At 36.4% G+C, this 461,373-nt stretch carries 404 protein-coding genes, 6 pseudogenes and 1 CRISPR repeat array (2 of these 411 running past the window's edge); of the genes and pseudogenes, 94 read left to right on the top strand and 316 right to left on the bottom strand.

Going from position 1 to position 461,373, the window contains the following annotated elements; translation table 11 throughout:
- Nucleotides 1-309: direct repeats of the CRISPR family, unit length 33 nt; unit sequence ATTTCAATCCACTAGCTCTATACAGAGCTAGAC (it extends 602 nt beyond the left edge of the window).
- A gap of 169 nt (nt 310-478) precedes the next feature.
- The 8 genes from cas2 to IGJ50_RS02285 all read right to left on the bottom strand — a co-directional run bounded on the left by cas2 (nt 479) and on the right by IGJ50_RS02285 (nt 8,686).
- Nucleotides 479-769: a CRISPR-associated endonuclease Cas2 gene (gene cas2, locus IGJ50_RS02320; protein ID WP_429948701.1), complete on the bottom strand. Its 291-nt coding sequence runs from the start codon at nt 767-769 to the stop codon at nt 479-481.
- Between the two features lie 9 nt (nt 770-778).
- Nucleotides 779-1,807 carry a type I-C CRISPR-associated endonuclease Cas1c gene (gene cas1c, locus IGJ50_RS02315; protein WP_429948700.1) on the bottom strand — a complete coding sequence of 343 codons (1,029 nt, stop codon included), beginning with the start codon at nt 1,805-1,807 and terminating at the stop codon, nt 779-781.
- Complete coding sequence (gene cas4, locus IGJ50_RS02310; protein ID WP_429948698.1) at nt 1,804-2,457, bottom strand: CRISPR-associated protein Cas4; 654 nt, start codon at nt 2,455-2,457, stop codon at nt 1,804-1,806. Before cas4 ends, cas1c begins: the two co-directional genes overlap by 4 nt.
- Before the next feature lies 1 nt (nt 2,458).
- Nucleotides 2,459-3,322 (bottom strand): type I-C CRISPR-associated protein Cas7/Csd2, encoded by an 864-nt coding sequence (gene cas7c / locus IGJ50_RS02305; protein ID WP_069639390.1) that lies wholly within the window; start codon nt 3,320-3,322, stop codon nt 2,459-2,461.
- Between the two features lie 3 nt (nt 3,323-3,325).
- Nucleotides 3,326-5,248, bottom strand: coding sequence for a type I-C CRISPR-associated protein Cas8c/Csd1 (gene cas8c, locus IGJ50_RS02300; protein WP_429948696.1), 1,923 nt, complete (start codon nt 5,246-5,248; stop codon nt 3,326-3,328).
- Nucleotides 5,248-5,979: a type I-C CRISPR-associated protein Cas5c gene (gene cas5c, locus IGJ50_RS02295; RefSeq protein ID WP_429948695.1), complete on the bottom strand. Its 732-nt coding sequence runs from the start codon at nt 5,977-5,979 to the stop codon at nt 5,248-5,250. Before cas5c ends, cas8c begins: the two co-directional genes overlap by 1 nt.
- Nucleotides 5,980-5,996: 17 nt before the next feature.
- A complete protein-coding gene (cas3, locus tag IGJ50_RS02290) occupies nt 5,997-8,426 on the bottom strand; it encodes a CRISPR-associated helicase Cas3' (protein ID WP_429948693.1) in 2,430 nt (809 codons plus the stop codon).
- Nucleotides 8,427-8,515: 89 nt separating this feature from the next.
- Nucleotides 8,516-8,686 (bottom strand): hypothetical protein, encoded by a 171-nt coding sequence (locus IGJ50_RS02285; RefSeq protein ID WP_429948691.1) that lies wholly within the window; start codon nt 8,684-8,686, stop codon nt 8,516-8,518.
- A gap of 267 nt (nt 8,687-8,953) precedes the next feature.
- Here IGJ50_RS02285 and IGJ50_RS02280 point away from each other — a divergent pair, with 267 nt between their 5' ends.
- On the top strand, nt 8,954-9,130 hold the full coding sequence (locus IGJ50_RS02280) for a hypothetical protein (protein ID WP_429948689.1): 177 nt from the start codon (nt 8,954-8,956) through the stop codon (nt 9,128-9,130).
- A gap of 130 nt (nt 9,131-9,260) precedes the next feature.
- On the opposite strand, the gene IGJ50_RS02275 is transcribed toward IGJ50_RS02280, so the two are convergent.
- The gene (locus tag IGJ50_RS02275) at nt 9,261-9,359 is read right to left on the bottom strand and encodes a type I toxin-antitoxin system Fst family toxin (RefSeq protein WP_429948687.1); all 99 of its coding nucleotides are present in this window, start codon (nt 9,357-9,359) and stop codon (nt 9,261-9,263) included.
- 828 nt (nt 9,360-10,187) lie between these two features.
- Between IGJ50_RS02275 and IGJ50_RS02270 the strand changes: the two genes are divergently transcribed.
- The 3 genes from IGJ50_RS02270 to IGJ50_RS02260 all read left to right on the top strand — a co-directional run bounded on the left by IGJ50_RS02270 (nt 10,188) and on the right by IGJ50_RS02260 (nt 11,167).
- Entirely contained in the window at nt 10,188-10,460 is a 273-nt protein-coding gene (locus tag IGJ50_RS02270) for a hypothetical protein (protein ID WP_429948685.1), read from the top strand.
- A 136-nt stretch (nt 10,461-10,596) separates the two neighbouring features.
- On the top strand, nt 10,597-10,830 hold the full coding sequence (mazE, locus tag IGJ50_RS02265) for a type II toxin-antitoxin system PemI/MazE family antitoxin (protein WP_111248475.1): 234 nt from the start codon (nt 10,597-10,599) through the stop codon (nt 10,828-10,830).
- Nucleotides 10,814-11,167 carry a type II toxin-antitoxin system PemK/MazF family toxin gene (locus tag IGJ50_RS02260; protein ID WP_429948683.1) on the top strand — a complete coding sequence of 118 codons (354 nt, stop codon included), beginning with the start codon at nt 10,814-10,816 and terminating at the stop codon, nt 11,165-11,167. Before mazE ends, IGJ50_RS02260 begins: the two co-directional genes overlap by 17 nt.
- A 54-nt stretch (nt 11,168-11,221) precedes the next feature.
- Here the strand turns inward: IGJ50_RS02260 and IGJ50_RS02255 are convergent, their stop codons facing one another.
- The 4 genes from IGJ50_RS02255 to IGJ50_RS02240 all read right to left on the bottom strand — a co-directional run bounded on the left by IGJ50_RS02255 (nt 11,222) and on the right by IGJ50_RS02240 (nt 14,282).
- Nucleotides 11,222-11,332 (bottom strand): type II toxin-antitoxin system RelE family toxin, encoded by a 111-nt coding sequence (locus tag IGJ50_RS02255; protein WP_429950013.1) that lies wholly within the window; start codon nt 11,330-11,332, stop codon nt 11,222-11,224.
- Nucleotides 11,322-11,942 (bottom strand): type 1 glutamine amidotransferase family protein, encoded by a 621-nt coding sequence (locus IGJ50_RS02250; protein WP_429948681.1) that lies wholly within the window; start codon nt 11,940-11,942, stop codon nt 11,322-11,324. Before IGJ50_RS02250 ends, IGJ50_RS02255 begins: the two co-directional genes overlap by 11 nt.
- Nucleotides 11,943-12,516: 574 nt before the next feature.
- Nucleotides 12,517-13,455: a helix-turn-helix transcriptional regulator gene (locus tag IGJ50_RS02245; RefSeq protein WP_069639382.1), complete on the bottom strand. Its 939-nt coding sequence runs from the start codon at nt 13,453-13,455 to the stop codon at nt 12,517-12,519.
- A 170-nt stretch (nt 13,456-13,625) separates the two neighbouring features.
- Complete coding sequence (locus IGJ50_RS02240) at nt 13,626-14,282, bottom strand: Crp/Fnr family transcriptional regulator (RefSeq protein ID WP_069639381.1); 657 nt, start codon at nt 14,280-14,282, stop codon at nt 13,626-13,628.
- Nucleotides 14,283-14,534: 252 nt separating this feature from the next.
- Between IGJ50_RS02240 and IGJ50_RS02235 the strand changes: the two genes are divergently transcribed.
- Nucleotides 14,535-15,743, top strand: coding sequence for an MFS transporter (locus tag IGJ50_RS02235; RefSeq protein ID WP_069639380.1), 1,209 nt, complete (start codon nt 14,535-14,537; stop codon nt 15,741-15,743).
- A 1-nt stretch (nt 15,744) separates the two neighbouring features.
- Nucleotides 15,745-15,927 (top strand): hypothetical protein, encoded by a 183-nt coding sequence (locus IGJ50_RS02230; protein ID WP_069639379.1) that lies wholly within the window; start codon nt 15,745-15,747, stop codon nt 15,925-15,927.
- A gap of 124 nt (nt 15,928-16,051) precedes the next feature.
- Here IGJ50_RS02230 and IGJ50_RS02225 read toward each other — a convergent pair whose 3' ends face one another.
- The 8 genes from IGJ50_RS02225 to IGJ50_RS02190 form a co-directional block, all read right to left on the bottom strand.
- Complete coding sequence (locus IGJ50_RS02225) at nt 16,052-16,873, bottom strand: MetQ/NlpA family ABC transporter substrate-binding protein (protein ID WP_069639378.1); 822 nt, start codon at nt 16,871-16,873, stop codon at nt 16,052-16,054.
- Between the two features lie 18 nt (nt 16,874-16,891).
- Nucleotides 16,892-17,566, bottom strand: coding sequence for a methionine ABC transporter permease (locus IGJ50_RS02220; RefSeq protein ID WP_069639377.1), 675 nt, complete (start codon nt 17,564-17,566; stop codon nt 16,892-16,894).
- On the bottom strand, nt 17,563-18,294 hold the full coding sequence (locus IGJ50_RS02215; RefSeq protein WP_069639376.1) for a methionine ABC transporter ATP-binding protein: 732 nt from the start codon (nt 18,292-18,294) through the stop codon (nt 17,563-17,565). Before IGJ50_RS02215 ends, IGJ50_RS02220 begins: the two co-directional genes overlap by 4 nt.
- Nucleotides 18,295-18,309: 15 nt before the next feature.
- Nucleotides 18,310-19,323, bottom strand: coding sequence for a lipoate--protein ligase (locus IGJ50_RS02210; protein WP_083244314.1), 1,014 nt, complete (start codon nt 19,321-19,323; stop codon nt 18,310-18,312).
- A gap of 325 nt (nt 19,324-19,648) precedes the next feature.
- Complete coding sequence (locus IGJ50_RS02205) at nt 19,649-20,344, bottom strand: thioesterase II family protein (protein WP_069639375.1); 696 nt, start codon at nt 20,342-20,344, stop codon at nt 19,649-19,651.
- A gap of 26 nt (nt 20,345-20,370) precedes the next feature.
- The gene (locus tag IGJ50_RS02200; RefSeq protein WP_207120880.1) at nt 20,371-26,010 is read right to left on the bottom strand and encodes a non-ribosomal peptide synthetase; all 5,640 of its coding nucleotides are present in this window, start codon (nt 26,008-26,010) and stop codon (nt 20,371-20,373) included.
- Between the two features lie 2 nt (nt 26,011-26,012).
- Entirely contained in the window at nt 26,013-33,611 is a 7,599-nt protein-coding gene (locus tag IGJ50_RS02195) for an amino acid adenylation domain-containing protein (RefSeq protein ID WP_429948677.1), read from the bottom strand.
- Entirely contained in the window at nt 33,604-43,047 is a 9,444-nt protein-coding gene (locus IGJ50_RS02190; RefSeq protein WP_429948675.1) for an amino acid adenylation domain-containing protein, read from the bottom strand. The genes IGJ50_RS02195 and IGJ50_RS02190 overlap by 8 nt, the downstream gene beginning before the upstream one ends.
- 216 nt (nt 43,048-43,263) lie before the next feature.
- Between IGJ50_RS02190 and IGJ50_RS02185 the strand changes: the two genes are divergently transcribed.
- Complete coding sequence (locus IGJ50_RS02185; protein ID WP_083244311.1) at nt 43,264-44,040, top strand: 4'-phosphopantetheinyl transferase superfamily protein; 777 nt, start codon at nt 43,264-43,266, stop codon at nt 44,038-44,040.
- Nucleotides 44,041-44,125: 85 nt separating this feature from the next.
- Here the strand turns inward: IGJ50_RS02185 and IGJ50_RS02180 are convergent, their stop codons facing one another.
- The 5 genes from IGJ50_RS02180 to IGJ50_RS02160 all read right to left on the bottom strand — a co-directional run bounded on the left by IGJ50_RS02180 (nt 44,126) and on the right by IGJ50_RS02160 (nt 47,396).
- A complete protein-coding gene (locus tag IGJ50_RS02180) occupies nt 44,126-45,367 on the bottom strand; it encodes an MFS transporter (RefSeq protein WP_429948673.1) in 1,242 nt (413 codons plus the stop codon).
- Between the two features lie 106 nt (nt 45,368-45,473).
- On the bottom strand, nt 45,474-45,677 hold the full coding sequence (locus IGJ50_RS02175) for a hypothetical protein (RefSeq protein ID WP_069639369.1): 204 nt from the start codon (nt 45,675-45,677) through the stop codon (nt 45,474-45,476).
- Nucleotides 45,678-45,694: 17 nt separating this feature from the next.
- Complete coding sequence (locus tag IGJ50_RS02170; RefSeq protein WP_069639368.1) at nt 45,695-45,922, bottom strand: hypothetical protein; 228 nt, start codon at nt 45,920-45,922, stop codon at nt 45,695-45,697.
- Nucleotides 45,923-46,002: 80 nt separating this feature from the next.
- A complete protein-coding gene (locus IGJ50_RS02165; RefSeq protein WP_069639367.1) occupies nt 46,003-46,686 on the bottom strand; it encodes an ABC transporter permease in 684 nt (227 codons plus the stop codon).
- Nucleotides 46,683-47,396, bottom strand: coding sequence for an ABC transporter ATP-binding protein (locus tag IGJ50_RS02160; RefSeq protein WP_429950011.1), 714 nt, complete (start codon nt 47,394-47,396; stop codon nt 46,683-46,685). Before IGJ50_RS02160 ends, IGJ50_RS02165 begins: the two co-directional genes overlap by 4 nt.
- Before the next feature lie 246 nt (nt 47,397-47,642).
- Between IGJ50_RS02160 and IGJ50_RS02155 the strand changes: the two genes are divergently transcribed.
- Together IGJ50_RS02155 and IGJ50_RS02150 are read left to right on the top strand one after the other, a co-directional pair.
- The gene (locus tag IGJ50_RS02155; RefSeq protein ID WP_207120886.1) at nt 47,643-48,230 is read left to right on the top strand and encodes a TetR/AcrR family transcriptional regulator; all 588 of its coding nucleotides are present in this window, start codon (nt 47,643-47,645) and stop codon (nt 48,228-48,230) included.
- Nucleotides 48,231-48,251: 21 nt separating this feature from the next.
- Nucleotides 48,252-48,488 carry a hypothetical protein gene (locus IGJ50_RS02150; RefSeq protein WP_069639365.1) on the top strand — a complete coding sequence of 79 codons (237 nt, stop codon included), beginning with the start codon at nt 48,252-48,254 and terminating at the stop codon, nt 48,486-48,488.
- A 73-nt stretch (nt 48,489-48,561) separates the two neighbouring features.
- On the opposite strand, the gene IGJ50_RS02145 is transcribed toward IGJ50_RS02150, so the two are convergent.
- From IGJ50_RS02145 to IGJ50_RS02130, 4 genes are all read right to left on the bottom strand, one after another.
- Nucleotides 48,562-49,992 (bottom strand): family 1 glycosylhydrolase, encoded by a 1,431-nt coding sequence (locus IGJ50_RS02145; RefSeq protein ID WP_207120887.1) that lies wholly within the window; start codon nt 49,990-49,992, stop codon nt 48,562-48,564.
- A gap of 79 nt (nt 49,993-50,071) precedes the next feature.
- Entirely contained in the window at nt 50,072-51,931 is a 1,860-nt protein-coding gene (locus IGJ50_RS02140; RefSeq protein WP_429948670.1) for a beta-glucoside-specific PTS transporter subunit IIABC, read from the bottom strand.
- A gap of 4 nt (nt 51,932-51,935) precedes the next feature.
- Nucleotides 51,936-52,784, bottom strand: a complete 849-nt coding sequence (locus tag IGJ50_RS02135; RefSeq protein WP_069639362.1) for a PRD domain-containing protein — start codon at nt 52,782-52,784, stop codon at nt 51,936-51,938.
- Nucleotides 52,785-52,986: 202 nt separating this feature from the next.
- Nucleotides 52,987-54,435, bottom strand: a complete 1,449-nt coding sequence (locus IGJ50_RS02130) for a glycoside hydrolase family 1 protein (RefSeq protein ID WP_429948668.1) — start codon at nt 54,433-54,435, stop codon at nt 52,987-52,989.
- Nucleotides 54,436-54,596: 161 nt separating this feature from the next.
- On the opposite strand from IGJ50_RS02130, the gene IGJ50_RS02125 reads away from it, so the two are divergent.
- A complete protein-coding gene (locus IGJ50_RS02125) occupies nt 54,597-55,388 on the top strand; it encodes a MurR/RpiR family transcriptional regulator (protein ID WP_429948666.1) in 792 nt (263 codons plus the stop codon).
- A gap of 31 nt (nt 55,389-55,419) precedes the next feature.
- Entirely contained in the window at nt 55,420-56,022 is a 603-nt protein-coding gene (locus IGJ50_RS02120; protein ID WP_069639359.1) for a hypothetical protein, read from the top strand.
- Between the two features lie 221 nt (nt 56,023-56,243).
- Here IGJ50_RS02120 and IGJ50_RS02115 read toward each other — a convergent pair whose 3' ends face one another.
- Nucleotides 56,244-57,503: an MFS transporter gene (locus tag IGJ50_RS02115; protein ID WP_069639358.1), complete on the bottom strand. Its 1,260-nt coding sequence runs from the start codon at nt 57,501-57,503 to the stop codon at nt 56,244-56,246.
- A gap of 179 nt (nt 57,504-57,682) precedes the next feature.
- A complete protein-coding gene (yeiL, locus tag IGJ50_RS02110) occupies nt 57,683-58,357 on the bottom strand; it encodes a transcriptional regulator YeiL (RefSeq protein ID WP_429948664.1) in 675 nt (224 codons plus the stop codon).
- 287 nt (nt 58,358-58,644) lie between these two features.
- On the opposite strand from yeiL, the gene IGJ50_RS02105 reads away from it, so the two are divergent.
- Complete coding sequence (locus tag IGJ50_RS02105; protein WP_429948662.1) at nt 58,645-59,271, top strand: YczE/YyaS/YitT family protein; 627 nt, start codon at nt 58,645-58,647, stop codon at nt 59,269-59,271.
- Nucleotides 59,272-59,314: 43 nt separating this feature from the next.
- On the opposite strand, the gene IGJ50_RS02100 is transcribed toward IGJ50_RS02105, so the two are convergent.
- The 18 genes from IGJ50_RS02100 to IGJ50_RS02015 form a co-directional block, all read right to left on the bottom strand.
- The gene (locus IGJ50_RS02100) at nt 59,315-60,106 is read right to left on the bottom strand and encodes an LssY C-terminal domain-containing protein (protein WP_069639357.1); all 792 of its coding nucleotides are present in this window, start codon (nt 60,104-60,106) and stop codon (nt 59,315-59,317) included.
- Nucleotides 60,107-60,455: 349 nt separating this feature from the next.
- Complete coding sequence (locus tag IGJ50_RS02095; protein ID WP_069641559.1) at nt 60,456-61,028, bottom strand: LysM peptidoglycan-binding domain-containing protein; 573 nt, start codon at nt 61,026-61,028, stop codon at nt 60,456-60,458.
- A 429-nt stretch (nt 61,029-61,457) separates the two neighbouring features.
- Nucleotides 61,458-62,687, bottom strand: coding sequence for a hypothetical protein (locus IGJ50_RS02090; RefSeq protein ID WP_429948660.1), 1,230 nt, complete (start codon nt 62,685-62,687; stop codon nt 61,458-61,460).
- A 21-nt stretch (nt 62,688-62,708) separates the two neighbouring features.
- A complete protein-coding gene (locus tag IGJ50_RS02085; protein ID WP_429948658.1) occupies nt 62,709-64,457 on the bottom strand; it encodes a glucosaminidase domain-containing protein in 1,749 nt (582 codons plus the stop codon).
- 17 nt (nt 64,458-64,474) lie between these two features.
- Nucleotides 64,475-65,635 (bottom strand): hypothetical protein, encoded by a 1,161-nt coding sequence (locus tag IGJ50_RS02080; RefSeq protein WP_429948657.1) that lies wholly within the window; start codon nt 65,633-65,635, stop codon nt 64,475-64,477.
- Between the two features lie 797 nt (nt 65,636-66,432).
- The gene (locus tag IGJ50_RS02075) at nt 66,433-67,857 is read right to left on the bottom strand and encodes a glycoside hydrolase family 1 protein (RefSeq protein WP_069641555.1); all 1,425 of its coding nucleotides are present in this window, start codon (nt 67,855-67,857) and stop codon (nt 66,433-66,435) included.
- Nucleotides 67,858-67,877: 20 nt separating this feature from the next.
- On the bottom strand, nt 67,878-69,740 hold the full coding sequence (locus IGJ50_RS02070) for a beta-glucoside-specific PTS transporter subunit IIABC (RefSeq protein WP_429948655.1): 1,863 nt from the start codon (nt 69,738-69,740) through the stop codon (nt 67,878-67,880).
- Nucleotides 69,741-69,835: 95 nt separating this feature from the next.
- Nucleotides 69,836-70,669 carry a BglG family transcription antiterminator LicT gene (licT, locus tag IGJ50_RS02065; RefSeq protein WP_069641553.1) on the bottom strand — a complete coding sequence of 278 codons (834 nt, stop codon included), beginning with the start codon at nt 70,667-70,669 and terminating at the stop codon, nt 69,836-69,838.
- Nucleotides 70,666-70,797 (bottom strand): hypothetical protein, encoded by a 132-nt coding sequence (locus tag IGJ50_RS02060; protein ID WP_275579436.1) that lies wholly within the window; start codon nt 70,795-70,797, stop codon nt 70,666-70,668. Before IGJ50_RS02060 ends, licT (IGJ50_RS02065) begins: the two co-directional genes overlap by 4 nt.
- 98 nt (nt 70,798-70,895) lie before the next feature.
- Nucleotides 70,896-72,851, bottom strand: a complete 1,956-nt coding sequence (locus IGJ50_RS02055; protein ID WP_429948652.1) for a heavy metal translocating P-type ATPase — start codon at nt 72,849-72,851, stop codon at nt 70,896-70,898.
- 344 nt (nt 72,852-73,195) lie between these two features.
- On the bottom strand, nt 73,196-74,836 hold the full coding sequence (locus tag IGJ50_RS02050) for a peptide ABC transporter substrate-binding protein (protein ID WP_429948650.1): 1,641 nt from the start codon (nt 74,834-74,836) through the stop codon (nt 73,196-73,198).
- A 36-nt stretch (nt 74,837-74,872) separates the two neighbouring features.
- Nucleotides 74,873-75,247: an OsmC family protein gene (locus IGJ50_RS02045; protein WP_069641550.1), complete on the bottom strand. Its 375-nt coding sequence runs from the start codon at nt 75,245-75,247 to the stop codon at nt 74,873-74,875.
- 180 nt (nt 75,248-75,427) lie between these two features.
- Nucleotides 75,428-76,753 carry a metallophosphoesterase gene (locus tag IGJ50_RS02040; protein ID WP_429948648.1) on the bottom strand — a complete coding sequence of 442 codons (1,326 nt, stop codon included), beginning with the start codon at nt 76,751-76,753 and terminating at the stop codon, nt 75,428-75,430.
- A 113-nt stretch (nt 76,754-76,866) separates the two neighbouring features.
- Nucleotides 76,867-78,291, bottom strand: a complete 1,425-nt coding sequence (locus IGJ50_RS02035) for a 6-phospho-beta-glucosidase (RefSeq protein ID WP_429948646.1) — start codon at nt 78,289-78,291, stop codon at nt 76,867-76,869.
- Nucleotides 78,288-80,165 carry a beta-glucoside-specific PTS transporter subunit IIABC gene (locus tag IGJ50_RS02030; RefSeq protein ID WP_069641547.1) on the bottom strand — a complete coding sequence of 626 codons (1,878 nt, stop codon included), beginning with the start codon at nt 80,163-80,165 and terminating at the stop codon, nt 78,288-78,290. Before IGJ50_RS02030 ends, IGJ50_RS02035 begins: the two co-directional genes overlap by 4 nt.
- A 111-nt stretch (nt 80,166-80,276) precedes the next feature.
- Nucleotides 80,277-81,113, bottom strand: coding sequence for a BglG family transcription antiterminator LicT (gene licT, locus IGJ50_RS02025; protein WP_069641546.1), 837 nt, complete (start codon nt 81,111-81,113; stop codon nt 80,277-80,279).
- 217 nt (nt 81,114-81,330) lie between these two features.
- Nucleotides 81,331-81,663: a thioredoxin family protein gene (locus IGJ50_RS02020; RefSeq protein WP_429948644.1), complete on the bottom strand. Its 333-nt coding sequence runs from the start codon at nt 81,661-81,663 to the stop codon at nt 81,331-81,333.
- 60 nt (nt 81,664-81,723) lie between these two features.
- Nucleotides 81,724-82,503 carry a MerR family transcriptional regulator gene (locus tag IGJ50_RS02015; RefSeq protein WP_069641544.1) on the bottom strand — a complete coding sequence of 260 codons (780 nt, stop codon included), beginning with the start codon at nt 82,501-82,503 and terminating at the stop codon, nt 81,724-81,726.
- 98 nt (nt 82,504-82,601) lie between these two features.
- On the opposite strand from IGJ50_RS02015, the gene IGJ50_RS02010 reads away from it, so the two are divergent.
- Together IGJ50_RS02010 and IGJ50_RS02005 are read left to right on the top strand one after the other, a co-directional pair.
- Entirely contained in the window at nt 82,602-84,344 is a 1,743-nt protein-coding gene (locus IGJ50_RS02010; RefSeq protein WP_429948642.1) for an ABC transporter ATP-binding protein, read from the top strand.
- The gene (locus IGJ50_RS02005; protein WP_429950009.1) at nt 84,344-86,119 is read left to right on the top strand and encodes an ABC transporter ATP-binding protein; all 1,776 of its coding nucleotides are present in this window, start codon (nt 84,344-84,346) and stop codon (nt 86,117-86,119) included. Before IGJ50_RS02010 ends, IGJ50_RS02005 begins: the two co-directional genes overlap by 1 nt.
- A 195-nt stretch (nt 86,120-86,314) precedes the next feature.
- On the opposite strand, the gene IGJ50_RS02000 is transcribed toward IGJ50_RS02005, so the two are convergent.
- The 9 genes from IGJ50_RS02000 to queG form a co-directional block, all read right to left on the bottom strand.
- Complete coding sequence (locus IGJ50_RS02000) at nt 86,315-86,605, bottom strand: hypothetical protein (protein WP_429948640.1); 291 nt, start codon at nt 86,603-86,605, stop codon at nt 86,315-86,317.
- Between the two features lie 33 nt (nt 86,606-86,638).
- Nucleotides 86,639-87,094: a DUF1292 domain-containing protein gene (locus IGJ50_RS01995; protein ID WP_207120902.1), complete on the bottom strand. Its 456-nt coding sequence runs from the start codon at nt 87,092-87,094 to the stop codon at nt 86,639-86,641.
- Between the two features lie 473 nt (nt 87,095-87,567).
- Nucleotides 87,568-87,906 carry a hypothetical protein gene (locus IGJ50_RS01990; protein ID WP_069641541.1) on the bottom strand — a complete coding sequence of 113 codons (339 nt, stop codon included), beginning with the start codon at nt 87,904-87,906 and terminating at the stop codon, nt 87,568-87,570.
- A gap of 2 nt (nt 87,907-87,908) precedes the next feature.
- Nucleotides 87,909-88,487: a hypothetical protein gene (locus IGJ50_RS01985; protein ID WP_429948637.1), complete on the bottom strand. Its 579-nt coding sequence runs from the start codon at nt 88,485-88,487 to the stop codon at nt 87,909-87,911.
- 259 nt (nt 88,488-88,746) lie between these two features.
- Nucleotides 88,747-89,100 carry a hypothetical protein gene (locus tag IGJ50_RS01980; protein ID WP_069641539.1) on the bottom strand — a complete coding sequence of 118 codons (354 nt, stop codon included), beginning with the start codon at nt 89,098-89,100 and terminating at the stop codon, nt 88,747-88,749.
- Nucleotides 89,101-89,114: 14 nt separating this feature from the next.
- The gene (locus IGJ50_RS01975) at nt 89,115-90,752 is read right to left on the bottom strand and encodes a hypothetical protein (RefSeq protein ID WP_429948635.1); all 1,638 of its coding nucleotides are present in this window, start codon (nt 90,750-90,752) and stop codon (nt 89,115-89,117) included.
- Nucleotides 90,742-91,110, bottom strand: coding sequence for a DUF3958 family protein (locus IGJ50_RS01970; protein WP_069641537.1), 369 nt, complete (start codon nt 91,108-91,110; stop codon nt 90,742-90,744). The genes IGJ50_RS01975 and IGJ50_RS01970 overlap by 11 nt, the downstream gene beginning before the upstream one ends.
- 5 nt (nt 91,111-91,115) lie before the next feature.
- A complete protein-coding gene (locus IGJ50_RS01965) occupies nt 91,116-91,394 on the bottom strand; it encodes a TIGR04197 family type VII secretion effector (RefSeq protein WP_069641536.1) in 279 nt (92 codons plus the stop codon).
- 310 nt (nt 91,395-91,704) lie between these two features.
- A complete protein-coding gene (gene queG / locus IGJ50_RS01960) occupies nt 91,705-92,850 on the bottom strand; it encodes a tRNA epoxyqueuosine(34) reductase QueG (protein WP_069641535.1) in 1,146 nt (381 codons plus the stop codon).
- Between the two features lie 398 nt (nt 92,851-93,248).
- Between queG and IGJ50_RS01955 the strand changes: the two genes are divergently transcribed.
- Nucleotides 93,249-95,165 carry a MucBP domain-containing protein gene (locus IGJ50_RS01955; protein WP_429948632.1) on the top strand — a complete coding sequence of 639 codons (1,917 nt, stop codon included), beginning with the start codon at nt 93,249-93,251 and terminating at the stop codon, nt 95,163-95,165.
- 98 nt (nt 95,166-95,263) lie between these two features.
- On the opposite strand, the pseudogene IGJ50_RS01950 reads toward IGJ50_RS01955, so the two are convergent.
- From IGJ50_RS01950 to IGJ50_RS01940, 3 genes and pseudogenes are all read right to left on the bottom strand, one after another.
- Nucleotides 95,264-95,682 (bottom strand): annotated as a pseudogene (locus IGJ50_RS01950) (zinc-binding alcohol dehydrogenase family protein); the annotation flags it as partial.
- Nucleotides 95,683-95,766: 84 nt separating this feature from the next.
- Nucleotides 95,767-96,828 (bottom strand): C45 family autoproteolytic acyltransferase/hydolase, encoded by a 1,062-nt coding sequence (locus IGJ50_RS01945; protein ID WP_207120909.1) that lies wholly within the window; start codon nt 96,826-96,828, stop codon nt 95,767-95,769.
- A 125-nt stretch (nt 96,829-96,953) separates the two neighbouring features.
- A complete protein-coding gene (locus IGJ50_RS01940) occupies nt 96,954-98,603 on the bottom strand; it encodes a peptide ABC transporter substrate-binding protein (RefSeq protein ID WP_429948630.1) in 1,650 nt (549 codons plus the stop codon).
- A gap of 216 nt (nt 98,604-98,819) precedes the next feature.
- Between IGJ50_RS01940 and IGJ50_RS01935 the strand changes: the two genes are divergently transcribed.
- Complete coding sequence (locus IGJ50_RS01935) at nt 98,820-99,923, top strand: NAD(P)/FAD-dependent oxidoreductase (protein WP_429948628.1); 1,104 nt, start codon at nt 98,820-98,822, stop codon at nt 99,921-99,923.
- Between the two features lie 90 nt (nt 99,924-100,013).
- On the opposite strand, the pseudogene IGJ50_RS01930 reads toward IGJ50_RS01935, so the two are convergent.
- From IGJ50_RS01930 to IGJ50_RS01895, 8 genes and pseudogenes are all read right to left on the bottom strand, one after another.
- Nucleotides 100,014-100,241: pseudogene (locus IGJ50_RS01930) on the bottom strand (transposase); the annotation flags it as partial.
- Nucleotides 100,242-100,263: 22 nt separating this feature from the next.
- Entirely contained in the window at nt 100,264-101,583 is a 1,320-nt protein-coding gene (locus tag IGJ50_RS01925; RefSeq protein WP_429948626.1) for an amidohydrolase, read from the bottom strand.
- A complete protein-coding gene (locus IGJ50_RS01920) occupies nt 101,567-103,306 on the bottom strand; it encodes an adenine deaminase C-terminal domain-containing protein (protein ID WP_429948624.1) in 1,740 nt (579 codons plus the stop codon). Before IGJ50_RS01920 ends, IGJ50_RS01925 begins: the two co-directional genes overlap by 17 nt.
- 21 nt (nt 103,307-103,327) lie before the next feature.
- Complete coding sequence (locus tag IGJ50_RS01915) at nt 103,328-104,392, bottom strand: ABC transporter substrate-binding protein (RefSeq protein ID WP_069641526.1); 1,065 nt, start codon at nt 104,390-104,392, stop codon at nt 103,328-103,330.
- Between the two features lie 27 nt (nt 104,393-104,419).
- Nucleotides 104,420-105,460: an ABC transporter ATP-binding protein gene (locus IGJ50_RS01910; RefSeq protein ID WP_207120914.1), complete on the bottom strand. Its 1,041-nt coding sequence runs from the start codon at nt 105,458-105,460 to the stop codon at nt 104,420-104,422.
- 55 nt (nt 105,461-105,515) lie between these two features.
- Entirely contained in the window at nt 105,516-106,295 is a 780-nt protein-coding gene (locus IGJ50_RS01905; RefSeq protein WP_207120915.1) for an ABC transporter permease, read from the bottom strand.
- Complete coding sequence (locus IGJ50_RS01900; protein WP_069641523.1) at nt 106,288-107,124, bottom strand: ABC transporter permease; 837 nt, start codon at nt 107,122-107,124, stop codon at nt 106,288-106,290. Before IGJ50_RS01900 ends, IGJ50_RS01905 begins: the two co-directional genes overlap by 8 nt.
- Nucleotides 107,125-107,326: 202 nt before the next feature.
- Nucleotides 107,327-107,713, bottom strand: a complete 387-nt coding sequence (locus IGJ50_RS01895) for a YbgA family protein (protein WP_429948621.1) — start codon at nt 107,711-107,713, stop codon at nt 107,327-107,329.
- A 198-nt stretch (nt 107,714-107,911) separates the two neighbouring features.
- Here IGJ50_RS01895 and IGJ50_RS01890 point away from each other — a divergent pair, with 198 nt between their 5' ends.
- A complete protein-coding gene (locus IGJ50_RS01890) occupies nt 107,912-109,381 on the top strand; it encodes a peptide MFS transporter (protein ID WP_069641521.1) in 1,470 nt (489 codons plus the stop codon).
- Between the two features lie 47 nt (nt 109,382-109,428).
- On the opposite strand, the gene IGJ50_RS01885 is transcribed toward IGJ50_RS01890, so the two are convergent.
- The 9 genes from IGJ50_RS01885 to IGJ50_RS01845 form a co-directional block, all read right to left on the bottom strand.
- Nucleotides 109,429-110,592 carry a cation:proton antiporter gene (locus IGJ50_RS01885; RefSeq protein WP_069641520.1) on the bottom strand — a complete coding sequence of 388 codons (1,164 nt, stop codon included), beginning with the start codon at nt 110,590-110,592 and terminating at the stop codon, nt 109,429-109,431.
- 211 nt (nt 110,593-110,803) lie between these two features.
- Nucleotides 110,804-111,367, bottom strand: a complete 564-nt coding sequence (efp, locus tag IGJ50_RS01880) for an elongation factor P (RefSeq protein WP_010772247.1) — start codon at nt 111,365-111,367, stop codon at nt 110,804-110,806.
- Between the two features lie 273 nt (nt 111,368-111,640).
- A complete protein-coding gene (locus IGJ50_RS01875; protein ID WP_429948618.1) occupies nt 111,641-115,612 on the bottom strand; it encodes an MSCRAMM family protein in 3,972 nt (1,323 codons plus the stop codon).
- Nucleotides 115,613-116,228: 616 nt separating this feature from the next.
- Nucleotides 116,229-116,720, bottom strand: a complete 492-nt coding sequence (locus tag IGJ50_RS01870; protein ID WP_069641518.1) for a nucleoside deaminase — start codon at nt 116,718-116,720, stop codon at nt 116,229-116,231.
- Nucleotides 116,717-118,159 (bottom strand): cytosine permease, encoded by a 1,443-nt coding sequence (locus IGJ50_RS01865; RefSeq protein ID WP_429948615.1) that lies wholly within the window; start codon nt 118,157-118,159, stop codon nt 116,717-116,719. Before IGJ50_RS01865 ends, IGJ50_RS01870 begins: the two co-directional genes overlap by 4 nt.
- A gap of 24 nt (nt 118,160-118,183) precedes the next feature.
- Complete coding sequence (locus IGJ50_RS01860) at nt 118,184-119,326, bottom strand: ankyrin repeat domain-containing protein (RefSeq protein WP_069641516.1); 1,143 nt, start codon at nt 119,324-119,326, stop codon at nt 118,184-118,186.
- Nucleotides 119,327-119,347: 21 nt separating this feature from the next.
- The gene (locus IGJ50_RS01855) at nt 119,348-120,772 is read right to left on the bottom strand and encodes a DUF1116 domain-containing protein (protein WP_207120919.1); all 1,425 of its coding nucleotides are present in this window, start codon (nt 120,770-120,772) and stop codon (nt 119,348-119,350) included.
- Complete coding sequence (fdrA, locus tag IGJ50_RS01850) at nt 120,769-122,319, bottom strand: acyl-CoA synthetase FdrA (protein WP_207120920.1); 1,551 nt, start codon at nt 122,317-122,319, stop codon at nt 120,769-120,771. The genes IGJ50_RS01855 and fdrA overlap by 4 nt, the downstream gene beginning before the upstream one ends.
- 72 nt (nt 122,320-122,391) lie before the next feature.
- Entirely contained in the window at nt 122,392-123,309 is a 918-nt protein-coding gene (locus IGJ50_RS01845) for a DUF2877 domain-containing protein (RefSeq protein ID WP_069641513.1), read from the bottom strand.
- A 170-nt stretch (nt 123,310-123,479) separates the two neighbouring features.
- Between IGJ50_RS01845 and IGJ50_RS01840 the strand changes: the two genes are divergently transcribed.
- The gene (locus IGJ50_RS01840) at nt 123,480-125,156 is read left to right on the top strand and encodes a PucR family transcriptional regulator (protein ID WP_069641512.1); all 1,677 of its coding nucleotides are present in this window, start codon (nt 123,480-123,482) and stop codon (nt 125,154-125,156) included.
- A gap of 63 nt (nt 125,157-125,219) precedes the next feature.
- Here IGJ50_RS01840 and fabZ read toward each other — a convergent pair whose 3' ends face one another.
- Together fabZ and fabF are read right to left on the bottom strand one after the other, a co-directional pair.
- Entirely contained in the window at nt 125,220-125,654 is a 435-nt protein-coding gene (gene fabZ, locus IGJ50_RS01835) for a 3-hydroxyacyl-ACP dehydratase FabZ (protein ID WP_010762460.1), read from the bottom strand.
- 2 nt (nt 125,655-125,656) lie between these two features.
- On the bottom strand, nt 125,657-126,895 hold the full coding sequence (gene fabF / locus IGJ50_RS01830) for a beta-ketoacyl-ACP synthase II (protein WP_069641511.1): 1,239 nt from the start codon (nt 126,893-126,895) through the stop codon (nt 125,657-125,659).
- Nucleotides 126,896-127,199: 304 nt separating this feature from the next.
- Here fabF and fabI point away from each other — a divergent pair, with 304 nt between their 5' ends.
- Complete coding sequence (gene fabI, locus IGJ50_RS01825) at nt 127,200-127,952, top strand: enoyl-ACP reductase FabI (protein WP_069641510.1); 753 nt, start codon at nt 127,200-127,202, stop codon at nt 127,950-127,952.
- A 130-nt stretch (nt 127,953-128,082) separates the two neighbouring features.
- Here the strand turns inward: fabI and IGJ50_RS01820 are convergent, their stop codons facing one another.
- The 13 genes and pseudogenes from IGJ50_RS01820 to IGJ50_RS01760 all read right to left on the bottom strand — a co-directional run bounded on the left by IGJ50_RS01820 (nt 128,083) and on the right by IGJ50_RS01760 (nt 142,542).
- Complete coding sequence (locus IGJ50_RS01820; RefSeq protein WP_429948611.1) at nt 128,083-129,177, bottom strand: acyltransferase family protein; 1,095 nt, start codon at nt 129,175-129,177, stop codon at nt 128,083-128,085.
- A gap of 194 nt (nt 129,178-129,371) precedes the next feature.
- Nucleotides 129,372-129,524 (bottom strand): DUF4337 domain-containing protein, encoded by a 153-nt coding sequence (locus tag IGJ50_RS01815; RefSeq protein ID WP_141707067.1) that lies wholly within the window; start codon nt 129,522-129,524, stop codon nt 129,372-129,374.
- Complete coding sequence (locus IGJ50_RS01810) at nt 129,521-130,108, bottom strand: DUF1700 domain-containing protein (RefSeq protein WP_069641508.1); 588 nt, start codon at nt 130,106-130,108, stop codon at nt 129,521-129,523. Before IGJ50_RS01810 ends, IGJ50_RS01815 begins: the two co-directional genes overlap by 4 nt.
- Nucleotides 130,101-130,418, bottom strand: coding sequence for a PadR family transcriptional regulator (locus IGJ50_RS01805; protein WP_069641507.1), 318 nt, complete (start codon nt 130,416-130,418; stop codon nt 130,101-130,103). Before IGJ50_RS01805 ends, IGJ50_RS01810 begins: the two co-directional genes overlap by 8 nt.
- A 200-nt stretch (nt 130,419-130,618) precedes the next feature.
- A complete protein-coding gene (locus tag IGJ50_RS01800; RefSeq protein WP_429948609.1) occupies nt 130,619-131,434 on the bottom strand; it encodes a helix-turn-helix domain-containing protein in 816 nt (271 codons plus the stop codon).
- A 187-nt stretch (nt 131,435-131,621) separates the two neighbouring features.
- Nucleotides 131,622-132,479: a GNAT family N-acetyltransferase gene (locus IGJ50_RS01795; RefSeq protein ID WP_429948608.1), complete on the bottom strand. Its 858-nt coding sequence runs from the start codon at nt 132,477-132,479 to the stop codon at nt 131,622-131,624.
- 58 nt (nt 132,480-132,537) lie between these two features.
- Nucleotides 132,538-132,918, bottom strand: a complete 381-nt coding sequence (locus IGJ50_RS01790) for an NAD-binding protein (protein ID WP_429948606.1) — start codon at nt 132,916-132,918, stop codon at nt 132,538-132,540.
- Between the two features lie 11 nt (nt 132,919-132,929).
- Complete coding sequence (locus IGJ50_RS01785) at nt 132,930-134,471, bottom strand: ABC-F family ATP-binding cassette domain-containing protein (RefSeq protein WP_429948604.1); 1,542 nt, start codon at nt 134,469-134,471, stop codon at nt 132,930-132,932.
- A gap of 466 nt (nt 134,472-134,937) precedes the next feature.
- Nucleotides 134,938-135,090 (bottom strand): annotated as a pseudogene (locus tag IGJ50_RS01780) (DUF454 family protein); the annotation flags it as partial.
- Entirely contained in the window at nt 135,087-135,410 is a 324-nt protein-coding gene (locus IGJ50_RS01775) for a nitrous oxide-stimulated promoter family protein (RefSeq protein ID WP_207120928.1), read from the bottom strand. The pseudogene IGJ50_RS01780 and the gene IGJ50_RS01775, both read right to left, overlap by 4 nt.
- A gap of 560 nt (nt 135,411-135,970) precedes the next feature.
- Complete coding sequence (locus IGJ50_RS01770; RefSeq protein ID WP_069641502.1) at nt 135,971-137,398, bottom strand: helix-turn-helix domain-containing protein; 1,428 nt, start codon at nt 137,396-137,398, stop codon at nt 135,971-135,973.
- Nucleotides 137,399-138,001, bottom strand: a complete 603-nt coding sequence (locus IGJ50_RS01765; RefSeq protein ID WP_429948602.1) for a bacterial Ig-like domain-containing protein — start codon at nt 137,999-138,001, stop codon at nt 137,399-137,401.
- Nucleotides 138,002-138,105: 104 nt separating this feature from the next.
- Complete coding sequence (locus IGJ50_RS01760; protein WP_429948600.1) at nt 138,106-142,542, bottom strand: bacterial Ig-like domain-containing protein; 4,437 nt, start codon at nt 142,540-142,542, stop codon at nt 138,106-138,108.
- A gap of 382 nt (nt 142,543-142,924) precedes the next feature.
- Between IGJ50_RS01760 and IGJ50_RS01755 the strand changes: the two genes are divergently transcribed.
- Both IGJ50_RS01755 and IGJ50_RS01750 read left to right on the top strand, forming a co-directional pair.
- Complete coding sequence (locus tag IGJ50_RS01755; protein WP_207120932.1) at nt 142,925-143,596, top strand: hypothetical protein; 672 nt, start codon at nt 142,925-142,927, stop codon at nt 143,594-143,596.
- The gene (locus tag IGJ50_RS01750) at nt 143,596-144,453 is read left to right on the top strand and encodes a sce7725 family protein (protein ID WP_069641498.1); all 858 of its coding nucleotides are present in this window, start codon (nt 143,596-143,598) and stop codon (nt 144,451-144,453) included. The genes IGJ50_RS01755 and IGJ50_RS01750 overlap by 1 nt, the downstream gene beginning before the upstream one ends.
- Before the next feature lie 84 nt (nt 144,454-144,537).
- On the opposite strand, the gene IGJ50_RS01745 is transcribed toward IGJ50_RS01750, so the two are convergent.
- A complete protein-coding gene (locus tag IGJ50_RS01745; RefSeq protein WP_069641497.1) occupies nt 144,538-145,734 on the bottom strand; it encodes an AbrB/MazE/SpoVT family DNA-binding domain-containing protein in 1,197 nt (398 codons plus the stop codon).
- Between the two features lie 211 nt (nt 145,735-145,945).
- Between IGJ50_RS01745 and IGJ50_RS01740 the strand changes: the two genes are divergently transcribed.
- Complete coding sequence (locus tag IGJ50_RS01740; RefSeq protein ID WP_429948597.1) at nt 145,946-146,542, top strand: lipoprotein BA_5634 family protein; 597 nt, start codon at nt 145,946-145,948, stop codon at nt 146,540-146,542.
- A gap of 195 nt (nt 146,543-146,737) precedes the next feature.
- On the top strand, nt 146,738-147,802 hold the full coding sequence (locus tag IGJ50_RS01735; RefSeq protein WP_429948595.1) for a YdcF family protein: 1,065 nt from the start codon (nt 146,738-146,740) through the stop codon (nt 147,800-147,802).
- Nucleotides 147,803-147,923: 121 nt separating this feature from the next.
- Here the strand turns inward: IGJ50_RS01735 and IGJ50_RS01730 are convergent, their stop codons facing one another.
- The 11 genes from IGJ50_RS01730 to truA form a co-directional block, all read right to left on the bottom strand.
- Nucleotides 147,924-148,382, bottom strand: a complete 459-nt coding sequence (locus tag IGJ50_RS01730; RefSeq protein WP_069641494.1) for a GNAT family N-acetyltransferase — start codon at nt 148,380-148,382, stop codon at nt 147,924-147,926.
- 170 nt (nt 148,383-148,552) lie between these two features.
- Nucleotides 148,553-148,828 carry a hypothetical protein gene (locus IGJ50_RS01725; RefSeq protein WP_069641493.1) on the bottom strand — a complete coding sequence of 92 codons (276 nt, stop codon included), beginning with the start codon at nt 148,826-148,828 and terminating at the stop codon, nt 148,553-148,555.
- Between the two features lie 178 nt (nt 148,829-149,006).
- Nucleotides 149,007-150,110, bottom strand: a complete 1,104-nt coding sequence (locus IGJ50_RS01720; protein ID WP_429948593.1) for an NADH-dependent flavin oxidoreductase — start codon at nt 150,108-150,110, stop codon at nt 149,007-149,009.
- Between the two features lie 85 nt (nt 150,111-150,195).
- Nucleotides 150,196-150,564: a MarR family transcriptional regulator gene (locus IGJ50_RS01715; protein ID WP_207120935.1), complete on the bottom strand. Its 369-nt coding sequence runs from the start codon at nt 150,562-150,564 to the stop codon at nt 150,196-150,198.
- Between the two features lie 145 nt (nt 150,565-150,709).
- The gene (locus IGJ50_RS01710; protein WP_069641490.1) at nt 150,710-152,023 is read right to left on the bottom strand and encodes an NCS2 family permease; all 1,314 of its coding nucleotides are present in this window, start codon (nt 152,021-152,023) and stop codon (nt 150,710-150,712) included.
- A gap of 381 nt (nt 152,024-152,404) precedes the next feature.
- Nucleotides 152,405-153,310: a phosphatase PAP2 family protein gene (locus IGJ50_RS01705; protein ID WP_429948590.1), complete on the bottom strand. Its 906-nt coding sequence runs from the start codon at nt 153,308-153,310 to the stop codon at nt 152,405-152,407.
- Between the two features lie 313 nt (nt 153,311-153,623).
- Nucleotides 153,624-154,013 carry a DUF1307 domain-containing protein gene (locus IGJ50_RS01700; RefSeq protein ID WP_069641488.1) on the bottom strand — a complete coding sequence of 130 codons (390 nt, stop codon included), beginning with the start codon at nt 154,011-154,013 and terminating at the stop codon, nt 153,624-153,626.
- 121 nt (nt 154,014-154,134) lie between these two features.
- Nucleotides 154,135-154,797 carry a DUF998 domain-containing protein gene (locus IGJ50_RS01695; protein WP_207120937.1) on the bottom strand — a complete coding sequence of 221 codons (663 nt, stop codon included), beginning with the start codon at nt 154,795-154,797 and terminating at the stop codon, nt 154,135-154,137.
- A 99-nt stretch (nt 154,798-154,896) separates the two neighbouring features.
- Nucleotides 154,897-156,012: a hypothetical protein gene (locus IGJ50_RS01690; protein ID WP_429948589.1), complete on the bottom strand. Its 1,116-nt coding sequence runs from the start codon at nt 156,010-156,012 to the stop codon at nt 154,897-154,899.
- A 31-nt stretch (nt 156,013-156,043) separates the two neighbouring features.
- Nucleotides 156,044-157,324, bottom strand: a complete 1,281-nt coding sequence (locus IGJ50_RS01685) for a hypothetical protein (RefSeq protein ID WP_429948587.1) — start codon at nt 157,322-157,324, stop codon at nt 156,044-156,046.
- 153 nt (nt 157,325-157,477) lie between these two features.
- A complete protein-coding gene (gene truA / locus IGJ50_RS01680) occupies nt 157,478-158,218 on the bottom strand; it encodes a tRNA pseudouridine(38-40) synthase TruA (protein WP_429948586.1) in 741 nt (246 codons plus the stop codon).
- Between the two features lie 198 nt (nt 158,219-158,416).
- Here truA and IGJ50_RS01675 point away from each other — a divergent pair, with 198 nt between their 5' ends.
- The 3 genes from IGJ50_RS01675 to IGJ50_RS01665 are packed head-to-tail and all read left to right on the top strand — an operon-like array spanning nt 158,417 to nt 160,479.
- On the top strand, nt 158,417-158,755 hold the full coding sequence (locus tag IGJ50_RS01675; RefSeq protein WP_429948584.1) for an ArsR/SmtB family transcription factor: 339 nt from the start codon (nt 158,417-158,419) through the stop codon (nt 158,753-158,755).
- The gene (locus IGJ50_RS01670; RefSeq protein WP_429948582.1) at nt 158,752-159,666 is read left to right on the top strand and encodes an ABC transporter ATP-binding protein; all 915 of its coding nucleotides are present in this window, start codon (nt 158,752-158,754) and stop codon (nt 159,664-159,666) included. The genes IGJ50_RS01675 and IGJ50_RS01670 overlap by 4 nt, the downstream gene beginning before the upstream one ends.
- Before the next feature lie 42 nt (nt 159,667-159,708).
- Entirely contained in the window at nt 159,709-160,479 is a 771-nt protein-coding gene (locus tag IGJ50_RS01665) for an ABC transporter permease (protein WP_069641483.1), read from the top strand.
- Between the two features lie 90 nt (nt 160,480-160,569).
- Here the strand turns inward: IGJ50_RS01665 and IGJ50_RS01660 are convergent, their stop codons facing one another.
- The 5 genes from IGJ50_RS01660 to rpe all read right to left on the bottom strand — a co-directional run bounded on the left by IGJ50_RS01660 (nt 160,570) and on the right by rpe (nt 165,039).
- A complete protein-coding gene (locus IGJ50_RS01660; RefSeq protein WP_069641482.1) occupies nt 160,570-161,307 on the bottom strand; it encodes a DeoR/GlpR family DNA-binding transcription regulator in 738 nt (245 codons plus the stop codon).
- A gap of 121 nt (nt 161,308-161,428) precedes the next feature.
- A complete protein-coding gene (locus tag IGJ50_RS01655; protein WP_207120940.1) occupies nt 161,429-162,802 on the bottom strand; it encodes a PTS transporter subunit EIIC in 1,374 nt (457 codons plus the stop codon).
- A gap of 52 nt (nt 162,803-162,854) precedes the next feature.
- Entirely contained in the window at nt 162,855-163,781 is a 927-nt protein-coding gene (locus IGJ50_RS01650; protein WP_069641480.1) for a sugar phosphate isomerase/epimerase family protein, read from the bottom strand.
- A 127-nt stretch (nt 163,782-163,908) separates the two neighbouring features.
- Nucleotides 163,909-164,346, bottom strand: a complete 438-nt coding sequence (gene rpiB, locus IGJ50_RS01645) for a ribose 5-phosphate isomerase B (protein ID WP_429948579.1) — start codon at nt 164,344-164,346, stop codon at nt 163,909-163,911.
- A gap of 39 nt (nt 164,347-164,385) precedes the next feature.
- Nucleotides 164,386-165,039, bottom strand: a complete 654-nt coding sequence (rpe, locus tag IGJ50_RS01640; protein WP_100630409.1) for a ribulose-phosphate 3-epimerase — start codon at nt 165,037-165,039, stop codon at nt 164,386-164,388.
- A gap of 211 nt (nt 165,040-165,250) precedes the next feature.
- Between rpe and IGJ50_RS01635 the strand changes: the two genes are divergently transcribed.
- Nucleotides 165,251-166,258 (top strand): LacI family DNA-binding transcriptional regulator, encoded by a 1,008-nt coding sequence (locus tag IGJ50_RS01635; RefSeq protein WP_069641477.1) that lies wholly within the window; start codon nt 165,251-165,253, stop codon nt 166,256-166,258.
- Nucleotides 166,259-166,566: 308 nt separating this feature from the next.
- Here the strand turns inward: IGJ50_RS01635 and IGJ50_RS01630 are convergent, their stop codons facing one another.
- Nucleotides 166,567-168,912, bottom strand: coding sequence for a hypothetical protein (locus tag IGJ50_RS01630; RefSeq protein ID WP_429948577.1), 2,346 nt, complete (start codon nt 168,910-168,912; stop codon nt 166,567-166,569).
- Nucleotides 168,913-168,944: 32 nt separating this feature from the next.
- Nucleotides 168,945-169,661, bottom strand: a complete 717-nt coding sequence (locus IGJ50_RS01625; RefSeq protein WP_429948575.1) for a DUF3324 domain-containing protein — start codon at nt 169,659-169,661, stop codon at nt 168,945-168,947.
- A gap of 48 nt (nt 169,662-169,709) precedes the next feature.
- Between IGJ50_RS01625 and IGJ50_RS01620 the strand changes: the two genes are divergently transcribed.
- Nucleotides 169,710-170,213, top strand: coding sequence for a hypothetical protein (locus IGJ50_RS01620; RefSeq protein ID WP_429948574.1), 504 nt, complete (start codon nt 169,710-169,712; stop codon nt 170,211-170,213).
- Nucleotides 170,214-170,512: 299 nt separating this feature from the next.
- Here IGJ50_RS01620 and IGJ50_RS01615 read toward each other — a convergent pair whose 3' ends face one another.
- From IGJ50_RS01615 to IGJ50_RS01505, 23 genes are all read right to left on the bottom strand, one after another.
- Nucleotides 170,513-171,022 (bottom strand): DinB family protein, encoded by a 510-nt coding sequence (locus tag IGJ50_RS01615; protein WP_429948572.1) that lies wholly within the window; start codon nt 171,020-171,022, stop codon nt 170,513-170,515.
- A gap of 584 nt (nt 171,023-171,606) precedes the next feature.
- The gene (locus IGJ50_RS01610; protein WP_429948570.1) at nt 171,607-173,046 is read right to left on the bottom strand and encodes a 6-phospho-beta-glucosidase; all 1,440 of its coding nucleotides are present in this window, start codon (nt 173,044-173,046) and stop codon (nt 171,607-171,609) included.
- 30 nt (nt 173,047-173,076) lie between these two features.
- Entirely contained in the window at nt 173,077-174,387 is a 1,311-nt protein-coding gene (locus IGJ50_RS01605; RefSeq protein ID WP_207120951.1) for a PTS sugar transporter subunit IIC, read from the bottom strand.
- A gap of 193 nt (nt 174,388-174,580) precedes the next feature.
- Entirely contained in the window at nt 174,581-175,336 is a 756-nt protein-coding gene (locus tag IGJ50_RS01600) for a MurR/RpiR family transcriptional regulator (RefSeq protein ID WP_069641461.1), read from the bottom strand.
- Between the two features lie 49 nt (nt 175,337-175,385).
- The gene (locus tag IGJ50_RS01595; RefSeq protein ID WP_069641460.1) at nt 175,386-176,318 is read right to left on the bottom strand and encodes an ROK family protein; all 933 of its coding nucleotides are present in this window, start codon (nt 176,316-176,318) and stop codon (nt 175,386-175,388) included.
- Nucleotides 176,319-176,642: 324 nt separating this feature from the next.
- Nucleotides 176,643-177,503 carry a hypothetical protein gene (locus IGJ50_RS01590; RefSeq protein ID WP_207120953.1) on the bottom strand — a complete coding sequence of 287 codons (861 nt, stop codon included), beginning with the start codon at nt 177,501-177,503 and terminating at the stop codon, nt 176,643-176,645.
- Nucleotides 177,504-177,673: 170 nt separating this feature from the next.
- Nucleotides 177,674-178,597, bottom strand: coding sequence for a zinc ribbon domain-containing protein (locus IGJ50_RS01585; protein ID WP_429948568.1), 924 nt, complete (start codon nt 178,595-178,597; stop codon nt 177,674-177,676).
- Between the two features lie 124 nt (nt 178,598-178,721).
- Nucleotides 178,722-179,666 carry a serine hydrolase gene (locus IGJ50_RS01580; RefSeq protein WP_429948567.1) on the bottom strand — a complete coding sequence of 315 codons (945 nt, stop codon included), beginning with the start codon at nt 179,664-179,666 and terminating at the stop codon, nt 178,722-178,724.
- Nucleotides 179,667-180,025: 359 nt separating this feature from the next.
- Nucleotides 180,026-181,795, bottom strand: coding sequence for a DNA-binding protein (locus IGJ50_RS01575; protein ID WP_069641457.1), 1,770 nt, complete (start codon nt 181,793-181,795; stop codon nt 180,026-180,028).
- 273 nt (nt 181,796-182,068) lie between these two features.
- Nucleotides 182,069-182,824: a hypothetical protein gene (locus IGJ50_RS01570; protein WP_429948565.1), complete on the bottom strand. Its 756-nt coding sequence runs from the start codon at nt 182,822-182,824 to the stop codon at nt 182,069-182,071.
- Between the two features lie 222 nt (nt 182,825-183,046).
- Nucleotides 183,047-184,432 (bottom strand): CHAP domain-containing protein, encoded by a 1,386-nt coding sequence (locus IGJ50_RS01565; protein WP_207120957.1) that lies wholly within the window; start codon nt 184,430-184,432, stop codon nt 183,047-183,049.
- Between the two features lie 320 nt (nt 184,433-184,752).
- Nucleotides 184,753-186,057, bottom strand: coding sequence for an McrC family protein (locus IGJ50_RS01560; RefSeq protein ID WP_069641454.1), 1,305 nt, complete (start codon nt 186,055-186,057; stop codon nt 184,753-184,755).
- Between the two features lie 2 nt (nt 186,058-186,059).
- On the bottom strand, nt 186,060-188,102 hold the full coding sequence (locus tag IGJ50_RS01555; RefSeq protein ID WP_100630411.1) for an McrB family protein: 2,043 nt from the start codon (nt 188,100-188,102) through the stop codon (nt 186,060-186,062).
- Nucleotides 188,103-188,342: 240 nt separating this feature from the next.
- The gene (locus IGJ50_RS01550) at nt 188,343-189,896 is read right to left on the bottom strand and encodes a hypothetical protein (RefSeq protein WP_429948562.1); all 1,554 of its coding nucleotides are present in this window, start codon (nt 189,894-189,896) and stop codon (nt 188,343-188,345) included.
- Between the two features lie 247 nt (nt 189,897-190,143).
- The gene (locus IGJ50_RS01545) at nt 190,144-190,854 is read right to left on the bottom strand and encodes an HAD family hydrolase (RefSeq protein WP_069641451.1); all 711 of its coding nucleotides are present in this window, start codon (nt 190,852-190,854) and stop codon (nt 190,144-190,146) included.
- Between the two features lie 225 nt (nt 190,855-191,079).
- The gene (locus IGJ50_RS01540; protein WP_429948560.1) at nt 191,080-192,348 is read right to left on the bottom strand and encodes a class II D-tagatose-bisphosphate aldolase non-catalytic subunit; all 1,269 of its coding nucleotides are present in this window, start codon (nt 192,346-192,348) and stop codon (nt 191,080-191,082) included.
- A gap of 38 nt (nt 192,349-192,386) precedes the next feature.
- On the bottom strand, nt 192,387-193,451 hold the full coding sequence (locus tag IGJ50_RS01535) for a PTS fructose transporter subunit IIC (RefSeq protein WP_069641449.1): 1,065 nt from the start codon (nt 193,449-193,451) through the stop codon (nt 192,387-192,389).
- A 26-nt stretch (nt 193,452-193,477) separates the two neighbouring features.
- Nucleotides 193,478-193,807 carry a PTS fructose transporter subunit IIB gene (locus tag IGJ50_RS01530; protein WP_069641448.1) on the bottom strand — a complete coding sequence of 110 codons (330 nt, stop codon included), beginning with the start codon at nt 193,805-193,807 and terminating at the stop codon, nt 193,478-193,480.
- Nucleotides 193,808-193,828: 21 nt separating this feature from the next.
- Nucleotides 193,829-194,308, bottom strand: a complete 480-nt coding sequence (locus IGJ50_RS01525; protein WP_340689688.1) for a PTS sugar transporter subunit IIA — start codon at nt 194,306-194,308, stop codon at nt 193,829-193,831.
- Nucleotides 194,292-196,232, bottom strand: a complete 1,941-nt coding sequence (locus IGJ50_RS01520; RefSeq protein WP_069641447.1) for a BglG family transcription antiterminator — start codon at nt 196,230-196,232, stop codon at nt 194,292-194,294. Before IGJ50_RS01520 ends, IGJ50_RS01525 begins: the two co-directional genes overlap by 17 nt.
- Before the next feature lie 514 nt (nt 196,233-196,746).
- A complete protein-coding gene (locus tag IGJ50_RS01515; protein WP_069641446.1) occupies nt 196,747-197,619 on the bottom strand; it encodes an ROK family protein in 873 nt (290 codons plus the stop codon).
- A gap of 21 nt (nt 197,620-197,640) precedes the next feature.
- On the bottom strand, nt 197,641-198,624 hold the full coding sequence (locus IGJ50_RS01510) for a LacI family DNA-binding transcriptional regulator (RefSeq protein WP_069641445.1): 984 nt from the start codon (nt 198,622-198,624) through the stop codon (nt 197,641-197,643).
- A 13-nt stretch (nt 198,625-198,637) separates the two neighbouring features.
- Entirely contained in the window at nt 198,638-200,119 is a 1,482-nt protein-coding gene (locus IGJ50_RS01505) for a sucrose-6-phosphate hydrolase (protein ID WP_069641444.1), read from the bottom strand.
- Between the two features lie 252 nt (nt 200,120-200,371).
- On the opposite strand from IGJ50_RS01505, the gene IGJ50_RS01500 reads away from it, so the two are divergent.
- Together IGJ50_RS01500 and IGJ50_RS01495 are read left to right on the top strand one after the other, a co-directional pair.
- On the top strand, nt 200,372-202,333 hold the full coding sequence (locus IGJ50_RS01500; protein WP_069641443.1) for a sucrose-specific PTS transporter subunit IIBC: 1,962 nt from the start codon (nt 200,372-200,374) through the stop codon (nt 202,331-202,333).
- Nucleotides 202,323-203,945 (top strand): glycoside hydrolase family 13 protein, encoded by a 1,623-nt coding sequence (locus IGJ50_RS01495; protein ID WP_429948555.1) that lies wholly within the window; start codon nt 202,323-202,325, stop codon nt 203,943-203,945. Before IGJ50_RS01500 ends, IGJ50_RS01495 begins: the two co-directional genes overlap by 11 nt.
- A 52-nt stretch (nt 203,946-203,997) precedes the next feature.
- On the opposite strand, the gene IGJ50_RS01490 is transcribed toward IGJ50_RS01495, so the two are convergent.
- On the bottom strand, nt 203,998-206,172 hold the full coding sequence (locus tag IGJ50_RS01490; RefSeq protein ID WP_429948553.1) for an alpha-galactosidase: 2,175 nt from the start codon (nt 206,170-206,172) through the stop codon (nt 203,998-204,000).
- An 88-nt stretch (nt 206,173-206,260) separates the two neighbouring features.
- On the opposite strand from IGJ50_RS01490, the gene IGJ50_RS01485 reads away from it, so the two are divergent.
- A complete protein-coding gene (locus tag IGJ50_RS01485; protein WP_207120965.1) occupies nt 206,261-207,052 on the top strand; it encodes a helix-turn-helix domain-containing protein in 792 nt (263 codons plus the stop codon).
- A gap of 521 nt (nt 207,053-207,573) precedes the next feature.
- On the opposite strand, the gene IGJ50_RS01480 is transcribed toward IGJ50_RS01485, so the two are convergent.
- From IGJ50_RS01480 to IGJ50_RS01465, 4 genes are all read right to left on the bottom strand, one after another.
- Nucleotides 207,574-208,464: a helix-turn-helix domain-containing protein gene (locus IGJ50_RS01480; protein ID WP_069641439.1), complete on the bottom strand. Its 891-nt coding sequence runs from the start codon at nt 208,462-208,464 to the stop codon at nt 207,574-207,576.
- 511 nt (nt 208,465-208,975) lie between these two features.
- A complete protein-coding gene (locus tag IGJ50_RS01475) occupies nt 208,976-211,387 on the bottom strand; it encodes a hypothetical protein (RefSeq protein WP_429948551.1) in 2,412 nt (803 codons plus the stop codon).
- Nucleotides 211,388-211,982: 595 nt separating this feature from the next.
- Nucleotides 211,983-212,594, bottom strand: a complete 612-nt coding sequence (locus IGJ50_RS01470; RefSeq protein ID WP_429948549.1) for a hypothetical protein — start codon at nt 212,592-212,594, stop codon at nt 211,983-211,985.
- A 242-nt stretch (nt 212,595-212,836) separates the two neighbouring features.
- A complete protein-coding gene (locus IGJ50_RS01465; protein WP_429948547.1) occupies nt 212,837-215,524 on the bottom strand; it encodes an N-6 DNA methylase in 2,688 nt (895 codons plus the stop codon).
- Between the two features lie 387 nt (nt 215,525-215,911).
- Here IGJ50_RS01465 and IGJ50_RS01460 point away from each other — a divergent pair, with 387 nt between their 5' ends.
- Nucleotides 215,912-216,442 carry a helix-turn-helix domain-containing protein gene (locus tag IGJ50_RS01460; protein WP_429948545.1) on the top strand — a complete coding sequence of 177 codons (531 nt, stop codon included), beginning with the start codon at nt 215,912-215,914 and terminating at the stop codon, nt 216,440-216,442.
- Nucleotides 216,430-217,275, top strand: a pseudogene (locus IGJ50_RS01455) (IS3 family transposase); the annotation flags it as partial. The gene IGJ50_RS01460 and the pseudogene IGJ50_RS01455, both read left to right, overlap by 13 nt.
- 245 nt (nt 217,276-217,520) lie before the next feature.
- Here the strand turns inward: IGJ50_RS01455 and IGJ50_RS01450 are convergent.
- The 11 genes from IGJ50_RS01450 to IGJ50_RS01400 form a co-directional block, all read right to left on the bottom strand.
- Complete coding sequence (locus tag IGJ50_RS01450; RefSeq protein WP_429948543.1) at nt 217,521-218,501, bottom strand: aldo/keto reductase; 981 nt, start codon at nt 218,499-218,501, stop codon at nt 217,521-217,523.
- 589 nt (nt 218,502-219,090) lie between these two features.
- Nucleotides 219,091-219,825 (bottom strand): GntR family transcriptional regulator, encoded by a 735-nt coding sequence (locus IGJ50_RS01445; protein WP_429948541.1) that lies wholly within the window; start codon nt 219,823-219,825, stop codon nt 219,091-219,093.
- A 122-nt stretch (nt 219,826-219,947) separates the two neighbouring features.
- Complete coding sequence (gene celB, locus IGJ50_RS01440) at nt 219,948-221,306, bottom strand: PTS cellobiose transporter subunit IIC (protein WP_429948539.1); 1,359 nt, start codon at nt 221,304-221,306, stop codon at nt 219,948-219,950.
- Between the two features lie 5 nt (nt 221,307-221,311).
- Entirely contained in the window at nt 221,312-221,809 is a 498-nt protein-coding gene (locus tag IGJ50_RS01435) for a hypothetical protein (protein WP_207121605.1), read from the bottom strand.
- Between the two features lie 725 nt (nt 221,810-222,534).
- On the bottom strand, nt 222,535-222,933 hold the full coding sequence (locus tag IGJ50_RS01430) for a hypothetical protein (RefSeq protein WP_429948537.1): 399 nt from the start codon (nt 222,931-222,933) through the stop codon (nt 222,535-222,537).
- Between the two features lie 18 nt (nt 222,934-222,951).
- A complete protein-coding gene (locus tag IGJ50_RS01425; protein WP_429948536.1) occupies nt 222,952-223,245 on the bottom strand; it encodes a hypothetical protein in 294 nt (97 codons plus the stop codon).
- A gap of 2 nt (nt 223,246-223,247) precedes the next feature.
- On the bottom strand, nt 223,248-223,412 hold the full coding sequence (locus IGJ50_RS01420) for a hypothetical protein (RefSeq protein WP_429948534.1): 165 nt from the start codon (nt 223,410-223,412) through the stop codon (nt 223,248-223,250).
- A 61-nt stretch (nt 223,413-223,473) separates the two neighbouring features.
- Nucleotides 223,474-223,914, bottom strand: a complete 441-nt coding sequence (locus IGJ50_RS01415) for a hypothetical protein (protein ID WP_069640246.1) — start codon at nt 223,912-223,914, stop codon at nt 223,474-223,476.
- Between the two features lie 274 nt (nt 223,915-224,188).
- The gene (locus IGJ50_RS01410) at nt 224,189-224,341 is read right to left on the bottom strand and encodes a GAD-like domain-containing protein (protein ID WP_429948532.1); all 153 of its coding nucleotides are present in this window, start codon (nt 224,339-224,341) and stop codon (nt 224,189-224,191) included.
- 256 nt (nt 224,342-224,597) lie between these two features.
- Nucleotides 224,598-224,960 carry a hypothetical protein gene (locus IGJ50_RS01405; RefSeq protein ID WP_429948530.1) on the bottom strand — a complete coding sequence of 121 codons (363 nt, stop codon included), beginning with the start codon at nt 224,958-224,960 and terminating at the stop codon, nt 224,598-224,600.
- Nucleotides 224,961-224,976: 16 nt separating this feature from the next.
- Nucleotides 224,977-225,954, bottom strand: coding sequence for a trypsin-like serine peptidase (locus tag IGJ50_RS01400; protein WP_429948528.1), 978 nt, complete (start codon nt 225,952-225,954; stop codon nt 224,977-224,979).
- A 438-nt stretch (nt 225,955-226,392) separates the two neighbouring features.
- Here IGJ50_RS01400 and IGJ50_RS01395 point away from each other — a divergent pair.
- Nucleotides 226,393-227,519, top strand: a protein-coding gene (locus tag IGJ50_RS01395) for an IS3 family transposase (RefSeq protein WP_429948526.1) whose coding sequence is annotated in 2 segments (ribosomal slippage) — nt 226,393-226,648 and nt 226,648-227,519 — 1,128 coding nt in all. Because the reading frame shifts where the segments join, the coding sequence is not laid out codon by codon here.
- A 224-nt stretch (nt 227,520-227,743) separates the two neighbouring features.
- Here IGJ50_RS01395 and IGJ50_RS01390 read toward each other — a convergent pair.
- The 20 genes from IGJ50_RS01390 to IGJ50_RS01295 form a co-directional block, all read right to left on the bottom strand.
- Nucleotides 227,744-228,853: a DUF916 and DUF3324 domain-containing protein gene (locus IGJ50_RS01390; protein ID WP_429948525.1), complete on the bottom strand. Its 1,110-nt coding sequence runs from the start codon at nt 228,851-228,853 to the stop codon at nt 227,744-227,746.
- A gap of 65 nt (nt 228,854-228,918) precedes the next feature.
- Nucleotides 228,919-229,764, bottom strand: a complete 846-nt coding sequence (locus IGJ50_RS01385) for a WxL domain-containing protein (protein ID WP_429948523.1) — start codon at nt 229,762-229,764, stop codon at nt 228,919-228,921.
- 96 nt (nt 229,765-229,860) lie between these two features.
- Complete coding sequence (locus IGJ50_RS01380) at nt 229,861-233,265, bottom strand: hypothetical protein (RefSeq protein ID WP_429948521.1); 3,405 nt, start codon at nt 233,263-233,265, stop codon at nt 229,861-229,863.
- 433 nt (nt 233,266-233,698) lie between these two features.
- Nucleotides 233,699-234,490: a WxL domain-containing protein gene (locus tag IGJ50_RS01375; protein ID WP_429948519.1), complete on the bottom strand. Its 792-nt coding sequence runs from the start codon at nt 234,488-234,490 to the stop codon at nt 233,699-233,701.
- Between the two features lie 73 nt (nt 234,491-234,563).
- Nucleotides 234,564-234,791, bottom strand: a complete 228-nt coding sequence (locus IGJ50_RS01370) for a hypothetical protein (RefSeq protein WP_429948518.1) — start codon at nt 234,789-234,791, stop codon at nt 234,564-234,566.
- Entirely contained in the window at nt 234,788-235,126 is a 339-nt protein-coding gene (locus IGJ50_RS01365) for an LPXTG cell wall anchor domain-containing protein (RefSeq protein WP_429948516.1), read from the bottom strand. Before IGJ50_RS01365 ends, IGJ50_RS01370 begins: the two co-directional genes overlap by 4 nt.
- Complete coding sequence (locus IGJ50_RS01360; protein ID WP_429948514.1) at nt 235,101-236,201, bottom strand: DUF916 and DUF3324 domain-containing protein; 1,101 nt, start codon at nt 236,199-236,201, stop codon at nt 235,101-235,103. Before IGJ50_RS01360 ends, IGJ50_RS01365 begins: the two co-directional genes overlap by 26 nt.
- 265 nt (nt 236,202-236,466) lie before the next feature.
- The gene (locus IGJ50_RS01355) at nt 236,467-237,129 is read right to left on the bottom strand and encodes a winged helix-turn-helix domain-containing protein (RefSeq protein ID WP_429948512.1); all 663 of its coding nucleotides are present in this window, start codon (nt 237,127-237,129) and stop codon (nt 236,467-236,469) included.
- Between the two features lie 369 nt (nt 237,130-237,498).
- Nucleotides 237,499-238,605, bottom strand: coding sequence for a tyrosine-type recombinase/integrase (locus tag IGJ50_RS01350; protein ID WP_429948510.1), 1,107 nt, complete (start codon nt 238,603-238,605; stop codon nt 237,499-237,501).
- Nucleotides 238,606-239,003: 398 nt separating this feature from the next.
- On the bottom strand, nt 239,004-239,273 hold the full coding sequence (locus tag IGJ50_RS01345; RefSeq protein ID WP_429948508.1) for a 4'-phosphopantetheinyl transferase: 270 nt from the start codon (nt 239,271-239,273) through the stop codon (nt 239,004-239,006).
- A gap of 59 nt (nt 239,274-239,332) precedes the next feature.
- Nucleotides 239,333-239,803 carry a JAB domain-containing protein gene (locus IGJ50_RS01340; RefSeq protein ID WP_429948507.1) on the bottom strand — a complete coding sequence of 157 codons (471 nt, stop codon included), beginning with the start codon at nt 239,801-239,803 and terminating at the stop codon, nt 239,333-239,335.
- Nucleotides 239,804-239,851: 48 nt separating this feature from the next.
- A complete protein-coding gene (locus tag IGJ50_RS01335) occupies nt 239,852-240,172 on the bottom strand; it encodes a DUF960 family protein (protein ID WP_429948505.1) in 321 nt (106 codons plus the stop codon).
- A 95-nt stretch (nt 240,173-240,267) separates the two neighbouring features.
- Nucleotides 240,268-241,161, bottom strand: a complete 894-nt coding sequence (locus IGJ50_RS01330; protein WP_429948503.1) for a helix-turn-helix domain-containing protein — start codon at nt 241,159-241,161, stop codon at nt 240,268-240,270.
- A 385-nt stretch (nt 241,162-241,546) separates the two neighbouring features.
- The gene (locus IGJ50_RS01325; RefSeq protein ID WP_429948501.1) at nt 241,547-242,026 is read right to left on the bottom strand and encodes a DUF960 family protein; all 480 of its coding nucleotides are present in this window, start codon (nt 242,024-242,026) and stop codon (nt 241,547-241,549) included.
- Nucleotides 242,027-242,307: 281 nt separating this feature from the next.
- Nucleotides 242,308-242,826: a hypothetical protein gene (locus IGJ50_RS01320; RefSeq protein ID WP_069640247.1), complete on the bottom strand. Its 519-nt coding sequence runs from the start codon at nt 242,824-242,826 to the stop codon at nt 242,308-242,310.
- 176 nt (nt 242,827-243,002) lie between these two features.
- A complete protein-coding gene (locus IGJ50_RS01315) occupies nt 243,003-243,380 on the bottom strand; it encodes a hypothetical protein (protein ID WP_429948499.1) in 378 nt (125 codons plus the stop codon).
- Between the two features lie 11 nt (nt 243,381-243,391).
- Nucleotides 243,392-244,372, bottom strand: coding sequence for a hypothetical protein (locus IGJ50_RS01310; RefSeq protein WP_429948497.1), 981 nt, complete (start codon nt 244,370-244,372; stop codon nt 243,392-243,394).
- 175 nt (nt 244,373-244,547) lie between these two features.
- Complete coding sequence (locus tag IGJ50_RS01305) at nt 244,548-245,804, bottom strand: SPASM domain-containing protein (protein ID WP_429948495.1); 1,257 nt, start codon at nt 245,802-245,804, stop codon at nt 244,548-244,550.
- Between the two features lie 917 nt (nt 245,805-246,721).
- A complete protein-coding gene (locus tag IGJ50_RS01300; protein ID WP_429948493.1) occupies nt 246,722-247,066 on the bottom strand; it encodes a hypothetical protein in 345 nt (114 codons plus the stop codon).
- Between the two features lies 1 nt (nt 247,067).
- The gene (locus tag IGJ50_RS01295) at nt 247,068-247,274 is read right to left on the bottom strand and encodes a helix-turn-helix transcriptional regulator (RefSeq protein WP_429948491.1); all 207 of its coding nucleotides are present in this window, start codon (nt 247,272-247,274) and stop codon (nt 247,068-247,070) included.
- Nucleotides 247,275-247,359: 85 nt separating this feature from the next.
- Here IGJ50_RS01295 and IGJ50_RS01290 point away from each other — a divergent pair, with 85 nt between their 5' ends.
- On the top strand, nt 247,360-248,997 hold the full coding sequence (locus IGJ50_RS01290) for an ABC transporter ATP-binding protein (protein WP_429948489.1): 1,638 nt from the start codon (nt 247,360-247,362) through the stop codon (nt 248,995-248,997).
- Nucleotides 248,998-249,195: 198 nt separating this feature from the next.
- On the opposite strand, the gene rlmH is transcribed toward IGJ50_RS01290, so the two are convergent.
- A complete protein-coding gene (rlmH, locus tag IGJ50_RS01285; RefSeq protein WP_069640257.1) occupies nt 249,196-249,675 on the bottom strand; it encodes a 23S rRNA (pseudouridine(1915)-N(3))-methyltransferase RlmH in 480 nt (159 codons plus the stop codon).
- A gap of 423 nt (nt 249,676-250,098) precedes the next feature.
- Between rlmH and IGJ50_RS01280 the strand changes: the two genes are divergently transcribed.
- Both IGJ50_RS01280 and IGJ50_RS01275 read left to right on the top strand, forming a co-directional pair.
- A complete protein-coding gene (locus tag IGJ50_RS01280; RefSeq protein ID WP_207121619.1) occupies nt 250,099-251,418 on the top strand; it encodes a S1C family serine protease in 1,320 nt (439 codons plus the stop codon).
- Nucleotides 251,419-251,571: 153 nt separating this feature from the next.
- Complete coding sequence (locus IGJ50_RS01275; protein ID WP_069647287.1) at nt 251,572-251,856, top strand: hypothetical protein; 285 nt, start codon at nt 251,572-251,574, stop codon at nt 251,854-251,856.
- 185 nt (nt 251,857-252,041) lie between these two features.
- Here the strand turns inward: IGJ50_RS01275 and IGJ50_RS01270 are convergent.
- The 4 genes and pseudogenes from IGJ50_RS01270 to IGJ50_RS01255 all read right to left on the bottom strand — a co-directional run.
- Nucleotides 252,042-252,932 (bottom strand): annotated as a pseudogene (locus IGJ50_RS01270) (IS3 family transposase); the annotation flags it as partial.
- Complete coding sequence (locus IGJ50_RS01265; RefSeq protein WP_429948486.1) at nt 252,920-253,450, bottom strand: helix-turn-helix domain-containing protein; 531 nt, start codon at nt 253,448-253,450, stop codon at nt 252,920-252,922. The pseudogene IGJ50_RS01270 and the gene IGJ50_RS01265, both read right to left, overlap by 13 nt.
- A gap of 201 nt (nt 253,451-253,651) precedes the next feature.
- A complete protein-coding gene (locus tag IGJ50_RS01260; protein WP_069640260.1) occupies nt 253,652-254,104 on the bottom strand; it encodes a universal stress protein in 453 nt (150 codons plus the stop codon).
- Between the two features lie 132 nt (nt 254,105-254,236).
- Nucleotides 254,237-257,659, bottom strand: coding sequence for a Cna B-type domain-containing protein (locus IGJ50_RS01255; RefSeq protein WP_429948484.1), 3,423 nt, complete (start codon nt 257,657-257,659; stop codon nt 254,237-254,239).
- 589 nt (nt 257,660-258,248) lie between these two features.
- Between IGJ50_RS01255 and IGJ50_RS01250 the strand changes: the two genes are divergently transcribed.
- Both IGJ50_RS01250 and IGJ50_RS01245 read left to right on the top strand, forming a co-directional pair.
- Nucleotides 258,249-258,989 (top strand): tyrosine-protein phosphatase, encoded by a 741-nt coding sequence (locus IGJ50_RS01250; RefSeq protein WP_429948482.1) that lies wholly within the window; start codon nt 258,249-258,251, stop codon nt 258,987-258,989.
- A gap of 162 nt (nt 258,990-259,151) precedes the next feature.
- Complete coding sequence (locus IGJ50_RS01245; RefSeq protein ID WP_069640263.1) at nt 259,152-259,541, top strand: hypothetical protein; 390 nt, start codon at nt 259,152-259,154, stop codon at nt 259,539-259,541.
- Nucleotides 259,542-259,845: 304 nt separating this feature from the next.
- Here IGJ50_RS01245 and IGJ50_RS01240 read toward each other — a convergent pair whose 3' ends face one another.
- The 6 genes from IGJ50_RS01240 to pepA form a co-directional block, all read right to left on the bottom strand.
- Nucleotides 259,846-261,186 (bottom strand): dihydrolipoyl dehydrogenase family protein, encoded by a 1,341-nt coding sequence (locus IGJ50_RS01240; protein WP_429948480.1) that lies wholly within the window; start codon nt 261,184-261,186, stop codon nt 259,846-259,848.
- Between the two features lie 66 nt (nt 261,187-261,252).
- Nucleotides 261,253-262,353, bottom strand: a complete 1,101-nt coding sequence (locus IGJ50_RS01235) for a YncE family protein (protein ID WP_429948478.1) — start codon at nt 262,351-262,353, stop codon at nt 261,253-261,255.
- Between the two features lie 341 nt (nt 262,354-262,694).
- Nucleotides 262,695-263,321, bottom strand: a complete 627-nt coding sequence (gene ytpR / locus IGJ50_RS01230; protein WP_207121504.1) for a YtpR family tRNA-binding protein — start codon at nt 263,319-263,321, stop codon at nt 262,695-262,697.
- A gap of 131 nt (nt 263,322-263,452) precedes the next feature.
- On the bottom strand, nt 263,453-263,914 hold the full coding sequence (locus tag IGJ50_RS01225) for a universal stress protein (RefSeq protein WP_069640266.1): 462 nt from the start codon (nt 263,912-263,914) through the stop codon (nt 263,453-263,455).
- A 64-nt stretch (nt 263,915-263,978) separates the two neighbouring features.
- Complete coding sequence (locus tag IGJ50_RS01220) at nt 263,979-264,293, bottom strand: thioredoxin family protein (RefSeq protein WP_429948475.1); 315 nt, start codon at nt 264,291-264,293, stop codon at nt 263,979-263,981.
- Between the two features lie 9 nt (nt 264,294-264,302).
- Entirely contained in the window at nt 264,303-265,379 is a 1,077-nt protein-coding gene (gene pepA / locus IGJ50_RS01215) for a glutamyl aminopeptidase (RefSeq protein ID WP_429950007.1), read from the bottom strand.
- Nucleotides 265,380-265,617: 238 nt separating this feature from the next.
- On the opposite strand from pepA, the gene IGJ50_RS01210 reads away from it, so the two are divergent.
- Nucleotides 265,618-265,959, top strand: coding sequence for a PepSY domain-containing protein (locus IGJ50_RS01210; protein ID WP_069640268.1), 342 nt, complete (start codon nt 265,618-265,620; stop codon nt 265,957-265,959).
- A gap of 154 nt (nt 265,960-266,113) precedes the next feature.
- Here the strand turns inward: IGJ50_RS01210 and trmB are convergent, their stop codons facing one another.
- The 5 genes from trmB to IGJ50_RS01185 all read right to left on the bottom strand — a co-directional run bounded on the left by trmB (nt 266,114) and on the right by IGJ50_RS01185 (nt 270,587).
- Nucleotides 266,114-266,758 carry a tRNA (guanosine(46)-N7)-methyltransferase TrmB gene (trmB, locus tag IGJ50_RS01205; RefSeq protein ID WP_069640269.1) on the bottom strand — a complete coding sequence of 215 codons (645 nt, stop codon included), beginning with the start codon at nt 266,756-266,758 and terminating at the stop codon, nt 266,114-266,116.
- A gap of 116 nt (nt 266,759-266,874) precedes the next feature.
- Nucleotides 266,875-267,654 (bottom strand): phosphotransferase family protein, encoded by a 780-nt coding sequence (locus IGJ50_RS01200; protein WP_069640270.1) that lies wholly within the window; start codon nt 267,652-267,654, stop codon nt 266,875-266,877.
- Nucleotides 267,655-267,758: 104 nt separating this feature from the next.
- The gene (gene dat / locus IGJ50_RS01195) at nt 267,759-268,628 is read right to left on the bottom strand and encodes a D-amino-acid transaminase (RefSeq protein ID WP_429948473.1); all 870 of its coding nucleotides are present in this window, start codon (nt 268,626-268,628) and stop codon (nt 267,759-267,761) included.
- A gap of 2 nt (nt 268,629-268,630) precedes the next feature.
- On the bottom strand, nt 268,631-269,848 hold the full coding sequence (locus IGJ50_RS01190) for an ABC transporter permease (RefSeq protein WP_429948471.1): 1,218 nt from the start codon (nt 269,846-269,848) through the stop codon (nt 268,631-268,633).
- 1 nt (nt 269,849) lies between these two features.
- Nucleotides 269,850-270,587, bottom strand: a complete 738-nt coding sequence (locus tag IGJ50_RS01185; protein ID WP_429948470.1) for an ABC transporter ATP-binding protein — start codon at nt 270,585-270,587, stop codon at nt 269,850-269,852.
- A 136-nt stretch (nt 270,588-270,723) separates the two neighbouring features.
- Here IGJ50_RS01185 and IGJ50_RS01180 point away from each other — a divergent pair, with 136 nt between their 5' ends.
- The 3 genes from IGJ50_RS01180 to IGJ50_RS01170 all read left to right on the top strand — a co-directional run bounded on the left by IGJ50_RS01180 (nt 270,724) and on the right by IGJ50_RS01170 (nt 272,845).
- Complete coding sequence (locus IGJ50_RS01180) at nt 270,724-271,152, top strand: HIT family protein (RefSeq protein ID WP_069640273.1); 429 nt, start codon at nt 270,724-270,726, stop codon at nt 271,150-271,152.
- Nucleotides 271,152-271,493 (top strand): YtxH domain-containing protein, encoded by a 342-nt coding sequence (locus IGJ50_RS01175; RefSeq protein WP_429948468.1) that lies wholly within the window; start codon nt 271,152-271,154, stop codon nt 271,491-271,493. Before IGJ50_RS01180 ends, IGJ50_RS01175 begins: the two co-directional genes overlap by 1 nt.
- 299 nt (nt 271,494-271,792) lie before the next feature.
- Nucleotides 271,793-272,845: a peptidylprolyl isomerase gene (locus IGJ50_RS01170; RefSeq protein ID WP_069640275.1), complete on the top strand. Its 1,053-nt coding sequence runs from the start codon at nt 271,793-271,795 to the stop codon at nt 272,843-272,845.
- 50 nt (nt 272,846-272,895) lie between these two features.
- On the opposite strand, the gene IGJ50_RS01165 is transcribed toward IGJ50_RS01170, so the two are convergent.
- The 9 genes from IGJ50_RS01165 to IGJ50_RS01125 all read right to left on the bottom strand — a co-directional run bounded on the left by IGJ50_RS01165 (nt 272,896) and on the right by IGJ50_RS01125 (nt 283,842).
- A complete protein-coding gene (locus tag IGJ50_RS01165) occupies nt 272,896-273,354 on the bottom strand; it encodes an ASCH domain-containing protein (protein ID WP_429948466.1) in 459 nt (152 codons plus the stop codon).
- 15 nt (nt 273,355-273,369) lie between these two features.
- Entirely contained in the window at nt 273,370-274,314 is a 945-nt protein-coding gene (locus tag IGJ50_RS01160) for a 3'-5' exoribonuclease YhaM family protein (RefSeq protein WP_069640277.1), read from the bottom strand.
- The gene (locus tag IGJ50_RS01155) at nt 274,311-277,013 is read right to left on the bottom strand and encodes an AAA family ATPase (RefSeq protein ID WP_429948464.1); all 2,703 of its coding nucleotides are present in this window, start codon (nt 277,011-277,013) and stop codon (nt 274,311-274,313) included. The genes IGJ50_RS01160 and IGJ50_RS01155 overlap by 4 nt, the downstream gene beginning before the upstream one ends.
- Nucleotides 277,010-278,242, bottom strand: a complete 1,233-nt coding sequence (locus IGJ50_RS01150; protein ID WP_429948462.1) for a metallophosphoesterase family protein — start codon at nt 278,240-278,242, stop codon at nt 277,010-277,012. Before IGJ50_RS01150 ends, IGJ50_RS01155 begins: the two co-directional genes overlap by 4 nt.
- Before the next feature lie 169 nt (nt 278,243-278,411).
- On the bottom strand, nt 278,412-279,542 hold the full coding sequence (locus IGJ50_RS01145) for a metallophosphoesterase (RefSeq protein WP_429948460.1): 1,131 nt from the start codon (nt 279,540-279,542) through the stop codon (nt 278,412-278,414).
- Complete coding sequence (locus tag IGJ50_RS01140; RefSeq protein ID WP_069640281.1) at nt 279,535-280,404, bottom strand: phosphatidylserine decarboxylase; 870 nt, start codon at nt 280,402-280,404, stop codon at nt 279,535-279,537. The genes IGJ50_RS01145 and IGJ50_RS01140 overlap by 8 nt, the downstream gene beginning before the upstream one ends.
- A gap of 21 nt (nt 280,405-280,425) precedes the next feature.
- On the bottom strand, nt 280,426-281,031 hold the full coding sequence (locus tag IGJ50_RS01135) for a CDP-alcohol phosphatidyltransferase family protein (RefSeq protein ID WP_069640282.1): 606 nt from the start codon (nt 281,029-281,031) through the stop codon (nt 280,426-280,428).
- Between the two features lie 241 nt (nt 281,032-281,272).
- Nucleotides 281,273-281,614: a YlbF family regulator gene (locus IGJ50_RS01130; protein WP_069640283.1), complete on the bottom strand. Its 342-nt coding sequence runs from the start codon at nt 281,612-281,614 to the stop codon at nt 281,273-281,275.
- Between the two features lie 68 nt (nt 281,615-281,682).
- Nucleotides 281,683-283,842, bottom strand: coding sequence for a PBP1A family penicillin-binding protein (locus IGJ50_RS01125; protein ID WP_069640284.1), 2,160 nt, complete (start codon nt 283,840-283,842; stop codon nt 281,683-281,685).
- A gap of 548 nt (nt 283,843-284,390) precedes the next feature.
- On the opposite strand from IGJ50_RS01125, the gene IGJ50_RS01120 reads away from it, so the two are divergent.
- The 3 genes from IGJ50_RS01120 (at nt 284,391) to IGJ50_RS01110 (ending at nt 288,294) form a co-directional block, all read left to right on the top strand.
- Nucleotides 284,391-285,347, top strand: a complete 957-nt coding sequence (locus IGJ50_RS01120; RefSeq protein ID WP_069640285.1) for an endo-beta-N-acetylglucosaminidase family protein — start codon at nt 284,391-284,393, stop codon at nt 285,345-285,347.
- Nucleotides 285,348-285,932: 585 nt separating this feature from the next.
- Nucleotides 285,933-286,793, top strand: a complete 861-nt coding sequence (locus IGJ50_RS01115) for an RluA family pseudouridine synthase (RefSeq protein WP_207121495.1) — start codon at nt 285,933-285,935, stop codon at nt 286,791-286,793.
- 196 nt (nt 286,794-286,989) lie between these two features.
- Nucleotides 286,990-288,294: an ISL3 family transposase gene (locus tag IGJ50_RS01110; protein ID WP_429948457.1), complete on the top strand. Its 1,305-nt coding sequence runs from the start codon at nt 286,990-286,992 to the stop codon at nt 288,292-288,294.
- Nucleotides 288,295-288,327: 33 nt separating this feature from the next.
- Here the strand turns inward: IGJ50_RS01110 and IGJ50_RS01105 are convergent, their stop codons facing one another.
- Together IGJ50_RS01105 and argR are read right to left on the bottom strand one after the other, a co-directional pair.
- Complete coding sequence (locus IGJ50_RS01105; RefSeq protein ID WP_429948455.1) at nt 288,328-289,875, bottom strand: phosphomannomutase/phosphoglucomutase; 1,548 nt, start codon at nt 289,873-289,875, stop codon at nt 288,328-288,330.
- Between the two features lie 38 nt (nt 289,876-289,913).
- Nucleotides 289,914-290,369, bottom strand: a complete 456-nt coding sequence (argR, locus tag IGJ50_RS01100) for an arginine repressor (protein ID WP_207121494.1) — start codon at nt 290,367-290,369, stop codon at nt 289,914-289,916.
- A 308-nt stretch (nt 290,370-290,677) separates the two neighbouring features.
- On the opposite strand from argR, the gene IGJ50_RS01095 reads away from it, so the two are divergent.
- From IGJ50_RS01095 to IGJ50_RS01085, 3 genes are all read left to right on the top strand, one after another.
- The gene (locus IGJ50_RS01095) at nt 290,678-291,694 is read left to right on the top strand and encodes a hypothetical protein (RefSeq protein ID WP_429948453.1); all 1,017 of its coding nucleotides are present in this window, start codon (nt 290,678-290,680) and stop codon (nt 291,692-291,694) included.
- Complete coding sequence (locus tag IGJ50_RS01090; protein WP_429948452.1) at nt 291,663-292,055, top strand: hypothetical protein; 393 nt, start codon at nt 291,663-291,665, stop codon at nt 292,053-292,055. The genes IGJ50_RS01095 and IGJ50_RS01090 overlap by 32 nt, the downstream gene beginning before the upstream one ends.
- A gap of 62 nt (nt 292,056-292,117) precedes the next feature.
- Nucleotides 292,118-292,813: a hypothetical protein gene (locus IGJ50_RS01085; RefSeq protein ID WP_429948450.1), complete on the top strand. Its 696-nt coding sequence runs from the start codon at nt 292,118-292,120 to the stop codon at nt 292,811-292,813.
- A 271-nt stretch (nt 292,814-293,084) separates the two neighbouring features.
- Here IGJ50_RS01085 and IGJ50_RS01080 read toward each other — a convergent pair whose 3' ends face one another.
- The 7 genes from IGJ50_RS01080 to pepV form a co-directional block, all read right to left on the bottom strand.
- Nucleotides 293,085-293,663, bottom strand: coding sequence for a toll/interleukin-1 receptor domain-containing protein (locus IGJ50_RS01080; protein ID WP_429948449.1), 579 nt, complete (start codon nt 293,661-293,663; stop codon nt 293,085-293,087).
- A gap of 11 nt (nt 293,664-293,674) precedes the next feature.
- A complete protein-coding gene (locus IGJ50_RS01075) occupies nt 293,675-294,649 on the bottom strand; it encodes a caspase family protein (RefSeq protein ID WP_429948447.1) in 975 nt (324 codons plus the stop codon).
- A 16-nt stretch (nt 294,650-294,665) separates the two neighbouring features.
- Nucleotides 294,666-295,076 (bottom strand): TIR domain-containing protein, encoded by a 411-nt coding sequence (locus IGJ50_RS01070; RefSeq protein ID WP_429948445.1) that lies wholly within the window; start codon nt 295,074-295,076, stop codon nt 294,666-294,668.
- A 417-nt stretch (nt 295,077-295,493) separates the two neighbouring features.
- Nucleotides 295,494-297,446, bottom strand: a complete 1,953-nt coding sequence (locus IGJ50_RS01065; RefSeq protein ID WP_429948444.1) for an NACHT domain-containing protein — start codon at nt 297,444-297,446, stop codon at nt 295,494-295,496.
- Nucleotides 297,447-298,773: 1,327 nt separating this feature from the next.
- Nucleotides 298,774-300,291 carry an ABC transporter permease/substrate-binding protein gene (locus tag IGJ50_RS01060; RefSeq protein ID WP_429948442.1) on the bottom strand — a complete coding sequence of 506 codons (1,518 nt, stop codon included), beginning with the start codon at nt 300,289-300,291 and terminating at the stop codon, nt 298,774-298,776.
- 1 nt (nt 300,292) lies between these two features.
- Nucleotides 300,293-301,246 (bottom strand): ABC transporter ATP-binding protein, encoded by a 954-nt coding sequence (locus tag IGJ50_RS01055; RefSeq protein WP_429948440.1) that lies wholly within the window; start codon nt 301,244-301,246, stop codon nt 300,293-300,295.
- A gap of 191 nt (nt 301,247-301,437) precedes the next feature.
- Complete coding sequence (gene pepV / locus IGJ50_RS01050; RefSeq protein ID WP_429948438.1) at nt 301,438-302,853, bottom strand: dipeptidase PepV; 1,416 nt, start codon at nt 302,851-302,853, stop codon at nt 301,438-301,440.
- Nucleotides 302,854-303,004: 151 nt separating this feature from the next.
- On the opposite strand from pepV, the gene IGJ50_RS01045 reads away from it, so the two are divergent.
- Complete coding sequence (locus tag IGJ50_RS01045) at nt 303,005-303,856, top strand: NAD(P)H-hydrate dehydratase (RefSeq protein ID WP_429948437.1); 852 nt, start codon at nt 303,005-303,007, stop codon at nt 303,854-303,856.
- Nucleotides 303,857-303,937: 81 nt separating this feature from the next.
- Here the strand turns inward: IGJ50_RS01045 and IGJ50_RS01040 are convergent, their stop codons facing one another.
- The 5 genes from IGJ50_RS01040 to IGJ50_RS01020 all read right to left on the bottom strand — a co-directional run bounded on the left by IGJ50_RS01040 (nt 303,938) and on the right by IGJ50_RS01020 (nt 308,450).
- Nucleotides 303,938-304,123: a hypothetical protein gene (locus IGJ50_RS01040; RefSeq protein ID WP_100630387.1), complete on the bottom strand. Its 186-nt coding sequence runs from the start codon at nt 304,121-304,123 to the stop codon at nt 303,938-303,940.
- Nucleotides 304,124-304,166: 43 nt separating this feature from the next.
- Nucleotides 304,167-304,988: an ABC transporter permease subunit gene (locus IGJ50_RS01035; protein WP_429948435.1), complete on the bottom strand. Its 822-nt coding sequence runs from the start codon at nt 304,986-304,988 to the stop codon at nt 304,167-304,169.
- Complete coding sequence (locus IGJ50_RS01030; protein WP_429948433.1) at nt 304,985-305,872, bottom strand: ABC transporter ATP-binding protein; 888 nt, start codon at nt 305,870-305,872, stop codon at nt 304,985-304,987. The genes IGJ50_RS01035 and IGJ50_RS01030 overlap by 4 nt, the downstream gene beginning before the upstream one ends.
- A gap of 118 nt (nt 305,873-305,990) precedes the next feature.
- Nucleotides 305,991-306,713, bottom strand: a complete 723-nt coding sequence (locus IGJ50_RS01025) for a pseudouridine synthase (protein WP_069640298.1) — start codon at nt 306,711-306,713, stop codon at nt 305,991-305,993.
- Nucleotides 306,714-306,800: 87 nt separating this feature from the next.
- On the bottom strand, nt 306,801-308,450 hold the full coding sequence (locus tag IGJ50_RS01020; protein WP_069640299.1) for a putative polysaccharide biosynthesis protein: 1,650 nt from the start codon (nt 308,448-308,450) through the stop codon (nt 306,801-306,803).
- Nucleotides 308,451-308,914: 464 nt separating this feature from the next.
- Between IGJ50_RS01020 and IGJ50_RS01015 the strand changes: the two genes are divergently transcribed.
- Complete coding sequence (locus tag IGJ50_RS01015) at nt 308,915-310,432, top strand: UDP-N-acetylmuramoyl-L-alanyl-D-glutamate--L-lysine ligase (RefSeq protein WP_429948431.1); 1,518 nt, start codon at nt 308,915-308,917, stop codon at nt 310,430-310,432.
- An 84-nt stretch (nt 310,433-310,516) separates the two neighbouring features.
- Here the strand turns inward: IGJ50_RS01015 and IGJ50_RS01010 are convergent, their stop codons facing one another.
- Nucleotides 310,517-311,425 (bottom strand): AEC family transporter, encoded by a 909-nt coding sequence (locus IGJ50_RS01010; protein WP_429948429.1) that lies wholly within the window; start codon nt 311,423-311,425, stop codon nt 310,517-310,519.
- Between the two features lie 399 nt (nt 311,426-311,824).
- On the opposite strand from IGJ50_RS01010, the gene IGJ50_RS01005 reads away from it, so the two are divergent.
- Nucleotides 311,825-312,142 (top strand): winged helix-turn-helix transcriptional regulator, encoded by a 318-nt coding sequence (locus tag IGJ50_RS01005; RefSeq protein ID WP_069640301.1) that lies wholly within the window; start codon nt 311,825-311,827, stop codon nt 312,140-312,142.
- A gap of 273 nt (nt 312,143-312,415) precedes the next feature.
- On the opposite strand, the gene IGJ50_RS01000 is transcribed toward IGJ50_RS01005, so the two are convergent.
- The 4 genes from IGJ50_RS01000 to IGJ50_RS00985 form a co-directional block, all read right to left on the bottom strand.
- The gene (locus IGJ50_RS01000; RefSeq protein ID WP_429948426.1) at nt 312,416-314,881 is read right to left on the bottom strand and encodes a heavy metal translocating P-type ATPase; all 2,466 of its coding nucleotides are present in this window, start codon (nt 314,879-314,881) and stop codon (nt 312,416-312,418) included.
- 280 nt (nt 314,882-315,161) lie between these two features.
- On the bottom strand, nt 315,162-316,181 hold the full coding sequence (locus IGJ50_RS00995; RefSeq protein ID WP_069640303.1) for a LacI family DNA-binding transcriptional regulator: 1,020 nt from the start codon (nt 316,179-316,181) through the stop codon (nt 315,162-315,164).
- Nucleotides 316,182-316,294: 113 nt separating this feature from the next.
- Nucleotides 316,295-316,969, bottom strand: a complete 675-nt coding sequence (gene pgmB / locus IGJ50_RS00990; RefSeq protein WP_429948425.1) for a beta-phosphoglucomutase — start codon at nt 316,967-316,969, stop codon at nt 316,295-316,297.
- Nucleotides 316,962-319,241: a glycoside hydrolase family 65 protein gene (locus IGJ50_RS00985; protein ID WP_429948424.1), complete on the bottom strand. Its 2,280-nt coding sequence runs from the start codon at nt 319,239-319,241 to the stop codon at nt 316,962-316,964. The genes pgmB and IGJ50_RS00985 overlap by 8 nt, the downstream gene beginning before the upstream one ends.
- Before the next feature lie 242 nt (nt 319,242-319,483).
- On the opposite strand from IGJ50_RS00985, the gene IGJ50_RS00980 reads away from it, so the two are divergent.
- The 3 genes from IGJ50_RS00980 (at nt 319,484) to IGJ50_RS00970 (ending at nt 323,317) form a co-directional block, all read left to right on the top strand.
- Nucleotides 319,484-321,661: a PTS transporter subunit IIBC gene (locus IGJ50_RS00980; protein ID WP_429948422.1), complete on the top strand. Its 2,178-nt coding sequence runs from the start codon at nt 319,484-319,486 to the stop codon at nt 321,659-321,661.
- A 79-nt stretch (nt 321,662-321,740) separates the two neighbouring features.
- A complete protein-coding gene (locus IGJ50_RS00975) occupies nt 321,741-322,562 on the top strand; it encodes an endonuclease/exonuclease/phosphatase family protein (protein ID WP_069640307.1) in 822 nt (273 codons plus the stop codon).
- A gap of 119 nt (nt 322,563-322,681) precedes the next feature.
- A complete protein-coding gene (locus IGJ50_RS00970; protein WP_207121477.1) occupies nt 322,682-323,317 on the top strand; it encodes an SDR family oxidoreductase in 636 nt (211 codons plus the stop codon).
- A gap of 190 nt (nt 323,318-323,507) precedes the next feature.
- Here the strand turns inward: IGJ50_RS00970 and IGJ50_RS00965 are convergent, their stop codons facing one another.
- Both IGJ50_RS00965 and IGJ50_RS00960 read right to left on the bottom strand, forming a co-directional pair.
- Nucleotides 323,508-324,128 (bottom strand): GyrI-like domain-containing protein, encoded by a 621-nt coding sequence (locus IGJ50_RS00965; RefSeq protein ID WP_429948420.1) that lies wholly within the window; start codon nt 324,126-324,128, stop codon nt 323,508-323,510.
- 74 nt (nt 324,129-324,202) lie between these two features.
- Nucleotides 324,203-324,985, bottom strand: coding sequence for a MerR family transcriptional regulator (locus IGJ50_RS00960; protein ID WP_429948418.1), 783 nt, complete (start codon nt 324,983-324,985; stop codon nt 324,203-324,205).
- Between the two features lie 150 nt (nt 324,986-325,135).
- On the opposite strand from IGJ50_RS00960, the gene IGJ50_RS00955 reads away from it, so the two are divergent.
- The 3 genes from IGJ50_RS00955 (at nt 325,136) to IGJ50_RS00945 (ending at nt 327,039) form a co-directional block, all read left to right on the top strand.
- Nucleotides 325,136-326,020, top strand: coding sequence for an AraC family transcriptional regulator (locus IGJ50_RS00955; RefSeq protein WP_429948416.1), 885 nt, complete (start codon nt 325,136-325,138; stop codon nt 326,018-326,020).
- A gap of 243 nt (nt 326,021-326,263) precedes the next feature.
- Nucleotides 326,264-326,686, top strand: a complete 423-nt coding sequence (locus tag IGJ50_RS00950) for a MerR family transcriptional regulator (RefSeq protein WP_069640311.1) — start codon at nt 326,264-326,266, stop codon at nt 326,684-326,686.
- A 2-nt stretch (nt 326,687-326,688) separates the two neighbouring features.
- Nucleotides 326,689-327,039: a DUF4260 family protein gene (locus IGJ50_RS00945; RefSeq protein ID WP_069640312.1), complete on the top strand. Its 351-nt coding sequence runs from the start codon at nt 326,689-326,691 to the stop codon at nt 327,037-327,039.
- Nucleotides 327,040-327,226: 187 nt separating this feature from the next.
- Here the strand turns inward: IGJ50_RS00945 and IGJ50_RS00940 are convergent, their stop codons facing one another.
- Entirely contained in the window at nt 327,227-328,705 is a 1,479-nt protein-coding gene (locus IGJ50_RS00940; protein WP_429948414.1) for a lytic polysaccharide monooxygenase, read from the bottom strand.
- Between the two features lie 382 nt (nt 328,706-329,087).
- On the opposite strand from IGJ50_RS00940, the gene IGJ50_RS00935 reads away from it, so the two are divergent.
- Complete coding sequence (locus tag IGJ50_RS00935; protein ID WP_429948412.1) at nt 329,088-330,551, top strand: helix-turn-helix domain-containing protein; 1,464 nt, start codon at nt 329,088-329,090, stop codon at nt 330,549-330,551.
- Nucleotides 330,552-330,670: 119 nt separating this feature from the next.
- On the opposite strand, the gene IGJ50_RS00930 is transcribed toward IGJ50_RS00935, so the two are convergent.
- Together IGJ50_RS00930 and IGJ50_RS00925 are read right to left on the bottom strand one after the other, a co-directional pair.
- A complete protein-coding gene (locus tag IGJ50_RS00930) occupies nt 330,671-331,429 on the bottom strand; it encodes a MurR/RpiR family transcriptional regulator (RefSeq protein WP_429948410.1) in 759 nt (252 codons plus the stop codon).
- Nucleotides 331,430-331,445: 16 nt separating this feature from the next.
- Nucleotides 331,446-332,222 (bottom strand): LysR family transcriptional regulator, encoded by a 777-nt coding sequence (locus IGJ50_RS00925; RefSeq protein WP_429948408.1) that lies wholly within the window; start codon nt 332,220-332,222, stop codon nt 331,446-331,448.
- Nucleotides 332,223-332,337: 115 nt separating this feature from the next.
- Between IGJ50_RS00925 and IGJ50_RS00920 the strand changes: the two genes are divergently transcribed.
- Nucleotides 332,338-332,874: a DUF4865 family protein gene (locus IGJ50_RS00920; RefSeq protein WP_429948406.1), complete on the top strand. Its 537-nt coding sequence runs from the start codon at nt 332,338-332,340 to the stop codon at nt 332,872-332,874.
- Nucleotides 332,875-333,168: 294 nt separating this feature from the next.
- On the opposite strand, the gene IGJ50_RS00915 is transcribed toward IGJ50_RS00920, so the two are convergent.
- The 3 genes from IGJ50_RS00915 to IGJ50_RS00905 all read right to left on the bottom strand — a co-directional run bounded on the left by IGJ50_RS00915 (nt 333,169) and on the right by IGJ50_RS00905 (nt 335,445).
- The gene (locus IGJ50_RS00915; RefSeq protein ID WP_069640318.1) at nt 333,169-333,726 is read right to left on the bottom strand and encodes a DNA-3-methyladenine glycosylase I; all 558 of its coding nucleotides are present in this window, start codon (nt 333,724-333,726) and stop codon (nt 333,169-333,171) included.
- 102 nt (nt 333,727-333,828) lie between these two features.
- Complete coding sequence (locus tag IGJ50_RS00910) at nt 333,829-334,527, bottom strand: glucosamine-6-phosphate deaminase (protein ID WP_429948404.1); 699 nt, start codon at nt 334,525-334,527, stop codon at nt 333,829-333,831.
- A 153-nt stretch (nt 334,528-334,680) separates the two neighbouring features.
- Nucleotides 334,681-335,445 (bottom strand): C39 family peptidase, encoded by a 765-nt coding sequence (locus IGJ50_RS00905; protein ID WP_069640320.1) that lies wholly within the window; start codon nt 335,443-335,445, stop codon nt 334,681-334,683.
- A gap of 241 nt (nt 335,446-335,686) precedes the next feature.
- On the opposite strand from IGJ50_RS00905, the gene IGJ50_RS00900 reads away from it, so the two are divergent.
- The 6 genes from IGJ50_RS00900 (at nt 335,687) to IGJ50_RS00875 (ending at nt 338,934) form a co-directional block, all read left to right on the top strand.
- Nucleotides 335,687-336,052 (top strand): hypothetical protein, encoded by a 366-nt coding sequence (locus IGJ50_RS00900; RefSeq protein WP_069640321.1) that lies wholly within the window; start codon nt 335,687-335,689, stop codon nt 336,050-336,052.
- 173 nt (nt 336,053-336,225) lie between these two features.
- The gene (locus IGJ50_RS00895; RefSeq protein WP_429948402.1) at nt 336,226-336,702 is read left to right on the top strand and encodes a GNAT family N-acetyltransferase; all 477 of its coding nucleotides are present in this window, start codon (nt 336,226-336,228) and stop codon (nt 336,700-336,702) included.
- 102 nt (nt 336,703-336,804) lie between these two features.
- Nucleotides 336,805-337,272 (top strand): GNAT family N-acetyltransferase, encoded by a 468-nt coding sequence (locus IGJ50_RS00890; protein WP_069640323.1) that lies wholly within the window; start codon nt 336,805-336,807, stop codon nt 337,270-337,272.
- Nucleotides 337,273-337,289: 17 nt separating this feature from the next.
- The gene (locus IGJ50_RS00885; protein WP_429948400.1) at nt 337,290-337,673 is read left to right on the top strand and encodes an ACT domain-containing protein; all 384 of its coding nucleotides are present in this window, start codon (nt 337,290-337,292) and stop codon (nt 337,671-337,673) included.
- Nucleotides 337,674-337,811: 138 nt separating this feature from the next.
- Nucleotides 337,812-338,510, top strand: coding sequence for a class I SAM-dependent methyltransferase (locus IGJ50_RS00880; RefSeq protein ID WP_429948398.1), 699 nt, complete (start codon nt 337,812-337,814; stop codon nt 338,508-338,510).
- A gap of 19 nt (nt 338,511-338,529) precedes the next feature.
- Nucleotides 338,530-338,934 carry a DUF1622 domain-containing protein gene (locus tag IGJ50_RS00875; protein WP_069640326.1) on the top strand — a complete coding sequence of 135 codons (405 nt, stop codon included), beginning with the start codon at nt 338,530-338,532 and terminating at the stop codon, nt 338,932-338,934.
- An 84-nt stretch (nt 338,935-339,018) separates the two neighbouring features.
- Here IGJ50_RS00875 and IGJ50_RS00870 read toward each other — a convergent pair whose 3' ends face one another.
- A complete protein-coding gene (locus IGJ50_RS00870; RefSeq protein WP_207121267.1) occupies nt 339,019-339,801 on the bottom strand; it encodes a hypothetical protein in 783 nt (260 codons plus the stop codon).
- Nucleotides 339,802-340,070: 269 nt separating this feature from the next.
- On the opposite strand from IGJ50_RS00870, the gene IGJ50_RS00865 reads away from it, so the two are divergent.
- Nucleotides 340,071-340,808 carry a class A sortase gene (locus IGJ50_RS00865; RefSeq protein WP_069640328.1) on the top strand — a complete coding sequence of 246 codons (738 nt, stop codon included), beginning with the start codon at nt 340,071-340,073 and terminating at the stop codon, nt 340,806-340,808.
- 60 nt (nt 340,809-340,868) lie between these two features.
- On the opposite strand, the gene IGJ50_RS00860 is transcribed toward IGJ50_RS00865, so the two are convergent.
- From IGJ50_RS00860 to IGJ50_RS00670, 39 genes and pseudogenes are all read right to left on the bottom strand, one after another.
- On the bottom strand, nt 340,869-341,090 hold the full coding sequence (locus tag IGJ50_RS00860; protein WP_069640329.1) for a hypothetical protein: 222 nt from the start codon (nt 341,088-341,090) through the stop codon (nt 340,869-340,871).
- 284 nt (nt 341,091-341,374) lie between these two features.
- Nucleotides 341,375-343,069, bottom strand: coding sequence for an oleate hydratase (locus tag IGJ50_RS00855; protein WP_069640330.1), 1,695 nt, complete (start codon nt 343,067-343,069; stop codon nt 341,375-341,377).
- Between the two features lie 108 nt (nt 343,070-343,177).
- Nucleotides 343,178-343,753 carry a TetR/AcrR family transcriptional regulator gene (locus IGJ50_RS00850; RefSeq protein ID WP_069640331.1) on the bottom strand — a complete coding sequence of 192 codons (576 nt, stop codon included), beginning with the start codon at nt 343,751-343,753 and terminating at the stop codon, nt 343,178-343,180.
- Between the two features lie 443 nt (nt 343,754-344,196).
- On the bottom strand, nt 344,197-344,847 hold the full coding sequence (gene lepB / locus IGJ50_RS00845) for a signal peptidase I (protein ID WP_069640332.1): 651 nt from the start codon (nt 344,845-344,847) through the stop codon (nt 344,197-344,199).
- Between the two features lie 15 nt (nt 344,848-344,862).
- Nucleotides 344,863-345,531 carry a hypothetical protein gene (locus IGJ50_RS00840; RefSeq protein ID WP_069640333.1) on the bottom strand — a complete coding sequence of 223 codons (669 nt, stop codon included), beginning with the start codon at nt 345,529-345,531 and terminating at the stop codon, nt 344,863-344,865.
- 22 nt (nt 345,532-345,553) lie between these two features.
- A complete protein-coding gene (locus tag IGJ50_RS00835) occupies nt 345,554-346,702 on the bottom strand; it encodes a DUF916 and DUF3324 domain-containing protein (protein ID WP_069640334.1) in 1,149 nt (382 codons plus the stop codon).
- Nucleotides 346,703-346,790: 88 nt separating this feature from the next.
- The gene (locus IGJ50_RS00830; protein WP_429948394.1) at nt 346,791-347,612 is read right to left on the bottom strand and encodes a WxL domain-containing protein; all 822 of its coding nucleotides are present in this window, start codon (nt 347,610-347,612) and stop codon (nt 346,791-346,793) included.
- 32 nt (nt 347,613-347,644) lie between these two features.
- On the bottom strand, nt 347,645-348,454 hold the full coding sequence (locus tag IGJ50_RS00825; RefSeq protein WP_069640336.1) for a WxL domain-containing protein: 810 nt from the start codon (nt 348,452-348,454) through the stop codon (nt 347,645-347,647).
- Nucleotides 348,451-348,774: an LPXTG cell wall anchor domain-containing protein gene (locus IGJ50_RS00820; RefSeq protein WP_069654930.1), complete on the bottom strand. Its 324-nt coding sequence runs from the start codon at nt 348,772-348,774 to the stop codon at nt 348,451-348,453. The genes IGJ50_RS00825 and IGJ50_RS00820 overlap by 4 nt, the downstream gene beginning before the upstream one ends.
- Nucleotides 348,775-348,788: 14 nt before the next feature.
- Complete coding sequence (locus tag IGJ50_RS00815) at nt 348,789-352,457, bottom strand: pectate lyase-like adhesive domain-containing protein (RefSeq protein ID WP_429948392.1); 3,669 nt, start codon at nt 352,455-352,457, stop codon at nt 348,789-348,791.
- Nucleotides 352,458-352,596: 139 nt separating this feature from the next.
- Nucleotides 352,597-353,268, bottom strand: a complete 672-nt coding sequence (locus IGJ50_RS00810) for a winged helix-turn-helix domain-containing protein (protein WP_069640339.1) — start codon at nt 353,266-353,268, stop codon at nt 352,597-352,599.
- 351 nt (nt 353,269-353,619) lie between these two features.
- Nucleotides 353,620-354,729, bottom strand: coding sequence for a tyrosine-type recombinase/integrase (locus tag IGJ50_RS00805; protein WP_429948390.1), 1,110 nt, complete (start codon nt 354,727-354,729; stop codon nt 353,620-353,622).
- A 365-nt stretch (nt 354,730-355,094) separates the two neighbouring features.
- Nucleotides 355,095-355,352: pseudogene (locus tag IGJ50_RS00800) on the bottom strand (IS5/IS1182 family transposase); the annotation flags it as partial.
- A gap of 185 nt (nt 355,353-355,537) precedes the next feature.
- Entirely contained in the window at nt 355,538-356,596 is a 1,059-nt protein-coding gene (locus tag IGJ50_RS00795) for a hypothetical protein (protein WP_429948388.1), read from the bottom strand.
- Nucleotides 356,597-356,798: 202 nt separating this feature from the next.
- Complete coding sequence (locus IGJ50_RS00790; RefSeq protein ID WP_429948387.1) at nt 356,799-357,476, bottom strand: CPBP family intramembrane glutamic endopeptidase; 678 nt, start codon at nt 357,474-357,476, stop codon at nt 356,799-356,801.
- 156 nt (nt 357,477-357,632) lie between these two features.
- Nucleotides 357,633-358,643: a Holliday junction branch migration DNA helicase RuvB gene (ruvB, locus tag IGJ50_RS00785; protein WP_069640343.1), complete on the bottom strand. Its 1,011-nt coding sequence runs from the start codon at nt 358,641-358,643 to the stop codon at nt 357,633-357,635.
- A gap of 12 nt (nt 358,644-358,655) precedes the next feature.
- Complete coding sequence (gene ruvA, locus IGJ50_RS00780; protein WP_429948384.1) at nt 358,656-359,267, bottom strand: Holliday junction branch migration protein RuvA; 612 nt, start codon at nt 359,265-359,267, stop codon at nt 358,656-358,658.
- 191 nt (nt 359,268-359,458) lie between these two features.
- On the bottom strand, nt 359,459-361,132 hold the full coding sequence (locus IGJ50_RS00775) for a peptide ABC transporter substrate-binding protein (protein WP_429948382.1): 1,674 nt from the start codon (nt 361,130-361,132) through the stop codon (nt 359,459-359,461).
- 186 nt (nt 361,133-361,318) lie between these two features.
- Nucleotides 361,319-361,756, bottom strand: a complete 438-nt coding sequence (msrB, locus tag IGJ50_RS00770) for a peptide-methionine (R)-S-oxide reductase MsrB (protein ID WP_429948380.1) — start codon at nt 361,754-361,756, stop codon at nt 361,319-361,321.
- A 97-nt stretch (nt 361,757-361,853) separates the two neighbouring features.
- Complete coding sequence (locus tag IGJ50_RS00765) at nt 361,854-362,348, bottom strand: acyl-CoA thioesterase (RefSeq protein WP_069640347.1); 495 nt, start codon at nt 362,346-362,348, stop codon at nt 361,854-361,856.
- 31 nt (nt 362,349-362,379) lie between these two features.
- The gene (locus IGJ50_RS00760) at nt 362,380-362,934 is read right to left on the bottom strand and encodes a Maf family protein (RefSeq protein ID WP_069640348.1); all 555 of its coding nucleotides are present in this window, start codon (nt 362,932-362,934) and stop codon (nt 362,380-362,382) included.
- Nucleotides 362,935-362,961: 27 nt separating this feature from the next.
- Nucleotides 362,962-365,037 (bottom strand): DNA mismatch repair endonuclease MutL, encoded by a 2,076-nt coding sequence (gene mutL, locus IGJ50_RS00755; protein ID WP_429948377.1) that lies wholly within the window; start codon nt 365,035-365,037, stop codon nt 362,962-362,964.
- Between the two features lie 31 nt (nt 365,038-365,068).
- Nucleotides 365,069-367,636 (bottom strand): DNA mismatch repair protein MutS, encoded by a 2,568-nt coding sequence (mutS, locus tag IGJ50_RS00750; protein WP_429948375.1) that lies wholly within the window; start codon nt 367,634-367,636, stop codon nt 365,069-365,071.
- 2 nt (nt 367,637-367,638) lie between these two features.
- A complete protein-coding gene (locus IGJ50_RS00745; protein ID WP_429948373.1) occupies nt 367,639-368,007 on the bottom strand; it encodes a RicAFT regulatory complex protein RicA family protein in 369 nt (122 codons plus the stop codon).
- 111 nt (nt 368,008-368,118) lie between these two features.
- Nucleotides 368,119-368,451, bottom strand: coding sequence for a hypothetical protein (locus tag IGJ50_RS00740; RefSeq protein WP_429948371.1), 333 nt, complete (start codon nt 368,449-368,451; stop codon nt 368,119-368,121).
- Between the two features lie 104 nt (nt 368,452-368,555).
- On the bottom strand, nt 368,556-368,681 hold the full coding sequence (locus IGJ50_RS00735; RefSeq protein WP_239574241.1) for a pre-toxin TG domain-containing protein: 126 nt from the start codon (nt 368,679-368,681) through the stop codon (nt 368,556-368,558).
- 161 nt (nt 368,682-368,842) lie between these two features.
- Nucleotides 368,843-369,220: a hypothetical protein gene (locus IGJ50_RS00730; protein WP_092649356.1), complete on the bottom strand. Its 378-nt coding sequence runs from the start codon at nt 369,218-369,220 to the stop codon at nt 368,843-368,845.
- Between the two features lie 8 nt (nt 369,221-369,228).
- Nucleotides 369,229-369,381, bottom strand: a complete 153-nt coding sequence (locus IGJ50_RS00725; RefSeq protein WP_429948369.1) for a deaminase domain-containing protein — start codon at nt 369,379-369,381, stop codon at nt 369,229-369,231.
- Nucleotides 369,369-369,713 (bottom strand): pre-toxin TG domain-containing protein, encoded by a 345-nt coding sequence (locus IGJ50_RS00720; protein WP_429948367.1) that lies wholly within the window; start codon nt 369,711-369,713, stop codon nt 369,369-369,371. Before IGJ50_RS00720 ends, IGJ50_RS00725 begins: the two co-directional genes overlap by 13 nt.
- A 292-nt stretch (nt 369,714-370,005) precedes the next feature.
- A complete protein-coding gene (locus IGJ50_RS00715; protein WP_069640355.1) occupies nt 370,006-370,533 on the bottom strand; it encodes a DUF2247 family protein in 528 nt (175 codons plus the stop codon).
- Complete coding sequence (locus IGJ50_RS00710) at nt 370,533-371,303, bottom strand: pre-toxin TG domain-containing protein (protein WP_429948365.1); 771 nt, start codon at nt 371,301-371,303, stop codon at nt 370,533-370,535. The genes IGJ50_RS00715 and IGJ50_RS00710 overlap by 1 nt, the downstream gene beginning before the upstream one ends.
- A gap of 284 nt (nt 371,304-371,587) precedes the next feature.
- Complete coding sequence (locus IGJ50_RS00705; protein ID WP_429948363.1) at nt 371,588-372,100, bottom strand: hypothetical protein; 513 nt, start codon at nt 372,098-372,100, stop codon at nt 371,588-371,590.
- A 21-nt stretch (nt 372,101-372,121) separates the two neighbouring features.
- The gene (locus tag IGJ50_RS00700) at nt 372,122-372,823 is read right to left on the bottom strand and encodes a pre-toxin TG domain-containing protein (protein ID WP_429948362.1); all 702 of its coding nucleotides are present in this window, start codon (nt 372,821-372,823) and stop codon (nt 372,122-372,124) included.
- A gap of 351 nt (nt 372,824-373,174) precedes the next feature.
- Nucleotides 373,175-373,660, bottom strand: a complete 486-nt coding sequence (locus IGJ50_RS00695) for a DUF2247 family protein (protein WP_206838295.1) — start codon at nt 373,658-373,660, stop codon at nt 373,175-373,177.
- Nucleotides 373,661-374,273: 613 nt separating this feature from the next.
- Entirely contained in the window at nt 374,274-374,546 is a 273-nt protein-coding gene (locus tag IGJ50_RS00690; RefSeq protein WP_429948360.1) for a hypothetical protein, read from the bottom strand.
- An 18-nt stretch (nt 374,547-374,564) separates the two neighbouring features.
- Nucleotides 374,565-375,929, bottom strand: coding sequence for a pre-toxin TG domain-containing protein (locus IGJ50_RS00685; RefSeq protein WP_429948358.1), 1,365 nt, complete (start codon nt 375,927-375,929; stop codon nt 374,565-374,567).
- Nucleotides 375,916-376,284 (bottom strand): hypothetical protein, encoded by a 369-nt coding sequence (locus IGJ50_RS00680; RefSeq protein ID WP_429948356.1) that lies wholly within the window; start codon nt 376,282-376,284, stop codon nt 375,916-375,918. The genes IGJ50_RS00685 and IGJ50_RS00680 overlap by 14 nt, the downstream gene beginning before the upstream one ends.
- Nucleotides 376,277-376,549 carry a hypothetical protein gene (locus IGJ50_RS00675; protein WP_429948354.1) on the bottom strand — a complete coding sequence of 91 codons (273 nt, stop codon included), beginning with the start codon at nt 376,547-376,549 and terminating at the stop codon, nt 376,277-376,279. Before IGJ50_RS00675 ends, IGJ50_RS00680 begins: the two co-directional genes overlap by 8 nt.
- 1,706 nt (nt 376,550-378,255) lie before the next feature.
- Nucleotides 378,256-379,053, bottom strand: a complete 798-nt coding sequence (locus IGJ50_RS00670; RefSeq protein WP_069640365.1) for a TIGR00282 family metallophosphoesterase — start codon at nt 379,051-379,053, stop codon at nt 378,256-378,258.
- A gap of 610 nt (nt 379,054-379,663) precedes the next feature.
- Between IGJ50_RS00670 and IGJ50_RS00665 the strand changes: the two genes are divergently transcribed.
- Nucleotides 379,664-379,873, top strand: coding sequence for a helix-turn-helix transcriptional regulator (locus IGJ50_RS00665; protein ID WP_207120448.1), 210 nt, complete (start codon nt 379,664-379,666; stop codon nt 379,871-379,873).
- Between the two features lie 113 nt (nt 379,874-379,986).
- Here IGJ50_RS00665 and IGJ50_RS00660 read toward each other — a convergent pair whose 3' ends face one another.
- Genes IGJ50_RS00660 through IGJ50_RS00645 form a run of 4 tightly spaced genes read right to left on the bottom strand, consistent with a single transcriptional unit; the run spans nt 379,987 to nt 383,315 of the window.
- Nucleotides 379,987-381,417, bottom strand: coding sequence for a glycoside hydrolase family 1 protein (locus tag IGJ50_RS00660; RefSeq protein ID WP_429948351.1), 1,431 nt, complete (start codon nt 381,415-381,417; stop codon nt 379,987-379,989).
- Nucleotides 381,407-381,730, bottom strand: a complete 324-nt coding sequence (locus IGJ50_RS00655; RefSeq protein WP_069640368.1) for a PTS lactose/cellobiose transporter subunit IIA — start codon at nt 381,728-381,730, stop codon at nt 381,407-381,409. Before IGJ50_RS00655 ends, IGJ50_RS00660 begins: the two co-directional genes overlap by 11 nt.
- A 1-nt stretch (nt 381,731) precedes the next feature.
- Nucleotides 381,732-382,973, bottom strand: coding sequence for a PTS sugar transporter subunit IIC (locus IGJ50_RS00650; RefSeq protein WP_207120449.1), 1,242 nt, complete (start codon nt 382,971-382,973; stop codon nt 381,732-381,734).
- A 24-nt stretch (nt 382,974-382,997) separates the two neighbouring features.
- Entirely contained in the window at nt 382,998-383,315 is a 318-nt protein-coding gene (locus IGJ50_RS00645) for a PTS sugar transporter subunit IIB (protein ID WP_069640370.1), read from the bottom strand.
- A gap of 192 nt (nt 383,316-383,507) precedes the next feature.
- Between IGJ50_RS00645 and IGJ50_RS00640 the strand changes: the two genes are divergently transcribed.
- Complete coding sequence (locus tag IGJ50_RS00640; RefSeq protein WP_069640371.1) at nt 383,508-385,397, top strand: BglG family transcription antiterminator; 1,890 nt, start codon at nt 383,508-383,510, stop codon at nt 385,395-385,397.
- 113 nt (nt 385,398-385,510) lie between these two features.
- Here the strand turns inward: IGJ50_RS00640 and IGJ50_RS00635 are convergent, their stop codons facing one another.
- From IGJ50_RS00635 to IGJ50_RS00600, 8 genes are all read right to left on the bottom strand, one after another.
- On the bottom strand, nt 385,511-386,110 hold the full coding sequence (locus IGJ50_RS00635; RefSeq protein WP_069640372.1) for a response regulator transcription factor: 600 nt from the start codon (nt 386,108-386,110) through the stop codon (nt 385,511-385,513).
- Nucleotides 386,103-387,221, bottom strand: coding sequence for a sensor histidine kinase (locus IGJ50_RS00630; protein WP_429948348.1), 1,119 nt, complete (start codon nt 387,219-387,221; stop codon nt 386,103-386,105). The genes IGJ50_RS00635 and IGJ50_RS00630 overlap by 8 nt, the downstream gene beginning before the upstream one ends.
- Before the next feature lie 9 nt (nt 387,222-387,230).
- Nucleotides 387,231-387,983 carry an ABC transporter permease gene (locus IGJ50_RS00625; protein ID WP_207120451.1) on the bottom strand — a complete coding sequence of 251 codons (753 nt, stop codon included), beginning with the start codon at nt 387,981-387,983 and terminating at the stop codon, nt 387,231-387,233.
- Nucleotides 387,980-388,864: an ABC transporter ATP-binding protein gene (locus tag IGJ50_RS00620; RefSeq protein WP_429948346.1), complete on the bottom strand. Its 885-nt coding sequence runs from the start codon at nt 388,862-388,864 to the stop codon at nt 387,980-387,982. The genes IGJ50_RS00625 and IGJ50_RS00620 overlap by 4 nt, the downstream gene beginning before the upstream one ends.
- 236 nt (nt 388,865-389,100) lie before the next feature.
- On the bottom strand, nt 389,101-390,753 hold the full coding sequence (locus IGJ50_RS00615; RefSeq protein WP_429948345.1) for an ABC transporter substrate-binding protein: 1,653 nt from the start codon (nt 390,751-390,753) through the stop codon (nt 389,101-389,103).
- A gap of 176 nt (nt 390,754-390,929) precedes the next feature.
- The gene (gene rny / locus IGJ50_RS00610) at nt 390,930-392,486 is read right to left on the bottom strand and encodes a ribonuclease Y (RefSeq protein ID WP_069640376.1); all 1,557 of its coding nucleotides are present in this window, start codon (nt 392,484-392,486) and stop codon (nt 390,930-390,932) included.
- Nucleotides 392,487-392,744: 258 nt separating this feature from the next.
- On the bottom strand, nt 392,745-393,794 hold the full coding sequence (recA, locus tag IGJ50_RS00605; protein WP_069640377.1) for a recombinase RecA: 1,050 nt from the start codon (nt 393,792-393,794) through the stop codon (nt 392,745-392,747).
- A 107-nt stretch (nt 393,795-393,901) separates the two neighbouring features.
- Entirely contained in the window at nt 393,902-395,149 is a 1,248-nt protein-coding gene (locus tag IGJ50_RS00600; protein WP_069640378.1) for a competence/damage-inducible protein A, read from the bottom strand.
- A 230-nt stretch (nt 395,150-395,379) separates the two neighbouring features.
- On the opposite strand from IGJ50_RS00600, the gene IGJ50_RS00595 reads away from it, so the two are divergent.
- On the top strand, nt 395,380-396,528 hold the full coding sequence (locus IGJ50_RS00595; RefSeq protein ID WP_429948343.1) for a PspA/IM30 family protein: 1,149 nt from the start codon (nt 395,380-395,382) through the stop codon (nt 396,526-396,528).
- Between the two features lie 129 nt (nt 396,529-396,657).
- Here IGJ50_RS00595 and IGJ50_RS00590 read toward each other — a convergent pair whose 3' ends face one another.
- The 4 genes from IGJ50_RS00590 to IGJ50_RS00575 all read right to left on the bottom strand — a co-directional run bounded on the left by IGJ50_RS00590 (nt 396,658) and on the right by IGJ50_RS00575 (nt 399,648).
- Nucleotides 396,658-397,446 (bottom strand): TraX family protein, encoded by a 789-nt coding sequence (locus IGJ50_RS00590; protein ID WP_429948341.1) that lies wholly within the window; start codon nt 397,444-397,446, stop codon nt 396,658-396,660.
- Between the two features lie 159 nt (nt 397,447-397,605).
- On the bottom strand, nt 397,606-398,229 hold the full coding sequence (locus IGJ50_RS00585) for an NAD(P)-dependent oxidoreductase (RefSeq protein WP_207120457.1): 624 nt from the start codon (nt 398,227-398,229) through the stop codon (nt 397,606-397,608).
- A gap of 69 nt (nt 398,230-398,298) precedes the next feature.
- Nucleotides 398,299-398,721, bottom strand: a complete 423-nt coding sequence (locus tag IGJ50_RS00580) for an Rrf2 family transcriptional regulator (RefSeq protein WP_207120458.1) — start codon at nt 398,719-398,721, stop codon at nt 398,299-398,301.
- Between the two features lie 90 nt (nt 398,722-398,811).
- A complete protein-coding gene (locus IGJ50_RS00575; RefSeq protein ID WP_429948339.1) occupies nt 398,812-399,648 on the bottom strand; it encodes a helix-turn-helix domain-containing protein in 837 nt (278 codons plus the stop codon).
- A 97-nt stretch (nt 399,649-399,745) separates the two neighbouring features.
- On the opposite strand from IGJ50_RS00575, the gene IGJ50_RS00570 reads away from it, so the two are divergent.
- On the top strand, nt 399,746-400,936 hold the full coding sequence (locus tag IGJ50_RS00570) for an MFS transporter (protein ID WP_429948337.1): 1,191 nt from the start codon (nt 399,746-399,748) through the stop codon (nt 400,934-400,936).
- 48 nt (nt 400,937-400,984) lie between these two features.
- Here the strand turns inward: IGJ50_RS00570 and IGJ50_RS00565 are convergent, their stop codons facing one another.
- From IGJ50_RS00565 to IGJ50_RS00530, 8 genes are all read right to left on the bottom strand, one after another.
- On the bottom strand, nt 400,985-404,008 hold the full coding sequence (locus IGJ50_RS00565) for a polysaccharide lyase 8 family protein (protein WP_429948335.1): 3,024 nt from the start codon (nt 404,006-404,008) through the stop codon (nt 400,985-400,987).
- Between the two features lie 152 nt (nt 404,009-404,160).
- A complete protein-coding gene (locus IGJ50_RS00560; protein ID WP_207120459.1) occupies nt 404,161-404,964 on the bottom strand; it encodes a gluconate 5-dehydrogenase in 804 nt (267 codons plus the stop codon).
- A 15-nt stretch (nt 404,965-404,979) separates the two neighbouring features.
- Nucleotides 404,980-405,822, bottom strand: a complete 843-nt coding sequence (gene kduI, locus IGJ50_RS00555; protein ID WP_069640387.1) for a 5-dehydro-4-deoxy-D-glucuronate isomerase — start codon at nt 405,820-405,822, stop codon at nt 404,980-404,982.
- A gap of 12 nt (nt 405,823-405,834) precedes the next feature.
- Nucleotides 405,835-406,842, bottom strand: coding sequence for a sugar kinase (locus IGJ50_RS00550; protein ID WP_069640388.1), 1,008 nt, complete (start codon nt 406,840-406,842; stop codon nt 405,835-405,837).
- 4 nt (nt 406,843-406,846) lie between these two features.
- Complete coding sequence (locus IGJ50_RS00545; RefSeq protein WP_069640389.1) at nt 406,847-407,491, bottom strand: bifunctional 4-hydroxy-2-oxoglutarate aldolase/2-dehydro-3-deoxy-phosphogluconate aldolase; 645 nt, start codon at nt 407,489-407,491, stop codon at nt 406,847-406,849.
- A gap of 24 nt (nt 407,492-407,515) precedes the next feature.
- Nucleotides 407,516-408,316, bottom strand: a complete 801-nt coding sequence (locus tag IGJ50_RS00540) for a PTS system mannose/fructose/sorbose family transporter subunit IID (RefSeq protein WP_204638607.1) — start codon at nt 408,314-408,316, stop codon at nt 407,516-407,518.
- Nucleotides 408,309-409,100 (bottom strand): PTS mannose/fructose/sorbose/N-acetylgalactosamine transporter subunit IIC, encoded by a 792-nt coding sequence (locus IGJ50_RS00535; protein ID WP_069640391.1) that lies wholly within the window; start codon nt 409,098-409,100, stop codon nt 408,309-408,311. Before IGJ50_RS00535 ends, IGJ50_RS00540 begins: the two co-directional genes overlap by 8 nt.
- 90 nt (nt 409,101-409,190) lie before the next feature.
- Nucleotides 409,191-410,156: a PTS mannose/fructose/sorbose transporter subunit IIAB gene (locus IGJ50_RS00530; RefSeq protein ID WP_429948332.1), complete on the bottom strand. Its 966-nt coding sequence runs from the start codon at nt 410,154-410,156 to the stop codon at nt 409,191-409,193.
- A 195-nt stretch (nt 410,157-410,351) separates the two neighbouring features.
- Between IGJ50_RS00530 and IGJ50_RS00525 the strand changes: the two genes are divergently transcribed.
- Nucleotides 410,352-411,059 carry a GntR family transcriptional regulator gene (locus IGJ50_RS00525; protein WP_429950006.1) on the top strand — a complete coding sequence of 236 codons (708 nt, stop codon included), beginning with the start codon at nt 410,352-410,354 and terminating at the stop codon, nt 411,057-411,059.
- A 33-nt stretch (nt 411,060-411,092) separates the two neighbouring features.
- On the opposite strand, the gene IGJ50_RS00520 is transcribed toward IGJ50_RS00525, so the two are convergent.
- The 4 genes from IGJ50_RS00520 to IGJ50_RS00505 all read right to left on the bottom strand — a co-directional run bounded on the left by IGJ50_RS00520 (nt 411,093) and on the right by IGJ50_RS00505 (nt 416,754).
- Nucleotides 411,093-412,871, bottom strand: coding sequence for a glycoside hydrolase family 35 protein (locus IGJ50_RS00520; RefSeq protein ID WP_429948331.1), 1,779 nt, complete (start codon nt 412,869-412,871; stop codon nt 411,093-411,095).
- 12 nt (nt 412,872-412,883) lie between these two features.
- Nucleotides 412,884-414,047: a glycoside hydrolase family 88 protein gene (locus IGJ50_RS00515; RefSeq protein WP_429948330.1), complete on the bottom strand. Its 1,164-nt coding sequence runs from the start codon at nt 414,045-414,047 to the stop codon at nt 412,884-412,886.
- 138 nt (nt 414,048-414,185) lie between these two features.
- Complete coding sequence (locus IGJ50_RS00510) at nt 414,186-415,013, bottom strand: hypothetical protein (RefSeq protein ID WP_429948328.1); 828 nt, start codon at nt 415,011-415,013, stop codon at nt 414,186-414,188.
- Nucleotide 415,014: 1 nt separating this feature from the next.
- Nucleotides 415,015-416,754 (bottom strand): DUF2264 domain-containing protein, encoded by a 1,740-nt coding sequence (locus IGJ50_RS00505; RefSeq protein ID WP_429948326.1) that lies wholly within the window; start codon nt 416,752-416,754, stop codon nt 415,015-415,017.
- A 391-nt stretch (nt 416,755-417,145) separates the two neighbouring features.
- On the opposite strand from IGJ50_RS00505, the gene IGJ50_RS00500 reads away from it, so the two are divergent.
- The 4 genes from IGJ50_RS00500 to IGJ50_RS00485 all read left to right on the top strand — a co-directional run bounded on the left by IGJ50_RS00500 (nt 417,146) and on the right by IGJ50_RS00485 (nt 421,062).
- Nucleotides 417,146-417,946, top strand: coding sequence for a hypothetical protein (locus tag IGJ50_RS00500; protein WP_429948324.1), 801 nt, complete (start codon nt 417,146-417,148; stop codon nt 417,944-417,946).
- Nucleotides 417,947-418,257: 311 nt separating this feature from the next.
- Nucleotides 418,258-419,718 (top strand): DUF4822 domain-containing protein, encoded by a 1,461-nt coding sequence (locus IGJ50_RS00495; protein WP_429948322.1) that lies wholly within the window; start codon nt 418,258-418,260, stop codon nt 419,716-419,718.
- Between the two features lie 86 nt (nt 419,719-419,804).
- On the top strand, nt 419,805-420,803 hold the full coding sequence (locus tag IGJ50_RS00490; protein ID WP_207120465.1) for a DUF3324 domain-containing protein: 999 nt from the start codon (nt 419,805-419,807) through the stop codon (nt 420,801-420,803).
- The gene (locus tag IGJ50_RS00485) at nt 420,778-421,062 is read left to right on the top strand and encodes an LPXTG cell wall anchor domain-containing protein (protein ID WP_429948320.1); all 285 of its coding nucleotides are present in this window, start codon (nt 420,778-420,780) and stop codon (nt 421,060-421,062) included. The genes IGJ50_RS00490 and IGJ50_RS00485 overlap by 26 nt, the downstream gene beginning before the upstream one ends.
- Before the next feature lie 212 nt (nt 421,063-421,274).
- Here the strand turns inward: IGJ50_RS00485 and IGJ50_RS00480 are convergent, their stop codons facing one another.
- From IGJ50_RS00480 to IGJ50_RS00470, 3 genes are read right to left on the bottom strand one after another with little or no spacing between them, the layout of a single operon-like run.
- On the bottom strand, nt 421,275-421,841 hold the full coding sequence (locus IGJ50_RS00480; protein ID WP_429948318.1) for an NADPH-dependent FMN reductase: 567 nt from the start codon (nt 421,839-421,841) through the stop codon (nt 421,275-421,277).
- A gap of 11 nt (nt 421,842-421,852) precedes the next feature.
- Nucleotides 421,853-422,932, bottom strand: coding sequence for an LLM class flavin-dependent oxidoreductase (locus IGJ50_RS00475; protein WP_429948316.1), 1,080 nt, complete (start codon nt 422,930-422,932; stop codon nt 421,853-421,855).
- A gap of 25 nt (nt 422,933-422,957) precedes the next feature.
- Nucleotides 422,958-423,392, bottom strand: a complete 435-nt coding sequence (locus IGJ50_RS00470; protein ID WP_429948314.1) for a MarR family winged helix-turn-helix transcriptional regulator — start codon at nt 423,390-423,392, stop codon at nt 422,958-422,960.
- Between the two features lie 222 nt (nt 423,393-423,614).
- On the opposite strand from IGJ50_RS00470, the gene IGJ50_RS00465 reads away from it, so the two are divergent.
- The 9 genes from IGJ50_RS00465 (at nt 423,615) to IGJ50_RS00425 (ending at nt 428,948) form a co-directional block, all read left to right on the top strand.
- Nucleotides 423,615-424,598 carry a tRNA dihydrouridine synthase gene (locus tag IGJ50_RS00465; RefSeq protein ID WP_429948312.1) on the top strand — a complete coding sequence of 328 codons (984 nt, stop codon included), beginning with the start codon at nt 423,615-423,617 and terminating at the stop codon, nt 424,596-424,598.
- A gap of 285 nt (nt 424,599-424,883) precedes the next feature.
- Complete coding sequence (locus IGJ50_RS00460; protein ID WP_069640405.1) at nt 424,884-425,186, top strand: WXG100 family type VII secretion target; 303 nt, start codon at nt 424,884-424,886, stop codon at nt 425,184-425,186.
- A 74-nt stretch (nt 425,187-425,260) separates the two neighbouring features.
- Nucleotides 425,261-425,791, top strand: a complete 531-nt coding sequence (locus IGJ50_RS00455) for a hypothetical protein (RefSeq protein ID WP_069640406.1) — start codon at nt 425,261-425,263, stop codon at nt 425,789-425,791.
- 105 nt (nt 425,792-425,896) lie between these two features.
- Nucleotides 425,897-426,427, top strand: a complete 531-nt coding sequence (locus tag IGJ50_RS00450; protein ID WP_207120471.1) for a hypothetical protein — start codon at nt 425,897-425,899, stop codon at nt 426,425-426,427.
- A 15-nt stretch (nt 426,428-426,442) separates the two neighbouring features.
- Nucleotides 426,443-427,750: a hypothetical protein gene (locus IGJ50_RS00445; RefSeq protein ID WP_429948309.1), complete on the top strand. Its 1,308-nt coding sequence runs from the start codon at nt 426,443-426,445 to the stop codon at nt 427,748-427,750.
- Between the two features lie 16 nt (nt 427,751-427,766).
- On the top strand, nt 427,767-428,105 hold the full coding sequence (locus IGJ50_RS00440) for a hypothetical protein (RefSeq protein ID WP_429948307.1): 339 nt from the start codon (nt 427,767-427,769) through the stop codon (nt 428,103-428,105).
- Nucleotides 428,105-428,362 carry a hypothetical protein gene (locus IGJ50_RS00435; RefSeq protein ID WP_069640409.1) on the top strand — a complete coding sequence of 86 codons (258 nt, stop codon included), beginning with the start codon at nt 428,105-428,107 and terminating at the stop codon, nt 428,360-428,362. The genes IGJ50_RS00440 and IGJ50_RS00435 overlap by 1 nt, the downstream gene beginning before the upstream one ends.
- A gap of 78 nt (nt 428,363-428,440) precedes the next feature.
- Nucleotides 428,441-428,569: a hypothetical protein gene (locus IGJ50_RS00430; protein WP_429948305.1), complete on the top strand. Its 129-nt coding sequence runs from the start codon at nt 428,441-428,443 to the stop codon at nt 428,567-428,569.
- A complete protein-coding gene (locus IGJ50_RS00425; RefSeq protein WP_429948304.1) occupies nt 428,562-428,948 on the top strand; it encodes a hypothetical protein in 387 nt (128 codons plus the stop codon). Before IGJ50_RS00430 ends, IGJ50_RS00425 begins: the two co-directional genes overlap by 8 nt.
- Before the next feature lie 487 nt (nt 428,949-429,435).
- Here IGJ50_RS00425 and IGJ50_RS00420 read toward each other — a convergent pair whose 3' ends face one another.
- The 4 genes from IGJ50_RS00420 to IGJ50_RS00405 form a co-directional block, all read right to left on the bottom strand.
- A complete protein-coding gene (locus IGJ50_RS00420; protein ID WP_429950004.1) occupies nt 429,436-430,131 on the bottom strand; it encodes a DUF6287 domain-containing protein in 696 nt (231 codons plus the stop codon).
- Nucleotides 430,132-430,278: 147 nt separating this feature from the next.
- A complete protein-coding gene (yqeK, locus tag IGJ50_RS00415; protein WP_429948302.1) occupies nt 430,279-430,869 on the bottom strand; it encodes a bis(5'-nucleosyl)-tetraphosphatase (symmetrical) YqeK in 591 nt (196 codons plus the stop codon).
- Between the two features lie 789 nt (nt 430,870-431,658).
- Nucleotides 431,659-432,768: an alpha/beta hydrolase gene (locus IGJ50_RS00410; RefSeq protein WP_429948300.1), complete on the bottom strand. Its 1,110-nt coding sequence runs from the start codon at nt 432,766-432,768 to the stop codon at nt 431,659-431,661.
- Between the two features lie 26 nt (nt 432,769-432,794).
- Entirely contained in the window at nt 432,795-433,712 is a 918-nt protein-coding gene (locus IGJ50_RS00405; protein ID WP_429948299.1) for an ROK family protein, read from the bottom strand.
- 130 nt (nt 433,713-433,842) lie between these two features.
- Between IGJ50_RS00405 and IGJ50_RS00400 the strand changes: the two genes are divergently transcribed.
- The 4 genes from IGJ50_RS00400 to IGJ50_RS00385 all read left to right on the top strand — a co-directional run bounded on the left by IGJ50_RS00400 (nt 433,843) and on the right by IGJ50_RS00385 (nt 437,971).
- Complete coding sequence (locus tag IGJ50_RS00400) at nt 433,843-434,943, top strand: helix-turn-helix domain-containing protein (RefSeq protein ID WP_429948297.1); 1,101 nt, start codon at nt 433,843-433,845, stop codon at nt 434,941-434,943.
- A gap of 11 nt (nt 434,944-434,954) precedes the next feature.
- Nucleotides 434,955-435,824, top strand: coding sequence for an AraC family transcriptional regulator (locus IGJ50_RS00395; protein WP_069640414.1), 870 nt, complete (start codon nt 434,955-434,957; stop codon nt 435,822-435,824).
- Nucleotides 435,825-435,917: 93 nt separating this feature from the next.
- Nucleotides 435,918-437,138, top strand: a complete 1,221-nt coding sequence (locus IGJ50_RS00390; RefSeq protein ID WP_429948296.1) for an MFS transporter — start codon at nt 435,918-435,920, stop codon at nt 437,136-437,138.
- Nucleotides 437,138-437,971 carry an alpha/beta hydrolase gene (locus tag IGJ50_RS00385; protein WP_429948294.1) on the top strand — a complete coding sequence of 278 codons (834 nt, stop codon included), beginning with the start codon at nt 437,138-437,140 and terminating at the stop codon, nt 437,969-437,971. Before IGJ50_RS00390 ends, IGJ50_RS00385 begins: the two co-directional genes overlap by 1 nt.
- A 290-nt stretch (nt 437,972-438,261) precedes the next feature.
- On the opposite strand, the gene IGJ50_RS00380 is transcribed toward IGJ50_RS00385, so the two are convergent.
- The 9 genes from IGJ50_RS00380 to rplM form a co-directional block, all read right to left on the bottom strand.
- Complete coding sequence (locus IGJ50_RS00380; RefSeq protein WP_429948292.1) at nt 438,262-438,966, bottom strand: hypothetical protein; 705 nt, start codon at nt 438,964-438,966, stop codon at nt 438,262-438,264.
- The gene (locus IGJ50_RS00375) at nt 438,959-439,390 is read right to left on the bottom strand and encodes a hypothetical protein (RefSeq protein ID WP_429948290.1); all 432 of its coding nucleotides are present in this window, start codon (nt 439,388-439,390) and stop codon (nt 438,959-438,961) included. The genes IGJ50_RS00380 and IGJ50_RS00375 overlap by 8 nt, the downstream gene beginning before the upstream one ends.
- A gap of 318 nt (nt 439,391-439,708) precedes the next feature.
- Nucleotides 439,709-440,149, bottom strand: a complete 441-nt coding sequence (locus IGJ50_RS00370; RefSeq protein WP_429948289.1) for a DUF4279 domain-containing protein — start codon at nt 440,147-440,149, stop codon at nt 439,709-439,711.
- 12 nt (nt 440,150-440,161) lie between these two features.
- Nucleotides 440,162-440,761, bottom strand: coding sequence for a hypothetical protein (locus tag IGJ50_RS00365; RefSeq protein WP_429948287.1), 600 nt, complete (start codon nt 440,759-440,761; stop codon nt 440,162-440,164).
- Between the two features lie 258 nt (nt 440,762-441,019).
- The gene (locus IGJ50_RS00360) at nt 441,020-441,421 is read right to left on the bottom strand and encodes a hypothetical protein (protein ID WP_429948285.1); all 402 of its coding nucleotides are present in this window, start codon (nt 441,419-441,421) and stop codon (nt 441,020-441,022) included.
- Nucleotides 441,405-441,764, bottom strand: coding sequence for a hypothetical protein (locus tag IGJ50_RS00355; protein WP_429948284.1), 360 nt, complete (start codon nt 441,762-441,764; stop codon nt 441,405-441,407). The genes IGJ50_RS00360 and IGJ50_RS00355 overlap by 17 nt, the downstream gene beginning before the upstream one ends.
- A 10-nt stretch (nt 441,765-441,774) precedes the next feature.
- The gene (locus IGJ50_RS00350; protein ID WP_429948283.1) at nt 441,775-442,059 is read right to left on the bottom strand and encodes a TIGR04197 family type VII secretion effector; all 285 of its coding nucleotides are present in this window, start codon (nt 442,057-442,059) and stop codon (nt 441,775-441,777) included.
- Between the two features lie 506 nt (nt 442,060-442,565).
- Nucleotides 442,566-442,958, bottom strand: a complete 393-nt coding sequence (gene rpsI / locus IGJ50_RS00345; RefSeq protein ID WP_010762225.1) for a 30S ribosomal protein S9 — start codon at nt 442,956-442,958, stop codon at nt 442,566-442,568.
- A 13-nt stretch (nt 442,959-442,971) separates the two neighbouring features.
- On the bottom strand, nt 442,972-443,418 hold the full coding sequence (gene rplM / locus IGJ50_RS00340) for a 50S ribosomal protein L13 (protein WP_303393681.1): 447 nt from the start codon (nt 443,416-443,418) through the stop codon (nt 442,972-442,974).
- 364 nt (nt 443,419-443,782) lie between these two features.
- Between rplM and IGJ50_RS00335 the strand changes: the two genes are divergently transcribed.
- Nucleotides 443,783-444,985, top strand: coding sequence for an argininosuccinate synthase (locus IGJ50_RS00335; RefSeq protein WP_069640421.1), 1,203 nt, complete (start codon nt 443,783-443,785; stop codon nt 444,983-444,985).
- Between the two features lie 290 nt (nt 444,986-445,275).
- Nucleotides 445,276-446,661 carry an argininosuccinate lyase gene (gene argH / locus IGJ50_RS00330; protein WP_429948280.1) on the top strand — a complete coding sequence of 462 codons (1,386 nt, stop codon included), beginning with the start codon at nt 445,276-445,278 and terminating at the stop codon, nt 446,659-446,661.
- 53 nt (nt 446,662-446,714) lie between these two features.
- On the opposite strand, the gene IGJ50_RS00325 is transcribed toward argH, so the two are convergent.
- From IGJ50_RS00325 to IGJ50_RS00315, 3 genes are all read right to left on the bottom strand, one after another.
- Nucleotides 446,715-447,203, bottom strand: a complete 489-nt coding sequence (locus tag IGJ50_RS00325; protein WP_069640423.1) for a Dps family protein — start codon at nt 447,201-447,203, stop codon at nt 446,715-446,717.
- A gap of 123 nt (nt 447,204-447,326) precedes the next feature.
- Nucleotides 447,327-448,064: a DUF5105 domain-containing protein gene (locus IGJ50_RS00320; protein ID WP_069640424.1), complete on the bottom strand. Its 738-nt coding sequence runs from the start codon at nt 448,062-448,064 to the stop codon at nt 447,327-447,329.
- A gap of 61 nt (nt 448,065-448,125) precedes the next feature.
- On the bottom strand, nt 448,126-449,655 hold the full coding sequence (locus tag IGJ50_RS00315; protein ID WP_429948277.1) for a gluconokinase: 1,530 nt from the start codon (nt 449,653-449,655) through the stop codon (nt 448,126-448,128).
- Between the two features lie 101 nt (nt 449,656-449,756).
- On the opposite strand from IGJ50_RS00315, the gene IGJ50_RS00310 reads away from it, so the two are divergent.
- On the top strand, nt 449,757-450,431 hold the full coding sequence (locus IGJ50_RS00310; protein ID WP_429948275.1) for a prepilin peptidase: 675 nt from the start codon (nt 449,757-449,759) through the stop codon (nt 450,429-450,431).
- Between the two features lie 45 nt (nt 450,432-450,476).
- Here IGJ50_RS00310 and msrA read toward each other — a convergent pair whose 3' ends face one another.
- Nucleotides 450,477-451,010 carry a peptide-methionine (S)-S-oxide reductase MsrA gene (gene msrA, locus IGJ50_RS00305; RefSeq protein WP_069640426.1) on the bottom strand — a complete coding sequence of 178 codons (534 nt, stop codon included), beginning with the start codon at nt 451,008-451,010 and terminating at the stop codon, nt 450,477-450,479.
- Nucleotides 451,011-451,157: 147 nt separating this feature from the next.
- Between msrA and IGJ50_RS00300 the strand changes: the two genes are divergently transcribed.
- Complete coding sequence (locus tag IGJ50_RS00300; protein ID WP_207120482.1) at nt 451,158-451,877, top strand: glucosamine-6-phosphate deaminase; 720 nt, start codon at nt 451,158-451,160, stop codon at nt 451,875-451,877.
- Nucleotides 451,878-451,933: 56 nt separating this feature from the next.
- Here IGJ50_RS00300 and rpoC read toward each other — a convergent pair whose 3' ends face one another.
- From rpoC to IGJ50_RS00280, 4 genes are all read right to left on the bottom strand, one after another.
- A complete protein-coding gene (gene rpoC / locus IGJ50_RS00295) occupies nt 451,934-455,587 on the bottom strand; it encodes a DNA-directed RNA polymerase subunit beta' (protein WP_069640428.1) in 3,654 nt (1,217 codons plus the stop codon).
- A gap of 138 nt (nt 455,588-455,725) precedes the next feature.
- Nucleotides 455,726-459,343, bottom strand: coding sequence for a DNA-directed RNA polymerase subunit beta (gene rpoB / locus IGJ50_RS00290; protein ID WP_069640429.1), 3,618 nt, complete (start codon nt 459,341-459,343; stop codon nt 455,726-455,728).
- Between the two features lie 312 nt (nt 459,344-459,655).
- Entirely contained in the window at nt 459,656-459,796 is a 141-nt protein-coding gene (locus tag IGJ50_RS00285; protein WP_429948272.1) for a hypothetical protein, read from the bottom strand.
- A gap of 37 nt (nt 459,797-459,833) precedes the next feature.
- The gene (locus tag IGJ50_RS00280; protein ID WP_069640430.1) at nt 459,834-460,406 is read right to left on the bottom strand and encodes a hypothetical protein; all 573 of its coding nucleotides are present in this window, start codon (nt 460,404-460,406) and stop codon (nt 459,834-459,836) included.
- Nucleotides 460,407-460,901: 495 nt separating this feature from the next.
- On the opposite strand from IGJ50_RS00280, the gene IGJ50_RS00275 reads away from it, so the two are divergent.
- Nucleotides 460,902-461,373: the beginning of an ABC transporter substrate-binding protein gene (locus tag IGJ50_RS00275; protein WP_069640431.1), read on the top strand. 506 nt of this gene lie beyond the right edge of the window; only the first 472 of its 978 coding nucleotides appear in the window; its start codon is at nt 460,902-460,904; its stop codon lies beyond the right edge, outside the window.

Genomic DNA, 461,373 nt, shown 5'->3' with positions numbered 1-461,373 from the left:
TTGAGATTTCAATCCACTAGCTCTATACAGAGCTAGACAGGGGCAAGCAAGACCATGACAACTGCAATGTATATTTCAATCCACTAGCTCTATACAGAGCTAGACTTGACCGTGTGATTCTGATAAACCACTAGCATATTATTTCAATCCACTAGCTCTATACAGAGCTAGACATGAAAAATTTATAACTTTATTTAAAAGATTAAATATTTCAATCCACTAGCTCTATACAGAGCTAGACAAGAAGAGTGATGCAAAGGGAAGAGGTGAGAAAGTATTTCAATCCACTAGCTCTATACAGAGCTAGACTGTGAAATTAGCAAAAATATACGACATATTTTCACCTTTTCACAAAAAAACACTTGTAAAATTAAATTTCCATGAGAAAAACAGCTTTTTATTGATAAAAATGGCTAAATTTTGGTGCGGATCCCTTAGCGATTTCATGTACACTTAGGGTTCGCACTTAATTTTCTTTTTAATATATCAGTGGCGCTTCTACATCAAAGCTCTCCTTTGCCCCTATGTGCTCTACTTTATTTTGATAATTATTTCCTAATCGATAAATGCGCAAACTATCCAGCTCTTCATCAATTAAATCAATCAGTTCTTTCTTTAATTTCGTTAACTCCGTCGCATCAACAACACATTCAAAAACAGAATTTTGAACACGCTGTCCATAATCTTGGCACTTTTTTGCCACTTTTCTTAAACGACGAGTCCCATTTTTTGAACTTGTCGCGACATCATAAGTGATCAATACTAACATACTTTTCACCTACTTCCATAAAAATGGTGGATAACCATCTAAATCATCTCTTAAAAAGCGACTTAATAACAATGCCTGAGCGTAAGGAACTAATCCCCAATTGATTTTCTCACCTAAAAACGGATGCTGAATTTGTTCTTGTTTCTTCTCTTGCCATTTTTGAAAAAAGGTACGCCTACCATCATCCGTCAAAATGACTGCACTACTTTCTTTTTTGACAAAATCCTTTTCGGTCACCATTTTCTTATTAATCAACGTTAAAACAAAACGATCCGCATAAATACCTCGCAACTCTTCCATCAAATCTAATGCTAAAGAAGCTCTACCTGGTCGATCTTGATGCATAAAGCCGACATAAGGATCCAGTCCAACCGTTTCTAATGCAGCAGCACATTCTTGCGCTAACAAAGTATACGCTAAAGAAAGCATAGCATTTACATTATCCAAAGGCGGCCGACGGTTTCTACCATAAAAACCGAAATCACTTTTTTGCTGTAAAATCATTTGATCAAACAATAGAAAATAACGATTCGCAGCTTGTCCTTCGATTCCTCTTAATGTTTCTAAATCCCCAACTTGGCGAATATCTTCAATGTATTTTTTTAATTCGCCAGAAATTTGCTTAAAACGCTCGACATCAATTCTCATCGGGTTTTCTCTAGTCATTCGCTCCAACATCCAACGTTGATTGTACAATTTACCAATAATAAAATGACGAGCAATTTCTAAGCTTTCTGCTTCTGTATCCGATAGACGGTATTGCTTTTTCCGCAATGTGACATTACCAGTTGTGCCGCCAGTCACTCGACTGCCAAACTTACCAGAATTTGTTAAAAAGGTTATGCCTATATTTTTTTCAGCGCATTTACGCATCAACGCTGGACTAGCACCTAAATAACCAGAAGTGACAATCGCTTCTATATTATGAAGTGGAACTCTATTTTTCTGTTCATCAATTTTGACCACAATATTCTCACCGTCTAAAGCTAAATAGGCATCTCGGGTTGTTACAAATAAGGTATTCAACAGTTTTTTCACTCGCATAACCTCCGATCTAAGTAGCCTTTAACGGTTTGAACATTCATTAATTTAGGTAGACAGATATTTTGTAGGGAACATTTTTTACAAAAATTTCCAGTTTTAACCTTTGGCGTATAGCGTCTTTTCCAATATTGATGCATTTCTGCTACATTTTTTTGTAATTCTTCTCGTAAAGCAGGTGTAATTTCGATTTCTTCTCGGCGTTTTGTTTCATGATAATATAAATAGCCTTTAGGTACTTCACAGACTAACATTTCTTCTAAGCAAACGGCTTGAGCTGTTAATTGTAATATATCACTAAGCTCTTGTTTGGGTTTACCATGCTTGTATTCAACTGGTACAGGTAAATAAGTTCCCGTTTCTCCGTTTAATATTACACCGTTTGGATCTTGCACAAATTCCACAACATCACAGATTCCAGTAATTCCTAAAGTTGGTGAATGGATCGGCAATGCGCGAACAATCAAACGATCTTTGCGCTTTTCACGAATTGTTGGTTGATCGGCTTTTTCATGTAAATATTGACCTTCCAATGTCAGCACATTTTCTTGCCATTGCTGCTCAATATGGATCAACGCCCATTGACGACGGCAAAACAAAAAATGTTGGATACCTGAAATCATTAAATAATCTTGTTCATCGTACATATTATAGCCCTTCGATGACAGTTAGCTCGATTCCTTCTAGTGGCTCCACGGTTACTTTGTAATCGTCAAATGATTTTGCGCGGTCGACTTCAGGAATTTTTTCAATTTTTACAGAACGATGGACTTTCGCAGATGACGCTTTACCCATTTTGCTTGGGTGCTCCCACCAGTAAACCTTTTCGACAGCCATACTGCCATCTGGACGAGCGGACGATGCGTCGTTTTCGAAAAGAGTGGTCAGAGCTTCTTTGATTTTTTCAGCATCCGCTTCGGTAAAACCTGTTTTTTCGGCTAGTTGAACATTGATACTGCCGTTGAAGACATATACTCCGAAGTCTACAAAGTGTTTGGTCCCCATGGTGTCAGAGCTTTTACCGCCACCTTCACTGACTGAATTGACACTTTTCGTGATTTGCATTGTATTAATGTCGATTGGTTCAAGGCTGACTGCAGTTTGTATCGAAACTGGACCACGAACACCTACAGAAAGTTCCAATCCTTTAAATGCAAATACCTGTCCAAAACTACGCGTATCAATCCACGTTTCACAAGCTACTTCACTAAATCGGTTCACATCTGCTTTCTTTTTATCAGCAGCAATTTTATTTAATTCTTCGACAGAATCTACACGGTCTTTTAAGCTCTTCAATCCATCATCTGCTCGATCATCAGATTGCACAAAAATTTTCTCTCCCATATCTTGTAGACGATTGCGGATTTTACGTTTGATCGCTACATCCGAAATCTCGCCATAGCCTTCAAAATTTTGGCGTGGTCGGTTTCCGTTTAGTGGATCACCATTTGGATTAGCATTTGTCACTGATGTGATTACTTTAAAGTCGATTTTGTGTGTTAAAACTGTCATGATTTATTCCTCCGTTTTCTCTTCTGTTTTTTTCTTCAAATCTGCTCGTTGGCTGTAATAACCTAATAAATATTTCCCGTCTAAAGCCTTATCTGTATAATGTTCAAACTCAAAAGACTCACCAATTTCGTCTAATAATTTTTGATAATAACTTCCTTTTCCTCTTAATCTCGCTTGATACGGAATTAAATTTTCTTGAATGATCCTCCACGTTTTTAACGGATGATTGCTAAAAGCATTCATATAGCGAATCGCATTTGTACTTCTATTGATACCAGCCTTATATAAGGCACGTTCTTCCAAAACATCAGCAACTGCCAACATTCTTCCAAACAAATAACTTCTATCTTTCTGATTTTTATCTAAAGCCACATTTTTTTCCTCCTTTTTAAAATTGAAATGCTTTTTCATTACTGCACAAGCAATACTCAATGTTTTCTCCCATTCCCATTTCTCCATACTCACGGGATTTGACGCTCTTTGCAGAAGATTTCGTACTAGATTTATTGGAATCCTTTTTCCATCTACAACACAAGGAAATAGTTCATGAATTGTATTTTTTATCAGCGTATCACTCGCTCGTGAACCGTAGGCTGCTTCGGCGATATCCCTCAAAGATGGCGCTCCCCAAAAAGTATAACGCTGCTTATTTTTACTGCCGTAAGTATGTCGCCAGAAACAAGTTTGATGCCAGTCTTCAATTCGAGCAAAGTATTGTTCCTTTTCAATCGAACGATAGTACAGAATCCCCATTCTGCCTGGAGTAGCTGCATCTAGAATCATGATGTAAATTGGTTCATGATACGCAAGCTTCACGCTATAACCATTCAAGGCTTTTTTAAATAACTCAGAAAATTGTTGATGGGTTGTGTCCGGGTTTAGTAAAACTTCCGCTTCTTCATCCTTTGCAAAAATAGCATCAAAATCAAGAAAATCAGCACTGGATTCTTCTGGATTAGGAACCTCTGTTTCTTTTTCCCCCCAGGTTAAAAAGACTCGTCCGTCTAAACTAAACGCTTGTTTGCCAATCAGCCATTTTAAGGCGTTATGGCCTTTTTGTGAGACTTCGTAACTGATTGAAGCCACTTGATTTTTATCTGTAAAACGACCTTTATAGGTGAAATTCACCGAATCATTGCCAGAAATTATTTTCGCCATATCACCACCATAACGTACCTTTGAAGGGTGATTTTCTGTCAGAGGTAACATTTTGCCCGTCACATAATCCAGCCCTTCGTTCGTCAGTTCGTTTGTATAATAAGCGACAAAGGAGTCAATGATTTCAGAATCTCCCCAAAGTGGTCGTTTTCCTGTTCCTTGTTCTTGAACAGCAAATCGAACAAAAGAGGTTCCTTGTTCTCCAACTACTACACTAAATAAAGCTGGTTTTTCACCAAATTCTGCTTCTAGTTCCTTTGACCACTTGGGAATGAGTTGATGATTTTTCTCCACCATTACCTTTGCTTGTACTAAATCTTCAATTAGTTTGCCTTTTTCTAAATAACTTAAAACACTTTTAACAACTGCCTGAGAATAAGCTGATTCACACCATGCTTGCAAGTTCTCTAAATACATCTGATATGAATTTTTTCCAGCTTTATTCTTTTTGTAAACACCACCATATTGCTCAAAGTCACCCGCAACATAAACTAAATTGTCATGGATTAAATGTGGTGCAGACGTTGAACCAGCTCTTCCAGCAGACTCAATCGTTACTGGAATCATTGTTTGTGCATCTTCTTTTGGAACGACACTTGCTGAATAAAATTCACCATCTGGCGTTATCGTTACTTCGATTTGAGCATTTTGATAAGCATGTGCAATGGGTAAAAGAACGATTTCTTTCCCATAAGAAGTTCGTTGGACTTTTCCTACTTGATCTTCATTTTCTTCGTACGTTTCGTATAAGTCATTCAACCAACTCATCATTCGACCTCCTGTTCCAAGGATTCAAATAACTGATCGACGGGTTCTATTTCTGAAAGTTCAAATGTTTTAGCTTGCATCGTTCTAAGCGGTCGAACTAAGGTACATGCTTCTGGGCGAGGAAACTGAATAATCCCTTTTTCCATAATCGGGTGCCACAAACGAACAGCTAGTTCGGCTTTGCCTGTTTCATCTGGATAGGATAACCCATGCACCATTGTGCCAAAGTGCAGCTCGCCTTCATACGCATCATAGTCCCCTTTTGCCACACCAAACTCAACAGGTTCCACATATCCCTGACATTCTCGCGTACCTAGAAAAATATCCCTTCTCCCACCAGCTTTGATTGAACGCTTTAAAATTTGATAATGTTTATCCTCATTCCAATCGCCTTTTAAATCAGGACGATGTTGATTAAACTCAAAATGGACTTTGACTTCATAAACTGGCTTTTTCAAATACGTATAATACGCTAAATCACTCGCCCTGCTATCGTTGTATTTCATCGGTCGCATACCTTTAGGTTCCATTTGAATAGATTTCATTATGCGAACTTCATCAACGTAATAAACAATGGATGGTTTCCAGTAGATACTTTCGGTAATTCCTTTTAAGGCTTGATAGGTAGGAACTTGATAGGTCATTTTCTCTCCACCCATTTTGGTCAAAGGATCCGTAAAAAGAGCATACTCACCTTCTACTCTAAAAGAAATTTGATTTTTATATTTCATTTATGCTTCCTCCTTTTTTAAAATTCTAAATAACCGCTCGCAGCTTCTGCTTCTAAATCGATGCCAAATTTCAAATCATATGCATTGCTTGTAAGGGCTAAAATATCTCCATTTAGAAGCGGATAAATACTGCCCGTTTTTTGAAGTTCCATCAGTTCGTGCTGAAACACAGTGACCATATATTGTTGCGCTTTTTTTAAAGTAGGGGCATACTCTTCTGGTCTCAACTCTCCATTTAAATCAGCGATTAGATCGTTACCTTTTTTATACGGAACAAGTACTGATGTTGTTGGGCTATCAATGACCTGAAAATATTTCCCTACTGTTTTAGGACTACTTCTAAAAGCCAATAGAGGAGCAGAGCCATGTGTTCGTTTGTAGTGTTCTAGAGCATTAGCCCCTTCACCTAATAGACTAAATAGATTGAGGGATGTCTTTTTTACTGGATAATTCAATTCATTTTTAAAACGAGCGTAATATTGATCAAAGTATCGTTTTTGAACCGTATGAGAGAGTATTTCCTCATGACCAACTTTGCTTTTTTCTTTCAGAATCTCTAGTGTAATTTCTTGGCCTTGTTTAATTTCTGGTAAATGGGTCAGATTTTCAAGGTCTGCAGAAAGATTGATTAGGTAAACTGGTTGTGGCTTGGTTTCACCATGTCGATTACAACGTCCTGCCGCTTGCGCAATTGAGTCCAATCCTGCTACTGAACGAATGACGGATTGGAAACTGATATCCACACCAGCTTCTATTAATTGTGTTGTGATGCAGATGAGTTTTGTGTCGTTCCTTTTTAGCTTTTCACGTAGTTCATCCAATAAATTTTTCCGATGTTTGGCACACATCGAGGTGCTCAAATGATACAATTCAACATTTTCTAATTGCTTATTCTCTAAATATTGATAGAGACTTCGAACAGTTTTTTTTGTATTTAAAATAATCAGCAGGTTTTCTTTTTCTGCTAACATTTCTTCGCTAAAATCTGCTAACTCTTCAAGCTTCCATGCTTCATTCGTTGTCCGATCAATGACCTCTACTCGTTTAAACTTTGATTCTACTTCTGATAAGTTGGCGACCATTTCGCCATCGGATTCTTTGGCTAATGCTCTACCGACATTTTCCAAAGATGGCTGAGTTGCTGTACATAAAACACTTGTCGTTGTGCCATAATTTTTTAAGAAGTTCAAGCTTTCATTGAATAAATGAGTGCAGTTTGTTGGAACACCTTGTGCTTCATCAAAAATAATCACTGCATTTGTTAAATTATGAAAACGACGTGGATTTCGGGTTCCTCGACTGTATATCGTATTTAGAAACTGCACCATTGTGGTAAAGATTACTGGACTTTCCCAGTTATCTTTCATTAATGCTTGTTTCTGCTCTAACGCTTCTTTTTCTGCTTCTGACTCCTCTGTTTGTCTTTCTTTCGTTTCTTCCTGATCCGTAAAAACGTTAGAATGATGTTCTAATATATTTATCTCGTCTTTTAAAATTTCTCGAACGGTTGCAGCATTTTGCTCTATAATGGTTGTGAAGGGCACGACATAAATAATGCGTTCTTTTCCATATTTGATAGCGTGATTCAACGCAAAACGTAAACTAGCCAACGTCTTTCCGCCTCCCGTTGGAATCGAAAGGGTGTAAATCCCTGTTTTTCTTTCAGAGAACGCTTTGCACTGTTCCGACATTTGACTACGAAGTTGATTGATTGGCGTGTCAGCAGTAAATGTTGAAATATATTCTTCTAAGCTTTGGCTATAGGATTGAAGTAATACGTCATTTTCATGCTGTTTAAATGTTTTATTTTCTTCAAATAACATCGTATTCGTTCGGTCCGCATCCAGAAGGCAACTATAAATGAATTTCAAAAGGAAAAAGGTATCGTTTTGTTTGACTCGGCTCTTTCCCTCAGCTTGATAAAACCCTTTCAATTCTTTTGTTGCTTCCAACAGTAATTTCTGAAACTGTTCTTCTGACATTACTTCTTGGAAAAAACGACCTTTGATTAGTTCATACTCAACAACCTCAATTTCATCTACTCGTCTGAGATAATCTGAAGTTGCTTCTCCTTCTGGGGTAAAAAAGTCTTGCAGACCTCGGCTACTATGATGGGAAATAATTGCATTGCCTACCAATTCAGCTAATATATATGAAAATGGATCACGACTATTTCTGTGGCAATAATCAAAAAGAAGCTTACCGCCAGCAGTTGAATGATCCACACTGCCACGTGTCACACTTTTCGGATCAGCCACTGCTTTTTTTAAATACTCTTGGAATTCATTTGAATATTTTCCTAGATCATGAAGTAAACCAGCTAAATAGCTAGTTTTTCTCAGTCTTATTTTTCCGCCCCAATCAGCGCTTAGTTCGGCGCATTCTGTTAGATGATCCTTTAAAAGCTGCTCTTCTCCATCCGACTTTCTCACATGGGCTATATACATACTTATTCTCCTTAATTAGTTTCTAAATGTCTTAAATACATTATATCATTTATAAAAAAAAGAACTATCTAAAATTTGAAATAGTTGAGTTAATTTTTTGATTGATAGAGAAAAAAGTAGACGACTAACAAAATTACTAATGCTAATATAAATAAATTAGAGAATTCAATTTTACGTTTCCAAAGTTTATTCACAATAACTGCAAGAAGTGCACCAATAACCACAAACAACAACTTTTCAAAAGATTCTTTATTATTCATCCACCCTATCCTTTCAATTCAATATCTATTTATATATATTTTATGCTACCAAACAAAAAACTTATTGTAAAATAAAAATTTCTTAAAGTTTTAAAAAACTAATATAATATGGTATAATACTTTTAATATGTCGCATTTTTATGTGTGGATTGAAAAAATTCTATATCTATTTTCTCCAACTATCGGCGGCCCAGAATATAAAATCTGGGCCGATATTTTTATAAAAATCTAGCAACGTTAATATAAATCTAGTAATAAAGAATAGGAGTGACAAGTATATTATTCGTAGACAAAAAATTACAAAGCAACTCTATTCCCGCAGATTTTTCTACTCATACTGAAAACGAATTAACTAAAGAATCACTAATCAACGATCCTTTTTCTGAAGGTTACGAAGGTGAATTTTATGAACCCGATGAGTGGTCAGAATTAATGTTTTCATAATAAATATGTTCATAGAAAAATAAGCTTGACTACACTCTTTTTCTCATGTATCTTATACGTATAAAAGAAGAATGGTCATACACATCACTTTCTGAGAGTGATGGGGTTTATTTTGGCTTCTAGTCGCTTTCTAGTCTTGTCGATTATCAAGCCAATGTTTGAACAGTCCTAAGACCATTCCGAAAATAACCGGACCAATGATCGTTGTAAATAACAGAAGAATAGTCATGCACCTCCTTTCTGCGATACGTATCGCCATCGCAAAAGAGAAAGCGACCATTCTCAGCTTATCAAACTTTTTATCCTTCGATAATTTTTCCTCATAAATAATTCTGATTTTGTCAAATTTGTCCTATTTTTTGGACTGATTTGATCATTTACTCTAATTTACACTCAGCAGAAATAGTCAGCCAACTCAAAAAAAATTGTTATTTTTTCTTATATATAGGAGCATGATTTTCATGTTATTTAATCCCTTTCCACAAAAAAATTAATTGTGAACAAGCCACTCTTTCTGTATAATAAAATACATAGGATAGAAATAACTAACATAAATAAAAAAAATTGGCTCTTCATGGTCTGGCGCCAACCAAACCAGAAGCCTTGTTTAAACAGCAATCCCTGTAAAACAACTTTGCCAATAGCGTAAGAATAAATCTATTTTTTTGTTGTATCTTTCGATAATGACAACAAATCTTATAGTCTTTTTATCTTGCCTATTTGTAGACGATTACAGGTCACCTGTGGATCGTCTTTTTTTATTTCTATCCTAAAAATTTTGAGAAAAAGAAAAATAGGCACTTCATTGTTCGGCGCCAACCGTTCAATGAAGCCCTGAATAGAAAGCAATCCCTCTCTATCCAAGTTGCCCATTTGCCAGTACCGTAGTATCAGCTTCTTTATTGTACCTAATTCTTGTAAGAATTTCTAGACACTTTTGAAATTTTTTCTGAATGCTCAAAGAAGTTCCCTACATACTGGCATAATTCAACAATAGAGACGGACAGCTTTCCCCTTTTTCTTTCGCTCTACATACAAAGAGAAAAGGAGCATTACCATGAAAAATTCTGCAATCTGCATCAAAACTGTCCCGTATCAAGAGATTCTAAACCTTTGTGATTCACTCGAACGTTTAGAATCTTGGAAAGAACCGTTGGTAGTTCTTGAAAAGTATTTTACCAATCCAACGACACCAATCAATAAAAAACAGGTAGCCAAACACTATTACGCTAGTGCAAAATTATTTGAAACGTTTAATCAAGAGTATGAACTATTGATAGCCGAGTCACAAAAGCAATTGGCTACTATTATACAAAATCAAAAGATCTGATCAAAAAAATAAAAGAGACATTCGTTTGCGTATTTAGATAATGTAAGGGATAAAATGATCGTCTAAAGATTTAATACAACAAAAATGTAATTACAAGTAATTACATGGTATAATTGTAAAAAAAGGAGGTCATCTCATGGATACCGTAAAAGCAAGAAAACAAGGCAATGCAATCATGGTTACCTTATCAAGTAAGTTAGCTGTAAAAGAAGGTCAGGAATTTTTTTACTACAAAGATAATGAAGGAATTATTTCTCTCATTCCAAAAGTTGATGATTACTTTGCTAATGCTAAACTAGGTCAATTTACAGATAGCGATGACCATTTAGCAACTGATTTTACACCTAGAGGAAATGAACTGGATGATTAAACAAAGAGACCTTGTAACCATTGATTTTGAGCCTTCAAAAGGTAGTGAAATCAAAAAAAGACGTCCCGCTTTAGTTATGAGTCGTGATGAATACAACCTTTCTTCAAATTTAATTATTGTCTGCCCAATCACTTCAACTAAGTCGAAACGACCTTACTTTGTTTCAATAAACAATGAGGTTTTTGAGAAAGAAAGCAAAGTAAATACAAAACAAGTTTATTCATTGGATTTTACAGAAAAAGGTGGACGTAATGTTCAAGTGATTGGTCATCTACAAACAAAAGAATTTTTAAATATTGCCCAGCATTTCCTACTAAACTTCAATTTCCCTTTTTAAAACAAATGAAAGGCTTAGAAGCGAATAGCCACTTACTAAGCCTTTGTCTACTATTTATTTATAAACATCTTTTCCGTGTCCTATTGTCACAACAAAAATTGTTATTGCCTCGTCCTCTATATCCGCAATAATACGATAGTCTCCAAAGGTACTTTTAGCCAACATGATCGCTACCAGCATTTCTTAATTCTTGTTTGATTGCTTCATAGTAGCCTAACTTATAAAAGTTATACCATTGTTCCACTTCTTTTTCAGGCATTACTTGAAGTGCCAACAAAATTTCTCTTGCAAACTCTAAATGCCCAGTCCCATTGGCTGTAATCAGGTTGTTTGCTCTTATTGCTTGAACTTCTAAATAGTGATTCCCACCAGTATAACGCGCGCCAGCGTAATCTTGTAAGTCTTGTAATTGGTTACTTGTATGCTTGTGATCATTTAGTAACCCTAGACTTCCCAGATAGACAGTCGCATCACAAATCGCTGCAATCACAGCACCTTGTTGTTCCGCTTTGGCTACTAAAGCATCGACTTCTTTGGCTTTATCCGTTCGCCAAGACGTTCCACCAATTAAAATCAACGCAACAAACTCTTTTTGACACGCTTCGGCAAGCGTATAATCTGGTAATGTCGAAAAACCGCCCATTGAATGAATCGCTTGTTTTTCATTTGAAACAGTTTTAACCGTGAACCCCTCTTGCTGATTCAGGGCTGCTGCAATCGATGCTGCTTCCCAATCTGCATAATCTTCTAATAATACAAAAAACACTTCTGTCATGATTTATTCCTCCTTATATACAGGTAACAACGTTCCGCTATGCTACACCTTGTACTTTTCAACATCAGTTCGTTTTTTTCACTGTGTTTCAAAGCAAAAGCGAAGCGGGCTCGTTTAACTCTGACAGGAAAATAGGAAAATCTAACTGAGGTGCTTTTTGCCTCATTTAGATTTTATCTTTTTCCCGAAGACCTTCAATCCTTAGAGCTTTAGCTCTTAGGAATTGTTGAGATCGAAGCACAGCGTAGTGCTAGCCCGCGTAACTAGATAACATACAATAACAACGTTCCGCTATGCTACACCTTGTACTTTTCAACATCTTAATAACAGGAGGAAGCAACGTTCCTTTCAGTCACCTTGTACCAATCAATATCAACTCATAACTTCGTTGTATTTCTTGGCATGTTTCAAAGCAAAAGCGAATCGGGCACGTTCAGCTCCGACTGGAAAATAGGAAAAATCGATTGTGGTGCTTTTTACCACAAACTATTTTTATCTTTTCCCCAAGGAGCTAGCCCGCGTAGCTAGATACCTGTTGGAATTCATCATACAACAGAAGTGTGACAACTGATTGTCAGCTTTTGTAAAGAAAATACATTTCTTCGATTTTCGCTTTGACTGCATCAACTATGCTCGGCGGTTCAATAACTCGTACCTTATCCTGTAAACGTAAAATAAAATCGACCGATTTTTTATGATTTATCAGTGGAAATACAATCGTTCCAGTAGTTAAATCTTTTTCATGTTCCTGAAAAAAATCTGCCCCTAGTTTATCAATCAAATATAATTTATCTTTTTGCTCATAAGTTAAGACGATTTGCTGAACATCTGGCGATACCATCGCTTCTAAATAATCAATTTCAGACTCTCTGGTTAGCTCCACAGGGTCTAGTGGTCTAGGTTCAAATCGTTCATCTAACAGCGTATATGTTTGAATCCTTGTCAGTTTAAATAAGCGAAATGCCTTTCTTTTTAAACAAAAACCATACAGATACCAATGCGAAGTTTTAAAAATAAGCTTGTATGGTTCTATTTCCCGTTCAGAGTAGCCTTTCTTAGAATGGTATTGAATCACAATGATTTGCTGCGTTGCTATCGCTTGTCGTAAATCATCCACTTTATTTTTCCCTTCGTTTGGTTTATACCAGGAAGATAAATCGATCAGCAAATCACTTTGCGGCTGTTGTACCTTCGTATTCGGGGCAATTTTTGCCAACAAAGGACTAATTTCAGCGGATGTTGAAATACTTTGAATCGCTGAAAGTCCTGTCATAATCGTCGAAATATCCTCAGTTGAGAAAACATGTTTACTTACTTTGTAACCATCGACGATACCGTAACCGCCATGAATCCCTGAATAAGAAATAATCGGAATCCCCGCTAAATTCAGGGTTTCGATATCACGATAAATGGTTCGTTTAGATACTTCCAGCCGTTCTGCCAACCCTTTGGCGGTCATTCGGTCATTTTCCGTCAATAAATTTACCAAGCTGAGCAAGCGATCTATTTTCATAATTTCTCCTTTTCACTGTATCTATACAGATAAAAAAGGAATCCATTTGCTAAATGCTCATCGATTCCTTCTTTCTTGATTTTTCTATTATCATTATACTTCGTAACGGATTATCACACAATTTAATCCAGTAAGCAAACAGTCCAAAATCAGAATTTATCTACGTGGCTCTACAAAATAATATTATCCTTCAAAATCTCCAGATCCGTAATCACAATCTTCCGTTCCTGAATCTTGATTGCGCCTAAGTCCTTCAACTGCTGCATCATTCGATTGACGCTACTAGCAGAAGTGATCCCACAAAAATGAGCAATTTCCTCGTTCGTCACAACAAAATCAATCAATAATCCGTCATCTATTTGCACACCAAACGTATCATATAACTCATAAATCTGAGTGCAAACCGCGCCAAATTTCCCATTCATCAACATCTGCTGCATCTTTTTCATTGAATACATCAAACGCACACGATAATAATCTTTCACATACATCTGCAGTTCTTTGCTTTGATTGATATCCTTCCAAAACTGAACACGATCGATCTGATACAACTCTGCCTGCTCTGACTCGATTCGAATATTAAACGGCGCATCGATAAACTGAGAATATTCATCCCTTAAAAGCGAGACGATTTCCAAGCTATTGATATATCTAAGATTGAATTCTCGTCCATCTGGCGAAATGACGCTGGTTTTGATAATGCCGCTTTTTAAAATATAAGCATAACGGTCTTGTAACCCTTCATAAGTAAGGTACGTTCTCTTTTTCTTCACTACGACTGGAAACGAATGATCGTCTAAGTATTCTTGTAACACATGGCTATCCATCTAGTAACTCCTCACGGTTTATATGAAAATTTTCTGTAAAAGCTATTCTTATTTAAGATGATAACACATCGAAAAGCAACAACAAATGTATATGACTTTTGTTGTTCTTTTTTGTTAATGACTTTTTTTAGAAACAAATCCGCATTTTTTTTACTCATTTTTTTCGTATAGTATCCATACAACTAGCTTTCAGAAAAGAATTGTAATTTGCAATTTGAGCTTATCCTAACAAGAAAGAAGGAACGTGCAACAATGACGGAACATTCAGAAGAAAAATTATTCAATAAAGGGTTTATCAGCATTACGTTGATCAATTTTGTGGTCTATCTCGTTTATTACTTATTGATGGTAATCATCGCAGTGATTGCGCAAGATACGCTTCATGCTACTCTAGGTCAAGCTGGTCTTGCCTCAGGGATTTACATTATCGGTACTTTATTTGCTCGACTATTTATGGGAAAAATGTTGGAACTGATCGGGAGAAAAGCAGTTTTACGATACGGTGCTTTGTTTTATCTGATTACAACGATTGCTTATCTCTACATTCCAAGTATTGGGATTCTTTACCTTGTTCGTTTATTGAACGGTTTTGCTTATGGGACTGTGTCAACGGCAACCAATGCGATTGTCACTGCTTATATTCCTAAATCAAAACATGGGGAAGGAATCAATTATTATGGATTAAGCACGAGTTTAGCTGCTGCGATCGGTCCATTTATTGGAATGGTCCTTCTGAACACAATGAGTTTTTATTTTATTATTCTATTTTCGATTATATTGATTCTATTTACTACCATTGCTTGTTTTATCTTCCCAGTAAAAAATATTCAATTAAGTCCCGAACACAAAGCAAGCTTGGCTCGCTTTAGTGTGGATAGTTTCATTGAAAAGAAAGTTTTATTTATCTCCTTTATCGCTTTTTTGATGGGTCTTTCTTATTCTAGTGTGTTATCGTTTCTTTCTTCTTACGCTAAAGCAATCGACCTTGTTAGTGCTAGTTCATTTTTCTTCGTGGTCTATGCGTTAGTGATTACTGCGACACGACCTTTATCTGGTCGAATCTTTGATGCCCATGGCGAAAATGCTGTGATGTATCCTAGTTTTATTTTTCTAACGACAGGTTTACTTTTATTGAGCATGACCACAACTAGTTGGATGTTACTAGTTTCAGGAGGTTTGATCGGTTTGGGCTACGGAACATTTATGTCTAATGGGCAAGCGATTTGTCTAAAGGTCAGCCCAAATAGTCATCGAATCGGTATTGCCTTATCTACCTATTTTATCGGTTTAGACCTTGGTCTTGGGGTCGGGCCTTATCTTTTAGGTGAGCTACGTAGCATTACATCATTTTCAGGATTGTATTTGACTGCAAGTATTATTCCTGTCGTTTGTATCGTTCTTTATGCTTTATTCTATCGCTCTAAAACACCTGCCAAAGAAATACTTACAAAGGAGAATTAACATGAGTACAGATGAACGAATGTTAGAAGTGTTACAAAAAACCTTAGTCAAAATCGAAGAATTGAATACTCGTATCGGACATATTGAAAGTGATCTTACATCAATCGATCATTATCAAGCAACCCTTAGTCAGTATGCACAAGAGATTAAATTAGTAACTGAAAATAATAATATTATAGGGTAAAACCTATAACTCTAGATGTACGACAGGTTTGGATTTGCTATATTAGTAATAAATTGTCACTAAAAAAAGATCCGAATGCGCAGTTTAGTTGCTGTTCATTCAGATCTTTTTTTCAGTTATTTTTCTAAAATGCTGGTGTTAATGTTTCACTATATTTTGTTTCTAGTAATTCTCGAACTTCATCGCTTGTCATCGCTTTTTTCAAGGCGTTGATTTTATCAGAGTCTTTATTATCTTCTCGGGCAACTAAACTGATAGCAAAGCGGTCATCAACCTTCTTCTCTAATAGAATCGCATCTTTTGGTGTCAAACCGATTTTAGCAATATAAGTTGGATAATTATAAATCATCGCAATGTCTTTCTCATTATAGGCTTCTGCCAGATTTAATAAATCAACGGATACCCATTCAAAATTTTGTGGATTATCCACAATATCTTTGATGGTACCATTAAACCCCACACCTTCTTTTAATGTGATCAATCCAGCATCGTCTAAGATTGCTAATGCCCGGCCTTCATTAGAAATATCACTTGGTAATGCAATTTTTGCCCCGTCAGGTAAGTCTTTGACATCTTGGTAGTCTTTAGAATAAAAGCCCACTTTGGCATTATATATTTTTTGAACGACAACTAAGTTGCCTTCTTTTTCTTCGTTGAATTTTTGCATGAAGGGCTCATGTTGAGCAAAGTTCGCATCGATTTCTTTGGCATTCAATAGTTCATTGTATTGAATATTATCATTCACTTGGACTAGTTCTACTTTGTATCCGTCTTCAATATTTTTGCCTGCTAATTCAACAACTTCAACCGTAGACGGAATATGAGAAGCCACTTTGATCACTTTGTCGGCCTGTTTTCCTGTATCTGACGTTTTTTTCTGTCCATTGCATCCTGCTATCACTAATCCTGCTACTACCAAAAGACTAATCAATACTTTCTTTTTCATGTTTTTTTCTCCTAACGCTTATTTTTTATTTATTTTTTTTGCGAACCAGCTACCGCTGATTTGAATCAAACTGACAAAAATGATCATTAGAACGATCGCGGTGTACATAACAGCATACTCATAGCGCTGATAGCCATAACGCAACGCAAAATCCCCAATGCCACCACCACCGATCACACCCATAACAGTTGAATAGGAAACCATACTAATAACCACCGATGTCAGGGCTAAAACTAAACCAGATCGTGCTTCCACATATAAAAATCTGAAAATCAATTGAAGCTTTGTGCTCCCTAAAGATTGAGCAAGTTCTAAAATATCATTTGGAATTTCTAATAACATTTGTTCCACGAGTCTTGCATATAATGCAATAGCTACAAAGCTTAATGGCAATGCAGCAGCATAAGTTCCAAAAGCTGTTCCTAATACTAAACGTGTAAAAGGAATCAACGCAACGACAAACAACAAAAACGGAAAGGAACGAACAATGTTGATATACCCATTTAATACAATCCCGATCCACTTATTGGTTTTAGTCGGTATTTTCTTTGTCAGATAAACAAAGGTTCCAAGCGGTAAACCAAGGACAATTGCCGCGATAATAGAAATTAGAATCATTATTCCGCTTTCTAATAACGCTTTGCTCAACTCAGGTAGATAATAGTTAATTTTCTCTATATATTCTGTCATCATCCTAAACTCTCCCGAACTCTTTCATAATAAGAACCGAATTGCTGTTGTTGATTGTCCTTGGAAATAGTCATTGTTTCTACGACTTTGCCTTTTTCTAAAATCGCTGTTCGGTCACACAATTGCTTGATCAAACTCAACTCATGACTGACTATCACCATTGTCGTGCCGAACGTTTGATTGATTTTCCGTAATAATTCCATAATGTCATATGCATTTTGCCCATCCAAAGCTGAAGTTGGTTCATCACACAGTAAAATTTTAGGCTGTGTAATCAACGCACGAGCAATGCCAACTCGTTGTTTTTCACCGCCACTAAGCTGGCTGGGGTAATGCTCGGCTTTATCCGATAAGCGGACAAACTTAAGAACTTCTTGAACTTGCTGTTGTTCATAGGTCTTATTTAACCGTAATGGTAGTCCCACATTTTCACTTACCGTTTGATTATGAAGTAGATTAAATTGTTGGAAAATCATCCCGATTTGTTTACGGCTTCGGCGCTTTTCTGCTTCACTCAACTGCAGTAAATCCGTCCCTGCTACTTTTACGACACCTTGGCTGGGCTGTTCCAATGTATTGATCATTCGCAGTAAGGTGGACTTACCAGAACCACTTTCACCAATCACGCCAAACAATTCATGCTCCTGAATCTGAAGGTCAACCTTATCCAGCGCAGTGATGATCGTTCCATGATGCGTATAGCTTTTTGTGACTTGTTCAAAAGTAATCATTTCATTTCCTCCAACTTAATCGACCAGCAACTGAATAAATTCAGTTTTCGAAACATTGTTAAAATATTGACCTATTGTAATATCCGCCAGTGCTTGCTCGATTGCCTCTTGCTCATAATTACAGCCCACCAATAAGTCTGACAGTTCCTTTGTATCTTTTTGACTAAAATAATCGCCATAGATGGTAATTGCTATAATTCGGCCTTTCTCTACTGAAATATTCGCTTCTATTAGTCCGCCTTTGAATTTCTCTTCTCGTTTGATCGTATAATTTGGTTCCTCTCCAAATATCCAAGCATCGTTCCCATAAATATCGGCTACTAATTGATCAATAGCTTGCTCATCTTCTAGAGTCAAATGGTATTCCTGTGTTTGGATAGACTCCATAGTTTCAGCATTAAATAAGTGTAGCAACAAATAATCTCGAAACGCTTCTGTAGAAATCCCTTGATATTCTTTAGCTAAATAAGGTTTGAGATTAGTTACTCGGCTTCTGACAGATTTCGTGCCTTTTGATGCTAATTTTTTTTCAGAAACAGTCAACACCCGACTAACCTCATCTAAATCAACATTCAACATCAACGTTCCATGTGAATACATTTTTTTATTTTTCGTATACATCGCATTGCCAGAAAATTTTTTCCCATCAATCAATAGATCATTGCGGCCGCTGATCTGCGCACCAGTTGCGCCTAGCTTGTGTAAGGCGTCAATGATCGGCTGTGTAAACAACTTGAAATCACCAAAAGACTCATGGTCTGCATTCACTACAAAACTAAAACTCAAATTACCTAGATCATCGTAAACCGCTCCGCCGCCAGATAATCTTCTCGTAACAGTAATCTGATGCTCATTTGCATAACTTAGATCGACTTCTGCCCGCACATTCTGATTACGCCCAACAATTACACATGGTTTTTGAATGTAAAATAAAATAAGCGGTTCATCAAACGTTCGCTGATTCAGCAAATACTGTTCCGTTGCTAAATTTCTGCGGATGTCATGGGAAGTCATAATAACATAATACATTTTGCGCTCCTTTTCTGATTGCCAAGATCTACAAACTAATTAAAGTGCTTTCAAAGTAAAAATTGGAAAGATTCTGATAATTGAACTATCAGGATCAGTCTATCATTCCTAATTATAATATTACACCTATTTGCTCAAAAAAACTCTATATTATAAGGAAAAACGATATTTTATATAACAGAAATTTGAACTTGAAACAGTTTTTAGTACACAGAAAATTGATTATTCTCTTTTTTGACAAAAAAAGAGAATGGAGCATAACTCTACGAGCTACACCCCAATCCCTTAGAAGCTGAACAAATACTTTTTACGTGTTCTTCTATTTCTACTTGATTTCATCTAATTTTCGTTTAATTGCAAAAAGAATCTCCTGAACATTATTTCGGATAAAAAAATGGTCTCCTTGAAAAAATAACTGTTGACAATTTTCACCTATCAGTTCGATCCACTGATCTAATTCACTACTAGCTTCTTGTGTACCATTCAAAATAAGAACAGAACAACCTATCTCTTGCTTGGTCCAGTTAAACTTAAATTGATTCAATAAAACCAGGTCTTCTCTCAGATAGTCCGTTACTAATTCTAAAAGTTCCACCTCTTGAAAAACTTCTTTTGGAATTCCACCTAATTGAAAGAAAAACTGATTAAACTTCTTGACTGGCGCACTTAAGATTGATTCATAACTCTTTGACCGAAATATTTCTGTTCCTGAAAATATCAGACATTTAGGCTGTTTGATTGCCCTAGCGATGAGTTTTTTATAAATATCTGCAACCACTCTAGCCCCCATACTATGCCCAAATAATATATATTCTCTGGTAAAATCCACACAATCTAACACTTGTTTAAGTGTTTTGTCGATCAATGCCCGCCACGTCAATGGCCTATCTGCAAAACTTCTGCGTCCACGCCCATCATATTCAATTTGAATAATTTCAAATTGTTCATCATTCAATTCTAGCCATTCTTTATAAGGATTTACGATACTACCTGCATAAGGAAACATAACTAACTGAATCATTGGCTTTCTCCTATCTTCGTAGGACATCATAATGCTAGCTCCAATTGATCACACATTGCTTGGAGCACTGTTCCTAATTGATTTTCTTGCTTCGTATTTTCTGGATAAATCAGTACTAATTGATCAGAATATTTGTTGATAACGATTTCGAAACCATTGACCTGATCTAGAGCGTCTACTTGTTTTCTAGCAATCGCTAACGTTTCGGGGGTGAATTCAAAAATCGTTTGATTGTTGATCGAATAGATCGATTTGTCGGTATAATGGCGATCAAGCTTACTTAATTCATCAATCAAACTGATTTGAGTGTCTAACTTAATTTGTTGTAATTGATTCAACTGCTGTTCTACGTCATTAAAATTGCCACTTGTCGGTTTCTTCAGCACTACTGGCCATAAATCAATGTATGGACCAATCGTTTGTGCAAAAGTTGCTGGCATATATGTCCTATTCTCCTGTACCACATAAACAGGAATTGATTGAATATCACTGATTCCATGGTTTTTTCGAATAATCGCTTGTGCTAGATACATAATCAACGACCATTGATTTTTAGCATAATATTCTTTTGTTTTATCTCCTAAAATTAGTGTAGATAAACGAATAGAAAAGATATCTCCCATTTTTTGCTGATTTTGACTGCTTTCTTTTAGTTGCTTAAATAACATCAAATAATCTTGTAGCCCACCCAACTTTGTTCCCTTATTGATTTGAGGTGTGTGGGGGGTAAATTCAGGTATAGCTGTTTGGTTTTCTGGATGAGTCAAAAGGCCCTCTTTTAACTGATTATAGAAAACTGTGTCACTATATTTATCCCAAATACTATGCGAAATCAGTACATGTAAAATCGTGGTTCTTTCATTGACTTTTGTTAATAACATTTGATAGAGCGCATTTGACGTCTCTTTTTTGAACCTTACAACCATTTTTTCTTTGATTTCTTGCAGGAAAGAACGACTTTCTTCTTCATTTCTCAAACTTAAATCAAGAAAAGGGATAGTAAAGCTCTCGGAAAATTGATGTTCATATAAAAGATATTCTTTTCCTTGTTTTTCATAACTGGTTCGTAGAAAAGGTTGCTTTTGGATCACCTGTTTTAAAGAGGCACTTATTACTGTTTGATCCGTTGTTGGTAATTCAAATGTGGCATACACCATTGTTTCTTGTAACGTGTCTAAAAACATTGTCTGCATCGCGTTTGGTTTAAATGTTTGTTTTATTGGATGATTGTCCCAGCGGATTGGAGCAAATAAATTGTCTTCGTCTACAGCTTTTTTGTCCTCAAAATTTAAAAAGTGAACAATCTGATCGATTTCTTTCAAAAATTGTTCATTTATACTTTGGATAAAACTTTCTGAGAAAAGGCGATTGTCATAAACGATATTACTATTTAGATTCTTATCTACAATGACTAAATTTACAGCGATCGGTGTTCCAAAATGATTATTCGAACTAACTTCATTCCCTTGGGGAGCGGGGCTCATCGTAAACAGTTGCTCTCCTTGTTGTGTTTCATTAAATTCTCCTGAATAATTGAAAGTAACCATCGGTTCGATCTTCGCAATTTCAGGTAAGACAGATTTAGCTAACCCATAGCCAATACCACTTTTAGGAATGGCTTTCAACGCACGATTTACTTCTAAAATATCAGCTTCTATACTTCCATTTCCTAATGAAAATGCAACTGGATAAGTGACTGTAAACCAACCGACCGTTCGATCGATTTCGATTGCGTCTGTCAACTGCTCTCTTCCATGGCCTTCCATCAATAACGAAACTGCTGGATTTCCAGTGACACTTGCGAGTGCTCTTGTTAATGCGGCAATCAAAATTTCATTGACATAAAAATGGTTATAACTATTTTTTTGTGTTAATAATTCAGCTGTTTTTGTAGTTCCCAGCTGTGTTGATAAAATGGTTAGTTGATTCATTGATTCGCTATTTTTTTGCAGCGGTAACTGGCTTTTTTCAACAATTGCGGCTGTTTCTTGCCAGAAAGGGAGTTCTTGCGTTAGTGCCTCACTTTTACTGTAATCAACAAGTTCTTGGCTCCATTTTTGATAAGACATTGTTTTCAATGGTAGTTTGATTTTCTGATCAAGTAGTACATTTTTATATGCTGTCTCAAGATCTTCTATGATGATCTTCCAAGAAATAGTATCTACAACAAGATGATGAGCAATTAATAACAAGAAACTCTGATCGTTAAATTGATAAATAACTGCTTTAAATACCTTGCCATCCGACAATGAAAGATCTGCTTGTGCTGCATTGCTCATTTTTTGCATTACTTGATAACTATCACTTGTTGTATCAAACCAATCGATTAACTGGCTCTCTTGCTCAATAATTATGTGTTCTACAGAAAACGACGCTACTGTATCTACCGGACAAATGGTCTGCTTCTCGTCATAAATAGCCCTGAGCATATCATGATGCCTCATTACTGCTTGTAATGCCGTTTCTACTTTCTTTTTATCTAGCTGCTCAGTTGAACATTCAAGCATGATTGATTGGTTAAAGTGATTGGGCTCAGCTAATTGTTCATCCATGAATTTCTTTTGGATCGGTGTCAAAAGAACTTCGCCTGTCACTGCACTTTGATCGAATGCTACTTTTTGATTTTGTTTAAGATTGTTGCTTAACTCCTTGATTGTGCGTTGACGTAAAATATCATTGATCGTTACAGCATAACCTTGCTCTTTTAATTTCGATACGATCCGGATCGCCTTGATCGAGTCACCACCGAGATCGTAGAAATCTTCATTTATCCCGATCAACTCAAGATTTAAGATTTCTTTAAAAATCATCAAGATATCTGATTGTAACTGCGTTTCAGGTACTTCCTTTTCCTCTAACACCAGGTTAGTGATCTGATTGGGCAATTGATTAACTGCTAGTTTCCCATTTTTAGTGGTTGGTAACGCATCTAATAGGACAATAGCTTTGGGAATCATATATTCTGGAAGTTGTGTTCGTAAATAAGCTTTTATTTGTTTTTCCGATATGTCACTTGTCGTACTAATATAAGCAAGTAATTGTTTTTCTGAGGTATTTTCCACTTCAATCATTTTTACTGCGGCTTCTTTAATTTCAGCAATAGCTAATAAGTGTGCTTCGATTTCTTTTAACTCTATTCTAAAGCCTCGAATTTTTACTTGTTGGTCGATTCTACCTAGAAATTCAATTTGCCCGGCTTGATTCCAACGGACCAAATCACCGGTCTTATACAGTTTTTCAGCAGAGTTAAAGGGATTTTCTACGAATTTTTCATTAGTCAATTCTTCTTTACCCAAATACCCTTTGGCTAAACCTTCACCACCTAGATATAATTCCCCAGGCATACCGATTCCACAAAGGGCATCATCAGAAAATATCAGTCCCTTAGTATAGTTGATTGGCTTGCCGATCGGAATCATTTGGGCAAAAGTGTTCTCGATTTCATAGGTCAAGGCAAACGTTGTACATTCGGTTGGACCATAACCATTGATCAAATGCGTCTTTTGATTGGCTTGCTTAAATTTGGAAACATGATATGTCGACAGCTTTTCGCCACCGATCAGTAAATAATCCAGTGCTGAAAAAGCGTGCTCATTTATCGAAATTAACTGGTTAAACAAGGAAGCCGTCAACCACATGACCTCGATTTCCCACATTTCGATCATGTTTTTTAGTTTGTCTGGGTCAACTAAATTTTCAATTTCGGATAAATACAGCGTACCGCCGTTTAACAACGCACCCCAAATTTCAAAGGTACTGGCATCAAAAGTCAACGAGCCTGTTTGAAGTATATTTGGTTGATTCAATTGAACATAATTAGGGTCTTTGACCAAACGAATAATACTTTTATGCTCGATCATCGTTCCTTTAGGCTCTCCAGTTGTCCCCGAGGTATAAATTACGTAGGCTAATACGTCTTTTGTCAGCGAGATTGGTTGGAAGTCTGGCATCGGTTGCGTCGGCTTTAAATCTCTCGCTGTTAGCTGGCTTATAGCAAGAGTATCGTCTGGTTCATCCACAGTAAAATCGATCAATAGACTCGCCTGGCTTTTTTCTATGATTTCTAAGTTTCTTTTTTTGGGATTTTTGGGGTCTAATGGAAGATACGCACAACCAGCCTTTAAAATTCCTAGATACGCAATGATCGTTTGAATTTCTCTAGCAGCAACGATCGCAACAATCGTTGATTCTGCTTGTTTAGCTTGAATTAGTGCAGCGATTTTCGTTGCCTGCTCGTTTAATTCAGCGTACGTGAGTGTTCGCTCGGTACTTGCTAAGGCAAGATGCGTTGGCATTTTTTTCACCTGCTGATTAAAAGAGTTAATCACTGTCGCCTCTTTTGGTAATTCGTAATCTGGTTGATTAAATTCAGTCACAATTTGCTTGATTTCCTCTTGCTCTAAACAAGTCACTTTGCTAATTAGTTTGGTTGTATCTGCTAAAATAGCGCTCATCAAGGTCACAAAATGGCGCTGCATTCGTTCAACAGTTGATTTTTTCAATAAGTTCACATCGTATTCCCAAACAAGCTCTACTTGATTGTCAGCAATCCCTAAATTAAACGTCAAATCAAATTTTGCTACGTGAGAATCTCTATCTACTTCCGTTAATTTACTATCACCCAAAGCGACATCTAACTGACCATTACTTTGGTAATTGAATAATATATTAAAAATCGGATTTTTATTTTCGCACACTGGTGCTTTTAACGCTTCAACAATCTCATCTAATGGATAGTCTTGGTGATCAAAAATCCCAATTATTTTACGTTTTACTCGCTCTAAATAGGTAATAAAATCTTCGTTTCCATGAATAGTATCGTTGATTGGCACAGTATTTACAAACATACCTAATAAGTTTTGAATATCAGGATGATCTCGTCCAGAGACCGTTGTACCAATTACAACCTCTTCACTGCCAGAATATTTTGATAGGAAAATCATAAAACATGCAATAAAAATCATATAGTTGGTGGTACTCGTTTTTTCAGCTAATTGAGACAACAGCTTGACCTGCTCTGGTGCTAAACTTGTACTGACGGTATCCCCCAAATATTCTCTTTCTTTTGGACGAGGATAATCATAGAATAATTCAAACTCTGGTAATCCATTTGAAAATTCATCTAGCCAAAATTGTTTGCTCGTCTGCTGCTCTTTTTTTCTATGCCAAGCACTATAGTCCTTATACTGCAACTTCATCGGTGGTAATAATTCATCATTGTATAAACGACTCAATTCTTCTAAGAACAGTCCCATCGATCCGCCATCCATAATAATATGATGTGCATCAAATAGTAAATACTGTTCCCCTGTTACAAGTGTGCAGTAGCACACTCGTAACAAAGGTAAAGTATCGATTTTAAACGGTCGAACAAATTCATCAAGTACTACAGACAATGGTTTGGAGGAATCTACGATTTTCTCAATTGTCACTTGATGTTCTTCTTCTACGATTTGACCAAATTTTCCATCAATCATTTCAAAATACGTCCTTAATACTTGATGACGTTCAATCAATTCATTTAAAGATTTTGTCAATTTCGTTAAGTCAACTGGCTGAGATACTTGAAAAGCAATCGGGATATTGTATGTGATACTCTCTCCTTGTACTTGCTCAATCGTATAAATTCTTTTTTGAGCAGAGCTCATTAAATATTTTTTACTCACCTTTACAACTCCTCATCATCCACAATTTCAATGCTATCAAGTGCCAACGATCCTGTAGCTACTAATTCTTTGATTTTTTCTGCTAAACTTCGAACATTTTTTTCTTGAAGAATATCGCTTAAAGGAACCTTTACGCCTGAGAATTTTGAAATCCCATTGGCTAAATGAACAGCTTTTAAAGAATGTCCGCCTAATTCAAAGAAATCGTCATTGAGCCCAACTTGCTCGACGTCCAATAGTTCTTCGAACAAACCGCAAATCGCAGCTTCCGTTTCATCTCTTGGCGCTTCATAAGAAACACGTTGCACTTGTTCGGGTTCAGGTAGATTTCGTTTATCGATTTTACCTGCTTTTGTCACAGGCAACTTGTCAACCATTGTGATATACGCTGGGACCATATAATCCGGCAACACCTTTTTCAACAGTTCTTTGATCTCGGAAACTGTCACTGTTTTATTTGTAACAATATAAGCACAAATAGCTAGCTCTTGATTGACCATTCGTGTGATCACACAAGCATCCCACACAGCTGGAATTAAGCCTAATTGGTTTTCGATTTCACCTAATTCAATTCTAAAACCACGAATTTTGACTTGCTCATCAATTCGTCCTACATATTGAATCACACCATCTTCCTGCCATCTCACTAAATCACCCGAACGATACATCCGCTCTGTCGGTATCACAGGATTTTGCACAAATTTTTCAGTGGTCGTCTGTGGGTTATTTACATAATCCAATGCTAAATTATCTCCACTGATACACAATTCACCTAGCATACCAATGCCGCACAACTTATCTTTTTGGAAGACAAACAACTTAGAGTTAGCAATCGCTTGACCAATCGGTACTGATTTGTATAATTGATTGGTTACTTGATAGGCTGACGCGCAGACAGTTGTTTCCGTTGGACCGTAGAGATTATAAAGAGCTGTTTTCCCTTGCGTCATCACGTGATAAAACTTCTCAACTAACGCCATGGTAGTGGCTTCTCCAGCTAATCCGACTTTGCTTAGTTGATTGATTTCATGCTGACGGTCATTTTCTTCTGCAAATTCCAATAACAGTTTAAAGACAGAGGGAACTGTGATCAAGATTTTTTGATCTAATTTTTTCAGGAAACGATCAGGATCATTTTTGACTTCGTCTGATATAATTTCCAACGTTCCGCCCACTAAGCACCCTGCAAATAATTCAAATACTGAACCATCAAAGATAAATGAAAATTGCTGTAAAATCGTCTGACTCCCATCAAGCTCAAAATAGTTCGTTTGCCAATGGACTAAATTCATCAAAGAAGCATGTCCAACTGTGACCCCTTTAGGATTACCTGTTGTACCAGAAGTATAGATCACATAAGCCTTGTCATCAGGCGTAAGCTCAGGTAATAGTGTTTGATCGAATAGGTTGCTTTGTAAACTAGTCACTGTAAAATCGAGTACAGAAGCTTCTATTGCCGGCAAATGCTCCTTTGTTCCATTCAATACAAACTCAATCCCGCTATCTGCTAGAATATAAGCAATTCTTTCTTCCGGCAATGTTGGTGAAAGCGGAATATATGCTGCTCCAGCCTTCATGATTCCATAAATTCCAACCACCATTTCGATCGTTCGCTCACTATATAAACCAATAAAGCCTGTTTTCCCTATATCTGCTGCAACTAGACGTTTTGCTAGAAGTGTTGATTTTTCTTCTAATTGAGCATAGGTCAGCTGCTCTTGTTCAAACACAACGGCGATTTGCTCAGGACACGCACTCGCTTGCTCTTTTAACGCACTTAGAATAGTCGGATAGCTATTTTTCTCTTGTTCTTTTGGATTAAAATCAACGACTACTTGTTCTTGTTCCGCTGCATTCACTAGAGAAAAATCCTCACAATTCAATGTTGGATTTTGCACTAGCTCTTTTAAAGCACAACTAATGCGAGATAAAATAAGCTTGGCCTCGACTTCTGTAAATAAGCGTTCGTCAAACATTAATTTAAAACTCAACTCATCTGAGGCACCCACACTTAAAGAGATTGGATAACTGGTTTGTTCGCGATAGTCTTCCATTTCCCCTAGTAAATTTACTGCTTCATTGGCTTCTTGAACAGCAAAATTTTCAAAAACCACGATTGTATGGATCAATTCTTTGCCCAATAAGCTTCTATTTTGAATTTCAGATAAGGAACAATACGTATGCTCATCACTTTCGATCGATTGTTGTTGAATCGTTTTGACCAAAGTTGCGAACGAATCACTTTCCTCCGTTTTCACTCTAACAGGAATGGCATTGATAAATAAGCCCACAGCTTGCTCAATTCCTGCTAATTGTAAGTTTCTACCAGAAACCATTTTCCCGAAAACGACATCATCTGTATGATTATAACGTTGTAAGATAAGACCCCAAATTGCCTCGACAATCGTGTTTAATGTAACGTTATTTTGTTTAGCAAACGCTTGAAGTACCTTTGTTTCTTCTTGCGAAAGTGATTCAAAAATCGCTTTGACCTCAGCATTGTTCTCACTTTTAGGATACATTCCTGTAAAACTAGCCTGTGTTTCGTATCCTTCTAGTAAGTTTTCCCAATAACCTAAGCTTGCTTTTTTATCTAAGTCAGCTACTGTTCTTGCATAGTCTTCGTACACCGTATCCGGTTCAATTTGAGCCAAAGTGATTGGTTCTTCACCACTTTGTAACGCTTCATAAATCTGCATCCAATCATTCAAAACAATCGACAAACACCAACCATCCATAATAATATGATGAAACGTGAAAATAAGTCGTTGCCCTTTTGGCAAATCTACCAACGTCACTCTAAATAGTGCCTCTTGCTCTAAATCAAAACCTCTTTCTACATCTGCGATTTTGAATTGTATAAATCGTTCATCGGCGTTTCTATCTTTAGAAAAGTCCAATCTTGCACTTTCCAATAAACGATTCGCAAAGATCACTTGTCTTGGATTTTTGATATCTTTATACATGATATTGGTTTTCAATGCAGGATGTTTTTCAGCAAGTACTTTTAAACTTTCTATAAGTATGCTGTCATTCATTTGCCCGTTTACATCGTAAGAACATTGAATAACATAACTGGTCGAAGTTTCATCCAATAATTTATGGTATAGTAACCCTTCTTGCATTGAAGTTAATGGAATGATGCGCTGCATTTCCCCAATGCCAAGTTCCTCTGCTTTTTGTTGTGCAATATCAAATTCAACCTGATTCCATGAAAGCTCACCTAGATCAGAAGCGGTTTTTTGTGGTTTCGCAATCGTTGCGCAATAAGTTGCAACGGCAGTGAGTTCTTCTTGATAGCTATTACTGATTGCAAGCATTTGTTCATGTGAAAGAATCGGTTCCATATAGACTAAATCAGTAATCAATTGTCCATTTTGAATATAGCAGTTCACAGACAACGGGCTTCCGATCGTATTTTCTTTAGCACTATCCTTTACATTTTTAATGGTACTGATGGTAAATGGCTTTGTCCCCTCTACTCTTTCGCCTAGCTCTCCAAGATAATTAAAGACCACATCTGTTTTTTTATTTGTGATTTTATCAGTATATGTTCTTAGTAAACCGTAACTCATCCCTTTATTAGGTATTTTTCGAATCGATTCTTTCACACTTTTAATTGTTTCAGGTAACGTTTTTGCCACTGTAACTACTAGAGGATACATCGAAGTAAACCAACCAATCGTTCTGTCAACAGAGCCTATTGAGTCAAAAAATTCACGACCGTGACCTTCTAATGTAATAGAAAGACTAGATTGACCAACAGTCGTTTCTAAAGCGTTAGCCAAGGCCGTCAACAGTAAATCGCTGATTTCCGTAGAAAACGCCTTGTTTGCTTCAAAGCGAAGCTGCTTGGTTTCTGCTATTCCTAACGCAAAGGTCATTGTATGGCTTTGAATCGAAGGACTGTCACGATCAAAAATCGCTGTGTGGGCAATTTTCTGATTGATTTCTTGCCAATAGGCCTCATCTTTGCTGATTTCATATCGCGTTGTTAGCTCACTCAAGCCAGCACTCCAAGCTGAATAAGAAATTGTTTTTTGTGGAAGTTGGATTCTTTGGCCCTTCTTCAACTGTTCATAGCTATTATTTAAATCTTCAATAAAGATTTGCCATGAAACAGCATCCACGATCAAATGGTGCATTTGAACCCAAAGATAGGTCTTATTTTTAGTGTGAAAAACTAAAATCCTAAGTAGCGGCGATCGCTCAAATGTAAACATTGCTTGAAAAGGTGCTCCGATTGTATGGAGTTCTTTCGCTATATCCAGCACACTCTCATTTAGCTGGAAAGAATGAAACTCATAGTTTTTTGTTGGCTCCCAGGCTTCAATTCTTTGTTCCATTTCTTGATCCACCGTCATTCTAAGCAGATCGTGATGCTGAACAATTTCATCTAAAGCTTTTTTCAACAGCATTTCATCTAAGGAAGAGTTTGTTTCTAAAATCAGTGACTGGTTAAAATGTTCTGGCTTGTCTAATAAACTTGAATAAAAAAATTCTTGTATCGGGCTACGTGGTACTATGCCTGTAACCATTTCTTGAGCCATTTTTCGAGTGATCGGCTTCATTTTCTGTGCTATTTCTTTGATGGTTCCTGCTTGCATGATTTCTTTAACGGTTAATTGATACTCAAGTTCTCTCGCTTTGGAAACGATGCGGATTGCTTTAATTGAATCGCCGCCTAGTTCATAAAAACTATCTAACAGGTTGACTTTCTCTAATTGTAAAATCTCTTTGAACAAAGCCACTGCTTGTTCTTCGGTTTCTGTTGTTGGGTTTAAAAAGGCTTTTCCTTTCGTTATCTTAGGCTCAGGCAGTTGTTTTTCATCCAATTTACCATTTGCAGTGATGGGTAATTTCTCTAAGAAAATGAAATAATTCGGTACCATATAATCTGGTAATGTTCGGCCCAAATAATCTTTTAAGGTACTTTCTGCCACTAACTGTTGTGTCACAATATAGGCGCAAAGATAGGTTGTCTCTTTTTGCACTCTGACTGTCACAGCGGCAGAGATTACTTCTGGCACTTGTAAGAGTGTTTGCTTGACTTCCGCTAACTCCACACGAAATCCACGGATTTTCACTTGCTGATCGATTCGTCCAAGATAATCGATCGAGCCATCAGCTCTATATTTCCCTAAATCACCTGTTTTATAAATCACTTGGTCCTCTAATGACACGAATTGTTTAGCAGTTAATTCTGGTTGATTTAAATAACCTCTGGCAACACCAGCACCCCCGATACATAACTCTCCTGGAATTCCAACACCACAATATGTCTGGTTATTCATCACGTACACTTGGGCTTGTTGGATAGGACTTCCTATCAGTGTATCTTGGTTATCCAACTGATCTGGATAGCGATAATACGTTGCACAAACCGTTCCTTCTGTCGGTCCATATAAGTTACGAATGATCGACAATTTCTTGTTCGTACAGCTCACAAATTGATTAAGTAACAAATTCGTCACTTTTTCAGCGCCTACATAGGCTGCTTCAATCTGTTCAAATGCTTTTTCACGTTTATTTTCTTTCGTGTAGTTTAATAAGGCTTCTAGAAATGTTGGTACTAACAGGAAATGTGTCACGTGATTCTTTTCAAATACATCCAGTAATTGACCAAAATCATCGTGTTGTTGCGGTGATAACATTTGTAGTGAAGCACCTGAAAGCAGTGCTAGAAAAATCTCCCAGACAGAGGCATCAAACGTATAGATTGCTTTTTGTAAAATCACGCTATTTTCAGTTACATTGCCTTCTTTTTCTTGCCATTCTATCAAGTTCATCAAAGAATGATTTTCAATCATTACACCTTTCGGCTTTCCAGTACTACCTGAAGTATAAATAATATAGGCTAGATCTGAACCTGCAACAGCCTCTCTTTCAACAGATTCTCGGCGGCTTTTTTCCGCTTGTAGAATCGTTGGTTTGCAAATAAGTGCTTTCCCAACCAGCTGATTCGTTGTTGGTGAACATAGAACTGCCTTGGCTTGACTGTCTTTTATGATATAGTTGATCCGTTCGATCGGTGTCGTTGGTGTAATTGGGAGATACGCAGCACCAGCCTTTAAAATGCCAAGAATACCTACTATCAGCTCCGCAGTTTGTTCAACGATCAAGGCAACTACATCATTTTTCCCGACCCGTTCCGCTTTCAATTCTTTTGCTACCGCATTTGCTCGTTCGTTTAACGCTTTGTAAGTTAGTTGTTCTTGTAAATAATGAACAGCCATTTTCTCTGGATTTTTTCGTACTTGCGCTTCAAATTGCTCAATTGGTGAAATAAAATCCTCTTGATTGACGTGACTGTTTGAATGATTAAAGGTTTCTTTTATTTCAGTGATCTGTGCCAGATTTAAATATTGAAGCTCGCAAACAGGCTGTTCAGACTCTGCTAATAAATTAGCTAACAACACACCAAAATAGTCTGCCAATCGCTGAATTGTCGCTTCTTTAAACAGCTCCGTATTGTACTCCCAATTGATTGTATAGTCTGTCTCATGCTCGATCAATGTGACCGTCAAATCAAATTTTGACACCTCTAGCTGAATTTGCTCCATTTTTGCAAGTTGACCACCTAAATAGACTGTTTCATCATAACCGACTTCATAAGAAAACATCACATCAAAAATCGGATTTTTAGGAGCTAATGCGGCGATTTTTTCGTACGGATAATCCTGGTTTTCAAAAACATCTAGGCTTTTATTTTTCACATCTTCTAAGATCTCGGTAAAATTTTTCTGATCATCGATAGTACCAATGATTGGCAAAGTATTAACAAACATGCCGATCATTTCTTGTGCTGAAGGATGATTACGCCCTTGTGCAGCAGTTCCAATTACTACACGATCTTGACGATTTAACTTGGTAAGAAAAATCATCAAAGCGGTCAAATAGATCATGAAACTTGTTGTTTGCTTTTGTTTATTGAATGCTTCGATTTTTGCTTTGATCGAAGCATCAAGTTTCATCTCTACATGATTCCCTTTCACTTTTTGGCTCTTTTGCTTTTTAAAATCAACTGGCAGCTCTGTTTCTGGTAAAGGTTCGAAAAATTCTGCTTCCCAAAATTCTGCTTGCTCTTCTAAATCTATACTATTTTGCCAAGCCGAAAAGTCTTTATAGTGAAGGTCAACTGGGTCCATTTCATTTCCATCATAAAGCTCACTTAATTCTTCTAATAAAATCCCTGTCGAGGTACCATCTGAAATAATATGGTGAACATCGATAATCACCAGTGTATATCCCTCTTGATCTTTGCCTATTCCTAATCTGATTAGAGGTGCTTGGTTCAAATCGAAGGGTCGAACAAATTGTTCAATCATTTCATTCTTGGTATCCCCTTTGATTCTTTCGATTTGTCTGATTTCTGGCGGATGTATGTTTTGGACAAATTTATCTTTTTCAATCGAGAAACTTGTTCGGAACGCTTCATGCCTTTCACATAACTGATTAAATGCCTGATTTAAGCGGTTATAGTCCAGCTCTTTTTCAAGTTTCAAAATAATCGGCATATTATACGTAACGCTCGATTCTTGTGTTTTTTCAAGTGTATAAATTCTTCTTTGATTGGAACTCATTAAATATTTTTTACTCATCTAGGCACTCCTCAGCAGCTTTTAGTAACGGTTGAAAAACTTTTTTATTTTTTTTCTTAATCATTTTCGCAATGTTTTTCACGTTTTGTTCTTTCATAATATCTTTTAGAGATACTCTTAAGCTAAATTCATTTTCGATTCTTCTTGTTAGCTCAACTGCCTTGATCGAATAGCCGCCAAGTTCAAAGAAGCTATCCGTTATACCAATATTGTCAACATTTAAGACCTCTTTAAATAGCGGTAATAGTTTTGCCTCATCTTTGGTTGATGGTGGAACGATTGTTGTGTGATACTCAATTGGGATTTCTTGTAAGGCCTTTTCATCTAATTTACCATTGTGATTTTTAGGCAGTTCATCAATTTGTTTGATAAAACTTGGAATCATATAATCAGGGAATACGTCTTTTAGCTCTGCCAAGATCGCTGGAATCGTTAAGGTTGATTCACTTACTAAATAGGCACATAATTGTGGGCTTCCTAGACGCTCATTGACGATCACTGCCGCACTTGAAATCATTGGCTGTTTCAATAATTCTTTTTCAATTTCTTCGATTTCAATTCTAAACCCACGAATTTTAACCTGTTTATCGATTCGTCCAAGATAGTGAATTTGCCCCTTTTCATCTACTTTTCCGAGATCTCCTGTTCGATAGAGATAGTCGTTTTCCTTAACGATACTAGGAATTAGTTTTTCCATCGTTTGACTTTCAGAGCCTAAATATTCTTTGAATACGCCAGCCCCGCCGACACAAATTTCTCCTACAACATCGATTCCACACAGTTTTTCTTCATTCATAATATAAACCTGTGTATTTTGAATAGGTTGTCCAATGGCGATACGATCATTTAAATCTTCAACCTGTACTTCATAAAAAGTAGCACAAACGGTTATCTCAGTTGGACCGTACAAATTCGTGATTTTGGTTAGATTCCTTTTGTTTTGAGTAACTTCAGCATATTTCTCTAATAATTGTGTCGTTAAAGCTTCTGCACCTAGATAGATTTTTTCCAGTCCATCTAACGCTTCAGCCAAATTTTCTGCTTTCATATACTCTAAAATAGAATCAAAAACAGTGGGAACCATCAGTGTATGGGTGACCTGTTTGGTTTGGATCACTTGTAGCAATCTAGCATAATCTTGATTTTCATCTTCTGTCAGCATTTGTAGTTTTGCACCAGATAATGTAGCTAAGAAAATCTCCCATACCGATGCATCAAAGGAGCACGTTGCTTTTTGTAAGATAACGCTTTGGTCATTCACTTTCCCTTGTTCTTTTTGCCATTCAATCAAGTTGATCAAACTATTGTGTCTGATTTTGACACCTTTAGGATGTCCAGTACTGCCAGAAGTATAAATAATATAGGCACAATCTTCGCCGGAACAATTTAAGGCTAAATTTTCTGCTGTTCGATCGATCGATGATACCACAATCGTTTGGATAGCTGAAGAATTCGACCACCCGTTCGTTAAGATCACTTTTGCCTGACTATTTTCTAAAATATAATCAATTCTCTTTGTTGGTAGTTCAACATCAATTGGTAGATACATCGCCCCTATCTTTAATACACCATAAATCGCTGCTACAAATTCAATCGAACGATGGAATAATAAGCCAACAACATCTTGTCTTTTCACACCTGCTTCTTTTAATCTCTTGGCAATCCCATTTGCCATTTCGTTCAATTCAGCATAGGTGACCTCGGTCGTCTCAATACCTACGGCAATACGGTCTGGGTATTTTATAACATTTTCTTCAAACCAAGAAATAATCGTCTCATGCTGCAATGAGGTTTGTTCTTGGTTATTAAATGTGTAACAAATTTTTTCTTTTTCTGATTGATCGATCATTGAAAGTTCAGTTAAGGGACTTTTTGGCTGATCAAGTGCATTCGTGAGCAACATGATAAAATGTTCTGATGTTTTTTTCATTGTTTCTTCTTTGAATAACTGGAAATTGTAATCCCAATTGATTGATACTTGCTCAGCATGCTCTTTGATCGTTAATGTTAAATCAAATTTCGCTGTATTATTCGGCAGTTCATAATAACTCATCTTAGCCGTACCCAATGAATAATGAACATCTTCAATGTTTTCGTAAGAAAACATCACATCAAAGATTGGATTCCGTGTTTGACTTGGCTTAATTTCAAGTTTTTCTACTAATTTTTCAAACGGATAATCCTGATTATTAAAAACTTCAAAGAAATTAGCTTGCACTTGTTTTACATAATCCGTAAATGCAACATCAGAATCAACTTCTTGTTTTAATGCGACCGTATTTACAAACATTCCTAACATTTGTTCCAAATCTGGATGATTCCGACCTGAAATGGCTGTTCCTGTAATGATTTCTGTTTTTCTGGTATATCGTGAAAGGAGTAAATTAAATAATGCAGCATAAAATATATAGCTAGTGATTCCTTGTTGTTTACAAAACTCTTGAATCTTTTGCTTCAGTTTTTCTGGCAGTTCGACTGCAAAACTTTTCCCTGCGTAACTTGCTTCGGAGCCTCTGCTAAAATCAGTTGGAAACTCCGTATTTAATTCTGCATCAGCTAATGTATCCAGCCAAAATTCTTCTTGTTTTTGTAAATCCAATTGATTTTTCCATGAACTATAATCTCTATACTGAATCCCGATTTCCCTTGTTTCTTCTCCATTATAAAAGGCGGCTAATTCGGCAACAAAGGTCGGAATCGATTCACCATCAAAAATAGCATGGTGGATATCCACAACCACAATCTGTTCCTGCGGTAAAATAGAGAATACGTGTCCTTTGATCAAAGGACCGTTGACTAGATCAAATGGTTCAATCCAATCAAAAATAGCCTGGTCTAATTCCTCTTTCTTAACAACTGAACTAGATATTGGAATCGTTATTTTATTCGCAATGGTTTGACTATAGCGACCTTCTTTAAAGGTAAAGGTAGTTCTTAAAATTTCATACTTTTCACTTAAATGCTGTAAAGCAGCTTGTAATTTTTCAATAGACAGCTCACCTTCGATTGTTAAGACAACTGGAATATTATATGTTGTACTATTGTTCAAGGTTTCCTCTACTAAAAGGATCCGCTTTTGAGCCGGGCTTACTTCCAAACTCGTTCCTGGTTCGATTGGACGATAAGTTTCTCCTTTTTGTAGGTTGAATGCAATCTTCTCAACTGTTCGGCCGGTCATAATGTCCTCTAAGGTTAATTTAATGCCAGTTTTTGTAGCTAACTGCCCTGACAACTGCATTACTTTAAGTGAATGCCCACCTAACTTGAAGAAATCATCAGTCACACTGACATTTTCCAGTGACAAAATTTCAGCAAATGTTTCACAAACAATGTACTCTGCTTCATTTCGTGGTGCTATAAAATGTGCGGTCTCTGATATTTCAGGTGTCGGCAAAGATAATTTATCGGTTTTTCCGTTTTTATTGAGTTGAAGTTTTTCAACGTGCATGATGACTTTAGGTACCATATAATGTGGTAATTTCAGTAATAACTCATGACGAATCAATTCAATCTCTACTGGCTCTTCTAATTGGACATACGAACAAATCTCTTTTTGTCCGTTTTCTTCGAAAATAATCGTCATTGCATTACTCACATACGGAAGTTGTTTAATGACTGTTGTGATGCCTTCTAATTCAATCCTAAACCCTCTTATTTTCACTTGATCATCTACGCGTCCAAGATAATCGATCGAACCATCCTCAAGCCAGCGAGCAAGATCTCCTGTTTTATATAACCGCTGATTTGAATCAGAATGTATAAATTTTGCTTCTGTACTGTCTTTCAAATTTAAATAGCCTTTTGCCAAACCTGCTCCGCCTAAATACAGCTCTCCTGGAATTCCGATGCCGCATAATTGGTCATTTTTCATGACATAAGCTGTAGTATTTGAGATCGGTTTTCCAATCGGTATAAGCGTCTCAATGTCATAGTCTAAATCTTCATACAAAGAAAAAGTCGTATTTTCAGTTGGCCCATAAATATTACAGATACTGACTGCTGGATTATATTCCTTAAAGCGTTTGACTGGGGACGCAACAATCTTTTCCCCACCAACGAGTACTCGTTTCAATGAATGAAAGGCTATCGGATGCATTTCCACAACGTTGACAAACAACGAGGTCGTCATAAACAACGTATTGATTTTTTGCGATACGATGACATTTTCTAAAGATTTTGGATCCATCAACACATTAGCCGTCGTCATAAATAAGGCGCCGCCGTTTAATAATGCCCCCCAGATTTCAAAGGTACAAGCATCAAAAGTTAGAGAACCTGTTTGCAAAATATGCGTATCTTTAAAATCAACATAATTTGTATTTTTAACCAAGCGCAAGACATTTTTATGCGTGATCATAACCCCTTTAGGAACCCCCGTTGTACCAGAAGTGTAGATAACATAAGCTAAATCTTCTGCACTATTTTGAGGGAGTGCGTTAGTTGTGTCCACAGTATCAAAAGCTTCATTTGTAATAACTGTGCAAGTCACAAGTTCTTCCGTATCACTTAATTGTTGTCCAAAATCACACAACACTTTACATTTAGCATCTTCGAGAACGAAATTGATTCTTTCTATCGGACTATTACTATCGATTGGTAAGTATGCCCCACCAGCTTTTAAAATTCCTAAAAAAAGCATGACCGTTTCTACTTTCCGTTCTGCCACAACAGCCACTAAATCTCCTGTGACAACACCAAGACTTCTCAATTTATGTGCTAAATTCGTTGAACGTTGATCCAATTGTTCATAAGTCAATTCTTGGTCCTCAGAAGAAACGGCAGTTTGGTTTTGATAGTTTGATAAAACTTCTGTGAACATTTCCGTAATCGAACGATTTTCAGGATAACTTGTAGGTGTTTGATTGAAATGATTGGTAATCAATTCTCGCTGATTCTTCGGAAGAAAATCAATTGTCGAAATTGGCTGTGCTGGCGCTTTTATCACTGATTTCACCAATTGACAAAAATAGGTCAGAATGTGATCTACGCCTTGCTCTGTATATTTTGCAACATCAAATAAAAGGCTGATTGCGAATGTTTCACCATTTTGAATGGATAAGGTCAGATCATAGTTTGTCTCTTCTCTAATATCTTCTAATAAAAATTGCGGTGTTTTTTGTTTAGGTGACTCATTTTCCTCATAGTTTTCAAACGCAACGATTGTTTGTACAAGCTTATTTCCTAGCTTATGTTCTTTTTGAATCTCACTTAAGGGATATAAGTCATAGGCACCACTTTGATTCAATTGTATGTGCAAATTAGTAACAACTGTCTTAAAGTCAGTATTTTTTTGATTTTGTACTCTAACTGGGATCGTATTGATAAACAAGCCAACTTTATCCTCAATATTAGCGATTGGACTATTTCTACCTGAAACGACTTGACCAAAAACAACATCCTCAGTATTGGTATAGTTTTGCAATAACAGTCCCCAAGCTGCTTCAAAAATGGTATTAACGGTTGTATTTAATGACTTTGCTAAAGATCGAATCTGCTCACTGTCTCGCGTATTCAAAATATGTTTGACTTGATTTTGGTCAGAAGTGACAGTTATCGCATTTGTCGGTAAAATACTTGCAACCGTTGTATAATCTTCTAGTAATCTATGCCAATATTCTTTTGACTCAGACGTTGGCCTCTCCATTAAATAACTCACATAGTCCGCATGAGCATAATCTGGCTCAAGTCTTTGCTTGATATCTTCGTAAATCTGTCCTGCCAATAATTGATCATAGAAGTCTCGTAAGTCATTCAGTAAGATGGCATTACACCATCCATCCAAAATAATATGATGGAAACTCATCAACATTTTGTAATTATTTGGCGCACTCTTTATTAACTTAATTCGAAATAAAGCATCTGTTTCAAGATCAAAACCTCGTTGGATATTTGCTTTTTTGATTGCTTCTAAAGCCTTCTCATTCGCTAAACACTCTGTCAAATCAATGATTTCAATAGCACAAATAGCTTGTTGACGAATAACCTGTCTAGGAACACTAACCTCTTTATAAACAATAGTCGTTCTTAACGCACTATGCTTTTGTACCAACAAATTAAGTGCTTGTTTAAACTCTGCTACCTTGATATCGCCTAATCCATACAAGGACTGAACGATATAGGCACTTGCTGATTGTTGTTCGAATTCATGAAACAATAGCCCTTCTTGTAGTGGTGTTAAAGGGTAAATTTTTTCAATTTGAGCATTCTGCTTTGCAAAAGCTATTTCTACGCGTCTAAATTCTTCTTCATTCCATTCGGTCTCACCAAAATCAGAAGCTGTTTTTTCCGGTAATGCGTGATTAAGACAATGGTCTACTACTGATGCTAATTCTTCTTCAAAGGATAGTTTCAACTCATTAATCATGGCTTCACTGCATTGTGATTTATCATAAATGAAAACAAACGAAATAATCCCATTATTCAATGAACCATCGATCGAAATTGGCGTCCCAAAATGGTTATTTTCTGCGATTTGATAGCCATATTCAACTTGATTGATTTGAATCGCATAATCAGATGATTCTTGTTCAAAATCGCCTAGATAATTAAACGTTATTTCAGTTTGGACTCCTTCAAATTGCTCGTCATAGCAGTCTAAAATACTATAGCCTAAACCATGATTGGGGATACGGCGTAGATTTTCTTTGACTCTTTTTATATCCTGTTGTAAAGTGCTACCGATCTCAGTACAAACCACTGGGTATATCGTTGTAAACCAACCGATTGTTCGATCAATGTGGATTGGCTTATGAATTGGTTCACGGCCATGTCCTTCCATTCGTACACTGATTGTGTTCGCTTTAGTCCGTTTGTTTATGGTTCTAAATAACGCTGTTACTAATAAATCATTGATTTCTGTGTTATATGATTTATTGGAATGTAAAATAAGATTCTCTGTTAACTCTTTAGATAACGAGATTTCATCCAAACCAGTACCAAGATCATTTTGCGGAACACACAAATGCGTATTTGCTTGTTGGGCTAGTTTACTGATTTTATTCCAATACGGTCGCTCTTTTTCCAGCATTTCTGAGGTACTAAAGTCTTCTAAGGTCTGACACCATTTAGAAAACGATGCTGTTTTCATTGGGAGTTCAACTGCTCTGTTTTCTAAAATTTGTTTATAGGCTATATTGATATCTTCTACTAAAATACGCCAAGAAATGCCATCTACCATTAAATGATGGACGATCAATGAAATGTAAGATGTTTCCTTTGTATGAAACATACCCACTTTGATCAATGGACCCTCTGCTAAATGTAAACTTGCTTGCAGCTTGTTACTTAATTCTTCTATTTTTTCAGAAATAGCATCTGCTTTTTCACAAGCTAAATCAAATGAACGCATCTCAAATAAAGCTGAATTATTGGGCTCCTGGATGATTTGTTTATCATCTGGATAAACAGCTCTTAGCAAATCATGATGGTTGCAAACCGCTTGCAGCGCTTTTTCAAAAATGTCAGGTTGCAGATTGGCACATTCTAATAAAAAAGTCTGGTTAAAATGTTCTGGTTCTGGTAGTTTACTCTCAAAAAAGTACTGTTGAATCGGAGATAACGGTGTTTCCCCCACAATCATTTGCTCATCTTGTTCGACTGATTCAAGCTGGATAGATTCCATATAAGTTGCAATAGCCCCTAGATTTTTTTCACCCATGATTGTAGGAACACTTAAATTGTAGCCAAGTTCCCTTAATTTAGAGACAATCCTAATTGCTTTGATTGAATCGCCACCAATTTCAAAAAAGTTATGATTACACCCAATATTTTTATTATTCAAAACAGCTGAAAAGACCTCAATAAGGATACGTTCGTTTTCTGTTTTAGCTGCTACGATCGTTTGGACTGAAACACTAGGTTCATCTTCAATAGCTGGGAGCTTCTCTTTGTCTAATTTACCATTACTATTTACAGGTAATACAGCTATTTTTATAAATCTTTTTGGAACCATATACAGCGGTAATTTTTTCTCTAAATATGCTTTTAAATGGTCTTCTTGATAGTCTTCTTTAGAAACGTAATAAGCAAGTAATTGATTGTCTTCAGAAACAATTACAGCTGAATCATCAATTTTAGGATAACTAGCTAAGGTATTTTTAATTTCGCTTAGTTCTATTCTTAATCCATTGATCTTGACTTGCTCATCAATTCGTCCTAAATATTCTAAATTCCCATCTCTTTGCCATTTAGCCAAGTCTCCTGTTCTATATATTTTCCCAGGTAGACCAAAATAATGATCAACAAATTTTTCTGCTGTTAATTCTGGACGATTCAAATAACCACGAGCCACTCCAGCACCGCCAATACACAGTTCTCCTGCTTCATCGACACCGCAAAGTTGATCGCCATTCATAATATAAATTGTTGCATTATCAATCCCTTTACCAATTGAAACAGCCGTTTGCTCTTTCAGCTCAGCTAAATGAAAGTAAGTTGATCCGATCGAGGCTTCCGTTGGGCCGTACAAATTATAAATATTCTCTTTTTTTAGAGAAGTCACTGTGCAAATTTTTTTCACTAGCGTTTCTTCTAATTTTTCACCAGCAATATATAAAGTGTTCAAGCAAGATAAATAAGACTCTTTGTTCACTTCGACCACATAATCTAAAAAAACAGAGAGTACTGTAGGAATCATAACCATATGTGTGACTTGATTTTTTTGAATAACATCTAGCAGCAAACTAAAATTATTATTTTCTTGATCTGTTAATAATTGTAACTTGACACCTCCCAAGATTCCTAAAAAAATCTCTCCCACTGCAGCATCAAATGAACAGGTCGCTTTTTGTAACATGACACTTTTTTTGTCAAAATTTGTTGTTCCAAGTTTCCACTTAATAAAATTTACTAAGCCTTTATGTTCGACCATAACGCCTTTAGGATTGCCTGTTGTACCTGAGGTATAAATAACATATGCTAGTTGACTTGGGGAATAAGATAAAGCTGGTGCTTTGTTGCATGCAGTAGTAAAGTTAGGACTAATCACTTTTTTAGTTAGTGAGGTTGCCCATTTTTCTTTTGAATTGTTATCTGTAATTATTTGTTTGACATGGCTATCTTCGATTATATACTTGATTCTTTCTTCTGGATTCTCAGGATCTATGGGTAAAAAAGCAGCGCCTGATTTGAGAACACCTAAAATGGTGCTAACTAATTCAATTGAACGATTCAAAATAATACCAATCAGATCTTCTTGTCCAACGCCAGATTCTACTAATATTTTGGCAATATGATTGGCTCTTTGATCTAATTGTTCATACGTCACAGTCTCTCCACTAATACTAACTGCATCTCTTTGCGGATGTTTTTGAACTTCCAGTTCAAACCATGTTACTAAATCCAAATCTTTATAATTCGTATTTCTATTTGGATTAAACTCATGAATAACTTTTTCATATTCGCTTTCTCCTAATAGATTAATCAGTATATTTTCCAACTCACAACCCACTCCATTTTGTTATATTAAAAAGGCTGAAAATTCTATTTCAAATTCATAAGCGATTACTTTTTGAATTTAAACACGTGAATATTCAGTTATTTTAATTCAAATTCTATTAAATTTTTCACTAAATGTCAAACGTATTTTTCAATAAAAAATTAGTGCTTATTCTTTTTATCTTATTTTTCATCTTTATATACAACTTATATACCAATGATATGTAAATTTGACATTTACCAAAATGTAAAATATACTTACGATACTTCAAATAATCGATCCACTAGTCTTTGTATAGGAGTCCATATGCTAATTACACATTTAATGAAGCTAGATTGTTCACTAAAAACAGATACTTACTCTAAATGGTACCACTTACTTGAATTGGAAAAGCAATACAAAATAGCGAAATTCTGCTTCCCCGATGACCGACTACGCTCACTTACAGCGGGCATCTTGTTACGCTCTATGCTATCCAATTATTGTGGATTAACTCTTTCTGAATTGACTTTTTCAACGTCTAAATTGGGAAAGCCCTTCTTAATTTCTCACCCAACTATCTTTTTTAATTTGACTCATTCTGCTAGTTATGTTGCTTGCTCAATCAGCAGTGCTCCTGTAGGGATAGATATTGAGAAGATGGTGCAAATTAATATTAAAGAGATTGCTACATTTTTTTCTATTTCAGAACAAGACTATATTTTTTCTAAAGGAAGCGAGCAAAAACGTTTAGATGCCTTTTATTCTATCTGGACCCTGAAAGAAGCTTTTAGTAAAAAAATGGGTTGCGGTCTATCGATTCCTTTGGACAGTTATTCATTTTCATTAAGCGGAAAAACGATTTCTCTTTCAACACATTTAAAAAATAATGCTCAATTTTCTTCACAGTCTATTGAAAAGCACTATAAATTTGGGCTTTGTTCCCCAATTCTTTCAGAAAATAATGAAAAACGTTTGACTCTAACTGAGTTGATTGAAACTATACCTTTTTAAATGCAAAAAAATGCTTAGCTTATCATTTTATAAGTGATAAGCTAAGCACAAAACGTCACCTAGTTTGCAGTGTTAACCGCTCTTTTCATTGATTAAAATTTTTAAACGAGTTCTTTGAAAAATAGCTAACTAACAACATGACTAACCCTGTAAATAGAAATAGGATATAGACCGAGTTTGAAAAAATATCAAATAAAAAACCATATACAGCCTGTGAAAGCGGCTGCGCACATAAACTTAATGTCGTTACATAAGACATTACTTTTCCAACTAACTGAACAGGTGTATTCGCCTGTATATTAGAAACAACAAAAATTGAAAATAAGGTAAACAAAGCTTGTAATAACATGATCATAAATGTAAATAGTGCAAACGTTACTGTAGCAGGCATATCGATCATAAAAATAACCCCCATGAGAAGAACTAACAGGCTCGATAACCCAACAATCAAATAACTATTTTTCATATTTAATTTTTTTGAAAGTACACCTACCATGATAGCTCCAGCAATTCCAGCTAAAGAAATCAAGCCTTGATTGATACCCAAATATTGACTATCCAGATCCAAAACGATTCGAATAATATAAGGGATACCAACAAATAACAACCCAGATATAAAGAAGCTGATAGCACCTAAAACTACGATAATTTTTATAATTGCTGGTTCTTCTTTCCTAATAAACAACCAGCTTTCTTTCAAATCTTTAATAACCGTTGCAATGGCACCATTCTCAAATTTAACTGTCAAAATAGGAATTTTGATAAAACATTCGATAGCCGCAGCACCAAAGAATAAAATAAAACACATAATAAATATCCATTCAATTCTCACTAAGCTATATAGAAAACCAGCAAGAATCGGCCCAACAAAATTTGCAAACAACTGAATTTGATTCACAACTGAGTTTGCCTTCAACAAATTATTTTCTTTAAATAACAATGGCATACTTGATTGGACAATCGGCGTTTCAAATGCTGACACAACTGACATCAAGAGCAAACAAATAGCAACGACCGCAATACTCGCTTTTGAAACGACTGAAAAGTAAACTAGTACCGCAACACAGGCATACAAACCATCCATAATAACCATCATATTTTTTTTATTGAAATTATCTGCTAAAACACCACCAATTGGGGAAAAAATAATTGTTGGAATGATCGATACTGCTAAAAGCGTACCAAACAATGCAGCAGACTTTGTTAGATCTAAAATATATAGGGATAACGCAAATTTCATTACAGAATTTGCTAAAACAGATAGGGTTTGCCCCATAATGATATAAGCAAAATTCCTACTCCAAATCGTACGACTTTCAATCTCCATTTTTTGCCTCCTAAATTTAAAAGCTAAAAGAGCTAGACCAGTTTTAACAGGGAAATAGAAAGAATTGGCTACGGTATTTTCCCCAAAAAACTGGTACATCATGCTCTTAGCGTTTCATATTGACTAACAAAAAGTTTGCTCCAGCTAAAATGCCTGGTATTAAAAAAACGAATGAGAATTTTAAACACACAAGGCTAACGATCATAACAAGCAAACTAATGAGCGAATATTTATTCGTCACTCTTGGTAATTTCACTTTGATTCCTAAACTTTCACCGATATTTTCAAAAAAACGAGTCATTTGATCCATTCTTATCATCCCTTTCTCTATAGTAAACTTGTTAGTAGCTGTGCACCTTGAGCCAGAACAATAACGATCCCACCCCAAATCAAGACTTTAGAAAGATTTTTATTTTTACTCTTATTTCTTTTGCCTAATACCAATCCGATAATAAGTAATATAATTCCTAAAATAATGGTTCCGATCCATACATATATTAGAACGGACTGATCAGGAATTTTGATAAATGAATTGTCTAAAAGTTTAGTTGGCATGATTAATACTCTCCCTTAATATAAAATATAGTGTACTTAGTCTGTTTTGATAAAAAAATCGACTACGAAACTTGAGAATCTTAAATTTCTTTTACTAACATTGAGCGATAAGTTATGACTAGCAAAATCAGGCTAACCACTCCCAGAAATAACGAAACAACAGGAATTCCTAGTAATCCTGAAGGTGAAGCTTGCGAATTAGAACCAATCACGACAATCACTAATGATGAAACGATTGTTGCAATAACCGAACTATTCCTCATCCCAATAAATAAAGGTAAAAAGCCTAAACAAATGTTAGAAATAAGCACGATTACTACAGACCATAAGCTTTCAGGCATAAACGTGACAAATGTAAGCTGTCGACTTAATAAATAAATACTGATTTCTTGAAATACTGTAGAAAATACGGCAAATGCGGCTGTCAATAAGAAAACAAGCAAGAATTTGGCTAGAATCATTTGTTTTTTACTATATGGATAAGTAAATAACACGGTGATTGTTTTTGTTTTGTACTCCTCAATAATGATTTGAACAATCAAAATCGATTGCCATACAATTAGAACAGCTCGTGTAATCAGTAGGGCTAACTCAGAAGTCGTCAGTTGCATAGCTACACCTGTTGGCGTACCTTCACTTGGATTTGCTAGTAATGTCGACGTAAAAATCGAAAGAAGTAAGACGATGCAGTTCATCGCGAGCAACGAAATAATTTGGCTTTTCAAATTAATTTTTTTTAATTCGATTTTTAATAGTTTGCTCATTCATTCCCTCCTCCTTTAACTAAGGATAGATAGTATTCTTCAATGTCCATATCCATCTCTTCCAACTCTTTTTTACCCACTTCTTTAATCAGCTTACCTTTCGCGACAATCCCGATCGTATCAGCTATTTTGAATACTTCAATCAAGATATGGCTAGAAATCAAAACAGTGGTTCCATAGGTCTGATTGATACGTAAAATCAAATTTCTAAAATCAATAATTCCTTCTGGGTCTAATCCATTGATCGGTTCATCTAAAATCAATAGCTGTGGTTCATTTAAAAGTGCTCGACCTAATCCTAAACGTTGTTTCATTCCTAGTGAGAGCTGATCGATCATTTTCCCTTTCGCCTCACTTAAGCCAACATCTTGTAATACCTTATCTACATTGACCTTAAACTGTTCTCCCATGTAGTCACAATGAAGCAGAAGATTTTCTTCTACCGTCATATTTTCATAAAAAACAGGTGTTTCAATGATACTGCCAAGTTTCTTAAATTGATCCACAGCTTGCGGCATCTTCTCGTTAAAGAGATAAATCTCCCCACTATTCGGTTTTACAAGGTCAAAAATAGCTTTTATGATTGTTGTTTTTCCAGCACCATTCGCACCCAACAAACCGTAAATCATCCCTTTTTTTAAGGACAGCGAGACATCATCTAAAACAAGTTGTTCACCAAATGTTTTCGTCAGTTGTTTGATCTCCAACACATTATCCAATAACCAGTTCACTCATTTCTATTGAATATTTATTTGTGAATATTCATAACTTTATATTCACATGATAATGCTTGTCTAAAGTTCTGTCAAGTCTTTATAACATTTTTGCTGAAATTAATAAATGAATGTTCTATTTTTTGATGGATTCGCATGATAAAAACTTGACAAATTTTTTATTTAATCTACAATTATGAATATTAATAGAAATTTATTCAACAGTCAGAAAGTAGGCTACTAATGAAGACAGGTACTAAGGGATTTTCAGAAGAAAAGCGGGCAGAACTAAGAAGTACTCTCTGTATGGAATGTGAAAAAAGCTGGGGGATCAATGGTTATAAGAAAACGAATATCGCTGAATTGACCTCTAAAGTAGCCATTTCTACTGGCGCATTTTACTTATTATATGGCACAAAAGAAGATTTATTTGTTGATACATTAAATCGAGTTCAAAATCGCTTAAAAACAAATTGGCGCAACATTTTATATGCGGATCCATCTAAAGAAGGTTTTGTCGAAGCAATGAAATTCTTATTTAGAGAATACAAAAACTCGCCTTTTCTTTATGATTTCTCTAATCCTGATTTTTTAGCTTTTATTGGCAAATTACCACCAGATCTCATCGCTGAACTTGAAACGGACAACTGGAAGTTTTTTGAAGAGGCATTACACATTGCCAATCTAAAACTTAAGGTAAGCGAAAAAAAAGCCTTTGAAATCATCAATACTTTGTTAAGTATTATTATTATCCGCAACAGGGTAACCGATGATTTCGAGACTATTTTTGAGTTTATTTTAAACTCTACCATTGATAATGTGATTGAATAGCACTATAAAGGAGGAATAAGCATGTTATCAGAAATCAACACTACTTTAAACAAAGTCAACGACGCTTTAGATGTCAATGTTTCTTTACCCACACCAAATGACGACCGACTAGCCAAGGCATCTGCTGTCAATTTTTTATTAGGGACAACGGCTTTCTGCTATGGTCTCCTTTCAAAAAAGAAAAGTTATTGTGTAATAGGTGGCCTCTCAGTTCTTTCTGCATTATTTTTAAACGAAGAAATTGGTCGAGATAAGTAAATAGTAGTACTCACTTACAGGAATAAAAAAAGCATGTGCCAAATAAATTTTTTGACACACGCTTTTTTTATATTTATTTTGTTGAAAAATTTGGGTTTTGCTTAATCATTTCTTGATACCATTTAAATGATTTTTTCTTCTTGCGTTCTAAAGTTCCTGTCTGATCATCATTTTTATCTACATAGATAAACCCATAGCGTTTTTTCATTTCACCAGTTGTTGCACTGACTAAATCAATTGGTCCCCACATTAAATAGCCAAAACAATCTACATAATCTTCAACGATTGCTTTTTCCATTTGTTCTAAATGTTTTTGGAGATAATCGATGCGGTAATCATCTTGAATCGAACCATCAGCTTCCACCTGATCCACTGCGCCTAAGCCATTTTCCGTAATGATGATCGGTAACCCGTAGCGTCTATATACATAATTTAAAAGATATCTTAATCCAGTCGGATCGATTGCCCAACCCCACTTACTCTGTTTAAGATACGGATTTTGAACACCGCCGAATAAAGTTTCTTCATTATCGTCGTCCCCTTCATAATGGGCCACACTTGATGAATAATAATTTAGTCCTATAAAATCCAACTTGCCTTTTGCAAAAGCATCTTGGTCGGCTTTAGAAATTTCTAGCTCAATGCCTTGAGCCTTGTATTCTTTCAATTTGTACTCTGGAAATTTCCCCATACACATAGCATCGATCTGATAAAATTCACGATCTGTTTCTTTCAACGAATTCATAACATTTTGCGGATCACAATTTAACGGATAGGCTGGTGTCAAACCAAAAACGCAGCCAACTTGATTCGTTGGATCGATTCTTCGAGCTAACGCGACAGCCTCTACACTAGCTAATGTCATATTGTAGCTGATTGTTGCTAACGTTTGCTTTTTGTTTTCCATCTCAGTGTATTTCAATCCAGCAATAATATAGGTAAAAATATCTGATGCTTCTGTTTGAGGATCAATATGGTTCATTTCGTTAAACGTTACCCAATAATGGACTTTGCCTTTTAGCGCTTCAAACATTGTTTGACAATAGTTTAAATAAAAGTCAATGACTTTTCTGTTCGTCCATGAGCCATATTCTCTGACTAAATGAACGGGCATTTCAAAATGATACAATGTTACGATCGGTTCAATGCCATTTTTCAATAATTCATCGACTACTTTTTGATAAAACTGAACCCCTAATGGATTAGCTTTTGCTTCATCGCCTTTAGGATAAATTCTTGACCAATCGATGGAAATGCGTAGTGCTTTAAAACCCATCTCAGCAAATAAAGCGATGTCTTCTTTATAGCTATGATAAAAATTGATCCCATCATGTGATGGATAATATTTATCTGCCTCAATTGTCTGACAAATTTCACGAGGAGTTTCATGACTTCCTTGCGTGACCAGATCCATGATCGCCACACCTTTACCGTCTTGATCCCAAGCACCTTCACATTGATGAGCAGCAATACTGCCGCCCCATAAAAATTCATTTTTTTTCATTGTGTATTCTCCTTAAATTAAAAGCAACGCGGGCTCGCTCAGCTCTTAGAAATTGATAGATAGCCCGCAAAGCTAGATATTATAAAATAACGGTCAAACACTCATCATCGGCGAATAAATTTTCTTGTGTTGCTGGTATCACGTCTAAGTAATCCATTGTATTTGTAATAACCACGATAACAGTTGGGTCATACCCATCATTTTTGATTCCTTCAAAATCAACTGTTGATAGTAATTGACCTTGTTTTACATAATCGCCTTGTTCCACGATCGTATCAAAGTGTTTGCCATCAAGTTCTACTGTATCGATACCGATGTGGATCAGTACTTCTACGCCTTGTTCTGTTTTGATGCCGATTGCATGCTTCGTTGGAAAAACAGCTGATACTTCACCTGCAACAGGTGCAACGATTTGACTATCACTTGGAATAATTCCTAATCCTTTACCTAATGCACCCGTTGAGAATGCTTGATCGTTGATTTCAGCTAATGGAACCAATTTTCCTTCTACAACTGAAGCCAGGGGAACTTTCTTTAAGGTCGTATTTGAGACTTGTTCAGTTTCTTTTAATGGTTCTTTTGACTGGACTTCTTTTTCTTCTTGAGGAATCCCTAAAATGTAAGCAGCAACACCCGCTGCTACAAAACCAACCACTACACTGATGATCATAAAAATCAGGTTAGAGAAATCTTGATTATCCGCATACGATGGTAGCCCCATCAAGCCCCAAACAATAGAATAGGTTTTTACGTTCATTAGACCTGCAAACAAACCACTCATTCCACCACCGATCATAACGGCAATAAACGGTCTTCTATATTTAATAAAGGCACCATAAATCGCTGGTTCTGTGACACCCATCAACGCACTAAAACTCACTGTCCCAAATAATTGTTTCTGTTTAGAATCCTTTGCTCTTAAGAAGTAACCTAACATGGCACCTGATACAGCTAAATCAGAAATTGTCGCTGCTGCTAAGAAAATCGGGTCGTACCCCATTTTGTTTACAAAATTCAGTGCTAAAGGCATCATGAAGTTTCCAGCACCTAACATGATCAAGAACGGTTGGAATGCTGCATAAAGCATCACAACGATCCAGCTACCAAATGTATTGTGTAAGACTTCAAAGAACCAACCAATACCGTCGCCAATCCAAATCCCGATCGGTCCAAATACTAATAATGTTACTGGCAAACAAATCACCATGATCAATAATGGGTTTAAAAAGTATTGTAAAAACTTCGGAACATATTTTTTTAATAATACTGTTAATTGTCCCATAAACCAAACAGCTAAAATAATTGGAATAAATGAGTTCGCATAAACCATTTGCGGTAATTGAATCCCAAAGATGCTCAAACCTGCTACATCATTGATTGAACTTGAAACAAGCGTTGCTGCTAACGCTACTGCCAAATAAGGACTCGCTTTTAAGCGCTTTGCACAAGACATAGCAATTAAAATTGGTAAAAAGAAAAAGACTGCTGAACGAATCGAATCTAATAATTGATACGTTGGGCTATCTGCAGAAATCAGCCCTGTGATTGAAAATAATGATAAAAAACCAGCTAGTAATCCAGAAGCAATAATCGGCTCGATCACAGGTGTCATTGTTTCAGAAAGTAAGTCCATTGCTGCTTTTAACGGATTTTTTTTCTCTTTTACTTCTGTTTCCTCATCTGAGCTGGGTGCTATTCCCAACATACTGATCAATTCTGCGTGAACTTCACTAACATGTGTCCCAATGATCACTTGGTAAGCTACGTTATTAGAGACAACATCGATTACGCCATCTAGCGCCTTTAATCCTTCTGTGTCAGCCTTTGAGCGATCATTTAAGGTAAAACGTAAACGGGTCATACAGTGAACGACCGCTTGGATATTCTCTTTCCCACCTACTAGGCGGATGATGTCTTCATTAAATGTTTGATATTTCATTTTCTTATGTCCTCTCTTTTTGACTCCGATGCGTCACTCGATGGATATGGAGCATAAGATAGGTTTCTTCATCGATCGTTAGATCACAGCTGTACTTTTGCTGAACATAGACTCTGATTTTCTGCACACATTCAAACGAACTAGGATACAAGAGCTTGATTTGTTCATTTAAGATTGAATCACTTTCCTCATCACTATTTTGAGTCATGATTCGTTGAATAAAGTATTGCAGATGGGTCATCAGCCTCATATAATTCAAAGAGCCTTCATCTAATTTAATCTGAAAATGATACTGAATGATCGATAAGATATCTCTTAAACTCTCCATTGATCGGATCGTTTCGTCTAGATTATTCTTATCCTCCTGCAGATTGACAAAGTGTAACGCAATCGAAACAGCTTCATCCTCTGGAAATGTTACTTGGAATTGGTCATTGATCAAGTTCAATGCATACATGCCAATGTCAAAATGCTGCGGATAAAATTTCTTTACTTCCCAAGTTAATGGGCTGCGAATAAATTGTCCTTTGGCTGCACGTTTCAATGCAAATTCGATATGATCCAGTAAGGTCAAACTGAGATAGTCATTTGATTTTTCACCCAACTTTTCTTCCCCGTAAGCAATGATTTGATTGACTAAAGTGATATGATTCGCATCAGAATGAGACAACAAATAACTAAAGTGCTCCAACATATCATTAGAATCTAACACATACGTTTTTTCAATTTCATCTTCATGGATGGCTTGACCGACTTTTTTTCTAAACGCCAAACCCTTGGCATAGACGATGACCTCGTTGTCTCCACGGCTTACGATTGCTACGTTGTTGTTTAAAATTTGACTTACTTTCACTTGATATACTCCTTTCCAGAAAAAAAACTCAAACTACCCAGGAAAGGACATTCCTAGGTAATCTGAGTTCTGCCTGCATTATTCAGTAACATACTCTATAAATGACTACATCGTCATTATCAGTTTTTTCTCTTGTGTTTAGTATAATCCATTCAGCTAAAATAAGCAACGCTTACATTGAATATATTTCGGTATTCTTCTCTTAATCCAGATTGCCGCCATTTGTTTCAATTACTTTTTTGTACCAATAGAAAGAATCTTTTCTAGAGCGATCCAAGGTGCCTTTTCCCTCATCGTCTAAATCCACATAAATGAAGCCGTAACGTTTGGACATTTCACTCGTACTTGCACTGACTAAATCGATACAGCCCCATGGCGTGTAGCCCATTAAGTCCACACCTTCATTGATGGCTTGTTCCATTTGTTCAATATGACTTCTTAAATAATCAATACGATAGCTATCATGAATACTGCCGTCTGCTTCGACAACATCTTTAGCACCTAACCCGTTTTCTACGATAAATAATGGAATTTGATAACGATCATATAGCTTATGCAAGGTTACACGTAAGCCAACTGGATCAATTTGCCAACCCCATTCACTTGCTTCTAAGTAGGGATTTTTCTTAGACCCCAGTAAGTTGCCTTCTGTAATATTGCCCTCTTTTTTATGGGACGCAATGCTACTCATGTAGTAGCTGAAAGACATATAATCGACTGTTCCTTCTTTCAGAATTTGATCATCACTTGCTTCTTTTTTGATCGTAATATTATGGTCACGAAAGAATTTATTCATATAACTTGGATAATATCCACGAATTTGAACATCTGAATAGAATAAGTTATTGTGATCACTATTCACACTTTCCATTACATCTAACGGATGACAGGTTTCCGGATAAGCTTCCATTCTTGCTAACATACAACCAATTTTCGCATTTGGAATAATGTCATGACAGGCTTTAACTGCTAGAGCACTTGCTACAAATTGATGATGGGCTGCTTGGTATTGCGCCTGCAGCATATTTTTTTCTCCATCAGCTAAGATTCCACCACTTAAATAGCCTGTCATTCCAATAATATTGATTTCATTAAAGGTCAACCAGTATTTCACTTTGTCCTTGTAGCGATTAAAAAGAACACGTGCATAACGTTCAAACGCTTCCATCGTCTTACGACTTTCCCATCCATTTTGCTTAAATGCTAATCCTAAAGGAAACTCATAATGAGAAATCGTTACGAGTGGTTCTATATCATATTTCAAGCACTCATCAAAAACCGCATCATAGAAAGCTAAACCAGCTTCATTTGGCTCTAACTCATCTCCGTTTGGAAAAATGCGCGGCCAAGAAATCGATAAACGGAACGTTTTAAAGCCCATCTCAGCAAATAAGGCAATATCCTCTTTATATCTATGATAAAAATCGATGCCGTGACGTTTCGGATAGACTCCTTCTTTGTCATTCATCGCAAACTCAACATCTGCTTTGGTCGTTGGTTTAAGTAATTCTGCCATACTTATTCCGTTTTCTTTGATAAAACGTGCAGTATCAGCTGTTGACCAGCCCTTACCGTCTTCTAAAAATGCCCCTTCAAACTGATTAGCTGCTGTTGCGCCGCCCCATAAAAAATTTTGTGGAAATCCGCTCATATTTCCCATCCTCTCAATCATTGATTTAGTGTATAATTGATTTAACAACTTTAGTTTACCATGAGAAGAGCCCGAGCTATTTTTATGTTTCTGATACGATTTTCATTATTACGATTCATTTTCATGTTTGCGAAAATGAACCGCTACGAAGGAGTTTTTTGATGCTTGATCTATTTGATTTTCTCCATTATTTAAATACGAATAAGCGAGATGCAACCTATTCACGAATCATCATTTATCTCTTTACTCATCTTGACAAAATTCGAATGATGACGATTACTGAAATTGCAGAATCTTGTTTCGTCTCACCTGCAACACTAACACGTTTTTGTCGTCACTTCGGTGTTTCCAGCTTTGCCTCTTTACGGGAATCGTTAGTTTCTTTAGGAACAATGAGAAAGCATAGTGGTTTACGGATGAAAGAACAGGAATTAGCAGATTTGACTAGTGATCCCAAAAGTTATCTTGCTTCTTATGGAAATGAAATCAGCACAGCAATCAATGATGTTTTACAAACGATCGATATAACCCAAGTGGATCATATCTTGGCTGATATCCATCATGCTGAAGAAATCGTTCTTATCGGCTACAGTTCCACTTTAGATTTAGCTAAAGATTTACAAACCTCTTTTCTACTCAGCCAAAAATTAGTCTTGGTAGGAGAAACAGAAGAAACACAGCAAGCTTTTATTGAAGACCTTAGCACAGATTCGATGGTGATTGTTATTTCATCTTATGGTTCTGTCCTTAATCGCAGTAGTGAGCTAATGAGAAAAATCAGCGACAGTCCCGCACGGTCGATTCTTTTGACACAGCATACACAAAATACTTTGACCAACCAATTTGACTTAGCTGTCAATGTAACGACGACAAATTATGTGCGTATTGGAAATTATCCGTTGACTTTTTTTCTAGATTATTTTGTAAGACGCTATGCAAGTTTGTATCAGTAAATAAATTAAGATTGTTATTATAGGAGGAATTATGGGTATATTTGATTTTTTTAAAAAGGAAGAGCCAAAAGAAGTGGTTGATTTAAATGAGGAAGTCGCTAAAATCGTCGCTATTTATGAAGATTATCCTGAATTTCCAGCGATGTCAGCTGACCGTAACGTTGATGAATGGTTAAAAACAATTGCAGATGGTAGTGGCAAAATTGTTCCGAAAGAAAATATGATCAGAAATGCAGATGGTTTATTACCTGGTGAAGTGCTTTTACTTGATTGGGTCAATGAAAAAGACTCGACTACTGGGTGTTTTCCAGAGTTCTTTGAAATGGAGTTTGGAATTGATCCCGTAGAAGCAACGAATCAACTATTATTTGCTGATTATCTAGATATTTTAAATGATGCATCTGTTATTGATTATTGGTCTTTATTTCAGCTAAATGAAGTTTTAGAGGAAAATGGTCTCAACCAATATGATACGAAAGAACGCGCTATCCAAGTATTGAAAAAGGAATTTACCGCTGATTATATCGTAAATATGGTCGATCCCGGGATTTATGTTTTAATGGAGAAAGGTCAGTTTATTGTATCTAAATATGCTGATTTTATTCACGAATATTTAGATACACCACCTGAATAAAAAAATCTAGGCTAACAATCACTGTTGTGCCTAGATTTTTTATCTAACTCCCAAGGCCTACACTGTTCGATTCCCCAGAGTCCACCACTTCACTCTATCCCTCACCATTGTTGCTTTTGTATTCGTTACAGGCAGCGTTGTACTTTCTTTAAATTAAAGAAAGAAGAAAAAAGCACTTAAAAAAAGCAACTTTCTTCTTACAAAGGTGTTCAATTTCTTATTTAAATCATTTCTTTTCTTCCATAAATATCGGTTTCTACAGTTTTTCTGAACAAATAATAACATAAAAAAGAGAGCAACAAGACGCTACAAGCTATGAAGGTTAGCGGCAAAAAGACATTGCTTGTCGTTTGCTTAAAGATCATGCCAATCATTATTTGTCCTAATGGAACTGCACATTGCGCACATGCCACAATTGTGGCCATCACTTTTCCTAGATTTTCTTTAGGCGTCACTCGCTGGACCATGGAAATCAAGTAAATCGAGATAACACTCATCAACATACCAATTGGAATACCTGTGATCACAAATAAGACAAACCCTAGTACATTCCCAGAAGGTGTCCCGGCGAAAGTTAACCCAAGATTCATAGCAAACAACAACAATCCTGATAATGTAAACGTAAGATACAGGTTGTTCAGACGTAATTTCTTTGTAAAAAAACCAGCAAATACAGCACCTAAAATTGTTGCAAGGCTGACTAAAGACATGCCAAAACCATACATCGAATCATTGGCCTGTAGCATTACTCTTAATATAACAGGCGTACCTACAATAAAAAATGATGCTAACACAAAGTTGACAAGCGCCGCAATCAGAATCGATTTTAAAATTACTGAATTTTTGCGGACCTCTTGAAAGCCTTCAATCAAATCTGAGGTCAGTGTTGTGAGCAACCCCTTTTCTAACGCTCTTTTTTCAAACGGAATTTGAAGGAAGGATTCAATCACAGCTGCCAAAAGGAAAAAAAGTGCACTGCACGCAACCAGTACCTGAGCACCTAAAATACTATAGAGAATACCGCCAATAATCGGTGCCACAACATTAGACATGGAAAGAACGCCATTCACTAACCCATTCACTTTTTCTAACTTGCTTTCTTCTACCAATAAAGGAATACTGGCGGTAACAACTGGCGTGTCAAAACTGCCGACGATCGATAAGAGGAACAACAGCGCTCCTATCATGAAAATCGATTGATTCATCCCTAAAACAAAAAATAGAAACACAGCCAATACTGCATTCGCAATGTCCATCAAAACCATTAACATCCGTCGATCAAATCGATCAGCGATTGCACCACCGATTGGTGCAAATAAAACAGGGATACTCGAAATCGCCAAAACCGTTGCAAAAATATCTGCTCGTCCGGTCTGATCCAACACGAAAAGTGATAAAGCAAATCGTAAAATAGCACCTCCAAACACCGAAATAACTTGTCCCAATATCAAATATAGAATATTCTTTTGACCCTTTTTCATTTTCTCTCTCCTAACATCCTTTTCTGTGTCCATCTGACAATAAAGCGATTACTTTTATATCACTTATAAGCTTACCATTTTATGGTAGTTTCCTACTCATTCAAAAGAACTAGTTTTTCTAGGACTTTCGGCTGATTATTACAGATCAGTGTTATTAGATTCGGTCCTTCTTGATACTTTTAAAAATCGCTCAATCCTTGAGCTAGTTGCTTTAGTTTGGCTTGATTCAAGTGATAGCTTTTTCCCTCTTTTATAACCACTTCATTCTTTTGAAATTCAGTCAATGTATACATCAGATGTCGATAGCTAACCCCTAAATATTCAGCAGTTTCCGTTTGTTTTTCAGTGTAGACTCCCTCAACTTCTGTCTGCAGCATATATGCCGCTAAACGATGCTTTAATTCATAATTTTGATTATTTGAAAAATGCTCTACTCTTAGCAGAACTTTTTCACCTAAATACTGTGCAAGAATTCTTAAAAAATGAGGATCATTTAGCAAATCTTGTTTTACCTTCTGATAGGGCAGCGTTAAACAAACACAACGGTCGATTGCTTGCACATCTTTGACTTGTTTTTCGACTTCTAATAAAGACAGTTCTCCGATAAAATCTCCACCACCTAAAAATTGAATCAGCGAACGTCGACCATTTTCATGTATTTTGTAAATTTTAGCTCGACCTTCAATGACAAAAAAGAGATGCTCTACTTGTTTATCAAAACGAACAATGTATTCTTTACTATCATAAATAAAAAGTTTGGCTTGTTTGAGTATTGTTTCGGAAAAGTAAGTAGATAAATCAATTTTATTTTCTCCAATTACTTCATTCAGTTGCTCTAAATGGATTTTTTTCATGTCATTCTCCTTAAAATGTGAGATATCTCCTATTATTATGACTGATTATCCGTTAAATTGTGAGTGGGACATAACTCTTCGAGTCATATCCCGCTCACGTGGAATCAGGATAAACGGTGGGAGCAGAAGCAACCCCTTCGAAAATAAGCTGAAATTCACAAAAATTTGAAGAACATTTTTCGTGAATTCCCTCTTATTTCTCGGGGTTTAACACTTCTGTCCCATCCTCATTCTTTTTTGTCAGTGCTAACGATGCTTGATTCGCTTTTATATTAGGAGGGTTCATAGTGAAAAAAATAATATCTTCATTGTTCTTTTATACACTTAGCGGTATTGGCATCAGTTTAACCTTAAAGGCCGAGATCGGTGTTAGTAGTTTCAATTCGCTCAATGTAGCGATTGCTTCAATCAATGAAATTAAAGTTGGGACAATCACCGTCTTATTAAATACTTGTTTTTTGATTCTGTATATGTTGCTATCTAAGGAAAAACATTTTTTGAAGTATTTATTGATGTTTCTTTCAGTCCTTTGCTTGGGAAGTATTATCAATTTCTTTACATATACAGTACTCGCTCCACTGAGTTTGAATAATTATTTGCTTCGGTTAGCAGTCTTTGTTCTTGGTACATGCGTTGCAGGTTTTGCAACTGGAATGGTGATCTCCCTTGGGGTGTTACCTTTTCCTATTGAAAGTGTCTGTATTGCTTTATCAGAATTGACTGGCTATTCTTTCGCTAAGTTCAGGTATGGTATTGATTTGTTTTCAGTAGCTAGCTCCTTAGCCCTTTCATTTATTTATGATCTGCCGATTTTTGTCAGGGAAGGGACGCTGATCAGCTTAGTCTTATTATCTGGTGTCATCTCTTTTACCAAAGCTAATTACGAAATCTACTTACTCAAACGAAACAATTAAAGAAAAGGCGCAGAAAACGTGATTGCTCATTCTGCGCTCTTTCTTATTTGTCTATTTTAATAAATGGTAAGGCACCATCCGTAAATATTTCATCTCCACCACCGTTACGACCATGATAACTCGTTGTAAAATGCTCCACAACCTCAACTGAGACGGCTTGACTCGATTGCTTAAACGAATCTAAAACAAAATCTCGTTCTTTATCAATATCTGAATTGATTTTATGTGTGACCTGTCCAGTAAAAAATGAGAATCCTACTTTTTTATCATAAGTAGCGGCTCCTAACCAGTCTGCCTCTCTTCCACCTGGTAAATACCAATTTTCTGGAGTTTGCCAAAAACGAATATGATGTCTTCTTCTAGGGTTATTATTTATCTCTCGTTCAAAAGCTATATCTTGTTTCTTGTTGAACAGAAATAGCGAACTGACAGGTGCTTTAGGGTATGACTTCCCAAAAACACTTGCAGTGATCATATGCAGACTAGACTTTACCGATAATGGCTCCGCAATTGTCCATCCTGCTTCTAGAAAAAGTTTCTCTAATTCTTTTTTTGTACCAATAAAGGCAAGATTGATAGGATCACCAAGCAAACCATCACTGGTTCTTGAACGACCAATGAAATAATCTGGCAGATAGCGACCTGTCAATAATTTATTAATATAAGGAATCACTAGATAAGAGCTAAATAGCCATAACGCAATATAGAAAAATAGATGGATTTTTTTAGTTAAAATTTCTGCAAATAACGACTGATAAACTAAATAACCAATAATCACGATTACAATGAAACGAAATACTCTAAATATACTATTTAACACCGTTTGCTTTTTCATTTACTCTCTCTCCTTTTTATATAACTTATGGCTCTATTTTTCTAGGTTATAAGAGACCTATCGATTATAATTATCCAGTCCTCCTTCAAATGTATAACAGAACTAATCTTTTGTTCCAAGCTCATCTCAATTATATTATTCATCGCCTTTTTGGTATTCAGTTGTTGTAAGCATTGCTCTTGTTTTTTCGATCCTTTCTTTAATGGCAGTTATCAAAATGAAAAAATGTTTTTTCGTTTAATTAAATTATACTCTATTCTGAAATAAAGTCGTCTGATAGCATTTAAACTAAGACATAAAAAAAGAAGTAACCAATAAATGGCTACTTCTTAGAATAGTCTACTTTTTCTTAATACCAACCATTTGCTAACCAAAAGGCTTGTGCAGCTTCCCATGAACCATAACGTCCTGCTACATAACTATCTGCTACGCGCTCTTGATTGGCCTCAGAGTAATCACCATTTAGATAAGAAGCATCTAATTGATATCTCCCGATATATTTGCCATTTGTCGCATTATATGAACCGCTAGATTCTTTTTGCGCGATCCATTCTTTTGCAGAAGAAGTTGTAGCTGTTGCAGTTGGCGCTACTTCTTGAGCAACAGGAGCTGATTGTTCTTGTACTTCTTGTACAGGTTCCGCTACTGGGGTTTGCTGAGTCGGTGCTTGAGTTGTCTCATCAGCGGTACGAATCGTTAATTGTTCGCCCTCAAAGATCATATTTACATTCGAAATGTTATTATCCTTAGCAATCAAATCAATCAAGCTATTGTCTCCACTAAACTGATGAGAGATAGTAGATAATGTATCTCCAGTTTTTACTGTATATAAGCTATCGGCATGCGCGTCAGTCGTTCCCATAAAAATTCCAAATCCTGCAGTCAAAGTTGTTGCGAATAAAATCGTTTTAAGTGATTTCATGTTGTTTCTCCTTTGTAAAAAATATTTTTGTCGTTTGTTTATCGACTTTGCATACTTTAACATCTAAAAATATTTCATAGGTGAAGATCTAGTGACAATTCGTTACGAGTGTTTTCGTTGCGTAACAGCTTGTAAAATCAGAGTAGAAAAACACTTGTTCGCACTTGATTTGTAGTTGATTTTAGAAATGGAAAAATTCATGATTTTTTCTGAAATTTATTTTTTTTCGATTCGATAACGGTTGTCATATTACAAAATTCTAGAAATATTACAAGATATTTGTCTGAATTGCTATCAATTCGAGCACTTTTTTCAGTAAGTTTGGCCCATTTTTATAAACCGATTAAGTAAATACACGTCATTTCCAATCAAAATAGAGCAAAAAAACAGAATCCATAATTGACTAGGATTCTGCTTTTATGCTTTTGACTATACATTTAAATCTTTTTGTTCAATTACTGATTCTAATAATCGATTCTCCGTTTGAATAATGTCAAAAAAAGCACTGATTTTCTCTAATTGTTCATAATCGATTTGATATAATTTTACTCTGGGTTTAAAAAATAAGAACCCAGGACGAATTTTTACTCGCTCATTGATCAAATGGCATTGCTCCATCATCGATTGTAAATCCATTTCAGATACACTGTTCTTGATTTTTTCAATCCGTGCTCGTTCATAGACCCATTGATCTTTCGTCACGGTCATTCGCTCAGTAGTTGTGACTAATTGACGATTTAAACGCCAAGATTGCTCAATAAATTTTGCCTTTTTATACAGATCATCATACTGAATCAAATCAATTCGAACAGGTTTATACCAGTCTTCTTCATCTATTGTACTTTTTTGATGCTTCTTAAATCGTTTTAAGCCACTAACGAGTAAGCTGTTTTCTATGGCGAGCAGCTCGTACTCCAATTTTTCTTTTGCTACCCGCACACGTTCCTTTGACGCTTTTTCTCGTTTTAGACTTTCTTTGAGGAAAAGAACTTCATTTTCCTCTGAACGAGCAATAGCTGTTGTGTCAGCTGCTTTTTTAGGTTCGATCTCAATGTCGGTTTCGGTTTCTAACTCCTCAGCCTCCAAAAACGAATGATCAAAGTCCGGTATCTCTTCATCATTTTCCTCTACAGATACTTCTACTGGAAAGCTAAGTGTTTCACTTGCTAAAGAGACATCCTCTTCCTCTTGAAAGCTAGAAAGAAGTTTTGCTTCTAGGATACTGCTGACAGATTGATTTTTTGAATACCCCATCTGCTCTAAACTAGTTGAAACAACAAATTGTACTGGTTCGTCTTCTGAGTTTAGTGAGACTGGAACGAACTCACAGAAATATGTACTAAAAGCGCCATCGACTTCTTCGATGATTCTCGTCCAAATAAATTGCGGGAAGAGTTCTTCTAGTTCTTCCAATAAAACATCCCAATTTAATTGCGCTTGAAAAAACTGAATTTCTAGATGCTTTCTAATGGGCGAAGAAATTACTTTTCGAGAAAGTTCATCATTTTCCCGAAAAGTGAGAAATTCTCCTGTTGAGCGTTCATAGAGTGTTTCACACGCTTCAATGATTTCTTCTGTGCTGTTTTTTTGGTAGAGAACGGTCCCTAAAGTGAATGGGATTGCTTGTTGATGAAAAAAAACATCGAAATAATCATTCATTAAACCGTTCTCCTTTCTTTTTTATGATTGAAGATCATGTACTGGGGTTAAAATAAGCTGTTGTCCCTCTGTTAAGAAGTACTGTTCTAGATCGTTCCACTCTTTTAACGACCAAACAGAAATACCAGTTTTTTTAGAAATACTCGCTAAAGTATCTCCTTTTTTCACTTCATATGTTTCTTTTGTCTTCTTGCGCGTTGCACTTACTTGATAATCTTTTGTATCTTTTTTAGTTGTTGTTTCACTGGTACTTGTTGTTTTTGTATCTTTCTTAGTTGAAGAATTTGTTTTAGTTTCTTTTTTAGCTGAGGAAGCGGTCTTAGCTTCTTTTTTAGCTGTTGTTTGAGTCGTCTCTTGATTTGTGAAAGCGTTAGATAGATTTTGAACCATTTCTAATGAACGATCTACTGCGTCTTCTTTCATTACAACAGTGCTTGGATCTTCTTGTTTTGGCACGCTCAGTTTTTGACCGATAAAGAGCATCCGTCGATCTAATTGATTCTTTTCCAAAATAGCTAATGTGGAAATATTATAAAGTTCACTGATTGATTTAAGTGATTCACCTTTTTTCACAACGTGAGTAAGGTACTCAATTTTTTGATCTTTGTCATCGTCTTTTTTCTCTAATTTATCAAAAGAGGTGTTCAACGTGATTTTCTTCGCTTTTTTACTATTCTTTTTATCTTTCAGCGTATCATACTGTGTTAAATCATACGCATCGATCAAACCATTTAATTTAGAATTATAGCTAGTATCCGTTGCATAACGTCCAGTTAGAAACTTCGTCGCATCTTTATAAGAGGTCGTTTTATTTTTCCAGGTACCACTATAAAATGCACTGCTAGAATCTGTACCACCTTTAAGTAGCTTCACGTAATCGCCTAGCGATTCTTTGTAAGAAGGATACTTTCTAAAATTAGAACGAATCGTAAACATACCACCAGAACCATTGTCTTCACTTGTTAGAAAGTTTGCACTTGCCCCTTCATAGCTTCCTTTGATTCCAAATAGGTTATAATTTGGTGCAGAAGCTAGTGCGCTATTGCCAGAAGCACTTTCTAAAATTGCCTGAGCAATCATTACTGATGCATATAAATTGTTCTCACCTGCAATTGTGCGGGCATCTTCACCAATCACTTTGACAAAGCTTTTTGTTGTCAAGTTCGGACTGATATGAAACACTTGATCAGACCCAGCTGAACTACCAGCAGTATTGCCACCTGTCGTTGTTCCAGTATTTGGTCTGTTTGACGATGGAGCAGGTGTATTTGGCTGATAGCTTGGACCTTGGACTGAAGGTCTATTTGGTTTTGGTGCTGGTTTATTTGGTTTCGGTTTCGGTTTTGGTTTTGCCGGTATTGTTGAACTTGTGCTACTGCTTGTCGTACTACTGCTTGTTGTAGAACTAGTTGATGATGTCTCAGATGTACTGGTTGAATCTGTTGTCTCGTGTGTAGAACTAGTATCTTCTGTTGAGCTCGTTGATTCACTACTTGTTTCAGCTGTTGAATCTGTTGTTGACGAGGTTGTACTAGTATCTGTAGAGGAACTCGTTTCAATTCCTTCTATTGTGCTTTCTGTTGTTTCATGTTCTTTAGTTGAAGATAAAATAGCTACACTCTCTTGTTCTTCGGAGCCTGAAGTTACTGTATCGTCGACTTCTTTGGCAACAATCGGTTGAACATCGGTAACAGAAAGGACAGCACTTGAAGTAAGTAACCCTACACTCAATAATCGTAATTTCTTACTGTTTAGATTTCTTTTTTTCATTCTGTGTCCTCTCTTTCTTATTGATCAGGATCTTCTTTCACCAAATTGATGATTTGGTTGAAGGCTTGTTCTGATTCTTCCTTCACGTCTTTGATACGTTTGTAATAGTTTTGGTATTCTTGTTCCGCACGCTCTAAGCGTTTTAAGACGCCTGCTTTTTTCTTTGTTTCTTCATTAATAATTTGTGCACGTTGATTAGCTTGGCTGATAATTTCTTTAGCTTGTCTCTTGGCCTCAAGCAACACTTCACCGATATCTTCTTTAGATAATTGCTGATCGACATCGATTGTTTTTTGGGCTAATTGACGTTTTGTTGTTTCTAATTCTTGACGAACCTTCGCTAATTCTTCATAAGCTCCTGTATCCGTAGGAGTATCTGATGCCATGATCACGATACGATCTTCTGTCAATTTATCGATTTCTTCTTGCTTAGCCAATAGCTCTTGTTCGTACTGTCTGATTTTATTGGCAAAACGCTCTGCTTTTTTACGGTTTAAATCAGTTTCGTCCATCTGACGGTTGCTGTCTCGTAATAGGCTGTTGTACTTGCTTTTTACTTGTTCCAGTTCGGCCATTCGTGCATCGTAATCTTTTGGCACAGCTTGAACCATGGCCAACTCATTTTCTAATGATTCGTTTGACTCACGTAGGGCTTCTACCTCGTTTTGTAATTGAGAGCTTTCTCTTTTACTCTTACGCAATTCAGCTTTCAACTCACGAATTTCACTTTGAAGTTGTGCGTTTTCTTCTTGAAGCTCTTCTAATTCATCATCATCGATAACTTCATGGATTGGTGGTCGTTTTTTCTTTGGTTTAGGTTTTTTAGTAGGTGCTGGAGTTGGTTTTTTCTTCCTACGAGAAAATAACGAACGTTCCTCTTCATCATCATCGTAGTCTTCGTCGTCATCTTCGTCATAATCTTCGTCGTCATCATATTCATCATCGTCGTAGTCTTCGTCGTCATCTTCGTCGTCATCATATTCATCATCATCATCGTCATCATATTCATCGTCATCGTCATAGTCTTCGTCGTCATCATATTCATCGTCGTCGTAGTCTTCGTCGTCATCATACTCATCATCATCGTAATCTTCATAATCATCGTCATCATATTCATCATCGTAATCTTCATATTTTTTTCTTTTTTTACCTTTGCCTTTGCCAAAAATTTTTAGCATATGCTCACTTCCTTCTACAAAAATGGGACTGTCTCTTTTTTTGATTATTTTTAACATACTGATTTTAATACTAAGTAAATTATGTGATTTGTCGATATATGTAACTATAGTGACAAGTGTAGTATTTTTGATTTGTAAAAATAACCAACTTCACTTTAGGTATATGTTTTTCAGTAGTAGTTTGACCTAGCTCACTCGGCTAATCAGGTTCCTTATTATTCAACTACTATTTGTTCAATAAAAAACTTACTGAAAAACATCCAAAAACACGCCTACCTTGTTCTATTCTATCAGATAAACCCCAAACAAACAAACTGAATTAGCGGTTTATTCCTAATTTTACGAAACTAAAAGGACGCTCATTTTTAGTTTCCAAAAAAATACTCTTACAATAAATTAAATACATGTTTTTTTATTATTAATATTAATGAAAAAATTCATTTTTTTGTAATTTTGATATCAAAGTGAATTTACTATCTACCACTTACAAAAAAGATACCTTCTGTTTTACACAACTCAAGATACCGAGCTTTATTCATATTGTTTATGTCTTTATTTTATTTTAACGCTCATATTTAATACTAAAAAAAGAAGTAGGCTCTAATAAAATAAGAACCTACTTCATTTCAACATAAATAATTATCATTTTTCCCAAATTAAATGAATTAATTTATTTGTTATTAATTTAATTATAATTAATTAGTAGTATTAAAAGATTTTTCTCAGCCTTCATGATTATTTCACACAAATTACTCATTTTTTTCATGACTTATGAAGCTATTTTCTAGATTGATCCACTATAAGCAACTATTGTCATTTAAGAGACAGCGACCATTCGTTGTAATCACCTCTTGATACCATTTAAAGCTTTTCTTTTTATACCGTTCTAAAGTCCCTGTTCCGTCATCATTGCGATCAACGTAAATAAATCCGTATCGTTTTTTTAATTCAGCCGTGGTAAAGCTGACTAAATCAATACAGCCCCATGAAGTATAACCCATAATTTCTACACCGTCTTCAATAGCCTCAGCTACTTGAACTAGATGATTCTTCAAATAGTCAATACGGTAATCATCGATCACAGTCTTTGTACCGTCTTCGAGTTCAATCAATTCATCGACTGCACCAAAACCATTTTCAACAATAAAGACAGGTTTTTGATAACGATCATACAAAATGTTTAAATAATATCTCAACCCTTCTGGATCGATCTGCCAGCCCCAATCGCTTGCTTTTAAATAAGGATTTGGCACGCCACCTAAAATATTACCTTCTCCAGTCTCTAAAGTAGGATCTGAAGATTCACAGGTACTCATGTAATAACTGAACGAAATGAAATCCACCGTTTCAAGCAAGTCTAATTTATCTTGTTCTGTTATCTTGAGCTGAATATCATTATCCTTGAAAAAACGTTTGGTATAGGCTGGATACGTTCCCCTTACCTGTATATCAGAAAAGAAAAAGTTTTCTCTTTCTGTCTGCAATGCAGCCAAAACATCCGCTGGTGCTGGTGTCAGTGGGTAAACAGGCATCCCTAAAATCATACAACCGATCCTAGCTTCCGGAAGGATTTCATGACAAGCTTTAACAGCTTTAGCGCTGGCAACTAGTTCATGATGAATGGCTTGATATAAATCTTGTTGGGATAGTTTTTCTTTTGGTGTATAAATGCCTCCACTTAGAAATGGTGCGTGTGTAATTGAATTGATCTCATTAAATGTCAGCCAATACTTCACTTTCCCTTTATAACGAGTGAAAACAGTTTTAGCGTAGTGTTCAAAGAAGCCAATCATTTTACGATCACGCCAACCATCATATGTTTTTGATAAATGGAGTGGCGTTTCATAATGTGATAACGTAACAAGCGGCTCCATTCCATATTTATGGCATTCATCAAACACTTTATCATAAAATTCTAACCCTTTTTCATTGGGTTGCGTCTCATCTCCTTGAGGAAAAATTCGGGACCAAGCGATGGATAATCGAAATACTTTAAACCCCATTTCTGCAAATAACTTGATGTCTTCTTTATAACGATGATAAAAATCAATCCCGACCAGTTTCATATTATCTGAAGTTGGTTCTGCTGTAGGTTCACCTTTCCAGCCATGGGGTGCAACATCTTCCACACTTAAGCCCTTACCATCTTCATTATAAGCTCCTTCACACTGATTGGCAGCAATTGCGCCACCCCATAAAAAATCTTTTGGAAATGTTAACATGTTCGCTCCTCCTTTTTTTTTTAAACAATATATAAAATAGTCTCTTGACTTTCTGTTTCAGTTCCTTCTTTTGCAACAACATCAATAAATGATTCTGAATTCGTTACTACAATCGGGGTTGTGGTATCATATCCTGCAGTTTTTATCTGCGCAAAATCGACCGATAGTAATTTTTGTCCTTTTTTGATTTTGTCTCCCGTTTCAACAAACGCTGTAAAATATTGTCCCGCTAATTCTACAGTATCGATCCCTACATGGATCAATAGTTCGATTCCTGAGTCACTTGTTAAACCAATAGCATGTTTTGTAGGAAAAAGGGCCGTTACTTCTCCGTCAAAAGGTGCTTTTATCGTGTCTTCTTCGGGAATAATCGCAAGACCTTCTCCCATCATTTTCCCTGAAAAAGCATCGTCTTTTACTTGTTCTAATGGTATTACTTGCCCTTTCATCGGGGCATAGATTTTTTTAGGATCATTACTGCCAGTTTCAACTGCCTCTGAAATTTCAATATGCTGTTCTGTTTCATTTTTGTCCACTTCATCAATACCGAAAACCCAAGTTAAAATAAATGTCAACACAATAGATATCACTGCTACAACAATCGCATTGATAATATTTCCATTTCCTTGCCCACCAATAAATTGAGGTAATGAAACAAGCGACGGTACAGCAAACGCATATGATTCTAACCCTGTGATTCCCATGTATACACCACAGACTGCTCCTGAAATCATCGCGGCATACAATGGTTTTTTATATTTCAATGTAATACCATATAGGGCGGGTTCTGTCACCCCTGCTAATAATGCTGAAATTCCGGAAGCGGCAGCTACTTGTTTTAAATTTTTATCTTTTGTTTTAGCTGAAACTGCTAATGCTGCTGCTCCTTGAGCTAAGTTTGCGGCCAACATTGCAGGTAGGATCAAAATATCAGGTGTGGCTGGTGAAGCAATTAGGAAAATCGGTGCAAATGCCCAGTGCATCCCTGTCATGACAATCAGCGGCATAAACGCTGCCATCAACCCTAACGCTAACCAACCAGCTTTCCCTTGAATCCAAATAATAGCAGAAGATAATAATTGTCCTGCAAAGGTTCCTAAAGGTCCCACCACGATTAAAGCTACTAGTCCTGAAATCAATAAAATAAGCAACGGTTTAGTGAAGCTTTTGATGACATTTGGAATAATTTTGTCAAAGAAACCTTCAATATATTTCATTAACCAAACCATGATCAAAATAGGGATCACTGAGGAACCATATGATGCTAAAGTAACAGGTAATCCTAGAAAATGGACTGGATCACCAGCATTGACCATTTCTACAAAATTTGGATGCAACATGATTCCACCAACGGTGACGGCCAGCATTGGTGTAACGTTAAATTTCTGTGCAGCAGTAAAGGCCAGCATCATCGGCATAAAGTAAAATGGCGCATCCCCAAAAAATGATAGGATCGCAAACGTCTGACTGCTGTTGTCTAAAATGCCCATCAACGGTAGTAAAATCAACAATACCTTGATCATACCACCACCTAACATTGCAGGAATCAAAGGTGACATACAGCCTGAAATCACATCCACGAAAGCTTCAAACAGATTCTTCTTTGTTCCTGTATCGTCAGTTGAAGATTGGTTGCTAAAATGACCTAATTTAGCTAATTCTTTATAATAAGAGGCCACATCATTCCCTATAATAACCTGATATTGCCCCCCTTTTCTCATAACGCCCATTACGCCTGGAACCTCTTTGACACGAGTATCTTCTACTAAACTTTCGTTGCGTAAAACAAAGCGTAAACGTGTCATACAATGAGTGACGGATTGAATATTAGCCTCTCCTCCAACTAAATCCAGTATTTGTTTTGCTGATTCTTTATAGTTCATTTTGCTCTTCCTTTCTACATGAAAAAAACCTAAAATAGCCGCTGTTATGCGTACTATTTTAGGTCATGCTCCTAATGGATAACAATCCTATTTGTCTATAAATTTTTCGTTATTCTTCTGATGTGCGCCGTTAAATAAACTAATTCAGTGGAACTTAAATCGTACTCAAAGGTCGTCTGGACATAGTCGCTGATTTTTATTGAACAACGATATTCCAATTCATACTTTTTCCTCAACGTATCAAGTAATTCAGAATCTTCATCTTCATAGTGTTCCCCAACTAACAGGCGTTGAGCAAAAAATTTTACGTGAGTGATAAAACGATAATAATCGAGCGAAGATTCATCAAATTCTGTGTTATATTCTTTTTTCACGATATCTTCGATATTTTTAGTGATTTCAGCGATTTCGTAAGCCAAGTCAAAACTTTTAGATTGCTCTGCATTCACGAAATGAATTGCAATGAAGGCCGCTTCATCAATCACAAATTCCACGCCCAATTCATTACGAACGATCTCAATTGCCTTTTCCCCAACTACATATTCATCGGGATAAAAGCGTTCAATATCCCAGCGTAAAGGATTCTTTAAGATAATCCCTTCTTGATAGCGTTCGACGGCTGAATGAATATGATCGGTTAGATTGACATAAATCGTTTCACTGAGGTTTTTCCCTAGCTTAATTTTACCAAAGTTGATTATTTTCTCCGCTACCAAAATGTGGTCCATTGGCACGTCAATCAATAATTCTGTGAATTTATTTTGTGTGTCTTTATCTCGTAACAGGAAGGTCTTTTCAACTAATTCCAAATCGACGGTTTGGCCTTTTTTCTGACCAAAAGCGATTCCTTTTCCCATTAAAAGAACTTCCACACCCTTACTATTAGTAGAAATGATGGTATTGTTATTTAGTACTCTTTTTATGATCATAATAAGTCCCCAATTACAAAAAAATCCCATTTACCCGTCGCTAAAAAACGGTGCAAATAGGTCATGCTCACTTGTGTGATAACATCCAATAAAATAATGTTCAAAAACCGCATGGCATGCTTACCCAAAGTAATAACATCCATTGCTTAATACTTAGAATAGCAAATATTGTAAGGGCTGTCAACACATGAAAAAAAGAAGGCCCAGTAGGCACTTCTTTTTTTGTTTATTCTTTCGATGGCAGCAACAGACGTAATCCGTTTAAAATAACTAGTAATGTACTTCCTTCGTGTGCAATAACACCAATTGTAATATCCATTTTCCCAAGAATATTCAAGGTGATCAATAACACTACAATAAACATTGAAAAGAAGATATTTTGCCATACAACACGATCTAGACGTTTGGATACTTTATACGCATAGCTGAATTTAGTTAGATCATTTTGCATCAATACCGCATCCGCCACGTCAATAGCGATATCGGTGCCCTCTCCCATTGCCACACCAATATCTGCTGTTACTAGTGCTGGTGCATCATTGACTCCATCACCTAACATGGCAACACTAACGAAACGAGCTTGTTGATTCTTGATGATTGCAGCCTTATTTTCTGGCAGAACATTGCCGACTACTTCATCGATTCCAATTTGATATCCTACTGCTTGTCCTGTTAACTCTGCATCTCCTGTAATCATAGTCGTATGAATTCCTTGTGATTTTAAATAGCTGATTACTGATTTCGCGTTTTCATTTGGGACATCCATCATTGCAATCAAGCCTACAACTTCGTTATTTTCAGCAAAGTAAACAACTGTTTTCCCCTCTTTGGCGTATTGTTCATTATGAGCATTGATTTGCGTGCTGACTAAACTAAATATTTCTGGTTTACCGATTTGATACGTATTTCCTTGATATTCTGTTACCAAGCCTTTACCAATCTCATTTTCCACAGTTACATCCAGAACTGTTTTTGCATGAAATTTGGTTAAAATTGCATTGGCTAATGGGTGATTCGCTGTTTTTTCCATGGCGACAATGAGATCGATGTATGCTTGTTCTTTTTCAGGAGCTGAATCCGTCAAGAAATAAAAATCCGTGACAGATGGTTTGCCTTTAGTTAAGGTTCCTGTTTTATCGAAAGCAACTGACTTGATTGTCGCCAGATTTGCTAAATAGGAACCGCCTTTAAATAACACCCCGCGTTTAGCTAAATTAGAAATCCCTGATAATGTTGCAGGTACTGCACTCGCTGCTAATGCACATGGTGATGCGGAAATTAAAAACACCATTCCACGATAAAAGCTTTCATTCCAAGACCAGTTAAAGAGTATTGGCCCTACTGCGATAAAGATTGGCACTAAGATCAAAACGATCGTGACATAATATGGTTCTAATTTTTGAATCTTAGTGGCTGTTTTTGACAGGTTTGCTTGTGACTGATTGACCAATTGAAGAATTTTAGCAAATACAGTATCACTGCTATCTTTTGTGACTTCCATCGTAAAGGTTCCACTGCCATTGATGGTACTACCGAAGACTTCATCTCCTACTGTTTTTTCTCTAGGAATACTTTCTCCATTGATAGATGATTCATCGATAGAGGTTCTTCCTGAAAGAATAATGCCATCTGTTGCGATTTGGTCACCATTTAATACTTGTAGCTTGTCTCCGATCTTTAATACTGAAACGTCTACTGTTTTCACACTGCCATCAGCTTGGATCAAACGTGCTTCTGTTGGATTCATTTTAAGCAGATTAGTGATTTCTCTTTTGCTGCGTCCTTCAGCATATTCTTCAAGGAAATGTGCTGCTGCAAAGATGATGATCAACAAGGCTCCTTCTTCATAATTTCCAATGATCGTGGCACCAAACGCCGCTAAGGTCATCAAAATATGAACATTCGGTACAAATTTCCTTTGCTGTTTCGATTCGTTGATCGTATCTACGATTCCTTCTAAAATAATGTGATAGCCGGATAATAGCATAGCACTGACAAACAGAATTTGTTGGAAAAGCGAACCTTCATTGATGAAAAATGCAACGATAAAAAACGCTAATCCTGTAAAAAATAAAACAACTGGTGATTTTCCTCCATGACTATGGCTGTGATTGTGGCTGTGACCATGATCATGTCCTTCTTCTTTAGAACAATCGTGCTCATGAGTTTTTGCGGTTTCCATTTTATTCATCCTCCTTTTTTAGGTTATTTTCTGAAAAGATACACGTACTTTTTTCAGATGAATAACTGTTCATATATCATACACCCATAATACATGAACGAACATTCATGTGTCAAGTGATAAAATGAATTTTCTACAAAAAAAAGAAGAGTCTGAGACATAACTTTACGAGTTATCTCTCAGACTCAAGGAATCCGTATAAACGGTGGGAGCAGAAGCAATCACTACGCTTCGCTTCGATCACATCAAATTCTAAGTGCTAAAGCACTAAGATTTGAAGAGCAATTTTCGTGAATCCCTTCTTATTTCTCGGGATTAAACACTCCTGTCCCACCTCTTCTTAATTATTTTGATTCTTTCACTTGAATAGATTTAAAACTATAAGGTGAACCAAAACTGTGTTTCACTACACCAGTGATTGTCGGCTTTTGCAGTAATGCAGTTTGTTGTTGGTAAATCGGGGCAATCGTATAATCTTCTGCTAACAAGACTTCTTCTGCCTGTAATAGATCTGACCATCTTTTTTCTTCATTAGCCGCATCAGTCTCAGAAGCAGCTTGGATCAATTGATCGTATTTCGGATTTTTATAATTTACATGATTCAATCCAGAATCTGAGGCAAACATATCTAAAAATGTGATGGCATCTTTAAAATCAGGCATCCATTGACCAAAAGCAATATCATAATCTCCTGACAAGTACCGTTCCTGCACGTTATTACTAGGTAATGTTGTAATCTCAAATTTAATTTCTGGCAGTACTTCAGCAATTTGACTGGCTAAGTATTCGGCTGTTTTTTTCTCCGTATCGGTATCTTTGGTCAAATAAACCAAGGTAATCTCTGCTTTGTTTAATTCTTTTTTCGCTTGTTCGTATGCTTTTTGAGCTGTTGTTTGATCAAATTTTTGCTGAACCCCATTTTCTTTACGGAAATCTTCACCAGTCGTAGGATTTTGCACAAAGTTTTGCGGCACAAATCCCTCAGCGGCAATAGACCCATCACCTAAGACATTTTTTACAAACGTTTCTCGATCGATAGCTAAAGAAAGTGCTTTTCGCAATTGTTTATTTTCAAGTAATTTCCCTTGTCCTTGATTAAAACGCAAGTACCCCATTTTAGTATCATTTTGATTTTGGAAATCGGGATCATTTTTATATTGTTTAGAAAATTCTCCGTCTAAAACTACGCGATCTAGTTCGTCTGTTTGATATAAATTAACGGCTGTACTGGTTGATTTAACAACAGTTGTTTGAATTTCATCCACTAACACATGTTGTTTATCCCAATATTCAGGGTTTTTCACGTATTGCCAAGTATCTGAATTTTGCTCCCAGCCAGCTAACGTAAAAGGTCCGTTGTAGATTGTTGTTGTGCTTGAGGTACCGTAATCTTTGCCTTGTTTTTCCGCAAATGCTTGATTGATTGGGAAAAATGTTTCAAAGGTTAATAAGGAAGTGAAATACGGGATTGGTTTGATCAAATGAATCACCAAAGTTTGATCATCCAGTGCTTCTACTCCAAGTTGTTCTGGTTTCATTTTTCCTTGATAAACCGCATCGGCATTTTTGATTGATGACACAAATAGACTAGCATAAGAAGGTGCTGTTTCTGGTGTCACGGCACGCCGCCAAGCATAGAGAAAGTCATTTGCTGTAACAAGATCCCCATTTGACCATTTTGCGTCTTCTCTCAAAGTAATCGTGTAGGTTAGCTGATCTGCACTAATTTCAGGTAATTCTTTTGCGACAGCTGGGATTGCTTCGTCTTTTTCATTTAATTGATAAAGTCCTTCAAGCACTTGATTTTGGGCATTAAAACTAGTGAAATCTTCTTCTTGTGTCGTATCTAATGTCAATAATTCAGCTGGTTCTGTAAAGTGAACGATGGCTTTTTTTGACTCAGTGGACTCTGTTTTGTTCGCTGCGTTACAACCTGTTAAAACGAGTAATAATCCTATAAAACTGACGGTCATGATCTTTTTCATCGTATTCCTCTTTTCTGTAAAGAGTGTGTCACCACACTAAATAAAAACAACCTCTTCAACAACTGTGATGGCAGGGTCTAGCGACTGCATGACTGGACAATTTTTGCCGATCAGTTTCAATGCTCGCTCGGCTTTTCCATGCTCTTCTTCAGAAATTTGAACAGAGAAGGTGATGACCACTTTGCTCAAGGGTTTTGCTTGTATTTCTGTTCTTTCATAAGAGATTGCTACATTGGCAATTGTAAAATCAATATGGGAATTTGTTAATATTTTTTCGTACACATAAGCACCACATGCGCCAATGGATGCCACTAACATTTCGACTGGGGAAAAACCAATATCCTTTTTTAAAATCCAATTACCGCTTTGATGAACCAACTCAAAACCTTTTTCACCTGAAATCAATTCCATCTTTTTTTCTCCTTTACTTGTTTATCCACTCTTTTTAGAGCGTTTTCTTTATCTTCTTATAATAGTACACAATCTCGCAAACTTATAATAGTTATTTGGCAGGTATGATAGCGAAAAGCTATCGACAAAAAGCCTCCCCCTTTTCGTATTTAATGAGAGAAGCTTAAAAAATAAATTTGATCAATCTGTCAATTTCTTTTTAAATTGATTATCCGACTGATTCTTATCTTGAATGATCGAGTCGATATACTCTTTTAGAAATCGACTATTCTCGGCAATGATTTGATAGCCTGGTTCTACTTTGAGGTCTGCTTCTTGTTTGTCGCTACTAAAATCATTGCCTGAGAAGAAGCGATAATTTACTTGCCCGACAAATTCGGCTGCCACATCCAGTTTTTTACTATCAGATAATCCAGCATCAATGAGTTGTTCATAGCCTAGTCTTTCGCCATCTTCAATAAATAATGCTTTACTATATGCTGAATAATCTTCGATTTGGGAAACAGCTACAGTAGAGGCATTTTCTTTTTTTTGGTAGTCAAGTGATTGCCCATTTAGCTTCACAACACCATATCCTTGTGGCGCTATCGAGAAGGAACTAGACACGATTTCCGTTAGTTCATGCTGACTGATGGTTTCTGTCATGATATCTTGAGCGTGAATATGTCCTGAAAAAACGATTGGTACTTGATAATCAGCTAAAACTTGCTTAAATTCTTCAGCATTATTCAGCACAAATCCCGTTGATAACAATTGATTATGGGGATAAAGATTATGATGCATGAATACTAGTGTTTGCTTCTTTTCTTGTTTCGCTGTTTCCAATTGTTCTTTGACCCATTTCATTGTCCTGCCTCGAATCGTCCCACCTGTAGTTGGGCTAGCTTGTGACTGGCCATTATCTGGATAGATATTTGAATCAAGAAAAAGAAAATTGTATTGTTGGTTGACTGCTACTGCATAGCTTAATGAGCTTTTATCATAGTTCGTTGCTGTTTGATAGCCAAAATTGGCAAATATTTCTTTAAAATCAGTGGTCGAGATGGCTTCTGTTTTTTCTTGTTTCTCTCCAACAAATTTTCTTGCCCAACCATCATTAACATCATGATTGCCTGGAATCACAAATACTTTGATGCCATGATCCGTCAGCTGTGTAAGGAATTCCGCCAGCTTTTCTGCGCTGACTTTTTCGCCATTTAAGGTTAAGTCACCTGTGATGATCAACATATCTGGTTTTTGCTCAATTGCTTTATTGATTAATGCCTGCCAGCTTTCTTTTTGATGCTCCAGCTCTTTGCCGGCTGCGGTCTGTTTAATTTTTTTAAATGCTAAGCCTGAATCTGTCAAACTTTTATCGATATAATGAGGATCACTGATGACCCAAAATTCGATGCCTTCTTTTTTAAATACAGTTTCTTCACTGTGTTTTTGCTTATTACCAAAATGGATACTCAGTAATAAAACAATCGTTACAAAAACTAGTAGTGCTCCGATTCTTTTTTTCATTTTTTATTTCCCCATTCTTTATTGTTCCTTTCTATTTTATGCTTTTTCGTACAAAAAAGCTCTCACTGTTTTTATTTTACTAAAATACAATGAGAGCTGGTTGCTATTTTGGCTTAGATTTCTGAGCCATTCGTTTGGATCAAATGCTTGTACCACGCAAATGAATCTTTCTTGATTCGTCTCAGCGACCCATTTCCTTGATTATCGCGATCGACATAGATAAACCCATAGCGCTTACGCATTTCTCCCGTTGTAAATGAGATTGGATCAATACATCCCCAAACGGTATAACCTAGTACATCTACGCCATCTAGCTCGATTGCTTTTTTCATTTCTTTGATATGTTGACTGAGAAAATCGATTCTTTCGACATCATGAACATGCCCTTCGCTTAATGTATCGGCGTAGCCAAAGCCATTTTCGACAATGAAAATGGGGCGCTCATAGCGATTACTTAGTAGATTTAAATAGTGTCGTAGCCCCGTAGGATCTATTGACCAGCCCCATTCTGTCATGCCAACATACGGATTTTCAACTAGTGAACTATCACCAAGCAAATCATCCTCTAAACGAATGGCTTCTGGTCTAGTCGAAATTGTGTTGCTTAAATAATAGCTGATTCCGATATAATCTACGGTTCCAGCTTTTAATATCTGAAGATCTTCATCCGTAATATCTAATTTGTACCCATTTATTTCCCATTCTTTCACCGCCCATCGAGGATAATTTCCTCTCACTTGAACATCAGTGAAAAATAATTGTTTTTCGTCCTCTTGTTGGGCTGCGATGATATCCTTCGGGTCACTTGTTAATGGATAGTTTGGTGTTGCCGCTAGCATACAGCCGATATGAAAGGCTGGATTGATTTTTTTCCCTTGTGCAACTGTTATCGCTCCTGCTACAAACTGATAATGGGCCGCTTGATACATTGTTTCTAATTTATCTTCATCTTCTCGATAAAGGATTCCAGAGTTTGTAAATGAATAAATCGGATTTTCTAAGATTCGTTGGTTATTGATTTCATTGAACGTCATCCAGTACTTTACTTTATCCTTATAACGTTTCATAACGGTTATAGCAAAATTAGTGAAAAAACCGATCAATTCTCGACTACGCCAACCGCCATATTGCTTCACAAGATGATATGGCATCTCAAAGTGAGACAAGGTGATCACAGGTTCAATTCCCTGTTTCAATAGTTCATCAAATACATCGTCATAAAACGCTAATCCTGCTTCATTTGGTTCTTTTTCATCGCCATTTGGAAAAATTCTTGTCCAGGCAATACTTGTTCTTAAACATTTAAAGCCCATATCTGCAAACAATTGAATGTCTTCTTTGTAGTTCCCATAAAAATCAATGGCTTCATGATTGGGATAAAATTTCCCTGCTACAATTCCATCTGTAATTTCTCTTGCGTGATCTTTCGAGCCTGCTGTCATCACGTCTGCAATACTAACTCCTTTACCCCCTTTGTTCCAACCGCCTTCTACTTGGTGTGCTGCGACTGCACCGCCCCATAAAAAATCCTCTCTCATTTCGATTCCTCCTTATTTTTCCCTACATTAAATAACTTAGTTTCTGGCGTTACGAGGGCTTGATCATTGATGATCGTCATCGTTTCCATACTTTGAGCATCTGTTAAAATAACTGGGGAGGTCATGGCATAGCCTTCTTGTTCGATTTTTTCACGATCAAATATAAGTAAAGTTTGTCCACGTGTGATTGTATCCCCCATTGCAACTTTTGTTTCAAAATGCTCCCCATTCAAATTTACTGTATTAATACCGATATGAATCAACAATTCGCTACCGCCAGTTGATTTTAAACCAATCGCATGTTTTGATGGGAAAATAGCAACAACTGTTCCGTCAAATGGTGCAATGACTTTATCACTTGTCGGAATGATCGCGACCCCTTTGCCTGCGATTTCACTAGAAAATACATCATCATCAACTTCTGTTAAAGGGATCACAGTTCCTTCCATTGGTGCATAAATTGTTGTTTCTGTGTCGATTTTTGTTGTGGCTGGCTCTTCTTGAAAGTCATCTTCTCCTTGATCTGTTTCAGGTAAGAAGTCGACCATTTCATCTTCTTTGACACCAAAGAAATAGGTCAATACTGCGCCTGCAATCAATGCTGCACCTACTCCGATGAAGTAACCCACTTTTGGGGTATAAACAGGGATAGAGAAAATATTATGGAACACATAAGCATTCATGGTAACACCTGTCACACCACAAATTGCGCCGCCGATAGCGCCAGAAATCGCTACAATCGGTAATAAGCGTTTGTATCTTAAAATCAACCCGTAAACGATTGGCTCAGTTACTCCTGCAAATAAACCAGTTAAGGCTAGCGGTCCAGCTAAAGCTTTCATTTTAGAATGTTTTTTAGATTTTAAATAAAAACCAATTGCGATTCCGATTTGGGCAAAAACAGCTGCAACAGCCATTCCTTCTATTGGATCGCCGCCCATCACCGTTAAGTTTTCAAGCGTGATTGGAGAAAAGCCCCAATGAAGCCCAAACATGACCATAAACGGCATACCACCACCTAAGACGATTCCTGAAAGCAGTGCACTTTTGCCAATCAACCACATCACGCCTTGAGAAAGCGCATCTCCGATAACCGTTCCAAATGGACCGAATAATAAAGCTGTCAATGGTACCATGATCATCAAACTGAACATTGGTACAGCGAACAATTGAAGGTCTTTAAAAATAATTTTGCGTAAGAATTTATCCACGAATGAATAAATAAAGATTGCGACAAAAATCGGGAAAATGGTTGTTGCATAATCAACAACATTTAAATTGATGCCTAGAAAATCAAGCTTTTCCTGACCGATCATGCCAGTAAACGACGGTTCCAGTAATGCTGCGCCGATTACACCACCCACATACATATTGCCACCAATTTTTTTAGTCAATGTAATTCCTAGAAAAACAGGTAGGAAGTAAAAGATTGCGTTACTTGCCGCACTCAGAACCATATAAGTCGAACTGGTATCAGCCAATAATTTCATTTCAACTAAAATCGTTAAAATCGCTTTGATCATTCCAGATCCTGCCATTGCTGGAATCAGTGGTGAAAAGGCACCGGAAATCACTTCGAATACATAATTGAAACTTAATTTTTTCTCAGTTTTAGGTGCATCTTCGTTTAAATCAGCGAGTGATTGAATCGCTGCATAATAATCTGGTACTTTACTGCCGATCACCACTTGGTATTGTCCACCACTATTGACAACTGACATCACATAGGGTAATTTCTCCAAAGCTTCTTTGTCCGCTTTTTTCGTATTTTTCAAGCTAAATCTTAAACGCGTCGCGCAGTGAACTAAGCTATTGATATTCGATTTACCACCGACAAGTTCGATGATTTTTTTACTTTCTTCTTCATAACGCATGATAGTATTTCCTCTCCTTGAATCATTTTTTTATAAAAAAAGTGACCCAAGAAGAAACACTTATGCATGAAGTGTTTTTCTTAGGTCACGCCTGCTTAACCAGTAACGATCCTATTGATTGCTTGATAAGCGATTTAAGTGAAGTGTTAAGTACATCAATTCATCATTTGAAATCGTCCAATCATATTGTTGTTCCAAAAATGTTTTGATTTTAACTGCACACTGATGATCTTGTTCGTACTTCACAGCAATTAGATTGATCAAAGACGAATCCTCATTTGATGAAATTTCTTTATCTAGCTGTCTTTTGACAAAGTATCGAATATGGGTAATGAAACGAGTAAAATCATAAGAGGTTTCATCGTATTCTTTACCATAGTGATATTTAATGATGTCGATAATGCTTTGAATGATTTTCGTTGTCAGCATCGTTTCGTTCATATTGCTAGTAGAATTATAAGCATTGACAAAATGAAGGGTAATAAAAGCTGCTTCTTGATCTGGAATCTCAATCCCTGTTTTCTCCCGCATCATTTGAACGGCTTTTAATGCAAACGCATATTCTTTTGTGTAAATTTGTTTGATGTCCCATTCTAGAGGTGAGCGCATTTGTAAGCCTTCTGTCACTCTATTTAAGACAAAACCGATATGATCGGACAATGTCAACAAAATGGAATCATCGATTTCTTGGTCTAATTCTGCTTTACCTAATTGAATAATATCACTGGCCAGTTCAATATCTTCAATATCGATTCGTGCAAGCAGATTGTCTAAATTGCTAACGGAATTATTACCTTCAAGAACAAATCTTTTTTCAATCAGAGCTGAATCGATCACATCGCCTTCGCGCTTGTTAAAACCGACCCCTTTGCCCATAATGATTTCTTCGATGGCATCATCATTTAGAATCAAAGAAACATTATTATTAAAAACTTTCAGTATTTTCATTGAAATTATCTCCTGTTCTTGACTTGAAAAACGAAAAAAGACCTGACCACATCAAACATCACCAAAAAAGTAATGTGTGAGGTCACGCCTGCTTAACCAGTAACGATCCGTTGACCAAAGTATACAACGTCTTATTTCCATTGTCAATAGTACGCTTACATTTTGACAACGAACATTCTAACACATTACTCAAACGCTTGAATTTACTAGATTTTAACTATACTTTGTTTTCTTCAAACGAATAAATTTGCTCAAGTGCATTGGCTAATTTTTTAAACTGAACAAACTTTCCTTCACGGATATATTCTTTTCCATCAACAAAGAAAAGGAAAGTCGGCGCTGAAAAAATCAAATATTCAGCTGAAATTGCTTTGACTTTGTCCGCTTCAACTTCTCTTAGCTCTATCTTAGGATAGCTCTTCAATAATTCGATTAGCTTAGGTCTTAACGCATGACATACCGAACAATCTTCTTGCGAAACATAAATAAAAGCAAGCGAATGTTCGTTTACGAAAGCTATTACTTCTTGAATTGTTTGTAATTTATCCATAGTCTAATCATCCTTTTGTGGTCAGCTAATAATAGCACCTTCTCAGGAAGATTACGATATTTATGCCCAATGTTCCTTACTCACTTCAATCCATGTTTTATAATAATCTCTATAAAATCCATCTTGGTCTTCTGCGGTCATGATATAACGTCCAATCATTGTGCCAGTTTGATAACCTTGCTCCTTCAATTTTTCTTTCATTGATTGGAAATTATTTTCTAGAGGATCATCTGACTTGATTGTTAGTAAAAATTGTTTGTATTCGTATTTTGTTTGCTCTGTCTGTTGCCAAATCGTTACTTCCTCTACAAATTCTTTGGTGGTCACCGCAAAACCATAGGTAAGTTCCTTTTCATGATCAGAGTTGCTATAAACCACTAAACTTGAGGGATTATCGATATATGTTTGTAATTCATTGGGATCTTTTAAATCAATCGGGATGATTCGTTCTACATCCAAAGGCTCATCAATAAACTCTTTTTCTTTCAACTCAATCAAACTCAATAACTGGTCTTTTCGATGTTTGATCCCTTGTTGTTTTTTCTCAAGTTCTGCTAATTCTGCAGCGACTCGGGTTTCTGTTTCATCTAGAATCGTCCATAATTCTTCTGGTGATTTACGATATAGATTGGTCATTTTGTTGATGGGAATATCTAATCTACGGTAAAAATCGATATCACTGATTGTTAAAATATCTTCCATATCAAACATTCGATAACCATTTTGTTGATTTCTAGAAGATGTTAGTAGATTCATATCATCCCAATAACGGATCTTTGATTTTGGTAACTTCATGATTTCAGCTACTTGTCCGACAGTTAATAATTTTTCTTTTTCCATAAAATCACCTCTGATTTTAATTATAAACAAAAAATATTGACCTTCAAGTCACTTGAAGGTGTAAAATTCCTTTTGTTCGATAAAAAGGAGGAATTTAGATGAAAATCATTCAGTTTTTCATTAAAAAAAATAGAAAACTTATTTTTGTGACCGTCATCAGTTTATGTCTACAAATTATTGGAACGCTTGGCGTGCCAATGTTGGTCGCTCAATTGATCGATGTAGGGATTGCAAGTGGCGATAAACAATCAATCAAAACGATTGGGTTACAAATGTTAGCAATGGCTTTATTCGGTGCGCTTGCCGCGATTTTGGGCAGTTATCTTTCTGCAAAAGTCGCTGCTAAATTTGGCTTTGAAACGCGAACACTATTTTTCGAAAAGCTTCAAACCTTTTCTATTAAAGATGCAGATCGCTTCGGGACAGGATCATTACTGACCAGAATGACAAATGATGTTGATAATATTCAGCAGATGATCGTTTTGTTTTTGCAATTGATTTTACCTGCACCGATCATCGCTATTTTCTCTCTTTATATGACATTTACCTATTCAGCTACGTTAGCTTTGGTTCCATTGATCGCTATAGCTGCTTTTGCTTTGATCGTTTATATTCTAATGAAAAAAGGGACACCATTATCTTTGTTGATCCAGCCAAAAATGGATAAAATCATTGTGACCTTGCGAGAATTTTTTACTGGGATCAATATGATCCGAGCTTTTAATAATCAAGATTATGAAGAGGAACGGACAAATAAGACCTTTTCTGACTATGCAAATGGTATGATTCGTGTTAATCGTATTTTTGCTTTTATTACACCTGTCGCCTTCTTGTTAATGGGCATCGTTTTTTCTTCTATTCTATGGTTTGGTGGGAATTTAGTGGCTCTTGGGACCTTGCAAATCGGTACAGTTTCAGCAGTGGTGGAATATTCTTTATTAACATTATCTTACTTAATGATTGCTGCTATGGTTTTAGTCATGGTGCCTAGATCTTTCGCTTCTGTAAAAAGAATCGAAGAAATTTTGAACACACAAGACGAAATCTCTGATCCTAAACAGTCCGCTACACTCAAAGCAAGTGGATGTGAAAATGCATTGATCGACTTAACCCATGTGACATTCAGTTATGATCAAGCGGATGAACCTGTTTTAGAGGATATTCATTTTAGTATTCCTAAAGGGAAAATTACAGCGATTGTAGGTGGAACTGGCTCTGGTAAAAGTACTGTTGCTAAATTATTATTACGACTTAGCGATGTATCTGAAGGTGCGATTTTATTTGATGGTGTGGATATCAGAAATGTTACGCAAGAAGAGCTACGCTCTAAAATCAGTTACGTTCCTCAAAAAGCCTTTCTATTTAGTGGAACCATCAAAAGTAATTTGTTGATGGGGTATCCTGAAGCAACAAAAACAGATATGGACCGAGCAGCTACTATTGCACAATTGTCTTCTTATCTGACAACGTTAGAAAACGGCTATGAGTCCTTTGTCGCTCAAGGGGGTACGAACTTTTCTGGAGGTCAAAGACAACGTTTATGTATTGCACGTGCTTTGATTAAACCAGCCGATATTTATATTTTCGATGATAGCTTCTCAGCTCTAGATTACCAAACAGATGCAGCACTCAGATTAGCTTTAAAAGAAGAAATGTCAGATAAAACATTATTGATCGTGGCTCAAAGATTAAGCACGATTCAACAAGCAGACTCTATTATTGTCCTAAATGAAGGGAAAATCGTTGGCCAAGGAACCCATAGCCAATTGCTACAAAATAACCAAACCTACCAAGAGTTTGCCCGCTCTCAAGGAATGCTTACGAAAGGAGCACAAGCATGATGAAAAAAGTAAATAAGCAAACAATAAAACGTTTCTTTCTATTGATCCGACCTGAACGTCCGATTTTTCTAGGCTTGATTTTTTGTAGTTTAATCGGAAATGCTTTAGTTATTGCGATGCCGTTTATCATGGGGATCGCAATTGATGATTTACTAACATTGATCCAAACGCAAGGAATCGGACAAATCAGCTTTTCAATGATCCAAGAAGCTTTGTTGACACCTGTTTTAATTTTGATCGTCTTTTCAATTTTCAGTAGTGTAATGTCTTACACGCAAGAACGTGTGATGGCTGCTTTAAGTGAACGAATCACATTAAGAGTCAGAAAAGAAGTAACGAAGAAATTCAAATCTTTGCCGATGGCGTTCTTTGATCAACACCAAGTTGGCGATATTTTAAGCCGAACAACAACTAGTTTAAATCAATTATCACAAGTTTTCTTAACTGGAATCAATCAGTTTTTCACTTCGATTTCAACAATTATTTTTGCTGGTATCATGTTGTTTTATATTGATGTAAAATTAACCTTGATCGTTGTACTGTTGATTGCTGCGAGCTCATTTTTGACAGGTAAAATTGCGAACAAAAATAAACAATTAGCCGAAGCAAGTCAGTCAGAATTGGGGATTTTAAATAATAAAACGGAGGAATTTCTATCTGGAAGTTTGGTAACAAAAACGTTTAATCAACAAGCTCATGCTAAACAAGTTATTTTAGAAACCAACCAAAAACATTATAAGGCCTTTTTAAAGGCTCAATTTATGAACTTTGCGATTTATCCAGCGATTCGTTTGATCAATCAGTTGGCTTTTATTGTCAGTGCGATCATTGGTGCCTTCTTAGTTTTACAAGGCGGAATCACGATTGGGCTACTTCAAGCTTATCTACAATATATCAATCAAGTTTCTGAACCGATTTCTACAGCTTCTTATGTCATCAATTCGATTCAAGCAGCTCTAGCAGCCGTCGATCGGATTTTTGAAATTTTAGATGCAGAAGATGATATTCCAGAAAAAGCGAACGTACAAATCATCGATCAACCAACCGGTGCGATCGCTTTTGATCACGTTCAGTTTGGTTATACTGAAGAAAAAATGTTGATGAAACAAGTTGATTTTTCTGTTAAACCAAAACAAATGGTGGCGATTGTTGGACCCACTGGTGCTGGTAAAACAACGTTAGTGAATTTACTGATGCGTTTCTATGAATTAAATGGTGGACATATTACCTTTGATGGCGTAGATATCACTGACCTTTCTAGAACAAATCTTCGCAGTATGTTTGGGATGGTTTTACAAAATACGTGGTTATTTGAAGGAACGATTGCTGAAAATATCGCCTATGGACGTATGGATGCGACACGAGAAGAAATCATTGAAGCTGCTAAAATTGCCCAATGCGATCACTTTATTCGGACTTTACCAAATGGTTATGATTCGATTATTTCCAGTGAAAACGGCTCACTATCTCAAGGTCAACAACAATTATTGACGATTGCCAGAATCATTTTAGCAAATCCTCCTGTGGTTATTTTGGATGAAGCAACGTCTAGTGTAGATACGAGAACGGAAGCTCATATTCAAAAAGCGATGGATGAAGTGACAAATAATCGAACAAGCTTTGTGATTGCACACCGTTTATCTACGATTGAAAATGCTGATCTGATTTTAGTGATGAAAGACGGCGATATCGTGGAGAAAGGAAATCATCAAGAGTTGTTAGCTAAACCTTCGTTGTACGCTTCTTTGTATAATAGTCAGTTTCAGCAGACGTAAGAGTTAAGAAGAGGTTCGGATAAAAGTCGTTTAGGCTCGAGTAATTGGACTAAAAACCGCACAATGCGCTTTATGTGTTGTATGGTTTTTAGTCCAATTGCCGTTTTCACATCGTTTAATCGGCTTCACGATGACATGAATAAACCACAAGAGTTTTGTCTTAGTCACTTTTATCTTAAAGAACCGGTGTCCAAACTATCCTTCTGCTTTTCTAACTAAAACACAATACTCATTTTTGATATTCACTTCATATTCTCCCAAAATACGAATGACCTTTTGTTCTACTTTGCTGATTCCAAGCTTTTTATACATTTTGCGTTGCGTTCGCCAATGGATAAGCCAAAAGAGGATACCACCTGAAAACCAAACGAATTGATCGACTTCCGTTGGGCAGTGACTGACTAGAGTGGGTAACTGTGTAATAACTGCTCCTGTGAAGATATAGTCTTCTTTTCTTTTTTTCAAATTATTGTATAGTGATGCCATATCATTTAATTCGATTGTTTTTTCCTCCGTTTTTTACTCTTGTGCAAGATACGTAGTAAATACTTCATCTAATAATGCCCATTCTTCTTCTGATTCTACATTTGCTAATCCATTTTCCATACCTGGACCATCTTTAATACTAGTAGTTGAGTATGCCATGAACTCCCCTTGATCTATTTCAGTTTCTTGATAGATATAAACGTAGGTTTTCCCGAATTGTTTTTGTGCATCGATTTTTAAAACAACCGTACAAAGTTCTTCATTGCCATCATCATCCACTAAAATAAATTTCTCTGAACTTTCATCTATAGATGATTCATAGTACACCGTATAATCAAATTTATCACTTTTGTATTTTGATTTCAGATTGTTTTGGTTGGTGTATATATAGATAGTGAAGCATAGTAACAACAAAAAGATGATTAGTGGCTTCATTTTTATTTTCGTTTTCTTTGATTTGATCTCTTTTAGTAGCTGTATAAATTTCAACCTTTTGTCTCCAACTTTTATTTTATAGATGTTCTCTTTTTTCTGATTATTTGACTATATGCTCTGATTCATCGCTTATTTTCTGTTTAAATCATTTTTATTGTTTTGACACTTAAAAAAACGGTATTAGCCGACGCCCTTCACTCATACTATTTCATAGCAAAATGGCTGTATACTTAATAAACATTCAAAAAGGCTAGGATAGTCCTATGGATGTTTGTACAATAAATATAGCTGGTTTTTGCTAGCTATTGAGAACTTGGTTAGTGAGTTCGTGCTTACTATCAATGATTGTACACTTAATAAACATTCAAAAAGACTAGAAATGTCCTTTGAATTTTTGTACAATAAATACAGCTAGCTTTTGTTAGCTATTGGCAACTTGATTAGTGAGCTTGGACTTACTATTCAAGGCTCTATTTTCTCGATTCCCTTCGAGTAGTAGAGTGCCTTTTTTATTTCAAAAAATTATATTATAGATTAACAAAATAATTAATTCCTCTCGTTAGTTGTTCTTTCAACTCTTTTTTAGAGGTACTCTCATTATCATACCAACTATATGATATTTTTGCTCTATCAGCTTCAACAGTTGCTATTTCAAACGAAACAAATCTATAAGGTGCATAACTAGCTTGTTCTACGACTAATTCAGCCATAGCTATATCATTTTCAAAGCTAACAACAAAACCATCTTTTTCATTACGTAAAACATCAATATTTATATTGTTATTTTTAAAATAGGTTTCATTTTCTTCACACCATTCTATAACAATTGATTTGATTTCTTGAAATAACTTTTCTTTATCACTCATGATTACTTACCACCTAAATTTTTTATATTAAGAGCATCTGGCATTTCAGTAATTGCTGGCAATCCTTTTTTTTGATTCAAACGATCGATAAGTGAACCTGGTCCTGGGATTTGAGACCAGTTTTCATTTCCTGCTGGATATAAAGAATTTTTAGCTACATCAAATTCAGAATATATTGATCCATTAGGAGCAGAAGGAAAAGCGTCTTTACTTGCAGGAGACGCAACATAATTCCTGTTCCCATTAGGAGACATTTGAACTTTTCCTGTATCAATCATTTTATTATATTCATCGTTAGACATCCAACGTCCGACTGTGGAATTTCCATCTTCTGGTAAGGTAGAAACAACATTTGTATTAGTTCCCCCAGCCCCACTAGCTTTCCCAGGAGCCTTCACCTTAGATGGCTTGCCTTTCACGCTCTGAATCTTCTTGCCTGACACAGTTATTGTTTTATTCGATTTCCCAATGTCATTCACTCTTGGGCCTCGGTTTATTATTGGTGATTTCGTTGGGGATTGGCTTGATTTTCCTCTTCCAACATTTGTTATCTGTTTGGCTCCAACTCCTAATGCTGCCAAGCTATTCGCTAATGAGGTTCCTCTAGCGAGTCTTTTATTGAGGCGGGAAATTAAGATATAAAAGTAGAAAAAGAAACGACCAATTTCAATCACTTCTTTTTCAATAACAAATTTTTTTATAATAAATACAGTTAGCTATTGGCAACTTGATTAGTGAGTTCATGCTTACTAGTCAAGGCTCTATTTTCTCGATTCCCGTCGAGTGGTAGAGTGCCTTTTTTATTTTATGAATATTTACTCCATTCAAATCAAAATTCTTTTAATATCCCAAAGATTCTAATAATTCTAATCCCATTTCTCTACATTTTTCCCATTCCAAAGATTTTTTCACAGCTTCATCCGTCCATAAACTCTTATCATTATTCATTTCTTCCAAAAAAGAGTTTATTTTTTCCCCTAAATTTAACTGTTCTTCCGTTATCCAGCCGTTTTCAAATAAGATTTTCATTCTTTCCATGTCAATATCGGAAAAATCAGAAGCTAATTCGTCCGATAAATCAGCATGTTTATACTTCTCCTTTTGAATTTTAAAACTACTAGAAAAAATCTGCAAATTTTTAATAAGTAAACCATGAATAGCTATTAAATCATCCACGTTATTATAATTGTTCATTAAATATTTCCTCCCTAGTCAATTTCATATCTGCCGTCCATATAAATTCTAACTGTTGGTTTGTTCGGTTGTGATATCTTATAATAAGGAACTTCTCCATGGTGACCATTTCCAGGGTGATACTGAATATATCTTGAATCTCCACTAGTTCCTTTGGGAGGATTCATACTAAATCCTCCGCCTTCTTCATAGGGAATACCTGCACTTCCACCTTTTTTCAGAGGTGTTACCGTCCATCCTTCTCTTTTTACAAAATCAGTAACATCTGCAGGGTTAACATTAATTAAAGAGCCAGGCGTATCCATTAGTTCACTTATTGAACTCACGGGATTCTTCCAATGAACATTTCCAGCGCCATATTTATTTTTAAAATAGTTATTCCAATCTTTTCCAGATACAGGATTCTCTGCGCCAAAATCTGTTTTAGGAGAATTAGCCCCACTAGCTTTCCCAGGAGCCTTCACCTTAGATGGCTTGCCTTTCACGCTCTGAATCTTCTTGCCTGGCAGAGTTATTGTTTTATTCGATTTCCCAATGTCATTCACTCTTGGGCCTCGGTTTATTATTGGTGATTTCGTTGGGGATTGGCTTGATTTTCCTCTTCCAACATTTGTTATCTGTTTGGCTCCAACTCCTAATGCTGCCAAGCTATTCGCTAATGAGGTTCCTCTAGCGAGTCTTTCTAGTGGCGTTAATTTCTTTCCTGTCTTACTATCGATCCCTGTCCGTAGCTCTTCAAATAATCTTAAGTTTTGCTCCACTAGAAGATCCATTACACCTGGTTCTCTTTCTGGTGTAAAATAATCAGAACCATATTTTTTTAGCATACGAGCAACCCAGTCATTATATAAGAATGTTTTTTCAATATCTTCTGGATCTGCTGTCGTATGTCCTTCTTTGACCCAACACCAGACTTTGCCGCCGTTAAAATCAATTTGTTTATACTCTAAGCCATCCATATTCGGCATTTGATCTTTAAGACGTTCTTTCTCTCGCTCTTGCCACTTTTTACCGATCGTATCCATCCATGAGCGATCTTTTAGATTTCCATTTGAGAAGGTTCCTTTTTGAGCATTAAAGCCTTTGCCTCCACTTACTTGAGCCAATCCTTGATCTATTGCATTTTTTAAGCTCGTCACCTCTACAAAAATCATAGTTGAAAATGCATGAAAAGCCAAGAGTTTTTGTAATTGTTTTTCCAATTTTGCTTTAGCATTAGTATAATCGCTGATCAACCCATTCGCTTCTCGAATATGTTGGACTCGTTCACTAGATACCGGCAATAGTTCTTTAACTTGCTCGATCTGCTCTTGCATGCCTTGGATTTGCACTTCATATTGTTGAATTTCTCTTTCTAGTTCTGATGATTTTAAGTCACAGCTATCTACTTGTGCTACATAATCAGTCGGTAGCTTTTCTACTGCTTTTGCCGTTACTTCTACCACGAGAATCGCTCCTTGAATCAATGGCACATAAGCTTCTTGGAAGTAGCCTTTAGCAGAATCATAGGCTAAACTCCTTAATACTTGATCTGCTGTGAAATTGCTTATCGCCTCTTGTAAGCCAGTAAGCCCACTCTGGTAATTATTACAAACACTGGTCGTTGTGCTTCCTTGTGTTTTTGAAGGACCTAGATACATATCAATGCTCATCTTTTTCCTCCATTTCTATTAAAGTACGCTTTTTCTCATAATAAAGATGATCTTGTTCCTCTTCTAGGCTTCGATTTTCCTTATGCAAGCGTTCTTTTTCATCTTCTAATTGATAAAAAATAGCTTGTTGTCTTTGTTTTGTTTGCCAGTTCAGTTCTTCGGCTAAATAGTTTCCCTCTGCATCACCGACAAAGGTATCAAAGCGTTCGATCAGTTGATTCCCTCGGTAAAATAATTCTTGATACTCCTCTTCTATTCGCTGTACCGCCCTTTGTGTTTCAATTGTTTCTTCCAACTTATTTTCAACTTGGCGTTCTCTCTGTGCAAGTTCATCCCATTCATTGATTTCTTTAGCCATTCGTCTTACCCGTTCCTACTGACCATTCGACGAATCGTTTCATCGGCTGCTTCGAATTCGGCTGCTACACTTTTTAAGTTGTTTGCATCCGTTGCAATTGCAGCATTGATCGTCTGAATCATTGTACGCATCTCAGTAATAGCTTGTTGCGCTGCCTCATTTCCAGAAATCGTTGATTGTCCATCACTTACAACTAACCCACCGCTACTCAAGCCCGCCATCGCTGTAAAAATTCCTGACGCCAACTCGCCAGCTACAGTGCTATCGCTATTAATTTCTTCCATTGCACTCACTCCCTTAATTGTATCTAAACGAAATATAATCATATCCTACAGAAAAATTAATTTTACCATATAGATTTTTACCATTTTTTCTATTTTTTCTTAATCTCAAGAAAGACATGAGAAATTATCAGTATTTATCAAATTTTTCCGATTTTATTTCTTCTTTTTATAAATCTATACTATTTTATTGACTATTCTCACTCCTTTAATCTTTTTTTAAACGAAAACAAAAACATGGGAAACAAGCAGAAATAAATCTGATTGTTTCCCATGTTTTTCGTAAATATCGTTTTCCAACACGATTATACTCTTACTTTTCTAACCTCTTGATTGCATTCTTTATTTCCACCAGTACCTCTTCTTCTGGCTCAACTTCCAGCAACTCATTTAAAATCCCCAACCATTTTTCCGCTTCTTTATTCCCTAATTTCCCGATTGCCCAAGCAGCGGTTCCTCTAATCACAGGACGAACGTCTTCTGTTGCACAAACTAAAATTTCTGGTAAAGCGCTACGATCTCCTAAATTGGCTAAAGCAATCAAGGCATTTCTTTGTAAAGGCTTTTTCCCTCGCCAGGAACCTGAAAGATGCCCAAATGTTTCTTTGAACTCTTTATTCGAAAGGCTCAGCATCGGTTTTAGTTTTGGGTAAACAGTATCGACTTCTGGTTCCATTTCTTCATGAAAATGAAAATTTTTCCCTCTATTATACGGGCAAACAAGCTGGCAAATATCACAGCCATAAATAACATTGTGCATTTTTTTTCGGTATTCTTCTGGCATCATCTCTTTGGTTTGGGTTTGATAGGATAGACATTTCTTCGCGTTCATACTGCCGTTACCTAAAAGTGCTTGCGTGGGACAAGCAGTCACGCACCGTGTACAGTCCCCACATCCGAAAGGAACAGGTTTGTCTGCTTCGAAATCAATATTGGTCACGATTTCACCTAAATAAACAAATGAGCCGAACTCTTCTGTGATCAACAACCCATTTCTACCAATAAAGCCCAATCCCGCACGCTGAGCAGCTGCCACATCGACTAGTTCCCCCGTATCGACTTGTGGCGCAAAACGCCATGCCTCTGCTTCTTTTTGGCTTTGCGCTTGTGATTGAATATATTCGATCAATTTTGATAAACGGTCTCGTAAAACATCATGATAATCAATCCCCCATGAGGCTCTAGCAAACATCCCTCTTTTTTCATCTCTAGGTACTTTTCCTTCTATTTTAGTCGGATAGGCTAAGGCAATCGAAATAATCGTTTTAGGATTTTCAAAGGTCTTTTCAGGATAGATTCGCTCTTCGATCACTTGATGTTCAAACCCTGAATTAAACCCACGCGCCTTTTGTTCCTTCAGTGAATCTTCTAACTCATAAAAAGGCTCAGCCGACGCAAAGCCAATTTTATCGATGCCTAACCGTTTACTTTCCGCTATAATTTTTTGCTTTAATGACATGATGTTTACTCCTTTATTTAAAAACTGAACAGGCTCATTCAGCCTCGAATGGAAAATAGGAAAAAATAACTGAGGTGCCTTTTGCCTCAATTATTTTTTATCTTTTTACCGAGAGGCTAGCCTGTGAAGCTAGATAATTTTAAAAGCTGAACAGGCTTGTTTAGCCTCGAATGGAAAAAATAGTATTTCCATCTAATTATAATCTACCAAATAGAAACTTGTCAGCTTTTTGCTTACACAAATTATCTAGCTATTTTTCTTAAAAAACGATTTTTTTCATATTTTTCATAATATTCAAATAAAAAAAACATAATTATCCTTTTTTTATGATAGAATGACTTGTGATATTATTCTTTTATTATCCGCACACTTTATCATGAATTATGGAGGAAATACATATGAAGAACAGAAACAGCTTGCTAAAACATAAGAAAAACACTGCTCATTCACTCATGTTGCTTACTCTTTTAGCCCCTACTTTACTGTCATCATCACTCGTTTTTGCAGAAGGTAATGCAACTGCGATGGAGCAAACTGAGGCATCTCAAGTGCAAGAAAGTACAAACTTACCTGATGCAACGTTGGATTCATCTGAAACAGTCGGAAGTTCTAGTTCTGAAGATGTCTCAACAACGTCGACATTACCTGAACCTGAACCCCCGCTTTCAACAACAGATACTACAACCCATGAGGAAACGCCCGCTGTGATGATCGCCCCTAGAGCAGATACCATCACTATTGCAGATCCAATTTTAAAACAAACGATTGTCTCAACACTAGGATTACCAGCTGGTAGTGAGTTAACTCAAGCAGATATGGATCGTTTGACCAATCTTTCTCTGGCTTCTGCTCAAATCAGTAGTCTTGCTGGTCTAGAACATGCAACAAATTTAGGTTCTATTTATATTAATACCACAAATAATGTCACTGATTTCAGTCCACTCGAGCAACTTTCTGCTTTGACTTATGTTACCCTTCAAACTAAAAGTTTAACAAGTGACAATTTCCCTGATTTGTCTAAAAGTGCTGGAATCACCAATCTTAGTTTAGGTTCGACGAGTATTGACGACAATGTCTTGCCGAAAATCGCTCAATTGACCCAATTATCACGAATTTATTTAGATTCAAATATGAACATTACAACGATTGAACCATTAACAGTATTGCCGAATTTGAAATCTCTTTCGGTGCAATTTTGTGGTATTACAGACTTTACTGTGGTACCTGCCTTTCCGATGCTTAGTGATTTAGCCGCTTTTGGGCAAAATACAGGACGGAATGATTCACCAACAACAATGGGTCGTTCGGCTTTAGATTATGATTTTGAGCACGAAACGTTATTCTTACCTTTTTCAATGATGCCAAATCGAATGACTAATTTTGATGGGTATATTCCCCCGTTTACTCTGTCAAGCTCTGCTAGTAATACGTACCTTGACTTCAATGGCACACAATTACCTGCAAACCGTCTACAAATCACTGATCAAGGTATTACTGTGACAGGCGTGACTGAAGAAGAATTTAAGAATCTTGCTAGCATTGAATACAATGCACGATTAGATAATCCAGCTGGCTCCTACGCCCAACCGCCTGGCTTTACTTTTTATGCTATTTCTAGCGGAACTTACTTACACCAATTCAATATTTTGGACGACGGCCAACCTGTAATGGTTCATTATCAAGATTCTGATGGAAACGAATTACTTCCTGATAAACCAATGAACGGTTTAGTCGGTCAATTATTTGAAGTCTTGGCACCAGCGATTCCTGATTATGAACTTGTAGAAACAATCGGCAATACTACTGGTAGCTTCACAAATCTTAAACAAGAAGTGACCTTTATTTATAAAAAAGTGACCGCTCCGATTATCGGGCTGACAGGCAAAGTAACTAGCTTCTATATAGACGCTACGAATAAAGAAATCATCCCCTCTATAGAACAAAAGAACCCTGTTGGCATGCCATTTACAACTGATAAGCTAGAATTCGAAGGGTACACATTTAAAGAAGTTAAAGGCGATACTTCTGGTTTCTTTACTGAAAAAGATCAAATAGTCACTTATGTTTATACAAAAAATCTAGATCAGACAAAACCGACGACCTCTACTGAAACGACCACGAAAGAAAAAACAGTGGAAGCACCGCAAAGATCGAGTACGTCTACAAGCACCAGCCAAAAAGTTTCTCCCACACTTAAGAAAAAGCTACCTGCAACTGGTGAGAAAATAAACAATGTCTGGCTATTTCTTGGCCTTGCATTGATTGGATTTACGAACTATCGTTTTGTTTTAAAAAAAGGAAGACAAGAAAAATAGTAGACTATTGATAACAAGACAAACAGCAGCAAAAGTGTACTGATCCTTTTGTTGTTGCTTGTCTTGTTTATTCTCTAAATAAATTTGAAACGATCATTTTAGCTCTTTTCACTTCTGACATTGCCATTAAATGGAGCACTGACCACTACTTTCTCACGCATATGGCCCGCTTCAACATTTTCCTAAGCTTTTTTAAGTTCGCTGCATTGATCTTAACTGTATAAGTTTTCCCTACAGTTACGGCTATTTTCCCTGCTTGAGCAAGTTTAGCAAGCAACGCCAAGATTGTTCCTTGGATTTGAAGTTGATAGTTATGACCTGTTTTGGCAAACATGCACTCCCAATCAAAACTAACCGATTTATTCTTCAAACGGCTGGTGTCAATTAATCCATCTACCCCAATTTCTTTCAACCACTCAAAATTGGCCGGACTAGCAGTAGCATAGACAGTTAGTTCCGCTCAGTGAGCGAGCTGATTCAAAATCGAACCGACACCACCAGCGCCATTGATCACTAAAAAAGAAAAGAGTACGAAACAAAACGAAAGGTCCGTTTGTTTCGTACTCTAAATCCAAATAAACGCTCTTGTCTCGCGCTCTTTCTATCCAAACCATTGTTTGAATCGATAGGTATGAAACGGCTGTTCACAGGCATTGCCGAACGCTAGATGCATTTCACCTTTGCCTAAATCAAAGATCATTGAAGCTAGAGACTTGGATAGTGGATGCTCCGGAGAAGGATGATTGCAAACACTTTTTGGAAAATTACGATGATTGGCTAAAAATTGTTTCCCCAACTGCACATCAATAATTCCATGATTTTCATTCACAATCGCCTCCATTGCTTCAAAACGAGCGTGAGATGTTTTAGAACCACCTTCTTCTGGCTCTTCCAATGCAATACTATTGTGATTGGCATGGATCATCACATCCGCTGGTTCATGAGCATAAATCTTATTGGGAAAACACTCAAAGCTTGCAATTCCTTCAACCGAATGAGATAAGCTAAACTGATTCGGCACTGCATGAGGAACACTATAGAGATACTCACGTGCTTCTTTTAAGCTTTTCTTATTGATCAGCTCTCTAATGATTCCAGCAGTAGGAATACCAGCTTGACGTTGCCCATTATCAATATATGTCCACATGACGGCTAAACCATAATTATTCATTCCCATATAGGCTGGAATACCTGGGTGACTATAAATCAACGACTCAAAATCAGAGTCTACCTCAACATGATGCACCACACAGTCCACCTCAGAGCGATATTCATCCAATCGTTCATCATTGGTTTGTCCGCAGATTACAGAACCATCAAATGTTGCATTTCCTTGAGCGGCAAAAGAGGTACACTTATCACTGATCAACTCATCAAAGAAAGAACGTTCGTAAATGGTATAAAGATACAAAATTTCTTGAAAATCCAAGCCGCTCCCTTGTGCAACGCCACGCATTTCGGCGACTACTTCTGGCGCAAATTTTTCTGTATATTCCAGATAAATTTGTGCTTTTTCCAACCACTTCGCAACGATCTCAGGTGGATCATTATAAAATAATTTTTGGCTGGATAAATTGGTTTCGATCTGCATTTTCAGTACCTGACCGATAGCCACACCTCGGTCAAAGGAAGAACCTGTTACTTGAATATAGCGATGAATCATAGAAAAACCTCCTAATTTAAAAACGTAGCAGACTCGTTTAGCGCTGAATAACACATAGAATATCATTCACGAATCATTGGCCCGAATAGCCGAACAATCTTTCTGTAGCAACATTTTACTTTATGTTATTGTTCAATATAAGTCCATTTGTAATCATATTCTGGACCAGAAGGTAGAATTCCTTTTACCTTTGGATTACGCAAGTGCGCCTCTGCTTTTTGATAAACCGGACAAACACCCATTGTATCCATTAAAATAGTTTCTGCTTCGATCAAATCAGTCCAACGTGCTTTAGGATCACTTGCATTGGTTGTTGCAGAAGCTTTTAGATATTTATCGAATTTATTATTATTGTATTTACCGCTATTATTGACATTATCTGAAGCAAATAATTCTAAGAACACGCTAGGATCATTATACTCAGCACCCCAACCAACTAAAATCATATCAAAATCACCACTATTTCCACGCTCTAAGCGAACAGAAAGTGGTACAGAAGAAACTTCTACCGTTATGCCTTTCAATGTTTCTTGAATCGCACCTTGCATATATTCTACCACTTTTTTAGCAGAATCAGCGTCAGATGAAAGTAAATTGATTTTGAGTGTCTTGATTCCTAATTCAGCCTGCGCTTTGCTCCAATATTCTTTAGCTTTTTCTGCGTTGTATTTCAAGTGGTTTCCAGAGTCCTTGACAAAATCAGCTTCTGTTTCAGGATTGAAAGACATATTTTTGGGAACCAAACCTGTTGCGGCGATCGATCCATCTCCTAAAACTTGATCTACTAAAGTTTGACGGTCTAGAGAATAGGAAATTGCTTTTCTAAGATTTTCATTTTGAAATTCTTTCTTACTTTGATTGTATTCTACATAAGTTGCATTTGACATGTCTTGTGAAAAGAAGGCAGGATCGTCTACCATTTGCTGTGCTAACTCGCCAGTCACAACGATATCGTCTGTTTGCCCATCCTGAAATAAATTGAGTGCAGTTGCATCTTCTTTTACCACATCAAAATTGATTTTTTCCATTGTAACATTTTCCTGATCCCAATACTTCTCGTTTTTTAAATAGCTCCATTTAGTATCGGTTCCAGCTCCTTCAAAATCACTTAATACAAAGGGACCATTATACACCATGTGTTCACTTGAACTAGCATATTTTTCTCCATTATCGGTGATTGCTTTTTCATTTTGCGGGAAAAATGGTGGTAGTGATAACAATGATTCCATGTATGGCACAGGTGAGGTTAGAGTTACTTCTAATTCGTGCTCACTTAATGCCTTAACACCTAATTCTGTTGCGGGAACTTTGCCATCCATGATTGCTTGATAGTTTTTGACAGCTTCAAATAAATAAGCAACTTCTGAGGCCGTTTTTGGTTCTACTGTCCGTTGCCATCCATAGACGTAATCTGCTGCCACAACAGGCTCTCCATTTGACCAGACAGCGTCCTCTCGTAACTTAAAGTTGTAGGTTAAGCCATCTTCACTGATTTTCGGTGGCTCGACAGCACCGGCTGGAATCAGTTTGCCTGCTTTATCTGCACGAAACAACCCTTCACTTGTATTTTTCAACACACCCCAACCCACAACATCGTTTGTAACAGATGCATCGATGGATGGAATTTCTTGTTTTGCCACGACTGAAAATGATTGTTCCTTGCCTGTTGCTTTTTGGCCAGTTTCACCAGTCTTTTCTTTACTAGAACCACAGCCGCTAAGTAAAACGATACAGCAAGTTGCCGCAAGTAAAGACCCTAATCTTTTATTTCTCATTCAGTAACCTCCTATATGGTTGTTTTCTTTTTTAAATGAATAGAACACTCATTATCATACCATAAAAATAAGCGTTTTCTCATTAAATTCAGGTTATTTTTTTAGAGTTAAATTTCATTCTAGGTCAACTCAAGCAGCTTCAAAGATTCTTGCATCTAAGCTAAACTTATGTAAAAATGAGTTACTTGATTCATAACGATTTAAAAGGAGTTACTTATGAAAAAAATTGCAATCATCGGCGGTGGGATCATTGGTTTGACCCTAGCCAACTATCTTGATTTGAAACAATATAGCGTAACTGTTTATGATAATCCAATTGGTCAAGCAACGAAAGCTAGCGCCGGGATTATTTCCCCGTGGTTATCAAAACGCCGGAACAAGAAATGGTATCAACTTGCGAAAGATGGCGCAGCGTTTTATCCTAAATTAGTGCAGGATTTTGCTTTACCACATAGTGTCTATCAGCAAACTGGTACGTTGATCCTTAGAAAAGATCGCGAGCTTGTCTCATTGCTCGATTTGGCTGAAGAACGCAAACAAACAGCGCCTGAGATTGGAACGGTTCAGCTGCTATCCGCTGAGGAAGTAAAGGTAAAGCTACCCTTATTGAGTGCTTCACCAGCAGTGTTTATCACGGGTGGTGGTAAGCTGGACGGTGCTAGTTACTTAGCAACCTTACGCCAGCGTGCACTTAGTCGAAATATCACTTTGAAAACAGAGCAAGTTCACATTAGCCAAGTGCAAAATCAGTGGCGAGTTCACTCAAAAGAACAAATAGAAAGTTTTGATGCTATTGCTTTGTGTGCGGGACCAGGCTTGTCTGATTTGTTAAAATCACTTGGGCTGACTACCGATATCCGACCACAAAAAGGGCAATTATTAGCATTTGAAACACCTTATAAAAACAGCGGCAGCTGGCCTGTTGCTATGCTGGATGGCGAAAGTGATTTAATTCCATTTGGACATGGGCAAATTTTGGTTGGGGCTACTCATGAAAATGATGGTGGTTTTGATTTGACGCCCACCCCCGAAGCGTTTACTCATTTACAGCAAAAAACTGGGCCTTTTTTAGAGGATTCGAACTTTTTTGAACAGTATCCTGTTTCATATCGTGTGGGAACACGTGCTTATACATCTGATTTTGCACCATTTTTCAATTGCTTACCTAACGATCCTACTGCAGTCGTGGCCAGTGGTTTAGGTTCTTCAGGACTGACAACTGGACCCTACATTGGCTTTCTTTTAGCGCAATATTTTAACGAAGAGCGGAATGATTGGATGGAGTATCAAAAACCGATTGACTGTTATGTATCGAAATAAAGAAACATAAAATAGAAGACCGGAAATCGTAAAAAGGATTTTCAGTCTCCTATTTTTTTACCGATTAGAAGAATCATCTTTGGTTACTGGCTTATTTAGCCTATATTTTCTTAAATTTACAGCCATCAGTACGAATACAATTTCATTGTGTGCCTGCTGTTTTCCTCGAACTAAGAACCGAGTGAACGCCAAACAAGCCTTCAAATAACTGAAAGCGAGTTCAACGTCAATTTTTCGTTGACGATAGATTTTACCGATTTCTTCTTCTGAAAGTAGCTTAAAAAGAATGACTTGATTTGTGGTATGGTTTTTAAACATGAGAACACGTTTCAAGCTCTTTTCATCGTTTTTTTGCTTCTATAACAAACTCTCTCATTTCACGATATAAGCTTTCTCTGATTTTATCCAGCTTATGATGAACCATTTTTTTATCACGCACTAGCTGTTCCCCATTTACCCACACCGACTCTACATTGCTGGCATTAGCCGAATAGACGATCGCGGAGTATGGGTCAAAAATCGGAAACATATTGACTGACTCTGTTTCAATCAATGTTAAGTCCGCTTTTTTACCAATTTCGATTGATCCTACTTGTTTCGCTAAGCCTAGTGTTTCAGCTCCACCAATCGTTGCTAAACGAACAATTTCTCTTGCAGGAAAAAGGGCACGGTCTTGATGATACGTTTTATGACTGTTGGCAAAAAGACGCATTTGACTGAATAAATCTAGCGTATTCCCACTACTTGGGCCATCCGTCCCTAAACCAACAATGATATTTCTTTCAATCATTTTTTTGACCGGTGCAATCCCTTTCGCTGATTTTGTATTCGCACCAATACAATGGGCAACACGCGCTTTTCCTTTTGATTCTTCAAGGATTTTTAAATCATGATCGTTCACTAAAATACAGTGAGCCAAAATAAACTCTCGTTCAAAATAGCCTAATGATTGTAGAAATTCTATTGGCGTTTGGTTATACTTTTCTTGAAACTCTGTTATTTCATAGGTCATCTCAGATACATGCATCGTGATCGGCGCATTATATTTTTCACTAAGTACCACGATTTTCTTTAATACTTCTGGAGTATTTGTATTTGGTGCATGAGGTGCAATGATCGGCGTCACCAATGGATCATTTTGCCACTTTTTTAAGAACATTTCGCAGTAGTCATAGCCACCAGAAGGTTGTGGACTATCACAAGTCGGCATATCGATGATGGTTTCGCCTACCAACGCTCTGATTCCCATTTCTTTACAACTTTTAGCCACTTCATCTTCAAAATAATACATGTCGCAAAACGAAGTTACCCCACTTAATAGCATCTCAGCAATCGCATAGTCACTGCTAGCTTTGACTAATTCTTTCGTCATAAATTGCTCTAATGGAAATAAAAATCTGCGAAGTCGATCTGGTACATCATCGCCCAATGAACGGAAAGGAATCATCCCAGCATGTGTATGTGTATTGACCATTCCTGGAATCAGAATGCCATTTCTACCATCAATCACTTTATCCGCAGAAATAGTCACTGAATCAAGCTCAGAAACTGAGCCGATTTTGGCAATCAAATGGTCTTCGATCAAGACATAGCCCTTTTTGATTTCTGAAAATTGCTTATCCATTGAAAGAAGGTGAACATTTTTAATCAGCGTCTTCATTTAATAATACTCCATCTTCTGGGAAGATCAAAGGATAAAATTCTTGGGTTTTTGTATCCATCATCCCCATATCTGTCACCTTAATTGCAGGTGAAACAGGTAAAGATAAAGTAGAAAATGACATGATCTCATTCATATTTCGATAGCCCAATGCTTGCATACTTGAACGAACTTTTTGTAACGAGCTGCCTAATTCTTCGATGGGCGCTTGAGATAAAATCCCACCGATCGGTAATGGACATTCCCCTGTGATTTCACCATTAGAGACAACGATATAACCGCCTTGGATCGCGACTAATTTATTTTGTGCCAATACGATATCTTCTGGTGTGTTCCCCATAACCATTACATTATGGTGGTCGTGCGCCCACGTTGTCGCGATCGCCCCTTTTTCAGTGATTGGTTTATCCATCAATGAAAATGAAGTATTGCCATTTTTACCATACCGTTCCATTACGATCAATAAAGCACAATCAGCCTCTTGCCATTGTAAAATCCCATTTTTAACTGGAATTTCTTTTGTAATTCGCTCTGTAAAAGTGCCTACTTCTTGCTTTTGGATCACATTGCAACGAACACTTTCTTTTTCAGTTGCTATTTTGATGACAAGATCATCCGTTGTAAGTGCCTTACAATGAACAGATTGTCGATAGCTGGCTGGAAACTGCTCGATCACCTCCGGATAGTCAATTGCAGCTCCTTTTTCGTAGACTTTTTCACCTGCTTTATAAACAGCATCAAAAGAAAAATTTTCTAAATCACTTAATAAAATAAAGTCCGCGATACGCCCTGGCGCAATTTCTCCACGATCATGAAACCCCATTCGTCTTGCTGGTGTATAGGTCGTCATGTAGATTGCTTTTTCGATTGGTAAGCCCGCTTTCATCGCTTTTTTGACATTCTCATTTAAGTGGCCGTTTAACAAATCGTCAGCCATTATATCATCCGTTATAATGCTAGCATATTCATAAAACTCATTTTCAATAATGACCTGCATATTTTCAGGTGTGATCGATTTATTTTGAAATTGAATAAAAACGCCAGCTTCAATTTTTTCTTTTAACGACACTGGAAATTGATGGGTATGATCTGACGTGATTCCACTAAATAGGAAATCAGCCAGCTCTTCTTCATATATTTTTGGACAATGACCTTCCAGTGGCATTGTTGGTCGTTCTTTTTTGCATAAATCAATGATTTTTCGAATCAATGATTCTGGCTCATAGGCAATGCCTTTAAAATTCATCGCTTCACCTAAACAAATGATTTTAGGATTTTTCAATAGTTCTGCTACTTCTGGAAGTCCGATGATTCCACCAGTGGTTTCGAGTTCAGGAGTGGTCGACGGAACAGAGGACGGAATGGCATGGAAGATGTCCAATTCAGTTTCTGCTTTCATAAATTCATCTAATCCTTCTAACCCAAAGACGTTTGCCATTTCATGTGCATCTGCTACAACAGTCGTGACACCGAAACGTAAAACTGCTTTTGAAAAAATCGTTGGTGTCGTCATGGAGCTTTCAATGTGCATATGAGCATCAATCAAGCCGGGAATCATATACTGATTCTCGGCTTTGATGATTTTTTTTGGCGTTAAGTTCTGCATTTCTGCTTGACTGATATAATAAAATTTTCCATCTTTAATAGAGACATTTTTTTTGATAAATGATTGGGTCGCAGTTTGGAAGACCCAAGCATTTTGAATGATCATATCTACTTTCATACTTATCGCCCTTCTTATTGTTTATTGATTCATTGTGCGGTTCCACTGATCGACCCAGCTTGATAAATTGTCATTGATAAAGGAGAAATCAACTGTTTTGGCACGATCTGCGACTTGACCATATGTTTTATTTCCGGCTTGTTCTTCATCAAGCGTGACGTTGCTATTTGTTGGTCCTTCATTCAATGAAATTGCTTTTGTTTTTTGTGATGCTTCGCTAATACGATCGTTAACAAATGTATATGCTAGCTCTTTATTTTTAGAATTTTTTGGTACATTGATTGTATTATAATTTGCATAAGTACCACTTTCAGGAACAACATAGGTTGCGTCTTCAGATGCACCTTGAATAATATCAACTGCAAAATCCGCTACAACTGCAACTTCGATTTCCCCAGATTGAAACATATTTGCTAGATCCGATGATTTTGAATACGTCTTGACAACATTCGGTTTTAAGTCTTTCATTGCGGTAAAAGCAGCTTCCCCTTTATCAGACGTGATATCTTTGCCAGCATGATCACTCGCAATGTATAACATCAATGGTCCAGCTGTTGTAGAGATATCTGGTACAGAGATTTTCCCTTTCAGGTCTGAGGACCATAGATCGTCCCAGCTAGTGATTTCTTTCCCAAGTTTCTCTTTGTTATAGACAATACCGATACTATTAACCGCAATTGGAATCCCCGCACCGCTTTCGTATACTTCTTTGGCACCTGTCGTCAACTCTTTGATATTCGGTACATCTTTTTCAGTTATTTTTTCAAATAAGTCTTCTTTATTTCCTTGAGTCGCATTGGCTTGGGCTAGCTCGATCACATCAATTCCAGCATTTGGATTATTCAATAATTTTGTGTAGCGATCTGCACTATTGCCAACTTCTAATGTAACTTTTGCATCGTTTGCTTTTTCAAAAGGAGCAATGATGTCTTTTTTGACAATATCTTCACTTAAGCCAAAGGTTGAAACGACTAAGGTATTATTGCCACTGTTGTTCTCTTCTTTTGTATTGGCCTCGCTGTTACCGCATGCTGCCATTAATAAAGTAGCTGTTGCTAAAACACCGATCATTAATTTCTTTTTCATTTTGTTTAAATCCCCTTCATCTATCGTTTATTTTTCTAAAACAACTAATTTATCTGCTGGAAAAACGAGATTGACTGTATCTCCAGTTTCATAGATTTGTTCACTGGTTCCGTTGACCAGTAATTTTCCGAGTGGCGTTGTTACTTCATATTGATAGCTTTTTCCTAAGAACGTTCTCACAATAACAGAACCTTCGATAGAATCAGGTAATGTCTCTTTTACAAGCTCAATGTCTTCTGGACGAATGGTCGCTACGGTTTCAGTTGCTTCTGGCTGTGGATTTGTTGTTTGGAATTGTTGGCCATTTTCAGCAGTATATTGCCCCGCACCCGTTTTACGTATTGCAAAAAAGTTTTCAAACCCGATAAATTGTGCTACAAACTTTGTTTTCGGTAAACGGTAGATTTTTTCTGGTGAGTCATATTGTTCGATCACGCCATTATTCATGATAGCGACTTTATCAGAGATAGAGAAACATTCTTCTTGGTCATGGGTCACAAATACTGTGGTTATCCCTAATTGTTGCTGTATTCGTTTGATCTCGATGCGCATAGCTACTCTTAATTTGGCATCCAAATTACTCAAAGGTTCATCAAGCAACAATAATTTAGGTTCAATGATCAATGCACGCGCTAAAGCCACACGCTGTCTTTGTCCGCCTGAAAGTTGTTTAGGATAACGCTCTCCAAGATTTTCTAAACCGCAGACTTCTAACATTTTTGCGACTTTTTCATTAATGCTCGCTTTTGATTCTTTTCTTAGTTTCAGCCCAAACCCAACATTTTCAGCAATTGTTAAGTGAGGAAATAAAGCATAGCTTTGAAAAACCATACCAAAATTTCGTTTATGCACAGGCACTTTAGTCAAATCATCCTCTTCAAGCTTAAACGTGCCATCATTTGGTTTGATCAGTCCGGCAATCACTCGTAATGTTGTTGTTTTTCCACAACCACTAGGCCCTAGTAGTGATACTAACTCGCCTTTTTCCATTGAAATACTCAAATCTTTTAATATATCTTGTTTGCCATCATAGCTGACACGTATTTTCTTTAAATCAACAAAAGTCAAAATTTTCTCCTCTTTCTACCTATAAGTTCAAAGTCCAAGCTCGTTTCTTTGCTATTTAGGCTATTGAAGCTAAGCCCAAGGTCTTTTCAATCAAAAACATCAAGCCCATCGTCAATAACATCAACATTACTGAAATCGCTGAAACAGTTGGATCGTAATTATATTCCATATAACTAAGTAGCGAAGTCGGCAACATCGTCACTCCCGGTCCTGATAAAAACATTGAAACCGGAACATTGTTAAACGAATTTACAAATGCCAACATAAACGCTGCAAAAATCCCTGAAGAAACATTCGGTAATACAATTCGGATAAACGCACGAATTTTCGTGCACCCTAATGTCCAGGCTACTTCCTCCATTGAATAATCCAATTGCTCCATGCTGGAACCAACAACTCGAATAATATAGGGTAAACTGATCAAGAAATGACCAATCAATAATCCTTGAAAAATCGGCAACCCTAATTTGATCACAATATATTGAAATAATGTATACCCAACAACGATTCCAGGAATCACTGTTGGAGATAAAAAGAAGCTTTTAATAAAATTTCTCCCTTTAACTGAATAGCGAGCAAGGGCATAAGAAGCGGGAATCCCAACTACTAATGCTAAAGCGGTCGCCAGTACGCCAATCCCTAAACTTAATTTGAAGCTGCTCATAAATGTATCTGACTGTAATGCTTTGGCATACCAGTCTAAAGTAAAACCTTTGATGGGAAACTGAATTGCTGCAGCTGTCCCAAATGACGTCACAACGATCAGGCAAAGTGGTAAAAATAGAAATAAAAATACTAGGATCGCAATCAGCGTCATTCCTTTTTGTTTACGCATTATTTGCTTCTCTCCTATCAACTTTTTTAGCTACTACATCTAATCCTTTCATCACGATCAAGGTCACAACGATCATGATCAAGGCTAAAACACTTGCTGCTTGCCAATCGCCTAACGTATTGGCTTTCTGATATAAAAAGGTCGACATCATCATTTTTTGATTCCCACCTAATAATTGTGGTGTTGTATAGGCAGTCAACGTTCCTGTAAAAACTAAGACGCTCCCAACGATCGTTCCGGGAATAGAAAGCGGCAAAACTACTTTTCTAAAAGCCGTAAAGGGACTTGCTCCTAATGTTTCTGCGGCTTCTAGCATTTCTCCTTCGATATTTTCCATAACACCCACAAGCGTCATGATCATCGTTGGTAAAAAAAGATAGACAGAGCCGATAATAATAGCAAATTCTGTATAAAGTAAATTCATCGGCTGATCGATCACGCCTATATTTAATAACAATGTATTGATTACACCTGTTTTACCTAGAATGTTAATCCAAGCAAAACTACGAATGACCGAGTTCGTCAACAGCGGAAATAACGTCATCGCCATTAAAATTCCTCGCCATTTTTTCCCAACACCTGCAATATAATACGCTGTAGGGATACCCAAAACAATTGAAATAAAGGTAACGATCAACGAAACTCTGATCGTGCGCCAAAAGATCGATAAATTATATTCATCTTTAAAAAATTCGAGGTAGTTGCTAAACGTTACCCCTTGATCTGAAAAAATAGTTGGCATGATACTTGTAATCAAAGGAATCATTAAGAAAAATAGTAATAAAATCATTCCTGGTGCCACAATAAAATACGGAACATTCTTGTTCATGTACACACTCCTCGTTCGTCTTTCCACTGATTCAGTATACTCATTTTCTAAATCAAATTCAATATGTTTTTTCATTTTATTCTATAAACGTTCGTTTACTAATGAACAATCAGTGATTAACCATAAAAAAAAGAGAGATTATTTTTTTATAACGAACTTAAAGTTAAAAATCGTTATTTCAATCTCTCTTGTTACTGTTGAGTTATTTTTCTTCTTCAGGAAAAAGCAATTTTGATTGTCGAAGATAGGGTTCTTCATATTTTAGCGTTAGCTCTTTTAAAAAAGGGCCTAATTTGTTCTGCGCCAAGGAGAAACTATCCAGCAGCTCTTCGTATTTTTCCCGTTCGTTGTCATTTGCTTTATGCTTAAAATAACCCCAGATGTGTTGATAAGCATTTAAGCTATTGCCTTTTTTTGGTTCCTCGGCTAATGCGTGCTGAAGATAGCTACGAAACTGCTGCTCCTTTTTATCATCCCAGCCCTGCTCACTAAACAATTTACGAATCGACCGATAATCTTGTTGTGATTTTGATAATATTAAATATTTAAGCGCTGCCCATTCTTGTTGTCGCTTTGTTTGTTTTTCCAAAAAATTCTTCCTTTCTTTTGCTTTTATGCCGAAAATTAAAATTAAATGAATAAAAACTCTTTTTTTCTTATAGCCTAATCATGAAACTTTATGACAGTTAAAAGATAAAGCGTTTAAAATGTACTGTATATATTTATTTTCAGAAATTCTAGGTTAAACAAATTTTCTGAATATTAAAAAGAATTGAGGTTATTTTTTATGGACGAGCAGCAGCTAGACAAATCATTCTTGGGTCAGCCAAAAGGATTGTCTACACTCTTCTTTACTGAGATGTGGGAAAGATTTAGTTATTATGGTATGCGGGCGATTCTACTCTATTATATCTATGATACTGTCGCAAACGGCGGATTAGGTTTGCCCAAAGAAACAGCTTTGGCGATCATGTCGATTTATGGATCATTGGTTTTTATGTCCAGCATTATTGGCGGTTGGATTTCAGATCGTGTATTAGGTGCTAGAAAGACCGTGTTCTTTGGCGGTGTATTCATTATGGTCGGTCATATTGTCTTGGCGACGCCCTTTGGCATTTCTGCTTTATTTCTTTCTATTCTCTTGATCGTGATCGGGACAGGAATGTTAAAACCAAATGTTTCTGGCATGGTTGGTCATCTTTATTCCAAAACAGATACACGTCGTGATGCTGGTTTCTCTATTTTTTATATGGGAATCAACATTGGTGCCTTACTAGCGCCTTTCATTGTCGGCACATTAGGTCAAACGTATAATTATCACGTTGGTTTTTCTGTGGCTGCCTTCGGGATGTTTTTCGGTTTGCTGCAGTATTATTTGCAAGGAAAAAAATCATTATCGGGTATTGGTTTGACCCCAACAAATCCAATCGGAACAGAGGAACGTAAAAAATTCGTTCGTTCTCTATTGATTGCGCTTGTGTTTATCATTGTTATATTTGGTGGCGCCTTTATTATGGGACAGTTGACCATTGCATTTTTCATCAATAGTGTCAGTATATTAGGTATTTTACTGCCAGTTTATTATTTTATCAAAATGTTGACCTCTAAAAATGTAACAGCCGAAGAAAAGCCAAGAGTTCTTGGGTATATTCCCTTATTTCTAGCTGGAATCGTATTTTGGTCATTAGAAGAACAAGGCTCTTCTATTTTAGCATTATTTGCAAGCGAAAGAACCCATGATACCTTATTTGGTTTTTCGATTGCACCTAGTTGGTTCCAATCATTGAATCCGATTTTTGTGGTTGTCTTAACACCTATATTCGTTACTTTGTGGACTAAGCTTGGTACTAAACAGCCTTCAACTGTAGTCAAATTTTCATTAGGTTTAGTTTTCGCTGGTCTTTCTTTTGTTCTTTTGATGTTGCCTGGTTTACTTTATGGTACGGATACAAAAGTCAGCCCCTTATGGCTATTCTTTAGCTTTTTCATTATGATTGTTGGAGAAATGTGTATTTCCCCTGTTGGTCTGTCGATCACAACAAAGCTTGCACCTAAAGCTTTTGAGTCACAAACCGTTGCTATTTGGCTTTTAGCCGATGCTGCCTCACAAGCAATCAACGCACAAATTGCACGTTTTTATACGCCGCAAACAGAATCGGCTTATTTTGGAATTGTCGGCATTGTTGCTGTGATTGCGGGTATTTTATTAATTCTTAGTAAAAAACCGATCAAAAAATTGATGGGGTCGATTCATTAAATGAAAAGAGTTTCAGCTGATGTATGTCAGTCGAAACTCTTTTTATCTTAGTATTTCAGTTGTTTTTCTTGTTTCATGATCGTTCCTTTTAAAAGTAATGGTGCGATGATCGTCGTCGCAATAATAACAATGATTACAGAAGAATAGTATTCTTCTGAAAGAAAGCTTGAGGTCAAGCCTACTTGGGCAATAATCAAGGCCATTTCCCCTCTAGAAACCATACCCGAACCAATGATCAATGTAGAAATCCCTTTAAAGCCAGTGGCTCTAGCACCTAATGCTCCACCTAGCAATTTTGATAACACGGCTACAGCAGTCAAAACAAGGATAAAGAGAAAATGTTTTGAAATACCGACAAACGTCATATTTAATCCGATTGAAACAAAAAACATTGGAATAAAAACCGCATATCCGATCGGCTCTAATTTTTCATCAACTTTTTTGCGATAGTCGGTTTGAGCAATTGCGACACCTGCAAAAAAGGCACCAATGATCGCACCCATATCCAACATTTCTGCAAAATAAGCAAAGCCTAAACAAATCACTAAAGAGAATGCTGAAACAGCTTCAATCGCAATTAATTTTTTGCTTAGGTTCAATAACCACGGTACCAACCATTTACTCGCTGCAAATATCACAATAAAGAAAAAGACTTTCAATAGTAAAACTTCCCACATCGGCAAGTTTTGTCCTGGTGACGAACGATTCATCAAGCTCAGCATAATACCTAAAATCAAAACAACCACGATATCATCGACCACAGCTGCCCCAAGGATCGTAGCCCCCTCTTCTGTATCTATTTTTTTTAGGTCCTTTAATACTTGAACCGAAATACTGACAGACGTAGCACTAAACAGGACACCTAAAAATATAGAGTTCTGCACTGAAAATTGAAAGGCTTCTCCCACACCAAAACCCATTGCCGCAGGAAAGACAATACCTAAAAGCGCCACAGCTAAGGCAGGTCGCCAATACTTTTTCAATAATTCTAAATCACTTTCCAAACCAGCAATAAACATTAAAATAATCACACCGATTTCAGAAAAATAATGCATAAATTCATCCGGTTTGATCCATCCTAATAATGCTGGCCCAATCAAAATACCGACTAATAATTCTCCAATTACCGAAGGAATCCCCACTCGGTTACAAAAATGTCCTGCAAGTTTTGTAAATAATAAAACTAGGCACAATGTTAATAAAAAACCCATTTTTCTCTCCCTTTCTGCTAAAAAACATACAACTTATTGTACCATAGTCAGCTCATTTAGTAGGTCCGAAAAGTTTACTGATTCCATAGAAAAAGTGAGTGGGACATAACTCTTTGAGTCATATCCCGCTCACATGGAATCCGTATAAACGGTGGGAGCAGAAGCAATCCCTTCGGAATTAAATACTCCTGTCCCAACCTCTTTCATACAATTATTTTGATGCACGTTTTAAGTACGTACCTTCTTGGGTATTGATTTCTAATGATTCATCTGCTTCGATAAAGTCAGGAACATTGACTACTAGACCTGTCTCCATGATAGCTGGTTTCCCTGAACCAGAAACTGTTGCACCTTTGATCGATGGTTGTGTCTCTTTTACTTTTAAAACAACCGTTGTTGGTAATGTAATACCGATGACTTCTGATCCGTAAAATTGGATTTTTACTTCCATATTTTCTAAAAGATATTTTAGCTCTTCTTCAATCACAGAAGTTGGGATTTCGTATTGTTCATATGTTTCTAAATCCATGAAATTCGCTGTATCATCTTGGCTGTATAGGTATTGTACTGGTTTATTTTCAATAAACGCTTTTTTCACTTTATCATCAGGGCGCATTGTTGTATCTGTTGTCGTGCCTGTCCGAACATCTTTCAATTTCATACGCATAACGGTATTTCCTTTACCAGGTTTGTGGTGGCTCGCATCCATTACGCGGATCAATTTACCATCTTGTTCAAAAGTCATACCTGCTTTAAGATCACTTACTGCTATCATGTTATTTTCTCCTCTTTCTTTAAGGTTCGATCAATAGGTTAATCGAAACGTTAGTGTAGTGTCGCTATGCCTAGGTTGCTAAGCTCCTTAGGATAGAGACTCTTCTTAAAAAATTCTTCTCAATCATTGTAGCAGATTACTAGCGGATATTCTAGAGAATACGCTGTTTAGCTTCAATTTTTTGAAGTAAAATAACTATAGAATCTAAACTTGCAAAAAAAGAGCGAAGACAAGTCCTCACTCTTGAGATTATTTTTGGTTTTAATGTGTAAATTAGTAGTTCAATTTATCGTTATAGTACTCTCCGTGAACTTTTTTCGAGAACATCCATAGTAAAAGTAAAAATAAGAGAACATATCCTAGGTTGATAAGCTTGGTTAATGCTTGTTCCCCTGTAGCTGGTAGCAACCTTGTTTTATTCCCTGTATCATTTCCTTGTTGCTTCATTGTTGAAAGTTGGAGGATTGATTCAGATTTTTTAACATTTTCTTTTGTGACTTGAACTGTGGTTCTAGCTGTTGTCACTTCAAATGAAACAGGTTCAACGTCTAGTTTATAATCAGTTGGTGCGGCAGTCTCTACAAACTGGTAGTTTCCTAATGGTAAATCTGTTACTATTATTTTCCCTTCTGTATTGGTAACTAACTCTTTTTGGACGACGAGCCCATCTGCTCTTTCTAATTGGAACACAGCCCCAGATAAAGCTTCTTTTGTTACACCATCTATTTTCATCAGCTCTGCGGAACCAAGAAGGCTAGGAGGAACAAGAATCGGCGTATTTTCTTTCGTTAGTTTTACTATCGCTTCATCTAGCAGTTCAACTCTAATTGGTGTTGAATCTAGCTCATATCCAAACGGAGCAGCCGTTTCTACAAGTTGATACTCTCCTAATGGTACATTTTCTAGACGTATTTTACCTTCTGCATCTGTTGCTATGTCAGCTTCGATTATTGCACCATCGACTTGCTCAAAACGGAAGTTAGCTCCAGCTAACACCTGTTTTGTTACACTATCTATTTTGGTTAATTCCACCGTCCCTAAAATCGGAAGATCAGAATAAATACCGATGTTGATCGTATGAGAAATAGCTTCTGGTGCTAAAGTGACTGCTGCGATCCCCTCTTGATTATTTGCTGGATCAAGTTTTACGTCTGTTGCTACTATCTCTTCGCTGCTCTGTAAGTATTCAGAGATGACATCTCCTTCTTTAGTTTTGATTCGAACAGTGTAGTCCCCTCTAGCAGGAACAGGTGAAAAATCATATTCTCCTCGACTATTTGTCAATTGTTTCGCAATTGGTTCTGTTGCTTCCTCTTGTTCCAACTCTACTTCGTATCCTACCAAAAAGGGTTCATCTGAATCTTTTTGACTATTTTTATTTTTGTCTCGATAAACTGAACCTTTGACCGAATAGGCTGTTACCGGAATTTCTGACCCTCTTGATTCAATCCAGTTGGTATCATTCGTCGTTACCGTAAAGGTATTAACCATTTTATCATTATGCTTAATTGACTTATTGATTGGTACTTTGACTGGAAAAGTAAAATCGACCTCTTGATTTTTTTCTAACAAGCCATTTGTTAACTCGATTTTAATCATCGTGACTTTATTATAGTCAATTTTTGAGCCTTGTTGTTGCCATTTTTTATTCTTATTTTCCGCCATCAGATGTGATGGTTTATCGTATGAATAATAAACCGTATAGCCATCTGGTCCTTCTACTTCTCCATCTAATAGATACCCTAAATCTGAGCCTCTCGGAATATACTCTCCGTCTTCGTTTGCTACAGTACTTAAGTCCCCTGCATGAGGTAAAATGTTGATGCCAGTTAAACTAGGAACAGCTTTATTACTGTAATTTAGGATAGATAACTTTTGTTTAAACTGATCTCCTTGATCAACAGCGTCTGTTTTGCCGTGAACGAACCCTTGTTGTTCATTGACTGATGCAGCTGTATCTACAAACACACTGCTTGGCGGAATCAGACTAATAGGTTTTGAATAGGCTAATAACTCTTTTTTTTCGGTGGCTTCACTAATAATTTGATAAGGATCTGATTCAGATGGCTGATATGACCATGCACTCATCTTTATTCCTTCATCCCCATTATTCTCATAAGTCAAATAGGATTCAATTGATTGATTACCATAATTGGCAGCATTATTGAACCGCAAGGATAGCTTTGTTTTATTTGAATTAAATATTTTTTCAAAATCCTTTAATTTCAACTCTGTCTTTGGTTCGACAACAATTGCTGTCTTTCCACTATTCTTAAAATTCTTCTTTTCCGTATACCTTAAACTATCGGTATCATAAAAAAAGTCTACTAATTCTAATCCTCTTGGAAGTATGACATAGAGTTTAGGGTTTATTAGAGTAGGGTTTGTAGGGCTACTTACACTAGTATACAATGCCATCTCAAATTGCTCACCAAGAAATACGGTTGGTTTATCTAATACGCCTGAAAAGCTAAGTGTATTCACAGGCTTATAAGTATAAATCCAAGAACTTGAAGTACTTTCTCTCACATTACCATCCTTGTCAGTATAGTAAAGGTTTCCTCTATTACCTGTCGAATGAGCCCCTGAAGATAAATTTTCACTTAAATATTTCCAATACGCTGAACTTCGTTTAGCAGAAAAATTTAATGTAACTTGATCAGTTGAGCTGGTTAATTCCACCGCCTTGTCAAATTCAATATAAAACGATCCAAAAGGCTGCGGATCTTTTAAGACAAAAGCCGTACTGCCTATATTCTCAGCAATTAACGTTTTTTCACCTGCTTCAGTGATACCATATACTTTATTTTTATCTGTGTTTGCCAGATTGCCAACAGTACTCAACCAAACTTCCGTAAGAGTAAACGGAGAAGAGCCCTCTACTTTTGTCGGTACATCTTCTATTGTATTTAAAAAAATTCCACCTTTTTCTCCGTTGTGATTGGCTCGTATCCAGCCACTTAGTTCCTTATCCTTATTTTCTTTTATATAATATCTAGAATCAGAATTCTTCCAGCTCATCCATTTATTAGTAGTGGCACCAACGCCTTGTGAAAAAAATTTTCTTTGTTGAACTGAACTAGTTTTTTCCAAGCTTGTTTCAATTTCCCCTTGCTCGTTCAGTACATTGACACTGCCGGTGAATTGGACAGGGTAATCTGATGTTTCCGTATAAACATTTTTATATCTGACTTTAAATACACCACTTGTATAAATATTATACTTAAACTCCCCGCTAATTGAATGGTTTACAGCATCATATGTCCATGCCGAATCATTGTCTTCCTTCTTAAATATGACGTTTTCTGTTAACTTTACTTCAACTAAGGAAGCTCCTACATCAGTATATTTATCTCTAAAGATACTATATGATACTTCATCAATAAAATCTGAGCTAATTAATTTGTCCTGGTTAACATATTCATTAGGTACCTTTTGAGATAACGATCCATAAATAAAACTAATCCTTCTATTCGTCGTTATCGCTTTTAAATCAAGAGAATTTTCTGTTAATACTTCCCCATTATGATCGTAAAGCGTTTGAGTTATTGGGACTTTAGTTCCATAATACAACCGATTAGATAGAAGCTTCACTCTGAAAGGGATAGCTAAATTTATGCCTGTTTTAACATCATCTATAGTAATATCTAAATAAATATTCTCGCTATCTTCTGAAAGCTCGCTGTTTACTGGAAAGGTTAGCCCACCTGAAACGACTCCAAAATACTGAAAATATTTTTTGGCTAATGTCACTCTAAATTTCACTTGCTTAGATGGAAAATAGCCACTGGAAATTTCTAGTTTAGAGTACAAGATAATTTCTTCGCCTACCAGATAATCTAATTTAGGTGTTCCATCAGCGTTATCTAACTGAGGATAAAAATCTGTTGTTAATTCGTAATTTTTATTTTTCAGAATCTCTTCATTTTCACTAACTCTTACAAGGCCTTCTTCATTTCGATCATCTGCTATTGGTTGATTCTCATCACTAGCAAATAATTTTTTTTCTGGAACATCTAGCGTTGGTTTTTCCAAAAGCTCAGATGCATCGATGTCTTCTTTCGTTTCTATCGATGTAGCTAGTTCTTCCGGTTTCTCCTCATTTCTACTAACTTCTTCCGCCACTGTATCAGTAACCGTTTCTTCAGCATATGCGATAGTTAAGTACCTAAACATACCAATTACATCTATTACTTGAACCAACACAAGTAATAGAACCAACATTCTTATTATTTTTTTCTTCATAAAGCCTCTCCTTTTTCCAGTTTTAAAAACATTATATCATAAAAAGGTTTTATAAAGTTATTTTTATTTTACTCACAACCATAAAAAAAGGCAAAGCTTACTTTAGCTTTTGTTCTATTTGTTTAGCTTCCGCTGACTAAAACAACTATGAACAATAAAAAAGATTTCTTGTTTACTAATCGTTCCATTCCTTTTTTATTAGATTTTCTGTTTATTATTTAAAGTCATAGAATTGGATGCTCATAAGAAAAGAGTGGAGACAGGCTCCACTCTAAGAATCACTAACGAAGTTTAAATTTTTTTGTACAACTATAAATTGCTTTAGAATGTCCAACAACGTGGTCCCAGCTTTATTCGTTGGCTTCATTTTGGCAAATTCAACTGTTGCTTCTACCTTTTGAAGCATACTGCCAGGAGCAACTTATTCTTCATCAATATGTTGTTTTATTTCTGCGATCCTAACTGTTTCTAACCTTTTATGATTGGGTTGACTATAGTTGACAAAAACAGTTGCCGCACCTAGTAAAATAATCAGTGTGTCAGCTGTGTTTTGAATGCCTTTAGTTAAGCTCGCGCGCTATGGGATCACTTTTCAAACTAGCCTTACCACCAAGCGCTATGACGATCTGCTTCCGCTCTCGCCAACATTCTCTGTCTTACCAGAATTAAGCTGGTCAAACGTCTCCCACAGTGCATCACACTCTGGACAACTACCTGTATGAACCATTGTCAATGGCGCTTGATCCGAGCCATCTAAATAGTTTCGCAAATGCATATCTGAAAAGCCATGTTTTGCAGCATCGTTCCTAGTATTCGAATAATAAACCGTTTTAATTCCTGCCCATAAAATAGCCCCAACACACATCGGACAGGGTTCACATGTTGCATAGATTTCACAATCTGACAGATCCATCGTATCCAACCTTTTACAAGCTTCTCTGACAGCAACCATTTCTGCATGTGCAGACGGATCGGTATCTTTCATCATTGTATTACTGACTGAAACAATCACTTCACCATTTCTAACTAAGGTTGCGCCAAAAGGCCCGCCATCGTTTTTTTTCATTCCAGCAACTGTAGCCGCCGCTGCCATTTTCATATAGTTCATATTTTTTCTCCTTTCACCACTTTACTAAGAATGCTGTACGTAACAAACGAAAAGATCAATCCTGAAAAGAAAGCAAAATCATTGATCGTTTTCAAAAATGATACTGATTGTAAAAATGCACCCGACATCGTAATCACAAAACTAATCGCTAAAGTAATCATCGCCACCTTATTATAGCCCGATTTAAACTCCCCCAGATCTCCTTCTTCAACATAAATCGTCTCTAAATTAATGGTTTGTTTATGTTCAACATAAAAACTAGCCAACATGATCCCTGCAATAGGGCCAAACATCGAACCGATAAAACTATAAAAATAAAATAATGTCGCAGCATTTTCTACTAATTTCCAAGGTAAAATCATCGTGCCAATTATCGCAGTCAGAACGCCCGCTTTTTTCACATCAAGTACTTTAGGAAATAAGGATGACATTTGCAATCCTGCTGGGAATAGATTCCCAAAAACGACGAAAGCAAGCGCCCCCATATTCAAGGCTAAGATCAAGACAAAGACCGCAAACGTATTTTCGATCTTATCAAAGGCATTGACAATATTGAAAATCGGTTCTCCAAATGCAATTTGTGTCCCCGCAATCAATCCAACACAGGTTATCGCAAACAATATATAAGAGAGAATAAAGCCTAATGGCAAACCGATAATCATCGCTTTTGGTGTTTTCGCTTTTTGAGTAAAATCACCAATATTTACAATCGGGCCTGCCCAGTTTGAGACCAAAGCACTGACACAAGCAATAAAAACAATCGGACTTGTTGTAGCATTCGCTGGTGAATAAGCTAAGATCGGACCAAAACCACCAGCAATTTGTATCGTCCACACAGCAGCACCAACAATAAAAACATACACGATCGGTGAAGACCAGTTACCAAATTTATCCAAGACTTTTGTTCCACCTAAAAACAACGCAACCGTCACACACCAAACAAGCAGATAACTCAGCATCGTAGGTGCAGCCATTCCTAAAATCGTCATCCCACCACCGATATTCATGTAGTTAGGAAAAATCCGACTAAACAAGACATCTAAAGATTGTGCACTGACAACACTTTGAGTGCCAAAGAACACAACTCCTGCAATCAAGCCCCGACATAACGAAGGAATGATCGCACCCTTTACGCCAAAAAACGCGCGCAACAACATTGGAAATGGTAAGCCATATTTAGCCGATGCTACGCCATTCAATACATAGAAAAGCGAAACGATCAAGGCCGATAACATCACCGCTGACAAAACTTGTTTTGTATTTAACCCTAATAAAAAGAAGCCAGCTACAGTCATATACGACAAAATATTATGAACAGCGCCCATCCATAATGTCATATAATGAAAGATCCCCCAATTTTTATCTGCTCCTGTTTTGGGTAATAATTCAGCTGAGTAAGTAGGGACCGTGACAATTGTTTGTTTTTCTACTGATTCCATTGTCTTTTCCTCCAATACATTTCCTTAGTTTTTTACTAACTGAAGTGATTGAGCAAGGTGTTCTGAAAATAATGGATTTTCTGGATCGATTTGAACTGCTCTTTCCATTGCTTGAATGGCTTCTTGATGTCGGTTCAAACTACGTAGACTATTGGCCTTATGAAAATAAAAATCAACTCGTTCAGGGTAGTCAGCTAGTAAGTTATCCATTAGTTGGACAGCTTCTTCATGTCGCCCTAATTCTCTTAAAAAATTAGATTTATGATAGCGGTAAAAGAAGCTTTGATCCGTTGCTATTGCTTGATCATATACTTGTAATGCTTGTTCTGTCGCACCCATCATACGATAACTATTTCCTACATAAAAAGCAAATTGCTCGTCTTTTGACCAACCTTTTTTATAATACTCAAGCGCTTTAGGGTAGTCTTTTGCTCGTTGATACGTATAACCCAAATAATACAGAACGGTTAAATTTGTTTGGTCTAACGTTTTCAATACTTTTAGCGCTTTTGTCAGCTCATCGTGACGTAAATAGCTTCTGATTTTAGTAAAACTTTCTTCTAGGACTTCTTGTTTATCTAGAATGGTAATCAGCTCATCGTGTCCAGCTTCACGTGCATAATCACGAGTATTTTTACCAGTAGCGTCAACTTGAGTACTGTCTGCCTGATGCTGAACGAGTTCTCGAATCACATCCTGATACAAAAAACCGTTGTTGCCTAAAATCACCGCCTCTAATAAAGCTGACCAGCCTAGGCGATTCACATGATTGACTGGTACTCCTGCAGTCAAACATAGCTGAACCGTTTTTAAATAGCCTTTTTCACTGGAGGGTAAAAGAGCGGTTCCGCCAAAACGATTGACTAAAGCTAAATCAGCGGTTCCTGTTTTAAGAATCTCACGAACGATTTCATCAAATCCGTTCGCAGCAGCGCAGATAAACGGCGTTAGCTGTGTATTGTCCCGCTGATTCACATCTGCTCCAAAAGCTAATAATGTTTTGACCATTGAAAGATCATTCTGTTGGACTGCCAACATCAAAAGCGAGCGGCCTGTTTCATCAGTCAAAGAGACATCCAAGCCTTCGTTTAGCAACTCCAAAACTTGTTTTTTTTCACTTTTCTCCACTGCTTGTAGTAATGATTGATTTGTTTCTATTGTGTCCATCGCTTTACTCCTTTCTACTTTTTATAGTTGTTGGCTAAAAGCCACGATTGCTTTTTCAAAAGCTTCCATCGGTGGATGTGTAATCCCTGCACCGATCATACCGATTCCAGCTTCTTTATGAGCAATAGCAGTATTGATGATCGGCAAAGTGTTTGTTTGGATGACTTTCAAGCTATCGATTCCCGATGGAATGCCCATAAAGTCTAAAGTAGGAATCGTAATATTAGGGTTTTCCGCGGTCGTGATTCCTTGCATCTCCATTGAAAAACGTAAGGCGTCTTCGATAGTTCCCCCGACAAGCGCAACGATTGCAGGGGCTGCTGCCATTGCAAAACCACCAATTCCATATGTTTCAGTAATCGCACTATCGCCTATATCAAGTCCAGCATCTTCTGGTTTATAGCCAGCAAACATTGGTCCAATCACTTTTTGTGAAGGTCCGACAAACCAAGGATTCCCTTCAATCCCGCTAATATGAATACCAAATTCAGTACCGTTTCTAGCCATTGTCGTCACAACTGTACTATAAGGAATCCCTACAGCTGAATCTAAGGCAGCTTTACACATTGCCATCCAAGTCGGTCCTGAAAAATAATCGCTGCTCGCAACAAAATCAAAGACTTCCTTCATTTCGGCAGTCGAATGATCGGTTTGAATAATGTATGGTGTTAATGCTTGGATCAATAGTGTTGTCCCCGCATTATTTCGATTGTGACATTCATCACCCATATGCAGCGATTGAGCTAGCATATATTTCAAATCAATACCCTCTTTACATAATTCCATGGCATCTCGCAAAATCGGACCAAAAACATCCCGCATCCAAATCAGCCGCTCAATCACGCTTTCATCATTTGCACCCATCCGTAAAATCTTAGACATTTGTTCACTTAAGTTAGTAAAGGCTAAGTTCCCATACGTTTTATTTTCCACGATATGCACATACATTGAAGCTGACGTTACCCCTGCCATTGAGCCAACACATTGGTGTTCATGGCAGGGAGAAAAGATAATTTCACCTGAGGCACCCACTCGTTCGGCCTCTTCTAAATCTTTTGCTAAGCCTTCGAAAACTAAAGCACCTTTGACCGCTCCTTTCATCGGACCGTTCATTTTAGCCCAAGTAATCGGTGGTCCCGCATGTAAAATTGTCTTTTTAGTCATCCCTGGAACCACATTGATCGCCTGATCATAGCCAATCAATGAAACTTGAGACGAAATGATTCGGTGAACTGCTTCTTCATTGGCTTTCCGAATTTTTTCTAAGTTTTCTGGTGTTTCTATTTTTTCTAAAGCAGCTAAGATATTGGCTTTGCCTCGTCCTGGTGGTGCCCAATTTAAATAGGTTGCTTGTACCTGTTGTTCTATTAGTTCTTCTTGAAATGATTCAATTCCAAGATCGATAATAACTGGTTGTTCTTTGAAAAATTCACTGATTTTACTCATTTTCCTACTCCTTTCACGACAAATTCTCTAGCAAGCAGCCCAGCATTTTGACTGCTACTGGCATAAGTTGCGCCGATTGCTGTTAATTTTTCGACTTGTTCATCAATATTTTGTTTATCTAGATCCGTCCCTAAGACGTACCCGATGATTTCCAAATGCCGTCCTTTTGCAGCAGCTTTTTCTTTGGCTGCTTGCATAACCGGTACCATTACACCAACTGGATCCGGATGAGCGCCATATCCCAATACAAAATCCATTAGAATTACCCCAACTGTTGGATCTTCTGCTTCTTCTATAAAACGAGCAATTCGATTCGACGGGTCGATCATTGGATGAGGTTTACCATTGGTAAATTCATCTGCTCCAAAATCAATGAAGGTATGCTTTTTACTAGCATCACCAAAATGTAATAAATGTTCTTGATCTGTCGCTATATTACTATAAACATCAGAAAAATATTCTTTAGCGGTGAACATTGCTTCATCACATAACGTTCCACCTGTAAATAATCCACGAATATATTGCTGATCTAGTGTTAATTTCCCTCGAACCTCATCGATCAAAGGTATGTTTAAAGGATGAATATTTAAACTATCTTGATCGATTCCAGCCAGCGTAACAGCTTTTAAAGCAGCAGCTTTCGACATTTTTTCAAAATAAATGCCCTCTTCATTTGCCCGTGCATCACTGCCAATGAACCAGATAACTACTGGTTTTTCAGTTTTCCTTACGCGAGCAAGAATTTTTTCTTCAACTGTTTTTGCCGGTGGTTTAGAAATTAAAACAATGACTTTCGTGTCTGCATCAGCTTCAAGTGCATCAATGGCGTCTAGCATCATTTTCCCACCAACAGCCTCACTTAAATCTCTACCACCTGTCCCGATTAATTGAGAAACTCCTTCTCCAAATTCATGAATCCGAACGCTGATTTCCTGACTACCCGTTCCTGAAGCCCCTATAATGCCAATGCTTCCTTTACGAACTTTATTCGCAAAACATAACCCCACATTATTGATGATTGCCGTTCCACAATCTGGCCCCATCATTAGTAAGCCTTTTTCATGGGCAAACTCTTTTAACTGAATTTCTTCTTCTACGCTGACATTATCGCTAAACATCATTACGTGTAAGTCATTATTCAGAGCCTTTCTAGCTTCTCGAGCTGCATACTGACCATTTACCGAAATAACAGTCATGTTCGCTTCAGGGATCGCTTTTTTAGCAGTTTCAATCGTAGTATAACGTTCCGTCGTTTGGTTATTCCCCTTTTCTTTTTTTTCTGTCATCAATGTTTCGATCTTTTCGATTAAGTTAGCCGAATCCTGCTCATCAGTTGCCTCTAAAGCAATAATTAAATCACTCGTTTGTGCTTTTTCGATTTCTTCAGTGAACAAGCCAACATTTTTCATTACTTCCTTATTCATTTCAGTGGCCATTGCAATAATTGCTTGCTCAACACCTACTAACTGATTCGCTTTGGTCGATAAAGCCATTAATGAAACTGAATCAATGTAGGTATTCGGTTGAATTTTGATACTGATTGTCATGAAATTTCCTCCTTTATTTCAATGCTAAACAGGTTTATACAACTCGAATAAAACGACATTTCACTTTGTACTTTAATAGCCATTCTTTTCATTTTCTGTGTCTGAAATCAATGCTAAAGTCAATTCCAAACCAGCTATCATTCCCGTTAACATATCACCGCCAGACGTTGAACCTATCCTTAATACGGCTAGCATTTTTTCTTTTAAACGCTCTTCTTCTTTTCCATAAAATAATTCATTTAAAAATGAAGCGATCCGTTCTCTGGACTCACCTTGTATCGCCCAATCTAAAGTTGAGAAACTAATAGTGTTGGTCCTTTTTTTTAATTCATTGCGACTATTAATTAGCCACTGACTGAATGAGTGATAAGGATAATCTACCGTTGTGAATATGAGTGCCAATCCAACCAAAAAATCATCACCTGATGGCGTTAAACCCGGTCCTAGACCAATCACTCGATACAACTGCTTCATTGCTTGAAATAATTGTTTTGCCTTCAAATAAATCAATAACTGCTCTGACTCCTTCCAAAGCATCGTATGGATCATTTTCTCGTATGTCGTAGCTTGAGTGGTGTTTAATAAATAACCACCCTTGCTTTCTAACTGGGACAGCCAACTATTGATCTGTTTAATTCGTTCCTTGATTTTTACATACTCCTGTTTTGGCGGAAACTCGATTTTTGGATACTGCCATATATGCGCACTCTGGATTTCAATTGCTGCAATTTTTCCAATCACTAAGTGGCCATCTTGAGAAAAAACAGGTGTCTTCTCAACTAGTAGGGAGCGCCTATCAAAAAAATCAGCAACTCTTAGGGTATTAGGCGCATTGTCCAATTCCGCTGCCGCTATCGTGTATAATTCTCCTTCTGTACAAATGATGTTGATCGTTCGCTTAAACGTACTATGAATTTCCCCTCTCCATTGTTTTTTTTGAATCTCATCCAAGAATTTTTGTGTTCCTGACAGGGATTGGTATGTATGCATCGTTCTCACTCCCTTATTCTCTGAAACTTCTTTACACTCTAAAATTTACACCAAGAAAACCTTTTCAAATACAGATAAAATAGCTGAATATTTCCTTTCCGAGTTGTATACTTTAACTAATTACCGTATAGTTAAAGGAACGAAATCATGTATGAGAAAGATGGTGTAGCATGTTAACAGTTGAACATTTTTTACAGCTTGCTCCGTTTAAAAAATTCCAATTAGTCGCTGGAGCAAATGGACTTGATAATAAAATTACAGGCATCAACATTTTAGACAATCCAGATGCTTCTGATTGGTTGTCTGCCGGGGAATTGCTGATTACTTCAGGCTATTTTTTTAGCGAGAACACCGAAATTCAAAAGCAATTTATTCAGCGTTTTAAAGAAATCAATTGCTCCGCGATTTGCATCAAACCACATATTTATTTAAAAGGTATTCCAAAATCTATGCGTGATTTAGCCGATGAATTAGCCTTACCTATCATCGAAATTCCCTATGGGGTCGCCTTTTCAAAAATCATGAATATTGTCATGGCGGAAATTTCTGGTCGGATGGACGAGCGAAATCAAGCTTCTTTGGATATTCATTCACAATTCTTTGAGATTTCATTACATGGCGGTGGAATGAAAAAAATTGCAGCGGAGTTAGCAAATATGGTTCAAAATCCTGTTGTGTTAGTTGATACGGATTGGTCAGTCACTGCTGTCAGTGATCATAAACAGCCTTTGATCCAAGAAACGATTAAAACAATTGAGCATACTTTTACATTTCCCCTTCAGACCTTTAATGACTTACCAACAAATTTTGAGCGCATCCAAAAACCAATTACCCGCTCACTTTTTTTTGCAGATAAAGAGTATCCCTGTGTAATCATGCCCGTTTACTTCGATACGATTCATTATGGTTTTATTCTGGTCTATCAAATTGAACGACCACTGACCGATCTTGACTACGTTGCTTTAGAAAATGGCTCGATGGCCTTTGCGCTAGAGCAAATGCGGTTGTTTGAAATTGAACGGACAGAAAATCGTATTCGCCGTGATTTTTTCGATCAATTATTATCTGGTCAAATCAAAGATCTTGATACCTTAGCAGCCTATGATACAGCAATCGATCCACTCTTGAATTATACAGTTTTGATTCTATCCATTCAGACATTCGGTATACAAACAGACTCTCTAATGAAAAAAAAGCAGGCTGAGGATCGCTTAATGAAAAGCTTATTGTCCTCATTGACAAGCTATACAGCGAATCGATTTCCCCATCTCCATTTATTCAGTCGGAAAAATCAGTTGGTCATGCTTTTAGGAACTGACCCTAATTCAAGTACCTTAAAAACACATAATGAACTATCCGATACAGCAGAACGAATCCGGATGTATTTGGAACAACAAGGACCGTCTGAACGAGAAATTTTCTGCACTATTGGTTCAACTTTACCAATTCTAGAGTTATCTCAAAGTTTTGAAGAAGCAAAAAAAGTCATCCAGCTACTTGAGGATGACTCAAAAGAAGAAAAAATTTATTTTTTCAATGATTTTTACTTTGATTCTTTTTTAGTTGATTCGATTTCAAAGGATCAAGGACAAAAATTCTACACTCATTATTTAAACACTCTATTGACTTATGACAAGGAAAATAAAACTAGCTTTACCCCGACATTAAAAGCTTATTTAGCACATCATTTAAACATCGCTACGACTTCCAGAGCCTTGTTTATCCATCGAAATACGTTGCTTTATCGAATTGAAAAAATCAAAGGGCTGTTACCTGTAGAGTTAGATCAGGAGAAAAACACCTTTGCATTACAATTGGCGCTAAAATTGTACGATTTGTACCATTGAGCATCCTGACAAAAAAGACCGAGAAGTAGCAAAATACTTCTCGGCCTTTTTTTATTCAATTTACTATCTACCTACAATAAAAGTCAATTCACATTCACAAACTTTTTTATCTTCAACAAATGCAGTTGCCTTCCCGATTCCTACATAATCTCTGATCTTCACGATTTCAAAGTGTAATTTTAACACATCTCCAGGAACAACTTTTTGGCGGAATTTTGCTTTGTTGATGCCGCCGATATACGCTGTTTCACCTTTAAATTGATCCATTTTCAAAATCAAAATCGATCCAACTTGTGCTAAGGCTTCAATAATCAAAACGCCTGGCATTGTTGGGTTTCCAGGGAAGTGTCCTTGGAAAAATTCTTCATTGATCGTTACATTTTTTGTGGCAATGATTTTTTTATCTGTAATGATTTCATCTACATAATCGATAAAGCAAATTGGGTACCGGTTTGGAATCATTTCCATAATTTCTGTTGCATTCATTAATCTTGTCATTGTTAGTTTTCCTCCCATTTCTTCATACAAATAACACCGTTATGTCCGCCAAAGCCAAATGAATTGCTGATCGCATATTGTGCTTGGACAGAGCGTGAGCCATCTGTTATATAATCCAAATCACATTCTGGATCTGCTACTTCATAGCCGACTGTAGGATGTGCTAGTCCTTCTTGTAATGTTTTCACACAAGCAATTGCTTCAATTCCTCCAGCAGCGCCTAAAAGATGACCTGTCATACTTTTCGTGCTTGAAATGGGTATATTATAGGCACGTTCGCCAAATACTCGTTTCAAGGCTGCTGTTTCGGCTGCATCGTTCGCTGGTGTTGACGTCCCGTGTGCATTGACATACCCGACTGCTGAGGCGTCAATTGCCGCTTCTGCTAAAGCTAATTCAATGGCATCTGCTGCACCACTACCGTCTTTCAACGGTGCCGTCATATGACTAGCATCACAATTGCTGCCATATCCTACGATTTCACCTAAAATCGTCGCACCTCGTTTTTGAGCGTGTTCTAATTCTTCTAGCATTAGCATGCCCGCACCTTCACCCATCACAAAACCATGTCTTTCTTTATCAAATGGGATCGATGCTCTCGTTGGATCTTCTGTTGTATTCAATGCGCTTAGAGCAGCAAAACCGGCAATCCCGATTTCACAGACCGTCGCTTCTGTTCCACCTGTGATCATCATATCTGCTAAACCATATTTGATCGTGCGGAATGCTTCCCCAATTGCATTCGTTGCAGAAGCACAAGCTGTCACGATTGTTTGAGAAGGTCCTTTTGCGCCTAATTTAATCGAGATATTTCCTGAAGCCATATTGGCAATCACCATTGGTACAAAGAACGGTGTTACGCGTTTTGCGCCTTTTTTATCCATAACTCTGACTTGATCTTGTAATGTTGTCATGCCACCGATACCGCTGCCTACAATCACACCAAAACGTTTTGGATCAATCGTTTCCTTCGTTAGACCACTCATATTCCAAGCTTCCATCGCTGCAACTAAACCATATTGTGAAAATAAATCCATTCGCTTTTGTTCTTTACGTTCAAGAACCTCACTCGGATCAAAATCTTTCACTTCACCTGCAAGTGCTACACCTGTATCTTCAGAATCAAATTTCGTGATTTTAGCGATTCCTAATTTTCCGTTGACTAGATTTTGCCAATACTCTTTTACCGTATTGCCTAAAGGAGTCACTGCTCCCATTCCTGTTATTACAACTCGTTTCATCGTGCACCTCCGCCATTCTTTTGACTATCAAATTAAAAAAAACTAGCATAAACAACACATTTTTGTTTAAATTTAAGTAAAATAGTTTGACTTTCAAAGTATTTTAGTTAATAATTCAGACATCCGATAAAATGTCTGTATTGGTGTTGCTTATTTGTTAGAGAATTTTTTTATCATTCTCAACACAGATAATACCAGTTGCAATTTTATCCGTCAACTTAAATAAAATCAAATCATTAGATTTTGTTAAGATGTGAGACCTTTTTCACACACTAAAAATACTTTTAAAAGGGGAAAAAATCATATGTTTCTAAAAAATAAAAAAGTCGTCGTAATGGGCGTAGCAAACAAAAGAAGTATCGCTTGGGGCTGTGCTAAAGCATTAAAAGAGCAAGGTGCTGATATTATTTACACATACCAAAACGAACGCATGAAAAAACAATTGTTAAAATTAGCTGAACCAACAGATTTACTTGTTGAATGTGATGTTGCCTCTGACGAGTCGATTGCCCAGGCTTTCCAAACGATTCAAGAAAAATTTGACAAAATCGATGGGCTAGTTCATGCTATTGCTTTTGCTAACAAAGAAGAATTAGATGGCAATGTTAGTGATATCAGCCGTTCTGGTTTCTTGTTAGCTCAAGATATCAGCAGCTACTCACTTTTAGCTGTTGCACATCATGCGAAACCAATGCTAAATCCTGGTTCTGGTATCGTTACAATGACTTATTTAGGTTCTGAAAGAGCTATCCCTAACTATAACATGATGGGAATCGCTAAAGCTTCTTTAGAGACAGCCGTAAAATACTTAGCTTATGAATTTGCAGCAGATAAAATCCGTGTGAATGGCATTTCAGCTGGCGCAATCAAAACCCTTGCAGTAACTGGGGTGAAAGATTACGATCAATTGATCAAAATTTCAGAAGGTCGTACGCCAGATAAAGCAGGCGTTACGATCGAAGAAGTCGGGAATACGTGTGCCTTCTTAGTTAGTGAGCTAGCGGCTGGGATCGTCGGGGACATTATTTATGTAGATAAAGGTGTTCACCTTACTTAAAAAAAAGGACGCGACCCTAATAAATAAAGCGGAGTGGCTTTTGCTCCAGCGTTTACTCGGGTTCTTTGAGTATGGGATATCTCGTAGAGTTATGTCCCATACTCACCTTCTTTTAACGGCTTACTTGTTTTTAAATTAGTTTTTGTATATACGTGCGATTGATTTTCAACATTAGTTGTAAATCAAAATAATAGCATGGCAACTGTTGGGTCATAGTGATTGTCAGCGAGCTTAACAGATGGGTAGCAACCAATGTGACTATCAGCTGCAACCAAGTATTTGCAAAAAAATCATAGCTATTGACTAAATTCGCTGTCCATAAAATACATAAAGGATGGATGAAAAAATAATATTTACCTAACTCTCTTAAGCGTCTGATATCGATGTTCTCTTCTACTTTCACAAACAAACTCCAACAAAACAGACTACTTGTAAACGGAATCAGCATCCACATAAAATTCTTATCAATGCCGATATTCGAATAAACAACCATTCCTTCAACAACTAACAATACTCCTGTAGCTAATACTGACAACCCAAAATACTTTTGGTAGTTGGCGATTTTTTCTTGATGATCCCATAAAAAGAACCCAATCGCCACAAAGATCAATGCAAAAAACAAGCCATTACGCGTTGTGATAAATAGATTCAGGTACTGATCAAAAAAAGCTTTCAACTCTTCATTGCCAATATAAGCATAGTACGTTTCTATTGTTCCAAAGCCATACATCAATAAGGCCAAACTAAACAAAACTACATAGCCCGATTTTTTTAACAACCATTGAACACAAATGATCCCAAAAATTGCTGCCGGAATGTACCAAAGGTGATAATACGTTCCGGTATAAACCAAACCCGCAACGAAAGCTACTGGATACAGCACAGGACTAAGAGAATAGTTTTCCTGAATCCACTGGAACCCAATTGGTAAATAAATCAAACTCCAAAACAAATAAGATTTCGTCAATGACTTGACATATTGCTGTATGTAATCTGCTGATTGATTTTGTCCTCGTCTCACAAAATAACTAGTAGAAATCAAAAAATAAGGGACCGCAAACCGACACAAGACATTTTTAAATAAATGATTGACCGCCGGATCTTGAAACACTTTTTCACAATGAAAGCAAATAACTAAAATCGCAGCGACATATTTGACCAAATCGATACCGTTTGTATGACTTCGCTGTTCTTTCATCTTTTTGTTGATATTTTCCACCTCCATACCAATAAATACTACTGGATTGTTTCTCTTAATTTAAATTATAACAAAGCTTATTTTAAATTTTATCGGTATTAAGGCTGATTTTTGTCCCATCATTTCATAAATATCAGCTAATCACTTGATCGTATTCTTCTTTTCCTTATAAAAATAGAAACATTGTCAGAATTGTTTCCTGTCAAATGTTTCTAGCTAGTTTAATTAAAATAAACGGTTCGATACCATGAACGCGGTGCTTCTTGATATTTATCAAGCTGCCATCCGGTCATTGAGAAACCTATCAAAGTAATGACTAATCCAATAACTGTCAAGCCAACACCTATTTTAAAAAACATTTTTTTCCCCATCATAATAACAACTCCTTAACGCGGATTAAGCGAATGATTTTGCTCGAAAAATAGTTTGACGTTTTAATGAAGTAACGGCTCATACTGATGGTCAACAAACCGCTAAGTATCGATAGACCTAGCACAAAGATCCCCACACCTAGCTGTGTAACAGCAATACTAATACCATCTTGTAATGTAAAAAAGCTAAACAATACACTGAATAGGGAAGCTGCTAATCCAGTTACTGCAAAAATACCTGTTGAAAAAGGTAAACACCAAATAACAATATACCCAGCTAAAATGAGAAGAATTAGGGCTAGTAATAGACTTCCCCACAATGGAAAACCCAGAATCAATAGCACAACGAGTAGCGGATTGATTGATTTTTTAGGTTGGATATTCCCTTCTTCAAATGCCTCTTCTAGAATTTTACTTGCTACCTGGGCTGGTTTCCCTAATTTTTTTACCGCTTCCTCTTCACTAGCGCCATCTTCTACATAATCTTCGATCAACTCATCATAATAGTGGATGAATTGCTCCTTTTCACTTTCATTTAAGCGAATTAAACCTTCATTTAATTGATATAAAAATTCTTGTTTAGTCATTTTGCTCCCCCATTTCAATAAAATGATACACCTTCATTACTTCATCCCATTCTTGGATAAAGGACTTTATTTTTTCCCTACCTGTATCTGTTATTCTGTAATATTTTCTTAATCGACTATTATGTTCCAATGAATAAGTTTCTAGCTCTTCTTTTGTCTCCAAGCGTTTTAAGATCGGATATAATGTTGATTCGGAAATTGTTATCACACTGGATAAATCTTTGATTATTTGATACCCATAGGAATCAGATTTCTTTAAAACAGCTAAAATACAATATTCTAATAATCCTTTTTTTAATTGCGAATCCATATTATACCTCCTGACACACATTACTATACATTACATAGTATAATGCGTCAAGGAGTATTTTAGCTTATAATAATCTTTAATCCGAATTGTAGATTAAGTCTACAAGGAGATAACGTATCTTTATTTACATATGAATTTCGACTATTAGATAACAAAAAAGAAAGTTAGTTTGATTCCCAACTTCCTTTTTCTTTTACAGCTTAGAATGATTTATTGGCATAAAATAAGGGAATGTCTTCAGCCTTTTCACGAATTGCCATCGCTACTTCCTCTTCACTTGTTCGCTCTAACAATTTTTGAAACGCCTGATCTATTTGGATATTTAACACTGAAAAAGCCTCATGATGCCAAATTACATAGGCAATTTTCAACGATTCCACCCAAAAATAATACGTTTGATCTTTAGTTACAATATCGATCAAGGTTACAAAATTACCGCCGACATTCCGAAAATATTTACCAAATTGAAGCTTTATTTCTATAATATCGGATAATGAAAATTGTGCTATTCGTTGTTCTACAGGAATATTTATCGCCACTTTAAATTTACCGATTTGATCAATCCGCACTTGATCTGCACTAAAGCTGCACAAACAATTCGCATACCCCATCATTTTTGAAAATGTTGCTTGCGGAAAAATTGCTTCTTCAATTCTTATAAATGTATTCACACGTTGTTTTTCTAAAAATAATGGTTTGATGTCTGTAGCATAGGCGCTGTAAAATGCTGCCTTGTTGTTTTCATCCTTGTGTTGGTCCATATGATTTTGCCTTCTTTCTGTACCGTCAAACAAGCTCCGAAAAAAGCCAGGTTTTTTTCGCCCCAACAAAACATCTACGCTGATATTGAAATATTCAGCGAGCCGTATAACATTTTCCAAATCTGGCAGACTTTTTCCTAGCTCCCATTTTGAAATCGTTTGACGTGAAATGTTCAAGTGGTCTGCTAATTCCTGTTGTGAGACTTGTTGTTCTTGACGGAATTTTTTTATTTGTGTACCAATTTCTACAGTCACTATAAGCCACTCCAATCTGAACGTCTATTGTTTTTAGTGCATCAATACGTTGCGTTGCTTTATTATACAATATTAGATAGTGCAACGGTGCGTTGCTTTGCGATTTATTCGCGGTTTGATACTCATTTTCTAAAAAAAGATCTCTGTAACCCACGTCAAATTTAGCGAAGGTCACAGAGATCGTTTATTAGTCACAATAGCTATTTGCGACTCCATTATTTATCTCTTTAGTCATCTGAAACTGTGTAAGCTGGAGTGTGATCCCGATTTTTTCTAACTCTTGATATTCAGGTAAAGCCTGATCGAAATTAGTCAATTTAACCATTGTAGCTTGTTCTTGTTCTTTTAAGCGAAATAAAATTGCTGTGACCACTGAACAATCTATTCGTTCTAGTAAATAGAATTGCGTAAGAATTAATATATTGCTGGAGCCATCTTCTGTAACATTAAAACTGATGGAGCCAAGCCTTATCCCATCTTGGTAAATATTGTAATTTTTATCTGAAAAAATAAAACGATTCTGCCAAGGGGTCCATGGATGTTCAGTCAATGATAATTCATTTGGTGTTACTGATTTAAAAGTAATCGTTTTTTTCTCCTTACTTATAGCAGGTAAGTTAAGCGAGCCGACTGCTAACTCGTTTACAACCTGAAATCCTTTTAACTCGTATAGTTTTTTTGCCCGTTCATTTGTGGCGATCACTTCAAGCATCAAACGATCACAAGCATTTTCTTTAGCTAAGTGTTCTGCATAATCAATCAATTGAGACGCAACTTTATTTCTGCGATATTTTGGAACGACTGCCATTCCCCCAACCCACATCACTTTGGTTTGTTGAAATGTTTGTATGCCCAAAAGAATGATTCCAGCAAATTCACCATCAATGGAAAAGACCGCCGAAAGCTGTTTTGATAATTTTAATGACTGGATTCTTTGTTCTAATGCTTCTTTATCCACATGGACCGGTACAAGATAGTCACTAAATCCTTGATTCCATGTTTCTACCACTTGCTGAAAATCTGCTTCGTCTATCGTTATAAACATATTCATTCTCCTTTGATCATTCCTCTGTTTATCTAACTATAAACGAATTTAAGAATATTCATAGTTTTTTGCGAACAATAAGCTGATCAATCGTTAAAAAACTTTCGAATCCTTCTTCATTCCGCAGACAAACCAGATTATTTTCAACTTTAATACAGGCGTTTTCTAAAAAAATCATAACTACTAATTTTTCTAATTGGCGCATAAGCTCCGTTCTTTTCGATGTAGCGAAACAATCTTTAAGGATTTCATCTGAATATTCTAAAATTGTGACTTCCTTGCCTTCTCGTGCTAAATCAATTGCGAGTGTACATTCTAAAACCCCACTGCCGATGATCAAGATTCGCTCAGCTAATGGATACTCTGACTCTGCTTGACGTGTTTGCGCTACTGATGAAAGTTGGTAAAAATCACATTCTTGATAGATTGAAAAAGTCATCGGGATTTACCTCACTCTTTCATCATCTGTTTATCTGCAATTGTGTAAACATGATCTGCGATACTTGTATAAAACTGTTCATCATTTGAAATCAATAAGACACTGCCTCTAAACGCTTTTAGGGCATCTTGAAGAGCTTTTCTTGAATCTACATCTAAATGATTGGTCGGCTCATCCAAGATCAATAAATTACTTGGCTGCATTGTTAAATCACACAACTTGACCTTTGATTGTTCCCCACCACTTAGCATATAAAGATTTTTTGAAGCAATTTCTCGCTTTAATCCACATTTTGCTAATTCGCGGCGAACATCTTCATAGGTCAGTCTTGTATATATATTTGCTAAAGCTTCGATTGGCGTCCACTCTGTATTTTCCCACTCGATTTCTTGTGAATGATAGCCCACAGCGACTTGAGGAGAAAACTGACTTTTCCCAGAAATGGCTGGTACCATCGAAAGAAGTGTTTTTACTAGCGTCGATTTTCCTAATCCATCGGCACCAGTAATCACAATTTTTTCTCCTTTTTTTAGTTGGAAATCACGCACTGTAAGTAATCGTTCTTTATGGCCTACAGTCAGTTCCTCTATCGTCAATACGTTTGGTGAGCTTTGTGACATTAGCTTAAATGAAAAATTCGATTTGACTTTCTTTTCAGGCTCTTTCAGTCGATCCATCTTTTCTAAGTGCTTTCTGCGTCCTTGAGCCATTTTCGTTTTGATGCCGGCAATATTTTTTTGAATAAAAGCTTCGGTTTCTTTGATTTTTCGCTGTTGCGCCTCAAATTGACTCTGATAGGCTTCCGCTAAATGAGCTTTTTGTTTTAAAAACTCAGTATGGTTACTATGATATTTTTTGATCGTGCCAAAATCGATGTCACAGATGCAGGTGGCAATATTACTTAAAAATTCAGTATCATGGGAAACGATGATAAACGCATTTTCAAACGCATTCAGATAATCGGTCAACCATTCGATGTGTTCTTGATCTAAATAGTTCGTCGGTTCATCTAATATCAAAACAGAGGGTTTTTCTAATAAAAGTTTAGCTAAAATAACCTTGATCTGATCTCCCCGATTTAAGGTCTCTAGCGTTTGCTCAGCATCACTGATCCCCAGCCCTGTGATGGCTTTACTGATATCATTTTCGACTTGATAAAAGCCTTTGATTTCTAATTGCTCTTGATACGTTGCTGCTCTACTTAAAAGCTGGTCATCGCCAGTTTCACCATACCTCTCATAAAGCTTGAGCATTTCTTTTTCTGTATCAAATAATTCTTGATAAGCGGATGTTAAAAACTCGTTGATTGTTTGTGATTGATCCATGTCTACATATTGGTCTAAATACCCTAATGTAGCTGTTGGGTTCCAAATAATCACACCATCATCGGGTAATACAGTTCCTAAAAGCATCTTCAGCAATGTACTTTTTCCTGCGCCGTTTTTACCAACGATCCCCATATGCTCGTTACTGCGAAGCGTGAATGAACTGTCTTCGTAAAGCTGTTTATCTGGTACTGCATAGGTTAAACCTTTAACTTGTAATAATTCCATTTTATTTTCCTCTTTCATGTACTTTCACTGATTTTTACTAAAGAACATACAAAAAAGACCCATAGACAAAATGTCTAGGGCCTTTTAATCTATATATTCTTCAGTAAATGAGCAGACTAAAAACATAGCAAAAAGATGCTATTTTCTTAATAGACTAAATTTACTGATGAATATGAAAAGCTCAATAGCTTTTCGATTAAGCTCCATACAACACTTCATCAAAAATAAGTTGTAGGGAGCTAAGAGTTGAAATATATAATACGTACATTTGAAACACCTTCCTCAGGTGTTACTCTACCATTTTGAAAAAAAATAGTCAAATTCAATTGAACTGATCTTGTCTCTACTAAAGCTTCATTAGGTCAAACTATACTCTATTAAGCAATTCCAAATGCAGCAAAAACAATAGGAATCACGGTTACGCCAACAAGTAACGTCGTTGTGTTCACTGTTTTGCCTAACAACCAACATATTTTTGATATAACTTATCCGAACTTCTTATCCAGAAAAATCCAGTCAATAAATAAAAAACAGCCGTCGGTAAAAACGGTAGAAAGATTCCCAATGTTCCCAATCCAAACATCAATGATCCTAATAAAATAAATAACTGTTTTTTCATTCTTTCACACTCCTTGTCAATCCTCGATAGGCATGTTTAAACGTTAAGATTGGATGTTTAAACAACATTCGTGGTCCTGAATAACGCATAATTTTTTTCATTTGTTCTCGATATTTAGGTTGATAACAATGAACTGGACATTTTTGACAAGTCGTTTTTTGTTCCCCAAACTGACAAAACTCCAATCGTGTTCTTGCATAGGTCAACATTCTATCTTCTGGTATCAACGGATCATCTTGCTGATGATAGTAAACTTTGATCATGACTTCCATTAAACGAATTTCCTCCAGAATAATAGGCCCAGAATTTTTTTGCCTCAATTAATTCCCCTCCTATTTTAAAAGTGAAGCAGGCTTGATCAAACGCATAGAAAAATAAAAAAAACAGTTGTGCGTTTTTTTGCCTCGTTTAGATATTATTTTCCTCCAAAGATCTTCGCAGTATTTCTTGGTATGTCTCAAGAGCATCTTGCTCATTTTGATAATATAATTAGTGTCATCTTGTTCAGTATAGCACATGGAAATCCAATTGAGAATGATTATCAGCAGCATTTTTATTTCCTTTATTACGTATTTGAACTACTCGCTTCCATCCAACTTATTCAAGTTTTTTATATTTCAAAAATGTCATTGAAAAACACACTTTATCGATGTTCCTTTTTTCCAGATTATTCTATTATTAAGGTATAACTAAAGGAGGCATACAATGAACCAAGAAAAAACAACTAAAAAATTCAAAACCCATGGTAATTTATACGCTTTGGTAACAACGATTATATCTGAAATCGTGGATCGAATCATTTTCTAAATCCCTATTTATATAGACAAAGTGAGCGAGAAAAAATACGATAAATTTTTTCTCGCTCACTTAATTAGTCATGCTATATTCGTTTTTTATTCAATTGTAAATTCCTATTGACTTGTACGATTTCATTGCCAAAATTACGCCAATCACTTGCTCTAGGAGGAGCCAGCCAGATCAGTGTTCGCGCTGAAAAAGTTGTTTTGAGATGATAGTCTGAGATAATTAGATCCGTATCTGGGCGTACAACCGGCTGGAAATTTATGCTAAAAGAATCAAAAATTTGAATTTGAGCTTGGATGAATTGATTATATTTTTCTCCTTGTGTGAAACTTACATGAATATTAATTGTATTTGTCTCGCTTTCTTTATCATATTGTTGAGAAAGAACGAGTAGTAAATTAAGAAAAAGCGATTTTTTACTATATCTAAATTCTTCCTCTTTCAATTGACAAATAAATGTATGGCAAATGTCAAATATGATTGGATAGCGCTCATGGAAAAATTCTAAATCCATCACTCGTAACGTGATATCTATCAACGGTGAAATAAAAAGATGCTGATAAATCACCCAGTTCACATCGTTACAAAATTCAGCTCCTGCTAGTTTTAGCTGTGGGTACCTAAGAAATTTCTGCTTTAACTGCATTTGATAGGTTTGAACTCCCTTATTTTCAAGGTTACAAAATTCAATTCGATACACTGACAACTGGCTAAGAATCCCTTTTACTTCAGCTTCTATTTCACGATTCGTTCCATTCAATGTTTGATTACTCCATTGAGCAATTGCTTGATATATGCCGTTTTCTTTGGCAAAATCAGCTGTCTGAAAATCATTTGGTAAAAAGTAATTTGGGGTTCTCCTTACTCTTTCTAAAAAAACAAATAAATAATGTTTGAAGAGATAAAACGTGTTTATTTCTTCACAATAAGGTTTAATAGTCGCTAGTAATTCATTAACTGATAAGATATCTGATTGGTTGTATAATTCATCTGAATCTTTATAAATTCGATATAAGAGCATATTAAAATATTGACGAATCTTCATCTCATTTCCCACTAATTGACATTTTTTCGACAATTTTATATCATACTGTGCTAACTCTTTACGGATCCTATCAATAATTTTGTATACAACGGTCCGGCTCATCCCCTGTTTTTCTCCGTATTTTTTGATTGAAGTAAATTGATTGAAAAATATCGTTCGCAATAATGTAAATTCTAGAGAGAACTTTAAATATTTTTCCTCAACGACACTTGATGAAACTTGAGCGTCTTGGAAAAGAACGATTTCATTACTTTGCTCAATCAATTCGATACGCTCAATCAATTCAAATCTTTTCAAATCTTCATTTATTTCCAGAATGCTATGCTCTAAAAGGTACTGAGAGATATTCAATTCTTCACATAAAACATCTTTGCGTTCCGAAAACGAAAATTGCTGCTCCAATTTTCGGATGATTGACAGTTTCAAATTTGCTCGTTCATCTAATAACAAGAAATCCATTTATACTCTCCTTGTTCCATACAGTAGTGTTCCTGACAGGAAACCCAACATATTTCCAAAACTTGTAGAACCCAGCTGAGTCCCTCCTCCGGAAGTATTTATGTTTTGTATTTGTTTCGCTCCATCATTTAGCAATTCATCATTTAACATGATTCTTGTTTGAGCGTCATTTGGGGAATAACGATTCATTACGCTGTTTTTATGATCAGAACTAGTAAACTGATTGACTGATACTTTAGCGGTAGAAACATAGTTTTCATATGAAAACTTGACAAAATAAACCCCAGGTTCTTGAGTATTCACATTATTTTTGATTGTTACGTCTTTCAATGCTAATGGTCCGCCATCCTTATCTTTCAATGAAACAATATTATCTACTGGTGACCATTTTGCATTTTGCCTGATGATACTGTCTTTTAATAGCAGCTCTGTCTGGTTTTCTTTGACTTCAATCGTAGCAGTTTCGACTTTTCCATCTACTTCATAGGTCATTTTGTATTTTCCAGGAGTTGTTATTTCTTCTCCATAAACTGGGTCGAAATGAAGAAGAAGTGCCGATGAAAACAGTAATGCTGTTCCTACTATCAAAGGTTTGTTCGTCATTTATTTTGATGCCTCCTAAGTGCTGATAGAATTGAATAGAGGCCTAAGCCAAAAGTAATTTACTCTCTACTTTTGACCCAGCCTCAATCCTCCTTATCGATCAGCTAATCTGTTCTTCGTTTTCTTAGTCGGATCACACTAACAATGGTGACCGCAATGGCTAACAATCCAAGCAAACGGATAGAATAGTTACTTTTTTCACCTGTTTTTGGGTAATTTCCTTGTTTGTCTGGTTTAGCACTATGGGTTTGATCCTTGTTTGTTGTATTTTGTTTAGGTGCATTCTTTTCAAGGACTGTGATTGTTGCAGTAGCTGCAAGTTTTTTGTCAGCCTTTGCTGCTTGTTTCGCTTTACTTGGTTCAGATTTTTGAGCTGTTTGGACAGCGTAAGATACTTGTTGCTCCCCTTTTTCTTTGGTTTTAACGTTTCCTGTCACTTCTACTTCTTCAAATGCAATCGCCTTACCGTCACGATCCGTTGCGGATACAAAGTTGTCAGCACTCTTCCAATCATCTCCTACGTAAATGGTGGAATCTTTTACAACTAATGTTGATTGATCCGCTTTTACCGTGATCTTAGCTGTTTGTGTTAAGGCTTCTGTACCATAAACAACTTCATAGACGCCAGTTTTTGTGGTATCTACCGTTCCTGTTACATTGAGATCTTGAATTGGAATAGTTTTGCCTGTTTTATCTGTCGCTGAGACAAAATTATCGACCGCTTCCCACGTATCTCCCACATAGATACTAGAATCTCTAACAGCCAGCGTTGCTTGTGTAGCAACAACATGAACTGTTACCTGAGCTTTTTGCCCTTGATTTTCGTAAGTGACGTCATAATCACCAACTTTACTGGTATCAACAGTTCCTGTTACCGTAACTTGGTCAAAGGCAACAGGGTTGCCTTTTTTGTCTGTTGCTTTAACAAAATTATCGACTGGTTGCCAATTAGTCCCTACAGAAATCGTTGAGTCTTTGCCGCTGATTGTTGTTTGATCTGCTAAAACAGTCACTTTAGCCACTTCAGTTTGGCCACCGAAGTGATAGGTTACATTATACGCTCCAACTTTCGTGGTATCTACTGTTCCCGAAACTGTTACGTTTTCAAACGAGCTGATTTTCCCATCTTCATCTGTCGCTGACACAAAATTATCGACCGCTTGCCATGAATCCCCCACATAGATCGTTGAATCTTTGACGACTAAGGTCTCCTGATTGGCAACGACTGAAACTGTTGCTTTTGCTTCTTTTCCTTGATTCTGATACGTGATCTCATAATCACCGACTTTTGTGGTATCTACCGTTCCACTTACCGTAATTTGATCAAACATCACTGGGTTTCCATCTTTATCCGTTGCACCTGTGAAGTTGTCTTCTGGTTGCCAGTTGGTTCCGACATAAATCGTTGAATCTTTTGCGGTGATACTCGTTTGATTTACTTTTTCTTTGAGCGGAATTTCGATTAAATTCGACTCTTTCTTCAATTTGATTGTTTTGCCGTTGATATAGTCCTCAGCAATCGTATACTCTGATGGAATATCGGTCACTCTTAAGGTATATTCTCCTGACATGATTGCATCGACGTTATATTTCCCGTCTTGATCGGTCGTAAACTCCGTTCGATTATTTGTCACAATATCGACTAGTTCAAATGAGACATTTGGAACATTGATGGTTTGATCTTTTTCATTATACGTGTGAAATTGCGCTTGAGCCAAATAAACGACTCCTTCTGCATCGCCATCAGAGAATCGCAACACAAGAGGTGTTGTGTTGACCGTTCGACGAGTTTCTGTCATTTGATCTAAATTATCCGCACTAATGATAGTTTCTGTAAAAATCTGTCCAGCATTTTTGGACACTGTATTATAGGTGATTGTGATATTTTCGGTTAATGTATAGTCCTCGAAAATGATTTGAGCACCCATTGTAGTTTGTTTAACAGTGTATGCGTCTTTTGGAACATTTTCTATCGTAATCGAATTTAAATCAATACCAGCATTGGTTGTTCCTTGTGTCTTAATCTCAAAGGTCGGATTTTTGACCTTTCTTGTTCCGCTATTGATATTCTTTGTCTTCACTTCATTTGTAGTTACATTTTTTAATGACTCATGACTTGTTTGATTGGCAGATAAGATCTCTGCGCCTTCATTATTTACTGATACTGACGCTGACATTAGCTGATCGCCATATAATGGTTCAGCAGCACTTCCAGTGACATTGATCGTTTTAGTGTCGATCCAACCATTAGCATATTTATATTCAATAATGTACCGTTTGTTTGTTTTACCGAAATCAAATTGATAACTGTTGGTAGCTTCATCGAATTTAATTTTTGGATAAGCTGCACTGGTTGGGGCTAGTGGTTTATCAAAATATTGACCTCGATCCCAATATTGGGGGTAAATCGAATCTACTTGGTCATTTGACACATCATAAATATCAAAAACTACGTCAATCCCCGCAGGTATTTTAGTTGTTATATTCAAGTCATCAAACGAATCATTTCGAGCATTTACTAAAAATTGATTTTTGCTAGCTTGTAGTGTGCGTTCTGAATACATTTTGCGTCCAGTTCTAACGGTTGTGTCAACCGTCTCATAGTCATCAGCACTTAATGTAACTGGCAGTGTGTCTATTGGAATACTTTTACTTTTTTCTAAGCTATCCGGCACATAATTGAAACCTAGATCTAAATTAAACGAATGAACGACCGGGGTTGTAAATTTTATCAGCGAACCGCCTTCGACTGCTGTTATAGTGTAATCTTTAGCTAACTTGTAATAATCATATTCTCCTTTAGGCGCTCTCAATTGCAAGTAATTTGGATGCTCGATTTTGATTGTTGCATTCTTTACTGGATTTTCAGTACTCCCTTCTATCGCGATTGTTGTGTCACCAAAATAGGCACCGTTCCGATCATAATTGCCCCATGCGGTTTCTACATTATTGGGATTAATGATCGAAATTGGCTGAAGGTATTGATCAGATACGAGCATCATCTCTTTACCGCCACTGACAACAGGTGTACTCACAGTTATATCAATATCTTTTTGATCAAATGGGATGAGCAGTTTGTCTACATTGATTCTTAACACGCTATCTTTGGTTGCTGTTAAAATTAGTTTATTATTTTCTTTACGCACATCAAAAAAATCAGTAAGTGGAACCGACCTGTATTCCACATCTGTGGCTGAAATTTTATAATCAGAAATTGCTTGACCATTTTTATTTTCTAAAACTATTTTCTGTCCTGATTTAGTTAGTGTAGGGATATTGTAAACATTGACATAATAATTTCCTTTTTCTTGGAAATTGGCACTTTGAAACCAGCCTAAACTTGCTTCTTTTAAAGATTTTTGGTCTTTACTTGTTTTTGCTGTAAATTCAAGACCACCATATGGTGCGGTTGTTCTATTTAAACTGACTGACCCTAATTTTGTCGTAGGGTATTGATTGTAAAAGCTATAGGAATAATTTGAAACACTCTCCAAGCCTAATGTTCGATCAACCGCTAAAGCGTACGCCTTTTGTTTGTCCATATTTGTGATTGTGATTGCTGCTCGATAGGTAGTGTCTTCACTAATAGTGTACTCTTTGTCCTTTTCTAATGGTTGTTTTGAAGCTTGGATCACGTTTCCATTGATATCTACATCATACGAAAAGACACCAATCTGTTCATTGGATGTAGTATAAAATTTTGCTTCTGGCGCATCTAATAGCACTAACTCTACTGTCTGACTACCTGACAATGCTCTATCCAAATTATAATAGATAGTACCTTTGAGACCATAAGTATTGGTCGTTTCTTCATACTTGATAGGGGCAACCTCTTCATATAAATCAAAGTGATATTTGTTTGCTGTTTGCCCTGGCGTGTTGATTGTTACTAGTGGTTGTGCATCTGTGAATACATAGCTTTTCAACTCTAGGTTGAACTCTGTTTCAGTAATACGCTGGTTAAAAGTGATCGTCAATGTTTTACTCGTTGCATCAACTGACCAGCTTGCCCCAACATTGGCTACCTCACCACTGACATCTGAGTACCCTAAATGATCAGGCAAGCTTACTGTGTAGGTTGAACCTGGCGCATAATCTTTGTCTTCGATCACAAAATTTAGCTTTGCTGTTACCGGTGTTGTATTCAAGACTCGATTTACATCAGTCTGACTATATTCAGTACCATCCATACTCATAAGCGTCATCTTTGTTAGAAGCTCATCTTCAATCAGTGCGTTTGGTTGGACTTTTTTCAGCTCTGAAAGAGTTAGACTTGCAGTGGTTGACTGTTCGGTTGTTTCAGTTGAAACATCATCAGTTGCTTCTCTAGTCATTTCACTCGATTGTGCCTGCTGATTCTCAGTTGACAATTCTATCTCTTCACTAGATAAATTAGTTTCTGGCCCTAACGATGTTGATGCATCAGCCGACTGTTCATTCCCATCTATGTTGTTAGTCGTCGCGAAAACACTTACAGTTGAACCAAAACTCTGAGTGAGTAAGACTGTAAGCATCAATATATGTAATTTTCTTTTTTTCATGAACAAACTCCTTCATTTTAATAATTTTATATAATTCTATCATATACTTTTTCAAACTTTATTATGATTATTTTTTTATAGTTTAATAAAAAATAAAAACATACCTATTGTTATATTTACTATATAGAAGCTATTTCATCAATATATGTGTACTTATTTCTGTAAAAAGCACGATAATAAATCTTATTAAAATCGAATAATTTATAAAAGAATTCTTTTAAAACCACCAAATAGATATATTTTTTTTATGGAAATAACTCAATTTATTAATGATTATTCCTCATCCAAAAAGTATTGAACTAATTTTATGATAACGTCAAAAAACACTTTATTTTTACGAACATACGTTTTATAGTAGAATAAAAGCAAAAAGGAGCTAGATATGAAAACGTCATTAACGATCCAAATGGAAGAGGTCCTTTATTATTACTGTCGAGAAAATGGAGATGTGGTAGTAGAAGAAGTGACTATGCCTGATGAACAAGGTATTGTAGATACGTTGAGTTGCCGTCTGAACGCCGAGAAGCAATTTGAGTGGCGCTGTTACGAATTAAAAGTCAGTAAAGCCGATTTCCGCTCAAAAGCAAAACTTTCGTTTATTGGTCATTATAATTACTTTGTGTTACCTGAAGCACTCTTTGAAAAAATTAGAGAAGAAATCCCAAGTCATATTGGCGTTATGGTTTACCACCAATATCTTTCTACAGAAGATCAAATGCTGCCTGGCTATTTTACAATAAATAAGAAACCTCAAAAGCAAGACCTTTTGGTCAACGAGCAAGAATTGCTTTTTCGTTTGATCTCAGCTCAGGCACGCGAAGTCGGTAAAGCGAAACAAACAGCACGTGGCTTACGCGTCTTTTCAACCGACCAGCTTTATAAAGAATTAAAGAAAAGACAACCAGATTATGATTTATTTGGCGGTGGGGTAAACTTTTATGATCGCTTTGTCGAAGAAATTTGTGACCAAGCAGTCGAAGCTTTAAAAAGTGAATTGGACGCAACGCGTGAGGCTTATTTTGCATTGGAACAGCGTCTTTTGGAGGAAAGCTAATGTATTATCCCTATTTTCGGGGCAAGCAGTTTGATTTGCTTGCTTTGACAGCATTAATTGAAGCACATAGACTATCCACTCATGTTTTGCCGATCATTGAACCGGTTAAAAATTCTACGGCCTTGAAAAAATTTATCACATTAGCTCAAAGGGAACATCAGGCTTTTTACCTCATTCAAAATCCTCAAGCGGGTGATTTTCTGACAAAAGAAGGCATCCTTTATCTAGATGCCTTATCATTAGACAAAGCCATGATCGTAGAGCAACCGATTGAAACACTGAATCAAGAACCACAATTATTTGTGATCAACAACGCAACCCCTGCTTTACAAAGTGATTGGCAAGCGAATCAAACAAAGGTCCTACTCTCTAAAGAATTCCGTTTGTTGCAAAAGGTCAAAGGTGAAAAAATCATTTCCCAAGATCCTTTCACTAGATTGCCAAAAGCCAACTTTTATCAAGAATGTCCTGATGAATTCTTCTCAGATACCCACTTGACTTTTCACAAGAGCGGCTTTGTTGGATTCAGTGATTTCTCTATTGATAGTCGTATTTATTATGAACGTAGCTATCCTTCAAAACGATTGAGCTTGCATCTTGTTTATTTTGAAAATGAGCATTTGCGCATCCATCATTTCCTTTCAAGTGAAGAAGCACCCACTCAAAAAGATAAATTTATAGAAGTGATGAATGAAGTACAACCGTGGACAAGTAAATTATGCGGCGAAAATCTAACGTTAGGGCTCGAATTACTCCTTCATGCTGTTTCTAAAGATAAATTCCCTGGAATAGGCGTTATGAGAAAAGCCGCTGTTATGCACCATATGGAACTGATGTCTCGTTATTTGGATCAATAGGTATTGTTTGTACAAAAAAGATCAGAGCGAAACCAAGCGGCTTCATTCTGACCTTTTTTCGTTTATTTTTCTCAGAAGATAGACTTAATCATCTGTCATTTGTTTTTCAGCATCAAGTTCAACCTTGACTTGAAACGTATTATTGATATTTTGCGTCATTTTCTGGAGGTTTTGAAGTAAGAGGACGATCCAACTGAACGCCAGCATAAAGGACAGTAATTCAAATGCTGTCAATGAAAGATAGCTTGTCCATTGGAATAATACGACAACGGTCACTAATGTCGCTGCGATCATATAAGAAATCGACAAAAATTCTTTTGTAACATTGGGTAATAACCACTTGATTCCCACAATCAAAATCACGATCAAATAAACTAAATAACCCGCAACTTGATTATGAACACCTTGGAAAGGGCCTGTTTCGGTATAAGGGAATAGTCCTACAGCACCAAGATCTAATGCAGTTAACGTTAAAAGAATACGCAAAATAGTCAAACGGCGACTATGCGGAATCGCTTTTTGTAACTCGACAAATAAGCCATCGATCAACGCTACCATCAATAAAGAAGAAAACATTAGGGTGACATTGAACTGCCAACTACTTTTTGCCTCGATCGTTCCTAAAAAACTAAAGTTAAATTGCCACCACTGGTAATCTTTATTGGTGATCATAGCAAGTAAGACACCGCCAATAATGACAAAAATTAATAAATTCGTTAGTTTCGCTGGTGTGATCGATAATGCTGAATAAATCATAAAATAATTGACTAGCGCCACAAACACAAAAAATAACAAGGTCGCCGTATAGCGATCAAACGTTGCACCAATAAAGACTAAACCAATCACTTTAAAAAAAACAAGTAATGAAAAAACTAAGATAATAATAAATGACAATAAGATTGTCGGAAAGTTGCGCCAATAGATATCTTTTGATTTTGTTGTGACTTGATTGCGTTTCCCTTTGATAAAAAAGAGCAAAAAACTAAAGACGCCACTTAAGACACCAAAAGAAAGCACAAAATTGGCAATCGAATAGGCTCCTACCAAAGCAATTTGATTTTTACCAGTATAAAATAAGTATCCTAAAAACAGTAGGCTAATAATGGTAGTCGGAATCAAAAACCATCTTAAAGAAAGTGTCTGATTCCCAGCTGCTTTCTTTTTTGGTTCGATCACTATTTTTTGGTCTTTGATGCTTAAAGTAACTTCAGTTTCATCCTCTAAATCAAATTCTTCTACTATTTTTTTCGGCAATGTTATACTGAAATTTTTTTCTTCCATGCCTATTCCTCCTAAATTAAACGTAAACATCTCATAAATAGTATAGATAGCTTTAGTTTAAATGCAAGTTCTAAATGTAATTTTTAGTCTCTTCTTGCCTAAATCTTTCTATCGTCTTTCATTATTGTTCGTTTTTGAATGCATTAATCGATTTTCTTTCATTCCTTTTTTTTATATACTAGCATTAAATAATGATAAAAGGAGATTTTTCATGTTAAAAAAGATTTTAATTTCTATTTTAAGTTTAATTGTACTATCTGTAGGAGCACTCTTTGTCTATAATAATGTTCGACATAAGCCAGTATACGGAATAATTGTTTTGGACAAAGACGAAAAAAAAATAACAGATGCGCTCAGCACACAAAAAAAGGATATCGAGAAATCAATCGTCCTTAATGGGAAATGGGTTGAACAATCAAAAACTCTTGTTTTAAAAGCTACTGATGCACAAAAAGTATTGCCTTTTAGTGGCTTCCAAAAAGTGAGTGGTTCAAAAGATAATTATAAATTTGACGCAATCAAACAGATTTCAGAAAACGAAGCTACGCTATTTTCAAAAGATCAAGCACCTTTGATAAACGATGAGGCTGATAAAACATTTTCTTCTAAGATTTATGAGCATGCAACTCTAGGCGAGACTACCGCTTACGTCAAAAGTGTATTTATCCTTCCAGACCATCAATACAATGAATTTACTGCTTCACCTATTTCTTTAGGGATCTTAAAAGTCAAAACAGATGCATCAAAGGCCTTAATCAATTATAATAAGTTGGAAATAAAGCAACTATATAATGAGAGTAGGGCATAATTATTTACTATCAACTCCTACTTTTACAAAAATTTTATAAAAGATGAGGTTGATATGTAACTCATAGAGTTACATATCAACCTAAAGGAATCCGAATAAACGGTATGAGTAGAAGCAACTCCTTCTTATTTCTCGGCGTTAAACACTTCTGTCTCAACCTCATCCTATTTATTTGGAGAAGGAGAGTTTGATATAATGCAAGTGGTCTTTGTCCCCATTATTTTCATTATTATTGGTATACTTATTTTACTAAAAGAACGGCGCAGCTTTGTTGGTGGGATGATTTTTGCTTTTGGTGGTTTGTTCCTTACATTAACTTTATTATTACTCGGTTTGTTAAAGCTAGGGGAAATTTCTTCCAACAGTTCCACGTTAGTCATCGTTATTGTTTATGCCTTATTTCCATTGCTATTTTTGGGTGTTTGCGTCTTTTTTGTTATTAATACACATACGATGCAAACCAAAGAAGGTCGTAGCGTTACCGCAAAGCTTTCCGCATTAGTAGGAATCAATCTACTTATTGCTGTGCCTGCTTTTTTCTATTTATTGTCTGTAGGAGCTAGTAAAATTCCTGTGTGGTTGTTTTCAATTTTGATTTTTGCGCTATTAAGTGATTTACTTTTTTCTTTTCTCTTTACTTGCTATTTATTTTATTCATGGATGTACCAAATGATTCCCATCAACAAAAAGGTTGATTATATCATTACTTTAGGTTCTGGTATCAGGAGTGAGGAAGTTCCTCCATTGCTTAAGAGTAGATTAGATAAAGCAATCGAATATTACTATAAAAACCCACATGCAAAAATTGTTGTTAGTGGTGGACAAGGTGTAGACGAACCTGTATCAGAGGCTTTTGCTATGAAAAAATACTTACTATCGCAGCAAATCCCAAATAATCAAATTTTAGTAGAAGATCGATCAACAACCACCCTTGAAAATATGACCTTTTCTAAAAAAATTATTTTTGAAGACTGGAAAAATACAGACTATGAACCTACCATTTTATTCTCAACAAATAATTATCATGTGCTGAGAGGGGCTTTATACGCAAGAAAAGCTCATTTAAAGGCAGAAGGAATCGGTGCCCCAACTGCTTTATATTTTCTTCCGACTGCACTCATTCGCGAATATATTGCCTTACTCACCCAATATAAATGGTTTACCTCATCCATGATCTTATTCTGTTTATTATTTGTGATTTGGAGTCTATTACCTATACAATCCCAAAACTATGAACAGCTCCTGTATCTTATAAATTAATCCTCTTCATAAAAAGAGGTTGAGACAGGAGTGTTTAATCGGGAGAAATAAGAAGGAATTGCTTCTGCTCCCACCGTTTATACGAATTCCTTGAGTCTGAGAGATAACTCGTAGAGTTATGTCACAGACTCTCTTTTTTCATACAAATACACAATTCATCTCCAATAAACTCGCCATAATTTGGGATGATCTGATAGCCTTGGCTTTCATAGAAGCCAATAGCACCTACCATTTCCTTACCCGTTTCTAACACAGCTTGTTGATAGCCTTTTTCTAACATATCACGTTCTAACGCTTGCATAATTTTTCCTGCTGCTCCATTGCCACGACTTGTTGGTTTGACATACATCCGTTTTATTTCTGGTATTTGTCCATCTAAACGTTTCCAACAGCCACACCCGATCGCAACTTGATCCTCATACGCTACAACTGCACACGCCATTTCATTGAGGTTATGATGATTTTGATACCCTTTAGCAATCTCTGTACCCCATTCTTCATTGAAAAAATCATTCAACTCCGCTATGAGCTCAAGCAAATCTGGATGTGTCGTTGCTACTTTCTCTATTTTGATCGTCATTTGATCCCCCTACTTTATGATTATTTTGTGCTGACTCCATTGTACCTATACTTATGATTTAAAGTAAAGAAAACGAAAGCCATTTTTCATTTAAGAAGTGGCTTTCGTTTTCTTTACTCATTTTTCGGATCAAAACCAGTCAAAAATTAAACGCTTACATTTCTTTGAAATCATAAACCGCCTAAGCTAGCTAGATAAAAATCCAACGTATAAAATTGATAATCACTTTTAGAATATCGTGATTTCTTATCTTTTAATTGATCGATCAATGTTAATCGTTCGGGCTCTCCAACTTCTTCCCAATCTTGTTTCCCCATTCTACAATACAAACGAAAAGGTAATTCAACTTCCATATGAACTTCCAAAAATCCCTCTGGTTCTCCTAATCCATGGTATTCTACATCTGTAATAATTTCGCCTACATAATTTAGATATTTTTTATTCATTACGCACTACCTCCTTATTTTTTTTCAGCCTTGAAAAATATTTTTCTTCATACATGAATTGTACTAAAATTTTAGAGAATAAACAACTTATTTTTGATTTTCTCACTTAAAATAAAAAGCTGAAAGACTAGAGAACGCAGCAACAGCGCTAGCCTTTCAGTTTCCTATTTAGTCTCCTTTATTTAAGCCGTTCAGGCATCATTCCTTCTAAAAATCCCCAAACCCCATTACTGATTCGCAACTCATCTCGATCATAGTGAGAAAGTTCGGTTCTGATCAACTGTTCCTGTCCATCTAACACTTTTTGTGCCCAATGAGGATCAATCAAAATTGCTCGTCCAACTGCAGCTAAGTCAGCATTCACTAAGACTTCTTTTACATCAGCCCCTGTTCTAATATCTCCCACACCGATCAAAGGTAGACGATCATTGATCGTCTCTTTGATATACTCGATAATTGGTTTTTCTTTAAACTCGTCACTAACTGAATGATTTCTATAATTACTACTAGATAAATGCAAGTAATCCAATGACTTATTAGACAATTGATCAACTAAAAATAATGTGTCACTCAAGCGAATCCCCGGGGTTTCATATTCTTCTGGTGAAAAACGATAACCCACAATAAAGTCTGTGACATCAGAATGATCGACAACGTCTGTGACACCCTCAACCAAATCATTAATAAATTTAAATCGTTTTTCTAACGTTCCGCCCCAAACATCCGTACGTCGATTCGAATGGGGAGAGAAGAATTGTTGGATCAAATACGTATTGGCCCCATGAATCTCTACACCATCAAAACCTGCTTTGATGGCTCGTTCAGTCGCTAACTTGAAGCTTTCTAAAATCTCAAAAATCTCTGCCTCAGTTAATTCTCTTGGTGTTTGCGCATCTGGGCGTTGTGCTGCAATAGCACTTGGCGCAACAGGTTGAGCACCATGCAAGACTTTAGAATCTGTCATACGACCACCGTGAAAGATCTGTAGAATCGCTTTTGTATTGTTCTTTTTAATAGCCGCAGCTAATTTAGCAAGACCTGGGATAAAACGATCATCATAGACACCCAATTCGCCGTCCCAACCTTTGCCTCCTTCATGGACATTCGCCGCTGCTGTGATAAATGCCCCCACTTCACCAGTCCGCAAAGCATAATAATCTACTTCATCATTGGTTACAACACCGTCAAAAAAAGACATTTTTGTAGTCATAGGTGCAACGACAAGTCTATTCTTTAAGTGTAACCCTCTTTTAAATGTTAAACCTGAATCTAAATTATTCATCTAATTCCTCCTACCCGAACATGCATGCGCATGCATCTATTTAGATAATACTCAATAAAAGACTAAAAAGCAATTCATTAGTCTTTTAAATAAAGTACTCTTTTAAAATAGTCTCTACTTCCTGCTCGACCGATGCCAATAATTGTGCTCCTTCATTCGTCAACTCAACGTATACTCCACGTTTATCATCTGAACAATCTCTTCTTTCAATTACAGAAGGTGTTCTATCTTCTAATCTCTTAACCAAACGAGACAAGGCGCTTTGACTTAAACACAAATAGCTGCCTAAATCATTCAGCCGCATATGACAGCCATTTTGTTTCAGTTGGTATAAGGCATAATATTCACTTGTAGTCAGTTGATTCTTTTTCTTTAACATTTCTTCTAATTTTTTTTCAACAATAGACTGCCTTTTTACGTAGTCCAGCCATTGTGATATAAGAGGTGTTTTCATTTACTCATCCCTCACAATCTAATCTCTTAAACTAGTTACAGTTTGCTTGTTTTTGGTGGAAAAGTCAAAATTTTAAAATTTTACTCTTAACATAAAAGCCATGGACTTGTGGTCCCATGACTTTTGATTAACTATTATTCAACACTTAATTCGCGTTTAAAATCCACATAAATCCTACGAAAACAAAGAATAATGCATACATGATCGGTGATACTTCTTTGCCACGTTTTGCAGCGATCATTGTGATTGGATAAAAGATAAAGCCAAGTGCAATCCCATCAGAGATACTGTACGTTAATGGCATGCCTAACAAAATCAAGAAAGAAGGGATGGCAATTTCCATTTCTTTCCATTTGATTTGACTAAGCGATTGCGCCATCAACACACCCACAACGATTAGCGCTGGTGCTGTTACTTGTGATGTGACAACTGAAAGTAACGGAGAGAAAAACAAGCCCACGATGAAGAATAAACCAGTTGTCACAGCTGTCAATCCAGAACGTCCCCCAACCGCAATACCAGCAGATGATTCTACATACGCGCCTACAGGAGACGTTCCTAAAAGAGAACCTGCTAACATCGCTGTAGAGTCAGCCGCTAATGCTTTTCCAACACGAGGCATTTTGTTGTCTTTCATAAAGCCTGCTTGATTCGCTAAACCAACTAGTGTTCCAGCCGTATCAAAGAAAGTCACTAATAAAAACGTCAACACAACGACCCATAACTGTAGAGAATTTATATCTCCAACATGTTTTAATGCAACTAAAAAAGTCGGTTTAAGACTAGGAGCAGCTGAAACGATTTTAGCTGGCGTTTCAATTAAACCAGTTACTAATCCCAAAATAGTCGTTGCAGTCATCCCAATAAAAATACCACCCGGAACACGACGGACCATCATGATTGCTGTGATTATTAGACCAAAAATAGTCAGCCAAGTCGTTCCAACATTCAAGGGGCCTAAGGCAACCAATGTTGATTCATTAGAAACAATGATCCCGCCTTCACTTAGACCTAGAAATGCGATAAATAGACCAATCCCACCAGAGATAGCAAATTTTAAATCTGCTGGTATCGCATCAATAATCAATTCACGTAACTTAAAAATTGTGATCAAAATAAAAATTAAAGACGCGACGAAAACACCTGCTAACGCTGTTTCCCAAGGAACGCCCATTCCTACACAAACGGAATAAGCAAAAAAAGCATTGATTCCAAGTGCTGGTGCCGTTGCGATCGGGTATTTAGCAAAAATTCCCATCAAGATACAGCCTAATGCACTGGCTAATGCAGTCGCAGTAAAAACAGCACCTTCATCCATGCCGGAAGCGCCTAGCACAGTCGGGTTAACAAATAAAATATACGCCATCGAAATAAATGTCGTAAATCCAGCTAAAAATTCTCGCTTGACCGTCGTGTTTAATTTGTCGATCTCAAAATAGGAAATAATTTTTTCTTTCACTTGATATCCTCCTAAAAATTTGAATAATAAATGATGTATAAAATTGCAATGTATTAACTTAAACAACGTGTTCAATCATATAATAAAGATTAGAATATGTAAATACAAAAATTACAAACTACAACTTATCCGTAATTTGCTAATTTATAAAAAGAATGGCGCGTTTTCTTTCATTCAGAAAACCCGTCATTCTTACTATAAAAACTATTCTTAACTGGAAACTATTTATACTCCTTTTTCCCATTGATACTCCACAAATTTGTAACATCAACCCAATTATTTTGTAATTCATAAGGTCGCAATCAATCCAAAAAAATTTTCTATAGCATTCGTCATGTCTATAGCACTGATTGCCTAGCAGACAGTCTCCCAGCTTCTTTTTTAGTTTACAAGCTTTAATTGTGCGCATCTCGTTCCAACAAAAACAAGAAAAATGATAATAAAAGCTCCCATCGTGGCATCACTAAAGAAGTGACAACCTAATAGCACTCTGCTGATTGCAGTAACAGCACCCCAGGTCACACCAAAAAACAATAATTTCTTACGTAACTTAGTATTTTTGGGGCTAGCGTATAAAGGAAAGAAAATCGCAAACATACTTTCACATGAATGACCTGACGGAAATGATTTATGACCAGTTGGACCATTTATTTTGTACCACGGACTAAAATTATCTTGAACAGCATTTAGCTCGTATGGACGAACACGTCCCCATAAAATTTTGATTTCTTCAACACACATTAGATAGACAAACGCGACCGCAATTCCTAAAATAGCCACACGCATCAAACGATCAAGCTCTTCCTGCGTTTTATGATTTAACCATTTTTGTATGATCAAGGTTGCTATGGTAAATACAGCTAGACAAATAATGATATTGATCAATGTTGGTAGTGTAGGATTCGCTCCACCATCATTATTGGCTTGACCGATTGGACGATTGTGCTCTACATTTTGAATCGATGATAATGTATACTGGATAGCAAATTTCAAATAATACCATATTCCATATAAAGACAGACCTGTTCCCGCCACACCTATCAATAATTTTGCGATCACAGGCTGACTCGATCGAACCGCATAATGCATGATGATTTCTCCACTCATCATGATTACAATACCAACTGGAAAACAGGCATAATTTTGTAAAAATGTCGCAATGTATGAATTTTGACTCATCACTGCATTCGAAATGGCCAGGTCCCCAAAGGTACCGATCCCTAGCAATAAAGCAAAAATAGCAATAACCAACATAATTCTCCGATTCTCTGACACTTTTTCCATCATGTTTATTCCTCCTCTACTTAAAAACAGAATGAACTTAAGCTGCTACCCAATAATCAAAGAAGAATAGTGAAAATCTGCTCGTTTCTACACGTCTTCTTCTCTTTACTCAAATCAGTTCAAAGGACAGTTTAACGTCACTCACAATTTTTATTCTATCATCTCCAACCTCACAAATCCATTCTTTTTGTAAAATATTAATTAAATAAAGTTATTTATTTCAACCTCATTACCCTTTAACGTAAAAAAAAGAATCTCAGGTTAAACTACTACCTAAAGATTCCTTCACTATTCTGTCAACAATATTGATTTTGCCCTATTTTTTCTCAAATCCCATATCGATCAATTGTTTTTCGCCTTCTTTAAAACTGCTACCAGACTTCACACTATTAGCAGGTGCTTCGTACGTGATCACAGTCTCTTTCTCAGTGTATTTCATTTTTGAATCTTTTAAGTTAGATGAAGTTTCAAATGCTTCAGAAACTTGTTTCGCAGTATCTTCATCTGTAATTTGTAATGTCTCATTATCAAAGACAGCTTTACAAGATACTTTCGTTACCTTGTCTCCTTCATGTTCAACAATGATAGAAACTTCTGACCCCACCATAGGTGATTGGGTAAATGTAGCTGTCTCAGCCTTTTTACCACATCCACTTAAAATAAATACCATAACCAATACTGAAAATACCCCTAAAATTTTTTTCATGTTATCCTCCTTAAATTTTAATTACGAGTTCTATTATATCAATTTTCAAGATAAAATAACAGAAGTATTTAAATAATATGTATTAATTATAAATCTATTTTGTCTCTTAATATTTAGATATTTAATTTACTTTGGCACTCTTCTGCCGCTCATTTTTGATTTGCCCTACAGAAAAAACCATCATCGGTAAATAGTTGAAGAGAAAACTAACTCGCTGCCAAAAACCAAGTTGATTCAATATGGGAAAATGGTTGAATGCAGGCATTCGTGCGAACCCGTAAAATCCTGCAACACTAAAACTAATAATTGATAGGAGTAAATAAAGTTGCTGATACTTGGTTTCTTTTTGTTTTTTATAAAGTAACATTAAAAAAAATGGGAATAGTATGAAACCAGCATAACCCAAGCCAGAGCCAATATTATGAATCCAAGTCGAGAGAGTCCAAGTTGCTTGTTTCGTATCAATACTGAACACCCCTGTAAAAATACAGTCTCCCACACCATAGAAGCCAATCGCTAAAGCGAGTATGACAGCCATGCTTCGTGATGTGTCTTTAAACAGATAATAAACTGCCGGAATTGCCAAAACAAACAATAGACCAGAGAGAACAGACCAAATCAAAAAAGCTTGCCTCACAGGACTGTCTACATCCCCAAAAACACTAATTACTGTGGTCATTTGGTTTATTTTTGGATAAAAGATACCTAAAATATAGGGTGTTAATAAATCACTAATCACACCAAATAATAGAAAATAGTAGCCATATTTTTTTAAAAACGTCATTTTGCCCCTCCTGTTTTAACACCCGAACTTGCAGTATATACTACTCTGTTCTCCAATAATCAATCAGGCGCTTTAATCAACATACCTCTTAAAAATCCTTTACTGTTTATTCAAACTGTTCTGTGTTGCTTTTGCCTCTTCTTGTTCACGAACTTGTCTTTCCTCAGCTTCTTTTTTGAGAGTTGTTTCGTTGTTTACAGATGAATACTTATACCATTTATTGAATTCTTCTAAAGAAGGAATGGAGTGTTCCTGCTCATCAATACTATAATCAGCTTCTAGTGTGAGTAAATCATAAACTTTTTCGCCATGTGGGGACAAACGCTCCGTGATTTGTTTTCCGTCAACTTTATTGATAAAAAATAATTTCGTTTTCGTTTGCCCTTTTTTTACGTGAAAAAATTCTGCGATTGCTGTTTGCTCTTTATACAAAGGAATAAATGTCCAATCTTCTTTTCTAGTTTCCACTTGATCAGCTTTTTCATCATTAAGAAAATAGTCCTCAATATAGAATGCTTGCTTATATTTGAGATAGGTATTAGTGATACCATACGGCTTCATTAGCTCATAAAAATTGGTTGCATCTATCAATCCTAATTCGGATTGTATCTGAGATTTGTCAAAATCAAGAGTCTCACTATCGATTATTTTGCGTGTTTCAATGTTGATATCTATTCTTTCATAGCTGTCTCCCGTAATTTTGTTGTATACCTGAATCCCCATGATAGTTTGATTATCGATTGAGTAGGTTTCAAGATAATTGCTTGGCTCCAGTCTGTCATCATATTCATTAATCAGTTTTTTAACATTGATCGTTTCACTTTTTTCAGGTGTTCCTGATTGAAGTTTATAGAAGTTAACATAAAAATAAGGTATTTCCAGTCTGTTTTTCCCATTATAAATCTGCCGATCCTTCTTATACAACTCCTTTACTTTATAGCGTGGAATAATCACATAATTCCCACTAACATCAAAAAAATCTGAATAATGCGCATTAGACGCTCCTTCTGAGGTTTTGACTAGATCCTGACTAGTATCATATTTTGCCAGCACAACCCCTGATTCTTGCTCATAATAAATTTTTTCCAATTTTGTTTCATAAACTGATTCGTACCACTTCAACTCACTTTGAGAAACTATCTTATAAAGTCCCACCAACCAACACACACTAATAGATACATACGTTAGCAGTAGAATTACTGTTTTCTTCTTCATTACTTTCTCCAATTCTCTCTAAATAATCAGCTTATCGCTTGGACTCTATCTCGTTAACAATCCCATTGCCAAAGTCAACTATCAATTCTCCTTCATCGCTATCATATAAATTCAATTCAGACAACCACTTATAATAAATCGATTCTTTACCTTGCTCAGAAATGTCTTGTTTGATCCTTTTCTGACTCTCATTCAGTTCTTTTCTTCCTTTTGTATTATTTTCATATGCATATTTATCAAATAAAATCGTTTTTTGTTGCTTATCTAAACTAATTACTATTTCTCTGACTGCTTTTGCTTTTTTATTAGGATCAGCCATGTACTGAAACCATTTTAATTGATCGGTTTGATAAAAATCGCTACTAAGCAAAGGTTGCCCCGTATCTAGTCTTTTGATTTCCACTAAATCTTGTATATCGGTTGCGTTAGAAATCGCATCTCCTTTAGGTGCAGTTGAAACGCTTTTTCTTGCATTGATAGTTTCTTTCATTTGATTGTTGGGATATTGGGCGATAAACTTATTTTTACCATATAAATCAATCGTTTCAAAAACGTTATTCCAAGCAACTACTTCTGCCTCATTAACTACATAGCGTAAACTCAATATAGTCGATTCAACTGCATCTCTCTGTTGTTTTTCTACATATAAATAAGTGTACGGACTATTTTTTTGTTGTTCGTTTTTCAAATAGGTGTAGAAGCTTTTGTCTTCCAACTCTCTATAGTTAATGTCTTCAAAATTTCGCGCTCTGACTTTTACCTTTCCAGTAAGGATTTTTTCCTTATTCTCTTTTATTGTTGCAATGTCATTCTCTGAAATTGTTACTTTATAACTATTCTGCCCATTAGAAGCAATACCTAAAACATCCAAATACTGAACCTCTTGAGAATCCGTCCAACTATTTTTTTTAAAAGAATCCTTGGAAAATAGCTGGTAAAAATAAGCAATTTTATAAGGAATTGTTTCTTTATACTCCATAGTCGTAGAAAATCCGTGCATTAAAATATGACCTGCTTTTAAATTTAGTAATGCATCTTTTTGATGAGTAACTGAAATATGTCCAGCTATTTTTAAAAAATCCTGTTCTAGAATTTCTTTCACTTCATCTAATCCAGACCAATACTTTTCGTCTTCATATAGAAAAACAACTTGCTCATTATTTGTATTTTTTTGGAATTGATCTAATTTAACATCCGCATAAATTCGACAACTCGCCCAGCCCATAAATAAAAGCCAAACAAAAAACAGCAGATAACTTTTGCCTCTTCCCCTTTTTAACCATCTAACGACTTTCTTCCCCATTTTTTTCATCTTTTAACCCCTATTTTTCTATTATTGCACACGTTTCTAATTTAAATATACCGCGTGAATCCTCTTTTATTGTATCAAAAAAACAGGATATGCTCCTGTTTTCTTTAAGTTCTTAGTATATTTTCTTCAAGCAACTGACAGCTCTCTCTGGTCTTATTTATAATAAACCTCATCCAAAAATAGTCCTTGTGCAGGAACTGTCACACCCGCTTCACTTCTGATTTTGCTTTCAAATATTTCATCAATCGTTTCTAATGAAAGTTCCCCCGCTCCGATTTCCAAAAGTGTCCCGACCAGAATCCGAACCATTTTATGCAAAAAGCCGTTGCCTACAAAGGTAAAATGGAGTCGTTTCCCCTCTTTTTTGATTGATATTTCCTCAATTGTTCGCGTCGTTGATTTTTTGGTTTTTTTAAGTGCAGAAAAGCCAATATAATCATGGGTTCCAATCAATTTAAGACAGGCTTGATTCATTAATTCAATATCTAAATCTTGGGCATAGTGGTAACTATAATTTCGTTCAAATGCCGAAGGAACTCTATCATTCCAAATATAATAGCTGTATTTTTTCCCTACAGCATTATATCGCGCATGAAATCTTTCTGGTACTTCTTCTATTTTTTGCACAACAATGTCTTGTGGCAAATAGCGATTAAGAAAGTCGATCATCTCTGGTAAGCTTACCGTGTTATCGGTTTTAAAATTCGCAACCTGTCCTCTAGCATGCGTTCCAGCATCTGTTCGACCAGAGCCGATAATTTCAACTTTTGTACGCGTCATTTGGGTTAGTATATTCTCGATTTTTCCTTGGATCGTTTTATCTGAGTCACCAAGCCGTTGCCAGCCAAGGTATCTCGTGCCATCATACTCAATTGTTAGTCGGATATTTTTCATATTTTTTAGGTTACTCCTCTAAGATGCAAATTTTTCGGTGATCAAGCTAGTTCTAGCTTCCATTATAACAGCATTCCTTCTTTGGATGAAGCTTCTTAAAAAATATCTTATTCTCCCATGTTAGTTTCCCTTGACATTCGATTTAAGTTAATTTATATTCAACATAGATATCTATCTATGTTCGAAAGGAGAATGAGCTTGGATTATGAACGTATTTCATTAGCGCTTAAGGCAATGGCTGATCCTAAACGAATGAAAATCATCGATTTGCTTTCATATAGTGATATGTGTGCATGTGATGTATTAAAACATTTTGACTTTACTCAGCCGACCCTTTCCCATCATATGAAAGTATTAGAAAAAGCGGGTATCGTCTCAGTGAGTAAACAAAAGCAATGGCACCACTACACATTAAGGGAAGACTTTGTGGAGGAGTTTATGGATTCTATGACACACTTATTTTCCGATTGCACTGAAAACATTGAGACAAACGCTAAACGAAAGAATCAGACCAATAAGGAGACCTCTATAAAATGACATATGCACTGGAAATAAAAGAGTTAAAGAAAGTTTATGCAACAGGCGTACAAGCGCTAAAAGGAATCGATTTAGTCGTAGAAGAAGGCGATTTTTATGCCCTTCTAGGTCCAAACGGCGCTGGAAAATCAACAACTATCGGCATCATCACCTCTCTTGTCAATAAAACATCGGGGAAAGTAACTATTTTTGGCTATGATATTGATAAAGAACTAGTCCTCGCAAAACAACAAATTGGTTTAGTTCCACAAGAATTCAATTTTAACCCTTTTGAAACAGTTGAACAAATCGTGGTCAACCAAGCGGGTTACTATGGCGTTTCACGAAAAGAAGCCTTAAAACGCAGCGAAAAATACTTGAAACAATCTAATTTGTGGGAAAAACGAAATGTACGTGCCCGAATGCTTTCTGGCGGTATGAAACGTAGATTGATGATTGCACGCGCTTTGATGCATGAACCCCGGTTACTGATTTTAGATGAACCAACAGCGGGCGTGGATATTGAATTGAGACGTGAAATGTGGGATTTTCTAAGAGAACTAAATGAAAATGGTACAACCATTATCCTTACGACTCATTACCTAGAAGAAGCAGAAATGCTTTGTCGGAATATTGGGATCATTCAATCAGGTGAATTGATTGAAAATACCAGTATGAAAACTCTTTTGGCAAAACTACAATTTGAGACCTTTATTTTTGATTTAGAGGATTTTGAACAACCACTTGAAATTGTTGGGTATACGCATAGTTTTGAAGATGAACGAACCTTAGTTGTTGAAGTCGAACGAGATCAAGGAATCAACGAGTTGTTTGCGCAACTGACAGCTCAAGGAATAAAAGTTCTTTCTCTGCGCAACAAATCAAATCGTTTAGAAGAGCTATTTTTAAAAATCACAGAAGAAAAACGTTAAGCGAAACACTTCGCTAAGCTTTTAAATTGAGGAGAATAAAACATGTTCAAGCTATATTTCACGGCTCTAAGAAGCCTTGCAGTAAAAGAAACGAATCGTTATTTGCGGATTTGGGTTCAAACTTTAGTTCCGCCTGTTATTACCACATCCTTATATTTTGTCATCTTTGGAAACTTGATTGGCGGACGGATCGGTCAAATGGAAGGTTTCTCTTATATGGAATTTATCGTTCCAGGTCTGATCATGATGTCTGTAATTACAAGCTCTTATGCGAATGTCTCTTCTTCATTTTTCTCACAAAAGTTTCAGAAAAATATTGAAGAATTATTAGTTGCTCCTGTTCCAACTCATATTATTATTTGGGGCTTTGTGATTGGCGGACTTGGTCGAAGCGTACTAGTCGGCACATTAGTGACCATTATCTCGCTATTTTTTGTCCCTCTTCACGTTTATTCATGGTCTATTGTTATTATCACACTTCTTATGACGGCTATTTTATTCTCATTAGCAGGTTTATTAAATGGGATCTTTGCCCAGTCGTTTGATGATGTATCGATTGTCCCAACCTTTGTTTTACAGCCATTAACGTATCTTGGCGGGGTATTTTATGCCATCTCAATGTTGCCGCCGATTTGGCAAGCAATTTCTAAAATCAATCCTATCGTTTATATGATTTCCGGATTTCGCTATGGCTTTTTAGGAACGATCGATGTGCCAATTATCTGGTCTCTGATTATTTTGGTTCTTTTTATCTCTGTGCTTTATGCCGTTTGCTGGTACCTGATTGATAGAGGCCGCGGATTGAGAAGCTAAAAACTGTTCATATGAGAACTTTTGAATGATATTGAAATAAAATGAAGCACGTCTCTAAAAAAAGAGAGGCGTGCTTCATTTTGTATTTTTTTATTCAGAGATGACTTTCATTTCTTTACTCAACTCAAGATCCACTTTGTCTGTAATCAACACCACTTCGTTCAAATCAAATGATTTCACTGCCGATGTCTTATGAAATTTAGAACTATCACAGACTAAGAATGCTTGTTTGGCGTGATCGATGACTGTCTTTTTTTTGATTGCTTCAATCAAATTAGGTGTTGTTACGCCAAATTTCAAATCAATGCCATTTGCCCCGAGAAACGCTTTATCAAAGACATATTTTTGAATATTCGCTTCAGCGAGCGGCCCACTTAATGATGAAATTTTAGGATCATAAGTGCCGCCTAAAATCGTAATATCTGCTTCAAACTCCCCAGTCAGTCTAAATACATCTGTATTTGTCGTGACGATGCGAATCTTCTTTTTGAGTAACTCTCTTAACAATACGGTGCAAGTCGAACCCGAATCTAAATAGATCGTCTCTCCCGCTACCACTTCACGAGCAGCTAGCTGTGCTATATGGAGCTTTTCTTTCGTTTGTAAACTGGCTTTTGTTGCCATTGGCAGCTCTGATACACTTGAAGAAAGCTTGACGGCACCACCTGATAAGGTTTGTACTTTATTTACCCCTTCCAGTTCCTTCAAATCACGTCTAAGTGTGGATATCGAAACTTCTGGGATTAATTTTTGTAATTCCTCAATCTTGATCAATTCTCTACTTTCTAGAATCTCGATGATCTTCTCTTGGCGAACATATGGAATCATAAGAAACTCCTTTCATTTTTTCATTACTAATTATTTCAAGAAAAATACTCATTCTTAAAATACCATAAATAGCGATAAATAGTAACGAAATAAGCCAATTTGAAAGAAGTTATTTTAGATTTTAAGATAACATTTCTTCTCTTTCAGTAAACATATACCCTAGAACTGCTGACGTAACCAGTGAAATTGCTAATCCAATCATTGCTTGAATAAAGTTTGACGCATTGTCTGTTACAAAAGCTGGAAAAGTTGTCACACTACCAAATACAAAAGCGTTCGTTACGACTTTTGTCAGTCCTAAATATGCACCGCCGACAGCACCGCCAATGATTTGTGCTAAAAATAATTTTTTGTTTTTTACTAGTAAGCCAAATAATGTAGGTTCGATAATGGCTGAAAGTGCGACCGTCACTAGACCTGTTAACGCAAAACTACGTAATTTGTTGTTTCTTGCTTTAAAATAAACACCAATCGTCGTACCAATAACAGCAAAATTACAGGCAAAGGTAAACGGTACAATATAATCAAAGCCATAGGTTGAGACATTATTGATCATGATTGGATTAACCGCCCAGTGAATTCCTAGACTTACTAGAACACTCCAACCGCCACCAATCAAGATACCTGTCAAGATACTACTACGTTCAATCAACCAGTTAACGACCTGAGCCACCGCTTCACCGCTATAAACACCAATTGGACCGATTACAATAATCGTTAAAGGAATCATTACCGCTAGAGAAATCAACGGAACAACCACTAATTTTAATGTCTCAGGCACTTTTCTGTCTAAAAATTTATAAAGATAAGAGAATGCCCAAATTGAAAGAATGATCGGAACAACTGTAGAATTGTAATTCATCAACACTACTGGAATCTTCAAAAAGCTTGTTGTTGTACCATTTCCAGTGTCACCCATCAATGCAATAAATTCTGGATTCAACAGCGCCGCACCGATCAAAGCAGATAAGTATGGACTAGCGCCAAATCTTCTCGCAGAAGTAAACGCTAACAATACAGGTAAAAAATAAAAGACACTCATTGAAGCAACATTTAAGATACTATAAGTCCCGCTATTTTCAGATAAAATTCCTGTTTGAACAGCTAAAATCAATAGTCCTCGTAAAATCCCTGATCCAGCTAATGCAGGTAATAATGGCGCAAAAATTGCTGATATTGCTGAAAAGATATTACTGATAATACTGCCAGAATGCTCCCCGCTATCCTTTACTTGACTATTGCCATCTTCCCCTGTAACCAACGCTTCGAATTCATCATATAATTTAGGAACTTCAGTACCGATTAAGATTTGGTATTGGCCAGCTTTGTTCACGACATTAACAACACCATCAATTTGTTTTACTGCCTCATCATTTGCCTTAGAAGGATCTTTCAGCGTTAATCTCAATCGTGTAGCACAATGGGTCATATTCGCTAGATTTTCTGGACCGCCAACATTTTCTAAAATTTCTTTTGCTGCTAATTTGAAATCCATCCTTGTTCACTCCCCTAGTTCTTTTTGTTATTGGAACAATGTATTAGAAATCTTAGGCTAAGATTTCTAATACTAAATCACTTACTTTCACTGCACTGTTTTGTTTGATCACATCAGCGATGTAGTTCATTCCTAATCGATCAATGATCCCATCGATTTTTTTGATCATGTTGATATTTCTTTCACACTCTTCTACAGGATCTTCAATAATTGGAAATGTGTCGAAATAGAAAGCGTGATCATAATTGTGCAATTTTGTATAGTAGATAAATTCGATCGTCTTGATCAAACTGCTTGTACCGATCATCAATCCATCATCATTTAGACCATAGCCATCATTTAAATGAACCCCAAATAGTTTTTGACGACTGCCTAAGATGCTCGCGCCGTAGGCTGGATTTTCATGTTTCATTAGCATGTGGCAATAATCTAAGGTAATCCCTAAATTCTCACGGCCAACCTCATGAACCATTGATAAAGCAACTCCGAAACTATCTAAGAATGCATAAGCTCTTGGTTGAAACGGCTTGTACTCAATGCTGATCTTAAGATCAGGCGCATAGTCTGTAATTTCAATCATACAGGCTTTGATTTGGTTCCAAACTTTTTCATAGTCGATCTGGAATGAATAATCAAACCCATCAAAGCCTAACCAGATCGTCACGACTTCTCCACCTACTTCGCGACAATAATCACACGCTTCTTTGCACAGTTTAACTGCATTGCTAGAAATACTCTGATCCGCATTTCCTAATTCGCCATTGATAAACTCACTTCTAAACCTTAGTGCCACACCATTTGCTTTTAAATGATTTTGTTGTAAAAGCTCGTTCATCTTGTCAGCCGAAATATTTTCTACATGCTCTGGATAATTAAGGTCAACATGGGTTAGCCCTAGACGGTTAAATTCTTGTAGGACTTCTCCCACGTCATGATTGAATTTCGGTAAAAATGAATTGATTCTTGTTGCTAATTTCATTTTTTATTCCTCCTGTCTTCTTCTACACCCCCATAATAGCACCTCTTAATTCCAATTTCAACCACTATTTTCCAATTAATTCCATTTTATTCCAAAATAAATCAAAAATAGAGAGAATTGAACTCTTTTACCTCTCTATCTGTTGAATCATCTCTACACGTTTGGCATGTCTGCCGCCTTCAAAGGTAGCATCTAGCCATTCTTTTACAATCATCTTGGCTAACTCACTGCCAACCACCCTAGAGCCGAATGCTACAATATTCGTGTTGTTATGTTCCTTAGAAAGCTTAGCCGAATAAGGTTCACTACATACAACTGCTCGGATGCCTTTGACTTTGTTGGCAGCAATTGAAATCCCTACCCCAGTACCGCAAATCAAAATACCTCCATCAAAATTTCCTGAAGCCACTTCTTCTGCTACTTTTTTCCCATATTGAGGGTAATCCGTTCGCTCTGATGAATTCGGTCCAAAATCTTCGATCTCATGGCCTAATTCTTTTACATAGTCGATAATGATGGGCTTCAACTCAAAGCCAACATGATCGCTGCCGATTGCTAATTTCATAAAATGATACCTCCTGTTATTTAGAATCAAAAAATCAACTTATTCGCCTGCTCTTAACTTTCCAAGGGTCTCTTGATATGTGCTAGTCTTTCCAAACAAGGCCGAGGTCCCTAAGACAAAGCCTTTCACTCCAATTTTGCTTAGTTGTTGGACCTTTTCGGGTGAAATCGCGCCATCCACCATCACGTCAAAGTGATATTCATTTGTTAACGCTAGCAACTTCTCTATTTTAGAATCGGTATACTCTAAATACTTTTGACCAGCAAAGCCTGGATTAACAGTCATGACCATCACATAGTCTACTAACGGCAATAATCCTTGAACCATTTCAACCGATGTCCCTGGATTAATTGCGATGCCAGCTTTCTTTCCTTTTTGATGAATGATATCCAACGTTCGGGCCGCTTGTTGATCTGCTTCTGGATGGATATAAATAATATCTGCTCCAAGATCCGCAAATTTTTCAACATACTTGCTTGGTTCTTGAATCATTAAATGAACATCCACTGGCTTCTCTGTAACAGAACGGACTAATTCAAAATCTTGTAATCCCATTCCAAAGTTTGGCACAAAACTACCATCCATAAAGTCCATATGAAAAATATCGATCCCAGCTTGATCAAGTTCTTGTGTTTCTTTTTTTAGATTAGAAAAATCAGCACACATCATTGATGGGCATAATAATATTGACACTCTGACTCATCTCCTTTTGAGATAACGATTACTCAAGAGTTAAAAAAATAATTGAGTAATCGTTTACCTTTATTTATGGTTAATATATCACCATTTTTTTGACCTGTCAACCAAAATATGGAGTGAAAATTTGTATTCAGCCTTTTTTTATGAGAAAATATGGGTAAATATCAAAGAAAAATGAGAACGATTACTCAAGAGGACATGATTTATGAAAAACTATTCTATTAAAGACATTGCTGAAATAGCAGGTGTTTCTGTCGCAACTGTTTCAAGAGTTATTAATGACAATGGTCGCTTTTCTGAAGAAACTCGAAAAAAAGTATTAAAAGTCATTGAAGAAACAGGGTATAAAATGAATTATAGTGCTAAAAACTTACGTATGAACAAATCTTTCACGATCGGTATTTTAGTACCGGACATCAGTAACTATTTCTTTTCTGATGTTGTGCAGCAATTAGAAGAAATTCTATTTGCTAAGGGCTATTCTACTATTATTTGCAATACATCCCGAAGTTCAGAAAAAGAGCTTGCTTATCTACGTATTTTAGAAGGCAAGGGCGTAGATGGTTTGATCGTTATTTCAGGAGCCGAGGCATTTGAATTTGATTCCTCTGGTGCCGAAAAGAAAATCCCTTATATCTGTATCGATCGGGAGCCAAAAAAGAAAGAGGATACTATTTTTATTTCGTCCAATCATTACCAAGGTGCTTTTGAGAGTACTGAAGAACTGATCCATCAAGGCTGCCAGCATCCTGTTATTGCGATGCATAATCAAAAATCCACCAGTGCTAAAGAGCGGTTGAATGGCTTTAAAGACGCATTGAAGAAAAATAATATTTCTTTCAATACAAAACAGCATTTACTTGCCCTTGACATTGAAGATTCTAATTTTGAGGAAGACTTACTAGCTTTTCTCAAGAAAAATCCAAATACAGATGGAATTTTTTCGATAAATGATCTCATTGCCTTAGAATTAATGCTACGCTTGAAAAAAAATCATATCCCTGTGCCACAAAAAATAAAATTAATCGGCTTTGATGATACTGCTTTTGGGAAATACACAACACCTACCCTTTCATCGGTCAAACAAAATACAGATTTAATCGCCACTCATGCAGTGGAATCATTGCTAGAATTGATTAATAAAAAAGGAGAACTAGGCAGACAAATCGTCGTGCCCGTTTCGTTGGTTTTAAGAGAGTCTAGTAAAGTTTAAGACAAAAAAAGTTAAAGAGAGTCTGAGATATAACTCTACGAGTTATATCTCAGACTCAAAGAATCCGTATAAACGTTGGGAGCAGAAGCAATCACTACGCTTCGATCACATCAAATTCTAAGTGCTAAAGCACTAAGATTTGAAGGCTTCGGAAATAAGCTGAAATTCACAAAAATTTGAAGAGCAATTTTCGTGAATTCCTTCTTATTTCTCGGGATTAAACACTCCTGTCCCAACCTCTCTTTAACACTATGTTCTTGTAGTCATAATGTCTTTCAAACAACTTTTTATCAACATTCCCTTACTCTTTAAGGAGCATCAACTAAACTCATTTCAATGCTTCCTTTGTAATTTCCCTTTTTTACTTCTGGCGGTACTTGGATAAAGATGCCTTTATCCTCTGGTCTCCAATTGATAGGAAATAGGACATTATTCGCCGTTGCTTTCCCTGTGCTTAATTTTACTGTGGCATCGGTGGTAAATGGCGTCTCATTTCCCTCTTCATCCCGATAAACGATTCCGTCTTTTATTATTGTATTCGTTGCACTATCTTTCAATTCTGAAGTCAGTGAACCAACCAATTTCCAGCTTGTATTGCTGCCACGGTAATCTTCCACACTAAAATCTACCCCTTTATTTAGCTTTGCATAGGAGCCTTTAGAACCAATTTTAGTTTGATTAAAGTCTAATGTTTCTGGTGGCAATTCTTTGAATGCTAAATAGCCACGGATGTCTAACGTAAATTGAGCTACCTCAGATTGATTATCCTCACTATCTTTCGCATACACTTTCACTACATGATCTCCCAGCTCCAGTAATTGTGTTCCTGGAATTTCATAGGTAAAATCAATTGGTTGATTCAGATCAGTATTCGCCTGTTTATCCCAGATTGTCGTTGGCGTTCCGTCATCAATAGTAACAAACAGCGACAGATCTTCACTATCCTCATCAGAAACCGTTCCGCTAAAACTATACGGAACACCTTTACTGCTCACAACAGTCGTACCAGCTTCTGGAATCGCTACTTTTGGCGGCATGGCTACGACATTCACCTTGATTTCTTTTGTTAAAGTGACATCTCCGTCTTGTGTAGATAATGTAACAGGATAGGTTCCTACCTTAGAATCAATCGCCATATCCGTTACACTTACAGGAAGCTCGGTATCTAAGTTCAGATTTTTCCCCTTCGCTTTTGAATCTGTCAAAAGCTTTTCTTTAAAAGCTTCTGGCTCTTGATTGAATCTTTTTATTTCTCCTTGACCATACGTCACATCATTTGCAGTAATTTCTAATTGATAGTCCCATTTGATTTTAGCCGTTGTTGCGTTAGATGATTGAACACCATCTAAATCAGAAGATTGCGTGATTGGATCATACGGTATTTCCAAATAGCCATCCTTATAGAAACCAAAAAAATCTTTGGTCTTGTCTAACTCATAGTTCAAAGTGATTTCATAATTTGTTCCATAAAAAGTATCTTGATCCAAAAAGCTTGATTTTGCTTCCAACTTATTTCCAGACAGAGTAAAATTGCTAGTTACATCCGTATCATCCAAATAATTGACTACTTTAAACGATTTAAGTTTGTAAAAATCATTGACCGGTATAGTATAGTCTAAATACCCGTACTTACTAAAATTAGACAGACGATCTGGAACGACTTGTTTCATCGAAATAGAAAAAGATGTACTATGTTTGGTGCCATCGTTCTCCAATGAGCCACTAAGTTGTGGTGCGGGTATTTTCATTCTTGATACAAGGTTTGTGCTATAATTCATCCCCATACTGCCTGTTGAATAAGGTGATATAGGTAGTGCACAAATCGAGCTTCCCGTAAAAATACCGGTCACATAATATTGAGGCTGCGTTAATTCATCGGTGCCATTACCTTTGAGAATACTTTTTGTGTTGGTTTCGCTAGTAGTATCATAGGTTATCCTTGAGTTACTATTAACATAAGTTGCGTCTACTTGACTATGATCCCACCCTATTATATTATAGTTAAAGTCTACAAAAGTACTAAAGATTCCTTTTACCACGTATGGCTCTCCAGTCTCATTATCAAAGTAAGAATAGGTGATTTTAGAACTTTTATCAGGACCCATTAAACTGTAAACTGTGCCAAAGCTATTGGTTACTCCTTTTCCAACATTATGGGTATAACTAAACCTACAGCTATAACCGTCCTCAATACTAATCATCATATCAACCGTTTTTCCTTGGTATTCACCAACATTGCTAAAATAAGCTGCCTGAGTACCATCACTAAGAGCCCTATTGTTGTCATCAGTATACAACCCACTACCCTGATTTCTTATGGGGGTATGTTTATACTCCAATATCTTATTTCGGGTAGTTTTATTAACTTTGAAATAGCGAGTATTTTTATTAGGCTTAGCGAAGAAATAATACCCTTCTGGAAGGGTGTCATTTGGGCCAATCGGTATAAACTTATTATTTCCTAGTATACTATTTTGTGCAAACAAGCTTGGTCCATTGAATGGGGCAGAAGTTGTTAAACTTTTTTTCGTCACATTAGAAGATTGTGGGGCCTTTTCCTCTGCAGAAATTTGCGAATTCGATAGCGCTAAATAACTTCCAATTCCAAGTAATAAGGCAAGTCCGCTAATACACATAGCTAGCTTTTTTTTCATGCTATTTTCACCTCCTCTTTTGATACTTGTATTTATTTGGGCCGCTTTTTCATTTTTTTATGTTCATCTGAACGATCCCTTTTTTGTTTCTGTTTCTTTTTGCGAAGCTTCTTTAGGCGTTCTGCTTCTTGTTTTTTCTTTTTACTGCGATGAATAAAGAAGAAGAGTAAACCTAGCAGAACAATGATGATTGCGCCGATAATTAGCCCAATTTTAAGCCAATCCGTTGGTTCTTCTTCTAAATCGACCGCTTCTTTATTCAATTTTTTGGTATCTTCTGCAGAAATGTTAAAATCTTGCTCAAACTTCCAATTTTCTGTTTGATCTTTTGCCGTAAGTCGTAATGTGTAGTCTCCTGCTTTTAAGGGCTGATTATTCATCGTTATTGGGAAGTAAAAGTTTGAATTTGGCGCCATTGACATGTCTTTTTTTGTTGTTTCGTATAACACCTCTGTGCTGCCTTTTTTGCTGATTTTCGCTTCTACTTCCAAGTTGTTGATGATGGTTGCTTGTGTGTTTTGCAGGTTTGCTGAAATTGCTGTGCGATAGTTTTGAAGTGTTGGTTTCACATCATTTAATTGGAGTACAGGCTTCACAGTCTGTTCGTTTTCCCGTAATTGAATTCCGATGACATAAGAATAACGATTTTTGATTTGGACACTTTCACTATCTTTTTCTTCTTTATCTGTCGATTCTTTGGTTATATAGAACCCACCTAAAATGGTCCCGTCAAATGCTACTTCTGGCATTTGTTTGGAGTCGCTTTAACAATTTTAAGTAGCTTATTACTTTTTCCAATGACTATACATGCAGCAGAAGATACAAATGGAAATTCTAAAGTCAATGCTGAATTGGTGGGGGGAACTTTGTCTCTTGGAGATTTATCCAGCGGTACTGCTGATATGAGTTTTGTCGGTACGATCGACGGCACAAGTAAGACCCTAACAGATACAAATAAGAGTACCTCTAACGTAGTTGTAAATGATTTTCGCGGTCTTAGTGATGGTTCTTGGGAACTTAGTGTGCAAGAAGCTATTCCCGAAGATAAACAATCCAGTACCTATGGTCTCGAAAATAACAAGATGACACTCTCAGTTAATTTGCAAGGGGACAATACGACTTCCGTTGGCAAAAAAAGTATCACTAATGCTGCCATCAAAGTCACTTCTTCTGAAAATGATGCTGCCCGTGGCTCTCATTCATTATTACTAAATGGGGAATTAGGTATCAATGAAAAAACCAAAGCCCTGAAAGGTGAGCTAACTACTTTAAAATGGACTCTAATCGGTGAGCAACCTTAAGCTAATAAGGATAATCTTTCATTTTACTAACCAAAATAATTGCTTTTTAGTTGAATGGATGACTTTTTTGTAGTTGATATAAAGCTTTAACTATTCCTAAAAAAAGAAAGAAGAAACCATAACAAAAGTTCCTTACATTTGTCATGGTCTTTTCTTTTTTATTTACTTTCTTTTATTTCAAACACATGAATTTGTAGCACATTGATATTTTGAAATTGACTATTCAAAATGAACGCATACGGCTAAAACTATATCTAGTTGTCACTTTTCTCCAATTTAAACAACTTAAACTCAAGTTTCTATTTCCCAATCACTAATCTTCTTGTATACACTGCTTGACCCGAGTGCATCACTGCATCATCAATAGCCGAGACGATACGTGCTTGACGCGTAACTGCTGGCGTCCAATTTGTGTCTACGATATCACTAAGGCTTGCTTCTGTTAATGCTTCTAAATACATAACGGTAAAATCAATACTTGCCGCTAAATAATCTTGAAGTATTTTTTTATCTAGTACGATAACTTTAGCCGCTTCCTCAGGCGTATGCTGCCAATCTTGTGTATCATCAGGTAAATCCAACCCAAATTTAGTAGACCAGTCTGACTCTAGCCACAGTGGCTTTGTATTATTTAAGTCAGCCATTTGATAATCCAGTTCACGTGCAGTATGCCAAATGAGCCAGGTTACTGATTTAATCAGTAGATTTGGCATTGAATTCGCCTCATCGACAGTCATTTGAGCAAGAGTTTCTTCCAAACGCTCTTGCGCTCGTTTTAATGTATCGATGGATAGTTGAGTGATTTTCATAGTAAAACCTCCTTTTGTATTCAAGCTGAATCTATTTTATCGTGAAATTCGCCTCTATTAAGTACTTTACTACAGTGCTGACATGACAGCAAACTTTCTAACCTCAGTACTGAGAAACATGGTCAATCGCTGCCCGTTCTTCCAATTTAAGAGAATGTGTATAGATATCCAACGTCATTGCATTTTCTTTTTTTCATTATTGTTAGTTGACAGACAAGGTTTTCGACCATTTTTGACCATTACGTGAGTGACACAACATTTTTTTCAAATTCAGTCTTGTTAAATTTAATCTAATCTCTTCAAACGAAATACAAATAAAAATAGAGGTTGGGACGGGAGTGGTTAATCCCGAAAAATAAGCTGAAATTCACGAAAATTACTCTTAAAATCTTTGTGAATTTCTTCTTATTTCCGAAGCCTTCAAATCTTAATGCTTTAGCACTTAGAATTTGATGTGATCGAAGCGAAGCGTAGTGATTGCTTCTGCTCCCACTATTTATACGGATTCCATGTGAACAGGATATGACTCAAAGAGGTATATCCCACTCTCTATTCATGATACAATTAGTCATTTATCCGATAACTTAAAGATCTTCGCCATTCGTTTCAATCACTTGTTGATACCAATAAAACGAATCTTTTTTCAAACGTTTAAGCGTACCTTTCCCCTCATTATCTTTATCAACATAGATCATGCCATATCTTTTTTCCATCTCGCCACTGCCAAAGCTGACGATATCAATGATTCCCCAAGGTGTATAACCGATAACTGGAACACCGTCTTCTACAATGGCTTTTTTCATTTGTTCAATGTGTTTACTTAAATAATCAATCCGGTATTCATCGTGAACGGTATTTTCTTCGGTTAATTCATCATAGGCACCGAACCCATTTTCCACAATAAACAACGGTAAGTCATAACGTTGATAGACCGTATTTAAAACATAGCGTAAACCAACTTCGTCAATTGGCCAGCCCCAATCGGATACACTTATATATGGATTTTTCACTATTTTTGCATTGGGAATATCTTCTGTTGACCAACCTTGAACGTCTTTAAGTGTTGAAATCGTACCAGACATATAATAACTAAAACCGATATAATCAACTGTTCCTTCTTTCAAAATGGCTAATTCCTGCTCGCTGATATCAATTTGATAGTTCTTACGTTCCCAATACTTTGTAGCATATGTGGGAATTTTACCACGAGCATGAATATCATTATAAAAGAATCTGCGTTCATTCGCTTTTACCGATGCCATCATATCTTCTGGATTACAAGAGTATGGATAGACCGGAACATAAGCCATCATACAACCAATTTGGAAATTAGGATTTATTTTTTTCCCTTCGATCACCGCAGCCGCACTAGCGATTAGTTCATTGACTCCTGCTTGAAAGACAAGTTCTTCTTTCCTGTCTTCATCTTCAATAATCATCGCTGAGTTCGTCCAAACATGCAGCGGCTCTTGCCCATCAGCTTGGTTGTTGATTTCATTGAAGGTCATCCAATAGGTTACCTTATCTTTATAGCGTTCAAACACGCACTTAGCGAATTTCACAAATAACGGAATCACTTCTTTGTTTGCAAAACCGCCAAACTTTTCATAGAGGTAATACGGCATTTCAAAATGAGACAGCGTAATGACTGGTTCAATTCCATTTTCTACTAATTCATCAAAGAGCCGATCATAGTATAGCAGACCTGCTTCATTCGGCTCTGCTTCAGTCCCTTTAGGAAAAATACGACTCCACGATATGGACGTTCGCAAACATTTTAAGCCTAGCTCTTTAAAAAGCTTGATATCCTCTTTATAGTGGTGATAAAAATCAATCGCTTCATGATTTGGATAATACTCTCCTTCAAGAATGCCTTTCGTTATTTTCCGAGGAATTCCGTTGCCTCCTGCAGTCATTACATCGGCGGTACTTGGTCCTCTGCCGTCAACATTCCAAGCCCCTTCTACTTGATGAGCGGCAATTGCGCCACCCCATAAAAAATCTTCTGATATTTTATTCGTCATAATAGATCTCCTTCAATAAAAATAATACCTTTATAAATCAATTTTTTGTGCACGATTTGATGCAATAACAAATGGTAAATAAATCCCCACAGAGACAGCTAAGCAGACGATTCCAACTAATGCAGCCACTATATTTCCACCTGTTCCTAAGAATAAATTAATGATTCCAGGCGTAGTCCACGGGACACCAATCGCAGGCGAAGGCATAATTGGCCAAACGACCGTCACGAAATAACCAATCATAATATTGACCATTGGTACTAAAATAAATGGAACGATCAATAACGGATTTAAAACGATTGGTAGCCCAAAAATGATTGGTTCATTAATTTGAAAAATACCTGGAACTAATGACATTTTGGCAATTTCTCGTTGTTCTGGACGTCTAGATGCAATAAAGATCGCAATAATCAAGCCCATCGTCATCCCTGTACCACCCATATTTGCGAACATGTCATTTAATATGCCCCACGTTTCTTTATAAGGAACATCCCAAAGTGAACCGCCTTTATTAATAAAATCAAGATTGGCCAAATCTTGTTCTGTAAAAATAGCAGAACGAACAGCATTTAACGTGTTTGGACCATGAATACCAATTGAAAATAACAATGTTTGAATAAAAGCTAACAGCATTACGCCAACAACATTTCCTCCAAGATCACGTAAAGGACTTTGGATTCCTTTGTAGATCAGTTCGTTAACTCCTTCTGGTGCGATCATTAACACTAAAAAGTTAATAATTGCCGAGAGCCCAACTACAATAACAATGGGAATCATACTTGAAAAAGAACGAGAAACAGCTGGTGGAACCATTTCCGGCATTTTAATTTGCAGACGTTTCACCTTAAATAGTTTTGGTAAAAATTCCCCAACTAAGCACCCAACAATCATAGCTACAAATAAACCTTGAGCGCCTAAATACTGTGTACTCACAACATTCAAGTCATCTGCATTAAAGGGTTTAGGATACAAAATCATAAAGCTTGCGATACTTGTCAGCCCAACCAAAGTGGAATCTGCGTTAAAATGTTTCGCTAATATTTGCGCAACAAGGTAGGTGATAAAAATACTCATGATATTGATTGTTCCATTTGCCACGGAAGACAACACCTGTTGTGCACTTTCTAAATTCGGAAAAACACTAGATAAGCGTAATAATTGCACGACAAAACTATCATTTGAAAATAAAATATTGTTGACTAAAATAACCAGTGATGCAGAAATCGTTAATGGAAAAATCAACATAAAAGCATCTCGAACAGCTGCAATGTGACGTTGATTATTCAACTTTGTTGCAATTGGCACTAATGAACGATCAATAATATCATTAAATTTTTGCATAGATAAAACTCCTTTCATTTATAAACCTATTATACCTAAATTACCTCGCGAAAAAGTAAGCGCCTTCTTTTTTAAAATAAATTCTTGGGAAATAGAATAAATTCCTTGTGCGGAACGACTTGTTCCTAATTTTAAACAAAAAAATTAACTAAAGTGGGGATCACTCTAGTTAATTTGTTGTAACAGCTTCTATTTATTCATTACGAAAATCTTTAAGATAACTAATCAGCGTTTCTAAGATTGCGATCGATGGCAACTGACTCGTAAGGTCTAAAAAAATATCTTTGCGTTCTTCTTTGATTTCGTACTCAATAGAGTAATCACAAAGTTGAGCGAGCGTACTTTTTTTGTTTAGTGTAATACAATAGTTTTTGACACTATTCTTATCTTCTAAACCTGCAATGACTTCTATCAATTCTTTTGTTTCACCAGAAACACTTAAAAATACGATGACGTTTTTTTGATCCTTGCGTAAAAAGCTGCGAATAGGGTAGGTCAAATCATCTAAACTGATAGATAGATAACCTAAACTCGCTAATTTTCTAGCAATATACTGAGCAATTGCACCAGAGGCTCCCATGCCCATAAACAATATAACATCACTATCGCACAAATCCTGTGCCATTTTTTTGATTTGATATTCTACATCTGGATGAAAAATTCCCATATTAAGAGAATCCACTCGTTCCTCAATACCAATATGCTTTTTACCCTCTTCTTGACGAACATTATCTAAATGAGACTTAATATAAAATCGAAACTCTGGAAAAGAATGAAATCCTATTTTCTGAACAAAACGAAAGACGGATGTAGAAGAGACATGTGCTCCATCCGCAATATCTCGAACACGCATATACGGGATTTTATCTAGATTATTCACAACAAATCGATAAATTTCTTGTTCTACCGAGGACAGGTCATTTAATTTCAGATAATCGAATATCGCCATTTAGGTTAATCTCCTTTAATTTGCTAAGAAAATTATACCATAAAAGAATTTATTTGCTGACAACTTGATGAACCTGATAAACAGCCCCGATAAGTCCTGCATTATTTTTTAATTTAGTTGGCAAGACTGGAGCAATTGTTTTTCCTCTTAAATAATTGATTGATGCATGTCTTTTTTCAACTTCTTCTAAGGTTTTCTGAAGCTCTTGATGGAAAAATTGGTTTGCGCTCACAGCACCACCAATTAAAATAGCTTCTGGATCAAAACAACTAATTAGATTGACCAATCCTACAGAAAGGTCAACATAAAATTGTTTAGTGATTGCTATTGCAAGAGTATCCCCATTTTCTGCCAAGGTAAAAATCTCCCTTGCATCACTCACTGGAACAAATTCCTCTGGGCTTTGTTCCAGTTGCGCATCATTATAAAGACGTACTAGACCTCCAACAATTGCGGTCCGTTTATTGATAGATACATCCTCAAGGTTTCCAGTTTCAGGTAGTTTATCGATCATCATCCAGCCAAATTCCCCGGCCATGCCGTGAGAACCACGATAAACTTTTCCATTAATGACGATTCCACCGCCAACACCAGTACCTAAAACTAGGCATAAATAATTTTCCATATCGGTTGCATTTCCAATCCATTTTTCAGCTATGGCAACTGCATTTGCATCATTTTCTACAGTGACAGGTAAACTAGTGAATAACGCTAGCTTTTGTTTGAAATTTTCTCCATATAAAGGTCTGATCGCACCCGCCGTTAGCATATATCCATCTTTTTGGACAATTCCTGGAGCACTTATCCCGATTCCTTTTATTTGATACTTTGCTTGAGCAGCTTCAATAATCTTTAGTAAACTTTTGTAAAAGGCCTCCGGTTCATATTCCGTTCCAATACTTCCTTGTTCTAAAATAGTTCCGTATTCATCCAAAATGCCGTACTTAATCGTTGTACCGCCTATATCAAATCCTACATACATGTATGAACATCCCTTATTATTTATTTGAATCGCAAAAAAGATAGCGTATTCATTTTTGAATATTGTATCATAATTTTGGAAGGAATTTTTTCCTTTCTAAAATTCTACTATTTACATTATTCCAGAAAGGACGGATAAGCTCGGGTTTCATTGTTTATTCGTTTGATTCATTTTTGCTACTATAGAAAAAAATCGGAAACAAGTATCTAAATAGGGAGACATGCTTACAATGTTCTTTTGTCCAATGGTCTTGTTGACGACTTAGCTTAGTTTAGTCATAGTATCTACGTATTTAGATACTGTCAGAGACAAAATACTCTATTTTTACTTGCCATAGGAAAGATAACTTATTTTTTTATCTTTAACATGAAACGTATAGGATCTACCGCCTGTTCTTCCGCCATCCTCGGTTACTGTATCGAAAGATAATCTATAGATACCATCATAGAAAGTTGATGTATCTAGCGTTAATATCTTTCGACGTACTCTTCGATCCAATTCGTCAATCGTATCAGGAAATAGTTCTTCTGAAACATTTTCATAGCTTATTTCTACTAAGATGAGCCCAAGCTTCATATATTTTTCTACATTGATATCATAATAGCCTTTAAATGGTCGCCCTGCTTTTTGGTTATTTGCTACGTCTTTTTTATACAGTGCAAAATTATCTGAAAAAGAACCGATCTCTTCCGATGAATCTAATAAAGGAAACGTCATCAAATAAGGTTCTACTTCGATCAAATGCAACTTTTCTATCTCAATTTTTTCACTAAGCTCCTTTTTAATCACTTTTGCTAAAGAAACTGATTCCTCTTGAAAAGCAAAACTTTGGACCACGCCAGAATACATACTAAATTCGGTTAAATCTTCAGCTCCAACCGCTTCACTTTCCTGATTTAATGTAGTTGTTTTATGTTCAAAAAACATCGTGTCATTGACCGTCACAGGTTTATCTCCCACAATCTCGGTGTAATCAAAGACCACTCGTGTATAAGGGGTTGAATAGAAGTAACCTTGCCCTTCAACACTCTCTACTGTTATTTCTCCTTTTAATCGGCTTTGAGCATAAATACCTGAAATCGTTTGTTCATATTTTTCCTTGCTCATACCACTACATCCCGCTACTAAAGACAAGACCAAAAGGAAAAACAAGTATAAATTTTTTTGCTTTAGTCTACCAAACATTTAGGCAACTCCTTTTTCTACTACCGTATGATCACTATCTAAAAATAATATCCCTCGATTTCAAATTCGTTACCTTGACTAAATAAACACTTCAATAACTAGAACATTCACTTACAATACAAAAAATCGCATCATAAGTGAATGAAAATAAGTCTATTAAAAAGGAATCTTTAATACGTAATCCAAACTTCATTTACTCCGCTGCCCTTATTGAGACCATCTGTTAGAGCCAAACGAGAGGAATAAGAAAGATAGCCATACAGGTTTTGACTTCCTCCATTATTATCCCATTGAATCGTGATTTTAACATTCGAATTGATCGTCTTTGTACTTGGCATCCTGGTTGGATATAAGGTATCCGTATTGTAACTCAAAATATCACCCGAAGCGTTGACAATTGTGGCTCTACCAAAATATTGCGTACCATCATAATTACTTTGAGTAACGCCTCCGTTAGTCGCAATCGTTAATCGGCTTTGTTTTTGGCTGCTTTGAGAATAATAGAATGTATAGGTATTGGCCCATTTAGCTAAATCACCTGTGAAAGTCGATGGATCATCATTTTGCTGCACATTATCAGATGATTTTTTTTGCTCTTGAAGCCCTTTATTGTTTAAATTTGTTAAATTTTCTATAGCTTCCTTGATAGTTGCCCATTCGGGTTTTCCAAGTACACTGACAGGAATGGATGCTAATTTTAATTCAGATTCCTTGTATTTTCCTTCGATATTTAATTCTTTCGCTACTTTAATGATTTCATCGTAATTTTCTGCCTCTTTTTTTGACGAGGTTGTTTCTGTTTGACTACTATTTTTTGTCGTTGAAGTCGTCTCAGTTCGACTACTTTCTGACGAAAGCGCAGAAGTGTTATTTGGCTTTAAATAGATAAATAAAATAATACCAATAATAATGCCCACTAGTGCCACAATCGCGCCAATTAATACAGGCTGTATATTTTTCTGGGCAACAGTAGACTTACTTGTCTCATGTGGTTCATTTGTTGAGCCATTTTCCCCAAGCGGTTTCCCACATTGCTCACAAAATTTAGATTTATCACTGTTTTTAGTATGACAATAACTACATTCTTTCATCATTAACATCCTTTCTTTGTTCAGACCCCTTTTTTTATGTCAGGACTCTTTACCGCATAGTTAAGAGTTCTCATAAATAAATACACATAAAGTACCAAAAACCACTAGCAATATTTAGGACAATTTTTTAGCTTTCTTCAAATGATTGCAAAGCAAATCCACCAATGGCCTCTCTCATTGCAGAACTGTCATAAACCTCGTTTGTTAAAATAACGATGGCAAAAGGGTTCTTTGGATCAAGGACTAAGCCGATATCATTTTCCACAGTCGTTAACTCTCCCGTCTTATTCGCCACCTGAACCTCGAATGGTAATTTACTTGGAAGCTTAGTTCTGATTGTTTGGTCACTCATGATGGTTAACATTTGCGAGTACGGCCATTCGTTACGATGAACATACATTTTCTTCAAAAATTCCATAGCATCTTCTACTGATGTATAATTTTCCAGCCCATTCATTCTAGCTTGCTCATCCAGCATTTTCCGTTGTAATTTTGTCCCTTTATACCCTTGCTCTTCAAAATAGTGATTCAAATTATCCATACCCAAAAACTCAATAAGTCTATTAGTCGCTTGATTATCACTAATTTGAATCATTCTCCGAACCAATTCTTGAGTGGTTTCCCCCTCTAGCATTCTGCCTAATGCCAGCTCTTTTTCATAAATATACGCCATTATAAACACTTTAATAACACTAGCAGAGATAAAAGGATCTGTATTGTAATTTGTTAGATAGTCATCTTCATTAAAATAATACACACCATACCCTACTTTTCCAGCATTTAAAAATAATTCGGATGCATCTAGTTTAGTCTGCACACTATTTTGAGTTTTAACGGGTTCAAGCGAGCTGCTTTGTGTAGAATCTAGTCGATTTACTGTTGAAGTGGCAGAACTTTTTTTCTTTGTTTCGTTGCTAGTGGTTACCGTTTTGCTACTATTGGAATTGTGTTCGTATGTTTGGTTCGTGTATTTTTTGTTTTTTATTGAAATAGCTAGTAAAACAGCTACTGTTAAAATGATAGACATTAAAAAGATAGAATAATACGTTCGATTGGTCCTTTTTCGTTTCAAATTAAGCTCCTTTAGCCTATTAATATATAAATAGTTTACCATAAATTAAAAATATTTATATAGAGGATTGTGATCATCTGTCTTTCATTTTATAATCTAGCTTTTTTACAGTAACATTCTACAATTATTTCCTTTTTCTTAGATTCAAGATAAGCTATGAAAACTAGTTCATCTTGTTTATCGCTCATTATTTTTACTTGACTTACATTTTTTTAAATAGAACAGACCAATCATTGATTCCAGATGATTGGTCTTCATTATCACGTTCTTTGTAGAGCACAACTCACTTCTTCAGTGACTATCATTGAACGTTGGCTTGCACCATTAGGCTTGAATCTGTCTGAGTAGAGTCAATCCTACTATTCTAGACCTTCAATCACAAGGTTTTCAATACTGGCAGCTTTTGCATCCGCTGTAACGACCGCTTGAAACGCAACCTTGTCTCCTTCTTTTAAGAAAAGAGCCATTGGGCTGTTATTCGTTGTGACGCTATAAATTGTTTTCTCGTTTTCTAATAAGAAGGAAACAACAGTTTGGGCCTCGCTAGCAACAATCGTAATACGAGAGACCGTCCCTTTTATTTTCTCTAAATCAGCAGCATCAGTGCTTGTGTTATTACTTCCTTTCGTTGCTAATTCGATCCGGTAAGCGTCTAATGCATTTTGTGCCGCATCGGCATCTACCACAATATCATTATCTACTGCGTTGACATAAACATATTTTTTGAAGATTCCCTTACTGTCCATTAGAGACACAATCCAGGTTGGAACGCCATCGATGTTATAAAGAACTGGCATGCTTGCTTTCCATTTTTTCTCTGGGTAAATCTTCGCGGCAATCGAAATGGCGCCGTCACTATCCATAATTCCTACTTTTGTATCACGGTAATACGTTACTTGGCCAGTTCTTGCATTGATCAAGGAATAACCTAAAGCAGAATCTTGCTCCTCGTCACCACTTGTAAAGTCTGTAAAGTACAATAATTGACTGCCTTCTTTATTCATCATAGGTGTAATTTGACCAGATGCATAAATACCATTTTCTGTTGGAATTTTAACCTCTTTTTTCGCGCCAAACATCGTTTGATTCCACCATCCTTGGCTGTAACGACCAAAGTATTCATTGATACTATTTGCAGCAGAACTTGTGATTGGAGCATCTACAAAGGCTGGTGCATCATGGCTATTATAAACTTTCACTTCGCCTGTTGTCGCATTTAAAACAGCTGTCTTAAATTCATTGTAGTTCATCCGACCAGAAACGCCATATTCTTTGTATAATGTCTGAATATAGAAGGGATTTCCTTTTTCATCGATTTCTAAATTAATTTTGCCAGTCGCCGCATAATCTGGATAAGCAGCGTAAATTTTACGTGCCGCATCTTTACTAAAATAAGCAGACGGCGTATACACAATCGGTGTTTCAACAAATTTAGGCTGTGCATTAATATCGGTTGCACTGATAATAAAATACCCTGGAACTGCTCCTAGTTTTGACCATTTAAAAAAGCCATTAAATTCCACTGTGGCAACATATACATACTCACCATTCACAACCTGTGCAGTAATACCATCCAAGGTAAACATATTTGAATTTGGAATCACTGAGAATTTTTGCAGCATCTTGCGCTTAGCCGTTTTCGGTGCAATAGCAATCGGTGTTTCTTTGGCGGAGGTTAGAACTTCTGCTTTTTCTTCTGTCTTCAACGGAATGGTTTGGTAAACATCATCAATTGCCGTTACCTTCGTTATAGAACTGATAATGAATAATAAAACCATTGCAGCAATGCTGATTCCTAAAACACGACCAGACCAATCGTTGACCGTATTTGTCCCAACAGTTTTTCGTTCTTTATGCAGCACGTTCATCGATGCCTTATTAATAGAACGAATGGTCAGCAACAAACCGCTTGCAATAACGGCTCCAACGAGATTAATCCATAAAATAGTTGAAAGAGTTTTACTAGGCAATGCAACAAATAAGAAGCCTCCCAATAATAATAATTCAATAACCATTAGTACAATGGTACTTTTTGTATTTCTCCCTTTTGCAGCAATGAGACTTACACCATTTGCTACTAAGATACCTATACCAAAAAACAACGTTAACCCGATAAAATTTACAAACATTTTCTTCCTCCTTTTTAAGTTGAGATAAAAAAAGTACTTCCACTTTAGAGTAGAAGTAGCTTTAATGCTTGCTTTAATTATACAGGATAGAAATTTCACTTACAATGTTCCTTGCAAAAACTTCTAGTTCTTACACCAATTGAAAACAGTAGTACCAACAAAAAAAGACTTGCATTTGATTATTTCAGACACGATAGTTCTGTTTTTTCTTGTCTCAATCTGTCCTATATGAAAATGTCACAGGACTTCTTAATCCTTTTTAGATTGGTTTTATCATCCAAAAAACTTAAACTTTTTTTGTATTAGTTTTCCTGTTAACCAAAAGGATCCAGAAATAATATTTCCTTCCCTAATCTCTTCAGTAACAAGTTCAGGATCAGCGACTACATCAAATTCCCCACCTAACGTTTTGACTTTTGCATAGTAAAAATAAGCATCAGAATAAGGGTTTCTGAGCTTTTCAGCAGCCAAAACCCGACCTCCAAACAGCCCCATAGAGCTCGGTCCGCCTTCTCCATCTCCGCCAAATAAACCTGATGGAATAAAAAATTCACTAGCAAATTTGGCCTCTGTTTCTTGTCCATTATTATATTCTTCTTCATTAGCGTAAACACTCAACTCATGCGCAAAAGCTGCTAACTGTACTTCTCGTATCACAGGGTATTTTATTTTCTGAGCTGCAATATTCGGCATATCAAAAACAAATGGGTATGCAAACGTCCCATCTTCGCCTGGCTCCGCTTCACTATGAACTCTTCCATCTAATACCGTATCTGTAGGATCTTCAACTTTTTCAAGTAAACGAATGGTTGAAACAGCAGTTCCTTCATAATGTGGATTTAACCCAATCATCTCACCTTGTGTATTTAACTGACCCCAAAGTTCGATTCCGTTTCCCATTTTTAGTAGAAGATAGGTTCCACCAGGTGCCTTGACTTTCTTCCCTGATTCAAACACTAGATTTGCATATTCCATGAAATCGGCTTCAGATGAAACAGGTATACCAACTGTTGAAAAATGATTAACCATTTTATTTTCTCACTCCTTTTATTCCAATCACTATTTATTCTATCATAGGCATGAGAATGGAGGGAAGGTGCTTTTGAGCTCTTATCTATTTAAAAAAATGAAATGATCCTAAGTGTTCAATCCTATACCTAAAAAGTGGAATAACAGACAGTTTTTTTCTGCCATTATTCCACTTTTTCCTGCATTAAACATGGTCTTTATTTCTTTCGTTTACTTATTTTTCTACTTAGATACTGTATTCACAGGTTCTTTGGTAATTTTCCCATCTAGCTTTATTCGAATTGCTTGAATGGCTAATTTTTGACCTGTTGTACCTGCTATAGCGCCATTTTTGACCCATGGCATCCAGCCCTTTTCAGATACATGTACTTGATAGTAAATATCGTAGTACTTGTCTAGCCCATTTTTCAAGTTGATTTTGACTGCTTGTAACGAAAGTCTTTGACCCACAGTCCCACCTGCATTTGTCAACCAGCCTTTTTCAGCGACATGAGCATCAATTTGTATATTTTCTTTTTTCCCATCCATATAGACTTCTAAACACTGGCTTTCGATTCCTAAACCTGTTGTTCCAGCCATTTGGTTCTCTGTGACATACCCTAACCAACCTTCTTCCGCTAGATGCATACGGTAGCTTAGACCTTTAGCAGTAGGTTGTTTGCTTCCTTGGACGATTGGTTTTCGAACTAATTTCATTTTAATCGCTTGAAGGGTTTTCTTTTGCCCTGTTGTACCGGCTGTCGCACCGTTATTTACCCAACTTAACCACCCATTTCCATCTACATAGGCTTGATATTCCAGATTATAATAATTTGCGGCTTCGCCTGTTAAACGTGCTTGAATTGCTTCAACTGCTTTTGATTGGCCTGTTGTTCCAGCTACTTGTCCACTTTTTACCCATGACATCCAACCCTTTTCAGAAACATGTGCTCGATATTCGACTGAACCATTAATTTGGCCATTTTTAAAGGTAATTTTGACTGCTTCAACAGGTAATTTAAAACCAGTCGATCCAGATAATGCACCATCTTTTACATTGTTCATCCAGCCAACTTTACTCACATGTGTTTCATAATTGATCCCTTTAGAAATAGGTTGTGCCGGATTTTTTGATGGTAATTTAGGTGCTGTTGATGGATTTTTAAAGTTATTACCTGGTGCGTGGAGAATACATTTGACTGTTCTGTTGCTTGAAAGTCCTGTATAGTTGCTTCCATTGTAAGCATATGTCATTCTGCCACTAGCCGAAGCATTTTGCTCTACTGCATAAATGATTCCTTTATCCACATCTGTATAATCGACAACAGAAACGTGTCCATATGGATTTGAGCTATTTCCTGTTTCAATTATTAAATCTCCAGGTACTGGAATATATTTAGATCCTGGATTATATCGGGCTAAACCTGGAGAACCTTCTGGAATATATTGCGCACCACCATTTCCTGCTGCATAGACTCTTGGCCATCCCATTTTAGGATATAACCTTTGTTGCGGTAATTCGACACATTGATAATACGTACCATAATTACCACCATTTGAATACACATGAACTCCTTGTCCTTGTAACCATTGACTTCCTGAAATTAAAATCGATCCCTCTACTGCCATTTTTGTTTCCTCTTCTCTTTTTATGTTTTATTCTCAATTATTCATTTAGAAGCTTCTGAACTAATAACTAATTGATTAATTAAAGTATAGTGAATAACTAGATCTTCAAACTTTTAGATTCCTTTCGAAATACTCCCAGTTTAAATTCTGTTTTGTAGTCATCTTCCAGCTAGATTTTCCATTGGTTAGGTAGTCGTATAGTCTACTGAAAATCAATCCATAAAAAAGAGACCAATCACCGATTTGAATGATTGATCTTCGCATATATACTGGTGAAAATAAAATTGATGAAGCCCCCTATAATCAAGACGGATTGCCCGTTATTTCAAGATTTTACAAACTTCTTCTTCAATATTTACTGACAATAAATCAACAAACCTCACTTGGACTTTTGCACCTAATTCTGCGTTTGCTTTTTTTATGCTTCTGAATTCTTGTTCATTATAGTTTTCTGAATAGGGATAAAGGAGAATAACTTTATCTACATCTTCCTTATTGTGCTTATACCTAGTGAAATAAACATACATTTGATATAAATCGGCTTGTGTTGGCCCAGTATGGTCAAGAAGTTTCCACTTAGTATCTACAATAATCGTTTGCTTGCTAGTAACATCTCTCAACACCAAGTCAGGTCGAAGTTGGTATCCACGACTTGTTTCTTCTGTACCATCGAATAACCAATAAGTTTTGTCTTGTGCAGAAATCTCATATTCAGGTAAACTCTTTATAGCGATACTTGAAATATACGCCTCGAAAATTTTATCCATCGGGAAAAGCAGTGCAAATGCTAATGATGATCCTTTGAACGAAGTAAATGATTGCCCTCTCAAGAAAATTTTGCACCACTCAAGTGCTTGCCTATAGTAAACATAGTCTCTTCCCAGTTGAACCTTATGAAACGTTTGATTTGGGTCACGGATTTCATCAACATTATCAAAATAGAGCAATTGCTCTTTGATCAATCTAAGATTCTGATGATCTTTACTTCTTTTTAGAAGAAATATAAGAGTCGTTTTTAACAATTGATTTTCTGGAATATTTGCTTGGTATTCATCAAATTCATTGTAAAATTTAGAATTATTAAAACTATTTTTCCTAATATGACTTCCTGTTAATAGTTTACCTTTAAGAAAACGTTCATTACTTTGAATTGAAACATAGTTGGCCTTAATTCCTTGCTTAAAAATACGGCTAGATTGGGTTAAAAACATTGAAATGAATACTTCAAAAATTGTATTCCTTCGCATATCAAGATTTGTCATTTCATAGTACTTTCCATTAATATTCCTGGCAGTTTTTAACATTTGAAAAAATAAATTTCTAATAACCTTTTTATCTTCTAATGAAGCAGACTTTCCATAGATTTTGGGAAGAATTTCAATTGTTAAACCTGAGTCAGTTTGCAAGACACCTACATAATTATTTACTTGAACACCATTTCTGATGGGCTTCAAAAAATCATAATAATGTGCTTTTTCACCACTAACTTTTGTATTCTGCTCGTCAATATACCCTCTTAACTCTTGAATATCTTTTGGTTGTATCATCACACCATCATATGTTTGACCAGCATATATTCTACCAAATTCTGAAACTGTGATTGTTCTAGCATCAATAGCTGACATATTTACTCACCACCAACAACTACTGATTGAATAAATTGAACAAATTCTTCATCGCTAACATTGGTCTTCAAAACAAATCGATCTGTATCGTAGTCACTAATTAAGTTAGCAAATTTTGAATCAAAAAGATTGATTGACTGCTTGGATTCTCGCTTGATATAAATGCCGTTTATATCATTTAATACCGCTTGGATTTTTTCATAATCTTCATAGAAGTATTCTTGCAATAGTGGAATTATCTTATTTTCATAAACTGACTGTAATTCTTTAATAGTTGAAATATTCAAGAAAAAGGCATGACCTAAAGTATGTTCACGATCATAAAAAAATTCAATTCGATCATTCATTACTTGGAGTATATCTGCAATTTCAATACCGTCAATTTCTCCAACTTCATCCCTTATAATATCTGCATCGGGCATCCGTTCTATAAATTCAAAGCGTCTACGAAGTGCTGTGTCCATCAATGCAATGGATCGATCTGCTGTATTCATAGTACCTAGTATAAATACATTTTGAGGGACGCCAAAGATATCACCCGAATAAGGAAGGGTGATCGATAGTCCTTCCTCTTTTCCTAAACGTTTACATGGTTCAATTAAAGTAATCAGCTCCCCAAAAATTTTGCTGATATTTCCACGATTAATTTCGTCAATGACAAATAAAAAATTTTTGTTTGGATATTCTTTCGCACGATTACAAAATTCTTTAAATACACCATCTTTAACACTGTAGTGGATCTGACCGTCCTCTGTCTCTGCATAAATACCTTCAATAAAATCTTCATAACCATAAGACTGATGAAATGTCACAAGTGAAAAGTAAAAGTCAGCTTCAGCTAGTCGTTCTGTATTCACAACATCCTCAACTTCATCTGCTTCAATTTTACCATCTTCAGTAAGTATCCATTTTTTTTCAGATAAACCATCTACGCGTTCAAATAAATCCGTGCCCTTTCGATAAATAGTCCCTGTTGATTTTTCAGTTGCATTCTCAATTATTGTTGTACTTAATGTTCCATAGGGTGTTTTGCTGCTTTTCGTTTTTGCATATTGTTTTACAACTTCACTTTGTTCAATTTGTTTAATCGTCATTGGATTATTATTATTTCGCTTGAACGCTAAATAAATAGCTTCTTTCCAAGATAATGTCGCATAATTTAGAAGTGTTCTTGAGGTACTATGTTGACCGTTAATCAGATTTTCTTTTACTTCATTAATACTATACGTTTTACCTGTACCTGGCGGACCGTATAAAATACGATTCCAACCTGAAATATTGTATGATTCTCCTATATTATTTTCCAAACCATTTTCACACTCCTTTAAATACTGCTCGTAATTCTTAGCCCAAGATGTCCTCTTAAAGTTAGAATATTCCCAGCTTCTCCACCTTTTATCTGTTTCTCTATCCAACAAGTTGAAAGAAGTAATTTCCCTATTTACTTCACTAGAATGATCTGAAAATATTTTATTTAATATTTCTTTGGCCTCTTGAAACTCTTTAAGGTTATTAAACGAAAATAGATTTTCTGGTAGCTCCCATACCGCATTTCTTTCATTTTCAGTTAAGCCTTGGATATTTAATGCAATATTTTTAATAGGAATGAATTTTATTTTTTCATACTTAGACCCTTCATCACAATAGCCAGATAGCCAATTAGCTTTAGGATAAACTGAAGTCCATTTCCCTCCACTTTTTTTACTTCCCCACTTCAAAAATGCCGCTTTTCGATTGGCCAGTTCCTCTTTCGAAAGCGAAAGTTTTTTTATCTTGAACCCCAGCTTTTCAAGAAAAGAATTCGTTCGTACTCCCCCTTTAAACCAAGAGGTATCAACTGTAGTATTCGGCTCAATCGAAATCCCCTCCGACAACTGCTTTCCAATAGAGATTACAAATTTTACTGGATACTGTTTTCCGTTATACTCTAATACATAATCTTTCGCTGTCTTTTCATTTGGATACCCATAATTATCAATAAATTGAATAGCTTCAATGATATTTTGTTTGTTAATTGACTCTGGAATTGACACAGTCTGCTTCATCCTCTCCATATTAGGTTATATATCCCTTATTTTATCACAGGATAGGTTTCTAGAATAATTTGTAATGTATGAAATAAATAAAAAACTCTAAGCTATTCAATAAACATCATAAGAATGTATCTTCTTACCAAAAATAGACCAACCACTAACTACAATGGTTGGTTTTTCAGAAATCTACTATATATTTACTCTCTTCTTTTTCTGTAGAATCGTCAGGAAATTCATACATTGACTAGCACATCATTTATCTATTTTGGCCTCGATTGTTTTGATTAAGTAGCCATTTTCGTCATGAACAACAGTCTTGTCATCGGGCTTTACAATCATAATCAGCCCTTTGGATAAAAATATCTGTTCGTCTTCTTTTGATTGATAAAATAACTGTCCATCCTTATCATAGTAATACTTTGTAGTTTTTTTCCCTGGCAAACTCTTTGATACTTGATAGCTATTTTGCATTTGCTCTATCTCGATTTCTGAGCCTTTGCTTGCTTCTATAAGGATCTTCCCTTTTTGATTCACTAACCCTTGATCGTAATTCTTTGTACTAAAAATAGATAATCCGGAATCTGTAAATTTACCAAAATGATGAATTTCTTTGGTTTGGCTCTCAGTTTTGGAAAAAATTTCTTTTCCAGAACTATTTATAACGGTAGGGAAACTATCTGCCCCAACTTCTCGAATCGAAAACAGGCCATTACCTAGATAAATTGGTGAGGCTTTATAGTCACTTGAAAATTTTTTGACTACTTCGAATTTTTCATTCATCAGAGCATATTGTTCTTCTCTAACATTCCCTAATCTAACTAAAATAGTATTCTCTTTTAAAAAGCCATCAACGATCCTAGCCTCTTCTTTTAGTTGATCTGCAACCACTGTCACCACTTCTCCAGCCTCATTGATGACAAGGTCATCACCATATGACTTAGCTAAAGCAAGACCTTTTTCAGAAAAGGGGGAGATGTATTTAAACAACACGGGTTCTTCATCCTCATAGACTACTTTACCTTCTTGATTAATCAAGCCATACTTCTCTTCTTTTGTTTTATAAATAGCCGTTGCACGTTGTGCATATGGAAAGATCTCTGTTATTTCAAGCTTCTTAGCTTCTTCTGGAGAAAAAATCAACCCCTTCTTTTCGTGGACGATTCCGTAACTTCCCTCCATCCGAATAACAGCTAGCTCACCCTCTTCTCCCTCTTTTTCTAGATAACTCAGGTCTTCAGTTTCTTTCAATAACAGATTTCCCTCGTTATTCATTAGCCCAGATGTACCATCTTTAAAGCGAACATGAGCAAAGCTTGCATTGCTAAAACTAAAATCTCTTATACCATCTGGCATATCTTTGGCTTCTTTCACTACTGTGCCATCATTCAAAATAAGTCCATACTTTTTCAAATTGGGATCTTCATAACGACCATATTTACTATTTTTAAACGTCCAATTTGGGATTCTAAGTTCTGGATTTTCAGGAAAAATTTGATAACTATCTGTATTGAAATAAAACACTTCGTGCATAGTTGTAGTATATTGCAACAATGTACTATTAGAAAAGGCCTCAATTTCTTTTACTCGCTCTTTTTCTCCATCCATTAAAATGGTTCCCGTAGTATCCATCAAGCCCATAAAATTATTGGACATGTAAATAATTGGACGCTCTGCTATGGCTTTTTCCGCTTTTTTTATCAATTTTTCTTTATTAGCAGCTTGCTCTGCCTCTTCCTTGTTCGCGCAACCGCTAACAAAAAGACTTAAAAGTAACATCATACCTAAACCCCAACGCTTTTTCTTCATTTCAATCCCCCAATAATAATCAACTAGATAGAACTCTTTTATTCTAGCAAATAGTTTAATGAGATTACAAGTGGGCTTTTCTGTGGCTCCTTTGTATGGCATTCAAATAGAAATAACGAATGTGATAACAACAGCTAATGCTACTTAAAACAGATAAACCCTCTTTGACCTTATCTCTGCAAGCGCAAACTACCTACAAGCCCTTCTTTTGCTTCAGCTTTACTGGCTTGTCACTTGATTCCATTTGTTAAAAACGATTACACAAGTTTTCTATTAAATCATAGATTTGGCCAGTTTTTTTCACTATGAAATCAGGCTCACTAGCTTCATCTGTTATAAAGTGATCACGTTGATTGTACCAAATCGTTTTCCAGCCGGCACTTTTTGCTCCAAGCATATCATTTTTATAAGAATCGCCAATGTAAAATGTCTGTTGTCGTTCCAACTTCATCTGATTTTCTACATAATGAAAAATTTGTTTGTCCGGCTTTGCCATCTTCAATTCACCCGAAATAAATAGATGCTCTGGTTTTATCCAATGAGTGATGTTTAAATTTTTTATCTTGTTTCGTTGATGCTTGGAAGGTCCATTTGTAATAATACCCGTGGTTACGTTATTTGTTTTACAGTACTGCAATGTTTTCTCCATATCTGGAAGTAAAGTGATTTCCTTTTGAAATCTTGCATAGTCCTTTTGAAAAGCTAAAGCTTGCTGTGGTTTGATTGTAATATCAAACACATTAAAAGCCTTAGTGAGACGGTAGATATGCATTTCATCCATAGAAATAGTTCCTTGTTGCGACTGTTCAAAAACTTCATCACTAAATTTACGACTATAGCGATATAATCCTTCTATAGAAATTTCGTTATTTGTCGAAAAGTTTTCATAATATGCCCTCTTGAAAGGCTCTAGCTGATCGTATAATGTATCATCAACATCGAAAATAAAATTATACAAAGTTTTCCTCCTAACGTTTTTACGTTCCATCTCTCATACGAAAAATGGTTTGACTTTAACTGGATTGAATACAGCTTCAAACCAACATGTAAATTTTGTTTATCTATAGTATACAACGAACTTTCAGCATTAGGCAGACTATGAGAAGATCTCTAAAATTGCGAAAGAGAGGGGAAAGTAAAACAAGAACCGTTTTACTTTCCCCTCTCTTTACTGATTGTTTTTTTACCCTAATTGCTTGATCCGACTTGTTACACCTTTTAGATTGTAGCATTCTGCATAGTCTCTGATTGGGCGCTTAATATGGTCGATAACATACCGTTGTCCATGAATATTATGTTTTTCAAGATTTGCGTAAAGTGTCGCTATTTCATTTTTTACTTCCTCATCATTGAAGGTATAATGTCCAGCGATATCAAGAATTTCCTCCGATAATGCCGCATCTTGCATGATTTCATCGACTGTCAATTCTTTTTGTGCACCAACCATCCATTTTCTCCAGCGTTCACTTTTAATGGCATGTACAAGTAAAACCTCTCTTGTTTTCGACGGTTTTGTTATAAGACCATTCTCTACTAATTTCGCTTCTACTGCAGCAAGATTCAAATAAGCACGGGTTTCTTCTGTTCCATATTGTGGTGCAACATTCGTTGCTGTAATTTCTGAAGGAATATGCTCTAGCAAGGTTACATCATCTAAATAGTCCCCATTGTGCTCCTTCAAACCAACGCCATACCCTTTTGCCATTTGTGCTAAATCATAAGCATTTTTGAAATTGAATGTACCAACCTGCTCTGTTTTACGTGTTAGTGTTCCAGTTTGTCCAACTATAAAGGTTGGCATTGGTAATCCACGTTTTTCTAGTTCTTCTTTTAATTGTAGAATGAAGGTTTCGTATGTTTCTGTAGAGGTTAACCCTCCATTGGTCTCCTCTGTTCCAACTTCATAACCAATTGCTGGTAAGTTTCGTGCTTTTCGTTCATTTTCACAAAATTCAATTAATTCAACCGTTCGATTTAAGACGGTTTCTAAAGGAATCACTTTGCCAACTTCAAAAGGGTCTTTGGTAGGATCAATCATCAATAGATCAAATCCTGCTTCAATATCAGCAACATAAGATTTTCTTCCTAGCTCCATCGCCTTTTCTGTAGGTAAATGGTCATTTCTTTCCTGATCACGCTGCCAAGGACCACCATGATCTCGGCACATATAATATAAGTTGTCATAATCAATTTCTTCTGCTACTTCTTTCACTGCTTTTGCAAAGGTAAACTGATTCCAGCCATTTACATAGCCCCCGCCAAGTTCATCTGCATCTACTTGATTTCGACTCGCGATAAACATCACTGGATAGTCATCTTCTTTGGATAGTTCTAGCGTTGCCTGAACACAATTTTTTGACATCGGTCCAATTCCTAACAGCGTTGCACTTTCACCTGTTTTTTGTAACTCTAGTAAACCTTCTACTACTTTTTTGATTGGTAATTTTTCCATTATGCTCACTATCTCCTATTCGTTTTTTCTAGTTCGAACTATTTTTCTGTTTTTATCTTGTCTTCTTCATCCAAATTCGGTTTTGTAAAATGTAGAATTGCCACAGATATCAAGGTACCGATCAGCATTGATAAAACGTACCAAAGTTTTCCGTTAACAACTGGTAAAATAATCAATCCGCCATGAGGCACCAGCGCCTCGACACCATTTGCCATCCCCAATGCACCACCAACGGCGCTACCAATAATAATCGCTGGTAATACTCGTTTTATATCCTTTACGGCAAAAGGAATCGCCCCTTCTGTAATCCCAATCAGTCCCATAAAAAACGCAGAAATCCCAAGGTCTTTATCTTCTGCAGTATATTTTTTACGGTCAATAAAGGTAGAAATCGCCATTGCTAGCGGAGGAATCGCTACCGCAATTCTATGTGCGCCATTTGGTCCATAAATCCCTTCTGACATTAAGGCTAAAGTAAAAGCTGTCGCTGTTTTGTTGATTGGGCCGCCCATATCTATTGCTGTCATGGCACCGATGATCAACCCTAGAACAATGGCACTGCCCCCTTGCATTTCTCCTAAGACTTTGACTAACCAATCCATTCCTGCACCAATTGGTACTGCAATGATGTAGATATAAATCATTCCTAAGACAAATGTCGTTAAAACTGGCACAATTAAAATCGGCATAATTGTTCGAATTGTTGTCGGAACTTTCCATGTTTTACACCAGCGGACAAAATAACCAACTGCTACCCCCATGATCATAGCACCCAAGAAACCGGTCTTTACTTGACCTTCTCCGATAGGATTATTAGCAACAAATCCTAAAATCATTGCAGGTGCTAAGGCTGGTTTGCCAGCCAGCGAATTGGCAATATAGCCCGAAAGTAGTGGAATCATCATAGCGAAACCCGCAGCACCCAAATCATTTAGATTTTGCATGAAGGGATTAGTGATCTCCATTCCTGAGTCTGTCGCTTTTCCTGTAGCCAAAGCGACTGCTAAAAAAATCCCTCCAACGACAACTGCAGGCAACATAAACGATACTCCCGTATTAAAGGCTTTTTGCAAATCTTTAAAAAACTTGTTCTCCTTTTTCATTTTGAGTCCTCTCCTCTATTTTTGATTTATTCAGTTGTTTCAACTATTTTTTCAGCGTTGTCTAACACCTCAACAGGATGCTTGATTGCATCTGACGGATCGATTTGCAGTACCTTTCCTTCATCTGTTTTTTCATCGAAGCGCTCTTCGCCCTCAATTCCTATTGCAACTGCTAAAATCACAACATCTGCCTTGTCTACTGTTTCTTGTTCTAATTCATTTTCAATCCCCATACTACCTTGTGTCTCCACTTGTACATCGTATCCTCTTTTTTTACACTCTTTTTCAATTGCTTCTTGGGCCATATATGTGTGGGCTACTCCTGTTGGACATGCCGTTACTGCTACGATTTTCATTTTGCTTCCTCCTATTCATTTTCAGCTTACTACATTGATCGAACGTAGTAGCTTAAAGACCTTCTCTTGATTTTTTTCTTCGATTAATTGATTTCTGAACTCTTCATCTAATAGCTTTTTACTAAGTTGTGAGATAAATTTCAAATGAATATTATTCTCATTTTCAGCTGGTATACCGATTAAAAAGACAAGTTTTACCTGCTCCTCATGCCCTTTTGTCCAAATAAATTCCTCTTCTGTTTGTAAGAAACCAATAAAAGGTGTTTTCACTACCTCACTTTTCCCATGAGGAATAGCAATTTGATACCCAATTGCAGTAGGTACTTCTGCCTCACGATTCAATACTGCATTCAGAAAAAGAGTTTCATCTGAAATCAATCCCGCTTCACCAGCTTTTTGAACTAATGCGTGTAATACTTCATCCTTCATTTGAAACTTTGTCTGTAATAAAATCATGTCTTTCTTAATTACATCACTTGCACGATCATTCAAGAGTCTCACATCCTATCTTTCGTCTTAACGCTTCTTTTGTTGGGGATTCTGTAAACTGATTCAGTCTTTCTTTACTTTCTACTATTTGGTAGATATCAGATAATATTCCTTTAATTTTTTGGGTGTCCTTTTCAGCAATACACACAATCATCACGGTTTTTACAGAAGATTCATTCCATTTGATGTACTTGTTATTTTTTACAATAGCAACAACCGTTCTCTTAACATATTTGGGATTTCCATGAGGAATAGCTGCTCCAGTCACTAGGTCTGTTCCACCCAGTCGTTCCCGGCTCATCATACTCTCAATAAATTTGTCTGTTACGACCTTGGCTTTTTGAAGTCGGTTCCCAATCTCATTGAGTAATTCACTTTTTGACTTGAAATTCTCATTCCAAAAGATAAATTCTTCTGATACATACGGACTAAGATTACTTAATTTATTCTGTGTCTCGTCAGCAAATTCCTTTGAGAACATAAATTGTTCATTATAAGCGGCAGAAATATTTTTTATATCTTGATCACTTAACAACGGTGAAACAACAATTACCTTTTTATTCACTAGATTTAGCTGGACTGTAGAGATGACGAAATCGATTTGCTCTAAATCGATTGCAGCAACCTCTTTAATTGACGCTACTTCTAACATATCAAAAGACGGCAGAACATTTTTGATTCGATTCAAGAGTAGCTCTGAGGTTGCGATACCAGTTGGGCAGACGATCAAAATTTTTTTACTTAATTTCGCCCGCTCCATTGCTGATTGAAAATAAATCGTTAAAAATCCTATTTCATCTTCATTAAAAATCACTTCAAGCGCCTCTTCATATTCACTTAAAATAACCCAGATTAAGTTAAATACGATAGTAAACTCATTCTTTATTTGATCAATAAAAGGATTAGTGGTTTGAACCCCTTCTCGTAATCGATAAATCATCGGCGGGATGTGTAGCATTAATTGGTCCTTTAATTTTTGATCTTCTGTGAAATCCATTTTGAGCGAATTGCTCACTTTTTCAATAATATTGGAAACAACCTTATGATATTTTTTTTTCGTCGGCAAAGGTTCAAAACGATTTGAAATTAGATACGTTGATAAGTATTCAATATCATTGCGAGTAAATTGAAGGTTTAAGCGCAAGGATATTGTATTCAGCATCTCTTGCGCACTTTTTTCAAAAAAGACACGCTCCTTTTTATTCTCTACCTCACCCAGTCCTTCAACATGATGGTTATTCCTGACCCGGTAGACCAAAATAATCATCATATTCAATACGTTTGATACATAATGTTCTGCTATTACGGTTACATCTTTTTTGATATATCCGTAAAGAACTCTTGTACACACCCGAACGATATCTTCCCCGTAATACTGACTAAGCAATGCTTCTTTTTTTTCGTCATCTGGTTCAAATATGTTGTTTTTTTCCTCAGTTAGGTACTGATTAAACGCTAGATATGCCTTTTGTAACTCCTTTTCTTGCCCTGATATCCTAGTTCCTTGAGAATCGCTAATAATTTTTACTGTGTTTCCTAACGTTAATATTTTTTTTATAAACTTAAGGTCATTATTGATAGATGTCCTGCTGATCAAAAACATCTCCGATAATAATTCAAAGGTCACTGTTCGATTTTCAAATAAAAGTAATTGAATAATTTTTTCCCGTCTACCATTCGTAGAGTATATATTTTGTTCTGGTAGTTCATTCGTTTTCGGTGGACTTCCAATGCTTCTTTTTACCCGAATCCCTATACCAGGTTTTCTCTCCACCTGATAACCTTCTTGTAAAAGGTATTTCTCTACACTCTTTAAATCAGAATGAACTGTTCTTTCAGAAATGTTTAACTTTTTTGCATAGTGCTTAACTGTTTGAAAGCCATTCTGTTTTATAAGTATTGAGGCTAAAAGTGACTGTCTTTGCGTCAATTTCATATTCCCCCTCCATTCTTGTGCTATGTCATTTCTGAAACTCAACTGCAAGCGCTATCATTCTTTACACTTTCGATTATATCGGTACCGCTTCCTTTTTTACATCACAAATCCTTTCAAGAACTTGTTGCAATTTCTTGTACTGTTTCGTTCTAAACGCTGCTGTTCTATAGAAAATATAAGCGATCGATTCGTTGGTATGATTATGTTACCTGCCTAATTTGTATTTATTTTTCCCATATGTGCAATCACCTCCGACTATCCGTAATCACATCATAAATTAGATTTAGAAAAAGTACATGTTTCAATTATGTTCAGCACTAAATAGTAAATAAAAAAAAGCAAAATGCCTTGTATAAGTAGCTCGCTTTAAATAAGCTTCCTTTACAGTTCATCTTGCACTCTCCAATCAATCTTACGTAAAAAAGACCAGTCACCGATTAGAATGTCTGGTCTTTGAAAGAGAATTTATAGTGGTTTCTTTTTTACAACATCGGTTATTATTCACTATCCTTAGCTACGCTTGCAAATACAAATCCTTCGCTAAAGCGAGACACCCGATTACACCTGCGTTGTCCTCTAATTGAGGAGTAACAATATAGGTCGACAAATCAGGGTATTTCACATAATCATTGATCAACTTGGCGAATTGTTCTTGGACTTTTTTTCTTAATTGTTCTTGCTTCATCACACCGCCACCAAAGATAATGACCTGAGGCGAAAAGAGCAAAGTGGTATTGTAAGCGCATTGCGCAATATAGTATGCCTCAATATCCCATGATGGGTCTTCTGGCGGTAGATCTTGTCCTTTGGTTCCAGTTCGTTTTTCGATGGCGGGACCTGCAGCTAATCCTTCCAAGCAGTCTGTATGATACGGACAATTACCGATAAATGTATCATCAGGATGACGTCGAACCATGGCGTGTCCCATTTCCGGATGACTAAATCCTTCAACAAATTGACCGTCTACTAAAGCACCGCCACCAACGCCAGTTCCGATAGTATAATAGACTACGCTTGATAATCCTTTACCGCATCCCGCAATATATTCGCCATAGCAAGCAGCATTTACATCCGTTGTCCAAGCAACAGAAATATTATTCAACTGTTCTTTTAAATGTCCAACAAAATCAAAATTTTCCCAGGCAAGTTTAGGTGTAGAGGTGATATAGCCATAGGTTTCGGACTCCCGTTTAACATCGATTGGGCCAAATGATCCGACTCCAATAGTTGAAAGTGTTTCAAATTTTTTGAAAAAATCAATCACAGAGCGCATGGTTTTTTCAGGTGTTTCTGTAGGAAACGATACACGCTCAATTATTTCTAAGTTTTCATTTCCTACTGCACAAACAAATTTCGTGCCTCCAGCTTCGATCGCACCGTATAACATATTGTTCACTCCTTTTAAAGATTATGTTGTTTGACCTTGAATTAGTTTTACCGGTAATAGGTAATTTTTTTCAAGTTTTTTTTCTGGATTTTGGATTCTTTGTAGCAATAAGTCCACTAAAATTTCTGCATAGTCAGCCATTGGTTGAGCAATCGTCGAAAGTTGTGGAAAATAATTTTGAACGAATTTTGTTCCATCATACCCAATGATCTTGATTTGTTCAGGAACTTTTATCTTCAATTGCTGGCATTGATTATAGACAAGGATAGCCGTTAAATCATCCGTACAAAACAAGCTGTCAATTTCTTCTGTTTCTAAAATATGTTTGATCTCTAAATTTTTCAAGGTTGTTGATCTAGCCGTTGTTTGAATCTGAAACATTTTTGGTGTTAATTCGTGCTTCTCTAGAAAACTTAAATACCCGTTTAAACGAAAATTTGTAGGCGAGTTTGATTCTTGTGATCCTGTGAGAATCGCAATTTTTCGTGCACCTTTGACAAATAATGTTTCAGTAGCTAAATAGCCCCCTTGAAAATTATCACTGCCAATAATTGGAATATTGTCAGCTAAATAACGGTCAAAAGAAACAATCGGCAGCTCGATATCTTCATATTCTGTGATTCCTAGGTTATGAGCACCGGCTATGATTCCATCTACTTTATTCGCCGCAAGCATATTAATATAATGACGCTCTTTTTCTTTATTATTGGCACTATCACACAAAATAACACGGTAGCCTAAATCAAATAGTTTCCCTTCGATTCTTTCAACAAGCTCCCCAAAAAAAGGATTGGCAACGGTTGGAAAAATCAGTCCGATCAATTGTGTATTTTTTCCTTGTAAGGAACGAGCTAAAGAATTCGGTTGATAATTCAGCTCTTTCATCGCCAAATTTACTTTATCAATGGTTTTTTGACTTAAGGAGCCGTAATTATTGATCACACGAGAAACAGTAGTGGGCGAGACGCCAGCCTTTTTGGCTACATCCGTTAGTTTGATGACCATGTCCGTTCATCCTTTATTGGTTAGTTTTCCGCAGTTGCCATAATTTCCCTTGATAGCCTCCATCACACTCTAGATGGACTCCTGTCTGATGTGTTTCTGGAAATACTCGCATGGTTGCCACTTTTTCACCTTCGTTGATGAAGACTTCAACAATCGATGAATCCACAAAAATTTGTAGGTCTAATGGTTTTTGTTCAACCGAAAACGATCGAACAAATCCATATTCTTTTCCAAAAACAGTACCAGCTTGACTACGGTCTATCATTATTTTACCATGTTGCGAATCAAAATTAATCGTTAATCCCTCATTTTGTTCTTTATTCGTAAATAAAGTAAGCGTTCCACTGGAAAGTGGGTCAAATGACAGCCTGATCTCATACTGATTTGTCTCTGTTTCAAAAAAAGAATCGGAATCTTTGTTCAACTCAATCGCTTCACCTATGCGTAATTGCTTCATTTCTGCGACAGGGCGTTGATACAATTTTTTGTCTTTTATAAACAGCTCTTTTACACTACTTAGACAATGGGCCCATTCTTCTTGATCGGTTGGATAATCAATTTCTGGTAATCCCACCCAACTAATAGATAATAAACGGTTATCTGGTGCTTGAAAGGCTTGAGTAGCGTATACATCAAACCCTTCATCCAGATTTTTTAATACAGTAGGCTGAATCAAACAATTCGCTTCACTGTCGTAAGAATCCCCGATGACATACGTATTAGGATAAATATTTCCATAAGAACAGATATCTGGTTCTAACCCTTGAGGACAAAAGATAAGTAAAGCCGCGTCTTCTGTTACTAGTAAATTAGGGCATTCAATCATAAAGCCCATTTCTTTATCGGTAAACTCCAATTCACCCTTGCACTGCCATGTAAGCAAATCAGAACTTTGATAAGTAAGAATCTTTCCTTTTTCTGTCTCATCTTGAGCACCTATGACCATCAAGTAACGATCATTATAGCGAAAGACTTGGGGATCTCTAAATTCTGATGTATATCCTTTCGGCGGTGCAGCGATCAATGGCGTCTCGATTTTTTGAACCGTTCCAGATTCATCCATCCAGGCACCTAACTGGTAGGAATGACGAACCCAATTATCATCACGAACATTTCCTGTATAAGCAAGAAACAATTGATCCGAAACAGGCAAAGCGGTTCCTGAATAGACGCCATGACTATCGTACAAACTATCTGGAAATACTTTTGTTCCTTCTTCTTTCCAGTCCACTAAATTATCAGATGTCAGATGATACCAAGATTTTAATCCATGAACAGCTCCCATTGGATAGGATTGATAAAAAACATGCCATTGATCATTAAAAAATGAAAAACCATTTGGATCATTTAGTAAGCCAGTATTTGGTTGTATATGGTACCCTAAACGCCATTTAGAATTGGCGATTTTCTCTTTTAATAAAGCAAGATGCGTTTTATCCCATTCTTGATATGGACGATAACGTTCTTCTTTCGTCCAAACTTTTTTTACAGACATATATACTCTCCTCGTAAGCGTATTCTTGCATATAGTTTAACTTTAAAGGCAATTATTGTCAAACGTTAATCAATTTAAATTCCTAATTATATAAACACCTTTTAAAATCTATTTTATTAATTGTCATACGTTTGACATTTTTATGAAAAATGGTATACTTTGGATGTGAAAAAGCGATTTCATTTCTAGTTTTCATATACAAGATAACAACTTCTATTGAGATCGTTTAAATGACATTTAGGAGGAACGAGAATGGATTACAAAAAAGTGGCAGAGGAAATCAATCAAGCACTCGGCGAAGATAATATTCAAGCAGCAGCGCATTGTGCGACACGACTAAGGTTAGTTCTAAAAGATTCAAGCAAGGTGGATCAGAAAGCTTTAGACAACAATGATGCTGTTAAAGGAACCTTTGAAGCCAATGACCAGTTTCAAATCATTATTGGAGCTGGTGATGTCAACAATGTCTATGATGAACTGATAAAAATAACCAATGTCAAAGAAGCATCCACCGCTGATTTGAAAGCAGTCGCGGCAAACGGTAAGAAGAACAATCCAATTATGGCCTTTATTAAAGTATTATCTGATATTTTTGTTCCGATTGTTCCTGCTTTAGTTGCGGGTGGTTTATTGATGGCCTTGAATAATGTGTTAACTGCACAACATTTATTTGGTCCTCAATCCGTTGTAGAAATGTTTCCAGCTGTAACGGATGTTGCTAGCATCATTAATTTGTTGGCCTCTGCTCCTTTTGCCTTTTTACCTATCTTAGTTGGATTTTCTGCAACCAAACGCTTTGGTGGTAATCCTTATCTAGGTGCTGCCATTGGAATGGCGATGGTTATGCCCGATTTGGTCAATGGATATGGCGTGGCTAATGCGATTGCAGAAGGAAGTATGAATTATTGGCATGTCTTTGGGATGAATGTTGCCCAAGCCGGTTATCAAGGTTCTGTATTGCCAGTATTAGTGGTTGCTTGGATTTTGGCAACTTTAGAAAAATTCTTCCACAAGCGCATTCCAAATGCATTTGATTTTACTTTCACCCCAATGTTAGCCATCATTATTACTGGATTTTTGACATTTATCGTTGTAGGACCTGTTATGAGAATCGTTTCAGATGGTTTAACTGATGGACTTGTTTGGTTGTATAATACAACAGGCGCAATTGGTTTAGGTGTATTCGGACTATTTTATTCCCCTATTGTTATCACAGGTCTACATCAAAGTTTTCCAGCAATCGAGACCACCTTGTTAGCAGATGTGGCACGTACTGGCGGTTCCTTCATTTTCCCAGTCGCTTCTATGGCAAACGTTGGTCAAGGTGCAGCAACACTTGCTATTATGTTACTAACTAAAAATAAAAAACAAAAAAGCTTAGCGACCTCAGCAAGTATTTCAGCGATGCTAGGAATTACGGAACCAGCAATTTTCGGGGTCAATTTAAAACTTAAATTTCCATTTATCTGTGGAATGATCGCTTCAGCAGTTGCTTGTGTATTTATCGGTGCATTTCATGTTTTATCCGTTGCAATGGGCCCTGCAAGTGTGATCGGATTCATTTCAATCGCACCAAAATCAATTCCTTATTTCATGATTGGGATCGTCATCAGCATTTTAGTTGGTTTCGTTACGACATATGCTTATGGTAAACGTCATATGGCTGTATTTGCAGATGATGACACTAGTGCAGGTGAAGTTGCGGTTGCAATCAATGAAGATCCTGAAGCGGAAGTGATCGCGGTTCAAGATGAAATCTTAGCTGCACCAGTCAAAGGCACACCTATTGCTTTAAAAGAAGTCAACGATCCTGTCTTTGCACAAGAAATGATGGGGAAAGGCATTGCGGTAATTCCAGAAAAAGGGATTATTTACGCCCCAGCCGATGGGGAATTAACGGTCGTATACGATTCAAAACATGCGTATGGATTAAAAACAACCCATGGTGCAGAAGTCCTGATCCATATTGGGATCGATACGGTAAAATTAAATGGAGAATTCTTTGAAACGACTAAAAAATACGGAGACTTAGTGAAAAAAGGCGATCTCTTAGGCACAGTTGATTTAGATGCTGTCAAACAAGCTGGCTTTGATCCAACGGTGATGATGATCGTTACGAATACGAACGACTATGAAGCCGTTGAAGTAATTGACACATTAAGTGTAGATGAAAACCAAGATCTACTAGCTTTGAGTGTGCGCTATGAAAACTAATTGGTGGAAAAAGGCAACGATCTATCAAGTCTATCCACGTAGCTTTCAAGATACGAATGCAGATGGTATTGGGGATCTTCCTGGAATTATTCAACGTCTAGATTATCTTGCTTTTCTAGGGATAGAAGCAATTTGGTTAAGTCCTGTGTATCAATCCCCTAATGAAGATAATGGCTATGATATCAGTGATTATCAAGCGATCGATCCAGAATATGGAACAATGAAGGATATGGACACACTAATTGAAGAAGCGAAAAAGAGGAATATCAAGATCATCATGGACTTAGTCGTCAATCATACGTCCTCTGAACATCCATGGTTTCAATCTGCGCTTCATGATCCAAAGAGTGAGTTTCATGATTTTTACGTTTGGAGAAAGGACGTTGACGGACGACCGCCGAACACCCTGCAGTCAAATTTTGGCGGTTCTGCCTGGACATTAGTTCCAGAACTTGGAGAGTATTATCTTCACTTACACGCCAAAGAGCAGCCTGACTTAAATTGGGAAAATAAAACGATGCGCTACGAAATTTATCGTATGATGAATTACTGGATCGAAAAAGGAGTAGGCGGATTCCGTCTAGATGTTATTGATTTAATCGGAAAAGAACCCGACCAATTAATTACTAAAAATGGGCCAAAACTCCATGAGCTATTACAGGAAATGAATCAAAATACCTTTGGTGAATATGATTTGGTCACGGTTGGCGAAACTTGGGGCGCAACACCCGAAATTGCTCAACTTTATTCAGATGAGAGTAGAGATGAATTGTCGATGGTTTTCCAATTTGAGCATATCAATTTGGATAAACAACCAGGCAAACGAAAGTGGGATCTAAAAAAACTTGATCCAAAAGAACTACATCACGTTTTTTCTAAATGGCAAACTGAATTAACTGGAAAAGGCTGGAACTCCCTGTTTTGGAATAATCACGATTTACCACGAATCATTTCTCGTTGGGGCGATGATCAAGAGTTTAGGGTACTTAGTGGGAAAATGTTGGCAATCTATCTTTATTTTCTTCAAGGAACCCCTTATATTTACCAAGGTGAAGAAATTGGGATGATCAATTATCCAATTAAATCTATTGATGAGGTCGATGATATTGAAAGTCGTAGAATGTATGATGAACGCATCTCTTTGGGCTATACAGAAGAAGAAATCATTGCCTCTATCAATGCCAAAGGACGGGATAATGCACGCCATCCAATGCAGTGGGATGATTCTAAACAAGCGGGCTTTACAACTGGCATTCCTTGGCTACCTGCAGGAGATTCAAGTGAGATCAATGTAGCCGCTGCTTTAAACGACCCAGACTCCTTATTTTATACGTACAAAAAATTGATTCAGTTCCGAAAACAATTACCCGTGATTACAGAAGGAACATTTGAGCATATTCAAACAGAAGATGCAGCAGTTTTGGCCTATATCCGTAAGCACGAAGGCGAGCAATTATTAGTTGTTGTCAATTTTTCCAATAAGCCAGCTCAATTCTTATTGGAGGCAACACAACAAATCAAAGAAATCAAAGAAATCTTGATTCATACTTATGAAAAAGAGATCAGTCAAACGCTTCTTCCTTTCGAAGCCTATGCTGTTTTATTAAATTAACAAAAAGCCTCCCTACGGCGAATCACCGTAGGGAGGCTTTTTAATGTATCGTTTACCCAATGACCGTCCAATGAATATAAAAACAATTGAAATCCCCTTTGATCCTTGGAACAAGAATACCGGCATGATTTAATTCACTACCGCTGTATATTTCCCCTGTACGCATATCCTTATAAAGAGCCGATTCCTCAAGATATTTTGTTTTTAAATACTGAATCGTTTGTGCTGCTTGAGCGAGTCCATTGGAATAGACAAGTAGCGCTTCTGTTTCGTTTTTGAATAGCCAAGCAGTGGAGCACGCCGCATCAAGTTCTTTTAAACGATAAAATTGCCCAAACTGTAATAGCCTACGATGCTTTTTATAAAATACAATTTGCTCTTTTATCATTTCTAGGTCTTGTGGCGATTGTTTTTCTATCGCTAATTCATAGCCAAAGTTTCCACTCATTGCAATTAAAAAGCGACTTTCCAAGGGGGTGTTTCGACCTACTTGATGATTAGGACTATCTGAAACATGAGCCCCCATCATAATTGGCGGATACAGATAGCTATAGCCGTATTGAATTTTCGAGCGACATAATGCGTCTGTGTTATCGCTTGCCCAAGTTTGTGGCATATAGGCAACCATGCCTGGGTCAAATCGACCGCCACCACTAGAGCAATTTTCAAAAAGGACTTGGGGAAATTGTTCTGTCACTTCAGATAAAATCCGATAAAGCCCTAGAACATAACGATGGCTCACTTCCTTTTGTTGGTCATTTGGTAAAAGAAAACTGCTCACTTCCGTTAAATGTCGATTCATGTCCCATTTTATATAATCAATTTTATTTGAAGAAAGATAGGCTGTCAGCATGTTAATAAGGTGATCTTGAACTTCTGGCAAACTCAAGTTTAAGACTAGCTGTTGTCGCCCTTGTGTTTGAGGATAATTTGGAACCTGTAAACTCCATTCTGGATGTTTCTCAAACAAGCGACTTTTTACAGAAATCATTTCTGGCTCAAACCATAAACCAAATTTCATCTTTTGTTGGTGAATAACATCTGCAAGATGCTCGATCCCATTTGGCAGTTTTACTTCGTTCACATGCCAATCACCTAAAGAAGTTGTATCATCTACACGTTGACCAAACCACCCGTCATCTAAAACAAATAATTCAATCCCTAAAGTACTCGCTAATTGAGCTTGGCGGATCAAATCCTCTTCAGTAAAATCAAAATAATTCCCTTCCCAAGAATTAAGTAAAATGGGACGTTCCATCTGCTGCCACTGCTTAGGAATCAAATAGGTTTGGTATAATTTATGAAATGTCTGGGAAAGTTGATTAAATCCTTGCCCACTAAAATTCAATACAACTTCTGGTGTTTGAAATGTTGCTCCTGGTGACAATTTCCATTCAAAGTTCTCTGGATTAATTCCGATTTGAATCCGTGTACTACCATATTGCTCTACTTCTGCTTGAGCAACAAAATTTCCACTGTAAATAAAATGAAAGCCATAAACGTCCCCTTGATCTTCATTCGTATACCGATCAGCAAGCCCCAAGAACGGATGATGTTGGGGACTACTTGTTCCTCTAGTTGATGCGATTTTTTGTATACCAGGATGGAGGGCTTGGCGATGGATTGTTGCTTCATTTGTATGCGCTCCATTAAGTGTTAGCAAGTCGAAGTCACAACGAGGAAAATCTAACAGCATCGAACCAGCATTTTCTATATAGACTGCTTGTGTTCCATTATTTTTATACCCCACACTCCGTGTAATGACAGGAAGATCTTCATATATCGTATAATACAACACCATCTCAAGTAACTGAATATGGTCTACAAGATAAATCGCTAAGGTTTGTGCTTGTTCTCCCCTTAGTGAAGGGAGACCCTCTAAAGATCGTTTGCCTTCTATAATTTCAAAGTGATCATAGACAAGATTGGTAATACAATATCCGTCTAGATTCCGAAACTGATAGTTACTCACCCGATAATCTAAGCTACCTTGTGTACTCGTTTCAAGTGGCAGCGTATTTAACGAAAAAGTCCGTTCTTCACTGATTGGATTCGTGGCAAAGCCGCGATCGATCATTTGCAGCTGATTGACTTGATGATACTCTGCTAAACGAGGACCAAAATACCTATGGGTAAGATATTTTTCTTTTTCGATACCAATGATATAACTAATTTCATTATTGCTCAGGTGAAAAACATTTTGTGATGCATCAAAATAAATTGGCATATTTACCATTCCTCTTCTTTTATTCTCTCCATGATATCGAGTATAATCAGAAGTAACAAGAAGAAATTATTTTAAGGAGGATAATAAATTGCAGAATTTTGTGCGTCAATTCCATTATATCGATGACCGACATTTACCACTCATCCGAGGCATTGGTGTCGGACAAGGAAGTATTCATTATGACTGGGATGCACGTCTTCGAAAAGAACAACTAATTGTTTTGCAAGTAACATTAAGTGGGCAAGGATTTATACAAATAGGAGAAAAAACTGTTAGCTTAACAAAAAATAGAGCTTTCTTTGCTAAAATCCCTGGAAATTTTCGCTACTTCGGTGAGGATTGGCAGTTTCTATTTGTAGAGTTTTCAGGAAATATGATCCAATGGTTGGATAGATCACTTGCGATCGTTGAACTCTCTGATTCATTTATTGAAATGTTACGAAGCGTTATTCTTGATCTAAAAATACGAGAATTAACCGTTACACAAAATGCCAAAATAGCATTTGCCCTTTTTTTAGATAGTAAAGAAGAGATTCAAAAAGAAATCCAACAAAAAACAGATACCATCATAGCTGTAAAAAAATATATTGATGAACACTATTTTGAAGATATTAGCTTGGATTTTTTATCTGAAAAATATGAGCTATCAAAATACAAGCTAATTCGACAATTCGAAGGCGCTTATAGCTCCCCACCAATCCACTATTTAAAAAAAGTTCGCATCCTTCATTCATTATCGCTATTATGGGCGGATGAAGCGGTGGAAATAGTCGCAAAAAAAGTTGGTTTTTCAACAGGAAACTATTTTAGTAAAGTATTTAAAAAAGAAATGGGAATCTCTCCTAGTGAGTATAAAAATAAAAGAACACAGTATTATTAAGGATTCGTTCCTTTTTAAGAGCTATGTTGATTGAGAAATTAGATAGATGGACATTCTATTTTTAATAGCATAAACAATAGTTTAATGAATTTATACAGATAATTATTGAATAGACTAGTATGTTACTTGATAATCTCTCTCGATCAATTAAATTACCCATTCATTGTTGAGGTATTTGTTTGAAACTGATAGAATGCCTTTTTATTATTTCTTAATAAGGATAGTTATTAGAGATAACGTTTAAAATGCATGCTATTATGTGAAAAATAATAACTATCATAGAAAAATTTTTCATTTCCATAACAAAAAAAGCACCTAGACAAGTGCCTTTCTAAATACCTTATCGACATAATCACAAAAAATAAGGCAGATTGCGACTACAAATGCACATTATTTACAATTTGAGTGAAAAAAATACAAATAATATGGTATGCTAATCATGTAATGAAAATTACAAAAAGCAACTATGTTAGTGGAGCGTATACTTGTCAATTTATTTTCAAGTATAACTGATGCTCAAACTACAAGTCAGCTTGAATAAATATTGGAATATCTTTGCTTTCTGAAATGATAGAGTAAACTTCTCGCTCAATGCTTTTTGCGAAATGCTGCTCTCCAAGTTTAGTTAATAAATGAATATAGTCAACTATATTTTCTTTATAACGGTCATCGCCAGTAATTAAATAGCTCGTTAAGTTATCTAAATACTGAATGACTAATTTATAATCAAATGTAAGACTGCCTTCTTTTGTAATGGCTAATTTTAAGTAATAACGGCTTTCTTCATATTCTTTTTTACGTAGCAGAGTCGTGATTAAATTATTGATCATGTTCTTAATGAATTCTGTTGTTTCAACATTTCTAATTTCGATATCTTTAACAGGCAAGACTTTTTTTGCTAGGCTCTTGATTTGTTTATCATTAAATAGAAAAATTGTATTGGATAACACCGCATAGTCATACTGAAAAAAATACTCTTTTTTGATTAGAAGATCATAGATTTGGTTTAATTCCTCTTGGCTCACAGGAGAAATTTCTTTCCAATAATTGGAGAATAACGTTTTTATGCCGATAAAATTTGCCATTTCTCTAAGATGCATCTCTTTAGAAAAGCTTAATTGGTTATAGTAGCTGAGTAGCTCATATTTACTTGATTCATCAGTTGGGTTATTACCACACTGTTTAAATAGTTTACGAAACTTTTTTTGTTCTATACTGTCTTCTAAATATTCTGAAAATTCTTCTAGTGGGATAGAGAAACGTTCTAGAATATCTGTTAACTCAGAAAATCTTAAAATCTTTTTGCCGGTCTCAATTTTGGAATAGACAGAGGTATCAGTATAGGTAAGAACATCTTTTTGCTTTAAATTTTTATTTTTTCTAAAAAAATAAAGTGCTTCTTCTACGTTCATTCTAGTTCCACTCCCTTTTGTACAAGTATAGCACATTATTACATATAAATTGTTTGAAATATTCTATTTTTGAAAGGGGGGATCGTTGTGATTACAGTTGCTAGTGCATTTGCTATTTCAGTTTTTATTTGGGTTAATGTTTAATTTTATTAGACAGCTATTATCTGAGATAACTGGATAATTATGTTGCAAATAGCCCATTGTATCTTTTTCGATACAATGGGCTATTTAGCAATCTAATTTTTTTATTGGTCCAACCATTCTACTATCCTATTACATCTATATCGTGTGAGGCATCATTATAAACATTAGTTCCTATTTTAAGTTTAGAATACTGATAAAGCCTAAAATAAAAAGGATAATTATGTTTTCACCAAACGTTATACTCGTAAATTAATAGGTAGACATAAAATCAAAACAGCATGAATTGTTTTTGTACCGCCGCCAATTTTTATGATAAAAAAGAGCTGAGCATTTTATCTACTGTTAAAATATGTCACAAAAAATTGTTCTACTGCTCTAATATAAATCGCGTACTTTTAATATATTTCGTATACGTCCCTTCTATCTCTAATTTATTCCCCTCTTCCCAGCCATCACCATACACATGGTCTAACCGTCCTAGATCGTCAAAGGTAAAAACCAGACTTACTTCATAGCCGTTCCTCAAAAATAACGTTGGCTCATCAGCTTTCAAGTCACTACTCTTTTCCATATCCATATAGAGATCTGTGTTGATTAAGTCTTTGGACATATCCAGTGATAAGCGATCATTTACTAATGAGCGGATATTATCGCTAAAATACTCATCATATTTTGCTAGATTTTCTTGTTTTTCACTTGAAAATAATATATATCGAATAAAAATTTTTACCGCCTCTTCGTAATCAACCACTTTAAGAGGCGTATAAGAATTTTCACCTTGGAAATTCCAACTATCACCAACTAATCCATTGATTTTTGGTTCATTATCTCCAGGATAAAATCTAAGGGTACAAAAAGGAGTATCTTTATAACGAATATAGACTATTTCTGAGATATCATTATCCGTTTTTTCCTTCGCTATAAAAGAGAAATCTGACATAGAACTATTCACATAAGGTTTAGCAGGAACAAAATCAGTCATCTGTTCTCGTAATAAATTATCATAAGTGAAACTAATTTTAAAAATGTCTTTTAATAACTGATTGTCTGTACTATAAAAAATGTAAATAAATCTTTCAGCTAATGAACTAAACGGTATATCTAAATCGTCAAAATTTACCGGAGTAAACTGCTCTATTCGTTCCCAGCCTTCCCCATAAATTTTGTCTATCTTCTGATTGTAATCATTTATCCCAAGTAGATTAATAGGTTCGTCACGATAATAGATGATGGTGTATTCTGTCAATTTATTTTTTTTGATTGTAAAATCACTTAATACAGCCTGTTCAAATTTGGGTTGAGCATTTAGCTGTGCTGCTGCTTCAATTGATACATTTTCCTCCATATAGTCAATCTGAAACTGTTTTTGCTGCTCTAATTGATTCGATAGGTAAAAAGCCTCAATAAATGTTCGCTCAATTAATTCTTCGTTTAAATCTTTTTCTACATAACTATCTTCTTCGTCTTCCAGCGAACTGGATAGCTGTTCAAGAAGTTTCGTTTTTGAAATTCTATGTACGGTATTCGGACCAGTATTATTAAATACAGCAAATATGAAAAACATAACGATCAGAACAAGTGAACAGAAGAACATTATTTTAGAAGATTCACTGCTTTTCCCTTCCTTTTGTTTCCTCTTTTTCATTTCATTTTGCAGGTACAAATAGTCTTGTTTATGCGTACGCCATAACTGTTTCTTCATTTCCTTTAAAGAATCTTCCAAATAAACTATTTCTTGTAATGGAAGCTTTTTCCACATCTCAAAAGCTATTACGTATTTATGTTGGAAAAAAAAGACATACCCTTCCAACAAGTAATAGAGTTGTTGAGGAATAATCAATTGCGCCTTCTTCCAGGTAATCGTTTCTTGAACTACTTGACGAGCTTGACTTTTCTTTAGTGCTTGGATATACGTTCTTAAAAATTCTGTTGTCTCATTTTTTTGACCCTCTTCAGTGGATAGCAGGGCGTTTTCAATTTTTGTTAAAATTACCTGATTTTTGATATTGCCGTGATCAATTTTTAAAGTAGTCAGAACATACAAATTTGACAGATCGTTGTCTTTAGAAAAAATGAGCTTCGCTCTGTCTATTTTTTTCTCGATTAAATGAACATCTGCATCACTTTCAAGCATACAATAAATAGAATAGCGTAAATTGAAATATTCTTCCCGACTGTTTCTATCAAGATCTTGTGCTATTGCAAATGAAAATGGCGGAACATGATATATTTTATATCTTAAGGCTGTAAAGTCTCCGTATACATAATTTTCTTGTCCAATTTCATCACGAAGCTCTAATAAGTCAAACGTATGAAATAAAAAATGAATAATTTCTTTTGCTATAATTGTAAAATGCTCAACTAGAAAGACTTGAATGCTATAAGAGTTTGCCATAAATTCATCAATAGACCATTCATTGATCGGTTCTACTAGCTTCTCCCAGTATGCTAACTTATAAAAATAATCTTTTTCCGCAACGATTCGTTGTAGCTGTGTTGAAAAAGGAATATCAAAAATACTACCATTCTCTTGATCATCTATTTGATCTTGTCGAGCTACCTCCGAATCTAAGATGTTTTCATCTTTTATAAGGATAGTAGCAGGCCCATCATCAGATGCTTTAGCTATAGCTAAGGCCGCATCAAAAGCTAGTTTTAATGCCTGAAATTCTTCTGGTTGTTCATCAGGAAAAATCAATTTCAACTTTTTAGCATACGCTTTCTTTATTTTTCTACTATCTGTTGTATAGTCAATCTCTAAAACTTCCCATGGATTCATATGCACTTATCACCTTCAAATTTAGGTTTCTACTCGATTATTTAGTTGAAAATCTGATTTTATTTTTCAAGGACTTCGTTACGCTCTAGTATCAGCTTTTGACTACGCTCTTTTTCCATTTTTACCAAAAAAAGTTCATCCCATTTCGCCAGTACTACTTAATTTCTAACTTTATCCTTATTCTATATTTTCAACTATCACTTGTTACGGAGCTGTCTCTAACACATTAATTACTTTAGCAATAATTTAGTAAGAACCAAATACTATGCTCTTTGTTATAAAATGAGTCAATAAAATTATAACATAGGAAATTTTTAGCTTTCGTCAAATTATTTTATTTTTTTTAAAATTATTGATAATAAATTAGTCGTAGAAATTCTTCTAGCATAAAAAAAGACACTCAAACAAGTGCCTTCAAAGATCCCTTATTGATTATCGCCAGTAATTAACAGCATGTTACATTCTCCAAGTACTGAATACCCCATTTATAACTGAACGTAACATTACCGTTTTTGATAGAGGCTGGTTATAAATAATAACGGCTTTCTTTCTGTTCCTTTTTATGTAATAACGTTGTACTTTAAAATTCGCATGATTACCAATTATGCGAATAATAATTGAAAACAGGGTATCGCTTTATCAAATATTCACCTAACTGTCGCTCTAAATTATTGACAATTTTTGACTCATCAGAATTTACAGGAATTATTAAAACATACGTAGTAAAGAAATTCATTTTAGCGTTTATTCGTTCCATTTCTTTTTTGGCCTCTTCAGAATCAATCAGAAACTTTACTATTAATTTTTGGGTTCCAGTACCAAAGATATCAAACGGATCAAACAAATCACCGTAACCAGATTTTTTAGAAAATGAAGTTCTTCCAATCGTCACGATCATTCCATTATCTCGAAATGAAACCCAGAGATAGTGATATTTCTCTTTCTCGCCGGACCTTTTCATGATCTCTTTTTTTACTTCCTCTTTGTTCATATCAGAAACGAGTATCGGAAGATTATCAGCAATCATCAGTTTGTTCGGTTTTTCTTTTATTATCCACTCTTGTGTAGATCTTTTAACTTGTTGAACATGATTCTCTGCTGTAAGGTTCTCCTTATATTTTAAGACCTGAATTTTGGCCATTTCATCTCTTATACTCCAGTTTCTAGGTCGTGTAAACTCTTTTAAAATTTTTTCTCTATCATTCATCTATTAACTCCTACTCCAAAATTCTTGATACTAGCCCTATTTATGATACAGTTCCATGTATCGTTAGGGGATGATATTAAAGAAAAACTGCTGGCATTAATCCTAAAATAGGATTTACCAGCAGTCTAAGCTCGCGTATTTCATACTTGCAATAGTAATACACTTAATCTAACACAATATTTTCAGAACATTGATCAATACTCGTAAAGTATTTTCGTTTGATTATAAACCTTCTCAAACTGTTAAATATTGTTCATTGATGAAAATTTCCCGAATTTGATCAAATGATTAAATTTATCATACAGCTCGTTCAAAGAGAGTAATATTGTTTCTCTTTCTCTCATATTATTAATGATTTGAGTTTGGTTTTCTTTAGAGTATTCACCAGCCTCGTTAATAGGTATCTGAATTTCAATATAAGATATCAGATTGTCTCTATTTGATTTGATAGTATACCCAAATCCAAACCTTTTTTTTATATCTTTTATTGCATAATAAACATACTCTGTTTTTATATTTTTATTTAAAACTTTAAAAGCTAACCTACTTGTATTCAGATAAAATGGCGTTTTGTGCAAAATAATATTGGTTCCTGCAGTACCATCTCCATCTGTCGCTACTGAAATAAACATCTCTTTTTCAGTAGCATCAAATAACGCTTTTGGAAATCGTTTTTTACTCTCTACAGCATCAAAGAAAGCTACCGGTTTAGCAGCCGCAGTATATACTGGAATTCCATTTTCTCTCCTCATAGGGATATATTCTTTCTGCTTTAATCCGAGATTCTTAGAAGAAAATTCAAAATCCTTCTCATTTAATGAAATATCAACAAAATTGTAATGCTCAAATACTTCTGCTTTTTTATCCAACGCTTTCAACTCCTCAAGCATTTGGGTTATTGTACTTGAGATATCTTCTAATTCTGTTTCTAAATCCTCATAAGATGTGACAACATCTTCAACTTCCAAATTCAGCTCTTTTCTGATCTCTTTACTTATCAACATGTCCGACATCCACAGGTTGTTTTCTTTGTAATAATTTATATCTTTCAAAAAAATTTGTGGCTTATCTGCTTTATAGTTGTCTTTGTCAAAATAAAACTTTTTATATTCTATTTCCAAAGTATTCAAATCATGCAAGCTAGTATTCACTCTATTTGCATCTAAGCTTTCGCCAACATCCGTAACAATGTAATTAAACACTTTGTTCGTTTGCTTGATCCTTTTCGCATTCTTTTTTGTTAAACATAAGATATAGGTCTTTTTTGGGGTAGTATAAAAAGTCCTAGACGGTAACGATATGATCCCGTCAATTATACATTCCTCTATAACGAAATTTCGCAAGTTTCTGTCACTTTTAGTATGGAAAAAACCATCCGGCAAAATCACAAATGCCTTTCCCCCATTTTTTAAGGATTTTACAATATTTACCAAAAATAATCCTTCTTTGCTGCTAGCTGACACATTATAATACTCGTTTAAAGAGGTATTAGAATGAATATAGCTATGATATACACTTAGCCCTTTTCTAACATAAGGTGGATTTGATAGGATTAAATCATATTCTTTCTTAATATTACTTAACGAACCAATACTACTTGAATGAAAACTTTTGAATACTTCATTTAAGTATCTTGATATTTTTTTTAATGAATAATTTATTTCACTAGCTTCTGCTATATAGTTCGATAATAGAACAGTCAATGAAGCTTTTGCAAGAGTGATTGTTTCAGGATCAAGATCGTAGCCGCTGTATCTTAATAAAGAAGAAAAATTATCCTTCTCAAAATTGAACTCATTTTCAATTCCACGCTTTATCATTGTTTCTTGAATAAATCCACCAACACCACAGGCTGGATCACATACAGACTGATCTTGAGTCAGCTTGGTTACTTGTGCCATTTCAGTAATAGAACGCACAATATTTCTTGGTGTAAAAAATTGTGCCATTAGTTTTATCCCATTTGTGCCTTTTAAAAATTCTTCAAAGAGACTAGACTTAAATTCAATAGAAACGCCCTTCAAACTTCCAAATGCCCTGAACTGTGTTAATATATCAAAAAATAACTTGTCTTGATTATTATCAGCTTTTAAACTAAGCCCATTGATAATTGAAGTATGATCCTCTCCCACTGGAAATAGTTCTTTTATTCTTGTTCTAACCGTATTTTGGTAAAATTTCAAACAATGTTTCTCACCTTTTTGGTATGTATCTTCAAAGGATATTTCAATCCCTTCATCGTTCTCTTTGATTACTTCCAAATCACTAAGATACTTGTACATGAATATTTCAGTAAAGGTCATTAAACATTTTTTAGGATCATCTCCAGTAGCTAGCCAAATAGATTGCCATACTTTTTTGGCTAATGCCGTTGGATCAGTCATGACTTTTTCAGAATCCAAGACAGACGAGGCAACTGTAATTGACTTAATTATCTCAATTACAGTTAATTGTGAAGCACGGTCACTTGTAAAATCGTCGGTAATGATAGCATCACCCTTCGAATCAATAATTCTGTTGACGTTTAGTTCCTCATAGACATCAGAGCTAAACGTTTCATCGTGAATTAAATCTTCTGAGCCGATATTAAACCAATAAAATGAGGAACCGTTTGTAATAGCGCCCAGATGTGTTTGAGTCGCCCAACAATACTCTGAAACTTGTCTAATCGCATCCGTTTTTTGTTTGTTTGTTTTTAGCTCTTTCGGATCTTTATATTCAATAATTGCTTTAATTTGATAGGGTTCTTTTATACCTGATAAAATGAGACCATCTGGTTTCTTTTTTAGAAATTCCTTTTTCACTTTATTCTTTATGATGTTTGATCGGCTTAGGTCCTGGAAAGTCGTGTTTCCTATATTTAAGTACTTATATTCTCCAATTGTAATCATATTTTCTAGAGATTTTTTTTGATATAACTCTTCGCTCAATTTAATCCCTCCAAAATTCACTTCATTGGAGTTATCATACCATAATCTGTCGTTTTTTTCTTTATCACCAATTATCTTCCTCTCTACTTCCGCCCTTTATTTATCCTTGTTTCAGAGTTCTATAACAAATAGCTAGGTATGAAACTTTTTGAATAGTAATCAAGTTACTTGCGATATACCCCATCTTTTATTCGCGAACAAGTCATCAACTTTTGGTTAATAAGTAAAAAATATCCATAATTATGATACGGTTCTGCGTATCGGAAGGGGCTGATATTTTCTTAAATCTAAATTGATTTAAAATGTGATTGGGTCATAACTCTACGAGTTATGATGTGACCCCAAAAAGTTGTACGTGAAAAATACAATTTTTGGAGGTTATTTTTTATGAGTTATTATGAGGTAGAATTCAAATTAAAGCTAGTGAAAGAGTACCTAGAAGGCCCTCTGGGCGGACGAGCCTTGGCTAAAAAATACGGACTCCCATCAAATGCCTTAATTTACAATTGGAAATACTCCTATCAATTATTTGGGAAAGAAGGGCTCAAAAGACACCGTTCACTGACAAAATATACTAGTGAATTTAAGCGAGATGTATTACACTTTATAGAAACGACAGATGCTTCTTTCGGTGAAGCAGCAAGACAATTCAAGCTGCCTAATGGGTCGATGATTTCTCGTTGGCAACGGAAATACATCGCTGGTGGTCAAACTGCTCTGTCCAATCAAAAAGGGAGACCCAAAAAAAGGATGAATAAACCAACAAAAAAACAGCAAGAAACAAGCAAACTATCTCGTGAAAAGGAATTAGAGCGTGAGAATGAACGTTTGCGAATCGAGGTCGAGTATTTAAAAAAGCTACGGACTTTCCAACAAACTATTATGGCGAAGCGAAAAGACGAGTTCAAACCAGAATAGCCATAGAACTTATTGGAAAGTATCGTCAAGATCATGTATTACAAGCGATTAAGCTACCGCGTTCTACCTTCAATTACTGGAAAAAGATAATGAGCGAAGAAAAAATGACTCACATAGAGAAATTGATTCAAACAATTTTTGAAGAGAATGATCGCAATTATGGCTATCGTCGAATCAAGTTGGCTTTAGTGAATATGGGCTATCAAATCAATCATAAGAAAATCAGACGAATTATGAAGAAATATAACTTAGTATGTATAAGCTTTACACGTCGTTCAAGAAGGTATCGATCTTACAAAGGTTTGGTGGGAACCTTGGCTAAAAACAAGGTGAATCGCCGCTTCTTTAGCACGATTCCAAAACAAAAAATCTTTACAGATATTTCAGAATTCCACTATACTGAACGAAATTCCGAAGGAATTAAACTAAAAAGAAAAGCCTATCTCAGTCCTTTTCTTGATGGTTTTAATGGAGAAATCATTGCCTATCAATTTCAGCAAAAACCAATGTTGGATTGTGTATTGATTCCTTTAAAAACAACCATTAAAGAAAGTAAAAAGACCAACTTTCGAACAACAATCCATTCCAATCAAGGGTGGCATTACCAAAATCAACAGTATGTTAGACAATTGAAGCAAGCAAAGTTATACCAAAGTATGTCAGGAAAAGGAAATTGTTTGGACAATGCATTAATGGAAAATTTCTTTGGTCTAATGAAACAAGAAATGTATTATGGTCGTAGTTTTTCTAGCTTTGAGGAATTAAAACGAGTAGTTACAAATTATATTGATTATTACAATCATCATCGGATAAAAGCAAAATTGACAGGTTAATCTACGTACAACTTTTAGGGCGCACATCATTACAACTCAATCACTTAGAATCCAAATAAACAGTGGACGCAGAAGCAACCACTACGCTTCGCTTCGATCACATCAAATTCTAAGTGCTAAAGCACTAAGATTTGAAGGCTTCGGAAATAAGCTGAAATTGCTGTAAAACACAGCAAGGAATGAGTTGATGTTGCACAGTACCTACGTGGTTCTCGGGGTTAAACACTTCTATCCCATCCTCATTTTTAAACGTGTCCTACTACTTTGTGAGGGATATAAGGTTCTTCTAAATAAAGAACATCATCTGGGCTTAATTTAAAATCTACGGCACCCACCGCTGTTTCAATATGATTCATTTTAGTTGCCCCAATGACGGGTGCAACTACTGGATTTTTTTGTAGTAACCATCCTAAGGCAATATTCACTTTATTTGTCTCATATTTAGCAGCCAATTCAGCAACACGCTCTATAATTATCTGATCTTTAGCAGCTGTTTCATCATATTTAGCTTTTTGTGCATCATCAGTGGTACTTCGTTTGGTTGCTTCTGTAGCACTTCTAATTAATCGCCCTGATGCCATTGGACTATAGGGTGTAAGCGCAATTTTCTCAGAAAGACAATAGGGAATCATTTCACGTTCTTCTTCACGATAAATCAAATTCAAATGGTTTTGCATAGAGACAAATTTTGCCCAACCTTTTTTTTCTGCTACATGATTTGCCTTTTGAAATTGATAAGCGTACATCGCAGAAGCTCCAATATATCTTGCCTTTCCAGCTTTGATAACATCATTTAATGCTTCCATTGTTTCTTCAATAGGCGTAAATGGATCCCAACGATGGATGATATACAAATCGACATACTCTGTTTGCAAACGTTTCAAACTCTGATCTATTTGAGACATAATGTCTTTTCTTGATAATCCTTGACCATTTGGGCCATCAAACATTTTTTGGTGAACTTTTGTTGCTAGCACAATTTCATCTCGATTTGCGTAGTCCTTCAGCGCTTTACCTAAAATTTCTTCACTTCTACCTAAAGAATAAACATTTGCAGTATCAAAAAAGTTGATGCCCAGTTCTAGCGCTCTTTGAATCAGCGGTCTACTTTCTTCCTCTTCAAGTACCCATTTATGAATCCAGTTTTTAGGGTCTCCAAAGCTCATTGCACCTAAACAGATTCTTGAAACGTCTAGTCCCGTATTCCCTAATTTTGCATACTCCATCTTTATCATCCTCTCACTTTTATACTCGTTCTATATTTTATTATACAACTTAAAGTACACTTTAACACAAGGTTTATATGAACTTAGTGTAAAGAAAGTTGAACTAAAGGATATGTGAACAACTATGAACTAAAGCAACGCGAACTCGTTTTAACTTTCGTTACGCACCTCTATCCTCTTCATAAACTGTTGTCCCGAATTTTAAAGATATTTTTTCAATTTTTTTAAACACCATTAACTCTAAATTGCCCCACTTAAACTAACTTCCTTTTGAAGGTTATTATTTTCCAAAAGATACATTCGTTTCGTCTGGAGCAATACAGACCTATTATCCGTCTTTATAAGCTCCCTTAACTCCTGATGCTGGCTTGTTAACCATCTTGGTACCCGCTCTTCATAAATTTTTGGTAAATTGAGCTGCTTTCTCTATATACTGCTCAATAGAAGCTGCTCCAACTTATATTCCATGTACCTGAAATGATATTCCAAAAAAATCTGCTACACTTTTAAAAAGCTGACTTTGAACCTAAAATGTTCAAAATCAGCTTTATTTACTCATAAAACTAGTAGCTCAGCTGAACTTTTTAAATCAGTATGTTTTTTTAAACATAAATAACTCGGCTTTTCGATAATCATAACAAATTTTTGAAAATGCTAATAGCTTTCCTGAACTTAAAAATGTGTCATCTCTGACCACCAATGTTGGAGCACCTATAGGTAATTTAAAAAAACTTGCACCAGGCTCAGAAAGTGCCTCACTACTAATGACTTTGTCAATAAAGCCTATTTTTATGTTTTTATCCTGTTCAAAATAGTTAAAAACTGAATCATACAAATATTCTTCTGGAATTTCTTGAATAATTGACTGTAAAAAGTAAGATTTTTCGGCTAAGTATGGCTTATCATCCAGTGTCCTCAAGCGGTTAACCTCAATCAATTGAACATCCGGAGACAATGTACTATTTTTAGGTAAGAAATCTGCTGCTGTCACATTCACAATCCTACGACTAGCTTCTATAGTCTTGATCGTCCGCCCAGGTCGTGCCATTTCTTCCGTTATTCCAATGTTATTTTGTAAGTTCAGTACTTTTTCATGGCGTTCTGGACGTATAAAAGAACCAATACCTTGAGCTTGATAAATAACCCCCATATCACCAAGCTGCGCCAAAGCTTGTCGGAGCGTATAACGCGAAACACCATAATAAGTCATCAATTTTTGTTCACTTGGTAACTTTCTATTTTCATCTGCCAATTTACCCTCTTGTATTTCATCAATCATCTCTTTGACTAATGATTTAATATCAAATGAATTCTTGCTTTGCATCTTTAGACACTCCTTTTTTATTATGCCTAACGAATAGTAGCTTATTATTTATCTTATACCAACTTATTAAAGCAATACCTCTTACTTATATTCTTTCAGCAACTTCTTTGTTTACTTCGGTGCTATACATTTTCTACAGTAGCGTTTGCTTGTTCATCTTGGTACAATTTTCTATCATAAAATTTAATAAATGGAAACCAAATTATAAATGCCACGGCCGCACAGACGATCGCTAATACAAAAGCTCTCCAATCGCCACCTGAACCAATAAATCCTGACAAGCCAAGTGGTGTTGGCCACGCAACTTGAGCTATCGGTGGATTGACCATACCGAATTTTATTGCAAAATAGGCTACTGACATTGAACTCATTGGTGCTAAGAAAAACGGAATCGCTGTATATGGATTGTAGACAACTGGCATCCCAAATAAAATTGGCTCATTAATATTAAACAATGATGGTACAACCGCTGCTTTACCTAAAGCACCTAATTGAGCTGATTTTGCAAAAAACGTGATGAAGATAACCATTCCAAGGGTTGCCCCTGAACCGCCAATCGTTACAAAACTATTGTTAAATTCACCCGCAAAAGGAAGATTCGCTCCATTTTGATTTTGAACCATATTTGATAAAACAATCGGTGTTAAAAATGACGTAACGATTGTTGCACCATGAATTCCGACTATCCAAAGTGCATGCATCAAGAAATAAATAACCAATAATCCAACCCAGGTATTGGTCAAATTTGTTACAAAACCAAACGGAATAGCAATCATTTTAAATATATCTGTTCCAAGAGCAACTAGTATGCCATTAATAATAATAACAGCCAATGCAATCATCACAGTTGGAATAAGAGCTGTAAAAGAATTTGAAACACCTGTTGGTACAGTTTCAGGCATTTTGATCACCCATTTACGCTTCACACATAAAGCATAAATTTTAACAGCAATGATCGACATAATAATTGCAGTAAAAATTCCTGTTGTCCCTAGTCGTGTCACACCACCTGACATTTCCCAACCATCAATAATTTTTTTATCATCAGTCACAACATTCACCAATGTAGCAACGCCACCATCAAAAATCAATTCCGGTAAACACATGAAGTAAGCCATCATAGATAACAATGCCCCATTCATAGGATTTAGATTGAGTTTTTCTTCTTGTGCTTGAATTTTTGTATACTCGTAGCCGAAAACGATACAAAAATAAAGTGCCAAAATCCCCATAGTTGCCATATTAGCAAGCATATACAAGCTCTCAACTCGCTCAAACGAAACTTCCCATATTCCTTTTAACACCGGAAAGCTCTGCGGTAAAACAGCAATAATCAGAAACATTGATCCTACGATTGTAAATGGAATCGAGGCCATCCCAGCAGCCATAACGCCACGAACAATTCTAAACTGTGAGATTTTACCCATAGGTCCCATTAAATAGTTATTCAAAAATTTAAATAGTTTGTTTTCTGAATCCATGTTTATCACCTTTCTTTTTTTACATTATTTTCAAAAATTTCCATATGTCTTAAATAAGCATCTTTATTCTGTTCAATTTGCCAAACACGCCATTCGACAACAATACCAACTAGACACCCCACAACAAGACTTGCAAGTAACAATCCGCGTCCTTCATTATTGATAAACGGAAAGAGTAACTGTTGCTGCCCTGTTAGGATTATTATAATTCCTAACAAATTACTAAATATCTGTACAGCATATCCCGTTTTAGTAATGAATAAATGATTAGACGGATGCCAATATTTAATAGTCTGTTCAATTATGATAGCGATATCAATTACAATTAGCAACAAAGGTAGAATAATCCAGATACTCAAAGCTGAAAAAAACAATATACTCCAATATAAATTGATAAAGAAAAACATTGCAGTAATGTAGCGAAATAGTAGAAAGCGATTGAAAGAGATGCTTTTTAACTTAGATTGTTTAGTTAATTCTGTTTCAGCTGATATATTTTTCATTTTCCTTTCCTTCCTTTTACGTTTAATGAAGTCCTCACGCCTCCTCTAATAATAAAGCATTTTTGTATCATTACTTCTTTTAGAGTTACTAGCAACCTTACTTGTTCGAACAAGTAAAGAGTAACACATTATCGCAATTATGTAAACGCATTCTTTTTTAAAAATTTGGATACAGAATGCTATTTTAAAAATAAAAATGACAACTTTAGATGATTAGGATAAATAATACTTTAGTTAGAAATTAAAATTAGTAAGTAATCCTATGTCCTTTCTTTTTTGAGCAATCAGATACTAACAATCCCGTTGAAATGTTCATTCACTCCCTTCGTGATGTAACGATTTTCTTTGTTATCAAACATTTTATTCCCTTCTTGAAATACAAAAATAGACCAATCACCATTTAAGATGATTGATCTTCATAGATATAATATATGGTTGTTTTTGATAAAATACAATTGGTTATTAATAACTTGAGTAACTATTTTTGGTTAAGAAAACATGTTGACGTAAAAAACTTCCTCATAATATCATCGAAAAACAGCTAAGTAAATCTTGTAGACCCCTGTGTTCTTCAAAATGATTATTACTTTCTTAGGTAAAATTTTATTGAATATTCCCTATAATATATGATGTTTGGTTCAACGCATATGCCATACCATATAACAGAATTTTGGTCACTTGAAAAAAGCTCTTCTCTAGAGTTTATCTAATGATTCAAATAGGTATTACTTCACATATTTTTCATCATATTTTGAATAATCAGGTTGTTTCTCTCTGTTCATTGCATAGCGTAAATAAGGTTTTTTAGTATTAGGAACAACCATAATAGCAACGGTATCATCTTTTTTTTCTGGGAAAATAATTTGTACTCTCCCTACTCTCCCTATTTCCATTTCAAAATATTTTTTGCCCTCAATCGTACCTGAAGTGATTTGATTGACTTCTAACTTAACATCATTTACGGTCATTGTCGTATCCGTGATTATCATTTCTGAAATTTCACCAGAATCATTTTGTACGTGCCAAGTTCCTTTAATGCTCTCAGAATTTTTACATGAAACGAGTGAGAAAAAAGTGATTACGTTTAATACTATCACGTAAAACTTTTGTTTATTATTCAACATTTTCTTCCTCTTCTATTTTTATTCCTCTGTTTCTTGTTTTACTTCTTCATACCATGACATAAAAATGTCAGAACTATGAAGACCATCAGTATTAGAATACATAGGATCATACTGGTATTTAGCTTTCAAACTATTTTCGTGTACATCATAGTACAATTTGAATTGTGTCGGTACTGGTTGTTCATATTTCTTGCAAACTTCTTCTATTTTTTGTAAGTCTTCAGTCCCTATTCGCAGAACAGCCCATTTTCTATCGGAAGATATATCATATTCTTTTTCCCCTTCAATTATTGCAGAATTGACTTTATTCATGGTTACAATTCGACCATGGATTTGAAAGAATAAATTAAAGGAATACCCCCCATTTTCAATAGAACCATATAAGTAAATTTTTCTGCTCGATCTTCAATAAATTCTTTAGCGATATCAACCATATCTGCTTGCCATTCCATGAATTCATCTTCAAATGTTTTTGTCATTACATTACTCCTATGCCTAATTCACATTTTCTTCTTGATAATATTTCCGATATTTATTATGTTAATTATAGTATTTCTGTTTTAGATGTTCTACCTTCTTGATATCAGTTCCATACACCATTGTTCTGTAAAACATTCTTCCATCATTGGAATATGGTAGCTCTTCCTGATCAAACTTAATGTTCATTTTATTCAGTTCTTTAGCTAATACTTCTGAGGTATTCTTGTTCTCTGTAGCAGAAATACAATGGGTTCTAGCCCAATTACTTTTCTCTAATTTTGCAGCTAAGTAGCCAACTAGTTCTTTCTCAGTATTAAACTGTTTTTCTGGATATACCTGACCTCTTTCAGAATAAAATAGTTCAAGTTGTGAACCAACTCTTCTTACTCCATATCCTTCTGGATTTGTATTTTCACTCAGGTGAATTCCAAACTGATTAAACCCACCATCATCTAACCATTGAAAAAACTCTTTTATTGTTACTGGATAATCTGTACTCAACCATACCACACTCCTTTACATCTATAGTAACAAAAAATTGAACGATTTTAACCTTCTAAATTAAATAAAAAATAGCAACTACCCATAATCTCAAGATAATTGCTGTAATTATTTTATTCAGTTTTGATGCCATATGATTTTATTAATCGATTTCTTTTGGTGCTTGTTCGTTCACTCCCTTCGTGATGTAACGATTTTCTTTGTTATCAAACATTTTATTCCCTTTTGAAATCTTTGACTACCTTGTTTTAAGATATCCTCACAATCTTATGTATTAAACAACCTTTAAATATCCATCTATGAAAGTACCAAATCCATATTCTTTCCAAAGTTCAACGACTTCTTTTGGTACTTTATTTTTGCACTTTTCTAAAATTTTTACTATCAACATTTGTCTCTTTTGTAAATCATCAATATTAATTTTCAACTCTCACTCCCTATTCAGTCAATTTTATCTTCTTATTTGTATCGTCTGCCAAGAAAAAAAGATCAACCATCGATTAAGATGATTGATCTTCATATCTATAATCTAGTAAAGTTAATATGAATCTCAATAACATAAAACTATTTTTTCTTTTAAGTACTTACTATTAAGAATAACTCCTACAAAACACCCATTAAAATAATAGGTTCATCTTAATGAGCATAAATGATTCAATTAGTTGTTAGTACATACTCTTTTATTATTTTATTTTTACATCTGGCTCTCTTTCATCAGACAAAGTTGTCAACGTAGTTCTAAAATCATCTGATACTTCCTCTGAATATTTATCAGTATAATCAAAGTCTTCAACTTCTTTTACTTCATTACTATCAAATATTATATTTGGTTCTCTTTCATCAGACAAGCTTGTAAAAGTGGTTCTAAAATCGTCTGATGCTTTTTCTGATTGTGTACTGGTTCTATCAGTATTTGTATGTTTTTCTATTTCATTACTGTCAGATGTTAGATTGTCATCTCCATTATGTTCTCGATTATAAAATATGATAGCAACACAGTAAATAGCTATAGCACTCGCAATGATAATTAGTTTCTTTTTTATCAAAAATCATACTCCTCAATTAGTATTTAGACATAAAATCAAAAATAGCATTATTTATTTTTGCGCCGCCGCCACCAGTTTTTATATTATTTTGTGAATATCCATATGCATGATTCGCTTCTAATTGATTGTTACTAGGATTGTATACTCCCCCTCCACTTGAACCTCCAACAGTTAACCAGGGATACTTCAAAATACTGTTCTCAATCCAAGTATTTGTTCCATATCTAGTTACTAATGTTCTACCGTCATCTATATCACCATCGTACCCGTTAAGCCGTAAGTAACTACTTTTTGCAGTAGTATATCCAAACCAACCTGTACTATTACCAAGATTGCTATTTAATTTTACTACTGCAACATCTCTTTGTTGAGCGGCAATTGAAGTTCCCGTTGACTGAATATAGCCTCCAAAAGTATATAAAATACTTCCATATGCCATATCAAAATCAGTAGCATTATTTTTTACAGCAGGATAAACTCTGACCGTTTCGGCCCAGCCATAACTTCTATCATAGACAACGTGGGCCGCTGTAACTACTTTGTTAGAACCAATTAGACTTCCTGAGCCATGACCTCTAACTAGCTTACCATTTTTTGCTCTAAAATCACAAATTATTAAAACAGAAGCTCTATATGGAAATATATTAGGATTTGAAACCCTTTGTCTGTTATTAACAGCTGCCCTATTGTTTAAATTAACATCAGGTTGTATCGTTTCAAATGAATAGTCAAATCCTTCAGATGTTCTTGGAAATCCAATATCATCAGGTAACTCTGTTTTTCCTGCTCTTGATAAAGTCGGAGGAGTCTCAACGACAAATGCTTCTGAACTTTTAATGGCTCTTAAATTTGAATCTGATTCCTCCAGTATAGATATATCTCCTTTGTTACTAATAATTTGTTCTTCAGCATTTGAATGACTAGCTCCTTGAAACAAGAAAAAAATAACTAAGAAACATACCACTAATACTTCAACCCCAAATTTTTTCTTCATAATTACGACCCCTTTCATCTTAATAATAACATCGTAACCGTTTCCAAAGATTAATTCAATACATTTTGTTATTTTTTTCATCTAATATAAAAAATGGTATTCATAATCTAAAGATTTTATGTTTCAAAAGAATACCATCTCATTATTGTAAAAAGAAACTTTGATCAAAAAAATATCCCTATTTATGATACGGTTCTGCGTATCGTAAGGGAATGATATTCTTCTACACAAAATACACTATCAGCCTTATTAAAAATTCTATGCAGAACAACTTGTTCCCTCCTTAAGATTAGAATACCCTACCAAATAATTTATAGACCCTATACAAAATAACAAGACTGTAAACATTTGGAATGTTGTTTTGTATAGGTTACACTTAACTGGACAATAAAAATAAGGTGTGTAGACTGAAGATAACACAATCAGGAGTGAAACCACATGTCCAGAAAACCTAGAAGAACCTTTACAACAGAATTTAAAGCCCAAATTGTCGCACTTTATGAGAATGGCAAGAGCCGCAAAGACATCATCGTCGACTACGACTTAAACCCATCTACCTTTGATAAGTGGGTTAAACAACACCATCAGTCAGGGTCCTTTAAGGAAAAAGATAACCGCACTCCCCAAGAACAAGAACTACTTGATCTGAAAAAGAAAAACCAACAATTGATGATGGAAAATGATATTTTAAAACAAGCGGCGCTGATATTCGGATGCGAATCCAAGTAATTAAGGATAATCGCCATAAATACCCAATAGCAGCGATGTGTCGATGTTTAAACGTGCCAAGAAGTACTTATTACTATGAAGCAACAAGAAAAAAAGAGGACGTTCAATTGGAACAGCAGATTCAAACTATTTTCCGTAAGAGCCGCAATAGCTATGGAACGCGACGAATCAAAGAAGAGCTAGAGAAACTTGATAAACGTGTATCACGAAGACGAATAGCGCAAAAAATGACGAAGCTGGGCTTAATTTCAACTTACACTATCGCCCATTTCAAACCGAAGAAAAGTCAGTCAAACGAGTCAGCAGTTAAAAATGTTCTGAACCAAAAATTCACGCAAGAAACACCTTTGACCACAATTGTCAGTGACTTAACCTACGTTAGGGTCGCCGGTAAGTGGCATTATATTTGTACATTGGTTGATTTATACAATCGAGAAATTGTGGGGTACAGCTCAGGACCGCGGAAGGATGCGGAGTTAGTTAAACGGGCATTTCAACAAGTTCAACGTCCTTTGACAGATATTCAGTTATTCCATACGGATCGAGGGAATGAATTTGATAATCAGCTAATTGATCGCGTTTTAGAAGGGTTCCAAATTCAGCGATCCTTAAGCAAGAAAGGCTATCCTTATGATAATGCCGTTGCGGAAAGTCTGTTTAAAACCTTGAAAGTTGAGTTCATTTATCAGTACTCGTTTAACAGTCAAGAGCAGTTATCTCGAGAATTATTTGATTATGTGCATTGGTACAACACCAAGCATTTGCATAGTACACTTAACTATCAATCCCCTGTTGCGTTTCGAATCCATAACCAACAGGGACAGCGATTGGCATAGCGATTCGTTGACAATGAGCATAGGTGTGAGAGTCTATAGGGAACTAGCCCCTGTCTTAAACCTGAGGGCAATAATGCCAGTTCATCGCAGCCTATGACGGCTCGTTGTCAACGGCAATCAGTTAATAACAGAACTCTGTCTAAAGCGCCTTATAATTTCTGTACAGGAAAGTGTTGACATTCCACTGTAAACATTTGGAATGTTGTTTACAGTCTTAAAATGAACTAACCATCACTTTTTTTCTTCTTTTTTCTTTTTTGTTGTAGTTTTTTCTTCTTTGCTTCTGCTCGCTTTCGTTCTTCCTCTTTTTTCTTTTTTCTATACAACAAGAAAAATACGAGAACTAGTAAAAGTATCAAAAGTCCTGCACCAATGACTATATATCGCCAATTTATTCCTTCTTTTAAATCAACCGCTTTATCATTTAAGGTCTTTGCTTCCTCTGCAGTGATCTCAAACTCTTCGTCCCACTGCCATTTTTGACCCGTCTCTTTTGATGCGGCTGTTAAGTTAACACGATAGGTGCCTCGTTCAAATCGCTCGCTTTCCCAACTGATTGGATAGGTAAAACTAGAACTTGGCGCAAAACGATACCCACTGACTTGGCGCTCATGTAGAACTTCTTTACCTCCTTTTTTATAGATTTTCGCGTCATAATCAATCTGTTCTAGATTCGTAGATGCTTGATTTTGCAACGTCACTTCGACTTGATTTCGTCCTGCTTCTTGACTTGCTTTTGATCCAACAAAATCTAGTGCGGCTTTAACAGGACTATCTGATTCTGTTAGCTTTATGCCTACGGTTAAAGAGACCATATTTTCAATTTGCATTCCCTTACTTTTTTTAACTGTACTTGCTTTTTCTTTTGGCTGTGTCACCGTAACTCCACCTAAAATCATGCCATCGAAGGAGTCTTGCGGCATCTTTATCTGAATCGGTACTGTAATCGTTCCTTTTGCTGGGACGGTGACAGTAGGAGCTACCGTTGCGATATCCGTTAACGCCACCTTCAGACTGGAATCTTTTTTATATCCTTCGACAATGGAATAATCAAGGTCTCCATTCATACTTGTTCGGGCATCTGTTAGGGCGATTGTAACGATTTCTTCCTTCTCCCCAGCATTATAGATCGCCAATTCGACTTCTTGTGTTTGTCCAGGAGTCATTCGTAGATCATAATACGTTACCTCTGAATTATGTTGATTGTCAGGTAAGATCGCTTTGACTGAAATATCTCCTACCTCTGCTTGACCTCTAATAGGGAAAAGAAAAAAAATACTACTTATCATTATGTATAGAAATCCTAGAATAACTCGTTGTCGTTGTTTTTGCATGTACTTCTCCTTCTCTCTTAGTAAAAAGTGGAAATGGCTAGCTATCCATTTCCACTTTGATCTTTTTATAATGCGTCTGTTAAACTCCAAGTAATCGTTGAGGAGTATGTCACATTACTTTTAGGTGATTCACCTGTTGGTACATGTAACTTCACTTGATCGTTCTCTTTATTTTCCACATCATCTTTAATCGTACTATAATCTTTATCTTTATCATATGATCCATCAAAAACAACTGAAGAAATAGACGCATTCGCACCCTTGGTTGTTGTTGATAAAACAGTTAATGGCGTAGAATTCAATTCAGCCATTGCAGTCGTTGTTAACGATTTATTTTGTATGCCAGATAAGATTGTTGTAATATCTGATCCTGATGTTTTATCTAATACATTATTTGTTAATTTCTGACTATAAAATTGGATACGAGTATTTTCTAACACATCCGCTGTATCCTCTTCTGCCACCCCTTGCTCAGTAAAATTCGTGGCAGTCGCAGTCACTTTAAAAATACCATTTTTTCCACGTTCATCTGCTACTTGCACAAATTGTGGGATTTTTACATCCGTACCACTTGGTGTAACTACTCCATCTGCATCTGTTTTCGTTGTTTGGTAACTGGTCAAAAGAGATGGATAATTTTGCGCTTGTGCTGATACTTTTACAGAGCCAAATCTAAAATGAGGAACATTTGTCAAACGAAGACTGCCCTTTGTGGAAGCCCCTTCCTCTAATTTGATAGTTGTATTTTCTGTTCCTGGTTTGATCAATCCACCTACACCGTCGTTTTCTGTAAATAACACGGTACCATTTGTCGTTGTACTTCCTACTTCTGTTGCTTGAGCTGATTGTCCTGCTAGAATTGTTGCTCCACCAATTGTTAGTAAAGCGACAGTTGCTACTGTTTTTTTCATTTTTATATTCCTACTTTCCTTTTTTTATGTGAAACATTAATGAGATACATTAATGAGCACGACCTTTATATGTTTGTTACAATTCTTATTTGTTAGTTATGGTGCATTGGTTAATCCCCAATTAACGGTTGCCTGATACGTTCCTTTTTGTGCTTTTCCAGCTGGAATTTTCAACTTAAAGCTACTCGTATTATTCAACGGAATATCTATTTTTGTTGTGGCTGTTGAATTGGTTTTTATGGTTGTTCCTTCGGTTTTCTTTATCATCGTATTTCCATAATACAAAATACCAGGAAGTGTCGCAGTTGAGCCCTCTTCTTGAAGGGTAAAATCACTGGCCACGTTCACAGTGACTTTCCAATTTCCTTTGACCTCTCCTTCGCCCGTTGTCTTTCGATTGTCTCCAACGATTAAAGCAGAATTATCTTTGGAAGCCGATGATTCTTGATCAAATGCGCGAATATTTTTTGAATCAAATTTCATCGTTGCTGGAATTGTTATAAAACGTAATAACCCTTTATATTGTAAAATATACACATTAGGATCTATCTCTGCATCAGCGTCCTTCCACTGAATAGGAACCGCACTTGGTGTCGTTACTTTTGTTTTATTATCTGCTTTAAAATAATCGACAAATTCATACCCTGTCCCGTTTGTAGCGGCAGTTTTTGATTCCGTAATACTTTCTAAGGTTGTGAAATTAATTGTTTTCCCAACAATTTGGTCATCCAAAACAATGGGAGCAATCGCTAACGTTTTGTCTTCTTTCTTATAGGTTAACGGGTTGTCATCCTTATCGTATAACGCATTCCCATCTTCATCATTCGAGTTGATCGTGACTGTCACAAATCGATAATATACCGTTACTGGCGTCCCTACCGTTGTTGTCTTTGATTCATCCGCTGTATCTCGTTTGATCTCATAATGAACTTTTTTTATTGGATTCGGTTTATCCGCTGCAGGTGGATTGCTTTTATCTATCGGCTCTACAGTTTGTAGATCTACAATATCTGTTTCTACTGGAGTGACTGCTTTTTCTGTGATGTCTTCTCCTGTTTCAAAATCATAAGCAACGACCTTTCCATCACCCATGACTTGTTTACTAAGATCCTCTTTCTTCAGCGTGGACGTAATATCCCACGGCAGAGAAATTGGTTCCGTATTAAAAATAGTCGTCCCATTTTTCCCTATTTGTTCACTATTGTTGCCCATCACATAAACATATGTATCTCTTGTAATAGGTTTCCCATTTTTAGTCAATGTATAGGTTAAGGGAAATTTACCAAATTTTTTAGTTGCATTGATAGCAGCTAATTGTATTGGATCAACTTTTACATCTGTATTGTAATTCGTTCCTGCGTCCGAATCCCATGCCAACACATTCCCATACTTACTTGTTGTATCTTGTCCAGTCAATAAGACTTGTGTTAACCCGCCAGTTTTTTGTAGTTCTGTTAGATCACTTAACTTGATAGTAAAGTTTTCTGCTCGAAGGGCTGCTTTTGTAGTTGTTTCATCGTAGACTGTTTTGGAATCAACTTTATTCACCCACCGTGAAGTTGAGGTTTTGGATTGATTTGAATCTGTAGCGAAATAAGTAACTCTGTTAGGACCAACTTTATCATTATCTTCAAAACCTAATTTTTCCCAATCAATAGCTTGAGTGTATTTATCAGTATTCATATCAAAACTTTTGGGATTTTTTTGAAAACGGTCGTTTAGCCATTCTTGCCCATAAAATAATGAGTTAGTATCATTAGTATCGTATACAACAACATCCTTTAATAAACGTTCATTTTTACTATCTTGATCAGAATTTTTTTGAGTGATATCATAAATCATATTAGGCATTTTTTTTACAATTGGGGCATAATCAACTATTCGATTGAACGTGCCAAAATAAGTATATGTCTGTTGTGTATTAACAAAAGAATCAATTGGTAGTTGTTGAGTAAATACCTTTGATAACTCGCTAAACGAATCTGGCTTAACTGTTCCAAAAATAGCAAACTTAGAATCAGAACCCGCATCCTCTAATGAAATTATTTTATTTAGTGTATAACTTCCTGATGGAACATCAAATACAGAAACGTTTTTAATAGTAAAATCTTTATCCATATCACCACTTACGATACTAGGTCTATTTATTCCATACTCCGATAATGCTGGCAAATCACCTTTCGTATTCAAAATATAAGAATAATTTTCTGAATCAGTTGATTTTTTTACTAAAAGAGAAGTTCCCTCTGGATATTCTAATTTACTGATTATTTTAGTTTCATTTTTAACATTTATTTCAAGCAAATTGCCCTTTTCTACAGGGGAAAAAGCATAAAAGTAAAAATTACCTGAATCATTGATATTTGGAAAGTAATTAAGTGTTTCCTCTGTCCCTTTGCTAGAGTTACCCACAGAGGAAACATATAGTTTTTCTTTAAATTGCAAATCTTTATCATATAAACATACAGCTTTTACCACAAGGGCTTCGTTTGTAGTTGTATTGGCCTTATATCTATACGCTCGTGTTGTAATTAAATAGTTATCATCATCTATTTTTTTTAGCATATCGATTGCGACGCTATTACCAGAGACTTGTGGTGTCTCAAAACCAGGGTACCCAGCAAGATTTCCTTCCTTGGTTTGAGCTGGATTGTATATTTGTATATCCTTCGTAATTTTTGTAAAAGTATTCGTGTCGGCATTGTAACTAATTAAGGGCGTTGGCACATTAACTAAATTACTTTCTTTAAGTACATTATCATCTACAATGTTTATTTTTGTAAAAGTTACATTTGGAAAGTTTTGCCCATTAATATTAAACTCCTCAAACAAACTTCCTGCAATACTCACCCCTGTTGCTGTTTGTGTTTCTATCTTGAATTTTTTATCCGGAGCTATAGATGCATCTCCGCTAATATCTACTGACATATCCAATAAATTTGACTCTCCTCCTAAGTAAGCTATTACACTGAAATAGAATCGCCCGTCTTTTTCATACGTAGATAAATTCGTTAAGTCTTCAAATCTTGTCCCATTTTGTATAACATCATAATAACCCAGTACTTTTCCTTCATTATCTAGGTAGTACAATACTCGACGACCATATGCTGGTACAGTTTGAGCATCATAAATACTTACGATAAATCCTCCTGAAGGTACTGGAATAATATTATTGCTACTCGATAAAATACCACCGGCATAATTACTTCTACTAGAATAGAGTGAAAAAGTATTTGGTTCACTGACTCTTGATACATCACTACCTTGAACATAGTCTTTGTATTGGGTTTTATCAATTTTTGGTTCGATTATATCTATCGCGTCTTTTGGAATAGTCATTGCTATATCTGGCGTTAAACCTGTATCAATTGTAATTTCTTTGTCCGGATTGGCTTTGATAACTTCCTCTTGGCTATAATATCTAAAAAGAAATAGTCCTAAACAGCTAATCACTCCTAACCCTATTAAAAGTTTTACTCTTTTTTTGTTTAATTTTTTCATGGTTCACACCTCATATTTCTACCTGTCTATCTACATTATTCTTGTATGGACAGTTTCTACTTCTTCTTCTTGCTACTATTTTTGGTACATAGATTGTTACAATAACTTTCTCCAATTGAAACGATGCACTCATTTATAGGTTATACTTTCGGCTAGTGTTTGTGATGGATTGAAATAAATCGGTTACTTTCGCATTCAGTATCCATTCTTTTGTTTTCGTGAGACAATTATCACATACAGCCAAACAGACTGATTATACTCACATAGCTAAGCAATATAGCATTATTTTTAAAGTCTTTTCTTGAGTTTCCAAACAACTAACATCCATTTAAAAGCTTAGATAGTTACTAACATTTATTTTTCACTTAAGTTCTATAGATTATCACAATAACTTCCTCTACGATGTATTGTGTGGTTCGTTAGTTTCTATTAATTAGATTGCTGGGTCTTCTGCTAATGTCCAGTTCACTTTACTTGTAAATTTCTTATCTTTTACATTACTGTGATCTTTTACTTTTAATTGAACACTAGATACTTCTTTCGCTACTGCTAAGGTAGTTGCTTCTGATTGTGTTTGTGTCGCATAGTCTAATACTTCCACTTCTTTTGTTGCCCCTGCCACCAACGTTACTGTTGCTGGTGAAGCGGCGTAATAAGCTAATTGTGTCGGTGTCATCGCGCTCAAAGCATTGTCTGCTGTGATCGCTGGTGTTGGTGTTGCTGGTTTAGCTGCATCTGACAATTTTGTATCAATATTGTACTTTTGTGCGGTTCCTAAATTAAATGATAGTTCTGCTTTATCTAATTTCGTTACAGTACTAACGCCTTTATCATCTGTTGCAGTATTTTGGAACTCATTCAATGTCGCTTTTACTGACCAACCATTCTTTTTATCTGCACGATCATCAGAAACTGCTAGATATTGTTTCACTGCTGTTTTAGGTGTTCCGTCTTCATTTGTACCAAATTCTTGTTTATAAGTTGCTGCTGTTGCAGTGGCTGCTACATCATGATTTCCGAAATCAAAAGTTGTTGGAACATACGCCAAAACTAGGCTTCTTTGGAATGGTCCACCGCCAGGTGTGCTTTCGCTAAAAAACGAAATAGATCCATCTGTTGTCATTTTATTGGTTGTTGCTTCTTCTGCATGAACGTTGTTTCCACCCATCAATACTGCACTAAATGCTGCCGCTGTTGTTAATCCTACTACTACTTTTTTATTCATGATATCCTCCGATTTTTGCTTGTAGAGAAAGTTATTGTGCTAATCTATAGAACTTAAGTATCCAGCTAGTGTATTATCCACCCAATTGCATCAATTGATTTTTTACCGATACAAAAAGATAAACCATCAAGGAAAAAGAACCAATTGATACCAGTAATAACAAGTAATTAAGCAGTAATACGTTGAATGAATACCCCAATTTTTTCTTGGACTTCCGGTCTTTCAAGAATGTCCCTACAAAAACTAACAAGGCAATCAGACCAATCACCCCACTTGCCGCAATCCATACATAGATACTCATTTGCACTCACCTTCTAATGGGTGTTTTCTCTTGAAAAATAAAACCCCAATCAATAGAACGAAAAACCAACCGATTAGTAAAAACATAATTGGTTGTAACAATTCACCTGTCATTGGCAACCGTCCAGTGGGTTTGGTTGTTGGATTCGCTGGAACAGAGGGCACTGTCCCAGACAGATCTGTGGATGTCGTTGTTTCTGTTTCACTACTGTGAGTAAATCCAATTCCTGTCTCTGTCCCGACTGCCTCCCCATAGACAGGAGAAATAGTCATCAAAGATAAACAGCCCAACAAGCCAATCAAACACCCTTTAATCCATTTTTCTTTTCTTCTCATTTTTTTTCTCCTTTCGCTTTCTGTTTTTCTTTTGTTTGATCATTCGTTGTTTCCATTTTCTTTGCCGTATCACTAGGTAACCACCGACTAGTACGGTCAACAGTCCAGCTCCAACAATACTGAAATACGCCCACTCCGGTAACGTCAATTTATTCAAAGCTTCTTCATTCATTTGCTTCGCTGTAGAGGCAGATATTTCAAAGTCTTTTTCTAGTGTCCACGAGTCATAGCGACTTTTCGCCCCTACTTTAGCTTGATACTTCCCTGCGGGAATAATATCTATTCCCCAATCAACCCCAAATTTAAACCGACTATTGGGGGCAATAGAGCCATTTTCTAATTTCTGTTTTTTGACAACTTTTCCCGTTTTTTTATCGATAATAGAGGCAGTCATCGTGACGTCCGCAATCATTTTAGGCTCTGGATTTTGAAATTCTAATTGAATGGTTTTAAATGAGTGACTTAATTCTGCTTTTGCACTTAATAGATTTAGGGTCTTACTATTCGAATAGTCTTCTTCATTTTCTGCTAAAATCATGCCTATGCGATAGGCATAGGCTGAAGTAATGGCATTCTTCTCTTCTGACTCTTCTTCATTTTCTTGTTGAAAATAAACAGTCCCCAATTTGATTCCCTCAAAAGAGGCTTTTGGCGGAGTGATTGTCAGTGTGACCGTCCGTTCCTCGTCTTTTTTTATTTCAAATTCCGGGTCACTTACGGTGATAATTTCTTCAATCGACTCAGTGAGTGTTGGGTCCTTCTCCATCCCCGCCTTATAGGCAACTGTTCCTCCCTCCGAAGTAATCGCATTCGCCATAAAAACTTTTACTTTAGTGGGTGTTTCCGATTTCCCGGTAACTTTTATCTCTACCCTTTGCGGAACATTTGGTTCAGTCTTTAAATAAAAATATTTTTTTTCTTTATCAATTTGTGTATTAGGGATAACTGCTTCCACTTCAAATCCTAATGGAAGTTCTTCTTCTGCTGCTTTAGCCGGTTTCCCTATCAGGATGAAACTCCAAATCACTAGACTTAGTAAAGCGAATTTCATTTTTTGTTTATACTTACTGTTCATTCGACTGACTACCCTTTCGTCCCTAACATTCTTATTACTTTAAGGCTTAATTATTGAACTTTTCTCCATTCTGTTTTACTATAAAAATATGATTGTGTTTCATTAACTTGCGCTGTTAGCTATTTTATAGTGATTAAACTTCTTTACTTGACTTATTTTCATAGTAAAAAGAAGTACTTTATTAAAAAAAACGGAAGACATTCACTATTTTTCTTGTTTATCCATGACCTATCTATCTAATTATTATGTTAGTTAAACTCACAAATTACTTATTTACGCTATACATGTACCCTTTATTTCGAATCGTTTTGATGGTGAAATCTTCGCTGCCTTTTACTTTATTTCTTAAGTGAAAGACAACATTAGCCAATGTACATAAGTTTGCTTTTTCATTGTTCACCCAAATCGTAGTGATCAAGCGATCATACGACACACACGTATCTTTATTTTGATATAACAGCCTAAGTAATTGGTATTCATTCCTTGTTAACAGTTGTTCCCGACCATTCACAGAAATGGATTGATTCTGCTCATTCACAATCGTTCGATCACCTTCTTCCTGATGCCCAGACGCCGTTTCCTTCGTTCGTTGAAACGTATTTTTTATAATGAGAGATAGCCGATGAATTTGCGTTTCATCCGTAACCACTGCATTTGCGCCCAACTCCATTAACAGCTCTTGTTCATAATCAAGTGCAATCGTAGAAAAGATCCAAACAAACAAGTGTGGATTCGTTTGACATATTCGTAACCAGTCCACAACAACTGGTAATTTCTCTTTTTCTGTCAATGGGATAACGACACCAGAAAAAGAAGCTAACTCTTCTTTTTCGTGGATAACAGCCAATGAGTGTTGCTCCTCTGCTAACTGTTTAAACCACCGTTCATTATCTAGCAACGGCTGGTCAATGACACCTAAGTCTGACATGAGTTTCTTTCATTCCTTTCTATCATGGGGAAGTAGCGTAGACTAATCGGTAATTTCTGTGAAAACTTTCTCTTTACCGCTACTGTGTCTAAAAAAGTTATTGCGTGCGCAGTTGTTCTCTTAGAAGTAACTATACTAAGTGCTATCCTCAAAAGAAGATTCTACTAATGATTATCATCCCTTGTTGACTACCATTGACGGCGTAAAAAAATGATTCTCGTTCAATCATAAAAAGAATTGAGAAGAAACCACGCTGTACCTTCCGATTTTTTCTTTGTAAATAGCGTCAAAAAAGAAAGCGCTAACATTCCGATGAAGTGCAATGTATCTACACAAAAACAACTATTTTTTTTATTTTATTCCTTTTTATTATTTCGCTTGTTCCATTTGTTGGATCACTTGTTTGCGACTCTCTAAAAAAGAATCAGTGTAGATATCTAACGTTGTTTGTGTTGATGTATGGCCCAATAGCTTACTAACCGAAGCAACATCCCCTTTGGCTTCAATACAACGTGTCGCAAACGTATGACGCAATTGATGAAAGTTTACCGAAAAAAGGGCACATTTCTGCCTTATTTTATGGAAATAGTAGGTTAATACCCGTGGTTCGGTAGGCTTTTGTTTGTTGGAACAAACAAAAGGGCCTGGCGCTTTCTTTTTCCATCTTCTTAAATATTTATACAGGGTATACGTCATAGGAATCGTTCGATTAGAACAATCCGTTTTGGCTTGATCTAATACTAATTGAGTCCGTTCACCCATACGCATGAGAGGGACTCGTTGATACGTTCGACGTATATGAATCGTTCGTTGATCCAGATCAATATCATCCCAATGTAACGCCGCAATTTCACCAATCCGTAATCCCGCATGAAGAGCCAACAACACTGGGAGACCTTGATAAAGTGGGCGTGTTTTCGCTTCTTTTTCTAACTGTGATTGGTGGTATTTCGATAAGGCTTTTCCCTTGTTTCGCTTCTTTTTGGGCAGCTGTATTCGTTGACAAGGAGCATGTAGAATTTTTCTTTGCACATAGGCTTCATTCAAGGACTTTTTCAAAATTTGATAGAGCACATGAATCGTTGTGGCCTTTAATCCTTGGCTTTGCCATGTATCAATAGCTTGTTGGATAGTGGAATCATCTAATTCATTTAATGAAATGTGCCCAATCAATGGAAAAATGTAGTGTGTCAATTTATAGAAGTACGTATGATATGTTGAGCTTTTCAGCACCTGTTGATGGTCATGCATCCAAGAAAATGCCCAATCCTCATAAGAAATAGCAGCTTCTCCTTTTAGTTGAATAAGGGTTTGATATTTTAGTTTATACGTATACAAGCGATGCTTGACATCTCCATACGTTTTTCCATAGATATACCCATATTTTAGTTGACCGTTTTCTTTACGCCCTTTTTTATAGCGTCCCTCCCAACGACCATCTTTTCTTTTGTATATATTTTCACCTTTTCGAGGCATATTAGTCATCCTTTCTTGACGGCTTATTTGACGGTGTATAAAATAATCCTTTTTTGTCTTAATTTCATGAATATTTCCAAAATAAAGAAAAAAATGAAAAAAAGGTTGTTTTATTAGTTCATTTTTAATATAATCAAGGAAGACATTCAGATATTTATTGAAAATCAACAATAATTCTTAGTATAGTTACTTCTAAGAACTTATAGATTGGTACTGTCCTTCTTATTTACTAATAAAATCAGAAGGATAGCACCATTATCTCTTTTTTTCGATAATTTTTTTATTTAAAAAAAGAGATAAAAATACTATTAGCATATAAAAAAAGAGAGAATTTTGTATGAACTAAAGCAAATCTTTCTCTTTTTTTAATTTCGTTACGCACCTCCCTAACAATATCCCTAGCGATGCGAGACCGAACACATGTGCCAAATGTGTTTTCTAATCGTAACATCAGTAATAAAATATACGACATATTCATTGTCTTGCTTATCTACATATAAATACAAATGGGTCATTACTAGTTTTGGTAATTGTTTTTTGGCTCCTTCTGGAAGAGTAGCTTCGTCTAGTTCTTCTCTCTCCAGTGTGACAGATTCATAGCTCCATTCCTCTTTTACTGTTACAAGATGCATTTGTTTTTGTAAAATGTTCATTGCTTCATTTAACATGGCTTTTTTCCTTTCTATGGTATAAAAATAACCTTATGAGCTTCCCTCATGAGGCTTCATTACTTACTATCGGTTATATAGTCTTCTGCTTTCATAGACAGATATTTTCCACCACTACCAATTATCAAATGATCCTGTAAATTAATTTGAAGCAATCGACAGGCTTTTTCTAACTTCGCAGTAAATTCAATATCCGCTAATGAAGCGGTCACACTCCCTGAAGGATGATTATGCCCAACACAAATAGACACACTATTTGATAAGAGCGCCATCTTTAAGATATCTCTAGGAAAAGCGAGGGACTGATTGATGGTTCCTATATGAACCACTTGAATAGCCGTTGGTTCATTTTTTACGTTTAAACCAGCAACCACCAAATGTTCTCGATCTTTTGTTTCAATAAACGGAGCGAACAACTCATAGACAGCTTGTGGACTAGTACAGGTTCTAGCGGCGTAAAAAGTTGAGGCTTCTTTTACCAGTTCAAGACTGACAATAGCTACACGTTTTCTCGGTTGGTTTGTTTTCATGTTTTTCTCCTTTATGATTGTTGTAGTTGGTTCTTAGAAAAATACCAATCAATAATCTTCTGGTAATAACATGGTTTGATGACTACGATCATCGATCACCCATAACTTTTTAATTTGGAAATCAGGCATCTTTCCCTTTATGGTGTAGGTATGATAATCGATGAAAAATGGTTGCTCTTGTCGATGAATCACTTCAATTGCTCGGCGTTGATTATCTGGATTAAACTCAAAGATTTGTAAGTAGTCTAATTCTGTTTCAGCTTCACTTCTTTTTTTGTCGATCAATTGCCAGCAATAGAGTTGAATTTCTTTTGGTACTTGTTCGTTCACTCCCTTCGTGATGTAACGATTTTCTTTGTTATCAAACATTTTATTCCCTCCTTAAAACACAAAAATAGACCAACCACCATTTAAGATGATTGATCTTCATAGATATAATATATAATTATTTTTGAGCTAGATAACTAATTCACCTTCATCGTATTAATAGGTGAATCTATCCTAGCAAGTGTCAACTGCTCAACTTCTTTCTCAGTCATTATAGAAAGTTGTTCTTCTCCAATAGTATGAAGGATATGAATGTAATCATAGACACTCTTGATGTACGTATAATCTCCTTTAGTTAGATATAAATATAAATTTTCTAAATAACTAACGCTCATGTGATACTTATAATTCTTATTTTTTGGGTTTTGCTTTTTAGCAAGCACTAAATAGTCTTGCACTTTCCCATATTCCTTACTATATAGTTTGGAGGTAATCAGATTAGTAATTAAATTATATGCAAATTGTTTTGTTACTGTATTTCGATTTTCTTCATCTTTTATTGGAATCGCTCTTCTTATTAATAGTTCAGCTTGTTGCTCTTCTAAAAGAAAAATAATATTTGACATCAATGTATAATCATATTGAACATAGTATGATTTTTTGCTTAAATAAGTAAAACTATCATTTAATCCTTCTTTTGTCACTTGCTCAACTTCTGACCAGTGATTTGAAAAGAACACCTTAATCGCAATAAAATTGGAACGTTCCTTTAATGATTGATTTTCTATATTTTTCAATTGATTATAGTAGTGAAGTAATTCTTTCTTTTTACTTTGATTCGTAAGATGAGTAGCGCAATATTCAAATAATTGTCTAAACTTTTTTTGATCATCGTCCAATGAAGAATGACAGATAAACTCTTCTGGTGAAATAGAAAGCTTATTAAGAATTGCTGTTAGTTCAGACATCTTTATTTCTCGTTTACCGCTTTCAATTCTAGAATAAGCGGAAGTATCATGATAAGGTAATACTTCTTTTTGTGTAAACTTCATATTTTGTCTAAAAAAGAGCAATGTTTCATTTACATTCATAAGATATACTCCTTTTTTGTAAAATTATACCACATATCAATCTATTTTATACTTAAAGTTTAAATACCGTTTATAATCAAATTAAATTCTGTTATGATAAAGGTAGTAATAGAATTTAAGATAGGAGAGATTAGTATGTCTATTTTATTATTGGCTGTAGTAGTTCCATTTGTTATCATCGTAGCACCATAGATAGATGATTAAAACAATAGAAACGTGAAGAAACACCTATATTGCTACATTGGATTACTTCACGTTTTGTACTTTACAATAGGATACTATTCACCTAAATAAAATCAACTTTCTGTAAGTTTTCTTCTATTACAATTTGTCCACATTTCCATTATAGGAGCCCATCACAAATTATTAAAACAGAAACAACTACTCAATAAGAGATCAACTCTTTTACACTCAAATCTCCAAAAGAGGTTATCACCTTATCTGTCACAGATAAATCTTGAGGCGGATAATCAGGATTTTGAAAACCGATAACTGTCATCTCTGCCCTACTTGCTGATAAAGCACCATTTTTGGTATCTTCAAAAGCCAAACATCTTTGTGAAGGAACTTTTAATTGTCTAGCTGCTTCTAAAAAAACATCTGGCGCAGGTTTTGTTTGGAAATCAGCTATCTTTCCCTTTATGGTGTAGGTATGATACTCAATGAAAAAAGGTTCTTCTTGTCGAGGAATCACTTCAATTGCTTGGCGTTGGTTATCTGGATTGAACTCAAAGATTTGTAAATAGTCTAATTCTGCTTCACTTCTTTTTTTGTCGATCAATTGCCAGCAATAGAGGTGAATTTCTTTTGATACTTGTTCGTTCACTCCCTTCGTGATGTAACGCTTTTCTTTGTTATCAAACATTATCTTTCCTCCTTAAAACACAAAAATAGACCAACCACCATTTAAGATGATTGATCTTCATAGATATAATATATAGTTGTTTTTGAGATGAATACGCTAGTTTAACCTCATCATATTAATAAGTAAATCAGCCCTAGAAAGTATCAACTGCTGTTATGATAAGAAAACACTCATCTATAATCCATCTTTATCTAGACTATTTTAATTTCACAAATCTAGCTCACCAATCGTAAAATTGGTAAAATGCTTTAGTTATCTGAATCGACAGGTTAAATAACTAGCTAAGTGTTTTCTACAGATACATATACTTTTCCAGAATAGTTTGATACATTTTCTATTTTTATAGTGTAATTCTTATTGTTAGTGACATCAAACGTTTTTTCCCCTTTAAACTCAATTACAAAGTGATTATTGTCGAAACTTACACCATCGTTTTTGTTTATGGGAGCTTTTTTTTCAACAACCTCACCGTCAACAGTAACAAATTCTGTTTTTTGTTTTGTTACTGTATCATAAAATATATCTGTTGTTAAATCATGCCAGAGTTCTTTATCGTATTCTGTACTAAACTTTAACTTAATGCCATCTTTATTCTCAATTCTAAGTACGGAATCGTAATCCACTTGCTTTACTTTCGGTTCAACTTTTAGCACTATCTCTTGTCCTGGATTGAGTGTTTTATAGCCCAATCCTGCGAATATTTTGGTGTAGTTTATAAAAACTAAAAAACTAAAAAGTAAAGCTACTATCGCAAATACTATGAGTAAGTATGTATATAGCCTCTTTCTATAGGGGTACATTAATTACTCCCCTTTCGGTTTTTATAATCTTTTATCCCATCTTCAATGTATTGTGCATCGTTTGGATTGTCCCCAAAATTACCTTTTTTCATGTTTTCTAACCATTTAGCTATATCTTTATCAGACCAAGCTTGTAGCTATCTTTTCCCTATACCAATCGTAAAGGGAAGCACCTTTTATATTGTTTTTAAGTACGCTATTTCTTCTTCTGTCCATTTTTTATGGACTAAGATATCTAATTCTCTTAATCTTTCAAATATGTTAGTCCATATTTTTGAATTTCTTACTGAATCAGTATTCCATAGTGGACCATTTATCATTTCAAACAGTTCATCTCTTATATTTTTTGAGACACTATAAATTTCTTCATCGATAATCCCTTCTTTTTCTAGTCTATCTAAAGTATAAGGACTAAAATATGCCACCACATCACCTAAAAAAACTTCAAAAATGTAATCGTACAGCTCTTGGTCATTCATAGTTTCTATATTACTTTTAACTTTCAAACTATCTAAAAAACCATTGAAAGAATCCCCAATTGTTAATTGTTTCAAATTGCTCACCTCTATTCTATTATTACTAAAGTTGCACCATCATCCAGTGTTGGAACATAATTATCACTAGGTCTTATTACTTTTACTCTTCCTGTTGTTCCTGATGAGAAACCATAATATGAACCCACGTGGATTCCTTCTCCTGGATGATAAAATATCATTCCATCTCCTTTATTAATAAACTTCCAACCATTTCCAGCAGAGCCATATGTATCTTCAATCCATCCAGATCCTAAAACAGATTTGACTTCATTTTTTGTACTTCCATACAATCGCTCTGGATTTGCTATTATATCATCGAATGACGTGGGTTTCCATTGGACATTTCCAGCACCATATTTATCTTTAAAGTAATTATTCCAGTCTTTTCCAGAGACTGGATTTTCTGCACCAAAATCAGTTTTTGGAGGTTTAGTCCCACTAGATTTCTTTGGAGTTGAAACCTTCGCTTTAGAACCTGCATAAGAAAGCCCCGCCATCATAGCAAGGTCATATAGTCCACTATCTTGTGCGAATGCATATCCTGTCGAAATATAGCCACTCAACTGTATAGAACCTTTTGATAGTCCTTCATATTTTTGACCTGTTATATAGGTTTCTCCTCGTCTTAAGGCATCATTCTCTAAATCTCTGATTTTTTTCCAATCGACAATTTGATAATAACTGGGATCTAATTCCGTTCCATGTTGTTCTAAGAAGTTTTGTAATTCACTATTATCAAGTCTGCGGCCATCTTTATCTATAAACCAATTAACTGAAACCTTCCCAGTTACAGGGTCTTCATATGGCCATGCATAAATAGTATAGCCTTCTAGTTTCTTTAAGTTGTTATTAAACGCTTCTTCTTTTTGCTTTGCTTTAGCTACTTCTCTATTTTTCCAACGAGTAGTAATAGCTTTTGCCCAGTTCATATCTAACTTACTGATATCAAAAGTCCCTGTAGAGGCATTCCACGCTTTACAATCCTTTACTTGATTAATCGCTGTATTCAATTCTTGTTGAGAAGAAGTATATTCACTAAAAAAGCTTGTTGACTGAGCTTCCTGTTGAATTATGGATATATACTAATAAAGTAGACCCTTTAAATGATAATCATACTTCCGCTTTTGAGCATAGAAAATCCATCCAAGAATAGATATGTACCTTTCTTGAATGGATTAATTTTAATTAAGAGTTAGTATAAAGTAACTCCATGACTTTTTCAGCATTATATAAAATCGAACTGCATCTTCTTGTTTTAGTTCGAATGTTAATATTGGGGCATCCACCCATGCAAGCAGGAAGTACAGCACAATCTATACATTTTTCATCTGATATTGCTTCATAATTCAAATAATTTGAAAGTACACTGTTGAATTCTGGTCCTTTAAATACATTACCTACAGAGAATTCTTTTCTTCCTATTTCATCCCAACATTTGTATAAATCTCCTAATGGGTCAATAACATAACTATTTAATGACACAGCTCCACATACACCTAATAACTGTCCAGGGACATTAATCAAGTTATACCCTTTTTTTAGAGCTGCAATATAAAATTCTATTTCTTCATAGGAGAACTCTTTATCATTGAAACATAAAGGATTTGGATTCTCATCCATCGTATCATCAACAGAGGCAATATAAAAACCTACTTTATTTTTAAGACCTCGATCATCCAAAATATCTAAAATCTCAACAACTCTTGATATATTGGATTTGTCGACATTAACTCGGATTGAAATGTTAATTATGCCACAAACTTCTTGAATATTATTCATAATTGACTCAAATGTAGGCCTCCCATTTTGGGGCACCCTTCTTGTATCATGAATATCAGGTGGCCCATCTAAAGTTATTTGAGCTCGTTTAATCCCTAGTTCTTTTAAAATTAATGCATTCTTTCTATTCAAATAAAATCCATTTGTCACTATATCCGCAGAATAATTCTCTTTGAGTCTGGGGATTTCCCACAGAGCCTTAGTAATATTTATAATACTTTTCAATCCCATCAAAGGTTCTCCACCATACCAACAAATATCTAACCTTTCTTTATTTTCAAAATCATTTTTGATAAAATCAATAACTTTTTTTTCAACTATTGGGGTCATTTTATTATGTCTATAACCTTCTTCAAAACAATACGGGCATGCAAAATTACACTCCATAGTTGGAGCTAAAGTCAATGACAATGAATTTTCATTCGATCTTATCAAATTATTATTAAATTTTATTGATCCTATTTCATCCATGTTGTCTTCGACTAACATACTTCCTTTTTTTAATTCATTCACTAAATCTTCCTTATAGAAATTTTGATTTTTAATGGCGTAATACGCCTCTTTATACTCCTCGTTTAAAAATAAAACTCCTGAAGAGTAAGAGTTGTAAATCAATAAGCCTTCATCCAGAATTTTTTCGATATTAAACTTTGATAATTTCATCACAAACATATCCCGACTAAAATATTCAATAGCACAATTCTAATCTAAAAAATACTAATTGTAAACAATTGTTTTCTATTAGTATTTATAAATATCTTTAAAGGGTGTAAAACACATTGTGAAATATATATCAATCAAAAGGAGAATGAACATGAACTGGATTGCAGCAGATTTTAAAATGACTAAGGAAATAGAACCAAGATGGTGTATTTTTAGGTTAGCTTGTAATAAAAGAAATGATGATACTTGTTGGATTCATGGTTAGATAGGAGTGTATAACAGATGAATTGGATAAACAAAGCAAATCTATCAGATAACTTAATTACAAGAGATACTTGTGTAGTTAAAGGTTGTTGGACAAACAATGAAGGTGGAGCTTGTCTCATTAAATATTGTGTAACTAGATTTTGTTTTATGGATTATTAATACGCCATCTTTTTATTCACGTATTCATACGGAGGTGATTTTATGAATTGGATAAAAGAAAGTAACTCCCTAGACTTAAGCACTAGAGACACCTGTGTAGTCAAAGGTTGTTGGACAAACAACGAAGAAGGGGCATGTATTATCAGATATTGCGTAACTAGATTTTGTCTTAAAAATTGGTAAAGGAGATAGCTATTATGAATTGGACATCACTGCCAACCACAAATGATAACTCAAGATCTTTGTGTATAATTAGAAATTGCAATAAAAATAAGCCTTGTGGAAGTTTAATATGCTTTGCTTATGGAAACGACAGATAAAAAGGAGATGATCATAATGAATTGGGTTACCTATAGTTCTCAAGAAATAGAACCGAGATGGTGTTTATGGAGAAATTGTGCTAAATATTCGAATAATTGCGTGATTCACTTTACATGATTTTTATTTTACAAAGATAAGTATCCGATCTTTTTAATCGGATACTTATCTTGTTAAATATTTCCATATTTTTTTTTATTTATTCTCCAAAAAATAAAAAATACAATTATATCAAACACAATAGGATAAATCGAAATAACATTATTCTCCCCATACCCTATGTTTATTAGGTGTGGAACCTCAATTCCGGGATATACAATGGAATAGATTATATTTAATAGACCTTGAAAAAAGTCAACACAAAATATGACTAAAGCCACTTCAGATAAAGATTTTGAAATTATAAAATTTGTTCGTTCGTCTCGATTGGCAGGGATTTTTAGTATTCTATATTTATTAACGATTCTAAATGTTAAATAAACTAAAAAGACAATAATTAAAAAATTGAAAATAATCATTCTAATCTTCTCCTTCAATAAAAAAAAGTTTTTGAAAATCCTCATTAAGCACTTTTGATATTTTAATAGCCACTTCTAAACTAGGATTATACATCCCCCTTTCTATTGCATAAATAGTTTGTTTAGAAACATTTATAGCCAGTGCTAAATCTTGCTGTGTTAGATTATTTTGTATTCTATATTCTTTTACATAATTTTTAACAGCCATGCTACAACCACCTAAACATAAGATATCTTATACTTATAATAACATACTGACAACTTTAAGTAAATAATAAAATAGGAGGATTTTAATGAACACTTTTTTTAAAGACATGAAATTTGTTTTTAGTTCTTTACAATTGTTAAATATTAAACGAACTAAAATATTTGTATTGGTAATAATAACAATACTAAATAGTATTGTTAGTTTAGCTCAACCCCTATTATTAGGTAATATTATTAACGCAGTTAACCTAAAAAGATTACCCGTAATTTATGTTAATATAGCTACATTGATAGCTTGTTTCCTTCTCTCTATGATCTGCTTATATATTAAGAACAAAAAAACAATAAAATTAGTAAGTGAAATAGAAATAGAAATAAAAAATACGATATTTAATAACATTTTATATACATCGTATTGTACTTTCTCCAAGAATGACTCCGGTAAACTTATAAATATTATCAATCAAGATTCGATGATTTTTTCTAACATATTCAATTATATGTTAGAAATATCAATTGATGCACTTAGTTTTATTATTACTATAGCTATGCTTTTTTACATAAATTTCAAATTAGCTATAATAGTAATTATTACTTTTCCACTATCTTTAGTTGTGTACTATATATCTGGTAAGAAACTGAAAAAGGAAGAGTACAAATTAAAGCTTGGCTATGACAATTATATGAGTTTTTTGACTGAATCATTAAAAAACTTTAAACTCGTCAAGATTTATAATTATGAGCAAAATAGAATTAATGATTTTAAGAACTTGATGCTTAAAGTATATCAAGTTGGTATTCGTAAAGTTACTATCGAAACCTTTGCAGAGATTAGCATACAAATTCTTCTTTTTCTCAGTAAAATATCTGTAATCTTATTAGGTATTTATTTTATCTTTAAAGGACGTTTTTCACTAGGGATGCTCGTATCTTTCAATGCTTATTCTGATAGCTTTAAACAATCAGCATCAAATATTTCAAAAATGAATAGTACATTTCAGGCTATTATCGTGTCTTTAGAGCGGATAAAAACTTTTTCTTTTATAAAAAATGAAAAAGTTGAAGAAAATACCTCAAAAATAGGATTAGCAAAAATAACTAATATACGATTAAATGATGTTACTTATTCCTATGATACTCAGAATGTATTAAATAATATTAATTGTCACTTCAAAGCAGGAGACATCAACTGGGTGTACGGAGATAGCGGCTCTGGTAAGACTACTCTATTTAACATTTTAAGCAAAGTTTTGGAAAATTATAACGGAGAAATATATTTTGACAGCTATAATTTAAGAGATTATTCAAATTTAGTTTTTAGAAAAAAAGTTTGCTACGTAACCCAAGAAAATTTGCTATTTTCTTTATCAATTAAGGAAAACTTAATAATGGGGGACAATAGTATAAATATGGACAAAATGATTGATGTATGTAAACAATTAAACATTCATGAATTTATTATTTCCTTAGAAAATGGTTATGATACGATTCTTTATAATTCAGGATCAAAGATATCAGGCGGGCAATCCCAAAGGCTTTGTATAGCTAGGGCAATTTTAAAAAATGCAGAAGTTTATATTTTTGACGAAGTAGTTAGCTCTTTAGATAAAAATAATGCAGACATTGTCATGCAGTATATCAAAAACATGTCTGTAAACAAATTAATAGTTATTGCATCACATCAAAAAAGCAAAATATTGAGTACACCAGCCCTATCCCTTTAATATTAATTTCATATGCTTTCGTAAGAAAATTAGACTTTCTAGCTGTTACGCACCCAAATAAATTCTTGAAATATCTGAAAAACGTGATGAATTAAACTATATATAAAATGCTATTAATTCATTAACCTTGATCTTTCAACAAAAATAGACCATACCCAACAAATCAGGTATGGTTTATTTCCTATTTTCTTTATATCCCTACTTATGATACGGTTCCCCCCGCATAATCCGAAACCCACGATAAATCTGTTCCACCAAAACTAATCGCATCAACTGATGTGGATACGTCAACTTTCCAAATGACATCTGCTGCTGACTTCTTTTCATTACTGCCTCACTCAATCCAAGTGAACCGCCAATCACAAAAGCCAATTGGCTCTTTCCATTAATGCCAAGTTGATCGATCTCTTTGGAAAATTCCTCACTGCTAAACTGCTTGCCGTTGATTGCTAAAACAAAGACATGATCTTGATCACTGATTTTTGCTAGAATTCGTTCGCCTTCTTTTCCCTTGACTAGCAGCATCTCTGCATCACTTAGATTCTCTGGTGCTTTTTCATCTGCCACCTCGATCATTTCGACCTTTGCATAACTTTGCAGACGTTTTAAATATTCATTGATCCCTTGAACTAAATATTTCTCTTTCAGCTTACCCACAGTAATGATTTTTATTTTCATAGATTTCACGTCTCTTCCTACTTGATTCTTTTACTTGTTAACAATTTTATCATGAATGTTTTGAGTCTTCCACATACTTTCCCACAAAGTTATACACATATGCACAGACTTATCCACAGCTTTATGCTGAATCAGCCTTTATTTCATCGTATTTTGAGATACAAACACATATTCCCATTTGTTTATCCACATTATCCACATTTTGTGGATAACTTTTTCACAGGGGTTTTCCTCTGTTTTTCAAGAGTTCTTCACACTTTATTGTGTATAAGTATTCCAGTAATAATCTTTTTTCATTATTTATATCTGTTTTTCTCCCTAACTTGTTCATAAAAAATTCAAAGCTCTTGGGTAGACTAAAGGTGTCTTGAAAGACTATACTAAATATAACAAATAATGATAATTAAATAGGAGGTTGCTTGTATGCAAAAAAAAGATGTTACACCTAGTTCAGATAAAAAACAAAATGGATTATTCAAAAAATTTGGCATTGGTTTGATTGGTGGGTTACTCGGAGGTGCGTTAGCCTTTGGTGGTGCTTATGCAATCATGGGGCAAAATTCTTCTTCGTCTAATTCCTCTACAACAACTAGTTCAGTAAAAGATAATAAAGGCGACACCAAAGTAACCAATGTTAGTTTGGATGTTAATAGTGATGTGACTAAAGCCGTTGACAAAGTCAAAGACTCTGTTGTTTCGGTCATCAACTTACAAAGCCCTAGTCAAAGTAGTGACACTAGCGGTTTCGGTAGTATCTTTGGCGGAAATGACGGCAGCGACTCTAACAGCGCTGAATCCGATGGCAGTGATTTACAAGCGGCCAGTGAAGGAAGTGGCGTGATTTATAAAAAAGATGGTAAAACAGCTTATGTCGTTACCAACAATCACGTAGTAGATCAGGCAAAAGGATTAGAGGTTGTTTTACATGACGGAACAAAAGTGGAAGGCGAATTAGTCGGTACTGATTCTTATACTGACCTTGCCGTAATCAAAATTTCTTCTGATAAAGTGGATTCAATTGCTGAATTCGGCAATTCTGATAACTTGAAAATCGGTGAACCAGCTTTAGCGATCGGTTCTCCATTAGGTTCAGCATATGCGAACTCCGTAACGCAAGGGATCATTTCTTCATTAAACAGGAATATCCAAAATGAAAACAATGGGCAAGCGATCAATATTAATGCCATCCAAACAGATGCAGCGATCAACCCAGGAAATTCCGGTGGTCCTTTAGTAAATATTGAAGGGCAAGTGATTGGGATCAACTCAGTTAAAATCGTTCAATCTGAAAGCCAAGTCAGTGTTGAAGGTATGGGCTTTGCGATTCCAAGTAATGATGTAGTAAGCATCATCAATCAATTGGAAAAAGAAGGCAAAGTGACTCGTCCAGCATTGGGAATCACAATGGAAGAATTAACAAATGTTTCAACACAACAAAGAAAAGAAATCTTGAAGCTTCCTGATACTGTTCAAATGGGCGTACTTGTTCGTTCTGTTCAGACAGCAACACCTGCCGACAAAGCAGGACTTGAACGATACGACGTTATCACTAAAATCGATGACAAGGATATTGATTCTGTCACTGACTTACAAAGCGCACTTTACAAGAAAAAAGTCGGCGACAAGATGAAAGTTACCTTCTATCGTGATGGAAAAGAACAAAGCGTAGATGTTGATTTAACTATCGATCAATCCGCACTTAAACAAAACTCATCTAACTCAGATAATTCTCAAAATCCATAATTTCAGTTAAATAAAACTAGGTTGTATTCTTTTCAATGACATGAAAAAGTACAGCCTAGTTTTTTGCTTTATTCATAAAGCTTTATAGGAGGAATAAATCAAAGAATATTGTAGAATAAAGATACAGTAAAAATATTGAAAGAGGGATGCACTATGGCTCACAAATTGCGCGAAGAATGGGATAAATTATTTGGTAAAAAATACGATTTAGATACAGTAAAAAATGCGAAGCATGATGAAAATGGACATTTCATTACAGGTGATGGTTTGAATACTGAGGTTTTGGGTCACCGTTCTATAGAAGATTTAAATGCCATGATGGATGCAGATTGGAATACCTTTTTAAATGATAGTACTTTGTTTACCTCTTTAGAAGAAGGAGAACAAGATAAAGTTCGTTCAAATGGGCCTAGTTTTGCTGAATATAACGGCGACTAGCAAATGTAAGTAAAGTCTATATATCGAATCTACACGTTCTGATGTCGCTGAATAATCACCGACATCTTTTTTTATGAAACTAATTACAGATAAAACTCCTCATCAGTACAGCTAAGATAGCTCTAAAAAGAGTCTGGGACATAACTCTGCGAGTTATGATGTGCGCCCTAAAAGTTGTACGTAGATTAACCTGTCATTCGACTGGTATGAATTCGGTATTGAACCGGACTCATACCAGTCAATTTTGCTTTTATCCGATGATGATTGTAATAATCAATATAATTTGTAACTGCTCGTTTTAATTCCTCAAAGCTAGAAAAACTACGGCCATAATACATTTCTTGTTTCATTAGACCAAAGAAATTTTCCATTAATGCATTGTCCAAACAATTTCCTTTTCGTGACATACTCTGGTATAACTTTGCTTGCTTCAATTGTCTAACATACTGTTGATTTTGGTAATGCCACCCTTGATCGGAATGGATTGTTGTTCGAAAGTTGGTCTTTTTACTTTCTTTAATGGCTGTTTTTAAAGGAATCAATACACAATCCAACGTTGGTTTTTGCTGAAATTGATAGGCAATGATTTCTCCATTAAAACCATCAAGAAAAGGACTGAGATAGGCTTTTCTTTTTAGTTTAATTCCTTCGGAATTTCGTTCAGTATAGTGGAATTCTGAAATATCTGTAAAGATTTTTTGTTTTGGAATCGTGCTAAAGAAGCGGCGATTCACCTTGTTTTTAGCCAAGGTTCCCACCAAACCTTTGTAAGATCGATACCTTCTTGAACGACGTGTAAAACTTATACATACTAAGTTATATTTCTTCATAATTCGTCTGATTTTCTTATGATTGATTTGATAGCCCATATTCACTAAAGCCAACTTGATTCGACGATAGCCATAATTGCGATCATTCTCTTCAAAAATTGTTTGAATCAATTTCTCTATGTGAGTCATTTTTTCTTCGCTCATTATCTTTTTCCAGTAATTGAAGGTAGAACGCGGTAGCTTAATCGCTTGTAATACATGATCTTGACGATACTTTCCAATAAGTTCTATGGCTATTCTGGTTTGAACTCGTCTTTTCGCTTCGCCATAATAGTCTGTTGGAAAGTCCGTAGCTTTTTTAAATACTCGACCTCGATTCGCAAACGTTCATTCTCACGCTCTAATTCCTTTTCACGAGATAGTTTGCTTGTTTCTTGCTGTTTTTTTGTTGGTTTGTTCATCCTTTTTTTGGGTCTCCCTTTTTGATTGGACAGAGCAGTTTGACCACCAGCGATATATTTCTTTTGCCAACGAGAAATCATCGACCCACTAGGCAGCTTGAATTGTCTTGCTGCTTCACCGAAAGAAGCATCTGTCGTTTCTATAAAGTGTAATACATCTCGCTTAAATTCACTAGTATATTTTGTCAATGAACGGTGTCTTTTGAGCCCTTCTTTCCCAAATAATTGATAGGAGTGTTTCCAATTGTAAATTAAGGCATTTGATGGGAGTCCGTATTTTTTAGCCAAGGCTTGTCCGCCCAGAGGGCCTTCTAGGTACTCTTTCACTAGCTTTAATTTGAATTCTACCTCATAATAACTCATAAAAAATAACCTCCAAAAATTGTATTTTCCACGTACAACTTTTGGGGGTCACATCATTATATCTCAGACTCAAAGAATCCATATAAACGGTGGGAGCAGAAGTAATCACTACGCTTCGCTTCGATCACATCAAATTCTAAGTGCTAAAGCACTAAGATTTGAAGGCTTCGGAAATAAGTTTAAATTTAACATATATCGGGATCATCTCAAAATAAGTAGATTACTAGTCGTATTCTTTATAACATGTTTTGCGACAGATTCTAGTTCTCTTTTAGACAATAATTCATCATAGCTACCTAGGACGATTAAATCCATACTATTTTTTTCGATATATTTATTGATAAAAGATTTTGTACTGCCACTATAAATTGTAGTCACCAATTTGTCTACGCCTTCGGCTTTGACTTTCGAAATAACCTTATCCACATCTTTTTGATAATTTTCGTCATTCTCTTTAATCATATCATATTCATAAGGCATATACATTCCACTATCATATGGTAGATAATTCAGTTGTTCAAGCGCTTCTATTTCAGGTTTGTTAATTAATAAATGAAGTTCAGAATTTTCTCTTTGCGACATAGTGATGACTTCAGCTAATACTCCATTTGGTTCTCCAAATACATCAACTACTGTTACTATTTTTTTATACATAAAATTCACCTCAAATTTTTTCTTAAGTATACCATTCATTTGAAATTTATACCTTTAATACAACTTTATATTGCTTTTATTATCTCTTATTTAAGGATTAATTTTTGCGATCCGTATTTTTTTCTAATCATTTCACTTATGGTATTTTACCTTTTTTAAGCCTACATACCCCACAATTACTATCAATAGTATTCCTATTGCATAGAAAATCCAACTATTTTTTTCTCCCGTTGCTGGATAATCTTTATTAAGGCTATTTTTACTTGGCGTTTCAGGATCACTACCCTTTACTCCATTTTTGGGTATATGCGTATTTGTAATAATAATGTTGCCGACATTTTCGGCGTTGATTGTTACGTCGTATCCCTTAATATTTCCTACTTCTTTTACACTGTAGACGATTGGTTGTCCATTGTTTTTCTCTGCCAAATCAGTCCAAGTCGTTGTCCAGTTGTTGGCTTCATTTAAGGCAACTTCTTCTCCTGACTTTTCACCATCCGCGTATAATTGGACCTTGATACTGTTTGGACGTATGCCATCTTGATTGTTTCCATCATTCCACGATTTCGTTACTGTTACACTGGTTTTGCCTGGTGTATAATGATTCGTAATAGTTGTTCCTTCTATACTTGTTGAATACTCTGGTACATCATTTTCTGTTACAGTATAAACGATCTCTTGCCCATCTTTATATTTAGGTAAGTTAGCAAAATGGTATGTCCAGTTATCTTTTTCCGTTACTTCTTTTGAGTCAACTGGTGCTCCGTTTGCTAACAGGTTTACTGTTATCGTTGTTGGACGTTTACCGTCTTGATCGTTTTTATCATCCCATATTTTTGTTCCACTGATCTCTGTTACCTCTGGGATATGGGTATTTGTAATAATAATGTTGCCGCTATTTTCGGCATTGACTGTTTTATTGTATCCTTCGATACTTCCTACTTCTTTTACAGTGTAGACAATCGGTTGTCCATTGTTTTTCTCTGCCAAATCAGTCCAAGTCGTTGTCCAGTTGTTGGCTTCATTTAAGGCAACTTCTTCTCCTGATTTTTCACCATCCGCATATAATTGGACCTTGATGCTGTTGGGACGTATGCCGTCTTGATTGTTTCCATCATTCCACGATTTCGTTACTGTTACACTGGTTTTGCCTGGTGTATAATGATTCGTAATAGTTGTTCCTTCTATACTTGTCGAATACTCTGGTACATCATTTTCTGTTACAGTATAAACGATCTCTTGCCCATCTTTATATTTAGGTAAGTTATCAAAATGGTACGTCCAGTTATCTTTTTCCGTTACTTCTTTTGAGTCAACTGGTGCTCCGTTGGCTAACAGGTTTACTGTTATCGTTGTTGGACGTTTACCGTCTTGATCGTTTTTATCATCCCATGTTTTTGTTCCACTGATCTCTGTTACCTCTGGGATATGGGTATTTGTAATAATAATGTTGCCGCTATTTTCGGCATTGACTGTTTTATTGTATCCTTCGATACTTCCTACTTCTTTTACAGTGTAGACAATCGATTGTCCATTTTTTTTCTCTGCCAAATCAGTCCAAGTCGTTGTCCAGTTGTTGGCTTCATTTAAGGCAACTTCTTCTCCTGATTTTTCACCATCCGCATATAATTGGACCTTGATACTGTTTGGACGTATGCCATCTTGATTGTTTCCATCATTCCACGATTTTGTTACTGTTACACTGGTTTTGCCTGGTGTATAATGATTCGTAATAGTTGTTCCTTCTATACTTGTTGAATACTCTGGCACATCATTTTCTGTTACAGTATAAACGATCTCTTGCCCATCTTTATATTTAGGTAAGTTATCAAAATGGTACGTCCAGTTATCTTTTTCCGTTACTTCTTTTGAGTCAACTGGTGCTCCGTTGGCTAACAGGTTTACTGTTATCGTTGTTGGACGTTTACCGTCTTGATCGTTTTTATCATCCCATATTTTTGTTCCACTGATTTCTGTTACCTCTGGGATATGGGTATTTGTAATATTCATCCCATCACTAATTGCTGTATAATTAGGAACGGAATTTTCTGTCACTGTATAGTCAATCTCTTTTCCCTCTTTATATTTAGGTAAATCGGAAAATTCATATGCCCATCCTTCATTTTCTGTAACATTCTTTGTTTGAATTATTTCTCCATCTGCTAATAAATTGACCACAATAGATGAGGGGCGTATCCCATCTTGATTATTTCCATCTTCCCATGATTTGACTCCTTTTAGGTCAACTGTTTCAGGTTTATACGTATTGGTTAAAAGGATAGCTTTTCCTTCATCAGTCGAATTTATACTCAAATCATATTTTGAATCAAGTTCTTCTCTAGCCGTATAATATAGAGGATTTCCATTATTATCTTTTATTGGTAAGTTCCCCCAGATATACTCCCAGCCATTTTCTTCATTTAGCTCTTGTACCTCACCAAATTTAGTTTCATTGCCTTGTGTCAGGCTTTCGTTACTTGTATGCGTGTATGGTTTATCGCTCTGATATAATTGTACAGGTAAATTCAATGGACGTATGCCATCTTGATTATTTGAATCATCCCAATTTTTCAATACTGAAAAAGATGTTTCGGATAAATCTAAATCAATACTGGTTCTGGTAGTTAATGTCCTTTCAATTGGTTGGTATCCACCGAGTGGTTGAACTCCACTTGAAATAAATACCAAATAGTAGGGATGTCTAGTCGTGAGCAGTGTATCTATATTAAAATAAATGACCATATCATCGGCTTTATCTTTATCAATTAGGTCTTTCGGTATATCTATAGAGATTGTTCGCTTATCGTAGTCTTTATTAATTGTAGTATCTTTCGTAATATCGGTTATTTTAGAATTCTTATAGAGTTGTACCCCTATATTTATCTCTTCATCTTTTACTTGAAGTAATTTTTCTGTTTCTTGATCGATATTGTCTTCAAATTGCAATAAGTAATTATAATTTGTCCCATCGTCACCGTTTGGAATAATCTCTTTTGCGTTGATTTCAACGTTATTTATTTTGTTGATTACTTCTTGATACGAGGTATCATCGTTGGTCTTTGTTTGCGCTTCTGTGTATAGATCTTTTATTAAAGGATTTGATTCAATTAACTTATTATCAAATTTTCCTCCAGTTAATTTCCAAATAACAACTTGTATTGCAGCATATCTAGTTAACTCGTTTGCATCACGATATCCTTCAACATTTGGTACAGAATTCTGTGTATCTTGATTTTCGTAGAAAGTTTGCATCAACCATAGTACTGAGCCAGATATTTTTTCGTTCATATCTACTTTATAATCTTGACCTGATGGATAGTATTTACTTTCATCCAAACAAAAATATAAATTTTTATCATTATCGACAATCGTATATAATCTAGAATTCAATAAATTCAAATTAACTAGCTTAACATCAGGATTACCTTTTAAATTCGTATCTAAACGAACATTTTTAATTGGTTCTGGCGGCAAAATAGTCGCCTCCGCCTTGGCAACTTTAGGCAAACAAATAAAACTAAAGAAAATCAACAATAAATATATGTATTTCTTCATCTTTTCATCTTCTTTCTTTTTATAATTACATATAAATGGAATAGCATCTGATTTTCAATAACATTTCCAAAGTAATTTTTAAATTAAACATTTTTATAATTCACTAGACTATTCATGTTCTTTTATTAAAATCTACTCACTATTAAAACGTTATTGAAAATCTTATTTCGCATCAAACATTTCAGATTATACATTATCTTTAAAAATTATAAAAACCGGACACTCGTTATTTAATTATCACATCATGAAATGAAGTTTTCTCTTTCCTAGATTTTTAGAGTATCATCTGATTAACTAACTATTCAATATTAATATTTAATTTTATAATATTTTTAATTTAATTTCAAAATAACTGTTTTTATCATAAAAACGACGGATACCAAAGGAGTTTCATCACCAATCAACATTTGTTTTTTTAAATATATTTTAAAAAAATGAAAATTAACACTCATCTTACTTCTATAAAAATAAAATATTAATTTTTTATAAAGAGTCTCTGCTATTAACTATTTCATCTGTCTATTTATTTTACATCCACAAATATCGAGAGTATTATTACATATACAAATTATGTAGAAAGGTGTTTACTATGATAACAAATTTAAGAGATATAGGTGGCATTACCGTACCTACAGGAACTTTAAAAGAAGGATATTTCTATCGAAGTGGTCAGTTAGTTGGATTAGAGAAAAAAGATATTCTATTTTTAGAGGACGATTGTAGAATCAAAAAGGTCTATGATTTTAGAAACAAAACAGAAATTTCAGAGCAGCCAGATATGGATATGAACAACATTACAATAGAGAATATTGATATATTAGCATCTGAGGATTCATCTAGCATCGCTTCTTTACAAGGAATGTTAAATATTGACCAAAGTGACGTCGAAAAAGCGATGTTTGAAACCTATGAGGAACTTGTAGTCAGTGCTTCTGCACTGTCTGGTTATAGTAAGTTTCTTACGGAAATTTTAGAAGACAATCAACCTATTTTATTTCATTGTTTTGCCGGGAAGGATCGTACTGGATTTGCAGCTGCTCTTATTTTAAAAATAGCTGGTGCCTCTGATCAAAGTATCATGGACGATTATCTAAAAACAAATGAATCTAGAAAATCAGCAAATAAACAAATCATTGCCTCACTGAAAAGCAAACTTACTGAACAACAACTAAACGCTTTGGAACTTGCTTTAAATGTTGATAAAACGTATTTATGTCATGCAAAAAAAGTTTTAGAAGAGCATTTTGGTTCTTTTGACAATTATTTACTTAAGGGATTAAAACTAGATACTGATTATGTAGATCAATTCAGAAAAAAATTTATTGTTTAGCTAGTTGTTGAACATAATCTATCTCATAAAACGAGGTTGAGATAGTTGTTTCTGTTTCCACCACTTATTCGAGTTGCTTAAGTCATAGGAAAATGTCTCATCTTCGTTTTAATTAATGTACTCCCCATAAAAAAGATCTGCTAGCGAACGGATGGTTATAAAGTGAAGGAAGAATTAAAAGACATCATTTCATATATTCCAATTATTTTTGTTCTTGCATATATCTTATTGTTAGCAGATAAAACAGCTAAAATAGGTGTCTTTGGTACGATGATTACATTGTTGATAAACACTGATAATTATGAACTAAAGTATAAAAAAAAAATAAGTGAATCTACTAAATTGAAAATTTTAAAGTTTAAAAATATTGCACTAACCTTTTATTGCAGTTGCTACATAACTGGGATTATAAATATTTTCATTACAAACGCTACTCTCCATACAGTAGTAAATTTAGTATTTCCTAGTATATTTTTTTTGATTATCTGGTTATATGTTCAGAAAATAATCCCTACAACGATTGACTATATGGAAAAAAACAGAAAAAAATAACAATGTTATGATTTTTAATTTTTTCGTCGTAATCGTAACAAAGCAATTCCTGTTAATAAGTTTTTCTATGAATACCAACTATTGTCAAGGCTGATATAGATAGTCGCAAATCTTGATAATAAAAAAAGGTACCTGCATAGTGCATTCTTACTACAGCACAATCAACCTGATCTCCTTAGATACACGTACACGCTAGCATTCATCTTGTTATTCTCCTCACTGAAAAGTGAAGGAAATCCAAAGATTATCGTACTTACTTCAATCTTTGAATTTCCTTCACTCGCATCTATTTTTCCATATTATTTTAATGATACGCTCTTAACACATCATTCGCTAATGATGGGTAAGCAAAAATAATTTTTTTCAGCTCTGCTTTAGTCCATCCCGCATGCAATGCCATCGTAAAATAATTAATAAACAAATCCGCTTGATTACTTAAGCTAGTTGCACCAACTATTCTATTATCACTTTTCTGATATATAACTTTTACTAACGCAATAGCGTCATTATTTTTTTTATATTCTAGCCAATCAGTCATATCGATCGTTTCAACGCTATATAGCTCTTGATTTTCTTTGGCGTGGGAAATTGAGATGCCTACTTGGGCTAATTTAGGTTGACTAAAGGTGGACATCACTGATAATGGATAGTCTATGTTTTTCAGCCCATCTCCGGTCAAATGTTCGACTAAATAGTCTGCCTCCCAAACTGCATATGTAGCTAGTTTTGGTACAGGAGTGTTACTACAATCTCCACATGCATATATAGTTGATATGTTGGTTGTTAGATACTCATCGACGACAATACCGTGTTGATCTGTTTCAATCCAGATCCTTTCAATTCCTAAATCAGATATATTTGGTATTCTACCAGCAACACAATAAATAGCATCCGCTTGATACTCGATACCTTTAGCCGTTATGGCACTATAATTGTCTTGATTTTTTTTTACTGCAATAAGCTGTTCATCAAAATGATAGTTTATTCCACGACTTTTATTCAACTCAATCAGTTTATAAACAAGTTCTTGGTCAAAGGCAGCTAAGGCTCGCTCATCATGCTGAAGTACAGTTACTTCTGTATCGAAAGCTTCAGCAATGGTCATAAAGGCGAATGCGATAATCCCAGCCCCGATAAAAATTACTTTCTTCGGCAATTCTTTTTGCGTCAAAAAATCAGTACTGTCTTTTAAATAGTCGCTACCTTCAATTTGTAATCTTCTACTTTTTGCACCTGTTGCTATCACAAATTTTTCCCCTTCATATTGAGTGCCAGCTACTTCAATATGATGCTCATCCACAAATATTGCTTCTCCATAAATTGTATCGATTCCAGCCTTTCGCAATGCTGTTTCATGCTCTAGTGATTCAGTGTTCTCGAGTGAATCTATGTAGGTCATAGCTGACTGCCAGTTGGGCGTTAGTTCATTTACCGCACCTGTTTTGGCTAGTTGCTGTGCAGTAAGTTTTAGCTCTGCAAAAGCAACCAACTCTTTTTTTCGAGTACTACCGTAATTTGCAACCGCGCCACCAAACTTGTTAGCTTCGACAATAGCAACACTCAACCCTTTTTTATTTAGTCCGTAAGCAATCGTCAAACCACTTAACCCACTTCCAATAACAATCACATCATACGATTTTGTCATATGCTCACTTTCCCATCTAGTTAATTTTAGCTCTTTACTGATAAACATTCTCTTTTAGTGATTTTATTATTCTTGAAGCAATTTTTTGGTATCGATCCTTAAAACTCGATCAACCCACACTTTTTCGTTTTCTCGATAAGGTTTAGCAGCAGACTCAAAAATCGCATATATTTGTCCTTCACTTGCTGATACTTGTTCTGCATGAGCTGGCAGATCAACCACCTTCTCTATATCATTATCTAAAAAACTTTTTTTGTTTGTATCATAATTAAATAGTAGTAATTTAGAATTTTTGAACGCACCATAAGATTGAGTAACAACTAGTTTATCTTCAACAAACGTAATCCCTTGTAACTCTTTAACGATTGTTTTATTTGTTTTGCTTTTATCTGTATCCATAGTTGTGTGGATTACTTGCTCCGAAGCCAATTGCCCTGTCATTTTCCCTCTTTCATCTACAGGGTACTGTTCTAACTTGCCATCTGATTGACTATCAAAATAGCCGACATATATATTTTTATTTGAATACGTAATGACTGACGCCCTTTTTACTTGTGGTAATTCTACTCGTTGTGTGTACTTGATTGGTTGAAGCGTATTTTTTAATACATAGTTTTCTATACTGTCCATCGGAATTGCAACAATTTCTGCTCGATCTTTATGGCGAGCACAAACCCAGACATTTTTTGCAATCGGATCATATGTGATCCCTCCGACATGGGGGTAACCTTCAAGAACCACTGTTTTTATATACTGATGAGTATTCTTATCCAACACATAAAAAACTGAATTATGTTTATGTTCATGACAATAAGAAGAAATAAGTATGTAATCGCCTGCCATGGTGACTCCTTGTGGTGTCATAGAATCGCATTCAACGATTGTTTTTGTCTGATCATTTTCAAGTGTTGTTGTACTAAGTAACCCTGGTATCACATACATACCATCCTCTTTTTTTCCCTTTTGGGATTCGACAGCTAAATTATACAATTCTGAATATTCGATGATCGCTTCAGCCTGTTGTTCGTAAGTTTTATAAATAGCAGGTGTTACATTGGTCATCACTTTTCCTTGTTTATCTATTTTTGTTGATCCTGTCGAGTCATGTTCTTTATTGATTTTAGAACAACCAGAAAAAATAGTTATGCATAAAAGAAACAATATCATTTCCTTAAATCGAGTCTGAATAAAATCTCCTCCATTTCCAAATGCTCTACAATTCTTTCATTTCTTTCATTCTATGTAAAAAAATGATAAGTTGCAAATCAAATGTCATCACTTTTTAGAAAGACTCGTCTTCATCTGTACCATAAAACATTTCTTTATTTATTGTTCAAGTATTTTTTTACTTAAATATATTGATTAGGGACAATACATACACATTATTAGAAATTGAAACAATAGATCCAGCATGATTAAATCAAAACGTACAATCAGCATAAATAAACAGGGACTGGAAGAAAACAAAATGTGTTTTCTTCCAGTCCCTAAAAAAATAATAACTATAATTAGGCACGTTTATTTCCTACTGGAAATGCTTCGCCAACTACTGCATCAAAAGGTAATTCTAAAATCCCTTTTTTCGTAGGTGCATCCGGTAAACGTAATTCTCCAGCTGAGCAGATCATGCCAAAACTTTCCACACCTCGTAATACGCCAGGCCAGATCATCAAGCCATCTGGCATCATTGCACCAGGTTTAGCTACTACGACTTTTTGCCCTGCTTTGATATTCGGCGCTCCACAAACGATTTGTAAGACTGTACCATTATCTACTTCTGTTTGAGTGATTGATAAATGATCAGAATCAGGATGCTTTTTGCATGATTTTACAAAACCGATCACGATTTTAGGCTCATTTTCAGTAGCTACAGTTTCAGAAAAACCTGTTTTAGCAAGTTCCTCGTTTAATTTAGTCACTTGTTCTTCGGTCAATTCTATTTGACCGCTGCCTTCAATTTCACCTAATATGGTGGATACTTCAAATATGTTCCAAGCAACGACTTGCCCGTCTTCAAGCAAGCTAACCCTTGCCACATTTCCTTTTCGTTCCACACGATTTTCTTGTCCTTTATCATCTGCTACGATGATCATCAAGACATCGCCGACATGTTCCTTGTTATAAGCAAAAATCATTTTTCTAATTCACTCCATTTTTATCATTTTTCAAGATACTCTCTTATAATATACTATATCTTCTGTTCTGTCTTAACAAAAAAATGAAACAAAACGGTTACGCTTTGCTTCACCAATTTTATCTTCGATAGTTATTTTTTATTTGCCTCAGGATGAACAATCAACACATCACATGGTGCATGGCGGATGATATAACTACTGACACTTCCCATCATTAAACGCTCTACGGCATTTAACCCTGACTGACCAACCATGATCAAATCAACAGCATATTTTTCAGGTAAGTCTTGGCACATCACTTCTTTTGCTGAACCATACGTTACAACAGGTTCAATCTGAGAAAAATCAATGCTTTTAGCATATGCTTTACAGTCATCCAGTAGTTCTTTAGCATTTTCTGTTTCTTGATCTAACAAACTATCATTCAAAGAAGAATAACCCATCATTGTATAGACTTTATTTTCTATAACATGAGCGACAATCACACGACCACTGTTTCGTTTAGCGACTTCAATTGCTTGTTGATAGGCTAACTTCCCTTGCTCACTGCCATCTACACCAACTAAAATAGTTTTATATGTTTGTGTTAACATCGTATCCATCTCCCGATTGTTTTATTTTATCTCTTGAATCGGCTCGTTATTGTTGAGTCTAAACTTAATTGACACTTTTTAAAAAGGTTACGATTTCTTCTTTCGTTTTACGGTCTTTATTGACTAAACGGCCTAACTCTTTCCCTTGGTCTGTCACAACAAAACTTGGGATCCCAAAAATAGTCCACTCAGAAGCAAGCTCCATAAACTTATCACGGTCTACCTCAATAAAACGAAACGTGGAAAATTCAGCTTCGATTTCTGGCATTACCGGCTTGATATAGCGGCAATCCCCGCACCAATCTGCCGTAAAGAAAAAGACGCTTTTTCCTTCTGATACATAGCCCGCAAGCTCTTCATAAGATGTTGGAATAATCATAAACCATCCCTACTTTCCGTAAATGATCGTATTAACGGTTGTTTTATCTAGACCTTTTAGCACTTGGATCAGCATTTCACGTGCTGCCTCAAAGTCTTTGATATTGAACATCGTTTGATGAGTATGGATATAACGTCCACAAACCCCAATCACAGTACTTGGTACACCATTGTTTGTTGTATGAGCCGCACCTGCATCCGTTCCACCTTTAGACACAAAATATTGGTAAGGGATGTTATGTGTTGCTGCTGTGTCTAATAAATATTCACGTACACGAGGTAATGTGATCATTCCTGGATCGTAAATACGTAATAATGTTCCTTCACCTAAATGACCGTATGTGCCTTTTTTCGTTTGGATATCATCTGCCGCAGAACAATCTACCGCGAAGAATAAATCTGGATTAAATTTATGAACAGAAGGTTTCGAACCACGTAAACCAACTTCTTCTTGAACGTTAGCACCAGCAATCAACGTATGGCCTAATTGTTCATTTTGCAACGCTTCTAATGCTTCTAATACTAAGGTACAACCATAGCGGTTATCCCAAGATTTACTGATAATATTTTTACCGTTAGCTGTTTTGATTGTTTCGGTTTGCGGCACGATTGAATCACCAAGGCGCACACCAAAGCTTTCCGCTTCTTCTTTTGATTCAAAACCAGCATCAAATAACACATCAGCTACCTCTAGCTGTTTTTGACCGCTTGTGCCACGTAATAAATGCGGCGGTACTGAAGAAGAAATACATGGATAATTGCCTTTACTTGTTTTTAAAGTAAAGCGCTGTGCGGATACCACATAAGGGTTCCAACCGCCTAAGGGAACAACCTGAAATAAGCCATTGTCTTTGATTTGTGTCAACATAAAGCCAACTTCGTCCATGTGAGCGGCAACCATGACGCGTGGTGCATCTTGTTCTTTCGCTCTTTTTAGACCAAAAATCCCACCTAAACCATCATATTGAAGCTCGTCTACTAATGGGGCCATATTTTTTTTCATATAGGCACGAATATCATCTTCAAATCCGCTTGTTCCTTGTAGTTCTGTTAACTCTTTGATGCGTTGAAAAGTTTTTTCTTCCATCGTTGTATTATCTGCCCATTCTCCTGCTTCGGAGCAACCATTCTTTTTTGCTGAAAATAACATGAGATTCAAACAAAAACGGCAGATACTCCTTTCATATGATTTCACATTCATTATAACGCAAAAATTTTCAATTGCCCACGTTTTTTGTTTTTCGATATTTTCATACAATGTGTTAGAATAGAGATAAAGCTAATGAAATTTGGCAACCATTTGAAATACTCGGAGGTTATTCCCCATGAATGAAGAAAATGAATTAAGCTATTTTAAAGGCGGCTTAGCGCTTGGTGTCAGTCTTGGCATCATAAGCGGAATCGCTTCAACTTTATGGTATCAGAAAAAGAAAACATTAGATGCGGATTTAGTTTTAGAAAACGTCAAGGAGGCTTTTTTGCAAGAAGGTCCAATTGAAGGTTCCTGGATCGAATTCGAGAAAAAACCATTACGTAAATTTGCCGTTCATTCAAAAACCTATAATGGTGGCATTTCACGTTTAGAAGATGGCGTTATGGTTCAATATGAGTTTATTGCGGATGCCTTTACAGGAACTGTGATCGACGTCAAGCGAATCAAGGATTAAACGCAAAAGAATGATTGAAACCAGCACATTGCTCGACATGTGGTTTCAATCGTTCTTTTTTAATCTTTATAGTTAATTGCTTATATTTGGGAAAAATAAAAAAAAGACCACATAGCACGACATATCTGTCAGACTATATACCCTTTTCTTATAATTATTTAGATTGAAACCTTGCCTCAACTCGATAAATCGGCTGACCTTTAGCAGAAAATTTTTCTTCATACTCTGTCATAATATTGCCTTCATAGTCGCTTGCATGTAAATCCAGCCAAACTTGTTCCAAAATCATGCCATATTTTGAAAAACTACTCAATGAATATTCAAACAATCCGCGATTATCCGTTTTAAAATGAATTTCACCATTTGGTTTTAAAATTTCTTCATCTGTCGCCAAAAAAGTTTTAAATGTTAAACGACGCTTTTCATGGCGAGTTTTCGGCCATGGATCTGAGAAGTTCAAGTAAATTTGATCCACTTCATTTTCAGCAAAATATTGCGTCAATTCTTCTCCATTGACATGAAGTAATTGTAAGTTAGGCAATTCCTCTTCTAAGGCCTTTTCCAAAGCAATTGAAAGCACACTCAGTTGCATGTCAATCCCAATATAATTGATTTCTGGGTGTGCTTTTGCCATACCTACTACAAATTGTCCCTTGCCAGAACCAATTTCGATATGGATTGGGTGAGTATTCCCAAAACGTTCTGCCCAACGTCCCTGCCACTTTTCAGGCTCATCAACAACTAATTCAGGATGACTAGCCAACAGTTCTGCGGCTCCAGGCCTTTTTCTCATTCGCATATTTTATGTTTCCTTTCTTCATAACAAATTTTAAGAGGGTAGAACAAAACCAAGATCGTTCTGCGCTGCCCTCTATTATTCAAGTAACGAATAGACCGACACTCTATGCGCTCTCTTTAATACCCAAAAGCTCGTTTCAACTTCAAAATTTCTGCATTCATTTCCCGTCTTTCTCCTAATTGATGATGCCGGAGAATTTCTTGTAGAAAATTAAATAACGCATACCATTTGATTCGTGTCAAAGCTTCCTCGCTTGGGCGCATACCGTAAGACAACAGCCATTTGTTCCAGCTCCCCTGCGGAACGTAATGTCCTAGCAACATCCCCAAATCTAAAGCTGGATCAGCAATCATTACTGAATCCCAATCAACTAAATACAAATAATTATTAGAGACGATCCAATTGCGATGGTTTACATCACCATGAACGACCATATAATTATGAATAGAATAATTTGGTATATTTTCTTGTAGGTAGTGATACACCCTAGCAAGATATGAATTATTTTGAAGTTCTTTAGGCAATTTCTCATCATACCCTTGAAGCATCATCGCAGGTGTTTGAATCTGACCGCCGATTTTTTCCAGCATGCTTTTCAGCATATGCGAATGGTGTAAATGATAAAGGACATCCACAACGTCATTTCTTTGACCGATTTCTTGGGCTTTCAGTACTTGACCATCCAGCCATTCTTGTGCTGTTAAAATATCGCCTGTCACTGTTCGTTTTGTCCAAACTAGCTTAGGGGCAATTCCTTCTTTAGACAATGCAGCCAAAAGAGGAGAAGTATTTCGTTTAATAAATACTCTTTCAGTCGCACGTATACCCATGAAAGTTTGGCCAGTTGCGCCTTTTATTGGCTGCAAGCGCCATTCCTTATCCAACTGAAATGCCATGGAAATTATCTCCTATCCTAACAACTTCTAATAAATTATTACAGTAAGTATCATTTTAGCTTCCATAGCGTTTAACGTCAAGCATCTCTCTTGTTCTTTTAACATTAATCGTTACTTTTTGAAGTACCACACACTGCCTCAACACCTGCAATATAAGCATTTAATAGTTGTTTCGTGATTTTGCCAGGTTTTCCTGTTCCTACGATATGATCGTTCACTTTTACGACAGGCACGATTTCTGTTAATGAACCAGACACGAAACATTCATCCGCGTTAAATAACTCTTCTTCATAAACAGCTTCTTCTTTAACTGGAATTTCTAATTCTCTAGCCAGTTCTAGAATTTTCTTTTTCGTGATACCAGGCAAAATCAAATTTCCGTCTGGATGTGTATAGATAGTTCCGTCTTTCACTACCCAAAAATTCGCCGCTGAAGCTTCTGTTACTTTACCATCACGAACCAATACTGCATCATCAAATCCTTTTTGGCGAGCCTCATCCAAGGACAATATATTGCCCATTAAACTTAATGACTTGATATCGCAATGTAGCCACCGTGTATCAGGAACAACCGCAACTGTGATGCCTGTTTCCATTTTTCCCAGCGGACGTTCATATGGTCTGATATTCGCTGTTAAGACCCCTCTGACTTTTTTGGGATCAGGTAGAGCATGATTTCTTGGTGAGTCGACGCCGCGTGTTACTTGGAAATAAAGTTTCCCTTCACGGATTCCTTCAATGTCGACCAGTTTCTTTAAATTAGTTGCTAATTTCTCTTTTGAAAAGGGCAATTGCATTCTGATTTTTTCTGCACCACTCCATAATCGATCTAAATGTTCTTCCATCATGTACAGGTGACCATTATAAACACGAACTACTTCATATAGCCCATCACCATATTGATAACCACGGTCTTCTATATCGATTTTTACTTCTCCACGCTCAACAATTTGATCATTCCATAAAATATGCATCATTAAACCTCCATTTTCTTCAAACGATAAGGAACATAGAATTTAGCAAATAAGAGAACTTCAATAATCAAAGCTCCGACCACTAATAAGCCTTCTTTCAAATCCGGTAGGGCAATCAAAACAAAAATACTAAACAACGCAGCAGCTACAAATAACAAGACTGTCATAAGTTTACTCACCGCTTGTTTCTTTTGTTCATTTGGGACAGGATATAAATGAGTCATCACCATATAATCAAACTGTGTATAGATCGGAATCAACTGAAAGCCAATCAAATAAATAAACAGGACTGATACTCCCAATGAAATCCAAAATTCTTTTAAGAAAAATAAAATCACCCCAGCAACCAACACTAAGCGAATAAATAGTCCGCTGTACTCTGATCCTCTTAAAAAACTACGGGCATACAGATATAAATACGTATTTTGGCTATTTTTCTTAATTTTATGCACGAGTGGATCAAGAAACTTCCGACGTTTGACACTGCTAGAAATTTCCGGTACATCTGTAAATAAATGGATAAACTGATAAATCCGATGCATTCGATTTTTTTCAGTTTGCACCATCGACTCCCAATCTAAAGAGAGTGATTGTTCTTTTTTCTTCAATACTAAATAAAAGAACGCGGCCTGCACCAAGGCGGCAACTGGTCCTGCTAGAGGCAATACATACAAGCTAAGCGCAATTGTAATGAAGCTTGTGACCAACCATAGTACTGACCATTGTTGATATACTCTTGCGGAAACTTGATACAACCCATACTTTTGCAAACGCAAATGACTTGCTTTCAAAATCCCTAACATCACAATAAAGTAGAAAAATGTAGCGAATGCCCAACCAGTTGAGACAACCACGAGCGGCATCGACATCCCGCCCATCAAGATTAACGTCACTAATGGTAGCCAGAAAGAATAACGCATGGCACGATTCAAGTAGCTGTTCATCTCGGGCTCTTTCGGTAAAATAAATACTTTATCAGCCTCTTGAGCTAAGGTAGCGATTCGCCCAATTTGTAACAATGCCAACCATAGAACCACAATAATTGGTCTGCCCCAGACAAAATTTTCTGGTAAGGTTTTTAACACTTGAGAATAATAAAAACCCAAGCCACCTAGTAAAAAGACACACACCAAAATAAAATGGTCATTAAAAACATAACGCATATACTTCATCATTTTCTTCAAATGGCGTGCTAAACGAATGCCAAAAAATCCAGACATATCAACCCACCTTTTCTTCTTTTGTTAATGCAATATAGATATCATCCAAAGAAGAACCAGGTAAACTAAACTCTTCACGCAACTCTTCCATGGAACCAACCGCTCGCACCTGACCATCATGTAAAACAACGAAACGATCGCAATAGCGTTCAGCAGTAGCTAAAATATGCGTAGACATCAAAATAGCAGCACCTTGATTTCGCATTTCATCCATTAATTCCAACAATGCGTGAATCGCTAACGGATCTAATCCTAAAAATGGTTCATCAATAATATACAAGCTAGGTTCAATCAAAAAAGCACATAAGACCATTACTTTTTGCTTCATTCCTTTTGAAAAATTAGCAGGAAACCAATCTAATTTATTCTCCAAACGGAATGTTTTTAATAAGGTATCTGCCCGTTTGAATGCTTCTTCGATTGGAATATCATAAGCCATTGCAGTAATTTCGATATGCTCTCTCAAGGTTAATTCTTCATATAATGAAGGTGTTTCAGGAATATAACCGATTTTTTTGCGATAACTTTCTGGCTGTTGTCGTAATGTTTCGCCATCAATAGAAATTTTCCCTTTTTGCGGTGTCAATAATCCGATCACATTCTTGATCGTGGTACTCTTTCCAGCACCATTCAAGCCGATCAAGCCGATCATCTCACCAGATTTCACTTCAAAATTAATATCTTTTAAAACAGGGATATGGCCATAGCCGCCTGTTAAGTGTTCAATTACTAAACTCATCTCATTGCCTCCAACTCATTTTTATCGTGAATCTATTATACCACGAACTTTTTGAAGGTTTCATGAACTTTTTCTCCCAAATAAAATTCAAGGTATGGTAAAGTAAAAGAAACAGTTAAAAGAAAGAAGGGAAACCATGAAAGAGTGTATTTTTTGTCAGATCATCGATCAGGCCATTCCTAGTTATAAAGTTTACGAAGATGAGCAGGTTTATGCGTTTTTAGACATCACTCAAGTAACGAAAGGTCATACTTTACTTGTTCCTAAAAAACATGTTACAGATATCTTTGATTATGAGCCAGCACTTGCTGGTGAAGTCTTTGCACGAGTTCCTAAAGTTGCCCGAGCTCTTGAAAAAGCTTTTCCAGAGATGCAAGGACTAAATATTATTAACAATAATAAGGAATTAGCGTATCAATCTGTTTTCCACTCTCATATTCATCTGATCCCACGTTTCGGGAAATCTGATGATTTCTCTATCCATTTTGGAAACAATCAAGATAGCTACTCTCGTGAAGAAATGCAAGCAATAGCTGAAAAAATTATGAAGCAGGTGGAACAATAATGGGAAAATTTTCTAAAGGAATTTTATTTGGCGCACTTGTTGGCGGTGTTGGCGGTTTACTTTTTGCTCCTAGAAGTGGTAAAGATACTCGTCAAAAATTTGTCGACGAACTAGAGGAGTGGTCTGATTTAAAAGAAGATTTTACCGAAAATTTAGACCATTTCAAAGAATCAGCACAGGCTTTACAGGCCACAGCAGACATGTACATTGAACCTTTTATTGACGGCATCAACCGTGATGTTGAAAACTTTATGTTTCAAGCCGAGCCTAGACTAGATCAAATCCAAGAGCAAGTAGAAAAAATTCAATCGGAATTACCAGAAATGCCATTAGAAGATTAAAAAAGCTGAGGATAAAATGATTATCCCTAAAATTTTATCCTCGTTTTTTTATTTTAATTCAAAAAACCATCTTTTTTAAATAAAATCAAGTGGCTTATTTCATCAATTAAAGAGGTATTTTAGACTAACTTTCTTAAAACCCACCGTTTTTATAGATGAAATTGTGTCCTAAATTCGAAAATTGTTTGAAACTATCGTTTACGTATTTCTTTTATGAAACATAGTGTGGTATAGTAATAACCGTGAGAATTAATTTCTACATAATAAAAAATAAAACAAACTTAGGAGTGCTAAAAAGAATGAAGAAAAAACTAATCTTAGCTGCAGCAGGTGTACTTAGTATTTTTACATTAGCTGCTTGTACAGGCGGTTCACAAGATATCGCAACAATGAAAGGCGGAACAATCACTGTTGATGATTTCTTTAACCAAACTAAATCAAGTCAACAAAGTCAACAAATCGTTCAACAAATGATCATCTATAAAGTATTTGATCAAAAATATGGTAAAGATGTTTCAGAAAAAGATATCCAAGCTCAATTTGATGAGACTAAGAAAAACATCGAAGCGCAAGGCGGAGTGTTTGCAGATCAACTAAAACAAGCTGGTCTTACAGAGAAAAGCTACAAAGAACAAATCAAACAAAGTCTTGCTTACAAAGCTGGAATCAAAGCACATATCAAAATCACTGATGAAGATTTAAAAGCTGCTTGGGAAACATTCCATCCAGAAGTAGAAGCACAAATCATCCAAGTCGCAACTGAAGACGAAGCAAAAGAAATCAAAAAACAATTAGATAACGGCGACGACTTCGCGAAAATCGCTAAGGATAAATCAACAGATACAACAACAGCAAAAGATGGCGGTAAAGTGAAATTTGATTCTCAAACAGAAACTATTCCTGAAGCTGTTAAAACAGCTGCTTTTAAATTAAAAGACGGCGAAATTTCTGAACCGATCCAAGCAACTGATTCAACTGGTTACCAATCAACATTCACTATCGTAAAAATGGTGAAAAATAAAGATAAAGGCAATGACATGGCTCCATTCAAAAAAGAGCTAACAAAAATTGCTGAAACTGCTAAACAAAACGATCAAGAATTTGTTCAAAAAGTGACTTCTGAAGTGTTAACTGCAGCAAATGTTAAAATCAAAGATGACGCATTTAAAGATGTCTTAGCTGGTTTAGTTGAAACAAAAGATTCTGCTAAATCAAGTGATTCTTCTAAGAAAGAAGAAAAAGAATCATCTTCTAAAGAAAAAGAATCTAAATCAAGTGACTCTGAAAAATCTAAAGATTCTTCAAGCAAAACTGAAGAATCATCAAGTAAAACTGAAGAGTCTTCTAAATAGTAGAACAAAAAAAAGAGATGGATTTCATCTCTTTTTTTTGTTCTACTATTTTAAAAAACTAACTCAAAAAGTTCATAAACAATTAATAGATCCTCTGAAAAAGTTAGATCATATTTCTCTAATGCTTGCTCAAAAAAAGGTTGGTGAACACTGCGCCAATAGCGCAATGTTCGATCCCCTTCTCCTTCAAGATAACCATGTACTTCTGATAGTTGAGAATATGGCAAGATATCCACTACTTTCGTACGAATAATCGCTTGTGCTTGGTTATTTCCATCTAACAGCACACTATAATCACCAACTTCGGGTAATTTTTCGTCTTCAAAGTCTCGTCCATATAAAAGGTGTAAGGAAGAGGTCCCTGTCTTTTCGCCTTTAAGAACATGGGCTAACAATTCATCTGCCATTTCAGGTGAGTTGCCAAAGGCCCAAGCTTCATAATGATCCGCTGTGATTTCAGATTGATTTTTAAATTGTGTCCATAAATCTACCACTGATTGATTCATCATTGTCTCCTAATCCATTTAAATATTCTTGGGTACATAAAAGCTACGATTGTCTAGCCCAAAGATTCGATCTGTATATTGTCCTGGCTCAGTTTGACGAACTGATCCTAACATCATTTGAATCGAAGCATCGATATTATCGATTTGATGTAATACTTCGGCTTCCATGATTCGTGGTCTAACTGGTGATCCGTATTCTAATAAGCCATGATGAGCTAAAACCATATGACGTAGCACAATCACATCTTCATCATTTTCATCGATTTTTAAAGCAATGCACGCCTTTGTTATTTCTTCATCTACAAGTACCAAGTGACCAATCAAATTTCCTGATAACGTATATTCAGTCGTCATCGCACCAGAAAGTTCTTTTACTTTGCCTAGATCATGTAAAATGATGCCAGAATAAAGTAATGCAGCATTTAATTCATTGTACTCCTTGCAGATTGCTTTGCCTAAACGTAGCATCGATACAGTGTGATAGGCTAAACCATTAGCAAAAGCATGATGGTTCCTTTTCGCAGCTGGATAATCAAAAAATTCCTTTTGATATTGTGTGAGTAAATAGCGAACGATTCGCTGCCAATGAGCATTAGTGATTTCAAACACTGTTTGATTGATTTCTTCCACCATATCTTCACGTTTTAGTGGCGCCCGTTCCATGTACAAAGTTGGTTGACTAGGTTCATCCGGTCGTGCCACGCGCATATGGATGATCTTCACTTGAGGATTGCCCTGATAGACTTCTCTTTTCCCATTTAAAAGAATAACATTTCCCGCTGCGAAACGACTGATTTCTTCTTCAGAAGCATCCCAGTATTTCCCGTCGATCGTGCCTGACGTATCTTGGAAAGTAAAAGCGATAAATTTTTTGCCATTTTTTGCGATACGCACATCCGCATTTTTGATCAAAAGAAATAATTCAAATGTTTCATCGACAGTTAATTCACGAATTTTTTTCATACTTCTGCTCCTTCTAATTCCATAATTGGTTGTTTCAACTCTTTATAATAGCTTACCATTTCTTTGTCAGAAGAAAAACAGATGACTTGCTGATGTTCAGAAAATACTGCAAATAATTGAGCTAATTGTTCTTTTCTTTGACTATCATAATGTAGCCAGCCATCATCAATCATGATCGGACATAAGTTACGTTGCTCTTGAAGATAAAGAAAGGCAAAACGAACGGCCATCACAACTTGGTCTCTTGTACCTGTAGACAATTCATGCAACATAAAACGTTCATGATCCTTACGAATGACAATCAGCTGTTCTTCTTGTAGTTGAATTGCACGATACGAATTTCGGGTCAATATTTTAAAATAATCGGTTGCCTTTTTTAATAGATTAGGTAATTGTTTTTCTGATAACTCCGTTAGTAAATCCATCAGTAACTGACCTGCTAATTGATTCCCTGACCATTCCAACGCTAGTTCTTCGATTCCAGTTTTTAACATTGCTTGTTCTTGATACAATTCATCCAGCGTTCCATCTGACAGCATTTGTTGTTTTTGATAAAGAAGTTCTTGTTCTTTTTCTTGTAGATGCTGGATGGTCGTTTCTATTGCTTTTATTTCTTGTGAAATTTCAAGCTGTCTTACGGTTAATTGTTGCGGCTCAATAGCTTCAGGATACACCCCTAGCAACATGGTTTGTAGTTCCTGTTTTCGTTTGTGGTTCGCTGAAGCTGTTTGGTAACGTTGAACTTTTTTGGGAATCTCATTGATTGAAGCAATCTGGAAACGTTGTAACAACGGTTTACTTTGATCCAGTACTTGCTGTTGTTTTTCCTTTACTTCTCGAATCGTCTGACGTGTATAAGCATCTGCTTGATACTCTTGTGCAAAACGGATTTTTTCCATTCTATCAGCAAAATTACCGATCACACGGATTCTTTCTGCTAAAGAAGTGCCCGCAATAGGTAAATGTGCTGTATAACGTTCTGTTTGCTCCGCTAATTTGGTTACCTGTCTCTGATCTTCTTTCAACTGAAGCTCAAGTTCTTGATTGGTATTGAGCAAAATCAAATAGCGAGTAATGTCTGAACGATGAGTCAACCAAAACTCAACTTGATCCATTCGGCCTAAATGGTTTTCTTTTACTTTTTCTGCAACAAATTGAGCCATTTCTTTCTCTTCTTTACGTATCTGTTTGATATCTGCTCTTATTTTTAGTAACTGATCATTTAAATAATCCAACTGAGATAATTTTTCTTGCCACTGTTTTTTTTCATTTTCGTAAGTATCCTTAGGCTGATAAAACAATGGCCAGACGCCTGCAATTATACAGCCCGCACTTAAGATAAACGTTCCGTAACGAAATGGAGTAGGTAAAAAGAAGCTCAACAATAAAATAAGTGCGCCAGCTCCACAAAAAAGTGGATTAATGTTTTTATTGGTTTGTCGGTAATTTTTGCGAAACATTTCTTTATTGATCGTTTCAAATGTACTTAAATTTTCTTCACGTGTCGCAATTTCTTCTTCTAATAATCGCAAGTCTGTTTGTGCGGTCTGTAGCTTAACTGTTCGTGCAATAATGTCTTCTCTCATCTCATTTATAACCTGTTCTTCAAAAGACAACTGCGGCGGATTCTCTCGACTCCACCCCCATTGTTTTTCTAAAGGAAGCATTTCTTGCTGATTTTGCTGTAAGGATTGGCTCATCCAACTGATTTCAGAAAGTAATTTATCGATATCATAACGTTGATTCAGTAGTTGTTGAATATGTTCTTCTTCGTTTAAATAAAACTGATAATCCTCTGTCTGATCTTGCGTCTCGCTTTGTGTAGCAATACTTTGATTTAAGCGCGTCAATTCTTCACTTAAAAAACGATATTGTTGAAAAAAAGAAAGCAATTGTTCTTCTTCTTCACGAGTTAGCACTGCCGTTGTTTTTGACTGTTCAATTGCTTGTAATTCTTCATACAACGGTAAATTCATGACTTGTTTTTCTAGTCGTGCCAACTGATCCTTCATTTCTTGTGACGCTTGGCGTTGCTCCGCTATTTTTTGCCCTGTAGTGTCTAATTCTACAAGCAGTTGTTGAAACGGACGCTCTTGTTGTTCTTTTTCATTGATCCGTTGCTGTAAGCGTTGATACTCACTTAATTTTTGATTTAACGGCGGTTGACTCCCTTTACCTTTATAAATCATCTGAGCCTGTTTAAAATAGGCTTCTCTACTTAGCAACAATTGCTGACTTCCTGATAGTCCTAAAGAAAGCAACGAAGTTTGCAATTCTTCTTCGTTTAATTTTTCTAAATGGCTAAGTTGTTCTTGCTGAAAGGTAAAAACCGATTGAAACAGCTCCTTGGTCAAAGGATAGAGCATCTTTTCCAATAAGGTTTCATCACCGATTTGATCATTAAAATAGACTTTTGCTTGTCCTTTATTTTGCCCTTTGAAGCGTTCAATTTGGACTTTCCCATAAACTGGATGCTCAAACCATAAGCGACCGCCATAAGCGCCGCCATTTTTTGGTTGATAGTCTTTTCTTTTTTTTCCTTTTGCAGGAAAACCAAAAAACATGGCTTGAACAAACTGATAAATCGTTGATTTCCCTGCTTCATTTGTTCCAAATAGTAATTGATTTTTCGGTTGAAATTCAATCTTATGTTGCTGCCATTTACCAAATCCAACAAGTTCTATTGCAATGAGTTTCATAGGCGATCCTCCTCAATAACGAAATCTGCTTTAATTTTCTGATCTGCTTGTACTACACTACGTTCACGCCACTCTTCATTTGGCTGTACTACAGATGAAAATAACGGATTTTGGACTAATTCCTGCAATGTATTTGAGAAGATTTCTGGTTGTAGATAATTTTTTTCTAGTTGCTTCAACAGCTCTGGATCCGCTGTGATCCTTACTTTTTCATCCAGCTCTTCAGTCAATAATCCAATTTGGAATAAAAATAAGAAATGATTGGATCGCTGAAGCAACGTAGTTTGTAAATAATGAAGTAACTCTCCATTCCCATAAGATATCCGGAATTCTTCACCGAGCTGCTCAGTATCTGTCAATTGGATTTCTTTTAAAACAACAGATTTTTGATCAAGACTTTCTGTCACAAGAAGCTCCTCCAATAAACTCAAGGCTTCTTGTAAGTTGCTAGTCTGGCTCAGTGAATACTTAGTCTTTTGCCAATTAACCTTGGCTACAGCTTCAAAATGAACAGTTGCATGGCCTGATTCGATAGACACAATCGCCACACCTTGAACAGTTCGTTCTTTTTTAGTATGACCTTGCGGTGTTCCTGGGTAGACAATCAGTGGGTCTGCACTCATCACCTGAGGTTGATGGATATGGCCTAACGCCCAATAGTCATAGCCCTTCCTCTTCATTTCACTGAATGAAAATGGCGCATAATTTTGCACTCCATTATTCACGGTATCACCATGATAAATCCCAATATGTAGATCTGCTGTGGCATCTTTACTTGGAAATTCAGAAAGTTTATTCTCATTGATCCACGGATGTTCATAGCTAAAGCTTGAAACGGCTATCTTTTCTTGATTTTTCGTCATAAAATAATGTGTTTCCACCTGCTCCTTTTGAAAAAGAAACATATTCTTGGGAAAATCAAACCAATAACGCTCTGCAACATAGTAATCATGATTTCCAAATGCCATGATCACAGGAATCTTCTCTTGTTCCAAACGCTTCATTTCAGCGATAAAATAGGCTTGTGTTCGGATCGATGTCCGACTTTGGTGAAAAGTATCCCCCGCAAAAATCACTACATCAACCTGTTTTTTAATCGCTATATCAACAATCGCTGTGACTACTTGATGGTTTGCCTGCTGTAATTTTCCAGCGATTTGTTTGGGTATATTTTTTAGGCCTTCAAAAGACCGATCCAGATGTAAATCTGCCGTATGCAATACTTTCATTAGATCCTCCTATTCGCCTTGATTCTTTTCTCTAATCATATCATTTTATTAAGTATCGGTCAGTAAAAACATACGAAAATTTGTTCGTTTTTCATTTTTTAAAGACTATAAAAAGAAAGAAACTGAAATCAAACTCTACAAGCTACGATTCCAGTCCTACTATTTCCAGCTATTCTATTATAATATCGATTTGAACGATTTCACTTTGTGTCCCAATCCGCATTGGCGGTCCCCATGTCCCAACACCAGAAGAGACTATCACCTGTGGGCTATTTTCATTTTTACGATAGTAACCATAGTCCACAATAAAATACGCTTTTGTTACTAAGCTGAATGGAAATATTTGCCCTTGATGGGTATGGCCTGAAAGAATCAACTCATTTGATTGCTCATATTCTTCTAGGTTAGAGGGTTGATGATCTAAGATAATTTTTGGTAGTTGGTTTCCGACTTTTTCAAATTGATCTTGCAGACTTTCTCTAGTGCCATCTTGTGAACCGATCGGTCGGCTATCTTTGCGACCGACAACCAATAGTTCTTCACCAACAACTGTCATTTCATCTTCTAACAAAGTAATTTTTGCTGATTGAACTAACTCTTTCATCTTTTCAAAGCTTGCTCCAGCATCATGATTGCCCCAACACATGTAGGTACCATAAACAGAAGACAGTCGACTAAGCTGTTTTTCCATGCCCTTTGCATCTTGTAATGCTTGATAATTACCATCAAACAAATCACCGGAAATAAAAATAATATCTGGCTGCAGTTGATTGATTTTTGTGACAATTTTTTCTAATTTCTTCACGTCATTAACATAGCCTAGGTGCACATCGCTAATCAAAACGGCCTTTATTTTTTGGGACTTACCGTCTGTTGGTTTATCGATTATTACTTGATAATTCACTGTCTTGATTTGTTGCGCTTGCCATGAACCATACCAAAATAAAACAACTGTTACAGCTAGTGCAATTATCCAAATAAGCAACTCATTTTTTGATTGAATCATTGTGTTTTTTTTAGTTATTTTAAGGATCAAATCAGTTATCCCAAAACTAACTAACGATAAAAACCAGTACGACAACCAGTAACTGCCGATTTTCCCAACCACACCACCAACATTTCCATTAAACACTAATAATGTCACTAAGGCTGCAATAGCCAATAAACCAATGATTCCCCATAAGATCCCTGGATATTTAAACCATACAAAATGCTTTAAAATAGCCAGAAATTTTCTACCAATATAGTAGTTCCCTAAAAGGAATAATCCAGTAATGCCTAGAAAGGCTAATTTATTCATTATTCCCCTCTCTCTTTTCACCTATCACCTGACCAAAATCGACGATCGTTTCACGATTATTTTCGGTGTTAAGCCAAATTTCAGGATCGATTCGCACTTGATGTTCTTGAAATAATAGAATCACTGTTGATCCGCCAAATTCAAACCACCCTTTTTTCTCAAAACGATGACACTTTCCTGATTTTTTTAAGTTTTTGATCTTGCCGACCATTAAAGCACCTACTTCGATCTGTATGATTTTCCCAAAGTTTTTGGTTTCAATCACCGTAACTTCTCTGGCGTTTCTAGAAAAAACGGGCTCATTATGGATTGCTACTGGTTGAACTGTGTGGAATACACCCGAAATTTTCTGTTGTTCGAGAATCGTTCCTTCATCAATAAAATAATAATGATGATAGTCATCAGGTGTTAAACGAAAAATGACAGCACTACCGCCTTGCCATTCATCAGCAAGGCTTGTGTTATCAAGTAACTCTGAAAGAGCATATTCAGAATGTTTCACATTAAACGTTCGTTTTTTACTGATTGGATAAACGGTGACTTTAGCATCACACGGCGCACATAAAAATGCTTCCTCTTCAGTCAGTAGACGTGCTTCAGGTCTGATCTCCCGCATAAAGAAATGGTTGAACGAAGTGTACTCTTCAGCTATGTAGTCTTCTACTTGGAGTTTGTTTTTCTTGATGAAGCGGGGAATCATTCCTTTTGAGAGCGGGCTATTTAAATAAGCCCCAGCCACTTTGGTCAGCGGAGGCTGGATGCATCCCTTTAAAAGAAGGCGTCCTACTGGATTTTTATATAGAAAAGTCAATAAATGACTTCCGCTTTCTGAAATAGACACTGTTTTAAAGCGTTTTTCCATGTCTTTACTCCTTTGAAAAGTTTAGCGAATAATAAAGGCGACAATTGCACCTACGAATGCCCCAAAAGCTAGCTTTCTAGGATCGACTTTTTTGATTTTCACTTTTGAAATAAATAAAAAACCAATGACGAGTAAGGCTGCTGGATAAACTAAGGCGATCGCAATATGCAATCTACCCGCAATAAAGAATAACAAAGGTATCAGTGCAGCACTGCTTGTCACGGGTAAGCCTTCATAATATTCACGACGATCACACGTCTGTTCTTTTCGTTCCATTTCAGTCACATTATAATGTGCCAAACGAATCAACGCAGCTAAAATATAAAATACAAATAATGGCAAATAAATCCCTTGCGTCAAACCAGATGCATACCCTAAAACAGTCGGAAAAACCCCGAAACTGATCAAATCAGCTAATGAATCGATTTGAATACCGTAGCACATTTCACTTTTTGTCCGCTCTTTCATATTCGCAACAAAGCCATCAAACATATCACAAATACCTGACAAGACTAAACAAAAAATTGCTTCAACGATATGCTGGGTTAATGCTAAATACATACCAACTATAGAAAAAACTGCATTTCCATAGGTTAGAATAACTGTGTAATCATAAATACCAATCATACTTTTTGTTCCCCAATCCTTTTTTCATTTAGTATTACTATATCATTAAAAGAGCAGAAATTGGGAAATTTTTTCAGATTTCATGTGATTTTTAGTGTCTCATATGTTTTATTCTCCCTTTATTCTCTACTCCTTTTCGCAAATCAAATATTCCATAAAAAAAACAAAAAGCCTCTTTAATATAGCAGTGAAAATACATTCTATCTGCTATGTTTAAAGAGACTTTTTACAATTTAATCAATTAATCGTTATACAAATCACGAATCGGTGTCATGATAATACGGTTCAAATCATTCACAATCAAGCTAAATGCTTGTTCTTTTTGCATCAATTGGTTGATGACCTCTGCTTTTTGAACCTCTGTTGCTAACGCTTGCGCTTTTTCAGCATCTTCTTCTGAAAATTCTTCGCCACGCATTTGTTTTTCTTGTAAACCTTGTTGGAACGTTTGGAATTCTTTGAATAAAGTGTATGCTTCTTCGTCTGCTTTCACTTCAGCGTAAGCTTGTTCTAAGGCTTTAAACTCTTCCATCTCACGGATTTCGCGTTCTACTTGATTAGCTGTATCATAAATATTGCTCATTCAATCTCCCTCGTTTCTATAAATTCTTCTCTTTGATTGTACCATTCTTTGATTCGTTTTCAAACCGATTATTCTCCTGTTAAACCACCAAAGAAGTCTTTCAAGCCATTTTTCGCATTGTCCCAACCTTCTTTGATTTTGCCGCCGATATCTTTGGCACCTTCTTTAACTTGACCACCGATATCTTTCACACTATCTTGCCAATCATTAGTATTTCCTGCTGGAACTGCTCCAGCTTCTTGTACGATCCCACCTGTCGCATAAGCATCTGCTACAGTGAATGGTGTTTGCGCTGTATACGGCATGATCCCTTGTGCTTGACTACTAAAGACAGTTGAAGCATGCGTGGCACTACTTCCTTGTAAATAGTGACTTTCACTTGTTTGTTCAAAACCAAGCCATGTTGCAATCACTACATCCGGTGTATAGCCGACAACCCATTGGTCATTCGTTTTATCTGTATCAAAATTGGTCTCTGTCGTTCCAGTCTTACCAGCCATGACATAACCAGCCGGATCAGCATTGATCCCTGTTCCCGAACTAAAGACACCTAGAAGCATACTCGTCATTTGATCCGCTGTATCTTTTGTGATGATTTGTTTTGTTTTAGCATTTGTATTATCTTCGATCACAGCACCTGTTGAGTCAACGATTTTAGTAATCAAGTGAGCCTCTGACTGAGCGCCACCAGTTGCAAATGGACTGTAAGCATTCGCCATCGTCAATGGTGAAACACCCGTTTTCAATCCACCTAAAGCTAATCCATAATATTTATCTTCGCTCGCTAATGGGATCCCAAATTTTTGTGTCTTTTCAAAGCCTTTATCCAACCCTATTTTATGCAACGTCCAAACAGCAGGTAGATTCAAACTTTCTCCTAATGCTTGATACATTGGGACTTCACCACTATTTGTGCGGCTATAGTTTTCTGCTGGGTAATAATCTTGCGGTTGATCTTCTAAAATACTATCTGGTTTCATTCCAGTTTCCAATGCCGGTGTGTACACCGAAATTGGTTTCAAGGATGAACCGGGAGAACGTTTTGTTTGAGTGGCAAAGTTAAACCCACGATACACATGCTCGCCTCGTCCGCCAACTACTCCTTGTACGCCACCCGTTTTAGGATCAAGGGCAACTGATCCACTTTGAACCACTGCACCATCTTCTGCATTCGGTGGGAATAGGGCATCATTGTCATATGTCTGCTGCATCGCTGTTTGATAATTTTGATCTAATGCTGTATAGATTTTATATCCTTTATTTAATAAGTCTTCCTCTTTCATCCCATACTTATTCACTGCTTCATCAATCACTGCATCAAAGTAATAAGGATAGCGATAATCGGAGTTTTTATCTGAATAATTATCAGCTAGCATACTATTCATATCCACCCCTGCTTGAGCATCGGCTTCACCTTGAGATAATTTGCCATTATCAACCATTAATTGTAACACTGTATTACGACGATTTACCGCATTCTCCAAGTAATCAAGTGGATTGTAAATACCTGGTCCTTTCAACATACCAACTAAAGTTGCTGCTTGACCTACTGTTAATTCACTGGCGCTGACAGCAAAATAGCGATGTGAAGCATCTTCAATTCCCCAAACCCCATTACCAAAGTAGGAATTATTCAGATACATTTCTAAAATCTGCTGTTTATCATATTTTTTCTCGATTTCGATCGCTAAAAATAGTTCTCTTGCTTTACGTGTCATTGTTTGTTCTTGTGTGAGGTAGGCATTTTTGGCTAGCTGCTGAGTGATCGTACTTCCTCCGCCGCCTCCACCAATTTTACCAAAACTAAGTTTTCCGACTACCGCCCGAAAAAGTCCTTTGATATCATACCCATGGTGGGTCTCAAAATTTCGATCCTCAGTTGAAATTAACGCGTCTTTCACATAGGGAGAAATTTGATCGATCGTGACGAAGGTTCCTTTTTGCCCAAATAATTTCCCTGCTTCATCGCCATTTTTATCATAAATAACGGTAGATTCCTCTAACCCTTTTTTCAAAGCACCGACATTTGCAGATTTAGCCAACGTAAATAAATAAATGCTGGCAATGAGAACAACAAGCATCCCTAATAGCAAAATAATTTTATTTATTTGATATTTTTTCCAAATCCGCTTACGCCAGTGATGAAAACGGACAAGATACGGTTTGATCCACGTCCAAAAACGTTGGAAACCAGATTTTATTTTTTCCATAATTGTTTTAAAGTCCATAGTGCTCCCTCTTTATATAAAAGTTTCTAAGCTATTTTAACATAATTTAGCATTTAGATTCATCCGGCTTTAGCATGAATTATGCACAGAGATCATGTTTTGCCTATTTTAGCATGCTTTTCTTTTAATTTTATGTAGAAAAGCTTAAGAATCTGTCAAGAAAATAAAAATTCTTAAGAATATACTACGGATCGAGCTTATTAGTTAGAATATAAAAAAAAGTTTCTCCTCTTAATGATTTCTTTAGAAAAAAGTTACAATTTCAAATAAATTAGGGCAAAGAAAATTCATATTTAGTTTGTATTATATATATATACCAACAAACAACCCTAACAAAACACTTTTTCATTTTTTAACTCCTTTCCCACTCTTCCCCAAAGAGTGGGTCTTTTTTTATTTCGAGAAAATTTTCAAATAAGTGAGTAAAAAAGTGAAACTGATACCTAGATAGCTATCTATAGACACTCTCATTGTGACTTTTGATTTTTTTATGCTACACTTTTCCCGAAATGTAAACGTTTCAAAAGAAATCGAAGAGGAGTGTTTTTATGTCTAAGAAGTTAACATTTTTGCTGATCCCAATTTTTATTTTACTAAGTTTTAGTCTGTTGCCTAACCAATCAAATGCTATAGAGGCTAATCCAGAAGATCCGATTATGATGGCCTATTATCGTACCTGGCGCGATATTACCATGCCTCATGATGCAAACTCCACTTTACCTGATCAAAATGTAACTGCGATGACAGATATTCCAGAAGGAGTAGATATTGTCTCTGTCTTCCATTATGTCAATCCAGGGACGAATCAACAGAAATTCTGGGACACCCTGAAAACTACTTATGTTCCACTATTGCACGCCAGAGGAACACGTGTCATTCGGACAATTGATATTAGAGAAGTTTGGAATGTTCCACATACAGGTGTTACCCCGACAACAGCTGAGTATGAACGCCATGCACAACAATTAATTGATACTTATCTAACACCCTGGAACTTAGATGGACTGGACGTCGATATGGAATCTAGCTTGACCGCCCAGCAAGAAGAAATGGCTGTGGGTACGTTCAAAGCATTATCGAAACAATTAGGTCCAAAGGCCAATACAGGGAAACTATTGATTTATGATACAAATAAAGACAATCATTCTTTATTTAAAAAAACTGCTTCTTATTTTGATTATTTATTTGTCCAAGCTTATGGCCGCTCTGCTGCATCTTTGGATAATACTTGGAATACGTATAAAACTTCGATCATCCCACAACAATTTCTCCCTGGAATCTCTTTCCCCGAAGAACAAGACCAGAATCGGTGGAATGATACTGTAGACCCTTATCAAACAAGTCGCGCTTATTCTTATGCAAAGTGGCATCCAAAAGATGGACAAAAAGGGGGCATGTTTGTTTACGCCATTGATCGAGATGGCAAACAATTTGGTGATGATACAATCACAAAAACTGATTTTAGCTGGACGAAACGTTTGATTAATACGATGAATGGTCAATAGTTAACCGTTTTGTGAAAAACTTAAACACTTCTTTAGAAAAAATTTACAGTTTTGAATCAATTAATACACAAAAAATTCATATTTGATTTGTATTATATATGTATACCAACAAACAACCCTAACAAAACACTTTTTCATTTTTTAACTCCTTTTCCCACTCTTCCCCAAAGAGTGGGTATTTTGTTGCGAATCACTGCGATTGGCAATAACAGAGCAGATGATGAGCAATACTTGGCGAATGCAGTGAGCGACGTTTCATCACTTGTGAATCACCATAATTAACTATATTAAAGCAGATCAGACGCAATACCTGGCACGTTTCATTACTTGTGAATCACCAATCTTCTTAAACTAAATAACGATAGACAACTTTAAAAAGAACAGCAAACTTTAAAAATTGGTCAATTGCTGCGAATCGCAAAGAACAACCTGATCAATGGCCCATAGAAAAGTTACTCCTTTCCAGTAATCCGTTTCAAAAATTAACTTCTGCTTCCTCTACCGATTTAATTCCATCTAACCACTTGAACTTATCCCTTCATTTGTTAAACTATGAGAGAACGCTATTGAAAAGGTGGAAAACAAATGGAATTATCCATCCAGTTACCTAAGAATTTTAAAGAACAAACAGTCCGAGAACTGCTTGAACAAGAATGGTTAGTCCCTCGTAAAGTCCGACATTTTTTGCGCACTCGAAAAAATGTCTCGATTAACGGATCGTCTGCACTGTTTCATTTCCCTGTAAAAAGTGGGGATATTGTTACTTTAAAGTTTGAATCTGAAGACTATCCAACACCTACGATTCTTCTAGGAAATACCGCGAATATTGATGTTTTATTTGAAGATGAACAGTTGATTATTTTGAATAAACCGATAGGAATGAAAACTCATCCTAACCAACCTGATGAAAATGATACACTACTCAATCATTTAGCTGCTTATTTGGCACCGAAAAAACAAATTCCATATGTGGTGCATCGTTTAGACAAAGAAACAAGTGGTGCGATTTTATTTGCTAAAAATCCTTTTGTACTGCCCATTTTAGGACGTCTATTAGAAAGTAAACAAATCTATCGACGTTACCAAGCGGTGATTTCGGGAAATTTAGCCAACTCTTTGACTATTCGTAAAAAAATTGGCCGTGATCGACATGATCGGCGCAAACGTGTGATTGATGAGCAACGTGGCGATCTGGCAATTACGCATGTTGAAGTTGATTCTTATGTAAAAAAGGTGAATCAGACAACACTCTATTGCATTTTAGAAACTGGCCGAACCCATCAAATCCGTGTACATTTGGCAAGTATAGGGCACCCAATCATTGGTGATCCTTTGTACCATCCAAAACCTACTGGGCGTTTGATGCTTCATGCTTATGAATTACACCTAACCCATCCATTTACTGGAGAAGTGATTGCAGCAATTGCTGAACCTAGTTTATGGTAAATGAAAAGCTAGGAAGAACACAAATGTTCTTTCCTAGCTTTTTATTACTTCTTCAATGATTCCTTTAATTGGCTCTATACTTTCTGATGTTGGTGAGAAATCACCGGCATCTTTTTAATGCAAAATAATAGAAAAGACACCCTGATATCCTTTAGAATTAAGTCGTCTAAAACCATTCAAAAAGGAGGAAATCAAGATGTCCTACACCAATCTTATCAAAGAAACCTTAGATATTCTAGACTTAAACATTACTTTTAATGAAAATGGCTTAAAAAAAGAACGAATCAAAGGTAGAATCTGTCAGGTCTTCTCAGGTACGCTCGATTATGCTGCTCATGTTTGTCCTCATTGTGAATCGAAAGAGAATGCCGCCATTATACGTTGGGGCTTTACAACTTGTCTGATTTTACTGAATGATGTTTCGGAGTATCAAACGTATTTACGCTTGAAGAAACGCCGTTTCTTCTGTTACTCCTGTAATCGATCGTTCGTTGCTAAAACGAGTCTTGTTGAAAAACATTGTTCGATTTCAACTAAAGTGAAGCTATCCATTGCCGATAGGCTCAGAAAAACCACTTCTATGAGTGAAATTGCGCGTCAAAAGAAGGTCTCTGTCTCTTCTGTTTATCGTGTCCTAAAACGATTTTATGAACCTAAAAAAATTAACCGACTCACTTTACCTGAAGTCCTTTGTTTTGATGAATTTAAATCAGTTAAGCAAGTCACCGCTTCTATGAGTTTTATCATGATGGATGGTCAAACAAAGCAGTTAATTGATGTCGTTGAAAATCGTCAGCTCCCTTTTCTAGAGCGGTATTTTTCACGTTTTCCTTTGGCTGTTCGTAAAACGGTTAAGTATATTGTTTGCGATATGTATGCTCCTTATTTTTCTCTCGTTAAAAAGTTATTTCCGACGGCTCAGATTATTCTTGATCGCTTTCATATTGTCCAACTAATCAGCCGAACCTTTTTAAAGCACCGTATTCAGAGAATGAATACATTTCTTCATCAGGGAAATACAGAAGCAAAAAAATATCGACACTTGAAGAAATACTGGAAACTTCTTCAAAAAAATCAGTCGAAGCTTGATTTTGAAAAACGCCTTTGGCGTTCTTCCTTCCGCACCTATTTAACTGAAACAGAAGTCGTGGATCGATTACTTGCGTATGATAACGAGCTGAAGACTAGCTACACGTATTATCAGGACTTTCTTTATGCCGTACAGACAAGAGATTTTGCTCGGTTTTATGCACTATTAGACGAAGATTTTTGTCGTCTTCCTACCTATTACCAAACGACTATTGGTACTTTTAAGAAGTACAAAAATGAAATTAAAAATGCGCTAGAATTGCCTTATTCTAATGGACCATTGGAATGTTTAAACAACCATATTAAAGTGTTGAAGAGAAATGCTTATGGGTTTCGTAACTTTTACAATTTTAAGTTGAGAATTTCTTTATGTTTTGGCACTATTCTTTTTCAAGAAAATAGAAAAACCTAGAGGAAATTTCCTCTAGGAATCATATTAATCGATTTAATTCTTTAGATTTTCTTCACCAACATTAGTTGACAAAGAGCCCTTTAATTTAGCTAAATCCAATTGTTTATACTCTTCAAAGAAACTTGCTAATTCTTCTAAAACCTTTTGATTCATTCCATCTTGATCATTTTCGACTTGTAAAACTAGTAAGGGTTCATGCAAACTCATACGCAATAACAACCACCCGCTGCCATATTCATTAGAAACATTGATTCGTATCCCTTCATAGTTTTCAGGATCAATTTTTAGCCCTCGTTGACTCTCTACAAAATCATTTAAATCTCGAATCACTTGTTCACCGTACTCGCGAACATTTTCTGCTAGAATCTCAAAGCGTAATTCCTGAGTTTCTGCTGGTTGTTTTAATGAGCTGATCAAATCGCCAAGTGTTGAGCCCTCTTTTTTTAATTTAGGTAACAGCATCAGGATTTTAGCGATAACATAGGCACCATCATCTAAATAGTAATTTTCTTTAAAAGCTGCATGTCCACTGGTTTCGATTGCTAATTGAGTATCGATTCCTTCATCGTTCAGTTCAATCATTTTATTGATCACATTGCGATAACCAGAAACATAACGCACTTGTTTACCACCTTTTGACTCGATGAATACTTTCAAATGACTTGAAGTTGGTGAATTTGTTACAATGCTACTGCCTTGATATTCAGCTAAAACGATTGTCGCTAGAACAGCAATCAAATTATTTCGGTTGATTACTTCACCTGACGCATCCACTACCGCCGAGCGATCTACATCCGTATCAAAAATCACACCTAAATCTGCTTTGTTTCTCAAAACTGCTTGCTGAATACTTGCCATTGCTTCTTTATTGTCAGGATTAGGAATATGATTTGGGAATATACCGTCAGGTTCTAAAAATTGCGAACCTGTAATGTCTGCGCCAAGTTTGGCTAAGACTTGTTCTGCAAAGAAACCACCTGCTCCATTACCAGCATCTACTATGATATGAAAACCTTCTAATGGTTTTTCTTCTGTCGTTTTCATGCCTTTGCGAATTTTATCGGTTAAATCAGCAGAATAATCCTCTAAAATCGAGGTTTTGGTAACTGTTCCTTTCGCTACAAGTGCTGGTTTGTCAGTGTGTTCTAAGAGATACGCAATATCCTTTTTCTCTGCGCCTCCAGATTTAGTGAACAACTTCAAGCCATTAAAATAATAAGGCAAATGACTCGCAGTGATCATAATTGCCGCATCACAATCATATTGTGGAAATTGCGTGGTCATAAACATAGCTGGCGTTGTCGCTAAACCAAAATCTAACACTTCGATATTTTGCTCTACAAAGCTGTCAATCAAAGCTTGTTTTAAGCTATCTGCCGAAATACGGCTATCATGACCGATACCGATTTTTAATTTTCCTGATTGATGTTTTTCAGCTAAGTGTTTCTCATCACGAAGCCAATGAACCATTCCGACTGCAATTTTCCCGACTTGCGCTGGTGTTAAGTTCGCTGTTTTTTCCTCATGCTCTATTGCTATTCCTCTTATATCTGACCCGTTTTGTAACGCTTTCAAATCCATGTAACCAAATCTCCCTTCATTTTTTGATTGGTTTTATTTTAATCTATCATTGCTTCAAAACGTTCAACAACAGCTACCGCGTCATCTTCTGAACGAGCAATAATAATGATTGTATCAACTCCTGCGACCGTTCCTGCAATTTCTTCATAACTGACTTCATCTAAAAAATTAGTGACGACATCTGCTGCGCCCATATCTGTATGGACGATGACCATAAATTGGACACGTTCCATGCGAGTCACTGAATCTTTCACAGATTCTTTTAGTTTTTCCTCACTGCTAGATACTTGTTGTTGAGAAAATAAGGCATACTTTACTCTGCCATCTGAACCGTGCGTTTTAACGATGCTCATTTCACGTACATCTCTTGAAACAGTAGCTTGGGTTGCTTTGACACCAGATTGTTCAAGAAGTGCAATCAGGTCGTCTTGGGTTTCTATTTCATTTTCTGTAATCAGTTGCTTGATCAACCGTTGTCGGTCTGCTTTTTTCATGTTTAGCTACACTTCCTGTTTTGGTTATTTTCTTTATTATAGCGAAAGTTTGGAGAATTTGCATTTCTTTTTGGTAAAAATTACTTTATTATGAGAAAAGTTGGGTATGTGATGAAAAAAATTCGCGTCCGTTTGGTATCATGGACACGAAGCTTTAGTTTTTATTAGATTAATTTTCTTATATTTCAATTCCTAATCCATAATAAAAAGTTAACATTGTTGCAAAATGTAAATACTGATAAACTTAATATAGAATAAATAAACAGTTGAAACTAAAACCAGAGAGTCGCTAAAAGGAGTTTCTATTATTGGGATTAAAAATTAGAGTAAGTGAAATAACTAGTAGTCCGTCATTTGGAACTAGAAATGTTAATGCCGATGATGGTTCTAATTCAATTACTATTCAAATTCATCAACTTAAAAAAGAAATACAATCTTTACATGATTTAGAGAGTTCTTGCTCTGATTTATATACTACTGCTGATTCGTTGCTAGACAATGTCAACCAAGGTTTATCTGCACTTTCTAGTACGAACTGCTTTGATGGTTCTAACGGCATGTACAGCACTTCTAAGCTAAAACTTGACTGGGCAAAGAGTATTAATAAGGAATGGAAGGATAACTTTGTTTTGCCATTAGATTATGCGAAACTCGTTCAGGAGATTAAAGATGATAAAAGTTTGTCTCCTACCGAAAAAGCCGAGAAAATCGCTCATGTATATGAAGATTACCTTTATTCTTTGGCAAAACCTGCTTTTGATGAATATGATAAAATACGAGCAAAATTTGGCGCTAACTCCCCCGAAGCGATCGAAGCCGAGAAAAAACTTGCAGGAATATTACAAGGGCTTGATATTGATATTAAAGCAGTAGCCAGAAATTTAGGTGATAACGCTATTGATGTCTCTGGTAAAAACACGTTAAACTACAAACAATTTATTGATATGGTCAACACAGCAAAACCACTTGATTTGAAGAGTAGAACTTTTGGAGATTCAGACTATTCAATTTGGGCAAGAGGATGGTCAGACTATATCAAAGAGCATCTAGACTATTTAGGGAATTATTTATTTGGTTATTACGGTCAAGGTTCATTGCTTATAGATGGAGAAACCTTAAAAATAGGTGCTGGCGTTGCTCAAATTCTAAGTGATTTAGCTAAGGGAGACCCGAGCAAGTTAAGTCTATTTGCTTATTATTTCTCCAAAGACTTTACTAGTGGTGTAAGTGCTTGGAAAGCGAATGGGTATGGAGTTAATGACGGTGGTGGTTCTGCTGTCCAGGAGGGTATTGATGACTTTAAAAAGTATACTAAAAGCAAGTAGCATTGTTATTGGCATTATACTTTTCTCACTCATCTTCTTCTTAATACCAAAGTATGATGGGCAAAAATACTTACCCAATCAACAAAGAGAAATCAAAGTAAAGATCGCCAACCATAATATAGAGGCCCGAATTTATGTTTATTTAGAAGATAGGCACAAAGAAGATTTTGAAATAACCTTATATGATAATCAACTAAAAGAAAACTTGACTCCGTATATTGTAGGTCGAGATAAATTTGCTTCTAAAGGAAAGTTCCACTATGTATACATAGTGGAAAAAGGTGAAACTTATACTGTTAAAATTAAAAATAAAACTGATTCAGTAATAACTTCTAATATCAGAGTCGAGGATAACAATTAAATAAAAATAGAGATAAGTTAATAATTTTAGTTTTGATAATAAATAAGAGTGGAGGAAATTTATTGGATTTCTATATTAAATATCAGTGGTATATCTTAGGTGGATTTTTTCTGTTTCTAATAGGCTTACTATTTTTATTCATAAAAATTCGCTCACGAGCTATGAGTTATTTAGAAAATAAGGATACTGAAAAAGAATATTTCCCAGAAAAAATTTGGCAGGAAATGAAACAAAGAGAGGATGATAACGGGAATTTTTATTATGGAATTTATTTTTGGGAGTGGCAAGTGAACAAACTGGAATTGATGTATGATATGTTTCCGATTGGTGATTATTTTACAGACAAACTAATAGTGACTGATATTGCCATATATCATACTTTAGTGGATAAATCGTTTAGCAAAGGTACGAGGCAGTCTTACTATAAACGTGAACTTAGAATCTTTTATAAAATTGCAGAAGAGAGGAAGTCTGTTGTGAATAATTTTAACCATAATGGAATAGGTAACCAGTTCAACACAGTAAACCAAAATAATTATACCGTTAATAACACCATAAATCAGTTGGAAGAACTTTTAAACGAAGAGAAGATCGTCCCTCAAGATAAACAATACATTGAAAGATTTATTTACCATCTTTCAAAGGATAAGGTAACAGAGGAAGACAAAAGCGACATCATTGGAACGTTATCTAAGTATACAAGTTTAGGAAGTAATGTAATTTCTATTATTGCAAACTTAACCAAACTTTTTATGTGAGTAATATTCACCATGAAAAGATCTATTTAATTGAGTTCTTTTGGTAGTTTTCTAAAGAAAAATTAATGTAATAATTTAAAGACCTTTGGGGTGTATTCCTCCAAAGGCCTTTAATTATGGGCGTATTCTTTTTAGTATTTATAATTTTATATTTCAGTATCCCTGTGTATACTATTTTATATTATACACAGGGTAAAACGAAACAAAGAGAAGATGCACAGAAAGCACAAACTTTGAGGCTGTGGGCTTTTGTTGCCTAAAGTTAACTATTTTACGGGTGTTTATAGGGTTGCTTTCCGTTTATCCACGCTCTAAGTGATACGTATTGAGTGGAATCATCTGGATCATTTATCCAAAATTCTTGTTTTCCATTAGTGCCTTTCTGATAATCAATGTGAGGATATATACCTAGATACTCTTGCCCATTAAAATTACTACCATTATCTAGAATAGGTAGAATAGAAGCCTTCTCATTTAGCATACCGTCTGCAATCCCAAGTTCCCAAGGACACCATTTTGAATTTGATATATTTGTTGTCGCAATGTAGGCTAAACTTTTGCTTTGAGAAATTCTAGACCGAACCAAAGTAGCTGTTTTCTTTGTCACATTTGAGCGATCCAATTCTATATCTTCAATCCAATCAACGTAAACAGAGTACCCAGCTTCATTAAAAAGTCTCACAAGTGTCAACACTAAGTCTTTATCTAAAAAACTATGAGAGATAAAAACATCGTAATTTTTATTCACACTCTTAATAGCCAGATTTTCACTAAGAATCTTCTTTTGGCTAAAATTAGTAATATTTCTTTTTTCAGATTCAGTTTTTAAGAAACTCTTTGTAATTATCATAATAATCCACCTTAAAACCTTTTGTCTTTAGCCAATCGCCAATAGTGAAGTCCAAGAGCGGTTAGTTTACATGACCTACTTTCCATTGCAGCAAAATACATATGTTCAGTACCTACAGGCTCGATTAGTCCAACACTTTCTAGCGATTGAAGTTCTTTAAATTTATTTATATTCTCTTGAGAAGCATATGGTTCTTCATATTTATGCTCCACCAATGGGTCATTAGTAAACTCAAAGGAGGGATCTAAACCAAATTCATCACTTGGATTTTGAAAATACTGTGAGAGTTTTCTTAAGGTTGTTAAAGGAACTTTAGGTTCCACAGTTCTTACAGGTAGAAATTTTGTAATGTTAGTTTTAAATACAGGTCGTTGCTCCCAAGCTCCTAAAGACTGGTCTACGAATGAATATAGACTTGCTGGGGTTATATTGCCACCAATATCTGCTGCGCTCCCCTTTAGTCCTTCCACAAAAAGATTAGTAAAAATACCACCACTTGATAGCGCCCCCTCCATAGCAACTTGCTCACTCGTACTAGCTGTCATTATCGTAACGCCAGGGCTGATCACAGACTCATTAGTTCCAGTAAGTCCATTTTCACCTAATTTTCCAGAAAAACAGCAATCTAATATGATTATTTTATTTTTGCTCTTCGATTTATTCGCTAATCTCAGTACCTCAGTCAAAGACACACCCATATCTCCTTCACCTGTAGCATCAGGGGTTACTAAGCACCCACCACCATCAGGCGTCCCATGTCCCGAAAAATATAGTAACGAAATATCAGAATCTCCAGAAAATAATTCTCTAATAAGTTGTGTCAACTCTCTTTTTGTTTTGACGTCGTGTTGCATGTTGATATCAAAATTAGGAGAGCCATCTCCATTAGATTCGAGAAGCTGACCTACCTTAGTGGCATCAGTAATGCACCCCGTCAAAGGGGAATTTGGATAATTATTTATCCCAACAATCAAAGCTTTTCTCATATCGAAACCCTCCCTATTAGTAATTTTTTCCTTGTTTCATCATGTCATCAATCTTATCTGCTATTTTTACCCATTCCCAGTTAATAACTCTAGATCTAGGCAATCCAACAGGTAGGTTGCTCAAATAGTTAGCATTATCAACATATACTCCAAAAACGGGAACATTATTTCTAGCCGCCATCTCTATTTCTTTCTTTACTCCAACAGCACTCGCCATATACCGGCCAACAAGGACAATTACCATATTACATTTTTTTATCTTATCCTCAACAATCTGTTCCCACTGCCATTCTGGCATTGCAGACTTGGCTGACCAATCATGAATAGAAAATGGAGTTCTTGAATTTTTTGCTTGCCCCATAAAGTATAATTTATTTCCTTCATTGTGGTCGAAATCAAAACTTATAAAAGCTCTTGGTGTACTCATAAATGCATTCCTCCTTTATTTGATAACTATAATTATACCACATCTTAATGTAAAAATAGATTTATCAAAAGTATGATAATGGAATAAATAAATTATATTTATTATTCTAATTAGCTGAAATCTATTGTTGTTACTTATGATAATACAATTTATTGCAAGTTTTATATGGATAGTGAGATTCTTAATTATAAGAAAATCGATTTAGTTCAAGATTAATCTAAGTTTGTAAAAGCTCATCTTTGCTGAGTTTATTTTTTTATTATTTAAAAGTTGTCTTATGGAAGTTGCTTATTATAGCGAAAGTTTGAGAAATTTGCATTTCTTTTTGGTAAAAATTACTTTATATTAAAATTAAAAAAACAGGTTAAGAAATTTTCCTAACCTGATTGATTATGTTCCTCAAATTTCAGTTTCACTTTAAAGTAAGCTAACCTCTTCATTTTCTCGCTGTTTCTTCTCTTCTCTCAAATCAGCACTCAAACCATTAAGTTCTGTCAATTGTCGATATTTATGAGTTTTAGAATACAATTTTTTTAATATATCATTCCTAAATACATCCTCTATACTGATAATTAAACGTTCTAAATCGACAATTTTTGGTTCGGGACTTTCAGTATTAGCCCTAAGTATTTGACCTTTCACTAATTTAGCAGAAGCCAAATTAATTATTTCTTTATATTCACTTTCAGAAATTTTTTCTTTGCTCTTCCTACCGACAAACACCAGATTCTTCCCCCTATATTTATACAGTCGATACAAATGTAATAATGCACGCTCCTCTATACTATCTAAAAGGCCTCTTTCAAGACTTATAGCGATACTTTCCTCTGTCACTTGAATCTCATATCCTAAATTCTTGTTAATTTGTAGATAATCAACAAATTCAGGATTTTTTTCAACTAATTCTAATAAAGGTAATAATAAGTTATAACGAATTACATTTTGATTTTCAGCATCATCTAGCTCATAGATATACTCAAAAGTCGTTTGAATTAATCTGAAATTTAAATTCCGACTAATAGTTCCTCCACGTCCATTAATTATATATTTCTCTAAAAATTTTCCTTGAGCCTTTTCACCTTGCATATATATATAATAAGCTGAAAAAAATTCTTGGAAAATATTATGAACATAGTAATAATATTCACCTTCTTTGTAAAGAACACATAGACAAACTCGCAGATCATAAATAATATCATCTACTGTAATTCCAGAATTGTCAGTAAGCCAGGAATAACTATCCATTACTTTTCGTATAGTCTTTCTGATACTATCTTCACTGAATTCATTTTTAGACGCATTTGTATCAAAATAAGTTAAAAAACAAAAAGCTGAAAAAACTTTCATCATTTGAAATTTAGTTAAACTGGTTTTGAATTCTCTAGAATATGCTATTTTTCTTCCATCATGTCTTTCAAATAACTCTTCAAAAGCCTTTATTAAAAATGTACTTTTTTTCTTTGGAAAATTAGAATTCTCTCGAAATAATGATAGCATCAATAGCAACAGCACTGGATTTGAAGCGATAGTTTCATACTCATCATATAAACTTTCTGATAAACTTTTTGTAAACTCTTGCTTAATATCCTCGTAGTAATCTGTCTTTTTTATCAAATCTACTGACTCTTTTTGTGTAAGACCGTGAGTTCTTAATTCATGTAAACCAACAAAGTTATCTAAATGACCATAAGGCATAAACCGACTAGATATTATTACATTATTTTTATCATACTTAGTCAAAAAATCGTCGAATTCTGTCAAAAAGATTTGAGACCTCTCGGAAGTTATTTCATCATAAGCATCAAAAAGAAAAGTAAATCTACCTTCCATAAGCATAAAATCAAATAATTCTTTCTCTAAACCAAAATTTAGTACAGTCATTTCATGATATATAAATTCCGTTATTTTTCTTCTCTCAGCTTCTTCATGATTATATTTTCTAAGTTCTATATACACTGGAATTTTACTCTTACTATTTTTCTCGTCCATTAGGATTGTTAACATAGTATGTTTTAACAATGTTGATTTACCAATACCACCATGTCCTGTGATCCATACACACTTTTTTTCATCAAGTACGGATAAAAACTCATCTGGTTTAATTCTTTTTTGAGTTATATCTCTTCCATTTTTTGATTCCTCATATAAAGATGTAGGTTGAAAAATTTTAACTAGTTCTTGTTCTTTATCATTTAGTATTGTACGCACTTTATTATATTTTTCTACCGACTTTTCGAAATAATCCTTAAAATTCTTGTTATATTTAGTTTCGAACTGATCCCATTTTTCAACGACGCCATCAATCACAAGATCATTTAGTTGCTCCAAATTATGTTTCAACAATGTTGTACCAATTAACTCACCAATCATTTTATCAACCTTTCCACAAAAACTTCAATTAATTTTTAAAGTACGTTCCATTTATTATTATATCAAGAATCGTCAAATAGTTATATATATATTTCTGATAAAAACTAATTAAAAGCATTAATAAAAAATTCCACACAAACTTACATTCCCCCATTGACTCTCCACCCCACTTAAATTAAAATGGAATGAGATAGAACGAAAAAAAATCTAGCCAAACGAATCTCGTTTAGCTAGACAAAATAAAAAGGCACTCTGCAGGAAGATTGGTCGTCCTCCCACAGAGCCTTATACAATCAGATCGGACTGAATGTACAAGTTGCCCTAGTCAATTTTCATTGACTGTTTTTATTTTACTCAATATTTCATGAAATTACTAGTGTTTTTTCTGATGTTCTGAGTTTAACGACAAAAACAGGTCAATGCTTCTTAATTGTACTTAGCGCGGTTTCGGCAGGTGTCCGGAACCGTTTTTTTTCGTTCTATTTTACGGTGGAGCAACGATTTTTTGAAATTTTAATAATCGTTTTAAGGAAGTTACCGCAAAACTAACTTCTCTCACCACGCTTCACTTTGCTATAATGATCTGTCAATTTTGTGCTAACTTTTGACGGAGCAAGCCTTTTTTATAGACAGATTATTATAGCCATGATAGTAACGAGGAAACAGCCGACACCTCAAGATGTTAAGTGGTCACTTGACATTTTGAAGCCAAAAATAATCAGCACGAACTGATAAATCAAGTTGCCTGAGTCAATAATATGTACATTAAAATAGAATGCTATCTACCAGAATCCGTAGCATTCGATCAGATAAACATTCTTCTAGGCTGACTGTTTGCTCGTTATTATTTTGTAAAATATTTAATACACTATCGATACAATTTTTTGACATACTATAACTAGTTGAATAACGGCTGAAGCTCTGAAAAAGGAGTTGATGCCATAAAGATATGTCTTTATCGCTTTTGTCCTGCTTTAATACATTGGAAAAGCGGTCCTTGAAAGATTTGTTAAAAGATATCGCTTCGAAAATAGTCGTCACACTTGTGGCTTACTATATTGTCGAAGGGATTAAACTTTTTATCACTTCGATTTTTGAGTAAAAAAAGACCACTATCTGAACCGCTAAAGTAAGATAGTGGCAATGTAGTACACTTTCGAGCTTTAGTCAAAACTCAACTAAAGAGTCAGTGTTTCCGCACTGGCTTTTTTTTACAATCACACTTAAGTGCGATTGCTTTCTCATTTATTATACCTTACAAAGTATAATAAACACAACATAAGAGATAGATAGCTCTCTTATGTTGTGCCTTTTCGTCTATCAACCATTATTTTTCCAACATCCCATGCTCCACCAAATAATCATGTGCAACGGTCGCCGGATCTTTTTGCTCCACATTGACTTGATAATTCATCTCACTCATTTCTTCTTCCGTGATTTTACCAACTAAAGGCTGCAATAATTCTTTTAATTCCGGATATTTCTCAAGCGTTTCAGCTTTCAGCAATGGCGCACCTTGATACGGTGGAAATAGTTGTTTATTATCTTTTAAAATCACCAAATCATATTGCTTTAGTTCACTATCGGTCGAATAGGCATCTACCACATTCACATCCCCATTATTGATTGCTTGGTAACGTAACGATGGCTCCATCGACTTCACATCTAAATTCAAGTTATATAATTTTTGCAAGCCTTTATACCCATCTTCACGATCAATAAACTCTAGTGTAAAACCAGCTTTTAACTGACTTTCGACTTTTTTAAGATCTTCGATGGTTTTCAGATCATTTTCTTCTGCAAATGATCGTTTGACTGCAACTGCATAGGTATTTTGATACTGCATTGGTTCCAGATAATCCATGTTTTCTTGTTCTTTAATTTGATCTCGCGCATACTCGTACACTTCTCTTGGATCATTGGATGTATTCTTATTGTCTTTCAAAAACGTTTCAAGAACTGTTCCGGTAAATTCAGGATAGACATCGACTTCACCTGATTTTAGTGCGTTAAATAAGAAACTGGTTTTACCAAAGTTTGATTTTAAATTTACGTGGATATCACTATTTGCTTCGATCAATTCTTTATACATGTTGATCAAGATATCTGGTTCTGCACCTAACTTTCCAGCCACCGTAATTTCTTTTTGTTCTGCTTCTTGATGGGTGTAGACAAATGAACCTACTAATAGTGCAAGTAATACCATGAATGCAGCTATGATCCGTTTCACCGTGGCTTTTTCCAACAAATGGATCCCAAAGTTAAACAAGACCGCTAAAATAGCAGAGGAAATTGCGCCAATCAAGATCAAGTATACATTATTTCGGTCGATTCCGAGTAAAATGAATGTTCCGAGACCTCCTGCACCAATCAAAGCCGCTAGCGTTGCCGTTCCGATGATCATAACGGTTGCTGTACGAATCCCTGAAATGATATAGGGTAACGCCAACTGCAACTCAAACTTGATTAGTTTTTCCCGTTTGTTCATCCCAAAGGCTTCGGCTGCTTCTTCTAAAGAAGGATCGATTTCAGTCAATCCTGTATAGGTATTTTGCAAAATCGGAAATAGGGCATAAATCACTAACGCTACAATGGCTGGCGGACTGCCAATCCCAATAACTGGAATCAATAAACCTAATAAAGCGAGTGACGGAATCGTTTGGAAAATCCCAGTGATTTGCAGAACAAATTCAGCGACTTTTTTGTAATTCGTCAGTAAAATCGCTAACGGGATCGCTATAAGAATCGCAATCAATAATGACAGTAACGATAGTTGGATATGTTCAACAACCGCTTGGATAAAGTCTTCTTTGCGGGCCACGAATGTTTCTATCAGTTTTCCCATATTATTGATCACCTTTTTCTATCTTTGTCTCTAAGAAGCGTAAAATCGTTCGATCTGTGATTTCACCGATAGATCCTTTCTCATTAACTAGTACAACTGTTTTCCCATCAACAAGTAAGCCAATCACAGTTGGTAAATCGGTGCCTAAATTCACTATCGTTTCGCCGGTTATTTGCCCAGCTTCAATAAATCCTGCTTCTAATAAATCTTCTGCACAATAATTTTCTAAATTAGCCTGTTCATGTTGGAAGAACTGCGCAACAAATTCATTGGCTGGATGATTTTTGATAGCTTCCGGTGTATCGGTTTGAACGATTTGCCCATCCTTCATCACACAAATCCGATCACCTAAAAGCAACGCTTCATTCATATCGTGGGTCACAAAAACAACAGTAGTCGCTAATTCTTTGTGTAGTTCTTTGATCAATAATTGTAATTGCCCTCTTGAAATTGGATCTAACGCACTGAACGGTTCATCCATCAAAATAATATCTGGTTTGGCTGCAATCGCACGTAAAATCCCAATACGTTGCTGTTCACCACCAGATAATTCAGCAGGTTTCCGATGGAGGTATTCCTCTGGTGGTAAGCTGACCTTTCTGAGTAATTCTTCCGTTCGTTCTCGTCTTTTTGCTTTACTCCAGTGCTTCATTTCGGGAATCAATTCGATGTTTTCAGCAACTGTCAAATTTGGGAAAAGAGCGATTTGTTGGAGAACGTAGCCGATCGTTAAGCGTAATTCTTTTAAATTGTAATCAATCAATCGTCTGTCATTAAAATAGATATCCCCATCTGTTGGCTCAATTAAACGATTAAGCATTTTTAAAGTAGTTGTTTTTCCACTTCCACTTGGACCAACTAAGACAAAAAATTCACCGTCTTCAATTGAAACATCGAAGTTTTCTAATACAAATTGATCGTTGTATTTTTTTGATACGTTTTGAAATTTAATCATCTATTCACCTCATTTTTTTCTTGTATGCATATGCTCTTTATTTTTAGGTAATCTTTCATTATTTTTAAATATGTTTATAAGTATACTTGAAAATGTCCGATGTTTCTAACGACTTGTTTCTATTGTACAGAAAAAAACCTGACAACTGTCTGTCAGGTTTTCTGATTTTTTTATTTTTATAGTAGCGCTATTTATTTCGCTAAGCGATAAATCGCATCCGCATAAATAGCTGTCGCACGGAATAAATCATCCAACGCCATAAATTCATTGGCTTGATGCATGGTGTCTGTATAGCCTGGGAACATTGCGCCATACGCCACGCCACGTTTTAGTAAACGTCCGTAAGTTCCGCCACCGATGATTTGTTCATGGCCTTTTTGACCAGTATGATCTTCGTAAACTTGTAATAAGGTTTCAACCAATGGATCATCCGCTGGCACGTAATGTGGTTCTTGGTTACGTCCACCTTGAACGATTTCAGCACCGATTGCACCTGCTGTAGCTTTCACACCCGCTTCTAATTCAGCAGCTGTTGTGCCTTTAGGGTAACGGAAATTCAAGCTCATAAAGTTGCCTTCTTCAGCATCTTTCTTGAAGACGAATAAACCAGCGTTCATTGTTAATTTACCCATCTTAGTATCTTCAAAGGCTACGCCTAATTTTTCACCATAGAAATCTTCATGAACAAGCGTTGCAGCAACCTGGATAAATTCTTTTGCTGCGCCAGCAAATGCATAGCTGTTTAAAAATACTGCTAAGTATGTTGCCGCATTGATCCCAGATTGAGGGCTAGCGCCGTGTGCGCCTTTTCCTACAACTTTGATTGTGACAGTTGCACCATTCGCTTCAAATTCGCCAGAAATTGGCTCCTCATCTACAAATACGCTAAATGCGCCTTGCATTTTTTCAGCTGCTTCGGCAGTTGGAACTGTGATTACAGCCGTTGCCGTACCTGGAACCATATTTTCACGTAAGCCAGCATTAAAGCTTTCTAATTCATATTCGCCTTGGCTTGATCCGCCAAAACGAGCGTATAACGATACGTTTCCTTTTTCACCGTTGATGATTGGGAATTCTGCATCAGGAGAGAAACCAAAATCAGGTTTTTCTTCGTGTTTGAAGTAATAATCCATATCACCCCAGCCACTTTCTTCATCACTTCCAACAACAAAGCGAACTTTTTTAGATAATGGTACGCCTAAATCTTTGATGATTCTTAACGCATAATATGCCGCCATACTTGGGCCTTTATCATCACTTGAACCACGCGCGAAGATTTTACCATCTTTGATGACAGGTTCATAAGGATCTGTATCCCAACCGTCCCCAGCAGGTACAACGTCCATGTGACCGAAGATGCCTAAGGTTTCGTTGCCTTCACCATACTCGATATGTCCAGCGTAGTTATCAACATTTTTCACAACGAAACCATCACGCTCGCCATAAGCTAACATATGCTTCAAGCCAGCAACAGGTCCTGGTCCAAATGGTGCATCTGGTGTTACTTTTGAGTCATCACGCTCACTATTGATGCGTAATAGATTTTGTAAATCTTCTAATAGCGCATCTTTACGTGCGTCTACTTCTTTTTGCCAATCAATTGTCATTTTTTAGTCACTCCAATTCATTATTCTACCTTCCCATCATACCACTAACTTGTTTAAAAGAAAAAGGCGGAAATAGTTTTTTCATAATCTTTTGCTCTTGTTCCAAAACAGATTTATACTAAAAGAAAAGCAATTAAAGGAGACTATCGGGATGAAAGACTTAACCAGAGACGATTTAACCGCAGTGATCCAGCCACGTCCACAAGAATCTCACAAAGGAACATTTGGACGTGCAGTATTGGTTGGCGGCAATGCAACATATGGCGGCGCGATCATCATGAGTACCGAAGCTGCTGTCAGAACAGGGACTGGATTGGTTTCCGTTATTACAGCCAAACATAATCACAGCGCACTGCATGCTCGTTTACCAGAAGCAATGGTGCTTGACTGGACACTTACGCGAGCAGTCAGTGAGTTATTAGGTACAGCAACTGTTCTCTTGATTGGTCCTGGGCTAGGTTTAGATTCACACAGTCAACAGCTGTTGCAACTGGTTCTTCAACAGCAAACGTCTACTCAATGGCTTGTGATTGACGGATCTGCTATCACCTTATTTGCTCAGAGCGACAGTCACTTAAATTATCCAGAACACATAGTTTTCACTCCGCATCAAATGGAATGGCAGCGTCTGAGCGGTCTTAAGCTGACGCATCAGACGATAGATAATAATCAAGCAGCTCAAAAAAAATTAGGTGCAACGATCGTGTTAAAAAGCCATCGAACTGAAATCTATACGACGAATGAACAATATCGAAATCCCTTAGGCACTCCAGCTATGGCTACTGGGGGAATGGGGGATACCTTAGCTGGCATGATCACTGGTTTTTTAGCTCAATTTCCTGATAAAGAAGCCGCAATTTGTGCAGCAGTGTATCTTCATAGCCAGATTGGTGAAGAATTGGGTAAAAAACGTTATGTTGTCTTACCAACTGAAATTAGTCAGCAGATTCCTCGCTTCATGAAACTGGCTGAAAACATAAATAAAAAGACAAAAGGAAAATGAGGCTCACTTTCCTTCTGTCTTTTTTCTAAAAAAATCAGTTTGTAAAATCCCCATATATACTTCCATCCACTCTGCTAGAAATTACATTCGTAAAACTTCACTAGCTTCAGGATGTTTCTTTCCAAACGGAAGGCTTTCCTCAATAATTTGATTAACTACGCCTACTATCAACTGAACGATATCCTGCTTAGAACTCTCCTTTTTAACAGGCAATTGTACGACAGTCTTTAATAACAGTTGAATCGTCAGTTTCCAATTACGATTCATGTAGTCTGTCGGTTTTATCAGAAAGGTGTCTAATAAAATTACCTTAGATTTTCAAATCCTTCCGTTGATAAACCAAATATGTTCCACCAAAAAATAACACAATCAAAACACTTAAGACACCAACACTTACTACCGACAATCCTTTATCCAGCAAATTACTTGGAATTCCTAGATGGGTCGGAGAAATGTTTTTGGCCCAATTAAATGATTCTTTCAAATCGGAAAAAATCCCGATCAAATAAAAGCCAAATACGATCCCTAAAGAAATACTCGTACTTTGTTTACTTGATTTTAAAAGTGTTGAAAGGAAGAAACCTAAAGACAAGAAAAACAATAAAATCAAACTTTCCTGCGTAAAAATCTTCCCAATTTCTCGGATGATCGTCGTTACTGAATCTGTTGATTGCCGATATATTAACGTTGATCCTAAGGAAACGGCAAATGATACTAGCCAAAAAATTGCTAAGATAAAGACGTTTCCTGCTATCTTACTTGTAACAATGCCGCTACGCGTTACTGGTTGTGCATATAAAAATTCAATCGTTCCGTCCGTTTCTTCTTTGATCAATGACTGACTTCCCAACATCATTGCATAAACAGAAGCTGCTAAGAACATATACTGAAAATAGTACGCAAAAAAACCTGTTGCTACTAAAAAACTTGCTTGTCCACTCACGCTGATATTGAAGGTTTTCAATAGTGAAGGAGACACCCCATTTAACTTTGCATCCAACAACTCTTTCATTTCTGAGCTGTGCATTTGTGGGTACACGGCACTAAATCCAACTATAATCACTGCAAATAGAATCGTCCAAATAATTAATCCTTTGACTAATGACTTACTTTCGATTTTGGCTGTGATCATTTTGCAGCTCCTCCTTCATACAATGCCATAAACTGATCCTCTAGTTCTGGATTGGTGACTGTAAAGTCTTCAATCGACTCATCTCCTAACAATGGTACAACCTTATGAAGATCGCCTTCGTAAAATAATCGTGTTTCGTTTCCTTGATGTTTTAAAATTGCTGCCCCCATCTTTTCGAAAAGCGATAACGGAATATGATCACCGATCAATGTAATAACTTTTCCAAGTGATTTTTCTTTTGTAATATCTTGAACGGTGATGATTTTCCCCTGACGGATGAATGCTGCCCGGTGTGCATGCTGTTGCACTTCATTTAAATCATGACTGGATAAGAAAATCGTCATGCCTTTTTGGTTATATTTTTCCAGCTCTTCAAATAGTCGATGCTGCATCAGTGGATCTAACCCATTGGTCGGCTCATCTAAAATCAATAATTCTGGATTTGGTAAAATACCAGCCGTGATAGCGACTTTCTTTTTATTTCCTAAAGATAGTTCGGACATCTTTTTTTGTCTATCAATATCGAACAGCTCGATAAAGTAATCGATTTGTTGCTTGCTATTTTTTATTTGATGAAAATCAGCTACATACTGCAGTATTTCACCTGTGGTCATATGGGGATAAAATCGTACATCACTCGAAACATATCCTGTGCGTTTACGAACCTCTTTGGCATCTTTGATACTATCCAACCCAAGTAAAGTGGCAGTTCCTTGATCTGGATAAGTAAAATTCAACATCGCTTTGATTGTTGTTGATTTTCCTGCACCATTTGGGCCGATAAAACCATAGATTTCACCGTTTTCTACAGAAAGATTCACTTGATCGATCGCTGCTTGTTTTTTATACACTTTAGTCAAGCCTATAAGTTCAATGGCCTTCATTTTACGATTCCTCCTCATTGACCTCTTAGTCAATTGCAGTATATATCTAGGTTAACTTATTAGTCAAAAAAATCTGATTGAATGGAATGTTTGAATCTGCAACATTCGTTCGATCAGACTATACTTTTCCTTTTAATCCTTCAAGCTCTGCTGCAGTTAGTTCTCTATACTCACCTAATGCTAGATTTTCATCCAACCACAAACTGCCCATCCGCAGACGTTTTAAGTAAACGACTTTTTTATCAACTGCTTCAAACATTCGTTTTACTTGATGAAACTTGCCTTCTTGGATAATCAAGCGAATCTTTGACAGCTGATTTTGTTCATCTACAGCTTCGATCGTTAGGTGGCTTGGTTTTACCAGCTCTTTATTCGTTAAAGCGAATCCTGCAGCAAATAGATCAATGTCTTCTTCTGTCACAATTCCTGCAACTTCTGCAAAATATTCTTTATCTACATGTTTTTTAGGTGACAATAATTGATGAGCCAGCTGACCATCGTTTGTCAGTAGCAACAACCCCTCTGTGTCTTTATCCAAACGTCCAACAGGGAATAAATCTTCTCGGAAATCTTCATCGTGCAATAAATCGATCACGGTTTGATCCCATTTATCTTCTGTCGCTGAGATCACCTCTTGAGGTTTATGCAGCATATAGTAGTAATACTTTTGATAAGTCAATTTTTCCCCAGCAAATTTAACAACATCTTGTTTTTCATCAATTTGTGTTTTACCCTCTTTGATTACTTGGTCGTTTACAGTAACCATACTTTTTTTCAGCAACTGCTTGGCTTCTTTACGGCTGCCAACACCTGTTTCTGCAAGAAATTTATCTAAACGCATATGTTTCCCCTTACTATCAGAACTTATTTTTTCTAATAAAGAGGATGGAACATAACTCCATGAGTCACATCCCAACCTCTTATTGTTCTATTTTATTTTTAGCTTACGACGAATTTTACCTACGCCCGCTCCCAGCAACTTATCTGCTAAACGTAATTTTAACGTGATATAGCCATATACCGCACCACCAAATGCGGCAACGATCATAATGATCAAGAAAGACTGGAATTTACGTGACGGATCTAAGAATAAATACAAGAATTGGCGCATCACAATTGCGGCAATCATCATTACTAATGTGATCAAGAAAATCAATAATCCACGTCGCAATGTCAAGCCAAAATTAAAGTGACTGACTTTCTTGATTTTTCTCATGATCAAGAAACAAGACAAGGAAAAACCGATCATTGTCGCAATCAAAGGACCGTACACTTCAAACAAACGAATACTTGGGTATTGTACGATCAATTTCAACACTAAGCCTAAAGCAAAATATTTAATCGCTGCCTCATTTTCGTACATCCCCATCAACATCGTCGATGATAACATATAAAGACCCATAAATAGTCCTGCAAAACAAGCTTGGATCAATACGGAAACGCCTAGCGCATCTGGCGCATAAAACATCGTATAAAGAGGTTTAGCTAAAACGATCATACCAAAGGTTGCTGGCAGCATAACAAACATGAATAACTGTAAGTTATTACTGATCAACTTTGATAAGTCTCGATATTTTTTCAACGTAATCGCTTCAGTAATCAAGGGCAATCCTGTCGCTGAAATCGAGGTTGCTAAAGCAATCACGACCATCGTTAATTTGTCCGGATTTGCATTAAAAATCGCAAACAGCGTTCTTAACTGGCTTCCTGAATAAGTCGTAAATGTATTCATAAAATTAGAAAAAGTAAATTGATCGACTAATTTAAAGACTGTTACACCTGAACCTACAATGATGAATGGCAATGCTTCTTTTAGTGTTTCCGTCAATAAATCACGAGTTGAAGCTTTGTGTTCATTGGCACTATGTGCTGCCAAATAGTCAAACATCGGTTTTTGTTTGTGAAAATAGTAGATTAGAACAATGAGACTTGCTAACATCCCGATAAATGCTGCCAGTGTTGATTGGGTCACAGCATCAACATAATTCCCTTCAAAAACTCTCATGATGATAAATGCTGTCAATAACATATAAAAGACACGAGCAATCTGCTCAACGATTTGAGACAAAGCATAGGGCATCATATCTTGGTTTCCTTGGAAATAACCGCGAACAACACTCATACATGGAAAAATCAAAACAGCTAAACTGAGCGAACGCATCGTCGGAATCAATTCTTCTCCCCCACCAGACCATTTCGCTAACAAAGGAGAAGCTAAATACATGACGATGGCAAAAATACCTCCTAAAATAGCCATTAATTGAAGCGCTTTGTAAAAAAGCTGTCGGCTGATCTTATATTCATTCAACGAATTATAATAAGAGGTTTGTTTGGCGATTGCTGCAGGTATTCCTGCTGTAGATATTAATAAAAAGAGAGCGTATACGGTATACCCCATTGAAGATAAACTATTTGCTTCATTAGCGTGACTTCCCATCCATGCATACCATGGGATAATATATACCGCACCCAACAAACGAGAAATTATATTACTAGCTGTCATCCAAGCCGATCCTTTAACCATTTTTTCTTGGTTAGTCAAGATCGGTTGATCAGCAGGATTTGGTTGATTTATCATTTAACTCCTCCAACTTTCTTTGAACATGCTTTCTTTATTTTAATTGTTAAATCAAGTATATGCAACGACTTTCTTGAATAAATTAACTTATTTATCGTTTCCTCACAGATTTTGTAAAAAAACAGTCGTTTTCATTTTTGAAATATCTAAAAACCAAATAAACACTTCATTTATAACTATTTCTTTTTTTGTTTATATTCAAAGATAAAAGTACTAGATATCGCTTTTAATTCATAATTTTCTTTATATTTCACATAAATATGTCTAATATGTATTTGTTATTTTAATAGAAAAATTATATTGGAAATTCTTCACTTTAGGCGATGAACTCCTCCGTGTTTTTTTCGTCCTCTTCCAGCAAGCATCTTGAAGTTTTAACATTTAAATTGTATGATGAATTTCTAACAGATTTTTATTCCAAAAACCTTACATTCAGATTTTAAAAACCGCTTGGAGGCGTAATGATGACTATTTCTTTAGAAAAAATCCGCGAATGTTTACTTAAAGAACATCTCTTAAAAGAATTTGTTTCTACGCAAACTTGGTCTTTGACTCTGCCTAACTCGTTGGCTGACAAAACATTTGATGCTCTTTCTTATGATTCCCGGACTGTAAGTTCTAAGACACTTTTCTTTTGTAAAGGACTCAATTTCAAACCTGAATACTTAGAAAATGCAGTCGCAGCTGGTCTTGATAGTTATGTAGCAGAACAACCTTATGACGTGCCCGCAGCATTGGGAATCATTGTCACAGATATCAAAAAAGCAATGGCTGTTTTGAGCATGACTTTCTATGATTATCCACAACATAAATTGAAACTGATCGGCTTTACAGGGACCAAAGGAAAAACAACAGCTGCTTACTTCACTAAATTCATTTTAGATCAGACAACAAACAAAAAAACAGCGATGTTGTCTACTATGAATTCGACTTTAGATGGCCAAACATTTTTTAAATCCCATTTAACAACACCAGAATCCCTTGATCTTTATAAAATGATGAATGAAGCAGTGAGCAACGGCATGAGTCACTTCATTATGGAAGTCTCATCACAAGCCTACAAGACCAATCGCGTCTATGGTTTATTTTTTGATGTGGGTATTTTCTTAAACATTACACCTGATCACATCAGCCCGATCGAACATCCAACATATGATGATTACTTTTATTGCAAACGGCAACTAATCAAACAGTCGAAAACGATGATTTTGAACCATGAATCGGATCATTTTCACTTGTTGAAAGAAACTGCGCAGCTTTACAGTATTCCTTATCTTGTTTATGGCAATCAAGCAGCATTGGATACCGACTATTGCTACCAAACAGATCCAGTAGATTCCCTAGCTTTTTCTATTGAAGCAAAAGAGGATCAACTAATGGTCACCGGTGACTACCAACTTCGTTTGGGTGGCGATTTCAATAAAGGAAATGCCTTGAGCGCTATTCTTGCGAGTGCCTTAGTAGGCGCAGATCGAAATGACTGTCAGCAAGGAGTCAAAGAAACGACCGTCCCTGGAAGAATGGAATTATTGACGAATACAAATGGTGCGAAAGTTTATGTCGATTATGCGCATAATTATGACAGTCTAAAGAATCTTTTAACGTTTGTCAAAGAAGAACATCCAACTGGTCGTTTACTTGTTGTGATCGGTAGCACAGGAAACAAAGCGATTTCAAGACGCAAAGATTTTGGGGCTGTTTTATCTGAATTAGCGGATATTGCGATTTTAACCACCGATGATCCAGCCGATGAAGATCCAGTCACTATTTGTGAAGAAATCAAAGCCCACATCACAACAGACATCCCGACCAAAATAATCGCGGACCGCAGTGAAGCAATCAAAGAAGCTCTGGCAATCAGCCTAGCGGAAGATGCTGTCATTTTAGCTGGTAAAGGGGCAGACTTGTACCAAAAGGTCCATGGGAAAGATATGCCTTATGAAGGTGATTTCCAAATTGCGGAACGCTTGATCACTAAGTAAGATACAGACGTCAAACCGATAAACAGTTAAAGAGAGCAAGACGAATACCTTTGTGTGTTTTTCTTGCTCTCTTTTTTACTTGTATCATCCCATCAACATCATCACAATCGTCATCAAAATCAAACTAATCAAAATACTCGCAGAAGAAGTAAAGCCAACCGTTTCCTCAGGCATGCCTGCCTTAACACTATTGATCACCGAAAATGTCGGCATTGGCGCTAAGCACAAGACAACTAGAACAATTCGTAATAATGGCGACAATGGTACAACAAACGCAAACAACAACGCTAATACTGCGCCACATAGATACCGCCAAAACAAAACTTCCTTAACTAAGTGGAGCGCTTTTTTAGGCAGTCTTAATTCAAAATACAACCCGATCATAAACATTGATAAAAAACCATTGGCTTTTGCCATCATATCCAATATCCCTAATAGCTCCACAGGTAATCTAACTTGGCCGATCCTAAGCAATAACATGATCAGATAGGCTGTAAAAGGAGCAGATTTAAGCAACGATAAACTAATTTTTTTCAACGTAGTTTCCTCTTTAGAGCCAACCATTTTATCGATTAGTAGCGTACTCCCACCCGTCAGCATCACACTATTTCCGATATCAAACATCAACAGAAAAGGTACTGCCAAAGGATAAAAACCTTGAATAAATGGCAAACTAAAATTACCGATATTATAGCCAGACATGGTATACATTTGAAATTTCTGTTCTAAAACAGAACGCTTTTTACTGACTTGACTGCCAATCAAAATCACGAGAACATTCAATATGATCCCCATAATCAGCAAGAAAAATAGTGTTTCTGAAACGACTACATTCGCTAAACTCACGATCACTGTGGCAGGTAACGTGATATTTACAATGATCACAGACAACATGCTCCCGTCTGCTTTATTCAACAGTCCGATCCGCTTCATTAAATAGCCTAAAAATATCATAAAACAAAAACCTATCGCTTGTAGTAAAATTTCTTTCAACCAACTCGCCCCTCACTTGTTTATTCCTATCTCCAATTATAACAAAAAAAGAAACGCTCTATGTAAAAAAACATCTGCACAGCATTTTACGCAGATGCATTGTTGATTCATTATAGTAAATGTTCTTTGGGACGCTTGTATATCCTTTGAAAAAAGAAATGCTCGCGTTAAAAGCAGCATCACACTTCCAATCACCAAAAAATTCACTGGTATCATGTATAAGGTTCCCTTATCAAGTAGACTCATTCCAAAGGTGAACAAGCTTAATAACCCAGACTAAAGAGCGCACCAGCTGTGCCGATCACATCTTGAAAGTCAGTCAATGCTAAACTGAGGCAATTAGGCAACGCAGTTCCTGTTCCAGTCAGTGGAAGAAAATGAATAGAAGGACATGAGAAAATGAAAAAAAGAAAAATCCATAATTGTTTAGATGGTTGTTCTGTAGAATCAACCTTACAACTAATTTCAGGTAAATGGAAATGCGTGCTACTGTACCATTTAATTTTTGAAGTTGCTTATCGTTACAGTGAATTGCACCGCTTTCTCCCTTGTATCACTAAACGGATGTTGAGCTTACAATTAAAAGACTTAGAAGCAGATAAGCTCATTCAACGAACCGTCATACAGGAAAAGCCCATAGTTGTGAGTTATTCCGTAACAGAGTATGGGCGAACGTTGGCTCCAGTTGGTATAAAAAAATTCCCCGATTTACAATGATCCTTACTTCCATTACACTAAAGTCACTTATTGCTTAACGCGATAAACTTTTAAATAAATGGAGGAAATCAACTTGACTATAAATACACCAGAAAAAACGCCAAACAAAAGATGAAATTTTGACGATCGTCGTATAAAATTCCTTATTTTCGCTTTTACACTTCTATATAAAAAAAATCGACTAATTATCTTAGAATCAGTAATCTTTTTACTGTTTGCTAAGAAAATAGTCGGTTTTTCGTTTCTTTTCACTTAAATAGATAGTAGTAGCTCTTATTTCTTCAACGCTGAAGGCTTAAAGCCTTTCAATCTCAATGCATTCAACAATACAGACACTGAACTAAAACTCATGGCAGCTCCTGCAATCATTGGGTTTAACAATGGACCGCCGAATAAGTAGAGCACGCCCATCGCAACTGGAATACCTAGCGTGTTATAAGCAAATGCCCAGAATAAGTTTTCTTTGATATTCTTGATCGTCGCCTTACTCAACTCTACTGCTGTCGGTACATCCATCAAATCACTGCGCATCAATACGATATCTGCTGATTCCATCGCAACATCGGTCCCAGAACCAATCGCAATCCCGATATCTGCTTGTGCCAACGCAGGGGCATCATTGATGCCATCACCAACCATGGCAACTTTTTTTCCTTCATTTTGAAGTTTCATTACTTCATTGGCTTTATCTTCTGGTAAGACTTCACTTAAGACACGGTCGATTCCAACTTGTTTCGCAATCGCTTGGGCTGTCCGTTTGTTGTCTCCTGTGATCATCGCAACTTCGATGCCCATTTGATGTAGTTTTTTGATTGCGGGAATGCTGTTTGGTTTGATCGTATCTGCAACAGCGATAATACCTGCGATCATACCGTCTTTTGCAATATACATCGGTGTTTTTCCTTGTTCCGCTAATTGATCTGAAGTCGTTCCTAAATCACCTAAAGAAATAGCACGATCATCCATCAATTTTTTGTTTCCTAATAATAAATGGCTGCCTTCGATCGTTACTTCGATTCCATGCCCTGGAATGGCATTAAATCCTTCTGTTGCAGCAAAAGCTAAGTTTTTTTTCTCAGCTCCATTAACAATTGCTTCACCTAATGGATGTTCTGAGCCCTTTTCAGCAGATGCCGCTAAACGTAGTAGCTCATCTTGTTCCAAGCCGTTTGCGGTTAAAATATCCGTTACTTTGGGTTTCCCTTCTGTGATTGTTCCTGTTTTATCGAAAACGATCGTTTGGATTTTGTGCGTCGTTTCAAGTGCATCCCCACTTTTGATCAATACGCCATTTTCAGCACCTTTTCCTGTTCCTACCATGATTGCAGTTGGTGTGGCTAATCCTAAAGCACAAGGACAGGCGATAACTAAAACGGAAATCGTAATTGTTAGGGCGAAAACCCAAGATTCTTGTCCTAAGAAATACCATGCTAAACCAGCTAAAACAGCTAGCACCATCACGATCGGTACAAAGACACCGGAAATTTTATCCGCCATTTTAGCGATTGGTGCTTTCGAGCCTTGGGCATCTTCTACCAACTTGATAATTTGAGACAAAGCAGTATCTTTACCCACTTTAGTTGCTTTAAAACGGAAACTACCATTCTTATTGATGCTTGCGCCAATAACATTGTCGCCAACTTTTTTCTCAACAGGCATGCTTTCACCTGTCAGCATGGATTCATCGATGGCAGATGAGCCTTCGATCACAACACCATCCACTGGGATTTTTTCACCTGGACGGACGACAATAATATCTTCTAATTGAACGCTGTCGACTGGGATTTCCATTTCTTGACCATTACGGAAAACACGAGCATTTTTCGGTGCTAAGCCCATTAATTTTTTGATGGCTTCAGAAGTTTTTCCTTTTGAAACAGCTTCAAAATATTTTCCCAATGTGATCAACGTTAAAATAACACCTGCTGATTCATAGTATAAGGCCATCGTAAATTGCGGATCTCCGGCAAAAATCATCACCGTACCATACAAACTATAGGCTACAGCAGCGCTGGTTCCTAGAGCGACCAAAGAATCCATATTCGGATGTCCTTTGAATAGCGCCTTGAAACCGACAATAAAGAAGCTTCTGCCCAAATATAAAACAGGCATCGTTAAAATCAACTGGACCAGAGCAAACGTTTCAGGATGCATCATTGGATCAATGAAAGCTGGCAATGGTAATCCAACCATATGTCCCATTGCAACATACAATAAAGGTACCGTGAACACTGCTGACAGCCAAAAACGTTGCCACATATCTTTGATGTGTTTTTGTTTTTTCTCGCGGTCTTTGTCTACCGTATCAACCGAATCTATTTGTTCGACTGCACCGTACCCTGCATCGGCTACGGCTTTTGTTATATCTGAGACATTTAAAATTGATGGGTCATAATCGACGACCATTTTTTCTGTGGCTAAATTGACAGATGCTTTTGTAACGCCGTTCAATTTTCCTGTTGTTTTTTCAATCGTTTGCGCACATGAAGCACACGTCATTCCTTCTATATCAAATGTTCGTTGTTGGAGATTGCTCAATGCTTCATACCCTGCATCGGCTACTGCTTTTTGAATGTCAGTTTCTGAAAGTTGGCTTTCATCATATTCAACATTTAGCTTTTCTGTCGCTAAGTTGACCGTTGCCTTTGACACACCCGTTAGTTTGGCTGTTGCCTTTTCGACTGTTTGTGCACATGAGGCACACGTCATCCCTTCTATATCGAATGTTTTTGCTTCCATTTTCCCAGCTCCCTTACTTACTTCATTTTTATAATCAAAATCACAATGACTATATTTGTAGTCGAATCATTTCTTCTTTATATTAAGGCAGAATAGTCCATTTGTCAACCAAATAATCCATTATTTTCTATTATCATTTAATTTCCAAATAGTAAAAAAGACTGAGATATGACTCGTAGAGTCATATCTCAGTCTCAAGGAATCCGATTTAACGGTAAGAACAAAAGCAATTTTTTTGTCCTATCCTTCCTTATTTCATCATTAAAATTAGCTAGTAAAATCATTCTATCGCTTTCAAAGAAAGGACTGTCTCTCTTTTGATCAGTTTATGAGGAATCACCATCCGAACGCCTGTCGCCGCTTTTTCCTGTAATGATTCGATCAACTTTTGCATCCCCATTTTGCCAAGTTCTGCAATATCGATATCGATACTGGTCAAATAAGGATGAACGAGTGTTGCATAAATCGAATTATTGAAACTGATCACCGAAAAATCATCTGGCACGCGATAGCCATACATTTGCGCTAATTGAATCATTCGCATCGCAAAAATATCATCGATCACGACAGCCGCTGTTGCTTTTGTTTCTTTTAAAAGCTGTTCAAACGCTACATAATCTTCCGGTTTTTCCATATCTACTGAAGGAAATACCGTCAAATTTGCTAACATCATCGCCTTTTGGTAGCCAAAATAACGCTCATAATAAACATTTTCATGGGTCGTATTCGTAATAAACAAAATATCCTTATGCCCATTTTCAATTAAGTAATCTGTCGCATGTTTTCCGAGTAATTGATTATCATTATCCACATAAATGACCTTATCTTCATTTGTATACGGCTGACCGATCAATGAGAAGGGAACTTGATTTTCGAATAGATAATCGATGACTGGATCATCTTTATCTGAGTATAGTAAGATGAATCCATCGACTTGCTTTTGACGATGCATCAGTTGAACATTCTCTAACAACGTCTCAAAAGATTGCGCCGTAGCAATCGCTGTTGTCATACTGTGTTTGCGCGCTTCAGCATTGATCGACTCAATGATTTCCAAGTAAAAAGGATTTCCCATACGTTCACGAGAATCTAAAGGTGGTAAAATCACCCCAACTGCACCTGATGAGCGTTTCCCGAGATTTCTCGCAGCAATGTTGGGCACATAACCCATTTCTTCCATTACCTTATAGACTTTTTTCTTCGTCGCATCTGAAATACTTGAGTGGTCGTTGATCACTCTGGAAACAGTGGAAGTAGCCACACCAGCTTTTTTAGCAACATCTTTAACAGTAATTGTCATCTATTCTCCTCCTTTCATGATGAATCTTATAAAATCATTCTATCGTAGAAAATAATACCATAGATTGGTACTCTGTTGTTATCGTCTTTTCATTCAGGAATGATTCCTTGGCATCAATCCTCTGCTTTCGCTGTGTTCCAGATAGATAGTAAGAACTCGAACGTTAATTCTTTCGTGGACGAAACAAGTGCGATATCCGTCCCAAGATCTTCTGAACGCCCCACACCGATCGGTAACGCCTGGCTTGCAATAATGGCTTGAATACCCGCTTTAGCGTCTTCGATTCCGATGCATTCTGCTGCTGTCAACCCAACGTTTTTGGCTGCTAATTGAAAAATTTCTGGATCAGGTTTTCCCTTTGCAACTTCGGCCGGATCAGCAATACCATCAAAATAGGACTTCAACTCCATTTTTTTTAATAGAAAAGGACCATTTTTACTAGCAGAAGCCAAAGAGAGTTTGATTCCTTGTCTTTTTAAGCTTTTTAACAACTCTAAAATCCCTGGATAAACATCCTTTGGACTGACTTGTTGGATCATTTCCACGTAATACTCATTTTTTCGCGCTGCTAACTCAGTAAATTGTTCTGAAGTGAAGGCATTTGTTTTTCCACCATGAGCTAGTAGTAACGTTAATGAATCTTCACGACTAACCCCTTTCAGTTCTTCATTAAAGGCACGATCAATCGTAATCCCAATCTCTTTTCCTAACCGTTGCCATGCTTGATAATGATACTCCGCTGTATCCGTTAGCACACCGTCTAAATCAAATAAAACACCTTTAAACATCCTCATTCACCTTTTCCATCTCACGCACTAATTCATCAGCCAAAACGACATTGTGTCCGTATAGTGTTAATGGCAATTCTGAGCCTGAAACAAGTTGTAAACGAACGTGATCTTTATCAACCGTTACATATAACAATCGCCCACGATAATTCACATGGAAGGCATAGCTTGTCCAAGTACTTGGTAAAAACGGTGCAAAGCTTAATTTTTCATCAGCCGTCTTCATTTGCGCAAAGCCTTGCACGATTGCAAGCCAACTCCCTGTCATTGAGGTGATATGCAGACCATCTTCTGTATCGTTGTTGTAATTATCTAAATCTAAACGAGCTGTCCGTTGGTACATTTCTACCGCTTTTTCTTCCATCCCGAGTTCTGCCGCTAAAATCGCATGAACACTTGGCGATAAAGAAGATTCATGAACCGTCATCGGCTCATAAAACAAGAAGTTCCGTTCTTTTTCTGCTCGTGAAAAACGTTCGCCAAAGAAATAAATACCTTGTAAAACATCTGCTTGCTTGATAAAGCAAGAACGTAGAATACGATCCCAAGACCAATGTTGGTTTAATGGTAAGTCCTCTGGTGATAATGCTGTTCTCGGCAGTAAATCTTTATCTAAAAATGTATCATGTTGGACAAAAACGCCTAACTCTTCATCAAATGGATAATACATATTTTCGATGATTTCCTGCCAATGTGCTTGCTCTTCTTCAGAAATGTCTACAGGTGTTTCTACTTGATATTTCATGTAATTCTCTAAGGTATACTGCAATACCCATGTTGCAATCGTATTTGTGTACCAATTGTTGTTGATATTATTTTCATACTCATTTGGCCCTGTCACACCATGAATCATGTATTTTCCAGTGCGTTTAGAAAAATGAACGCGATCTGCCCAGAAACGTGCAATTTCAGTTAGAACTTGCAGGCCTTCATTTTTTAAATACTCCTTATCTCCCGTGTAATTCACATAATTATAGATAGCATAGGCAATCGCACCATTTCGATGGATTTCTTCAAAGGTGATTTCCCATTCATTGTGGCATTCAATTCCTGTGAAGGTCACCATTGGGTATAAAGCTCCTGCTAATCCTTGTTGACGAGCATTATGTTTTGCTTGTTCTAATTGGTTATAGCGGTATTTCAATAGATTTTTTGTTACTTCTGGTTTGGCCAAAGCTAAATATAAAGGAACCGCATACGCTTCTGTATCCCAATAAGTAGCACCACCATATTTTTCGCCTGTAAAGCCTTTTGGTCCGATGTTCAAACGTTCATCTTCCCCATAGTAGGTCGTAAACAATTGGAATAAATTAAACCGAATCCCTTGTTGTGCTGCATCGTCTCCTTCGATCACAACATCAGCCAGTTCCCAACGTTTTTTCCAAGCCTCATTTTGCTCACTCAATAATTCATCGAAGGTTTTCGTCGTTTGTTTCAATAGTTGAATGGCCTTTTCTTGTTGTTGCGCTTCTGGAATATCACGACTAGTTAAGACGATGACTTGTTTCTCTAGCGTGATCGCTTCGTTTGTTTGTAGCTTCGCTTGAAATGATTGTTGTACTACTAAAGGCTCTGTTTCGGCAACACCTACTTTGGCCTCTGTTATATGTTTCATCGCGGCCGTTACACTAAACTGTTCAATACCAAACGGATTTGGAATTGTTTTAGTTGTTAAAAAGCCGATTGCTTCTTCAAAGCCAGATTGTTGTGCTTCCCAAAACATTTCATCATAGTTACTATCTTCATTACGAACATCGCCATCGATTTTTGAGATAATTTGAATCTCTGCACTTCCTTCAAGAACTTCTGCCGTTACTCGAATCACAGCCAGTTCTTGTTGTACAATACTCAAAAAACGCTCAAATCTGAATTTGACCCTTGTATTCCCGTTTTCAAGAATGAATGTGCGTGTCAACAGCCCGTTACGCATATCTAATTCTAAGTAAAAATCTTTTGGTTCTTGTACACCTATGTCTACCGCTTCTCCATTCACAAAAATGTCCATCGCGATAAAATTGACTGCATTGATAACTTTTCCGAAGTATTCAGGATACCCATTTTTCCACCAACCGACTCTCGTCTTGTCTGGATACCAAACACCAGCTAAATAGGTTCCTTGATGATGATCCCCTGAATATTGTTCTTCAAAATTTCCTCTCATTCCCATATAACCGTTTCCCATTGATGTTAGTGACTCTTGAAGACGGCGTTCATTACGTTCTAATTGATGTGTAGTAATTTTCCATGGGTCTATTTCAACTAAATGCTTCATTTTCTCTCCTCCTGTAAATGAGTTGCTTCTTAGCATCATAATAAACGCAACCGATTGCGTTGTCAAACATTTCTTTATGCTCTACTGCTTATTAGATAGAAATCCTTTTATTATAATGGAAATATCATTTTATCAATAATACAAAAGAGAGAATTTTGGTTAAGGGTTTACAAATATAAGAATCTGATTTATACTACAGTCAACGAAATCGGTTGCACTATCATTGCAAAGGAGAGAAAAAGATGAAAAAGTTACTAAATTTTGAGTTTTGGCAAAAGTTTGGGAAAGCATTAATGGTCGTAATTGCGGTTATGCCCGCCGCAGGGTTAATGATCAGTATCGGGAAAACGATTCCTCTAATCAACCCAGACTGGGCAGCACTAGCAACTACAGGTGGGGTTATTGAAAATATTGGCTGGGCTGTCATCAGCAACTTGCATATTCTGTTCGCACTTGCGATCGGCGGCAGCTGGGCAAAAGAACGTGCTGGCGGAGCATTTGCGGCTGGACTTTCTTTTATTTTGATCAACCGCATCACTGGTTCGATTTTTGGTGTCACTAGTGATATGTTAGCCGATGACAAAGCCTTTACGCACACCTTATTTGGCACAAAAATCATGGTCAAAGGCTTCTTTACTAGCGTTTTAGAAGCACCCGCCTTGAATATGGGGGTTTTCGTCGGGATCATTGCAGGTTTCGTCGGCGCGATGGCGTTCAACAAATACTACAATTACCGCAAACTACCAGATGCTCTTTCGTTTTTCAATGGGAAGCGCTTTGTTCCATTCGTTGTGATTCTTTGGTCAACGATCGTTGCGATTCTTTTAGCTATTGTTTGGCCTTACATCCAAGCTGGTATCAACAATTTTGGCCTTTGGATCGCTCAATCTCAAGATACTGCACCTGTTCTCGCACCATTTTTATACGGAACATTAGAGCGCTTGCTATTGCCATTTGGCTTGCATCATATGTTGACGATTCCGATCAACTATACCCAATTAGGCGGAACTTATGAAATCTTATCTGGTGCACAAGCTGGCACGCAAGTATTCGGGCAAGATCCATTATGGTTAGCTTGGGCAACTGATTTGGTCAATCTAAAAGGCGCTGGTGATACATCACAATACAACTACGTCTTGGCAAACTGGACGCCTGCTCGTTTCAAAGTAGGACAAATGATCGGCGCTTCTGGTATTTTGATGGGCATGACGCTAGCTATGTATCGTAATGTCGACCCTGATAAGCGTTCCAACTATAAATCAATGTACCTTTCAGCTGCTTTAGCCGTATTCCTAACAGGAGTCACAGAGCCTTTAGAATTTATGTTTATGTTTGCGGCAGTGCCGCTATATGTTGTTTATGCCATCATCCAAGGTGCAGCATTCGCGATGGCAGACATCGTTGCATTACGGGTTCATTCATTTGGAAATATTGAACTTTTGACCCGAACACCCTTAGCCATAAAAGCCGGTCTAGGTGGCGATTTGCTGAATTTCGTTCTTTGTACTATCGCATTTGGTGTTTTGACTTATTTCATCGCCAATTTCATGATCAAAAAATTCAACTTTGCTACACCTGGTAGAAATGGCAACTATGATAATAATGACAGTCAAACTGACTCAACTACAAACAGCGCTCAGAGTACAGCTGGAATCGCCCCTCAAATCATCGATATCGTTCATCTGCTAGGCGGAAAAGAAAATATCGTGGATGTTGATGCGTGTATGACTCGATTACGGGTCAGTGTTACTGACAAGAGTAAAGTCGGAGCAGAAGATGCCTGGAAAAGAGCTGGCGCGATGGGACTGATTGTAAAAGATAATGGTGTCCAAGCTGTTTACGGACCCAAAGCAGATGTGTTAAAATCAGATATTCAAGACCTATTAGATTCAGGCGTTGCAATTCCCACACCGCAGCAAACTGAAACAAACGCTACGACCGAAAACAACTCAACGTATCTTGGTCTAACAAAAACAATCGTACCTGTTGCTAATGGTGAAGTGATCACTATGGATCAAGTAGATGATCCTGTCTTCTCACAAAAAATGATGGGCGACGGTTTTGCTGTCATTCCAGAAGACACAATGATTTACGCCCCAATTGATGGTGTAATCAGCAGTATTTTCCCATCTAAACACGCTTTAGGCATCCAAACAGCAGAAGGCCTCGAAGTCCTAATCCACATGGGACTAGATACGATTGAAATGAAAGAATCGGCCTTTACGATCCTAGTCAAAGAAGGACAAGAAGTAACCGCAGGTGAAGCAATCGCCACGGCTGATTTAGAAAAAATCAAAGCAGCCGGTAAACAAACAACCATGATCGTTGTCTTTACCAACGGTGAAAAGATCAAGACATTCCATTTGGATAAAGTCGGTAAACAAAATCCCGGAACAGCTATCGGACGCTTAGACATTTAATATACGGAAATTTCTAAACAGGTTCGGCGTAAAGCTCACAGAGTTTTATTCTGAGCCTGTTTTTATGGAGGAAATAAATATGAACATACTGACATTAAACACCCATAGTTGGTTAGAAAAACATCCCTTAGAAAAATTACAACAATTAGCTGCTCAAATCATTAGAGAAGACTATGCAATAATCGCCCTACAGGAAGTCAATCAGCGAATCGACAGCTCACTAGCAATTTCTCCACAAAATTTCCACCCAACCAAAGAGCAATTACCAATCCATGAGGATAATTTCGCGCACCTTTTAGTTCAACGACTAAAAGAACAAGGGCACGACTACCATTGGAGCTGGACCTATAATCATATCGGATATGACCTTTACCACGAAGGTGTTGCCTTACTGTCAAAACAACCAATCCAGCCAACTGCACTCGTTGTGTCTGCAGAAAAAGATCCTAATGATTACCGGACTAGAGTTGCATTAATCGGACAAACCAAAGTTGGTAAAAAATCAATCACTGCTGTAAGTTGCCACTATTCTTGGTGGACAGAAGTTGGTGGATTCGCTGATGAATGGTCAAAAACTGAAGCCGCATTGCAAAACCTCAGTTCTCCATTAATCATCATGGGAGATTTTAACAACCCTGCTTCAGCTAAATATACTGGCTACGAGCTTGTCCTTAACAGTCCTCTTTTGTTGCAAGATAGTTTTTTAGCTGCTAAAGAAAAAAGGGGCGAACACACTGTGGAAAAAGCAATCGATGGCTGGGGTGAAAATCAAGAGAAATTGAGGATCGACTTCATCTTCACTTCACAAGAAATGGCGATTTCCAGCTATCAGGTTGTATTTGACGGAAAATACACGCCCATTGTCAGTGACCATTTTGGCGTAGCAGTAACGATTCAATAAAATACGAAACAGTACGTTTATGGAGAATTTCAATTTTCGACGGACTGTTTCTTTTTTCTCATTTCAAAATCAATGATAAACTAACTGATAATAACCGTTTTCAAAAGGAGGAGACTCAGATGAATATCACGATTTTCGGTGGTAGCGGATTCGTTGGACAAAAACTAACAGAAGAATTAACGAGCCGCGGACATAATGTGACGAGCATTTCCAGAAGTGGCCGGCCGGCAGGCTTAACCGCTCCATGGTCAAAAAAAGCAACCTGGGTTCACTCCGATATTTTACAGGATACGCATTGGCATTCAGCTGTCAAACACGCCGATTGGGTCATCGATACGATTGGTATTCTCTGGGAGCATCCTAACAAAAAAATCACTTATGATCGCTTTATTCTACAACCTGTCCAACTAATTCTAGATTATCTACAAAAGCATAATCCAACTGCTGAATTCTTATTTATCTCAGCTAATAGCGCGCCGCTTCCTTTAAGAAAATATATGGATGCGAAACTACAAGCAGAGCAATTGATTAAAGATAGCAGTCAGCCCTATACTATTGTCTATCCTAGTTTTGTTGTCGGTAAAGCTCGCTTTCTTTCAATCACCGGAGGACGAGTTATTACCTTTATGCAAAAAATACCAGGTGTTAGAAAGCTTGTCCAAAATTATACTCCGATCTCCAGAGAAAAACTCGCAGTAGAACTGTCGAATGTGGTGGAGGGGAAAACGTCGCTTTACACGCAACGACAGACATAAAAAAACAGGACATGTTTTTTTCAATTGATAGAAGAAGTAGCTCGCTAGCTTATACAGTAATACAAAGCCAACGCCTTTTTCACTTCAAATCAATACAAATAATAGCTAAAAGGGAGCTAGCATGACGACTAACTCCTTTTTAGCGATATTCTGAGCATAAAAAGCTGCTCTTATGCCTCTCTTATACGAATTATTTAACAGGATAGCGTAGTGTTGTTTTCATTTTTTCAGGCGCTACTTTCCTCCCATCAGAAAGGTAGATTTCTCTATGGGAAAATGTCTTTCTACTCAATCGATGTTCGCTACAATAACGCTCCATCACTTCAAATGTTTTGCCTTCCTCACTATATGGACCTACATGCAGCATTTGTACACATATCCCCTCTTCGATTGTTTCAAATTTTACCTTTTGGTTATTCGGATTTGGTTTCTTTTTAGTTACCTGCTCTAAATTAGCGAACGCAATCTCTTCCGTAATAAAATCAGGTTGTCGAATCATAATTTTATAGACCAAATCTGCCTTATCAAAGGCCCGCCCCTCTGCCACCGCTTCATCTGATAACGTCCAAAGTCCTTCTAAAGGATAAACGGTATATTCAAAGGGTTCCTTACTAATCAGCCCCTTTTTAGCCAACATTCTGATACCATAGGATAGCGCATACAAAGCACTGACCTCTTCTGAGAATTGTTGTCCATTAGGATCCCCCTGCCCCGATAGTGTGTAAAATTTTTGTTCTGGAACGTTAATCTTGATTGGTTTTTCTTTTGGTAAATATAGTTCCTTCTCTTGTTTTCTCCACTCAAATTTCATTGTTATTTCCTCCTTATTTTAAAGGCTAAACAGGTGCTTACAATTACGATAGGATGGATTATTGACCCGCAAAGCTAGATAAACGATTTGATAGGTAAAAAAATTTCCGTAACGTATTTCGCTTGGTTCCCCTTGAACTTCTTGCCACTTCCTTTAATAAATGTATTGATAAACGAAAAATCTGTCTCCAATCGATGTTGCTCTACATGATCAATCAATACTTTATACGCCTGACCAATCTCCTGATAATCCCCGTAATGAAGTGTTCGAATCCCTGTCATTTCAGGAAAAATCTCATTTTTCACCTGTTTACTTTCAATAAACTGCCGAACAGGCAAAGCTATTTCATATTGTATTTTCTCATCTAACAGCTCACCCACAACAGCCTCCTTAGCTGCTTGATATAAGTGATCCACTTCCGGTCCCATTTCATCAAATGGACAAGTACATCTCCTAGTAATGACTCTTTGCGCTGATTTGGTATGTGGTTCAATTCTATATTTTTGCTCACAAGCATCTATTTCACCTACCGTTATCATTTGATCGATTTTTTTCATCAATCGTTCTTTCTCTTGTATTTCTTCTAAAATAAAGGCCTTTTTTTCAAGCAAATAATAGGCTAAATCGCCCTCTTCTTCAATACCATTCAACACTTCTTTGATTTCTGAAATCGAAAAATCACTATTTCTTAATAACGTCAGTTGATTCGCTAATGTGAAATCTGCTTCGTCATAATAGCGATAGCCATTCTCTTGATCTCTTAAAGAAGGAATCAGCAACCCTTCTCGATCATAATAACGTAACGTTGATTTTGGAATAGCTGTCATTTTTGAAAACTCATTGATTTTGTACTTCATCTGCTCACCACCTTTTTTATAGTATAAACCTTACACTGCACTTGAAAGTCAAGTATCCCGTAAATTTTCCCTGCCACTCTTTTTTGGGCAGAGAAAGTGAGGTACACTTAGTTTAACTATTATACAATGAAATCAGGAGTTGATCATATCATGGAATGGGTTACTAGACTGGAAAATTCATTAGACTATATCGAAAAACACTTAACAGAAGAAATCGATTTTGCGCATTTAGCTACCCTCGCCTGCTGCTCTACTTATCATTACCAACGTATTTTCTCTTACATGGTTGGCGTCCCCTTAGCCGTTTACATTCGACGTAGAAAATTGTCTTTAGCAGGTGTTGAATTACAACAAGGCGCTAAAGTAATTGATGTCGCCATTAAATACGGCTATGAATCACCGAATTCATTTGCCCGCGCTTTTAAAAACCAGCACGGAATCACGCCTTCTCAAGCACAACAAGAAGGGAGTCTACTAACCTCATATCCTAGAATCAAGTTCCATATCACAATCAAAGGAGATGTAGAAATGGAATATCGCATTGAAACAAAAGAAGCGTTTCGGATTATCGGCGCAAAAAAAGCATTATCTGCAGACATTGAGGAAAACTTTAAGGAAACCCCATTATTTTGGCAGCAAGTCGGAATGGACGGCACATTGAACAATTTGATTCCGCTAATGACTCAGGAACCAAGAGGCGTAATGGGGATTAGTGTCGGTTTTGAAGCTGCCCCTACAGACAAAAATGATTTTTCAAGCAGTGAAGGAACATCATATTATATCGCCGTTGCAAGTGATCAACCAGCTCCGGATACATTAGAAGAATACACTATACCAGCATTCACATGGGCTGTTTTTTCTGGACATGGTGCAATGCCTCACGCTATCCAAGAGTTAGAAAAACAAATCGTCACAGATTGGCTGCCAAGTTCTGGATACGAATACGCGAATGGCCCTGATATCGAACTTTACCTTGATGCTAATCCAAGCAATGCCAGCTTTGAAGTTTGGCTGCCTGTTATAAAATCACAATGATCCCGATTTATTCTCAAACCAAGAGGTTGGGACAGGAGTGTTTAATCCCGAGAAATAAGAAGGAATTCACGAAAATTGCTCTTCAAATTTTTGTGAATTCCAGCTTATTTCCGAAGGGATTGCTTCTGCTCCCACCGTTTATACAGACTCTTGGTTTGTTTGTCGTAACTGCAGATTTTCTGAATCCACTCTTGACCTTTGACTTATATCCAATGTTACACTAATTGTATAGGAGGGATATCCATGAAAATAACCGCATTTGCCCAGTGCTTCAACTTATCAACTGATGCTATTCGCTTTTATGAACGCTCTGGTCTGCTAAAGCCTGAACGTCAGCCAAACGGCTATCGTGAATTTACAGAAGCGGATCAGCAAGACCTTAAAATCATCTTAGCTTTAAAAGCATTGGATTTTTCGATAAAGGAAATCAGCTATGTACTTGAATTAAAAAGACGCCCGATTTCCATTCAATGCAACGACGATTCAACTAAATTTCTAATCAACAAAATCGACTTTATTAAGAAAAAAATTGATTTTTACGAAATGGCCTATCAACTGCTACTAAAAATAAATACTACGATTGAAAATAATAGCTATGTAGAACAGCACGCCGAATTATTCAGTTTGATCGATCAATTGGCTAGCTATGGATTGGAGGTGCATTAAACATGACCAACAAAACCATTTTACGTTTAGAAAATGGAACACTCTTTCTTTTAGCTCTCTCATTATTTATCTATCTAGGGTTCCCAATCTTTTATTTCTTCCTTTTTCTTTTACTACCTGATATCACCATGATCGGTTATTTAGGTGGTTCCTCACTCGGCGCTAAAATTTACAATTTAGGCCACACTTTAGTTTTCCCTGTATTACTACTTTTACTTTATCTTGTCATACCTATCATCCTCTTATTGCCGATTGCGATCATTTGGAGCGCTCATATTTTTATGGATCGAACCTTAGGTTATGGCCTGAAATATCCAGATGAATTTAAACATACGCATATTCAAAATTTATGACAAATAAAGAGTCTAAGATATCACTCTACGAGTGATATCTTAGACTCAAGGAATCCTTATAAACGGCGGGAGCAGAAGCACTCCCTTCTTATTTCTCGGGATTAAACACTCCTGTCTCAACCTCTTTATTGCTCATACTATGTCGTAATGATTATTTGTTTATTACTGTGTCTACAAGTTGTATTGATTAATTTAGTACCCAAACATTTGAAGTTGCTGGTTCGTTGCCTTGTGTCCACCATTTTGCTTTGTAAGTCTTTCCTTGGAAGATCACTTTGTCTCCGCCACTATAGGCTTTACTCGTTTCCCAATTCAGTACTTTATCTGAAAGAAGTTTCCACGCATCGGATTTATCTGGACGATCACCTTTTGTCCACCATTTTGCTTCATATTCTAAATCATCAAAGATTACTTTATCCCCACCATTATACACTTTGTCAGCATCCCACGTTATCTGACCACTTGGTGCTTCTTTTGTTTTCACAGAAAATACTGCACTCGTTTCTGATACATTTCCACCAACACTAATTGCTTTTACTGTATAGTTGTACGTTGTGTTTGCCTTTAAACCAGTGTCTTTAAAACTTGTTTTTTCAGTTGTTCCTACTTTTTTACCATCACGATAGATTTCGTAGTGTTTAACACCTAAGAAGTGAGTTGCTTTGGTCCACATTAAATCGACGGTATTTTCAGTCGTACCCATCGAGTGTACATTTGTTGGCGCTGTTGGTTTTTGATCATCTTCTACAGCAGATGATTGGGTCGTCACTTTCACTGCTGTACTTTTTTCAGAAACTTCCCCGGATGTTCCAACTGCTTCTACTTGATAAGTATATGTTGTATTTTCTGATAAGTTTGCATCATTAAATTGGGCACCGCCAACTGTTCCTACTTTTTTACCATCACGGTAGACATTGTATTCTTTTGTATTTGTAACAGGGCTCCACGTTAATTTAAGTGAAGACGTCGTTACCTCAGTTGCTTTTACATTTGTTGGCGTTTCTGGCACTACCTCAATTGGAGGTGTGACCTCACCATTGCCTTTTACATTCACATCAATGACATTATAAAACGCATTTGTTGTATCTGCGACATCCCAGACTGCTAAAATCACATGATATCCTGAACGATTTTCTGGGACAACAATTTGATGCGACTTATTGTTTGAAGCTGCTGAGCCATCGTGTTTGACTTCGCCAAGAAAATCAAAATCAGCTCTTGCTAATGGTTTTTCTGGGTTCCAGCCAACTTTAGTCATATAATAATGCCATTTAGTCGTACTATGAGGTGCTGTATAATGCCACGTAAATGTATTTAAACCAGTATTGATGTCTGATTTTGTCCAACGATTCATACCAGTACTATCCATTACTGAGTCAGTAATTTGTCCTTTGCCACCTTCTGCTGAAGCAATTTTGCCATCAGCGGGTCCTGCTTGCGGGAATCCTTTGTCAAACTCTAACGATTGCGGATTGGTAATTACCATTCCATATTTCTCCATCGCCGCGCTCCACCCCATTGTATTTTTATCTAATGAACCTTGATAACCTCGAGCTGCTGGTTTTTCTACATAGCCATGAGCATTGGCTTCCTCTGCGTTCATCAAACCTACTCCACCTAAAATAATTGATGAGACCAATACAAACCCTACTAATTTTTTCTTCATAATTCTCCTCCGTTTACTATTTTGCCTTTAACTGGCTTAACAATAGTTTAAACGTTATGTAAGAAAAAAAAGGGTCATTTATGGTCAAAAAAAAGTAATAGTTGATTTTTTTATCTATTATATGAAAACAAAAACAAATTCCAAACAATACAAGGTGAATATCACAAATGTTATCTAAAAATCCCCCTTAAAAGGTCATATTTTTCTATTTAAAAGAAAAAATTGAATGATATATTTCAAATCATTTTAAAAAGTATAAAGTAATAGTGATTGCTATATAGACAAAGCGGATTGTTTCACGTTAAAATAAGAAACACCTTGAGATTTATTTCATTAGAAGTTAAAGATAAATAAAAAAACAAAAAAAGAAAGTGTTGATACCATGAAAGACATTCTTTCCTCACGCTCCAAAAGGCAATTGGAGCTAGTAGAATTATTAGCCGACAATGATTGGGTTACTTTAGCCACCGCATCAGAGACTTTAAATGCCCCAGTAAAAACGTTAAAATCAGATATTATTGAACTAGAAGCATTGTTAGCACCTACTACGATCGAAGCTTCCAAAAAGTATGGGATTCGTCTCGCAGCAAATTATGACTTCTGCAAAACGAGTATCTATCAAAAATTCATAAAAAATAGCGTTGAGTTCCAACTTATCGAAAATATTTTTTTACATAGTTTTTCTACAATCATCGACTTAGCTGACAATCTGTACACCAGCGTCTCCACAATCAAACGAATCGTCCTACGAGTGAATCAACTGCTTCAATTAGAAGGCTTCACCATTAACTTGAAGAAAATGCAGCTCGTTGGTGACCCACACAGTATTTGCAATTTTATGCAGCACTATTTTTATGAGAAGTATGGCGTCGCAGAAAGTCTTCTGACTCCGCCTCAACTGATTATTTTAGACCAAGTTGGCCTTCAGATCGTGAAACAGGCGCTTCAAAATAAATCCTCACATGATTTAGATTTTTCTTTATTGAATCGCCTACGTTTTTATACGTACACCGTTATTAATCTCTTAAAACATAATAGTGAAAATCAACTGTCTGATATCGCAGAAAAACAATTTGCGATTCTCAATGATACATATGCTTGCGATGAGTTTTATAGTCAATTCCAATTGCCTTTATCCCAAGCAAACTTAAATACTTTTTTTTACTTGTTTTTCAGCGATGAATACATCGACTCTCTAGCACAAGCACAAAAAATGATTAAAAATGATCGAAACGCCTATTTAAAATATCAAAAAATTGAAACTCTTCTATTGGAAATAGAAAAAAAGATGGACAGTAAATGCCACAATTTCGAAAATATTTTTATACGTCTGTATAATTTAGACTATCAGATTCACGGACGGACTTATATTTTACATGATAAAAATAAAGAGTTTCTTTTAAGCATTAAGAATCTGTATGGCCATTTTCCGATGGAATTGATTCAGTCTTTACAAGCAATTTTTTACTCTAGCCCACATAAAGAGTACATGATCAACGAATCCATTTCTATTCTATTCACAAATTGGCCTGACTTGCTTGATCGTTTAGAGTATTCAACACCTACTATGAAAGCCTGCCTTTTATTTAACTCTAGTATAGAGTATATGGATATGCTTTCTGAGCGGATCACTTATTATTTGCGTGGCCGTTTTTCTTGCACACCTTTACATATTACATCTCTAGAAGAATTAGAAAAACAAGCAGTAGAATATGATTGTATTATCACCAATATCCCAGAAATCTATATCAATACGATTCCAACTATCGTTATTCCTTTGATTCCAGATGCGAAGAGTTTTGATAAATTAATGTTGGTTTATGAAGATTATTTTGATCAAAATTAACTGGTACTTGTATACAATAAAAGGAGCGTGGACAAAACTAAAGTTTAGTTTTGTCCACGCTCCTTCTTGATGATAACCATTCATAGTTTTTATAAAAAATACCTATTTATGTACAGTTTTTAATCAAAACTAGGTACTTTTGTTATTAACTTTTCAAAAATCAGTGTACTCATTACATGTAACATCAATCTTGAACGAATTTTTTTCTGATCTCCAGAACTGCTAGTCAATAAAGAATACGTACTGATCGCTCTTAGTTTATTCGCAGCTACATTCGTGATTGAAATAATTTTTGTTCTATTACATTTTGCTTTGATCATGGTTTCATTGATCTCATCCACTTGGCCACTTAAAGAAAAAACAATGACTACATCCTGATCTGTACTCATTTGAGGAATACATTCGATTAAAAATTTATCAGAATAGTCATTTGTCCACAGTCCACTCAATTTTAGTTTACGATTAAATTCAGTGGCTACTTGAGAACTTGAACCCGTCCCTACACAAAAGATCCTTCTTGCATTAATCAAGCAATTACAAATTTGATCGACATTATTTTCATCGATCAATTCTAAAGTTGTCAAGGTGTCTTTTTTTATATCCTCTAAGACACGGACAAAGTTAGAAGCCACTGGGTAACTACGTTGTCTCTCTTCCCTTGATTGAACAAATGCAGCTTTCAATTCACTGAATGTCGCATAATTCAACTTTTTACATGCTCTGATGATTGTAGCATTTGATACATATAGCACTTCTTTAATATTTTTTAATTTTAGTTCTTCAATTTTTTCGAATTTTAAAATAAAATCGATGACTCCCCGCTCAGCTTCTGACAATCGCTCATAGTTTGAATTGATATCTTTATAAATATCGCTCACATAAATCAAATCCTCTCTATATCAGATCGTTGCTCTGCTCCAAAAATAAACGAACATGTTGCCTGTCCTTTTGATTTCCAACGATATATATAGGAACTTGCTGCTCAATTGGAGCAAAAAGCAACGATTGATTTTGCTTCTCCAGAAAGAAACGCTTGGGTAATATCGACCAACCTACTCCTTTTTTTATTAGGTCGATCATCAAGTAAATAGAGTCCACTTCGACAACTTTACATGTCTGCGGATTGATTAAAGATAGCATCATCTTTCTATATGGACATTCCTTGTCCCGACTGATCAGACACACATCTTGTATATCTGAGGCAGACAGCCGGCCAACCTCTTCATAAAATAAAACATTGCTATCAAGAGAAGTCCTTTTATTTGTGATCAATACATCAATTTCTTTGCTTGCATACATTTTTTCTAAGCGATCTGTCCCCTCAATGATTAGCTCTATCGCAGGCTGATAAGGGATGACCTTGGTTAATTCAAAGTAATTAAGTGCAATCGTTTGTGTACAACCGATCTTTAGCGGGATTTTTTTGTAATGACGTTGAATTTCATCGATTTGGATCAAAATTATTGTTGCGTACTCCAATAACTTTTCTCCTTCTGGAAGTAGTATAACCCCTCGATTTGTCCGCTCAAAAAGCCTCACTGTCAGTTCTTCTTCTAATAGTCGAATGCGTTCAGTTATATTGGATTGTGCATACCCCATTATTCTGGCGGCTTCTGACATCGAACCAGCGGTTGCTACGCATTGAAAGATCGTTAAATCGTTCAATTCCATCTTACCACCCATTTCTTGCTATCACAATTACTGATACCTTATATCATTTTTGCATATTATGCAACACTTTTTGAAAAGAATATAATGAATTTATCAAGAATAGGAGGCAACAGAAATGAATGCGATGCAATACAAAATAACTTTACCAGACGATTATGACATGTCAGTGATTAGAAATCGAGTAACGACCAATGGAACAAAAACAGATCATTTTGAGGGATTACTTTTTAAAGCTTATCTTATTTCAGAAAAAGTCCAAGGAGCAATTTCTAATTCATATGCGCCTTTATATGTATGGCGCGAGTCTGAAGGGATGAATCAATTTATTTTTGGAGGATTTTACGACCATATCATTCGTGACTTTGGCTGGCAGTCGGTCCAAATCGGTATACCTTTAACCTTAGTTTTACCAGAAAATTTTACGGATGCTATTTATTTAACGGAACAAATAATTCCAATCAATGAACAATTATCTTTGATTGATATAGGCAAAAAAATCGTACACAATCAAACACTCTCGAAAAATAGTCTAGGTTATCTAGCCATCTATAATCCTGATAAATGGCTAGCAGCCGTTTTTGAATTTTACGCTGAAAAACCTCTGCACAGTACCGTAGCTCTATATGAGATACTTCATATTTCTACCAGTTAAAAGAAAATGGAGGTTGGGACAGGAGTGTTTAATCCCGAGAAATAAGAAGGAATTCACGAAAATTGCTCTTCAAATTTTCGTGAATTTCAGCTTATTTTCGAAGCCTTCAAATCTTAGTGTTTTAGCACTTAGAATTTGATGTGATCGAAGTAAAGCGTAGTGATTGCTTCTGCTCCCACCGTTTATACGGATTCCTTGAGTCTGAGATATAATGATGTGACCCCCAAAAATTGTATTTTCCACGTACAACATTTAGGGCGCACATCATTATGTCCCAGACTCTATTTTTTATCATTACTGGCATTTAAAACAATGAAGTAAATGATCATCTACCATGCCTGTTGCTTGCATAAACGCATAAACGGTCGTTGTCCCCAAGAATTTAAAGCCCTTTTTCTTCAGATCTTTACTGATTCTATCAGACAATTCTGTAGAAGCTGGGACTTCTTTGATATCTTGCCATCGATTTTTGATAGGCTTTCCATCTACGTAAGCCCAGATAAATCGATCAAAGCGACCATATTCCTCTCGAATTGCCATAAAGGCCTGTGCATTATTGATCGTGGCCTTGATTTTTAGTTTATTTCTAATAATGCCTGGATCTTCTAATAACAAATCGACTTTCTCTTGGTCATACTTTGCAATTTTTAAATAATCAAACTGATCATAGGCACTAGTCAAGGTCGCTCTTTTTTTCAGAATCGTTGACCAGCTCAAACCAGCTTGCATACTTTCTAAAATCAACATTTCAAAGAGTTTTTGATCATCGTGTTGCGCAGTGCCCCACTCTTCATCATGATACTTCTCTTCTAGTTCATTGCCATTTGCCCAATCACACCGAATTTTTTCCATATCCTACTCCATTCTTTTTTACTAAGCATAACACGAGAACATACGTTTGTAAAATGTGTAAAAAAATTAAGACATTTTATCGCCTTAATTTTTTTCATTCTTTTATTTGTCAAGCTCACTGGCTGCAGCTTCGTCTAAAATAACTGTAAGATTTGGATGTAACTGTAAGACGGATGCTGGAAGCTCTTCTGTTACTGGACCCTGCAGTACCTTTTTGACCATCTCAGCTTTTTTCTCACCATTTACGATCAAAATCAAATGCTTCACACGCATCACACTGACAGGACCCATCGTCACGAATTCTAGTCCTGCTTCCATCATGTCTGGTACAAACCAAGGCTCATCTCCAGTGACTTTGATTTTATAAGTCAAATTTTCAAAACTTGTCGTTGTCGGCATATTCCCACAGAAATGGCCATCTCCGCCTAATCCAATCAGCATTGCATCCAAACCGCCAGCCATCGCTAATCGTTTATCTTGTTCTGCATAGTTTTCTACTGTTAGAGGATGGATGTTTGCTTCATTGATATTTGCAGGTGTTAAATATAATTTACGTAAATCAGTAATCGTGATGCCTTCTGCTTGATCTGCTACAGGAATTTCATCGAAATTATAATAATGAACATTCGCATAATCTGGGGAGTCTTTGACAATGTCTACCATTCTTTTATAGACTCCAACAGGTGTATTGCCAGCTGTTATAGATAAATTAACGCGTTTATCTTGACTCATATGACCTAATAAAATATTTTTAGTTGTTTCACTCATCGCTTCAAAATCTTTTTCGATAATAATTTTCATTCCGTTCACTCCATTTCCTTCTTATACTCCAATTGTATAATGTGGGAACCATCCCATGTCAATGGCTTAATCAAAATAAATAGAACGTTTTCTTTTTTGATTGAAGGTGAACCCGCCCTCCTCACACAAAGGTTGGTCTGGTTCACCTTTTTTTTATTTATAGATCGCCCAAAAATTCAAAGCTTCATTCATTAATTCATCTGCTGTAAATTCCTTTTTCGAATGTCCTTTAATTTCAGAATCATTTGGGTCATTCAGCCAGAATTTCCCATTATTTGTCCCAGTAAGTACCATGATATGGCCAGTTTCTGTAAATAAACCTGGTTTCACGGAAATAATGACTGGATGATTTTGTTTTAGCTGTTCTTCAACAGCAGTAATATCTGTTTCAAGATCTTCAAATTGATAGCCCTTAGCCATTGCAAAATCAGAGAAAGCTGACCACGCTGTTCCTTCCCCTTCTAAATAGTAATCATTTTTGGACCAATTTAGAATATCTTGTGGTGTATATTGTTTGTTATCTAAAAAAGAAGAGACCATCGCTAATGAAAGAATCGCACAGCCATTGATTTCTAGAGTATTTCCATCAGGATTCCCCATACCATAAGGTGTGGCCTTCCATTTATCATCAGTTTGTAACAATAACTCGATCGGCATTCGATTGACAAATTTTCCTTGTCTTAAATCTTCATTGACTTGTTCTGTATAGGTGAGTTTTTTGACCTTCTCTGGTTCTTTTGAACTCTCACTTGTCTCCGTTACTTTTGGTTCATCTGCTTTTCCATCAGCAAATAATGCTGAAAAACCATGCCCTTCTTCCATCGGTGCTACTTTGGCTAAAATAGCCCCTGCAAATGCTGCTACTACTAGTAATGCAATAATAGGTAATGTTGATTTTTTTTCTATTTTTTGCTTCATTGATATCTCCCTCTTTTAAGTTGAAAGTTCCAGCTATTTCTCTCACTTTCAAACAAATTACTTAAACGTAATCAGTACTTCTAATATTACTGAATCTGCTGAAAAAAGCAAGTAAGAATAATCATTTATAAAGTCATTGCGAACATATTTTCTTGAATTATTTCTCTTTATTAGGTAGAATAGTAGTACCTGATTATTCAGAGTCTGATAGTAGCAGTAAATTCGCGAAGGAGGTAGAAGAATGGACAACAACCATAAATCAACAATGAAAAGCATTTCAAAATTGATCAGCCAATCTTCCCAAAGTTTCTTTTCGGCATTTTTAGACGACTCTAAAGATAAGCAGAGTAAAAATAAAGAGCGTGAAGAAATTCTTAAGAAATTACAAGTTGCTTCTGCGCAAAAAAGTTTAGTTGTTTTACAATTAAAAGAAGTGCCGACTTCTCAAAAATTCGAAACAGTTTCTGGATGGATCGTCTCCAAGAATATAAGTGATTCGATCATGTTACGCTTACAAGAAGATAGCCAACAAATCCGGATGATCACTGTTGACCATATAAAAAAAGTTAGTACCTTGTCTAAAAATGACAAACGTCTGATTAAATAAAAAACAGTTGGAGAGGAGCATAAGCGCTTTTCTCTAATTTTTTTATTTAAAGATCAATTCTCTCTACCATTTCGCTCATCCATTGGCTAGGAGAACAGGCATTTTCTCCAATCATGTGATTTGAATCGATCTTTTTGTGATAAAATGAACAAAAAGAAGCATTGGAGGATACTATGAACAACAGAATCAAACCGCTCTTATCCACAAATGGAGCTCAGCTTAAAGAAGCACTCACACTTGTTCACTCAGTTTTCCAAGAATTTGAAGCACCTGATTACGCTAATGAAGGGATCGAACGTTTCAAACAATTTATCACTTTTGATGAAATCACTCAACAACTAGTTGCCAAAGAATTGATGATTTGGTCCCATTTCTCCGATGAATCAAAAATGACAGGAATGATTGCATTGCGTCTACCAAACCATATCTCCTTGCTTTTTGTAGACAAAGCCTATCACAAACAAGGGATTGCACGCCGACTTGTGGAAACCGTTGCGACATACTGCCAAACATTTCACAATATTTCAGAACTGACACTCAACTCTTCCCCTTACGCAATTAAAGCTTACAAACATCTAAGCTTTAGCCCTACAGACATTCAGCAGGAAATTGATGGAATTATTTTTACCCCAATGAAAAAAATACTATAAATCAACTGCACAAGTGCCGTCAAAAAAGTTATACTAGCTATAGAGGAATCGTTATTTTCCTATCGGCTAAAAGAAACATTACGTAAGGCAGGAGGAACGATCATGTATCTAACCATGTATGAAGATACCCACGAAACACTTATTCATAATTATTGCTTATCAGAAAAAAAAATGCGCTACGTTCGTGAACCTAAAATAGCTACAGCTTTAATAAAAAAAGATCCACTGCGGCACGCTATTCTTGCTTTTGAAGGCGACTATTTAGTAGCTTTTTTAACCCTTTATGAAGCCAACGGTGGCAGCTTTTACTCTACAAATAAAAACTGTTTATTAGTACAAGATCTCTCAACTGATTATCGTCATTTAAGGAATGGCTATGTCCAACAAGCGGTTCAATTATTACCAGCCTTCGTCCGACAACAGTTTCCGACTATTGATGAACTGATGATCATCGTCAATGAAGATCAGGCTTTCACCAAGGTATTATGCAAAGAAGCTGGGTTTCAAAATATTTATAGTGAGTTGCCTGATATTTATGGTTCTCAAGTTTTTCTACAGATTCTACTTTAAATAAATGGAGGTATCCTATGCAACTCAAGCTATTAGATTCTATCGATTATACAATTTTAAAATTACCTGCTCATGCTGAAATCCCCACTTTCTTTTATAAAATAGACACGTTCAAAAGTATTACCTACACCAAAGAAGAGTGTTCTCTTGTTGTACCGACAGCAACCATCGAAACAAAAGAGGCTTTATCTATTGATAGTAACTGGTTCATTATCCAGGTCGTCGGCGAGTTGGATTTTTCTCTCGTTGGTATTTTGACTCAGTTAGCCAATCCATTAGCTGAAAATCTAATTTCAATTTTTGCTTTATCTACTTATAATACTGATTACCTTCTGATTAAAAATAGGGATAAAGAAAAAGCTATCCATGTACTTAGCCAGTGCGGTCATACCTTTCAATAATATTTCATTGAATTCTCTTTTATGGGTATTATTTGAACAATCTGCTACAATAAAAGGGATAACATGAACGCTGGTTTAAAGGAGACATAATATGAAAAATGAATACGATAACCCTCATTTTTTGATGCTTACAGTCAAATGACTCGTTCAAAAAAAGGGCTTGAAGGTGCTGGAGAATGGCATGAGTTAAAAAAACTATTGCCTGACTTCACTGGAAAAAAAGTCCTTGATCTTGGCTGTGGCTATGGTTGGCATTGTCGTTATGCAGTGGAACAGGGTGCGGAAAAAGTCATTGGCATTGATTTATCTGAGCGAATGATTGAAAGAGCCCAAGCCATGACTGATTCTTCAAAAATCAGCTACCTTTTAATGAGTATGGAAGAAATTGATACTTTAAATGAAACGTTTGATATCGTGATTAGTTCCTTAGCACTTCATTATGTTTCTTCTTTTGATACAATTGCAAAAAAAGTCAATGACTGTTTAAAACCTAACGGCGATTTTATTTTTTCCTCAGAGCATCCGATTTTCTCAGCACAAGGAACGCAAGAATGGATTTATGATCAAAACGGTCAGCCACTTTACTGGCCAGTTGATCGCTACTTCGACGAAAGCATTCGTGAAACCAGTTTCTTAGGCGAGCAGGTCTTGAAATACCATAAAACATTGACTACTTACATAAACGGACTGTTAATCAATGGTTTTCAACTCACTCATTTGATTGAACCGATGCCAGCTCCTGAAATGTTAGCGGCCAATACTGAGATGCGTGATGAGTTGCGTAGACCAATGATGCTGATCGTTTCTGCAAAAAAAACAACGAACCAAACTAATTAGCCCAAAGGAGGTTTCTTCTATGCACGACCTAGCTCAAAACATTATGGACAACTTGATTCCTTTCTTTGACTTATTTATTTTAGCGTTGAATATTTTTTCGATTGTCGTCTTGATTTGGGGTGTTATTATGGCGGGTATCGATTTCCTGAAAAGTGAACGTACCGATCGAAACCGTGTTGTAATGGCTCGACAAAACAACTTTATTAAAAGTTTTCTAGGTAGTTATATCTTACTTAGTTTAGAAATTTTAATTGCCGCAGATATTATTGAGTCGATCATCAAACCGACTTTTCAAGATATTTTAAAACTAGCGATTTTAGTTGTGATCAGAACGGTTATTTCCTATTTCTTGCATAAAGAAATTGAAGATGCATTGAAAGATAAAGAAAGTAAAGATGACCAAAAAAAACGAGTTGATCTGTGATGACACGGCCTAGAAGGATAAATTCAATAAAAGAGGCTCTTTGCCAACTAATGTTGGTAAAGAGCCTCTTCTTTGTTATTTTAGTTAAGCCTGTCTCGGTAATTCGATAAAGCCAAATTCATCTTCTTGCATTAAACGCCAAGTCCGTTTAGCTGTATTATAAATCAATATAGCAATTACGGGTTCCTTTCGGTAAGCGAAATTCTTGGTTTTCCATAAAGAATCTTCTACCACATGAATTGGAATATGGTATTCTTTGCCTTTGATATCCATCTGATCAAAACAAAAAACAACGCCTTCTTGCAAAATCGGTTTCATTTCCTTCAATAATTCGCCATCGAGCTTCTCAACTGGAATCCCACGTTTGAAAAATGTCTTGCGATCATTGACCTTCTCTAAGATCACCCGAGTGATTTTATCAGCTAAAATACGATAAAATTCGTCAATATAGCGATAGTAAACTCTAGTCATATGGTCCACAAATTCAAAAAAAACGAAATCATTTTGTAATTTATAAAAAAAAGGCGAATGTAAGCTTGTTTTCATATGACCAAAGTAAAGCAACTCTGAAATTTCCATTGGCGTTAATTCCTTGAGCATTGTCACATCTGAAAAATCGATCCATTTGATTTCTTCGTTTATCTTGCGACGATCAGCAATAGAGAAATACTGTTCGACATTCTCTTGCCCACGAATGATCTTCAAGCCACTATGCATATCATACTCGCCTTCTTCAGCAGAAGGGTTCAGTAAAAGCAGGTTCTTAGGGTGATGAACAATAGAGCGCGTAAAATCTGTATGTGTGATTCCTTTTGATAATACTGCATTACTTGTCATATCAATATGTACATAAATCAATTCCAACATTTGTTCTATCACCCCTATCAATTGTCTTCTCTTTCATTTTACAATATTTTAGCAAAAAAAGCTTGTGTCTTTTATTTTAAGATTCAGTTACAAACAGTTAAAAAGGAGCAACAATCTATAGTAGATAGCGGATAAACGTCTAAAAATAGCATTCGCGTACCCTATTTTTAAGGATCCTTTTAAATAATAATATTTAGAAAAAAATAAAGATTTTAAACTAGGGTTTCAATTTGATTTATGATACACTTAAAAGAAAAAGGAGGAAGCATATGGCCTCAAGAAAAGAACGCCCTAAAAAGAAAAAATCTAAAAAGAGAAATTGGCTAATCAATATCTTTTTATTTTTATTATTGGTTGTTGGTTTAGCTTTAGTTTTTAATACACAAATCAGAAATTGGTTGATTCAACAAAACGGCAAAGAGTACGCAGTGGAGAAGTTAACACCTGAGATCGTTGCAAAAAATAATCAAACAGATACTTCTTTTGATTTTGAAGCAGTTGAATCGCTTAGTACCGAAGCTGTTCTTAAAGCGCAGCTAGCCAATAAAAATCTACCTGTTGTTGGTGCAGTTGCATTGCCTGATGTAAAAATCAACTTACCGATTTTTCGTGGTTTAGACAATGTTGTTTTACTAACTGGTGCAGGAACGATGAAACCTGATCAAGAAATGGGCAAAGGAAACTACGCTCTTGCCAGTCATCGGGTACAGGATATGATTTCATTATTTTCACCCCTAGAATACTCAAAACCTGGTGAATTGATTTATACAACTGACTTAAATAATGTTTATACATATAAGATTACTTATGTTGAAAAAATCGATCCTTCTAGAGTTGAGTTGATCGATGATGTTCCAGGCAAAAAAATGATCACCTTGATTACATGTGGCGATATGTACGCTACGACTCGAATCGCTGTACAAGGTGAATTAGAAACTGTTACACCGATGAAAGAAGCAACACAGGCGATGACAGATGCGTTTAACATGGAACAGTTGACGTTATAATATTTCAAAATAAGCTAGGACGGAAGTGTTAACTTCTCTCCTAGCTTATTTTAATTCTATCTATAAGCGACTTGTCCTTCTCATTCGACCATAACTATAACGAATTGCAGATAATACAAGTACAATGGGGTACATGAACAGCGTTACTGCAAACCATTCTACGTTGAAAACAGATATAAAAGCTACATGATAGGTAACGGCGTAAATCAAAGGCAAAACAAGTGCCATCAACCCATAATACAAACTCATCTCAAATACAACTGTTTTAAATAAACGCTTCATGATTCATTTCCCCAATCTTTTTTAACTTTATCTCGTATTTTTCTCTTGGTTCGTTCTCTACTATTTTATTGTACTTGTTTCTCTTGAGAGATACATCCATCTAAAGACTGAGATTTTTCTAGTCCAATGACCCTATATAGTTTTGACTCTACTTTTCACGAAAAAAAAGGACGAGACAAAAGCTTATTTCCGAAGGATCTGCTTTTTTCTCGCCGTTTACTCGAATTAAGAGCGCGAAACAAAACTGAGTTTTCGTTTTGTCCCACGCTCTTAAGCAATTTAGTTTATCTAAGCATCGTTTGTGCAGCTTTTGCCAGCACTTTTGGATCACGATTATACGGTGTAACAGGAATGATTTCCTTATCAATATCAAACAGTGTATAAACCGCAATTCTTGCAGCTCGAACAGAGTACTCTTCTGTAAAGACCATATCTTTTGGAATTTCCACAAATTGACTGACCATTGCAAAGTTTGTGCTATTTTCAGGAACAACTTGCGGACGATCTGTCATTTTACGTGGTTGGAACTGTGCATCAATATATGGCATGTAGGCAGGAATCACATTCACCACATCTTTAATGATTTCATCCCAATCTGCTTGCCAGCCCATTTGACAGATCCATTCATATAAAATTTCTTCCCCAGTACAATCACGCATTGGTTTTTTCACATAATCACCAACTTTATCTGTGTAAATACCGTAGCCCCAGAAAATAGTCGTGTCAGGATCTTGATTTTTAAAATGAGGTTGAGCCGCAACAACGGTACTCATCAACCAACTAGAATCTTTCAACGTCATCAAAGCACCTGATCCAGGAATATTGCCGGAAAACTCTTCGATTCGTTTTAATAACTTATCCCCTCGACAAGTAACAGTAAAACTTTCCCAGTTCGTTTCAGCTTCATTACCAAAGAATGGTTCAGGATTACCTAATCCTGCTTTTTTCTTGGCAATATTGCGCCATAGACGTGCAGAACGTGATTCTTCCGTCACTTTTGGTGCTGGTGTGCTCCAATCACCTTCTGTTGAGCTATCTGTCATCGTTCCGTTGGTCATGATCACAACATCTTCTTCATTTAGTTCGATGGTTTCACCATTTCCCAGTTTTAATGCAGTTACAGTGATTTCAGAACCTGGTTTAAATTCTAAATCTACCACGTCTTCATTTAAGGTAAAGTCTACCCCATGTTTTTCTAAAAATGCTTTTAATGGTAAAATCACGCTATCATATTGATTTAAAGGTGTACGAGTAACTCCTTCTAAGGTATCAATTCGAGAAAATTCTAAAATCATCCGATTCATATAACGGCGTAATTCAAAGGCACTGCTCCATTTTTGGAAAGCAAAAGTTGTTTGCCACATGTACCAGAAGTTGGTTTCAAAGAAATGAGGACCAAACCACTCTTCAATCGTTACACCATCTAAACTTTCTTCAGAAGCTGCTAATAATTTTGTCATCGCTAAACGATCTTCATTGTCAAAGCCCATTGTGTGAGCGTCAAGGATTTCTTGGTCTTTTGTCACTAAACGTGCTTGTGCGTGAGTAGGATGTAAATGATCAAAATTCAAAATTTCTTCTGTTACACTATGGTTTGGCCATTCAAGGGAAGGAATGCTAGCAAATAGTTCCCAGAAATTTTCATAAGTTTCTTCATTCAACATACGACCACCACGTGCGACAAACCCTTTTTCGTTTGTCCCTATTCCATCATTACTACCACCAAGTATTTTCATGCCTTCGATCACATGGATATTTTTTCCATTAAAGTTTGCATCACGAATCAAGTAAGCTGCTGCTGCCATTGTCGCAATCCCGCCGCCAATTAGATAAACTTGTTTGTCTCCATAATAACGGCTGTTGATCTCTTCTTCCACTTCTGCAACTTTTTCGTCTTTCTTTTCAGCGGCTACTTTTTTAGCAAGATAAGCCGCGCCTAATGCACCAGCTGCTGCTAATCCAATATGTCTTTTTTTCATGAAAATCCCTCCGATTCAATTTATGAATCTAGCGTACAATGATTTCATGTAAATGTCTTGTGATAGCCTTTCCATTTCGTCTTCTTTTTAGACACTATGGACAATTTGTCACAATAGTTCGTTTTCTTGGGCGTATAAACGATACGAGAAAAACTCTGTGTCTTTAGCTAGTCGGAATAATTGTGTAGCGATTTCTAGCGGTGACTCTTTATAACTACCTAATATCCAATCGATTAAGACACCACTGCATCCGTATGAAAAAAAACGAGCATAGAAGATTTTATCTTCTGGAAGCAATTGATTTTCTTTATCCATTTGATCGAATAAATTGATAAATAGTCTATTCGTGATCGCTGAAAAACACTTTCTTAAAATATCTGAATCAGAACTAACTGTATTATAGTAGAAATCACTTTTAGCTTGGATTGCTTTTAACATTTTTAAGGCTTGCTCTTCCCAATTGTCGATACTGATATCTGGTGAATCCAGATAAATCAATGCATCGTGAGTATATATCCAGCGCAAGAGATCCTGTTTGTCAGTAAAATGGTAATAAAAAGTTTGGCGATTCAAACCGACTTCTTTCGTGATATCTTGAACGCTGATTTTACTAAACAACTTTTTATCGCATAGTTCGATCAGTGCCGATGAGATAGCTTTTTTGGTTATTTGTGATTCACTCATAGTTTTTTCCTCACTTTTTTTAGATAGGTTTATCATACCAAAAAAGCGAAAGAAAATATAAGGTTTTGAGGGATTTTTAGGGATTGTTAATGGTTGGTCCTCTTGGAAAGGGGCTTTTAATAAATCATCTCTCGTTTTTTCTAAGACTGCTGTTCAAAACTGATAACATAAATCTTGTTTACTTCCTTCCATTATACTTACCAAAATACGCTATCTATTCATTGATGAATGCTTAATATTTCATGAGGTAGTAGAGACAACCGTTACTATTTATTATCTAAACAAGATTTCATAAATACTTTAAAATTAAACTTTCTTTTAGTTATTTCAACAGCCTAAAGGATAATTCTCTCATTAATTCAAAAATAGCAGGTTGAAAATTGAGAAAAATTTTCAACTTGCTATTTTTATTAATGGAGCCTATATTCTGACCTCACTATAGTTTAAAATGCTTTGATTTCATTGAACGGAAACAACTGTGTGGTCACTTTACCAAGGAAACGCTTTTCCGCAACCAATCCGTAATGCCGGCTATCCGTCGCATAGGGTCGATTATCCCCTAGTACAAAATAATACCCCTCTGGAATCACAATCGGTTGTTGCTCAAAATCTTCTGTATAATCACGCCCATTTTTTTGACTTTCATTGATTTCGTCTACCAAAAATTTTTCATCCACTGGTTGCTCATTCACAAACAACGTATCCTGAGTATATCGGATTGTCTCTCCTGGTAATCCGATGATTCGTCGAATCTGCGGTTCTCCGTCTCCGACAGTGTATGCGACTATGTCAAATCGGCGAAACGTTGTTTTTTTTTGAATTAATACCTTGTCTCCTTCACGCAATGTCGGAACCATACTATAACCGCGAACTGTTAGGATGCTGATGAAGAAGACACTTACTCCAATAGCTACTATACTAACTAAAGTCACGGCTAGAAAGAATTCTTTTATCTGCCACCTGCGCCTGCGCCACTTTTGCTTAGAGACTCGCTTGTCTCTTGAAGGACTGCGTCTTTTCCCACTAGATGGTATACGGGTGTTACGACTAACTTTAGTCGTGTTCTTTTTTTTAGGTATCGGACGTTGTTTCATCGTTTCTCACTCCATTTATTTCTCTTGTGAGAAGGCAGACTCATCCACATTATAATAAGCGAATGCTGCTTTTTCATACGTCTGTACCTTTTTGATGTCTTCTAAAAAATCGTCCACAACAGCGTCATTACCATAAAAATTTTTGGTTTGAGTACTGGCATTCATCCCTAATTGTTTGACGGCATTATAATAGCGATTCAATGTCAACTGCCCTTCTTGCGAATTAGACGTACTTGCCGTTTTCGATCCGTAACTTGCCATTGCGGTAGCAAGATACCGAATATTTTTTTGCATTTTTTCTTCGTCATCGCCCTTTTCTTTAGCAATCGTGATCTGTTGTTCAAAATCACGCAATAGATAATACCCTTTAACCACAGAATCCGAATCATCTGTTGTCAAATTCATTGATTGATAGTAGGAAAGATAGCCAGATGCTCCACCAAATAGAACCGTCACTACCAATAGAATAAGGCAATATCTAAGGCTTCGTTTCCTCTTATTTATCAACTTTTGACGTTTGCGCGCTATAAAACGTCGTTTTTTCTTATTTTTTATTCGTCTGACTGGTAGCCGGCGAATCTGCTGCGATGTTCGTAAGATCTGTACCAAAAAATAGGCGGATCCTAGGAGTGCAACGATCGTTAGTGCGATACCTGTAACGAAAATCCAATCTACGATAGACACTCTCTTCAGCTCCTATACTCCATTAATTCTTTGGCTTCTTTCGTTTGTTGCTTGTCAGTTCAGTTACTTGTTTTTTCTTTTTTTTACGTGCTCTTTTGGCTATGTCCTCTTTGGTTTGTTTCTTTTTTCGAAGAAAACGTAGAAGAATAAAGAGCAGAATGATCAATATTAGAAAGGCTGCAACGATTAGTAGAATCAATTTCCAGTCTAATCCTTTTTCTTGAACCAGACCTACATCGCGTTCATTAAATTTGTTGGCATCCTCATCTGTAATCTTAAACTCCTTTTTCCATGTCCATTTTTTTTTCCCTGAAGTAACTAGGATATCCGCTTCATAATCGCCTGGAACCATTCGCTCTCCATTCATACTGACTGGAAAATCAATAAATGAGTTTGGTGCCATCCGCATCGCTGTTTGTTTGCGTTCGTATAATACCGTTTCCTTTCCTTTTTCTGTAATTTGTACTTCAACAGTCATATTATTTAAATACGCAGCCATCACATTAGAAAAATTGACGAAAATTGCATTACGATAATTGCTTTGCCCAGCTTTGACGTTGTTTAGAGTCAAATCAGGATCTATCTTGGTCTCAGTTTCTTGTAAAACCATCCCAATAACATAGGCATATTGATTGATGATTTTCGATCCTCCACCGTCTGTTGCGGCATTTGTTTGGCCAGCACGCATCAATTGAACACCCCCAGCTATAACGCCATCATAGCTGGTTTCCGGCATATCAATTGTCAACTCTAAGTTTTTGGTTTCTCCTGGCGCTAGATCGACAGATTCTGGTGCTTTTACCAACTCTGTAAAGTCAAATTTTAGAGACGGATCGTTTTTGATTGTAGACTCCCCATATTCAATGACCCCATTTTGATTGGTTTTTGCTCCATTGACTTTCACATCAATGGTCACTTTTTCATCACTGGGATTGCTTAAGGCAATTGCTAATTTTTGATGCTGGCCTGGTGTCATTTTTAATTGATAATAGCCTAATTCTTTATCTACTTGATTGTCGGGAAAAGTGATACTGTAGGTAAAACCTGTAGCACCTGCTGGATTCTCAGCAGCGGAATAACTAGGAACTGCTTGTAAAAAAAAGAGACCAATAACCATGACACTCAAGAAAATACTCACCCAATGTTTTGTAGATACTGTATGTGATTTCATAACTAACCTCGTCTATTCTAAAGTATATTTTCTATGTACACAGAGGAACAAGTTAAACTTGTTCCTCTGCAAAAATCGAAGATCATGCTTATCCTTCTGGCGTTACTTCTGGTGTTTCTTCTGCAGCTGGTGCAGCAGTAATTTTCCATGTGACTGTTGCAGTATAATTTGTTGCTGCCATGTTTGAAGCTGTAGCGGCTGGAACAGTTAATTTCACTGAATTCGCATCAGTACCTGCGACACCCACAGTTGAATCTTTACTTTGACCAAATTCCATTGCATAACGACCTTTACCTTCTTTTTTATCTTTGCTTGCCGTTACGATTGTTTTGGCATCATTCGCTGCTTCCGTTAGTTGAAAAGCAGTTTGTGCACTTGATGGTACTGTATTTGTATTGTCGCCTTGTGCAGCAATTATTCCATTACTGAAATCAATTGTTGACCCTGTCAATACGTTTGTTCCTGTACTATCTTTGAATTGGCTTGATAATTGAGCGGTCACTGTATAACCGTATGTTCCTCCCGCACGAACATCTGCCCATTGTACGTATGCGCCACGCGTTTTCGCACCACTTTCAAAACTCATTGGTTTCGCAAAACTTGTTACAGTATTCGCTGATGTTTTAATTGTTCCAAAGTCTAAATTTGTTGTTTTTTCAATCACTAGGGAACCAGTATCTGGGTTTGTATTTTCTCCTGGAGAGTCTGGATCTGGTGTTGGTAATGTTTGGTCAGGATTTTCTGGATCGACCGTTCCTTGGTCACCACCACCGGCTGTTCCTTCTTCTACAGTTACATTTCCTGTTGAACTTAATTCTGTTGGTGCCGCCAAAGCAGGGGATGCTGTTCCTACCACCGCTACTCCTAAGATTGCTGCTAATGTTGTTGTACAAAGACTTCTTGCTTTCATATTGTTTTTCCTCCTAAAATGTGTGTAATCTATTAAGGCAACTTGGCTAATATCCAAGTTAACTCCGTTTGATATTCGACCGGATAAATAACCGTCGACTCTGGTACAGTTAAAGTGATTGCTGAATTATGATAGACCGGTTTGTTGTAGGTGCGGTCTATTACTGGTTTGCCTGAAGCATCCACTACAGGGCTCAAGGTATGTGGTTGATTATTCGTATTGGTATCTGACGCTCCAAATGCGATGGTCCAAACCCCTTTTCCGCTGCCAGCTCGTGCTGTCGCTACTTCATAGGCTGAACCGATAGAATTCAACGCAATCGTTTCACGCGTCACCGTTGGTGCTTCGCTCGTGCCGCTAGAATTCGCCCATCCTTTATCTAAGGAAAGAACGGCTCCTTTGAGTTCTTGTTCCTTTTTATTTTGAATAATCTGATTGGTAAACTGTGTTTCTTGTTTAACTTGTAGTGTCCAACCAGAGGAATCCGCTTGTTGATCCGTAATTTGGATATAGCTACCTCTAGGTCCAGTTTCTCCAAAAAACTGTTGTGCTAATGCATTGTACTTACGCGTACCTTTACTGATTTTGCTTTCGCCAAAATCCAGAGATGATGCATAGTCGATACGTAGTGGTCCTTCTGTGGACGGACCTGGTCCTGGATCAATAGGTACTCCTGGATTTTCAGGGTCGATTGGATTCGTCACTACGCTCCCTTCAACTGAAACAGTTCCAGATTGATTTAACGATGCAGGTGTTGCGTTAGCAGTCAAATTGAAAGTACTGCTGAAAAGCACGATAATTAGTACCATACTGAGTAAAAAAGTTTGTTTTGTTACGCTCATTCCCGCTCCTCCTTCCTACGCTTCCGTAAAAAGAGTAAGAGAAGGAATAAAAGGATCATACCGCCTAAAATCAAACTGTACGTTCGAATTTGTTCCCCAGTACTAGGAAAGTTCCCAATGGGTTTAGTCGGCTTCGCTGTGCTTGATTCCACTGGAGCAGAGCTGCTGGGTTCAGTCACTTCTTCATAAAAAGAAATCTTACCTGTCGTACTGACTTGACCGCCAGTCCCCTCTTTAGCTTGGACAATGGGTCCAGAAACTATTGTACCCACCCATAGAAGCAGAGAACAGCCGAACAAGATAATGCGTGAATAGTTCATTTCCCTCTCTCCTTTTATGGTTGTCCTGCCATCACTTTCCATGTAATGACGCCGACATAATCTCCCGTATATACCGTATCAGAGGAATTGATTTGGAGTTTTATCCCGTCTGTATCAGATGTTTTACCCCAACCATCGCTGATGGCATAACTACCAGCTGTACCTTTAGTATTAGTGTAAATCACCTGTGCATCCTGAGATAATATTGTTTCTTTGCCTTGATTCATATAGCGCAAGGCATTAACCAATTCTTGTCCTTCACTGTTGCGCATTGGTGTAGATAAAGATGCGGTCATACGCCAACCATTTTTAGCATCTGCTCGTGTATCCGTTACGACTAATTGCTCGTCGAAAGATGGATCTTCCACGCGTTTAGTCATTGCATCGTATGTCAAGGTTCCAAAATCAAGGGCATTGGGCACGGATGTCAGACTTAAGACTCCTTGCAGCTTGTACTGTACAGTAACTGCCGTATTATCGATTGTGATTGCGTTCTCGTTAGCTGGACGTTCCGCGATGTCATACCCTGCAGCGGTGACATTTTCTACTTGGGTTTGAACGGCATCATTTGTCGTTAAGTCTACGGTATTGCCTACTATTGTATTGATAGTTACTGTGTAACCTGAAAGCACTTGATTCGCTTCATTCACAAATTCAACACGTAATACAGCATCCATGTCAACAACCGTCACATTGATTGTTATTGAGATATCTGTTGCTAATCCTGAATCTGCTGCTTTTATCGTCAATGTTACTGGATATGCTTTAGGCCGAAGATTTTCAGTCTCATTCAATCCGCCAAAATCAGTTACTTTTATCAAAGAACTGATATCCGTTTTCTGCCCATCAACAATTTTATACGCCGTTGATTGACTCTGCTCAAGGATATAGCTTTTTAATTGATCATCGGATAAGTCACGAATGTCCTTATACGGTGCATTAAAATCAGAACCGTCTATCACTTTATTCACTGTAAGTTTTGATACGATGGTCGTCCTATTGCCTGCTTCATCGAATAAATCCACTTTCACTGTATGTTCGCCAATTTGACTCATAAAGCCCTCGACCGTTGATTGTGGCGTTTCAGCATTAAATGCATACGTGAAGTTTTGTGGCGTTGGATTGGAATCAGTCGGATTTTTTACGAATTTATCTGCAGTTGGTGTTGGGCCGTTCAACGCAACCTGATAGTTGACAGATTCTCCTTCGGGCGGTGTTTTATCTGCGACCGTTTGAAGTGCATAACTGTCTTTACCATCTAACCAAGCGTATGCTTTGATTTTTTGGCCTGCTTTTAACGTTACACTACTTGGTAAATCAAATGTAAATTTCCCATTATTATCGGCGATCGTATTAAATTTACGTGTATCTCCTTCTATAGGAGAGGTAACAGTAGGTGCTGTCAATAGGACATCTGTACTTGGATCACTTTCATCCGTTACAAGATAAAAGAGCATCAATGCATTATTATTGACCGTTCCCGTTAGTTTTTGTCCACTTTCCAGTGTCTTATTGTCGCTTGGTTGGTCAAATCCTACAAGAACGTCCGGAATATAGTCGTATACAATTCTAGAAAAATTCTCTGTCCGATAATTATCTACAAAGCTTTTCTGAATAGCGTTAGTAATACTATTTCCTACTACACTTGTTGTAGTAGTACCATTGTACTTGATTGACATACCATACATTGGTGTCCAATGGAAAGTTGGCGTTGCTTGGCTAGCATCTGCTTTACTCCAAGCAGAAACCTCTTGGATATCCGCAGTAAACGTACCTGGATTCGTCATATTAATCAGATTTACGTTAGTATTGCCACGTGAGTCCAAATCGATTTTTTGTGCATTTGAAAACTGGAATGTCGTGTTACTACCAAAATCCAACATATTCCTTACGCCTGTACCCTCTTTTATCACAGACTCAAATGTTCCTTTATCACCAATGATAAAGGATGACCCACTTCCACCATAAATCATTGAACTAGTAGAGGCCCCTTCATTAGTAGAAGTGAATTTCGTCACACCTTGGTCTTTTACTTGGAATTTCGATCCCGTTGAAAGATCCAAAAGACGACCAGTTCCTCCGTTTTTGTTCAAGACGAGACTTCCTTTTTGGGCGACATCAAATTTGGCATTTTGTCCCATCGAAATAACTGGTGCTCCAGTGGTCATTTGATTGGCATTGATGACCATCTCTGCATTATCTCCCACATTGATTGCTGAATTTTGTTGAAGCATGAATCCCGCACGAGAATTGGTGTTACTGATTGGTCCATTGATCGTTACATTGAAATTACTACTGTCTTCAAGATTGATACTCGTTGTCCATTGCGATGTTGCTGCCTGATAACCCAAACGAACTGGTACACGTGTCGTACCATCAGCCGTTTCAACATTTAGATTAGCATTTTTCCCAACGTCGATTTTTCCATTTCTTTGTACACTGATGACGGACGGAATACTTCCTCCATTTGTTTGCCAAGAGTTGGTTTCCCCTGTATTGCCTAATGTACGAATCGTGGCGGTGGCATTCTCTTCAAGTGTTAATGACGGTTGAATAGTAGCGACCGTATCCCAGTCAGAATACCAGCTACCTAAGATCACACCGTCTCCGTTTTCTGCTTCAATAGTCGTATCTGTATTGGATGCAAATACTAGTGTGTGTGACTCCAAACCAGATTGGTTTGTATCAGCCATATTTCGGACTGTCCCATTATAGGATGTATACTGAGTAGCTTTCGATTTAATCACATTTTTCCCTTCAAAGCGCAGAACAGCTTGGAAAGAAGCGGTCAATTGTGATCCAGTATAATTTACATTGCGGTACGTAATACTTGAACCATAGGCATTTCGATCCCACATTGTCACAGGTCCATAGTAGTGTCCGCCATATAGGTCAACGTTATCGACTACTGCTTTGTGCACGATGGATGTATTCGTGCCCCATCTATAGGAATAGCCTATGAAATCGAGCGAATAGCCATTCCCTAGTAATACATAATTGGGCCGATTGTCTGAAAGATTACGGTCTGCTCTACCAGTCGCCGTATTTGTCATAGAACTTTGTACATCAACGATTGTTACCGTATTGCTCATTAGAGCAGCATCTAATTGACTCCAATTACTTACCTTTGCGACATTTCCAATGTATACGATGACGTCACTACTCAACGCACTACCTGTTCCTGACTGAGTCGCCGGTACTGTTAGCGTTAAATGAAATTCTTGCAAATTATTCGATGAAACGGTCTCTAGTCCCTTTAAGTCAGATACTTGGATACTGTCTGTGACATCCACTACAGATCCCCCGGATAACCCATATGCTTTGGCACCTGTCTCTTTGAGAATCATTTGTTTGATTGCGGCAATATCGCCATTGTAACCTTGGATATCTGTCATCGTTTTTGCTATATTTTTAGCAACAATTCCCGTACCATTCGCAGTAAGTTCATAGGCTTCAATATTTTCCATTCTTGGTTGAATTGGTTCTTTCATACTCTGTTCGGAATCTATCGTTGTACCGTTTTCCTTAGACATACTCGTTTCAGATGATTTTATAGCTGCAGCCATTTCTGTAGTTGACTGAGTCATTTCATCTGCTTTAATCAGTGGCGCACCTAAATATAGATACACACATAATGATGCAATCAAACCCACTAGAAAAAAAATAGTTTTTTTTCTTTTCATTTTATTCCTCCTCTCTTATGTACGACATGGTTTCTTCTAAAAAATAGTATCACCCCCCTTACATAAAAAAACATGTCTCCTGAAATACTCTCTTTTTAATCAAATTCCCGGAACACATAGACGTTCAATATCTGTTTTATCAAGAGTTATTCAGGCGAAACATATACCCTTTTGATCGGATTGTCGCAATAGAACAGGTATCGTTCTTTCCTATTTTATTCCGTATATGGCATACAATATTGGCTATACGTGAAATGTTAAATTCCTTTCCCGGCCACAACGATTTTGCTAGGGTGCTGTATAATACAGTAGTATTTGGTTTTTCATAGAGTAATGACAATACCTTGTACTCGTTTCGAGTCAACTCTTTCTCTACTTCATTTACAACTACAGACTGATTTAGTTCATTCAGTTGAATTACTCGTGATGTCTCTTTCTCTTTTTTTGACTTCTCCTTATATTTATTTCCTAATCGAACGAACGTATTCTCTATACTCATTGATAGATACGTAAAGGTTTCTGGCATAGCTATCACATTTGTCGCACCTATACTCATCATAATTTTTTTCTCTGTTTCAAGTGGTACTTCGGAGAACACCCAAATGAAAACCGCTGGATTGATTCGACAAGCAATTATCCAGTCAATAACTTGACTTAATTGCTCTGTCGTTCCCATTGGAATCACTACGCCATCTAAGTAAGCGAGCTGTTCTTTGTCTTTCACTTCAATAAGATCATAGAGGTTATTCTTACACTCATGTGTCCATTTATCAGTTAAATTTGTTTGGCCTACAATGCCTAAATGAAGCATGTCTTCCTCTTCCTTTCTATATGTCATCTTTTTAATTATTTGTTGGTAAACAAACAAGTCCTTTTAATTCCAATTTCAACTAAATTATAGTTATATAGAAGAGACGTTTGAAAAAGATTTCCTCGTTTTTTTTATACTACGTAAATAACCATTAAGCCCTCCAGATATACTACTTTGTGCCTACTTGTGACGATGATTGACGGCGTATAAATAAAAGTGACGACAACTAACTAGACTCTATTCGAGTAGAGTCTAGTATCTTTCATTATCTATTTAAAAATTTTGCGTTTAAAGAGAACGTTTACATTTATTTGTTTTACTTATTTACAAATGATTAGTATTTTTTACTTTTTATTGCAATGCTTTACTCATATTTGTGATAACTTTTATTCGACTTTCGACCATAGAATCGGCGTAAATATCCAATGTCGTTTTTGTAGACGTATGACCCAATAAACGACTCAGCGACACAATATCTGAGTTTGTTTCTATACAACGGGTCGCAAACGTATGTCTTAACTGATGAAAATGAAGATGCTCAAATCCGCATTGTTTTCGTATTTTATGGAAATAGTAGGTCAGTAAGCGAGGTTCACTCGGCAGTTCACTATTGGAGCATACATAACTCCCTGGCGCCTTCTTTTTCCACTTTTTTAGGTATTTATATAACGTTGTGCTAATAGGGATCACTCGATTAGAACTTTCTGTTTTTGAACTATCCATGAGCAGTTGCGTTTTTTTTATTCCACCTTCTAACGATACGCGTTGAAAGGTTTGAGTTATATGAATCATTCGCTGCTTCAAATCTATATCAGTCCAACGTAATGCTGCAATTTCCCCTATTCTTAGTCCTGTATTCAGAGCCAATAAAACAGATAATCCTCTGTATAAGGGAAGCCCCTTCGCACAACTTTCTAGCACATGTTGTTCCTTTTTAGTCATAGCACGTACGCGTACTTGTCTTTTTTTTGGTAATCGAATTCTTGTACAGGGCGTTTGCTTTAAATAGCTTTGTTCTGTCGCATCTTTTAATGTTTTTTTTACTAGTTGGTACAAAACATGGATGGTTGAAGCTTTGAGACCGTACTGAAGCCAACTATTCACAAGATTTTGAACAGTTTCGTGCGTTAATTGATTCAATGGACAGTTTCCGATTGACGGGAGTATGTATTTCTTTAACTTATAGAGATAGGTTGTATAGGTAGATACTTTGACGGTAGATTGTTGTTGGGAAAGCCAGATAATAGTCCATTCTTCATAAGAAAAGCCACTTTCTCCTTGTTGCTGAATGAGCGCATGATAATGCAATTTGTAGGTATAGAGACGGTATTTAACATCTGCGTACGTTTGTCCATAAATATAGCCATACTTCAATTGACCATTCTTTTTTCGTCCTTTTTTATAACGCCCTTCCCAGCGTCCATCTTTTCGCTTATAAATATTTTCACCTTTACGTGCCATAAGATTCATCCTTTCTAAATTGACGGCTTATTTGACGTTCAATAAAAAGTGTAATTATCTAGTTAAAAACTCTTCTTTTTTGAAAAAAGTAAGAAGAAAATTAAAAAAAGGGTTGTTTTTAATCATTTAACAGATATAATAATAATAGAAAATAAATAGTTTCCTCTTACAAAAAGCATCCATTATCCTTTTTTTTTGATTTAAAACAAATAAAAACTCTTTTGTGGATTCCAATGCCTAGTATTTACACTTGTTTACGTAGTATAAAAAAAACGAGGAAAACTATTAATTGTACATAAACAACAAAAAAGAAATTGATTATCAGACTGGCTTCTCAGACTGTAGACAAAGTGGTCTTCCGTAAAAATACAATTTTCGAAAGAATAGCCTGAAAACCAACCACAAGTACTATTTGTGCTAACTTCTTTAATTGTCTGTTTCATAGAACGAATAACAAACAATTGTTTATTGGTTAATCAAGATTACTGGCTCAATACTGGGACAACTAGAGGTCTAATACATAGGTTCTACAATGGGGGAAATGAAATCAAACTGAGCTGAATTGCAGTGTCAATCTTTCGAACTAAGTGATTTTTTTGTAGAAGATCATTGATCGCTACCATAGCAAATTAATTGCTACCTTCAATAGATTGTTTTTTTTATCATTGGAATCAATCCTAAAATAGTTTATATAATTAGTATAAAACAAAAAAACTGTAAACAACTCTCCAAATTTAGGAGTTTGTTTACAGTCTGAAGGTATAGCGATGCTATGCCTTTTTTTACAGAGTACTGTTGTCGAATACTTTTATAATTTACTTTCAGTCACTGGGTCTTTCACTAAATTAGAACCCCATAAACCTGCTAGAGAAGTGATGATCATACCAAGAATCATCGCTACAAAGCCCCAGATCGATGCTTTAGATACTGTGTTTGAAGCATCCTCTGCTGTTTGTCTCGCTTCTTTGATATTTTTATCCAACTCTTCTTTGCCATCTTCAAGACTTGTTTTAGCATTTTCAATTTGTGTTTGTGTTTCTTTCGATGCTTTTTGTAATTCATTGTAAATATTATCAGTTGCTTGCTCTGCTTCTTCTTGTGATAAATCTGTATTTTTAGCTACTGCATTTGCAATTGCCGGACGATCGATTGAATCACCGATTTTTTTCGCTTTGGCTTCTAAAGAATCTGCAGTATCTTTAAAGATTTTATCAGAGTTATCGGGATTTTTGACAATTTCTTTCCCAGCATCTGTGATTTCGTCAGTTGCTTCTTTCATTTTATCTTGTAAGTAATCAGGTTGTAATTCTTTTACATCCGTATCAGACAAGACTTTTTTCACTTGACCTTGAAGGTCTGTCGTATCCACTGATTGAACGCTGTCTGTGACTTTATCAAAGCCTTTACTGATTGCATCGGATGTACCCGAAGCGACAGTTTCCACCGTGCTGCCTGTTGCTGAAGCGATATTCCCAAATAGAGAACCGATTGCTGAAAATGCGCCGATTGCGGTATAAGAAAGAATCGCAATCAATACTAAAACACTCGTTGCCCATGTTAAAAAACCATGAACTAAACCGACTCTACGTGCTGCTACACCAGCTATAAATCCACTACAAAATAATGAAAGGACAAATGTCACCACTGTCCAAATAATAAGTCCCATACCCACACCATCTAAAGGATTATCTGATGTTGGTTTAACGATCCCAAAACCAATTGCTGAACCAATCAAACTTAAGGTAAAGAAAATCGCAAAGAAGGAAACTAATCCCGCTATAATTGCCCCCCAAGAGATATTTACCCCTGCTTCATCTTGCGTTGTCAAGTACGACACAAAACCTTTTTTTCTCGTGTTCTTTTCCATAATTCCCATCCTTTCGCTTATTTTTTTCTAATTGGTACACTATTAACTATAAGAGCATAAAATATTTTGTGCAAATGATACGATTATTTTTCTAATCAAACACTCACTTCTTCTATGATGAGATATATTATTTGCATGTAATCCAAAAAAATGTTATGGCTATACCACCTATTGGTATAGCCATAACAATTGTAAAAGAATATTAATGTGCTAAGGTCCCCAACATGAATCCTATAAAAATCAGCCAGTCAAAAGCGATATGAATGATCGTGCCCGCCCAGATTGAATTCGTTTTTAATGTCGCCCATGTAAATGGAATTCGGGTCAAACCAATCACAACTAAACACTGGAACCAATTCCAATCATAAGTCGATAAATGTAGTGATCCGAACATAAGGCTTGTTAAAATAACAGAACCAATGATAGCGGTCTTTCGTTCAACTTTATAACGTAATGCTACATGGACCAATAAAATCAGCGGAATCGTTGTAATGATTTCCTCTCCTGCAAGCATGAATAACGTTTTCCCTAAGAGTGTAAGCGCGGGGCCTATTCCATGACTAAATTCATCTACGATTGGATTGGCAGCAGTTGGTTGTCCGATTGCCCCAGCTAAAACTTTTGCTAAGAGAGCAGTTATCCAACTTAGCACATAGGCGATCAATATAATTTTAACCGAACCTTTTCTTAGTGGAGAATATAATTGTTTAATGCCTTCCACACCATACATCAAATACATTCCTATTAATCCTGCAATGAGAATAATACAAAAATTCAAAATAAATGCCGTATTCAATAATGAGTAAAATGCACCTCCTAATAATACTAACGAAACAATTGCTGGAACTAGTTTTACTTTTCGATCAAATAATTCTTGCATTTTCTCCACGCCCTTGCGTTTATTTTCTTTTAGTATAGTTTCTATCTTTGTAGCAAACAACTAATTCGTCTTAATGAACAGTTATTTTTTATTGCCAATAAAAAACACTCAATTTGTTTATTCATGTTTGAATAAACAAATTGAGTGTTGAATAGATTATTCTTGATAATAAGACTCATACCCAAAATGTTCGTAGGCAAGTGCCGTTGCAATTCGTCCTCTTGGTGTCCGCTTGATAAATCCTTTTTGAATCAGATAAGGCTCGTACATATCTTCAACGGTCTCAGTCTCTTCACTGATATTCACAGCTAAGGTACTCAATCCAACAGGTCCGCCACCATATAATTCGATCATTGTTTTCAATAATTTTTGATCGACATAATCTAATCCTTGATGGTCAACTTGCAGCAAGGTCAATGCTTGATCCGCAATACTGCGGTCGATCGTACCATCTGACTGAACTTGAGCAAAATCACGAACACGTTTTAATAAACGATTGGCAATCCGCGGTGTCCCACGTGACCGGCGGGCAATTTCAAAGGCACCTTCTTCAACGATTTCTGTTTGAAAAATATCAGCAGAACGTAACACGATTTCTTTTAGGTCCTGAGTTTCATAGTACTCCATATGAGAAATGATACCAAAGCGATCTCGAAGTGGTGCAGACAGCATACCTGCACGGGTTGTTGCTCCAATCAAGGTAAACGGCGGCAATGGGAAATGGACTGGATGAGCCGTTGTTCCTTGCCCCACCATGATATCTACATAAAAATCCTCCATCGCTGAATAGAGCATCTCTTCAACGATTCGTGGCAAACGGTGGATTTCATCGATAAATAAAACATCCCCTGGCTCTAGTTCATTTAAAATAGCAACTAAATCACCGGCACGCTCAATCGCAGGTCCACTCGTTGTACGGATATTGACATGCATTTCATTGGCAATCACCATGGCCATCGTAGTTTTACCAAGTCCTGGTGGTCCATACAAAAGAGTATGATCGAGCGCTTCTTCACGATTACGGGCCGCTTCAATATAAATCGTAAGCTCTTGTTTTACTTTGTCTTGACCGATATATTGCTCGAGAAACTGCGGGCGTAGCGACTTTTCAAGAGACTCCTCCCCTTCGCTGGTTTCAGCGGAAAGTAGTCTTTCATCTTCTGTCATAGCCATTCCTCCTTAGCGTTTCATCATAAATTTCAGTGCATTGCGTAAGTATTCATCTGTTGGCTGTTTGCCTAGTTCTTCTAGTTTTGGTGTAATTCGCTTGATTTCTTTTTCACTATAGCCTAATGCGCTCAATGCCTCTAAGGCTTCAGTCAATGATTGATTAGCTGATTGTGTATCTGGTCTTTTGGTCATGGCTTCCACAGCTGCATCTGATGTTTCTAGTTCCCCAAGTTTTCCTTTTAGGTCTAAAATCATTTGCTGTGCCGTTTTCTTACCTACACCCGGGAATCTAGTTAGATACGCAGCATCTTCACTTTCGATCGCATTGATCAAGCCGCCATGATCATCTGAAGCCATGATTGCTAGACCGCTTTTAGGTCCGATCCCTGACACACTGATCAGCTTTAAGAAGAGTTGTTTTTCATCTAGGTCACCAAAGCCATACAATAGATGGGCATCTTCACGAATAACTTGATGAACGTAGATTTTAATTTTCTCGTTCGTCTTGCCAGAATAACGATAGGGGTTTCCTACAGAAATCTGATAGCCGATTCCATTTGTTTCGATTACAATATAATAAGGACTGATAAAGGTCACTTTACCAATGATATACTCGTACATAATTCACCTTTCTCGATGTGGTTAAAGCAAAAACTGTTGTTGTTCACCACATCTTGCGTTTTACACGCACATACGTTTCTATTTTACCACAAATCAGAGGAAATCAGTAGCTTGAAAAATGTGTAGTTATTAAGATAAAAAAAGGATAGACTGTCACTCTGTGAGTGACAGTCTATCCTCAGTTTCTTCATCTATTCAGTAATATACGTCCATTTATAATCATATCTTGCGCCAGCTCCATGAGCGACAACACCTTGTACTTTTTTACTACGCATATGCGCTTCTGCTTTTTGATAAACTGGTGCAACACCCATCTCATCTATCAATAGTTTTTCAGCGTCAAGCATGTCTGTCCAACGTTTTTCTGGATCTGAGGCATTTGTCGTTCTAGAATCTTCTACTAGTTGATCATATTTTTCATTTGAGTAGCGTCCTCTGTTATAAGAACCACCTGTTACAAATAAATCTGTGAAACTACTCGGATCTGCGTAATCAGCACCCCAACCACCCATGATCACTTCAAAATCGCCATTTTTACCACGATCTAAGCGAACTGTAAACGGTACGTTAGTTACTGTTACATCCACGCCATCTAAGGTTTCTTTCACTGCGCCTTGGATATACTCCAATACTTTCTTAGTAGAATCTGTATCGTCTCCAACGATATCAAACTTGAATGAATCAATTCCCAATTCTTTTTTCGCTTTTTCCCAGTATTCTTTGGCTTTTTCAGTATCGTGAGTCAAAATATTTTTATTTTCATCAGCAAAGTCTTTGTTGCCTTCTGGTGAAAATGACATTCCCGCTGGAACTAACCCTTTAGAAGCAACTGATCCATCTCCTAAAATACGATCAACCAATGCATCTCGATCGATTGAATAAGAGATTGCTTTTCTTAGATTAGCATTGTGATAAGGTGATTTCTCGTCTCTTTGATTAAATTCAAGATAAGAAGTCCGAGCATCTTTTTCAATGACAAGTTCTGGATCATCTGCCATTTGTTGGGCTAATTCTCCGCTTAAGATCACATCATCCGCTTGTCCATCTTGGAAAAGATTCAATGAAGTTGGTGCTTCTTTTACTACTTTTACTTCAATTTTATCTAATTGAACAGCCTCTTTATCCCAATATTGATCATTTTTTGTGTAAGACCAATCAGTATCTGTTCCTGGTCCATCAAAATCTGTTAATGTAAATGGTCCATTATAGACAGCTGCCTCACTTGTTGTTGCGTAGTCCTTGCCATTTTTTTCAACGATTTTTTGATTTTGAGGGAAAAATGAGGGGAATGCCAACAAGTAATCGAAATAGGGTGTTTGCTGTTCCAATGTTACTTCCAACTCATAATCCCCAGTTGCTTTTATTCCTAATTCATCAAGGCCTTTTTTACCAGCCGATACATCCGCTCCATTTTTCACTAGTTCAAACATATAAGCATATTCTGCTGCTGTTTTAGGATCAGCTGTCCGTTGCCAACCATAGACATAATCAGCTGCTACAACTGGATCACCATTTGACCATTTTGCATCTTCTCTCAATTTGAAGGTATATGTCAAACCATCGTCGCTTTTCTGTGCCATTTCTGTTGCTCCAGCTGGTTGTGGTCTGCTCTTGTCATCTAAACGGTATAACCCTTCGTACACATTATTCAATGCTGAAAAGCTGATCGTATTTGTTGCTACTGAAAGATCTGCACTTGGCATTTCTTGTTGAACGACCAATCTAAAAAGCTGTTCCCCACTCGCTTTTTTACTATCGTTGCTACTGTCTGTTGAATCGGTCTTACCACCGCTGCCACAAGCTGCTAATACTAAAGTAGATAGCATCATAACACTAATTAATTTCTTTATATTCGTTTTTTTCATCTTTTTCTCCCCAATAAACAATTGTTTTCTTTCCTAATTTTAATTTTCGGAATATTTTTATAATACTCGATATAGCTGAAAATAGCAATCATTATTATATAATAAAGAAATAACATTTGTTTTTACTGCGAAATAGTAAAAAAAGCCTATCTAAGCAGTTTTCACCTGCCTAGATAAGCTTTCACTTTATTCAAATAAGGATCTATATTCGCCATATCCTTCTTTCTCTAATTCTTGAACAGGAATAAAGCGTAAGGCTGCCGCATTGATGCAATACCTCAACCCACCTTGCTCTTGAGGTCCGTCTGTGAAAACATGTCCTAAATGAGAATCTGCTTCTTTACTACGAACTTCAACACGCCGCATGCCTAACGAGACATCTTCGTTTTCTTTGATTCCTTGCTTTTCAATTGGTTTAGTAAACGCTGGCCAGCCACACCCTGCGTCGTATTTGTCTGTTGAACTAAAAAGGGGTTCACCACTAACTACATCAACATAAATACCTTCTTGGTAAAAGTCGTCATACTTCCCTGTGAATGGTCGTTCAGTCGCATTTTCTTGCGTCACAGCGTATTCAATAGCAGATAGCTTTTTTTTCAATTCTTCTTTTGATGGTTTTTCCATGACAAATCACACCCTTACTTTTTTATTAGTCTTATCATAGCATCATTGAGAAAAAAACACTCATTTCCTGTTTAGAAAATCAGTGTTTCATTCTTTCTTAGTTCCAAGGAATATCTAAATCGACATTACTGGCAAGAGCAAGACTCTCTTGTCGTTTTGCTTGCCTAACTTGCTTCCTTGCTTCGTAGCCCTGACAGATAAAGTGTTCTTCCTTCGTTTCAGGCTCGATTTTCTCCGGTAAACTAGCTCCTTTAGGTACAACAAATGTCATAAAACAAGTACCTGCCAAATAACGGTCACCCGTCAATAAATCTTCTCCAATTATTTTAGCAAATATCTCAATTGACCGTGTACCGACCCCTGATACATACGCTTCGATACATGCAGAGTGACTAGCTTTCAATGGCGCCAAAAAATCTAAATGATCTACTGATGCGGTCACGATTGCCGCTCTTGAAACTCTAACGGCTGAAATACCCGCTGTCTCATCTAACCAGGCCATTAATTGTCCCCCAAATAGGGTCTTATGGAAGTTTAAATAGGGATACGTGATGATATGTGTTTGGATCGCTCTTGTTTGTGAACATTTCATTGCTTGGTTGCCTTCTTTCATTTGTTTGTAACTAATCAAATGCTGCCAACATACGATTTAAAGTCGCAATTGGCAAACCCACGATCGAATAAAAATCGCCTTGGATACTTTTCACCAATAACGCACCTTGCTCTTGAATTCCGTAAGCACCCGCTTTGTCTTGGTATTCTTTTGTATCTAAATAGTGATTGATTTCTTCATCCGTCAGCTCATAAAATTCTACTGTAGCTGGAACCGTTGCTGAGGATTCTTGATCATCTTTCATCAAGACAACGCTAGTGTAGACCTTGTGCGTTCTACCACTCAACTGTCTAAGCATCCGAAAAGCATCTTCTCTAGAAGTCGGTTTTCCTAATATATCATTATCGATCGTTACGATTGTATCAGACCCAATCACTAAATCATTAGGGTATTGCTTTGCCACATGCATCGCTTTTTGGGCTGCCATCGTCAATACATAGTCCATTGGTGTGAAGTAGTCTTTGACCTCTTCATTGATGTCAGCTGGCACCACTTTAAAATCAGAAATAACTCGACTCAGCAGCTCACGTCTGCGAGGAGATTGAGAGGCAAGGATCACTGTCATTAGGATAAAACCTTCTTCCTTTTATTTTTAATGTGGATCTTGGATTCGTTTAAACATTTTTTCCATATCTGAATTCGTAAAATGAATCAAGACCGGACGACCATGAGGACAATTAAAGGGATTCTCACATGTTTGCAGATCCTTCAACAACACTCTCGCCTGTTGTTCATTTAAGTAGTGATTCGCTTTGATCGAGCGTTTACAGCTCATCATGATTGCAGTTGCTTCACGGAATTTTTTTACACTGACTGATCCTGTGGTCAAAAACATATCGATCATTTCTCGAATGATCGTTTCTTCTTCGCCTGCAGGATACCAAGTCGGATGGGAACGAACAATAAAGCTGTTTTGCCCAAAATCTTCTAAATGAATTCCTACTTCTTCTAGTGTTTCTTTTTGTTCTTTGATCTTTAGGGCGTCGCTATTTGGATAATCGATCACGATTGGCACCAGTAGTTCTTGCAGATCATTGGTTACTTCACCGATTTTTTCTCTAAAATATTCATATTTGATCCGCTCTTGCGCCGCATGTTGGTCGATGATATATAACCCATCTTTGCTTTGTGCAAATAGATAAGTACCATGCATTTGACCAAAATAGTCTAATTCTGGAAAACGCTCTTTAGGACGTTCATCAGACAACTTATTCAAGGCTTTGTTTAGTTCATTTTGCGCACCGGTTGCTGAAAAATCAAATTCAGGATGCAGAGTTAATTCTTCTTCATAAACTTGTGCATCAATAGCTGTCGCTTCTGCTTGTTTTTGGGCTTCTACTGTCACTTCTGGTTCTTGTTCTGTTGATTGGGTATCATCAGCGTCTTGCTTTTCAGCATAAGGTGAGCTGAAGGCATACGCCATCAACGCTTCTTTGTCTACTGGCTGTTCTGTCTGTGGTTCTGCTTTTTCAGCTTGTGTATCTTGGGTTGAAAATGCTGCTGGTGTTTCTTTGACGAAAAAATTTCCGCTCATCGCATCATAGCCTAAGCTCCCTGGTTTTCTGATAGGTTGGGCTGAGGCTTCTTGTTCCGTTAAAGGAATTTCCATTTGCTCGACTTTTGCTTGCAGTTCCACTTTCTTTTTAAAGCCAAGATTATCTGCCGCATTGGGAATCAATTGTTCATGGCTCAAAACCTCGCGAATTGCTTCACTGATCAAAGCCATTAATTCCTTTTCTTTGCTCAAACGAACTTCTTGTTTGGTGGGATGAACGTTTACATCCACTAACAAAGGGTCCATTTCAATTTCTAATACTGCTAGTGGAAAACGGCCAACCATTAACTTCGAGCCGTAGCCTTCCACGATCGCTTTGTTCAATGCAAAATTTTTGATATAACGACCATTGATGATCGTCGATAAATAATTTCGACTAGCGCGCGTGACTTCTGGCAACGAAACATACCCTGTCAGTTTAAAATCTAAATCTTCTGCTGTGATTTTCAGCATCTTCTTGGCTGTGCCGATTCCATAGATCCCCGCAATCGTTTGTTTCAACTCTCCATTACCGGCTGTGTTCATCATTTTATTGCCGTCGTGAACTAAGCGAAATGCAATAGTCGGATGACTTAATGCCAAGCGATTGACAATATCTCCAACATTGGCTAATTCTGTCTGGATCGTTTTGACGTATTTTAAGCGGGCAGGCGTGTTAAAAAATAAATTAGCGACTGTGATTTTAGTCCCTTTTCTTAAGGCAGAAGGACGATGTTCTTCGACTTTTCCGCCCTTCATTTGGACAAAACTACCTTCTTCTTCATCCGAAACGGCTGTTTCAAGCGTCACTTCTGATACAGAAGCAATACTGGGTAAGGCTTCTCCGCGGAACCCTAAACTACGAATGCGAAACAAATCATCTCTTGTGTGGATCTTACTGGTTGCATGTCGTTTAAACGCATTTAAGATATCTTCTTTCGCAATTCCTTCCCCATTATCGATGACTTGTATTGTCTTTAGCCCTGCTTCTTCAATAAAGATATCGATTTGGGTACTGCCGGCGTCGATCGCATTTTCTACAAGTTCTTTGACCACTGATGCAGGACGTTCTACTACTTCACCAGCAGCGATCTGATTGGCAAGCTGTTCAGATAGTTCTTGAATTTTCCCCATATTCGATCGTCTCCTTGCTCAGTTTTTAAATTTAAATTCTTTTTTGTAATTCATGCAGCTTATTTAAAGCATCCATTGGTGTCATTTCTAATAGGTTGATTTTTTTCAAGGTATCGATCACGCCTAATTCATCGGTGGATACTTCCTTGAATAATGAAAGTTGTTCGGTATCTTCATTGATTTCGTTTGAGTACTCAACCGTTTTGAGTGGCTGTTCTTCTGCTTCTAACGCTGATAAGATTGTTGCTGCGCGTTCTAATAATGCACTTGGTAAGCCAGCAATCTTGGCAACATGGATACCATAACTTTTATCCGCTGGTCCGTCCATCATTTTATGCAAGAAGACAACTTCCCCATTTTTTTCTACGGCACCGACATGAATATTTTTCAAGCCGGGCAAATTTTCATCTAACACCGTTAATTCATGATAATGCGTGGAGAACAGCGTTTTTGCTTTGACCTCTCGGTGGATATACTCAATGATTGCTTGCGCTAATGCCATACCATCATAAGTTGCGGTGCCTCGGCCTAATTCATCGAATAGAATCAGACTGTTTGGTGTGGCATGCCTTAACGCTTGGTTGGCTTCCATCATTTCCACCATAAAGGTACTTTGACCTGCAATTAAATCATCAGATGCACCGATTCGTGTAAATATTTGATCAAAAATTGGTAGCTCAGCTGACTCAGCGGGAACAAAGCAGCCGATTTGAGCCATGACCACTGTTAACGCCAATTGACGCATATACGTACTTTTCCCCGACATATTCGGTCCTGTGATCAATAGAATGATGTTCTCTTTGCTCATTCGGACACTATTTGGTATATATTCTTGATGTCCTAAAACTTTTTCCACTACTGGGTGACGTCCTTCAATGATTTGCAATTCCTTGCTATTGCTCTTCAGAATTGGTCGAACATATTGATATCTTTCGCTGACTGTCGCAAAAGCTTGTAAAACATCCACGGCACTGATTGTTTTCGCTAGTTTTTGCAAACGTTCGATATTCGCTTTGACTTGTTCACGCACTTCTAAAAATAATTGATACTCAAGATCAACTGATTTTTCTTCCGCTTCTAAAATCAAGGTTTCCATTTCTTTTAACTCTGGGGTTATGAAGCGTTCAGCGTTTGCCAAGGTTTGTTTTCGTTCATATTTGCCTTCTGCTAAATTGGCTAGATTCGATTTCGTCACTTCGATGTAATAACCAAATACTCGATTAAAACCAACTTTTAAGGTTTTGATTCCTGTTTCTTGGCGTTCTTTGGCTTCTAGTTCAGCTAACCATTGTTTGCCATGACGCATAGCATCACGATATTCGTCTAATTTTTCATTGTAGTTGTCTTTAATGATGTTTCCTTCTGTAATTGCAAGCGGTGCTTCTTCATTGATTGCTCGATTGACCAGCTCTACAATATCTTCCGCTGGATTCAAGTCAATTAATAGATCATTCCATTCGCCTTGATTGATCCCAACGATCAGCTCACGAACTAGTGGAACTTGTTCTAAGGATGTTTTCAATTGAATCAAATCTCGACCATTCACATTTCCAAAAGCAACGCGACCGGCTAAACGTTCTAAATCGTAGACTTTCGTTAAGGTCGACTGCAGATCAACTCGCTCAAAATAGGCATTTAGTAAGGATTGAACCATTTCTTGGCGCGTTTGGATCTGTTTTTCTTGGATCAAAGGACGATCTAGCCATTGCTTCAATAGACGGCCGCCCATTGCTGTTTTTGTTTCATCTAACAACCATAGCAAGGTGCCTTTTTTTAAGCCTGTTCGGATCGATTGTGTCAGCTCCAAGTTAAATTTTGAGTAGTGATCCATTTTTAAGAAATGATCTGGCTGATATTCGACTGCTTTTTGGATATGAGATAACCCTCGTTTTTGGGTCACCGTTAAATAGGTTAGGAGCTTTCCAGTTACTTCGACTTCTAATGGCTGAGTCAATTCACTTGTTAAGAAACTGAACTCTGCATTTTCTTCGGCATGATCTTGTTCAGAAAAAATAATATTCAAACGATCTTTTAGTGTTTGCTGCAATGTTTCAGATATAGCACTGCCTAAGACGATTTCTTTCGTTTGCAGTGCGGAAGCTTCGTTGATTACGCCATCTTCATCCGTTAGCACAGCTGTTTTTAACTCACCTGTGCTTAAATCCACGTAAGCTAATCCAAATGTTCCATTTTCTTCTACAATAGCAGTCAGATAGTTATTATCTTTGGCATCTAACCCTTTGCTGGTCATCACTGTTCCAGGCGTGATCAACTGGACGACTTCTCGTTTGACCATTCCCTTCGTCGTTTTAGGATCTTCCACTTGTTCACAAATTGCTACTTTGTAGCCTTTTTCGATCAATGTATCAATATAGCCTTGTGCCGCATGGTGAGGAATCCCACACATTGGGATTGGGTCATCTGCGTTACGATTACGACTAGTCAATGTTAGCTCCAACAATTGCGAGGCATTGACAGCATCTTCATAAAACATTTCATAGAAGTCCCCTAATCGATAAAATAGAAAGGCATCCTGATATTGGTCCTTGATCGCTAAGTATTGTTCCATCATGGGTGTATTTTTCGTTTTTTGAGGCATCGTTACCCTTCCTTCTCTAATTCTTCGTTGATTCTATATTGGATCATGTCTGTGACGTGTTGTAAGAGGTCATTGGCTTCCATTAGTTGCTCGCGATAGGCAACAACTAATGGATGCTCATCAAATTCTCTGGTCAATTCATCTGCGCGTTTGATTGCGGCCTTTTCTGCTTCGGGTTTATCATAGTGGGCAAATTGGACAGCATCTTTTTGAGCAGCTTTGATTTGCTCTACTAAGTCCGCGAGCTTCTCGTTATGTTGAACTTTTTCTTCTAATTCTTTGTAACGCTGAATCAATTCATCTTCACCGATCAAGGCTAATAATGTCGTTAATTCTTCGTTGATTTTTTTATCTGTAATGGATGGCTTCATGATTTCACACCTTTATTCTGGGTAAGATTTTGTTGTAAAACAGGTCTACTTATTTTAACATAATTCAAGCAGAATCAACAGTTTGCGTAAAAAGTAAAGCAGCTAGCTTTGTTATAGAGAACTAAGATACCATCCCACAAGACAGAAGATCAACGAGATCACTACCAGAATAAAATGAAGCAGCTCACGCTTCGTTCCTCCATCTATTTTTGAAGTGGGTGGTCGGTAAGTAGGATTGATGCTTTTCGCTTTGTAGTCTACACTACTATGAAAGAAATTGTCAGCCGGTACGAGAAATAACAACACGATTGCATAAATTGTAGCTGTGGGTATGTAAATTGATAGCTTGAGCCATAGACTAAGTATTGTTCCTAAAATCAGTGGTACGATAACATACAATAAGCTGATGATTATTTCTTTGAACTTTTTTTGATTTTGCGCCATCATTCTTTTCTCCTTTTTCCATTTCCTTTTAGAGTTCATTGTATAACATACGCAAAAAATTAGGAATAGCAAGAGAAAAACTAAAAAAAGTGTGGAACAAAACACTAAATCTGTTTTGCTCCACACTTTTTTCCAATGACGGGATCTGTTCCAGTGAATAAGCGATAGAGACTATACATTCCAGTCATTTCTCCAGCCATGTTGGTTAATGCAATCCCTAATTTCTTCATTCACTCTTTCGATTGGGCATGTACTTTTGTTAGAGCCTTTTCAACATAACATGCCCACCGTGTGTTTTAACATTTGAATTTGTTCTTTCAAACCTTTTCTACTTCACCCTCAGAGTCTAGCAAAATAGCAGATTAAAAATCCAATTTTTTCATTTGGAGTATTACCCTAGCAGCATGTTCACTCTTAATCTGTATTCTTCATCTTTATCAATCTCAAAAGTTTGATTACTTAATAATTGATTCAAAGCATTAATATCCCAATTATAGGCTGATTGTTCCTCTTCGTTTAAGCCTTCGAGTTTAGATAGATTTTCTTTTCTCTCTAATAAATAATCTGGTATGAAATTTTCTTTTAAACTTAAAATTGAAAGATTTATCATAACTGATACGTAAACTTTATGACTTTTTTTCATCATTAATACAGAGTCTTCAAAAGTTGCGGCTATTGCTTGACTCGGACTAAACCCTTCATCTTCAATAAAATCTTCATAATCTTCTAAAGTTAATTCTTTTGCTTCTAAATAACTGATTTCGCTCATTTTTCCACCTACTTTGTAAATATATTAAGTTCTATATTTGGAAACTTTTTCCTAAATTCTAATATGACATTTGTACAGCTTTGACAAGCTGGTAATTCTGTAAACAAATCTATCTTACCAGAAATATTTGGGTCTTTAATTTTAGATGCTATATCTTCCAAAATTTTAACCTCAGTATCATTAGATCCGCTTCCGTTAAGGCGGCTCCTGCCAAGGCCCGGTCTCCTGCTCGTAATGTTTTGACTGCTTCTACCATTTTTGCTTGTGGAAGTAATAATAATGCGACCCACAGTCCTGCTTCTAGTCGGCTTACTTTGCTTCCTGTGATGGGATCTGTTCCAGTGAATAGGCGATAGAGACTATACATTCCGGTCATTTCTCCAGCCATGTCGGTTAATGCAATCCCTAATTTCTTCATGCCTTCTTTCGATTGGGCATATATCAGGTTCGCTGAGGCTTGTTCACTATACTTTCCGTTTAGATAGACCTTCAAGCCATAGCCATATTTGTCGGTTTTTACTATTTCTATTCGTTGGGACGGGCTCGAGTTATTGTATTTTATTAAATTATATTTTAACAGATTATCAGACCCACTGGATTTCTCGGGACTGTGACTTACGCCCTAAAACTAAAAAAAGAAGCGACAAAGTTCATTCGCTTCTTTAAATATAGTTAGCTTTTGTTAGCTATTGGCAACTTGATTGGTGAGTTTAAAGCTTACTATTCAAGCTTTTACTCTTCAACTCCAATCAGATAGTAAAGTGCCTTTTTTATTTTGATAACTATTAATTTAACTTCTCTTTTTCATCTTCCAACCATTTTTTATGGTCAGAAATAACTTTAGATAAGTGTTCCTCAGTATAAAATTCTTGTGGGGTTAATTCATTTTCCACACCTTGATATTGATAAGGCATATCGAAAGGGGATTTCAGATCAAGCCAGAATTCACTAATTTCTAACAAAGCATTTACATAGTCTTTATCTAAGATTTTCTTCAATAGATTATTGACTAAAATCCACCGCCATCTATAATAGGACACCAAATCTTTTTCATTAGAATCTTCAATTAAATCAAGAAGCTTATATATTTCGTTCTCGTCATATGGTGAAAATAGACTTCCAAGCTCCCACACATACGAATTTTCCTCATTTTCATTTTTAGATAGATAATCTAAGGTGTATTTCATTACAAATTCATCATCAAGTATACCCTGTAAATAAAATTCGTTTTCTGAATAACCAAATCTACCTATTTTAAGCTCATTCCAAGAAAAAGGAATATTATTTTTTTTAAATTCATCGATATAATTCATTATTTTATAGGCACTCCATTCAATTCTGGATTTCTGACAAACATTCTGTGCGTAACTTTTCCGTCTTGAATTATCCACTCAAAACGTCCCATAACACCATTTTGGCTTCCTTGAATTTGATATAATTTAGCATTACCTAAATCCGTGACTTCTGCTAAACCAGCATAATTATCAATAATATCAGAGAAACCATGTGCTTTTGGAACATTAGGAAATTCATCTATAATAATTTGAGTTTGTTTTGTAGGTGGTTTTCCTGTTAACGGGTCAATATCATAAACAGAACCTTTCCCTTTAACTGGTTTAATATCATCAACCTTCAGTCCGCTTCCAGATCTAGGAGCTTCTAAAACAGGATTGGTTATTTCCTCTACTACTTTTTGATTAGCCCCACTAACTTTCTCAATCTTATTAATCTTAGCAACATCATCAAAATAACCAGCTTTGTTTAGTATCATTAGATCCGCTTCCGTTAAGGCAGCTCCTGCCAAGGCCCGATCTCCTGCTCGTAATGTTTTGACTGCTTCTACCATTTTTGCTTGTGGAAGTAATAATAATGCGACCCACAGTCCTGCTTCCAATCGGCTTACTTTGCTTCCTGTGACGGGATCTGTCCCAGTGAATAAGCGATAGAGACTATACATTCCGGTCATTTCTCCAGCCATGTTGGTTAATGCAATCCCTAATTTCTTCATGCCTTCTTTCGATTGGGCATACATCAGGTTCGCTGAGGCTTGTTCACTATACTTACCGTTTAGATAGACTTTCAAGCCATAGCCATATTTGTCGGTTTTTACTATTTCTATTCGTTGGGACGGGCTCGAGTTATTGTATTCTATTAAATTAGATTTTAACAGATTATCAGACCCACTGGATTTCTCGGGATTGTGACTTACGCCCTAAAACTGAAAAAAGAAGCGACAAAGTTCATTCGCTTCTTTAAATACAGCTAGCTTTTGTTAGCTATTGGCAACTTGATTAGTGAGTTCGAGCTTACTATTCAAGGCTTAACTATCTGACTCCAATCAGATAGTTAAGTGTCTTTTTTATTATTTTATATATTTTCAATTTCCTCTTTATTAACAGGAAATACTTTTCCAACAGGTCCAGTATACTCGTTTCCATCAATATCCTCTGTCCATCCACATCCTGCACACTCTAAAAGTATCTTATCAGAATTATCTTCATAAACTATTTTAATATATCTCAACTCATCATTTGGAGTTATTGGACAGTCTTTTCCTGAATACACAGTAACCATATCCCATAAAGTATCTCTAATAGCCATAGCTAACGTATCAATATTTTCATAATTTCTTACCAGTCGTTTCTTTTCCATATTTAAACAAATATCAGGCTTGTCAACTATATACTTCTTTTCTTCAATACTAAGAAGTTCATTTAATCCCCATTCGTCTCTAACTTCATCTGTAAATTCTAAAGGATACTTTTTAACAATTTGTACTAACGCTTTATAATAATTAGAAAAATCTTTCAATTTTTCGGAATCATTAAAAATTTCGTAATAATCTTTTAATAGTTTTTCATTAATCAATTCTTCGCTCATTTTTACCTCCATATAATACCTTTAAGGTTTTGGAACTGGATAAGTAGTAATTAGATTTCCTGCCCTATCCGTAATAACTTCAATCCAGCTAGTAGGATTACCACCGTGTTTTAATGCTGTATTTCCAATTATTTCACCGGTGTCTACAATTCTTTTGTATTGTCCTCCAGACATATCTATAACTGTTGACTTCACAACATTTGGAGATTGCAATACCTGTTTCAATTTATCTGCTGTTATAGAAAAAATAGAACGACTATTCGCAATAGGTCGGTTAAAATGTCCATCTAGCACATGTTCGAATCCCGCTGATACTGGTTTTCCTGTCGAGGGTCTAGTTGGAGTAAATCTCGTTCTTCCATTTGCTATATTAACTCTTGATTGAACGACCCCCAAATCTGGATTTGGAACACCAGCCCCACTAACTTTCTCAATCTTATTAATCTTAGCAACATCATCAAAATAGCCGGCTTTGCTTAGTATCATTAGATCCGCTTCCGTTAAGGCGGCTCCTGCCAAGGCCCGATCTCCTGCTCGTAATGTTTTGACTGCTTCTACCATTTTTGCTTGTGGAAGTAATAATAATGCGACCCACAGTCCTGCTTCTAGTCGGCTTACTTTGCTTCCTGTGACGGGATCTGTTCCAGTGAATAAGCGATAGAGACTATACATTCCGGTCATTTCTCCAGCCATGTTGGTTAATGCAATCCCTAATTTCTTCATGCCTTCTTTCGATTGGGCATATATCAGGTTCGCTGAGGCTTGTTCACTATACTTTCCGTTTAGATAGACCTTCAAGCCATAGCCGTGTTTGTCTGTTTTTACTATTTCAATTCGTTGGGACGGGCTCGAGTTATTGTATTTTATTAAATTATATTTTAACAGATTATCAGACCTACTGGATTTCTCGGGATTGTGACTTACGCCCTAAAACTAGAAAAAGAAGCGACAAAGTTCATTCGCTTCTTTAAATATAGCTAGCTTTTGTTAGCTATTGGCAACTTGATTAGTGAGCTCGGACTTACTATTCAAGGCTCTATCACTTGATTACCAGTCTCGTGATAAAGTGCCTTTTTATTTTTCTTTAATTTTATCATTTTCTGAATCTAAAAAGTCATGAAATCTTTCTATCAATCCTTTTTTTGTAGTAGGAATTTCTTGAGGCATATAATTTATGAATCCAGCCATTTCCTCTGGATAACCATTATTACTATAGAACTCTGCTATTCTGTTTAGCAAATCATCTTCATCACTAATACTATCATTTAATTTAGATAAATAAATAAATCTAAGTTTTTCTTCTTCTAATTTATAATCATTACTGTCTTCTTCTAAATTAGGAAAGTATTTACTTTTTAATTCAAATAATACTTGTTGTAAGTCATTTGGTTCTACTCCCCATGCTAATCCATTAATAAAATCATCATCATTTCCAAGCTCCATTAATTCTATTGCATAGTCAGAAATCACTTTGGGCTCAAAAAATTTTTGAATAACTCCAACATAGATAGTTTTCCAATTATAATTCACTTTTTTTTCTTTAAAACTCGTTAAATCCATTATTTTCTCCTTCTATTTTTTAGGTACTTGATTTGGTTTTCCAGTTAACACTCCACCATCTATAAATCTTCGATGGCTTATATTACCATTAGGCTCAACAATCCATTCAAAAACACCTGTTTTCCCATTGTTACTTCCTTCAATTTGGAAAAATCTCCTATTAACTCCATCTCCCCCAACTAAAGGAAACTCATTTGCAACAGTTGGATAATTATCAACAATATCAGGAAATCCATGTTCTTTTGGAACATGCGGAAATTCTTTTTCTATTACTGGTCTTCCCTTCTGGTCTTTCCCCCAAATTGGGTTTACATCATCAACTGTTGCTCCACTTCCTACTCGTTGACCATCTAATACAGGGCTCTCGAGTTCAGAACTAACTTTCTGATTAGCCCCACTGGCTTTCTCAGGGCGGAGAACTAATATTATATAGTATAAAAAAAGAAACGATAGAATTGAATCGCTTCTTTTTTCGACATTGAATTTCTATACAATAAATACATTCAGCTTTTGTTAGCTATTGGCAACTTGATTAGTGAGTTTAGACCTTACTATTCAAGGCTTTATCACTTGATCACCAGTCCTGTGATAAAGTGCCTTTTTTTAATATGATTTACGTTAATTCTTTTAAAGCATGAGATACTTCATCTCTAATTTTCTTTTCGCTATAGTACACATTAGGCAATTTCAAATCTTCTGCATTATCAGAAAATCTAGCTGACATATCAGACACATTTCCTAAAACTATATATTCTTTTTTTGACAATTCATCATAATCTATTTCTAAATCAAAAATTTTCATAAACTGATTTGTAAAATTGTTAATTTCTATTTCTCCATCATTTAGACCATTTAATAAATAATATAGTTGCTCTTTTTTTGTCATTATAGTTTTCCTCCAGTATTATTGTTTTGGGACTGCCGGCAATGGACCCAATGGTCTTCTGTCATATTTAAAGTGATAAATAGTGTTTGTTGCCTTATCATAAAGCACTTCAAAATTATATTTCTTGCCATTAATATAAATTTCACTATAATACATTGTTGCGCTAGACCCTCTGGGGTCAGGCATTGGAGTACCACCTTTGATCGCTTCTTTCAACGTTTGAGCCGGAACTGCTCTATCAGGATTAGCCATATGCTCATTTACTTTGTTTGTATAATTAAATATATCTTCTCCAGAAGATTTAGCTCCACTGGCTTTCTCAATCTTATTAATCTTAGCAACATCATCAAAATAGCCGGCTTTACTTAGTATCATTAGATCCGCTTCCGTTAAGTCGGCTCCTGCCAAGGCCCGATCTCCTGCTCGTAATGTTTTGACTGCTTCTACCATTTTTGCTTGTGGAAGTAATAATAATGCGACCCACAGTCCTGCTTCTAGTCGGCTTACTTTGCTTCCTGTGACGGGATCTGTTCCAGTGAATAGGCGATAGAGACTATACATTCCAGTCATTTCTCCAGCCATGTTGGTTAATGCAATCCCTAATTTCTTCATGCCTTCTTTCGATTGGGCATATATCAGGTTCGCTGAGGCTTGTTCACTATACTTACCGTTTAGATAGACCTTCAAGCCATAGCCATATTTGTCGGTTTTTACTATTTCTATTCGTTGCGATGGACTATCCTCATTGTACTTCGTTAACCTGGCATACCAATTCTTAGTTGTAAGATCGGAATACGTATATGTTCCTGTTTTTGCGTTAAACGATTTACTTTTTCCTAAATCATTCAATGCGGCTGCCACGTCTCCTCCGGTTGAGACGATCGCTGTAAAATCTCCTGCATGAGCATTTTCAAATGTTTCATATTTTTCAAGCAGTTCAATTTCTTTTTTTGTACTGTTTAGTTGGAAATCTTTTGCCATCACGCCATAGCCACCGAGAATTTCAAGTGCTATATTTCCTGCAATCTTTTCTAACAAATCCTGCTTCTCTTGCTGAATATGATTCAGCTTGTCTTGTAGCTGTCTTAGCTCTTCCGTGTTTAAGGTTTTTCCTGTTTCGCCTACCTCTCCTTCAAAATCCGCTAAGAAGGCCGTATAGGTTTCGCCAAAGTCACAATGATAATTATACAATGCCTTGGTTACAATTGCATATGGGGCGAGTGCTTGTTTGGCTGAATCCCAACCTGGTCCCGTTAAGGCACCTGTTGCACTAAATTCTGATACTGTTGCTTCCACCATCGAAAAATTAGCTAAACACGCGACGCGATCCGATTGAGAACTTGTAAAGACACCTTGGACTTCTGAATAGTTAAATTTCGTCATCGGTCGCCTCCTCCTGCTTCTTCGCATCGTAATAAGCTTCCGTCAGCTGATCTTCTCGAGCATAAAATTCTTTTTCCTTCTGCTCAAAGTGCTCATCGATAGAATCAAACGTTCGTGCAAAGGAGCGTTGTTCTTCTTCAAAATAAGTCAGTTGTTGTGTCGCATGATTCATCGCGACAGTTCCTTGACTTAAATACGCTACTTCTTCCAGTATTGCTTGTTCTTCTCGTTGTAGGTACGCCCAATGTTCTTGGTATTCTTCCCACAATTTTTTCTTTTTTTGACTAGAACGTTTCTCGTCTTCTAGCTCCGATACTTGTTTTGAGACATCCGCCATCGTTCTTTTTTTATCCATGCGTCACCACATCTACTAAAGCCTGATTGGCTTGTTCATATGTTGCACTGATCGATAGAATATTATCGGCATCCGTTTTTAAGCTCTGTTCAAATGTGCTCATGATTGATTTTGTCTGTGTAAGAATGGTTGTAATATCTTTTGATGCAGCCCCATCTGAGATAGACAAAGACTCGCTACTTCCTGCATAGGGTGTAGCAAATGGCATGACGAAACCACTGGCAATGTTACTAGCTTGTTGCGGATCATTTTTAGTTTCTGACAAGCGTTCAACTCCTCTCATAATACAGTATAAATACGTTCATTTTATAGCGCACCACAAGAAGATATCTATTTTCATCCAAGAGTAAAAAGAAGTAGATACAAAGAAAGAACAACAGTTGTCATTGCTCGTATATTCTGGATGGTAGGAATATTCAATCTGTAGATAGAGTGGATAAGCTAACCTTTTTGCTGGAGAGGATGGAGGTATAATTGTGAAAGAATTCGTCCATAAAATTAGAAGAGATTCGATGAAAATAGTCAAATGGATAAAAACAAGCAGCTACTTATCATGTGATAGCAAAAAATGGTTGGTTGTGACAATACGATAAGCAACTGCTTGAAATACGCAAGTTCTGGTCGCTTGCGCATTTTTTACTCAATACTTGATTTTCCGCCAAATCAAGTATTAAGGGTACGGCTATCTTAAGAGTAGAACGGGACATTTTATCATTCAATCGGGTTGGAAATTATTTACTGGTTCTGTTTGTTCTGTCCTATTGTGTACGCATTGACTCAGCTGCCTTTTTTGATTGAATGACAAATGTCTGGTAGCGATCACTCAGAAGATACCCGATCGTAAGCACCAGTTGGTAGAATGCAAATACGAAAGGAGTCGTATTTGAAAGGAGAGAAAGGTGCTTACGATATATAAAAAGAGCGAAAAAAGACGGCATTAGCTACCAACTAATACCGCGCAAAAGTGCAACAAATAACCATCAACTGCCTCAACCTACACAAGAATTGTAAAAAACACTAGTATTTCTTACAAAAATTGAGTAAAATAAAAGAGTTGATATGAAAATATTGACTTCGGCAACTTATATTATTAGTTTTGGCTGATAATATGAGGCTCTGTATTTGGGTTACCGCCCTTGTACAGAGTGCCTTTTTATTTTGTTTTTCGCTCTAATTACCTGATGTTAAACACAAAAAAATGATATTAGTCAGCTACTAATACCATGAAGCGTTCGTTAAATAACCATCCACTAACAGTATTAAGTAAGTAAAAAAGATTGGAAATCTCTTCTTACTTTTAGTACAATAAGGTTAGTCAATGAAATCTATTGACGAGGCAACTTGTATTATTAGTTTTGGCTGATAATACAGGGCTCTGTTTTGAAGATTACCGTCTTCTGACAGGGCGCCTTTTTTATTTTATGTTGTAAATTTATTCTAACCTAAAGATATTGGAAGAGTCAATAGTATCGTGGGAAAGAATTTGAATTGTCGAATGAGTCCTGAAAAACGGACAAATTTGATAAAAGTATGGGATTTTTTGAATTTTACTTGCGTTGGTGAGCAACGCTAAAATGAAGGATTCTCTCTTTTTATCCCATTACTATCCACGTGATTTCAAGCCGTTTGCTTTTACTTATTTTTCTAAATTGTCTTGTTTGGCTTTTATACGATGATCCAATTCTTTCACCCGAACTTTCCTACGTTTATTGATTGGTATCTTCTCCTTCCAACTACAAACGAGTAAAAAAAGGCGCTTCATCCACTGGTAAAATCCAGTAAATGAAGCCCCGAATAGGCAGAACAACCAATTTATCCAAATTGCCTGATTACTAGCACCGCAGCACTAGCTTCTTTGTGGTTCTTGATTTTATATGAAATTTCTGTCATTTTTTTAGAAGCTTACGGTGGTTTGTTCATCCTTCCAACGATAGAGCCGCTACTCCTTATCGTTCATTAAATATCTCCGGTTTATTCTTCAAACGGACGATCATCACTGATTTGGATCGGTTCGATCTTTTTGGCTTGACCTGTTTGATCATCGATATCGATCACACAAGCAGACAACAAGCTCCGACCTTCCTCAACGACTTCAAAACGTTTCGGCAACGCTGTTCTGAATTTCTCAATGATCGGTCCACGCTTCATGCCTAAAATACCGTCATACGGTCCAGTCATCCCAACATCACTTAAAAAAGCTGTCCCTGCTGGTAAAATCCGTGCATCATTGGTTTGCACATGCGTATGGGTCCCCACAACAGCACTGACCTTCCCATCTAAAAACCATCCCATCGCTTGCTTTTCACTAGTGGTTTCTCCATGAAAATCAACAAAAATCAATGGCGTCCTTTTGCGAGCTTCTGTAATCAATTCTTCTGCTTTGCGAAATGGATCATCAATATCTGCCATGAAAACACGTGCTTGCATATTTATGACTGCTAACTCTAATTGATTGACTTTGACAAATACCATCCCTTGGCCAGGTGTTCCTTCTGGAAAATTCGCTGGACGGATCATTTTTTTGGCATCCTCGATAAAGTCAAAGATATCTTTATTATCCCAAGTATGATTACCTAAAGTAACCACGTCTACACCATCTTGTAGAAATTTCTTATAGATCTTACCTGTGATCCCTCGACCTGCGGCTGCATTCTCACCATTCAAAATCGTTACCTGCGGACGATATTTTTTCTTTAATTTTGGTAAATACGTGCTGATCGTGTCACGTCCTAGTGAACCGACGACATCTCCTATAAATAATATACGCAAAAAACTTCCTCTTCTCTTTTAATTTCTATCGTTATTATAGAGGTTTTTGGCAAGGAAAGGAAGAGGCGGGCATTGATCCTAACGTGGAAAAGTTAAAAACAGTAAGAGCAAGTACTAATATTTTTTGCAAATATAACTAAAACAGTATTTTTATTTAGCCGATTTTAACAGCTCCGGCGCTAGCTTTACACTTCATTTCATTTTTTTACTAAAATAGTACAAGAAATATCCTTCATTTTTAACAAATAGTCGAATAATATGTTTGTAAACATTGAAATATCTGATATTATATATTAAGTAGCATTTATTGTCCCCAACAAGTCTTTTCTATTAGACAATCTGTTAGAAGAAAACAGTTTTTGCAACCTTAGTATGAGCATATGTGACTTGAATGAAACGACTCCTAGCAATCATGAAATTTGGGGAAGTTATTCATGCTAGAAGTCGATTAGGAAAGAAAGCAATTTCTTTCGGTGCAGCTTAATGCTACGTACTAAATATAACACAAAAAGAGCGTTTTAGTATATATTTTATAATTAAATTTTACTGTTTTTATTTTACGCTCACTATTTATTACCAAAAATAACGATAAAAAAGAGAGGAGCATTCTATGAAAAAAACAATCAAAAACAAAAATAATTTACAAGAAACTAGAACCAGTCAAGAGCTAACTCAAGAGGAGCTTGCGAATAAAGTAAATGTTTCGATCCAAACGATTCAAAGTATAGAAAAGGGAAAATACAAACCTTCTGATTCTCTAGCGCTTAATATTGCTACTTCGTTGGGGAAGAAAGTGACAGATATTTTTAGTGAGAATTAACCGGGAGATTCTCAGCTATAGAGTGACCTTGTCTATTAAAGAATACCCGCTAACTCAAAAAAACAGATCAGATTCTCCCCCAAATAGAATCTGATCTGTTTTTTTATTTATAGTTACAACACTTTTCCATTACTCCTAATAACTCCTTGATACCAATAAAAACTGTCTTTTCGATGTCTAGTCAATTCTCTAAGCGCAGTATCCGTCCGATCCACATAAACAAATCCATACCGTTTTCTAAAACCACTTGTGGTACTAACCAAGTCAATAAATGACCACGGACAGAAACCAAAAATCTCTATCCCATCTTGAACAATTGCGAAACAAACTTGTTCTACATGCTTTTTCAAATAATCACTGCGATAAGTATCATGGATTTTTTTCTCTTCAGTCAGTGTATCAATTGCGCCCAACCCATTTTCTGTAATCAGCAGTGGTAGTTGATACCGTTGATAAATACGATTCAAGGTAACGCGCAAGCCGATCGGATCAATTTCCCAATCCCAATCATTCCGCTCTAAATACGGATTACTACATCCTTTATAAACTCCCTCAACCACTTCTTTTTCAGTTGTTCCCGCCTGACCGTCTTTATTGATTACAAGCTCTTTTGTACGGTCTTGTTCCGTTACATGCTCAACCGTTTTACTATCATAATAATTGATCCCTAGAAAATCACATTTTCCTTCTTTGATCAGTGTTAGATCTCCTGCTTCAATAGTTGGCAAACAATCATTTCCCCGCATATATGCTTGCATAGTAGGTAAATAGCGGCCGTTGCAATACAACTCTAAAAAGAAGGTATTTCGTAATTCTTCGGCTTTTTCAGCAGCTAGTATATCTTTTGGATCACAGGTCTTAGGATAGATCGGTGAGATTCCCAGCGCCGGACCAATTTTGGCATTTGGTAAAAGCTCATGACATAGTTTAACCGCACTCGCATGCGCCAACGTCATGATGTGATTCATTTCATACTTTTGTTTCAGCTTGGATTGATCACTATTTTCAGTAAATGAAATCAAGTAAGGGAGTAAAAACATATTACTTTGCTCATTGATCGTCAACCAATAGTTGACCCGATCACCAAATAATTCAAATAATACACGACAATACTCAATAAAATCTGGAATAATTTTTCTTGAACTAAATCCACCATACTCCTTTTGTAAAACAACTGGTAAATCAAAGTGGTAAATTGTTACAATCGGTTCAATTTGATTGTTAACTAATTCATCGATCAATTCATTATAAAAATCGACCCCCGCTTGATTCACCTGTCCTCTCCCATTCGGTAAAATCCTAGTCCAAGCAATACTAAAGCGATAGGCTTTCAATCCCAGTTCTTTCATCAAACTGACATCTTCCTTAAAGCGATGATAGTGATCACTGGCAATACTCGTATCTGCATATTCAGGAGCGATACTTTCATCGACGACAGATAGGCTTTTCCCCTCTTCTAAATAAGCTCCTTCTACTTGATAAGCAGCCGTGGATGCTCCCCATAAAAATTTTTCTGGAAATGAAGGCATCTTCTTAACCTCCAATTTTACTGATTTTATAGTATAGTTTAAACAATTGTTTTGCGATGTTATATTCACTTAAAATGGTCATCAAGGTATCTTGTGCATGGGTAAAGAGTAAATTGATGTCGACAGGATTTTCCATACTGTATTGTACGACTTTCGTTTGAGCATTATGGGCTAGATTTAATTCTTTTTTTGCGTCTTTCAGCTGCGCTTCCCCTTCCACAAAGAAATCTTCATCCATTTTTTCTAATGCTTCTTTGATCAAATTACGCCCATTTCCGGCATGTAAGATCATTTGCATCGCTACTTCATTTATTTCATCTTGTGTCATCCTAAGATTCCTCCACTTTCAGCAATTCTTCTTTATAAATTTGATTGTCATATACTTTCAAAAATGGATAGTAAATAACTCCTGTTGCAGCCAAAGAAACCGTTAACAAAATTAATCCGTTCAGATCTCCATTGATCAACCAAGTTTGAATCCCTACTGGTAAATACCATAAGGCAAATGGTTTTGTCGGAATACTGACCCAACCAACTTGGAAAGACAGGTACGTGATTGCCGGCACGACAATTCCTGAAATCCACATTGGAACCATCAGCATAGGATTAAAAACGATTGGTGCACCGTAGACTAACGGCTCGTTAATATTACATAGTGACGGAATAATCGATGATCTTCCAATTGCCCGTAATCGCTTTGATTTTGTAAATAGCATGAATACCGAGAGCATCAAGGTAGAACCTGCCCCACCGATCCAAACCCAGCCTTGTAACGTTTCATTCGTTAAAATCAATGATGGATCAATTCCTCGTGCTAGATCCGCTGCATTTTGCCCAACTGCTTGTAGTCCGATCGGTACATACAAAGGCTCCAAGACCCAACTGCTAATACCAAATGAATACAGAAAGGCTTGAATAAACATGATCAACACAAATCCCCAGAAGCTTTGAGACATATTGACTAGCGGTGATAAAACCCAATAAATCCCTTCATATAGATTGATATTAAAAATGAACATTGCCACCCAACCGATTCCCAAAATCAAAAATGTTGGCGCAATACTATCAAATCCTTCAACCAAAAATGGCGGCATGATAGTATCTTCTTTAAATAAACTAAATTTAGAAAACTTATCCATCACAAATGCTACAAACAATCCCCCAACAATTGCTGCAAACATCCCCCCAGAACCTAATTTAGCAAATTCAATGATAATCTCACCCTCATCGTTAAATGTTGGAAACACCAGCATTAAGAAAAACGCGATCCCAATCATTCCGGCTTGTTTCTTTAACTTATGTTTCTTTTTTTTCTCCAAAAGTAGATAGGGAATAAAAAAAGCAACAAATATAGAAGCTAAGCCGAAACTAAAACTGCTAATTGGCCAAATATCTGGAAAACCTGGAATATATTCTTCAAAAATGGCAAAAATTGTTACTAATGAGCCGACTAAAATCATCGGCATCACCGTTGTCATTGCTTCTTGAATTGCACCAATCCAAGGATTTTTCGTAATCTTATTCGCTTTCGGTGCAAAGACATTCGTCATCCAATCAATAATCTTTTTCATTTTTCTCCCACCTAATAGTTTAGTCTATTTCGCTATCAAAGATAAGGCGAAATTCAGTGTTCCTTCGCCATCTAGCGCCCCATAATAAGCATCTGGAATAAAATCATACGGAATTGAATCAAATTCACTCATCGTTTCTTTTAACTCCGATTCCATATAACGCAAATGCGGTCCAAACAATACTACATCTTTTTCGTCGATATAATCTTCGATTTCAGAATCGCCCACGGCCTCTACTGTAACCAGCAGTCCCTGTGTCTTCGCACTTTTTTTCATACTTTGCGCTAAAAAGCCACTAGATGCTCCGCCACCACAGACTAATAAAATATTTTTCTTTGTCATCCTATTTTCCTCCTTCTGTACTTCACACCCAAATTATCGCGATTTTGTCACAGGAACACAAGCCAACTTTTTTCACTGGTAAACGCTTACGGTGAAAAAGGTTGATTTGTGGCTTTTAGTCTAAAACTATATAATGAAGCCAATCATTAACAAGATATATGTATCTTGAAATAGACAGTGGAGGGGCATGAAATGAAAAAATTATCCGAAGAACAATTAATAAAGTATCTTCAAATAAACGGTCTCACTTCCTCTAGCCAATTAGCTCAAATCTTTGCTGTTTCTACTAGAACAATCAAAAACTATATCAAAAAAATCAATGAACACGTTACTGAAAAGCTGATCCACGCAACATCAAAAGGGTATTATATTGCTAAGACTGAAACTCAAACCATTTCTACAAGAGAAACAAGCAGGGAAAAAATTCTAACTGAAAAATTGATTTATTTATTAACACCGATCAATAAATACGATCTAGCCGAAGAACTTTTTGTCAGCTTGTCCACTTTAGAACGGACGATCAGTAAAGCCAACAATGAACTGAGCAAATTTCACTTAAAAATTGTTAACCATGAAAACACGGTTCAATTAACTGGGCTAGAAGAACAAAAACGAGTCTGGATCAGAGAACAATTTTATCATGAAACGAGCGCTGAATTTCTGCACCTAGCAACCATTCAAGCATCCTTTTATGGATATGATCTAGATGCCTTGAAAACGATGATCACGCGAATTCTTAATGAAAATAACTTATATATCAATGGATACACGCTAAACAGCATTATCTTGCACATAGTAGTCGCAATGGAACGAATCTATGACAACAATCAAACTATCCATACCGTTGTCTCTGAAATCGATGAACGCCTTGCTGCAGAGCATCGCTCAGCTATCGCCATCGCCACTTACATCCAACATACTTATGATATCCAGTTGAAAGAAACTGAAATTTCTTATATGACGATCCTTTTAAAAAGTAAAACGACGTTACTGAATTACGCTGAAATCAAAGAAGATTTAAAAGACTATATTGCTGATGAAAGTATTCAATTAGCCCATCAAATTTTGCAGAAGATCAATGACGCTTTTTTACTGTCATTGGATGACGAGGACTTTTTTATCAAATTTTCTTTGCATCTGCAAAATTTATTAAGCCGTAATCGTGAAAAACAGGTAGCTTTAAATCCGATGACGAAAGAAATTAAAGAAAACTATCCTTTAGTCTATGACTTAGCCGTTTTTGTTTCAAATGAATTAGAAGAATACTTAGGGTCTAAAATTGCTGAAGATGAAATTACTTATTTAGCTTTTCATATTGGGGCTTATTTTGAGCATGCAAAAATCAATCAAAGCAAAATCTTTGCTACCTTGATTTGTCCTAGTTATTACGATATGCACGTTGACCTTTCCGAAAAGATTTTAGCGTCCTTTGATGATACTTTGACTTTGAAGAAAATCATTACAGAAGTGGATGCGCCTATCTCTAATTTAAATCAGGAGTTGATCATTTCAAGTATTCCGTTGCCTGATACGGTTGATTATGTAAAGATAACACCTTTTTTCAATGAACGAGACAAAAACATTCTTACTAAGTCCATCAAAAAAATCAATTTTGGGAAACAACAACTAAAAATGAAAAAAGTGATTGAACAGTATTTTTCTAAAGAGTTATTTGAAAAAAATCGGCACTATGAAAGCAAATATCAACTAATCCATCACATGACGAATCACTTGGTTGATTTAAAGCGGGTAAATCAGACTTTTGAGGAGGAAATCCTTCGACGTGAAGACATGTCCTCCACAAGTTTTGGCAATGGTTTGGCTATGCCTCATTCGATGGAGATGAATGCCTTAAAAACGTCGCTTTATTTTGTGATCAATGAAGAACCCATGCTTTGGGACGAAGAATATGTCCAAATCATCGTAATGATCGCCATGAATACGTCCGAGCGTAAGGAGTTTCGAAAGATTTTCAATTTGATTATTGAATCGTTGGATAATCCTGAAACGATTGATTCGCTATTAAAAGCCGATTCTTATGAGGAATTTGTGAGTTGTTTGGTGGATTCATTTCAATTTTGAGAAGGAGAAGTAAGTTTAGACTTCGGTCATCCAGTGAAAATCTGATGATCGAAGTGTTACAAACAATCATTAGAAATACTCTTCCATCTATGTGCTTTCTTTATCACTACAAGTTAAATCCAGCCTTTTTCCTTTGCAATACTTACCGCTTCGATTCGATTTTTTGCATCTAATTTACTCAAAATCTCAGACATATAATTCCTTACCGTTCCGGCAGTCAAAAATAATTTCTCTGCAATTTCTTTAGAAGACAATCCTTCTCCAACTGCCAGTAAAACTTCTTGTTCTCGTTCTGTCAAAGGATTTTCTTGTTGGGAAAACAAGCCTGTTACAAGTTCAGGCGAATAAAATTTTTTCCCTTGCATCACGGCTCGAATATTTCCAATCAGTTCATCTGTCGGGGTGTCCTTTAGCAGATATCCTGATACCTCTGCTTTAACCGCACGCTCAAAATAGCCTTCTCTAGCAAACGTGGTCAAAATGATCACTTTTTGCTTCTGATACTGTAATTCTTCTGCTATATCCAATCCTGTTTTCAACGGCATTTCAATATCTGTCAAACAAATGTCTGGCTGATGCTTTTCAATCAATTCTAGTGCCTCCACACCATTTTTAGCAATTCCTACAACGTCCAAATCATCTTCCAAACCTAAAATCGTCGCCAAAGCAGACGAGAGTAAGCCTTGGTCTTCTGCGATAATTAATTTAATCATTGATTGTCTCCTCTTTTTTATCCACAGGAACTGTAAATTGAACCTTCGTCCCATTTTTTTGCGTAAATTCGAGTTTTCCACAGATACTTTCGATTCGTTCACGCAACCCTGTTAATCCATTGCCCTGTATAGAATGTTTCATTCCATTGCCATCATCTTCGATTATAAAAGTATAATCAGTTGCGTTTTTTTCTATAACAATCCTACAATGGCTTGCTTTACTATGCCGAATCACATTCGTAACACTTTCACGTAAACAATAACTTAGGGTATTTTGAATATCTGTAGCAATCTCGCTTGTTAATTCTTCACCCTCTGTGGATAAGATGATTTTGGCAGCCCGTAAGCTTTTTTCAATCGTGATCATTTCTTCAGCAATCAACACATGACGCATACTTGAAACGATTTCCCGCACAGTTTGTAGGGTTCCTCTTGAAGTTTCGGTGACTTCTGCGATTTCCTTTTTTGCCAACTCTAAATCTTTATCTAACAACTTCCCTGCTAACTCTGTTTTGATTGTCATGATCGATAAGGATTGTCCCAGTGTATCATGTAAATCTCTAGCGATTCGATAACGTTCTTCTTGTTTGATCACATATTCCATCCGTTGGGTAGACTGATACATTTGTTTACGTAATTCAGCTTGTTTACGGATTGAGCGACCCGCAAAAGGTGCTGCACAGATGAAAAAGCCATAAACAAACATCGTGATCTTTAAATCTTGAGCCATATATTCCGGTAAATTACTTAAATTAAACAGCACAGGTGTCAACGTACCTAATAACGCCATATAATAATACTTAAAGACATTTTTCTTCATCGGAATAAACCCGATCATCCACGCTGGATAAATAAACAAGTAGATATACCCAAAGTATAGTGTATAAAACAATGATATCCCATACATCAAAGCCATCCAAATTGGAAACCATTTCCCGTTAAATAAACAATTTCGATAGGTTACAACAAAAATCCCTAAAGTAAAAAGTGCTAACTGCTTATCAAAATTATCGTATGGAAACATTGCGATAATCGGAATCAAAATAAAAATCAACCATATAAATGAAACAAAGCCATCTTCTTTCGGATACAACCTAAACTTACCAATCATAACTTTCCCCTAACGTTTTACTTCTTCTTTACGACCATTCAGATATATTGATAATACCATAATTCCTACAAAATAAATGAAGATGATCACTATTCCTTTGCCATCAGGTAACTGCCCTTCTGCTAATTGCTTTGCTCCTTGTGCTGCATAAAAAGTCGGTAACCCTGCCGCAATTTTTTGGATCACTTCTGGGAACATATTGATTGGCCACCATAATCCGCTCACGATTGCAAGCGGCATCAAGATCATATTGTTCAGTACACTAGCCGTATTGGGGTCTTTCACAAGACTTACGATCGTAGCTAATGCGACGATTGGCAAACAACCATATAAAATCCATACAGCACTAGTGAGCCACGCAATGACAGGCATTTGAACACCATTCACAAAATGCCCGACTAGAAAAATAACGCTCAATAATAAGCTGTTGATCAAAAACTGAGTTACGACCTTACTCGCATAATAAATACTCTCCGGCATAGGTGAAAGACGTAAAAACTGCTTCACACCTTGTTTCCGATCTTCGATCAAGGTCATTGAAAAGGAAAATAATGAACTGATCATTACGCTATAGGTTGCCATTTGAATCATACTTTCTTTATAAAAAACAGCCATATATTCTGTTGGAACGCCCATATTAAATACTTTAGTAAATAGCAGATAAAAGCCCACTGGCATTCCTAATGAAAAGAAGATAAATGGTTTACTCCTAAATAAAGAGCGGTTTAAATCTGTTTTGGTCAGTACAATCAATGTGTTCATTTGTTTTCCCCCGCGACTAAGGTGTTGAAGACCCTCTCCAAATTCCCTGGAATAATCAATAAATTCTTAAACTTAATTTCTGTAGCGAACAACTCTATAAGGGTTTCATCACTGTTTGACGAGTATAGCGTTATGTTGTTTTCTACTTTTTCGACTATTGATACATAAGGTAAATCTGCTAGTTTTACTTCGGCATGTTTGTCTAACAACTGAAAACTCAATTTATTTTGCAGCATTTCAGACTGAATACTTTCTAAAGTACCATCATGAACGATTTCACCTTGTTTCATCAATAAAATTCGAGTGGCTACTTTTTCAATTTCTTCTAGGTAATGCGTGGTTAGGATGATCGTTTTTCCTTGTTCTTTTAGCTGATTGATTTTTTCCCAGAACAGTTGACGGCTAGTCACATCCATTCCTGTTGTCGGTTCATCTAGAAAAAGCAGTTCTGGCTTTCCGATAATTGATAAACCAAACGTTAACCGACGTTTTTGCCCACCCGATAGTTTCGTTGTATACGTATTTTGATGTTCATTTAATCCCGTTATCTCTAACAACGCTTCTAGAGAAAGTGGATCTGGATAAAAACTGCGGAAAAGAGTCAGTAATTCTTTGACTTTGACATTTTCTAAAGTTGTGCTTTCTTGCTGCATCACGCCTAATTTCATTTTATTTTTTTTATTCAATGGATTTGTACCAAAGAGACTTATTTCCCCAGCCGTTGGACGGATCAATCCTGTTAAGCAATTGATCAAAGTAGTTTTCCCTGCACCATTTGGACCAACTAAGGCAATAATTTCCCCTTTATTTACGGTTAGCGAAACTTTGTTTAAAATTGTTTTTTTGTTCATTATTTTTGTGAGTTTAGTGACTGTGATCATTTTTTCTCTCCCCTTTGCTTATGTCCTTATCTTATCTGATTATGAGGGCGCGCGTTAGAGGATCTTGTCATGGATGTATATGACATTTGTCATGTGACTATTTATCGGCGAAAATACAACTCTTACAATTATAAAGACTTATCCAATAATCTAAAGTACAAAAAAGAGATGAGTAGACAACTGTATAAGTTGCTCTCATCTCTTTTAAGTAGAATACCATTCTAATTTTTAATTAATTAATCTTCGATATAGGTCCATTTAAAGTCATATTTTGCACCAGTTGAGTGGTAAACAACATCTTTGACTTTTTCAGAACGAAGATGTGCTTCCGCTTTTTGATACAACGGAATAACGCCCATATCATCCATAATAATTTTTTCTGCCTCAAGCATGTCTTTCCAACGTGCTTCTGGATCATTTGCATTGGTTGTTGCAGCAGCTTCTACTAATTTATTGTATTCAGGATTTGAATAATGTCCTCTATTGTATGAGTTCCCTGTTACAAATAGATCTAGGAAACTACTTGGATCAGCATAATCTGCACCCCAAGCGCTAACAGCGATTTCGAAGTCACCTTTATTTGAACGATCTAAACGGACTGAAAACGGTACTGGACTAACCGATACTTTTAACCCATCCAATGTTTCAGACAGTGAACCTTGAAGATATTCAGCCATTTTCTTGGCATTATCGGTATCATCAATCAATAAATCTACAGATAATGTTGAAATACCTAGCTCGTCTTTTGCTTTTTTCCATGATTCTTTTGCTTTATCCACATCATAAACGACTTCGTTTCCTGATTCTTTGGCAAAGTCTTCATCTGTTTCTGGATTAACTGCTAAGCCTTCTGGAACTAGGCCTATTGGAACAGTTGAACCATTTGCTAAGATTTGGTCAACTAAAGCCTTACGATCGATTGCATAAGATAACGCTTTACGCAAGTTCACATTGCGGTAAGGTGAATTTTCTTCGATTTGATTTGGTTCAAGATAGAATGTTGACGCACCTTTTAAAATAATATAGTTTGGGTCATTTTTCATTTGTTGCGCTAATTCACCAGATAGCGGCACTTCATCTGCTTGACCATCTTGGAATAAGTTCAATGATGTTGGCGCTTCTTTTACAACATCGATTGCCACTTTGTCTAATTTAACCGTATCTTTATCCCAATATTTGTCATTTTTTGAATAAGACCAGCTTGTATCTGTTCCTGGTCCATCAAAGTCAGTTAATGTAAAAGGACCGTTGTAGACAGATTTATCGCTGGCAGTTGTATAATCTTTGCCATATTTTTCAGCAATATCTTGTCTTTGTGGTAAGAATGAAGGGAAAGCTAATAGGTAATCAAAGTAAGGTGTTGCTTTTTCTAGAGTAATTTCTAATTCATAATCACTCACGGCTTTTATCCCTAGTTCTTCTTTTTTCATTTCACCTTTAGAGATTTTTTCAGCATTTTTTACAGAATTAAACATATAAGCATACTCTGATCCAGTAGCAGGATCAACTGTTCTTTGCCAGCCATACACGAAATCTGCTGCTGTTACAGGTTTATCATCTGTCCATTTTGCATCTTCTCTTAATTTAATTTTGTATGTTAAGCCATCTTCACTAACTTCGGCCATTTCAGCTGCTCCAGCTGGTTGAGGTTTACTCTCTTTATCTAGACGGTAAATTCCTTCATAAACATTATTCAGTGCAACAAAACTCACTTCATCTGTTGCTAATGAAGGATCCGCACTTGGCATTTCTTGTCTTTCAATAAATCTAAATACTTTTTCTTCGCTGCCTGATCCACTATCTGCACTTTTAGCGTTTCCGCCACATGCAGCTAGGGCAATGCTTGAAACAGCAATTAGTCCTAGTAAGGCACTTTTCTTCAATTTCATCTAAAAAACCCCCAATTTTAATAAAAGCTATAAAGAATATAACAAAATTTTAAGGTTATCGCAATTAAAATACTATAGTCAGTTTAGTAAAAATATTCTGAATTTTTTCTAATTTAACTGTTACAGAAAAAAGAAGCGAACACTTAAAGGGCTCGCTTCTTTTTTATTCATTTTAATTATTTTGCATAATCTACTGCACGTGTTTCTCGAATAACCGTCACTTTGATGTGACCTGGATAATCTAAGTCATCTTCGATTTTCTTACGAATATCTCGAACTAAACGAACAGCTTCTAAATCTGTAATTTCGTCTGGTTTAACCATTACACGGACTTCGCGTCCGGCTTGTACTGCAAAACTAGATTCCACACCTTCAAATCCATTAGAAATATTTTCTAAGTTTTCTAAGCGTCGGATGTAGTTTTCCATTGACTCGCTACGAGCACCTGGTCTAGCAGCTGATAATGCATCTGCTGCAGCAACTAAGACAGAAATAACAGAGGTTGCTTCTACATCGCCATGATGGGATGCAATCGCATTGATGACTGTTGAATTTTCTTTGTATTTAGCAGCTAATTCTGCACCAATCTCTACGTGAGAGCCTTCAATTTCATGATCTAGCGCTTTACCAATATCATGTAATAGTCCGGCACGTTTAGCTAATTGAATGTCTTCACCGATTTCTGCAGCCAAGACACCTGTTAATTTTGCTACTTCGATTGAGTGATTCAATACATTTTGCCCATAACTTGTGCGGAAACGTAAACGTCCCAATATTTTGATCAAGTCTGGATGTAATGTGTGCGCACCAACCTCAAAGGCTGCTTGTTCACCGTATTCACGGATACGCTCATCCATTTCTTTACGAGATTTTTCAACCATTTCTTCAATGCGGGCTGGATGGATTCGACCATCTTGAATCAATTTCTCAAGTGTCATCCGAGCGATTTCTCTACGAATCGGATCAAATCCAGAAAGTACCACAGCTTCCGGCGTATCATCAATGATTAAATCAATTCCTGTTAAGGTCTCTAATGTACGAATATTACGTCCTTCACGACCAATGATTCTTCCTTTCATCTCATCGTTAGGTAAACTAACCACAGAGACTGTTGTTTCGGAAACTGAATCTGCTGCACAACGTTGAATTGCTAGAGAAAGTAAATTTTTGGCTTTCCGATCTGATTCTTCTTTAGCGCGTTGTTCAGATTCTTTGACCATGACCGTTAATTCATGACTTAATTCTTCTTCAGTTGATTTCATGATGATATCTTTTGCTTCGTCTTTTGATAGTGAAGCAATGCGTTCTATTTCTTGGTGTTGCTTTTCAACTAGTTCTTCTACATCTTTTTCTCGCTCATCAATTAATTGCCGTTTGGCACCAAGTTTCTCTTCTTTTTCTTCCAGTGAGTGTTCACGTTTTTCAAGAGAGTCATCTTTACGATCTAATGTTTGTTCTCTTTGTAATAAACGATTTTCTTGAGATTTAAGTTCTACTTTGCTTTCTTTCAACTCACTTTCAATTTCTAACCGATACTTTTGGCTTTCTTCCATAGCTTCTAATAAAGCTTCTTTTTTCAGAGTTTCTGCTTCTTTAGCGGCACTTTCAAGAATACCTTCCGCAGAAGACTTTGCACCATCTATAGCCTTTTCGTGACGTGATTTTGCAACGACTAACCCTAAACCAAGACCGACAACTAAACCGATGATAGCGAGGAGAATTTCTAAACCCATTGTTTCCACCTCCGTACTATCTTCAATTTTTCAATATTCATGTAGTTTTCTGATAAACTATAATCAATTATCAATATGCCTACTTGCATACGTGTTTTGCACACAACTTTATTCTAATGTTTGTCACCCAGTGTGTCAACTTAAAAAAGCCCTTTCCTATTGAAAGAGCTTCGATGTGGAACAGAATTTCCGCTACACGAAAAAACAAACCCACAAAATGCTTATACTAGCTTTGGTGGGTTTGTTTTATTATCTAGATTATTCTTCGTCAAGAGGAAGCTCTTCTTGTGCTTGTTCTTCCTCAACAATACCCGTTCCGTCACCGATGCCAAATGCATCACGGACACGTTTTGAAACTTCTTCGACCATTTCTGGATGCTCAGTCATGTAGACTTTAACATTTTCACGACCTTGACCGATTCTTTCTTCTTTGTAGCTATACCAAGCTCCGCTCTTATCAACAATGTCTTTTTCGACAGCCATATCAAGTAATTCTCCTTCTTGAGAAATTCCTTGACCGTACATGATATCAACTTCAGCCACTTTAAATGGTGGTGCTACTTTATTTTTAACGACTTTGATTTTTGTGCGGTTACCGATAATGTCAGTACCTTGCTTCAATTGCTCTGCACGTCTGACTTCTAGACGAACTGTTGCGTAGAACTTCAAGGCGCGACCACCCGGTGTTGTTTCTGGGTTACCAAACATAACGCCGACTTTTTCACGAATTTGGTTAATAAAGATCGCAATTGTCTTAGTCTTATTGATAGAACCTGAAAGCTTACGTAAAGCCTGTGACATCAAACGTGCTTGTAACCCCACATGACTAGCACCCATCTCGCCATCGATCTCAGCACGAGGAACTAAAGCCGCTACAGAGTCAATTACGACGATATCGATTGCCCCACTGGAAACTAATGCATCTGCGATTTCTAAGCCTTGTTCACCAGTATCAGGTTGTGAAAGAAGTAGCTCATCGATATTTACACCTAATGCTTGAGCATATTGAGGATCCAACGCATGCTCCGCATCGATAAATGCGGCTGTTCCGCCTTGTTGTTGGACAGACGCGATTGCGTGTAACGCTACAGTTGTTTTACCAGAACTTTCTGGTCCATAAACTTCAACGATACGTCCGCGGGGATAGCCGCCAACACCTAAGGCTACATCTAAAGCTAGAGAGCCACTAGGAATAGTTGAGATCTGTTGATCGATCTTCTCCCCTAATTTCATTACTGAACCTTTACCAAAGTTCTTTTCGATTTTTTTTAGTGCGGCATCTAAGGCCACTTTACGATCATCTGCCAATCGATAATCCTCCTTATATATAAACGATTTAAATTCCTTTTCAATAAATATATCATAACTGGTTTATTTAAAAAAAGCAAGAGAAAAACGAACAAACATTCGCCTTTTTATTTTTTCTTATTTACTGCTTGTAAAATTAGAGAAAGACCCTTCATTACAGCACTTTGACGAATCGAGCGACGATCACGATTAAAATGTTGTAAAAAAGCAATCGTTGGTTTGCCTTTTTCAGCTAAACCGATCCAAACAGTCCCAGCTGGCTGATTTTCTAATTCATCCGGACCTGCTACCCCTGTAAACGAAACACCAAAATCTGCGTCTGCTGCTATCCTTGACTGTTCAGCCATGGCAATGGCGCAAGCTTCACTGACTGTTCCTTCTTTTTCAAGCAGCGAGCGGTCAATACCTAGAAAAGCTGCTTTTGTTTCAGCAGAATACGTAACAAATCCCCCTTTAAAAACGTCTGAGACACCGGGAACATCTCCTAGCGTACTTTGGAAGAGACCTGCTGTTAAACTTTCAGCAGCTGTTATCGTTTTTTTGTGTTTCTTCAATTCTTTTACTGTGACCTTGGCTAAACTATTTTCGTCTCCATAGCCGTAGAAATACTCGCCTACTAGAGCCATAACACTAGCTTCCAGACTATCTAATAGCTGTTGACCGACTTTTTCATCCCCACTCTTAGCCGTTAAGCGTAAGGTTACTTCATTGGGTTTAGCATATGGTGCGATCGTTGGATTGGTTTGTGTATCGATCAACTCTTTTAGCTCGGTAACGAGCTGAGATTCACCAATGCCATAAAAGCGTAGCACTCTGGATATCAGTTGTTCTTCTTGTGGGAAAAGCTCTTCTAATAATGGACGAGCATATTGTTGAAACATGGGCTTTAACTCATTCGGAGGTCCTGGCAATAGCAAATATGTCGTCCCCTGTTCGGTGATCAAGGTTCCAACTGCTAGGCCTGTAGGATTTTGCACTGCGAGCCCTCCCTCAATCATCAGCGTTTGTCTTAAATTATTTTCTGTCATTTTATTTTTTGAAAACGCAAAAAACTCATGAAGTCGAGCAAGTGCTTGTTCATCTTGGATCAAGGTATGGTGTATGTGTGCTGCAACAGTATCTTTGGTTAAATCATCGTCTGTGGGTCCTAATCCACCGCATAAAACGATTAAATCACTTCGCTCTTGTGCTTCCTCTAAAATACTTTCTAAACGCTGAGGATTGTCTCCTACAACCGTATGATAATACACCTCGATTCCTAGATCTGCTAATTCTTCTGATAAAAATGTTGCATTCGTATTGACGACTTGTCCTAATAGTAACTCTGTACCAACAGCTATGATTTCTGCTTTCATTTTTCTCCTCTTCTCTAATAAGATACGTAAACGATTCCTATTTTCATTTTATCACAGGATTTTTTTTTACAACGCTTAAATGACTTACTTTTTTCATTGAAGCAGGTAAATAATTACCATTTATATAATAATATGATACAATTTGTCTATTCGTATACCTGATCTTATGAACTAATTTATCGGTAAAAATGAGTCTATTGGGCTCTCAAATTAAGGAGGAACATGGAAAGATGTTAGCAATGATTGGTGTCTTAAGTTTTGTAGGGTTAATCGTCGGGGGCGTTTTATCCGTAAAAGCACTTATTAGGAAACAACCGAATAAAAAAGTTTTCATTTTAACAGGTGTTTGTTTTCTTTTGACTGCGGGAGCATTCGGATTAGATTCTTCTGTACCCGAAATAGCACTCGCTGAAAAATCGATTGAAACAAATGATCAAGGACTCGCAACAATCGTAGGATCAACCAATGACCAAAGTGAAATCACTGTTGATGGCGAAAAAATCAACACTAAAAATGGTGAATTTACTTATAAAGTAACGTTGAAGGATGATCAGCCAAAAAAGTTAACTTTCGTCGCGTCAATCGGTGATAGTGATCAAGCTGAAACCATTGAGGTCAAACCTTCAAAAGCTTTTATTGCCTTTTTAAATGAAGAGAAACAAGAGCAAGAAACGCTAAAAAAAGCTGAAACTGCTTTAGTTTTAGCTGAAAGTAAACCGACCCAAAAAAATTATGACGAAGCTTCAACTCGTATTACTTCTTTAACGCAGGAACAGACCGATTTCACTAAGCGTTTAGCCATCGTAAAAGAAAATGTGCCAATCTATGAAGCGGTTGAATTGGCCGAAACAAAACAAACAAAAGAACAGCTAGACTCTGCTACTGCTCTAGTTGCTAACGCTACTTTAAATAAAGATTCTTTGGTACAGCGTCTAACAACGGTTCAACAAAAAATCACGGCAAAAGAAAAAGCGGAGAAACAAATCGCTGCTGCCCGAGAAGCTGTAGAAAAAGCCGAACAGGAACCGACAGATGATCATTACAATCAAGCAATTGCAAGAATCAAAGAATTACCTAATGGCAATCCTGATTTAACGAACCGAGCAAATAACGTCAAACAAACTTTGACTGCTCAAAAAGAAGAAGACAAAAAAGTTGCTGAAGCTCAAAAAGCTACTGAACAACAAGCCCAAGCGGCCGCTGCACAAACTCCCGAATCACAGGTACCAAATACACAAGCTGTCGGAAACACCATTTTAGTAACACCTACTGGATCAAAATATCATAATCGTAAATGCGGTAATGGCACTTACACTGAAGCAACCTTAGAACAAGCACAGGCAAGAGGCTTAACCCCGTGTTCAAAATGTTTTGGTTAAGCAATAAAAAAGAAGACAGGTGTAACTCTAAGAGTCACATCCCATCCTTAAAGGAACTTGAATAAACGGTTGGTGCAGAAGTAATTCTTTCGGAAAAACTTCTGCACCAACCTTTTTTATTTACAACGATCAATGCATAAATACATATGCAGAAATTAAGTACAATAGCCAAATATGCAGTGGATAGAATACATAAAAAAAGTTTTTCATGCCTCGTCCTTTTTCTCCATTGAACAACATAATAGGCAGTACAGCAAAAATCATCATCCATTGTGTCGAGCCTTGAAAAAAGAAAAATACTGCAGTCAAGGCAATTAGCATACATTGTAACCAACGGTGATTTTTAGCTAAATACAACAACGGAATCAACAAGACCATGAAACTATTTTCAGTAAATAGTAGTGCTGGAATAACATTCACACCCCAGACTGCTACCATGATCGCACTTGGATTTGACATAAGTAACATTAAAATGCCTGATGAAATGATTGGAAACAATATGATCACAATCCCCAATACTATCTTGCTAAACGTTTTGCTTGAACGCCCCTCCGAAATTTTATCGATGCCATACATCATCAATGTTCCGACTAAAAGATCACGAAAAATATTATTCATTAACTGAACTTCTTCATAACCGACAATTTGCTGTAAAGTAAAACTTCCCAACGTCATGATGAGCATTCCTATATACAAACGCAACATATATTTCTCTTTACTTCTTGTATGACTAAATCCGACCACACTAACAAAAAAGAAAAGTGTTGCAACAGGTCTTCCGAACCAATCCAACCAATCAGGTGCTCCCATTGGAACAAACATCTGATGAATATGATCGATAAACATGAGAACAATTCCTATTATTTTTAAATCAAATGTTGTGAATCCTTTGAACTTACTTGTGGTTAAACTTTCCATTATGACATGCTCCTTCCTAGTTTACCCAAAGTATTATAAAATAAAGGAATCTTTTTTGCCTTGGATTCCTCTTACAAGAGCCTATCAATAGTGTTAGATAGAATAAGAGAAGTTAAGACAAAACACCAAACGTTTTGTCTTAACTTCTCTTCCTCATTTTTATTGATGAACACTAAAGCGTTGATTTGGATGAGCATTTTTTTCAATCTCGTCGACCATTGCAATGGCATAGTCAGCATAAGAAATATAACTCTTACCATCTTTATCCGTTGCTAATTCTTCACCAGCTACAACATACTGACCGGTTGCTGGGCCCTCTGCATCAAATTCTGCTGCTGGGCTAAGATATGTCCAGTTCACATTTTTAGCTGCTTCTAATAGATCAAGCCCTTTCCCCATCGCCGTAGCTAACGGCTTAAACCCATCTGGAAAATCTGGTGTTTCACTCAAACGTACAGTATGCTCAGGATCAACATATAGACTTCCCGCGCCTCCTACTACTAATAATCGCGTTTTTTGATTGGTTAAGATATCGATCAAACGTTGTGTTGAGCCAGTAAATTCACTAACATCTCCCCAAAATCCTAGGGCGCTGACCAAAACGTCAAAGTCTGAGATATCCTCTGTCGTTAAACTATACACATCTTTTTCAAGAACAGGTGTACCATCAGTGATTTTTGCTGCATCACGAACGATAGCTGTTACGTCTAAACCACGTTTTTTGGCCTCTTTCAAAATTGCTGAACCTGCTTTACCATTTGCTCCTAAAATTGCTACTTTCATGTTTATTCTTCCTTTCTTCTAATGAAACTTTTTTTGTTACATTTAAATTTAAAAAGAGAAGAGACACGTTTAGGTCTCTTGTAGCTTGATTTGATGAATCACCTCAGATAAAGCAATCTCTTTTAATTCGGCTTCCATGCTATGCTGTATTCTTGTATATTGCTCTTCTAAAGCCAGTTGAATATTTGCGCCTACTAGACAGTTTGGATTAGGGTTTTGATGGATATTGAATAGCTCATGTTCTAACTCAACTGCTTCATAGATATCATATAGGGATATGTCTTCTGGCTTTTTCAGTAAATAGGTCTGGGTTGCCCCTCTACTTGTATGAATGAGTCCAGCTTTTTTCAACTTGCTCATCAATCGTCTAACAACGACTGGATTCGTATTGACACTAGATGCGATCAATTCAGAATTAACACGATCGGGTGGTCCGATTTCGATTAAACTGAGGATATGGATCGCAACACTTAATTTCGTCGACATGGCCATGTCTATCACTCCAACTCTTAGTAACATTCTAAGTTACATTTAAATCTTACTGCTATTAAGGAAAAATGTCAACAAAAAAATAGCCATACTTTAACTTGTATAGGAAGTCAGCGATTGAACCCACGACTTATAGCCTAATTCAGTCATTAAATCGAGCAGTTCCGTATACGTTCGATTTCGATAAATGCTATCTTTCTCAAGCAAAATCTTTTCAATAAATAGATCACTCAATATTTCTTGATAGAGTTTATTTTTTTGATTCGCATATTGTTTGGCTTTTTCAAAGTAACTGACAGCTTTTTCAGGCTGTCTAGCATCCATCATCCGTTGCCCCATGTTTAAAGATAAGTGGATTTTCACATTATTTTCTTTCGTAAAACCGTCATACTTCGAAAATTCTTTGATTGCTCGATCATAAAGAAACACAGCTTCTTCTATTTCGAATATGTTCAAAAAATTATTCAAGCAACGAAAATCAAAGAACAACCAATTCTCTAAATCAAATAATCTTGGACGTATATATAACGCAACATCCTCTACTGTTAGTCCTGCTGTCAAACCATTTTCAAGCAAAGCCAGTTGAGAGAGTAAAAATAATTCGTAAAATTCAGTGCTTTCCTGTTTATTCTCACTAATTTGTTTTGTTACTTCTAATAACATTGATTTATTTTTGTAATTTTCTGCTTGAATCAGTTTAAGGTAATAGTGCTCATAGCGGCTTGGCAAGAAATCTCTATTGATATACATAAATTCATCTAAGGTAACGGTCAATCTTTCCAATAACTTTAAAACCTTGTCAAAACTTGGAATAAAGCGCTGGTTTTCAAATCTGGATAAATTAGAACGACTCATGATTCCCTGACATAATTCTTCTTGGCTAAGACTTCTTGACAGGCGAATTTGTTTGATTGTTTGTCCAAAATGCATCATGGTCCTCCTCGAAATTGTTGCGTGTACGCAACAAAAAACTGGTTTATTTTTCATCATGGTACCATACTTGAGAACGATTTAGGAGGGGATCATAATGAAAAAAATAAGTACAGAAGTAAAAGTATTGCTACTAGGAACATTGTTTACTCGGACAGCCCTATTTATGAGTACTCCTTTTTTGGCAATCTATCTTTCCAATAAATGCCATTTTTCAGCACTTCAAATTGGCTATATTCTAGGTGTTGGGCCTTTGATCAATGTTTTAGGTAGTCCTTTGGGTGGTTTTTTATCTGACAAATTCAATAGCCGTACGATCCTCACTTATATTCCAATTTTGTGGGGCGTCACTTTTTCCTGTTTTTACTTTGCTGAATCTTTTTATTTGTTCCTATTGCTAAATGCTCTTAATGGATTGTGCTATGTTATTTTTGAACCAACTTCAAAAAAAGCATTGTCATTTCATTCCAAACCCGAGCAACGAATCATCGTTTATAATTTTAGATATGCCGCAATCAACATTGGTGGTTTTTTAGGTCCGTTACTAAGCTTGTTGTTTCATGTCAAACATTCCCTTCGTTCTTACTTACTATTAGGGATTCTGTATATTCTTTATGGCATTGCCAATAGGTTCGTGATGCCTCTATCTCCAGCCAATACGAAAAAGGTTTTCTCTGAATCAATCGAGGAATCGAAACTGACTAAAACAACGTTTGTTCCTTATCTTTTACTACTCGCAGGAATCACTTTTTCCTATTTTGCGTACGCTCAGTTCAATTCAACCGTTCCACAGTTTCTTGCGAGCAGTGCACTCTTTGATGATGGCGTTAGATTGTATAGTTTGATTTTGACTATGAATGCAGCGATGATCTTACTTTTACAATTCCCTGTTTTAAGAGTTACGAAATCTTTTTCTTCCTATTCGATTATCACGGCAAGCAATAGTTTTTTTTGTCTCAGTTTGTGGTTATTACCTCAGGCCTCTCATTCTATTGCCGTATTTTTTATTGCGCTGACCAATAGTCTAGGAGAATTATTGTTAGGTGCACGCTTTGACTTTTTGATTGATTCCCTTGCCCCTAGCCACAACAAGGGATTTTATTTTGGATTAGCGGAATTGACAAAACTAGGTAATTCACTAGGACCTGTCGTCGGCGCTCTCTTTATTCACTATTTTTCTATTGATGGTTATCAACAATTATTTTTTATGCTCGGGCTAATCACGCTAGGAGGGATTCCATTTATTCGTTTGAGTGCCTATTACGCAAAAAAAAGACATCCATCTTAGGCTTCTCTAGAACACAAGAAGTCTAAGATGAACGCAATTGATATTCTATTACTCTACAATAATTTGCTTACTACTTCCACCTGAATTTTCAAAATGAATTGTGAAAGTTGCTGTTGCTTCATCATATGTGATTCCTTCACTCAACGTCAAAATTTTAGTGAAATCCTTTGGTAATTTGACCGTCATCACAGTATTTGACTGAGTAGGGTCTGATAATACGTAAGTTTTCTTGCCATCATTATTTTTGCGCATTAACGACACAGCTTTGTTAGAAGTGATGCCAGAAATGCTGCCGCCGGTGTCTTTCCAGATGTTTATACCTAAATAATGAGCTTTTTTTAATTCTACCGCTTGGATATCTGCTGAATTGGCTAAAATCGTTACTGGCTTTTCTGCTGCATATGTTTTCATTCCTGCTTCATCAATTCCCGGTAGTGTTACATATGCGTATTGCTCGTTCGTAGGATTTTTCCCGTGATTAAGAAGAAACTTCCGATAGTTTCCTATATAAACATCATTACTTGGAAAAGCTTCATTGATATCAGCATAGGTGCCTTTACGAACTTCACTGATCACATCCACTGTAGTATTCCCTGGGAAATAGTACCCGATATTCGCCTTTTGGTGGTCAGATTTTAAAAGTAACCATTCTTTAGCACTACTTTCTTTGGTCTCTTGTATCGGGCCGTTGTTTGATAAGACTTGATACGTATAGTCATCATTCAACAAACGATTATCTACGATCGTTTCGATTGAAGCTGTGGTATTCCCTGTAATACCCGCTCCAAGCGCCACAATTTGTCCATCTATTACAAACCATGATTTTTTCCCTTGAACATTCATCGGCAATACCGTACCATTATTTTTTGTACCGGTTTTGTTTAGTGCCATCCCTACAACAGCTTGATCATCCAGCGCTACCCCACCAACCCAATTTTCTTTTGACGTAACAGTAGTAAAAGATGAGATTTCGTCTTTTAAAGGAATAGTGTCAACTGTGGTGCCTGGTAAGCGATACGGATCGACAGTTGGCCAGTATGCTGAATTAAACTGAACCTGATCATCATTATATAAATAGATCATACCATCTGCTGTATGCCAACCACGTTTATTTTCTTTATTCCCTGCTTCAAAGGATGAAATCCGACTAGAATACAGACTCAATCCCAACTGGTAATTTGGTGTTCTTTGGACAAAGCGATCCATAGAAGCATACATTTTCGTACCAATAAACGGCAATGCAGCCCCAGTAATCAGTGAATCATCTAATAATGACATCGTCATCTGCAAATCATTATAATCTCTCGCATTGGTTAAGTAATACGTAGGATTTTCTTTCATCCAATATTTAGCTGCTTCTTTGAATTTTTGTTGATAGTCCGCTGGAGCAAATTTGGATACGATTAATAAATTATAAAGTGTAGTGGAACCATAGCCGGCTTTCGTTTTAGCAGGTGCTCTAGAAATTGAGCGACCATTGACGCCTGGCATCATTTCTCCTTGATAGATCAGAGGAATAAAGGCCCTGTCAATATTTTCAACGAATGACTGCACGATATCTGGTGCCATTTCAAATTTAGAATCTTTAGTGATCGCTAAAATCTGTCCAACACCTTTCATCAATACATTTCCGTATGAACCTGTATAGGGAATATTATTATGCTGAATAAATGAGCCGTCTTGATAAAAGCCATCGCCTTTATTCACAAGTTTGAACACCTCTACGATACCACTGGATGCTTGGCTGATTTTCCCTTCGTTTTCTTGTAAAATCCCCAATGCTAAAACGGTTTGAGCAAGATCTGTCCGGTTAGCTCCCGAGGTCACAAAATTTGGGATAAATGCTAAATCGACAAAATTCCCTTGGGTTTTTGTATACAATTGCTTAAATGGATCTGGCACATAGCCACTCATTGCTGCTGTATATTGCTGTTGCTTCGCTTGTGAGATGTTCTCTCCAAGGATCATTAAAATCCCAACAAATTTTTGCGGCACACCGATTTGCCAATCCCACCAATTGCCATGATATTTTTTTCCATCATAACCTTTTTTAGTGACCATAAAATCGAGACCACTTTCGATTGTTGCGGCAATTTGCTGATCTTTGTAATAAACACTCCCCTTGGTACCATAGGCTAACGCTAATTTCTGTAATTTAGTAAATTGGGTCGTCAAATCTGCGGAAGGGGTGTTTCCTTGTTCAACAGGCCACAGAAATGTTCGATTTGGCTCTTTATTTAACGCTTGATATAATTGCTCCGCTTCTTCAGAAAGTTTTTGAACATATTGAACAACGGTCGTGTTTGTTGCATCATATTGCTCAGAGACCAATTGACTTTTCCATTTTTCTTTTAAACTAGTATATTCATTTGTTCCCTCTTCAACAGGAATACTTCCTACCTCCCCACTACGCATTGACAATACATTCAATTTTGATAAGTTTCCAAACAAACGAATTCCTGAGTAGCCATTCCAATCGCCATCAATAGAAGCGGAGGTATTGGGATAAATCACTTCATTATTTTCATACAAGACTTGATCGTTCAAAAAGGCTTTAATACTTTTCCCTTCATAACGAATCATCAATTTATAGCGTTGTCCTGAAATCAATGTTGCTCCAGTGATATTAGTGAGCCATTTACCTCCTGGTTGCCCTAATTGCCACTGGCCATCGCGGGTATAAGCGAAAGACTGCCATTTTTTTGAGTCTTGTACATCACCACGGAAAACCAAACCAAAATTCGTTTGTCCTTCGTATAAAAAAGTATATTCTAAATCACCCGCACTTCTAGCTCCTGCATTTTTGTTTAGGGAAACCGATTCTAGACTTGTTCCCTGTTTAGTATTTCCAATAGTCAAACCATTGCTGCCAATCACTTTATCAGACTTTCCAACAACATCCTGCCAATCACCTATTTGCTTAGTAAAATCCGACTCATAAAAACTATTCGACGTTTGATTGTTTTCTATTCCCTCTTCTGCAAAGCTCTTACTATTCATTCCATACGAGAAACTCCCCACCAACAAGGAACAGCCTAACATGAACAATATATTTTTGTGTAAACGTATCATTTGATACCCTCCTTCTTTGACCTAACAACTATGCAATTTACGATAAAATATTCAGCAACAAAAAGCAAGCGTTTACATTATAACTATAATCATGAACCCATAATACAATTCCACTGATTATGGGTCTCTTGTTACTATTATAAGTTCTTTACTTATGGTTGTTTGCCAATATACGCTAAAATGCCGCCATCCACATATAAAATATGCCCATTGACAAAGTCAGAAGCACTTGAAGCTAAAAAAACGGCAGGACCTGCTAAATCTACTGGCTCACCCCAACGCGCAGCAGGTGTCCGACCCACGATGAATTGGTCAAAAGGATGGCGCTCACCGTCTGCCTGCACTTCTCTCAATGGTGCTGTTTGTGGCGTCGCAATATAACCTGGACCAATCCCGTTACATTGGATATTGTACTGCCCATATTCAGAAGCAATATTTTTTGTCAGCATTTTTAAGCCACCTTTAGCCGCAGCATAGGCACTGACTGTTTCTCGACCTAATTCACTCATCATTGAACAAATATTGATGATTTTGCCGCCACCTTTTTCGATCATATCTGGAATCACCGCTTTAGCCATAATAAATGGCGCGTTTAGATCCACATCGACTACTTCTCTAAATTCTGCAGCAGACATTTCGATCATCGGGATTCGTTTGATGATTCCCGCGTTATTGACTAAAATGTCGATTGAGCCCACGTCTGCTTTGATTTGTTTGATCGTGGTAGTAACTGCTTTTTCATCGGTTACATCGCATGCGTAACCTTTTGCTTCAATGCCAGCTGCTTGATAAAGGACTAGTCCTTTGTCCACAGATTCTTGCGACAAATTATTAAATACGATTGTCGCACCAGCCGCTGCTAAAGATTTAGCAATTTCAAACCCAATTCCATGTACCGCTCCTGTCACTAAGGCTACTTTGCCATTTAAGTGAAACATGTCCATATTGAACTCCATTTTACTGCCTCTTTTCTATTTTAATTGATCCATAGGAACCATATCCATATCGGTATAGGTGATATTTTCTCCGCACATTGACCAAATAAAGGTGTAATCTCCTGTTCCCACACCAGAATGAATCGACCAACTTGGCGAAATGATTGCTTGTTCATTGGCTACAACTAAGTGCTTTGTTTCATCTGGTTTGCCCATCATATGGAACACACGAGTCTCTTCATTAGCATAATCAAAATACAGATACGCTTCCATGCGACGTTCATGCGTATGACAAGGCATCGTATTCCAAGAGCTTCCTGGTTCCAATACGGTATAACCCATTTGTAACTGACAGCTTTCACAGACATTTGGGTGAATATATTGGTAGATTCTACGTTTATTTAAAGACAATGCTTCTCCTGTTTCCATCGGTTTGATTTGATCAATGCTAATTTTCACATTTGGGTATTTGTGATGTGCTGGCACACTGTTTACGTAAAATTTAGCTGGGTTTTTGGGATCATCTGACCGAAAAACAACTTGTTTCGTTTCTTTTCCAATATAATACCCATCTTGTTTTTTCATCGGCTCTGTTTCACCATCAATCGTGATCGAACCTGCCCCACCAATATTGATCACACCTAATTCTCTACGTTCTAAGAAATAATCAACCCCTAGTTCTTTTGTCAAAATAATTTCTAAGGGTTCTTCTGTCGGTGTTACGCCTCCGAAAATCATCCGATCATTATGCGTATAAGTCAGACTAATTTCACCTGGTGCAAATACTTTTTCTACTAAAAATTCTCTACGTAATTCTTCCGTCGAATAATGACGGATATCTTCTGGACTATGTGTATATCTATTTTCCATATTTTGCATGATTATGCTCCTTTAACGACTTATTTTTCCTGAACCAACTTCTTTGAACCGTTCGACTTCTTCTTTACTAAATTGATTGCAATCCCCATGTATCGTATGTTTCAATGCCGAAGCAGCCGTAGCAAAGTCTACCATTGCTTGTGGCAGCATTTCCACTAGTAAACCATGTAAGATTCCGCCAGCAAACGCATCTCCTGCACCTACTCGGTCTACGATTGGATCGATGTCATGCATTTTTGATTCGTAATACTTATTTTCTAGCCAAATCGTCCCGATCAATTGATTGGCACTGGCTGAATGGACGGTTCGTTTTGTGCCGTAAAATAGTTGAATATTTGGAAACATTTGCTGCATTTTCCGATAATAAAAAGCTTTATCTACTTTTTGCTTGCTCGTTGCTTCGTCGATCCCCAATAAGTGAATAGCATCTAACTTTCCAGCTGAACAATAATCAACGTAAGGTAAAAGTTGTTGTAATGTTTGCCCCGCTTCCTGCTGACTCCATAATTTGCTGCGATAATTGATATCAAAACTGATATTACAACCCGCTTTCTTGGCTTGTTTCATCAGTTCCAAAGTCATTTTCTGCCATCGTTTTGACAACGCTGGCGTGATCCCAGAGACATGAAAAATGTCAACCTCTCGGAACAATTCAGCTAAATCCCATTCAAGTGTATCCATTTCGGCAAAGCTCGACCCCGCTCGATCGTATAAAACAGACGCTGCTCGTTCACCAATGCCCGTTTCTAAATAATAGGTTCCTAGCCGCTGACCGCCTGTCAGTAGAAAACGTGTATCTATTCTATAACGCCGTAAATGTTTAAAGACTGCATCACCTAGCGCTGTATCTGGAATTTTGCTTGCAAAAATAATATCATGGCCATAATTAGCCAAGGAAATCCCAACATTGGCTTCGCCACCACCATAATGAGCTTGTAAAAGATCACTTTGGACTAAGCGATTTCCTGCTTGAGTAGATAAACGCAACATAATTTCTCCTAAAGTCACGACTTTTCCCATTTACTCATCCCTTAATTTCTTTTAATTTTGCCGCATACTGACTAGCTTTTTCGGAAACTTTTTGAAAATCCCCCACAGCCGCTGGTGCTAGTAAATCTCCGCCAATTCCAACCGCTACAGCTCCTGCCTTAAACCAATCTGCCATATTTTCTAAATTGACACCGCCTGTCGGCATAATACTCGCTTGAGGCATCGGCGCCATAAATGCCGAAATAATAGTTGGTCCATAAGCGCTTCCTGGAAATAATTTCACGATATCCGCACCGCTTTTCAACGCTTCCTGAACTTCGGTGATTGTCATACAGCCTGGCAAGTACGGCACTTGATACAAATTACAGATTTCCGCTGTTTTTGCATTAAAACTTGGACTGACAATATATTCAGCACCCGCCATGATAGCGAAACGTGCAGTGACCTCATCTAAAACAGTACCGGCCCCGATCACAATATCTGATTGATTTTTATATTCCTTCGCTAATTCTCTGATTACTTCTTCTGCTTGTGGTACAGTGAAGGTCAATTCGATCCCAGTCATTCCGCCTTTGATAATTGCCTGACTGGCTTTTACAGCTTCCTCTTTTGTCGCACCACGGACAACCGCAATCACACCCGCTTTCTCTAAACGTGATAAAATATCGACCCGCTTCATCTAATCACCTATTCTCTCGTTTTATTATCCTAAAATCCCAAAAGCGCTTAATGCGATTGAAAGAATCAAAATGATCCAAATCACACGTGTTGAATTTAATTTCTTTTGTCCTAGCATCCAGTAAGTCAACAGAACTAAAAGAATCGGTACCAATGAAGGTAAAATTGCATCTAATGTATCTTGGATAACTAGTTCAACGCCATCTTTTTTGTACACAAACGGTACTGTCGCTTTGATCACAGACGGAATCAAGGCGCCAATTACTGTAACCCCCAAGACTGTTGCTGCATTGGTAAAAGCAGACAATTTATCTTTCAATGTTGTGACTAATTTCACCCCTTGTTTGTAACCTAACGGCAATAATGCTGCTCGACCAAATAACAAGGCAATATTGGCAATGATCCAAATCACACATCCGACAACTGAGCCATTTTGAGCAAGTGTTCCGGCAACTGATCCGAAAATCGTTCCCCAAATAACATGAAATAGTGAATCCCCAACACCAGCAAGTGAACCCATCAATGCTGTTTTTAAGGCCACGATCGTGTCTTTTGCTTTGTAGCCATCTTGTTCCTCAATCGCAACATCGATTCCCATGATCAAATTCCCAAAGATAGCATTAGTATTGAAAAATTGGTTATGCGTCCGCATCATATCTTGAAATTGTTTTTCATCATGGCCGTAGAACTTTTTCAATACAGGTAAAACACCATATAGATAACCAGAGCTCATCATTCGTTCATAGTTCCAATTCAATTGACTTCCTAAAATATAGCGCCAACTGATCGCATTCAACTCTTGCTTTGTTAGTTTTTGATTACTCATCGCCATCAAACCCTCCTTCAAAATTACTTACACTAGCATTTGCCTGAGCTGTTGGTTTGTCACTATCACGTTTAAAGACAAGCATCGCAGCTACCATTCCAATAATCGACACACCTAACATAGGGACTTGTAAATATGCTGCTAAAAAGAAACCTAATAATAAATAAGGAATATATTGTTTCGTCGGTAAATAACGTAGTAAAATACCCACACCCACTACTGGCAATACCCCACCAGCTGTTTTCAATCCTGTCATCAACCATTCCGGCATGTTTTCAGTAATGGTTGTCACAGCGGCATCTCCAACTAATAACATTAATAAAATGGGAATAGCTCGCGATAATCCCCACAAAAATGAACCTGATAAAACCAATCGTGGAATCCGTTTGACCTGCATATTATCGATTGCTTTATCTACACGGTGTAAAAGGAACACATTGCAAAATCGTGCGACAACATCCAATTGGAGCATCAGCAATGATACAGGAACAGCCAACCCAATACCATACTCAGCACCTTTACCTGAAATAACAGCAAACGCTGTTCCTAACACAGCTCCAGTAAAATAATCCGGTACAGAAGCCCCTCCGAAAGCGGCTATCCCTAAGCGCATAAGCTGTAACGTTCCGCCAACCATCAACCCGGTTTTTAAATCCCCCATGATCATTCCAGAGATCATTCCAGCAATCGCTGGTTGTGTCAACGTATTGGAAATAAGTGAATCATTGATTGCAATAAAAGCATAAACTGTAATAAGAATAATTTGATACGCTGCTAAATGCATGAACATTCCTCCTAATTTTAAAAACGTGGTGAGCTCGTCTAGTTCTAACTGAAAAAGCCAATGCTAGCTTTTCTTACAGAACGAACTCACTTAACTTCTCAACTTTTTCATAAAATCGATTGTGGGATCATTGGGAACTAATTGAGCGGTTACATTTACTCCTTTTGAAAAAATCGTTTCAAAAATAGCTTCTTCTTCTTCTAATACTTGAATACTTTTCGTCACTTCACGAGCCCCTTCTTTATAGCTCATATTCCCTACATTTACTGTTTTGATCATGCCCCCTGCTTCAATAAATCGTAAAACATCTGTTGGATTTTTGAATAATAGAAACAGTCTTTGTTTTCCATATTTTCCTGAACGAATATTTTCAGCTGCTTCAGCGACAGGCAAAACAGATAACCGCATAGAGCTTGGTGCAGCCATTCTTAGGGAAGACTTTTGTAATGGATCAGACGAAGCCTCATCATTGGCAACAATGATCCTTTGGGTATCCAAACTAGTCGACCAAATACCTGCAACTTGTCCGTGGATCAATCGCTCATCGATACGTGCATTGACAATATTTGCTTTTCCAGCATACTCACTAAAATTGCTTAGCTCTGTTTCTAGATTGGCAGCTGTAATCTCTTTTTCAGCCTTATCCATTCCAACTTTCACATCTACAATATTTTCTTTAGCCAAACACACAAGCTCTGCTATAGAAACTTGTTGATTCACAACTGCTTCAATCACGATTGAAAGGGTCATACCTGCAATGATCTCAACATCTTCTGTCTCTAAATAATTTTTCACAGCTACATTGCAAGGCGTTCCTCCTAATAAATCTGCAATGATCAGCGTCGATCCATTAAGGGCTTTCATTTTTCGCTTCAACTCATTTTCAAACTGAATATTATCGCCATCAGGTCGTAAAGATACCGTATGAACATGTTCTTGCTGTCCAACGATCATTTCCAGACTGACTTTTACACCTTCCGCCATCCCGCCATGGCTTATCAATACAATGTTTTCCACTTGATTCCCTCCTATAATGCAGGTCCCCCTACTTAACATGTTATGTCTCTTACGAATATACTATAACACATGCTAACTAATCCGTAAACCTAATATCTTAATATATTATCTTTTTTACTTACTCTTTACTTATTGTTTGTATTTACTAACAAGTTACTCTACAAAGGAATTGCTAAAGTAAAATTAACATGTTATGCTTAACTCATTATCCTATGAGAACGGAGGTAATCTATCCTGATTCCAAAGTATGAACAGATCAAACAAGATCTCTTAAGTGAAATAAAAAACCATACCTTCACGCCTGGAGACAAATTCTATTCTGAAGCTGATATCAAGCGCAGATACTCAGTCAGCTCTATTACTGCCGTCAAAGCATTAAATGAATTGACAAGTGCAGGCTATCTTTATCGGATTCAAGGAAAAGGCACGTTCGTCTCTAAATCAAAAGTCTCTCAAAATGTTAAGTTTTCTGATATTGAGCTTCACTCGCTCGACACTGAGAAAGTTCAAGTGATTTCAATAGAAGAAGCAAATGACCCACAAATTTTAAAAGAACTGGGTTTATCTGCCAATGCGACTTATTACAAAATCATACGAGTTCGCTCTTTTGACAAGATTCCTTTTTTGATCCATATTACCCATTTACCTAAAAAATTAGTCAAAGAACCGATTGCAAAAGATCTCTCTACCTATGCGAGTGTGTATGAGAGAGTTCGCAAAGACTTCGATATCGACCTTTTCTCCTTAGCATCAGTGGAAACCAACGAAATCGTTTTCCCCGATGACCCTGAACTACTGCATTTGCTACAATTGAGTTTTCGCGAACCGGCAGTTAAGCAAATAAAACATTCGTATCTTCCAGATGGAAGCATAGCTGAATACATTGTCAGCTATAAGCACTGGAAATATTTTAAAACGAAAATAGAAGTAGAAGCTGAGTAATATTGACGCTTCTACTTCTATTTTTATTTGTTGTTATTGATAAATTGGTCGATTTGAAAAGACAATTTCTGTGATTTCTTTACCCTCTGTTTCAAAAATAATAATCTCATTCGTCCCATTTTTTAAAAATTCCTTTGGACAATACAATGAATGGACTGGTCCCACATTCCAATAACGACCAAGATTCATACCGTTGACTACAATAACACCCTTGCCATAATTAGAACAATCGATAAACGTATCCCCTACGTATTCTAAGACCATCTCTATCTGGTAAAATGAGGGCTGTAACGGATTGCTTTGAGCTGTAAAGTCGATTGCCTGCAATTGCGTTTCAGATAGCGTCAGCGGATAGTGTTCATAGCCTTGATGAAAATGTATATCCTGCATGATGCCGCCGCGAATCCCTTTTGACTGGGTGGGACTGTTTAGCTTGAAGCCATAATTAACACGCCCTACATTTTCAACCAAAACGTCCAATTGAATTTGAGTTTGCTCCTTAGAGCCATTGACTACCAACTCTTCCCCAAGTGTTGCTTGATACTGGGTTGCTTGATGTTTTCCATCGATATAAATTTGAACTCGATCATTGGCTTCTACGATTTTTAATTTATTTTCATGGAAGTAATTGTTTAGCTTTGCTGAATAGAGCATATAGCCATAACCTTCGCCTGCTTCTTCCATACTTAATGGATACATGGTCTTTTGGGCTTTCATCATTGTATCTTTGATTGCCAATAAGGACACGCTGGCTGTCACAGGATGAATCCCTAAATTTGCGAGTTCTTTTTTACGCGGTTCGGCTTGCCAAACATCTGGGCAAACTTCCTTGATTGCCTTTTGAACGTGATAATATTTATCCGTCGGTTCGCCCCACTCCGTCAACAGTGCATCATAGTCATAGCTCGTAATCTGCGGCAGATCTAACGCACCGCGTGCTGAACAACCATTATAAAAGCCAAAATTGGTGCCGCCATGGAACATATATAAATTGAGCGAACCAACTTCTAACATTTCTTTGACTTCTGTCGCTAAATCCGCTCCGTCCCGTTTAATGATCGGCTCATTCCAGCGATTAAACCAGCCATCCCAGTATTCCATGCACATAATCGGCCATTTCTTTCCATGACGTGTCATAAATTTCTTCATCACTTCCGCATTTTCCTTAGAATGACTACCAAAGTTTCCAGCAACAAAAATACCTTCTTCAATCAACGTTCCTGCATCTAATACTTCTTCCCAAGCACCATCCGCTGTAAATAAGGGAACCTCCACACCTAACTCTTCCATCAGTTGTTTGGTTTGACGTAGGTACTCTTTTTCCATCCCATAAGAACCATATTCATTTTCGACTTGCATCATGATTACTGGACCACCATGTGTCAATTGCAGTGGGACTAATCTAGGAATCAACACCTTGAAATACTGACGGACTTTCTCCATAAAACGCGGGTCTGTCGAACGAAGACGTATGCCTTTTTCTTTTAATAACCAAGCTGGCAGCCCACCAAATTCCCATTCTGCACATATATAGACTGACGGACGCAAAATCACTAGCAAACCGATTTTTTGTGCTAATTTTACAAAAGCTTCGACATCTTTCAAGCCAGAAAAATCATATTCTCCTTCAATTGACTCGTGTAGATTCCAGGGAATGTATGTCTCAACAGTATTTGCACCTAAAGCTTTCAAATTATATAAACTATCTTCCCATTGATTCGGTGTCATACGAAAGTAATGGATCGCACCACTAATCAATTTGATCGGTTGACCATCTAGTAAAAACTCTTCTTTTATCTCAAACGTTTGCATTGTCATTCCCCTTTACCAATATCTTTGCCACGATGGTTTTGCCAATCGGATCAATGCTTCTAAGTAAAAATAATCGCCCCATAAATTTGGTTCATCGATGCCTTTTCCTTGTGAATGCGCGTAAACACCATGTAGCAACAACCCTTCATTGTCTGGTGTATTTTTCGTTGAATACTGTTCACCCAATTGATAGAGCATTCCCTTAGCCATTGCTTTAGCCTGTGGATATGCCTGTAACTTTTCCGCTTCCAACAAACCACAAGCTGCAATCGCTAATGATGAGCTATCCTTGTCAGATGGATGTTGATCATCAAAATCAAAATCCCAATACGGAACCAGATCTTCAGGTAAGTGTTCAATAAAAACATCGACAACAGCCTGATACTTCTTCGGAAAAGGGGTTGAATGAAGATAACTTTCGTTTAATGGAATCCCTAATACAGCCCAGCTTTGTCCTCTCGCCCAAATCGATTCATCGCTATTTCCTTGATGTGTCGCCCCATGACTAGGCATACCTGTTACTGGATCAAAATAGTAAGTATGAAACGTGGTAGCATTTTCCCTGATTACCGTATTCAGTAGCATCTGGTAATGTTTTGTCGCAACGATCGAATAGCGAGGATCACCTGAAAGTTCTGTTGCTTTGAATAAAAGTGGTAAATTGATCAAAGAATCAATGATCAAGCGGTATTCTTTTGGATCACCGTATTTTCCCCATGCTTGGATAAAGTTTCCATGTGCTTGAAAACGGGCCATCAAGACATCAGCGGCTTGTAAAAGTTCCTTTTTACACTGAACACTACCTGTGACCGTAAAACCAGCGCCAGCAGATAAACTATATAGAAAACCGATATCATGATGATCTAACACAAAATGATCATCTAGACGTTTTTGAAAACTTACGATATTTTCCATGGCGCGTTCCGAAAATTTTTCGTTTCCTGTCCATTCATAAGCTAGCCATAACATTCCTGTCCAAAAACCGTTTGTCCAATCATCATTGGGTTTAATGCGATATTTTCCATTTGTTCCACAAGCTGAAGGAAATTGAGCCCCAAATCGTTCCATATTCCGTTCAATTTTAGTAACGCATTCATCGATTCGATCGGCCAACCACAAAGACGTCACATTTTTTCCCAGCTTAACTAACTTTTTTTTATTTTCTTGTAGGTTCATTGTACACCGCTCCTTAACTTGTTAACATATTAACTAAAAACATTATAACTTAAAAAAAAATAAAAAGCGAATCTTCCTAAATATTTCTCCATCAAAAAACCATGATCCTTTATTTGGAGCGAGACCATGGTTAAACGATTATTTATTTTTTCCGAAAACTTCGACTTGTGTCAATGCTGGGAAGGGTGACCGATCATCAGCTTTTTTCATATTTTTGATCGTTAAACAGCTTGTTTCTTTAAAGGGAAATCTAATTTCCTGAAACGTGGTCGCATTTGTTGTTTTCATAACGATTTCTTCACCATCTGAAAACGCTAATGTCACTTCTGTCCAATAACTATCATGAGGATAATCCGCTCGAAGCAATAATCTGATCCAGTCTACATCTACCTGACGGCCAAATTCAATTGTTAATGCTGCATCTTTTTGTTGATTGATTCCCCACGACGCAAAAGGATACGAACCATGAGAGGGATTCCCATATTTTCCATCAATCGCATTTTTAGCAAAAAAGACTGCATCATCTCTTGTTTCTACATTGGCACTTGCATGAGGAAAGCCGCCAGACTGTTCTTTTTGGTCATGGGCATTACACGAAAGATTCTGATAATTTTCGATCTCAAAGGCGTATGCTTTTCGTACCATCAAATAATGCCGCTTAGAATGAAATGCTGTTTCTACAGAGGCTTTTCTAGCTGCTTCAGTTAATGGAATCAGGTATTCCCATGTTCTTTCCGGCAAATAAATCAATGTGGGCGGCAATGTTTCATCAAGCTGGACGATAAAATACTGCTCTTTTCCCTCCGTTGTCACGACAATCCTATCTCCTGCTTTGTAAGGATACTCTTTGATCGCAAGTACAGCCATCTCTTCACCTGTCGCAGTATATGATTGTTGTTCTTTCTCATGATCGATTCGACCAACAATCAGTTGATTTTCTTTATTTTTCAATTCAATTTTTATCATCCTATTTTACTCCTTCTTCACTTTTGACGATTCCTCCGACTAAACAGAGCAAACGATATTTTCCAGGTGGCAAGCTACTTTTCAAACATGGGAAACTTGATCTTGGGAAAAATAGCGAAGTGTTGGCCTCAGGTCGAATTATCAGCACTTCTTCATAACCTGCAACTGCAACAATTTGGGAAGTTAGATCGCCTGCAGTCACTACTCCAAAATTTTCTCCCGATTTCGCTTGCGGTTTGTTACCTGATACAGGTACACTAAACCCTCCTTCCCGAATATATAAAGGAATTTTTGTATCAATTTCATGTACACGTAGGTGCCACTGACCAAAAGGATAAATCTCTGTCCCAATGGTCACTTGTTCAAAAGGAGACCATTGATAAGAAACATACGTCTCCGTTAACTGATAGCTGATCACTTCTTTTTTTGTGCGAAAATACTGGCCATCACAAGAAACAGCCAGCGTATTATCAAACGATCCTGCTTCATAATAAACACCAGTTTTGGGTACACTAAAACCAAATTTCGTTGAGTAAACAAATTTACTATACTTCGCTTCTGCATGCGCTTGGCCTTCAACTAGCATTCCTGCTGGATAGCCTAACAAATGATGTCCTGAACACTCATTTAGTAAAAGCATATTTCCTTTTTCCATTAGTTTTTTAGATTCTTTTTTTACTGGTGACGGTTTAGCACTCCAAAAAGGATGATCTGATTTTACTGCTAGCAATAAAAATGTTTTCAATGCCCAATAAGGCGACCCAGGTGCATTATATCCTTCTGCCATTACAAGATTCTCATAATGATAACCAATTGAAAGACGACCATCGAAGGTAAAAATATCATGATTCAGCCAAGTAGCCAAATGTGTAGAGAGCATGGATTTCATCGCTCCCCACGGAATCGCTTCGACATCTGCAAAAACCAACGCCGAAAAAAAAGCGCCTTGCGCAAAACGATAGGTCAAGCTGCGACCATATGGCAATGCTTCGCCATCATCATCAAAATAGTAAATAAAATCATGTGCGAATAATGTAGCTCGTTCAATAAACCGTTGCGACCATTCAGGATCTTCTTCTTTCATAAAGGTGGCGTAAATCAACCCATAATAATGAAATGCAAAAGGAATATAATAATCTCTTTGCGTTTGTTTCCCATCTACATACCAACCTGCGCCAATATACATCGAATCAATCAATTTTAGCTCTTCTTCGAGCGCTTTACGGTCCAATGCCTCACCACAATGAAGCAATGCAGTTCGAATCAGCACCTTAAAAAAAGTCCAATTATTTTTAGGAATTTTTCTTTCCAACGCTTGCTCCATCCAATGGATCACATTTTTCTGCGCTCTTTTCGATAGGTCATCCCAAAAATATTCTTTATGCAATAATAACGTCAGAGACAAAGCGGCAGTTTCAACAATATACTGATCATACTCTTCGATTATTCCCCAATATTGTGGGTCAGTTGGGTCAGTTCCTCTGATTAATTTCTTGATATAAGACTCTTTTAACACATCATCTTTTCGACTGGTCCAAGAAGGCGCAATCCCCCACAACGGTCGAACAAGCGCTTCCATATTTGCACGCTGTTGGTCGTACACTGCACCGCTACTGCCTAAATACAGCCCAGGTGTGTCAGAAGTAAGTAGCGGTTCTCTTAGCGGGGCAACGATTGTTTCCAGTGCAACTTGATAATCATTTTGGCTCAAAAAGTTGTTATCTATGAATTTTTTCACCATTGGAGCCTCCTTCGTCAATTTACAGAACAGAATAACAAGTTACCGAAACTTTTTCAAACCTATTTTTTTAATTTCTAACCCTAAAAATGAACGCATTCTCATAAACACATCATAACTTAATCTATTTTAATCCTAACCAATTCAAGGTTTACCTAACAAAATATGCACGTCATATTATTAACTTACCTTACACAAAATGAAAATACGGTAAGTTCACACGGAATTCCAGTGAGAATAACTCTCATAACAAAAATTTAGTTTTGTCAAACTTAACTCTTCCATCTTAAATTCAAGTGGCCTTTGGTTATAAGACTTATTTCTTTTTTCATGATAAAATCAGAATTGATCATTGCCATACGAAAACGACATCATTTTTCTAAAGGAGCATAACATGGAAATTAAATTAGACGTTCTTATCACTGAAAATAAAACAACCATCCACTTTTCCAATAACCAAGGCAGCCTTGAAATACTTGAGCTACCCGATATCCAATTAGAAACAGCTCATCCAGCGGTCTATTTTTTAATTAAGGACAAAACCGTTGTAGCCATCGGACGATTGGATTGTGCTATTGCTGATAGTAAATTAGATTATAATAAACAGATCATCATTACTCCACCTTGGGATATCGAACTTGACTATTTAGAGCAACTTTTCATCACTGAAGCAACTGAAAATGGTATCCAACTTACTGAAAATATACAACACCCAACAAAAATCCCAACAAATTCTAAAAAAACAGTGGCTAGTTACAAAGAAAATGTCTTATTAGTTTTAACAAAATTTGGCTATCCCTTCAATCAACAGGAAAAAACCAAAAAAGCCAAACCTGCTAAAGCTCGGCATAAATGGACGAAAGAAGTCAGCCAAATAGAATTTTTTATCAATACGAGAGACAGTAAGGCTACTGTACTTTGGCATAAAAGAAACGAAATGTTGCTAAAAGCTGGCGCAACCATGATGCCAACTCCCCCTCTTAACAAAGATGGTTCTTTGGGCTTCTCTGCCAAAATGGGCCAACGAATCAGAGAAGACCACAAAGATAAAGTAAAAAACTTCACTACAACTGAAGATATCCTCTTAAAAAGTGTCAACGAGGTTGGCTTATTTTTATACTTTGGCGGCACAAACAGCTGGTTAGAACTGATCGATGCCGATGGCAAGACACTTAATGAATGGACCGTTGTTTGATCACTATTTTATCCACTAAACGGAACAAGATACAGTGTTCATGACTGAATATTGAATGCGGTATTCCTGAAGTTTTGCTTCAGCTTACGATTTATAGATATTTGCAAATTCTGTTTAGTATTAAAAACTAACTGAACCTAAATAAAAATAGGCTACTTATTTCTAGTATTTTAGAATAGGAGTAGCCTATTTTTAGATTTATAAGAAAATTTATAGTTTGTTTATAGTTTGTTTACTCTACGTTTACTTACTTGAAGTAAGATTAATTAGTATAAATATAGTTATACAATAAAAAATTGGAGGTTTTACAAATGGTTAACAAAGCAACGTTTAAGGGGAGTTATGTTTATGTAGTATTTACAGTATTGTTTACGTTACTCGCTGTAATGAACGGCTCAAAGGCCTTTGCGTCTGAGTTTGAACCAAATAAAGTATTAGGTTCAACGAATTGGGAAGGAACATTCGTTTACGATGCACAAGGAAATGACGTAACCAGTCAAAATAGTAATTTTATCGGACGAGCAAAATATGACGCAAGTACGAATCGCTATGAGTTTTTTGACAAGCAAACCAATGTTTCTAGAGGGGATAAAGGGGTATTCTTCGTTACACCAGACGGTAAAAAAAGAATCTTACTCTCAGAACTTGGTTATCGAGCAGTTGTTGATATGGTCAGATTAGACAAAGATATGTTTACTTATCGTAGAGAAGGTGTGCAAAAGGATGGCTCAAATGGCTTCGTTTTTGTAGAACATGTTCCTTATAGTGGGGAATTAACCTTTACATCCCAACCACCTGTCCGCTCTAAAGAAACCGGTACAATCATCAAAGATCAACCAGGGATAGATATTCTTAGTTCCACTTTTTGGCAAGGAACAAAAGCACTTGATGAGAATGGCAATGATGTTTCTGAATACAATAGAGGGTATCTAGGCTTAGCCCGTTACGATAACAAATCAGGAAGATACGAATTCTTTGATACAGAAGGTAAATCAAGAGGTGATTTCGGTTATTACGATGTTATTCTTGATAATAAAGAAAGAACACATATTTCTGTAGGCAGTAACTATGCCGCAACATTAGAATTAACAGAATTAAACAGCGGGCGATTCACCTATGCTAGAAATGGAAAAGATGCAACAGGTCAAGATATTACGATTACGGTCGAGCATGAACCATACACAGGAGCACTACCTTTAGACTTTACTTTTAACCCAGCTAACGAGTTGATCGTGATGCCTCCAGTTAAAACAGAGGAAGATGCAGAAGGTTCTGCGAAAAGTAATGCGATTGTCGAAGTAGAAAACCTTACCACAGCAGGTACCGTTAAATTTAGTGAAAATGCGGCGACCGAAGCAAGTATTATTTTTGAAAAGCTAAACACAAAAGATAATCCATCTACTTTGAACGAACAAGAAGCTGGAAAAGCCTCAATCAGTGTCCTTGATACACGAAAAGGAACTGGCGAAAAAGATGATTGGACAGTTAAAACAAAGCTAACAGACGGTCCTTTTGGAAATAAAGGCTTTTTACTAAATAAACTAGGTGTTGTTTTAGAACCATCCACACAAGATAACACATTAACACCAAACGCTAAGGTAACAATGACTGATAGTGATGAGCACCAAGCGTTTACAATCGGGTATCAAGAAGGCAACACTGAAAGAAAAACACTAACACTAAATCCTCAATTAGTAATTGGACAAAGTAATCTATTACAATCAGGCGTATACGGTGCCAATATTACTTGGACATTGACACCTAAAGTGTAAGCTTAACAATGAGAGACTGAGGGATAACTCTTTGGGTTAGAACCTTAGTCTCTTATCAAATTTTTTTATAAAGGAGTCTAGAAAAAATGAAAGTAAAAAGTCTATCCTACTATCCACTATTTTTACTAGCCAGTTTATTGCTTCTACTTATGCTCCCAAATACAGCTTTTGCGCAGGAAACAGCTTACTACCTCAAGCCTTTGATTCCAGAAAACCAGATAGAAAACACGGAAGATTACTTTAATATCGCCACATCCTCCTCAATCGACCAAACACTTGAGTTATTGGTTGTGAACGAATCTACTGAGGAAAAAGTAATCACTGTCACTATTTTGGATGGGATGACAACAAAAGATGGCGCAATTAGCTATGCCATAGATCATAAATACGATGAGGACCAACAATATAAGCTCTCACAGATTGCTAAGGTAAAACAACAGGAAATCACAGTTGAAGCGAATAGCACACAACAAATGAGCATCGCTTTGAACGCTGAACTAAAGAACTTTGATGGGACAATCTTAGGTGCAGTGAATGTGAGCGAAAAAGCAACAGAACAGCCAAACGAGGGTTTAAATAATACCTTTGCTTACAATGTTCCCATTAAAATTCGAGTCAATAAAGAAAATGATAAAAGCCAAATGAACTATAAAGGCTTAACATTAGTCAATAAAAAACCTGAACGATTTCTAAATTTGTCCTTCCAAAACCCTATGCCGAATATCATACGAGACCTAACCCTCTCATTTGAAATCTATAAAAAAGGCCAACCCACGAAGGTTCTTTTTAAGAATAGTATGGCAAACATCGAAGTAGCACCAAATAGTCTATTTTCCCCTGAATTGTCTCTGACAAATTCCAAACTAAAAGCTGGAGATTATGTATTAAAAACTAGTGGGAAATCTGAGAAGATCAATGAAGTTTGGGAAAGTGATTTTACGATCTCACGCTCCGATTCACGTAGTCTTAATGAAGGTTTAGAAGTGTTGGCTGAAGACAATAAAATCTGGATCATTATTGCTGGCATTGCCGCTCTACTTATTTTGGGAGGATCAGGGTATGTTTTTTATAAAAGAAAAAAATAGAACCCTAGTAATCTTCTTTCTAGCCTTGACAAGTAGTTTGTTTTATTATCCTAGCATTGCAAATAGTGAAACGATTGTGAGTAAAGTGACTGTCGAAGTATACAGAGAACCTTCAATCTTCAAACAAGCTATACAAAACGTTTTTCCGAAAACAAATGAAGAGCTGAGTGTTTTTCTAACTTGGATCGGCCTATTTCTCATTATAGGATTTATTTTGTTAGTCTATCATTTCAAAAACCAAAAGAATTTAGGTAACTAATGTAGCGGCTGAAATATCATGCAAATATCCCACAATTTGAGCCTTATAAGGTTCATCCAAACACTTTTCCCCTAATTCATAAGTACAATCCTCTGCAGAAATGCAATGATGATGTGACCCCCAAAAGTTGTACGTGGAAAATACAATTTTGGGGGGTCACATCACGACTCACGGAGCGATGTCCCAATCCTCACAAACTTAATCCGTACCTTTTAAAAATCATAAGCCGCTTCTTTTTGTTGGATCATGGTTTGATAGGTATCCAATAACAAGAAGAAATCATCTACAAACCGATCCAAACGAAATTCAATATCAGGATTTTTGATCTCTTGGCGGATAATATCCTTGTCCGTGATAAACACATAGTTCGGCACTAAATTAGCCTTCATGTAACTAAGAACTGGGCGAATTTGTTGTTCAGGAATCAAAAAGTGTTTCTCTGATCCAGCCGTAACGATCATTCCCGCCACTTTATTGCGAAATGCATTCACTGGCAACATATCAAATAAATTCTTTAAGGTGCCCGGCATCGATGCTTGAAAAATAGGTGTGCCAATGATCAACCCGTCTGCTTCCATCATCTTTTTCAATGCTTGACCAACCTCACCTTCATATTGAAGATACTCTCGCCCATCAGCAAATGGAAACTGTAAATCAGAAAAATCAATGATTTCTACTTCAGCATCTGCTCGAACTTCTGTTATTTTATTGATCGTATAATTGACAGCCACTCTTGATTTACTACCAAAAGCTGAACCGATTATCGCTACGATTTTCATCTTATTTCCCCCTAGCCTTTCGTATGCTTTTTCACTTCTGGCATCACTTTTGTCGCAATCAATTCAATATTTTTCTTAACAAGATCAAGTGGCACGCCGCCAAAATCGATTTGCGCCATAAAGCGTTGATGGCCGTAAAGTTCATATTGATACAACATCTTCTCGATAATTTCATTGACGCCTCCTACCATTAGCGTATCTCTGGTATCTTGTGATTGAGCAAAATGTTGTTTTGGATAGGTTCCGCCACGAATCGCACCCCAACCAGCATTTAAGAATGGATACATTTCTTTCCGTGCTTGGCTACCAGTTTCAGCAACATAAAACAAACTCGTTGTAGCCAAAGGAAATTCTTTTTCATTATAGCCGGCTTCAGTTAACGACATCCGATAAGCATCCACCGCACGTTTGAAGATCGGTGCTGGTCCTGCGAGTGTTGTCAACATCATTGGAATGCCATCTAATCCAGCTTTGATCGCACTATCTGCCGGTCCTCCTACTGCTCGCCAAACAGGCAACTGTCCACGCAGTGGTTGCGGTAAAATTTCAGCATTTTGTAAAGGAGCGCGGAATGCCCCTTCCCAATTGATTCGTTCATCAGGTGCTGCTTCATTCAATCGTTTTAACAAATGCATTTTTTCTTCAAACAATTCCTCATAATCTTTTAAATCAAACCCTAAAAGTTCATAAACCCCAACCCGAGAGCCACGACCTGCCACAATTTCAGCACGACCATTAGAAATCAAATCTAAGGTAGCGTATTCTTCATACACTCGGACTGGATCATTGGTACTTAAAACTGTCACTGAACTAGAAATTTTAATATCTTTTGTTTGTGCTGCGATTGCCGATAGAATCACTTGGTTCGCTTGCCCAATAAAATGACTTTGATGGCTTTCACCAACACCGAAAACATCGATTCCTGCTTCATCGGCAAATTTTGCCGCTTCGATAATGTCATTGATTCGTTGTTGCTCGCTGATCAGCTGGCCTGTCATCGGATTTTTAACGTGATCTCCTAGTGAATATAACCCGATTTCCATGCCTTTTGATGAATCAATACCAAATGTTTCATTCATTTTTTTGTTCATTTTCCTACACTCCTATTCCATCGTTTTATTCTGTTGACTGTTTCATTAATTTTTGACTGATTTTGGCTAACTGCAAGACTTCTTGTTTCGTTAAATTGTCAAAAGCCGCTGCCTGTTGCTTACTTTGGGCAATAAAGCAACTATCTAGCTGTTTTTGTCCTCTAGCTGTCAAGGATATATATTTTTCTTTCCATTCTTGTTGGCGTGTAATCCAGCCGTCTGCTTCAAACTGCTTGATCATTTGCGAAACACCACCCTTGGAGATAAGTAATTTCTCTCCTAGCTCCTTTTGTGTGATTGGTTGATTTTCTTGAATTTGATGAAGCATATCAAATTTTGAAGCATTTAGATCATATTGTTTTAAAAACTCATTGGACTGCACATTGCTCTTTTGAACGAACTGCAAGATGGACATCCAACAGCTTAATTTTACTTTTTCTGTAAGTGATAGCTTTTCCATTGTCTGAACCCCCTTTTAGTTTAGAACTAAACTGATAACGATAGTATAATATACTTACTAAAAATAAGCAAACTATTTTTACTTTCTAGCTTTAACTTGTATTACGACTAACACTAACCTTAGCTGAAGTACAACTCTTCCCTTTGATTCTTTCTAGTATTATTAGTATAATGAGTATGTTTTTTAGAATATAACCGAAAGCAATAGAGTGGAGATTATAGAATGATGAATAATTTTTGGGCAGAACTACCAAAGCCTTTTTTTATTTTAGCACCAATGGAAGATGTGACTGATGTCGTCTTTCGCCATGTGGTCAAAGAAGCAGGTGCACCAGATGTCTTTTTTACTGAGTTTACAAATTCGGATAGCTATTGCCATCCAGATGGGAAAGAAAGCGTACGTGGACGTTTAGTGTTTACTGAGGATGAACAGCCAATGGTTGCTCATATTTGGGGTGATAAGCCTGAGTTTTTTAGAGAAATGAGTCTTGGACTAGCCGAAATGGGATTTAAAGGAATCGACATCAATATGGGCTGTCCTGTCCCTAACGTAGCGGGACGTGGAAAAGGGAGCGGTCTGATTCTACGCCCTGAAGTTGCAGCTGAACTGATTGAAGCGGCCAAAGCAGGTGGGATACCCGTTAGTGTCAAAACACGAATCGGATACGCAGACATCGCTGAAATGGACGCTTGGCTCACACATTTATTGAAACAAGACATTGCCAATCTTTCTGTTCATTTACGGACACGGAATGAAATGAGTAAAGTCGACGCCCATTGGGACTTGATTCCTCAAATCATGAAAATCCGTGATCACATTGCACCGCAAACCTTGATTACGATCAATGGCGATATCCCTGATCGTCAAACAGGTTTAAAGCTAGCCGAGCAATATGGTGTAGATGGGATCATGATCGGTCGCGGGATTTTTAAAAACCCTTATGCGTTTGAACAGGAACTGAAAGAACATTCGCCGAAAGAGTTGCTTGGATTATTAGAGATGCAGCTTGATTTACAGGATCATTATGCGAAAATCGTGCCACGCTCGATTGTTGGCCTGCATCGTTTCTTTAAGATTTATGTAAAAGGCTTCCCTGGTGCCAGTGATTTACGTGTGAAATTGATGGGGACGAAATCGACGGATGAAGTGCGCGAGATTTTAGAGGCGTTTTATAAAGGTTCAGCAAATAGTTTATCTATTGATTAAGCAGATAAACTAGGTAGTGCAACATACTAAGCTTAGAGGATAAACTTATCCATGGATGAGTTTATCCTCTATTTCCCTATTTTTAGACTGCTCCTCCAAGCAATCTAAATCCACACTCTTCCTTCAACTTTTGCTTCGTTCCATTACAAGAATAATCATTGAATCCGTCAAAAGGCTTATTTTTTATCAGAAATATAGATCTTTTTAAAATATATTGATAAAAATAAACAACTTATTGTGCTAGACTGAAATTAGAACTTATTCAATAAATAAAAGAGATCACACATGGCTGGAGATCGCATTAAATTATCACCACAGGAACTACGCACATCTGCTACAAAATACACAGATGGTTCACAACAAGTTCAGGACATTCTACAAAAACTACAATCTGAACAAGACACCATTCAAGGAAATTGGGAAGGTTCAGGATTTGACAGCTTTAACGATCAATTCACTGCCTTAAAACCAAAAGTAAGTGAGTTTGCGGAGTTACTAGATCAAATCAATAAGCAGTTAAATGAAGTCGCAACCATTGTGGAAGAAACGGATCAAACTATTTCTTCTGCGATTGGTCGTGGACTATAAAAATTTCAGAGAGATCTGGAGCGATTGTCTCCAGATTTTTTGTTTAGTAAGCTAAAAAATTCGGTGGTGAAGAATTGAAAAAGAAACTTGGAATTATATTAGGAATTATTCTACTTATTAGTTTGTTTATAGGAGGGAAAAAATACATGGATAAAAAAGCAGTAGAAAAAAGCTATCAAGATGGGATTGAACTTATCCAAAACTATGTAACAGATTATTTGGTTAAAAATTATGAAGGTATTGAAAAAATTGAGTGGCAAGGCGTAGGTGTAGAATGGCGAAATTCAGATATTTTTGGGTCGTCTATACTTGGAAATTATGTAAATAGTAAAGCTAGAATATTTGTTTCTGAAAAGGACTTTTTTATTATAAGATTTACCCTAACTGAGGAGGCTGAGTATGATGATAATTCAAAAAAATATGTTTTAAAAGATTATATGAACCCTACTAACTTAGATTCAATCATAGAAATGGAGATAGGAAATACCACTAGACAGCTTAAAGAAAAAGATAAGCTAGTTTTTAAGAATATAATGAAAAATAGTTCAGGAAGTCCAAAAGCTCAAGTTATTTACAATACAAAAATTCATGAGTTGACTTACTAGTGGGGGTAGATATTTTATGAGTAACGAAATTACAACAGAAGTTTTAGCTAAAGCGATTGATACAACAAAAAAAACTGTTAAGCTAAAAAATTCGGTGGTGAAGAATTGAAAAAGAAACTTGGAATTTTATTAGGAATTATTCTACTTATTAGTTTGTTTATAGGAGGAAAAAAATATATGGATAAAAAAGCAGTAGAAAAAAGCTATCAAGATGGGATTGAACTTATCCAAAACTATGTAACAGATTATTTGGTCAAAAATTATGAAGGAATTGAAAAAATTGAATGGCAAGGCGTAGGGGTAGAATGGCGGAATTCTCCTACTTTTGGTTCTTCTATTTTAGGAAATTATGTGAATAGTTATGTAAAAGTGTTTGTCTCTAATAAAACATTTGTCACGATTGAATACCGATTAAATGATGAAACTGAATACAATGATGACTTAAAAAAATATGTATTAACTGAGTATCTGAATCCGACTAATATAGATTCAGCATTAGAAATGGAACTACGTAGTACCATTGGAAAAGCGAACACAAAAGATAAGTTAGATTTTGAAAATATAAAAAAATCTTCTAAGGGTAGCTCAAAAGCTGACGTTGTTTACAACATTACAGTTCACGAACTAACTTATTAAGAGAGGTAAAAATTTATGAGTAATGAAATCACAACAGAAGTTTTAGCAAAAGCAATTGATACCACTAAAGAAACGGTTCAGTCTAAAAATATCGATGACCCAATTCGATTGAATGTTGGAAATGAACAACGAGAGTATCAAATCATAAATAAAGTAGCAAGTGATGAAGATAGCCAACTAAATGCAATGGCTATCGCCCCTATCGTCAATGGGAAACCTGACTATAACAATGTAGCTGTTGTGTACGCTGGAACCAATACGCATAAGGAAACAGGAGCCAACGGTTATGTTACTGCAAGTGGCGCTTTGGCAGGAGGGCTTTCAGGGGAATATGAGGGTGCACAAGCTTTTTTAAACGAAACACAAGTTAAAATAGCCAAACATAACGGCTCGATTACTGACGTTGCCGGTTTTAGTCAATCCGGTGGCTACATGATGAAAATGGCCGCGGAACATGGTAAAAAAATGGGTTTTCAAACAACAAGTTTTGATGACTGGGGACGTGATCAATTTGGAACGCTCACAGATGATCAATTGAAATGGCTGAAAAGTAATCCCGAAATGTTGCGACGATATCAAAACGATTCTTGGGCGAATCTTTCAGGACGTGATCATACTTATGGAACTGTGTCACGTATTGAAGGAATAGGATTCAATGGACATAATACCCTGGCTAAATACTTTGATGGAGACACACTAAATTTAGATCGTTTAGCAAAAGATGGTATTTTTGCCCCAGGTATGACAAAAGCGCAAGTAGAACTAGCTGCCAAAAATTGGGCGAAAAAAAATGGGGATAAAAAATTCTGGACGGGAGACGATGCGGAAGCAAAAGCTCGCGTAAAAGAGTATTTAAAACTATATGGAGCTTATAAGATACTTGATCTTTCAGAACTAAAAAAATTGAGAAAAAAACTAAAATCCAGTGGTGGTGGCTTATCAAAGAATGAAGAAATCTATTTAGATAACAGTGAAGCTTTATTGGCTGTAACGACCGCCTCGCAAACAATGAAAGACGGATTAATTGACGTGATCACAATCTATCAAGATGCGATTACAGAGGCAAAAGAAGTTTGGACAGAAGGACTCCAACATGCTCGTTCAATCGGAACAGAACTGAATGACTCTGAAATTATTGATGCGTTGGCTTCAGTTGGAGCAACAGAAGCCAGTATTGTTACAGAACCTACAACCTTTTATGAAGAACAAATAGCGAAAGCAAAACAGCTCGGTGAAAGCTTTGATAGCCTTGCTTCTGAAATTAAAGCGGGGATTGATAAACTTGTTCAAAGCGATAAGGAGTTGTCCAGTCAACTTTTTTAGAGAAAGGAGTATTCAGTTGGATCAACAAGAAGCAATAAAAATAGATTACCTAAAGAAAAAACGTCAATTTGAAGAAAAAGAAGACGATATTCTTTTTCAAAGAGACCAAGGAATACGCGATTTAGAAGAAATTGCAGATAGGACACACTGCTATTTAAAAGACTACGTTCCAGATCAAGAATTTATTATACAAGCTGTACATAAGTTAGAGCGGCTGAAAGATGAGGTCTATGAAGCAGCACAACATGACCAAAAACAAATCGAGCAAGAAATAGAAGAATTAGATGAGACCTATTATCGTGAGATTCGGATATTATCTGATCAGGAATTAGCTAAGAAAGAGAGTGATTTTTAATGCTAGACGATGCGACAAAGGAACTTAAAAAAAAGGCACAGAAAGAAGCCATTGCTTCAGCAATTGGTCATTCCATGAATCAAAAAAAACACACCAATCAACAAACAGCGAAACAAAGTGGCGAAACGAAGCTCTCTTCAGTTAAAGAAAATATGGCAAGTGTTTCCGAAAGTATGGGAAATTCTATCAAAGGACAATTCGGAAAAAAAGTAAAAGAGACATTCAAAAAGCAAAGTGAAAATTTAGATAATTTTTAATAACAAACTTCCTCACTAAGGGAAAAAGATATCTACTAAAGTAAGAAAGCTGTTGGATTAACAGGTGAGGAAGCAATTATGGTAGGTGCAGTAGCAGCATGGGCTGTAAACGAATGGGTGATAGATCCTTTATATGACATTAGTAAAAAAGTAGTAGGAAATGCTGTGAAATCTGTTAAGAATTGGGTGGGAAATCTTTTTGCTTAAAAAAAAATATATTCTAATAAAAAGCCAATATGAAGCTAATTACTCTATATACTATGATCTAAAAAATAAACGCTTCTTGAAAAGAAAAGAAAGTACCCCAAAAAGTATTTATTTTTTCTCGGTACTATTTATAGTGTTTGTTAGAGGGTTTAAAGAGACAAAAATAGATTACCCATTTTGGTTAGTACTATTTACGGCTATTTTTTCCGGCATAATTTTAGGTCTTTTATTTTATAAATTTGATCAATTTACTAAGTCTAAGTCGTTAGAAAAGGTAGATAACTCTTATGAAAAAAGAGAAGATTATATTCTATTAGGGAAAGCATTGTTATCAAATCAAAAAAAAGTATTTATTGCTGTATTAATACTTTTTTTATAATAACGATAACACTTTATTTTAGTACAACAACTAAAAATTTTTTTGGCGTACTAATGTTGTCTTTTATTTTAACTTATTTATTAATTTTTGTGCTCCAATAGAAAAAATATATATATTTTCTAATTATGTTAAAAAGAATGGTACAAGTGAAAATTTATAAGGAATAAAGACCTAGATAATGAAATTATTACCAATAGGAAAAGTTGTACTTTTAGACAATGGAGAACAAGAAATATAATTGAGACAGAATATTCTAAATCAGATCAAAACTACTTCATACAAGAAAATTGGCATCAAAGAGACACTCTAATTCGCTATTTAACTCACTTCGTTCATTCTCTAAAATCAAAAAAACAACAAAGAAACCGAGACAAAAGCTTATTTCCGAAGAATATGCTTTTGTCTCGGTTTCTTTAAAGCTAGCAAAGTACTTACTTATCTAGACCTATAATTATTGACTATATCGTTGATGTTCCATGAAGCTGTCTTAGTCAATTTTATAATAGACATATTCTGCACGAACTGATGTAGCAGTATTTTGAGTACCAACAGCCACAATTTTATCTCTGTCGGCATCTCCCTCTAATATATCACCCATTACACCTTTTGGTAAAAATGAGACGTAAATCACTGCGCCAGGAAGGGTACTTCTTAAAGAAATGAAGCCTTGATTTTCTTCAATACTTAGTTGCTGTTCATAAGAAGAAACTTTGTTGCTATTGCCCATATAAGTTATTAATTCGGGTGTCCCATCAGGTGAATTTAGTTTAGGAATATCTAAGTTCAACTCAGTTATTACTGCTGGTTCTGCCTGATTAGAAATGTCTGTAAAATTCATTTTATTATTTTCTACAAAAATTGTATTCCCTAATCCATTTCCCCAAGTTCCATTAAGGCTTGAATAATCTCCCTGTTGAATTTGTGAAAGAGTCATCACTTCGATTACCTCTTCTTGTTCATTTGATTGATCTACTTCTTTTGTATCCTGAGTTGTACTTGATTGCTCATCGGTCGTTACTTCTGTTGATTCTTCCGTTTCTTTGATGCTAGTGATTAGTTCCGTCGTTTCTTTCGTACTAGATGATTCGCTATCACTATCAGCACTTGATTTCGTCGGTTTATTACATCCTACTAGTCCCCAAAAAAACACTAAACACAACCCACACAAAACAGTTCTTTTCATTTTTTTCACAATAAACCCTCCAAATTCTTCATATATCACTCCTATAGTAATATATATTGGAAATAACGTCTACAGGCGATCATTTAATAAAAATTCTTATTATATTCTCAACTGCTGTATTTTTCAGAGTAAACAAAGCATTCAAATTTAATTATAACCTAAATTAGATTTCAAATTTAAATACGCTTCCCACAACCATGGATGGATCACTTTAATATTATGATTCAACAAATAATCTACATAATAATACGCAGCATTTTCTAAAGATTTATCTAAGGCCTCCATTAACCCTACAAGATAAGGCGGCTCGCCTACCTGATCCCATTTTATCTTATCCGCTATAAATAAAACTAAATCCAAATCCGTATATTGCCCCTTTAGCGTAGTGTGACACTCAATAGCTGACAGAATTGCTTCATCCGTAATATTAAACTCGTTCAACGCAATTTCTTTCGAGATTTTTTGATGGATAATCAGTGGAAATTCTAGTTCTTCTTCATACAATGTTATACCCATTTTATTTGCTACAGCGATTCTCTGATCATTTGGATAAATCGCGGAAATATCATGGAGATATCCTGCAATCCTAGCCTGCTCAGGTTTTTCTAAATAGCGCTTTCCCAATTCAAAAGCATAGTCACCCACAGAAATACAATGATGATAGGTTTCTATACAATTTTGCTCAAACAGGAAATTTTTTATTAACTGTTGAAGTTCATCCTGTTGAAATTTTGTCATAGATTTACCTCCTCATTTATTACTGCTACTGCACAATTTATGTTTGAAAATCGATTTTCATTTTTTCCAAAATGCATATTGGCGTCGCTACAATCAAACCACTTAATATGCTATACAAAGCATACATCGTGATTATTTCCTGAATTGCTGTAATTCATTATGCTAGTAAAATGTTCATTTGAAAAAGTGAAAAAACATTTAATTAAGTTTTGCCCTTGTAAATACTCAAAAATGGATAGGTATTGCTCATTTCTCGCAAAAACATATCTATTTTTAATGAGTCCTATTTTCAATAGAAGGATACCATTTTTCTTCAATATATATTTAAAAGCAACACGATCATTGCCTCCATTAACACATCACTGCAAAGTGAGTGCCCATAATAACATGAATTAGTATCACACAAATGATCCATACACCAGAAATAAGGGATCCGAATGTCTCGAAGGAAAAGACACAAAGTCATCATTCGTAGTAAATCCGTTTCAGAAACTCAGCTGCTGAGTTGATCAATCAGCGGGAACGTTGACATCCACACAACATAAAGGTATCAAACAAAAAATAGAGTTCCTAATAGAATGACCATTTCCCGTTGCTCGTTCTGATCATTCCAACTGTACTAAAACAACCAATCAACGCGATAATCACTTCTCCAAACGATTCAAAGAACCAGCCAAACGTACTCTTTGGATTGTAAAGCGTTTCAGAAATCTGTAAATCAGTAAAAGTAAAGATAAGTAGTAAACAAGCAATTAAACCAAAAACGATTTTTGTTTGTTTTTTTATTTTCTATCTCCTATTTTTCTTAATAAATTCACTTATATCTTGCATGCAATCTTCTGCCTGTGGATAATTTCCTACGTGATCAATGTATGCATGCCCCATACCTTTGTATAAAGTAAAGGTCGTACCCACTCCTAAATCAACCAATTTTTTAGCATAAGCTAAGCTTTCAAAGGTTAAGAAATCATGCTCTCCTGAGGAGATCATCGTTGTTGGCATTTTTTCACTGACTGACATGTAGGGTGTTAGGTATTTATTTAAAGTGTCTTTTGTTCCTAAAATATCAGATAAACTAGTCGTCATTTCACTAAAAATTTCAATTCCAGGACGAATAACGCTCGCTTGCTTTGCGTAAATCGCTACATCGTGATCGATATCAAATTCAGTATATTGATCCTTGATCCCACCCATATTAAGCGTCGGATAAAGTAAAATTTGACCACAGACATCGTCACGATTTTCTTCAATATTTCGATTACTACAATACGCTGTTATGTTCCCACCCGCGCTATCTCCCGCGACGAAAATACTCCGCTTATCAGCTCCCCATTCTTCCACATGGTCAGCTAACCATCTTAATCCAGTGTAACAATCCTTATGCCCGATCGGGAAAGGATTTTCAGGTGCTAAACGATAGTCGATACTGACCGCAATCATATTGGTTTGACTAACAAATAACCTCAAGGCTTCTCTCACAACATCCGTACTACCAGCAAAGAAACCACCGCCATGAATAAAATAGAGCACAGGTGAATGAGCCATCGGTTTTTCCGATTGAAAACGAGTCATGGGAATATCAAAGCCATCTTCTGCTTTAATCGTAAAAGTCATTTCTTTAATGTCCTCTTCAACCATTGGTGTTGAATCTACGCTATTAAACATTTTTCGCAAACGTTTGATTGATTTTGGGCTAGCATCCATTTTCAGCATACTTTTGGGGATAAATTTCATCAGTAGGCTCATTTTTTTAGCCCCTTTATACACCCGTGGATCCATGGCGCCGTCAATAGCACAATCTGGAATTGGTTTTACCATGACCGTCACATCACGACGTGTTTCTGTATATTGTTTATTTCTGATTGCTTCTACTAATTTTATATCGTATTCTCGTGCCATTAGTATTCCTCCTAAACGTTAAATGCTCAATTTCCTTCTAATTCTTCAAGTAAATGATATAAAGCCCCTAGCAATCCAGCTTCGTTTCTAAAATGACAGGGGACAATTTCTACTGGTGTTAGCATATTCTCTAACAATGGAACTGAAGCAAGTAATCGTTGATATTGCTGTTTTATTTCGTCTACAAGAATTGGTTGTGCGCTGATACCGCCGCCAATAGCGATTCGCTGTAAATCAACGACGGATTGAACATTCATGATCACAATCACCACATTACGACAGAATTCTTCAAATAATGGATAAATCAACTCATTTTTCTTTTCTAATTCCTCAAAAACTTTTTTACCATCTAACGGATTATCTAAATTCAACAGGCTTGATGCTTGTCGAATGAAATTTACTGCAGAACCTTTCGCTCCCGCCACAGTCTCCAAGCTGATTGGAACATTCGTTGAAAGGAGCATGAAACTTAACTCTCCTGCTTGGAAATGGCTACCCGAGTGAAGTGATTTATTTAAAACAAGACCGCCACCAATTCCTGTACCAAGTGTCATCACACCGCCATTTTCGATGTCTTTTAATTGTCCTAACCACAGTTCCGCAAGTGCAGCTGATTTACCGTCGTTCATTAGGGCACATCGCAGGTTCATATAAGATTCAATAAATTCTTTCAAATGAAACTGATGTAAGTAAACCAACGCTCCACCATGATAGACAACTCCTTCTTTTGAATCGATTTTACCCGGACAACTAACAGCTACCGCTTTAACTTGTCCTTTGTATTGATCAAGAATACCAGTTAAACAGCTTTTGAACTCTTCAATATTCTTTGGTGTCTCTTCTTTTTTCACAAAAATAATTTGGCCACTACGATTAATTAAGGCGTGCTTCATGTAGGTGCCTCCAATATCAATACTTAAAAAGTGAGTAGTTAATTCAGTCATACAGCTTTCCTCCTATTATCTCTTGACAAGATTTTAACAGCGCTTTCAATTGTATTCTACTCATTTTAGAAAGAAATAATAGTATAATTTTATGATTAATGGTATTTTTATATCAAAGGAGCTGAAAATAATGATAGCGCTTATAAAATTTTTGAACCATCTATCCGATATCGCTATTTTTTCTTATATTGTTGTGGATAAAGCAAATGGACAGATCAGTCACCAAAAGAATCTTACAAATCATCAGTTGACAGCTAAACAAATTCAACGAATAATCACGCAAACAAGTATCATTCATAATTATTATTTCAAAGAGCAAAAATTGCTACTATTCGCTTACGATACCGACGAGTTAAATCAATTGGTTTGTCTATTCATTGATGATGAAGTCGGCAATTTCATTTCTCACAACGACCGGTTATTGAAGATTTCTGAAACCATTCATCTATTTATGAAGGAAAAAGAATTCACCACTAAAGAGGTTCAGTCTCTCAATCAAAATATTCTCTACCTAAGAGAAACGATTATTGAAAAAGTACTAAGTGAGCAAATTGAACAACAACTTTATCATCACGACTTCGAAAGTGAAGAGGCTATGTTTATTGAAGTAATGAATGGCAACGAAGAAGGATTAAAAAGAGACTATTACGCTTTTCAAAAAAATAGCCAGACAGGCCTACTTTCGACTGAATCAGAATTGAGGAATCAAAAAAACATCTTGATTGTAGCCGTAGCGATATCCACAAGATATGCGATTAAAGGCGGCGTTCCGTATGAACGAGCGTATACTTTAAGCGACAACTTGATTCAAGATATTGAACGAAAAAATCACTTTCAGGGCGCGCAACCACCCGTCTTAGAAATACTCCTATTATTTTGTAAAGAGGTACGTAAATACAACTATATCAAGTACTCTACCACGGTCAAAAAAACGTGTGAATTCATTCATAAAAATATCTACTCGAATTTATCTATCCCGATAATCGCAGCTTACACCAATTACTCTGTCCCTCATTTATCTAAATTGTTTAAAAAAGAAGTAGGACTTTCCCTTAATCAATATGTGATGAAGCAAAGAATAGAAGAAAGTAAGCGATTATTAGAATTTAAACAGTATGATTTAAACACGATCAGCTCATTACTTCACTTCAACGATACGAGTTATTTCATTAAAGTATTCAAAAAATATGAAAATATGACCCCAAAAAGTTACTGGCACGAAAAAAATTAAGGAGGCTCAACATGACTTTTGAACATGAATTTATTGAATATACACACGAATTGATTCCTATCAATTGGATTGTTCATGGTGCAGACCATTCCACAGGTCCTGTGCTGCCTCATTGGCACACGTCATTTGAAATTTCTTACACCTATTCTGGAAAAATTGAAAACTATACAATCAACAACGTTACCTATCAAACAGAGCCTGGCACAATTTTGTTCATTAATTCAGCTGAGGTACATGGCGCTGTTTCCAGTTATTGCGCCGATCTTGAAGCATTGACAATCCAGATACCTTATGACTTTTTAAGTAAGCTGATTCCTCACTTTGAGTTTATGCGTTTTGATAATCTCCCTTCTGGAAAACTTGCACAAGTCAATCAATTACGGGAAGCGCTAAGTCAGTTTTATCATCTAGTCAGACGGGAACCGGAAGAGTTTTTAGAGCTACAATTAATCCGTTTAACTTACGAAATAATCTACCTAATGGCAAAAGATTGGATGCATCGTGAAAAAATGCCGATCAATTCAAATGTCTACCATCGAAATTTAGGTCAGATGCAGCCGATCATTTCCTTTATCCAAGAAAATTATCAGCAAGAATTATCTGTTGGAATTTTAGCGAACAACTTTCATATGTCAACGAATTATTTAAGCAAACTTTTTAAAAAAAGTCTTGGATTAAGTGTCATGAAATATGTCCAGCTAGTTCGAATCAATCGAGGGCAAGAACTATTACTTCATAGTGAAAAACCAATTCATGTGATTTCTGATATCGTTGGTTTCCCCAACGAAAAATCATTCAGAAGAACCTTCGAAGACGTTTTCCAGCAAACACCCAAAAAATATCAATTAGACTATCGAAAAAAACAGAATGGCAGAAAATGACCTTTTTTCCGATAGCTTCTGCCCCTTTTAATGAGTGAATTCATGATATCCTTTGCTTGTAATCGATTACAATAACATATTGGAGGACCTATCATGAATAAAAACAGCTTTTTATTTAAAGCATCACTACTGTCTATCTCATTAGTTTTAGTAGCAGGGCCGGCCGTATCATCGCTAATCCCTTTGATGCAGCAGTCTTTTCCAGATCAAAGTACTTCGTCCATTGAACTCATTGCGACTGTTCCAAACTTTGGGATTTTAATTTTTGTTTTGTTAAGCAATATTTTTGTTAAATTTCTAGGCAAGAAAAAGACGGTTTTATTAGGGCTCAGCCTTGCGTTGATCTCTGGCCTTATTCCTGTTTTTATAGAAAATTATACAGTTATCTTAGCCTCACGCTTTATGTTTGGAGCAGGAGTCGGTTTATTTAATGCCCTTGCCGTAAGTTTAATTACTGAACTTTATTCTGGGGATGAGCAGGCCAGTTTAATGGGGCTTCAAGGAGCAATGGGGTCGATTGGCAGCACTGTGATAACCTTATTAGTTGGCTACTTTACTAAATTTGGTTGGCAGAATTCTTTTTTAGTTTACGCAATTACCGTTTTACCATTAGCATTATTCGCTCTTTTTGTGACCTTACCTGCAGCGGAAAAACTAGATGATCCAACCGCTAACACTAAAAAAGAAAAAGAAAGTGTCAACGGAGCGACCATCAGCTTAATGCTTTTCGCTTTAATTGTATACGCTTTATTTTTTGTCATCATGTTAAAAACAGCTACTTTACTGGTGGAAACTGGCATTGGCAAACCAGAAACTGCCGCAAGTATTTTAGGCTCCGTTACAATTGTTGGGATTGTTGTCGGCGTTTTCTATGGCCAGATTTTCAAGTGGTTAAAACAGCTAGTATTACCAATTGGACTATTAGGTATCGGTCTTGGCTTTATCATTATTTTATCCGCCAACTCAGTTGCGATTGTAACCCTTGGTGCTATCGTTTCAGGTTTAGCCTTTAGTTTAGCAGCGCCTTTCATGTTTATGTTAGTTGGGCAAATTGCACCGAAGAATTCCGCTAACTTAGCGACAGGTGTATTATTAGTCGGGATCAACTTAGGCGTCTTTTTATCTCCCACAATCAATAGCTTTTTAAGTAAAACCTTTGGGATGACAACCGCTTCCGATAGCTTTTTAATGAGTGGAATAGGTCTTATTCTATTAAGTGCATGCTCTTTTATTCTGTTAAGTGTTCAAAAGAAAAAGAATGCACAAACTGCTATACAAGAAGATACGATAAAAATTAGAAAAGAGGATGCATAATGGCTTTAGTACAAGTAAACTTTATCTCGAAAATGTTATCACGCACGGTAACCTTTAACGCAATTATTCCTTTAGATCATATCTCATTTGGAAAAGAAGAAGAGGTCCAACAAAAACCACTAAAAACATTGTATTTATTACACGGCGCCTTTGGCAATTATACGGATTATTTATCTGGCACCCGAATCCAACGCTGGGCTGAAGAGCATAATCTGGCTGTTATCATGCCATCCGGTGAAAATCAATTTTATGTCGATAAACCAAATCGTGGTGAAAACTACGGTGCCTACGTGGCAGATGAACTCGTTGAATTTACGCGAAACATGTTTCCTTTGTCTCATAAAAAAGAAGATACCTTCATCGCTGGTCTTTCAATGGGTGGCTACGGTGCTATGATCAACGGATTGAAATACCATGAAACCTTTAGCCATATCGGTGCTTTTTCACCAGGTTTGATGATCGATCAAATTATTGCACGTTCTGAATTATTATCCGTCACAGGTTGGAGTTTAGATTTTTATGACAATGCCTTTGGCGGGATCGATACGATCAAGGATAGTGATAAAGATTATTACTATTTAATCAATCAATTGATCGAAAACAAACAAGACATTCCTAAGATATATCTTCCAATCGGCACAGAAGATTTCTTACTTGAAAGTGTTCGAGGCTTTAAATCATTTGCGGATGAGAAAGAAATTCCACTTACTTATATTGAAGATGAGGGTGGACATGAGTGGGATTTTTGGGATAAATATGTGAAAAATTTCTTGGATTGGTTGCCTTTGGATGAAAAAGGAAATTATTTGAGTAGTGGGAATGTGGCGGAATAACGCGTGATATGAAAGAAAAGTTGTAAACATTTTTTAAGAATTGTGAAGCTTTACGGGCTTTTTAAAACCTAATTTGCTATTCTGTAGTTTGATAGAGGTGTAAAATCTCACATTATCAGCATCTTGAGTAAAATATTTTAATGAAAGAGCATCACTATATATTATACTAGATTTTAAAAGTAACATCGTTAAAAAAAAAGGCTATAGTCACTATGATTTACTAACATAGTAGCTATACCCTTTTTTGATGGTTATTTTTTGTTCAGATTTTATTCATTAATTCACTGACCCTAAGTTAAACTCATAAATCTCATCACTTCAAGACCTATTACATTACTTGAATAATCTTCCCTACCTTTTTTTGTAAATTCAATACTGTAGTTTTCTCCATTCTCCCAACCAACAACGTTTTCTATAATAATTTCTTCCATATCTTTAACCAGTTTTTTTCTGACTACAAAAACATAATCTAATTTGATTAAATGATCTACAATTTCTCTAAGTTTTTTCTCCCCAATGATCTTCCCACTATCAACCAAATTAATATCTCCAAAAGAAATATCAGTTAATAACGACTGAACCACATCTAAAACTTTCCTAGTATTAAAAACTTCTTTAGATACTATTGTTAAACAATAATCTGATTGATAAGAGTAAATTGCAATCAATGATTCTGATAATTCGCCAATTTCTATAGTTGTTTCGTTTTCTTGAGGATGCCACACTAATTTTTCATTAATTTCAATATCTGGCATAGACCATTCTGTATCTACATGCGCATCTAGTAAAGCTTCTTTACTTCTTGTATCTATTTCTGTTTCTGATGAGATTTGGCATTCTATAAATTGTTCACTCTTTAAATTCACAACAACACTATTAATTAAAGAGATTATTTCTCTATAAGTAAATGTATCTGTATTCAACACATCATCTGCAGATATCCGCTTACTACTTTTCTTTTCTACTTTTTCTAAAAAATTAGCAACATTATACATACGACACCTCATTTTCTACTAAATTAAGGCATCTAATGAATCCATCTGCAACAGGATAAGAAACAATATAATTTTCAATACCTTCTATTTGATTTGAATGATTAATCTTATGACAATTCGACCAAGAATCCTTTGGAAATTTTTCCCCTATAAAAAATTCTGGTGGAGTTAAGGTAGCATCTACCAAATTCCAAAAATTTTCTCCCCAGATTTGCATTTTTTTTGATTGCCCACATTGTATTTTTATCATTATTTTTATTTTATCGAACCCTTGAGCGTTTAGTTTTTTTCTCATTTCCTTCATAACCATTAAACAGTCTTTATAATCAAATGTCGTTTTATTTATAAAAAAATCTATGTGGTCTGAATAAACTTCATTAGAACTATCTTGCCACTCTGCAATCAATTCATCTATATTTTCCATATTATTATTCCTTCATATTAAAGTAGTTTCCAACCTATATCTTGTAACCATTTTAATATCTTTTTAGTCAGTTTAGGTGGCTGACCACTAGAATTATGCCCCCATGAACCATCTCTTTTTACCCCTTTTGGTGATTTTACTAGTCATTACCATTACAAAAAAATTTTCTAGAGCATCTAAATGTCATACTTTAAACTATAAAAATAGACACAGATAAACTTCTCTTTTATCTAATGTCTATTTATACCATATTTTATAAACTAAATGAGCTTTTCTTTCCATTTTGCTATCAAAATATTCCTTAATCATGCAGTAATGCTAACTTTCAGAATCTTCTTCATAGGTAATAATATCAAAACTTATTTCAGCATTAATATCATTTAGAAAATGAATCATCGGTGTGTCTACTACCATTGCTGGAAAATCGCCATCATAACAATCTATTGATAACACTACAGCATATTTAATTTGTTCATCATTAGCCATTTTTTTCAGAATACTAGTTTTAGGTTTAAATTTACTTAGTATCTCCTGATATGCTAAAGTAAAATCATACATTTCTTCGAACGTTTTACTATAGCACCAATTATGTCTTGGTTTATATTCATCGGGTAGATTAGGATTATTTTTTATTGCATCCGGCCAATCATCTTTAGTTCTAACTTTTGTTGGTTGTATCTCTAGTTTTTGTGTCATATTTTCTAAGTTAAAATCTTTACCATCAGCAACTAAGCTAATTTTTATTTTTGGTAATTTCATAAGTTCCTCCATCTATTTTATAAAGAAATGTCCAGTTTCTATAATTACATTCCCTCGCTGTGATTTTAAAAGAATTTGTCCTGTAACCGTATCATATAAAATATCAAATTTTGAGACTGCATTTTCACCCACAAACGATTCCTTAAAATCATGAGCATCATCATATCCTTGTTTTTTTGCTTGTTTATTAGCAGCTTTATTTCCATCTATTTTCTTTAAACTACGTTGCTCTCCTGCCCCTCCTTTAGAAGCAAAATTACTCGTAGTTAACCCATTAATACCATCGACAGTTAGAGTAACACCAGCGGTCGTAACAACTACACCTTCTGTCACTATCACACCATCCACAAGGATTCCCACACCACCTGTAGCTAATGTTACAACGGCACAACCGCCAATCGTTCCAATTATACCAGTGATTGTTGTTACCACACCCAAAGTTGTTTTAACAACATTCCCTACAATATCCAAAAATTGAGCAACCGCATCTATGCTTCGATCAAGCCAACTTCCTTTCATCGCCTCTGTTAGTTGAGCTGTTAGCTTCTCATCTTTTACACCATTTGTATAAACAACATAGACAACATTTCCAGCATCATCTAATTCTGTCACCGTTTCAACACGACTTTTTGGTTGGCTATCATTATATCCTTTTAAATTTTTAAACTATTGTTGATTACCATAATCAACAATTCTATATCCGTCTCTTGGATTAAGAAAATTTGCTGGATTGCCTAATTGTGCTAATCCTGTGTTTACGTCACTAATCAAACTAGATAATTCCGAATAATGAGAGGCATGACTAGATTCAAAAGCTTGATATTTCTGTAAAATCTCAATATCTTCTTTAATAGGATCAATGCTCTGTTGTTAAAAAAATTCACCCAATACTGGAACATTCTTCATTGATTTAGCCAAATCACTCATTAAATTAGTATATTCATTTTGAGCAGTTTGTAAATCTCTAAGCAATCCTTCCAAATCATCTGTGTTTAATACTTCATCTGTCTTGCCAACTTCACCAACAAAATCTGTTAAATAGTTATTTAAACTGTTGTCCATCTCATAATAAACGTTGAATAGTGCTTTGTCTATCTCTTGATACGCTTGGAGATGGGTCACAGTTGAAACCCAACCACCACCTAATAAATTTCTATTTCCTGCTAATCCATCTATTGAACTTGTCACAGAATTAAAACTACCTACAGCATTTAAACGTTCCGAACTAATACTACTTTTTACATCACTTAGTTCCTCATACATTATTTTCATCGGAGTCCTCCTTTCTAGTTTCTTCATATAGTAATTCAGCTTTTTCATAAACTGCTTTTCTATCCGTCAGTTCATCTTCAATTTCTTCATCTGCAATAGAAAAAACTTTTGTAAGTTCCCTTTGCTTTTCTTCCAGTTCATCTAATTTTTGATAGACTTGTCTTTCTGAATCTGTCCCTTTAGAATAATGTAGGACACGTTCCCATATCTCTTTTTGTCGATTGATCGCTTTTTGACACTCTTCATAAGCAAATGGAATCTCTCCAGTTTTCTTTTTCAAACTGTTGAAATCTTCTTCTGCTTCCTCTGCCTTCATACGCAAGCTAAATAAATTTTTATCCATCTATTCCACCTCATGCTTGCATCGTTGTTGATATGCTATCTTTTATTTTTTTATCTGCTTCTTCAATTGCATTATGTACGGCTTGTACATTTCTTACCTCTGTGGTTAAACAGGTTTTATAAGTATCAATTGTTTGTTGAAAACTAGTTATTAAAGTTTTCAACTCATTTGTTGCCGGACTTGTAGACGTATTAATGCTATTTGTTGGCTTAAAATCAATACTTCCCTTTGCAACTAAAATATCCGCAGCAAATTTAGCAACTGCATTTCCATCTGTACTGATCGTTTCTCCCATTTTTTCACACTCCTATTAATTATTACCGTTAACAATTAAACAGCCATAATAATTATGGCATCATTGGATAGTTAGTAAACCCGACAAATAAAAAATATATCTGACTAAAAAATAAAAAAGATCGAGAATAAATACAGCGAAAAAATGTTACTCTATAAAAATCGTTCAAGAACCTTTGAAATTAATAAAAAATATAGAGTTCCTCACATCCGTTCCCAAAGCTTACAACAAACATTTGTTTCAGATTTACTAAATCAAGGAATTAATTGCCTAATTATTAAATTTCTTTTCGGTCATGCAGAAACTTCTAACAGGATTAGAAAGTTTACGGACATACAAATGAGCAAACAAAAATTGACACAATTAAACGCTTGGAAGAATATAGACAGACAAACCAAACTCTTAACCAAATCAAAAAAGACACTCTCCAAAAGTTTGGAAAGTGTCTTGAAACATTGTAATTGAATGGTACTCGTAAGCGAATAAATTCGCAACGATTCCAATAATTAACGTTTTGAGAATTGTGAAGCTTTACGGGCTTTTTTAAGTCCCGGCTTCTTACGTTCTACCATACGGGCATCACGAGTAAGAAGTCCCGCGCGTTTTAAAGCAGCACGGAAATCAGGATCTACTTCTAATAATGCACGAGCGATTCCGTGACGGATCGCACCTGATTGACCAGAGTAGCCTCCACCGTTAACGTTTACCATTACATCATAAGCGCCTTTAGTTTCAGTTACGCCAAATGGTTGGTTGATAACTTCACGCAAGTCAGCGTGTGGAATATATTCTTCAACATCTTTTTTGTTTACAGTAATTTTACCAGTACCAGGTACTAAACGTACGCGGGCAACTGCATTTTTACGACGGCCAGTGCCGATATATTGTACTTGAGCCAATGAATTTCCCTCCTTAAATTAGGTTAGTAATATCTAATACTTCTGGTTGTTGTGCAGCATGTGGATGCTCAGCTCCACCGTATACGTTTAACTTAGTAAATTGTTTACGGCCTAAAGTGTTTTTAGGAAGCATACCTTTTACAGAAGTTTCGATTAAACGACGAGAGTTTTTATCGCGTAATTCACCAGCAGTAACAGATTTCAACCCACCTGGGTATTGGCTGTGACGGTAGTAAATTTTATCACTTGCTTTGTTACCAGTTAATTTGATTTTATCAGCATTAATTACAATTACGAAATCTCCAGTATCCACATGTGGTGTGAATGTTGGTTTATTTTTTCCACGTAAGATAGAAGCAACTACAGTTGAAAGACGTCCCATTGGGATATCTGTTGCATCGACTACATACCATTTACGTTCTACTTCGCCAGATTTGGCCATATATGTTGTACGCACGATTCTTTCCTCCAATTTTCTATTCGATGTTTGACATTCACTTGAGTTTCCGGGGCTCATTGTGGGGCAAACAATACCATTTAATATGATACCTTCTATCACTAGTAAAGTCAATGAATTTCTAAGGTTTTCCACTATTTTTCTTCTAATTTTTTACGATTAAAAAATTTTACTTCTAATTTCAAAATAGAAAACACCTAAATATTCGTAATGTATATTACGCGCCTTCCAAAAGTAAAAATGTATATTATTCCCAAAATATTTATTTTTATGTATATTTATTTATAAAAAGTGTTGATTTTTGCATTTTCAAGTGATATGATGAGAACAATAAAAAAAGACAATTAGAAAATAAGGAGTGTTACTCATGAAAGAAAAAGTTGTTTTAGCCTATTCTGGAGGACTAGATACCTCTGTTGCTGTTAAATGGTTAGTGGATGAAGGATACGATGTGATCGCTTGTTGTTTAGACGTCGGTGAAAAGAAAGATTTAGATTTTATCAAAAATAAGGCATTAGAAGTTGGCGCTTCTGCTTCTTATACGATTGATGCTAAGGAAGAATTTGCACAGGAATTTGCTTTGATTGCATTACAAGGTCATACCTTTTATGAACAATCTTATCCATTAGTATCCGCTTTATCCCGCCCGCTGATTGCTAAGAAATTAGTAGAATTAGCTCACGAAACTGGTGCCACCACAATCGCTCATGGCTGTACAGGAAAAGGGAATGATCAAGTCCGTTTTGAAGTCGCGATCAACGCCCTTGCACCTGAGTTAAATGTGATTGCACCAGTTCGTGAATGGAAATGGTCACGTGAAGAAGAAATCAATTATGCCAAAGAAAAAGGTGTACCCGTCCCTGCGGACTTGGACAATCCTTATTCTGTCGACCAAAATCTTTGGGGCCGTGCCAATGAATGTGGCATTTTAGAAGATCCCTGGGCAACACCTCCAGAAGGTGCTTATGAATTAACTGCTAGTTTAGAGAATGCACCAGATGAAGCGGATATTATCGAATTAACTTTTGTTGAAGGTGTTCCAACAGCAATCAACGGAAACGAAATGCTGTTATCCGATTTAATTTTGGACTTGAATGATTTAGCTGGTAAGCACGGCATTGGTCGGATCGATCATGTGGAAAATCGTTTGGTTGGGATCAAATCACGTGAAGTCTATGAGTGTCCAGCAGCGATCACACTAATGACTGCGCACAAAGAGTTGGAAGACTTGACCTTTGTTCGTGAAGTAGCTCATTTCAAACCAATCATTGAAAATCAATTATCACAAATCATTTATGACGGATTATGGTTCAATCCATTAACTGATGCCTTGATTGCTTTCTTAAAATCTACCCAAAAATACGTAAATGGCACTGTACGGGTCAAACTATTCAAAGGACATGCAATCGTTGAAGGTCGTAAGTCTGAAAACAGTTTATATAACGAAAACTTAGCGACTTATACTTCTGCCGATACCTTTGACCAAGACGCTGCTGTCGGATTTATCAAACTATGGGGGCTTCCAACCAAAGTCAACGCAGAAGTCCAAGCATCGCTACACAAAAAATAATCACTGATATGCTTATTTTTTCTAAGTTGAATCGATACGTGAGTTAACTTTTACATTGTTGTAAATAAGGTTATCCGATTCACCTATTTTAACTGACTTATCCAAGGAGAATTTCTTTTTGGTCTGCGGATCGAAATAAGGAGATCGATAAGTCTTCATTTTAGTCTCAAGAAATCAGAACAAACGGTTGGCACAGAAACCACTCCTTCTTATTTTCTCGGAGTAAAACGCTTCTGTCCAACCTTCTTTCTTATCATAATGAATAATAATACATAAATGAGGTGTACAGCATGAAAAAATTATGGGGCGGACGTTTTGAAGGAAAAAGCGAAGCATGGATCGATGCGTTCGGTGCATCGATTCCTTTTGATCAAAAATTAGCCAAACAAGATATTATCGGAAGTTTAGCCCATGTAAAAATGTTAGCTAAGACAGGGATTTTAACGGCAGATGAAGCCGAACAAATCAGTTCAGGACTTACGACGATTCAAGAAAAACTACTTGCCGATGAACTGACATTCAGTATAGAAAACGAAGATATCCATTTAAATATTGAAAAACTGCTCCATGATGAAATCGGTCCAGTTGCTGGAAAATTGCATACCGGCCGTAGTAGAAATGATCAAGTCGCTACAGACATGCATCTTTATTTAAAAGAAATCGTTCAAGAAGTCATTAGCAAGATCCACTTATTCCGTCAAGTTTTAGTCCACAAAGCCGAAGAGAACATTGAGACCATCATGCCTGGCTACACCCATTTACAACATGCGCAACCGATCTCGTTTGCTCACCATATGATGGCTTATTACGGTATGTTAACACGTGATCAAGAACGCTTTTCCGAAAGCTTAAAGCGAATCGATATTTCCCCCTTAGGCTGTGCAGCACTTGCCGGCACGACTTTTCCAATCGATCGTGCTTATTCAGCTGAATTGCTCGATTTTTCTTCAATTTACGAAAATAGTCTAGACGGCGTGAGTGATCGGGACTTTATCTTAGAATTTCTTAGCAATAGTTCCATTCTAATGATGCATCTTTCCAGATTTTGTGAAGAAATCATTTTATGGTGCAGTCACGAGTTTCAATTTGTTGAATTAACAGATACTTTTTCTACAGGCAGCTCGATTATGCCGCAAAAAAAGAATCCAGATATGGCAGAATTGATTCGGGGAAAGTCCGGTCGCGTATATGGCAATTTATTCAGCCTTTTAACGGTTTTAAAAGGATTGCCGTTAGCTTATAACAAAGACCTGCAAGAAGACAAAGAGGGCATGTTTGATACGTCTCACACGATTTTGACTAGTTTAGAGATTATGGCTGGCATGGTAGCGACGATGAAACTGAACCAAGAGATCATGGAAAAGTCCACTGAAAAAGATTTTTCAAATGCAACAGAACTAGCAGACTATCTAGCAAGCAAAGGAATGCCCTTTAGACAAGCACATGAAGTGGTTGGAAAATTAGTTTTAGATTGTACAAAACAAGGCATTTATTTACAAGATGTTCCATTAGAACAATATCAAGCGATTACACCTTTGATCCAATCAGATATCTACCAAACACTGTCGTCAAAAACCGCCATTGAGCGTCGGCATTCGTATGGCGGATCTGGGTTCGATCAAGTCAAAGCCGCAATTGAACGTAGTAAGCTGAAACTAGAAAGCGAAGAAAACTAAAAAAGCTTCTGAAAGATAGCGTACCATCTTTCAGAAGTTTTTAACTTTTTTGATTAACGAGTTTTCGCACGTGAATCTGCATCAATACCAGGCGCTTTGCCTAATTTTGCTTGTAGCATCCAAATGTTTTTCTCAATATCTGTTTTGTTTGCAATAAAGATATCTTGTGTAGAATCATCGCCTTCTTCACCAGACACTTCAATTCCTTTTTGATATAAATCAGCTAAATAACGGTAACCTTCAACTAATTTTTCCATACGTTCAGGAATTGTCCGTTCGTATGTGCCGATCTCATCTGAAATACCAGTATGATCAGCAAATTCTTGTAACGTTGAGTAAGGAGCGCCATCTAATGTAATCAAACGTTCAGATACAACATCCAATTGGTCATTGATTTGGTCCATATATTCGTCCATTTTAGGGTGCAATGTCAAGAATTCTGGGCCACGCATATACCAGTGAGTTTGGTGGATTACCACTGAAAACTGGCTTAGATCTGCAACTAGTTGGTTCAACACTTCTTTAGTTTGTTCAAATTTCATTATACATCATCCTCCTATATTTTTATCTACATTTATAATTGTAGTACGAAATGGTAAAAAAGTACACTAAAATCTTTCATTTTTATATCATTTATCATTTAATAATAATTATAAACTAAAATTTTAGCTATTATTAGGAATCGGTAAGGTATCTAATGAATCAATAATTTCTTTGGCAACTTCATTTAATGCTTCTTCCAATTCTTTGTTCATGCTATCTAAGTCTTTAGAACCTGAAATAAATGCCAAAAATAGGTTGGATACAGCTTCCTTTTGATCTTCTGGAATGAACCACTTACCTTTTTCTTTTTCCAAATGTAATGCAAGCTCAACTGGATCAGTTTTTATCTTGATTGCTTTGACCCTTTCTTCTAAAATAGAAAAAGTCGCTTCTAGCGTTTTTTGATCATCCTTTGCTATCTCTGGATTTGCTAATGTTTCCTTTACTAATTGCCTAGTCATTTCTTGCATTGCACTCACTAGGTCCAATCCTGTCACATAATAAGAAATTGTTGCACCTGTTTTTGTTTCGTCTATCTTAATAATTTTATAAGTCGTTTTATCTTTTGCTTGTTTTAATAACTCTTTTGTCAGCTTACTCGCTTCCTCTTGTGGCACTTGCGCTCCTGTAGATGACAAGCCTTTCGCAAAATTTTCCTCAAAAGCTTCACTATTTTCATCTAATTCTTTCCCTAATTGCTCACCATCACGAAATTCTTTAGCAAATCTGCTTTCTTCTTTTTGATAAACAAGACGGTCAACAAACAATTCTCCTGCATCTTCTGCTGAGATTCCCTTAGCACCACAACTTGTCAGGAAAATTCCTACCAAAAGTAAAGAGGCAATCCATAACTTTTTCATTTCCTCTCCTCCGTTCTCTTATTACTAGTAAAACAAGTCCAGCTCTATTTGTCAAAAAAATTTATTCTAAATCTGCTCTTAGTTTTGCTAATTGATGGTAACTTGCGGATAGTTGCTGCTGGGTTGTTCTGAATAATGGATAAATTTGTTGATATACTTGGTGATTTTCTCCATTAGGTTGCACGATTTCGTAGATGTCCACTTGCTCACAAGCCGTTTCCAAGTCTAAAATTTCTCCTAAACTTTTCCATCCTAATAAGACAGCGCCCAAGGCTGACGCTTCCACACTTGCAGCTAATGAGAGCTTGGAACCAAAAACATCCGCCATGATACTTTTGAACATTGCCGAATCAGCAAAGCCACCAGTTGCCCGAATTTCCTTCACTGGTCCGCCAAGTTCTTCTAATTCTGTCAAAATATGTTTTAAGTTCAAACAGATTCCTTCAATAACAGCACGCATCATCAATTTGTCATCGTGGTTTCTTTTTAAGCCAACAAAGCTGCCTGTCGCTTCGGCATTCCATAGCGGTGCACGTTCTCCTAATAAATAAGGATAAAACAGCAATCCTTTAGCTCCTACTGGTGTTTCCTTCACTAGCTCCATCACGGCATCATAGGGATTCTTTCCTAACATTTGCGCTTCATTTTGAGTTTCTTTCAATAAGTTTTCACAAGCCCAGTCAAAAATATCAGCGCCGTTACTTGTCGCTCCTCCAATCACCCAATGTTGTTCATCTAATACACAACAAAAAGTCTCTGCATGAGGATGCGTCTGGGGCTGTTCAACAATATAACGTAGGGCACCACTCGTCCCGACTGTCAAAGTGGCAGTTCCTTTTGCCATAGCACCCAATCCTAGATTGGACAGCGGACCATCTGCTCCACCTAACACAAAAATCGTTTGCTCTGTTAGCCCTAGCCGCTCCAACCATTCCTCTTTTAAATCTGCTAATTGATGCGTTGGGTTCACTAAAATCGGTAACTGTTCCACTTTGATCTCCATCTCAGCTAAAGCCTGTTGATCCCACGTAAGATCATAAATATTTAAGAAACCTGTTCCAGAAGCTGTACTAATATCAGTCAGGTATCGATCAAATAAGCGATAAAATACATACTCTTTCATTCCAATAAATTTCGCTGCTTGCGCATAAATTTCTGGCTGTTCTTCTTTTAACCATCTAATTTTGTGAAAAGGTGTCATCGGGTGCATCGGCAAGCCTGTGTTTTGATAAATCGTTTGTCCCAACGCTGTATCCTTTAACTCTTCCGCATACTTTTCAGCTCGATTATCCGCCCACGTGATAACACGCGTCAACGGTTGATTATGTTGATCCATTACAATCAAGCCGTGCATCGCCGTAGAAAATGATAGGACAGAAATTTCAAGCGGCTGTACTTTGCGTACGACTTGGTTGATACATGTGACCACAGCCTGAAAAATTTGTTCTACATCTTGCTCTGCCATACCTTCTGTTTCTTGAATAAGTGGATATCGTATATAACTTGATGCTTGAACCGTTCCATCCTTACTAAAAGCGACTGCCTTCGTTTGAGTTGTCCCAATATCCACACCAATTGCTATTTTTTCCATCTTTTCGCCTCATTTCTCACTTTCATTATTCCTAATAAAAAAATATTTGTCTAGTTAAAAAAATATTTTTTTGCGTATTTCATTATGAAAGGAGCTTTTTTATGTTGATTATGCATTTTATCTTCGGCTGTGTCCTTGGATCATTTCTTTGTTTGACAGCCGCTCGTGTCCCCGTCGGAAAATCCATTTTAGCGCCAGCTTCTCATTGTTCTTATTGTCAAACTAGATTGAAGCCTTTAGAATTGATTCCACTTATCTCAATAGTATTTTTACGTTTTCGTTGTCGTTATTGCAAGCATAAACTATCTGTCGTCTATTTTCTTAGTGAGTTGCTCTGCGGGCTAATAATACTTCTATTCCCACATTCTTTTTACGTTATTTTATTTTTATTGATGGCCATCATCTTATCCTTAACAGATATCTTTTATTTGGTCGTAGAACCTAAAATTTTTTATCCATTGTCACTCATATTATGTCTTTGGCATTTCTATTTAGCATTGCCTTTTTATCCTTTAGTAAGCTGTGGTATTTTTTGGGGATTACACAGTTTAAATTATTTCTTTCCTGATTCTGTTGGTGGTGGTGATATTATTCTACTTACAGTCTGGGGAGCTCTTATAGGAGGTGAAGCGCTTATTTTATTGTTGTTTATCGCTAGTAGTAGTGGATTATTCTTTCTATTATTCTACAAATTCCACTTAAAAAAAGAGCTAGACTCTCTTCCTTTTGTACCTTTTTTAAGCTTAGGGCTACTTTTTATATTTTTATGTAACTAAATAACGAGACAAAAGCAAAAACAGCTTCTGTCTCGATTTCCTTCATTATTTGTCTTGCCAATTCTTGCGGATAAAACCAGCACGTCCAGAACCCTCTTTATATAAGTTGTAGTGAATACTATGTTTTTTATAATACTCTTGATGGTAATCCTCAGCCGGATAAAAGGGTTGTGCTGGCTCAATTTTTGTGACGATCGGTTGGGTAAAACGGCCACTGGCCTGCAATGCTGCTTTCGATTTTTCAGCACTCTCTTTTTGTCTTTCATTTGAATAAAAAATAACTGGACGATAAGAATCCCCACGATCAGCAAATTGACCTAAAGAATCTGTTGGGTCTGTTTGTTGCCAATAAGTTTCCACCAATTTTTCATATGGTATGATTTTAGGATCAAACGTTATCTCAACTGCTTCCGTGTGTCCAGTTGTTCCTGTTGTAACTTGTTCATAGGTTGGATTTTCAACATGTCCACCTGTATATCCTGCTACAACCGAAATAATCCCAGGTTGGCTATCGAATGGTTTGACCATGCACCAAAAACAGCCACCAGCGAAGATTGCTTTTTCATATTGATTTTCCATCGTTATTTCACCTCGTCTTTTTCTCTATCATAAACCTGATGAAACAATAATGGTACTTTTTTGTTTTACTTTCTTATAAACTAACTTGACCTGGGATGCTTCCCATATGTTAAAGTGAATTATATTATTGGAAATGGAGTGAATCAAATGAAAATCATTGTTGAAGAAAATTATGCACAAATGAGTCGAGTAGCTGCTAATCTCTTACTTGGTAAAATGTATCAAAACAAACGTGTGAATCTAGCTATTACCGCAGGGTCTACACCCGTAAAAATGTATGAATATCTGGTTGAAGATGTAAAAAACAAAACCTATCTTGATAATGTTCATTACTATAACTTTGATGAGATTCCCTATAAAAAGAAATCAGGCTACGGCGTTACGATGAATAATCTTAACAAGCTCTTCTTTGAACCTGCTGCTATCAATCCCGATCAAATTCATCCGCTTGATGAGACAAACTATAAAACACAAGATCTTAGAATTGAGCAAGATGGGGGATTAGATTTAATTTTATTAGGTATTGGGGCGGATGGTCACTATTGCGGTAATCTTCCAGGAACAACAACCTTTGAAGATTTGACGTCTTATGTTGGTGAAGATGCTACAGAAGATATGCAGGAAATTTTACTTAGCGAAGTCGGTGGAGATGAGAATGAACGTCCTAATTTTTATGTCACGATGGGGCCAAAAAGCGTAATGCAAGCAAAAGAGATTGTCTTGTTTGCTACTGGCAAGAAAAAGGCTAAGATTATTAAGCAAGCCTTTTTTGGACCAGTGACAAACAATGTCCCTGCTTCTTTACTGCAAGTTCATCCCAATTTAACAATTATCTTGGACAAAGAAGCAGCTTCTGAGATCCTTTAATCAACAAAGCAAAAAAATGCTTGGAATCGACTATCGATTCCAAGCATTTTTTCTTATTATTTATTCAACTCATTCAAAGCATCTTCAGCAGCCATTTGTGCTTCAATATCAGAGATACTGTAGACATTTTCGCTTGCTACGCCAACTTCTTTTGGCTCCATGTTACGGTAACGAGCCATACCAGTACCAGCTGGAATGATCTTACCAATGATAACATTTTCTTTCAAACCAAGTAATGGGTCTTTTTTACCGCGAATTGCAGCATCGGTTAACACACGAGTTGTTTCTTGGAATGACGCAGCAGATAAGAAACTGTTTGTTTCTAATGATGCTTTTGTGATTCCTAGTAAGACTGGACGGCTTGTTGCAGGAACGCCACCAGCTACTAATGTGTCGTAGTTACGATCTTTAAATTCAGCGATATCAAGTAATGTACCTGGTAAGATTTCAGTGTCACCTGGATCCATGACACGAACTTTACGCAGCATTTGACGAACCATTACCTCGATATGTTTATCACCAATTTCCACCCCTTGCATACGGTAAACGCGTTGTACTTCACGCAATAGGTAGTTTTCAACTGATAAAACATCGCGAACTTGTAATAATTGCTTAGGATCGATTGATCCTTCTGTCAATGCTTCACCACGATGGATCGTATCGCCTTCAGCCACTTTCATACGAGCTGTATAAGGAACTGTATACGTACGAGTATCTGTTTTCCCTTTAATTGTTACTTCTTTTTGACGTGTTGCAGGATCTTCAGAGATATCGATCACTTCACCGGTAACTTCTGTGATAACTGCTTGTCCTTTCGGATTACGTGCTTCAAAGATTTCTTGGACACGAGGTAGACCTTGAGTAATATCGTCTCCGGCAACCCCACCTGTATGGAACGTACGCATTGTTAATTGAGTACCAGGTTCCCCGATTGATTGAGCGGCAATTGTACCAACTGCTTCCCCAACTTCAACACCAGAACCAGTTGCTAAGTTACGGCCGTAACAGTGTTTACATACACCATGTTTGGTGTTACATGTAAATACAGAACGGATCGTTACAGTTTCAACACCAGCATCCACGATTTCTCTAGCAAGATCTTCTGAAATCAGTTGATCTTCCCCAATAATTACTTTCCCAGTTTCAGGATGCATTACTGATTTGCGAGTGTAACGTCCAAGTAAACGTTCTTCTAAAGGCTCAATGATTTCATTGCCTTCACGAATTGATTGAATCACTAGACCACGGTCAGTTCCACAATCGTCTTCACGGATAATAACATCTTGGGCAACGTCAACTAAACGACGAGTCAAGTAACCTGAATCGGCAGTCTTCAAGGCTGTATCGGTCATCCCTTTACGAGCACCATGGGTAGAGATAAACATTTCTAAGACAGAAAGTCCTTCTCGGAAGTTTGAGATGATTGGTAGTTCCATGATACGTCCGTTTGGAGCGGCCATCAGTCCACGCATACCAGCAAGCTGAGTAAAGTTGGAGATGTTACCACGGGCTCCTGAATCTGACATCATGAAGATCGGATTTTTAGCGTCCATACTTTCGATCAGTTTTTGTTGAATTTCATCTTTAGCTTTGTTCCAAACAGCAATAACACGTTCATAACGTTCGTCATCTGTAATCAGACCACGACGGAATTGTTTCGTGATATTTTCTACTTGTTTGTGAGCATCATCAATGATTTCTTGTTTCTCATGCAATACCATGATATCAGCGATACCAACGGTCATCCCAGCATGAGTCGAATGTTTATAGCCTAAGTCTTTCATTCTATCAAGCATCTTAGAAGTTTCAGTGATATGGAATCTCTTGAACACTTCAGCGATGATATTCCCTAAGTTTTTCTTCTTGAATGGTAAAACTAATTCTTGCTCTTTAATGTGAGCAGGAATGTCTGTACCAGCTTCTACAAAATATTTATCAGGCGTTTGTACCGTTAAGTTGTAATCTGTTGGTTCATTCAAGTAAGGAAACTCTACAGGCATAATTTCATTAAAGATAATCTTACCTACTGTTGTGATCAAAATACGTTCTTTTTGCCAATCCGTAAACGGTTTGTCGCCAAGTAGCGTTGTTTGAACACCGATACGTGAGTGTAAATGCACGTATCCATTACGCCATGCTAAAACAGCTTCATTCATGTCGCGGAAGATCATGCCTTCCCCTTCACGTCCTTCTTCTTCCATTGTTAGGTAATAGTTCCCTAAGACCATATCTTGAGAAGGTGTTACAACTGGTTTACCATCTTTTGGATTCAAAATGTTTTGAGCAGCTAGCATTAGCATACGTGCTTCTGCTTGTGCTTCTTCGTTCAATGGAACGTGAACAGCCATTTGGTCTCCATCGAAATCGGCATTGTAGGCTTCACAAACTAATGGGTGAAGACGGATTGCACGACCTTCAACTAACACAGGTTCAAAGGCTTGGATACCAAGTCTGTGGAGTGTAGGTGCTCGGTTAAGCAATACTGGATGCTCTTGAATAACTTCTTCCAAGATATCCCAAACTTCATCTTCTCCGCGTTCGATTTTACGTTTTGCGTTTTTGATGTTTGTTGCAATTTCACGTTGCACTAGTTCACGCATCACAAATGGTTTGAATAATTCAATCGCCATTTCTTTTGGTAAACCACATTGGTACATTTTCAAGTTAGGTCCTACGACGATAACTGAACGGCCAGAGTAATCCACACGTTTACCTAGTAAGTTTTGACGGAAACGACCTTGTTTCCCTTTTAACATATGAGAAAGAGATTTCAATGGACGGTTACCTGGTCCTGTAACAGGACGACCACGACGACCATTATCAATCAATGCATCAACTGCTTCTTGTAGCATACGTTTTTCATTTTGAACAATGATGTTTGGTGCGTTTAAATCTAATAAACGTTTCAAACGATTGTTACGGTTGATTACACGACGGTATAAGTCGTTCAAATCAGAAGTTGCAAAACGACCCCCTTCTAATTGAACCATCGGACGCAAATCTGGTGGAATTACAGGAATAACATCCATAACCATCCAGCTTGGCAAGTTTCCAGAAGCTCGGAACGCTTCTAAAATGTCCAAACGACGAATCGCACGAGTTCTTTTTTGGCCTGATGCTGTTTTCAAGTCTTCTTTTAAGCCAGCAACTTCGCCATCTAAATCAACATTATCCAGCAATTGCTTAACAGCTTCCGCACCCATTGCCGCTGAAAAACCTTGACCATACTGATCACGTTTATCGCGATATTCACGTTCTGTTAATAATTGTTTTTTCTCTAAAGAAGTATCTCCAGCATCAATTACCACATAAGATGCAAAGTAAATGATTTCTTCTAAGGCACGAGGACTCATGTCTAAAACAAGCCCCATACGAGATGGAATACCTTTGAAATACCAGATATGTGAAACAGGTGCTGCTAACTCGATATGTCCCATACGTTCACGACGAACTTTAGAACGAGTTACTTCTACACCACAACGGTCACAAACGATACCTTTATAACGAATACGTTTATATTTTCCACACGCACATTCCCAATCTTTAGTTGGACCGAAAATGCGTTCACAGAACAAACCTTCACGTTCAGGTTTTAACGTACGGTAGTTAATCGTTTCGGGTTTCTTTACTTCACCGTAAGACCAGCTTCTGATCTTTTCTGGAGAAGCTAAACCTATTTGCATACTTTCGAATTTATTTACATCGATCAAAAGGGATTCCCTCCATTCAATTAGTTAGAAAAGCTGAATGAGCTATTCACCGTAGTTTGGAACTAGAAACAATCATGTTGATCTTTCTAGCCCATAACTAACGGATTTTATTGGCACTTTATACAAAATGTAAAACAATTAGTCTTTTGTATCTTCAGCAGTTTCTATTTCTTGTTCAAGCACTGCATCAGCTGCTTCTTTTGCTTCCGCTGCTTCTTTTTCTAATTGTTTCGCTGATTGTTGTTCTGCGAATTTTGTTAGGGCATCAACGGTGATCAAGTCATCATCATCATCGTCCATATCACGCAATTCGATTTCTTGTTCTTCAATGTCCAATACGCGCATATCTAATCCAAGTGATTGTAATTCTTTCACCAATACGCGGAATGATTCTGGTACGCCTGGTTTTGGAATTGGTTCACCCTTAACGATCGCTTCGTATGTTTTCACACGACCAACTACGTCATCAGATTTGTATGTTAAGATTTCTTGTAATGTGTAAGCTGCACCGTATGCTTCCAGTGCCCATACTTCCATTTCCCCAAAACGTTGTCCACCAAATTGAGCTTTACCTCCAAGTGGTTGTTGGGTAACAAGTGAGTATGGTCCAATAGAACGAGCATGTAATTTATCATCGACCATGTGGGCCAATTTGATCATGTACATCACACCAACAGAGATACGGTTATCAAATGGTTCACCCGTACGTCCGTCATAAAGAACAGTTTTCGCATCACGAGCCATACCCGCTTCACGAACTGTTTCCCAAACGTCATCATCATTGGCGCCATCGAATACTGGTGTTGCAATGTGGATACCTAACTGACGAGCAGCCATACCCAAGTGCAATTCTAGTACTTGTCCGATATTCATACGTGATGGTACCCCTAATGGATTCAACATGACATCGATTGGTGTTCCGTCTGGTAAGAATGGCATATCTTCTTCCGGCATAATGCGGGATACAACCCCTTTATTACCGTGACGACCGGCCATTTTATCCCCTTCGTTGATTTTACGTTTTTGAACGATATATACACGAACTAACATGTTTACGCCTGGAGATAATTCGTCTCCTGCTTCACGAGTAAAGATCTTCACATCATGAACGATCCCGCCGCCACCGTGAGGCACACGTAGAGATGTATCACGAACTTCACGCGCTTTTTCACCAAAGATTGCATGTAGTAAACGTTCTTCAGCAGATAACTCTGTTACCCCTTTAGGCGTTACTTTCCCTACTAATAAGTCGCCATCTTTGACTTCAGCACCAATACGGATAATGCCCATTTCATCAAGATCTTTCAAAGCATCTTCCCCGACGTTTGGAATTTCACGTGTGATTTCTTCAGGGCCTAATTTTGTATCGCGAGCTTCTGATTCATATTCTTCAATATGGATAGAAGTGTAGACATCATCTTTCACCAAACGACGGCTCATGATGATCGCATCCTCGTAGTTATATCCTTCCCAAGTCATGAATCCAACAAGTACGTTTTGTCCTAAAGCCATTTCGCCTTCTTCCATAGAAGGTCCATCAGCTAATGTATCGCCTTTTTCAACTTTCTCGCCTAAAAGAACGATTGGACGTTGGTTGTAACTTGTTCCTGAATTTGAACGACGGAATTTTGTGACCATATATTTATCTAATGCGCCATTGTCACGGCGAACACGTACTTCAGATGCATCCACATATTCAACGACACCATCATGTTTACATAGTAAAGCGGCACCCGAGTCATGGGCTGATTTGTATTCCATACCAGTTCCTACAAGTGGAGAACGCGGTTGAATCAACGGTACGGCTTGACGTTGCATGTTGGCACCCATCAAGGCACGGTTGGAGTCATCGTTTTCCAAGAAAGGAATACATGCAGTCGCAACAGCAACTACCTGTTTAGGTGAAACATCCATATAATCGACTCTATCGATGGTTACTTCAAGGTTTTCACTTTGCAAGCGAGCCATTACTAATTCTTCAGCAAAAGAACCATCTTCATTTAAGCGTGAGTTTGCTTGCGCTACGATATAGTGATCCTCTGTGTCAGCAGTTAAGTAATCAACTTGATCGGTTACTTTTCCTGTGGCACGATCAACACGACGGTAAGGCGTTTCGATAAAACCAAATTTATTGACTTTGGCATAACTTGACAAGCTATTGATCAACCCGATATTTGGTCCCTCAGGCGTTTCGATCGGACACATACGGCCATAATGGGAATAGTGAACGTCTCGAACTTCATAGCCGGCACGGTCACGAGTCAAACCACCAGGTCCTAAGGCAGATAGACGACGTTTGTGCGTCAACTCACCTAGAGGATTTGTTTGATCCATGAATTGTGAGAGCTGAGAAGAACCAAAGAATTCTTTGATACTTGCAACAACTGGACGAATATTGATCAATTGTTGTGGTGTCAATGTTTCAGTGTCTTGGATAGACATTCTTTCACGAACCACACGCTCCATACGCGCTAAACCAATACGGAATTGGTTTTGTAGTAATTCACCAACTGAACGAATACGACGATTACCTAAGTGATCGATATCATCTACATTACCGATGTCTTCTTGTAAGTTAAAGAAATAACTCATTGAAGCTACGATATCTGCTGGACGAACAGTCTTCACACTTGTATCAGGATAGCCATTACCGATGACATTAACGATGCGTTCAGGATCTTTTGGAGAAAGAACTTTGATTACTTGAACCGTCATTGGTTCAGTAACGACACCATCTTCACTTGGATAATAAGTCACGCTATTTAAGCCGTTATCGATATGCTCACCTAATGTTTCCATTACTTGGTGCGTCATTACAGTGCCTTTTTCAACAATGATTTCGCCAGTTTCAGCATCGATCAATGTTTCTCCTAAAGTTAGGTTCAATAGACGAGTTTTCAAATCTAATTTTTTGTTGACTTTGTAACGACCAACGTTCGCTAAGTCATAACGTTTTGGATCGAAGAAACGAGCGTTCAGTAAGTTACGAGAACTGTCAGCCGTTTTCGGCTCGCCAGGTCGAAGACGCTCATAGATGTCTTTTAACCCTTCTTCAGTACGAGAATCGCTTGCATTTTTGTGTAAATCTTTTTCGATTGTATTGCGTAAGCTTAGTGTTTCACCAAAAATTTCAAAAATTGTATCATCAGAGCCAAAACCTAAAGCACGAACTAATACAGTCAAAGGAATTTTACGTGTACGGTCGATACGTACGTAAGAAATGTCTTTTGCGTCAGTTTCCATTTCCAACCATGCGCCACGGTTAGGGATCACTGTTGAGCCAAAGCCTTCTTTACCATTTTTATCTACTTTTCCATGGAAATAAACACCTGGTGAACGAACTAATTGAGAAACGATAACACGTTCTGCACCATTGATGATAAATGTTCCCATTTCAGTCATTAGAGGGAAATCACCGAAGAATACCTCTTGTGATTTGATTTCTCCAGATTCACGGTTTGTCAATCGTAGTGTAACATGTAGTGGTGCAGAGTAGTTTGCGTCATGCGCGCGCGCTTCTTCCACCGTATACTTAGGTTCTTTTAATTCATAATCCACAAATTCCAAAGATAAATTCCCTTGAAAATCATCAATCGGTAAAATGTCCTCAAACATTTCTCTTAGTCCTTCATCTAAAAACCATTGGTAAGAGTCTGTTTGAATCTCGATCAAGTTGGGTAATTCCAACACTTCACTGATCCGGGCGAAACTTCTACGTTCGCGGTGTTTTCCGTATTTTACTACGTGTCCAGCCAAGCTCTTCACTCCTCTAATTAAAAGTCTATCAAAACACTAACCGAAAATATTTCTTTAATATTACAAATATTAAATATCTGTAATATTGAGCATTTTTTGCAGTTTTTAGGCAAAAAAAAACCAAAAATAGAATGTGCTCTTGAAAATTTCTCGTGCGTTTCTACTTTTGTTTCCCTATTAAAAACCGGAACGGACAATATTTCGTTCCTGCTTTGTCATTTTTCAGATAGTTTTTGCATCTATACATTGTACTTCCTTCTATAGTAAAAGTCAAGGATTTCTTAAGCTTTTATCATTCTTCCAAAAACACTCTTAAAAATTAGAAACACTTGAACTTTTTTCAACATTTTCATCTACCTGTCTCTCCATTTTTTGCATCGAACTTTGTTGATACATAAAAATACCGACCTCCAAAAAATTAGATTTTGGTCTAACTTTTTGGGGTCGGTTCATTGTTGAGCCTCTTTTTTATTGACCTAGAGAGTCTGTCTTATTGAACAGTGATCTCTCCAGTTACTTCGGCATCTTCTTCATCTAATGTTGCTGAAGTTTTGTATTCTTCTTTTTCAAACGTTACATTCCCTTCAACTTTTGTACCGTTTAAAACAAAACCGTTCGCTTTAACTAAGATATCGCCTTTAACCGTTCCATTCACGATGTTGAAGTTCTCTGTTTCTACAACTAATTGAGGAACAGTCAATGTATATTCATCTGTTATTTTTTTATCTCCATCTTGCGCATACAAAGCTAATTTTCTATAGATATCGCCTGAAGTTTCTCCCTTATCGTGGAATTCACCAGCAACTGTTACATCTTTATCAAATGTAATATCTGCTGTTGCTGCAATGATCCAATTTCCGTCTTTGCCTAAAGCTTTCTCGATGACTTCTGGTTTATCACTGATTGAAGCACCACTTACCGTATCAACACTTGAACTCATTGATGTTTCTGTTTTGCTATCAGACGAACTATCTTTAGAATCTTTCTTGTCACCGTTACACGCACCTAATACTAATACTGTTGCTGCCAATGTTCCTAATGTAATTAATTTTTTTGAAATCATTTTTATTCTCCTTATCACTTCATTATTTTTCCACCTAAATAGTAGCATGAAAGCGCTGAAATTCCTAAGTATATACCTTCATAATTATAAAAATTCTTTTTTCTCGGCTCAATCTATCGTTTTACATACAGCTATTCTATCAATTATCAGAAAATTTAAAATAATCTGTTGACATCCTACTCTATTTTCATTTATACTAAACACAATTCAATTTGCGGAGGGATTTTTTATGATACACTCAATCAAACCACAACTGAATAAAGCTTACTTTAGCTACTTTAGATAGTTTTGTATTCATGCAATCGTGGGTACAAACAGCAAAAACCTGTTTTTGTATCTATGATGGCTAGAGCGCTTTGTACTGAACAAACAGCCACGTAGACAATCCTAAGTGGCGAAAGAAGAAGTGTTTAACCTACGACTTTTATCAATCCATTTAGGCATATTGTCTGAATGGATTTTTTGTTTTATCAACTATAAATTGGAGGAATCAAGATGAAAAAGAAATTAGTAGGACTAAGTATCGTATCAGCTGTAGCACTATTAACACTTGGCGCATGCGGCAATAACAAAAAAACAGAGGATGGATCAAACAGCGACAACAAGAAAATTGGTGTTTTACAACCTGTTCAACACGGTTCGTTAGATGCTGCTTTTGAAGGATTTAAAGAAGGCTTAGCAGAAAATGGCTTCAAAGATGGTGAAAACCTAACAATCGAATACAGCAATGCTCAAAACGACCAAGCTCAACTAAAAAGCATGAGTGAAAAATTAGTCAAAGAAAAACCAGACTTGCTATTAGGTATCGCGACACCTGCTGCTCAGTCACTATTGAATGAAACTACCGATATTCCAATTTTAGTCACAGCCGTTACTGACTTAGCGAGTGCTAAACTAGTGAAATCAGATGAAAAACCGGGCGGTAACGTTACTGGGACAACCGACATCGTACCAATCGATAAACAGA

It is taken from the genome of Enterococcus sp. AZ101 (assembly GCF_050499005.1).
Lineage (GTDB): Bacteria > Bacillota > Bacilli > Lactobacillales > Enterococcaceae > Enterococcus_L > Enterococcus_L ureilyticus.
The sequence above is the reverse complement of the archived record's forward strand: the minus strand, read 5'-3'. Positions and strand labels throughout refer to the sequence as shown.

Excerpts from the sequence above, each read along its gene's own strand:
- IGJ50_RS00520 (WP_429948331.1), bottom strand. The coding sequence starts at position 412,871 with ATGCAAACGTTTGAGATAAAAGAAGAGTTTTTACTAGATGGTCAACCG.
- IGJ50_RS01360 (WP_429948514.1), bottom strand. The coding sequence starts at position 236,201 with ATGAACAGTAAGTATAAACAAAAAATGAAATTCGCTTTACTAAGTCTA.
- IGJ50_RS00570 (WP_429948337.1), top strand. The coding sequence starts at position 399,746 with ATGAAAAAAATAAGTACAGAAGTAAAAGTATTGCTACTAGGAACATTG.
- IGJ50_RS01595 (WP_069641460.1), bottom strand. The coding sequence starts at position 176,318 with ATGTATGTAGGATTTGATATAGGCGGTACAACGATTAAGTACGGCATT.
- IGJ50_RS02095 (WP_069641559.1), bottom strand. The coding sequence starts at position 61,028 with ATGAAATCACTTAAAACGATTTTATTCGCAACAACTTTGACTGCAGGA.
- IGJ50_RS00400 (WP_429948297.1), top strand. The coding sequence starts at position 433,843 with ATGATAGCGCTTATAAAATTTTTGAACCATCTATCCGATATCGCTATT.
- rpiB (WP_429948579.1), bottom strand. The coding sequence starts at position 164,346 with ATGAAATTAGCAATCGGCAGCGATCATGTTGGCTTTGAGTTGAAGCCC.
- IGJ50_RS00310 (WP_429948275.1), top strand. The coding sequence starts at position 449,757 with ATGTTGATTATGCATTTTATCTTCGGCTGTGTCCTTGGATCATTTCTT.
- IGJ50_RS01500 (WP_069641443.1), top strand. The coding sequence starts at position 200,372 with ATGGATTACAAAAAAGTGGCAGAGGAAATCAATCAAGCACTCGGCGAA.
- IGJ50_RS02075 (WP_069641555.1), bottom strand. The coding sequence starts at position 67,857 with ATGTTAACATTTCCAAAAGATTTTTTATGGGGTGGCGCAATTGCTGCC.
- IGJ50_RS01750 (WP_069641498.1), top strand. The coding sequence starts at position 143,596 with ATGTATTATCCCTATTTTCGGGGCAAGCAGTTTGATTTGCTTGCTTTG.
- IGJ50_RS00460 (WP_069640405.1), top strand. The coding sequence starts at position 424,884 with ATGGCTGGAGATCGCATTAAATTATCACCACAGGAACTACGCACATCT.
- IGJ50_RS01815 (WP_141707067.1), bottom strand. The coding sequence starts at position 129,524 with ATGATGGGGAAAAAAATGTTTTTTAAAATAGGTGTTGGCTTGACAGTT.
- IGJ50_RS01885 (WP_069641520.1), bottom strand. The coding sequence starts at position 110,592 with ATGGGTTTTTTATTAACATTGTGCCTAGTTTTATTATTTACAAAACTT.
- queG (WP_069641535.1), bottom strand. The coding sequence starts at position 92,850 with ATGTCATTAAAGCAAAAAATTATAGCGGAAAGTAAACGGTTAGGCATC.
- IGJ50_RS01090 (WP_429948452.1), top strand. The coding sequence starts at position 291,663 with ATGACTTTAAAAAGTATACTAAAAGCAAGTAGCATTGTTATTGGCATT.
- IGJ50_RS01980 (WP_069641539.1), bottom strand. The coding sequence starts at position 89,100 with ATGAACAATTATAATAACGTGGATGATTTAATAGCTATTCATGGTTTA.
- IGJ50_RS02120 (WP_069639359.1), top strand. The coding sequence starts at position 55,420 with ATGGGTATATTTGATTTTTTTAAAAAGGAAGAGCCAAAAGAAGTGGTT.
- IGJ50_RS01785 (WP_429948604.1), bottom strand. The coding sequence starts at position 134,471 with ATGGAATTATTACAAGTTAAAGGTTTAACCTATGCAGTACCAGATAAA.
- IGJ50_RS01080 (WP_429948449.1), bottom strand. The coding sequence starts at position 293,663 with ATGATAATTACAAAGAGTTTCTTAAAAACTGAATCTGAAAAAAGAAAT.
- IGJ50_RS01615 (WP_429948572.1), bottom strand. The coding sequence starts at position 171,022 with ATGAAAATCACTCAACTATCCATCGATACATTAAAACGAGCGCAAGAG.
- IGJ50_RS01035 (WP_429948435.1), bottom strand. The coding sequence starts at position 304,988 with ATGATCACAGCCAAAATCGAAAGTAAGTCATTAGTCAAAGGATTAATT.
- IGJ50_RS01520 (WP_069641447.1), bottom strand. The coding sequence starts at position 196,232 with ATGAAATTGACGCAAAGACAGTCACTTTTAGCCTCAATACTTATAAAA.
- IGJ50_RS01765 (WP_429948602.1), bottom strand. The coding sequence starts at position 138,001 with ATGACGAACAAACCTTTGATAGTAGGAACAGCATTACTGTTTTCATCG.
- IGJ50_RS01840 (WP_069641512.1), top strand. The coding sequence starts at position 123,480 with ATGTTAACAGTTGAACATTTTTTACAGCTTGCTCCGTTTAAAAAATTC.
- IGJ50_RS00475 (WP_429948316.1), bottom strand. The coding sequence starts at position 422,932 with ATGAACAAAAAAATGAATGAAACATTTGGTATTGATTCATCAAAAGGC.
- IGJ50_RS01890 (WP_069641521.1), top strand. The coding sequence starts at position 107,912 with ATGGACGAGCAGCAGCTAGACAAATCATTCTTGGGTCAGCCAAAAGGA.
- IGJ50_RS00390 (WP_429948296.1), top strand. The coding sequence starts at position 435,918 with ATGAATAAAAACAGCTTTTTATTTAAAGCATCACTACTGTCTATCTCA.
- IGJ50_RS02255 (WP_429950013.1), bottom strand. The coding sequence starts at position 11,332 with ATGTTGGCTAAAAGTACCTTTGGAGACTATCGTATTATTGCGGATATA.
- IGJ50_RS02235 (WP_069639380.1), top strand. The coding sequence starts at position 14,535 with ATGACGGAACATTCAGAAGAAAAATTATTCAATAAAGGGTTTATCAGC.
- mazE (WP_111248475.1), top strand. The coding sequence starts at position 10,597 with ATGGATACCGTAAAAGCAAGAAAACAAGGCAATGCAATCATGGTTACC.
- IGJ50_RS02165 (WP_069639367.1), bottom strand. The coding sequence starts at position 46,686 with ATGAGCAAACTATTAAAAATCGAATTAAAAAAAATTAATTTGAAAAGC.
- IGJ50_RS01690 (WP_429948589.1), bottom strand. The coding sequence starts at position 156,012 with ATGAAGAAGAAAACAGTAATTCTACTGCTAACGTATGTATCTATTAGT.
- IGJ50_RS00960 (WP_429948418.1), bottom strand. The coding sequence starts at position 324,985 with ATGAAGTACAAAATCAATGAGTTTTCAAAAATGACAGCTATTCCAAAA.
- IGJ50_RS01140 (WP_069640281.1), bottom strand. The coding sequence starts at position 280,404 with ATGGAAAAACGCTTTAAAACAGTGTCTATTTCAGAAAGCGGAAGTCAT.
- IGJ50_RS02150 (WP_069639365.1), top strand. The coding sequence starts at position 48,252 with ATGTTATCAGAAATCAACACTACTTTAAACAAAGTCAACGACGCTTTA.
- IGJ50_RS00465 (WP_429948312.1), top strand. The coding sequence starts at position 423,615 with ATGATGAATAATTTTTGGGCAGAACTACCAAAGCCTTTTTTTATTTTA.
- IGJ50_RS01955 (WP_429948632.1), top strand. The coding sequence starts at position 93,249 with ATGAAGAACAGAAACAGCTTGCTAAAACATAAGAAAAACACTGCTCAT.
- IGJ50_RS02155 (WP_207120886.1), top strand. The coding sequence starts at position 47,643 with ATGAAGACAGGTACTAAGGGATTTTCAGAAGAAAAGCGGGCAGAACTA.
- IGJ50_RS00690 (WP_429948360.1), bottom strand. The coding sequence starts at position 374,546 with ATGACAAAAAAAGAGCAACTATATTATTTATTAAATGGTCTAAATGAT.
- IGJ50_RS00735 (WP_239574241.1), bottom strand. The coding sequence starts at position 368,681 with ATGAAGAAATTAGGGATTGCATTAACCAACATGGCTGGAGAAATGACT.
- IGJ50_RS01150 (WP_429948462.1), bottom strand. The coding sequence starts at position 278,242 with ATGAAAGTATTGCATACGGCAGATTTACATCTGGATCGGTCTTTTGAA.
- kduI (WP_069640387.1), bottom strand. The coding sequence starts at position 405,822 with ATGCAAAATATGGAAAATAGATATACACATAGTCCAGAAGATATCCGT.
- IGJ50_RS01450 (WP_429948543.1), bottom strand. The coding sequence starts at position 218,501 with ATGGAGTATGCAAAATTAGGGAATACGGGACTAGACGTTTCAAGAATC.
- IGJ50_RS01030 (WP_429948433.1), bottom strand. The coding sequence starts at position 305,872 with ATGAAGGCCATTGAACTTATAGGCTTGACTAAAGTGTATAAAAAACAA.
- IGJ50_RS01470 (WP_429948549.1), bottom strand. The coding sequence starts at position 212,594 with ATGAATGATAGAGAAAAAATTTTAAAAGAGTTTACACGACCTAGAAAC.
- IGJ50_RS00500 (WP_429948324.1), top strand. The coding sequence starts at position 417,146 with ATGGAAATTAAATTAGACGTTCTTATCACTGAAAATAAAACAACCATC.
- cas5c (WP_429948695.1), bottom strand. The coding sequence starts at position 5,979 with ATGAAATATAAAAATCAAATTTCTTTTAGAGTAGAAGGTGAGTATGCT.
- IGJ50_RS01925 (WP_429948626.1), bottom strand. The coding sequence starts at position 101,583 with ATGAAGACGCTGATTAAAAATGTTCACCTTCTTTCAATGGATAAGCAA.
- IGJ50_RS01145 (WP_429948460.1), bottom strand. The coding sequence starts at position 279,542 with ATGAATAAATTAGCCTTTCTAGGCATTACTGGATTATTCCTTTTAGGG.
- IGJ50_RS01865 (WP_429948615.1), bottom strand. The coding sequence starts at position 118,159 with ATGGAATCAGTAGAAAAACAAACAATTGTCACGGTCCCTACTTACTCA.
- IGJ50_RS00955 (WP_429948416.1), top strand. The coding sequence starts at position 325,136 with ATGGAATGGGTTACTAGACTGGAAAATTCATTAGACTATATCGAAAAA.
- IGJ50_RS00510 (WP_429948328.1), bottom strand. The coding sequence starts at position 415,013 with ATGATAAAAATTGAATTGAAAAATAAAGAAAATCAACTGATTGTTGGT.
- IGJ50_RS01630 (WP_429948577.1), bottom strand. The coding sequence starts at position 168,912 with ATGAAAAAAAAGCTAGCTATGTGTATTAGCGGACTTGCCTTATTACTT.
- IGJ50_RS01515 (WP_069641446.1), bottom strand. The coding sequence starts at position 197,619 with ATGTTATACGGTGCGATCGAAGCTGGAGGCACGAAATTTGTTTGTGCA.
- IGJ50_RS01400 (WP_429948528.1), bottom strand. The coding sequence starts at position 225,954 with ATGAAGAAAAAATTTGGGGTTGAAGTATTAGTGGTATGTTTCTTAGTT.
- IGJ50_RS00915 (WP_069640318.1), bottom strand. The coding sequence starts at position 333,726 with ATGGAAAAAATTCGGTGTGATTGGGCAAATGGCAATGAACTAGAAGAG.
- IGJ50_RS00420 (WP_429950004.1), bottom strand. The coding sequence starts at position 430,131 with ATGAAAAGAACTGTTTTGTGTGGGTTGTGTTTAGTGTTTTTTTGGGGA.
- IGJ50_RS00620 (WP_429948346.1), bottom strand. The coding sequence starts at position 388,864 with ATGATCACAGTCACTAAACTCACAAAAATAATGAACAAAAAAACAATT.
- IGJ50_RS00575 (WP_429948339.1), bottom strand. The coding sequence starts at position 399,648 with ATGCATTTTGGACAAACAATCAAACAAATTCGCCTGTCAAGAAGTCTT.
- IGJ50_RS02215 (WP_069639376.1), bottom strand. The coding sequence starts at position 18,294 with ATGATTACTTTTGAACAAGTCACAAAAAGCTATACGCATCATGGAACG.
- IGJ50_RS01685 (WP_429948587.1), bottom strand. The coding sequence starts at position 157,324 with ATGAAAAAAATGGGGAAGAAAGTCGTTAGATGGTTAAAAAGGGGAAGA.
- trmB (WP_069640269.1), bottom strand. The coding sequence starts at position 266,758 with ATGCGAATGAGAAAAAGGCCTGGAGCCGCAGAACTGTTGGCTAGTCAT.
- IGJ50_RS01845 (WP_069641513.1), bottom strand. The coding sequence starts at position 123,309 with ATGCATACATACCAATCCCTGTCAGGAACACAAAAATTCTTGGATGAG.
- celB (WP_429948539.1), bottom strand. The coding sequence starts at position 221,306 with ATGGATTCAGAAAACAAACTATTTAAATTTTTGAATAACTATTTAATG.
- IGJ50_RS02055 (WP_429948652.1), bottom strand. The coding sequence starts at position 72,851 with ATGGAAACCGCAAAAACTCATGAGCACGATTGTTCTAAAGAAGAAGGA.
- IGJ50_RS01280 (WP_207121619.1), top strand. The coding sequence starts at position 250,099 with ATGCAAAAAAAAGATGTTACACCTAGTTCAGATAAAAAACAAAATGGA.
- pgmB (WP_429948425.1), bottom strand. The coding sequence starts at position 316,969 with ATGTTTAAAGGTGTTTTATTTGATTTAGACGGTGTGCTAACGGATACA.
- IGJ50_RS00945 (WP_069640312.1), top strand. The coding sequence starts at position 326,689 with ATGACCAACAAAACCATTTTACGTTTAGAAAATGGAACACTCTTTCTT.
- IGJ50_RS00985 (WP_429948424.1), bottom strand. The coding sequence starts at position 319,241 with ATGAAGCATTTAGTTGAAATAGACCCATGGAAAATTACTACACATCAA.
- IGJ50_RS00975 (WP_069640307.1), top strand. The coding sequence starts at position 321,741 with ATGAACATACTGACATTAAACACCCATAGTTGGTTAGAAAAACATCCC.
- IGJ50_RS01370 (WP_429948518.1), bottom strand. The coding sequence starts at position 234,791 with ATGAGTATCTATGTATGGATTGCGGCAAGTGGGGTGATTGGTCTGATT.
- IGJ50_RS00560 (WP_207120459.1), bottom strand. The coding sequence starts at position 404,964 with ATGGAGTTCAATATGGACATGTTTCACTTAAATGGCAAAGTAGCCTTA.
- IGJ50_RS02285 (WP_429948691.1), bottom strand. The coding sequence starts at position 8,686 with ATGAATAATAAAGAATCTTTTGAAAAGTTGTTGTTTGTGGTTATTGGT.
- IGJ50_RS00910 (WP_429948404.1), bottom strand. The coding sequence starts at position 334,527 with ATGAAAATTATTATCGAAAAAGATTTTGAAGCGATGAGTGAAACAACT.
- IGJ50_RS00855 (WP_069640330.1), bottom strand. The coding sequence starts at position 343,069 with ATGAAAAAAAGACATATTGGATTAGCAGCAGCTGGTGCATTAGGCGCG.
- IGJ50_RS00285 (WP_429948272.1), bottom strand. The coding sequence starts at position 459,796 with ATGAACCGACCCCAAAAAGTTAGACCAAAATCTAATTTTTTGGAGGTC.
- IGJ50_RS01760 (WP_429948600.1), bottom strand. The coding sequence starts at position 142,542 with ATGAAAAAAAGAAAATTACATATATTGATGCTTACAGTCTTACTCACT.
- IGJ50_RS00505 (WP_429948326.1), bottom strand. The coding sequence starts at position 416,754 with ATGGTGAAAAAATTCATAGATAACAACTTTTTGAGCCAAAATGATTAT.
- IGJ50_RS01935 (WP_429948628.1), top strand. The coding sequence starts at position 98,820 with ATGAAAAAAATTGCAATCATCGGCGGTGGGATCATTGGTTTGACCCTA.
- IGJ50_RS01610 (WP_429948570.1), bottom strand. The coding sequence starts at position 173,046 with ATGACGAATAAAATATCAGAAGATTTTTTATGGGGTGGCGCAATTGCC.
- yqeK (WP_429948302.1), bottom strand. The coding sequence starts at position 430,869 with ATGACAAAATTTCAACAGGATGAACTTCAACAGTTAATAAAAAATTTC.
- IGJ50_RS01235 (WP_429948478.1), bottom strand. The coding sequence starts at position 262,353 with ATGATATTGTTTCTTTTATGCATAACTATTTTTTCTGGTTGTTCTAAA.
- IGJ50_RS02250 (WP_429948681.1), bottom strand. The coding sequence starts at position 11,942 with ATGACAGAAGTGTTTTTTGTATTATTAGAAGATTATGCAGATTGGGAA.
- IGJ50_RS01070 (WP_429948445.1), bottom strand. The coding sequence starts at position 295,076 with ATGAGTACACCAAGAGCTTTTATAAGTTTTGATTTCGACCACAATGAA.
- IGJ50_RS00655 (WP_069640368.1), bottom strand. The coding sequence starts at position 381,730 with ATGACACAAGATGAAATAAATGAAGTAGCGATGCAAATGATCTTACAT.
- IGJ50_RS00630 (WP_429948348.1), bottom strand. The coding sequence starts at position 387,221 with ATGATTGGTAAGTTTAGGTTGTATCCGAAAGAAGATGGCTTTGTTTCA.
- IGJ50_RS02070 (WP_429948655.1), bottom strand. The coding sequence starts at position 69,740 with ATGAACTATAAAGAATCAGCAAAACAAATACTGGATTTAGTTGGAGGA.
- IGJ50_RS00315 (WP_429948277.1), bottom strand. The coding sequence starts at position 449,655 with ATGGAAAAAATAGCAATTGGTGTGGATATTGGGACAACTCAAACGAAG.
- IGJ50_RS02140 (WP_429948670.1), bottom strand. The coding sequence starts at position 51,931 with ATGAAATATCAAACATTTAATGAAGACATCATCCGCCTAGTAGGTGGG.
- IGJ50_RS01725 (WP_069641493.1), bottom strand. The coding sequence starts at position 148,828 with ATGAATAAAAAATATCTAAATTATGTAGGCGAAATTATTACAGATGTA.
- IGJ50_RS01170 (WP_069640275.1), top strand. The coding sequence starts at position 271,793 with ATGAAGAAAAAACTAATCTTAGCTGCAGCAGGTGTACTTAGTATTTTT.
- IGJ50_RS01005 (WP_069640301.1), top strand. The coding sequence starts at position 311,825 with ATGAAAAAAAGAAAAATCCATAATTGTTTAGATGGTTGTTCTGTAGAA.
- IGJ50_RS01255 (WP_429948484.1), bottom strand. The coding sequence starts at position 257,659 with ATGAAGAAATACATATATTTATTGTTGATTTTCTTTAGTTTTATTTGT.
- IGJ50_RS01015 (WP_429948431.1), top strand. The coding sequence starts at position 308,915 with ATGACTATTTCTTTAGAAAAAATCCGCGAATGTTTACTTAAAGAACAT.
- mutL (WP_429948377.1), bottom strand. The coding sequence starts at position 365,037 with ATGGGGAAAATTCAAGAACTATCTGAACAGCTTGCCAATCAGATCGCT.
- IGJ50_RS00395 (WP_069640414.1), top strand. The coding sequence starts at position 434,955 with ATGACTTTTGAACATGAATTTATTGAATATACACACGAATTGATTCCT.
- IGJ50_RS01135 (WP_069640282.1), bottom strand. The coding sequence starts at position 281,031 with ATGATTGGTATTTATGATTACACAGTTATTCTAACCTATGGAAATGCA.
- IGJ50_RS01905 (WP_207120915.1), bottom strand. The coding sequence starts at position 106,295 with ATGCGTAAACAAAAAGGAATGACGCTGATTGCGATCCTAGTATTTTTA.
- IGJ50_RS01180 (WP_069640273.1), top strand. The coding sequence starts at position 270,724 with ATGAAAGAGTGTATTTTTTGTCAGATCATCGATCAGGCCATTCCTAGT.
- IGJ50_RS00850 (WP_069640331.1), bottom strand. The coding sequence starts at position 343,753 with ATGAGTGAATCACAAATAACCAAAAAAGCTATCTCATCGGCACTGATC.
- IGJ50_RS01385 (WP_429948523.1), bottom strand. The coding sequence starts at position 229,764 with ATGAAAAAAACAGTAGCAACTGTCGCTTTACTAACAATTGGTGGAGCA.
- IGJ50_RS00745 (WP_429948373.1), bottom strand. The coding sequence starts at position 368,007 with ATGAAGCCATCCATTACAGATAAAAAAATCAACGAAGAATTAACGACA.
- IGJ50_RS00635 (WP_069640372.1), bottom strand. The coding sequence starts at position 386,110 with ATGATTAAATTAATTATCGCAGAAGACCAAGGCTTACTCTCGTCTGCT.
- IGJ50_RS01000 (WP_429948426.1), bottom strand. The coding sequence starts at position 314,881 with ATGGAAGCAAAAACATTCGATATAGAAGGGATGACGTGTGCCTCATGT.
- IGJ50_RS01190 (WP_429948471.1), bottom strand. The coding sequence starts at position 269,848 with ATGTCTGGATTTTTTGGCATTCGTTTAGCACGCCATTTGAAGAAAATG.
- IGJ50_RS00320 (WP_069640424.1), bottom strand. The coding sequence starts at position 448,064 with ATGAAAAAGTTATGGATTGCCTCTTTACTTTTGGTAGGAATTTTCCTG.
- IGJ50_RS01860 (WP_069641516.1), bottom strand. The coding sequence starts at position 119,326 with ATGGACACAATAGAAACAAATCAATCATTACTACAAGCAGTGGAGAAA.
- IGJ50_RS02180 (WP_429948673.1), bottom strand. The coding sequence starts at position 45,367 with ATGGAGATTGAAAGTCGTACGATTTGGAGTAGGAATTTTGCTTATATC.
- IGJ50_RS00435 (WP_069640409.1), top strand. The coding sequence starts at position 428,105 with ATGCTAGACGATGCGACAAAGGAACTTAAAAAAAAGGCACAGAAAGAA.
- IGJ50_RS01900 (WP_069641523.1), bottom strand. The coding sequence starts at position 107,124 with ATGAACAAGAATGTTCCGTATTTTATTGTGGCACCAGGAATGATTTTA.
- IGJ50_RS00865 (WP_069640328.1), top strand. The coding sequence starts at position 340,071 with ATGGCCTCAAGAAAAGAACGCCCTAAAAAGAAAAAATCTAAAAAGAGA.
- IGJ50_RS00950 (WP_069640311.1), top strand. The coding sequence starts at position 326,264 with ATGAAAATAACCGCATTTGCCCAGTGCTTCAACTTATCAACTGATGCT.
- IGJ50_RS01585 (WP_429948568.1), bottom strand. The coding sequence starts at position 178,597 with ATGATGAAAGAATGTAGTTATTGTCATACTAAAAACAGTGATAAATCT.
- IGJ50_RS00615 (WP_429948345.1), bottom strand. The coding sequence starts at position 390,753 with ATGAAATTGAAGAAAAGTGCCTTACTAGGACTAATTGCTGTTTCAAGC.
- IGJ50_RS01445 (WP_429948541.1), bottom strand. The coding sequence starts at position 219,825 with ATGCAAAGCAAGAATTCATTTGATATTAAATCATTAGTCAAAGAGATG.
- IGJ50_RS01220 (WP_429948475.1), bottom strand. The coding sequence starts at position 264,293 with ATGATTATTCCAACATCTTATGAAGAGCTTGCGGGCTATGTATCAGAA.
- IGJ50_RS01345 (WP_429948508.1), bottom strand. The coding sequence starts at position 239,273 with ATGTTAAATGAAGCAATGAACATTTTACAAAAACAAATGCATCTTGTA.
- IGJ50_RS01605 (WP_207120951.1), bottom strand. The coding sequence starts at position 174,387 with ATGCAAAAATTTAATGATATTATTGATCGTTCATTAGTGCCAATTGCA.
- IGJ50_RS02000 (WP_429948640.1), bottom strand. The coding sequence starts at position 86,605 with ATGGCATCACTATACAATAATTTGAAAAAAAGAAAAGAAGACTATATC.
- IGJ50_RS00380 (WP_429948292.1), bottom strand. The coding sequence starts at position 438,966 with ATGTATAATGTTGCTAATTTTTTAGAAAAAGTAGAAAAGAAAAGTAGT.
- licT (WP_069641553.1), bottom strand. The coding sequence starts at position 70,669 with ATGATCATAAAAAGAGTACTAAATAACAATACCATCATTTCTACTAAT.
- mutS (WP_429948375.1), bottom strand. The coding sequence starts at position 367,636 with ATGCCTCAAAAAACGAAAAATACACCCATGATGGAACAATACTTAGCG.
- cas8c (WP_429948696.1), bottom strand. The coding sequence starts at position 5,248 with ATGAGTTGGTTGAATGACTTATACGAAACGTACGAAGAAAATGAAGAT.
- IGJ50_RS00355 (WP_429948284.1), bottom strand. The coding sequence starts at position 441,764 with ATGGATAAAAATTTATTTAGCTTGCGTATGAAGGCAGAGGAAGCAGAA.
- IGJ50_RS00350 (WP_429948283.1), bottom strand. The coding sequence starts at position 442,059 with ATGGGAGAAACGATCAGTACAGATGGAAATGCAGTTGCTAAATTTGCT.
- fabZ (WP_010762460.1), bottom strand. The coding sequence starts at position 125,654 with ATGACAAGATTAATGAATGCAACAGAAATTATGGAAATGATTCCAAAC.
- IGJ50_RS00685 (WP_429948358.1), bottom strand. The coding sequence starts at position 375,929 with ATGACGAAATTTAACTATTCAGAAGTCCAAGGTGTCTTTACAAGTTCT.
- IGJ50_RS01275 (WP_069647287.1), top strand. The coding sequence starts at position 251,572 with ATGGCTCACAAATTGCGCGAAGAATGGGATAAATTATTTGGTAAAAAA.
- IGJ50_RS02245 (WP_069639382.1), bottom strand. The coding sequence starts at position 13,455 with ATGAAAATAGATCGCTTGCTCAGCTTGGTAAATTTATTGACGGAAAAT.
- IGJ50_RS00925 (WP_429948408.1), bottom strand. The coding sequence starts at position 332,222 with ATGGAATTGAACGATTTAACGATCTTTCAATGCGTAGCAACCGCTGGT.
- IGJ50_RS00565 (WP_429948335.1), bottom strand. The coding sequence starts at position 404,008 with ATGATACGTTTACACAAAAATATATTGTTCATGTTAGGCTGTTCCTTG.
- IGJ50_RS00640 (WP_069640371.1), top strand. The coding sequence starts at position 383,508 with ATGAAAAAATTATCCGAAGAACAATTAATAAAGTATCTTCAAATAAAC.
- IGJ50_RS02050 (WP_429948650.1), bottom strand. The coding sequence starts at position 74,836 with ATGAAAAAGATCATGACCGTCAGTTTTATAGGATTATTACTCGTTTTA.
- ruvA (WP_429948384.1), bottom strand. The coding sequence starts at position 359,267 with ATGTACGAGTATATCATTGGTAAAGTGACCTTTATCAGTCCTTATTAT.
- IGJ50_RS00580 (WP_207120458.1), bottom strand. The coding sequence starts at position 398,721 with ATGGCCATGTCGACGAAATTAAGTGTTGCGATCCATATCCTCAGTTTA.
- IGJ50_RS01670 (WP_429948582.1), top strand. The coding sequence starts at position 158,752 with ATGACATATGCACTGGAAATAAAAGAGTTAAAGAAAGTTTATGCAACA.
- IGJ50_RS01505 (WP_069641444.1), bottom strand. The coding sequence starts at position 200,119 with ATGTCTGTAAAAAAAGTTTGGACGAAAGAAGAACGTTATCGTCCATAT.
- IGJ50_RS01160 (WP_069640277.1), bottom strand. The coding sequence starts at position 274,314 with ATGAAAAAAATTCGTGAATTAACTGTCGATGAAACATTTGAATTATTT.
- IGJ50_RS01125 (WP_069640284.1), bottom strand. The coding sequence starts at position 283,842 with ATGGACTTTAAAACAATTATGGAAAAAATAAAATCTGGTTTCCAACGT.
- IGJ50_RS02205 (WP_069639375.1), bottom strand. The coding sequence starts at position 20,344 with ATGATTCAGTTAGTTATGTTTCCTTATGCAGGTAGTATCGTAAATCCT.
- cas3 (WP_429948693.1), bottom strand. The coding sequence starts at position 8,426 with ATGTATATAGCCCATGTGAGAAAGTCGGATGGAGAAGAGCAGCTTTTA.
- IGJ50_RS01155 (WP_429948464.1), bottom strand. The coding sequence starts at position 277,013 with ATGAAACTCATTGCAATAGAACTTGTTGGATTTGGTAAATGGCAGCAA.
- IGJ50_RS00875 (WP_069640326.1), top strand. The coding sequence starts at position 338,530 with ATGCACGACCTAGCTCAAAACATTATGGACAACTTGATTCCTTTCTTT.
- IGJ50_RS00550 (WP_069640388.1), bottom strand. The coding sequence starts at position 406,842 with ATGGGAAAAGTCGTGACTTTAGGAGAAATTATGTTGCGTTTATCTACT.
- IGJ50_RS01340 (WP_429948507.1), bottom strand. The coding sequence starts at position 239,803 with ATGAAAACAAACCAACCGAGAAAACGTGTAGCTATTGTCAGTCTTGAA.
- IGJ50_RS01250 (WP_429948482.1), top strand. The coding sequence starts at position 258,249 with ATGATAACAAATTTAAGAGATATAGGTGGCATTACCGTACCTACAGGA.
- IGJ50_RS01565 (WP_207120957.1), bottom strand. The coding sequence starts at position 184,432 with ATGGCAGTAGAGGGATCGATTTTAATTTCAGGAAGTCAATGGTTACAA.
- yeiL (WP_429948664.1), bottom strand. The coding sequence starts at position 58,357 with ATGAAAAAAATCCATTTAGAGCAACTGAATGAAGTAATTGGAGAAAAT.
- IGJ50_RS01460 (WP_429948545.1), top strand. The coding sequence starts at position 215,912 with ATGAGTTATTATGAGGTAGAATTCAAATTAAAGCTAGTGAAAGAGTAC.
- IGJ50_RS00375 (WP_429948290.1), bottom strand. The coding sequence starts at position 439,390 with ATGGAAAATATAGATGAATTGATTGCAGAGTGGCAAGATAGTTCTAAT.
- IGJ50_RS01820 (WP_429948611.1), bottom strand. The coding sequence starts at position 129,177 with ATGGAGGTGGAAAATATCAACAAAAAGATGAAAGAACAGCGAAGTCAT.
- IGJ50_RS00545 (WP_069640389.1), bottom strand. The coding sequence starts at position 407,491 with ATGAAGCGGGTCGATATTTTATCACGTTTAGAGAAAGCGGGTGTGATT.
- IGJ50_RS02100 (WP_069639357.1), bottom strand. The coding sequence starts at position 60,106 with ATGAAAAAGCAAACGGTGTTAAATAGTATATTTAGAGTATTTCGTTTC.
- IGJ50_RS01695 (WP_207120937.1), bottom strand. The coding sequence starts at position 154,797 with ATGACGTTTTTAAAAAAATATGGCTACTATTTTCTATTATTTGGTGTG.
- IGJ50_RS01795 (WP_429948608.1), bottom strand. The coding sequence starts at position 132,479 with ATGTTTATAACGATAGACGAAGCAGATTTTCAGCAAGTGGTAGAAACA.
- IGJ50_RS01555 (WP_100630411.1), bottom strand. The coding sequence starts at position 188,102 with ATGAAGCAGACTGTGTCAATTCCAGAGTCAATTAACAAACAAAATATC.
- IGJ50_RS01225 (WP_069640266.1), bottom strand. The coding sequence starts at position 263,914 with ATGTTAACACAAACATATAAAACTATTTTAGTTGGTGTAGATGGCAGT.
- IGJ50_RS02275 (WP_429948687.1), bottom strand. The coding sequence starts at position 9,359 with ATGACTATTCTTCTGTTATTTACAACGATCATTGGTCCGGTTATTTTC.
- IGJ50_RS01075 (WP_429948447.1), bottom strand. The coding sequence starts at position 294,649 with ATGAGAAAAGCTTTGATTGTTGGGATAAATAATTATCCAAATTCCCCT.
- IGJ50_RS01260 (WP_069640260.1), bottom strand. The coding sequence starts at position 254,104 with ATGTATAAAAAAATAGTAACAGTAGTTGATGTATTTGGAGAACCAAAT.
- IGJ50_RS02240 (WP_069639381.1), bottom strand. The coding sequence starts at position 14,282 with ATGGATAGCCATGTGTTACAAGAATACTTAGACGATCATTCGTTTCCA.
- ytpR (WP_207121504.1), bottom strand. The coding sequence starts at position 263,321 with ATGATTTTTGCTTATAACAAGGAACATGTCGGCGATGTCTTGATGATC.
- IGJ50_RS00410 (WP_429948300.1), bottom strand. The coding sequence starts at position 432,768 with ATGGCACGAGAATACGATATAAAATTAGTAGAAGCAATCAGAAATAAA.
- IGJ50_RS01210 (WP_069640268.1), top strand. The coding sequence starts at position 265,618 with ATGAATGAAGAAAATGAATTAAGCTATTTTAAAGGCGGCTTAGCGCTT.
- IGJ50_RS00585 (WP_207120457.1), bottom strand. The coding sequence starts at position 398,229 with ATGAAAGTAGCAATTTTAGGAGCAAATGGTAAAGCAGGTTCAGCAATT.
- IGJ50_RS00895 (WP_429948402.1), top strand. The coding sequence starts at position 336,226 with ATGAACAACAGAATCAAACCGCTCTTATCCACAAATGGAGCTCAGCTT.
- IGJ50_RS02080 (WP_429948657.1), bottom strand. The coding sequence starts at position 65,635 with ATGCTAAAAATTTTTGGCAAAGGCAAAGGTAAAAAAAGAAAAAAATAT.
- IGJ50_RS02015 (WP_069641544.1), bottom strand. The coding sequence starts at position 82,503 with ATGGAAAAAGAAAAATTATTAACTGTCGGACAAGTAGCTGAAATCATG.
- IGJ50_RS01120 (WP_069640285.1), top strand. The coding sequence starts at position 284,391 with ATGTCTAAGAAGTTAACATTTTTGCTGATCCCAATTTTTATTTTACTA.
- IGJ50_RS02130 (WP_429948668.1), bottom strand. The coding sequence starts at position 54,435 with ATGAGCGGATTTCCACAAAATTTTTTATGGGGCGGCGCAACAGCAGCT.
- IGJ50_RS01990 (WP_069641541.1), bottom strand. The coding sequence starts at position 87,906 with ATGAGTGATAAAGAAAAGTTATTTCAAGAAATCAAATCAATTGTTATA.
- IGJ50_RS01745 (WP_069641497.1), bottom strand. The coding sequence starts at position 145,734 with ATGGAAGAAAAAAATTTCAGTATAACATTGCCGAAAAAAATAGTAGAA.
- IGJ50_RS02170 (WP_069639368.1), bottom strand. The coding sequence starts at position 45,922 with ATGCCAACTAAACTTTTAGACAATTCATTTATCAAAATTCCTGATCAG.
- IGJ50_RS01655 (WP_207120940.1), bottom strand. The coding sequence starts at position 162,802 with ATGGATTTCAAATTAGCAGCAAAAGAAATTTTAGAAAATGTTGGCGGT.
- IGJ50_RS00430 (WP_429948305.1), top strand. The coding sequence starts at position 428,441 with ATGGTAGGTGCAGTAGCAGCATGGGCTGTAAACGAATGGGTGATAGAT.
- IGJ50_RS00880 (WP_429948398.1), top strand. The coding sequence starts at position 337,812 with ATGACTCGTTCAAAAAAAGGGCTTGAAGGTGCTGGAGAATGGCATGAG.
- IGJ50_RS02220 (WP_069639377.1), bottom strand. The coding sequence starts at position 17,566 with ATGATGACAGAATATATAGAGAAAATTAACTATTATCTACCTGAGTTG.
- IGJ50_RS01920 (WP_429948624.1), bottom strand. The coding sequence starts at position 103,306 with ATGAAAGTAGATATGATCATTCAAAATGCTTGGGTCTTCCAAACTGCG.
- IGJ50_RS01535 (WP_069641449.1), bottom strand. The coding sequence starts at position 193,451 with ATGAAAAAGGAGAACAAGTTTTTTAAAGATTTGCAAAAAGCCTTTAAT.
- IGJ50_RS01185 (WP_429948470.1), bottom strand. The coding sequence starts at position 270,587 with ATGAGTTTAGTAATTGAACACTTAACAGGCGGCTATGGCCATATCCCT.
- IGJ50_RS01390 (WP_429948525.1), bottom strand. The coding sequence starts at position 228,853 with ATGCAAAAACAACGACAACGAGTTATTCTAGGATTTCTATACATAATG.
- IGJ50_RS01855 (WP_207120919.1), bottom strand. The coding sequence starts at position 120,772 with ATGAGTAAAATCAGTGAATTTTTCAAAGAACAACCAGTTATTATCGAT.
- IGJ50_RS01045 (WP_429948437.1), top strand. The coding sequence starts at position 303,005 with ATGAAAGACTTAACCAGAGACGATTTAACCGCAGTGATCCAGCCACGT.
- IGJ50_RS00495 (WP_429948322.1), top strand. The coding sequence starts at position 418,258 with ATGGTTAACAAAGCAACGTTTAAGGGGAGTTATGTTTATGTAGTATTT.
- IGJ50_RS01490 (WP_429948553.1), bottom strand. The coding sequence starts at position 206,172 with ATGCCAATTTATTTTGATGCATCACAAAATGTTTTTCACCTGAGCAAT.
- IGJ50_RS00870 (WP_207121267.1), bottom strand. The coding sequence starts at position 339,801 with ATGTTGGAATTGATTTATGTACATATTGATATGACAAGTAATGCAGTA.
- IGJ50_RS01375 (WP_429948519.1), bottom strand. The coding sequence starts at position 234,490 with ATGAATAAAAAAGTAGTAGTAGGATTAACAACAGCGGCAGCATTTAGT.
- IGJ50_RS00760 (WP_069640348.1), bottom strand. The coding sequence starts at position 362,934 with ATGACAGTGATCCTTGCCTCTCAATCTCCTCGCAGACGTGAGCTGCTG.
- IGJ50_RS01600 (WP_069641461.1), bottom strand. The coding sequence starts at position 175,336 with ATGGCGATATTCGATTATCTGAAATTAAATGACCTGTCCTCGGTAGAA.
- IGJ50_RS01330 (WP_429948503.1), bottom strand. The coding sequence starts at position 241,161 with ATGAATGTAAATGAAACATTGCTCTTTTTTAGACAAAATATGAAGTTT.
- IGJ50_RS02270 (WP_429948685.1), top strand. The coding sequence starts at position 10,188 with ATGAAAAATTCTGCAATCTGCATCAAAACTGTCCCGTATCAAGAGATT.
- IGJ50_RS00645 (WP_069640370.1), bottom strand. The coding sequence starts at position 383,315 with ATGACAAAGAAAAATATTTTATTAGTCTGTGGTGGCGGAGCATCTAGT.
- IGJ50_RS00515 (WP_429948330.1), bottom strand. The coding sequence starts at position 414,047 with ATGAACCTACAAGAAAATAAAAAAAAGTTAGTTAAGCTGGGAAAAAAT.
- IGJ50_RS02005 (WP_429950009.1), top strand. The coding sequence starts at position 84,344 with ATGAAAAAAGTAAATAAGCAAACAATAAAACGTTTCTTTCTATTGATC.
- IGJ50_RS02125 (WP_429948666.1), top strand. The coding sequence starts at position 54,597 with ATGCTTGATCTATTTGATTTTCTCCATTATTTAAATACGAATAAGCGA.
- IGJ50_RS01110 (WP_429948457.1), top strand. The coding sequence starts at position 286,990 with ATGTCCTACACCAATCTTATCAAAGAAACCTTAGATATTCTAGACTTA.
- IGJ50_RS01715 (WP_207120935.1), bottom strand. The coding sequence starts at position 150,564 with ATGAAAACACCTCTTATATCACAATGGCTGGACTACGTAAAAAGGCAG.
- IGJ50_RS01320 (WP_069640247.1), bottom strand. The coding sequence starts at position 242,826 with ATGTACCCCTATAGAAAGAGGCTATATACATACTTACTCATAGTATTT.
- IGJ50_RS00540 (WP_204638607.1), bottom strand. The coding sequence starts at position 408,316 with ATGAGTAATCAAAAACTAACAAAGCAAGAGTTGAATGCGATCAGTTGG.
- IGJ50_RS01560 (WP_069641454.1), bottom strand. The coding sequence starts at position 186,057 with ATGTCAGCTATTGATGCTAGAACAATCACAGTTTCAGAATTTGGTAGA.
- IGJ50_RS00385 (WP_429948294.1), top strand. The coding sequence starts at position 437,138 with ATGGCTTTAGTACAAGTAAACTTTATCTCGAAAATGTTATCACGCACG.
- dat (WP_429948473.1), bottom strand. The coding sequence starts at position 268,628 with ATGCATATTTTATGGAATGATCAAATTGTTGAGCGTGGAGAAGTAAAA.
- IGJ50_RS01305 (WP_429948495.1), bottom strand. The coding sequence starts at position 245,804 with ATGAAATTATCAAAGTTTAATATCGAAAAAATTCTGGATGAAGGCTTA.
- IGJ50_RS01475 (WP_429948551.1), bottom strand. The coding sequence starts at position 211,387 with ATGAATCCATGGGAAGTTTTAGAGATTGACTATACAACAGATAGTAGA.
- IGJ50_RS01755 (WP_207120932.1), top strand. The coding sequence starts at position 142,925 with ATGAAAACGTCATTAACGATCCAAATGGAAGAGGTCCTTTATTATTAC.
- IGJ50_RS01625 (WP_429948575.1), bottom strand. The coding sequence starts at position 169,661 with ATGCCAGAAGTAGCATTTGACGGGACCATTTTAGGTGGGTTCTATATA.
- IGJ50_RS01175 (WP_429948468.1), top strand. The coding sequence starts at position 271,152 with ATGGGAAAATTTTCTAAAGGAATTTTATTTGGCGCACTTGTTGGCGGT.
- IGJ50_RS01200 (WP_069640270.1), bottom strand. The coding sequence starts at position 267,654 with ATGGCATTTCAGTTGGATAAGGAATGGCGCTTGCAGCCAATAAAAGGC.
- IGJ50_RS01165 (WP_429948466.1), bottom strand. The coding sequence starts at position 273,354 with ATGATGAATCAATCAGTGGTAGATTTATGGACACAATTTAAAAATCAA.
- pepA (WP_429950007.1), bottom strand. The coding sequence starts at position 265,379 with ATGGAAGAAAAAACTTTTCAACGCATCAAAGAGTTAACAGAACTACAA.
- IGJ50_RS01240 (WP_429948480.1), bottom strand. The coding sequence starts at position 261,186 with ATGACAAAATCGTATGATGTGATTGTTATTGGAAGTGGGTTAAGTGGT.
- IGJ50_RS01265 (WP_429948486.1), bottom strand. The coding sequence starts at position 253,450 with ATGAGTTATTATGAGGTAGAATTCAAATTAAAGCTAGTGAAAGAGTAC.
- IGJ50_RS00980 (WP_429948422.1), top strand. The coding sequence starts at position 319,484 with ATGAAAAAGTTACTAAATTTTGAGTTTTGGCAAAAGTTTGGGAAAGCA.
- IGJ50_RS01510 (WP_069641445.1), bottom strand. The coding sequence starts at position 198,624 with ATGGTCATCAAACTAACGGATGTAGCCAAAAAGGCTGGCGTCTCGCCC.
- IGJ50_RS01040 (WP_100630387.1), bottom strand. The coding sequence starts at position 304,123 with ATGAATCGTAATTGGAAACTGACGATTCAACTGTTATTAAAGACTGTC.
- IGJ50_RS01300 (WP_429948493.1), bottom strand. The coding sequence starts at position 247,066 with ATGATTATTTTCAATTTTTTAATTATTGTCTTTTTAGTTTATTTAACA.
- IGJ50_RS01940 (WP_429948630.1), bottom strand. The coding sequence starts at position 98,603 with ATGAGAAATAAAAGATTAGGGTCTTTACTTGCGGCAACTTGCTGTATC.
- IGJ50_RS01115 (WP_207121495.1), top strand. The coding sequence starts at position 285,933 with ATGGAATTATCCATCCAGTTACCTAAGAATTTTAAAGAACAAACAGTC.
- IGJ50_RS00900 (WP_069640321.1), top strand. The coding sequence starts at position 335,687 with ATGGACAACAACCATAAATCAACAATGAAAAGCATTTCAAAATTGATC.
- IGJ50_RS00485 (WP_429948320.1), top strand. The coding sequence starts at position 420,778 with ATGTTTTTTATAAAAGAAAAAAATAGAACCCTAGTAATCTTCTTTCTA.
- truA (WP_429948586.1), bottom strand. The coding sequence starts at position 158,218 with ATGAAAAATATCCGACTAACAATTGAGTATGATGGCACGAGATACCTT.
- IGJ50_RS02115 (WP_069639358.1), bottom strand. The coding sequence starts at position 57,503 with ATGAAAAAGGGTCAAAAGAATATTCTATATTTGATATTGGGACAAGTT.
- IGJ50_RS01430 (WP_429948537.1), bottom strand. The coding sequence starts at position 222,933 with ATGTTGAATAATAAACAAAAGTTTTACGTGATAGTATTAAACGTAATC.
- IGJ50_RS02195 (WP_429948677.1), bottom strand. The coding sequence starts at position 33,611 with ATGAGTAAAAAATATTTAATGAGTTCCAATCAAAGAAGAATTTATACA.
- IGJ50_RS01550 (WP_429948562.1), bottom strand. The coding sequence starts at position 189,896 with ATGAAGAAAAAGCGTTGGGGTTTAGGTATGATGTTACTTTTAAGTCTT.
- pepV (WP_429948438.1), bottom strand. The coding sequence starts at position 302,853 with ATGACAATTGATTGGCAAAAAGAAGTAGACGCACGTAAAGATGCGCTA.
- IGJ50_RS02210 (WP_083244314.1), bottom strand. The coding sequence starts at position 19,323 with ATGTATTATGTTATTATGACTTCCCATGACATCCGCAGAAATTTAGCA.
- IGJ50_RS01635 (WP_069641477.1), top strand. The coding sequence starts at position 165,251 with ATGAAAAACTATTCTATTAAAGACATTGCTGAAATAGCAGGTGTTTCT.
- rny (WP_069640376.1), bottom strand. The coding sequence starts at position 392,486 with ATGGGTTTAGAAATTCTCCTCGCTATCATCGGTTTAGTTGTCGGTCTT.
- IGJ50_RS00445 (WP_429948309.1), top strand. The coding sequence starts at position 426,443 with ATGAGTAATGAAATCACAACAGAAGTTTTAGCAAAAGCAATTGATACC.
- IGJ50_RS00595 (WP_429948343.1), top strand. The coding sequence starts at position 395,380 with ATGTTAGCAATGATTGGTGTCTTAAGTTTTGTAGGGTTAATCGTCGGG.
- IGJ50_RS01590 (WP_207120953.1), bottom strand. The coding sequence starts at position 177,503 with ATGTTTGGTAGACTAAAGCAAAAAAATTTATACTTGTTTTTCCTTTTG.
- IGJ50_RS01365 (WP_429948516.1), bottom strand. The coding sequence starts at position 235,126 with ATGAGAAGAAAAGAAAAATGGATTAAAGGGTGTTTGATTGGCTTGTTG.
- fabI (WP_069641510.1), top strand. The coding sequence starts at position 127,200 with ATGTTTCTAAAAAATAAAAAAGTCGTCGTAATGGGCGTAGCAAACAAA.
- IGJ50_RS01495 (WP_429948555.1), top strand. The coding sequence starts at position 202,323 with ATGAAAACTAATTGGTGGAAAAAGGCAACGATCTATCAAGTCTATCCA.
- IGJ50_RS02225 (WP_069639378.1), bottom strand. The coding sequence starts at position 16,873 with ATGAAAAAGAAAGTATTGATTAGTCTTTTGGTAGTAGCAGGATTAGTG.
- IGJ50_RS00765 (WP_069640347.1), bottom strand. The coding sequence starts at position 362,348 with ATGAAATGTTCACAAACAAGAGCGATCCAAACACATATCATCACGTAT.
- IGJ50_RS01290 (WP_429948489.1), top strand. The coding sequence starts at position 247,360 with ATGAACACTTTTTTTAAAGACATGAAATTTGTTTTTAGTTCTTTACAA.
- IGJ50_RS00920 (WP_429948406.1), top strand. The coding sequence starts at position 332,338 with ATGAATGCGATGCAATACAAAATAACTTTACCAGACGATTATGACATG.
- IGJ50_RS01335 (WP_429948505.1), bottom strand. The coding sequence starts at position 240,172 with ATGTTTGATAACAAAGAAAATCGTTACATCACGAAGGGAGTGAACGAA.
- IGJ50_RS00805 (WP_429948390.1), bottom strand. The coding sequence starts at position 354,729 with ATGGCACGTAAAGGTGAAAATATTTATAAGCGAAAAGATGGACGCTGG.
- IGJ50_RS01790 (WP_429948606.1), bottom strand. The coding sequence starts at position 132,918 with ATGACTTTTTCAATCTATCAAGAATGTGATTTTTACCAACTTTCATCA.
- rlmH (WP_069640257.1), bottom strand. The coding sequence starts at position 249,675 with ATGAAAATAAAAATCATTACTGTGGGTAAGCTGAAAGAGAAATATTTA.
- IGJ50_RS00480 (WP_429948318.1), bottom strand. The coding sequence starts at position 421,841 with ATGAAAATCGTAGCGATAATCGGTTCAGCTTTTGGTAGTAAATCAAGA.
- IGJ50_RS00775 (WP_429948382.1), bottom strand. The coding sequence starts at position 361,132 with ATGAAAAAAACGAATATAAAGAAATTAATTAGTGTTATGATGCTATCT.
- IGJ50_RS00325 (WP_069640423.1), bottom strand. The coding sequence starts at position 447,203 with ATGAAATTTGAACAAACTAAAGAAGTGTTGAACCAACTAGTTGCAGAT.
- IGJ50_RS00940 (WP_429948414.1), bottom strand. The coding sequence starts at position 328,705 with ATGAAGAAAAAATTAGTAGGGTTTGTATTGGTCTCATCAATTATTTTA.
- IGJ50_RS00490 (WP_207120465.1), top strand. The coding sequence starts at position 419,805 with ATGAAAGTAAAAAGTCTATCCTACTATCCACTATTTTTACTAGCCAGT.
- IGJ50_RS01065 (WP_429948444.1), bottom strand. The coding sequence starts at position 297,446 with ATGATTGGTGAGTTAATTGGTACAACATTGTTGAAACATAATTTGGAG.
- IGJ50_RS02230 (WP_069639379.1), top strand. The coding sequence starts at position 15,745 with ATGAGTACAGATGAACGAATGTTAGAAGTGTTACAAAAAACCTTAGTC.
- msrA (WP_069640426.1), bottom strand. The coding sequence starts at position 451,010 with ATGGAAAATCAATATGAAAAAGCAATCTTCGCTGGTGGCTGTTTTTGG.
- IGJ50_RS00970 (WP_207121477.1), top strand. The coding sequence starts at position 322,682 with ATGAATATCACGATTTTCGGTGGTAGCGGATTCGTTGGACAAAAACTA.
- IGJ50_RS00370 (WP_429948289.1), bottom strand. The coding sequence starts at position 440,149 with ATGAAATTACCAAAAATAAAAATTAGCTTAGTTGCTGATGGTAAAGAT.
- IGJ50_RS00650 (WP_207120449.1), bottom strand. The coding sequence starts at position 382,973 with ATGAAAAAGATTATTGATTGGATGACGAATGTCTTTGCACCGAAAGCG.
- lepB (WP_069640332.1), bottom strand. The coding sequence starts at position 344,847 with ATGAAACAACGTCCGATACCTAAAAAAAAGAACACGACTAAAGTTAGT.
- IGJ50_RS01735 (WP_429948595.1), top strand. The coding sequence starts at position 146,738 with ATGCAAGTGGTCTTTGTCCCCATTATTTTCATTATTATTGGTATACTT.
- IGJ50_RS01810 (WP_069641508.1), bottom strand. The coding sequence starts at position 130,108 with ATGACTAAACAAGAATTTTTATATCAATTAAATGAAGGTTTAATTCGC.
- IGJ50_RS02090 (WP_429948660.1), bottom strand. The coding sequence starts at position 62,687 with ATGAATGATTATTTCGATGTTTTTTTTCATCAACAAGCAATCCCATTC.
- IGJ50_RS00300 (WP_207120482.1), top strand. The coding sequence starts at position 451,158 with ATGAAAATCATTGTTGAAGAAAATTATGCACAAATGAGTCGAGTAGCT.
- IGJ50_RS01350 (WP_429948510.1), bottom strand. The coding sequence starts at position 238,605 with ATGCCTCGAAAAGGTGAAAATATATACAAAAGAAAAGATGGTCGTTGG.
- IGJ50_RS01915 (WP_069641526.1), bottom strand. The coding sequence starts at position 104,392 with ATGAAAAAGAAATTAATGATCGGTGTTTTAGCAACAGCTACTTTATTA.
- IGJ50_RS02035 (WP_429948646.1), bottom strand. The coding sequence starts at position 78,291 with ATGAGAGAGGATTTTTTATGGGGCGGTGCAGTCGCAGCACACCAAGTA.
- IGJ50_RS01620 (WP_429948574.1), top strand. The coding sequence starts at position 169,710 with ATGACTATACATGCAGCAGAAGATACAAATGGAAATTCTAAAGTCAAT.
- fdrA (WP_207120920.1), bottom strand. The coding sequence starts at position 122,319 with ATGACAATCAGTATCAAAATTCAACCGAATACCTACATTGATTCAGTT.
- IGJ50_RS01020 (WP_069640299.1), bottom strand. The coding sequence starts at position 308,450 with ATGATAAATCAACCAAATCCTGCTGATCAACCGATCTTGACTAACCAA.
- licT (WP_069641546.1), bottom strand. The coding sequence starts at position 81,113 with ATGAAAATACTGAAAGTTTTTAATAATAATGTTTCTTTGATTCTAAAT.
- IGJ50_RS01665 (WP_069641483.1), top strand. The coding sequence starts at position 159,709 with ATGTTCAAGCTATATTTCACGGCTCTAAGAAGCCTTGCAGTAAAAGAA.
- IGJ50_RS01055 (WP_429948440.1), bottom strand. The coding sequence starts at position 301,246 with ATGATTAAATTTCAAAACGTATCAAAAAAATACAACGATCAATTTGTA.
- IGJ50_RS01130 (WP_069640283.1), bottom strand. The coding sequence starts at position 281,614 with ATGAGCAATATTTATGATACAGCTAATCAAGTAGAACGCGAAATCCGT.
- IGJ50_RS02010 (WP_429948642.1), top strand. The coding sequence starts at position 82,602 with ATGAAAATCATTCAGTTTTTCATTAAAAAAAATAGAAAACTTATTTTT.
- IGJ50_RS00680 (WP_429948356.1), bottom strand. The coding sequence starts at position 376,284 with ATGGATAAAAAAAGAACGATGGCGGATGTCTCAAAACAAGTATCGGAG.
- IGJ50_RS00905 (WP_069640320.1), bottom strand. The coding sequence starts at position 335,445 with ATGAAGCAAAAAATAGAAAAAAAATCAACATTACCTATTATTGCATTA.
- IGJ50_RS02085 (WP_429948658.1), bottom strand. The coding sequence starts at position 64,457 with ATGAAAAAAAGAAATCTAAACAGTAAGAAATTACGATTATTGAGTGTA.
- IGJ50_RS00695 (WP_206838295.1), bottom strand. The coding sequence starts at position 373,660 with ATGGATTTAACGAGTTTTAAAGAAAAAAAAGTGAATTATAATTGGAAA.
- IGJ50_RS02145 (WP_207120887.1), bottom strand. The coding sequence starts at position 49,992 with ATGAAAAAAAATGAATTTTTATGGGGCGGCAGTATTGCTGCTCATCAA.
- cas7c (WP_069639390.1), bottom strand. The coding sequence starts at position 3,322 with ATGACAGTTTTAACACACAAAATCGACTTTAAAGTAATCACATCAGTG.
- IGJ50_RS01380 (WP_429948521.1), bottom strand. The coding sequence starts at position 233,265 with ATGAAAAAATTAAACAAAAAAAGAGTAAAACTTTTAATAGGGTTAGGA.
- IGJ50_RS00860 (WP_069640329.1), bottom strand. The coding sequence starts at position 341,090 with ATGAAGCGTTTATTTAAAACAGTTGTATTTGAGATGAGTTTGTATTAT.
- IGJ50_RS00935 (WP_429948412.1), top strand. The coding sequence starts at position 329,088 with ATGAAAGACATTCTTTCCTCACGCTCCAAAAGGCAATTGGAGCTAGTA.
- IGJ50_RS01770 (WP_069641502.1), bottom strand. The coding sequence starts at position 137,398 with ATGGATTTCTTGTTATTAGATGAACGAGCAAATTTGAAACTGTCAATC.
- IGJ50_RS01105 (WP_429948455.1), bottom strand. The coding sequence starts at position 289,875 with ATGGATTTGAAAGCGTTACAAAACGGGTCAGATATAAGAGGAATAGCA.
- IGJ50_RS02185 (WP_083244311.1), top strand. The coding sequence starts at position 43,264 with ATGATATGTAAATTTGACATTTACCAAAATGTAAAATATACTTACGAT.
- IGJ50_RS00790 (WP_429948387.1), bottom strand. The coding sequence starts at position 357,476 with ATGCAAGAATTATTTGATCGAAAAGTAAAACTAGTTCCAGCAATTGTT.
- argR (WP_207121494.1), bottom strand. The coding sequence starts at position 290,369 with ATGAAAAAAGCAGACCGACAACGGTTGATCAAGCAACTGATTACAGAA.
- IGJ50_RS01875 (WP_429948618.1), bottom strand. The coding sequence starts at position 115,612 with ATGAAGAAAAAAATAATAAGAATGTTGGTTCTATTACTTGTGTTGGTT.
- IGJ50_RS00885 (WP_429948400.1), top strand. The coding sequence starts at position 337,290 with ATGCAACTCAAGCTATTAGATTCTATCGATTATACAATTTTAAAATTA.
- IGJ50_RS00470 (WP_429948314.1), bottom strand. The coding sequence starts at position 423,392 with ATGGAAAAGCTATCACTTACAGAAAAAGTAAAATTAAGCTGTTGGATG.
- IGJ50_RS01480 (WP_069641439.1), bottom strand. The coding sequence starts at position 208,464 with ATGAACGTAGAAGAAGCACTTTATTTTTTTAGAAAAAATAAAAATTTA.
- IGJ50_RS00600 (WP_069640378.1), bottom strand. The coding sequence starts at position 395,149 with ATGAAAGCAGAAATCATAGCTGTTGGTACAGAGTTACTATTAGGACAA.
- IGJ50_RS01435 (WP_207121605.1), bottom strand. The coding sequence starts at position 221,809 with ATGAAAAATATATCAGCTGAAACAGAATTAACTAAACAATCTAAGTTA.
- IGJ50_RS02040 (WP_429948648.1), bottom strand. The coding sequence starts at position 76,753 with ATGAAAAAAAGAATCGGAGCACTACTAGTTTTTGTAACGATTGTTTTA.
- IGJ50_RS00890 (WP_069640323.1), top strand. The coding sequence starts at position 336,805 with ATGTATCTAACCATGTATGAAGATACCCACGAAACACTTATTCATAAT.
- IGJ50_RS00820 (WP_069654930.1), bottom strand. The coding sequence starts at position 348,774 with ATGAACTATTCACGCATTATCTTGTTCGGCTGTTCTCTGCTTCTATGG.
- IGJ50_RS00665 (WP_207120448.1), top strand. The coding sequence starts at position 379,664 with ATGAAAAAAACAATCAAAAACAAAAATAATTTACAAGAAACTAGAACC.
- IGJ50_RS01805 (WP_069641507.1), bottom strand. The coding sequence starts at position 130,418 with ATGGATTCGCAATTAAAAAAAGGATTATTAGAATATTGTATTTTAGCT.
- IGJ50_RS01420 (WP_429948534.1), bottom strand. The coding sequence starts at position 223,412 with ATGACAAAAACATTTGAAGATGAATTCATGGAATGGCAAGCAGATATG.
- IGJ50_RS01975 (WP_429948635.1), bottom strand. The coding sequence starts at position 90,752 with ATGAGCATTGATATGTATCTAGGTCCTTCAAAAACACAAGGAAGCACA.
- fabF (WP_069641511.1), bottom strand. The coding sequence starts at position 126,895 with ATGAAACGAGTTGTAATAACAGGAATGGGAGCAGTGACTCCTTTAGGC.
- IGJ50_RS01295 (WP_429948491.1), bottom strand. The coding sequence starts at position 247,274 with ATGGCTGTTAAAAATTATGTAAAAGAATATAGAATACAAAATAATCTA.
- IGJ50_RS00795 (WP_429948388.1), bottom strand. The coding sequence starts at position 356,596 with ATGGAAAAGAACACGAGAAAAAAAGGTTTTGTGTCGTACTTGACAACG.
- IGJ50_RS00715 (WP_069640355.1), bottom strand. The coding sequence starts at position 370,533 with ATGAATTATATCGATGAATTTAAAAAAAATAATATTCCTTTTTCTTGG.
- IGJ50_RS00815 (WP_429948392.1), bottom strand. The coding sequence starts at position 352,457 with ATGAAAAGAAAAAAAACTATTTTTTTTCTAGTGGGTTTGATTGCATCA.
- IGJ50_RS01570 (WP_429948565.1), bottom strand. The coding sequence starts at position 182,824 with ATGGTTAATCATTTTTCAACAGTTGGTATACCTGTTTCATCTGAAGCC.
- IGJ50_RS01720 (WP_429948593.1), bottom strand. The coding sequence starts at position 150,110 with ATGAATAATTTAGATTCAGGTTTAACATTTAAAAGAGGGTTACACTTA.
- IGJ50_RS00280 (WP_069640430.1), bottom strand. The coding sequence starts at position 460,406 with ATGATTTCAAAAAAATTAATTACATTAGGAACATTGGCAGCAACAGTA.
- IGJ50_RS01530 (WP_069641448.1), bottom strand. The coding sequence starts at position 193,807 with ATGAAAATCGTAGCAGTAACGGCATGTCCAACAGGAGTAGCCCACACA.
- IGJ50_RS02175 (WP_069639369.1), bottom strand. The coding sequence starts at position 45,677 with ATGGATCAAATGACTCGTTTTTTTGAAAATATCGGTGAAAGTTTAGGA.
- IGJ50_RS00335 (WP_069640421.1), top strand. The coding sequence starts at position 443,783 with ATGAAAGAAAAAGTTGTTTTAGCCTATTCTGGAGGACTAGATACCTCT.
- IGJ50_RS00825 (WP_069640336.1), bottom strand. The coding sequence starts at position 348,454 with ATGAGCGTAACAAAACAAACTTTTTTACTCAGTATGGTACTAATTATC.
- msrB (WP_429948380.1), bottom strand. The coding sequence starts at position 361,756 with ATGGAAAAACCATCAAAAGAAGAATTGAAAAAAAAGCTATCTGCTATT.
- IGJ50_RS02020 (WP_429948644.1), bottom strand. The coding sequence starts at position 81,663 with ATGGATAAATTACAAACAATTCAAGAAGTAATAGCTTTCGTAAACGAA.
- IGJ50_RS00740 (WP_429948371.1), bottom strand. The coding sequence starts at position 368,451 with ATGGCGCAAAATCAAAAAAAGTTCAAAGAAATAATCATCAGCTTATTG.
- IGJ50_RS01970 (WP_069641537.1), bottom strand. The coding sequence starts at position 91,110 with ATGGCTAAAGAAATCAATGAATGGGATGAACTTGCACAGAGAGAACGC.
- IGJ50_RS00830 (WP_429948394.1), bottom strand. The coding sequence starts at position 347,612 with ATGAAAGCAAGAAGTCTTTGTACAACAACATTAGCAGCAATCTTAGGA.
- argH (WP_429948280.1), top strand. The coding sequence starts at position 445,276 with ATGAAAAAATTATGGGGCGGACGTTTTGAAGGAAAAAGCGAAGCATGG.
- IGJ50_RS02045 (WP_069641550.1), bottom strand. The coding sequence starts at position 75,247 with ATGGAATTGATTTCAGGTGAAAAAGGTTTTGAGTTGGTTCATCAAAGC.
- IGJ50_RS01575 (WP_069641457.1), bottom strand. The coding sequence starts at position 181,795 with ATGTTTGTAAATTTTATCGGGTTAACGTTGTTTTTTGGTATAGGTATC.
- IGJ50_RS01425 (WP_429948536.1), bottom strand. The coding sequence starts at position 223,245 with ATGAATAAAGTCAATTCTGCAATAATTGAAGGGGAAAAAGAATATGAT.
- IGJ50_RS01660 (WP_069641482.1), bottom strand. The coding sequence starts at position 161,307 with ATGATTCCATATGTTCGCCAAGAGAAGATCATCGAGATTCTAGAAAGT.
- IGJ50_RS02260 (WP_429948683.1), top strand. The coding sequence starts at position 10,814 with ATGAACTGGATGATTAAACAAAGAGACCTTGTAACCATTGATTTTGAG.
- IGJ50_RS01650 (WP_069641480.1), bottom strand. The coding sequence starts at position 163,781 with ATGAAATTAGCAACAAGAATCAATTCATTTTTACCGAAATTCAATCAT.
- IGJ50_RS00535 (WP_069640391.1), bottom strand. The coding sequence starts at position 409,100 with ATGCATTTAGCAGCGTATCAAATTATTCTTATTACAGTTTATGCTTTT.
- IGJ50_RS02030 (WP_069641547.1), bottom strand. The coding sequence starts at position 80,165 with ATGCGTTATGAAGAAGAAAGTAAAAAAATCATCGAACTTGTCGGTGGT.
- IGJ50_RS01060 (WP_429948442.1), bottom strand. The coding sequence starts at position 300,291 with ATGGGAAAACTGATAGAAACATTCGTGGCCCGCAAAGAAGACTTTATC.
- IGJ50_RS01025 (WP_069640298.1), bottom strand. The coding sequence starts at position 306,713 with ATGCGTTTAGATAAATTTCTTGCAGAAACAGGTGTTGGCAGCCGTAAA.
- IGJ50_RS00995 (WP_069640303.1), bottom strand. The coding sequence starts at position 316,181 with ATGACAATTACTGTTAAAGATGTTGCTAAAAAAGCTGGTGTGGCTACT.
- IGJ50_RS01325 (WP_429948501.1), bottom strand. The coding sequence starts at position 242,026 with ATGTTTGATAACAAAGAAAAGCGTTACATCACGAAGGGAGTGAACGAA.
- ruvB (WP_069640343.1), bottom strand. The coding sequence starts at position 358,643 with ATGACAGAAGATGAAAGACTACTTTCCGCTGAAACCAGCGAAGGGGAG.
- efp (WP_010772247.1), bottom strand. The coding sequence starts at position 111,367 with ATGATAGCAGTAAGTGATCTTAAAGCAGGTATGACTTTTGAACAAGAT.
- IGJ50_RS00530 (WP_429948332.1), bottom strand. The coding sequence starts at position 410,156 with ATGTTAAGTAGGGGGACCTGCATTATAGGAGGGAATCAAGTGGAAAAC.
- IGJ50_RS01705 (WP_429948590.1), bottom strand. The coding sequence starts at position 153,310 with ATGATGGAAAAAGTGTCAGAGAATCGGAGAATTATGTTGGTTATTGCT.
- IGJ50_RS01730 (WP_069641494.1), bottom strand. The coding sequence starts at position 148,382 with ATGACGATCAAAATAGAGAAAGTAGCAACGACACATCCAGATTTGCTT.
- cas2 (WP_429948701.1), bottom strand. The coding sequence starts at position 769 with ATGTTAGTATTGATCACTTATGATGTCGCGACAAGTTCAAAAAATGGG.
- IGJ50_RS01700 (WP_069641488.1), bottom strand. The coding sequence starts at position 154,013 with ATGAAAAAAATTTTAGGGGTATTTTCAGTATTGGTTATGGTATTTATT.
- IGJ50_RS01965 (WP_069641536.1), bottom strand. The coding sequence starts at position 91,394 with ATGGAAGAAATTAATAGCGATAGCACTGTAGCTGGCGAGTTGGCGTCA.
- cas4 (WP_429948698.1), bottom strand. The coding sequence starts at position 2,457 with ATGTACGATGAACAAGATTATTTAATGATTTCAGGTATCCAACATTTT.
- IGJ50_RS00965 (WP_429948420.1), bottom strand. The coding sequence starts at position 324,128 with ATGAAATTTGAGTGGAGAAAACAAGAGAAGGAACTATATTTACCAAAA.
- IGJ50_RS00700 (WP_429948362.1), bottom strand. The coding sequence starts at position 372,823 with ATGAAGAAATTAGGGATTGCATTAACCAACATGGCTGGAGAAATGACC.
- IGJ50_RS01945 (WP_207120909.1), bottom strand. The coding sequence starts at position 96,828 with ATGATTCATCGCTATATTCAAGTAACAGGTTCTTCCTTTGACCGAGGT.
- IGJ50_RS00360 (WP_429948285.1), bottom strand. The coding sequence starts at position 441,421 with ATGAAAATAATGTATGAGGAACTAAGTGATGTAAAAAGTAGTATTAGT.
- IGJ50_RS00835 (WP_069640334.1), bottom strand. The coding sequence starts at position 346,702 with ATGAAATCACATACAGTATCTACAAAACATTGGGTGAGTATTTTCTTG.
- IGJ50_RS00405 (WP_429948299.1), bottom strand. The coding sequence starts at position 433,712 with ATGACTGAATTAACTACTCACTTTTTAAGTATTGATATTGGAGGCACC.
- IGJ50_RS00705 (WP_429948363.1), bottom strand. The coding sequence starts at position 372,100 with ATGAGCGAAGAATTGATTAATGAAAAACTATTAAAAGATTATTACGAA.
- IGJ50_RS00590 (WP_429948341.1), bottom strand. The coding sequence starts at position 397,446 with ATGGAAAGTTTAACCACAAGTAAGTTCAAAGGATTCACAACATTTGAT.
- IGJ50_RS01870 (WP_069641518.1), bottom strand. The coding sequence starts at position 116,720 with ATGAACTATATGAAAATGGCAGCGGCGGCTACAGTTGCTGGAATGAAA.
- IGJ50_RS00625 (WP_207120451.1), bottom strand. The coding sequence starts at position 387,983 with ATGAACACATTGATTGTACTGACCAAAACAGATTTAAACCGCTCTTTA.
- IGJ50_RS00730 (WP_092649356.1), bottom strand. The coding sequence starts at position 369,220 with ATGAGCGAAATCAGTTATTTAGAAGCAAAAGAATTAACTTTAGAAGAT.
- IGJ50_RS01740 (WP_429948597.1), top strand. The coding sequence starts at position 145,946 with ATGTTAAAAAAGATTTTAATTTCTATTTTAAGTTTAATTGTACTATCT.
- IGJ50_RS01355 (WP_429948512.1), bottom strand. The coding sequence starts at position 237,129 with ATGTCAGACTTAGGTGTCATTGACCAGCCGTTGCTAGATAATGAACGG.
- IGJ50_RS00810 (WP_069640339.1), bottom strand. The coding sequence starts at position 353,268 with ATGCTTCATTTAGGCATTGTAGGCCAAACAAATTTAACTGATAAATGG.
- IGJ50_RS01540 (WP_429948560.1), bottom strand. The coding sequence starts at position 192,348 with ATGGAAAAATTACCAATCAAAAAAGTAGTAGAAGGTTTACTAGAGTTA.